The organism is Streptosporangium sp. NBC_01469, from assembly GCF_036227305.1.
Classification (GTDB): Bacteria; Actinomycetota; Actinomycetes; order Streptosporangiales; family Streptosporangiaceae; genus Streptosporangium.
In genome coordinates, this window is record NZ_CP109465.1 from 6,200,036 (window position 1) to 6,661,408 (window position 461,373).

At 71.2% G+C, this 461,373-nt stretch carries 394 protein-coding genes, 6 pseudogenes and 2 riboswitches (2 of these 402 only partly in view); of the genes and pseudogenes, 210 read left to right on the top strand and 190 right to left on the bottom strand.

Annotated elements, in window-relative coordinates; all coding sequences use genetic code 11:
• Both OG587_RS27190 and OG587_RS27195 read left to right on the top strand, forming a co-directional pair.
• A protein-coding gene (locus OG587_RS27190; RefSeq protein ID WP_329080077.1) for a helix-turn-helix domain-containing protein crosses the window boundary here: on the top strand, positions 1-830 show its 3' portion. The gene continues 13 nt to the left of window position 1, outside the view; the window shows 830 of its 843 coding nt (coding positions 14-843); its start codon lies beyond the left edge, outside the window; the stop codon is at positions 828-830.
• A gap of 270 nt (positions 831-1,100) precedes the next feature.
• The gene (locus tag OG587_RS27195) at positions 1,101-1,427 is read left to right on the top strand and encodes a hypothetical protein (protein WP_329080079.1); all 327 of its coding nucleotides are present in this window, start codon (positions 1,101-1,103) and stop codon (positions 1,425-1,427) included.
• 265 nt (positions 1,428-1,692) lie between these two features.
• On the opposite strand, the gene OG587_RS27200 is transcribed toward OG587_RS27195, so the two are convergent.
• Positions 1,693-2,724: a helix-turn-helix domain-containing protein gene (locus OG587_RS27200; RefSeq protein WP_329080081.1), complete on the bottom strand. Its 1,032-nt coding sequence runs from the start codon at positions 2,722-2,724 to the stop codon at positions 1,693-1,695.
• A gap of 201 nt (positions 2,725-2,925) precedes the next feature.
• Here OG587_RS27200 and OG587_RS27205 point away from each other — a divergent pair, with 201 nt between their 5' ends.
• The 4 genes from OG587_RS27205 to OG587_RS27220 all read left to right on the top strand — a co-directional run bounded on the left by OG587_RS27205 (position 2,926) and on the right by OG587_RS27220 (position 6,634).
• The gene (locus OG587_RS27205; RefSeq protein ID WP_329080083.1) at positions 2,926-4,083 is read left to right on the top strand and encodes an alkaline phosphatase PhoX; all 1,158 of its coding nucleotides are present in this window, start codon (positions 2,926-2,928) and stop codon (positions 4,081-4,083) included.
• Positions 4,084-4,177: 94 nt separating this feature from the next.
• Positions 4,178-5,074: a sulfotransferase family protein gene (locus tag OG587_RS27210; RefSeq protein WP_329080084.1), complete on the top strand. Its 897-nt coding sequence runs from the start codon at positions 4,178-4,180 to the stop codon at positions 5,072-5,074.
• A 205-nt stretch (positions 5,075-5,279) separates the two neighbouring features.
• Entirely contained in the window at positions 5,280-6,434 is a 1,155-nt protein-coding gene (locus OG587_RS27215; RefSeq protein ID WP_329080087.1) for an inorganic phosphate transporter, read from the top strand.
• Positions 6,431-6,634, top strand: coding sequence for a hypothetical protein (locus OG587_RS27220; RefSeq protein ID WP_329080088.1), 204 nt, complete (start codon positions 6,431-6,433; stop codon positions 6,632-6,634). Before OG587_RS27215 ends, OG587_RS27220 begins: the two co-directional genes overlap by 4 nt.
• Before the next feature lie 139 nt (positions 6,635-6,773).
• Here OG587_RS27220 and OG587_RS27225 read toward each other — a convergent pair whose 3' ends face one another.
• Positions 6,774-8,705: a fibronectin type III domain-containing protein gene (locus OG587_RS27225; protein ID WP_329080090.1), complete on the bottom strand. Its 1,932-nt coding sequence runs from the start codon at positions 8,703-8,705 to the stop codon at positions 6,774-6,776.
• A gap of 671 nt (positions 8,706-9,376) precedes the next feature.
• Here OG587_RS27225 and efeU point away from each other — a divergent pair.
• From efeU to efeB, 3 genes are read left to right on the top strand one after another with little or no spacing between them, the layout of a single operon-like run.
• Positions 9,377-10,291: an iron uptake transporter permease EfeU gene (efeU, locus tag OG587_RS27230; RefSeq protein WP_329080091.1), complete on the top strand. Its 915-nt coding sequence runs from the start codon at positions 9,377-9,379 to the stop codon at positions 10,289-10,291.
• Positions 10,292-10,312: 21 nt separating this feature from the next.
• Complete coding sequence (efeO, locus tag OG587_RS27235; protein ID WP_329080092.1) at positions 10,313-11,467, top strand: iron uptake system protein EfeO; 1,155 nt, start codon at positions 10,313-10,315, stop codon at positions 11,465-11,467.
• A 35-nt stretch (positions 11,468-11,502) separates the two neighbouring features.
• Positions 11,503-12,756 (top strand): iron uptake transporter deferrochelatase/peroxidase subunit, encoded by a 1,254-nt coding sequence (gene efeB, locus OG587_RS27240; RefSeq protein ID WP_329080094.1) that lies wholly within the window; start codon positions 11,503-11,505, stop codon positions 12,754-12,756.
• 145 nt (positions 12,757-12,901) lie between these two features.
• On the opposite strand, the gene OG587_RS27245 is transcribed toward efeB, so the two are convergent.
• The 3 genes from OG587_RS27245 to OG587_RS27255 form a co-directional block, all read right to left on the bottom strand.
• Complete coding sequence (locus tag OG587_RS27245) at positions 12,902-19,573, bottom strand: LamG domain-containing protein (protein WP_329080095.1); 6,672 nt, start codon at positions 19,571-19,573, stop codon at positions 12,902-12,904.
• Between the two features lie 623 nt (positions 19,574-20,196).
• Positions 20,197-20,703, bottom strand: coding sequence for a YetF domain-containing protein (locus tag OG587_RS27250; protein ID WP_329080097.1), 507 nt, complete (start codon positions 20,701-20,703; stop codon positions 20,197-20,199).
• A gap of 335 nt (positions 20,704-21,038) precedes the next feature.
• Positions 21,039-22,049: an AraC family transcriptional regulator gene (locus tag OG587_RS27255; RefSeq protein WP_329080098.1), complete on the bottom strand. Its 1,011-nt coding sequence runs from the start codon at positions 22,047-22,049 to the stop codon at positions 21,039-21,041.
• On the opposite strand from OG587_RS27255, the gene OG587_RS27260 reads away from it, so the two are divergent.
• Positions 22,030-23,466, top strand: a complete 1,437-nt coding sequence (locus tag OG587_RS27260; RefSeq protein WP_329080099.1) for a dihydrolipoyl dehydrogenase family protein — start codon at positions 22,030-22,032, stop codon at positions 23,464-23,466. The genes OG587_RS27255 and OG587_RS27260 overlap by 20 nt on opposite strands.
• A 234-nt stretch (positions 23,467-23,700) precedes the next feature.
• Here OG587_RS27260 and OG587_RS27265 read toward each other — a convergent pair whose 3' ends face one another.
• Together OG587_RS27265 and OG587_RS27270 are read right to left on the bottom strand one after the other, a co-directional pair.
• Positions 23,701-24,864, bottom strand: a complete 1,164-nt coding sequence (locus OG587_RS27265; protein ID WP_329080101.1) for a cytochrome P450 — start codon at positions 24,862-24,864, stop codon at positions 23,701-23,703.
• Positions 24,865-25,011: 147 nt separating this feature from the next.
• A complete protein-coding gene (locus tag OG587_RS27270; protein ID WP_329080103.1) occupies positions 25,012-27,762 on the bottom strand; it encodes a glycosyl hydrolase family 95 catalytic domain-containing protein in 2,751 nt (916 codons plus the stop codon).
• Between the two features lie 402 nt (positions 27,763-28,164).
• On the opposite strand from OG587_RS27270, the gene OG587_RS27275 reads away from it, so the two are divergent.
• On the top strand, positions 28,165-28,653 hold the full coding sequence (locus tag OG587_RS27275; protein WP_329080106.1) for an NUDIX hydrolase: 489 nt from the start codon (positions 28,165-28,167) through the stop codon (positions 28,651-28,653).
• Between the two features lie 303 nt (positions 28,654-28,956).
• On the opposite strand, the gene OG587_RS27280 is transcribed toward OG587_RS27275, so the two are convergent.
• The 3 genes from OG587_RS27280 to OG587_RS27290 form a co-directional block, all read right to left on the bottom strand.
• Positions 28,957-29,805 (bottom strand): SAM-dependent methyltransferase, encoded by an 849-nt coding sequence (locus OG587_RS27280; protein WP_329080108.1) that lies wholly within the window; start codon positions 29,803-29,805, stop codon positions 28,957-28,959.
• Positions 29,806-30,111: 306 nt separating this feature from the next.
• Entirely contained in the window at positions 30,112-30,876 is a 765-nt protein-coding gene (locus OG587_RS27285) for a Mut7-C RNAse domain-containing protein (RefSeq protein ID WP_329080110.1), read from the bottom strand.
• Between the two features lie 635 nt (positions 30,877-31,511).
• A complete protein-coding gene (locus OG587_RS27290; RefSeq protein WP_329080112.1) occupies positions 31,512-31,742 on the bottom strand; it encodes a DUF397 domain-containing protein in 231 nt (76 codons plus the stop codon).
• Between the two features lie 78 nt (positions 31,743-31,820).
• Here OG587_RS27290 and OG587_RS27295 point away from each other — a divergent pair, with 78 nt between their 5' ends.
• The 5 genes from OG587_RS27295 (at position 31,821) to OG587_RS27315 (ending at position 34,221) form a co-directional block, all read left to right on the top strand.
• Positions 31,821-32,102, top strand: coding sequence for a hypothetical protein (locus OG587_RS27295; RefSeq protein WP_329080114.1), 282 nt, complete (start codon positions 31,821-31,823; stop codon positions 32,100-32,102).
• Positions 32,099-32,659: a DUF6879 family protein gene (locus tag OG587_RS27300; protein WP_329080115.1), complete on the top strand. Its 561-nt coding sequence runs from the start codon at positions 32,099-32,101 to the stop codon at positions 32,657-32,659. Before OG587_RS27295 ends, OG587_RS27300 begins: the two co-directional genes overlap by 4 nt.
• Positions 32,595-33,452: a helix-turn-helix domain-containing protein gene (locus tag OG587_RS27305; RefSeq protein WP_329080116.1), complete on the top strand. Its 858-nt coding sequence runs from the start codon at positions 32,595-32,597 to the stop codon at positions 33,450-33,452. Before OG587_RS27300 ends, OG587_RS27305 begins: the two co-directional genes overlap by 65 nt.
• 184 nt (positions 33,453-33,636) lie before the next feature.
• The gene (locus OG587_RS27310; protein ID WP_329080117.1) at positions 33,637-33,903 is read left to right on the top strand and encodes a hypothetical protein; all 267 of its coding nucleotides are present in this window, start codon (positions 33,637-33,639) and stop codon (positions 33,901-33,903) included.
• Positions 33,904-34,032: 129 nt separating this feature from the next.
• A complete protein-coding gene (locus OG587_RS27315; protein ID WP_329080119.1) occupies positions 34,033-34,221 on the top strand; it encodes a hypothetical protein in 189 nt (62 codons plus the stop codon).
• 496 nt (positions 34,222-34,717) lie between these two features.
• Here OG587_RS27315 and OG587_RS27320 read toward each other — a convergent pair whose 3' ends face one another.
• Positions 34,718-35,218 (bottom strand): ATP-binding protein, encoded by a 501-nt coding sequence (locus tag OG587_RS27320; protein WP_329080121.1) that lies wholly within the window; start codon positions 35,216-35,218, stop codon positions 34,718-34,720.
• 354 nt (positions 35,219-35,572) lie between these two features.
• Between OG587_RS27320 and OG587_RS27325 the strand changes: the two genes are divergently transcribed.
• Genes OG587_RS27325 through OG587_RS27335 form a run of 3 tightly spaced genes read left to right on the top strand, consistent with a single transcriptional unit; the run spans position 35,573 to position 37,111 of the window.
• Entirely contained in the window at positions 35,573-36,430 is an 858-nt protein-coding gene (locus OG587_RS27325) for a helix-turn-helix domain-containing protein (protein WP_329080124.1), read from the top strand.
• Positions 36,427-36,663, top strand: a complete 237-nt coding sequence (locus OG587_RS27330; protein ID WP_329080126.1) for a DUF397 domain-containing protein — start codon at positions 36,427-36,429, stop codon at positions 36,661-36,663. Before OG587_RS27325 ends, OG587_RS27330 begins: the two co-directional genes overlap by 4 nt.
• Before the next feature lie 16 nt (positions 36,664-36,679).
• A complete protein-coding gene (locus OG587_RS27335; protein ID WP_329080127.1) occupies positions 36,680-37,111 on the top strand; it encodes a DUF397 domain-containing protein in 432 nt (143 codons plus the stop codon).
• An 11-nt stretch (positions 37,112-37,122) separates the two neighbouring features.
• Here OG587_RS27335 and OG587_RS27340 read toward each other — a convergent pair whose 3' ends face one another.
• Positions 37,123-37,626 carry a LysR substrate-binding domain-containing protein gene (locus OG587_RS27340; RefSeq protein ID WP_329080129.1) on the bottom strand — a complete coding sequence of 168 codons (504 nt, stop codon included), beginning with the start codon at positions 37,624-37,626 and terminating at the stop codon, positions 37,123-37,125.
• On the opposite strand from OG587_RS27340, the gene OG587_RS27345 reads away from it, so the two are divergent.
• Both OG587_RS27345 and OG587_RS27350 read left to right on the top strand, forming a co-directional pair.
• Positions 37,549-38,688, top strand: coding sequence for a thiopeptide-type bacteriocin biosynthesis protein (locus tag OG587_RS27345; RefSeq protein WP_329080131.1), 1,140 nt, complete (start codon positions 37,549-37,551; stop codon positions 38,686-38,688). The two genes, OG587_RS27340 and OG587_RS27345, sit on opposite strands and share 78 nt — an antisense overlap.
• A 10-nt stretch (positions 38,689-38,698) precedes the next feature.
• A complete protein-coding gene (locus OG587_RS27350) occupies positions 38,699-39,745 on the top strand; it encodes a phosphotransferase (protein ID WP_329080132.1) in 1,047 nt (348 codons plus the stop codon).
• Positions 39,746-39,772: 27 nt separating this feature from the next.
• On the opposite strand, the gene OG587_RS27355 is transcribed toward OG587_RS27350, so the two are convergent.
• From OG587_RS27355 to OG587_RS27400, 10 genes are read right to left on the bottom strand one after another with little or no spacing between them, the layout of a single operon-like run.
• Positions 39,773-40,963, bottom strand: coding sequence for a DegT/DnrJ/EryC1/StrS family aminotransferase (locus OG587_RS27355; protein ID WP_329080133.1), 1,191 nt, complete (start codon positions 40,961-40,963; stop codon positions 39,773-39,775).
• A complete protein-coding gene (locus OG587_RS27360) occupies positions 40,960-41,940 on the bottom strand; it encodes a phosphotransferase family protein (protein WP_329080134.1) in 981 nt (326 codons plus the stop codon). Before OG587_RS27360 ends, OG587_RS27355 begins: the two co-directional genes overlap by 4 nt.
• A gap of 31 nt (positions 41,941-41,971) precedes the next feature.
• The gene (locus tag OG587_RS27365; protein ID WP_329080135.1) at positions 41,972-42,976 is read right to left on the bottom strand and encodes a Gfo/Idh/MocA family protein; all 1,005 of its coding nucleotides are present in this window, start codon (positions 42,974-42,976) and stop codon (positions 41,972-41,974) included.
• Positions 42,973-43,602, bottom strand: coding sequence for a hypothetical protein (locus OG587_RS27370; RefSeq protein WP_329080136.1), 630 nt, complete (start codon positions 43,600-43,602; stop codon positions 42,973-42,975). Before OG587_RS27370 ends, OG587_RS27365 begins: the two co-directional genes overlap by 4 nt.
• Positions 43,599-45,140 carry a glycosyltransferase gene (locus OG587_RS27375; RefSeq protein WP_329080138.1) on the bottom strand — a complete coding sequence of 514 codons (1,542 nt, stop codon included), beginning with the start codon at positions 45,138-45,140 and terminating at the stop codon, positions 43,599-43,601. The genes OG587_RS27370 and OG587_RS27375 overlap by 4 nt, the downstream gene beginning before the upstream one ends.
• A complete protein-coding gene (locus OG587_RS27380) occupies positions 45,127-45,978 on the bottom strand; it encodes a glycosyltransferase family 8 protein (RefSeq protein WP_329080140.1) in 852 nt (283 codons plus the stop codon). Before OG587_RS27380 ends, OG587_RS27375 begins: the two co-directional genes overlap by 14 nt.
• A 20-nt stretch (positions 45,979-45,998) precedes the next feature.
• Positions 45,999-47,033: an NAD-dependent epimerase/dehydratase family protein gene (locus OG587_RS27385; RefSeq protein ID WP_329080141.1), complete on the bottom strand. Its 1,035-nt coding sequence runs from the start codon at positions 47,031-47,033 to the stop codon at positions 45,999-46,001.
• A gap of 21 nt (positions 47,034-47,054) precedes the next feature.
• Positions 47,055-48,230 (bottom strand): adenosylhomocysteinase, encoded by a 1,176-nt coding sequence (locus tag OG587_RS27390; RefSeq protein WP_329080143.1) that lies wholly within the window; start codon positions 48,228-48,230, stop codon positions 47,055-47,057.
• Between the two features lie 2 nt (positions 48,231-48,232).
• The gene (locus OG587_RS27395) at positions 48,233-49,255 is read right to left on the bottom strand and encodes a hypothetical protein (protein WP_329080144.1); all 1,023 of its coding nucleotides are present in this window, start codon (positions 49,253-49,255) and stop codon (positions 48,233-48,235) included.
• Entirely contained in the window at positions 49,252-49,887 is a 636-nt protein-coding gene (locus tag OG587_RS27400) for a hypothetical protein (protein ID WP_329080147.1), read from the bottom strand. The genes OG587_RS27395 and OG587_RS27400 overlap by 4 nt, the downstream gene beginning before the upstream one ends.
• 172 nt (positions 49,888-50,059) lie before the next feature.
• On the opposite strand from OG587_RS27400, the gene OG587_RS27405 reads away from it, so the two are divergent.
• The 4 genes and pseudogenes from OG587_RS27405 to OG587_RS27420 all read left to right on the top strand — a co-directional run.
• Positions 50,060-51,379, top strand: a complete 1,320-nt coding sequence (locus tag OG587_RS27405; RefSeq protein WP_329080148.1) for a hypothetical protein — start codon at positions 50,060-50,062, stop codon at positions 51,377-51,379.
• A 104-nt stretch (positions 51,380-51,483) separates the two neighbouring features.
• A complete protein-coding gene (locus OG587_RS27410; RefSeq protein WP_329080150.1) occupies positions 51,484-51,813 on the top strand; it encodes a Scr1 family TA system antitoxin-like transcriptional regulator in 330 nt (109 codons plus the stop codon).
• Positions 51,810-52,046 carry a DUF397 domain-containing protein gene (locus OG587_RS27415; protein WP_329080152.1) on the top strand — a complete coding sequence of 79 codons (237 nt, stop codon included), beginning with the start codon at positions 51,810-51,812 and terminating at the stop codon, positions 52,044-52,046. The genes OG587_RS27410 and OG587_RS27415 overlap by 4 nt, the downstream gene beginning before the upstream one ends.
• A 37-nt stretch (positions 52,047-52,083) precedes the next feature.
• Positions 52,084-52,212: pseudogene (locus OG587_RS27420) on the top strand (DUF397 domain-containing protein); the annotation flags it as partial.
• 69 nt (positions 52,213-52,281) lie between these two features.
• On the opposite strand, the pseudogene OG587_RS27425 reads toward OG587_RS27420, so the two are convergent.
• The 3 genes and pseudogenes from OG587_RS27425 to OG587_RS27435 form a co-directional block, all read right to left on the bottom strand.
• Positions 52,282-52,768, bottom strand: a pseudogene (locus tag OG587_RS27425) (transposase).
• A 906-nt stretch (positions 52,769-53,674) separates the two neighbouring features.
• Positions 53,675-59,299, bottom strand: coding sequence for a LamG-like jellyroll fold domain-containing protein (locus OG587_RS27430; protein ID WP_329080155.1), 5,625 nt, complete (start codon positions 59,297-59,299; stop codon positions 53,675-53,677).
• 991 nt (positions 59,300-60,290) lie between these two features.
• Positions 60,291-61,166 carry a LysR family transcriptional regulator gene (locus OG587_RS27435; protein WP_329080157.1) on the bottom strand — a complete coding sequence of 292 codons (876 nt, stop codon included), beginning with the start codon at positions 61,164-61,166 and terminating at the stop codon, positions 60,291-60,293.
• Between the two features lie 72 nt (positions 61,167-61,238).
• Between OG587_RS27435 and dapA the strand changes: the two genes are divergently transcribed.
• The gene (gene dapA, locus OG587_RS27440) at positions 61,239-62,117 is read left to right on the top strand and encodes a 4-hydroxy-tetrahydrodipicolinate synthase (protein WP_329080159.1); all 879 of its coding nucleotides are present in this window, start codon (positions 61,239-61,241) and stop codon (positions 62,115-62,117) included.
• A 60-nt stretch (positions 62,118-62,177) separates the two neighbouring features.
• A complete protein-coding gene (locus tag OG587_RS27445; RefSeq protein WP_329080161.1) occupies positions 62,178-62,594 on the top strand; it encodes an SgcJ/EcaC family oxidoreductase in 417 nt (138 codons plus the stop codon).
• A 99-nt stretch (positions 62,595-62,693) separates the two neighbouring features.
• Here the strand turns inward: OG587_RS27445 and OG587_RS27450 are convergent, their stop codons facing one another.
• Positions 62,694-65,063, bottom strand: a complete 2,370-nt coding sequence (locus OG587_RS27450; protein ID WP_329094035.1) for an excinuclease ABC subunit UvrA — start codon at positions 65,061-65,063, stop codon at positions 62,694-62,696.
• Positions 65,064-65,140: 77 nt separating this feature from the next.
• Here OG587_RS27450 and OG587_RS27455 point away from each other — a divergent pair, with 77 nt between their 5' ends.
• Positions 65,141-65,932, top strand: coding sequence for a TetR/AcrR family transcriptional regulator (locus OG587_RS27455; RefSeq protein ID WP_329080163.1), 792 nt, complete (start codon positions 65,141-65,143; stop codon positions 65,930-65,932).
• 38 nt (positions 65,933-65,970) lie between these two features.
• Here the strand turns inward: OG587_RS27455 and OG587_RS27460 are convergent, their stop codons facing one another.
• Both OG587_RS27460 and OG587_RS27465 read right to left on the bottom strand, forming a co-directional pair.
• Positions 65,971-66,789, bottom strand: coding sequence for a helix-turn-helix transcriptional regulator (locus OG587_RS27460; RefSeq protein ID WP_329080166.1), 819 nt, complete (start codon positions 66,787-66,789; stop codon positions 65,971-65,973).
• Between the two features lie 67 nt (positions 66,790-66,856).
• Positions 66,857-67,780, bottom strand: coding sequence for a helix-turn-helix transcriptional regulator (locus OG587_RS27465; RefSeq protein ID WP_329080168.1), 924 nt, complete (start codon positions 67,778-67,780; stop codon positions 66,857-66,859).
• Positions 67,781-68,065: 285 nt separating this feature from the next.
• Between OG587_RS27465 and OG587_RS27470 the strand changes: the two genes are divergently transcribed.
• Together OG587_RS27470 and OG587_RS27475 are read left to right on the top strand one after the other, a co-directional pair.
• Complete coding sequence (locus tag OG587_RS27470) at positions 68,066-68,929, top strand: helix-turn-helix domain-containing protein (RefSeq protein ID WP_329080170.1); 864 nt, start codon at positions 68,066-68,068, stop codon at positions 68,927-68,929.
• A gap of 139 nt (positions 68,930-69,068) precedes the next feature.
• Positions 69,069-69,260 carry a DUF6203 family protein gene (locus OG587_RS27475; protein WP_329080171.1) on the top strand — a complete coding sequence of 64 codons (192 nt, stop codon included), beginning with the start codon at positions 69,069-69,071 and terminating at the stop codon, positions 69,258-69,260.
• 193 nt (positions 69,261-69,453) lie between these two features.
• Here the strand turns inward: OG587_RS27475 and OG587_RS27480 are convergent, their stop codons facing one another.
• Both OG587_RS27480 and OG587_RS27485 read right to left on the bottom strand, forming a co-directional pair.
• Positions 69,454-70,314 carry an NAD(P)-dependent oxidoreductase gene (locus OG587_RS27480; RefSeq protein ID WP_329080173.1) on the bottom strand — a complete coding sequence of 287 codons (861 nt, stop codon included), beginning with the start codon at positions 70,312-70,314 and terminating at the stop codon, positions 69,454-69,456.
• 183 nt (positions 70,315-70,497) lie between these two features.
• The gene (locus OG587_RS27485) at positions 70,498-71,379 is read right to left on the bottom strand and encodes an NAD(P)-dependent oxidoreductase (RefSeq protein ID WP_329080175.1); all 882 of its coding nucleotides are present in this window, start codon (positions 71,377-71,379) and stop codon (positions 70,498-70,500) included.
• Positions 71,380-71,535: 156 nt separating this feature from the next.
• Here OG587_RS27485 and OG587_RS27490 point away from each other — a divergent pair, with 156 nt between their 5' ends.
• The gene (locus tag OG587_RS27490; RefSeq protein WP_329080176.1) at positions 71,536-71,889 is read left to right on the top strand and encodes a winged helix-turn-helix transcriptional regulator; all 354 of its coding nucleotides are present in this window, start codon (positions 71,536-71,538) and stop codon (positions 71,887-71,889) included.
• A 333-nt stretch (positions 71,890-72,222) separates the two neighbouring features.
• Here the strand turns inward: OG587_RS27490 and OG587_RS27495 are convergent, their stop codons facing one another.
• Positions 72,223-72,990, bottom strand: coding sequence for a HalD/BesD family halogenase (locus OG587_RS27495; RefSeq protein WP_329080178.1), 768 nt, complete (start codon positions 72,988-72,990; stop codon positions 72,223-72,225).
• Positions 72,991-73,164: 174 nt separating this feature from the next.
• On the opposite strand from OG587_RS27495, the gene OG587_RS27500 reads away from it, so the two are divergent.
• The gene (locus OG587_RS27500) at positions 73,165-75,102 is read left to right on the top strand and encodes a B12-binding domain-containing radical SAM protein (RefSeq protein WP_329080180.1); all 1,938 of its coding nucleotides are present in this window, start codon (positions 73,165-73,167) and stop codon (positions 75,100-75,102) included.
• A 174-nt stretch (positions 75,103-75,276) separates the two neighbouring features.
• Here the strand turns inward: OG587_RS27500 and OG587_RS27505 are convergent, their stop codons facing one another.
• Genes OG587_RS27505 through OG587_RS27515 form a run of 3 tightly spaced genes read right to left on the bottom strand, consistent with a single transcriptional unit; the run spans position 75,277 to position 80,627 of the window.
• Positions 75,277-78,627, bottom strand: a complete 3,351-nt coding sequence (locus tag OG587_RS27505) for a non-ribosomal peptide synthetase (protein WP_329080182.1) — start codon at positions 78,625-78,627, stop codon at positions 75,277-75,279.
• 12 nt (positions 78,628-78,639) lie between these two features.
• On the bottom strand, positions 78,640-79,872 hold the full coding sequence (locus OG587_RS27510) for a cytochrome P450 (protein ID WP_329080184.1): 1,233 nt from the start codon (positions 79,870-79,872) through the stop codon (positions 78,640-78,642).
• Positions 79,869-80,627, bottom strand: coding sequence for an FkbM family methyltransferase (locus OG587_RS27515; RefSeq protein WP_329080186.1), 759 nt, complete (start codon positions 80,625-80,627; stop codon positions 79,869-79,871). The genes OG587_RS27510 and OG587_RS27515 overlap by 4 nt, the downstream gene beginning before the upstream one ends.
• Positions 80,628-80,748: 121 nt before the next feature.
• Here OG587_RS27515 and OG587_RS27520 point away from each other — a divergent pair, with 121 nt between their 5' ends.
• Entirely contained in the window at positions 80,749-82,116 is a 1,368-nt protein-coding gene (locus tag OG587_RS27520; RefSeq protein WP_329080188.1) for an MFS transporter, read from the top strand.
• 19 nt (positions 82,117-82,135) lie between these two features.
• On the opposite strand, the gene OG587_RS27525 is transcribed toward OG587_RS27520, so the two are convergent.
• The 3 genes from OG587_RS27525 to OG587_RS27535 are packed head-to-tail and all read right to left on the bottom strand — an operon-like array spanning position 82,136 to position 85,715.
• Positions 82,136-82,891 (bottom strand): thioesterase II family protein, encoded by a 756-nt coding sequence (locus OG587_RS27525; RefSeq protein ID WP_329080189.1) that lies wholly within the window; start codon positions 82,889-82,891, stop codon positions 82,136-82,138.
• Positions 82,888-84,984: a non-ribosomal peptide synthetase gene (locus OG587_RS27530; protein ID WP_329080192.1), complete on the bottom strand. Its 2,097-nt coding sequence runs from the start codon at positions 84,982-84,984 to the stop codon at positions 82,888-82,890. The genes OG587_RS27525 and OG587_RS27530 overlap by 4 nt, the downstream gene beginning before the upstream one ends.
• Before the next feature lie 14 nt (positions 84,985-84,998).
• On the bottom strand, positions 84,999-85,715 hold the full coding sequence (locus tag OG587_RS27535) for an LmbU family transcriptional regulator (protein ID WP_329080193.1): 717 nt from the start codon (positions 85,713-85,715) through the stop codon (positions 84,999-85,001).
• Positions 85,716-85,938: 223 nt separating this feature from the next.
• Here OG587_RS27535 and OG587_RS27540 point away from each other — a divergent pair, with 223 nt between their 5' ends.
• Positions 85,939-87,414, top strand: a complete 1,476-nt coding sequence (locus OG587_RS27540; protein WP_329080195.1) for a cation:proton antiporter — start codon at positions 85,939-85,941, stop codon at positions 87,412-87,414.
• Between the two features lie 8 nt (positions 87,415-87,422).
• On the opposite strand, the gene OG587_RS27545 is transcribed toward OG587_RS27540, so the two are convergent.
• The 4 genes from OG587_RS27545 to purF are packed head-to-tail and all read right to left on the bottom strand — an operon-like array spanning position 87,423 to position 91,993.
• On the bottom strand, positions 87,423-88,439 hold the full coding sequence (locus tag OG587_RS27545) for a hypothetical protein (protein ID WP_329080197.1): 1,017 nt from the start codon (positions 88,437-88,439) through the stop codon (positions 87,423-87,425).
• Positions 88,440-88,491: 52 nt separating this feature from the next.
• Positions 88,492-89,820: a DegT/DnrJ/EryC1/StrS family aminotransferase gene (locus OG587_RS27550; protein WP_329080200.1), complete on the bottom strand. Its 1,329-nt coding sequence runs from the start codon at positions 89,818-89,820 to the stop codon at positions 88,492-88,494.
• Positions 89,817-90,515, bottom strand: a complete 699-nt coding sequence (locus tag OG587_RS27555) for a class I SAM-dependent methyltransferase (protein ID WP_329080201.1) — start codon at positions 90,513-90,515, stop codon at positions 89,817-89,819. Before OG587_RS27555 ends, OG587_RS27550 begins: the two co-directional genes overlap by 4 nt.
• A gap of 32 nt (positions 90,516-90,547) precedes the next feature.
• Entirely contained in the window at positions 90,548-91,993 is a 1,446-nt protein-coding gene (gene purF / locus OG587_RS27560) for an amidophosphoribosyltransferase (protein WP_329080203.1), read from the bottom strand.
• 118 nt (positions 91,994-92,111) lie between these two features.
• Between purF and OG587_RS27565 the strand changes: the two genes are divergently transcribed.
• Genes OG587_RS27565 through OG587_RS27575 form a run of 3 tightly spaced genes read left to right on the top strand, consistent with a single transcriptional unit; the run spans position 92,112 to position 98,399 of the window.
• Positions 92,112-92,324, top strand: a complete 213-nt coding sequence (locus tag OG587_RS27565) for an MbtH family protein (protein WP_329080205.1) — start codon at positions 92,112-92,114, stop codon at positions 92,322-92,324.
• 55 nt (positions 92,325-92,379) lie between these two features.
• A complete protein-coding gene (locus OG587_RS27570; RefSeq protein ID WP_329080207.1) occupies positions 92,380-94,827 on the top strand; it encodes a non-ribosomal peptide synthetase in 2,448 nt (815 codons plus the stop codon).
• Positions 94,824-98,399, top strand: a complete 3,576-nt coding sequence (locus tag OG587_RS27575) for a condensation domain-containing protein (protein ID WP_329080209.1) — start codon at positions 94,824-94,826, stop codon at positions 98,397-98,399. Before OG587_RS27570 ends, OG587_RS27575 begins: the two co-directional genes overlap by 4 nt.
• Positions 98,400-98,443: 44 nt before the next feature.
• On the opposite strand, the gene OG587_RS27580 is transcribed toward OG587_RS27575, so the two are convergent.
• The gene (locus OG587_RS27580; RefSeq protein ID WP_329080212.1) at positions 98,444-99,001 is read right to left on the bottom strand and encodes an ATP-binding protein; all 558 of its coding nucleotides are present in this window, start codon (positions 98,999-99,001) and stop codon (positions 98,444-98,446) included.
• Positions 99,002-99,204: 203 nt separating this feature from the next.
• On the opposite strand from OG587_RS27580, the gene OG587_RS27585 reads away from it, so the two are divergent.
• Positions 99,205-99,630, top strand: a complete 426-nt coding sequence (locus tag OG587_RS27585; RefSeq protein ID WP_329080214.1) for a hypothetical protein — start codon at positions 99,205-99,207, stop codon at positions 99,628-99,630.
• Here the strand turns inward: OG587_RS27585 and OG587_RS27590 are convergent.
• From OG587_RS27590 to OG587_RS27610, 5 genes are all read right to left on the bottom strand, one after another.
• Positions 99,585-99,719, bottom strand: coding sequence for a hypothetical protein (locus tag OG587_RS27590; protein WP_329080216.1), 135 nt, complete (start codon positions 99,717-99,719; stop codon positions 99,585-99,587). The genes OG587_RS27585 and OG587_RS27590 overlap by 46 nt on opposite strands.
• 4 nt (positions 99,720-99,723) lie before the next feature.
• Positions 99,724-101,205, bottom strand: a complete 1,482-nt coding sequence (locus OG587_RS27595; RefSeq protein WP_329080218.1) for an MFS transporter — start codon at positions 101,203-101,205, stop codon at positions 99,724-99,726.
• A gap of 162 nt (positions 101,206-101,367) precedes the next feature.
• The gene (locus OG587_RS27600) at positions 101,368-102,621 is read right to left on the bottom strand and encodes an SGNH/GDSL hydrolase family protein (RefSeq protein ID WP_329080220.1); all 1,254 of its coding nucleotides are present in this window, start codon (positions 102,619-102,621) and stop codon (positions 101,368-101,370) included.
• A gap of 3 nt (positions 102,622-102,624) precedes the next feature.
• A complete protein-coding gene (locus tag OG587_RS27605) occupies positions 102,625-102,993 on the bottom strand; it encodes a nuclear transport factor 2 family protein (RefSeq protein ID WP_329080222.1) in 369 nt (122 codons plus the stop codon).
• A gap of 13 nt (positions 102,994-103,006) precedes the next feature.
• Entirely contained in the window at positions 103,007-104,005 is a 999-nt protein-coding gene (locus tag OG587_RS27610; RefSeq protein WP_329080223.1) for a zinc-dependent alcohol dehydrogenase family protein, read from the bottom strand.
• Positions 104,006-104,098: 93 nt separating this feature from the next.
• On the opposite strand from OG587_RS27610, the gene OG587_RS27615 reads away from it, so the two are divergent.
• Positions 104,099-104,809 carry a TetR/AcrR family transcriptional regulator gene (locus tag OG587_RS27615; RefSeq protein WP_329080225.1) on the top strand — a complete coding sequence of 237 codons (711 nt, stop codon included), beginning with the start codon at positions 104,099-104,101 and terminating at the stop codon, positions 104,807-104,809.
• 185 nt (positions 104,810-104,994) lie between these two features.
• Here the strand turns inward: OG587_RS27615 and OG587_RS27620 are convergent, their stop codons facing one another.
• Entirely contained in the window at positions 104,995-105,630 is a 636-nt protein-coding gene (locus OG587_RS27620) for a TetR/AcrR family transcriptional regulator (protein ID WP_329080227.1), read from the bottom strand.
• Positions 105,631-105,946: 316 nt separating this feature from the next.
• Between OG587_RS27620 and OG587_RS27625 the strand changes: the two genes are divergently transcribed.
• Together OG587_RS27625 and OG587_RS27630 are read left to right on the top strand one after the other, a co-directional pair.
• Positions 105,947-106,507 (top strand): hypothetical protein, encoded by a 561-nt coding sequence (locus tag OG587_RS27625; RefSeq protein ID WP_329080229.1) that lies wholly within the window; start codon positions 105,947-105,949, stop codon positions 106,505-106,507.
• A 138-nt stretch (positions 106,508-106,645) separates the two neighbouring features.
• Positions 106,646-107,338, top strand: a complete 693-nt coding sequence (locus tag OG587_RS27630; RefSeq protein ID WP_329080231.1) for a carbon-nitrogen hydrolase family protein — start codon at positions 106,646-106,648, stop codon at positions 107,336-107,338.
• 38 nt (positions 107,339-107,376) lie between these two features.
• Here the strand turns inward: OG587_RS27630 and OG587_RS27635 are convergent, their stop codons facing one another.
• Positions 107,377-107,628, bottom strand: coding sequence for a transposase (locus OG587_RS27635; protein WP_443075244.1), 252 nt, complete (start codon positions 107,626-107,628; stop codon positions 107,377-107,379).
• Positions 107,629-107,712: 84 nt separating this feature from the next.
• Here OG587_RS27635 and OG587_RS27640 point away from each other — a divergent pair.
• From OG587_RS27640 to katG, 5 genes and pseudogenes are all read left to right on the top strand, one after another.
• Positions 107,713-108,108 (top strand): annotated as a pseudogene (locus OG587_RS27640) (ABC transporter ATP-binding protein); the annotation flags it as partial.
• A 265-nt stretch (positions 108,109-108,373) separates the two neighbouring features.
• Entirely contained in the window at positions 108,374-108,859 is a 486-nt protein-coding gene (locus tag OG587_RS27645; protein ID WP_329080233.1) for a hypothetical protein, read from the top strand.
• Positions 108,856-109,164: a transcriptional regulator gene (locus OG587_RS27650; protein WP_329080235.1), complete on the top strand. Its 309-nt coding sequence runs from the start codon at positions 108,856-108,858 to the stop codon at positions 109,162-109,164. The genes OG587_RS27645 and OG587_RS27650 overlap by 4 nt, the downstream gene beginning before the upstream one ends.
• Positions 109,165-109,354: 190 nt before the next feature.
• A complete protein-coding gene (locus tag OG587_RS27655) occupies positions 109,355-109,792 on the top strand; it encodes a Fur family transcriptional regulator (protein WP_329080237.1) in 438 nt (145 codons plus the stop codon).
• 40 nt (positions 109,793-109,832) lie between these two features.
• Entirely contained in the window at positions 109,833-112,064 is a 2,232-nt protein-coding gene (katG, locus tag OG587_RS27660; protein WP_329080238.1) for a catalase/peroxidase HPI, read from the top strand.
• A gap of 200 nt (positions 112,065-112,264) precedes the next feature.
• Here the strand turns inward: katG and OG587_RS27665 are convergent, their stop codons facing one another.
• Positions 112,265-114,799: an ATP-binding protein gene (locus OG587_RS27665; protein ID WP_329094036.1), complete on the bottom strand. Its 2,535-nt coding sequence runs from the start codon at positions 114,797-114,799 to the stop codon at positions 112,265-112,267.
• Positions 114,800-114,948: 149 nt separating this feature from the next.
• Here OG587_RS27665 and OG587_RS27670 point away from each other — a divergent pair, with 149 nt between their 5' ends.
• Genes OG587_RS27670 through OG587_RS27690 form a run of 5 tightly spaced genes read left to right on the top strand, consistent with a single transcriptional unit; the run spans position 114,949 to position 118,597 of the window.
• On the top strand, positions 114,949-115,134 hold the full coding sequence (locus OG587_RS27670) for a hypothetical protein (protein WP_329080240.1): 186 nt from the start codon (positions 114,949-114,951) through the stop codon (positions 115,132-115,134).
• The gene (locus OG587_RS27675; RefSeq protein ID WP_329080242.1) at positions 115,135-115,758 is read left to right on the top strand and encodes a MauE/DoxX family redox-associated membrane protein; all 624 of its coding nucleotides are present in this window, start codon (positions 115,135-115,137) and stop codon (positions 115,756-115,758) included. It abuts the gene before it with no gap.
• On the top strand, positions 115,667-116,236 hold the full coding sequence (locus OG587_RS27680) for a TlpA family protein disulfide reductase (RefSeq protein WP_329080244.1): 570 nt from the start codon (positions 115,667-115,669) through the stop codon (positions 116,234-116,236). The genes OG587_RS27675 and OG587_RS27680 overlap by 92 nt, the downstream gene beginning before the upstream one ends.
• Positions 116,237-116,249: 13 nt before the next feature.
• A complete protein-coding gene (locus tag OG587_RS27685) occupies positions 116,250-118,070 on the top strand; it encodes an ABC transporter ATP-binding protein (protein WP_329080245.1) in 1,821 nt (606 codons plus the stop codon).
• Complete coding sequence (locus OG587_RS27690; RefSeq protein ID WP_329080247.1) at positions 118,067-118,597, top strand: S26 family signal peptidase; 531 nt, start codon at positions 118,067-118,069, stop codon at positions 118,595-118,597. The genes OG587_RS27685 and OG587_RS27690 overlap by 4 nt, the downstream gene beginning before the upstream one ends.
• A 364-nt stretch (positions 118,598-118,961) precedes the next feature.
• On the opposite strand, the gene OG587_RS27695 is transcribed toward OG587_RS27690, so the two are convergent.
• The 3 genes from OG587_RS27695 to OG587_RS27705 all read right to left on the bottom strand — a co-directional run bounded on the left by OG587_RS27695 (position 118,962) and on the right by OG587_RS27705 (position 121,301).
• Positions 118,962-119,972, bottom strand: coding sequence for a class I SAM-dependent methyltransferase (locus OG587_RS27695; RefSeq protein ID WP_329080249.1), 1,011 nt, complete (start codon positions 119,970-119,972; stop codon positions 118,962-118,964).
• Positions 119,969-120,409 carry a VOC family protein gene (locus tag OG587_RS27700; protein WP_329080250.1) on the bottom strand — a complete coding sequence of 147 codons (441 nt, stop codon included), beginning with the start codon at positions 120,407-120,409 and terminating at the stop codon, positions 119,969-119,971. The genes OG587_RS27695 and OG587_RS27700 overlap by 4 nt, the downstream gene beginning before the upstream one ends.
• 127 nt (positions 120,410-120,536) lie before the next feature.
• Positions 120,537-121,301 carry an SDR family NAD(P)-dependent oxidoreductase gene (locus OG587_RS27705; protein ID WP_329080252.1) on the bottom strand — a complete coding sequence of 255 codons (765 nt, stop codon included), beginning with the start codon at positions 121,299-121,301 and terminating at the stop codon, positions 120,537-120,539.
• A gap of 114 nt (positions 121,302-121,415) precedes the next feature.
• On the opposite strand from OG587_RS27705, the gene OG587_RS27710 reads away from it, so the two are divergent.
• Positions 121,416-124,310, top strand: coding sequence for a condensation domain-containing protein (locus OG587_RS27710; protein ID WP_329080254.1), 2,895 nt, complete (start codon positions 121,416-121,418; stop codon positions 124,308-124,310).
• Entirely contained in the window at positions 124,307-125,518 is a 1,212-nt protein-coding gene (locus OG587_RS27715) for an acyltransferase family protein (protein ID WP_329080256.1), read from the top strand. The genes OG587_RS27710 and OG587_RS27715 overlap by 4 nt, the downstream gene beginning before the upstream one ends.
• Positions 125,519-125,563: 45 nt before the next feature.
• Here the strand turns inward: OG587_RS27715 and OG587_RS27720 are convergent, their stop codons facing one another.
• Both OG587_RS27720 and OG587_RS27725 read right to left on the bottom strand, forming a co-directional pair.
• Positions 125,564-127,348: an FAD-binding oxidoreductase gene (locus tag OG587_RS27720; RefSeq protein WP_329080258.1), complete on the bottom strand. Its 1,785-nt coding sequence runs from the start codon at positions 127,346-127,348 to the stop codon at positions 125,564-125,566.
• Between the two features lies 1 nt (position 127,349).
• Positions 127,350-128,939 carry an MFS transporter gene (locus OG587_RS27725; protein ID WP_329080259.1) on the bottom strand — a complete coding sequence of 530 codons (1,590 nt, stop codon included), beginning with the start codon at positions 128,937-128,939 and terminating at the stop codon, positions 127,350-127,352.
• Positions 128,940-129,043: 104 nt separating this feature from the next.
• On the opposite strand from OG587_RS27725, the gene OG587_RS27730 reads away from it, so the two are divergent.
• A complete protein-coding gene (locus OG587_RS27730; RefSeq protein WP_329080261.1) occupies positions 129,044-129,502 on the top strand; it encodes a MarR family winged helix-turn-helix transcriptional regulator in 459 nt (152 codons plus the stop codon).
• 103 nt (positions 129,503-129,605) lie between these two features.
• On the opposite strand, the gene OG587_RS27735 is transcribed toward OG587_RS27730, so the two are convergent.
• Positions 129,606-130,835: a helix-turn-helix transcriptional regulator gene (locus tag OG587_RS27735; protein ID WP_329080263.1), complete on the bottom strand. Its 1,230-nt coding sequence runs from the start codon at positions 130,833-130,835 to the stop codon at positions 129,606-129,608.
• Between the two features lie 133 nt (positions 130,836-130,968).
• On the opposite strand from OG587_RS27735, the gene OG587_RS27740 reads away from it, so the two are divergent.
• A complete protein-coding gene (locus OG587_RS27740) occupies positions 130,969-131,586 on the top strand; it encodes a flavodoxin family protein (protein ID WP_329080265.1) in 618 nt (205 codons plus the stop codon).
• A 236-nt stretch (positions 131,587-131,822) separates the two neighbouring features.
• On the opposite strand, the gene OG587_RS27745 is transcribed toward OG587_RS27740, so the two are convergent.
• Positions 131,823-132,692 (bottom strand): MBL fold metallo-hydrolase, encoded by an 870-nt coding sequence (locus OG587_RS27745; RefSeq protein WP_329080267.1) that lies wholly within the window; start codon positions 132,690-132,692, stop codon positions 131,823-131,825.
• 119 nt (positions 132,693-132,811) lie between these two features.
• On the opposite strand from OG587_RS27745, the gene OG587_RS27750 reads away from it, so the two are divergent.
• Positions 132,812-133,138 (top strand): winged helix-turn-helix transcriptional regulator, encoded by a 327-nt coding sequence (locus OG587_RS27750; protein ID WP_329080269.1) that lies wholly within the window; start codon positions 132,812-132,814, stop codon positions 133,136-133,138.
• A 133-nt stretch (positions 133,139-133,271) separates the two neighbouring features.
• Here the strand turns inward: OG587_RS27750 and OG587_RS27755 are convergent, their stop codons facing one another.
• Positions 133,272-136,892, bottom strand: a complete 3,621-nt coding sequence (locus OG587_RS27755) for a non-ribosomal peptide synthetase (RefSeq protein WP_329080271.1) — start codon at positions 136,890-136,892, stop codon at positions 133,272-133,274.
• Positions 136,889-139,435 (bottom strand): S9 family peptidase, encoded by a 2,547-nt coding sequence (locus tag OG587_RS27760; RefSeq protein ID WP_329080273.1) that lies wholly within the window; start codon positions 139,433-139,435, stop codon positions 136,889-136,891. The genes OG587_RS27755 and OG587_RS27760 overlap by 4 nt, the downstream gene beginning before the upstream one ends.
• A gap of 260 nt (positions 139,436-139,695) precedes the next feature.
• On the opposite strand from OG587_RS27760, the gene OG587_RS27765 reads away from it, so the two are divergent.
• Positions 139,696-140,907: a cytochrome P450 gene (locus OG587_RS27765; protein WP_329080275.1), complete on the top strand. Its 1,212-nt coding sequence runs from the start codon at positions 139,696-139,698 to the stop codon at positions 140,905-140,907.
• 11 nt (positions 140,908-140,918) lie between these two features.
• On the top strand, positions 140,919-142,076 hold the full coding sequence (locus OG587_RS27770) for a winged helix DNA-binding domain-containing protein (RefSeq protein ID WP_329080277.1): 1,158 nt from the start codon (positions 140,919-140,921) through the stop codon (positions 142,074-142,076).
• Positions 142,077-142,208: 132 nt separating this feature from the next.
• Here OG587_RS27770 and OG587_RS27775 read toward each other — a convergent pair whose 3' ends face one another.
• The 5 genes from OG587_RS27775 to OG587_RS27795 form a co-directional block, all read right to left on the bottom strand.
• Entirely contained in the window at positions 142,209-143,012 is an 804-nt protein-coding gene (locus OG587_RS27775; protein WP_329080279.1) for a thioesterase II family protein, read from the bottom strand.
• 62 nt (positions 143,013-143,074) lie between these two features.
• Positions 143,075-144,169: a hypothetical protein gene (locus tag OG587_RS27780; RefSeq protein ID WP_329080281.1), complete on the bottom strand. Its 1,095-nt coding sequence runs from the start codon at positions 144,167-144,169 to the stop codon at positions 143,075-143,077.
• Positions 144,163-144,990: an orotidine-5'-phosphate decarboxylase gene (gene pyrF / locus OG587_RS27785; RefSeq protein WP_329080283.1), complete on the bottom strand. Its 828-nt coding sequence runs from the start codon at positions 144,988-144,990 to the stop codon at positions 144,163-144,165. Before pyrF ends, OG587_RS27780 begins: the two co-directional genes overlap by 7 nt.
• Before the next feature lie 144 nt (positions 144,991-145,134).
• Positions 145,135-145,794 (bottom strand): copper resistance CopC family protein, encoded by a 660-nt coding sequence (locus OG587_RS27790; protein WP_329080285.1) that lies wholly within the window; start codon positions 145,792-145,794, stop codon positions 145,135-145,137.
• Positions 145,795-145,909: 115 nt separating this feature from the next.
• Positions 145,910-146,458: a hypothetical protein gene (locus tag OG587_RS27795; RefSeq protein WP_329080286.1), complete on the bottom strand. Its 549-nt coding sequence runs from the start codon at positions 146,456-146,458 to the stop codon at positions 145,910-145,912.
• A gap of 567 nt (positions 146,459-147,025) precedes the next feature.
• On the opposite strand from OG587_RS27795, the gene OG587_RS27800 reads away from it, so the two are divergent.
• The 3 genes from OG587_RS27800 (at position 147,026) to OG587_RS27810 (ending at position 150,146) form a co-directional block, all read left to right on the top strand.
• Complete coding sequence (locus tag OG587_RS27800) at positions 147,026-148,327, top strand: ice-binding family protein (RefSeq protein WP_329080287.1); 1,302 nt, start codon at positions 147,026-147,028, stop codon at positions 148,325-148,327.
• A gap of 254 nt (positions 148,328-148,581) precedes the next feature.
• Entirely contained in the window at positions 148,582-149,109 is a 528-nt protein-coding gene (locus OG587_RS27805) for a hypothetical protein (protein WP_329080288.1), read from the top strand.
• A gap of 17 nt (positions 149,110-149,126) precedes the next feature.
• On the top strand, positions 149,127-150,146 hold the full coding sequence (locus OG587_RS27810; RefSeq protein ID WP_329080290.1) for a hypothetical protein: 1,020 nt from the start codon (positions 149,127-149,129) through the stop codon (positions 150,144-150,146).
• 30 nt (positions 150,147-150,176) lie between these two features.
• On the opposite strand, the gene OG587_RS27815 is transcribed toward OG587_RS27810, so the two are convergent.
• On the bottom strand, positions 150,177-150,629 hold the full coding sequence (locus tag OG587_RS27815) for an Lrp/AsnC family transcriptional regulator (RefSeq protein WP_329080292.1): 453 nt from the start codon (positions 150,627-150,629) through the stop codon (positions 150,177-150,179).
• A gap of 93 nt (positions 150,630-150,722) precedes the next feature.
• Between OG587_RS27815 and OG587_RS27820 the strand changes: the two genes are divergently transcribed.
• Positions 150,723-151,592: an LLM class flavin-dependent oxidoreductase gene (locus tag OG587_RS27820; RefSeq protein WP_329080294.1), complete on the top strand. Its 870-nt coding sequence runs from the start codon at positions 150,723-150,725 to the stop codon at positions 151,590-151,592.
• Positions 151,593-151,597: 5 nt separating this feature from the next.
• Here the strand turns inward: OG587_RS27820 and OG587_RS27825 are convergent, their stop codons facing one another.
• Entirely contained in the window at positions 151,598-152,824 is a 1,227-nt protein-coding gene (locus tag OG587_RS27825) for an IS110 family transposase (protein WP_329080295.1), read from the bottom strand.
• A gap of 228 nt (positions 152,825-153,052) precedes the next feature.
• Here OG587_RS27825 and OG587_RS27830 point away from each other — a divergent pair, with 228 nt between their 5' ends.
• On the top strand, positions 153,053-153,478 hold the full coding sequence (locus OG587_RS27830; RefSeq protein ID WP_329080297.1) for a nucleoside deaminase: 426 nt from the start codon (positions 153,053-153,055) through the stop codon (positions 153,476-153,478).
• Here OG587_RS27830 and OG587_RS27835 read toward each other — a convergent pair.
• A complete protein-coding gene (locus tag OG587_RS27835) occupies positions 153,469-154,581 on the bottom strand; it encodes an alpha/beta fold hydrolase (RefSeq protein ID WP_329080299.1) in 1,113 nt (370 codons plus the stop codon). The genes OG587_RS27830 and OG587_RS27835 overlap by 10 nt on opposite strands.
• 116 nt (positions 154,582-154,697) lie before the next feature.
• On the opposite strand from OG587_RS27835, the gene OG587_RS27840 reads away from it, so the two are divergent.
• Complete coding sequence (locus OG587_RS27840; RefSeq protein WP_329080301.1) at positions 154,698-155,318, top strand: hypothetical protein; 621 nt, start codon at positions 154,698-154,700, stop codon at positions 155,316-155,318.
• Between the two features lie 149 nt (positions 155,319-155,467).
• Positions 155,468-156,406 carry an NADP-dependent oxidoreductase gene (locus tag OG587_RS27845; protein ID WP_329080303.1) on the top strand — a complete coding sequence of 313 codons (939 nt, stop codon included), beginning with the start codon at positions 155,468-155,470 and terminating at the stop codon, positions 156,404-156,406.
• A 54-nt stretch (positions 156,407-156,460) separates the two neighbouring features.
• On the opposite strand, the gene OG587_RS27850 is transcribed toward OG587_RS27845, so the two are convergent.
• Complete coding sequence (locus OG587_RS27850) at positions 156,461-157,423, bottom strand: ArsR/SmtB family transcription factor (RefSeq protein ID WP_329080305.1); 963 nt, start codon at positions 157,421-157,423, stop codon at positions 156,461-156,463.
• A 60-nt stretch (positions 157,424-157,483) separates the two neighbouring features.
• Between OG587_RS27850 and OG587_RS27855 the strand changes: the two genes are divergently transcribed.
• The 4 genes from OG587_RS27855 to OG587_RS27870 all read left to right on the top strand — a co-directional run bounded on the left by OG587_RS27855 (position 157,484) and on the right by OG587_RS27870 (position 163,095).
• A complete protein-coding gene (locus OG587_RS27855; RefSeq protein ID WP_329080307.1) occupies positions 157,484-158,698 on the top strand; it encodes an MFS transporter in 1,215 nt (404 codons plus the stop codon).
• Positions 158,699-158,941: 243 nt separating this feature from the next.
• Complete coding sequence (locus OG587_RS27860; protein WP_329080309.1) at positions 158,942-160,153, top strand: sensor histidine kinase; 1,212 nt, start codon at positions 158,942-158,944, stop codon at positions 160,151-160,153.
• Positions 160,150-160,812, top strand: coding sequence for a response regulator transcription factor (locus OG587_RS27865; RefSeq protein ID WP_329094037.1), 663 nt, complete (start codon positions 160,150-160,152; stop codon positions 160,810-160,812). Before OG587_RS27860 ends, OG587_RS27865 begins: the two co-directional genes overlap by 4 nt.
• A gap of 186 nt (positions 160,813-160,998) precedes the next feature.
• Positions 160,999-163,095 (top strand): MMPL family transporter, encoded by a 2,097-nt coding sequence (locus OG587_RS27870; RefSeq protein ID WP_329080311.1) that lies wholly within the window; start codon positions 160,999-161,001, stop codon positions 163,093-163,095.
• A 46-nt stretch (positions 163,096-163,141) separates the two neighbouring features.
• Here the strand turns inward: OG587_RS27870 and OG587_RS27875 are convergent, their stop codons facing one another.
• From OG587_RS27875 to cobF, 3 genes are all read right to left on the bottom strand, one after another.
• A complete protein-coding gene (locus tag OG587_RS27875) occupies positions 163,142-163,981 on the bottom strand; it encodes a pentapeptide repeat-containing protein (RefSeq protein WP_329080312.1) in 840 nt (279 codons plus the stop codon).
• Positions 163,982-164,064: 83 nt separating this feature from the next.
• Positions 164,065-165,063 carry a putative protein N(5)-glutamine methyltransferase gene (locus tag OG587_RS27880; protein WP_329080314.1) on the bottom strand — a complete coding sequence of 333 codons (999 nt, stop codon included), beginning with the start codon at positions 165,061-165,063 and terminating at the stop codon, positions 164,065-164,067.
• Between the two features lie 475 nt (positions 165,064-165,538).
• Positions 165,539-166,324 carry a precorrin-6A synthase (deacetylating) gene (gene cobF, locus OG587_RS27885; RefSeq protein ID WP_329080315.1) on the bottom strand — a complete coding sequence of 262 codons (786 nt, stop codon included), beginning with the start codon at positions 166,322-166,324 and terminating at the stop codon, positions 165,539-165,541.
• Positions 166,325-166,374: 50 nt separating this feature from the next.
• On the opposite strand from cobF, the gene OG587_RS27890 reads away from it, so the two are divergent.
• The gene (locus OG587_RS27890; RefSeq protein ID WP_329080317.1) at positions 166,375-166,566 is read left to right on the top strand and encodes a hypothetical protein; all 192 of its coding nucleotides are present in this window, start codon (positions 166,375-166,377) and stop codon (positions 166,564-166,566) included.
• Positions 166,567-166,723: 157 nt separating this feature from the next.
• A complete protein-coding gene (locus tag OG587_RS27895) occupies positions 166,724-167,074 on the top strand; it encodes a PRC-barrel domain-containing protein (RefSeq protein WP_329080318.1) in 351 nt (116 codons plus the stop codon).
• Between the two features lie 68 nt (positions 167,075-167,142).
• Here OG587_RS27895 and OG587_RS27900 read toward each other — a convergent pair whose 3' ends face one another.
• Both OG587_RS27900 and OG587_RS27905 read right to left on the bottom strand, forming a co-directional pair.
• Entirely contained in the window at positions 167,143-167,307 is a 165-nt protein-coding gene (locus OG587_RS27900; protein ID WP_329080319.1) for a hypothetical protein, read from the bottom strand.
• Positions 167,308-167,524: 217 nt separating this feature from the next.
• The gene (locus tag OG587_RS27905; RefSeq protein WP_329080321.1) at positions 167,525-168,559 is read right to left on the bottom strand and encodes a helix-turn-helix transcriptional regulator; all 1,035 of its coding nucleotides are present in this window, start codon (positions 168,557-168,559) and stop codon (positions 167,525-167,527) included.
• A 77-nt stretch (positions 168,560-168,636) separates the two neighbouring features.
• Here OG587_RS27905 and OG587_RS27910 point away from each other — a divergent pair, with 77 nt between their 5' ends.
• Positions 168,637-169,461: an SDR family oxidoreductase gene (locus OG587_RS27910; protein ID WP_329094038.1), complete on the top strand. Its 825-nt coding sequence runs from the start codon at positions 168,637-168,639 to the stop codon at positions 169,459-169,461.
• Between the two features lie 180 nt (positions 169,462-169,641).
• Positions 169,642-170,760, top strand: a complete 1,119-nt coding sequence (locus OG587_RS27915; protein WP_329080323.1) for a winged helix DNA-binding domain-containing protein — start codon at positions 169,642-169,644, stop codon at positions 170,758-170,760.
• 202 nt (positions 170,761-170,962) lie between these two features.
• Here OG587_RS27915 and OG587_RS27920 read toward each other — a convergent pair whose 3' ends face one another.
• Positions 170,963-171,946: an NAD(+)/NADH kinase gene (locus OG587_RS27920; protein WP_329080325.1), complete on the bottom strand. Its 984-nt coding sequence runs from the start codon at positions 171,944-171,946 to the stop codon at positions 170,963-170,965.
• A gap of 317 nt (positions 171,947-172,263) precedes the next feature.
• Between OG587_RS27920 and OG587_RS27925 the strand changes: the two genes are divergently transcribed.
• The 3 genes from OG587_RS27925 to crcB are packed head-to-tail and all read left to right on the top strand — an operon-like array spanning position 172,264 to position 173,521.
• On the top strand, positions 172,264-172,803 hold the full coding sequence (locus tag OG587_RS27925) for a fluoride efflux transporter FluC (RefSeq protein ID WP_329080327.1): 540 nt from the start codon (positions 172,264-172,266) through the stop codon (positions 172,801-172,803).
• Positions 172,800-173,138, top strand: a complete 339-nt coding sequence (locus OG587_RS27930; RefSeq protein ID WP_329080330.1) for a DUF190 domain-containing protein — start codon at positions 172,800-172,802, stop codon at positions 173,136-173,138. Before OG587_RS27925 ends, OG587_RS27930 begins: the two co-directional genes overlap by 4 nt.
• A complete protein-coding gene (gene crcB / locus OG587_RS27935) occupies positions 173,135-173,521 on the top strand; it encodes a fluoride efflux transporter CrcB (protein ID WP_329080332.1) in 387 nt (128 codons plus the stop codon). The genes OG587_RS27930 and crcB overlap by 4 nt, the downstream gene beginning before the upstream one ends.
• A gap of 124 nt (positions 173,522-173,645) precedes the next feature.
• On the opposite strand, the gene OG587_RS27940 is transcribed toward crcB, so the two are convergent.
• On the bottom strand, positions 173,646-174,287 hold the full coding sequence (locus OG587_RS27940; protein WP_329080333.1) for a TetR family transcriptional regulator: 642 nt from the start codon (positions 174,285-174,287) through the stop codon (positions 173,646-173,648).
• A gap of 151 nt (positions 174,288-174,438) precedes the next feature.
• Here OG587_RS27940 and OG587_RS27945 point away from each other — a divergent pair, with 151 nt between their 5' ends.
• Positions 174,439-175,965 (top strand): MDR family MFS transporter, encoded by a 1,527-nt coding sequence (locus OG587_RS27945; RefSeq protein WP_329094039.1) that lies wholly within the window; start codon positions 174,439-174,441, stop codon positions 175,963-175,965.
• Positions 175,966-176,068: 103 nt separating this feature from the next.
• On the opposite strand, the gene OG587_RS27950 is transcribed toward OG587_RS27945, so the two are convergent.
• Together OG587_RS27950 and OG587_RS27955 are read right to left on the bottom strand one after the other, a co-directional pair.
• The gene (locus OG587_RS27950; protein ID WP_329080335.1) at positions 176,069-177,784 is read right to left on the bottom strand and encodes an FAD-dependent oxidoreductase; all 1,716 of its coding nucleotides are present in this window, start codon (positions 177,782-177,784) and stop codon (positions 176,069-176,071) included.
• 188 nt (positions 177,785-177,972) lie between these two features.
• On the bottom strand, positions 177,973-178,800 hold the full coding sequence (locus tag OG587_RS27955) for a nitroreductase/quinone reductase family protein (protein WP_329080337.1): 828 nt from the start codon (positions 178,798-178,800) through the stop codon (positions 177,973-177,975).
• 774 nt (positions 178,801-179,574) lie between these two features.
• On the opposite strand from OG587_RS27955, the gene OG587_RS27960 reads away from it, so the two are divergent.
• From OG587_RS27960 to OG587_RS28010, 11 genes are all read left to right on the top strand, one after another.
• A complete protein-coding gene (locus OG587_RS27960) occupies positions 179,575-180,393 on the top strand; it encodes an NAD(P)H-binding protein (protein ID WP_329080339.1) in 819 nt (272 codons plus the stop codon).
• A 184-nt stretch (positions 180,394-180,577) separates the two neighbouring features.
• A complete protein-coding gene (locus OG587_RS27965) occupies positions 180,578-182,074 on the top strand; it encodes an alpha/beta fold hydrolase (RefSeq protein WP_329080342.1) in 1,497 nt (498 codons plus the stop codon).
• Positions 182,075-182,081: 7 nt separating this feature from the next.
• Positions 182,082-183,311, top strand: a complete 1,230-nt coding sequence (locus OG587_RS27970; protein WP_329080344.1) for a sensor histidine kinase — start codon at positions 182,082-182,084, stop codon at positions 183,309-183,311.
• Entirely contained in the window at positions 183,308-183,967 is a 660-nt protein-coding gene (locus tag OG587_RS27975; RefSeq protein ID WP_329080345.1) for a response regulator transcription factor, read from the top strand. Before OG587_RS27970 ends, OG587_RS27975 begins: the two co-directional genes overlap by 4 nt.
• Positions 183,968-184,052: 85 nt before the next feature.
• Positions 184,053-184,577, top strand: a complete 525-nt coding sequence (locus OG587_RS27980) for a PadR family transcriptional regulator (RefSeq protein WP_329080347.1) — start codon at positions 184,053-184,055, stop codon at positions 184,575-184,577.
• Complete coding sequence (locus OG587_RS27985; protein ID WP_329080348.1) at positions 184,570-185,232, top strand: ABC transporter ATP-binding protein; 663 nt, start codon at positions 184,570-184,572, stop codon at positions 185,230-185,232. The genes OG587_RS27980 and OG587_RS27985 overlap by 8 nt, the downstream gene beginning before the upstream one ends.
• Positions 185,229-186,593: an FtsX-like permease family protein gene (locus OG587_RS27990; RefSeq protein ID WP_329080350.1), complete on the top strand. Its 1,365-nt coding sequence runs from the start codon at positions 185,229-185,231 to the stop codon at positions 186,591-186,593. Before OG587_RS27985 ends, OG587_RS27990 begins: the two co-directional genes overlap by 4 nt.
• 145 nt (positions 186,594-186,738) lie before the next feature.
• Complete coding sequence (locus OG587_RS27995) at positions 186,739-186,876, top strand: hypothetical protein (RefSeq protein ID WP_329080351.1); 138 nt, start codon at positions 186,739-186,741, stop codon at positions 186,874-186,876.
• Between the two features lie 76 nt (positions 186,877-186,952).
• The gene (locus OG587_RS28000; protein WP_329080354.1) at positions 186,953-188,047 is read left to right on the top strand and encodes a TOMM precursor leader peptide-binding protein; all 1,095 of its coding nucleotides are present in this window, start codon (positions 186,953-186,955) and stop codon (positions 188,045-188,047) included.
• Positions 188,044-189,303, top strand: coding sequence for a hypothetical protein (locus tag OG587_RS28005; protein WP_329080356.1), 1,260 nt, complete (start codon positions 188,044-188,046; stop codon positions 189,301-189,303). The genes OG587_RS28000 and OG587_RS28005 overlap by 4 nt, the downstream gene beginning before the upstream one ends.
• Before the next feature lie 61 nt (positions 189,304-189,364).
• Entirely contained in the window at positions 189,365-189,496 is a 132-nt protein-coding gene (locus OG587_RS28010; protein ID WP_329080358.1) for a hypothetical protein, read from the top strand.
• Positions 189,497-189,654: 158 nt separating this feature from the next.
• On the opposite strand, the gene OG587_RS28015 is transcribed toward OG587_RS28010, so the two are convergent.
• The 4 genes from OG587_RS28015 to OG587_RS28030 form a co-directional block, all read right to left on the bottom strand.
• On the bottom strand, positions 189,655-190,476 hold the full coding sequence (locus OG587_RS28015; protein ID WP_329080360.1) for a serine hydrolase: 822 nt from the start codon (positions 190,474-190,476) through the stop codon (positions 189,655-189,657).
• Between the two features lie 478 nt (positions 190,477-190,954).
• Entirely contained in the window at positions 190,955-191,119 is a 165-nt protein-coding gene (locus tag OG587_RS28020) for a hypothetical protein (RefSeq protein WP_329080362.1), read from the bottom strand.
• Between the two features lie 3 nt (positions 191,120-191,122).
• Complete coding sequence (locus OG587_RS28025; protein WP_329080364.1) at positions 191,123-191,848, bottom strand: response regulator transcription factor; 726 nt, start codon at positions 191,846-191,848, stop codon at positions 191,123-191,125.
• Positions 191,845-193,032: a sensor histidine kinase gene (locus tag OG587_RS28030; protein ID WP_329080366.1), complete on the bottom strand. Its 1,188-nt coding sequence runs from the start codon at positions 193,030-193,032 to the stop codon at positions 191,845-191,847. The genes OG587_RS28025 and OG587_RS28030 overlap by 4 nt, the downstream gene beginning before the upstream one ends.
• Positions 193,033-193,353: 321 nt before the next feature.
• On the opposite strand from OG587_RS28030, the gene OG587_RS28035 reads away from it, so the two are divergent.
• A complete protein-coding gene (locus OG587_RS28035) occupies positions 193,354-194,103 on the top strand; it encodes a hypothetical protein (RefSeq protein ID WP_329080368.1) in 750 nt (249 codons plus the stop codon).
• Positions 194,104-194,278: 175 nt separating this feature from the next.
• The gene (locus OG587_RS28040) at positions 194,279-195,775 is read left to right on the top strand and encodes an aldehyde dehydrogenase family protein (RefSeq protein WP_329080370.1); all 1,497 of its coding nucleotides are present in this window, start codon (positions 194,279-194,281) and stop codon (positions 195,773-195,775) included.
• 142 nt (positions 195,776-195,917) lie between these two features.
• Here OG587_RS28040 and OG587_RS28045 read toward each other — a convergent pair whose 3' ends face one another.
• Entirely contained in the window at positions 195,918-196,976 is a 1,059-nt protein-coding gene (locus tag OG587_RS28045) for a hypothetical protein (protein ID WP_329080372.1), read from the bottom strand.
• Positions 196,977-197,259: 283 nt separating this feature from the next.
• Here OG587_RS28045 and OG587_RS28050 point away from each other — a divergent pair, with 283 nt between their 5' ends.
• From OG587_RS28050 to OG587_RS28065, 4 genes are all read left to right on the top strand, one after another.
• The gene (locus OG587_RS28050) at positions 197,260-197,976 is read left to right on the top strand and encodes a polyprenol monophosphomannose synthase (protein ID WP_329094040.1); all 717 of its coding nucleotides are present in this window, start codon (positions 197,260-197,262) and stop codon (positions 197,974-197,976) included.
• Between the two features lie 334 nt (positions 197,977-198,310).
• Complete coding sequence (locus OG587_RS28055) at positions 198,311-199,090, top strand: Ig-like domain-containing protein (RefSeq protein WP_329080373.1); 780 nt, start codon at positions 198,311-198,313, stop codon at positions 199,088-199,090.
• A 166-nt stretch (positions 199,091-199,256) separates the two neighbouring features.
• Positions 199,257-202,343, top strand: a complete 3,087-nt coding sequence (locus OG587_RS28060) for a BTAD domain-containing putative transcriptional regulator (protein ID WP_329080375.1) — start codon at positions 199,257-199,259, stop codon at positions 202,341-202,343.
• A gap of 78 nt (positions 202,344-202,421) precedes the next feature.
• Positions 202,422-203,186 (top strand): SDR family NAD(P)-dependent oxidoreductase, encoded by a 765-nt coding sequence (locus tag OG587_RS28065; RefSeq protein ID WP_329080377.1) that lies wholly within the window; start codon positions 202,422-202,424, stop codon positions 203,184-203,186.
• 264 nt (positions 203,187-203,450) lie between these two features.
• On the opposite strand, the gene OG587_RS28070 is transcribed toward OG587_RS28065, so the two are convergent.
• Together OG587_RS28070 and OG587_RS28075 are read right to left on the bottom strand one after the other, a co-directional pair.
• Entirely contained in the window at positions 203,451-204,002 is a 552-nt protein-coding gene (locus OG587_RS28070; protein ID WP_329080379.1) for a DinB family protein, read from the bottom strand.
• Between the two features lie 165 nt (positions 204,003-204,167).
• Positions 204,168-205,148, bottom strand: coding sequence for an aldo/keto reductase (locus OG587_RS28075; protein WP_329080381.1), 981 nt, complete (start codon positions 205,146-205,148; stop codon positions 204,168-204,170).
• 463 nt (positions 205,149-205,611) lie between these two features.
• On the opposite strand from OG587_RS28075, the gene OG587_RS28080 reads away from it, so the two are divergent.
• The 4 genes from OG587_RS28080 to OG587_RS28095 all read left to right on the top strand — a co-directional run bounded on the left by OG587_RS28080 (position 205,612) and on the right by OG587_RS28095 (position 209,769).
• The gene (locus tag OG587_RS28080; protein WP_329080383.1) at positions 205,612-206,958 is read left to right on the top strand and encodes a PP2C family protein-serine/threonine phosphatase; all 1,347 of its coding nucleotides are present in this window, start codon (positions 205,612-205,614) and stop codon (positions 206,956-206,958) included.
• A gap of 152 nt (positions 206,959-207,110) precedes the next feature.
• The gene (locus OG587_RS28085) at positions 207,111-207,557 is read left to right on the top strand and encodes a MarR family winged helix-turn-helix transcriptional regulator (RefSeq protein WP_329080384.1); all 447 of its coding nucleotides are present in this window, start codon (positions 207,111-207,113) and stop codon (positions 207,555-207,557) included.
• Between the two features lie 84 nt (positions 207,558-207,641).
• Positions 207,642-208,142, top strand: coding sequence for a hypothetical protein (locus tag OG587_RS28090; protein ID WP_329080387.1), 501 nt, complete (start codon positions 207,642-207,644; stop codon positions 208,140-208,142).
• Positions 208,143-208,638: 496 nt separating this feature from the next.
• A complete protein-coding gene (locus OG587_RS28095; RefSeq protein WP_329080389.1) occupies positions 208,639-209,769 on the top strand; it encodes an SDR family oxidoreductase in 1,131 nt (376 codons plus the stop codon).
• A gap of 178 nt (positions 209,770-209,947) precedes the next feature.
• On the opposite strand, the gene OG587_RS28100 is transcribed toward OG587_RS28095, so the two are convergent.
• Together OG587_RS28100 and OG587_RS28105 are read right to left on the bottom strand one after the other, a co-directional pair.
• On the bottom strand, positions 209,948-210,832 hold the full coding sequence (locus OG587_RS28100; RefSeq protein ID WP_329080391.1) for a hypothetical protein: 885 nt from the start codon (positions 210,830-210,832) through the stop codon (positions 209,948-209,950).
• Positions 210,833-211,022: 190 nt separating this feature from the next.
• Entirely contained in the window at positions 211,023-212,660 is a 1,638-nt protein-coding gene (locus tag OG587_RS28105; RefSeq protein ID WP_329080393.1) for an ABC-F family ATP-binding cassette domain-containing protein, read from the bottom strand.
• Positions 212,661-212,806: 146 nt separating this feature from the next.
• Between OG587_RS28105 and OG587_RS28110 the strand changes: the two genes are divergently transcribed.
• The 3 genes from OG587_RS28110 to OG587_RS28120 all read left to right on the top strand — a co-directional run bounded on the left by OG587_RS28110 (position 212,807) and on the right by OG587_RS28120 (position 215,505).
• Positions 212,807-213,517, top strand: a complete 711-nt coding sequence (locus OG587_RS28110) for a TetR/AcrR family transcriptional regulator (protein ID WP_329080395.1) — start codon at positions 212,807-212,809, stop codon at positions 213,515-213,517.
• Positions 213,518-213,597: 80 nt separating this feature from the next.
• Positions 213,598-215,019, top strand: coding sequence for a hypothetical protein (locus OG587_RS28115; protein WP_329080397.1), 1,422 nt, complete (start codon positions 213,598-213,600; stop codon positions 215,017-215,019).
• Between the two features lie 87 nt (positions 215,020-215,106).
• On the top strand, positions 215,107-215,505 hold the full coding sequence (locus OG587_RS28120) for a hypothetical protein (protein ID WP_329080399.1): 399 nt from the start codon (positions 215,107-215,109) through the stop codon (positions 215,503-215,505).
• A 156-nt stretch (positions 215,506-215,661) separates the two neighbouring features.
• On the opposite strand, the gene OG587_RS28125 is transcribed toward OG587_RS28120, so the two are convergent.
• A complete protein-coding gene (locus OG587_RS28125) occupies positions 215,662-216,615 on the bottom strand; it encodes an NAD(P)-dependent alcohol dehydrogenase (RefSeq protein WP_329094042.1) in 954 nt (317 codons plus the stop codon).
• 305 nt (positions 216,616-216,920) lie between these two features.
• Here OG587_RS28125 and OG587_RS28130 point away from each other — a divergent pair, with 305 nt between their 5' ends.
• A complete protein-coding gene (locus OG587_RS28130; protein ID WP_329080401.1) occupies positions 216,921-217,616 on the top strand; it encodes a TetR/AcrR family transcriptional regulator in 696 nt (231 codons plus the stop codon).
• Between the two features lie 239 nt (positions 217,617-217,855).
• Here the strand turns inward: OG587_RS28130 and OG587_RS28135 are convergent, their stop codons facing one another.
• Positions 217,856-218,566: an MFS transporter gene (locus OG587_RS28135; protein WP_329080403.1), complete on the bottom strand. Its 711-nt coding sequence runs from the start codon at positions 218,564-218,566 to the stop codon at positions 217,856-217,858.
• A 161-nt stretch (positions 218,567-218,727) separates the two neighbouring features.
• Between OG587_RS28135 and OG587_RS28140 the strand changes: the two genes are divergently transcribed.
• From OG587_RS28140 to OG587_RS28170, 7 genes are all read left to right on the top strand, one after another.
• Positions 218,728-219,126, top strand: a complete 399-nt coding sequence (locus OG587_RS28140) for a hypothetical protein (RefSeq protein WP_329080406.1) — start codon at positions 218,728-218,730, stop codon at positions 219,124-219,126.
• A gap of 267 nt (positions 219,127-219,393) precedes the next feature.
• Positions 219,394-219,792, top strand: a complete 399-nt coding sequence (locus OG587_RS28145; RefSeq protein ID WP_329080407.1) for a PPOX class F420-dependent oxidoreductase — start codon at positions 219,394-219,396, stop codon at positions 219,790-219,792.
• Between the two features lie 3 nt (positions 219,793-219,795).
• Positions 219,796-220,344: a peptide deformylase gene (gene def / locus OG587_RS28150; protein WP_329080409.1), complete on the top strand. Its 549-nt coding sequence runs from the start codon at positions 219,796-219,798 to the stop codon at positions 220,342-220,344.
• A 307-nt stretch (positions 220,345-220,651) separates the two neighbouring features.
• Positions 220,652-221,041, top strand: coding sequence for a pyridoxamine 5'-phosphate oxidase family protein (locus OG587_RS28155; protein WP_443075248.1), 390 nt, complete (start codon positions 220,652-220,654; stop codon positions 221,039-221,041).
• Positions 221,034-222,461, top strand: coding sequence for a precorrin-6y C5,15-methyltransferase (decarboxylating) subunit CbiE (gene cbiE, locus OG587_RS28160; protein WP_329080413.1), 1,428 nt, complete (start codon positions 221,034-221,036; stop codon positions 222,459-222,461). Before OG587_RS28155 ends, cbiE begins: the two co-directional genes overlap by 8 nt.
• Positions 222,458-223,201: a precorrin-4 C(11)-methyltransferase gene (gene cobM / locus OG587_RS28165; protein ID WP_329080414.1), complete on the top strand. Its 744-nt coding sequence runs from the start codon at positions 222,458-222,460 to the stop codon at positions 223,199-223,201. Before cbiE ends, cobM begins: the two co-directional genes overlap by 4 nt.
• A 43-nt stretch (positions 223,202-223,244) precedes the next feature.
• The gene (locus OG587_RS28170; protein ID WP_329094044.1) at positions 223,245-224,006 is read left to right on the top strand and encodes a cobalt-precorrin-6A reductase; all 762 of its coding nucleotides are present in this window, start codon (positions 223,245-223,247) and stop codon (positions 224,004-224,006) included.
• An 83-nt stretch (positions 224,007-224,089) separates the two neighbouring features.
• Here the strand turns inward: OG587_RS28170 and OG587_RS28175 are convergent, their stop codons facing one another.
• The 4 genes and pseudogenes from OG587_RS28175 to tnpA form a co-directional block, all read right to left on the bottom strand.
• Positions 224,090-225,541 (bottom strand): ABC transporter ATP-binding protein, encoded by a 1,452-nt coding sequence (locus OG587_RS28175; RefSeq protein ID WP_329080415.1) that lies wholly within the window; start codon positions 225,539-225,541, stop codon positions 224,090-224,092.
• Between the two features lie 49 nt (positions 225,542-225,590).
• Positions 225,591-226,133 (bottom strand): annotated as a pseudogene (locus OG587_RS28180) (ATP-binding cassette domain-containing protein); the annotation flags it as partial.
• The gene (locus OG587_RS28185; protein ID WP_329080417.1) at positions 226,060-226,698 is read right to left on the bottom strand and encodes an alpha/beta hydrolase fold domain-containing protein; all 639 of its coding nucleotides are present in this window, start codon (positions 226,696-226,698) and stop codon (positions 226,060-226,062) included. The gene OG587_RS28185 and the pseudogene OG587_RS28180, both read right to left, overlap by 74 nt.
• 142 nt (positions 226,699-226,840) lie before the next feature.
• Positions 226,841-227,260 carry an IS200/IS605 family transposase gene (tnpA, locus tag OG587_RS28190; protein ID WP_329080420.1) on the bottom strand — a complete coding sequence of 140 codons (420 nt, stop codon included), beginning with the start codon at positions 227,258-227,260 and terminating at the stop codon, positions 226,841-226,843.
• A gap of 24 nt (positions 227,261-227,284) precedes the next feature.
• On the opposite strand from tnpA, the gene OG587_RS28195 reads away from it, so the two are divergent.
• Both OG587_RS28195 and OG587_RS28200 read left to right on the top strand, forming a co-directional pair.
• Complete coding sequence (locus OG587_RS28195; protein WP_329080422.1) at positions 227,285-228,598, top strand: RNA-guided endonuclease InsQ/TnpB family protein; 1,314 nt, start codon at positions 227,285-227,287, stop codon at positions 228,596-228,598.
• Between the two features lie 64 nt (positions 228,599-228,662).
• Entirely contained in the window at positions 228,663-228,935 is a 273-nt protein-coding gene (locus tag OG587_RS28200) for a hypothetical protein (protein ID WP_329080423.1), read from the top strand.
• A gap of 116 nt (positions 228,936-229,051) precedes the next feature.
• On the opposite strand, the gene OG587_RS28205 is transcribed toward OG587_RS28200, so the two are convergent.
• Genes OG587_RS28205 through OG587_RS28215 form a run of 3 tightly spaced genes read right to left on the bottom strand, consistent with a single transcriptional unit; the run spans position 229,052 to position 232,790 of the window.
• Positions 229,052-230,581, bottom strand: a complete 1,530-nt coding sequence (locus OG587_RS28205) for a precorrin-2 C(20)-methyltransferase (protein WP_329080424.1) — start codon at positions 230,579-230,581, stop codon at positions 229,052-229,054.
• Positions 230,578-231,204, bottom strand: coding sequence for a precorrin-8X methylmutase (locus OG587_RS28210; RefSeq protein WP_329080426.1), 627 nt, complete (start codon positions 231,202-231,204; stop codon positions 230,578-230,580). Before OG587_RS28210 ends, OG587_RS28205 begins: the two co-directional genes overlap by 4 nt.
• Positions 231,201-232,790, bottom strand: coding sequence for a precorrin-3B synthase (locus tag OG587_RS28215; protein WP_329080427.1), 1,590 nt, complete (start codon positions 232,788-232,790; stop codon positions 231,201-231,203). The genes OG587_RS28210 and OG587_RS28215 overlap by 4 nt, the downstream gene beginning before the upstream one ends.
• Before the next feature lie 46 nt (positions 232,791-232,836).
• Positions 232,837-233,009: riboswitch (cobalamin riboswitch) on the top strand.
• A 163-nt stretch (positions 233,010-233,172) separates the two neighbouring features.
• On the opposite strand from OG587_RS28215, the gene cobN reads away from it, so the two are divergent.
• Positions 233,173-236,961 carry a cobaltochelatase subunit CobN gene (gene cobN / locus OG587_RS28220; RefSeq protein WP_329080429.1) on the top strand — a complete coding sequence of 1,263 codons (3,789 nt, stop codon included), beginning with the start codon at positions 233,173-233,175 and terminating at the stop codon, positions 236,959-236,961.
• 196 nt (positions 236,962-237,157) lie between these two features.
• On the opposite strand, the gene OG587_RS28225 is transcribed toward cobN, so the two are convergent.
• The 3 genes from OG587_RS28225 to OG587_RS28235 all read right to left on the bottom strand — a co-directional run bounded on the left by OG587_RS28225 (position 237,158) and on the right by OG587_RS28235 (position 241,300).
• Positions 237,158-238,996 (bottom strand): glycoside hydrolase family 15 protein, encoded by a 1,839-nt coding sequence (locus OG587_RS28225; protein ID WP_329080431.1) that lies wholly within the window; start codon positions 238,994-238,996, stop codon positions 237,158-237,160.
• Between the two features lie 217 nt (positions 238,997-239,213).
• Complete coding sequence (locus OG587_RS28230; RefSeq protein ID WP_329080433.1) at positions 239,214-240,152, bottom strand: siderophore-interacting protein; 939 nt, start codon at positions 240,150-240,152, stop codon at positions 239,214-239,216.
• A 122-nt stretch (positions 240,153-240,274) separates the two neighbouring features.
• Complete coding sequence (locus OG587_RS28235) at positions 240,275-241,300, bottom strand: CHAP domain-containing protein (RefSeq protein ID WP_329080435.1); 1,026 nt, start codon at positions 241,298-241,300, stop codon at positions 240,275-240,277.
• Positions 241,301-241,726: 426 nt separating this feature from the next.
• Here OG587_RS28235 and OG587_RS28240 point away from each other — a divergent pair, with 426 nt between their 5' ends.
• Entirely contained in the window at positions 241,727-242,176 is a 450-nt protein-coding gene (locus OG587_RS28240) for a hypothetical protein (protein ID WP_329080437.1), read from the top strand.
• A gap of 36 nt (positions 242,177-242,212) precedes the next feature.
• On the opposite strand, the gene speB is transcribed toward OG587_RS28240, so the two are convergent.
• The 3 genes from speB to OG587_RS28255 form a co-directional block, all read right to left on the bottom strand.
• On the bottom strand, positions 242,213-243,238 hold the full coding sequence (speB, locus tag OG587_RS28245) for an agmatinase (RefSeq protein ID WP_329080438.1): 1,026 nt from the start codon (positions 243,236-243,238) through the stop codon (positions 242,213-242,215).
• A complete protein-coding gene (locus OG587_RS28250; RefSeq protein ID WP_329080440.1) occupies positions 243,235-243,369 on the bottom strand; it encodes a hypothetical protein in 135 nt (44 codons plus the stop codon). Before OG587_RS28250 ends, speB begins: the two co-directional genes overlap by 4 nt.
• A gap of 561 nt (positions 243,370-243,930) precedes the next feature.
• Positions 243,931-244,098, bottom strand: coding sequence for a DUF3073 domain-containing protein (locus OG587_RS28255; protein WP_329080441.1), 168 nt, complete (start codon positions 244,096-244,098; stop codon positions 243,931-243,933).
• 296 nt (positions 244,099-244,394) lie between these two features.
• Here OG587_RS28255 and OG587_RS28260 point away from each other — a divergent pair, with 296 nt between their 5' ends.
• Positions 244,395-244,589 carry a hypothetical protein gene (locus OG587_RS28260; protein ID WP_329080442.1) on the top strand — a complete coding sequence of 65 codons (195 nt, stop codon included), beginning with the start codon at positions 244,395-244,397 and terminating at the stop codon, positions 244,587-244,589.
• Between the two features lie 2 nt (positions 244,590-244,591).
• A complete protein-coding gene (locus OG587_RS28265) occupies positions 244,592-244,927 on the top strand; it encodes an ArsR/SmtB family transcription factor (RefSeq protein WP_329094046.1) in 336 nt (111 codons plus the stop codon).
• A 43-nt stretch (positions 244,928-244,970) separates the two neighbouring features.
• On the opposite strand, the gene OG587_RS28270 is transcribed toward OG587_RS28265, so the two are convergent.
• The 3 genes and pseudogenes from OG587_RS28270 to OG587_RS28280 all read right to left on the bottom strand — a co-directional run bounded on the left by OG587_RS28270 (position 244,971) and on the right by OG587_RS28280 (position 247,390).
• Positions 244,971-246,158, bottom strand: a complete 1,188-nt coding sequence (locus OG587_RS28270; protein WP_329080443.1) for an FAD-dependent monooxygenase — start codon at positions 246,156-246,158, stop codon at positions 244,971-244,973.
• A gap of 28 nt (positions 246,159-246,186) precedes the next feature.
• A pseudogene (locus tag OG587_RS28275) lies at positions 246,187-246,345 on the bottom strand (DUF3500 domain-containing protein); the annotation flags it as partial.
• Positions 246,346-246,541: 196 nt separating this feature from the next.
• Positions 246,542-247,390, bottom strand: a complete 849-nt coding sequence (locus OG587_RS28280) for a fumarylacetoacetate hydrolase family protein (protein ID WP_329080445.1) — start codon at positions 247,388-247,390, stop codon at positions 246,542-246,544.
• A 311-nt stretch (positions 247,391-247,701) separates the two neighbouring features.
• Here OG587_RS28280 and OG587_RS28285 point away from each other — a divergent pair, with 311 nt between their 5' ends.
• Entirely contained in the window at positions 247,702-250,002 is a 2,301-nt protein-coding gene (locus OG587_RS28285) for a phosphoketolase family protein (protein ID WP_329080447.1), read from the top strand.
• Between the two features lie 169 nt (positions 250,003-250,171).
• Here the strand turns inward: OG587_RS28285 and OG587_RS28290 are convergent, their stop codons facing one another.
• The 3 genes from OG587_RS28290 to OG587_RS28300 all read right to left on the bottom strand — a co-directional run bounded on the left by OG587_RS28290 (position 250,172) and on the right by OG587_RS28300 (position 252,969).
• On the bottom strand, positions 250,172-250,639 hold the full coding sequence (locus tag OG587_RS28290) for a DUF1801 domain-containing protein (RefSeq protein ID WP_329080449.1): 468 nt from the start codon (positions 250,637-250,639) through the stop codon (positions 250,172-250,174).
• A 657-nt stretch (positions 250,640-251,296) separates the two neighbouring features.
• Positions 251,297-252,328 (bottom strand): medium chain dehydrogenase/reductase family protein, encoded by a 1,032-nt coding sequence (locus tag OG587_RS28295; protein ID WP_329080450.1) that lies wholly within the window; start codon positions 252,326-252,328, stop codon positions 251,297-251,299.
• 173 nt (positions 252,329-252,501) lie between these two features.
• Positions 252,502-252,969 carry a MarR family winged helix-turn-helix transcriptional regulator gene (locus tag OG587_RS28300; RefSeq protein WP_329080452.1) on the bottom strand — a complete coding sequence of 156 codons (468 nt, stop codon included), beginning with the start codon at positions 252,967-252,969 and terminating at the stop codon, positions 252,502-252,504.
• A 62-nt stretch (positions 252,970-253,031) separates the two neighbouring features.
• Here OG587_RS28300 and OG587_RS28305 point away from each other — a divergent pair, with 62 nt between their 5' ends.
• Positions 253,032-253,418, top strand: a complete 387-nt coding sequence (locus OG587_RS28305) for a tautomerase family protein (protein WP_329080454.1) — start codon at positions 253,032-253,034, stop codon at positions 253,416-253,418.
• Here OG587_RS28305 and OG587_RS28310 read toward each other — a convergent pair.
• Complete coding sequence (locus tag OG587_RS28310) at positions 253,415-253,858, bottom strand: aldo/keto reductase (protein ID WP_329080456.1); 444 nt, start codon at positions 253,856-253,858, stop codon at positions 253,415-253,417. The genes OG587_RS28305 and OG587_RS28310 overlap by 4 nt on opposite strands.
• Positions 253,810-254,700 (bottom strand): RNA polymerase sigma-70 factor, encoded by an 891-nt coding sequence (locus tag OG587_RS28315; protein ID WP_329080458.1) that lies wholly within the window; start codon positions 254,698-254,700, stop codon positions 253,810-253,812. Before OG587_RS28315 ends, OG587_RS28310 begins: the two co-directional genes overlap by 49 nt.
• 310 nt (positions 254,701-255,010) lie before the next feature.
• Between OG587_RS28315 and OG587_RS28320 the strand changes: the two genes are divergently transcribed.
• Complete coding sequence (locus OG587_RS28320; RefSeq protein ID WP_329080460.1) at positions 255,011-255,598, top strand: helix-turn-helix domain-containing protein; 588 nt, start codon at positions 255,011-255,013, stop codon at positions 255,596-255,598.
• Positions 255,599-255,705: 107 nt separating this feature from the next.
• Here OG587_RS28320 and OG587_RS28325 read toward each other — a convergent pair whose 3' ends face one another.
• Positions 255,706-256,461: a transposase gene (locus tag OG587_RS28325; RefSeq protein WP_329094048.1), complete on the bottom strand. Its 756-nt coding sequence runs from the start codon at positions 256,459-256,461 to the stop codon at positions 255,706-255,708.
• Positions 256,462-256,836: 375 nt separating this feature from the next.
• Here OG587_RS28325 and OG587_RS28330 point away from each other — a divergent pair, with 375 nt between their 5' ends.
• Complete coding sequence (locus tag OG587_RS28330; RefSeq protein WP_329080462.1) at positions 256,837-257,244, top strand: hypothetical protein; 408 nt, start codon at positions 256,837-256,839, stop codon at positions 257,242-257,244.
• Between the two features lie 423 nt (positions 257,245-257,667).
• On the opposite strand, the gene OG587_RS28335 is transcribed toward OG587_RS28330, so the two are convergent.
• A complete protein-coding gene (locus OG587_RS28335; protein WP_329080464.1) occupies positions 257,668-258,114 on the bottom strand; it encodes a cupin domain-containing protein in 447 nt (148 codons plus the stop codon).
• Positions 258,115-258,847: 733 nt separating this feature from the next.
• Positions 258,848-259,360 (bottom strand): phosphotransferase, encoded by a 513-nt coding sequence (locus tag OG587_RS28340; protein WP_329080466.1) that lies wholly within the window; start codon positions 259,358-259,360, stop codon positions 258,848-258,850.
• Positions 259,361-259,426: 66 nt separating this feature from the next.
• Here OG587_RS28340 and OG587_RS28345 point away from each other — a divergent pair, with 66 nt between their 5' ends.
• Together OG587_RS28345 and OG587_RS28350 are read left to right on the top strand one after the other, a co-directional pair.
• Entirely contained in the window at positions 259,427-261,154 is a 1,728-nt protein-coding gene (locus tag OG587_RS28345; protein ID WP_329080469.1) for an immunity 49 family protein, read from the top strand.
• Positions 261,155-261,189: 35 nt separating this feature from the next.
• A complete protein-coding gene (locus tag OG587_RS28350) occupies positions 261,190-261,369 on the top strand; it encodes a hypothetical protein (protein WP_329080472.1) in 180 nt (59 codons plus the stop codon).
• An 845-nt stretch (positions 261,370-262,214) separates the two neighbouring features.
• On the opposite strand, the gene OG587_RS28355 is transcribed toward OG587_RS28350, so the two are convergent.
• The 3 genes from OG587_RS28355 to OG587_RS28365 are packed head-to-tail and all read right to left on the bottom strand — an operon-like array spanning position 262,215 to position 264,090.
• Positions 262,215-262,499: a hypothetical protein gene (locus OG587_RS28355; protein WP_329080473.1), complete on the bottom strand. Its 285-nt coding sequence runs from the start codon at positions 262,497-262,499 to the stop codon at positions 262,215-262,217.
• The gene (locus OG587_RS28360; RefSeq protein WP_329080476.1) at positions 262,496-262,972 is read right to left on the bottom strand and encodes a hypothetical protein; all 477 of its coding nucleotides are present in this window, start codon (positions 262,970-262,972) and stop codon (positions 262,496-262,498) included. Before OG587_RS28360 ends, OG587_RS28355 begins: the two co-directional genes overlap by 4 nt.
• The gene (locus tag OG587_RS28365) at positions 262,948-264,090 is read right to left on the bottom strand and encodes a serine hydrolase domain-containing protein (RefSeq protein WP_329080478.1); all 1,143 of its coding nucleotides are present in this window, start codon (positions 264,088-264,090) and stop codon (positions 262,948-262,950) included. Before OG587_RS28365 ends, OG587_RS28360 begins: the two co-directional genes overlap by 25 nt.
• A 141-nt stretch (positions 264,091-264,231) precedes the next feature.
• Here OG587_RS28365 and OG587_RS28370 point away from each other — a divergent pair, with 141 nt between their 5' ends.
• Positions 264,232-264,783: a PadR family transcriptional regulator gene (locus OG587_RS28370; RefSeq protein WP_329080479.1), complete on the top strand. Its 552-nt coding sequence runs from the start codon at positions 264,232-264,234 to the stop codon at positions 264,781-264,783.
• Positions 264,784-265,122: 339 nt separating this feature from the next.
• Here OG587_RS28370 and OG587_RS28375 read toward each other — a convergent pair whose 3' ends face one another.
• The gene (locus OG587_RS28375) at positions 265,123-265,749 is read right to left on the bottom strand and encodes a TetR/AcrR family transcriptional regulator (protein ID WP_329080481.1); all 627 of its coding nucleotides are present in this window, start codon (positions 265,747-265,749) and stop codon (positions 265,123-265,125) included.
• Positions 265,750-265,789: 40 nt separating this feature from the next.
• On the opposite strand from OG587_RS28375, the gene OG587_RS28380 reads away from it, so the two are divergent.
• From OG587_RS28380 to OG587_RS28395, 4 genes are all read left to right on the top strand, one after another.
• On the top strand, positions 265,790-266,479 hold the full coding sequence (locus OG587_RS28380; protein WP_329080483.1) for a hypothetical protein: 690 nt from the start codon (positions 265,790-265,792) through the stop codon (positions 266,477-266,479).
• On the top strand, positions 266,476-266,634 hold the full coding sequence (locus OG587_RS28385; protein WP_329080485.1) for a hypothetical protein: 159 nt from the start codon (positions 266,476-266,478) through the stop codon (positions 266,632-266,634). Before OG587_RS28380 ends, OG587_RS28385 begins: the two co-directional genes overlap by 4 nt.
• Positions 266,635-266,696: 62 nt before the next feature.
• The gene (locus OG587_RS28390) at positions 266,697-267,380 is read left to right on the top strand and encodes a TetR/AcrR family transcriptional regulator (RefSeq protein WP_329080487.1); all 684 of its coding nucleotides are present in this window, start codon (positions 266,697-266,699) and stop codon (positions 267,378-267,380) included.
• Positions 267,381-267,519: 139 nt separating this feature from the next.
• Entirely contained in the window at positions 267,520-268,464 is a 945-nt protein-coding gene (locus OG587_RS28395) for an alpha/beta fold hydrolase (protein WP_329080488.1), read from the top strand.
• 89 nt (positions 268,465-268,553) lie between these two features.
• Here the strand turns inward: OG587_RS28395 and OG587_RS28400 are convergent, their stop codons facing one another.
• On the bottom strand, positions 268,554-270,014 hold the full coding sequence (locus OG587_RS28400; RefSeq protein ID WP_329080490.1) for an IclR family transcriptional regulator domain-containing protein: 1,461 nt from the start codon (positions 270,012-270,014) through the stop codon (positions 268,554-268,556).
• 115 nt (positions 270,015-270,129) lie between these two features.
• On the opposite strand from OG587_RS28400, the gene OG587_RS28405 reads away from it, so the two are divergent.
• From OG587_RS28405 to pcaG, 5 genes are read left to right on the top strand one after another with little or no spacing between them, the layout of a single operon-like run.
• On the top strand, positions 270,130-270,909 hold the full coding sequence (locus tag OG587_RS28405; RefSeq protein WP_329080492.1) for a CoA transferase subunit A: 780 nt from the start codon (positions 270,130-270,132) through the stop codon (positions 270,907-270,909).
• Positions 270,906-271,535, top strand: a complete 630-nt coding sequence (locus OG587_RS28410) for a CoA transferase subunit B (RefSeq protein ID WP_329080494.1) — start codon at positions 270,906-270,908, stop codon at positions 271,533-271,535. The genes OG587_RS28405 and OG587_RS28410 overlap by 4 nt, the downstream gene beginning before the upstream one ends.
• Positions 271,532-271,663 carry a hypothetical protein gene (locus OG587_RS28415; RefSeq protein WP_329080496.1) on the top strand — a complete coding sequence of 44 codons (132 nt, stop codon included), beginning with the start codon at positions 271,532-271,534 and terminating at the stop codon, positions 271,661-271,663. The genes OG587_RS28410 and OG587_RS28415 overlap by 4 nt, the downstream gene beginning before the upstream one ends.
• Positions 271,664-271,669: 6 nt before the next feature.
• Positions 271,670-272,440, top strand: a complete 771-nt coding sequence (gene pcaH / locus OG587_RS28420) for a protocatechuate 3,4-dioxygenase subunit beta (protein WP_329080498.1) — start codon at positions 271,670-271,672, stop codon at positions 272,438-272,440.
• The gene (pcaG, locus tag OG587_RS28425) at positions 272,437-272,961 is read left to right on the top strand and encodes a protocatechuate 3,4-dioxygenase subunit alpha (protein ID WP_329080500.1); all 525 of its coding nucleotides are present in this window, start codon (positions 272,437-272,439) and stop codon (positions 272,959-272,961) included. The genes pcaH and pcaG overlap by 4 nt, the downstream gene beginning before the upstream one ends.
• Before the next feature lie 138 nt (positions 272,962-273,099).
• Here the strand turns inward: pcaG and OG587_RS28430 are convergent, their stop codons facing one another.
• Positions 273,100-273,735, bottom strand: a complete 636-nt coding sequence (locus OG587_RS28430) for a TetR/AcrR family transcriptional regulator (protein ID WP_329080502.1) — start codon at positions 273,733-273,735, stop codon at positions 273,100-273,102.
• 269 nt (positions 273,736-274,004) lie between these two features.
• On the opposite strand from OG587_RS28430, the gene OG587_RS28435 reads away from it, so the two are divergent.
• Both OG587_RS28435 and OG587_RS28440 read left to right on the top strand, forming a co-directional pair.
• On the top strand, positions 274,005-275,216 hold the full coding sequence (locus tag OG587_RS28435) for a cytochrome P450 (RefSeq protein ID WP_329080503.1): 1,212 nt from the start codon (positions 274,005-274,007) through the stop codon (positions 275,214-275,216).
• A 39-nt stretch (positions 275,217-275,255) separates the two neighbouring features.
• Positions 275,256-275,456 carry a ferredoxin gene (locus tag OG587_RS28440; RefSeq protein WP_329080505.1) on the top strand — a complete coding sequence of 67 codons (201 nt, stop codon included), beginning with the start codon at positions 275,256-275,258 and terminating at the stop codon, positions 275,454-275,456.
• A 50-nt stretch (positions 275,457-275,506) separates the two neighbouring features.
• Here OG587_RS28440 and OG587_RS28445 read toward each other — a convergent pair whose 3' ends face one another.
• Entirely contained in the window at positions 275,507-276,688 is a 1,182-nt protein-coding gene (locus tag OG587_RS28445; protein WP_329080506.1) for a cytochrome P450, read from the bottom strand.
• 99 nt (positions 276,689-276,787) lie between these two features.
• Complete coding sequence (locus OG587_RS28450; protein ID WP_329080508.1) at positions 276,788-278,248, bottom strand: MFS transporter; 1,461 nt, start codon at positions 278,246-278,248, stop codon at positions 276,788-276,790.
• A gap of 132 nt (positions 278,249-278,380) precedes the next feature.
• On the opposite strand from OG587_RS28450, the gene OG587_RS28455 reads away from it, so the two are divergent.
• Positions 278,381-278,890: a MarR family winged helix-turn-helix transcriptional regulator gene (locus OG587_RS28455; RefSeq protein WP_329080509.1), complete on the top strand. Its 510-nt coding sequence runs from the start codon at positions 278,381-278,383 to the stop codon at positions 278,888-278,890.
• A gap of 15 nt (positions 278,891-278,905) precedes the next feature.
• On the top strand, positions 278,906-279,046 hold the full coding sequence (locus OG587_RS28460) for a hypothetical protein (protein WP_329080511.1): 141 nt from the start codon (positions 278,906-278,908) through the stop codon (positions 279,044-279,046).
• An 80-nt stretch (positions 279,047-279,126) separates the two neighbouring features.
• Here OG587_RS28460 and OG587_RS28465 read toward each other — a convergent pair whose 3' ends face one another.
• Both OG587_RS28465 and argH read right to left on the bottom strand, forming a co-directional pair.
• Positions 279,127-280,305, bottom strand: a complete 1,179-nt coding sequence (locus OG587_RS28465; RefSeq protein WP_329080513.1) for an argininosuccinate synthase — start codon at positions 280,303-280,305, stop codon at positions 279,127-279,129.
• On the bottom strand, positions 280,302-281,849 hold the full coding sequence (argH, locus tag OG587_RS28470) for an argininosuccinate lyase (protein ID WP_329080514.1): 1,548 nt from the start codon (positions 281,847-281,849) through the stop codon (positions 280,302-280,304). Before argH ends, OG587_RS28465 begins: the two co-directional genes overlap by 4 nt.
• A 900-nt stretch (positions 281,850-282,749) precedes the next feature.
• Between argH and OG587_RS28475 the strand changes: the two genes are divergently transcribed.
• The 5 genes from OG587_RS28475 (at position 282,750) to OG587_RS28495 (ending at position 295,098) form a co-directional block, all read left to right on the top strand.
• Entirely contained in the window at positions 282,750-287,846 is a 5,097-nt protein-coding gene (locus tag OG587_RS28475; protein WP_329094049.1) for a non-ribosomal peptide synthetase, read from the top strand.
• Positions 287,843-292,543 (top strand): non-ribosomal peptide synthetase, encoded by a 4,701-nt coding sequence (locus tag OG587_RS28480; protein WP_329080516.1) that lies wholly within the window; start codon positions 287,843-287,845, stop codon positions 292,541-292,543. Before OG587_RS28475 ends, OG587_RS28480 begins: the two co-directional genes overlap by 4 nt.
• A 32-nt stretch (positions 292,544-292,575) precedes the next feature.
• A complete protein-coding gene (locus tag OG587_RS28485; RefSeq protein ID WP_329080517.1) occupies positions 292,576-292,773 on the top strand; it encodes an MbtH family protein in 198 nt (65 codons plus the stop codon).
• Between the two features lie 34 nt (positions 292,774-292,807).
• The gene (locus OG587_RS28490) at positions 292,808-294,085 is read left to right on the top strand and encodes an MFS transporter (RefSeq protein ID WP_329080518.1); all 1,278 of its coding nucleotides are present in this window, start codon (positions 292,808-292,810) and stop codon (positions 294,083-294,085) included.
• A 62-nt stretch (positions 294,086-294,147) separates the two neighbouring features.
• On the top strand, positions 294,148-295,098 hold the full coding sequence (locus tag OG587_RS28495; RefSeq protein WP_329080519.1) for a methionyl-tRNA formyltransferase: 951 nt from the start codon (positions 294,148-294,150) through the stop codon (positions 295,096-295,098).
• A gap of 194 nt (positions 295,099-295,292) precedes the next feature.
• On the opposite strand, the gene OG587_RS28500 is transcribed toward OG587_RS28495, so the two are convergent.
• Positions 295,293-296,153 carry a helix-turn-helix transcriptional regulator gene (locus OG587_RS28500; protein ID WP_329080521.1) on the bottom strand — a complete coding sequence of 287 codons (861 nt, stop codon included), beginning with the start codon at positions 296,151-296,153 and terminating at the stop codon, positions 295,293-295,295.
• 226 nt (positions 296,154-296,379) lie between these two features.
• Here OG587_RS28500 and OG587_RS28505 point away from each other — a divergent pair, with 226 nt between their 5' ends.
• Both OG587_RS28505 and argG read left to right on the top strand, forming a co-directional pair.
• The gene (locus tag OG587_RS28505; protein ID WP_329080523.1) at positions 296,380-297,342 is read left to right on the top strand and encodes an LLM class F420-dependent oxidoreductase; all 963 of its coding nucleotides are present in this window, start codon (positions 296,380-296,382) and stop codon (positions 297,340-297,342) included.
• A gap of 87 nt (positions 297,343-297,429) precedes the next feature.
• Positions 297,430-298,878, top strand: a complete 1,449-nt coding sequence (gene argG / locus OG587_RS28510; protein WP_329080525.1) for an argininosuccinate synthase — start codon at positions 297,430-297,432, stop codon at positions 298,876-298,878.
• Between the two features lie 250 nt (positions 298,879-299,128).
• On the opposite strand, the gene OG587_RS28515 is transcribed toward argG, so the two are convergent.
• The 3 genes from OG587_RS28515 to OG587_RS28525 all read right to left on the bottom strand — a co-directional run bounded on the left by OG587_RS28515 (position 299,129) and on the right by OG587_RS28525 (position 303,998).
• Entirely contained in the window at positions 299,129-301,396 is a 2,268-nt protein-coding gene (locus OG587_RS28515) for an NACHT domain-containing protein (protein ID WP_329080527.1), read from the bottom strand.
• 282 nt (positions 301,397-301,678) lie between these two features.
• Positions 301,679-302,104 carry a VOC family protein gene (locus tag OG587_RS28520; protein WP_443075634.1) on the bottom strand — a complete coding sequence of 142 codons (426 nt, stop codon included), beginning with the start codon at positions 302,102-302,104 and terminating at the stop codon, positions 301,679-301,681.
• A 283-nt stretch (positions 302,105-302,387) separates the two neighbouring features.
• Entirely contained in the window at positions 302,388-303,998 is a 1,611-nt protein-coding gene (locus tag OG587_RS28525) for a peroxidase family protein (RefSeq protein WP_329080532.1), read from the bottom strand.
• A gap of 374 nt (positions 303,999-304,372) precedes the next feature.
• Here OG587_RS28525 and OG587_RS28530 point away from each other — a divergent pair, with 374 nt between their 5' ends.
• On the top strand, positions 304,373-305,200 hold the full coding sequence (locus OG587_RS28530; protein ID WP_329080534.1) for an NmrA family NAD(P)-binding protein: 828 nt from the start codon (positions 304,373-304,375) through the stop codon (positions 305,198-305,200).
• 538 nt (positions 305,201-305,738) lie between these two features.
• Entirely contained in the window at positions 305,739-307,664 is a 1,926-nt protein-coding gene (locus tag OG587_RS28535; protein ID WP_329080536.1) for an amino acid transporter, read from the top strand.
• Between the two features lie 172 nt (positions 307,665-307,836).
• Here OG587_RS28535 and OG587_RS28540 read toward each other — a convergent pair whose 3' ends face one another.
• The 6 genes from OG587_RS28540 to OG587_RS28565 form a co-directional block, all read right to left on the bottom strand.
• Positions 307,837-308,484, bottom strand: coding sequence for a TetR/AcrR family transcriptional regulator (locus OG587_RS28540; protein ID WP_329080538.1), 648 nt, complete (start codon positions 308,482-308,484; stop codon positions 307,837-307,839).
• Between the two features lie 140 nt (positions 308,485-308,624).
• A complete protein-coding gene (locus OG587_RS28545) occupies positions 308,625-309,908 on the bottom strand; it encodes a Gfo/Idh/MocA family protein (RefSeq protein ID WP_329080540.1) in 1,284 nt (427 codons plus the stop codon).
• Between the two features lie 89 nt (positions 309,909-309,997).
• Positions 309,998-311,260 (bottom strand): ABC transporter substrate-binding protein, encoded by a 1,263-nt coding sequence (locus tag OG587_RS28550; RefSeq protein WP_329080541.1) that lies wholly within the window; start codon positions 311,258-311,260, stop codon positions 309,998-310,000.
• A 34-nt stretch (positions 311,261-311,294) separates the two neighbouring features.
• Positions 311,295-312,155 (bottom strand): carbohydrate ABC transporter permease, encoded by an 861-nt coding sequence (locus OG587_RS28555; protein WP_329080542.1) that lies wholly within the window; start codon positions 312,153-312,155, stop codon positions 311,295-311,297.
• On the bottom strand, positions 312,139-313,119 hold the full coding sequence (locus tag OG587_RS28560; RefSeq protein WP_329080543.1) for a carbohydrate ABC transporter permease: 981 nt from the start codon (positions 313,117-313,119) through the stop codon (positions 312,139-312,141). The genes OG587_RS28555 and OG587_RS28560 overlap by 17 nt, the downstream gene beginning before the upstream one ends.
• 740 nt (positions 313,120-313,859) lie before the next feature.
• Positions 313,860-314,822 carry a LacI family DNA-binding transcriptional regulator gene (locus OG587_RS28565; RefSeq protein WP_329080545.1) on the bottom strand — a complete coding sequence of 321 codons (963 nt, stop codon included), beginning with the start codon at positions 314,820-314,822 and terminating at the stop codon, positions 313,860-313,862.
• A 147-nt stretch (positions 314,823-314,969) separates the two neighbouring features.
• On the opposite strand from OG587_RS28565, the gene OG587_RS28570 reads away from it, so the two are divergent.
• The 5 genes from OG587_RS28570 (at position 314,970) to OG587_RS28590 (ending at position 320,394) form a co-directional block, all read left to right on the top strand.
• Positions 314,970-315,857, top strand: a complete 888-nt coding sequence (locus OG587_RS28570) for an NAD-dependent epimerase/dehydratase family protein (protein WP_329080547.1) — start codon at positions 314,970-314,972, stop codon at positions 315,855-315,857.
• Between the two features lie 14 nt (positions 315,858-315,871).
• Complete coding sequence (locus OG587_RS28575; protein ID WP_329080549.1) at positions 315,872-316,738, top strand: 5-dehydro-4-deoxyglucarate dehydratase; 867 nt, start codon at positions 315,872-315,874, stop codon at positions 316,736-316,738.
• Positions 316,735-317,778, top strand: coding sequence for a mandelate racemase/muconate lactonizing enzyme family protein (locus OG587_RS28580; protein WP_329080550.1), 1,044 nt, complete (start codon positions 316,735-316,737; stop codon positions 317,776-317,778). The genes OG587_RS28575 and OG587_RS28580 overlap by 4 nt, the downstream gene beginning before the upstream one ends.
• Positions 317,775-319,676: a DUF6807 family protein gene (locus OG587_RS28585; protein WP_329080552.1), complete on the top strand. Its 1,902-nt coding sequence runs from the start codon at positions 317,775-317,777 to the stop codon at positions 319,674-319,676. The genes OG587_RS28580 and OG587_RS28585 overlap by 4 nt, the downstream gene beginning before the upstream one ends.
• Positions 319,677-319,764: 88 nt before the next feature.
• Positions 319,765-320,394, top strand: a complete 630-nt coding sequence (locus OG587_RS28590) for a DUF899 domain-containing protein (RefSeq protein WP_329080554.1) — start codon at positions 319,765-319,767, stop codon at positions 320,392-320,394.
• A 101-nt stretch (positions 320,395-320,495) separates the two neighbouring features.
• On the opposite strand, the gene OG587_RS28595 is transcribed toward OG587_RS28590, so the two are convergent.
• The 3 genes from OG587_RS28595 to OG587_RS28605 form a co-directional block, all read right to left on the bottom strand.
• The gene (locus OG587_RS28595) at positions 320,496-321,206 is read right to left on the bottom strand and encodes a spermidine synthase (protein WP_329080556.1); all 711 of its coding nucleotides are present in this window, start codon (positions 321,204-321,206) and stop codon (positions 320,496-320,498) included.
• A 431-nt stretch (positions 321,207-321,637) separates the two neighbouring features.
• Complete coding sequence (locus OG587_RS28600) at positions 321,638-322,954, bottom strand: sensor histidine kinase (protein WP_329080557.1); 1,317 nt, start codon at positions 322,952-322,954, stop codon at positions 321,638-321,640.
• 165 nt (positions 322,955-323,119) lie between these two features.
• Positions 323,120-323,707 carry a TetR/AcrR family transcriptional regulator gene (locus OG587_RS28605; RefSeq protein WP_329080559.1) on the bottom strand — a complete coding sequence of 196 codons (588 nt, stop codon included), beginning with the start codon at positions 323,705-323,707 and terminating at the stop codon, positions 323,120-323,122.
• A 102-nt stretch (positions 323,708-323,809) separates the two neighbouring features.
• Here OG587_RS28605 and OG587_RS28610 point away from each other — a divergent pair, with 102 nt between their 5' ends.
• Positions 323,810-324,250, top strand: coding sequence for a nuclear transport factor 2 family protein (locus tag OG587_RS28610; RefSeq protein ID WP_329080561.1), 441 nt, complete (start codon positions 323,810-323,812; stop codon positions 324,248-324,250).
• Positions 324,247-325,113, top strand: a complete 867-nt coding sequence (locus OG587_RS28615; protein ID WP_329080563.1) for an NAD(P)H-binding protein — start codon at positions 324,247-324,249, stop codon at positions 325,111-325,113. The genes OG587_RS28610 and OG587_RS28615 overlap by 4 nt, the downstream gene beginning before the upstream one ends.
• 67 nt (positions 325,114-325,180) lie before the next feature.
• Here OG587_RS28615 and OG587_RS28620 read toward each other — a convergent pair whose 3' ends face one another.
• Complete coding sequence (locus OG587_RS28620) at positions 325,181-325,732, bottom strand: GNAT family N-acetyltransferase (protein ID WP_329080565.1); 552 nt, start codon at positions 325,730-325,732, stop codon at positions 325,181-325,183.
• Between the two features lie 144 nt (positions 325,733-325,876).
• Between OG587_RS28620 and OG587_RS28625 the strand changes: the two genes are divergently transcribed.
• On the top strand, positions 325,877-326,803 hold the full coding sequence (locus tag OG587_RS28625; protein ID WP_329080567.1) for a GntR family transcriptional regulator: 927 nt from the start codon (positions 325,877-325,879) through the stop codon (positions 326,801-326,803).
• A 138-nt stretch (positions 326,804-326,941) separates the two neighbouring features.
• On the opposite strand, the gene OG587_RS28630 is transcribed toward OG587_RS28625, so the two are convergent.
• Positions 326,942-327,511 (bottom strand): dihydrofolate reductase family protein, encoded by a 570-nt coding sequence (locus tag OG587_RS28630; protein ID WP_329080569.1) that lies wholly within the window; start codon positions 327,509-327,511, stop codon positions 326,942-326,944.
• A 321-nt stretch (positions 327,512-327,832) separates the two neighbouring features.
• On the opposite strand from OG587_RS28630, the gene OG587_RS28635 reads away from it, so the two are divergent.
• The 3 genes from OG587_RS28635 (at position 327,833) to OG587_RS28645 (ending at position 337,277) form a co-directional block, all read left to right on the top strand.
• A complete protein-coding gene (locus tag OG587_RS28635) occupies positions 327,833-328,420 on the top strand; it encodes a TetR/AcrR family transcriptional regulator (protein WP_329080571.1) in 588 nt (195 codons plus the stop codon).
• Between the two features lie 340 nt (positions 328,421-328,760).
• Entirely contained in the window at positions 328,761-334,250 is a 5,490-nt protein-coding gene (locus OG587_RS28640) for an ATP-binding protein (RefSeq protein WP_329080573.1), read from the top strand.
• Between the two features lie 297 nt (positions 334,251-334,547).
• Positions 334,548-337,277, top strand: coding sequence for an nSTAND1 domain-containing NTPase (locus OG587_RS28645; protein WP_329080575.1), 2,730 nt, complete (start codon positions 334,548-334,550; stop codon positions 337,275-337,277).
• A gap of 70 nt (positions 337,278-337,347) precedes the next feature.
• On the opposite strand, the gene OG587_RS28650 is transcribed toward OG587_RS28645, so the two are convergent.
• Together OG587_RS28650 and OG587_RS28655 are read right to left on the bottom strand one after the other, a co-directional pair.
• A complete protein-coding gene (locus OG587_RS28650) occupies positions 337,348-337,779 on the bottom strand; it encodes a hypothetical protein (RefSeq protein ID WP_329080576.1) in 432 nt (143 codons plus the stop codon).
• 145 nt (positions 337,780-337,924) lie between these two features.
• Positions 337,925-338,137 carry a hypothetical protein gene (locus tag OG587_RS28655; protein ID WP_329080578.1) on the bottom strand — a complete coding sequence of 71 codons (213 nt, stop codon included), beginning with the start codon at positions 338,135-338,137 and terminating at the stop codon, positions 337,925-337,927.
• 155 nt (positions 338,138-338,292) lie between these two features.
• Here OG587_RS28655 and OG587_RS28660 point away from each other — a divergent pair, with 155 nt between their 5' ends.
• From OG587_RS28660 to OG587_RS28670, 3 genes are all read left to right on the top strand, one after another.
• On the top strand, positions 338,293-338,913 hold the full coding sequence (locus OG587_RS28660) for an L-threonylcarbamoyladenylate synthase (RefSeq protein WP_329080579.1): 621 nt from the start codon (positions 338,293-338,295) through the stop codon (positions 338,911-338,913).
• Positions 338,914-339,730: 817 nt separating this feature from the next.
• Positions 339,731-340,633, top strand: coding sequence for an aminoglycoside phosphotransferase family protein (locus tag OG587_RS28665; RefSeq protein ID WP_329080581.1), 903 nt, complete (start codon positions 339,731-339,733; stop codon positions 340,631-340,633).
• Positions 340,634-340,744: 111 nt separating this feature from the next.
• Positions 340,745-341,182, top strand: coding sequence for a hypothetical protein (locus OG587_RS28670; RefSeq protein ID WP_329080582.1), 438 nt, complete (start codon positions 340,745-340,747; stop codon positions 341,180-341,182).
• Between the two features lie 96 nt (positions 341,183-341,278).
• On the opposite strand, the gene OG587_RS28675 is transcribed toward OG587_RS28670, so the two are convergent.
• The gene (locus tag OG587_RS28675; RefSeq protein ID WP_329080584.1) at positions 341,279-341,935 is read right to left on the bottom strand and encodes an ABC transporter permease; all 657 of its coding nucleotides are present in this window, start codon (positions 341,933-341,935) and stop codon (positions 341,279-341,281) included.
• A 112-nt stretch (positions 341,936-342,047) separates the two neighbouring features.
• A riboswitch (cobalamin riboswitch) is annotated at positions 342,048-342,240 on the top strand.
• Between the two features lie 325 nt (positions 342,241-342,565).
• Here OG587_RS28675 and OG587_RS28680 point away from each other — a divergent pair.
• Together OG587_RS28680 and OG587_RS28685 are read left to right on the top strand one after the other, a co-directional pair.
• On the top strand, positions 342,566-343,375 hold the full coding sequence (locus OG587_RS28680; RefSeq protein WP_329080585.1) for a (2Fe-2S)-binding protein: 810 nt from the start codon (positions 342,566-342,568) through the stop codon (positions 343,373-343,375).
• A 124-nt stretch (positions 343,376-343,499) separates the two neighbouring features.
• Positions 343,500-343,847 carry a (2Fe-2S) ferredoxin domain-containing protein gene (locus OG587_RS28685; RefSeq protein WP_329080586.1) on the top strand — a complete coding sequence of 116 codons (348 nt, stop codon included), beginning with the start codon at positions 343,500-343,502 and terminating at the stop codon, positions 343,845-343,847.
• A 129-nt stretch (positions 343,848-343,976) separates the two neighbouring features.
• On the opposite strand, the gene OG587_RS28690 is transcribed toward OG587_RS28685, so the two are convergent.
• From OG587_RS28690 to rpmB, 7 genes are all read right to left on the bottom strand, one after another.
• Positions 343,977-344,429, bottom strand: a complete 453-nt coding sequence (locus tag OG587_RS28690) for a hypothetical protein (protein ID WP_329080588.1) — start codon at positions 344,427-344,429, stop codon at positions 343,977-343,979.
• Positions 344,430-344,501: 72 nt separating this feature from the next.
• The gene (locus tag OG587_RS28695; RefSeq protein ID WP_329080590.1) at positions 344,502-345,068 is read right to left on the bottom strand and encodes a transglutaminase domain-containing protein; all 567 of its coding nucleotides are present in this window, start codon (positions 345,066-345,068) and stop codon (positions 344,502-344,504) included.
• A 231-nt stretch (positions 345,069-345,299) separates the two neighbouring features.
• Positions 345,300-345,539: a 30S ribosomal protein S18 gene (gene rpsR, locus OG587_RS28700; protein WP_329080591.1), complete on the bottom strand. Its 240-nt coding sequence runs from the start codon at positions 345,537-345,539 to the stop codon at positions 345,300-345,302.
• Entirely contained in the window at positions 345,536-346,687 is a 1,152-nt protein-coding gene (locus OG587_RS28705; RefSeq protein ID WP_329080593.1) for a CobW family GTP-binding protein, read from the bottom strand. The genes rpsR and OG587_RS28705 overlap by 4 nt, the downstream gene beginning before the upstream one ends.
• A 100-nt stretch (positions 346,688-346,787) precedes the next feature.
• Positions 346,788-346,949, bottom strand: coding sequence for a 50S ribosomal protein L32 (gene rpmF, locus OG587_RS28710; protein ID WP_329080595.1), 162 nt, complete (start codon positions 346,947-346,949; stop codon positions 346,788-346,790).
• Positions 346,950-346,961: 12 nt separating this feature from the next.
• Entirely contained in the window at positions 346,962-347,261 is a 300-nt protein-coding gene (gene rpsN, locus OG587_RS28715; protein ID WP_329080597.1) for a 30S ribosomal protein S14, read from the bottom strand.
• Positions 347,261-347,497, bottom strand: coding sequence for a 50S ribosomal protein L28 (gene rpmB / locus OG587_RS28720; RefSeq protein WP_329080599.1), 237 nt, complete (start codon positions 347,495-347,497; stop codon positions 347,261-347,263). The genes rpsN and rpmB overlap by 1 nt, the downstream gene beginning before the upstream one ends.
• Positions 347,498-347,811: 314 nt before the next feature.
• Here rpmB and OG587_RS28725 point away from each other — a divergent pair, with 314 nt between their 5' ends.
• Positions 347,812-348,414, top strand: coding sequence for a hypothetical protein (locus OG587_RS28725; protein WP_329080601.1), 603 nt, complete (start codon positions 347,812-347,814; stop codon positions 348,412-348,414).
• 108 nt (positions 348,415-348,522) lie between these two features.
• On the opposite strand, the gene OG587_RS28730 is transcribed toward OG587_RS28725, so the two are convergent.
• Entirely contained in the window at positions 348,523-349,209 is a 687-nt protein-coding gene (locus OG587_RS28730) for a MerR family transcriptional regulator (protein WP_329080603.1), read from the bottom strand.
• Positions 349,210-349,402: 193 nt separating this feature from the next.
• Positions 349,403-350,611: an acyl-CoA dehydrogenase family protein gene (locus OG587_RS28735; protein ID WP_329080605.1), complete on the bottom strand. Its 1,209-nt coding sequence runs from the start codon at positions 350,609-350,611 to the stop codon at positions 349,403-349,405.
• Positions 350,612-350,748: 137 nt separating this feature from the next.
• Here OG587_RS28735 and OG587_RS28740 point away from each other — a divergent pair, with 137 nt between their 5' ends.
• Both OG587_RS28740 and OG587_RS28745 read left to right on the top strand, forming a co-directional pair.
• On the top strand, positions 350,749-352,560 hold the full coding sequence (locus OG587_RS28740) for a CoA transferase (RefSeq protein ID WP_329080607.1): 1,812 nt from the start codon (positions 350,749-350,751) through the stop codon (positions 352,558-352,560).
• Positions 352,557-354,185, top strand: a complete 1,629-nt coding sequence (locus tag OG587_RS28745) for a class I adenylate-forming enzyme family protein (RefSeq protein WP_329080609.1) — start codon at positions 352,557-352,559, stop codon at positions 354,183-354,185. Before OG587_RS28740 ends, OG587_RS28745 begins: the two co-directional genes overlap by 4 nt.
• Positions 354,186-354,230: 45 nt before the next feature.
• On the opposite strand, the gene OG587_RS28750 is transcribed toward OG587_RS28745, so the two are convergent.
• Complete coding sequence (locus OG587_RS28750; protein ID WP_329080611.1) at positions 354,231-354,830, bottom strand: sigma-70 family RNA polymerase sigma factor; 600 nt, start codon at positions 354,828-354,830, stop codon at positions 354,231-354,233.
• Between the two features lie 265 nt (positions 354,831-355,095).
• Here OG587_RS28750 and OG587_RS28755 point away from each other — a divergent pair, with 265 nt between their 5' ends.
• Both OG587_RS28755 and OG587_RS28760 read left to right on the top strand, forming a co-directional pair.
• Entirely contained in the window at positions 355,096-356,295 is a 1,200-nt protein-coding gene (locus OG587_RS28755; RefSeq protein WP_329080613.1) for an MFS transporter, read from the top strand.
• Positions 356,296-356,333: 38 nt separating this feature from the next.
• Complete coding sequence (locus OG587_RS28760; protein WP_329080615.1) at positions 356,334-357,326, top strand: hypothetical protein; 993 nt, start codon at positions 356,334-356,336, stop codon at positions 357,324-357,326.
• 134 nt (positions 357,327-357,460) lie between these two features.
• On the opposite strand, the gene OG587_RS28765 is transcribed toward OG587_RS28760, so the two are convergent.
• The 9 genes from OG587_RS28765 to OG587_RS28805 all read right to left on the bottom strand — a co-directional run bounded on the left by OG587_RS28765 (position 357,461) and on the right by OG587_RS28805 (position 365,800).
• Complete coding sequence (locus OG587_RS28765) at positions 357,461-358,255, bottom strand: metal ABC transporter solute-binding protein, Zn/Mn family (protein WP_329080617.1); 795 nt, start codon at positions 358,253-358,255, stop codon at positions 357,461-357,463.
• Complete coding sequence (locus tag OG587_RS28770; protein ID WP_329080618.1) at positions 358,252-359,067, bottom strand: metal ABC transporter permease; 816 nt, start codon at positions 359,065-359,067, stop codon at positions 358,252-358,254. Before OG587_RS28770 ends, OG587_RS28765 begins: the two co-directional genes overlap by 4 nt.
• Positions 359,064-359,738, bottom strand: a complete 675-nt coding sequence (locus tag OG587_RS28775; RefSeq protein ID WP_329080620.1) for an ATP-binding cassette domain-containing protein — start codon at positions 359,736-359,738, stop codon at positions 359,064-359,066. Before OG587_RS28775 ends, OG587_RS28770 begins: the two co-directional genes overlap by 4 nt.
• A gap of 121 nt (positions 359,739-359,859) precedes the next feature.
• Positions 359,860-360,423 (bottom strand): MFS transporter, encoded by a 564-nt coding sequence (locus tag OG587_RS28780; RefSeq protein WP_329080621.1) that lies wholly within the window; start codon positions 360,421-360,423, stop codon positions 359,860-359,862.
• 10 nt (positions 360,424-360,433) lie between these two features.
• The gene (locus OG587_RS28785) at positions 360,434-360,580 is read right to left on the bottom strand and encodes a hypothetical protein (protein WP_329080623.1); all 147 of its coding nucleotides are present in this window, start codon (positions 360,578-360,580) and stop codon (positions 360,434-360,436) included.
• A gap of 140 nt (positions 360,581-360,720) precedes the next feature.
• Positions 360,721-361,278 carry a hypothetical protein gene (locus OG587_RS28790; protein ID WP_329080625.1) on the bottom strand — a complete coding sequence of 186 codons (558 nt, stop codon included), beginning with the start codon at positions 361,276-361,278 and terminating at the stop codon, positions 360,721-360,723.
• Between the two features lie 257 nt (positions 361,279-361,535).
• Positions 361,536-363,293, bottom strand: a complete 1,758-nt coding sequence (locus OG587_RS28795; protein ID WP_329080626.1) for an ABC transporter ATP-binding protein — start codon at positions 363,291-363,293, stop codon at positions 361,536-361,538.
• Complete coding sequence (locus OG587_RS28800) at positions 363,290-364,975, bottom strand: ABC transporter ATP-binding protein (protein WP_329080627.1); 1,686 nt, start codon at positions 364,973-364,975, stop codon at positions 363,290-363,292. The genes OG587_RS28795 and OG587_RS28800 overlap by 4 nt, the downstream gene beginning before the upstream one ends.
• A gap of 228 nt (positions 364,976-365,203) precedes the next feature.
• Positions 365,204-365,800 (bottom strand): TetR/AcrR family transcriptional regulator, encoded by a 597-nt coding sequence (locus OG587_RS28805; protein WP_329080629.1) that lies wholly within the window; start codon positions 365,798-365,800, stop codon positions 365,204-365,206.
• A 97-nt stretch (positions 365,801-365,897) separates the two neighbouring features.
• Here OG587_RS28805 and OG587_RS28810 point away from each other — a divergent pair, with 97 nt between their 5' ends.
• A complete protein-coding gene (locus tag OG587_RS28810) occupies positions 365,898-366,725 on the top strand; it encodes an SDR family NAD(P)-dependent oxidoreductase (RefSeq protein ID WP_329080631.1) in 828 nt (275 codons plus the stop codon).
• A gap of 461 nt (positions 366,726-367,186) precedes the next feature.
• Complete coding sequence (locus OG587_RS28815) at positions 367,187-367,990, top strand: NPP1 family protein (protein ID WP_329080633.1); 804 nt, start codon at positions 367,187-367,189, stop codon at positions 367,988-367,990.
• A 54-nt stretch (positions 367,991-368,044) separates the two neighbouring features.
• Here OG587_RS28815 and OG587_RS28820 read toward each other — a convergent pair whose 3' ends face one another.
• A complete protein-coding gene (locus tag OG587_RS28820; protein ID WP_329080635.1) occupies positions 368,045-369,802 on the bottom strand; it encodes a hypothetical protein in 1,758 nt (585 codons plus the stop codon).
• A 536-nt stretch (positions 369,803-370,338) separates the two neighbouring features.
• Between OG587_RS28820 and OG587_RS28825 the strand changes: the two genes are divergently transcribed.
• From OG587_RS28825 to OG587_RS28945, 25 genes are all read left to right on the top strand, one after another.
• Entirely contained in the window at positions 370,339-371,361 is a 1,023-nt protein-coding gene (locus OG587_RS28825; protein ID WP_329080637.1) for an ABC transporter substrate-binding protein, read from the top strand.
• A 9-nt stretch (positions 371,362-371,370) separates the two neighbouring features.
• Entirely contained in the window at positions 371,371-372,396 is a 1,026-nt protein-coding gene (locus OG587_RS28830; protein ID WP_329080638.1) for a FecCD family ABC transporter permease, read from the top strand.
• 5 nt (positions 372,397-372,401) lie between these two features.
• Positions 372,402-373,457 (top strand): FecCD family ABC transporter permease, encoded by a 1,056-nt coding sequence (locus OG587_RS28835; RefSeq protein ID WP_329080640.1) that lies wholly within the window; start codon positions 372,402-372,404, stop codon positions 373,455-373,457.
• The gene (locus OG587_RS28840; RefSeq protein WP_329080642.1) at positions 373,454-374,227 is read left to right on the top strand and encodes an ABC transporter ATP-binding protein; all 774 of its coding nucleotides are present in this window, start codon (positions 373,454-373,456) and stop codon (positions 374,225-374,227) included. The genes OG587_RS28835 and OG587_RS28840 overlap by 4 nt, the downstream gene beginning before the upstream one ends.
• A 343-nt stretch (positions 374,228-374,570) precedes the next feature.
• Positions 374,571-375,971 carry an MFS transporter gene (locus OG587_RS28845; RefSeq protein ID WP_329080645.1) on the top strand — a complete coding sequence of 467 codons (1,401 nt, stop codon included), beginning with the start codon at positions 374,571-374,573 and terminating at the stop codon, positions 375,969-375,971.
• 198 nt (positions 375,972-376,169) lie between these two features.
• Positions 376,170-376,835 (top strand): maleylpyruvate isomerase family mycothiol-dependent enzyme, encoded by a 666-nt coding sequence (locus OG587_RS28850; protein ID WP_329094051.1) that lies wholly within the window; start codon positions 376,170-376,172, stop codon positions 376,833-376,835.
• 295 nt (positions 376,836-377,130) lie between these two features.
• A complete protein-coding gene (gene helR, locus OG587_RS28855; protein WP_443075253.1) occupies positions 377,131-379,269 on the top strand; it encodes an RNA polymerase recycling motor ATPase HelR in 2,139 nt (712 codons plus the stop codon).
• Positions 379,270-379,637: 368 nt separating this feature from the next.
• The gene (locus OG587_RS28860; RefSeq protein WP_329080649.1) at positions 379,638-380,672 is read left to right on the top strand and encodes a 3-oxoacyl-ACP synthase III family protein; all 1,035 of its coding nucleotides are present in this window, start codon (positions 379,638-379,640) and stop codon (positions 380,670-380,672) included.
• Positions 380,669-380,902, top strand: coding sequence for an acyl carrier protein (locus OG587_RS28865; RefSeq protein ID WP_329080650.1), 234 nt, complete (start codon positions 380,669-380,671; stop codon positions 380,900-380,902). Before OG587_RS28860 ends, OG587_RS28865 begins: the two co-directional genes overlap by 4 nt.
• Positions 380,899-381,759, top strand: a complete 861-nt coding sequence (locus OG587_RS28870) for a 2-oxo acid dehydrogenase subunit E2 (RefSeq protein ID WP_329080651.1) — start codon at positions 380,899-380,901, stop codon at positions 381,757-381,759. Before OG587_RS28865 ends, OG587_RS28870 begins: the two co-directional genes overlap by 4 nt.
• Complete coding sequence (locus OG587_RS28875; protein WP_329080653.1) at positions 381,647-382,729, top strand: alpha/beta fold hydrolase; 1,083 nt, start codon at positions 381,647-381,649, stop codon at positions 382,727-382,729. Before OG587_RS28870 ends, OG587_RS28875 begins: the two co-directional genes overlap by 113 nt.
• Positions 382,726-383,490, top strand: a complete 765-nt coding sequence (locus OG587_RS28880) for a thioesterase II family protein (RefSeq protein WP_329080654.1) — start codon at positions 382,726-382,728, stop codon at positions 383,488-383,490. Before OG587_RS28875 ends, OG587_RS28880 begins: the two co-directional genes overlap by 4 nt.
• A 120-nt stretch (positions 383,491-383,610) precedes the next feature.
• A complete protein-coding gene (locus OG587_RS28885) occupies positions 383,611-397,653 on the top strand; it encodes an SDR family NAD(P)-dependent oxidoreductase (protein WP_329080655.1) in 14,043 nt (4,680 codons plus the stop codon).
• Between the two features lie 14 nt (positions 397,654-397,667).
• Positions 397,668-400,853 (top strand): type I polyketide synthase, encoded by a 3,186-nt coding sequence (locus OG587_RS28890; protein WP_329080657.1) that lies wholly within the window; start codon positions 397,668-397,670, stop codon positions 400,851-400,853.
• The gene (locus tag OG587_RS28895; protein ID WP_329080659.1) at positions 400,850-402,805 is read left to right on the top strand and encodes an HAD-IIIC family phosphatase; all 1,956 of its coding nucleotides are present in this window, start codon (positions 400,850-400,852) and stop codon (positions 402,803-402,805) included. Before OG587_RS28890 ends, OG587_RS28895 begins: the two co-directional genes overlap by 4 nt.
• 76 nt (positions 402,806-402,881) lie before the next feature.
• Positions 402,882-403,868 carry an LLM class flavin-dependent oxidoreductase gene (locus OG587_RS28900; protein WP_329080660.1) on the top strand — a complete coding sequence of 329 codons (987 nt, stop codon included), beginning with the start codon at positions 402,882-402,884 and terminating at the stop codon, positions 403,866-403,868.
• Positions 403,869-404,040: 172 nt separating this feature from the next.
• The gene (locus OG587_RS28905) at positions 404,041-405,699 is read left to right on the top strand and encodes an ABC transporter substrate-binding protein (RefSeq protein ID WP_329080662.1); all 1,659 of its coding nucleotides are present in this window, start codon (positions 404,041-404,043) and stop codon (positions 405,697-405,699) included.
• The gene (locus OG587_RS28910; RefSeq protein ID WP_329080664.1) at positions 405,684-406,682 is read left to right on the top strand and encodes an ABC transporter permease; all 999 of its coding nucleotides are present in this window, start codon (positions 405,684-405,686) and stop codon (positions 406,680-406,682) included. The genes OG587_RS28905 and OG587_RS28910 overlap by 16 nt, the downstream gene beginning before the upstream one ends.
• A 2-nt stretch (positions 406,683-406,684) precedes the next feature.
• The gene (locus OG587_RS28915) at positions 406,685-407,485 is read left to right on the top strand and encodes an ABC transporter permease (protein WP_329080665.1); all 801 of its coding nucleotides are present in this window, start codon (positions 406,685-406,687) and stop codon (positions 407,483-407,485) included.
• A 113-nt stretch (positions 407,486-407,598) separates the two neighbouring features.
• Complete coding sequence (locus OG587_RS28920) at positions 407,599-409,260, top strand: ABC transporter ATP-binding protein (RefSeq protein WP_329080667.1); 1,662 nt, start codon at positions 407,599-407,601, stop codon at positions 409,258-409,260.
• 92 nt (positions 409,261-409,352) lie between these two features.
• Complete coding sequence (locus tag OG587_RS28925; protein ID WP_329080669.1) at positions 409,353-410,540, top strand: cytochrome P450; 1,188 nt, start codon at positions 409,353-409,355, stop codon at positions 410,538-410,540.
• A 6-nt stretch (positions 410,541-410,546) separates the two neighbouring features.
• On the top strand, positions 410,547-410,753 hold the full coding sequence (locus tag OG587_RS28930; RefSeq protein ID WP_329080671.1) for a ferredoxin: 207 nt from the start codon (positions 410,547-410,549) through the stop codon (positions 410,751-410,753).
• Positions 410,754-410,810: 57 nt separating this feature from the next.
• Positions 410,811-411,992, top strand: a complete 1,182-nt coding sequence (locus tag OG587_RS28935; RefSeq protein WP_329080672.1) for an acyltransferase family protein — start codon at positions 410,811-410,813, stop codon at positions 411,990-411,992.
• 61 nt (positions 411,993-412,053) lie between these two features.
• Positions 412,054-413,292 carry a cytochrome P450 gene (locus OG587_RS28940; RefSeq protein ID WP_329080674.1) on the top strand — a complete coding sequence of 413 codons (1,239 nt, stop codon included), beginning with the start codon at positions 412,054-412,056 and terminating at the stop codon, positions 413,290-413,292.
• A 13-nt stretch (positions 413,293-413,305) separates the two neighbouring features.
• Positions 413,306-413,524, top strand: a complete 219-nt coding sequence (locus tag OG587_RS28945; RefSeq protein ID WP_329080675.1) for a ferredoxin — start codon at positions 413,306-413,308, stop codon at positions 413,522-413,524.
• A 93-nt stretch (positions 413,525-413,617) separates the two neighbouring features.
• On the opposite strand, the gene OG587_RS28950 is transcribed toward OG587_RS28945, so the two are convergent.
• The 4 genes from OG587_RS28950 to OG587_RS28965 all read right to left on the bottom strand — a co-directional run bounded on the left by OG587_RS28950 (position 413,618) and on the right by OG587_RS28965 (position 418,908).
• Positions 413,618-414,616, bottom strand: a complete 999-nt coding sequence (locus OG587_RS28950; protein ID WP_329080677.1) for an aldo/keto reductase — start codon at positions 414,614-414,616, stop codon at positions 413,618-413,620.
• A gap of 17 nt (positions 414,617-414,633) precedes the next feature.
• Positions 414,634-415,182 carry an allene oxide cyclase barrel-like domain-containing protein gene (locus tag OG587_RS28955; RefSeq protein ID WP_329080679.1) on the bottom strand — a complete coding sequence of 183 codons (549 nt, stop codon included), beginning with the start codon at positions 415,180-415,182 and terminating at the stop codon, positions 414,634-414,636.
• An 87-nt stretch (positions 415,183-415,269) separates the two neighbouring features.
• On the bottom strand, positions 415,270-418,056 hold the full coding sequence (locus tag OG587_RS28960; RefSeq protein ID WP_329080681.1) for a helix-turn-helix transcriptional regulator: 2,787 nt from the start codon (positions 418,054-418,056) through the stop codon (positions 415,270-415,272).
• Positions 418,057-418,308: 252 nt separating this feature from the next.
• Positions 418,309-418,908 (bottom strand): TetR/AcrR family transcriptional regulator, encoded by a 600-nt coding sequence (locus OG587_RS28965; protein WP_329080683.1) that lies wholly within the window; start codon positions 418,906-418,908, stop codon positions 418,309-418,311.
• Positions 418,909-419,045: 137 nt separating this feature from the next.
• On the opposite strand from OG587_RS28965, the gene OG587_RS28970 reads away from it, so the two are divergent.
• The gene (locus tag OG587_RS28970; RefSeq protein WP_329080685.1) at positions 419,046-420,467 is read left to right on the top strand and encodes an MFS transporter; all 1,422 of its coding nucleotides are present in this window, start codon (positions 419,046-419,048) and stop codon (positions 420,465-420,467) included.
• Between the two features lie 50 nt (positions 420,468-420,517).
• Here the strand turns inward: OG587_RS28970 and OG587_RS28975 are convergent, their stop codons facing one another.
• Positions 420,518-421,276, bottom strand: coding sequence for an AfsR/SARP family transcriptional regulator (locus tag OG587_RS28975; RefSeq protein WP_329080687.1), 759 nt, complete (start codon positions 421,274-421,276; stop codon positions 420,518-420,520).
• A 603-nt stretch (positions 421,277-421,879) separates the two neighbouring features.
• Here OG587_RS28975 and OG587_RS28980 point away from each other — a divergent pair.
• A complete protein-coding gene (locus OG587_RS28980; RefSeq protein WP_329080688.1) occupies positions 421,880-422,494 on the top strand; it encodes a DoxX family protein in 615 nt (204 codons plus the stop codon).
• 298 nt (positions 422,495-422,792) lie between these two features.
• Here the strand turns inward: OG587_RS28980 and OG587_RS28985 are convergent, their stop codons facing one another.
• Positions 422,793-423,950, bottom strand: a complete 1,158-nt coding sequence (locus OG587_RS28985) for an erythromycin esterase family protein (protein WP_329080690.1) — start codon at positions 423,948-423,950, stop codon at positions 422,793-422,795.
• A gap of 386 nt (positions 423,951-424,336) precedes the next feature.
• Between OG587_RS28985 and OG587_RS28990 the strand changes: the two genes are divergently transcribed.
• Positions 424,337-424,570 carry a hypothetical protein gene (locus OG587_RS28990; RefSeq protein WP_329080692.1) on the top strand — a complete coding sequence of 78 codons (234 nt, stop codon included), beginning with the start codon at positions 424,337-424,339 and terminating at the stop codon, positions 424,568-424,570.
• Here the strand turns inward: OG587_RS28990 and OG587_RS28995 are convergent.
• Together OG587_RS28995 and OG587_RS29000 are read right to left on the bottom strand one after the other, a co-directional pair.
• Positions 424,536-424,676 carry a hypothetical protein gene (locus OG587_RS28995; RefSeq protein WP_329080694.1) on the bottom strand — a complete coding sequence of 47 codons (141 nt, stop codon included), beginning with the start codon at positions 424,674-424,676 and terminating at the stop codon, positions 424,536-424,538. The genes OG587_RS28990 and OG587_RS28995 overlap by 35 nt on opposite strands.
• 84 nt (positions 424,677-424,760) lie before the next feature.
• Positions 424,761-425,435 (bottom strand): pyridoxamine 5'-phosphate oxidase family protein, encoded by a 675-nt coding sequence (locus OG587_RS29000; RefSeq protein ID WP_329080696.1) that lies wholly within the window; start codon positions 425,433-425,435, stop codon positions 424,761-424,763.
• Between the two features lie 260 nt (positions 425,436-425,695).
• Here OG587_RS29000 and OG587_RS29005 point away from each other — a divergent pair, with 260 nt between their 5' ends.
• From OG587_RS29005 to OG587_RS29020, 4 genes are all read left to right on the top strand, one after another.
• Positions 425,696-426,550, top strand: coding sequence for a universal stress protein (locus OG587_RS29005; RefSeq protein ID WP_329080698.1), 855 nt, complete (start codon positions 425,696-425,698; stop codon positions 426,548-426,550).
• A 188-nt stretch (positions 426,551-426,738) separates the two neighbouring features.
• The gene (locus OG587_RS29010) at positions 426,739-427,401 is read left to right on the top strand and encodes a CBS domain-containing protein (RefSeq protein WP_329080700.1); all 663 of its coding nucleotides are present in this window, start codon (positions 426,739-426,741) and stop codon (positions 427,399-427,401) included.
• Between the two features lie 14 nt (positions 427,402-427,415).
• Positions 427,416-428,408, top strand: a complete 993-nt coding sequence (locus OG587_RS29015) for an Acg family FMN-binding oxidoreductase (protein ID WP_329080702.1) — start codon at positions 427,416-427,418, stop codon at positions 428,406-428,408.
• A 517-nt stretch (positions 428,409-428,925) separates the two neighbouring features.
• Positions 428,926-429,447, top strand: coding sequence for a hemerythrin domain-containing protein (locus OG587_RS29020; protein ID WP_329080704.1), 522 nt, complete (start codon positions 428,926-428,928; stop codon positions 429,445-429,447).
• Positions 429,448-429,513: 66 nt separating this feature from the next.
• On the opposite strand, the gene OG587_RS29025 is transcribed toward OG587_RS29020, so the two are convergent.
• Together OG587_RS29025 and OG587_RS29030 are read right to left on the bottom strand one after the other, a co-directional pair.
• Entirely contained in the window at positions 429,514-430,116 is a 603-nt protein-coding gene (locus OG587_RS29025) for a class I SAM-dependent methyltransferase (protein WP_329080706.1), read from the bottom strand.
• A gap of 146 nt (positions 430,117-430,262) precedes the next feature.
• Positions 430,263-431,918 (bottom strand): serine hydrolase, encoded by a 1,656-nt coding sequence (locus OG587_RS29030; RefSeq protein ID WP_329080708.1) that lies wholly within the window; start codon positions 431,916-431,918, stop codon positions 430,263-430,265.
• A gap of 220 nt (positions 431,919-432,138) precedes the next feature.
• Between OG587_RS29030 and OG587_RS29035 the strand changes: the two genes are divergently transcribed.
• Positions 432,139-433,074: a GbsR/MarR family transcriptional regulator gene (locus OG587_RS29035; protein WP_329080709.1), complete on the top strand. Its 936-nt coding sequence runs from the start codon at positions 432,139-432,141 to the stop codon at positions 433,072-433,074.
• Positions 433,075-433,296: 222 nt separating this feature from the next.
• Here the strand turns inward: OG587_RS29035 and OG587_RS29040 are convergent, their stop codons facing one another.
• The gene (locus tag OG587_RS29040; RefSeq protein WP_329080712.1) at positions 433,297-433,590 is read right to left on the bottom strand and encodes an ArsR/SmtB family transcription factor; all 294 of its coding nucleotides are present in this window, start codon (positions 433,588-433,590) and stop codon (positions 433,297-433,299) included.
• A gap of 105 nt (positions 433,591-433,695) precedes the next feature.
• On the opposite strand from OG587_RS29040, the gene OG587_RS29045 reads away from it, so the two are divergent.
• Entirely contained in the window at positions 433,696-435,078 is a 1,383-nt protein-coding gene (locus tag OG587_RS29045) for an MFS transporter (RefSeq protein ID WP_329080714.1), read from the top strand.
• 483 nt (positions 435,079-435,561) lie between these two features.
• On the opposite strand, the gene OG587_RS29050 is transcribed toward OG587_RS29045, so the two are convergent.
• The 3 genes from OG587_RS29050 to OG587_RS29060 are packed head-to-tail and all read right to left on the bottom strand — an operon-like array spanning position 435,562 to position 437,464.
• Positions 435,562-435,924, bottom strand: a complete 363-nt coding sequence (locus OG587_RS29050; RefSeq protein ID WP_329080715.1) for a hypothetical protein — start codon at positions 435,922-435,924, stop codon at positions 435,562-435,564.
• A gap of 32 nt (positions 435,925-435,956) precedes the next feature.
• Positions 435,957-436,751: an ABC transporter permease gene (locus OG587_RS29055; protein ID WP_329080717.1), complete on the bottom strand. Its 795-nt coding sequence runs from the start codon at positions 436,749-436,751 to the stop codon at positions 435,957-435,959.
• Positions 436,748-437,464 (bottom strand): ABC transporter ATP-binding protein, encoded by a 717-nt coding sequence (locus tag OG587_RS29060; protein ID WP_329080719.1) that lies wholly within the window; start codon positions 437,462-437,464, stop codon positions 436,748-436,750. Before OG587_RS29060 ends, OG587_RS29055 begins: the two co-directional genes overlap by 4 nt.
• 59 nt (positions 437,465-437,523) lie before the next feature.
• Between OG587_RS29060 and OG587_RS29065 the strand changes: the two genes are divergently transcribed.
• Both OG587_RS29065 and OG587_RS29070 read left to right on the top strand, forming a co-directional pair.
• The gene (locus OG587_RS29065; protein ID WP_329080721.1) at positions 437,524-437,925 is read left to right on the top strand and encodes a GntR family transcriptional regulator; all 402 of its coding nucleotides are present in this window, start codon (positions 437,524-437,526) and stop codon (positions 437,923-437,925) included.
• On the top strand, positions 437,922-439,043 hold the full coding sequence (locus OG587_RS29070; protein WP_329080723.1) for a DUF1648 domain-containing protein: 1,122 nt from the start codon (positions 437,922-437,924) through the stop codon (positions 439,041-439,043). The genes OG587_RS29065 and OG587_RS29070 overlap by 4 nt, the downstream gene beginning before the upstream one ends.
• Positions 439,044-439,660: 617 nt before the next feature.
• On the opposite strand, the gene OG587_RS29075 is transcribed toward OG587_RS29070, so the two are convergent.
• The 3 genes from OG587_RS29075 to OG587_RS29085 form a co-directional block, all read right to left on the bottom strand.
• Entirely contained in the window at positions 439,661-440,464 is an 804-nt protein-coding gene (locus OG587_RS29075) for a M23 family metallopeptidase (RefSeq protein WP_329080724.1), read from the bottom strand.
• A 30-nt stretch (positions 440,465-440,494) separates the two neighbouring features.
• Positions 440,495-441,004, bottom strand: coding sequence for an ArsR/SmtB family transcription factor (locus OG587_RS29080; protein WP_329080726.1), 510 nt, complete (start codon positions 441,002-441,004; stop codon positions 440,495-440,497).
• 239 nt (positions 441,005-441,243) lie between these two features.
• Positions 441,244-442,569, bottom strand: a complete 1,326-nt coding sequence (locus tag OG587_RS29085) for an erythromycin esterase family protein (protein ID WP_329080728.1) — start codon at positions 442,567-442,569, stop codon at positions 441,244-441,246.
• A 178-nt stretch (positions 442,570-442,747) separates the two neighbouring features.
• Here OG587_RS29085 and OG587_RS29090 point away from each other — a divergent pair.
• The 3 genes and pseudogenes from OG587_RS29090 to OG587_RS47270 form a co-directional block, all read left to right on the top strand.
• A pseudogene (locus OG587_RS29090) lies at positions 442,748-443,035 on the top strand (IS3-like element ISMyma3 family transposase); the annotation flags it as partial.
• A 211-nt stretch (positions 443,036-443,246) separates the two neighbouring features.
• Positions 443,247-444,299: an IS110 family transposase gene (locus OG587_RS29095; protein ID WP_329080729.1), complete on the top strand. Its 1,053-nt coding sequence runs from the start codon at positions 443,247-443,249 to the stop codon at positions 444,297-444,299.
• Between the two features lie 104 nt (positions 444,300-444,403).
• A complete protein-coding gene (locus OG587_RS47270; RefSeq protein ID WP_443075635.1) occupies positions 444,404-444,664 on the top strand; it encodes an IS3 family transposase in 261 nt (86 codons plus the stop codon).
• On the opposite strand, the gene OG587_RS29100 is transcribed toward OG587_RS47270, so the two are convergent.
• The 5 genes from OG587_RS29100 to OG587_RS29120 all read right to left on the bottom strand — a co-directional run bounded on the left by OG587_RS29100 (position 444,592) and on the right by OG587_RS29120 (position 449,779).
• Entirely contained in the window at positions 444,592-445,779 is a 1,188-nt protein-coding gene (locus OG587_RS29100; RefSeq protein ID WP_329080731.1) for an alpha-hydroxy-acid oxidizing protein, read from the bottom strand. The two genes, OG587_RS47270 and OG587_RS29100, sit on opposite strands and share 73 nt — an antisense overlap.
• A gap of 189 nt (positions 445,780-445,968) precedes the next feature.
• On the bottom strand, positions 445,969-446,922 hold the full coding sequence (locus OG587_RS29105) for a 2-dehydropantoate 2-reductase (RefSeq protein ID WP_329080732.1): 954 nt from the start codon (positions 446,920-446,922) through the stop codon (positions 445,969-445,971).
• Between the two features lie 96 nt (positions 446,923-447,018).
• Entirely contained in the window at positions 447,019-447,573 is a 555-nt protein-coding gene (locus OG587_RS29110) for a DUF302 domain-containing protein (RefSeq protein ID WP_329080734.1), read from the bottom strand.
• Positions 447,570-448,952 carry a CaiB/BaiF CoA transferase family protein gene (locus OG587_RS29115; protein ID WP_329080735.1) on the bottom strand — a complete coding sequence of 461 codons (1,383 nt, stop codon included), beginning with the start codon at positions 448,950-448,952 and terminating at the stop codon, positions 447,570-447,572. Before OG587_RS29115 ends, OG587_RS29110 begins: the two co-directional genes overlap by 4 nt.
• A gap of 2 nt (positions 448,953-448,954) precedes the next feature.
• Positions 448,955-449,779, bottom strand: coding sequence for an enoyl-CoA hydratase/isomerase family protein (locus OG587_RS29120; RefSeq protein ID WP_329080736.1), 825 nt, complete (start codon positions 449,777-449,779; stop codon positions 448,955-448,957).
• Positions 449,780-450,047: 268 nt separating this feature from the next.
• Between OG587_RS29120 and OG587_RS29125 the strand changes: the two genes are divergently transcribed.
• The gene (locus OG587_RS29125) at positions 450,048-450,542 is read left to right on the top strand and encodes a winged helix-turn-helix transcriptional regulator (RefSeq protein WP_329080738.1); all 495 of its coding nucleotides are present in this window, start codon (positions 450,048-450,050) and stop codon (positions 450,540-450,542) included.
• Between the two features lie 144 nt (positions 450,543-450,686).
• Here the strand turns inward: OG587_RS29125 and OG587_RS29130 are convergent, their stop codons facing one another.
• Positions 450,687-451,766 carry an enolase C-terminal domain-like protein gene (locus OG587_RS29130; RefSeq protein ID WP_329080740.1) on the bottom strand — a complete coding sequence of 360 codons (1,080 nt, stop codon included), beginning with the start codon at positions 451,764-451,766 and terminating at the stop codon, positions 450,687-450,689.
• Between the two features lie 186 nt (positions 451,767-451,952).
• Positions 451,953-452,708 carry a sulfite exporter TauE/SafE family protein gene (locus OG587_RS29135; RefSeq protein WP_329080742.1) on the bottom strand — a complete coding sequence of 252 codons (756 nt, stop codon included), beginning with the start codon at positions 452,706-452,708 and terminating at the stop codon, positions 451,953-451,955.
• 104 nt (positions 452,709-452,812) lie between these two features.
• Here OG587_RS29135 and OG587_RS29140 point away from each other — a divergent pair, with 104 nt between their 5' ends.
• Together OG587_RS29140 and OG587_RS29145 are read left to right on the top strand one after the other, a co-directional pair.
• On the top strand, positions 452,813-453,697 hold the full coding sequence (locus tag OG587_RS29140; RefSeq protein WP_329080744.1) for a metalloregulator ArsR/SmtB family transcription factor: 885 nt from the start codon (positions 452,813-452,815) through the stop codon (positions 453,695-453,697).
• Entirely contained in the window at positions 453,694-454,293 is a 600-nt protein-coding gene (locus OG587_RS29145) for a dihydrofolate reductase family protein (RefSeq protein ID WP_329080745.1), read from the top strand. The genes OG587_RS29140 and OG587_RS29145 overlap by 4 nt, the downstream gene beginning before the upstream one ends.
• A gap of 147 nt (positions 454,294-454,440) precedes the next feature.
• On the opposite strand, the gene OG587_RS29150 is transcribed toward OG587_RS29145, so the two are convergent.
• Genes OG587_RS29150 through OG587_RS29170 form a run of 5 tightly spaced genes read right to left on the bottom strand, consistent with a single transcriptional unit; the run spans position 454,441 to position 459,748 of the window.
• Positions 454,441-455,832 carry an ABC transporter substrate-binding protein gene (locus OG587_RS29150; RefSeq protein WP_329080747.1) on the bottom strand — a complete coding sequence of 464 codons (1,392 nt, stop codon included), beginning with the start codon at positions 455,830-455,832 and terminating at the stop codon, positions 454,441-454,443.
• Positions 455,833-455,852: 20 nt separating this feature from the next.
• Positions 455,853-456,854, bottom strand: a complete 1,002-nt coding sequence (locus tag OG587_RS29155; protein ID WP_329080749.1) for a Gfo/Idh/MocA family protein — start codon at positions 456,852-456,854, stop codon at positions 455,853-455,855.
• Positions 456,851-457,804, bottom strand: a complete 954-nt coding sequence (locus OG587_RS29160; protein WP_329080750.1) for an NAD(P)-dependent oxidoreductase — start codon at positions 457,802-457,804, stop codon at positions 456,851-456,853. The genes OG587_RS29155 and OG587_RS29160 overlap by 4 nt, the downstream gene beginning before the upstream one ends.
• Before the next feature lie 8 nt (positions 457,805-457,812).
• Positions 457,813-458,652, bottom strand: coding sequence for a DUF6807 family protein (locus OG587_RS29165; protein ID WP_329080752.1), 840 nt, complete (start codon positions 458,650-458,652; stop codon positions 457,813-457,815).
• Positions 458,642-459,748, bottom strand: coding sequence for a Gfo/Idh/MocA family protein (locus OG587_RS29170; protein WP_329080754.1), 1,107 nt, complete (start codon positions 459,746-459,748; stop codon positions 458,642-458,644). Before OG587_RS29170 ends, OG587_RS29165 begins: the two co-directional genes overlap by 11 nt.
• Before the next feature lie 79 nt (positions 459,749-459,827).
• Here OG587_RS29170 and OG587_RS29175 point away from each other — a divergent pair, with 79 nt between their 5' ends.
• Positions 459,828-460,973, top strand: a complete 1,146-nt coding sequence (locus OG587_RS29175; RefSeq protein WP_329080756.1) for an AraC family transcriptional regulator — start codon at positions 459,828-459,830, stop codon at positions 460,971-460,973.
• On the opposite strand, the gene OG587_RS29180 is transcribed toward OG587_RS29175, so the two are convergent.
• Positions 460,970-461,373, bottom strand: partial view of a carbohydrate ABC transporter permease gene (locus tag OG587_RS29180; RefSeq protein ID WP_329080758.1) — the final stretch only. It continues 436 nt past the right edge of the window; 404 of the gene's 840 nt are visible here — the last part of the coding sequence; its start codon lies beyond the right edge, outside the window; it ends in the stop codon at positions 460,970-460,972. The two genes, OG587_RS29175 and OG587_RS29180, sit on opposite strands and share 4 nt — an antisense overlap.

Here is a 461,373-nt window from a genome sequence, read left to right on the forward strand (position 1 = left end):
AAGAGGCCGAACAGTTCGCGGCCCGGCTGAGGATGCTCAAGGAACGCTCCGGCAGCAGCTTCGAGGCGCTGGCCAGGCAGACGGGGATCAGCCGCTCCAGCCTTCACCGCTACTGCGCCGGTACGAAACTCCCGGCCGGCTACGGCCCGGTCCACGCGTTCGCCAAGGCGTGCGGTGCGAGCAGCGAGGAACTCAGGGAGCTCCACCGTCTGTGGGCGCTCGCCGACGCCGCGCGGCCCTCGGCGGCCCCGGCCGCCACCTCGCCAAACGAGCCCTCGGCCGACGACCCGCCGCCCGGTGACGGGCGAGACGGGTGGAAGGTGGTCGCCGAGCCGTCGTCGCGGCCGGTCGCGCCCGCCTCGCGCGAACACCGTCGCGCGCGACGTCCGGTGGTGGTCGCGGCGGTGACGATCTCGCTGGTGGCGACCGCCACGACCGCCTTCGTCATGCTGGCGCCGGAACGGGATCCCGGCGAGCCGACGGTGGTGAAGAGCCAGCAGGGCACCGTCTCCGCGATCGCGCCGGTGCGGGTCTTCAACATCGAGGGCAACTGCAAGAAGCGCGAGGAGCGGGTGCCGTCCTGCAGCATGGGACTGGCCCGCGACCCGCGGCGGAAGTACGACGCCCACAACGTGGTCGGCCATCGCGTGTGGCACGACGACGTCCTGAACGCCGACTGCGTCCTCTACGAGGGCGACCGCGTCGAGGACGAGACGGGCGTCGGCACGACGCGCTGGTTCCGGGTCCGCCTTCCCCAGGTGCCCGGTGGCATCGCCTGGCTCCCCGCCGTGCGCACCCACGACAACCCCACGCTGCCGATCTGCGCCTGACGGCCCCTGTCCCGCCCCACTCGGCGAGTACGCCGAGACCCACGCGGGTCGCCCTGGGGCGGTCCTGTGACCTGCTGATCCACCCGCACGACCTCGGTGCCGCCCATCGGCTCCCGTGAACGAGAACCTTGGGAGATCGCAACCCACCCGCCTCGGTCCGGTCCCCTCGGCGGCCGGGGCGTCCGACACGTACCGATCGGCTGCGTGACTCTGTGTATCCGAATGATTACGTTCGTCCTTGTCGTGTTCCGTACGTAACCAAGGAGAGTCATGAATATCCTCACCCGCGATGCCGGTGTCGTTCTGGCCGGCGTGGTCCTGGCCGGTGCCGGTCTGCTTGTCGGTCTCCCCGCGGCCGGTGCCCACGCCGCGTCGTCTTCCCGGGCGGCCTCGGCGGCTCCGGCGGCCGTCTGCGAGCGGACGACCGAGGAGGGCTGGATCTGTTTCCTGCGCTACTGCGACCGCTACTACTGCTACTACGACTGCTATCCCACCTTGACCGCGCGCAACAAGGGGGACCGGCCTTCCGACACGGTCCGCATTCCCAAGCCCAAGGGGACCCCGCCCGCCCAGATCGAGAGGCCCGGACCCGAGTGAGGTCGTGAGGAGGGTGCGGGCGGCGCCACCGCCCGCACCCCCTGGCGAGGGCTCACCGCTGACGGCGGTTCTGTCGTCCCCCGAGGCCGGCGGAGGAAGAGTCCGGGTGAAGGACCGCCGCCGAGGGCGAGAACGCGCGATGTGCCCGCCGGGTGTCGCCCCTGGCCCAGCAGTTGTACGGCCGGGCCGGCGGAAGCGGGGCCGGTCAGGGCGGGGCTCGTCAGTACGGCCAAGGCCGCGGCGGTGATGACGACAGCTCGCCGTCTCAGGGAGACGTTCCCGGGTGGTGCTGGTGGGCCGTCGCCTGAGGCGAGCCGGCGTCCGGCTGGTGCCGGTACTCGCGAGGGCTGAGTCCGTAGGCGTTACGGAACGTGTGGGAGAACCTGCTGAGGTCGGTGAAACCCCAGCGGGTCGCGATGGCGTGAATCGACCGGTGGCCGAGGAGGGGGTCGCGAAGGTCGCGTCGGCAGTGTCTCAGCCGCTGGTCGCGGATCCAGGCGGCGACGGTGGCCTCCTGTGTCTGGAAGAGCCGGTGCAGGGTGCGGATGGAGATGTCGTGGGCGGCGGAGATCGTGGCCGGGGACAGGTTCGGGTCGGCCAGGTGCTGCTGGATGAAGGCGTGGATCCGCAGCAGGAGGGTGTGCCGGCGGGTCTCGGGTGGCACGGTCGCGTCGGCGTTCAGGCGGTGGGCCAGCACGGTGGTGAGCAGGTCGATCAGGATGCCGCCGAGGCGAAGGCTTTCCATGGCCCCGTACCGGTCGGTGCCGGCGGTCATCCGGGTCAGGAATCCCGCGAGCAGGGCGCCGACCCCTTCACGGCCTGACAGCGGGGTGGCGGTGAGTCGCTCCACCTTGTGCGGAGGCAGCGGCAGCAGCGTGGCGGGAAACACCACCATCACCCCACGGGTGGCGTACTCGTCGAGCCCGGTTCGTACCTGCCGGGTCCGTACCTGATGGGGACGCGAGGTGTGATAGAGCACGAGATCCGACGGCTGCGACGGAGCGCATCTGCGGTCCTGCGTTATCGTCGTCTCCCCGCGCAGGTTGAACGCGAGCTGGAACAGTTCGGGGTCGGACCGGCGGATCATCTGAGACGTCCTGTACGCCTCACACGGGGAGGCCCCCACCGCGGAAACATGGACGGGACCCAGAGCCGTCGACTTGATGCTCCCCCGGAAACCCGCAGGGTCGTCACAGGTGACCATCATGGGAGCCACCACCTGCCGGAACATGTGATCGAGCCAGGAATCGAACCGCTCGTCCACCGGCAGATCCCCGGTGCGAATCACGGTTTCCATCTTTTGCTCCCTCTGTCAAGAAATAACAATAGACCTGTTGATTAGAACATTTTGTCGTTCCGGGCATCGCGCACCTCCTCAATCAGCACATGCGGGCCATACGCCGTTAACCGCATTAACTGGCGGGTGTTCACCAACGCTCCTACCGTTGGGATCGCTCAGGGAAATGGTTCTGCTGATCCTCGTTTTGGAGGTTCGTCGATGGAACGCCGCACATTCCTTCGTGCCTCGGTGCTCGGTACGAGCACCCTGGCCCTCACCGGAAGCCTCTGGCAGGACGCCGCCCTCGCGGCCCCGGCCCAGAACGCCCCTGGCCCCTACGGCCCTCTGCTGGCCGCCGACGCCAACGGCATCCAGCTCCCGGCGGGGTTCACCAGCCGGGTGATCGCCCGATCGGGCCAGGTGGTTCCCGGCACCTCCTACACCTGGCACAGCGCCCCCGACGGCGGCGCCTGCTTCGCCGACGGCAGCGGCTGGATCTACGTGTCCAACGCGGAGATCAACCCCGGCGGCGGCGCCTCGGCGATCCGCTTCGACTCCGCGGGCAACGTGGTCTCCGCCTCCTCGATCCTGTCGGGCACCCGGCAGAACTGCGCGGGTGGCGCGACGCCGTGGAACACCTGGCTGTCGTGCGAGGAGGTCGACCGCGGCTTCGTATACGAGACCCGCCCCTTCGGGGGCGCGGCGACACAGCGCCCGGCCATGGGCCGCTTCAAGCACGAGGCGGCGGCGGCCGACCCGGTCCGCAAGGTCATCTATCTCACCGAGGACGAGACCAACGGGCGGTTCTACCGGTTCGTCCCCACCACCTGGGGCGACCTGTCCTCCGGCACGCTGCAGGTGCTGCGCGCGGGCTCGGCCACGAGTGGCTCGTTCACCTGGGCGAACGTCCCAGATCCCGACGGCTCCCCGACCGCGACCCGCAGCCAGGTCTCCGGATCGAAGTCCTTCAACGGCGGCGAGGGGTGCTACTACGCCAACGACACGGTGTGGTTCACCACCAAGGGCGACAACCGGGTCTGGCAGGTCAACGTCGCCGCCGGCACCTACGAGCTCGCCTACGACGACAGCCTCGTCAGCCCCGGCACCGCTCCGCTGACCGGCGTGGACAACGTCACCGGCTCGACCTTCGGCGACCTCTACGTCGCCGAGGACGGCGGCAACATGGAGATCTGCCTGATCACCGCCAACGACACCGTCTCCACGTTCCTGCGCCTCGGCGGCCAGGGATCCTCGGAGATCACCGGCCCGGCCTTCACCCCCGCCGGCAACCGCCTGTACTTCTCCTCCCAGCGCGGCACGTCCGGCTCCTCCTCCGGGGGCATCACCTACTGCGTGACCGGCCCGTTCCGTACCTGATCCACACCTGATCCGTACCTGAGGAAGGGCCGCGCCGTGCGGCGGCGGTCGCGCGGCGCGGCACCCCAACCCACAGGTCACGTTCACTTTCCCGATGCCTGGGCTCCCTACGGTGCTGGTCATGGCGTGGAAGACCAGAGTCAACACGGCTCTTGAAGGGATGACGGGCTACAACATCACCCGGGTGCGGCGTAAGGTCACGCCCCCGCAGCCCCCGCCTCCGCCCCCTCCCGTGGACGTTCCCCGGCCACCGGCCGATCCGGAGGTCGACCGGCTGCTGCGCGAACCGGTGTTCGTGCTGTCGCCGGTGAGGTCCGGCTCCACCCTGCTGCGCGTCATGCTGAACAGCCACTCCCGGATCCACGCGCCGCACGAGCTGCACGTGCGGCGCCTGGCGGTCACGATGACCACCGACCCGCTGCGCCAGGCGATGGAGACGCTCGGCATCTCCGCCAGCGACATCGAGCACATCCTGTGGGACCGCATGCTCCACCGCGAGCTGGCCGGGAGCGGCAAGCAGATCATCGTCGACAAGACGCCCAGCAACGTCTTCGCCCACCGGCGCCTCGCGACCTGCTGGCCCGACGCGCGCTACGTCTTCCTGATGCGCCATCCCGCCTCGATCGCCCTGTCGTGGCACGAGGCCGCTCCGCTGGAGCGCCCCTGGGCGGAGGCGATCCGGCACACCCTGCAGTACATGCGCTACCTCACCGAGGCCAGGCGGACGCTCGACGGCCTCACCCTGACGTACGAGGCGATCGTCGCCGATCCCGAGGCGGAGATGCGGCGAGTCTGCGCCTACCTCGGGGTCGGCTACGAGCCCGGCATGATCACGTACGGCGACCACGGGCACGGGGAGTTCGTGAAGGGCATCGGGGACTGGCGCGACAAGATCAGAAGCGGCAGGGTCCAGCCGGGCAGGCCGCTGCCCGCCCCGGAGGAGATCCCGGAGGAACTGCGCGAGATCTGCGTCGAGTGGGGATACCTCTGACCGATCGCCCACGCCCTCCGGAACACCCCCTGGGACGGCCACCCCGGGACGGCCTCCCATTCGTACGGGCACCCCGGCGAGAGGGAGGACACGACCCCGATGATCTCCGTCACCCGAGGTGACGCGCGGTCGACGAGAAGATGAATTCTTCGTATGGAGCTCGCTGAGCTGCATAGATGCCCTCTGAGGTGTCATATCTGCGGGCATGGATGCGAACTTCGTGTTGCTCGCCATCGTGATCGTCACCGCGCTGTCCTTCGACTTCACCAACGGCTTTCACGACACCGCCAACGCCATGGCGACCTCGATCGCCACCGGTGCGCTACGCCCCAAGGTCGCGGTCGCGCTCTCGGCGGCGCTCAACTTCGCCGGGGCGTTTTTGTCGCTGAAGGTCGCGGCCACCATCGCGACCGGCATCGTCGAGACCGGCGCCATCACCTTGACGATCGTCTTCGCCGGACTGATCGGCGGCCTGGCCTGGAACCTGCTGACCTGGTACTTCGGCATCCCCTCCAGCTCCTCGCACGCGTTGATCGGCGGTGTGGTCGGGGCCACGCTGATCGCGGCGGGCGCCTCGGCCGTCAAGGGCGCGGAGATCGTGTCCAAGGTGCTGATCCCGGCCGTGCTGGCACCGCTGGCGGCGATCCTGGTGGCCACCGTCGGCACCTACCTGGTCTACGTCATCACCAGGAACGTCCCCGACGGCACCAGGGGCCGCGGGTTCAGGTACGGCCAGATCGGCTCGGCCTCGCTGGTCTCCCTGGCCCACGGCACCAACGACGCGCAGAAGACGATGGGCATCATCACCCTCGCGATGATCGCCGCCGGTGCGATCGGCAAGGACGCGGGAACCCCGCCGTGGGTGATCGTGGCCAGCGCGACCGCCATCGCGCTGGGCACCTACCTGGGCGGCTGGCGGGTGATCCGTACCCTCGGCAAGGGCCTTACCGAGATCGAGACCCCGCAGGGTTTCGCGGCGGAGGGCTCCTCGGCGGCCGTCATCTTCGCCTCCTCCCACTTCGGCTTCCCGCTGTCGACCACGCACGTGTGCACGGGCTCGGTGATCGGCTCCGGCATCGGCAAGCACCTGTCGGAGGTCCGCTGGAGCCTCGCGGCCAGGATGGGGGCCGCGTGGCTGATCACCCTCCCGGCCGCGGCCGCGGTCGGCGCGCTGGCCTGGTCGGGCGCCAACGTGATCGGCGGCGCGCTGGGCGTCGCCGTCGTCTTCGGTGTCGCCCTGGTGCTGTCGGGGGCGCTGTACCTGGCCTCGCGGCGCCAGCCGGTCAACGCCGGGAACGTCAACGACGAATGGGCCGGCCGCCTCGCCCCGGTCGCGAAGGTGAGGGAGCACGCCGCGTGAACGAGTACCTCGACCTGGACGCGCTGTGGAAGGTGCTGCTCGCCTCGCTGCTGGCGGGCGCCGGGCTCGTCGCCGTCTTCTCCCTGGCCCTGGCCGGCCTGTCCAGCGGGCGGACGGCGGGTCGCGCGGGAGCCGGGCTCTGCTTCCTGGTCGTGGCCGCCGGCATCGTCCTCGGCCTCTACGTCATGCTCGCCAAATGACCGCCCGCCCGACGCCGGTCCTGGAGCCGCCGGACACGCTGGAAAGCGCCGGGCGGGCACTGTGGCCCGCCCGGCGCGGACGTGGTCTCAGCCGGTCACGATCGCAGCCGTCCCTGTCGGTTCAACCGGTTCAACCGGTTCAACCGGCCACGAGGTCGAACTGCTCCCACGGGCCGATCGCGTCGCGGTTGGCGACGAGCGGCTGCGCCCCGGCGCCCTCGGCGCACACGTACTTGCCGTTGACCTGTGCCCGGAGGCTGACCGACCCGTTGGGGTTGGTGACCAGCTGGAAGGTCTCCCACGCCCCGGCCGCGGGGCGGTTGGCGATCAGCGGCTGCGCCCCGGCGCCCTCGGCGCACACGAACTGGTTGTTGAGCCTCGCCCGCAGCCCCACGTTGCCGTTGCCCAGGTCGACGCGCTCGAACTGCTGCGCGGTCCCGACGGACGTCCCGTTCGCGATCAGCGGCGAGCCGTTGGCGGCGCTGACGTAGCGGCTGTTGGCCCTGGAGCGCAGGGCGATCACCGCGGTCGACGACGCCGACGTGGTCACGCTCACGGCGTTCGACGCGCCGGAGGTGTTGCCGGCCGCGTCACGCGCGACGACGGTGAAGCTGTACGCCGTGGCCGGGGTCAGGCCGGTCACGGTGTACGGCGTGTTCGGGACGGTGGCCACGACGGTGCCGCCGCGGCGCACCTGGTAGCCGGCCACCCCCACGTTGTCGGTGGAGGCCGACCACGAGAGCGTCACGGTGGTGGCCGTCTTCGCCGTCGAGACGAGATTGCCCGGCACGGTCGGTGCCTGCCCGTCACCCCCGCCTCCGATCTTGGGTGGGGTGGGGCGGGTGGGGGTGAGGGGGATCTGGCCCTTGAGCATTCTGCCGCCGTCGCCGGTCAGGCGCAGGTAGTAGTCGGCCGAGCAGGCGGTGCCGTCCTCGTCCAGGGCGAGCATGCCGGAGTTGGCCGGGACGTCGGCGAGGGTCTCGGCGGTCTTGGCGATCTGGTTGCCCTCGTTGTACTCGTCGAACATGGAGATGTAGATGCCCTGGGCGCCGATGCGGACCATGTTGTAGAACTGGCGCCACATGAAGTCGCCGTGGCGGCGCTGGCGGGTGGTGACGTCGCCGGGTAGCACGCAGGGTTGGTAGTCGATGCCGTGGGCGTCGCAGTCGGCCTGGTCGGGCAGGTTGACGTTGGTGTGGAAGTGGTCGACGTCGGCGATGGTGCCGATGCGGCCGACCATCCAGGGGGAGATCATGTGGAAGGCGTGGTAGACGTCCAGAAAGCCGGGCCGGGAGTCCTCGACGCCGCGGCGCCAGTGGGTGGGTACCCCGCCCATCACGTAGCAGCCCTGGGCTTTGAACCAGTTGACGACCTCCAGGCAGGGGGCGGGTGCCCAGGGGCGTTTGGGGTCGTTGAAGCCGAAACCCCAGATGCCGACGACGGGTTTGCCGTTCTGCATGGCGTAGGCCGACGACGTGGTGTGGGCCTTCATCTTGTTGAGCCAGTCGGTTTTGATCTCCGGCTGCATGTTCGTCCAGTCGGTGACGTCGTACATGATGTAGTACTTGCGGCCGTTGGCCTCGGCGGCGGTGCGGACCTTGGTGGCCATGGCGTCGCGGGTGGGGCCTTCGCCGCCCATCGGGTTGAAGCGTTGCAGGGCGGCGGTGTCGATGTTGTTCTCGCGCATCCAGCGGAAGTGGGTGTCGACGGTCTGCTGGTCGTAGGAGGAGAACAGGGTGGCGGGCCGGCCGTTGTTGAGGTTGGCGTAGGCGGTGGGGTAGGTGTTGGTGTACTCGCGGGTGTCGGGCCAGGCGACGATGGTGTTGTTGGTGGGTGAGGGGCTCTGGCCCATGTTGGCGCTCCAGTGCCACCAGCCGTTGATGGGGGCGGTGTCGCCCTTGCAGGCGAACCAGCCCTGGTAGCCGACGGTGATCTTCCCGACCACGTCCCCGATCGGGCTGTCGGCGCGGGCCGCGCTGCCCAGCGCGGACAGTAGCTGCGACGACGACACCGCGGCGAGAGCGGACCCGGATGCCACGGAGGTCATGAACCTCCGACGCGAGACGGCCACGTGAACTCCTTCGGGTAGTTGCGGAACTGTTCGTGCGTGCACGTCCGCCGAAAGGTGGAGCCACCGGAGCCCGGTACGTCGATCGGCGGTCGTCGCCATCGGGATCGGAGCCGGGCGTGGCCGGCCGACGATGAGCGATCGCCGCGTCACGAGGAGGAGCTCAGTGGCCCTTTCCTGACTGGTTCTCGTCCGGGGGAACGCCACCAGAAGACGCGAAGCGGTATATGTCATCGCCGAGTAACATCGGACCGCTTGCGGTCATCCTGACAGGATCTGACACCTAAACGCAACACTTAAGAGATGTGCCGAAAAAAGACGGTAACCTCTTCGTGAAAACACCCAGCTCAGGGGCAGAAATGGATCGGTCCATGTCAACGGGGTGTCATTTGTCGTTCGCGTGATGATTTCGAATCATCGGATCTATCCTCACCGATAGGGGAGTCTGGCGGCCGGACGCCGCGATGGTGGCCCCCGGTGTCGCCCACCCTCCGAGGGGGAATTCTCCCGTCAGGGACCTCGTGGCGCGCTCCACGCGGGAAACGCGCGAGTCACGCGCCCGTCGTGATCATCGTCCCTGCTCAGAGTCGTACCCCCTGTGGGGTTTGTCCTCTTGCGGAGAGTAAGGTTGCCCTGCCCTAATTTAGGTAAGGCTTTCCATCTATGGAGTGACGGTGTTCGCCAGCTACCTCATCGGATTGCGCGAAGGCCTGGAGGCCACGCTCGTCGTCTCCGTGCTCGTCGCGCTCCTCGTCAAGAGCGACCGGCGCGACCGGCTGCCCCTCGTGTGGGCCGGGGTCGGCGCCGCCCTCGTCCTGTCGGTCGCGTTCGGCGCGCTGCTCACCTTCACCGTCGCGCATCTGGAGTACCGGCAGCAGGAGCTGTTCGAGGCGATCACCTCGCTGCTCGCCGCCGTGTTCGTCACCTGGATGATCTTCTGGATGCGGCGCGCCGCCCGTACCCTCTCCGGCGAGTTGCGCGCCAGGCTGAGCCAGGCCCTGGAGGTCGGCGCGACCGCGGTGGTCGTGATGGCCTTCCTCGCCGTGGCGCGCGAGGGCCTGGAGACCGCGCTGCTGTTCTTCGCCTCCGTGCAGGGGGCCACCACCACCGCCGTCCCGCTGATCGGGATCAGCCTGGGCCTGCTCACCGCGGTCGCGCTGGGTTGGGCCATCTACCGCAGCGCGATGCGGATCAACCTGACCACGTTCTTCACCTGGACGGGCCTGCTGCTGATCCTGGTCGCCGCCGGCATCCTCAAGTACGGCGTGCACGACCTGCAGGAGGCCGGTGTCCTGCCGGGCCTTTCCACCTATGCCTTCGACATCAGCGGCGTGCTGCCCGCCGACTCCTGGTACGGCGCCCTGCTGTCCGGGATGTTCAACATCACCCCGCAGCCGAGCGTGCTGGAGACGGTGGCGTGGATCGCCTACGCGGTGCCGACGCTCATCCTCTTCCTGAGGCCGCGACACGGCCGCCCGACCTCCTCGTCCACCGCCTCCACCGCCTCCACCGCCTCCTCGGCGTCCCCGCCTTCTCCGAGTTCTCCGAGTTCCCAGTCTTCCCCGACCGACCCGCAGCCCGCGGGCTGAAACCGTTTGAACAGGACGACCATGCGCACTTCCCTTGCCATCGCCGCGGGCGCTCTCGCGCTCGCCGGCCTCACCGCCTGCTCCTCCGAGCCCACCGCGTCCACCGCGGGCACGGGCACCGGAGCGTCCGCCGCCCCGGCCAAGGGCGGTCCCGTCGCGGTGGCCGCCACCGACACCGAGTGCAAGGTCGCCGTCACCGAGGTGCCCGCGGGCACCTCGACGTTCTCCATCACCAACGGCGGCAGCAAGGTGACCGAGTTCTACGTCTACGCCGCCGGTGACCGGGTCATGGGCGAGGTGGAGAACATCGTGCCCGGCCTGACCCGCGAGGTGATCGTGGAACTTCCGGCCGGCAGCTACCAGACCGCCTGCAAGCCCGGCATGGTCGGCAAGGGCGTCCGCGGACCGCTCAAGGTCACCGGCGAGCACAAGCCGCTCAGCGACGACGCCCAGCTCGCCACGGCGACCGCCGGCTACAAGCGCTACATCAAGTCGCAGAGCGACACGCTGCTGACCAAGACGCAGGAGTTCGTCGACGCGGTCAAGGCCGAGGACATCGACAGGGCCAAGGAGCTCTTCCCCGTCTCCCGCACCTACTGGGAGCGGATCGAGCCGGTCGCGGAGATCTTCGGCGACCTCGACCCGGCCATCGACGCCCGCGAGAACGACGTGGCCGAGGGCGAGGAGTGGACCGGCTTCCACAAGATCGAGAAGGACCTCTGGGTCGCCAAGGACGTCAGCGAGGACGGGCCGGTCGCCGACAAGCTGATGACCGACATCAAGACCATCGTGGAACAGTCCAACGCGGCCGAGCTGTCGCCCGTGCTGCTCGCCAACGGGGCCAAGGGCCTGCTCGACGAGGTCGCCTCCGGCAAGATCACCGGCGAGGAGGACCGCTACTCGCACACCGACCTGTGGGACTTCGACGCCAACCTGCAGGGTTCGAAGGCCGCGGTCCAGGCACTCCGCCCCGTCCTCGAGGAGCGCGCCCCCGAGCTGGTGACGACGCTGGACGAGAAGTTCGCCGGCGCCGAGGCCGCGCTCGGCGCCCACCGGAAGGGCGACGGCTGGAAGCTGCACACCGAGCTGTCCAAGGACGACCTCAAGAAGCTGTCGGACGCGATCAACGCGCTCGCCGAGCCGATCAGCAAGATCGCCGCAGTGGTGGCCAAGTAGCGGATGGCCCTCCGTAGCCGTAGGGGAGAGGTTCGATGAGCGAGCGGATCAGCCGCAGGAAGCTGTTCGGGATGGGCGCCGCGGGTGTGGCGGTCGCCGGCGCGGGCGCCGTCGCGGTGCGCGGGGCGGGAGGCGGGCCCGCCCCAGCCCAGGCCGCCTCCACCTCCGATCCTGTCCCCTTCTACGGCGAGCACCAGGCGGGCATCGTCACCCCGGCGCAGGACCGGCTGCACTTCGTCTCCTTCGACGTGACGACGGACAAGAAGGCGGAGCTGGCCGAGCTGCTGCAGGAGTGGACCGCCGCCGCGGCCCGGATGACGCAGGGGCAGGAGGCGGGCGCGTTCGGCGCGATCGGCGGCCAGCCCGAGGCGCCGCCCGACGACACCGGCGAGGCCCTCGGCCTGCCCGCCTCCGGGCTGACGCTGACCGTCGGCTTCGGCGGGTCGCTGTTCGACGACCGGTTCGGGCTCGCCTCCCGCAGGCCGGCCGCGCTGGCCGACCTGCCGCACCTGCCCGGTGACGCGCTGCTGCCGGAGATCTCCGGCGGTGACCTGTGCGTGCAGGCGTGCGCGCACGACCCGCAGGTGGCGGTGCACGCCATCCGCAACCTGGCGCGCATCGGCTTCGGCCGGGTCTCGGTGCGCTGGTCCCAGCTCGGCTTCGGCCGCACGTCGTCGACCTCGCGCGCGCAGGCGACGCCGCGCAACCTGATGGGTTTCAAGGACGGCACCTCCAACCTCAAGCTGGAGGACGTGGCGCTGCTGAGGGAGCAGCTCTGGGTGGGGCCGGACGACGGCTCCGACTGGATGACCGGGGGCAGCTACCTGGTGACCCGCAAGATCCGGATGCTGGTCGAGACGTGGGACCGGGCGCCGCTGGCCGAACAGGAGCAGATCTTCGGCCGGAACAAGGGGGAGGGGGCCCCGCTGGGAGGGAAGGCCGAGTTCGACGTGATCGACTTCGACGCCAAGGGCCCCGACGGGGAAGCCCTGATCAAGGACGACGCGCACGTACGGCTGGCGCACCCGTCCCACAACGGCGGCGCGCGGCTGCTGCGCCGGGGCTACAACTACGTGGACGGCTCCGACGGGCTGGGCCGCCTGGACGCCGGGCTGTTCTTCATCGCCTACCAGCGCGATCCCCACCGGCAGTTCGTCGCCGTGCAGAGATCCCTGGCGGGGAAGGACTCCCTCAACGAGTACATCAAGCACGTCTCCAGCGGCCTGTTCGCCTGCCCGCCGGGCGTGCGCGACGCGGGCGACTACTGGGGCCACGCCCTGTTCTCCTGAGTTCTCCCGGTCTCCGCGTCGCCGGGGGTTCGAATGGGCGGTTCCCAGTCACCGCGACGCCGCCCTCGTCGAGCACGTCAAGCCGAACCCCGAGGCGCCGGGCGAGGTCGCCCGGCGCCTCGGGTGGCTCGTCAGTGACGACGGGTCAGGTCACGGTGAACATGAGTACGCCTGTCAGGGCGGTGTAGCCGTCGTTGTGGAGGTACCAGGCCGCGTAGGTTCCCGGGCCGGGCAGCTTGGTGGTGGGAATGGCGATGGTGCCGTCGGCTTCGGGGGCGTATTTCCAGTCGAGGGCCTCCACCTGCGAGGGCTTCTTGTCGACCGGATACAGGCCGATCCAGTTCTTGGCGCTGACGGTGCCGGGTGGGGTGGAGTAGTGGACGGTGAGGTTCGTCCCCTGGGCGACGGACTTTGTGGTGCTGGTGAGGGTGCTCAGGGGCGTCGGTGCGGCGGGCGTGAGGGCGGGGGCGTCGGGGGGGAGGTTGTAGTAGGCCGCCAGGCGGCCCACGATGGTCTCGGCGTAGGGGGCGAGGCGGGCGAAGTGTGTGGCCAGCGCGGTTTTGGCTGCCCGGCTCAACGCGTTGAAGTCGCCGGTGGCGCCGGCCAGGTAGGGCTTGAGGCGATGGATCAGCTCGTAGTCGCTGGTGATGCCGAGGGCACCCATGGCCTGGGCCAGGGACGGGGTGGTGGTGGCGGTGTCCAGGACGCGGCTGACGAAGGTGACGCGGTGCATGATGCGCCAGCAGGGGGGTTTGCGGTCGGATTGCTGGGCGCGCTTGAGCGCCAGCGCGTTGGGGTCCTTGCTGCGGTCCAGCCATTCGGGATCGATGACCTTGCCGTAGAAGTCCTCGAAGTTGTCGGTGGTGGTGTCGAGGTAGAGGGTCATGAAGCGGTAGGCGTCGACGCGGCCGGGCACCAGGATCGGTTTGCCGTCGGCGTCGAACAGGGGAGTGTCGCCGTTGTGTTTTTGCAACTGGTTGCCGGGGGCGCAGGTGACGTCCAGGCTGAAGGTGCGGGTGGCGTCCTTGGACTTGCTGCGGGTGATGCTGTAGCCGGTGGTCGTGGTGGACTCGAAGCCGAACTTGGCGCCGACGTTGCCGATCGCGAAGCCCCCGACTTCGCTCCAGCCGATGGCGGCGGTGAAGGTGAAGGAGCCGGTCGTGGTCTCGGTGACCTGGTCGGTGGTGCCGGTGGTCTCGGCGAAGAAGCCACCGGCGGCGGTCCACACGTAGGTGTTGACGATGTTGCGGCGTGAGGCGGCCCGGGTGGCCTCGCGTCCGGTCTCGGGGTTGCCGCCTTGAGTGACCTCTGCGCCGGTGCCGCCCATCATGCCGTTCAGTACCTTGGCCGCCTGGCCGTGGGTGGGGTCGGGGGCGTGGGTCTCGGTGGACACCGATTCGTAGAAGCCCTGCAGCTGCTGCTGTTCGCGCTGGATCCGCTTCTTGATCCGGTAGGCCTCCACCGGCCGGTAGTAGCTGAACTCGCCGCGCTCCCCTTGGCCCGCCTTGGGGAAGTGCGGGTCGGGGAAGGAGCGCAGTCCTTGGGCCGTCTCGTCCTTGGCGTAGCCGACGACGCCGTCCAGGGTGCCCTGCTTGGTGTAGCGGGGGTTGATCGGGAAGGGGATGAGGTTCCAGTCGCGGGGGATGTCGGGGCTGGGCAGCATCCGGTAGGCGACCAGGGCGCCGCTGTGGACCAGGCGCAGCGCGTACAGGTCGGCGGTCTCGGACTGCACCACGGCGAACCCGGTGTTGGCCGGCACCCAGCGTCGCCCGGCGGTGGGGTTGACCTGCTTGGTCGGGTCGGGGTCCTCCCAGCCGCCGGTGACCTCTACCTTGCTGGTACGGGTGGTGTTGGTGCCTTGGGACACCTTGGTTTCGTTGCTCCAGGTGTTGGCGTACTTGAGTTCGACGTTGAGCCCGAGATCCAAGGTGGCTTCGGCCATTGGCTGTGCCGTACCGGCGCCCAGGGGCGCGGCGACGGTCCAGATGCTCTGGGCGGTCGCTATTTCGAATTTCACCTTCGCGGACGTGTCGATGCTGTTGTTCTTGTTCGATGACAGGGCGTTGACGACGTTGTCCGCCTGGACGAAGGCGACCGAGGAGGCGCCCTTGTAGTTGTCGGCGGTGCCGGCGATGAGGTTCTCCGACGGGATCGGCGGGGCGCCTTCGATGTAGCCGATCAGTTGCGGGTCGAACTGGGCCTGGCCCACCCAGGTGGTGGTCAGCTCGCCGACCTTGTACCCGGTGTTGAGTGCCCACGATTTGTCGGCCTGCAGGTAGGTGTAGGCCCGTTTCAGCACCCCGATGAGCGAATCGTCGGTGAGGCGCTGGATGTCGCCGTACTCGGTGGCGGCAGGGGTGTGCGCGATCGAGGTGTGGAAGGCGGTGCGGATGCCGGTCAGCGCGGAGCGGATCTGGGCGGTGTCGGTGGAGATCGGCGCGGTGGACAACACGATCTTGGGGGCCGGACTCGACTGGGTCAGGTGGTGGCCGCTCAGACCGGCGTCCTTCACCGCCGCCCCGGTCACGGTGTCGTCGGCGTCGAAGGGATAGTAGGCCAGCAGGTCCTGCCGGTCGCCGCGGACGCGGCCGAACATGTTGTCGAGGATCTGCTCCTGGGTGCGGGCGGTACGCCACGCCCGGATCTCGTCCAGGTCACCGGTGAACCCGTCGGCCACCACCGAGCGTGCGGAGGTGGGCCGCACCACGCTCGCCGTCATCGAGGTCGTCTTCTCCGAGGGGACGGGGCTGCCGTTGCGGTAGAAGGTGAACCGGTTCCCGTCGGGGTCGGGGGTGCGGACGCGGGTCACCGCGTGCAGCGTGGCCGGGTAGGAGCCGCACAGGTCCTCGGTCTGGGAGCCCTTGCTCTCGGGGAAGGTCCACCACGCGGCCAGGCCGGAGGCCTTGGTGGTGATCGGCACGCCGATCTGGTCACCGTCCCTGACGATGTTCCAGATCCGCACCTCCGACAGCGCGCCCTTCAGACCGGACGCCGCCTTGCCCACCACCATCCGGCCCAGCTCGGCCGGCGCGTCGTTGCCCATGGGCTTGGCGCCGCTGTACCACTGCGAATCGCCGACCTTCCTGCCGTTGACGAAGAAGCAGATCTCCACTCTCTTCTCAAGGCCGGTGGGGTTCTTGCGGGTGACGGCGACCTTGTGGAAGACGCCCGCCGCCAGGGCCGTGTCCGACTTGTAGACCTTCGCCGCAGCCGAGCCGGAGCCGGACTCGAAGGTGAAGGCGAGGCGACCGTCGGTGTCCACATACAGGCAGTAGGGGACGGCGGTGTGGTTGCCGACGCCGAGCGCGCCCTTGCCGACCAGCCCCTGCTTGGCGCCGATGGAGTCGAGTTTCACGGACGCCTCGATGGTCAGGTCGTCCACGAGGTCCAGGCCGCCCGCGCCGCCGGCGTTCAGGTGGCCGGTGCCGTCCATCTGGATCGCCCAGCTCTGTTCGAACGACACCGCCAGATGCGCCCATTCGGCCAGGGGGAACACCTCGGAGCTGCGGAAGACCTGCTTGTTGATGTTCGCGTTGATGGCGTAGCCGCGCTCCCCGTTGGTCCGGGTGCCGTCCTCCACACCCAGTGAGTACCACGTGTCAACGAGATCGGTGTGAAGAATGGTGTCCATGCCGTCGACGAACGTCGGCTTGGCCCAGGCTTCGAGGGTCAGGTTCCCGGACGCGGCCAGGGCGGAGATGTTCGCCGTACTCGTCAGTTCCAGGCGGTGTTTTTGGGCGGAGTCGAAGGAGAACGCCCGTCCCGGCGCGTCACCGTGCCAGCGCGGCCCCAGCGGTTCGCTGAGATTCGACGCGGTCCCCCCGGGCACCGGCGTGGAGGCGGTCCCGGCGTAGGCGCTGACGAGCAGTGAGCCGTGGGCCGGCGACATGCCGGCGACGTTGCAGGAGGCCAGCGTGTAGTCGTAGGCCGCGATGCGGACCTTGGCGCCCGTACCGGCGGTGAGGTTGCCGGTGGTGAGGGTGATCTGCGCCGACCCCGACTGCCCGGCTGCGACGGTGCGGCTGTCCTCACCCACCGTGATGACCAAGCCCGCTCTCAGCGTGGTCGTCAGCGGCTCGGTCAGCGTCACGGTCTTGTCCTGGACCGACAGGACCGTCCCCAGGTCCGATCCTCGTGCCGAGCCGTTCAGCACCGCGGCCAGGAGGTCGGCCCGGTCGGGTACCGAGGTGAACGTCTCGACCGTCGTCCCCCGGGTCACCTCCACCTTGCACACGCCGGTCCCGGTCGCGGTCACCTTCACGTCGAAGTCGGCCAGTTTCATCGCGACATCGCGGCCGGACAGGCGCAACGCGCCGCCCGTCACGGTGATCTCCTTGACAGCGGGGGAGATGGTGGTCGCGTAGTAGACGGCGAAGAACTGGCCCTCCCCGCCACGGAAGTACAGCGCCACCTCACCGGTGGAGCTGTCCAGCAGCGCGGGGGCGTGGGTCGTCCAGGCGAAGGACAACAGGGCACCCAGCACGGTCAGGCCCGAGCGGTCGATGCACACCTTGGGCATCGCCAGGACCGCCTCGGCCGCGCCGAGCAGCGCCCCGGTCAGCGTGGCCTGCGCGTTGAGAGCCGTCTCCAAGGCCGCCTTGTCCGTGCCGATTCGCTTTTTGGCCTCGGACTGGCGATCAGCTTCCGGACTCAGGACGGCCATCTCGGCGAAGAGTCTTCTCTCCCTCTCCCGGTGGCCGCCCCAGTCTCGGGCTGGGCCGACGATGGTCCGGTTGAGCGTGTACAAGCTGATGGCGCCTCCGTCGTACAGTTCATGATCGATCTGGTCCAGTCGCGCCCTGGTGCCCGCGAGCCGCTCCGCGAGCACCTGGTCGTTGTAGAGCTGACCGCGAGCCGCGGTGACGGCCTCCTGGGCGGCCCGCAGCTTGTCGTTGTCCTTGGTGGGGTCGGGCGTGCCGATCCAGGTCAGATCGATCACTCCCGGCGCTGTGGCCAGCTTCCCCTCCCGCGAGAGTGCGAAGTCCAAGGTCGCGACGTAGGAGCGGCCGGTTGGTTCGCCCGTCGGCGGTGGCCCCGAGGTGGCGAAGGCCAGGAGTACCCGCGCCTGCCCCTTCTCCGGCGACGGCGTGTGGCCGTATCCCGTCACCGCCGGTTGCTGCTGGTAGTACAGGGTCGCGGTCAGACCGCAGACCACCTTGCGCCCGGTGATCGAGAACGACTGGCGGCTCACTCCCGGGCCGTCGAACAACGGTGCGTCCGAATCCGTCCACACCGGACCGGCGTCGAACGTGCCCTCGAACTTGTTGCCACCGCGGTCGTGCACCTTGGTGCCCGAGCCTTCGTCGAAGGGGAAGTAGGCGTACAGCCCGGCCTCGGTGCCGGCCGGCCGTTGCCCGCGCGCCGAGAAATCGCCGCGGGGGAGCGTCCAGATCCGTACCTCGTCGATATGCCCGTTGAAGGGATCGGCCTGCGCCGGGCCCGAAACGACTCGTTTGCCCACCACGAGCTGGGCGGTGACCTCAACTTTCGCGGTCGTGGCGAGAGTCCCCGCCGGCACGCCGTCCAGGAACAGTTGCATCTGCGATCCGTCGAAGACCGCCGCCACATGCGAGTAGGCGCCCATCGGCACCGCCGCGGTGGAGGTGAGACTCTGCGAGCCATGGCCGAACAGCAGCTTGCCGTCGGCCTTCAAGCTCAGATGGACCGGGGTGGCCAAGCCGGTCGTGTCGGTACGGCCCACGATGATTCCGGTGGTGGTGGCGGTGGCGGGCTTGATCCAGGCCTCCATCGTGTACGGTCCCGCGGGCACCGCCGTGGCGACCTTCCCCAAGATGACCGGGGCGCCGGCCGTGTTGTCGAACCGCAGCGCGGTGCCCCCCCGATTCTGCGGCGGGCGCACCGGCACCAGCAGTTTCCCGGTGTGGGAGTCGATTCCCGGCGCCCGCTCCAGCACCGAACCGGCGAACTTGGCATCCGGGCTCGTGTAGAGCTGCGTGCCCTTGACGTTGAACAACCCCTCGGGGCTCTGTTCCAGGTTGTAACTGTGCAGGAGACCGGCGTCGTCGGCGGTGAAGATCTGCCAGCGGGAGAACCCCGAGATCGCGGTCGGCAGCGACAGCACCGAGAAGATCCCGCCGCTGAGCCTGCCCGCGAACGACAGCTTCAGGGTCGGCTCGAAGAACAGCCGCCCCTCCATGTCGCGGGTGCCCAGCGTGTCTCCGCCGGAGGCGGGGGCGACCCTGCTGCGGCTGCGCTGGTAGCGCACCTCCACGACCGGCTTGAGTTCGGCGCCGACCAGCACGAACCGGTCGCACAGCAACGCGGAGTCGGCCGCGGCGACCTTGACCCCGCCGACCAGGGTGTAGTCCTTGCGCGCCGAATCCCCCGACCACAGGCCCCCGGTCGTCTCGTACACCGACCCCGAATCACCGGCCGCGACCGACTGGCGAAACACCAGGATGTGCCGGCCGTCCGACAGCACCTGGATGGGGAAGGTAGAAGTCAGCCGAGCCGTCGTCGACAGGAACGGGTCGTCCTCTCCCGGCAGTAGCTTCTCCGAGGACGACGCCTCCACCGAGCCGCGTTTCTTCACCGTCGGCATGACCGCCGCCAGCGGCGCCTCCGCGCTCACGTCGACGATTTCGGCGGGGAAGGGCAGCAGTCCCGGATCGTTGTTCCAATAGGCCGCGTCCAGCGCTCCCCGCGCCCGGTCGGCCTGGTCCAGGCTCAGCACGCTGTAGTAGACACGCCGGTCGGTTCCCACCGCGAAGGCGACGACCATGCCGTCGTGGCGGACCATTGTCGTGGAGGTGTACTCGCGGTCCTTGTAGACCTTCACCAGGTTTTTGTCGTGCATTAAGAGAACTCCTCACATTGACGCCCGAGAAACACGCGAAGACATCCGCGCACCACAAACCAAGAGATGGTGCGGCCGGATTGAATGCATGCGTGAACACACGTACGCGAAAGAATTGGATTTGCGCGCCCATCAAAGGCGGGCGCGCAACAACGGCTCGAATGTCACACGCCGGTGCCGTGAGCCGGCGTGCGCGACCCATGCCCGACGGCGTCGTAGAGCTTCTGCCCAATCACCTGGGCAGACAGACGCCACCCCCCAGCTTGACTCCCTCTCTCCATAGGACCGAGGTGCGTCCTAGGCGACAGCGACGCACATCCCGCCGATACCGCCGGCCCAACACGAACCATCAACTAAGACATCACATTGCGTGGCAAATAACAACAGAAAGTTTGAGTATGCCGCGCCGGTTTTCGATTCGGTCGCGATTTCCATATCATTGACTCGCGGTCCTTATTATTTCAACCGTCGCCAGAAATATGGCCTGGCCTTTTTTCGTATGGGGTGCGGCCGATACCGTTCAGGAGAGACGGTCGTTTTGACGCGGGATTTCCGATGGTTTCACGGCGCCTCGGTCGGTCACGTGGAAAGGGGCGCTGGGAAAAGTGGGCGGCGGGCCCGTGCTACCGGGTCGCATCCGGTGTGGTCGGAGGGTACGGCAGGATGGAGACGGCACCCTTGGCCTCGAAGATCGCGAGGTGGATGCCGGCCGGGCCGTGATAGCCGTGCTGGTGGAGCACGGCTTCGAGGTCGGCTTTGGTGAGCCCGCAACGGCGCAGGTCGCGCCAGTTGACGTGTCCGTCGTGGATCAGGATTCGCATCGGTGGGTCGACCAGGCGGCTGACGACCGGCAGGAACCGCAGCCTGGTGATGGCCGCGTGGGCGGCGAGCAGGGCCAGCAGCGCCGCCGCGCCGGTCAGCCACGAGGCGTCGGTCGCGGTGGCGGTACGTCCCACGATGGCGCCGACCGCGACGGCGGCGACCCAGTCGAACGGGGCGAACTCCGCCATGGTCCGGCGTTCGGTGAGCCGGAACGCCACCACGGCGGTCAGGAACAACGCCAGCGCCTTGACCGCGGCGTAGACGGCACGGTGCCAGTCGCCGATCAGGGCGTCACCGAAGCTGTTCACGACCGGTCGCCCTCACCTCGGGCCGGCGGCGGCCGGCGTCGCCCCGCTGCCGCTTCTCGCGGTGGCCGGCCGCTCGGCCCGCTGTCGGCCGTGCCCACCCGGGTATCTCCCACTGCCGCCTCCGGCGCCGTGGCCTGGCGTCGCTCCCCGCCTCGTCAATGACACGGAGCGCTACTCTAGCCTTCTGAGCCGCTGTTCCAGCGTATTCACCTGATCTGGCGCGGCAACTGTGACGAGCGGCGGTGACGCTCTGGCCGCCGGCCGTATCCGGTCGCGTCCGCTCGTCCGCGGGCGATGACCAGGGCGTGCCGCGCGGACGAGGCCGCCGGCATCGTTCACGCGGCGTGTCGGAGGTTCCGGCGGAACCGTGCCGGCGTCGATCCGGTCGCCAGGCGGAACGCCCGGCTGAACGCGGACTCGGAACGGTACCCGACGTCGGCGGCGACCGAGGCGATCGTGCGGTCGGTGTCGACGAGCAGTTCGGCCGCGGTCATCAACCTGATGTGCGTGAGGAACGCGCCGACGGTCATTCCGGTGTCGCGGGAAAAGTGCCGGATGAACGTGGCCCGGGACATCGCCGCCACTCGCGTCAGGCGGGCGATCGGCCAGTCGGCGCCGGGATCTCGAAGCACCTCGTCGATGACGGCACGGATCCGCTCGTCGTGGGCGGCGGTCCACAGCGCTGTCTCGGCGAGTCGCCCGCTCGATTTCCGCAGCACCATCGCGAGCAGCGCGTCGCAGAGGGCCGAGAGGATGGCGGCGGTGCCGGGTCCGTCGTTCCGCGCCTCCCGTCGCATGATCGCGCTCAGCATCCGGACGATTTCCTCCACCTCGCCGGATTCCGCGAAGGACACCCGCAAGGGGTCGGGAAGACTCCGAAAGAGCATGGCTCCCGCGCCGGGACCGAACGAGTAGTACCCGCAGAAGAGGTCGATCACGCCCTCACCCGTTCGGCTACGGACGGTGGAGAATGCGCCACCGAGAGTTTCGACCACCCCTTGTGTGCGCCCGGAGCCGGTGGTGCGGACGCGGTGCGGTGTACCGCGGGGGAGTAGCGCGACATCGCCCGGCCGGAGCTCGACACGCCGATCGGGAAGCTCGAGCGTGCACGCGCCGTCGAGCAGGACGTGGAAAGGGGCCTTGCCCTCGCCCTGCGCGGGCATATCCATGAGGGTCGCGCCGGCCAGAAGGCAGCGCCTGTCCAGGGTCGCCTGCGCTCTCGCCAGGCGGACCAGGTGACTGACTGAATCCATGATGAGACGCTCGCGAGGAAAAATGAGATTAATACGCCTTGTGAGCTCAATTTTACATATTGAAACTGGAGCTATGGACACCACGGACAGCACTCTTCACGCCGATCTTCTCGTTGTCGGGTTCGGCAAGGGCGGCACGGCCGTCGCGAAGAAGATGGGTCGCCTCGGCAAGCGCGTGGTGCTCGTCGAGCAGTCGGAGCGGATGTACGGAGGCACCTGCCCCAACGTCGGCTGTGTGCCGACGAAGGCGCTGGTCCACCACGCCGGCAAGCGCCGGGACAGTGACCCGGCGCAGGAGTGGTACGAGCGCTCCGTCGAAGAGGTGCAGGCGCTCACCGCCCTGTTCCGCAGCGGCAACTACGAGGCGATGAACGGCACCGAGACCGTGACGGTCGTCACCGGCCGGGCCGTTTTCGTCGACCCGCACACCGTCGGTGTCGACGCGGGCGGCGAACGTCTCACGATCTCCGCCGAGACCATCCTGATCGACACGGGCGCTGAAACGATCATCCCAGACACTCCCGGCCTGAGGGAGAGCAAACACACCCTGACCAGCACCGGTCTGATCGAGACGACGCTCCTGCCCGAACGGCTCGCGATCGTGGGCGGCGGATACATCGGCATCGAGTTCGCCTCCATCTACCGCCGGTTCGGCTCGCGGGTCACCGTGTTCGAAGCCTCTTCGAGGATTCTGGGCCGTGAGGACGACGAGGCCGCCGCCGTCGCCGAGAGCATCCTCACGGGCGACGGCATCGAGATCGTCAAGGGCGCGCACGTCACGGAGGTTCGCGACGGTGAGACCGGCGCGACCGTCGTCTACGAGCAGGACGGACGGCGGCACACCCTCGAAGCCGACATCATCCTCGCCGCCACCGGTCGCGCGCCGGCCACCCGCGGCCTCGGGCTGGACGCCGCCGGCGTCCGCACCACCGAACACGGGGCGGTCGAGGTCGACGAGCGTCTGCGCACGAGCCAGCCGCACATCTACGCTCTCGGCGACGTCCGCGGCGGGCCGCAGCACACCTACCTCTCCCTCGACGACAGCCGCGTCGTCCTCGACCAGCTCCTCGGTGAGGGCCGGCGCTCGGTGTCGGACCGTGTCGCGGTTCCCCGCACCCTGTTCATGACCCCGCCGCTCGCGACCGTCGGTCTCACCGAGAGGGAGGCCAGAGCGGCGGGCCACCGGGTGAGGATCGCGAGCGAACCCGTCGCCGAGATCGTGGCGATGCCTCGCGCGTACATCGTCGAGGAGACCCGCGGATTCATGAAGTTCGTGATCGACGTCGAGACGGACGAGATCCTCGGAGCCGTCCTGCTGAGCGTCGACGCGCAGGAACTCATCAACACCGTCGCGCTCGCCATGCGGCACGGCGTCAAGGCGGCGGAACTCCGCGACGCCGTCTACAACCACCCCACCTCGACCGAGGCGTTCAACGAGGTGCTCGCCACCATCGTGCGCACCGACGAGCCACTCGAACGATCTTCCAACGGTGGATCCGCACCCTGCTGAGCGGGTGGGCGAGAACCCCGGCCGGTGACACCCCGGAACCGCCGGACCGCGGGACGGCCCCGGCCGGATCCGCGGGCCGTCGCGTCCGTGTCCGGCGGGCCGGTCCTCGGCGCCGTGCCCACCTGGACGGTGACCGCGTCCCGCTCGACAGGCACACAGGTACGCCGGCCCGGACCCGCACCGGCGGCGACCGACGTGCCCGCTCGGCCGGGCGGCCGAGCGGGCACGTCGGTGTCACCAGGCGACCGGGAAGGACGTCAGGCCGTACACCACATTGAACGAACGGAACTCCGGCTCCCCGGCCTCGCGCAGCCCGGGGAACCGGTCGAACAGGGCGGAGAAGGCGATTCGCATCTCCATCCGGGCCAGTGGCGCGCCGATGCAGTGGTGCGCGCCGTAGCCAAAGGCGACATGGGGCATGTCGGGCCGCTGGATGTCGAAGCGGTCGGGGTCCTCGGCCAGCGCCGGGTCGCGGTTGGCGGCCGGGAGCGAGACCACCACCACGTCGCCTTTCGCGATCGGCACGCCCGCGATCTCGGTGTCGGCCGAGGCGACCTTGGCGGCGCCCTGGTGGATGATCGTCAGCCAGCGCAGCAGCTCCTCGACCATGCCCTCGACCCTGTCCGGATCGGCACGCACCAGGTCGAGCTGGTCCGGGTGGCGCAGCATGGCCAGCGTGCCCAGGCCGATCATGCTGGCCGTCGTCTCGTGGCCCGCCACCAGCAGCAGTCCGCCGATGCCGGCCAGCTCGTCGTCCGATATCTGGTCGCCGTGCTCGCGGACGAGCATGCCGAGCAGGTCCTCGCCCGGCTCGACCCGAGCCCGGCCGACCAGCTCGGCCATGTACATGGAGGCCTCCATCTGGGCCTTCCCGCGTGCCTCCGGTGGCTGGTTGAAGTCGAGGATCGACCGGGTACGCGCCTGGAAGGACTCCCTGTCCTCGTAGGGCACGCCCAGCAGTTCGCAGATGACCAGCGACGGGATCGGCGTGGCGAACTCGGAGATCAGGTCGGCCGGGGCGCCGGTGCGTTCCATCGCGTTCAGGTGGTCGGCGACGATCTCGTGGACGCGCGGCTCCAGGCGGCGGATGCGGCGCATCGTGAACTCGGGGGTGAGCATGCGGCGCAGGCGGGTGTGGTCGGGCGGGTCCATCAGGAGCAGCGAGCCGGCGCGTAACCGCCTGGACTGCTCCTCGCTCATGGGCGGCAGGGATATGCCGCTGCCGTAGCTGAACAGCTCGGCGTTCCTGAGCACGTGACGCACGTCGTCATATCGGGTGACCAGCCAGGCCTCGCGGCCGTAGGGCGTCGGCACCCGTCGCAGGCCCGGCTGCTCGCGGACGGCGGCCAGTTCGGGGTCGGGATCGAACTCCTGGCGGCGCATATGGAGGGGCAACATGTTGTCTCCTGAGGGAGGAAATCGGCTACCCCTGCAAGATCCCGTCCTGACCCGCCCCGCGCAACCCCCGCCGGTCGTGCGAGTGGACCGCGGGCCGGAAATGAGAAGGCCCGGCACTGCGGCGCCGGGCCTTCTCTCATCCAGGTGTTACCGGGCGGGCGTGAAGGTGTAGGTCGCGCCCTTCTCGGCCACGACGCGCAGCGTCGCCTTCCCCGCGCCGATGTTGCTCACCGTCCCGTTGTCCACCGACACGTCGACCTTCGTCCCCGTCCACGGGTTCTTGATCTCGAGTTTGCCGCCCTGCTCGCTCTTCACGGTGATGTACTCCACCGCGTCACCGGTGCGCTTGGCGCTGATGACCAGGCCGCCCTTCTCTCGCAGGTTGTGGAACGCGCCGCTCTTGCCCGCGGGCCAGACCGGGAAGACCTGGACCAGGCCGTTCCAGCTCTGGACCAGCATGTTGTTCAGGGCCTCGATCGCGCCGGCCTTCTCCAGGCCGTGGTAGCCGTCGGCGATCCGCAGGTTCGCCACAGACCTGTTGGTGATCTGCTGCTTGAGACGGTCGATGATCGTCTGGGCGGGGTAGCCGACCCGGGCGGCCTGGGTGAAGACCTTCGGGAAGCTGTTGTCCTGACCCCACGCGTTCATCGCGGTGATGGTGTCGATCGCCGTCTGCCGCTCGATCTCGGGCGAGCCGATGCCGATCTGGTCACCCGGGTGGATGAACTCCAGGTTGACGGTGTTGTCACCGGGGCGGATGGCCGGGAGGCCGACCAGGGTGCCGGGCTCGCCCAGGGCGTACACCGTCTTGCCGTTGTGGACGGTGGTGGGCGCCGGCGGGAGGTTGCGCAGGATCTTGCCCCACGTCCAGCGCCGGTCGGCGTCGAGGTCGAGGCGGGTGCTCGCCTCTTCCAGGGTGGTGAGCAGGTGCTTCAGGATGCCCAGGTCGGCGCTGGAGTTCTTGCCCCAGGTGCCCTCGTGGGGGCCGCCCATGGAGAAGTACTGGCCGGTGGCCTCGTCGCGCTCCAGCCAGTTCTCGAAGAAGGCGGCGACCTCCTTCATGAACGGGTAGCCGGTCTGGCGCAGCCACTCCTCGTCCCGGGTGTACTCCCAGTACGACAGGTACTGCGTCACCGCGAACAGCGAGTTCACCACCTGCTGGTGGTAGATGTCGCCGACGGTCGCGCCGAACGGCCCGATGCCCACCGGGAACAGCACGCCGGAGGGCATGCCGCCGGACGGGAAGCGGCCGTCGACGTAGTCGGCCTTGATGTCACGCAGGTCGGTCCTGGCCCGTTCGCGCGCCTGCGGCAGGTAGTCGGTCACCAGGTCGAAGTACGGCAGCGCCAGCTCCGGCCGGTTGCTGCTGTAGACGCCGTAGTAATTGGCCTGCCAGTTGTAGTTCATGTGCATGTCGCCACCCCACAGGGGGTTGTCCGACGTCGCCCAGATGCCGTACAGACCGGAGGCGGTCTTGCCCTCGCGCAGCGAGGAGCCCAGGAAGTACAGCGAGCTGTAGTAGAACCTCTCCAGCACGTCGTCGTCGAGGTCGACGTACGAGCGCAGCCAGTAGTCCTTCCACCAGTCCAGGTGCTCGGCGTAGAGCGCGTCGACCGAGGAGGCGGTCTGGGCGCCGGCCAGGTCGACCGCGGCGGGGCCGGGGTCGGGGTTGTTCGCGCCGCCGCCGGTGACGGCGGTCACGATGTCGACGGTCTCGCCGGGAGCCAGTTCGAAGTTGATCCGGCCGCCCGAGGGGGCGCCGAGCGGGGTGCCGCCGATGACGCGGGTCGCCAGCGAGGCGCGGGAGACCCAGGCGCCGCCGGAGGAGGTCGATCGGGTGGCCCACTGGGTGTCGCCGGACACGCCGGTGGCGACGGGCATGTTCCGGCCGCCCTGGGCGCCGACGGTGGTCTGCGCGCGCAGCCGGACCGGCGCGGTGCCCCGTGAGGTGATCGAGGTGACCACCAGGTTGCTGTCGGCGCCCATGAAGGTCTTCATGGTCACCGGGGTGCCGTTGATCACCATCGAGGTGTCGACGTCACCCTTGACGATGTTCTGCTCTTCGAGGAAGGGGCCGGTCGGGGCGGTGGGGCCCTCGACGTCGTAGAGCTCGAACTGCCCGATGCGGGCCCGCGGGTTGTTGATCGAGTCGGAGGTGGTGCCCTGCGTCGGCTCGGTCAGGTTCAGGCGCAGGTAGCGCGCGGTCACCTCCGGGAAGGTGCGGTCGGTCGTCGCGAGGTTGTTGTTCGCGACGGTGTCGATCGTGGTCCAGTCGGTGCCGTCGGTGCTGGCCTCAAGGGTCCAGTTCTTGCTGGTGTTGGCCGTCTCGCCGGGGCGGGCCGCGGCGTCGTGGCGCAGGATGTAACGCCGGAAGGTCTTCGCGGAGCCCAGGTCGAGCCGGAGCCACTGCGGCTTGCCGACATCGGAGACCCAGCCTTCGTAGCCGGCCGCCCAGGCGCCGCTGACCGCGCGGCCGGCCGGGAAGGCCGGGTGGCTGCTGGAGGAGGCGGCGGTGGCACCGAGCGCCAGGTTGGAGGCGGTGATGGTGGTGTCGGGCGTGATCGTCACGGAGCCGAGGGCGACCAGCGAGGGGCTGGGCGCGGCGGTCCAGAAGTTGCCCTTGGAGATGTGGAAGGTCTTGTAGCCGTCGCCGCCGCCGGAGGTCACTCCGACGTCGCCGTTTCCGAGGAGGGCCGTGTCGGGCATGCTGCTGTTGACCGAGCCGGAGTGGCTCTGGTTGGTCCAGCGGCCCTTGACCGGGCCGACGAGCGACTGGATCTCGTTCCACTGCTCGTCGGTGGTCGGGGCCGCGGCCGTGGCGGGGAGCGCCGTGACCAGCGAGCCGGTGAGCGCCGTCGCCATGACGGCGGCCGCCAGGACGCCTCGCGTGTTTCTCATGGGGGGTGCCTTTCTGCCCCTGCCTGAGCAGGCAAAATACCTCTCTCGGCCTGGTTGGACCGTTCGAGATAACGTTATCTCGAAGGGTAGGGTGTTACCGATGGATTTCTGAAGGTAGATCCCTGTTACAGGTTCATCACGCACTTTGGCTGCATCCCACACGCGGGAATCCCGGGGCCACGCCGAGAGCACCGGTGGTGCCCGGCCGCCGGGGACCACGAGCCGGACCTGGGCGCGGTGTCCCGGCCGGGGGAAGGCCGCCGATTCCGGGGCCGGGTCGCCGACGGGTGCCACGGTTTTTGGGGTCGGGTCGCCGACACGGGTGCCACGGCCGGGTGCGCCCCACCCGCGGTCGAGGCGTCGGGCGGGGAGTTCTTGGGTGTGAGTGCTCATCATGGACGCATGAATCGAGCCCTGGCCCAGGACACGAAGGGGAACGCGCTGATGGCGTTCCTGCCGACCGCACACGTTGCCGACGTGCCGGATGACGCGCCGATGCCCGCGGCTTTGGTCGCGGTCTGGTGCGGCCGGCACCTGCTGCTGGTCTTCGACCGCTTCCGTGGAGAGTGGGAACTACCCGGCGGCGGGATCGATCCCGGCGAGACACCTCTCCAAGCCGCCGTACGGGAACTCCACGAGGAGAGCGGCCTGCACCTGCCCACCCTCACCCTCGCCGGATACGCACGCTTCCGGCTCGTCGACCCACCACGCGACGAATACGCCGCGATCTACACCGCCCACGTCCCCGCCCTCCACCACGCCTTCACCCCCAACCAGGAGATCAGCGCCATCCGCTGGTGGGACACCGCCGGCGCCCCGCCCGGCGATACCCAGGTCATCGACGTGGTCCTGGCACAACACACCCGCCTCCGACAGCACCCACAGGACTGACCCACCACAGCGGGACGTGATGCGAGGACCGAAGTGGCGAGGCGAGTCCGGACGACCTCGGCCGCCGCTGTCCGGCCCTGCTCCTCCTCCCGCGGGTCAGCATGTCGGGATCCCGCCGGAACGGACGGTGTGCGGCCTGGACGCTCGCCTTGGGAATGACGAACCGACACAGCTGGATGCGGTCATCTTCGCCGAGAGCGACCGCACGGACCGAACGACGCGGACGCGCCGACGACATCCGCGCCCGCCATCCGCCCGCCGTCCGCCTGCCTCCGGCCTGAACGATCCCTTGGAACCGATCATCTAGGGTTTGCGCGCGACGCCTCCGGCGCAGGCCACCTCGGGGGCGTCGCCCCAGGGAGCGGGTTCCGGCCGCCACCGCTGCACCGGTACGACGCCGGGCTCCAGCAGCGTCAGGCCGTCGAAGTAGCGGGTGATCAGCTCCGGGCTGCGCGGTGTGTAGGGGACCACGCCGCTTCCCGAGTTGTGGCGGCGCATCGCCTCGACGTACGCGGGGTCGGTGTCGACGCCGTCGTAGAGCGCCAGGTAGCTGCCCGAGGGCAGGTCCCGCATCAACCGGCGCACGATCGAGAGCGCCTCGTCGTGGTCGCCGATCAGGCCCATGATGCCCATCAGCATGAGCGCGGTGGGCCGGCCGAGGTCCAGCGTCTTCGCCGCCGCCCGCAGGATGTGTTCGGGGTCGCGCACGTCCGACTCGATGTAGTCGGTGGCGCCCTCGGGCGTGCTGGTGAGCAGCGCCCGAGCGTGCACCAGCACCAGGGGGTCGTTGTCCACGTAGACGACGCGCGAGTCCGGCGCCATCCGCTGGGCGACCTCGTGGGTGTTGTCGACGGTCGGCAGCCCGGTGCCGATGTCCAGGAACTGGCGGATGCCCGCCTCACCGGCCAGGTGACGCACCACGCGGGCGAGCATGTACCGGGAGTGGCGGGCGACGTCGACCATGCCGGGGAAGACGGCGGACACCCTCTCGCCCGCCTCGCGGTCGACGGCGAAGTGGTCCTTCCCGCCCAGCAGGTAGTTCCAGATGCGAGCCGAGTGCGGCACCTCGGCGTTGATCCGTGCCAACCCGGAACTCTCCGCGCCCTCTGACGGATCGGACGACGGGTTCGAGACGGTCGGCTCATCGGCCATGGGGGATCTCCTGCCTTAGGTGTCTTTTCAGGGAGATTACGCCCGTCCGTGGAGCCCCGCGCCCGGCGGCGGGCTTCGGCATCGGATCGAACGAACCCGCCTCTCGCGGCGCGGCCGGGACCACGCCGGTCCCCGGCCGTCGCCGATCGAGGTCCGGGACGCGGGCGGAGGGCGACGGCCCGGTCGTGGTCGCCGATGAGTGTCGTCACCGGACCGACGAGCGTTCCCGCGACCGTGGGAGTCGCCTTACCCGGTGGTGCTCCCGGCCCCGTACCCGGCGTGCTCCCGGAACGGGACCGGCCTGCCTCAGCGCGGGCCCCCGCCGACCTGTGACTCCGGACGGACCGTGCGCATGGCCGACCGTACGATCTCCTCCAGATGCTCGCTGTGCGCGCCGCGCCAGTAGATCTGGCCGCATTCCGAGCATCGGCCGTAGACGTCGTAGGAGCGCCTGGTTCCGGCCTCCAGCAGGCGGTCGACCTCGGTCTTGTCGACGGGGGCCAGCTCCCCGTTGCAGGCAGTGCAGCGGGTCCACGGTCGCAGCGGCGGCGCGAATCGCTCCAGCAGGTCGCGGAGCTGGTCGTCCGCCCTGGTGCCCCGTACGTAGGCGCCGAGCCAGAGCGCCCGGCGGCACAGCAGGCCGTGGTCCTGGGTCAGCAGCACGCGGCGTTCCCTGTTCGCCTCGATGACCAGCGAGGGGTCGTCCATGTCGTTGTGGTACGTCGCGTCCACGCCCAGCAGCCGGAGCCGTCGCGCGAGGGTGCCCAGATGGACGTCGAGCAGGAACCGGGGCGCGTGTTGCCCCGGTTCGAGGGGCACCCGCTGGGGGCGGGGCACGGCGTGAACGTGGACCACGTCACCGGCGACGGGCTGATAGGACCTGCCGACCTCCGCGTCCTCGACGGTCAGCGGCCCCACCTCGGGCAGCGGAACGCCGAGTGACTCCACGACATGGCCCAGCGTCGATGTTCCGTCGGGTGTCACCCGCTGCCACTCACACCGCCGCCGCGCGGGCAGGAACAGCAGCAACTCGGTGGCGATGCGCAGGTGGACATCGGATTCTTCGCTCACACCGCCAGCATGCCATCCACGGCAGGCACCCCGACACGCGTTAAACGGCTCGCGAGACCGCTCGAACGCAGGTTTCAGGGCGGCATCGAGCCCAGTTATCAGCACGGATGCCGACGTCGTGCTGATTCGTGATGACCTCGCCAACGTCGACTACCGCCGACCTGCCGGGCACTTGTAGTCGGGAGCGTGCCTGTTCGGGCAGCAGACGACTCCCATAGACGCGAACCGCTCCCCCTTGAGATGGAATCCCCACTGGATATCGGTACCGCCGGGGAGTGCCTCCGCCGCTCCTTCGTGGCGATGCTTCCGGCCGATCTTCGCCTCCTGATCGGGGAGATGGAAAGAAGGGCAAGCCGTGTCGTGCTGGTCGATGAGCCAGGTCGCAGCGTCGCTGGCTTGGTCGAACGAGACAACGATGCGATTGTGCGGCTTGAGTAGCCAGTCGCACAATCTCATGGGCGGAAGGGGTGAAGATAGAAATTCGGGATGAAATGGCCTGCGAATGCCCTCGCCGTTCAGGTAAGACGCCGCCTGGCCCGCCCATGTATATCCGTGAAAATGATGCAATGTTCCTCTCCCTATACGACTAACGGCCTTGCCTGTGGTAGCACAGGCAAGGCCGCATTGCGGGGATGCTAGATCAGGCCGCCGATGCCGTCGCGCAAAGCGGCCAACTCGGCACCGTTGAACAGGAGCGTTCCCGCTCCATGGTTCTTGCTGTCGCGCAGAGCGAAGACGCCGTCACCGACGACGGCCATCTCCGGGCACGCCTCGCCCTCGCCGTCGTCGTCGTTCGACCCGCCGCAAGGAATGCGGGTGAACTTCGCGGCGGACAGGTCCGTTTTTTCGTACAAGTCGGGTGTCATGAGCGCACCTCCACGTGATGGGATCAACCTGCCCTGACATTAGGAATCGGCTGACAAGCCAGTCCATGAAGGTTGACGATGTTGCGAGGGGAAGTCACGATCGCCTCGGAAGTCCGCAACATTCCGCACCACGAGAGTGGGGAGCCGATTATGCGCCTGACGTTCATGGGTAAAGATCCCGACAGTAACCCGACCGGATCACCGACCGTCTACCGAACCGACCGTGGCAGCTGGGTTGTGCAGGGCTGGGTCGTCACCGACCCGGAAGCCCTCGCCCAGATGGACATCCCTCCAGGGGAGATCGCCTGCGAGATCCCCGACCGAATGCTTCAGTTCTTCTTCACACCCGCAGGCCCATGAACATCTCTGATGACGCGTTCGAGGAGCTGTTGACCGGCTTCGAGCACAGCGCCGTCCACCTGGAAACGCGGGACGCCTACGGCACCTCGGTGGAACTGCCCTATATGGCCAAGTGGGCGGCCGGAGAGCCGGATGACCTGGAGTGGCTACAGGGCTGGTGCGCCACACTGCGCGAACACGTGAAAGCAGGCAAGACGGTACGAAGGGCGCGTATCGTGTCGGAGCCGCTGAGCGACTATCAGCGCTGGTCGTACAGCATCGCTCATCCGATGGTGGAAGCAGGCGAGGACATCCGCTGGGTTCCTCGCCGTCTGGTCTCGTCGACGCCCCTGCCGGGCAACGACTTCTACCTGTTCGACGATAGCCTGGCGGTGTTCCTCCACTACGCTGGCAACGGCCTGGGAAGAGCGAAGGTGACTTCTACGGATCCAGGCGACATAGCGCTGTGCAAGAGCGCTTTTGAGACCGTCTGGAAGTTCGCGATCCCCCACAGTGAGTACACGCCAACTTATTCCCGCTCAGCGGGCCGCCGAAGCCCTCGGACAGCGCCTTCGTGAGATTCGTACGGGCGCCAACTTAACCGGACGCGTCCTGGCGTCCGAAACGGGTTGGCATTACACCAAGATCAGCCGCATGGAACACGGGGGCAAAACTCCCACAGAGGAGGAGATCCGGATCTGGTGTCGGATCTGCGACGCCGAGGACCAGATTCCGGATCTTATCGCCACCGTTCAGTCAATCCAGTCCATGTACCAGGAGTTCCGGCGTCAGACGCATTATGGTATGAAGCGCCTGATGCAGGTGCATGTCCCCCTGTACGAGCGAACTTCACTATTTCGGATCTATGAGCATAATGCGATTCCCGGCTTGTTCCAGACGGCCGACTACGCAGCCGCGATGCTCTCGTTCTGGATCTCGTTTCTCGACACCCCGAACGACCTGGAAGCCTCCGTGGTCGCCCGCATGGAGCGTCAGCGGGTCATCTATCAGGCGGGCAAGCATTTCAGCGTGCTCATAGAGGAACAGTCCCTGCGGACATGGTTCGGTACGGCCGAAGTGCAGGCCGGACAGCTTGACCGCCTGCTCACCGTCATGTCGTTGCCGACGGTCTCGATCGGCATCATCCCTATGATGATCGAGCGGCCCTGTGTGTCGTCCACCGGCTTCTGGATCTTCGATGACGAATTCGTGTGCCTGGAGACACCGACTGCGAACATCGAAGTCACCCGCCCTTCCGAAGTCAAGTTGTACTTACGCATGTTCGGTCATCTCGCGAGCGTCGCTGTCTACGGGAAGGCCGCGCGCCACATCATCACTTCAGTTGCGCAGGAACTGCCCTCCACGAAATAGCGCAACATTCCGCAACTTCCTGGTTCGGGTGAGGTGCCGTTTCTACGGTCGGTGCATGGCGATCGGACGGACAGCAGCAGAGCCTCTCACTGAGGAACACGGGAGCGATGAGGTAACCGACGCAACGGCAGAGGAGCACGACGGGTCCTTGGGCGTTGTGCGACGGCTGCTGAGGGAGCGGGGGGTGAATGCCAAACCCGTCCACAAGATCAGCTTGAAGCTGGCCGAGGACGGCAGACCGCTGCCTCTGGGGCGTTGCGCGCGGCACGCGCCCGAACTGGTCGTCCACGGCAATGCGGGAGCGATCATCGGTACGGTGACTGTGGGGTTGCGTTCGGGCTGTTACCTGGTGTCCCTTCGGAACGGTCCCGACCTGCAGACTGTCAGGCGTGAGCATCCCGAGAAGGTCGCGAACCTGATTCTCACAGCACAGTCTGGCGAAGGGGTATGACGGAGGATCAGGGCGCAGGCCTCTCCGTGATCGAGTGGCAGGGGGTCTGAGTCCGGTGGCAGCCTGGAGTACGGCTATATCGGAGGTCTTCGTTTCTTCGTCCTGGACAAGTCACGCGACCGCATCGGCGTGGCCTGCTGGGACCTGTCCATCAACCTCCCCGGCCCAAAGGGACTTCTCGTCAGGCAGGCAGGCATCAGCTCCAGGGCCAAGGCCGAGCGACGGGCCATGCAGGCCCTGGCGGAGTTCACGAAGCGGTGGAACGAGATCGCTCGTGATGTTGAAGAGGCGTTGAGCGCCGCGACCAGGACCGTCTGAGACTCCCCCCGGTCGCAGGTGCACCGTCACCATCCCTTACGTCGCGGAGGGCGAGGGAAGGGAGCGGCCAGGGGGTTCGACGCCGAGAAGCAGGACAGCCGGGCACGTGCCGGACCGGAGTCGCCGTACGTCTGAGAAATCACGTACACCGGGTCGGGAGATGACGTACCCGTGAAGCCATGCACAGTCCCCGGCACAGATGCCGGGGACTGTGTCATAGAGGGAGGTCGGGCGGCTACCTCCTGAACCTCGGGGCCGGGAGGAGGGCGAGGGGCCCCGTAGAGGCCGGGGTCTCAGCGGAGGTGGCCATGAAACCGTCGCGTTCCGTCGTGGCGGGGGTAGGGGAGGCCGGCGTCCCGGACGAGGGTGGGATCGGGTCCGTGGACGCCGGCCTCTGTGTACGGCCCACGCTCGGCACGGGGGAGCCGTCGGCGTGGACCGGCTCCGGGTTCAGGGGAATCGGGGGACGATTCCGGCTGCCCGGAGGTCGGGGAGGTTAGGGCTGGTGAGGCCGGATGGGGAGGTCGAACCAGACGCCGGTGCCGAGTTGGCCGGTGCCGCACAGGCGGGTCCATTGGGTGCCGCAGCGCCCGTGGGTGAGTTCGGTGACGATGCGCAGGCCTCGGCCGCCGAGTTCGAGGTCGTCGATGCGCTCGGGGACGGGCGGGGAGCGGTTCAACAGGTGGTCGATGAGGGTGGTTCCGGCTCCGGCGTCGACGACCTCGGCGCGGACGGGCAGGCCGTGGTCGTGCAGGAGGCGGAGTTCGTAGGGGCCGGGGGCATAGCGGGTGGCATTGGTGACCAGCTCGGAGACCACGATCTCCAGCTCGTCGAGCACGTCGGCGGCCATGGGCAGCTTGGACAGCTGATCGCGGAACACCTCCCGGGCGCGCCGGGCAGCGTTGCCGGGAGGCAGGCACCAGGCGGTCATCCGGAAGCGGTTGCGGGGTTTGCCGTACTCGCCGGGGTCCGGGACGGGAACGCGCTCGATGAGCATCGTTGCTCCTAACGGGTGGGGCTGGGGGCAGTCCTGCGATCAGGTCGGCAGATGCTCTGCGGGCTTGCTCGGGTTTCGCCCCGGTGGGAAAGCGTGAGGTCAAGGGAGTAGCGGGACAGGCGGTGCATGGGGCGTCCGATGGAGGCGGACGAACAGCGCCAACGGCCATGCCTATCTGTGACGTCGTGAACACGTACCGCTGTCACGTCTCGATGATGCAGCGCAAGCTACTCTCTAGGCAAGTCATTCCTAGAAGAAAGACTTTCTTCTAAAGGGGATCACGTTTTCTCAGGCCATCCCGAGCACTACGCTCCCCACGAGGAAGCACGAGGAAGCGCGAGGAAGGAGGTGGCCATGCCCGTCGAACCCACCCCGCGACGCCGACGCCTGGGTGCGGAACTCAGGCGCATCCGTGAGGCCCTCGGCTGGACCCAGGAGGAAGCGGCGGGCCACCTCGGATACCAGTCCCTCTCAACGGTCAGCAAGATCGAGAACGGGCTGCAAGGGCTCAGGATCCAGCAGCTTCCGCACTTCTTCGAGGTCTTCGGCATCACTGACACCGCCCTGCGGGAAGAACTCCGCGACCTCGTACGCCGGGCCGGTGAAGCGGACTGGTGGCAGCGCTACGAAGGCGTGGTCGACGACCCGCTCGGCGACTACCTCTCCCAGGTGGAGAACGCCAATGCCCTGTTCGTCTTCAACCCTCTCGCCGTCCACGGACTGCTTCAGACCCCCGAGTACGCCCGTGCGGTGACCGAGGGCAGCCGCGTTTGGAAGACCCCCGAAGACATCGACCACTTCGTAGCGCTACGTCTGGAACATCAGCGCGCCATGCTGGAACGCCGAGTCCCGCTGAAAATCTGGACTGTGCTCCCCGAAGGAGTGTTGCGCCAGGAAGTCGGTGAACGTGCCTGTATGCGCGCCCAGATCGAACACCTGATACACCTCGCCCGTACCAACCCCGCCGTCACGATCCAGGTCCTGCCGTTCTCCGCCGGAGCCCACGCGGGAATGGACGGCCCATTCATGCTCATGTCGTTTCCCGCCGGTCGCGACCTCGTGTGCATCGAGTCCCTGCGCGCCTCCCTGCACCTGAACGAACCCGAAGTCGTCGAGCTCTACCGCACCACCAGCGACCTGCTGAAGTCCGATGCCCTGTCGCCGAAGGCGTCGATACCGCTTCTCACCACGATCGCCAAGGACCTCTCATGAACAAGAACACCCTCGACCCCGACTGGGTGAAAACCCAACTCCGCGACGCCCGCTGGCACACCAGCAGCCTCAGCAGCGGCGGCACCAACTGCGTCCAGATCGCCTTCCTGGAACGGGGCCTCGTGGCCCTGCGCGACTCCAAGGATCCCGAGAAGGCCCCGCACCTGTTTACCGACGCCGAATACGACGCCTTCACTGGCGGCATCGAACGCGGCGAACTCCGACGCCCCTGACGAGGAAGGCGATTCAATGACCGACGAGCAGGGTTGGATCACCAGCAGTTACACCGGCAGCGGCCAGCAGTGTGTCCAGATGAGACCGGCTCCGTTCGGGGTTGCCATCCGCGACTCTAAGAACCCGGACGGCCCCAGGCTGCTCTGTAGCTCCGACGCCTGGAAATCCCTGCTGACCGAAGCGCGGAACGGCTCCTACGACCTGCCCGCGCACCTCCCCGGAACACCGTCCCACCTGCCCAAACCGGCAGTCGCAGACCTCGGGCTGAGCGCCGCCGAGTGGCTGTCCACCTCCAACCCCGGCGACATCCACCTGTCGATCGCGTTCGTTGACGATCACATAGCGATGCGTCTCATCCCCGCAGCGGAGACGCTCGTGTTCACTCCCGGCGAGTGGAACGCCTGGCTTTCCGGAGCCAAGGACGGCGAATTCGACCAACTCGCCTGAGCTGCCCAGGCTCATTGCTTTCGCCCGACGACCGATGCGTGCAGGGCCGAGCGGGCGGCCAGTACGGCGGGGTGTCCTCCGGTGCCTCGTCGGTAGGCCAGGCGGGTTCTCCGCCGGGTCGGCAGTGCCGTCAGCACGACGTCGGGCGGGGGCGCGAGCAGGCCGAGCTCCGGGATGAGCGCGACGCCCTGGCCCGCGGCGACGAGGGCGAGAACGGTGCCGAAGTCGTCGGCGTGGTGACGGACCCGGGGGGTGTACCCGGTCGCCTGGCAGGCGCGGACGGTCATCGTGTGGCAGAGCGTGCCGGGGGTGCCGGCGATCCAGGGCGCGTCGCGGTGGGCCTCCAGCGGGTCGCCGGTCAGGGCGGCCAGATAGACGGTCTCCTCCAGCAGCGCACCGAGCACCCCGCGGCCGACCTGCTCGTCGCCGACGACCTGGTGGCCGACTGGGGCGGCGGTCTCTACGAGCCGGAGACCGAAGCCTTCGGCGGCCCGGAGAGCATGGCCATCGCTCATGAGGTGTTCTGCGCCGACAGCCCCGCGGCGTTGGCCCAGACCGGCAGCCCCCTCGCCAAAGAGCGCGGCATTCTGCTGCTGTCCACCATGAACCGCGCCGCCGGTCTTGACCCGTTCGAGATCGGCGACGTGTGGGCGAAGCTCGCGAACCACCGCCCGCCGATCGACCCCTCGGACGCGGCTCGCCGGGCGGCGGCGGTCACTGCCATGCGGCGCCTCATGAACGCCGACGCCGCGCAACGGGAGACCACCGAGCCGGGCTGGGCCGACCGTGTCGCCGCGTTCGAGGACGCCGGCCGTCGCCTGGCCCGGTTCGCGACCGGCGGGCACCTGAGGCGAGGACTTCGCGCGGTGCTCGCCCATCACGCGATCTTCGCGTTCAACCGCGCCGCCGTACCCGTGGCCGAGCAGGCCGCGACAGCCTGGCTGGGCCGGCACGTCGCCTTCGGAGATGACGAGCCGGCCACCGTGTTCACCAGCCGGTCCGCACCCGTAATCCCTACCTTCGAGAAGATGGAGACCACCATCACCGCGACCGTCGATCCCACCGAACTGCGCGAAGCCATGGTGGCCGGGTTCACCGACTCCGGCCACCTGCGCACCCCCGCGATCATCGAAGCGTTCCGGGAGATTGAACGCCACCGGTTCATCCCCGAAGCCGACGTCGAGGCTGCCTACGCCGACGACGCCGTGTCGGTGAAGCACGACGAGACCGACGAGATGATCTCTTGCATCTCCGCGCCGTCCATCGTCGCCACCCAGCTGGAACAGCTGGGCGCGCAGCCCGGCCACAAGGTCCTGGAAGCCGGGGCCGCCACCGGCTACAACGCGGCCCTCCTCGGACGGCTCGTCGCCCCCACCGGTCATGTGTGGACCGTGGACGTCGATGAGGACCTGGTCAACAGCGCGCAGAAGAACCTGGCGGCGGCCAGCCTACCGGCCAGTCACGAACCGGCCGAGATAAGCACGGTGTCGGGAAGGACAGCCACCTCATCAAAAAGCTCTCAGGTGGGTGGGACATTCAGAGCGAAGAGGGCGGCGACGCGGGCGGGGCAGGCGTAGCCTGCTGCACGTGACTGCTGAGACGACAGAGACCCGACGTCACGACGTCTCCGATGACCTTCCGCTGCTCAGCGAGGCTTTCCGGCTCGGCCGGATTACCGATCTTCGGTATCTCTCCGACGGGCTGATGAACCGCAACTGGCGTGTCCGCGCTGAGCGCGGAACGTATGCGTTGAAGGAGATCCTCGACGTGGCGCTGCCGATCGCGCGGCGTAACCTGCGTGTTCTGGTGATCCTCACCGCTGAGGGTATGCCCGTGTGCTCACCGGAGGTGAGCGTCGACGGCGACGTAGTCGTTGAGATCGGCGGTCGTGGCTATTGCCTGCTGCCGTGGGTGGACGGCGTCCACCTGCGGGGCACCGAGTTGTCGCTGGACCAGTCCGCCGACCTGGGTGTCCTGCTCGGGCAGATCCACCAGCGGCTGAACCACCTCCCGCCTGAGGCCGGGCTGCCGGAGGCGACTGCCGCCCTGCGAGCTAAGGTCACCGACCCGGCGACCGCCATCGCCGAAGCGAACCGCTTCCTGGCGGTGATCTCCTCGCTGGACGCTCCGCAGCCGTTCGACGTGGCGGCGGCCGAACTGCTGGAACAGCGGACGGTCCTCATCGACAAGTACGGGGCGCAACGCCCGACCGGTGAGGTGCCAGCGGGGCCAGTCGGGTGGACACACGGGGACGTCCAACACCGCAACATCCTGTGGCGGGACGGGGCGGTCATCGCGGTCCTCGACTGGGATCGGATCCGGGCCCGGCCGTTCGCCGAGGAGGTCGCGCGCACCGCGACAGTCCAGTTCGGCGGCGAGAGCGGACACCTCGACCTGGAGCGGGTCGCGGCGTTCGTCGGCGGCTACCGCAGCCTGGTGCCGCTGCGGCGGGAGGATCTCGCCGACGCGGTCGAGAGGCTGTGGTGGAAACGCATGTCGGATTTTTGGCAGCTCGACTACCACTATGACCGGGGCGACCACGGCCCTGATGAGCTGTTCCTGTCCGCCGAGCGGTTCCTGCTCTGGTGGACTGAGCGCCGGGAAGAGGTTCAGGCCGCGTTCGCCACGGCCTGAACCTTTGGTGTCACGGGCGGGGCGGGGTTACGCGTCGCCCAGGGTGCGGGTCAGGACAGAGACCAGGGCGGCACCGACCTGCCCCATGTAGTCGGCCGCGGGCACGTCCGGGATCTTCAGCACGAGCATCTGCCTGCGCGCCTGGTAGTAGTTCGCGAACTTCTCAGGCTGCGGCGGCCGGTACTGGCCTCGCAGGTGCGGCCAGAAGCGGCGCAGCAGATCCGGTTGCTGCAGCAGCGGCGTGGTCAGCCAGTCGAGGTATGGCAGGCGCAACGGGATGCCTTCGGCCATGCACGTGGTGCGGAGCGCCTCGGGGTCGGTGACGGTTCGGGTGATGGTCAGCGGGGTTCCGTACCAGCCACGCACCGACCCGGACCCGACCGTGGGAACAGTTACCGGCAGGGAGTGACCGTCGATGATCTGCAGCAGGGTCGTCAGGTTCTCCTCGGAGGCGGCCATTCGCTCGGGAAGGGTCCGCAGTTGCTGCAGGGCGATGACCGCTGAAAGCGCCGGCATCCGGAACTTGTACAGCGCCCCGGCGTCGACCAGGGGCAGCAGGTCGGGCAGGGACAGCTCGGCGGCCAGCCGGTGCGGGTGGTGACCGAGGGTCAGCGCTTGTTCGTAAACCCGGTGGTCGGACGTCGTCATGATCCCGCCCTCGCCACCGGAGACAGCCTTAGCCTCTTGGAAGCTGAAACATCCCGCCGCGCCCCACGCGCCGACGGGACGGCTTCGGTAGAGGGCGCCGTGGGCGTGAGAGCAGTCCTCCACGATGGGCAGGTCCGTCGCGGCGGTCAAGTCGTCCATGGGAGCGGGGATTCCCCACGCGTGGGTGACCATCGCCGCTGAGCAGTTCGGGGCTGCGCCGGTGAGGGCGGCGACCGCCAGGTGGGTGGAGCCCTCTTCGATGTCGCCGAATACCGGGAAGCTACCCGCGTGGAACGCCGCGGTGATGGCCGACATCCACGTCATCGGGGACATGGCCACCCCCGCGTCAGGGGACGCTCCGACGGCATGCAGCGCCGCGTGCAGGGAAGCGGTGCCGGAGTTGAACGACAGCGCGTAGCGGGTGCCGACCAGGCGGGCGGCGGTGTCTTCCAGCGCGGCGACCGTTGGGCCTCGGCGGGTTTCCGACAGACGACCACTGTCCATGACCGCGGAGACGGCATCGCGTTCAGGCTGGCCGTACTTGGGGCGGCGCGGAAAGGGCAGAGTCACTGCGGGGATCCGGCCTGCTGGGGCGGAGACGGGACGGGACATGGCGGCTCCTTGATCAGGGAAGTGGGTGTGACGAGCGGAACCAGGCGGGGCGTGCCGTCGGCCACGTCGGCCAGGTCAGCGCGGATCTGCGCGGCGCGCAGGCGGGCACGGGCCGGTTCGCCGGACCGCAGGTGGAGGCAGAGCAGCGCGGCGGCGATCCGCAACCGGTACAGAGTCAGCGCCCAACTGGTGGCGACCTCCGGCGGCTGCGGGAAGTAGCCGGTGAACATTGACGCCGTCAGGTCGGGGTGTTCGTTCAGGCTCCAGCCGGCGACGTCGGTAAGCGGGTCACCGCCCCGGACGGATTCGAGATCGACGAGACCGGTGACTTTCCCGTCGCAGGCGATGACGTGCCGGGCGCCGCAGTCACCGTGCAGCAGCTGCGGCGCCCCCTCGGGAAGCCGGTACAGGTGGTTGCGCAGCACCGCCTCCACGGTTCCGGTGAGCTCGCGCAGACCGGCCCCGCCCGCAGCGGGCGGGGCGTCGGGCGGCGGGGCCAGCAGCCAGTCGTGGAGCGAGCCATACAGGCTGCGTCCGGCCGGGTCGAGCCGCCCGAACCCGATGGCGGGCACGGTGTGCAGGCGGCGCAGGATCTGGCCGGCGGTGATAGCCGCACTGCGGCTGGCGGCATCCGGCGGCTGCGCGGTCACCGTGTCCTGTCCTGTGGTTTCCGGCGCCAGTGCCTGGCCCGGGCAGCGGGTTTCGACGCAGATTCGCTGGTTGTGCCAGACGACGACGGGGACGGGGATACCGGCGGCGGCCATCGTGACCGCGGCCCACGCGGTGGTGTCGTAGCGGGATCGCGGGTGGCGGGCGACCTTCACCATCAGGGCGCGGCCGTCAGCGTGGCAGGCGGTGAAAACGTGGCTGTCGGTACCGCCCGGGTGCGAGGTGAGCCCTTCAGCGGTGAGGGAGATACCAGCGGCGGCCAACACGCCGATGATCATCGCTGTGTTGGGCGGAGCGTCACCGGGAGGCATCATCGAACTCCAGGGTCGGTGGGACCGGGACGGGCTGCCCGCCGTCGTCAGCTGATGCCAGGGCGGCGTCCAGCAGCGCGATGGAGCCGAGGTTGCCACTGCCGTCCACGGCCGGGGCACCCTCGTGCAGTGCCCGCAGCATCTCCGTGATACACCCCTGGTAGCCGGGGACGGCATCGGGCAGCGACACGGCCCGCATGCCAGCGTCGCCTGCCCCGTCGGTGGTTTCCAGGGTGGCGGCGCCGTCCCAGCGGGCGGCGAACCCGGGCGCGTCCAGCCGCCACGCCCCGGTGGCGGGGGTGCGCAGGCCCGGCCCGGCGTACCCGCCCCGGTATGTGAACGTCGACCCGTCGGTGAACGTCACTGTGATCGTCGTCACCGCGCAGTGCTCGCCGAGGAACCCCAGCGGCTCCTCCCGGCACGCGACGTGGGCGGGCGGCGCGGCCACAAGGTTGCGCACCTGGTCGAACGCGTGGACAGCAAGGTCAACGGTGGCGGGCCGCGCCTGCCGGGTGCGGAACCCCGGGGACGGCAACGCGACGAACACCTCAGCGGCCACCGCGTACGGGCCACTGTGCGGGCGAACAGCGTCGCGGAACGCGAGAAAACCCGGATCGGATCCGCGGTTCTGCATCACGGCGAGGACCCGCCCGGCCCGCCGGGCGGCGTGCACGAGCCGGACCGCGTCAGCGAAGCTCGTGGCCAGGGGCTTTTCCGTCAGAACGTGCAGCCCGGCGTCCAACGCGAGCAGCGTCGTTTCCGCGTGCGCCTCGGGCGGGGTGAGGTTCACGACCACGTCGACGGGGTGAGCGGTCAGCACCTGCAGCAGCGTCGGCGCCCGGACGGCGCCCAGGTCGAACCGTGCGGTGAGCCGTTCAGCGGCGGCCGGGTCGGGGTCGACAACGGCGACGATGGTGATGCGCGGGTCCGCCGACAGGATGCGCACCCACCGGGAGGCGATGGCGCCGCACCCCACGATGACGGCCCTCACGCCTGCCCCCTGGCGGTGGTGTCGCACGGGCGAAACCAGGTGAGGTGCTCCAGCACCGCTGCGGTCAGCTTCTCGATGGGGCCAGCCGCGTCAAGGTCAATCCGCAGCGGGGTGAGCGGGTAACCGGCGAAGTGGGCCGCGAAGTGGCGGGCGAAGTCGGGATCGTAGTAGATCGGCGGCATCCCGGTGCGGGTCGCGGCGCGCGCCGCGAGTACATCGTGGCTGGCGTGCAGGAAGAACGTCACGTCGGGCACCGCGACCTGCCCGGCGACCCGCTGGCGGTCGACCATGGTCCGGGCCGCGACGTCAGCGTTCAGGCCCTGCAGCCGGCCGACGGCGTGCAGGTGCGCCAGTAGTGTGTCGGCGGTGCGGTCGAGGATCACGTCGCCGCCCTGAGCGGTGGCCTCGTCGACCAGGGCGCACCGCAGTGCTTCGATCTCCAGGTGGAGGGTCAGCGCGTCCAGCTGCTCCTGTTCGGTGCGGGCCAGCGGGACGGGCAGACGGGACGGGTCAGGGACGGCGTGGTAGTAGCAGGGCACGACCGGCACGCCGCCGCCTCTGGCGGCGACAGCCGCCGCCAGGGTGGTTTTGCCGGTACAGCTCACACCCTCAAATCCGATGATCACCGGGGGTCCTTTCCGTTTCGGGGGTCGACGACTGTCCGGGAGTTGGCTTTCGGAGCGAAAGGTCCGGCTGGGCGACCGGCGACGGTACGGGCGACGGCCTGCCACGGGCCGATACTGCGCAGCAGGTACGCGGCCAGCACTCCGGCTGATCTGCGGGTGATCCCACCCGCCGTCAGGGGTTGCCTGTCGGCTCTGGTGAGCACGACGACCGGCACCGCGACCCCCCACGCCAGGGCCGCTATCGCGGCGGTACGGACCGGTGGCCGGTGTCGGCGGTCAACGGCCACCAGCAGGCACGCGGCCGTCGCCGGGCTCGCCGACAGCCACGCCGCCCCCCGGTAGAAGCACACGGCCAGTGCCGCGACGTGCGCGGCCATGCTGCCGCTCCCGGCGGCGCGGGCCGCCCGGGCGACCTTCGGGTAGTCCAGGTTGCACTGGAACCAGCGGCGGCTCTGCGCCAGGAGCTCCCGCACGTCCTCCGGCGCATCAGCCACAAGGGTGACCGGCACCGACTCGACGGGGATGCGTTCCATCGTCAGCCGGTACCCGAACGGCACATCGTCCAGGACGGTGAAGTCCGGCAGCCCGCCGAGGTCAGCGAACACATCACCCCGGACGAACAGGCCATGCCCGACCAGCTGGGACACCCCCGCCCGCACCGCGTCCCACCATGGCAGGCGACCGGCACGGCCGATCATCTGCCCGTACCGGCGGACGTAGGGGATTTCCCGCCGCAGCGTCCACAACGTCTGCAGGTCAGCGGCACCCCGGCAGATCATCCGCTCCCATGCGTGGGGGCTGGTGGCACGGGTGGTGTGCCGGGCTGGTTGCTGCAGAACAGCGGGAAGGGCCCCGTCGGCGGCCCGCCGGTGGCCGATGAACGCCAGCGTGGCCGCCATCACCTCCGGGGTGGGCCGCGAGTCGACGTCGTAAACCGCCACGTAACTCTGGCTGTCCGCGTCGAGGTGCGTGACTGCGTGGTTGACCTGCGCGGCTTTACGCCCGTCACCGGGGTAGTGCACGTGCCGGACGGCGGCACCCCGGTAGCGGTCACCCTCGAGTTCACGGGCGACAACATCGCGGGTGAGCGGGAACCGGCCCAGCACGGTTGCGGCGTGCGCCCGCGTCAAAGCGTGGCCGGGCGCGGCGGCCTGCGCGGCCACTACGGTGTCGAGCTCGGCGGCGGTCAGCTGCGGGAACCGGCGGCCGGTGACCGGCTGGTCCCCCTGCTCCGCCAGGAGAGCCGCCAGGTGTTGCCGTTCGTGTTCTTCCCGCGCGGTGGTGACCACGGTGAGCGTCGAGCCTGGCATCCGCTCCAGCAGCGCCGTGAACCACTCCAGCGCGGCGGCGACATGCTGCTGCTCCCGCAGCACCGGGACAATCATGTGTACTGGAGTGTCCGTCATCTCCGCCTCGGAGACCGGTTGGGCGAGCCACTCCAGGCTCCGGCGAAGGTGCCGTAGTCCGGCGACGTGCCGGGCGGCGACCGCCGCAGCGAGCCATCCCGCCGCCCACGGCCGGGTGTTAGAACGTCGCATCGGCATCAACCTCAGCCTTGATCGTCTCGGCGTGGAACCTGCGGTAGGTGTCTCGCAGTGGCCCGGCCGGGTACGTTTCCGCCCACGGCTTGTCCGGTCCGGCGAAGTGCAGGACTACCGCTGATGGTTCATCGGCCAGCAGAACCTCCAGCGGCATCACCGGTTCAGCGTCGGCGTGGTAGTAGCCGCCCCGCTCAACCAGCGGCGACAGGGCGAAGGTGTTCCACTGGCGCTCCAGGCGCAACCAGTCGTCGGCGAGCGCCCAGTTCAACGCGTCCTGGTCCCACAACCTCACCATGTCGGGGTGGTCGGTCAGGAACCGGTGGGAGCGTTCGAAAACGCCTCGTCGGCGGCATTCGGCTACATCCAGCAGCATCACGCCGCTGTTGAAGTACTCCCGCCCGGCCGGAATGTTCAGCTCCCGCCACCCCGGCAGGGCGATCCCGGAGCCGATGACCGGGTTTTGCGGGTCGCGGACCGCGGCGACCGGTGCCCCGCCCAGCGGGTGGCGCAGCAACGGCCGCAGATCACCCAGGACGAGCGTGTCGGAGTCGAGGTAAAGCACCACGGGTTCGTCGTCGATGACATCGCCGATGGCCAACCGCAGGTAGACGGCGTCGCTCACCCACCCCGACACCGGGTAGCCGCTCGATCCGGCGGTGACCTCCCGCAGTTCGACCTGCAGGTGCAGGCGGTCCGCGTGCCAGGAGATCGCCCTCTGGGCGTTGGGGTTGAGGGCGTGGTGAAGCACGATCAGCCGCAGGCCATCCGTGTCGGGGTGCGCGGTGGCCAGCGACTGCATCAGCACACACAGCGGCCGCGTGTAGCGCTCATCCACTCCGCAGACGATGGGTGGCGTCATGACCGGGCCGCCGCGGACAGCGCAACGGTGGGAACGCTTGCGTCGGGACCGGCGGCCCACCTGACGGTGCGGGCCAGCCCGTCGGCGAGGCCGACGCGCGGGCTCCAGCCGAGCAGGTCCCGCGCCAAGGTGATGTCCGGGCAGCGCCGCCGAGGATCATCGGCGGGCAGGTCGACGAACCCGATGGGCGAGGCTGAGCCGCACAGGCGGCGGATGTGGTGGGCGAGCTCCAGCATGGTGATCTCCTCGGGGCTGCCGATGTTCACCGGGCCGCTGTGCTCGCTGGCCGCCAGCGCGAGCAGCCCATCGACGGTGTCGGCGACGTAGCACAACGAACGGGTCTGGCTGCCGTCACCGGCGACGGTGAGCGGCCGACCGGCGTGAGCCTGAGCGATGAACGCCGGGACGGCACGCCCGTCGTCCGGGCGCATCCGCGGACCGTACGTGTTGAAGATCCGCGCAATGGCGGTGTCTGTTCCGCTGTCACGGCGAAACGACGCGGTCAGGGCTTCGGCGTACCGTTTGGCCTCGTCGTAGACACTGCGCGGCCCGATCGGGTTGACGTTGCCCAGGTAGCTTTCCTGCTGCGGGTGCTCCAGCGGGTCGCCGTACACCTCCGACGTCGATGCCAGAACGAACCTCGACTGCTTGGCGCGGGCCAACTGCAGCGCCTGCAGCGTGCCCAGCGCACCCGTCATGAGCGTCAACAGCGGCAACCGCAGATAGTCACGCGGCGAAGCGGGCGAGGCCAAGTGCAGAACGGCGTCGACCGGCCCGGTGACGTCGAACGGCGCGGTGACATCACAGGTGATCAGCTCGAACGCCGGGCTGCGCATCAGCTCGGTCAGGTTGTCCAGCCGGCCGGTGATCAGGCTGTCGACGCCGACGACCTGGGCGTCAAGCTGGGTCAGCCGCTCGCACAGGTGCGAGCCGATGAAACCGGCGGCGCCGGTGACGACGACGCGGCGCCGGGCGAGGGACAGCGCGCCCGGGAAGGCGGCGCGACTGAGGGGGGAAGAGCAGGGGTCCATCGGTCTCCTTGTCTGAAAACGTCAGGCATTCGCGGTGACAGCGGGGGTGTGGAAGGCGTCCATCCACGCGGCGGCGATCGACGCCCGCACCTGCGATGACACCTCGTACAGGCCGGGGTCGTGCGGTTCGGACATCAGATGAGCCAGCGCGGCGATGATCTCCGCTTTGACCAGGTGAATGGAGGGTCCGATCGCGGAGCTGTGCAGGAAGTTCACGGCGTTGCCGTCATTGAGCAGGTGGAAGTGGCCTTCGGCGTGGCGGTAGCGGACGACGCCCGCCGCGACGTCTTCCCGGTGCAGGAGCGGACCGGCGCCGGCCAGGTCCAGCTCGTCATCGCGGGAGGTGACGGTAGCGACATAGGCACCGTCACGCAGATGGAGCAGGTTCCCGGCGTTCAACGCGCGGTTACCGGTGGCGCAGAACACCAGGTCAGCTGCCTGCAACGCGTCGGTGAGGGTGGCGGCCCGCCCGTAACCTAACGCGATCGCCTGAGCTTGGCGGACCGGGTCGGTGTCGATGACGACGACCCGCACGTGCCGGCCGTGCAACGCCCGGGCGATTCCAGCGCCGATCTTCCCGAATCCGATCACGCACGCCTGACGGCCGGGCAAGATCTCCCCCAGATCACGCAGGATCGCCTCGGTGGAGAACACGATGGCCTCACCGGCCAGGCAGTCCTCGGCCTCTTTCAGGGGGCTTCGGGCGACGCTGTAGACCGGCACCGGCAGCGTGTCCAGCCGCAGGTAGCGTTGCAGGCCGTTCTCGGTGTCTTCGACCACGCCGAGGATCCGCCCCGAGAAGGCGGCGCACACCTCCGCCAGGGCGGGCGCGAAGTAACCACCGATGTCCAGCAGCGCCAGCGATCGGCCTGCGGCCCGCTCTTCCAGGTAGCGCAGAAGCCAGCGGGGGTCGGCGAACAGCTCACGGTCCAGGACGTCACACCGGTACACGGAGCGGACCTGCTCCAGCAACACACCGTTGATCGACTTGGGTTTGGGGAGCACGGCCGCGACCGGAGACAGCTGAGTGAGTGCTGGCAGGAAACTCACCTGACCGGGCAGCAGGTGAGTGATCACCAGGCAGGTGGCGTCACCCGTGGGTAGCCCTCCGGCAAGCTGGGCGAAGAAAGCTTCCGCCGGCGGCAGCACAAGCCCAGCGGCCGATCCCCTCAGCGGATACAGCGAGGGTATGCTCATGGTTACTCCTTCGTGGAGGGCAGCGCGAGCGGCGCCTGGTAGGAGCGGACTTCCTCCGCCGTGGTCAGACCTGCCGCGTGCAGGTCAGCCAGCAGGGCGCGCTCGACCGTGGGGACGACGGCGCGGGCCACCCGGGCGTCGTGCCGGGCACCTGCGGCGAGGACCGCCATGATCAGCGGGCGGGCCAGTGCCGCCCGGTCGGCGCTGGGATGAACGAGCACCTCAGCCAGCAGCGCCTCGGCCGGTTCCTGTGAGCTGACGTGAATCAGCGGGTAGATCAGGGCGGCCGCCTGTAGTTCCCCGTCGGGGTTGGCCACACCGACCAGGCCATCGGTGATGAATCGCTCATCGGCGCTCCATCGCCGGTAGGTGCCTGCGGCGACCACAAGCTCGTGGGTGGGGTGGACCGCGTGATACAGGCGGCCCAGCGCGGCGGCATCCGCCGTGTCCAGGACCCGGACGTCCGCCCGGTCCACCACCGGCGCGGGAACGATCAGGGTGTGCAGCAGGGCGGCGGTGGAGTGCAGACGCCACCCGGCCCGCTCGAAGAACGCGCAGCCATGCTGGCGGGTCGCTGGGATCCCTGCGGTGAGCAGGACCGTTTCACGATCAAGCAGGCACGCGTTGACCTGCTCCAGCAGGGCCGTGCCCAGCCCGTGTTCTTGCCGGTTCGGGGTGACCACCGGTCCCCACAGGCGGGCCGGTGCGCCGGGTCCGGAGGGGTAACGCAGGGCAGCCGCCGCGACCAGGACACCGCCTGCGGTACGGGCCAGAAACATCAGCGTCGGAGGGGAATCCGCGAAGGGTCGCAGCTGGGACCGCACCAGGGCTGCGGTCACCGGCCGCTGATCCGGCCAGCCGCATATAGCGGCGTAGCCGAGGCCCGCCAGCTCTGTGTCCAGGGGCGTGCCGGGCTGATAGGCGGCGATGCTGACCGGCAACGTCACCTGTTCCTTGGCCGGGTTGCGACGCAGCGCGCCGAAGGGATGGGCGTAGCCGACTGCCGAAGTACAGCTGTTGCTCAACGTGCCTCCTTGAGGGTGATCAGAGATTCGAACAAGTTCGGATGTTCGAGCACCAGCCGAGTCGACAGGCAGCGGGTCCGCAGCAGCTCCTGCAGCGCACGAACGGCCTGAGTGTCGGGCAAGGTGCCGTCACGGGCGGCCCGGCGTAGCCCGAGCAGCCGGGGAAGCCGCGCATCGAGTCCGGCCAAGCCGACTGGCTCACGGCCGAGCCAGGCGGTGAATCGCGCTTCGGTCATGACCTCCCACAGCACGACGTCCTGCCACGCCCCGTCAGGGCCTGCAGCGGTGACCAGATGCGGGATACGGCATAGCCGAAGCCGCGGCAGGGGTGGCTGCAGCGGGCTCATCACCCACGCGCCGCGCAGGCCACGCTCGCGTCGTACCTTGTGCAGGTGCTTGGCGAAGGCGAGCGCGAGACCGGCTTGGGCCAAGGCTGCGCCAGCCGGAGCGACAGCCACGGCGTCAACCCAGGAGCGGCGGGCAACGCCGAGCGCGACACGCACCGCGGCGGCCGGATCGTGCTCCTCGTACCAGACCCAGCGCCCCGTCGTGCTGCCGGTTACGACCCCCGGGCCGAACAGTTCGGCCGCGTCGGCGGCGGTGAACCACCGCTCCCCCTGCTGGGTAATCAATTGCTGGCCCCTCCATCGCACCTTGCGCTCGCACCGTCACGTTCTGGTCTCACTGCTGAGTGAAGAACTCAACGACCTGACCGACTAGAGCTTTCGGTATTGGATGGTTTTGGATCCTCGGGGCCAAGTGCGATGCGAGGGGATGGGCATGCCGAGACAACGACGTCACCCAGTGAGTAACACCGCGCTGCAGGAGGCGATCACCGCTACCGGGAAGCCGTACGTGAAGATCGCGAAGACGATCAACGCTGTCGGTGCGGAAAATGGGCAAGGTCTGTACTACGACGCCGCCGCTATCGCACACTGGCTCTCAGGGACCATCCCTGTGGCGGGGACAATTCCCGTCGTCGTCGAAGCTTTCACACGGCTGCTGGGCCGTGACCTCACCGTTCAAGACCTGGGATGGCCGCATACCGAGGTGGCCCACGAAGGCCCGTGGAGCGGCGACCCAGTGGCCTGGGTAACCCGTCTGGGGAGGGACGACATGCTCAACCGGCGATCGCTGCTTTCCGCCGGCCTGTACTCACTCGCTGCACTGAACCTACCGGCCGATCCGCACACCATCACCGCCCGCTCCGGCCAGCCGCGCCGGGCAGGTGCCTCCGACGTGGAGCGCATCCGCATGATGAGCGGCCAGTTCTCTACCGCCGATGACCTGTTCGGCGGCGGGCACGCTCGCCCCACTGTCCTGGCCTACCTCATTCACGAAGTCACGCCGTTGCTGCACGGCACCACCGGTAAAGCACGCCCCGAACTGTTCGCCGCCGCCTCCCAGATGACCTACCTGGCCGCGTTCATGGCCTCCGACGCCGGAGACGCCGCCGGACTGGCACAGCGCTACTACATTCAGGCGGTGCGGCTCGCCGACGAAGCCGGTGACCCGACCGCGAAGGCGACCGCGCTACGGGGGCTCGCAACCCAAGCCGTTGAACTTGGCCACCCCGCCCGGGCAGTCGATCTCGCCGAGGCCGCAGCGTCAGCGCTGCGAGGCGGGTGCCCGATCCGCGTCCGCGCGTGGATGGCAGGCATGCGCGCCGAAGCCCACGCCGCCAACGGCAACGCCATGACCGCGCTCAACGCGTTACACCAGGCCGAAGCGGACGTGGAACGCGCCAACTCCGTTCCGGAGTCCCAGTGGACGGGCGCCTACCGCCGCGCCGCGCTGGAACACCAGATCGGAATAACCCTCGCCCAGCTCTCAGACTTGCCCACCGCCGAGCAGCACCTCATCAATTCCGTCCATTCCCGCCGTAACATCGAACGCCGCTCCCGGGTGCTCATCGCCGCCCGGCTTGCCAATGTACAGCTGCGCCAGCGCCGACCCGACGTCGCTGCCGCGACCGTCCTCGAACTCCGCGAGGATCTCCCCCTGCTCGCGTCCGGGCGGGTCACGAGTGAACTCGCCAAGCTGCGCGCGAGCTGGTTACCCGACAGAGCCAACCCGACGGTCAACGAGGCTGATCGACTCATCGCGTCCCTTACCGACCGCTGACCCGCAGCCTCTCGGGGCGGCTTGCCCTCACCTGTTTGAGGGCTCGCCGCCTGTATGGGGCTCCGCCGACGGGGCCAGCTCCAGCAGCTTCTCCGCGAACACTAGTGTTGCGCCAGGAAGTCGGTGGACGTGCCTGTATGCGCGCCCAGATCGAGCACCTGATACATCTCGCACGCACCGACCCCGCCGTCACGATCCAGGTCCTGCCGTTCTCCGCCGGAGCCCACGCGGGAATGGACGGCCCATTCATGCTCATGTCGTTTCCCGCCGGTCGCGACCTCGTGTGCATCGAGTCCCTGCGCGCCTCCCTGCACCTGAACGAACCCGAAGTCGTCGAGCTCTACCGCACCACCAGTGACCTACTGAAGTCCGACGCCCTGTCGCCGAAGGCGTCGATACCGCTTCTCTCCGCGATCGCCAAGGACCTCTCGTGAACAAGAACACCCTCGACCCCGACTGGGTGAAAACCCAACTCCGCGACGCCCGCTGGCACACCAGCAGCCTCAGCAGCGGTGGCACCAACTGCGTCCAGATCGCCTTCCTGGAACGGGGCATCGTGGCCCTGCGCGACTCCAAGAGTCCTGAGAAGGCTCCGCACCTGTTCACCGACGCCGAATACGACGCCTTCACCGGCGGCATCGAACGCGGCGAACTCCGACGCCCCTGAGGAGAAAGGCGATTCAATGACCGACGAGCAGGGGTGAATCACCAGCAGCTACAGCGGCAGTGGCCAGCAGTACGTCCAGATGAGACCGGCTCCGCCCGGTGTCGCCATCCGTGACTCTAAGAACCCGGACGGCCCCAGGCTGCTCTGTAGCTCCGACGCCTGGAAATCTCCGCTGACCGAAGCGCGGAACGGCTTCTACGACCTGCCCGCGTACCTCCCCGAAACGCCACCTCACCTACTGTTTCATCTTCTGGTAGTCGTGCTCGATGCGCTGGCGCATCTTGGCCAGGCGGACCACGCGTCGCAGCGGGGTATCGGACGGCAGGTTGGTCAGACAGTGTCTCACCTCATCGGGTATTCCGGCCCTGCAGCGGCGTCCGGTGTCCTGCTCCCACTCCTTGGGCACGAACAGCCGCCAGGAGATCGGCACCGATGCCGCATCACAGGCGGTATGCAGGCTGACCGCGACCTGGCAGTTGGCCCGCTTGCCCAGCGCCCCGCACCACTGACGGGCCACCCCCGCCGACATCTTCCCGTCCTTGGGAAAGGACACATCATCGATCACCCACACCTGCAGTGTGATGGCGGCGATCAGCTTGGTGGCGATCGCTCGAAGCACGGGCGCATGGTCCCAGGTCGACGAACTGCTGCAAGGCCTGCATGTCGCCGTCCGGCAGGCGCTCGATCATTGGTTGGATCGACTTGCGCGGCCCGTCCAGCATCAGTCCTCGCAGATAGCAGTTGCCCTTCGCCCGCTGATCCCGACGCGGCACCTACGCGAACACCTCGGCTACGAACGCGCCCAACTCGCCCCTCAACTGCTCGATTTCCCCCAGATCCACGAGAGCAGCATGCCGAACCCAGCACCCACGATCAAATCAACCTAACGAAATACTACTAGCGCGTCCAAAGAGTCGTATAAGTCGATAACAGGAGCCGTGAAACCTGCAGCGTCAGGTTCCAATCCCGGATAGGGTCTCAAGGTATTTTCGGACGCTTGGAGATTCCTCTGTTCTACGGGGGGCTTTAGTAAGGTTAGAATCCAAGCCTCGCGACGGCCAGAACTGTATACGCCACTCCTCGACTCCTCGTGGAGGAACATCTTCGTCTGGCCAGCTCCAGCCGGTTCCTGGGCGACGACTTGCCCTGATTGCCCAATCACTGGCATTTTTGCGCAGATCCATGGGGACAGGTGGAGGTCCACTGCCGAATAGCTCGCTCACGTAGACGAGACCTGAGCTGGAGTAGAAAGATGTGATCTTACTTTTCTCCCAGGAGTCGGAGATTTCGGGAGGGGAGGCATCCCATAGTTCCAGGGTGACCTGGGTTTCGTGCCACGGGACACTGCTCAGGAACACTGCCCAGTTCAAGGTCGCCTCGAACCAGGAGCCATGGTTGAGACGTGCTGAGATCTCCTCCAGGCGAGGCCAGCCAGGTGGCTCGTCCAGCGTACCCTCCTGATCTCTTAACAAAAATTCACTTCTCTCCACTGTGACGACCTCGTGGAGGCGATCAACAAGTTGCGACATTAATTCTCCTTATGTCCCAATAACGATGCAGTGTGCGGCCCCTGCATGGAGGCCACACACTGCATTTAGATGGGCATCACGTTTTTGTGTTGAGCCGGATTAGGGATTGATTCGCGTGCCCGCCCTATTGTAGAGGCGCAGGAAGAAGGCATCTCCGTCCAGCAGGCGATCGTATGCGTAGTAATACAGGATACCACCTTGAGCGGGTCCGCCCCACGCATTGTTCTCTGCGGCTGGGATGGGTTTCACCGAGTAGTTCACGCCTCGTGGCCGGTAGTCACCCGCGTCGTTCGGAAGATTTTCCTGCCACCATACCCACGACCCTTCATAGGTGGAAGCGAATGGGAATTCGTCGCATTCATTTCCGGCCGAAACCCATGGAAGTGATCCTATGGGAGTCCATGTGGGGAAGTATGACCATCGGCATGCGGATTGTGATCTACTGCGGTTACGGGCATTACGGTTACCGTCTTGGGCGCGTTCTTCAGGATATTGATAGAGTCGGTGAATAACCTTACCCTTGGTGAAGCCTGGGATTATTTTTGGTGTATCCTTTCGAATTTCCGGAACATTCGTGGGCCAGGCGTTCGCGTGGTCGGTTGGCTTGGGGCGGGTGGCATCGGGATTAGAATATGCCAAGGAAATATGCGAATATGCGTTCGGGTAACTGCTCTCCTTTAGAGCAATCGATGGTGTCTCGTGATCGAAGATGCATCCTTGCGCATATCCGACATAGGCGGCGGAATCGCATCGGATGCTTTGCTTCGGAGGAGCCAATGCTTCTTGATATCCATTAAGTCCGACGAGGTTAAGGGTGGTCCTCGTAGTACAGGTTCCGATCAACTCGCGATTGTTGGCTCCTGCTGATCCTGGATCGACATAGGATTCGAACTTGAATTTTACCGTTCTGTCTTCCCAGTAAGCTTCGTTTCCGAGATACGACGTTTTCAGGCCGTCCCTGGTAACGGGGAGGCAAGCATTTGCGTTGGGGTAGCCGGTTCCCATCATGCCGATGGAGAAGGTCTTCCCCTCAAAGAAGTCGCCCTTGGAGTTGATTGCTTCGTCTACCCAAAGATCGAATTCTATGGTTCGACTTCCCTGATAGGTGCGCCCGATCAATATTTGTGGAAACCAGACCTCATCGGTGGTTGCCGGCTGACCCTGTGCGTTCTTTACAATGTTGCCGAATCTGTCGCGCTTAACGCGAACCAATCCGGACATGTATGTGGCGCACCACGAGAAACGGTTTCTTGCATAGCCTTTCGGATTTTGAAGTACGCTGCTACCGGCGGCGTACCCGTAGGCGCTCCTTGCGTTTGACTTGCAGTCGTCATTGTCCTCTATTCTGTCGTATTTGAAGTTGCTCGCCGAGTACGTTGATGCGCGGCTAGGAGACGTGGCCGAGGTCTTAGTGGATGGCTGAGTCTCGCTTGTCGAGGCGCGAACGTTAATGGATTGCCAGCCAGTCCAGGGGCCGTTTGCGCCGTCGGCTGTGACGCGGACTCGCCATCGCGCCTTCTCGCCGTCCCGCAACTTGCCCTCGGGGACCTGCAGCGACACCCGGGTCTCGCCGGGCTTGGCGGTGACCTCACCCGACCAGATCAGCCGCCTGTCCGTGCTCACCTTGCCCGCCTTGACCAACTTGGTGGGCTTGCCGGCGATCTCCACTTCCACCTTCGCCTCGCCGTCGTGCCCGGCGGACAGCCAGGTGGTCAGTCGCGGGGTGAGGGGGGAGGCGAGGGTGGCCCCGTCCGCGATGCGACTGCCATCCACTGTCAATTTGTCGATCCCGAGGTCGACGTCCGTGGCGGCGTTGAGGCGCTGTTGCTGCGTTGCCGTGCTCGTCGCGGCGGCGCCGATGGGGGTGTTCATGTCGGTCTGGATCTCGGCTGCGGTCTGGACGCGGTTGTAGATGCGTACCTCGTCGATCAGGCCGCTGTAGAACTCGTCCAACCAGAGGTTGTTACCGCCGAGGCGCAGTACGCCGCCGTTGTCGGCGAGGTTGCCGGTCATCGGTGTCTGGTCGATCTGGCTGCCGTTGAGGTAGAGGGTGATGATGGTGCCGTTGTAGGTGACGGCCAGGTGGCTCCATTGGTTGAGCGGCAGCGGATCGTCGCCGACCACCGTCTTGAAGGTTGTGGCGTTTTGCAGCCAGCCCAGGGGAACGCCATCGTAGGACGCGTACAGGCCGTAGGCGTGGCCGTTGGTGTTCTCTTTCGACAGCACGGTGCGCCAGGCGTCCACTGTCGCCGGCCGGACCCACGCCGAGAGCGTCAGCGCGTTCGTCAGGCGCAGTGATTGGGCGTGCGGGACGGTGACCCAGCTGGAGGTGCCGTTGAAGGACAGGGCCTTGCCGTGCCTGCCGTTGCCCCAGGTGGTGTCGGTGGCCGCTCCGGTGTTGTTCTTCCCGGAGGAGTCGCCGACGGTTGTGCCCGAGCCCTCGTTCATGCCGTACGCGGCCACCAGGCCCGGGGTCGCCGGCGGGGTGGTGACGGTGGCCGAGACCTCGTTCGAGGACGGGCTGAGGTTACCGGCTGCGTCGGCGGCACGCACCCGGTAGTAGTACGTCCCCGCCGCGAGGCCTCCATCGGTGAACGTGGTGGCCGTGGCCGGTGAGGAGGCGACCTGGTTCGCGGCGGACGGGGTGAATCCCGGCGTCGTGGAGCGGTGAATCGTGTAGCCGGTCACGCCCACGTTGTCCGTCGAGGCCGTCCAGGTGAGCTGGGCGCTGCCGGGGCCCCCGGTCGCGGCGAGCGAGCCGGGCGTGGTCGGCGCCTGGGTGTCCGGCGGCGCCACCCCGCCGATCGGAGTGTTCATGTCGGTCTGGATCTCGGCGGCGCTCTGGGCGCGGTTGTAGATGCGCACCTCGTCGACCAGGCCGCTGAAGTACTCACGCCAGACGACGTTGCCGCCGATCCGCAGCGGGCTGCCGTCGTCGTAGAGGCTGCCGCTCAGCGGGGTCTGGTAGGCCTGCTGGCCGTTGACGAACAACCGCAGCGCGGCGCCGTCGTAGGTGAGCGCCAGGTGGCTCCAGCTGTTCACCGGCAACGGTGAGGTTCCGTTGGCCGTCGACGAGCCCTCAGGGGCGGTTTGCACCCAGCCGGACGGAACCCCACTGCCGTTGCCGGCGTACAGGGCGTAGGAAGCCCCATCGGCGTTCAGTTCCTTGGTCACCACACTGCGCCAGGCGGCGCCGGTCACCGTGGTCGGATTAACCCAGGCCGACAGCGTCATCCCGGTCGTCAAGCGCAACGACGCGGCATGCGCGACCGTGACCATGCTGGAGGAGCCGTTGAACGACAGCGCCTTGCCGTACTTGCCGTTCTGCCATGAGGTGGCGGCGGCCACCCCGGCGTTGTTGCGGCCGGAAAAGTCGGCCACGCTGGTGCCCAATCCTTCGTTCATGCCATAGGACGCCACCAGCCCGGGGATTGGCTGCGGCGTGTCTGCGGCTGTGGTGAACGACCAGGTATAGGGCGTCATGACATTGCCCGAAGAATCCTTGGCGCCGCTGACATCGACCTGGTACGTCTTCTGGGCGGCGAGTGGGGAGACCGGTGTGAAGGTCCACTCGGCGCTGTCGTTGCTGCCCGCCAGTGTGCCCTGCACGATCGCGTCTGACTGATCCTTGATCGTCAGCTGAACCTCAGACACCGTCTTGTCGAACGTTACCTTGACTGCGGTGTTCGCTGACACGTTGGTAGCGTCCCGGCTGGGCTCAGTCCCGGTCACGGTTGGTGCGTCGGTGCCGGAGCTACCCGTGGTGAACGACCATGTGTACTGCGACATGGCCACATCCTCGTAATTCCTCGCCCCGCTCACTGTGGCCGTGTAGGTGGTGTCTGTGGCAAGAGGCTGATCCGGGGTGAAGACCAGACCCTGATCACCTGACTCCAAGGCTGCGTTGCCCGCCACAGGAGCGCCTTGTGGATTCGTGACGACGATGTCTCCGCTGACCATAGGTTGGCTGAACGTCACCTTGATCGGAGTATTGATTGCAACGTTCGTCTGCGAGTTAGCCGGCGACGTAGACACCACGGATGGAGGCGCGGGTGGCTCCGTAGGCCTCGGGCCATTCAGGAATTCTTCGATCTGTTCAGGCGTCAGCCCCTCCGGAAGAACCAGGTCCTCTGGAGCGGTTTCGGTATAACCATCTCCAGTAAGGGCAGCTGCGTCCATCTGCTCACGCGGAACCGCTGGGGGAGCTTGCACCGGGACGGCTGACGTCGCCGCTGCTAGGACGTCTGCGGTCGAGCTGTCTGGAGACATTCCCCAAATCGCGACGATCTCTTCTTGCGCGGGGGTGTAGTCGATGATGAGAGCGGGTGGGTGGCGGTAGCCCGGATACGGATCGCCGCCGCCGAACTGGCTGGAGTAGTACTGACGCCAGTTGATCGCGGCGCTCTCGCTGGCGGCCTTCAGCACCATCCCGTGATTGGGCTCGGTTTGGTCGATCCAGGCGCGGGTCATGCCGGTGACCTCGTAGAAGAGTTCCTCGTCCTTGGCGCACCAGCTGGCGGGGTCGGCGTCGTAGTTGTAGCCGGCCCGGTTCACCTCCTCGGCGGCCGTGCTCGAGGGCTGGTTGTACCAGTCCAGACTGTCGATCGTCCCGTCGAGGGTCCATTCGGAGGTGACGCGCGCGGCCCGGATACCCGTGCCCATGGTTTCCCCGCACAGCTGTCCATTGGGTCCGCCGGACTTGTAGTTCCACATCCGCAGGTCCGCGTCGTTGACGGTGGCACCCTGCAGTATCGGGTCGGTGGTGTTGAACTTCATGAACACGCGGGCGATGTCCGCGCTGGTCGAGGTGGTGCCCGCGCGAAGGTACCCGGCCGCGGCGTTGTTGTTGTAGGGGTCGTTCCTGCTGATCCAGGCGTCGTCGGGGGCGCCGCCGCCGAACCATATGGAGGACGCGGCGACGGTCACCGGGTAGGTCACCGCGGGGTCAGCCAGGAACTTCTCATCCGGGGAGAACACCAGCTCCGATGTCTTACCGGTGGTCTCGACCTGCGCTTTGATGGAGGAGGTTCTGCCCTGTTCGGGGGCGGCCTCCACCTTGGCGTCCGTAGCGGTCAGCACGATCGGCGCGGCCTTGGCCCCGCCCTTGGCGTCCTTGAGTTGCGGCAGCCCCTGCGGTGTCTTACCGAAGGTGGTGCCCTCGGGCAGGGTGAGCGGCAGCCGTACGGTCACCGCGCCGGTCGGCCGCTGCCGGAAGACCACCTGGGAGGTGAAGCCGTCAGCCTGGGCCAGCACCACCAGATCCGCGCCCGGCGCGACGGCGTCAGGGTAGGTAACCGCGTTGCCGGAAACCTTGGGTTCCGGCAACGCCCGGGTCACGCCCAGGCCGATCTCGCCGTGGTTCCCGGTCGTTGACACCAGGTGGTTGGCGCCGCGTCCGCCGAAGGTCAGCGGGGACTTGACCCGGGCAGCCTGCAGCTTGCCGTCGCGAGTCACGATGCGGGTGTCGATGGGTTCCCAGGCGCCGCTGGCCGAGTTCTTGAGCTGGACGGGTCGGGTGTGCAGCTCGGCTCGCATGTTCTTGCCATCAGGGTTCGCCCAGATCTTCATGGTCTCAGTGGAGCGGGAGGGAACCTCGACGGGTTTACCGGACTTGGCCGCCTCCTCCCAAGCAGCCTTGAGCGTCGGCTCCGTGATGGCGGCCGTCGATTTGGGTGTCGAGGTAGGGGATGGCGTAGGGCTCTGGGCGATGGTGGGTGTGCTCATGAGCGAGAGCGGCAGTGTCAGAGCCGCAATCAGGGCAGCGTGGCGGCGCGTCCGGCCGGATAAGCCGGACGCTAATCGGCGTGAGTTCACTCGCAGCCTTTCGAACAGATGTGCCATAACAGGCTTGATCGTGACATGGGGTGGCGGTAAAGTAAAGATCGTTTTCAGTATCGGGAAAGAGATGCTCCGTGATCACAGGTCGCATGGAGTCGCGCTTGCCGAATCACATCCGCCCAGCTCACGGCCTTGCGAAGCCTTGCCGTGGCCACGAGCCAGCAGCCTGACTCCCTGAAGTCAACGGCCGGATACATCCGTGCAGCCACGGTCGGCATCGTGACGCAGTGCATTGTCTACAGGCGTCTCCTGTGCCGACGTCATAGATGAGGTACTGCGTCGTCCCTCCTTCGAGGAAGATGACGCTCAATGGGCTAATTTCATCCTGAAATCGCAGGTCACGCCCCTTGTCTAACTGGGCGTGTTGCAGTCCCGGTACTACAAGTGGAAGAACCGCATCGGTGACGACGCGGCGACCGCCCGCTAACGCCAGCGGGCCGACCTGGACGCGCAGATCACTCCGGCGGCACAGCGCCAACGATGGCCTGCCGCCCATCACATTCGAACGTCACACGATCGACAAGAGGCACGCCTCATCGGCCTTGCTGAGGACCGCTGTGGCATAGAACCGTCTCCATGTTTCCAGGGGATTAACAGCGGCCGACTTCCTCGGGCACGCCGACCTCGGGTTCACCCTGCGGACCTACACGCACCTGATGCCCTTCAGCGAGGACCGCATGAGGCAGATCATCGAGGACGCGTGGGCAACGGGCCGAAGTGCCCTGGATGTGCCCTGAGAAGGACTTACGACGAGATCACCGCAGGTCAGAATCCCGATTGCTCAGAACATCAAGATGTGAGTGTTGACGACGAAGGTGGCCCCGGCGCTCTCGGGCTTGGTGGTGGCTTCCTTCGATTCCAGTCGGGGGCAGCGACGCTACGGCTTTCGCCCGACGACCGATGCGTGCAGGGCCGAGCGGGCGGCCAGTACGGCGGGGTGTCCTCCGGTGCCTCGCCGGTAGGCCAGACGGGTTCTCCGCCGGGTCGGCAGGGCGGTCAGCACGACGTCCGGCGGGGGTGCGAGCGCGCCGAGCTCTGGGATGAGCGCGACGCCCTGGCCTGCGGCGACGAGGGCGAGAACGGTGCCGAAGTCGTCGGCGTGGTGACGGACCCGGGGGGTGTACCCGGTCGCCTGGCAGGCGCGGACGGTCATCGTGTGGCAGAGCGTGCCGGGGGTGCCGGCGATCCAGGGCGCGTCGCGGCGGGCCTCCAGCGGCTCGCCGGTCAGGGCGGCCAGATAGACGGTCTCCTCCAGCAGCGGTTCGGTGTCCAGGGCCGGATCGGGTTCGGCGGGCACGTAGTCGTACTCCTGGAGCAGGGCGACGTCCAGGGTCTCGGCGCGCAGGGCGGCCGGGACGGTCGCCGGATCCAGTTCGGTCACCATCAGCTCCAGCCCCGGATGGTCTCGGCTCAGCGAGACGAGGGCCGGGGACAGGATCGTCCGGACGGCCGTCGGGAAGGCCCCGATGCGGAGCGTCCCGGTGAGCTCGACGCGGGAGGCGGCGAGATCGGCCGTGGCGCGTTCCAGCACCGCGAGGATCGTCTCGGTGTGCCGGACCAGGGTGAGCGCGGCGGGTGTCAGCGCGACGCGGCGGCCGGTCCGCTCAAGCAGGGGCACCCCGGCCTCGCGCTCCAGCGCGGCCAGCTGCTGGGAGACGGCCGAGGGTGTGTAGGCGAGGGCTTCGGCGACGGCGGCGATCGTCGTACGGTGGGCCAGTTCGCGGAGCAGTCGCAGCTTGCGCACATCGAGCATAAGACCAGCTTATGCTCAGCTGAAGAAACGTGAACTGGACCTGAAGTATCACCGGTCGCCAGGCTGGGACCCATGGTGCTCACCGGTCTTTTCGTCCCGCTCATCACACCGTTCACCGCCGACGGCGATCTCGCCGCCGAAGCGCTGGAGGGGCTGGCCCACTCGGTGCTCGACGACGGCGCGGCCGGGATCGTCGCGCTCGGCACGACCGCCGAGAGCGCGACCCTGACCCCCGAGGAGCGTCGTCGGGTCCTGGACGTCTGCGCCCGCGTCTGCGGGGAACGCGACGCCCACCTGATCGCCGGAGCCGGATCCAACTCCACGGCCGACTCGATCGAGGCACTCGCCACCCTCGGCTCCCAGGTCACCGCCGCCCTCACCGTCGTCCCCTACTACACCCGCCCGTCCGAGGCGGGGGTGCTCGCCCACTTCCGCCGTCTGGCCGCCACCAGCCCGGTGCCACTGATCATCTACAACATTCCCTACCGCACCGGCCGGATCCTCGGCACGGAAACCCTGCTCCGGCTCGCCGGGCTGCCGAATGTCATCGGCTTCAAGCACGCGGTCGGCGGCATCGACGACACCACGATCGCCCTGATGGGCACGCTCCCGCCCGGCGTCGCGGTCCTGGCGGGCGACGACCTCCACGCCGCTCCGCTGCTGGCACTGGGTGCCTCCGGGGCGATCCTCGCCTCCGCCCACCTGGAGACGGCATCCTTCGCCGCCCTCGTCGACACCTGGCGCGACGGCCCGATCGACAAGGCCCGTCTCCTCGGCCACCGCCTCGCCGCCCTGTCCTTCGCCCTGTTCGCCGAGCCCAATCCCGTCGTCGTCAAGGCGGTCCTCGCGGCCCAGGGCCGCATCCCCAGCCCGGCCGTCCGCCTGCCCCTGCTCCCCGCGAGCGACAGCGCGACCTCGGCGGCGCTGTATGCCCTCGAATCCCTCTCCTGACGCCCGTTCCCCTTCGAACCTGTTGACCTCAAGCAAACTCAAGGTTCTACCGTGATCCTCATGAGCACAACGGATATCGCCGACCAGGCACGCCAGGCCGATATGGAAGCGATCAAGCAGGTGGTCGCCACGGTCGAACACTCCCAGAACAATGAACTCCCCGACGAGTTCGTCGCTCTGTTCCGAGCCGACGCGATCTGGACGACGGGCGGCGGCAAACGCCTCTTCGGTCGTGAGGCGATCTCCACGTTCACCCACCAGGTGCTTCCCGGCGGGATGGGGGGTTCGACGGTCACGTTCGAGGTCGAGCATGTGCTGCTCATCCGTCCCGACGTCGCCGCCGTGAAGGTGCGTCAGGTCTACCGGAAGCCCGACGGGACGGAGGAGGTGGGCACGCCGCTGTTCGTGATGGCGAAGGAGGACGGGCGGTGGCGCCTGACCGCCTGCCAGAACACCAGCGTGCTCAGCGACGACTGACCGCGTTCGACGCCGCGGCATGCCTCCGGCGACGACCCGCGCACCACGCCGCCGGCACGTACACCCAAGACCCCGTCAGCTCACGCCGCCGGGGTCTTCTCATACCACCCCGCTCTTTCCCAGGTAGGCGCGCAGGTGCCGGGCGGTGAGGGAGTTCCCTCCGGAGACGAGGTCGGCGGGGGTGCCGGTGAAGACGATCCGGCCGCCGTCGTGTCCGGCTCCCGGGCCGAGGTCGATGATCCAGTCGGCGTGGGCCATCACGGCCTGGTGGTGCTCGATGACGACGACCGTGTTGCCGTTGTCGACGAGCCGGTCCATCAGGGCGAGCAGCTGGTCCACGTCCGCCAGGTGCAGGCCGGTGGTCGGCTCGTCCAGCACGTACGTCGTGGCCTTCTCCGCCATCCGGATGGCCAGCTTGAGCCGCTGCCGCTCGCCGCCGGACAGGGTGGTGAGCGGCTGGCCGAGGCCGAGGTAGCCCAGGCCCACGTCGGCGAGCCGGTCGAGGACGACTCGTGCCGCGCCGAAGTTCACCTTCGAGGCCGCGTCCGAGGAAGCCGTACCCGAACCCTTGCCCGGAGCGAAGAAGTCGCGGGCCTCGGCCACCGACATGCCCAGCACCTCGCTGATGTCCTTGCCGCGCAGCTTGTGGGTGAGCACCTCGGGGGTGAACCGCCTGCCCTCGCACTGCTCGCACACCGACGCGACCCCGGCCATCATGGCGAGGTCGCTGTAGACCAGGCCGATGCCCTTGCAGTTGGGGCAGGCCCCCTCGGAGTTCGCGCTGAACAGGGCCGCCCTGACGCCGTTGGCCTTGGCGAAGGCGGTGCGGATCGGGTCGAGCAGGCCGGTGTAGGTGGCCGGGTTGCTGCGGCGGGACCCGCGGATCGCGGTCTGGTCGACCACGGCGACACCCTCCCTGCGGGGGAGTGAGCCGTGGATCAGCGAGCTCTTGCCGGACCCGGCGACGCCGGTGACCACGGTCAGCACGCCAAGCGGGATGTCGACGCTCACGTCCTTGAGGTTGTGCAGGGTGGCGCCCGTGATCGACAGCTGCCCGCGCGGCGACCGTACCCGCTCGCGCAGCCGGGCCCGGTGGTCCAGGTGGCGGCCCGTCAGGGAGTCCGACTTGCGGAGCGCGGCGACGTCACCGGTGAAGCACACCCGGCCGCCGGACGAGCCCGCTCCCGGGCCCAGGTCCACCACGTGGTCGGCGATCTCGATCGTCTCCGGCTTGTGCTCGACGACCAGGACCGTGTTGCCCTTGTCGCGCAGGCGCAGCAGCAGGTTGTTCATCCGCTCGATGTCGTGCGGGTGCAGCCCCACGGTGGGCTCGTCGAAGACGTAGGTGACGTCGGTCAGGCTGGAGCCGAGGTGGCGGACCATCTTCACCCGCTGCGCCTCGCCCCCGGACAACGTGGACGACTCGCGGTCCAGGCTCAGGTAGCCCAGGCCGATCTCGACCAGCGACTCCAGCGTGTTGCGCAGGGTGGCGATCAGCGGTCCCACCGACGCGTCCTCGACGCCCCGGACGAACTCGGCCAGGTCGCTGATCTGCATGGCCGCGCAGTCGGCGATGTTGCGGCCGTCGATCTTCGAGGCGAGCGCGGCGGAGTTGAGCCGGCTGCCACCGCACGCGCGGCAGCTCGTGAACGTCACGGCCCGGTCCACGAACGCCCGGATGTGGGGCTGCATCGACTCCCGGTCCTTGGCGAGATAGAGCCGCCGTACCTTGACCAGGAGCCCCTCGTAGGTGGTGTTCATCGTGCCGATTTTGATTTTGGTGGAGGGTTTGTGCAGGAAGTCCTCCCACTGGGCCGGGGTGTAGTCCCTCAGCTTGACGTCGGGGTCGTAGAGCCCGGAGTTGGCCAGGCCCTGCCAGTACCACGAGTCCACGGTGAAGTTGGGGACGGTGATCGCGCCCTCGTTGAGCGAGCGGTCGACGTCGACGAGCTGGGAGACGTCGACGTCCGACACCCGGCCGAGCCCCTCGCACTCCGGGCACATGCCCTCGGCACTGTTGAAGCTGAACGCGGTCGAGGTGCCGACGTGGGGGGTGCCGATCCGGCTGAAGACGATCCGCAGCATCGTCTGCGCGTCGGTCGCCGTGCCGACCGTGGATCGGGAGTTGGCGCCCATCCGCTCCTGGTCGACGACGATCGCCGCGCTCAGGTTGCGCAGGGCGTCGACGTCGGGGCGGCCGAGGTCGGGCATGAACGACTGGATGAAGGCCGTGTAGGTCTCGTTGATCAGGCGCTGCGACTCCGCCGCGATGGTGCCGAAGACGAGGGAGGACTTCCCCGACCCGGAGACCCCGGTGAAGACGGTGAGCCGCCGCTTGGGAATGTCCAGCGAGATGTCGGCCAGGTTGTTCTCCCTGGCGCCGCGCACCTCGATCACGTCGTGGCTGTCCGCGGCGGCCCGGCCGTGTCGCGGGCCGCGATCGCCGGCCGGTGGGGCGGATGGGAACACGAACCTTCTCACTTGATATCCTTAGGCTGTAAAGAGTTGGCTCGGATAAGTTAGTTTATGCCGTAAGGAGTAGCAAGTTGGTCGTCTTCGCCGGACAGGGCGACGCGCGCCGTTCGATGGCGCTGCTGTGGCGTACCACCAGGTCGAAGGAGACGCGTCCCGGGCCCAAGCCCGGCCTGAGCGTGGACCTGATCGTGGACACGGCCGTCGCGATCGCCGACGAGGAGGGGATGGCCGCGCTCTCCATGCGCGCGGTGGGCGAGCGGCTCGGGCGCACGGCGATGGCCCTCTACACCTACGTCCCCAGCAAGAGCGAGCTGGTCGACCTGATGTACGACCGGGCGCTGGCCGAGTTGTCCGCCCGCCACGACCTGGAGGCGGGCTGGCGGGCGGCCGTGACCTCCTGGGCGGAGGAGACCTGGGAGTTCTACGTACGGCACCCGTGGGTGCTGCAGGTGTCGCAGGCGCGTCCGGTGCTGGGCCCCAACGAGTACGTCATGATCGAGGAGGCGATGCGGATCCTCCGCGAGACCGGCCTGGAGGCCGGGGTGCTGCGGCACGTCGCCGGGACGCTGTTCTGCTTCGTGCGCGGGGCGGCGCAGACGGTCGCGGAGTCGCGGCAGGCCCCGGCGGTGACCGGGGTGTCCGACGAGGAGTGGTGGTACGCCCGCTCGGCCCTGCTGGCGGAGGTCGCGCCCGATTTCTGCGAGCGGTTCCCGACGCTGACGTGGCTCGACGGCGAGGGCGCCTACCAGTCCCAGGACGAGACCGTGCCCTACCTGGAACAGGAGGGAAGGGACACCTTCACCGTCGGGCTCGCCGTCCTCCTGGACGGGATCGAGGCGACCGTGACCAGGGCCGGAGTCTGACTGAAGGCCCCCCGGACGAGCTCCGTCGCCGCGAGGCCTCACGGGCTCGTGTCGAGGCCGCTCAGGAAGGCGAGGGATTCCTCGGAGGGGCTGCCGGGGTCGGCCTGCAGGAGGAGGAGCTGCTGCCCGGGGGCCTGGCCGACGTCGTAGGTGGTGCCGGTCACGTCCAGCTCGCCCACCAGGGCGTGCCGGATCCCCTGGGGCGTGCAGGTCAGGTCGCCGGCGTCCTGGCGGGCCCAGAGCCTGCGGAACTCCGCGCTTTTCAGCGACAGTTCGCCGACGAGCTCGGTGAGATAGGGGTCCTCCAGGTCCGCGGCGGCCGCGACGTGCAGCCGTGCGACCCGCGCCCTGGCCAGCCGCTCCCAGTCGAGGTAGAAGGTCTGTGCCGCGGGGTCGAGGAAGATCATGCGCAGCAGGTTGTCGCGGTAGTCCAGGCCGTCGTACAGCACGGCGCCCGACTGGTTCGTCGCGAGCACGTCCAGGAAGCGCCCGCACACGAGCGCGGGGGTGGTCGGCCAGCTCCGGATCAGGGTGATCAGCCCCGGGCTGACCTTCTCCGGGGTGCCGCCGTGCCGGGCCGGACACCACTGCGCCAGGTCGTACAGGTGCCGGGAGGCGTCCGGCTCGAGGGCGAACGCCCGGACCAGCGCGTCAAGCACCCGTCCCGACGGGTGCCGCTCGCGCCCCTCTTCCAGCCGCGTGTAGAAGTCGGTGCTGACCCCGGCCAGCATCGCCACCTCCTCGCGGCGCAGCCCCGGTGCCCGCCGGAAGCCGGAGTACAGCAGCCCCACCTGGAGGGGAGAGGCAGCCTCACGCTGTTCGCGAAGAAACTCGCCTAACAGGCGGATCTTGTCCATATAATCACCATATGTCGGAAATCTGAGGTTAGAGGGGCCGGGTGACTGCCACCCATCCGGACGCCGCTCAGCATGACGCTCCCCCAGGGGGGAGGCGCTCGGTTTCGGCGTCGGAGCACCGCGTGGGGTGGCCGGAGGCGGGATCGCGTTCGCGCGCCTGCCGGCAGAGCACGGCGAGTGCGTCCGCGGAGGGGCTGCCGGGGGTGGCCTGGATGGTGACCAGTTGCTGGCCGGGTGCCTCGGTGACGGAGAACATGTCGTAGTCGACCGTCAGCTCCCCGACCAGGTCGTGGTGGAGGCGTATGACGTGGCTGATCTCGGTCTGCACGTCGTGCCGGGCCCACATGCGGCGGAAGTCGCCGCTGCGGCCGGACAGTTCGTCGACCAGCTCGGCCAGGCGGGGGTCGTCGAGGTCCCTGCCGACGGTGGCGCGCAGGTGGGCGACCGCGGCGTGCGCGATGGGCTCCCAGTCGGGGTAGAACCTCCGCGCGGCGGCGTCGAGGAAGATCGTGCCGAGGACGTTGTCGCCCGCCTTCAGCCCCGAGTGCAGCCCCCGTCCGTAGAAGGCCGTGGCCAGCGGGTTGACGGTCAGCACGTCCATGCATCGGCTCATCACGAAGGCCGGTGTCTGCCAGGTGCACATCAGCCGGATCAGGTGCGGGCTGACCCGCGCCGTGGCGGCGGCCGGCGCGCGTGGTCCCCGGTGGACCGGCATGTCCGTGCGCGCCAACGCGTACAGGTGCGCCGTGGCGTCCGGGCCGAGGCCGAACACCTCCGCCAGGGCGCCGATCACCTGGTCGGACGGGTGGCGTTCGCGTCCCTGTTCCAGGCGGATGTAGTAGTCGGTGCTGACCGCGGCCAGCGTCGCGACCTCCCCCCGTCGCAGGCCCGGCGTCCGGCGGCGTCCGGCGTCCGGCAGGCCGACCTGGGCGGGAGTGGTGACCGCGCGCCGGGCGCGAAGGAACTCGCCAAGCAGCCTCTCACTGGCCATTGGGGAAGCATACGTCTGATTTGTCCGATTTGCCTGGGTGTGCCACTGCCGGTCAGGCCGCCGGCGGGTAGGGGACGCCGGTCCGCCCGGCGCTGTGTCCCGCACCTCGACGCTCCGGCCGTCTTTCATGACGAACCGGTACGCTCCGCCGGTGCCCCGAAGTGGCCCGCGGCAAATAGGTCAGGCCGCCCGGCGGAAAGTGGCGGCTCCGAGGTGAGAGTCGCGATCGACCGGTCCGAAGTATCTTGACCAGCTAATCGGACAATTCTGACATACAGTGATTAAATGGACAACGGTCAACGCAACCTGCTCGGCGAGTTCCTTCGCGCCCGGCGCGAAGCCACCAGTCCAGCACAGGTGGGCTTCCTGCATGCTCCCTCCTCCCGCACCCCGGGGCTGCGGCGCGAGGAGGTCGCCATGCTCGCCGGAGTCAGCGACTCGTACTACATTCGGCTGGAGCAGGGACGCGAACGCAATCCCTCCGCCCAGGTGCTGGGCGCCCTGGCGGGAGTGCTGTGCCTGGAACCCGACGCCGCCGCCTACCTCTACTCGCTCGCCCACCCCGGGGTCCGCCCCCGGGCCGAGACCGGTGCCGTGGATCGGGTCAGTCCCAGCCTGCTGCGGCTCATGCACCTCTGCCCGAACACCCCCGCGATGGTGATCGGCCGGCGCCTGGACGTGCTGGCCGTCAATCCGATGATCGAGGCCCTGTACGAGGGCGTGACCCACTTCGACAACTGCCTGCGCATGATCTATCTCAATCCGCGAGCGGCCGATTTCTACCCCGACTGGGAGAAGGCCGCCCGCGCCAAGACGGCGCAGCTGCGCTCCGCCGTGGCGGCCGACCCCGACGACCCGTACCTGCACGGACTGGTGGAGGAGCTCACCGTCCACAGCGAGGAGTTCCGGCACATCTGGGCCCGCCACGAGGTACGGACGCGCGGCAACGAGGCCAAGGAGTTGCGCCACCCGAAGCTGGGCGACCTCACCCTTTCCTGGGAGGTGCTCTCCGTCAGCGGCACCGGCCAGAAATTCGTCGCCCTCACGGCCGAGCCGGGGAGCGACTCCGAACGGGCGCTGAGGGAACTGGCGAGCACGGTCGCCCGGCAGACCGCGACGGAGGCCGCGGGGTCTTCGGCTCGGCTGTAGACCCGGCCGCGACAGAACGTCCGGGCCCGCCCCGGACGGAACACCTCCGCGGACGCCGGGTTCCCCGCCGGATCCGGCGGCGGGTCTCCCGCGGTGGCGCCGGACGCCTAATCGAACCGCCGCCGGGCAGGGGTGTCTCATGAAAAGGTTCTTCAAGGTCGTGGTGGCACGCTGGCTGGCCCGTACGCCGATCGGTCTGGCGATCCTGGGGGTGGGCTGGTTCCTGGGACGGCGACGCAGGCAACAGGAGCAGAAGCAGACCGGGCGAGGTGGGCGGGGATACGTGACGAGGGGAAGCGGGCGCCCGCCCCGCTCCGGTCGACGGCGCTGAACCTCTGGCCCCCGCACGGCCGCCGGCGCTGAACCCCGGCCCCGTACGGCCGGCCGGCGTCCCGCTGCTCGCCCCGGCATCTGCCCGAATCCATCACGGCATCAGCGCTCGAACTTCGGTGACAAACGCTTGACCTTCGCTGTCACAGGACAAACGCGTCGAGGCTCTCTCCTGGGGCCGGATCGGTGATACGTCAGCGCCGCTTCAGCACGCCGACCAAGCTCGTGAGGCTGTTCTGGCCATGGCCTGCGGTGACGCCTTGGCGAAAGATCTTCAGGATGGCGGCTGGAAGTGAGCCGTCTACGCCGGATGCCTGTGTGGTGTGCAGCACGTGTTCCATGCTCGCCACGCCCATGGAGATTCGGTCGACGTCCCCCTCGTGGTTGCCCGCGGTGATGCGTGGCGCGTAGAACTCCAGGAAATAGCGGAGGTCCATGGTCTTCACCGCGTGCGGCAGGAAATCCTCCGCCGAGACGCCGTTGGCCTCCGCCACCGCCTGGCCGTGCAGATAACCTGCCAGCGCCGTCCAGAACATGTCGATGCCGATCTGGTAGTACAGCGCCGCCAATCCCTGGTCCTCGCCGAGGTATTCGATCCCGGTCAGCACCTCAAGGGCGGGCCTGTGCGCCTCGACGGCGTCCTTGGGGCCGCTGTAGTATGTCATGGCGTCCGGTGTGCCGATGCCTGGAGGCGGCACCTGCACGCCACCGGTGATCTGCACGGCTCCGCGCCCGGCCAGCCACGTGGCCGCCTGACGTGCCCTGTCCGGGGTGTCGGAGGTGAGGTTGGCCAGGGTACGTCCGTCCAGGGCGGTATGCGGGGCCTGCGCCAGGATGGCCTCCATCGCGTCGTAGTCGGTCAGGCTCAGCACCACCAGTTCGTTGGCGGTGAGCGCCGCCTCGACGGATTCCGCTCTCCTCGCGCCCCGCGCCACCAGTTTGTCCGCCTTGGCGGGCGTGCGGTTCCACACGGTCACCTCGTAGCCGTTGTCGAGGTAGGCGCCGGCCATGGCCTGCCCCATGGGGCCCAACCCGATCACTGTCACAGACGTCATCCACGCTCTCCTCATTGGTAGAAGGACACATGACTAGAACGAACGCTCTACCTAGTGCGATGGGAGCCATGCGGACCCGGCACGAGACCGGCACTCGGGAGCGGATCGTCCGGATGACCGGTCCGTCGGGTGCGGCCTTGACGGACGCTTCGTTCGGGCTCGGACCCGTCCGGCTCATGGCTGTCACGCCGGCTTTCTGAGCACCTCGGTGAGGGCCGAGATGCTGTGGTCACCGTGGCCTGCCTCAGCCGCTCGCCTCACCAGGTCATGGAGCGGGGCGAGCCAGGCCGTGTCGATGTTCGTCTCCTTGGCCAGGTCCTCGTCGTGGGCCACTCCGGCGAGGAAGAGGTTCACGGAGGAGGCGGCGTCGGCGTAGTCGCCGCCGTCGATCTCCTTGGCGTAGATCGGCAGCAGGGATTTGATCATGTCCAGCCACTTGCCGGCGAAGCGCACCATCGTGTTCACTTCCAGCCCGCGCGCCTGGACGGCGGCGGCGCCCTGGAAGAAGCCGACGAGTGCCGGCAGCAGCATGGCGCCCACCGCCATCTCGTACAGGGCGGCGAGGTCGGTCTCGTCGCCGAGATGGACGGTGTCGCCGCCCAGCACCTTCAGGGTCGTTTCGAACTCCTCGAAGACGATCTTGTCGCCGCTGTAGTACAGCAGGGTGTCCGGTGCCGTCACGGCCGAGGGCACGTTCTTGACCGCCCCGGCCAGGAACCGGGCGCCATGACCGATGGCCCAGGCGGCCGTCTCGCGGGCGCCGGCCGGGGAACCGCTGTTGAGGGTGACCAGGGCCCGCCCACGCAGCGACGCGACGGCCGGCCCCAGGGCCAGCCGGGTGTCATCGAAGGTGGTCAGGCAGGTGATGACCAGGGGACTTGCCGCCACCGCGTCCTCGATGGCCTCCGCATGATCGGCTCCCATGGCGATGAGGGGCGCGGCTTTGGCGGCGGTCCTGTTCCAGACGGTGGTCGGGTGTCCGGCCTTGACGAAGGCCTCGGCCAGTGCTGTGCCCATCGAGCCCAGTCCGATGACGGTCACCGGGGTCATGTTCTTTGCAGTCATATACATACTCCAGCCACAGAGATAAGGAGGTGAGCGCGCTGCCTTGAAGACCGGCGTGGTCTTGGCGCGGGCCTGGTTCATGCTGGCTGGAGCACCTGCATTCTCACAAGTACCTACATTTTTGCCAGGTACTGACATAAGTGTGAGTATGGGTCGATGAAGGAAACGAAAAAGCGGACGTTCACCTGCGGTTTCGACGCTGCCATCGCCGTCATGGGAGGCAAGTGGAAGGGGCTGATCCTGTTCGCGCTCCAGGATGGCCCCCTGCGCTTCGGGGAGTTGCGGCGTGCGGTCCCCGACATCAGCGAGCGGGTGCTGATCCTGCAGCTGCGGGAGATGGAGGCCACCGGGCTGCTGCATCGCGAGGTCTATCACCAGGTCCCGCCGAAGGTGGAGTACTCGCTCACCGAGTTCGGTCATTCCCTCAACATCGCGATGGCGCCGCTCGGAGAGTGGGGCGAGGAACACATCGAGCGCATCGAGGCCATCCCCTGGGACCAGGTCGGGTGAACCGGCGCGGATGTCGGCAAGCCTCATCACCGCCTGCCTGCACACCCCTGCCGCCGCCGTCGATATCGCCCCGCACCTGGCTCTATCGGCGGTCCGCACACCGTAGAACGTGAAGGCCCGTCCGCCGCGGACACGGACGGCGGAGGGCCAAAGGCGGACGGTGAAAGGCAGACGGCGGACGGCGGACGGCTTCATCTCGGCTCGCGCCCGGTGGGACGCGGGGTGCGAAAAGGGCGAGACGGCCCGGTCACCGACCGGGCCGTCTCGTCGTCCCCGTGTTCCCCGGGCTCCTCCGGACCTCCCAGGTATCCCGGAGCCGCCGGGGCCGGGGGCTCAGCTGAACATCGCCTCCATGGTCTCGTGCGACTGCTCCTTCTTGGCGTCGGACTCGCTGCCCCAGCAGGTGTTGAGGATGATCCGGGTGCGGTCCTCGGAGAGCGGGACCGTGCGGTGCAGCGTCGTGTCGGAGCGCAGGAAGTAGATGTCGCCGGTCTCGTGGGCGTAGGTGCTGATCTGCTGCTTGATGAGGTGGTCGTGGACCCGGGGGTCCTCCTTCACCCAGTTGGTGTGGGGGACGCACTGCAGCATGCCGCCGTACTCGCTGCTCGGTGCCTCCATGATCCAGATGAGGGTGAAGCTGAAGTCGCCCCAGTGCCAGCCGTGGGTGTCGCCCTGCTTCTCCTGGCGGATGATGACGTACTTCTCCTCGTCCCAGGGGCAGTTGACGACCGGCTCGTTGGCCAGCCGGCCGAGGAAGCCCTTGAGGGCGGTGGAGTCGTAGAGCTCCGGGATCAGGGAGCTGTCCTGGGCGATGGACTGCTGGCTGACCGTGCTCATCTTCCTCGGGGAGTTGCTGGTCTCCTTGAGGTTGATGTCGATCCGGCGGGCGTACAGGTCGAGCAGCCGGTTCACCTCGTCCGAGACGAGATTCTTGACCTCGCCGGAGACCACGTTCCGCAGCTTGACGTAGCCGTTCCTGCGGAAATCATGGGACAGTTTGCGAATTTCCCAGGGGTCCTGAAAGGTCTTTTCGAGATGCTCCTCGATCCGATCGTCGAGTGAGAGCTTCCGGTGGCCGGTCTCGTAGTTGGGAGTCGGCATGCGGTTTCTCCTCCGTGGTTATCGAGTCCGTGGTTATCGAGGTTTCCAGAACCGTAACACGCGAGTGGTGACCGCAAATGGCGCGCGTTGTTCGTCCCGTCCCCCTGTGTAACCATGAGCGGATTCCATCCGATCGGCTTCAGCAATTACTCAGACTACGCAGGGACGAGCGTCATGAACACCAAAGTCACATTCGTCGAGCTGTCTGCATTCGAGGCCATCCTGCCCCTCGCCTCCGGTTACATGCAGGCCTACGCGCAGCACGACCCGGAGGTGGGACCGCGATGTGAGTTCGAGATCTATTCCGCCCCCGTGTCCGCCGACCGGGAGGAAGTGATCGACGAACTCCTCGGCAGACGCAGCGACGTGTACGCCATCAGCTGTTACATCTGGAACATCGGATTCGTGCGCGCCGTGCTGGCCGCGCTGCACGAACGGCTGCCGCGGGCCCAGTTCATCCTCGGCGGCCCGCAGGTCATGCAGCACGCCCACGAGTACGTCTCCCCCGAGCAGGAGAACGTCGTCGTCTGCAACGGCGAGGGCGAGAAGACGATGGTGCAGTACCTGCGCCAGGTCCTCAGCGGCGCTCCCGACTTCGCCGACGTCCACGGGATCAGCTTCTGGCGCTCGGGGGAGCTCGTCACCACCGAGGCCGCCGAGCGGGTGCGCGACCTCATGGAGGTGCCCTCGCCCTTCACCTCCGGCGTCTTCGAGGAGGGCAAGTACACCACCGCGATCCTGGAGACCAACCGTGGATGCCCGTTCAGCTGCGGTTTCTGCTTCTGGGGAGCGGCGACCAACGACAAGGTGCACAAGTTCGAGGACCAGCGCGTCCGCGACGACATCACCTGGATCAGCAAGAACAACTTCGTGTCGATCTTCATCGCCGACGCCAACTGGGGCATGGCCCCGCGCGACGTGGAGCTCACCCGCCACCTGGTGGAGTGCAGCGAGGAGAACGGCTACCCGGTGATGGTCTCGATGGCCGCGGCCAAGAACAAGCCCGACCGCATGGCCGAGATCACCGAAATCCTCGTGCAGGGCGGCCTGCTGACCAGCCAGCCCATCTCCCTGCAGTCGATGAGCTCCAGGACCCTCGAGCTGGTCGACCGCTCGAACATCAAGCCCGCGACCTACACCGAGCTCCAGAGGACGCTCAGGGAGAAGCGCATCAGTTCCTACATCGAGCTGATCTGGCCGCTTCCCGGGGAAACCCTGGACTCGTACAAGGAAGGGGTCGCGGAATTGTGCCGGCTGCGGGCCGACACGCTGATCGTCTATCCGCAGCTTCTTCTTCACAACACCTCGATCTACGCCAAGCGCGACCTTCTCGGAGTGCAGGTCGAACGCGTTCCCAGTGATGTCACGGAAGCCGATGTCGTGGTCGGCACCAACTGGGTCAGCCGCGAGGAGTGCGAGCGCGGCACATGGTTCTACTACGCGGTCCACTCGCTCTACAACCTGCGCGGCCTGTATTACCTCGCCAATTACCTGGACAGGTCCGGAACCAGGAGGTTCGAGGACTTCTTCACCGATGCCGCGACGTATTTCGAGAGCCGTACGGATACCGAGGTCGCGACTTTCTTTCGCGATTCGGTGGAGAAACTCTGGAACTACGACTTTCACAATTTCGGGATGGTCGCGCACATCGTCCTGCATTCGCACCGCGAGGAGTTCGACGGGCTGCTCGTCGACTTCGCCCGCGGCCGGTCCTGGTGGGAGGACCCCCGGGCGCGGGCCGCGTTCGAGCTCGACCTGCTGGCCCGGCCCTACATCTACCTGGCCAAGCCGAAGCCGCCCCGCTACGACTTCACCGAGCTGGGCGTCGAGTCGCGCGCCGGGGCGCGCGGGAAGACGACCTCGGTCGTGGACATGCCCGCAGACCTGGCCGCCCTCCTCATCGACCTCGACGTGACCGGCCTGGAGGCCGGTCAGGAGCACCTGACCCGCCTGGAGCTCGACCACCCGCGCGGGCGCAAGCTGCCGTTCATGCCGGAGCGCAGCCTGGAGCACAACGCCTCCTACTGCCAGGGCATGGTGCTGCGGCTGCGGGAGTATCTCCCCACCTGGCGGCCGGAGTCCGAGACCGCCGCGCTGCCCGGCCGGCGCTGAGCCGCCCGCCGGGCCACCCGCGAGGCACCGGCGGCCGCGCGTGACGAGGGCCCGTGAGGATGATCCTCACGGGCCCTCGTCACGCCGGGCATCCCGCCCGGCGGGATGCCCGGCCGCCTGAGCCCCCGCTCAGGCGCCTGCTCCGGTCCGCCCGGACCTTCGCCCAGGCCTCCCTCAGACCTTCGCCCCGGCCTTGGCCTCCGCCTTGGCGAGGGCGCCGTCCACCGCCTCGGCGAAGTCGGCGAGCACCGGGTTCTCGAACAGCACCCGGATCGGCACGTTCACCGCGAACCTCTCCCGCACGCGGGTGATCACCTGCGCGGCCACCAGGGAGTGACCGCCGATCTCCAGGAAGTCGTCCTCACGGGCGATCCGCCTGAGCTTCAGCACCTCGGCCCAGATCGCGGCGATCGTCTGCTCCGTCGGGGTCTGCGGCGCGTCGAAGTCGTCGTCACCGCCGTCCCCGCCGCCGTCCAGGCCGGGCTCGGGCAGCGCCTGGCGGTCCACCTTGCCCGAGGAGGTCAGCGGCATCGCGTCCAGCGTCACGTACGAGGAGGGCAGCATGTACGCGGGCAGCGAGCCCTGCAGGAACCGGTGCAGCTCGCCGGTGAGGCCGCTGCGGTCGGCGATGATCCTGGAGGCGTCGTCGAGCACGACGTAGGCGACGAGCCGGTCGTCGCGCACGCTGACCACCGCCTCGCGCACCCCCGGATAGCGGGTGATCGCGGACTCGATCTCGGCCGGCTCCACCCGGAAACCACGGATCTTCACCTGGTGGTCCACCCGGCCCACGTACTGCAGCCGGCCGTCGGGCAGGTAACGGGCCAGGTCGCCGGTCCGGTAAAGCCGCGCGCCGGGAGGACCGTACGGGTCGGGCATGAACGACCGCGCGGTCAGGGCGGGCTTGCCCCGGTAGCCGTGGGCCAGGCCGGTGCCGCCGACGTACAGCTCGCCGGGCACGCCCGCGGGGAGCGGGTTGAGCCAGCGGTCCATCACGTAGGTCCTGAAGTTGGCCAGCGGCCGGCCGATCGGCGGCGCGTACGCGGCGGCGGGGTCACAGGTCCCCATCGTGGCGCACACGGTCGTCTCCGTCGGCCCGTAGGCGTTGACGAAGGTACGGCCGGGACCCCAGGTCCGCACCAGCCCGGTCGGGCACTGCTCGCCCGCGACGACCATGAGCCTGACCGTGCCCAGCTCGTCACCCCTGAGCGTGCTGAGGAACGTCGGCGGGAACGTGGCCGCGGTCACCCCCTGGTCGCTGATGGCCTTCGCCGTCTCCTGCGGGGTCATCGCCGACGGGTCCAGCACGCACAGCGCCGACCCGTTCAGCAGCGCCATCGTGATCTCCCAGATCGACGCGTCGAAGCTGAGCGAGGCGAACAGCGCCACCCGGTCGTCGGGCGTCAGGGAGAACTCCCGCGACAGGGCCGAGGCGAGGTTGCCGACGCCGCGGTGCGGCACCTCCACGCCCTTGGGCCGCCCGGTCGAGCCCGAGGTGTAGATGAGGTAGGCGGGGGCGTCGGGCGCGGGAGTCACGCCGGGGCTCGTGCCCGGCTCCTCCGCCTCGATCGTGCGCCACTCGGCGTCCAGCTCGACCGTGCGCACCCGGTCGTCACGCACCCGGCCGGAGTGCTCGGCCCCGGTGAGAACGAGCCGGGTCCCGCTGTCGTCGAGGATGTAGCCCAGCCGGTCGGGCGGCAGCGCCGGATCCAGCGGCAGGTAGACGCCGCCGGACTTGACGATGCCGAGGAAGGCGACGAGCGCCTCGGCCGAGCGGCCGGTCATCGAGCCGACGACGTGGCCGGGTCGGACCCCGTCGTGGATCAGCCGGTGGGCCACCCGGTTGGCGCGCTCGTCCAGCTCCCCGTAGGTCAGCCGCCGCTCACCGGCGAGTACCGCGAGCGCGTCAGGCGCGGCGGCGGCGCGCGCCTCGAACAGGGCGCCGACGCCGGCCTCCTCGTCGAAGGGGGTCTCGGTGCGGTTCCACTCCTCGACCACCAGCCGCAGCTGCTCCGCGTCCAGCAGGGAGAGCGACGAGACGGGCCGCCCGGGGTCGCGCACGGCGTCGGACAGCAGGGTGACGTACTGCTCGGCCCTGGTCTGGGCGCCCGGCGCGTCGAACAGGTCGAGCCCGTAGCGCATCTCCCCGTCGAGCGAGCCCGGCACCAGGACCAGCGCCAGGTCCGAGGCGAGCGGGAAACGGTCCGCCACCAGCTCGGAGGTCCGTACGCCGGGCAGCCGCAGCGCGCTCCAGGCCGGGATCACCTGGTCGAACTCCGCCTGGTAGAGCGGCTGCACGCCGCTGGAGGCGTCCAGCTCCAGCTCCTCGGCCAGCCGGTGCGCCGGGTAGGAGCCGTGCGCGGCCGCCTCGGCCAGCGCGTCGCGCACCCGGGTGACGACGGCGGCGAACGACGGGTCGCCCTCGCAGCCGACCCGGATCGGGAACGCGGGGGCGCGCCCCCCTCCCGGCACGGGTACGCCGACCACCACCTCGTCCTGGCCCGACCAGCGGCACAGCGCGATCGCCCACGCGGCCAGCGTGACGGCCCGGGTGTCGGTACCGGTCTCCGGGGCCGCCTCGGCCTGGCCCGACCAGCGGGACAGCGCCATCGTCCGGGCCGCCCGGGTGACGGTCCCGGCACCGGCCTCGCGTGCCACGGTCTCGACCAGCGCGGCCGTCTCCGGCGGCACGGTGAAGGTCACCCGGGCACCCGCGAAGCCGGGTACGGCGGGCCGGCCCCGGTCGGCGGGCAGGTCCAGGGCGGGCGGCGTGCCGTCGAGCCGGTCACGCCAGTAGGCGAGGTCGGCGGCCTCCCCTCCGGTGCCGGTATCGGTGTCGGTGGCACCGGCGGTGACGGTGGCATCGGTGGCACCGGCGGTGTCGGTGTCAGCGTCGGGAGAGTGCGCCGCGGCCGGGGATCCGCGGCCGTTCGTGGAGGCGCCGGGGGCGGGCCCGTTGGAGGACACGTGGCCGCCCGGGGAGCCGTTCGGGGAGCGGTGTCCGTTGGGGGAACCGGTCGGAGAGATCGAGAGTGTGGCGCCCGGCGAGCCCGACGCGTCCTCGTACGCCCGGGAGATCTCCTCCGCGAGGCCCGCCAGGACGCGCTCGTCGGCCACGAGCCGGTGCGCCGTCACGACGAGCGCGTGGTCGTCGTCGGCCATCCGGGCCAGGGCGATCCGGACCGGCGGGCCGGTCTCGAGGTCGAGGCCCCGGTTGGCCTGCTCGGAGACGAGCCGGGCCAGCGCCTCCTCGCGGCGGCTCGCGTCGTGCCTGCTCAGTTCCACCGGCGGGGGAACGGCGACGGGCCGCGGCTCCGCCTCGGAGCCGCGGGGCAACGCCGGCCGCAGGTCCTCGCGCGCCTCCAGCACGTGTTCCAGCGCGGCGGTCAGGGCCTTCTCGTCCACGGGCCCGCGCAACCGCGCCGCGAGCGTGATCTGGTCGGTGTGGTCCCCGGCGGTCTTTGCCCGGTAGGACCTCCACCCGCTCTCCTGGATCGGCGACAGCGGAGTCTTACTGTCCGGCATGGGGTGCTCCAATCAGTGCCCGGCGTGGTCGAGTTCTAGGTGGACGGGGACGCGGTCGACGCCCCACATGAGGTTCGAGCGCAGCCGCTTGACCGGCCCGGTGAGCTCCATGCGGGCCACCCGGCCGGTCAGCTCCTCCAGCAGGACGCGCAGCTCGAACCTGGCCAGCGCCGCGCCGATGCACAGGTGCTTGCCGAGGCCGAACGTGAGGTGCCTGTTGGGGGTGCGCCCGACGTCGAAGCGGCGCGCGTCGGGGAAGGCGTCCTCGTCGCGGTTGACGGCCGGGTGCCACACGCTGACCCGCTCACCGGCCCGGATGGTCTGATCTCCGATCTTCGTGTCGCGCAGCGCGGTGCGCATGACGTTGAGGCTGGGGGCGGTCCAGCGCAGCACCTCCTCCACGGCGGTCGGGATGAGCGAGGGGTCCTCGCGCAGCCGCCTCCACTCGCCGGGGTTCTCCACCAGGGCGATGACGGCCCCCGCCGAGGCGTGCCGGGTCGTCTCGTTGCCGCCGGTGATGAGGCCGTTGACGTTGAGCAGGATCTCCTCGTCGGTGAGGGGCGTCCCGTCGATCCGGCCGCGGATCAGCACGCTGATCACGTCGTCGCCGAGGTTGTCGCGCCGCTCGGCCAGCAGGTCGGCGTAGTAGGCGAAGATGTTGGCGTTCGCCTCGGCCTTCTCGGCGTCGGAGATGACGTCGTCGGAGGTGGCGGAGCCGAACGCGGTGCGCGTCCACTGGATCATCAGGTCCCAGTCGGCGCGGGGCACGCCCAGCAGCTCGCAGATGACCGACAGCGGGAGCCTGCCCGCCACCGTGTCGACGAAGTCGAAGGAGTCCTTCTGGGCGTTCTCCTCCAGCATCCCGCCCACCGTCTCGCGCATCGCGCCCTCCAGACGGCGTACCACCCGGGGGGTGAGCGCGGGGTTCATCACGTCGCGCAGCCGGCTGTGGCGGCCGTCGGTGACGATGAGCATCTTGCCCGCGGCGGCGCGGGCGGCGGACTCGGTCTGCCCGACCTGCATGCCCCGCTCGGAGGTGAAATTCGTCTTGTCGAGATAGACGGCGACGCCGTCCGCGTATTTGGTGAAAGCCCAGAAGCTCGGCCCGTCCGACCTCTTGTTCCAGAACATCGGCCGGTGCTCCTGCAGGTAATGCAGGACGCCGAGGCCGGAGTCGGGGGCCGTGTAGATATCCGGATCCGCCAGATCCAGATCGTTCAGATTCACGGTCGTGTCCACTGTCATGGGGAATTCCTCCGTGCATACACGTCGAAGATGTCCGTGTCCTTCAGCAGGGGATCCTGGCCGATGTCGACCTGGAATCCACGACCGGTGAGATCGTCGCGTACGGACGCGAGCCTGCCGTCGATGTCGTGGACCTGCATGACGATTTGGTCGACCGCCTCCCAGTCGCCGGGAGCGATTCCGTCCAGTACATCGCATTCGGCTTTCTCGACGTTGATTTTCAACAGTCCTATGCGGTCCACGCCCTCGGTGGCCATCACCTCGGAGATCGTCCGAACCTGGCACTCCTGCTTCTCCGTGACGTGCCTGCCCTCGGCCATGTCGGTCACGTCCTCGGGGGCGAAACCACTGTTGGCCAGGAACGTCCTGGTCACCTCGGCGTCGTGGTCGACGTCGGTGTACATCCCCGACATCGCGGTGGTCTCCGGGTAGACGGTGAGAACCGCCGTTCCCGGGGTACGGGAGAGCGCGCAGTCGAACGCCTTGGCGTTCAGGCCGTGGGCGGACAGATTCGCGCACAACGCGTCGTAAAGCGGCCTGGCGGGCTCGAAGGCGAGAATACGCGTGCCCGGACATTCCCAATGAAACGCCAGGGCGGCGATTCCGATGTTAGCCCCCACGTCGAACACCGTCATTCCCGGCTCAAGGCGCACGTCATGCCTGAAGTAGCTTCTGTCGCCCACGATACTGCGATACTGCAGGCTGGTCTCGGCGGGATTGAGCTGGAATACCACATGACCGTCGGGGAGTGTCATCTGGCGTACTCGCTGATTGTTTTCCAGTGTGCCTCTCCGGTGATTTCGCATATCATCACCCTTAACAAAAACCTTATTACAGTCAACCAGAGGTGAAACCCGACAAGGACGGAATGATCTTATGGACACTCAGAGAACGGAAGTCAGGGCGCCGGGGGAAAAGCCGCCCTCTCTCTGGCGAAACCCCGACTTCAACCGGCTCTGGGCCGGTCAGTCGATCTCGGTCCTCGGCTCCGAGCTGACCACCCTGGCACTCCCGCTGACCGCGATCCTCATGCTGCAGGCCAGCTCCTTCGAGGTCGGCCTGCTCAACACCATGCGCACGATCGCCGCCCTCCTGCTGACGCTGATCGCCGGTGTGCTCATCGACCGCTACCGCCGCAGGCCGCTGATGGTCGGCTCCGACATCGGGCGTGCCGTGGTCGTGGCCCTGATTCCCATCGCGGCCTTCGTCGGTTTCATGGACATGTGGGTGCTCTACGTGGTCGCGGTCGTGGTCGGCGGCCTCTCGGTGGTCTTCGAGATCGCCTACGCCGCCTACATGCCGACCCTGCTGAGCGAGGAGCAGCTGGTCGACGGCAACAGCCGGATGGCGGCGACCGAGTCGGTGGGCGCCATCGCGGGCTCCAGCGCCGGAGGCGTGCTCATCGACCTGTTCCGGCCGGCGTACGTGATGATGGGAGACGCGATCTCCTTCCTCGTCTCCGCCTTCGCCCTGTCGCGCATCCGCCACGTCGAGCCGCCCGTCGAGCGCCAGAGCAGCCAGGGCCGGGGCGCCGTCGCGGCGATGATCCACGACATCAAGCACGGCCTGAAGGTCACCTACCGCAACGACTACGCCCGGCCGTTGATCATCAACTCCGCCGGGGCGAACTTCGGGTCGATGATGATCCTGACCCTGTTCATCCTGTACGCGGCCAGGGAGCTCGGTATGTCGGGCACCTGGATCGGCTTCATCTACGCCGTCGGCAGCATCGGCGGCGTCGTCGGCGCCGTCTTCGCGAGCAAGCTGTTCGAGAGGTTCGGCTACGGGCGCGGCATCATGACCGCCCTGATCGCCTTCCGGGTGCTGTGCTTCACACCGTTCGTGGCCGGTCCGCAGTGGTTGCAGATCACCCTGTTCTCGGTGATCTGGTTCGTCACGGTGTTCGGCGTGGTGGCCGGGAACATCGGCCAGCTCACGCTCTTCCAGTACGTGATCCCCAACCACCTGCGGGGCAGGGTCATCGGCGCGAGCCGCGCGGTCTACCTCGGCATCCTGCCGCTGGCCGCGATGCTGGCCGGGGTGCTGGGCGAGCTGATCGGTATCAAGCCCGCCATCTACGCCGGTGCCGCGTTCCTGCTGCCCTGGATCATCCTGCTGTTCCTGTCGCCGGTGCCGAACCTGCGCAGGCTCGAGGACGCCGAGCTCCTGCAGGACATCCAGGAGCCCGCCGAGCCCGCCGAGGCCGACGGACCCGGCGGGCGCAAGGACGGCAAGGACACCTGAGGTCAACCGTTCGATCCGTTCAGCCCGGGACGCGCGCGGACATGCTCCGCGAGATCTCGTCCAGCAGGGCGGCGGGCGCCTGGAGGTAGCTCCAGTGCCCGCCGTCCAGCACGGTGTAGCGGGCCTCGCCGTAGGCCTCCCAGCCGGCCATCTGCTCCGGGGGGATCTGTGTGTCGCTCGACCAGCCGATCGCGGTGATCGGGCAGGGCAGCTCCACCGGGTCGGTCCTGTCGAAGCGGCTGTAGGCGGCCACGTCGGCGCGCATGACGTCCGCGGCCATCTCCACCAGCTCGGGCAGCGGCTCCGCGCCGCGCGCCCGCATGAGGTCCGACACCAGCGCGCCCACCTGTTCCTCGTCGAGCCTGAGGATGCTCGGCCACGACGCCCGGTGCGGCGGGACCATCGAGGAGGCGAACAGGTGGCCGGGCAGCGGGCCGCCGCGCTCCATGAGCAGCAGCGTCGCCTCGTAGCCGATGAAGACCGTGCCGCAGTGGCTGATGAAGCCGAACGGCCGGTCCAGGTAGGGCTCCAGACCTTCCAGCATCTCGGCGGCGACGGCCGCGTAGCTCTCGAACAACGGCTCGCGCAGCCGGTTCTCCCTGCCGGGCAGCTGTACGGGGCACAGCTCGATCCCGTCCACCTCGGCCGGCCACCCGTGGTACATCGACGCCCCCGACCCCGGGTACGGCAGGCACCACAGCCTCGCCCTCGCCTCGGGGTCGGGGGTGCGCAGCAGCCACGTGGGGCGGCTCCTTCTCCGCTTCCTCTCGGTCATCTCGCCTTTCCTTCCGCCTTGATGTTCCGGATGAGGGTCTCGGGTGTCGGCGCCCGCAGGAAGTCGCGCAGCCGGATCCGCACGCCGTAGCGGGTCCCGATCCGGTCGACGAGACGGGTGGCCGACAGGGAGTCGCCGCCGGAGCGGATGAAGTGGTCGCCCAGCGCGCCGCGCGCCCCGAGCTCCTGCTCCCACAGCTCCAGCACCCCCGCGGTCACCGGGTCGGCGCCCTCCTCACGCTCGCCGTCTTTCTGGGGAGCGGCCTCCGGGGCGTCGGTCCCCCGCACGTCGGTCCCCCGCACGTCGGTCCTCTGCGCGTCGGCCCTCCGCACGTCAGTCCTCTGCGCGTCGGCTCCTGCCGCGTCGCTTCCCGGAACGTCGTTTCCCGGGAGCCCGTTTCCCGGGAGCCCGTTTCCCGGGTGGCCGGTTTTCGGGGGGGCGCCCCACGAGGGCGCGGGCAGCGCGCGGCGGTCCACCTTGTTGCTGGAGTTCAGCGGCAGCCGCTCCATCGCGGTCCAGGCGGCCGGCACCATCGGAGCGGGCAGCCGTGCCGCGACGAAGGCGCGCAGTTCCCCGGCCCAGGCACCACGCGCGGCGCCGTCCGTGGCGCCGCCCAAGACACCGTTCGTGGCGCTGTCCGTGGCGCTGTCCGAGGTACCGCCCAAGACACCGTCCGTGGCGCTGCCCGTGGTGCTGTCCGTGGTGCTGTCCGGGATGCCGTTCACAGCGTCGTCCGTGGCGCCGTTCGCGGGGTCGTTCACGGTGCTGTTGTCCGTGGCGTCGTCCGCGCTGCCTGCGCTGCCTGCGTGGACGACGTAGGCGCACAGTCTCAGGTCGCCGCCGGGACCGGGCGCGCCCGTCACGACGCACTCGCGCACCGAGGGGTGTTCGAGCAGTACGGTCTCCACCTCCGCGGGCTCCACCCGGTGGCCACGGATCTTGACCTGCTGGTCGACGCGGCCGTGGTGCTCCAGGCGCCCGTCCGGCCGCTCCCGTACGAGATCGCCGGTCCGGTAGACGCGGCCGCCCCCGCCCGAGGGGTCGGGCAGGAAGCGTTCCGCGGTGCGGGCCGGCTCGCCCAGATAGCCCCGGGCCAGCTCGGGCCCGGACACGAACAGCTCGCCGACCTCGCCCGCCGCGACCGGCTCCAGGCCGGAGGTCAGCACGGGGACGCCGACGCCGGGCCAGGCGCGCCCGATGGGGGGCCGGGCGCGCCTGGCGGTCTCGTCGGCGGTGGCCGAGGTGCAGCGGTCCTCCAGCGGGACCAGGCAGCTCGTCACGCCGTTGGCCTCGGCGGAGCCGTACTCCACCGCGACCTCGAACGGCAGACCGGGCGAGGGCCACACGCGCACCGCGTCGCTGCCGACCGTCATGAGCCGCAGCGCCGTCTCCCCGGGCCACGGCAGGCCGTAGAGCAGCTCGGCGAGCGGCATGTTCACGTACGAGCGGGTGATCCCGGAGGCGACCATCCAGTCGCGCAGCTCCGGCGGCGAGCCCGCGGTCGCCGCGTCGGCGACGTGCACGCTCGCGCCGGAGCAGAGGTACGGCCACAGCTCCACCACCGAGACCGACGAGGCCGGGGGAGCCAGCCAGCTGGAGCGGTCGGCGGGGGTGACGCGGTACGCCTCGGCATGGGTGGCGACCCGGTGGGCGATCGCCCGGTGGGTCACCCCGACGAGCTTGGGCCGCCCCGTCGACCCGGAGGTGTGCACCGCGTACGCGAGCTGGTCCTCGTGCACGGGGACACCGGGGCTCTCGGAGGAGGGTTCGGCGTCGAGGGGACCGTCGATCACCACGGGAGCGCCGTCGAGGATCGCGGCGACGCGGTCCTCGGGCCAGCCGGGGTCGAGCAGCACCGCCGCGCCGCCCGCCTTGCAGACGGCGAGCAGCGCGACGAGCAGGTCGGGGGAGCGGTCCAGCCGCAGGGGGACGAGGGTCTCGGGGCCGACGCCGCGTCGCAGGAGCGACCGGGCGAGGCCGTTGGCACGGGCGTCGAGGTCTCGATACGTGAACAGGACGGCCCCGGAAACCAGGGCCGTCCTGTCCGGCGCCTCGGACGCCTTCTTCTCGAACAACGTGTGGACGGCGCCCACCTGTCCTCCGTTCCTCACCCGGCCTTGGCGTCGGAAATCCCGCGAGCGGGAATCTGGCCGGTGGCGACCTGGTTGAGGACGAGCCTCGCCCACTCCTCCACGCTGCGGTTCATCCGGCGGGCCGCGTCACGCCACGACTGCTCCTGGTCGACCGGTACGTCGATGTGGATGACGGCCTTCTCCTCGGCGGCCTCCGCGGCCCGGCCCGAGGCGGACAGGGCGGCGGTGCGGTGTGCCTTGATCTGGCTGCGCAGACGGTTTCTGGACCAGCTGAAGCGTTCGGCGCGGTCGAGCCAGAGCATCTGCTCGTGCTCGGGAAGCGCGGCCACTTCCGCGTGGTGCTGAAGGCTGAGCTTGTCTCGCCGGCGGGATACCGGGAATCGCCGGGCGACCCAGGCGTAATTGCGCAGGGTTTGGATATCGAGGGAGCTCTCCTCGACCGCTCTCTTGTAACGGTCGGTGTATTCGGTTTCGCCGTAGACCAGCCAGTCGCCGAGCCACCAGGCGGAGGAGTCGGCGATGAGGGAGATCTGGTGGCCGATGCGCCGCCAGGTGTCGAAGGGGAGGCTCGACGGGAGCTGGAGCCCGGTTCGCCGTGGCTTGGCGGACGCGTCCAGGGCCAGCTTGGAGCCCTGGGAAGGGGTACGGCGCGGAGCCGGGACCGGGGGCCTCTCATCACAGGATGGCGGGGCTTGGCGGTTCGCCTCTCGGTTGGGGGAGAGCACCTGCATGCGACTGTTCCTCCGAATTTCTGTGCACTTGGAGTGAGTCAGGACGATCCCTTACCCGCCGTTTCGGAAAGCGCACTTTCGATCATGAGTAATTTTCAGACGGTCTTCCTGAGGTACAACGGAAAGACGGAATCAAGCCGTTGACCAGCTGAGTCTTTAATCAGCTTGGCAATTTTTTTTGCTCTGTGATATACGCGCCGGTTCGGAATTCAACCTCTCGGAAATGGAATTGATCATGACATATTCATGGTTTCGGTCGGCGAATACCAGCACGCTGCGTCGTTCCCTGATCGCGTACGGTCTCGCGGTCGTGCTGCCCTCCGTGCTGGCGCTGCTGATGCTGGGGCTCGACCCGGGAACGGCCACCGGTCCCGTCCCCGTGCCCTCGGTGGAGCCGGGGCGGGAGGAGGAGGTTCCGGCCACGCCCCTGCTGCTGTTGTCCGTCACCGTGGTCGTCGCGCTGGCCCATCTCGGCGGGGCCGTCTTCCGCGGGCTGGGCCAGCCCCGGGTGATCGGGGAGATGGCCGCGGGCATCGTGCTCGGTCCCTCCCTGCTCGGCGCCGTGTGGCCCGAGGCCTATCGCGCGCTGTTCCCCGGTGCCGTCATGCCGTACCTGAACCTGCTGGCCCAGTTCGGGCTGGCCTTCTTCATGTTCCTGGTCGGGCTGGAGCTCCGCGGCGACCTGCTGCGCGGGCGGGGCCGCGTCGCGGTGCTCTGCGGACAGGCGAGCGTGGCGATCCCGTTCTCGCTCGGGGTCGCGCTGGCCCTGCTGATCTACACGCCGCTGGCGACCGCGCCCGTCGAGTTCCCGGTCTTCGCCCTGTTCATCGGCGCCGCGCTGAGCGTCACCGCGTTTCCCGTACTGGCCAGGATCCTGCTGGAACGGGGGCTCTTCCACACCCCGACCGGGGCGCTGACCGTCACCTGCGCCGCCATCGCCGACGTGACCGCGTGGCTGCTGCTGGCCGTGGCGATCACCATGGCCAAGGGCTCCTCACCCGCCGAGGCGCTGCGCACGCTCGGTCTGACCGTCGCCTTCGCCGCCGTCATGGTCGGGGTGGTACGGCCACTGCTGACCCGGCTGCTGCGCCGGGGGCTCTCCCAGGAGGCGACGCTGCCCATCGTCATCGTGGGCCTGCTCGTCTCCGGGCTGCTGACCGAGCTGATCGGCATCCACCTGATCTTCGGCGCGTTCCTGTTCGGCGCCCTGTTCCCGCGCGACGGCGACGTACGGCTGCGGCGGGTCCGCGAGCGCACCCAGGACTTCACCACCTCCTTCCTGCTGCCGCCCTTCTTCGCCTTCGTCGGGCTCAACACCCAGATCGGGCTGCTCAGCCAGGACCTGACCATGTGGAGCTGGTGCCTGCTGATCCTCGTCGTCGCCGTGGTGGGCAAGGTCGGCGGCGTGCTGGTCATCGCCAGGCCGATGGGCGTGCCGGGGCGGGAGGCCATGCGGCTCGGGGTGCTGATGAACTGCCGGGGGGTGACCGAGCTGGTGATCCTGAGCATCGGCCTCAGCCTCGGCATCATCACCCAGGTGCTGTTCACGATGCTGGTGATCGTCGCGCTGGTCTCCACGGCCGCGACCGCGCCCCTGCTCGGGCTGCTGGACCGGTGGGACGCGCGGCGCGACGGGGAGGTCCGGGACGGGAGGCCCGGGGAGCCCGAGGGGGCGGGGGCGGTGCGCCGATCCGCCTGAGGGCGGGGTCAGGAGGCGCGGGGCAGTGCCTGGGGCTCCGTGCCCAGCTCGCGCAGCTTGGCGCGGACCTCGGCGGGGCTCTCCCCGGCGACGGTGAGCCGGGACGTGGCGAACACCTCGCCGTCGGCGTCGGTGATCGGGTCGCCGCTGTAGGGGACCTCGCCGCTGAAGCGGGCGGCGCAGAGATGGTCGCGCAGCTCGGGCCGGGCGTGCAGGGAGAAGATCGGCAGCCGGGTCGCCATCGCGGCCAGCCGCATGGTGCCCGACACCCGGGGGTTGATCTCCAGTAGGTGCACCTCGCCACCGCGGGTCAGCAGGAACTCCACCTCCAGGTAGCCGTGCGCCTCGGCCAGGTCGGCCAGCCGCTTGCCGACGGCCCGCAGCTTGCGCTCCCACGCGCCGCCGAGCGCCGGGCCGGGGCACAGCCGCAGCCGCTGCCACGGCGGGACCAGGTCCGGTGAGGTAGCCCCCTTCCAGACCGGCGGGAACGTCGCCGTGCCGTGCTCGTCGCGGTAGATCAGCACCGAGTACTCGATCCCGTCGACGTACAGCTCGCCCAGCTCGTTGGGGGCCAGGTGGCACTCGCCCGCGCGGGCCAGCCGGGTGCCGACGCTCTGCGTGCCGTGCCGGTCCTTGACGACCACGGGGGTGTCGGGGCCCGCCTCGGGCAGCGGCTCGCCGGCCCGCGCCCACGGCGGGGAGACCAGGCGGTAGCGGTCGAAGAACTCCTTCATCAGGATCTTGTCGCTGCCCAGCGAGGCGCACAGCCGCGACTGGCACTCGGCCCGGTGGCCGAGCTCGCGGAGCCGGAAGGCGAGCAGCTGGTCGCGGCCGAGGGTCGTGTGGCTGGAGTGGAAGACCACCGTCGCCTGTGGCGCCCCGCCGATCGCGTCGAGCAGCGGGGCCACGTCGACGCGGCGGTCCTCGCCGGTGAAGACGGCCCGGTCCTGCGGGCCGAGGTCGACGAAATGGCCGAACCAGCTCTCCAGGCTGGCGGGGGCGACGGCGTGGATGACGGGAGACATTTGTCGGCTCATGTGGATTACTCCGGAATCGACGCTGGAAACAGGAATTACGTTACGCGGTGCGCGCCATCGAGAATGCGTCGTCGAACGCTTCGAGATATGCGCCGACCAGCGGCGAGTTCGGTTTCCAGAGAAAATTCACCGGCAATTTCATCCACCGGGCGAACAATTCCGCGGAACGCGGGAACGGCCGGTCGTTCACCGCCGCGGCGGCCCGTACGGCGGCGGCGACCTGGGGTGACCAGTCGGGCGCGGTGCCCTGGAAGAGCGGGAAGACGTGCAGCGGCCGGGTGGCCGGGGCGCGCACCTTCAGGCCGCGCTCCTGACCGGCCGCCACCAGCCCGTCCCGGCTGAACGGGCACTCCGGCGTCACCTCGACGACCCCGTCGTACCACGCCCCCATCGTGACGCCCTCGGCGACGGGGGAGGGGCGCACGCCCGGCAGCTCGCCGAGCCCCGCGGCCAGGGCGGACATGTTGGTCACCCTGCGCTCCACCAGCTCGTCCAGGCGGTCGAGGTGGCTCTGGGCGAGCACCGCGCCCGGCGTGGAGATGCGGAAGTTGCCGCCGAGACCGGTGAGCAGGAACGGCTTGTAGCGGACGGCGTCGATGGTCAGGTCGGTGCGGTGCCGGAAGTTGGTCAGCAGGCAGGCGCGGGCGAAGACGTCCTCGGAGTCGGTGAGGAGCATGCCGCCCATGCCCCCGGAGACCAGCTTCCTGCCGCCCACGCTGAAGACCGAGATGTCGCCCATGGAGCCCACGGGCCGGGAACGGAAGGTGGAGCCGTGGGCGTGCGAGCAGTCCTCCACCAGGGCGAGCCCGCGCCGGTCGGCCACCGCGCGCAGGGCGTCCATGTCGCAGCTGTGGCCCCACAGGTGGGTGACGACGATCGCGACCGTACGGGGCGTGACCAGCGCCTCCACGTCCGCCGCGGCCACGTTCCCGGTGGCGTCGCCCGCGTCGCAGAGCACCGGCACCGCGCCCAGCAGGAACAGCGGCGAGGCGGTGCTGAAGAACGTGAGGTCCGGGACGATCACCTCGTCACCGGGCCCGACGCCCAGCGCGAAGTAGGCGGCGAGCAGCCCCGCCGTGCCCGAGGTGAGCGCCAGGGCGTGGGCGCGGCCGTGCCGCTCGGCGAACGACCGCTCCAGCTCGGCCAGTTCGGGGCCGTAGTCGTAGTCGAACGTGCGCCCCAACGTCACCAGCTCGGCGACCCTGGCCGCCACGCCGTCGTCGTAGACCGGCCATTCGAGCGGGTGCGGCGGGCCGGGGGAGACCGGATCGTCCTCGGCGCGGCTCCCGGGCCCGGCCCCGCGCGTCCCCGGGGGGTCTGTGATCCCGATCCCCCGCGCGTCCGCGCCTCCGGGTTTCGGCGGGCTCACGAGCCGTCCCCCTTGCGGGCCACGAGCCTGGTCACCGCGTGGGTGTGCGGCTCCTCGTGGCCCCTGTGCGTGTGCGTGGAGTCGGTGTCGGTGGCGCTCAGCACGGTCCACCCGGCGTACCTGGCGAGGTACCAGTCGTGGGGCAGCAGGACCGGCATGCGCATCTCGCCGGCGGGAGGCAGGTAGGCGTGGCCGCCGTTGAACATCAGCAGGGCGTTCACCCCTCCCGGCCTGGTCGCGGCCTGGAGCCTGGCGACGACGTCGGCGACCTGTTCCCCGTCCTCCAGCCAGTGCAGGACGCTGCACGCCAGCACCCCGTCGAACGAGGCGGGCTCCAGCCCGGCGGTGCGCGCGTCGCCCTGCCGCCACTCGATCCCACCGGCGTCGCCCCACACCCGCGCGCCGTTCTCCAGCGCGGCGGCCGACACGTCCATCGCCAGCACCCGCGCGCCCCGCTGGGCGAGCCGTACCGCGTTGCGCCCCTCACCGCACCCCACGTCGAGGACGGCGGGCGCGCCCGCGCCGGGCGGGGTGGCGGGCGGGCCGATCTCCTCGGGGGCTCCGGGCAGGGAGAGCGCGTCCCCCAGGGCGTCGGAGATCCGGTCCGGCCTGCGGCCCCACAGGCAGGCGGTCCTGGTGTAGCGGGCGTCGCAACCACCGTCGTCGTAGCCGTTCGGCTGTGTTTTAGGTCCCATCTGGCGGAGGCTAGGCGTGGCCTTGATCACCGTCAACGGGGGTGGACGGCCGCCGGAGTCGCCGCGTGCCGCGGGGCCTGTGCGGGTACGAGCTTCAACTTGTCGCGCCCCGCGCTCACCGGGGTGGGGTACTCGCCGGTGATGCAGCCCTCGCACAGTCCCTCGCCCGCCACGCTCCCGACCGTCTGGCGCATGCCCGCCACCGACAGGTGCGCCAGGCTCGTCGCGCCGATGATCCGGCACACCTCCTCGACCTCGCGGCCGGTCGCCACCAGCTCGCCGGTGTCGACGATGTCCACCCCGTAGTGGCAGGGCGCGATCAGCGCCGGCGCGGCGATCCGCACGTGCACCTCGCTCGCCCCCGACTCGCGCAGCAGCGTGACGATGCGCCGCATGGTGGACCCGCGCACGATCGAGTCGTCGACCACCACGACCCTGGCCCCGTCCACCGGCGAGCCGATGGAGAACTTGCGCCGCAGCTTGCGCTCGCGCCGCCTCTGGTCGGGCTCGATGAACGTCCTGCCCACCTGCTCGTCGCGGACCAGCGCCCCGGCCAGCGGGAGCCCGGCCGTCCGCGCGTACCCCCGGGCGGCGGGCACCCCGGAGGCGGGGACGGCCACGACCAGGTCGGCGTCCGCCGGGGACTCCAGCGCGAGCCGCTCGCCGAACGCCACCCGCGTCGCGCCGGCCCTGGCGCCGTCGATCCTGGAGTCCTGCCTGGTCAGGTAGAGGTGCTCGAACACGCAGAAGCTGCGCGGGGCGGGGTCGGCCACGCGGTGCTCCCCGGCCAGGCGGCCGTCGCGCAGGACCAGCAGCTCGCCCGGCTCCACCTCCCGCTGCCCGGAGCAGCCGAGCGCGTCGAGCGTGCAGGTCTCCGAGGCGACGACCGCCCTGCCCTCGGCGAACCCGGCGACCAGGGGGCGCATGCCGTGCGGGTCCCTGAAGGCCACGAGCCGGTCGCCGACGGCGCACACCACCGAGTACGCGCCGCGCAGCACCCGCATGGCCCGCGCGACCGCCGCCACGATCGGGTCGCCGCCCCGGGTACCCGGGGCGTCAAGGGCATTGGCGAGGAGGGCGAGGATGACCTCGGAGTCGCTGGTCGAGCGGAACCCGTAGCCCTCGCGGCCGAGCCGGGCGCGCAGGTCGGCGGCGTTGGTGAGATCCCCGTTGTGCGCCAGCGCGATGCGCCGCGCCTCGTGGACGAGGGGCTGGGAGTTCTCCAGCAGCGTGGCGCCCGTGGTGGAGTACCGGGTGTGGGCGACCGCCAGTCTCCCGGCCGGCCACTCGTCGCGGGCGGAGTCACCACAGTCCGAGCGCGAGGCGAATCCCAGCGACCGCCGGACCTCCACGCCGCCGGGCCCGGCCACCGCGATGCCCCACGACTCCTGGCCGCGGTGCTGCAGGGTGACGAGCCCGTCGAAGGCCGGCTGCCCGGCGGTCCCGTCGAGAACAGATACGCCGGCTATTCCACACATAGCTCCCCTTCAAAACTCTAACATTTCGCGGAAAGTACGTTAAATCGCTTCTGCTTGACCATGGCATTGTTTGATTGCAACGTCGTGTCGAATGGTGAATGAAGCAAAGGAGACCCGAATGGCCGAGTCCGTGGAGACCGCCGAGTACACAGTGGTGCTCAATCACGAGGAGCAGTACTCCATATGGTGGGCCGACCGTGACATTCCCGAGGGCTGGCGGAGTGTCGGCCACAGCGGCACCCGCGAGCAGTGCCTGGCCCACATCGAGGAGGTGTGGACGGACATGCGTCCCCTGAGCCTGCGCCGCTGGATGGACGGCGAGCGATCCTGACCCGCAGGCCCGCCGACGAACGGTCCCCGAGGACGGTCCCCTTAAGGAGGAGCCGATGGACACGATCCAGGAGCACGACGCGCGCCTGGTCGTCGAGGAGTGGAACCGCACCGAGCTGGCCGACGAGCCGGCGACCGTCATCGAACGGTTCGCCGCCCAGGTCGCCAGGTCGCCCGCCGCCCCGGCACTGACGGACGAGGAGGGCACCGCCCTCACCTACGACGAGGTGCGCCGCGCGGCCAACCGCCTGGCCGGGCACCTGCTCGGTCTCGGCCTGCGCCGCGAGGACCGCTGCGCCGTCTACCAGCGCCGCTCGGCCGGCATGGTCGTGTCCATGTTCGGGACACTGGCCGCCGGGGGCGCGTACGTGCCGGTCGACGAGGGAAACCCGCCCGAGCGGGTCGAGGCGATCCTGCGCGACGCCGGCACCGCCGTGGTGCTGGCCGATTCCACCACCGAGGCCGAGGTGCCGCCGGGCCCGTGGTGCGTGGTCAACGTCGACGACCACCCGGGGAGTGACGAGAGCGACCCCGGCGTGCCGCTGCACCCGGCCAATCTGGCCTACGTCATGTACACCTCGGGCAGCACGGGGACGCCCAAGGGCGTCCTCATCGAGCACCGCGCGGTCACCGCGTTCGTCCGGGGCGCCCAGCACCTGTACGGGCTCTCGCCGCAGGACCGCCTCGTGCAGTTCTCCTCGATCGCCTTCGACGTCTCCACCTTCGACGCCTTCGGGGCGCTGCTGTCGGGAGCGGCCCTGCACGTCGCCTCCACCGAGACCCGCACCTCCTCGATGCGCTTCCGCGACCTGCTGCGCGAGCGCCGCATCTCCGTCTACATGGGCACCCCCGGGATGCTGAGACTGCTGGAGCCCGGTGACTTCCCCGACCTGCGGGTCGTCGCCGTCGGCGGCGAGAGCTACTCGGGCGAGTTCACCACCCGCTGGGCGGCCGGGCGCAGGTTCGTCAACAGCTACGGGCCCACCGAGACCACCGTCGGCGTCATCACCCAGGAGTGCGAGGGAAGCTGGGACACCTCACCGCCCATCGGCCGCGCCATGCCCAACCACCGGGCCTACGCCCTGGACGAGTCGATGCGTCCCGTCCCGATCGGCACGGTCGGCGAGCTGTACGTCGGCGGACCCGGCCTCGGACGCGGCTACCTGGACCGCCCCGGCACGAGCGCGGCCTCCTTCGTCCCCGACCCGTTCGCCACCACGCCGGGCGGGAGGCTCTACCGCACCGGCGACCTGGTGCGCTGGACCCCCGAGGGCGAGCTGGTCTTCGCCGGGCGGGCCGACCGCCAGGTCAAGGTCCGCGGCGTCCGCGTCGAGCTGGAGGAGATCGAGGCGACCCTCTGCAGGCACCCGGAGATCGCGCACGCCGTGGTCGAGGCCGAGGCGCGCGACGACGGCGACGCCCGCCTGATCGCCTACGTCGCCTCCACCGCCGAGGAGCCCCCCGGCGTGGCCGAGCTGCGCGAGACCGCGGCCCGGTGGCTGACGGCCCCGCTGGTGCCCAACGAGTTCGTCCACGTGCCCGAGATCCCGCTCACCCCGACCGGCAAGGTCGACCACGACGCCCTGGCCGAGGCGAGGGGGGAGCGTACCGGCCCGGCGGGTGGCGCCGAGGACGCAGAGTGGACGCCGACCCGGCGCAGGGTGGCCGAGGAGATCGTGAAACCGCTGCTCGGCGTCGACTCCCTCGGCCCGCACGACCACTTCTTCGAGCTGGGCGGCACCAGCATCCAGGTCATCCAGCTCCTCGGCAAGGTGCGCACGACCTTCGGCATCGAGGTGCCGGTGGTCGAGTTCTTCGACCGGCCCACCATCGCCGGGGTCGCCGACGCCGTCGACTCCGAGGTCCGTTCCGACATCAAGGACATCGTCCGCGAGGGCTGGGACGACATCGCCGACCGCTACGCCGCCTTCCAGTCGGAGTTCTCCGACGGCCCCCGGATGGCCTGGACCGGCCACCTGCTCGGGATGCTGCCCGGCGAGGGCGCGGCCGTGCTGGAACTGGGCGTCGGCGGCGGCCACGAGTCGTCGCGCCGCCTGGCCGAGGCGCACGATCTCACCGCCGTGGACATCTCCGCCGAGCAGCTCAGGCTCGCCGAGAAGACCCTGCCCGGCGCGAGGCTCGTCCAGGCCGACATGGCCAGGGCGGAGTTCCCTGACGCCTCCTTCGACGCCGTCGTGTCCATCTACACCCTCACCCACCTGCCCAGGGAGGAGCTGCCCGGCCTGCTGGAGGGCATCACCCGCTGGCTGAAGCCGGGCGGCCTGCTGCTGGCCACGCTCATGACCGAGGACATCCCCGGCGCGGTGGAGGAGTGGTTCGGCTCGACCATGTTCTTCTCCGGCTTCGCCACCGGGGAGAACCTGCGCCTGCTGCGGGAGGCGGGCCTGGTCCCCGAGCGCGACGAGGTCGTGGCGCAGCGGACACCGCTCGGGGAGTCGCGCTTCCTCTGGGTGATCGCGAGAAAGACGGAGGGGCCGTCGTGACCGGTCTGCCCGTCCGCACCGCCCCGCTGTCCTACCTCCAGGAGCAGCTCTGGTTCGTCGAGCAGGACGATCCGGGCAACGGCTCGTACAACGAGCTGAAGGTGCTCGTCCTGGACGGCGCGCTCGACGCCGCCAGGCTCGGGCGGGCGCTGGACCAGGTGGTCGCGCGGCACGACGTGCTGCGCACCACCTTCGTCTACCAGGGCGCGGAACCGGTGCAGGCGGTCTGGGACCGGGGCCCCGTGCTGCGCGAGGCGGCCGTCGGCGGCGAGCAGGCGCTCATGGAGTACGCCCGCGAGGTCGCCGAGGCCCCCTACGACCTGGCCTCGGGGCCGCTGCTGCGCGCCTCGCTCGTCACGCTCGGCGCGGGCAGGCAGGCGCTGGTGCTCGGGGTCCACCACATCATCAGCGACGGATTCTCGATGAACCTGCTGCTGGACGAGCTGGACGCCGCCTACCGGGGCGAACTCCCCGGCGGGCCGCGCGGTGTCTCACAGGGCGGGTCACCCGGTGAGTCGCGACCGGGGTCACGAGACGAGTCGCGGAGCGGGTCACACGATGCCCCACAGAGCGGGCCGCGCGATGAGTCGCCGGGTGGTGAGCCGCCAGGTGGTGAGCCGTCGGGTGAGGCGCCCGCCCAGTACGGCGACTTCGCCCGCTGGCAGCGCGAGCAGTTCGCCGGGGGGCGCCTGGCCGCCGACGTCGACCACTGGCGGCGGGAGCTCGACGGCGCGCCCACCGTGCTGGAACTGCCCGCCGACCGGCCCCGGCCGCGCCGCCGGGCCAGCGCGGGCAGGCGCGAGCGCTTCCCGCTCGACCCCGGCCTGACCGGACCGCTCGGCGAGGTCGCCGAGCGGGTCGGCGGCACCGTCTTCACCGTGCTGCTCGCCGCCTTCGCCGCCACTCTCTACCGCTACACCGGGCGCGGCGACATGGTGCTCGGCACCGGCGCCCCCGGCCGCCCCGGGCGCGAGTTCGACGGCGCGCTCGGCTTCTTCGCCAACATCGTGCCCGTACGGCTGCGCCCGGCGGGCGAGACGCCCTTCACCGACCTGGCCGACGCGGTCAGCGAGGCCGCCTTCGACGCCTTCGACCACCAGTACGTGCCCTTCGAGAAGCTCGTGGAGTTCCTGCAGCCCGAGCGCGACGCCGGGCACACCCCTCTCGTGCAGGTCGTCTTCACCATGTGGGACGCCGGGGCGGCCGAACGTTCCATCGGCGGCGTACCCGCCGCCGAGGTCGAGGTGACGCGCGGCCGGTCCCGCTTCGACGTCGCGGTCGAGGCCGTGCGCCGGGGCGACCGGGTCGACCTCTTCGTCGAGTACGACGACGCCCTCTTCGACGAGGCCACGATCGCCCGCGTGATGCGCCACTACGACCGGGTGCTGCGGGCGGTCGCCGACGACCCCGCCCAGCCCCTGGCGGACATCCCGATGATCACCCCGGAGGAGCGGGCCACCCTCACCCAGGGCGACATGACCGTGCTCGACCACGACGGCAACGTGCTGCCCGCCGGGGCCGTCGGCCAGCTGGTCCGCCGCTCCGGCGAGGGCGGAGCCGGTCCCACCGGCCGCCTGGCCATCCGCAGGCCCGACGGGCGGGTGGTCGAGCGCGGGCGCGAGGACCGGCTGGTCGGGATCGGCCCGTTCCAGGTGCAGCTGGAGGACGTCGAGGAGGTCCTGCGCGCCCATCCCGCCGTACGCGACGCCGCCGTCGTGGCGGTCGAGGGCGGCGCGGGCCGCGAGCTGGTCGCCTACACCGTCGCCGGGCCGCCGCCCGACGCGCTGCGCGCCACGCTCGTCGAGCGGCTGCCGCAGTACATGGTGCCCGCCGTCATCGTGCCGGTGGACCACATCCCGCGCGCCGAGGACGGCCGCGTCGAGACCGGACAGCTGCCCGACGCGGGCGAGCGCGACGAGCGGACCGAGCTGCCCGCCCTGGAGGCCGCGCTCTGCGTCATCTGGGCGCGCGTCATGAACCTCGACGAGGTGGAGCCCGACGACGACTTCTTCGCCCTGGGCGGCCACTCGATGCTGGCGGCCCGGCTGGTGCGCGAGATCGCCTCCGTGCTCGCCGTGCGCGTACCGCTGATGGCCCTGTTCGAGAACTGCACCCCCGCCGACCTGGCCGACCACATGGCGGCCAAGCACCCCGCGCTGGAGCACACGCTCGGCGACGCGGGCCGCGCCGGTCGTGCGGGCCGTACGGTCCCCGCCGGGAAGGCCTGGGAGGCCTGGGAGGCCGGGGAGATCGAGCGGGACGGAGAGGAGCCCGACACCAGCGCGCTGTCCACCGCGCAGCTGCAGATCTGGATCAACGAGCAGCTGGCGGGCGGCGACGCCCGCGACTTCATCGCCGCCGTCACCTACCGGGTGCGCGGCCCGCTCGACGTGGCCGCCCTGCGCGGCGCGTTCGACGCGCTGGTCGCGCGGCACGAGAACCTGCGCGCCCGCGTGGCGCTCGTCGGCGACGTGCCGGTGCTGCGCTTCGACCCCGGCGTACGCGTCGAGCTGCCCGTCACCGACCTCACCGGCATGCCCGGGGACGAACGGGTCCGGGAGGCGGCCCGCCGCACCGCGCGCGACGCCGACCGCGGCTTCGACCTGTCCACCGCGCCGCTCGTACGGGCCGTCCTCTACCGGCTCGGCGAGGACGACCACGTCCTCGCGCTGGTCCAGCACCACCTGGTCACCGACGGCGTGTCCATCGGGCTGCTCGTGGGCGAGCTGGGCCGCCTGTACTCCGAGCGGGACGCCGCGCCCGCCGCGCCGCACCTGCGCTTCGCCGACTACGTGGCCTGGGAACAGGCCTGGCTCGGCGGACCCGAGGCCGCGGCGTCGGAGCGGTTCTGGCGCGAGCGGCTGCGCGAGGCGCCCGAGCTCGTCCTGCCCAGGACACGCGACGGGCGGCGCGAGGGCCGCGACACCGAGATGATCGCCCACCGCCTGCCGCACGCGGAGTCGCGGCGGCTGCTCGCGCTGGCCCGGCAGAGCAGGGCCACGCCCTACATGCTGGTGACGGCCGCGTTCGCGGCGATGCTGGCGCAGTGGAGCGGCCAGGACGACGTGGTGATCGGCACCACCGCCGACAACCGGCCGCTGCCCGGCCTGGAGGGTGTGGTCGGCTGCTTCGTCAACATGGTGGCGCTGCGCGTCGACTGCGGCGGCGACCCCACCTTCGCCGAGCTGACGGGGCGGGTGCGCAGGACGGTGCTGGAGGCATACGCCCACCAGAGCACCCCGTTCAACGAGGTGGTGCGGGCGCTGAAAATCCACCCGGACCCGCGCAGGATGCCGCTGTTCCAGGTGACGTCCGACTGGGCGGGCGACGGGCCGGCGATCCCGGAGCTGGCCGGGTGCGAGGTGGGGTTCGACTACGTGCACACCAGGGCGAACCGCTACGAGCTGGAGATGTACGCGGGGATGGCGGGGGAGCGGGTCGTGCTCGACCTGGAGTACGCCGTCGAGCTGTGGGACCGCAAGGAGGTCGAGGAGCGCCTGGAGCAGGTGGCGGCGCTGCTGACTCGGGCGGTGGTGGAGCCGGAGACCAGGATCTCGGAGCTGCTCGGCTGACCGACGCCCTTGGTGAGGCGACCCCCTCGCGCGGGGTGGCCGCCTCACCTTTGGCGGGGTTCGGGGGGTGGGAAGGTCGGGCGGATGCCCGAGGGGGTGGGAAGGGCGAAGGCGACGGTCTTACCGGGGGTGCCAGTGGTGCTGACCGTGGTGGGACGGACATGGCAGTGGCCGAGCGAGAGCCGATGGGCCAGCAGCAGACCGCGACCGTTCTCGGCGAGCAGCGGCAGACCGATCTCCGTCACCGAACGCAGCAGGTTGAGGATGATGCCGACCTCGTGCGGATCCGGGCCGCTGTCGACGATCTCGCACCAGGCGGGGGTGCCGTCCAGACTGTGAATTCGCAGCTCGTACGGTGGGCGGGCGTGCCTCTCGGCGTTGGCGGCGAGTTCGGCGACGATGAGCTCGGCGGAGTCGACATCGTCGTCGGGCAGGCCCGCGTCCTGGAGCACCTCCCGGACGATGGCGCGGGCACGGCGCGAGGCGGAGCCGGGCCGCAGGACCTTCACCAGCGTGTGGATTTCACCGCTGCTGCGCCCACGCTCCACCGATGAGGCGGGGGGACCGTCAACGCCCAGGGGGACACCACCGAATGACCGCATGATCACACTCCGTTCATTCTCGGTAACCATGAGCGGTAGGAAACATGACGGGAGTAGAGGGGCGGGATCCGTCCCGTGCTCGTTTGGCACGCCGAACGAAGATCGTGGCCGCGATGGTCGGCACCTGGTCGTTCCCCGAGGCTCTTGGCGCCGCGATGGGAACGTGCCGGACAAGCCCACGATGATGCCGTAGCCTCCTGGACGTGACTGATGAGGCCGCGCGAGGACAGGTGACCGTACGGGGAAGGATCACCGACAGCGAGCTCGAACAGGTCGTGAAGGCGTTCGGCCTGGGGTGCGTCCGCCAGATGGCGTTTCTGCCCTCGGGGATGATGAACCGCAACTGGCGTCTGGAGACCCCCGAAGGCGTGTTCGCCCTCAAGGAGATCGTCGACGTGCCGGTGCCGAAGGCCCGCCGCAGTCTCAACGTCCTGCAGGCGCTCGCGGTCGGCGGCTTGCCGGTCTGTGCCCCGCACCTCACCGCGTCCGCGGATACCGTGGCCGAGGTCGACGGTCGCAGCTATTGCCTGTTGCCCTGGAGGTGCGGGCCGCGTTCAGCACCCACCCGTAGGCGCGGCACTGGCTACATCGCCATTATTGTGACCTCCTCGGTGGCGTCCTCGACGTAGGAGCGCAGGGTTTGACGCTCCTCCACCACCGACACCACGGCGCTGATGGAGCGTGCCCAGCGGGCACGCTCCATCAGCGAGTGGATCACGATTTCACTGTGTTCGCGTCCTCCGGCCGAGCTGTCGGCCTGCCTCCGCCGTCTGGGGCCGCGTCGGAGCGCCCGGCCGGTGCAGGGCAAGGGCCAGCAGGCCGCCTCCTACCGAGGCGGCGCCGCCGATCCACATGGCTGTCTGGATGCCGTCGGCGGCTGAGTCCGTCCCCGCGCTGTCGCCGAGGCCGGCCCATGTCGCGATGGCCACCAGGATCGCCAGCCCGGCAGCGCCGCCGATCTGTTGGAAGGCCGACGCGACACCGGAGGCGATGCCTGCCTTGTCCGGCTCGACCCCGGTCGCCGCGCTGGCGAACATCGCCGGGAAGGTCATGCCACCGCCGATCCCCCACAGGACAAGCCCGGGCAGCAGTGCCCAGAAGGGCGTCCCCGTGCCCACAGCCGCCGCCGTCAGCACGATGCCAATGCCGTTGACGGTCATGCCCGTCACCAGCGTGACGCGCAGCCCCAACCGTCCAAGCACCCTGGCCAGCCACAGCGCCGCCACCATGGAGCAGACGGCCAGCGGCAGGAACGCCAGTCCGGCCGCCAGTGCGTCGTAGTGCAGCACGCCTTGCAGGTAGGTGGTGTAAAGGTAGTAGCATCCGCCGAGCGCGCTTTGGAAGATCAGGATCACCAGCACCGACATCACCAGGTTCCGGTTGCGGAGCAGCCCCGGCGGCATCAGTGGGTCCCGGGTCCGCCCCTCCACAAGCAGAAACGCACCAAGTATCAGCACCCCGGCGGTGATCGAGCCTGCGCCCTGGAGCGACCCCCAGCCCGAGTCCGGCCCGTTCACCAGGCCCAGCACGAGGAGTGAGGATCCGACGGTGGCGAGCACCGCGCCCGGTACGTCGATCCGGCCCCACACCCCTGCCCAGTCATTGCCGGGCCGGTCCGGGTCCAGAACCACCGGGGCCGCGGCCACGGCCAGCAGCGCGGGCACCGCCAGCACGAACAGCACCCATTGCCATCCCCACGCGTCGGTCAGCACCCCGCCGAGCAGGGCGCCGGCCGCCAGCCCCGCGCTGCCGACCGCGCCCCACACGGCGAGCGCGTGGTTACGCTCCCGTCCTTCCGCGAAGCGGGTGTTGATGAGGGTCAGCGTCGCCGGTGCGAGCAGCGCCGCGCCGATCCCTTGGACGGCCCGGGCGGCGATGAGTGGGGCGGGGCCGCCGGCAAATCCGCCGGCCAGGCAGGCCAGCCCGAACACAGCCAGCCCGAGTATCAGCATCCGGCGCGCCCCGAGCCGGTCGACCAGCCGCCCACCGAGCAGGAGGAACCCGCCTAGGGCGATGGCGTAGGAGCTGACGACCCACTGCAGGGACTGCGCGGTGAACCCGAGTGCCCGCCCCATGTCCGGCAGCGCGACGTAGACGATGTTGTAGTCGGCGGCGACGGTGAACTGCGTGGCGGCGATCAGGGCGAGCATCAGCCCTTTCGACTGCGGGTTGGACACCTGAGCGCCGGGGCTCGAGCCGGTCATACGGCCTTCACCGCCCCGCCGTTCAGCAGGCTCGGGAGCGCGGCCCGGGTGCTGTGGTCGAAAGGTGGGCGGGGCAGGGCTCGTGGTGGCCTGCCTGGTGAAAGCTCGTGATCTGCGGATCGATTCGCGGACGGTTTACGCATCGGTGTGGACCTCTCGTGGTTAGCCGAGGTCGGCGAGGTTGACGGCGTAGGCCATGGCTCGGTAGCCGGCGTCGTTGGGATGCAGATGATCGCCCGAGTCGTAGCGTGGGTTGAGCCGGTCGCTGTCGGACGGTGAAGCCATGACGCGGTCGAGATCGATCACTGCGTCGTACTCGCCCGATGTGCGGATCCAGGCATTGAGTGCCTCCCGTTTGGTCTCGCTGTGCGCGGTGTAGTACGCCGATCCCTTGATCGGCGGTAGCGTCGCGCCGATGACTCGGAGGCCGTGGGTGTGTGCGAGCCGGATCAGTTCACGATGCCCGGAGATGATCTTCTCGGTGGAGACGTCGGGGTACGGCGCGAAGATCGGGGCCGGCGGTGCCGCCGCCAGCTCGCTGATGCCGAGGTCGTTGATGCCCTCCAGGATGATCGCCGTGCGCACGCCGGGTTGGCCGAGGACATCGCGCCGGAACCGTGATGTGGCTTTGTCGCCGAACCCGGCGGAGCCGACCGTGACGCGGTTGCCGGCGATGCCCTGGTTCAGCACGGCGCGCGGCCGACCGGCGGCGGCCAGCCGTTCGGCGAGTTCGTCGGGGTAGCGGTTGTTGGCATCCGTACTGCTGGTGGCTCCATCGGTGAGGGAGTCGCCAAAGGTGACCACGCCGCCGCGCGACGCGGTCCCGGTGACGTCCACGCCGCTCAGGTAGTACCAGGACTGCGAGGTCTGCGTGAACGCCGCGCCGCCGACGTCGGCCGTGTGGTTACCAGCGGCTCGGTAGCTGGTCGCGAGGGCCTGGGCGTGGAACGTCGCCGGACCGGTCGGCGCCGCCAGGAAGAAGGTGACGGTGACCGACTCCAGGGTGGCCAGCCGCAACGGCACCGGGTCGCTGGCGAGCTCGGCGCCGGCCGCGATCGTGAAGGTCCGCGCGCCCTTGACGGTCAGGTGCCGCAGCGACCCTGACCGTACGGCGGCGCCGCGCGAGGTGCGGGCGAGCGTAGCGCCGGTGATGGTGAGCGGGGTGGTGCCGTAGGCGTTCGACAGCCGTATCCGGGCGGCTGTGCCACCGGCGCTGACCCGGACGATCTGACGGACGGTCTGGTGCGCGAAGCCCTGCTCCGACCAGTTCGGGGTGAAGCCGGCGCTCGGGCGCTGTGGCGAGGCGGTCCAGGTGGCGGTCCAGCCGCGAGCTGTGGCGGCGGCCGGTTGTGCGCTCGAGAAGACAAAGCCGGCCAGCAAGGAGATGGCCAGCAGCCATCGTGTGGCAGAAAACATGCGTCAGTCGGTCCTCGTGTCGAAGAAGGCGTAGACGTGGCGGATACGTCCGCCGGTGAAGAGGGCGACGTCCGAGCCCGTTGCCGCGGGCGTGGCCGCGTCTGCCGGGCCGAACTGCCAGAAGAACCGCGCTTGGTCGTGGTGGACGTCGACCGGCGCCCTCAGGCTGAACCGGAAGCCGGGCGGAGTCCGCTCCTTCAGACTCGAAAACGCCGCGTCCAGCGCCTCCAGCCCTTCGACGGCCACTTCCGGGTCGGTGTAGGTGCAGTCCGGTGTGAAGATCTGCTCGATCGTCGAGCGGCGTCGTGCCGCGTCGCTCTCGTTGATGGCGTCGATGAACTGGTCGATGAGATCGGCGTGGGTAGCGCTCACGGTGGTGTCCCTTTCAGTGCTGGACGGTGACGACGATCTTCCCGACGTGGGTGCCGGCTTCCATATGCCGATGGGCTTCAGCGATGTCGGCCAGGTCGAAGGTGCGGTCGATCACCGGGGCGAGCGCACCGCTGCGCAGGCCGTTGTTGATGAACGCTTCGGCCCGGCGGGTGCGCTCTGGATCGGCGAACAGATGGAAGATGGCGTAGCCGTACACGTTGATCGGCCACCACATCGGCATTGGGGTGGGCCGCCCATCGAGCGATCCGTAGACGATCAACATGCCGTCCGGGGCCACGGCCTGCACCAGATCGGGCAGGCCGGGACCGGCGACGCCGTCGAAGAAGAGCCGCGCGCCGCGGTCGCCGGTGAGCGCGCGCACCTGCTTGACCACGTCCCCGTCGTCGCCGGCGATCACGTGCGCGGCGCCGGCCTGCAGGAGCCGCTCGGCTTTGGCGCCCGTCCTGGTGACGGCGATGGGCGTGGCGCCGACGTAGTTGGCGATCTGGATGGCCGCCAGCCCGACGCTGCTGGAGGCGGCCGTGACGACCACCGTGTCGCCGGGTTGCATCCGCCCGACCTCGATCAAAGCTCCGTAGGCGGTGAAACCGGCCACCCACACGGCGGCGCCGGTGACCGCGTCCACGTGATCCGGGCGGTGCATGAGCCTGCCAGCGGGGACGATGGCCCGCTCGCCGTAGATGCCGTGGGTCGACATCCCCTCATCAACGGGCCTGGCCAGCATGCTGACCGCGTCGCCGACGGCGAAGTCGTCCACGCCCGCCCCGACGGCTTCCACGACACCGGCGGCTTCATGTCCCAGGCGGGAGCCGGGCAGGACGGCGTCGTAGTAGTACCTGCCGGTGCGTAGCAGGACCTCATTGCGGTTGAGGCCGATGGCGTCGATGCGCACCCGCACCTGGGCCGGGCCGGGCTCGCCCAGCTCGACGTCGGCGAAGTAGAGCTCCTCGGGACCGCCCAGCCTGTCGAACAGCACTGTCTTGGCTTTCATCACACGTCCAATCTTGATGTTCGGCGTTCTAAAAGTGTGCACCGTTCAATTTTCGTGAGCCGTACTCTAATGCAGCGGTGTAGGATGTCAACCGTGCATGAGCAGACCCTGGGCAGACGGGCGCGGTTGCGGGTCCAAACCACCGCGGAGATCAAGGCCATCGCGCTCAGGCACCTGACCGAGGGCGGCCCGGACGCCGTGTCGTTACGCGCCATCGCCCGCGACATGGGGATGAGCGGCAGTGCCATCTACAGCTACTTCGAGACCAGAGACGCGTTGATCACCACTTTGATCAACGACATCTACACCTCACTGCTGGACCAGGTGGAAGCCGCCCGCGACGCCGTCCCGCCCGACGACATCGCCGGCCGGATCCTGGCCTGGGGGCAGTCTCTGCGCACATGGTCGCTGGCCAACCCGGAAGGATTCCGGCTGATCTACGGTGATCCGGTCGCCGGATACCACGCGCCCGACAACGGGCCCGCCCCTGAGGCCGCCAAGCGCGCCTGCCTGGGACTCACCGAACTCGTCGCCGCTTCCTGGCCGTACGCCAAGACCACGCAGTCACGCACCGACCACCAGTGGTCCGACTTCTCACCCGCGCTGGTGTCCATCGTGCGCGAGGAATTCCCCGACCTGCCCCCGGCCGCCCTCGCACTCGCCCTGCGCGTCTGGGGTCGCATGCACGGGCTGATCTCTCTCGAGGTCTACGGCCACCTCCGCCTCCAGACCGGGGACCCGGCCAAGCTCCACCACGCCGAGATGCTCGACCTGATCGCATCCCTGCACCTCGACGCAGACTGACTGACCGGGTCTGTCCAGTTAACCTGGACAGACCCACGGCTGTCGGGGGTGTGGGAAGGGTGAAGAGGACGGCCCTGCCGGGGGTGCCGGTACACGGGTACGGCAGAGCGAACTTCGACCTTCTCGGAAAGAGGATCCTTCTTCGATACCGACGTCCCACGTCACAAGATCAGCGACAGGGCCGGTCAACGTGTGGGTGCGTCGATGGCGTCTTCAGGCCCCGCCGGTCCGATGTCGTCGGCGGCGGCATGAACCCGCAGGAACCTCTCGACCCCGCGTAGGAAGGTCTCGCAGATCAGCGCCGGGTCGAATAGGCAGCCGGCGGCCATGGCGCCGTCGCGCATCATCACGAAGTGGCGGGCGGCGGGCTCGGCGTCCGTCTCCCGGATCTTGGCCAGCAGCTCCGTGACGGTTTCCAGGAACCATTGGCGGTGGGCGAGCACGGCCTTGCGCACCGGGGACTCGGGGGCGGGATACTCGGCGGCGGCGTTGAGGAAGGCGCATCCCCGGAAGCCGGGGGACTGGATGCCCTGGGCGATGGACGTGCTGAGGGCTTGGACGGTGTCGGCCGCCGGGAGTCCGGCGGCGACGGCCTCGTCCGCCTGGCTCCGCATGGCCCGGTCGACCTCGTCCAGGTAGGCGAGGACAAGGTCTTCCTTGCCGGGGAAGTGCCGGTAGAGGGTGGCCCGCGTCACCTGCGCTTCCGCGACGATGCGATCAATGCCGACGGCGTGGATGCCCTCCGCGTAGAAGAGCTGGGTGGCCGTGTTGAGTAGCCGGGATCGCGCTTCGGATGGCCGGCCCTCGGATTGGCTGCGCATGCCGCCATTCTAGTAGGTAGAACGTTCGGTCTTGACAGCTCTCACTGTAGATTGCCATGCTGTGTCGCGATAGAACGTTCTGTCTTGTAGGGGGAGTTGTTCCAGTGGCTCGTGTACGCAAGCCCGCACCGCCCCGATCGCGCCGGGCGACGAGCGCTACCTGGCGAAGCGGGTCAAAGCCCACACCGAAGAGGTGAACTCCTCGCCCGCTGTCATGGTCGGCCACGCCGACCCGGTCGCCCACCTGATCGAGAAGGCCGACCGCGGGACGCGTTGAACCGCTCTCCTCATTACTCATCCACTGAAAAGGGTCATCATGAGCACCATCACTGCTTCGCCCAATATCTCCGGGACCGCGTCCGTGCTGCGGCGGCTGTACTTCGTCCGGTTCGCGTTCGCCATCGTCTGGGCCCTCGTGATGTTCACGACCGCCTCGAAACTGGGTCCGGTCGCGGTCACCCTGCTCGTGCTCTACCCGCTGTTCGACATGGCCGCCGCTGTCGTCGACGCCCGCGCGTCACGCGCCACCGGATCACCCGCCCTGCTGTACGTGAACATCGCGGTCAGTCTGATCACCGCCATCGGCGTGGCCATCGCCTGCGCGTCCGGTATCCCGGCGGTGCTGCGCGTGTGGGGCGCCTGGGCGGTCGTGGCCGGGCTGCTCCAGCTGATCGTGGGTGTCACCCGCCGCAAGATGGGCGGCCAGTGGCCGATGATCATCAGCGGCGGCATCTCCGTACTCGCCGGTGCGTCGTTCGTCATGGGTGCCTCCGCGGAAAACCCGACGCTGATCAACGCGGCCGGCTACGCCATCCCCGGCGGCATCTTCTTCCTCATCTCGGCCTTCCGTCTTGGCCGCGCCGCGAAGGGAAACTGACATGGACGGCAACACTTAAGAGGCTCTGGCCCATTCCTGATGAAGGCATCACAGGTGGTGACGAGGGCACCTCCCGAGGACCCCGGGGGGCGGTGCCTGTTGACCATCGGGAATGATGTCCTTGTGCGTGGATCTTTGATGGTCGCTGTTGCCCAGCCCGCGTGTGTCGATCTGGATGTCGCCCTTAACGCCGGTCGCCAGGCCGGGGTGGTGCAGCGTGCGAGCGCGCGTCTGGTGGTCTTCCCGGAGCTGTCGCTGACTGGTTACGATCTTGCGGCTCCTGCTGTGGCTGTGGACGACTCACGGTTGGATCCGATCAGGGCCGCGTGTGGTAGCGCCGGCGCGATTGCGCTGGTGGGCGCTCCGGTGCGGGAAGACGATGGGCGTGAATACATCGCGACGCTCGCCGTCACGGGCGAGAGTACGACGGTGGCATATCGGAAGATGCACCTTCACGGTGAGGAAGTCCGCCGCTTCACTCCCGGCGAAAAGCCAGAGGTTCTGGAGATCGACGGATGGCGGCTGGGTCTGGCCATTTGTTTCGATGCCGCGGTGCCGCAGCACGCGGCCGACACCGCTGCATTGACCATCGACGCTTACGTGGCCAGCACCCTGTATGGGGCAGGGCAGGAACAGGCGACCCGCCGAGACGGGCACATGCGAGATCGGGCCGCCGCGCACGGCTTCTGGGTCGTCCTGTCCACCGCTGCCGGACCGAGCGGGGAGTACCGCGAGACATCCGGCGGCTCCGGGGTCTGGGCGCCGGATGGGGACGTGTTCATCCAGGCAGGCGCAGAGCCCGACGCCGTGGTGACTGCGACTCTCCACTGACCCATCACGGCGACGTCGGCAGGTGTGTACTCCTCGGGTCACCCGTAGTGGAGGACGCGGATACGGAGCAGGTCGAGGTTGGCGCGGCCGAACATCTGGCGCTTCAAAAATTTGATTTTGTTGACGATGCCCTCGACGGCGCCACTGCTGTAAGGCAGGGTCAGTCCGGCAGTCACCGCGGCGTGGTCACGGCGGAGTCCGCTGGCGAAGGATGCCAGGTGGGGCGAGTCTCCTGCGGTGGCGGCGGCGATCCACTCGTCCAGCAGGTGACCGTCGCGGTTGGTCATCATCCCGGGTGGTGCATGGCGGGCTGAGCGCCGCCGTCGTCTCCGCGAACGTAGTCGAGGTGACCGGCGACGACGGCGGAGGCGCGGGTGAGCGAGCTGTCCGGCGGTCAGCGGCAGCGGGCGTGGATCGCCATGGTGCTCGCCCAGCGGACGGGCACACTGCTGCTCGACGAGCCGACCACCTTCCTCGACATCGCCCACCAGTACGAGCTGCTGGAACTCTGCCACGAGCTGCACCGGGACGGCCGGACCGTCGTCGCCGTGCTCCACGACCTCAACCAGGCCGCCCGCTTCGCCTCCCACCTGGTCGTGATGAAGGACGGGCGGGTGGTCGCGCAGGGCCCGCCGCCGGAGGTCCTGACCTCGCGGCTCGTCGAGGACGTGTTCGGGCTGGCCTGCGACGTCGTGCCCGACCCGCGGACCCTCACCCCGATGGTGGTGCCGCACGCCCGTTTCCCCACAGGCCACCCCGAGCGCACCTGAGAACGTCCCCGGGCGTCACCTCGCGGAGCGAGCCGGTGCGGGTGCGGGGATCGGGGTGACCCGGCGTACGTCCGGTGCGCCGAGCGGGCGCGCCGGGAACCGCGCCCGCCCGCTCGGGCCCCGTGCCCGGCCCACAGCGGGGCAGGTCCCGGCGCCTCGCCTTCTCCGGGGGAGGGGCGACCCGTTCTGGTCGATTTTGGAAAGTACTTGACGATATGGAAAGAGGAAAGTACTTTCCAAATAGGAAAGAGCAGAGGAGCGGACCATGGACATCACCCCCGAAGAGGCCGCGCGGACGCTGGACCAGGTCCACGAGACGCGGCGCAGGGTCCTGCGCGCCGCGCCGCCGATGTTTCCCGCCTGGTATCCGGTGGCGGTCTGGGGCTTCGTCACCGGGATACAGTTCGTCACCGAGATCCCGTCCTTCCGATGGCTATGGGTCGCCGTGGTGGCCCTGTCGGCCTGCCTCGCCGTCGCCGTCCTCAAGTTCGTGAAAGACGTCAGGAACGCGAGCCTGCGCCCGCACCCCTCCGTGATGGACCCGTGGGCGTGGATCGGCTTCACCGGCTGGCTGGTCGCCACCGGTCTCGGGTCCGCCCTGCTGGCGTTGTGGCTCAAGGATCTGGACCTCGCCTACCCGCGTACCCTCATGGGTGTGATCATGACTGTGATCGTGGCGATCACCTCGCCCCTGCTGGCCCGGTGGATGTCCGGGCGGACCGCTCGCCGGGCGGAGACGGCGAAGCGATGACGCCGCGACTCGACCCGGCGATCCACGCGCCGACGCGGCTGCAGATCGTCTCGCTGCTCGCCGCCGCCGACGAGGCCGAGTTCGCCTTCGTTCGCGACAACCTGGGCATCAGCGACTCGGTGCTGTCCAAACACGCGAGCGCCCTGGAGGCGGCCGGCTACGTGAGGATCCGCAAGGGACACGTCGGCAAGCGCCCGAGGACGTGGTTCAGCCTCACCCGCGAGGGGCGCGCGGCCTACACCGGCCACGTCGCCGCGCTCCAGGCCATTGTCGCCCAGTCCGGCCTCTCGATCCTCCCCACCTGAGCGCGAAGGGCGAGCTCGCCGTACGACGAGGGGTCCCGCGGAGCTTCGCGCGAATCTGTGATGATCCGGATGCGAAGCGTCACCGATTCCCCGTCTGGGGAATCGGAATGGAGATCGCCTGGTGCGGCGCTATATTTGCATCGTTCGTTGTATTGGATAGTTCATGTTTATGGCGTTAGGGTTTGGCGCCATGAGCGCACCCAACACTCCGACCATCGCCGAGGAACTGCGCGGGGTGGGCCTGCGGGTGACGGCCGCCCGGGTGGCACTCATCGAGACCGTCCGGGACGGTAACCACCTCGGCGTCGAGGCGATCGCCTCCGGGGTGCGCGACCGCGTGGGCCATGTCTCTCTCCAGGCCGTGTACGAGGCCCTCCAGGCGCTCACCGCAGCCGGACTCGTACGTCGCATCGAACCGGCCGGCAGCCCGGCCCGGTTCGAGGGGCGCGTCGGGGACAACCACCACCACGTCGTGTGCCGGTCGTGCGGTCTCGTCGCCGACGTCGACTGCGTGGCCGGGGAGGCACCCTGCCTGACCGCGTCCGACGACCACGGCTTCTCGATCGACGAGGCCGAGGTCATCTACTGGGGCCTGTGCCCCGGCTGTTCCACCACTCGAAGTTCTTGAGCACGTGATCCCCTAATACAGAAGATCCAGAAGGATTTCCATGTCTGAGAACCATGATGCAATCGTCACGGACGCGAAGGCGGAGGGCGAAGGCGGCTGCCCGGTCGCGCACGAGCGCGCCCCGCACCCGACCCAGGGCGGCGGAAACCGCCAGTGGTGGTCGGAGCGGCTCAACCTGAGGATCCTCGCCAAGAACCCCGCCGTGGCCAACCCCCTCGGCGAGGAGTTCGACTACGCCGAGGCGTTCAAGACCCTGGACCTCGCGGCCGTGAAGCGGGACGTCGCGGAGGCGCTGACGACCTCCCAGGACTGGTGGCCGGCCGACTACGGCCACTACGGCCCGTTCATCATCCGGATGGCGTGGCACAGCGCGGGCACCTACCGGATCAGCGACGGCCGCGGCGGCGCCGGTGCCGGCCAGCAGCGCTTCGCCCCCCTCAACAGCTGGCCGGACAACGCGAACCTCGACAAGGCCCGCCGCCTGCTGTGGCCGGTCAAGAAGAAGTACGGCCAGGCGCTCTCGTGGGCCGACCTCATGATCCTCGCCGGCAACGTCGCCCTGGAATCGATGGGCTTTGAGACCTTCGGCTACGCCGGCGGCCGTGAGGACGTCTGGGAGCCCGAGGAGGACGTCTACTGGGGTCCGGAGACCACCTGGCTCGACGACCAGCGCTACACCGGCGACCGCGAGCTCGAAAGCCCCCTCGGCGCGGTCCAGATGGGTCTCATCTACGTCAACCCCGAGGGCCCGAACGGCAACCCGGACCCGCTCGCCGCGGCCCGCGACATCCGTGAGACGTTCCGCCGGATGGCGATGAACGACGAGGAGACGGTCGCCCTGATCGCGGGCGGTCACACCTTCGGCAAGACCCACGGCGCGGGCCCGGCCGACCACGTCGGCGCCGACCCGGAGGCCGCCTCGATCGAGGAGCAGGGTCTCGGCTGGAACAACACCTACGGCACCGGCAAGGGCGGCGACACGATCACCAGCGGTCTCGAGGGTGCGTGGACGAACACCCCGGTGACGTGGGACAACAGCTTCTTCGAGATCCTGTACGGCTACGAGTGGGAGCTGAGTAAGAGCCCCGCCGGCGCGCACCAGTGGAAGCCGAAGGACGGCGCCGGGGCCGGCACCGTCCCCGACGCCCACGACCCGTTGACGAGCCACGCCCCGACGATGCTGACGACCGACCTCGCGCTGCGCGTGGACGCGGTCTACAACCAGATCTCGCGGCGCTTCCTGGAGAACCCCGCCGAGTTCGCGGATGCCTTCGCCCGAGCGTGGTTCAAGCTGACCCACCGCGACATGGGCCCGGTCGTGCGCTACCTCGGCCCGGAGGTCCCGGCCGAGACGCTGCTGTGGCAGGACCCCCTCCCGGCGGTGACGCACGAGCTCGTCGACGCTGAGGACGTCGCCTTCCTCAAGAGCCGTATCCTCGCCTCGGGCCTGCCGGTGTCCCAGCTCGTGTCCGCCGCGTGGGCGTCGGCCTCGTCCTTCCGCGGCAGCGACAAGCGCGGCGGCGCCAACGGTGCGCGCGTCCGCCTCGAGCCGCAGAGCGGGTGGGAGGTCAACGACCCCGACCGGCTGGCCACGGTGCTGCGCACCCTGCGGGAGATCCAGGAGGCCTTCAATGCCGCCAGGACCGGCGGCAAGCAGGTCTCGCTCGCCGACCTGATCGTGCTCGCAGGTGGCGCGGCCGTCGAGAAGGCCGCCAAGGACGCCGGCGTCGACGTAGAGGTCCCCTTCACTCCGGGCCGCGTGGACGCGTCGCAGGAGCAGACCGACGTGGAGTCGTTCGCCGCGCTCGAACCGGCCGCCGACGGGTTCCGCAACTACCTCGGGAAGGGCAACCGGCTGCGGGCCGAGTACCTGCTGATCGACCGGGCGAACCTGCTGACCCTGAGCGCCCCCGAGATGACGGTCCTCGTCGGTGGTCTCCGCGTCCTGGGCGCGAACCACGGGCAGTCGCCGCTCGGCGTCCTCACCGCGACCCCCGAGACCCTGACCAACGACTTCTTCGTCAACCTGCTCGACCTGGGCACGAGGTGGAAGGAGACGTCCGAGGACGCGAACACGTTCGAGGGCCGCGACCTCGCCACGGGCGAGGTCAGGTGGACCGGCAGCCGGGCCGACCTCGTCTTCGGCTCGAACTCCGAGCTGCGCGCGCTCGCGGAGGTCTACGCGAGCGACGACGCGAAGGAGAAGTTCGTGAACGACTTCGTCGCGGCGTGGGTCAAGGTGATGAACCTCGACCGGTTCGACCTCGTCTGATCGGCACGTCCGGGCCGGCCCGCACGGGCCGGCCCGCACGGGCCGGCCCGGACATGCTCGGTCCGGGGGATCCCGGCATCGTCCGCCCGCAGCGCGACGTCGAGAGGGTCGAGGCTGAGCGGGGGCGGCCCGGTGGGCATGCCCGCGCGGGGAGAGCGTGCCGTACGGGGAACGCCGCCGGCCCGCGTCGCCGCCGTCCCTCAGGGCGGCGTGGTGTCGCCGAGGGTCCCGAGGCGCGTCGCGAGCTCGTCCGCGGCCGGTATCCCCAGCTCCCGGTAGATCCGATGGGCACTCTCCAGCAGCTCCCTCGCGTCGGGTGCGCCCGCCCGCTCGGCCGCCGACGCGAGCGCGACGAGTGTACGCGCCCGCAGGGCCGGCACCTGGTTGTCGGTCCAGTAGCGCAGGGAGCGGTGGAGAAGGTCGGCGGCCCCTTCGGCGTCGCGGTTGAGTTCCACCTCGCCGAGGCTCAGCTCGGTGAGGGCCAGCCCCCAGCTGTGCCCCTGCTCACGGAACAGCGCCGCCGCGCCACCCAGCACCCGTTCGGCCTCGGCCCGTTTGTGCGGCTCGTGCGCGAGTGCCTCGCCGAGCACCCGCAGGCTCTGGGCGGTGCCGATCAGATCACCGATCTGATCGAAGAGCGTGACGGATCGCCGGGCCGCCCGCTGCGCCTCCTGGACCCGCCCCTGGACCAGGAACGCCCCGGCGATGCCTCGCGAGCTGCAGGCCTGGGCGAACCGGTCACCGCACGATCGGGCGATGAGCGACGCCGCGCGAAGGACGGTGACGGCCTCGGCGCCGTCACCGCGCTGCCGCAGCACGAACCCGAGGTTGGTGAGGGCGACGGCCTCGGCGGACCGCTGTCCGGTGAGCCGCAGCTCCCGCACCGCGGCGCGTATCTCCGCCTCGGCCTCGTCGAGCCGGCCGATCAGCCCCAGGGTGAAACCGATGTACCGGCGGGTCAGCGCGGCCCCGGCCGGATCGCCGGCCCTTTCCGCCAGCACGTGGGCGGCGTGCAGCATGGACAGGCCCTCGTCCATGTCGTCGAGCTCGACCAGGCAGTTGCCGAGCCCTCGGAGCATCGCCGCCTCGCCGAGGCGATCGCCGGCCTGCCGGCAGGCGGCCAGCGCCGTCTCCAGGATCCGCCGCAGGTCGTCGTAGTACCCCTGGAAGTCGTAGAAGTCGGCGCCGCAGCCGGCCAGGCGGCGCGTCGTCGTCGCCAGGCCCGCCTCGGCGCACGCCTGGACCATCGCCGCGATGCTCTCCCGTTCGGCCTCGAACCATTCGAGGGGCCGGTGGGCGGCGACGGTGGCCGCGCGCGGGTCGGCGGCGGCCTCGGGCCCGCTCCTGTCGTCAAGGTAGAACCGGTCGCTGTGCAGGCTGTCCCGGGCCTGCCGGGCGAGGGCCAGCCAGCCGCCGGCGGCCCTGTCCAGCGCGGCGGCCCATTCGGACCGGCCGACCTCGGCCTCCCGGCGCTCGCGCGCGTACAGCTGGGTGACCGCGTGAAACCGGTAGCGCGCCTGGCCCGCCCGGTCGGGGCCGAGGTCGTCGAGCAGCCGGGCGTCGAGCAGCTCCTCCAGCGCGGCGGCCCCCGCGGCCGGCCCGGCGTCCAGCAGCGCGGCCACCGGCCACTCGGGAAACGAGGGGACGTCCAGCCCGCCGAGCAGCGCGAACACCCGGGCGGTGGCCGGGGTGAGCTCCCGGTAGGCGAGCTGCAGCCCGGGACGCACCGCGAGGTCGCCGTGCCGCAGCTCGTCGAGCCGGTGGCGCTCGTCGGTCAGCCGTTCCGTGAGCGCGCCGATCGCCCAGTGCGGCCGCGCGGCCAGCCGGGCCGCGATGATCCGGACCGCCAGCGGCAGCCCGCCGCACACCGTGACCAGCTCGGTGGCGGCCGCGGGCTCGGCGCGCACCCGTTCCGCGCCGGCCACCCGGGCGAGCAGGTCGACGGCCGCCGTGTCGGGCAGCGGGCGCAGGTCGATGGCCGTCACCCCGGGGAGCCCGGTCAGCGGCAGCCGGCTCGTCACGATCATCGCGACGCCCTCGGCGGGCAGCAGCGGTTCCACCTGGCGGTATCCGGCGGCGTCGTCGAGGACGATGAGCACCCGCCGTCCCGCCAGCCGGATCCGGAGCAGGCCCGCGCGGGCGTCCACCCCGGCGGGCAGGGCCGATCCGTCCACACCGAGCATCCGCAGCAGCTGGGCCAGTGTCTCGGCCGGATCGGCGGGGTCGCCGGTGGCGCCGCGCAGCCTCGCGTACAACTGCCCGTCGGGGAACAGCGGCGCGAGCCGGTGGCCGGCGTGTATCGCCAGGGCCGTCTTGCCGACACCGGGCGGGCCGGAGGCCACCACCAGTTTCGCGCCGCCGGCGCCCGGGTCGAGCACCTTGTGGGCCAGCGCGAGCTCGTCGCCGCGGCCGACGAAGTCGGGGAGATCGGCGGGCAGTCGCCAGGGCGGCGGATCGACGGCGCGGACGCTCCCGTCCGGCGGGCCGCCGGGGCCGGGCCGTCCGGCGCGTCCGGCCCAGAAGAGTGCGTGCCCGGCGCCGGTGAACTCCGCCCGCTCGTCTCCGGTCAGCTCCAGCGCCGTCGCGAGCCGCTCGACCGTCCGTGGCCGGGGGGTGCGCCCGGGGTCCCGTTCCATCTCGCGGATCGAGCGGGAGCTGAGACCGGCCCGCTCGGCGAGCGTCTCCTGGGTGAGACGGCGGTGTAGTCGATGACGACGGAGCAGCGTTCCGAACACGTTTCTCAAGAGCGGCCCCCTTGATCCCCCCCGGCAGCGTACCGGACGTCCGGTGCAACGTCCGGTACAAGATCCTGGTCGATTGGTTAACTCCGGGTTTCGATGGTTTTGTCGGTCCGCATCCGGCGGCCGGCCCGGAGGAGGACACCATGACCCGTACGCTCACCGCCCTCGCCGACCGCATGGTCGACGGCCTCGTTCCCAAGGCGACCGCGCACGCCGCCGCGGCCTGCTACAGCGTCTCCTGCTACTGCGTGGGAATAGAGCTGTACAAGAAGACCTGCTGTGACTTCCAGGACTGTGGCCCCTGCAGGTACCACAGTCGTGCGTGCTGAATGGCGCATCTGATACCGGCATGTCAGGGCCTGCTCGCGGTGGTCTTCCTCGTCTCCGCGGCGAGCAAACTGCGTAGCGGGCAGGCCCTGCGCGCCTTCGCCACCTCCCTGGTCTCGATGCTCGCGGTCCGTGGCGATCGCGCCCTGCCGATCGCGATCACGCTCACCGCGGCGGAGGCGGTCGTGGTGGTGCTGCTGGCGGTCCCGCCCACCCGGGACGCCGGCTTCGCCGCGGCCACCGCGCTGCTCGTCGTCCTCACCTCGGGGGTGGCGGTGGTACTCGCCCGGGGCGGCGCCGAACCGTGCCGCTGCTTCGGCGCCTCGTCCACCCCGCTGTCCGGCCGGCACCTGATCCGCAACCTCCTGCTCACCGCCGTCGCGCTGGCCGGGCTCATCGGACCGGACGACCGGCACCCATCGCCGTGGTCCGTCGCCGTCCTGCTCGCGGGAGGCCTCGCCGGCCTGCTGGTCACCCTGCTGGACGACCTCGTCGCACTCTTCGCACCCGCTCCCACCTCCCTGAGGAGACCTGATGGCGTACGCAGCCGCGGCCGCGGTCCTGCTCGGACTGCTGGTCGTGACCAATCTGATACTGACCGTCGGCGTCATACGCCGGCTTCGTGAGCACACCGCCGAACTCGCCACCCTGCGCGGCGGCGGCTCCGGCGGCGTCGACGTCGACGTCGCGATGCCGGCGGGGTCGTCGGTGGGCGGATTCGACGCCACCAGCGTGGCGGATCTGCCGGTCGGCCTCGCGACGCTCGGCGAGCGCCCGCTGGCCGGCTTCTTCTCCCCGCACTGCCAGCCGTGCAAGGAGAGACTGCCCTCCTTCGTCGAATACGCCGCGACCCGGCCCGGAGGGCGCGACGCCGTGCTGGCCGTGGCCGTCGGCACCCGGGAGGAGACCGCGGCACTGGTCGAGCTTCTGCGGCCGGTCGCCACCGTCGTGGTGGAACCCGATCGAGGCCCGGTGCAGCGGGCGTTCGGGATCAGCGGCTTCCCGGCGTTCGTCCTCGTCGAGGAGGGCGTGGTGTCCGCGTCCGGCTACGACCTCACCCCCGTCCTCGACCGCGACGCCGTGGCCCTCCCGGCCACCGGCTGATCTCGCCGCGCCGATGTCACTCCGTGCGGCCGGGCGAGCGCTCTCGCTGGCCCGGCAGGCCGCCCCGGCGCAGATCGCCGCGTATCTGGCGGTGACGCTGCTGGGCGGGCTCGCGCCGCCCTCGGCCGCCTGGCTGACCAAAATCGTGATCGACCGGCTTGTGGCCGGGCCGGTACGGTGGCCCGGCCTGCTGGGGCCGACCGTCGCGCTGGGTGCCGTCGGGGTGGCCGCCGCGCTGACACCGCACGCCATCCGCTACCTGCGGGCCGAGAGCGACCGGCGGATCTACCTGCTCGCCACCTCGCGCCTGTACGCCTCGGTGGACCGCTTCGTGGGGCTGCGCCGCTTCGAGGACCCGGTTTTCCTGGACCGTCTCCAGATCGCCAGGTCCAGCGGGGCCGGCAGCCCGGGAATGGTGGTGGACGGCGGGCTGGGGGTCCTCCAGGCACTGCTCACGATCACCGGTTTCGCCGGTTCCCTGCTCCTGCTCGGGCCCTGGGTGGCGGTGGCGGTCCTGCTCGCCGCCGTACCGGCCCTGCTGGCCGAGCTGGCGCTGAGCAGGCGCCGGGCGGCGATGATGGTCGAGACCGGGCAGGCCGAGCGGCGGGAGCTGTTCTACTCCGGTCTGCTGACCAGCCCGCAGGCGGCCAAGGAGCTGCGCCTGTTCGGCGCCGGGCCGTACCTGTGGCAGCGCATGGCCACGGAGATCCGCGCGATCCAGGGCGCGCACCGCCGGATCGACCGGCGGGAGCTGAGGTTCCAGGGCGGGCTGGCGGTGCTCGGCGCCGCGGTGGCGGCCGGCCTGCTGCTGTGGACGGTACGCGCCGCGGCCGAGGGCACCCTCACCGTCGGCGACGTGGTGCTCGTCGTCGCCGCGGCCGGTTCGGTGCAGGGCGCCCTCGCCGCGCTGGTGACCGAGGTCGTGTCCGTGCACCAGGCGCTGCTGCTCTTCGGTCACTACCTGGCCGTCGTTGACGCCGGGCCGGAGCTGCCCGTCCGAGACAGGCCCCTGCCGGTGACGTCCCTGCGGGGCGGGATCGAGCTGCGCGACGTGTGGTTCCGCTACGCCGACGACCAGCCGTGGGTGTTGCGCGGGGTGAACCTGACACTTCTCGCGGGGCGCTCGACCGCCCTGGTCGGGCTCAACGGAGCCGGGAAGAGCACGCTGATAAAGCTGCTGTGCCGGCTCTACGATCCGACGCGCGGGGCGGTGCTCTGGGACGGCGTCGACCTGCGCGACCTCGACCCCGCGGAGCTGAGACGCCGGATCCGGGCCGTCTTCCAGGACGCGACCTGCTATGACCTCACGGCGCGGGAGAACATCGCCATCGGCGACCTGACCGCCCTGCGAGACGACGCCCGGATCGAGGGCGCGGCGGGCCGAGCCGGCGTGCACGACGTCCTGGCCGCTCTCCCGCGCGGCTACGAGACGCTGCTGACCCGGATCTTCTTCTCCGAGGCCGACCGCGCCGACCCCGACACCGGGGTGGTCCTCTCCGGCGGGCAGTGGCAGCGGCTGGCGATAGCCCGGGGCCTGGTGCTCGACCGGCCCGACCTGCTCGTCCTCGACGAGCCGAGCTCCGCCCTGGACGCCGAGGCCGAGCACGAGGTGCATGCCCGGCTCCGCGAGCACCGGCGCGGGCTGGCCGGCGTGCTGGTCTCCCACCGGCTGGGCGTCGTGCGCGAGGCCGATCTGATCGTCGTGCTGTCCGACGGGCGGATCGCCGAACGAGGCACGCACGACGAGCTGATGGCGCTCGGCGGCGCGTACGCCCGGCTCTTCGAGCTGCAGGCGGCCGGTTACCGCCCCTCGACGCCGGAGGGGGTCGGGTGAGCGCCGCCCTGGTCGCCGCTCTGACCGGTGCCGGCGCGGTGCTGGTGCTCGCCGTCGTGGCCGCGGCCGTCCTGCTCCGCGGGTGTCTCGTCGTGCTGTCGGTCAGCGGGCCGAGCATGACACCGGCGCTACGCCCCGGAGACCGGGTGCTGGTCCGCCGGATGCCGGGGGAGCGGCTGCGCAACGGTGACATCGTGGTCGTCGAGGAACCGGGCCCCTGCCGGCCGGGCGATCCGACCGGGGCCGGAGGCTCCCGGTGGGTGGTCAAGCGGGTCGCCGCGGTGCCGGGCGATCCGGAGCCGGCGTGCCTGCCCTCCTGGGCTCGGAAGCCCACCGGTGTCGTCCCGCCCCGGCACATCGTGCTCCTCGGCGACAACGCCGAGGCGAGCAGGGACTCCCGGCACTTCGGCGCCGTCCGGGCGGATCGGGTGCTCGGCGTCATCCTGCTCAGGTTCGGCGGAGGGCCCGCGGCCGGATCCGGTCCCCGCCGGCGCGCCGACCGGGCAGGGCGGAGCGCGGAGCCGTGAGGACTTTCCGTACGTTCGTCGTGGACGCTGTGGACGCTGTGGACGCTGTGGACGCTGTGGACGCTGTGGACGCTGTGGACGCTGTGGACGTCGTGGACGTCGTGGACGTCGTGGATGCCGGGGATGCCAGGGATGCCAGGGACACAGTGGACGTCGCCGGGTCGCGCCCGCGACGACGCCGGGCGCACGACCCGGTGTCTGGCCGCCTCATGTTCGAGGCGAACCATGCCCGACCCCGGCCAGCCGACCCCGGCCAGCCGATCCCGGGGGCCTGGCCGGGTGACGGACCTGGGAACGCCCGCTCCCGCCCGTTCAGCGGGGCGGGCGTTCCCTCTTCGTCTCCTGGGGCGGCGACGGTGTGTGGTCACCCGCCGATCCCGCCGGGCGCGGTCGTCCGGTTCCGCAGGAGCACGTTGCCCGAGATCCTGGACTCGCACAGCTTCTCCGCCTCCGGGGCGCCGGCCACGATGGTGAAGCCGGTCGGCGCGAGCCGCAGCTCCATCACCGCCGCCCGCTCGGCGACCGGCAGCCCGGCGTAGCGTGCGAGCAGCTCCTCGTCGTCGAACAGGTCGGCGTCCGACAGGAACACCGGGGAGGCGGGGTGGCGGCGGCCCAGGTCCAGGATCTTGCCGCCGCCGTCCCAGTTGACGCCGTTCAGCGCGACCCAGCCGATCCCGTCGAGGTCCTCGAACAGGCGGGCCGCGTCGCCGAAGCGGTGGGTGCGCATGACCGGGTGCAGGTAGGCGTCGGCGTCCAGCACGTCCTGGTCGCGCGGGTCGGCGCCGGGCGCGGTGCCCGTGCCGTAACGGCCCGCGGAGCGGCCGAACCCCAGCCGGTGCACCACCGACAGGCCCTCCTCGCCGGTGTCGCCGCCCGACAGCAGCCGCACCAGCTCGCGGTCGATGAGCCGCTGGTGCTCGCCGAAGCTGTGGAACAGCCACAGGTACATCAGCCCGCCGGGCGACAGCCGCTCGGCGAGCCAGGCCAGGCCCGTGCGGGGGTCGTCGAGGCAGTGCAGCACCCCGGTCATCACGACCAGGTCGTAGGGCCCCTCGAACCCGTCCCCGCCGATGGCGCCGCGTACCAGCTCCACGTTGGTCAGCCCGTTGCGCTCGCGCAGTTCCTCGGCCACGTCGAGCGACGACCGCGACAGGTCCATGCCGGTGAAGTGCGCCTTGGGATACTGCGAGGCGAGCCCGAGCAGCTGGTGCCCGGTGCCGCACCCGGCGTCCAGCACCCGCTTGCCCGCCAGGGTCTTGTCCCTGGCGACCATGCCGATGCCGAGTGCCAGGTCCAGGATCAGGTCGTCGCCGACGGTCAGCGACGGGCACGGGTAGCGCTCGTACAGCTCCCTGACCTGCTCGACGGCGCTCATGGGGTGTCGATCTCCTCGTACGGGATCTCCTCGACCCGGCGCGCGAAGACCCAGTGGTGACCCTCCAGGTCCTCGCTGGTGTAGTTGCGGTCGCCGTAGAAGCGCGTGTCGGGCTTGTCGCGGATCACCGCTCCGGCCGCCTTCGCGCGCTCGTAGTGCTCGTCCACGTCGTCCACGAAAACGTACAGGCTCTGGCGCGGCTCGCCCTCGCCCTGCGGCTCGTGCCTGCGGCCGTCGCCCGTCCCGGCGAGCTGTACGACACCCTCGCCGAACGACAGCTCGGCGTGGACGACGGACCCGTCGTCGTCGTTCAGCACCTTGCGCTTTTCGAATCCGTACGCCTCGATGAGCCATTCGATGGCTTTCTCGACGTCGGAGTAGAAGATGACGGGGGTGATTCTCGGCATTCCGTCGGGTGGGGTGAGCAATTTCTTCATCTCCCTCGATCGGTGACCATGGAAACGTAAGGGGACGCTACCCCGCATCCCGCCGGCGAGACGTCCCGGCGTTCACGGGTTCGGTGTTCTGCTCGGATGTTCCGCCCCCAAACGTGCCGAGGGCCTTTCAGGTGTTCGGCAGGCGCAGGCCGCCGTCCAGGCGGACGACCGCCGCGTTGAGATAGCCCAGCTCGCACACGGCGCGGACCGCCCGCGCGAACTCCCCGGGTGTGCCCAGCCGAGGCGGGAAGACGATCTGCCGCACCAGCGGGCGCCGGAACTCCGGCGGGATCGCCGCGAACAGCGAGGTGTCGAACAGGCCCGGTGACAGCGCGCACACCCGCACGCCGATCGAGGCCAGGTCGCGGGCGGCCGGCAGGGTCAGCGCCGCGACCGCGCCCTTGGAGGCGGCGTAGGCGACCTGGCCCGCCTGGCCGTCCTCGGCGGCGGCCGAGGAGGTGTTGACGACCACGCCCCGCTCGCCGTCCTCCAGCGGCTCGGTCGCGGCCATCGCGGCGGCGGCCAGGCGCATCACGTTGAAGGTGCCGACGACGTTGACCGCGAGCGCCCGCTCGAAGGTTCCCAGGTCGTGCGGCCTGCCGTCGAGGCCGACCGTACGGGCGGCGGGCGCGACTCCCGCGCAGCTCACCGCGACGCGCAGCGGTCCCGCGACCCCGGCGGCCACCTCCACGGCGCGCTCGACCGACCCCGCGTCGGTCACGTCGGTCTCCACGAACGTGCCGCCCACCTCGTCGGCCACCGGGCCTCCGGTACCGGCGTCCAGGTCGGCCACGACCACGTGCGCGCCGGCCTTGGCGAGCTCGCGCGCGGTGGCGGCGCCCAGCCCTCCGCCGGCCCCCGAGACCAGTGCCGTCACACCCTGCAGCTCCATATCCGTTTCGCCGCCTTTTCGCAATAGAGGGTAAATGCTCTCGCTTATCAAGACATATCCTGACGCAAAATTTTGCATTCACGCTGCACCCCACAGACGTGAGGAGCCATTCACATGACGATTTCCAAGAGCGCGGACAATGTGCACGACCTGATCGCCCGCCGCCGGCGCGAGCGAGATCGCATCCCGCGACACGCCGTGCCTGATTCGGGGGTGCCGGTCTCCTCCACCCAGGAGCGCATCTGGTTCGGCGAGATGTTCAATCCGGGTTTCGGGTTCTACCACGTGCCCGCCACGCTGCGGCTGCGCGGACCCCTTGACGCCGGAGCCCTCGACCGGGCGCTGTGCGAGGTGATCAGGCGGCACGAGATCCTGCGCTCCACCGTCGAGGAGGTCGACGGCATGCCCGTGCAGCGCGTCGGCGACGCGCCCGGGAGCGTGCTGCGCTCCGTCGACCTGGGAGACGAGGCCGACGCCGAGGCCGAGGCCGCGCGGATGGCCGCCGACGACATCCTGGCCCCGTTCGACCTGCGCCACGGGCCGCTCTGGCGGGCACTGCTGCTCAGGCTGGGGCCCGACGACCACGTGCTCGTGCTGACCTTCCACCACATCGTCTTCGACGACCCGTCCTTCGGCATCGTCGGGCGCGAGGTCGAGGCCCTCTACACCGGGGCCGCCACCGGGGCCGCCACCGGGAGCGGCAGTGGGATCGACGGCGGGACCGGCGGCGGGCCGGCGAGCCTGCCGGACCTGGACCTGCAGTACACCGACTTCTCCGTGTGGCAGCGCGAGCGGCTGCGCACCGAGGAGGTGCGCTCACGCCTGGTCGACTACTGGCGGCGGACCCTGGACGGCGTTCCCCGCCTGCTCGACCTGCCCTCCGACCGGCCCCGGCCGCCGCACCGGCGCCGCGCGGGCCGCTTCCACCGCTCCCGGCTGTCCGGCGACGTCGTCGCCGCCGTGCGCGCGGTGGCGCGCGACGAGGGCACCACCCCGTTCACCGTGCTGCTGGCCGCCTATGGCGTGCTGCTGTCGCGCTACGCGGGCCAGGCCGACATCGTCACCGCCGTACCCGCCGCCGGGCGCATCCGGCCCGAGCTCGAAGCGCTCGTCGGGTGCTTCATCAACATCATCTGCCTCCGCCTCGACCTGCGCGGGGAGCCCACCTTCCGCGAGCTGCTGCGCCGCGTGCGCCACGCCTCCGTCGAGGGACACGACCACGAGGAGATGCCCTTCGAGGAACTGGTGCGCGAGCTGCACCCGCAGCGGCCCCAGAGCCACACGCCGCTGTTCCAGGCCGGGCTCGGGGTGCGCGACAACGACGGGGTCTTCCTGAACCTGCCGGGCGTGCGGGCCTCGGAGTTCGTCCCCGACGTCGAGGTCTCGCACTTCGACCTGATGGTGGACTTCAGCGTCGACGGCGACGGCATGGCCGGCCTGTGGGGCTACAACGACGACCTGTTCGACCCCGCCACCGTCGAGGTCCTTGCCGAGCAGTTCGCGCTCCTGGTCGCCAAGGCCTGCGGCCACCCGGACCTGCCGGTCGGCGACCTCTCCCTTCCGCCCGCCCCCCGCCTCCCGGAGCCCGGCACCGGCGGTGCCGAGGGACCGGCCGCCATCCTGGCCGAGCGGGTCAGGCTCGCCCCCGGCTCACCCGCCGTCACCACCCACGCGGGTACCTCTTCCGCGGGCACGTCCTCCGCGGGCACGTCCTCGGTCGTCACGCTGACGTACGCCGAGCTCGACGCGCGCGCCGAGACCCTCGCGCCCGCCGTGCGCAGGGGGGCCGAGCCCCCGGCCGCCGACAGCCCCGACCCCGCCGTCTGGCGGTACGCCCACCTCAAGGCGGACGTCCTCGACGGCCGTACGGCGGGCGCGGGCGCCGCGCCGATCGCCGACCTGGCCACCCGGATCGGCCTGGGCGTCGCCGACACCGTGCTCACCTTCGCCCCGCCCGCGTCCGGCGCGTTCGCCGACGCCATGCTGCTCGCCCTCCTGCACGGCGCGCACCTGGTGACCGCGCCCCCCGAGGCCGCCCGCGACGCCGGACGGCTGAAGGCCCTGGTCGCGGACGCCACCGTCGTGCACGCCCCGCCCGCCGCGTGGCGGCTGCTGCTCCAGGACGGCCTGCCCGCCGACCGCCCGTTCACCGCGCTCTGCGACGCGGCCACCACCCCGCCCGGCCTCGCGCGGGAGCTGGCCGCCGCGACCCCCACCTGGACCCTGTACGGCGAGCGCTGGGCCGCGGCCCACCGGGTCGACCCGCTCGCCGAACCCCGCAGGGGCGTCCCCCTGGGAGAACCCCTGGCCGGTACGCCGATCGAGGTCGTCGACCGGGCCGGACGCCCCGGCGCCACCGGAGTGCCCGGCGAGATCCACGTCGGCGGCGCCGCCACCGGCGACCGCGGCCGTACCCTCCCCGACGGCTCGATGGAGCTGCTCGGCCGCTTCGACCGGATGTTCACCGTCGGCGGGTTCCGCGTGGACACCGACGAGCTGGCCCGCTCCCTGGCCGGCCGCCCCGGCGTGGCCGAGGCCGCCGTGGACGTGCGCCACGACCGGCTCGCCGCGTACGTGGCGGGGGAGGGCATCGACCCCAAGGAGCTCACCGCCCACCTGCCCGAATACCAGGTACCCGGCTCCGTCACCGTTCTCGACTCCCTGCCCAGGACCGCCGGCGGCCACATCGCCCACGAGGAACTGCCCAGCCCCGACGCCCCCGGCGACGGGGGCGGGCACGTACCGATCGAGGGCGGCACCGAGGAGGCCGTCGCCGGGATCTGGCGCGAGCTGCTCGGCGTGGAGGAGATCGGGGCCTCCGACGGCTTCCTCGACCTCGGCGGCCACTCGCTCACCCTGGCCCGGCTGAGCCTGCGCTACGAGGTGGCGTTCGGTGTCGAGGTGGAACTGCCCGACCTGCTGCGCCACGCGACCGTACGCGAGCAGGCGGCGCTCCTCGACGAGCGCCGCGCGCAGGCCGGCCTCGGGGGAGAGGGGGCGGCGTCATGACCTCGGTAGCCGCCAAGCCGTCACCGGGCACGATCGAGGGCCCGCCGAGGACGCGGCTGGAGTCGCTGACCGGGCTGCGATGGTTCGCCGCGTTCGGCGTGTTCTTCAGCCACGTCGCGATCCTGCTGCCCCTGCCCTACCTCAACGAGCTGTTCGTCCTCGGCACGGCCGGGGTGACGTTCTTCTTCGTGCTGTCCGGCTATGTCCTCACCTGGACGTTCTTCGACAGGGACACCGCGCCGAAGTTCTACTGGCGCCGCTTCGCCAGGATCTGGCCGTCGCTGCTCATCACCACCGTCGCGGCGGTCGCACTGCTCGTCGGCGGTCAACTCTGGCCCACCGAGGGCGGCACGTCGCTGGTGTGGTGGACGGTCGCGACGCTGCTCATGGTGCAGGCGTGGTTCCCGTCGTCGTTCCAGGGCGACACCGTGCCGCACACCGTCTCCTGGTCGCTGTCGTGCGAGGCGTTCTTCTACGCGGTCTTCCCCTTCGTGGTGCGCCCGATCGTGCGGCGCACCCTGCGCCAGATGGTGGTGATCGCCGCCGTCCTCATCGCGATCAGCATAGGCACGCGCGTGTGGCTCTGGCTGGCCAACCCGCAGCTCACCGGGGAGAACTGGTTCACCTCCGACCTGTACTACTTCGCCACCCACTCGCCGATCTCCCGAGTCGGCGAGTTCGTGCTGGGCATCGTGATCGCCGCCGCGGTGCGCCGGGGCTGGCGCAGCCCGATCGGGCTGCGCACGGCGACCGCGATCACGATCGGCTACTTCGCGCTGCTGTGGGCGTGGTCCTGGTCAGGTGTGTGGCAGACCGCGCTGGCCGAGACCGCCAACCGGGGCAGCATCGTGGTGTTCGCGCTGCTCATCGCGGCGGCGGCGACCAACGACCTGGCCGGTCGGCGCAGCCTGCTGAGCTCCCGCCCGCTGGTGGCGCTCGGCCAGTGGTCCTACGCCTTCTACCTGATCCACTTCCTGGTGCTCTTCCCCATCGCCAAGCACGCGTTCGGGCGGCAGTCGCTCTACGACTTCCCGCAGCCCACCTGGGCGCATCTGCCGTACGCGCTGGCCGGCCTGGTCGTCAGCGTGCTGCTGTCGTGGGGGCTGTACCGGCTGTACGAGTATCCGATCGAGAAGAGGCTGCGGGCCCTGCTGCGCCGCGAGCCCAAGGCCGTCACCCCGGCACCGGGCGCGGAACCCTCCATTTGAGCGAGGGTTTGTGGGACCGCCATCCTTCAGGAGTTCCTGCGCCGTTCAGGATCGGGTGCGCTCATTGTTACTGAACGGCGGGATGTTGTGGTTGATGCGGAAAAGTTGATTCGGGTCGTACTCCGCCTTCAGCGTGGCCAGCCGCCGGTAGTTCGCCTCGGTGTAGGCCCGCCTGACCCGCTCGGGAGCCGAGTCGTGGTCGAACAGGAACCCCGGAAGCATGGCGCCGGTGTCCCACGGCCGGAGCCGCTCCAGCACCTCGTCGGCGGCCTTGCGCACCGCGTCGGCCTGTTCGGCCGGAGCCGGCATCCGCGTCCACAGGTGGAAGGCCGCGCCCTGGGTGCTGACCGCGTGCGGGCGGCCGGGCGGCCGGTTCAACGCCCCGCCCAGGTGACGTAGCTCGATGCCGGGGAACGGGCCCCCGGGCGCCGACGGGTCGATGAACGAGACCAGTTCCTGCACTGCCTCGTCGTCCAGTTCGTGTAACAACGCGCTGCGCAGGTGCGCCATGACCGGGTTCTTGGGGTCCTGGTAGATCTCGGTGATCTGCGCGTACGGCATGGCGCCGCAGGTGTCCTTCTCCGGGCCGAGCGCACGCAACGGCTCCACCAGCCGCGCGCCTTGCTCCTCGTCCCCCGTGTAGACCACCCGGACCTGCACGAACGAGCGGCCACGGAACTCCTCGGGCAACTGCGGCGCGTCGGGGAAGCGCAGCAGCGCCACAGAGGACGACATCTCCTCCGGCTGCTCCTTGACCCAGGCCAGGTAGGAGCCGAGCACGTGGGCGGCGTGCCCGAGGTCCTCGCCCGGGTAGTAAAGCTCACCACCGTGGACGGTGCGCAGCGGCAGCAGCTCGATCTCGGCCGCGACCACGACACCGAAGTTGCTCTTGCCGCCCCGCACCGCCCAGAACAGGTCGGGCTCCTGGGTGGGCGAGACGGTGCGGAGCAGGCCATCGGCGGTGACGATGTCGAGCGAGCGGACGTAGTCGGCGGCGAAGCCGTACGTGCGGCAGGCCAGCGAGAGCCCGCCGCCGGTCAGGTAACCCATCACCCCGACCTGGCCGGAGGAACCGCACAGGGGCGCGAGGCCGTGCTCGGCCGCCGCGGTGAGCACCTCACCCCACCGTAGCCCGGCTCCGATCCTCGCGGTGCCGGCACGCGGGTCCACCGACAGCTCGCGCAGCTCCCCGGTGGCGATGAACACGGCTTCATCCGCGGGCACCGACTTGCCGTGCCCGGTCGACTGCACCGCGACCGGGCGCCCCGCCTCCGCCGCGAACCGGACGGCGGCGGCCACGTCTTCGGCGTCGGCGGCGACCACGACCGCCGCGGGCCGGTGCTCGACCGTCAGCAACCAGCCGGAGCAGGCCTCCTCAAAGCCCTCGTCGCCGGGGTGCAGCGTGCGCCCGCGGATCGGCGCGCCCAGGCTCACCAGGGCGTGCCAGGCCGCCTGCCCGCCGGCGAGGCGGTCGCCGGTGAACGCGGCCGAGGTGGTGGCGCGCACCGGCACGCCGTCGGCGGTGTACGCCCCGGCGGTGCCGACCCCGCGATATACGGCCCCCTCGAGGTGAGCCTCGACATGGATCCGCGCGCGGCCCGAGTGACCTGCGGCCGGAGTGAAGACCTCGGTGAGCTCGTAGGAGAACCGGCCGGGCCGCCCCGCGCTCCAGACCCCGGTGCCCACGCTGAGGGGGGTGCGCAGCGCGACTGTGCCGTCGGGCGCGAACGAGATGGTGAAGGAGTCGGTCTCGTCGTCGCGGTGCATCAGACCGGTCCATACCCCCACGGGAGTCTGGGCCGCGTCGGCCGCGAAGTTCGTGTCCCGCATGTCAGTTATCCGCCTTCTCGAAGGACTTCGCCGCGCCGTCCGCCTCCGCGGGCGGCGGAGGGCCCGGCACCTGGGCGTTGCGCAGCAGGACCGCGGCCGCGGCGGCCAGCAGCGCGGCGAGCACCGCACCGACGATCGCGGTCGTCTGCAGGCCGTGTACGAAGGCCTCGCGGGTCACCGACAACAGCTCGGATCCCTGGGCGGCCGGTAGCTCGCGGGCGACGTTGACGGCGGCGGCGAGGGTGTCCTTGGCCGTCTCGACGACGGGGGCGGGCAGCCCTTCGGGGAGCCTGTCGGCCAGGTTCGCCCGGTACACCGCGAAGCCGACACTGCCGATCACCGCGACGCCCAAGGCGCTGCCGAGCTCGGTGCCGGTCGAGGCCATCGCGGACGTGGCGCCGGCTCGCTCGGGCGGGGCGGCTCCCACGATCAGTCCGGTGCCCAGCGAGACCATCGGCCCGAGCCCGAGACCGATGACGGCCGCCCCCGCCACCGCGACATACAGGTCGGAGGGACCACTGACCCGGGTCAGCACCACCATGCCGGCCGCGGCGACCACCAGGCCGCCGGTGAGCAGCGTGCTCAGCTTCACGCGGCCGGCGAGGCCAGGAGCCCCCATGGCGCCGATCATGATCGCGACGGTGGTGGGCAGCGACCAGAGGCCGGCCTGGAGCGGGGACAACCCGCGCACCAGCTGCAGGTACTGCATGACGAAGAACTGCGAGCCCGCGGAGAGCAGGGTCGCCAGCACGAGCATGCCAAGGGCGGTGCCGAACAGGTCGTTGCGGAACAGCGAGAGGTCGACCAGCGGCTGCCGGAGCCGGCCCTGGCGATGGAGGAAGAGCGCCGCCAGCGCCAGGCCGACGACGATGGCGATGCCCGACTCCGGGCGCAGACCGTCCTCGGCGATCTGCTTGAGACCGAAGATCAGGGCGAGGATTCCGGCGATGGACATGATCGCGCTGATCAGGTCCGGGCGGGAGACCGACTCGTCCCGGTACTCCGGCAGCACGAACGGGCCGAACACGATCAGCAGCAGCATGATCGGGACGCCGAGCAGGAAGACCGAGCCCCACCAGAACAGCTCCAGGAACGTGCCGCCGACCAGCGGTCCGATCACCGTGCCGAGGCCGAAGAAGCCGGTCCAGGCCCCGATCGCGACACCCTGCTGCTTGGGGTCCCGGAACATGATCCGGATCAGGGAGAGGGTGGAGGGCATCAGCGTGGCGCCCGCGATGCCCAGCAGCGCCCGAGCGGCGATGAGCATCGCCGAGTTGACCGCGAACGCCGAGAGCACCGAGGCCGCGCCGAACGCGACCGCGCCGATCAGCAGCAGCCTCCGGCGGCCGATCCTGTCCCCGATCGCGCCCATGGTGATGAGGAAGCCGGCGATGAGGAAGCCGTAGATGTCCACGATCCACAGCAACTCGGTGTTGCCGGGCCGCAGGTCGGCGGTGAGGGTGGGCAGCGCCAGGTGCAGCACGGTCAGGTCCATGGCGATGAGCATGGTGGGGAGCGCGAGGATCGCCAGCCCCAGCCATTCTCTTCGGGTCGCCCGCGGTGCGGCCGCCGTACCGATGTCGGTACTCAACGGAATCTCCTTGCGTTGGGGTTAAACGCTGGACGGACCAACGTTGGGGCAACCAACAATACATACAATCGTGGGTTCGTCCAACAATTTGCTAGATTGCCTTCGTGTACATCGCAGAGGGAAAGCTGCCGAGACGGCTGCGCACGCTACCGAGCAGGCTGACCAACCAGGCCGCGCTGATCGCCAACCGGATCGTGGACCAGGCTCTCGCCGAGGGTGGCGTCCGGCGTTACCACTACGCGCTGCTCGCGGCGTTGGAGGAGTACGGCCCGGCCAGCCAGGCCAACCTCGGACGCCGGACCGGCATCGACCGCAGCGACATGGTGGACACCGTCAACGACCTGGCCGGGTGGCACCTCGTCAAGCGCGCACCCGACCCCGAAGACCGCCGCCGCAACATCATCACCATCACCGAGGCAGGCCAAAGGCAACTCACCGAACTCGACCGGCTACTGGCCGACGCCCAGGACGAGTTCCTCGCCCCGCTACCCGCCGCCGACCGGCAACACCTGATCGGCCTGCTCACCCGCCTCGCCGAGCATCACAGCGGCGAGCACCGCTGATGCGGCCTTCCTCCTCGCCGCACACAGGTTGAGATCGGCTTCACGTGGGGTTCCGGCGTCAGCGCGCCACCGTCTCGGCGACCCTTGCGGACACGGCCGGTCGTCATGGGATGCGACCGTGGGCCAGGGCGGCGGCCTCGCCTCGCGAGCTCACGCCGAGCTTGCCGAGGATGTTGGCGACGTGGAACTTGACCGTGTTCTCGCTGATGCCCAGCCGGGTGGCGATCATCCGGTTACGGTGGCCGAGCGCCAGGTGGTGAAGGACGTCGCGTTCGCGCGGGTTGAGGGTGTCCAGCGGGCCCGGGGGCTGGGGGCGTACCGGACCGAACGGAAGGTCCGCGGTGATCGTCGTGCCCCAGCCCGGGACCGCGTCCACGCCGAGCGTTCCGCCCAGCACCGCCACCCGGTCGCGCAGCCGGTGCACCGACAGGGCGTCGGCCGCCAGCGAGCCGGGACCGTCATCGCGTACGGTCACCCGCAGCAGCGAATCCGCCACCTCCCAGGAGAGCCTGACCCGGCTCAGCCCGCCCTGCTGGAGCATCGCCAGCACCGCGCCCCGCACCACGGACCTGGCCGTTCTGGCCACCTCGTAGGGCAACGGCCTGCCCCGCTGATCCGGCCCCGCCGACTCCAGCGTGAGATCGTGATAGCGGGTGAGCAGAGAGAGCTTCTCCGTCAGCGCGTCGAACGCCCGGCCCGCCTCCTCTTCCCCCAGGTCACGCTCGCCGCCCGCCCTGGCCTCCAGGAGCGCGGGCACGGCCAGCTGGACCGCGACACGGCGGGCCGCGGCGTCGTCGAGCCGCCTGGACCGCAGGACGCCGAGCAGTGAGGTCAGCGTCGCGGCGTGGGCGTCGGCGAGGTCCTCGACGGCCGTGACAGACGGGCCCGTCACGTCATGCGGCTCGGCGTGCGACACGCGGTCGGCCAGGTGCGCGGTCGTCAGCTCGACGAGCCTCGTCACGATCTCCCGCACGTCAGGTTCCGGTGGGCCGGTGCCGGTGGTGACGACGGCGAGCAGACCGCCCGTGGTCTTCGGTGGCTTGACGGCCACGGCCAACACCGGCCGCTCGACCCCCGCCAGCGTGAACGGGCCGAACCAGGGACGATCGACGGCCACCAGGGGGACGAGGCGGCTCACCTCGTCGGCGCTCACCCCGTCGATCCCGTGGACGAGCAGCGGGGACATCAACAGGCAGTCCCCGGTGAACAACACCAGCCCCTCGTGCGGCACCAGGGCGGACAGCACGGCCGACAACTCCGGCAGAACGCCGTCGAGCGGCGCCCGCACCACCCTCAGCGCCGCCGCCAGGGCGGCCGACCACGACTCCGCCACGGCCCCGATGGTAGTAGGTCCCTTCCCCTGGTCCGCCCACTCGTTCGGGTAGGTCCGCCCGCCCGAACGGCCGGTCCGCGAGGGAGCCGTGGCGGCCAAGCTGTGCGCGTACGTCGTGACGAAAGGAATCGCAATGAAGAACGAGTCGACGCTGGTGGCGGTGGCCTACCACAGCGGGTACGGGCACACGGCCCGGCTGGCCGAGTCGGTACGCGCGGGAGCGGCGTCCGTGGACGGCACCAAGGTGGAGCTGGTCTCGGTGGACGGCATCACCGAACAGGAATGGTCGCTGCTGGACACGGCGGACGCCATCGTGTTCGGGTCGCCCACGTACATGGGGTCGGCCAGCCCGCAGTTCCACACGTTCGCCCGGGACTCGGTGCAGCGCTGGACGGAGCAGGCCTGGGCGGACAAGCTGGCCGCGGGGTTCACGAACTCGGGGTCCAAGAGCGGGGACAAGCTGCACACGCTGGAGTACATGGCGTTGCTGGCGGCCCAGCACGGCATGCTCTGGGTCAGTCTCGGGCTGGTGTCCGGGTGGAATTCCAGCACCTCCGACGAGAACGCGCTCAACCGGCTCGGCTTCTGGCTGGGAGCGGCGGCGGCCTCGAACGTCGACGAGGGGCCGGAGCTGATGCACGACTCGGACCTCCGGACGGCCGAACACCTCGGCCGCCGGGTCGCCGAGCAGGCCCGCCGCCTTTGCCGGGACCCGGAGCTCCGCACGTCGTCGATGCCGGCCGGCGCGTAGATACGCCGCGTGGTCTCGGGGCTCGATCGGGAGATGATCCGCACCGGCCGGCCACCGGCCGCACAGTAGCCGCGTAAGACCAGGTCAAAGCCTTTCGGCTGAGGCTCTGATCAGGATGGAAAGCCGTGGCGCCTCGGAGTCGTTCGGGGACGCCCACCTTCTCGGGTAGGCCGACGAACAGGTCCTGACGCCGCGGTGGAAACCCCTGCCCGACAGCGGGATCCGATCACTCGCGGCTACTTCGCCTCCGGCGGCGTCGCCCCGGGGGGAGGGCCGTGTACGGGTTCCGCGGCCAGTTCGGCGGCGACCTCGTCGGCTCCGTGCCCGACCAGCCAGCTCAACGGCGCATCCGGCAGGAAGCGGGTCATCGTGTCGGTCAGCTCCTGTTTCCGCGACTCGCTCAGGGCCGCTTCACCATCGGCCAGTCCGCGCACCGTCTCCCGGTACATCAGCAGATACCGTCGCTGGTCGGCCAGCAGGGTGTGATCGTGCGGCGCGCCGTGGCCCGGATAGAGTTCGACGCCGTCCAACTCGCCGGTCAGCCGGTCCAGGACGTCGAGCCACGGGCCGGTGTGGCCGTCGGCGGTGTAGGAGTGCACGCCGTGGAAGGCCACGTCACCGATGAACGCCAGCCGCCGCGAGCCGGTGTGGACCAGGATGTACGAGTCGGCGTGGCTCTCCGCCTCACCGAGGCCGCGCACCTCGACCCGGGCCCCACCCACCTCGATGACCTGGCCGTCCGGCACGATGTGGTCGGGGACTCGATACCGATCGGGCCACTCGTCACCGTAGAGCGGTTGCCACTGCTCTCGTTTCGGAACCGCGATCTTACCGATCGTCTCGGCGACGGCGGCCGTGGCGTAGACCGGTACGTCGTCGCCGACCACGTACGGCAGGCCGTTGAAATGGTCGGGGTGGGCGTGTGTCACGAAGGCCGCGAGCAGTGGCTTGCGCAGAGCGGCCAGGCGTGCGGCCAGCGCCCGCGCGTCCGACACGAGCAGGCTGGCGTCCACGAGTATCACCCCGTCCTCGCCTTCCAACAGGTAGCTGTTGACGAAGATGCCCGGCTCGGCGGCGGAGTAGGTGTGGATCCTGAGGTCGGTCATGGAGGGGAATTCCTTCCGGCTGATCGTTTGATCTTCACGCTAGGCTGAGCCGGAACGGCCGGACAGAAGGCACTTTCGGGTGCCCTTACCCGGCGGGCGGCGTGGCGAAGGGGGATCCGATGGCCCTGGTTATCCCGGAGGTGCTGGAGGAGAGCTGCGCGACCAGGCAGGCGCTGGAACGGTTCGCCGCGAAATGGCGGGTGCTTGTGATCTACGCGCTTCTGGCCGGACCGCAACGGCACGCCGAACTGCGCCGCCGGCTACCCGGCATCACGCAGAAGGTGCTGACCGAGACGCTGCGAGCGATGGAGAGCGATGGTCTGGTCGAACGGCGCGTCCTGAAGGAGACCGCGCCACAGCACGTCGAGTATCTCCTGACCGACCTCGGGAAGACGCTGCGGGAACCCCTGGCCGCCATCTGCGATTGGGCCGCCGCCCACGCCTAGCACCTCGATCACCGCGGTCCCGGCCGCGGGCTGAACCCTCTGGGGTCCGAGGCCGCGGCCGGGCCGCGCGGTGCGGTTCCACCCGAGTTCGACCCGCGCGGTGGCGTCGCGTACGGCTACACGCGCCGCTGGCCTACCCGAGTTCGCGCAGTGCCGAGGCCAGGCCCGCGGCCGTGGGACGTTCCCAGAGCAGGCGGGCCGCGACCGGTCTGCGCAGGCCGCCGCGCAGGCGGCCGAGCAGCGTCACCGCGAGCCGGGAGTCGCCGCCCGACTCGAAGAAGGCGTCGTGCGGGCCGATCCGCGGCTCGTCCAGCACCCGCCGGAAGGCCTCCAGCACCTCCAGTTCCAGCCGGTCGCGCGGCTCGTCCGACCGGCTCCCGACGCGGGCGTCCGAGGAGGCCAACCGGCGGCGGTCTATCTTGCCCGCGCTGGTCAGCGGCAGCTCGTCCAGCACGTGCACGATCCCCGGCACCATGTAGCCGGGCAGCCGCCCGGCCGCCCACGCCCTGGCGTCCTTCGCCGTTACCGGAGAGGAGAGGGCCGATCCCGAGGCGGAGGTCGCGGATCCTGAGCCGGATCCTGAGCCGGATCCTGAGCCGGATCCTGAGCCGGATCCTGAGCCGGATCCTGAGCCGGATCCTGAGATGGAGACGGGCGCGGGCGCGGAGATGGATTCCGAGCCGGATTCTGAGGCGGAGGTGGCCACGTAGGCCACCAGTTGCTCGTCCTCCAGCGCCACTGCCGCGTCGTCCACGCCGGGACAGGCCCGCAGTGTCTGCTCGATCTCGCCCAGCTCGATCCGGTAGCCGCGATGCTTGACCTGGTGGTCCACCCGGCCGATGAAGTCGAGGCGGCCGTCGGGACGCTGCCGCACCAGGTCACCGGTCCGGTAGAGCCGCCCGCCGGACATCGGAGACGGCGGCCCGCCCGGCGTCGAGGGGAAAGGTTCGTCAGGCCCCGGAGGCGCTCCGTTTGGCGTCGAGGACGAAGGTTCGTCCGACTCCGAGGGGGGTGGTCCGCTTGATGTCGAGGGCGAAGGCCCGTCCGGTGCCGACGGTGACGGCCCGTCCGGTGCCGTGGGCGGTGGTCCGGCGAGGGGGACGAACCGCTCGGCGGTCAGCGCGGGCCGCCGGTGGTAGCCGCGTGCCACGCCCGCGCCGCCGACGTGCAGCTCGCCGGGCACCCCCCACGGCGCGACACGCCCGGCGGTGTCCAGCACCAGCGCGTACGCCCCCGCCATGGGCAGCCCGATCGGCGGTACGCCCTCGCCGGGCGAGCAGTCGGCCAGGGTCGCGATGACGGTCGCCTCGGTCGGCCCGTAGGCGTTGACCATGCGCCGGCCGGTGCCCCAGCGCTCCACCAGCTCGGGGGTGCACGCCTCGCCGCCGGTCACCAGCACCCGCAGACCGGGCAGCGGGTCGTCGCCGGGCAGCGTCGCGATCACCGAGGGGGGGAGCAGCACGGCGTTCACCTCGCGCTCCGACAGGCATCTGCTCAGCGCCCGGCCGACGAGGATGTTCCCCGCCTCCGGCACGCACAGGGTGCCCCCGGAGACCAGCGTGGTGAACACCTCCCACACCCAGGCGTCGAAGGTCGGCGGCGCGAACTGCAGCAGCCGCACCCCGGGGCCGATACCCAGCTCGGGGGCGAGGGCCATGACCAGGTTGCACGCGCCGGAGTGCTCCAGCAGCACCCCCTTGGGCAGGCCGGTCGAGCCCGAGGTGTAGATCATGTACGCCAGGTCGCGCGATCCGGCCGGGCGGGGTTCGGCGGTCCTGGCGGGGTCGCGCCGGTCAAGGTCGAGGCGGCGCCCCCCGCCCTCCGGCAGGCCGTCGAGAATCTCCCCGGTGCTCAGCAGGACGGCCGCCGCCGCGTCGGACAGCAGGTACTCCAGCCGGGGAGCCGGTTGCGACGGGTCGAGCGCCAGGAACGCGCCGCCCGCGTACAGCACCCCCGCCACGACCGTGACCAGGCGGGCCGAGCGCGGCAGGCAGATCGCGGCCACGGTGCCGGGGCCCACCCCCTCGGCGGCGAGCCATCCGGCCAGCTCCCGGGCGCGCTCGTCCAGCTCGCGATAGGTGAGCCGCCCGTCGTCCCCGTCCACGGCCGTCACGTCGGGGGTGCGCCCGGCCTGGGCGGCGATCAGCGCGGCCAGGGTGGATCCCGGGGCGTCCAGGTCCACCGCCGCGGGCGGGCCCGAGATCGGGCCCGAGCGGTCGTCGAGCGGTAGATCGAGCACCGGCCGCGCGGGGGAGTGGGCCATCTCGCCGAGCAGCCGGGTCAGGCGGGCGGCCATCAACTCGATCGTGGCGTGGTCGAAGACATCGGTGGCGTACGTCAGGGTCGCCCGGAACCGGCCGCCATCCCCGTCGCCCTCCCCCCTACCGGTCTCATTCCCGTCGCCTTTCCTGTTCCCGTTCCTGTTCCCGGTCCCGGTCCTGTCGCCGGTCCCGTTTCCGGTCCGGGGGCCGGTCCCGTCCGGTGCGCCGGTGGTGAGGCGCAGGTCCAGGTCGCAGGCCGTCCGCCGGGCGGCGGGTTCCCCGTCGCCGAGCGGTTCGAGGCGCAGGCCCGCCGCCTCGTGCGCGGCGGGACGGCGGACAACGCCGTACGCCACGTCGAACAGCGCGCCCCGGCTGGGGTCGCGGGGCGGGGCGACGGCGGAGGTCAGATCCTGCAGTGGCAGCCGGTGCCGCCAGGTGTCGTCCACGGCCTGTCCCAGGCGGGCGGAGAACGTGGCGAGGTCCGGGTCGCCGGACAGGTCCACCGGCAGGGGGAGGAGATCGTCCAGCGGCCCGGCCGTCCCGGCGAACTCGTTCGGCTCCCCGCCGAGCAGTCCCGAGACGCGGCCGGGGGCGTGCGCGCCGATCGTGAAGCGCTCCTGGCCCGAGCAGCGCGACAGCAGGACGGCGAACGCCGCGAGCACCGCGAGGGAGGGGGCGCCCAGCTCGGGCGGTACGGCCACCTCGAAGCGGTGCGCCCCGCCCGCGCCGGAGCGGCGCCCGGGGCGCGGCCGGTCGGTGGCCGGTTCCAGCGGCGGCACGTCCCGCAGCGCCTCGCGCCAGAACTCCCGCCTGTTCCCATCCGTCACCTCGGGACCGGGACCGGGGCCGGGGGCCGGTGCGGAGGCGCCGGGCGGTCCGTCCCGGCTGCCGGCGGGTGGCACGCCCCGGTCGTCGGAGGCCGAGGCCTCCTGGGGACCAGGGGACGACGCCGGGATGCCCGAGGCCGTCGCGTCCGGGTGGGGGAAGTCGTCCTCGGCGGGTACGCGGGGTGTGCCGGGCAGGCGCGGGGAGCCGTCCTCGGCTCGGGCCCGGTACAGCTCGGCCAGGTCGGCGGACAGTACGGCGACGGAGCCCTCGTCCGCGACGCACGGGTGCATGCGCAGCACCAGCACGTGCTCCTCGGGGCCGAGTTCCAGCAGGGAGACGCGCGCCAGTGGCCCCGTCACCGGGTCGAACGGCCGGGCCTCCACCTCGGCCAGTGCCGCGCCGAGCCTCTCCGGCTCGACCGGCACCGCCCGCGGCGCGGGCAGTGCCCCGGCCGCCACTACCGGGCGGGGTCCGTCGCCACGGGTGGGCAGGGCCCAGCGCAGCACCTCGTGTCGCGCGGCCAGGTCGCCGAGCGCCGAGCCCAGCGCCTTCTCGTCGAGGGGGCCGGTCAGCCGCAGCCGCAGGGAGATCCCGTCCGGTACGGCGTCGCCGCGGATCCGGTGTTCCAGCCAGGCCCGTTCCTGGGCGGGCGAGAAAAGTCTCACTGGTCGCCTCCCGGCAGGTTCAGGCGGAGCCACTCCAGCTCCTGCTCGATCATGCTCTGGAAGTTCGCGGGGGAGATCATCGAGTACGGCATGTGCGCCTCACCCCAGTAGCTGACCAGCCGCACCTTCTTGGCCTGCCTGGCCAGCGCGGTGTACATCTCCTCGGAGCCGGTGTGGGTCAGGTAGTCACGCTCGCCGTGCAGCATGAGCACCGGCGTTTTGATCTTTCCCGCGTGCAGGAGCGGGCTGTTGCGCACGTACCTCTGCGGGTCCTCCCACGGCGGCTTGCCCAGCCCGAACTCGAAGGCCGGGTCCTCGATGTACGCGGGCGCGAACCACTCCTGCGCGCGCGGCGTGTAGCGGAAGCGGGAGTCGAACACGCCGTAGCTGCTGATCACGTCGGAGAAGCCGGAGATAGCGATCGCCGCCTTGAACCGGTCGGTCTGCGTCACGAGGCTGTGCACGTTGTAGGAGCCGAAGGAGTGCCCCAGTACCGCCAGCCGCTTCGGGTCGGCCACGCCCTCGTCGATCGCGGCGTCCACCGCGTTCATGATCGGCTTGGTGGGCCATGTCATCGGCTCGGCCGCGGCCTCGCCCTCGGGGCGGGGGATCGAGGGGACGAGCACGGCGTAGCCGCGGGCCGCGAGGAACTGCAGGGTGAGGTAGCTCGGGTTGTTCACCTGGAACTCCGGCACGTCCTCCAGGGTGGAGACGATCCGGGTGCCGTACACGTTGACCACGAGCGGATGGCGCTGCCCGTCGCGGTGGCCCGGCGGCAGCAGCAGCGCGCCGGTCAGCTTCTCCCCGTTCGCCCCCTGGTAGGTGACGAGCTCGCGTTTCGGAGGGATCACCTGGGCGAGGTGGCCGTTCAGCGACAGCCGCTGGGTGTGGCGGCCCGCGTGGGAGGTCCACAGCGCGGTGCCCTTGTCGCCGCCCGCCCCGAAGACCGCGGTGCGGTTCGCGGGGGAGTACCCGGCGACGCCCGCGTCGGGATGGGGCGACGGGAGCGGGGTCAGCACGGGCGAGGCACCGGGTGCCAGCTCGTACAGGCCGCCCTTGACGTCGCGCGCCAGCACCAGGGGGAAGTCGCGGTCGAGGCGGGGGTTGGCCGGTTCGGCGCCGCCCCGGTCGGTGGGCCGCACGCCGTTGCGCCTGACGCCGTCGTCCAGCGGCCAGGCCAGTTCCGCCAGCGGGGCGGCGCCACCGGCGTTCAGGTCGCGGGCCTTCCCGGTGCGCGGGTCGATCAGCCAGGCGCGCCCGTCGGCCACGCCCAGCACGCCGCCGGGCACCGGTACCAGCTCCAGCGGCGGGACCTTGAACCGCGAGGTCAGGTCGCGCGGTGCGGCGGCCGGTTCGGCGGGGTCAAAGGCCCACCAGTCCTGGCGGGCCAGGGGATCAACAGCGTTCGTGGCCTTTACCCCGCGTACCAGCGGGGTTCCCGCCCCCCACAGCAGGCCCGTGGCCACCAGCCGGTCGGCGGCCAGCGGCGCGGCCCTCCCCCCGGCGGCGGGGACGAGGTAGGCGGTGAACGGGTCGGGCGTCTCGGGGGTGGCCTTGCCGACGATCAGCAGGTTGGCGCCGTCGGCGGACCAGCGGGGCTGCACGGTGACCGAGGGGCTCGGCACGTCGCCCACCACGCGCGGCTGCCCGCCGGAGGCGGAGGCGATCGCCAGCTGGGTGCGCCGCTCCAGGACGCGCTTGAGCTGCCCGGCGCGCGCCGGGGTGGGGCCGAGGTCGTCCACCCGGGCGATGTTCCGCCCGGTCGGGTCGGCCACCAGGTTGCCCGCCGTGTAGGTGCGGGCCGGGCCCGCCGAGGTGATCTTCCCGGTGACGGCGTCGACGACGGCGATCTCCTCGTCCAGCCTGTCCCGGCCCTGGGTGGCGGAGCCGTCGAGCACGGAGGCGGTGGTCTCCTTGCCCCGTTCGACCTTGGCCCACTGCTTCGGGGCGGCGCGCTGGGCCTCCAGCCACTGCCCGTACTCCAGCGCCCAGCGGCCGGCGTTCACCATCGGGGCGATCACCCGCCGCGCGTCCAGCCACTGGATCAGGTAGCCCGAGGCGTTCGTCATCGTCTGCACCCCGCGCGGGGTCAGCTTGCGGGTCTCACCCGTCTCGCGGTCCCACACGTGCAGGAACACGTCGTCGCCGCCCCGGGTGGAGGCGAAGGCCAGCATGCGCCCGTCGGGAGACCACACCGGGTTGTAGTGGCCGGTGCCGTCCTTCGCACCGTGTGTCACGTCGCGCGCCGGGCCCTGACCATCCGCTATCCAGATGTCCGCGCGCTCGTTTCCGTCGACAAATGATGCGCCATATCTGCTCGACTCGCTCGGCCCGCGTTTCACGACCGCCGCCACCGATTTACCGTCGGGGGACGGGACGACCTGGCCGAGTTTCTTCGTGGTCATGAAGTCCTGCATCGCGAACGGCCGCGCGGCCCCCGAGGTGGCGGGTCGTTCCGCCGACGGGGAGGCCGGTGGCGAAGCGCCTCCCACCAGGGCGGCGGCCGTGAGCAATGAGAGGACGAGCTTGACACGTAGCACCATGGGAGGACGATAACCATGTCGCCGGAAACGCGGAAAAACGCCCGGACGGGTCTCCGGCGGGCGGCCTATAATCCCGCCCTCGCCTTAATCGGGGCGGCACGCGGGTTAATCAGGACCACCCCGCAGGTAATCAGGCTTGGCCCGCGGCTAAGGGCCCGCGGCTAAGGGCCCGCCGGTAATCGGGCCCGCCGCTAATCGGGCCATCCCGCCGGCGAGATGACTTCTGCCGGAAAATTCTCCGAGGAATGGGAAGTTCCTAAATGACTGATGTCGATCTGGCCGATGCCGATCTGCACGTCGGTGACAGACCCCACGAGGTCTTCCGCCACCTGCGAGACAACGACCCGCTCCACTGGAACCCCGACGGCAAGGAGCCCGGCTTCTGGTCGGTCACCCGGTACGAGGACTGCGTGAACGTCCAGAAGGACCCCCAGACCTTCAGTTCCAACCAGACCAACACCCTCGGCCCGCACCGCAACACCGGTGACCAGGGATCCGGCAAGATGATCAACACGACGGACCCGCCCCGCCACACCGAGCTGCGCAAGCTGGTCAACAAGTGCTTCACCCCCCGGGCGATCGCCGCCCTGGAGCCGTACCTGCGCTCGGTCGTCAAGGACGTGTTCGCCGACGCGCTGGAGCGGGGCGAGTGCGATTTCGCCACCGTCGTGGCGGCCCTGCCCGTCGCGGGCATCTCCGCGCTGCTGGACGTGCCGCGCCAGGACTGGGACCTGATGCTCAGGCTCACCTCCACGGCGTTCGGCTCGCACGACAGCGAGTACCAGATGACCTCCGACGTGCGCGCCAACGCCGCCCAGGCGCACGGCCAGCTCCTGCTGTACTGCCAGGGCCTGGTGGAGAAGCGCCGAAAGTCGCCCGGCGACGACATCGTGAGCCTGCTCGCCCGCTCCCAGGACGCGGGGGTGCTGAGTGAGGAGGAGTGCCTGCTCTTCTTCGACGTGCTGATGCTCGGCGGCAACGAGACCACCCGGCACGCCGCCGTCGGGGGGCTGCTGGCCTTCATGGAGCACCCCGACCAGTGGGACCGGCTGCGCAAGGAGCCCGAGCTGGTGCCCAACGCGGTGGGAGAGCTGCTGCGCTGGACCTCGCCCAGCCGCCACGTGCTGCGCCGCGCCTCCCGCGACACCGAGCTGCACGGCAAGACCGTCCACGCGGGCCAGGACGTCGTCATCTGGCACACCTCCGCCAACCGCGACGAGCGCGTGTTCGACTCCCCGGAGGTGTTCGACGTCGGGCGCCCGCGCAGCTCCCGCAGCGGGCACGTCGCGTTCGGCTCCGGTCCGCACTTCTGCCTGGGAGCCGCCCTCGCCGAGCTGGAGCTCACCGTCTTCCTGGACGAGCTCGCGAACTCGGTGTCGGGGGCGGAGCTGCTCGGGCCGCCCGACTATCTGCGTTCTCCCGTCATCAACGGCGTCAAGCACGTCCAGGTTCGGCTCCATCCCATGGGGTAGAAGCGTCGACCATGAACTCACTCACCTGGGATCAGGTCCACGCGCGGCGGCTGGCCCGCCATCACCTCGTGAAACCCGTCTCCGGCGACCTGCGCAAACCCGTGCGCGACGTGTGCGGGGTGCAGTCGCAGGTCGCCGCCGCGGCCGAGCTGGCCATCGGGTCACGGGTGAAGGGCGCCACGCAGGAGCAGGTGCGCGCGGAGCTTTACGACAGGAAGCGCCTCGTCAAGACGTACAGTCTGCGCGGCACCCTGCACGTGCACGCCGCCGACGAGCTGGCGCTGTGGATGGCGGCCATGCGCTGGAAGCCCTACTGGCGCGCCAAGGACAGCTGGCACGCCCACCACGGGCTCACCGCCAAGCAGGGCGAGGCGTTCGTCGACGCGGTCCGCGAGGCGCTGGACGGCGAGTGCCTGACCCGCGAGGAGCTGGCCGGGGAGGTCTCCGGGCGCGTTGGCGCGTGGGCCAAGGACAAGCTCGCCTCCAACTGGGGCGAACTGCTGCGTCCCGTCGCCTACCTCGGCGTGCTCTGCTTCGGGCCCGTACGGGGAGCCAAGGTCACCTACGTCAGGCCCGACCGGTGGGCGGGGCTGAAGACCGAGGTCAAGGACCAGCCCGACCCCGAGGAGTCGGCGATGGAGATCGTGCGCCGCTACCTGCGCGCGTACGGCCCCGCCACCCACCAGGATCTGGCCCGCTGGTTCGCGCTCAGGCCGCCCGAGGCGCGCGAGGCGCTGGAGTCGCTCGGCGACGAGGTCGCCCAGGTCGAGGTCGAGGGGCGCAAGGCGTACGTCCTGGCCGCCGACGAGGGCCGCTGGCCGTCCGACCCGAGCTGCCTGCGGCTGCTGCCGCAGTACGAGGCGTACGTCCTCGGCAGCGGTCCCAAGGAGGTCGTTGTGCCCAAGGACACCGCCGCCCGCGTCTTCCAGCACGGCCGGGGCAGGTACGAGGGCGCGGTCGCCCACCAGATCATGCTGGTCGACGGGGTCGTGTCCGGAATGTGGGAGCGCAGGGAGAAGGGCGGCAAGGTCGAGATCAAGCTGGAGTCGTTCGTCGAACTCGACTCCGGCCAGACCGGGGAGCTGGAGCGGGAGGTCGAGCGCGTCGGCCGCTTCTACGGCGCCGAGGCCACCCTGTCCATGGGCAGGCTCACCGGCAAGAAGCGCTGAGTTCCTCCCGGTTTCCTTGGGACACCCGCTGACCGGTGGGCACGTTCGGGTGGGGGAGTCCGTCCAGGACTCCCGCCCGTCGGCGGGCACCGGACTCCCCGCTCGGCCGGACTCCCCGTCCCTCAGCGTCCCTCAGCGGCAGGTGCCGAGATCTCCCCGTATCGCGCGCAGCACTGTCCGGCGCTGGGTGTGGATGAAGAAGTGCCCGCCGGGCAGCAGCCGTAGCCGGAACGCCGACCCCGTCTGCGCGCTCCACGCGCTCAGCCCGGCCGCCGTCGTGGTCGGGTCCCCGTTTCCGCCGAACACCGAGATCGGGCAGGCCAGCGGTGGCTCGTCCTCGTGCACGTAGGACTCCGCCGCGTTCAGGTCCGCCCGCAGCACCGGCATGACGAGGCTCATCAGCTCCGCGTTGCCGATCACCTCCGGCGGGATGCCGTCCAGCCGGTGCAGCACCCGCATCAGGTCCTCGTCACCGAGTTGCCCGAGCCGCGGCATGCCGTCGCGGGCCTGGGGGGCGTTCCAGCCCGACACGAACAGCCGTCCAGGACCCGGCAACCCGCGCGAGCGCAGCCGCCGCGTCACCGTGAACGAGACCAGCGCGCCCATGCTGTGCCCGAACAGCGCGAACGGCAGCGGGTCCAGGCGCGACAGCCCGTCGATCACCGGATCGACGATCATCGACAGCCTGTGCGGCGGATTCTCCGAGATGCGGGTCTCCCTGCCCGGCGAGCGCACCGCCCACAGTTCCACGTCACCGGGGAGCAGGTCGGCCCAGCCGCGGAACGTCGTGGCGCCGCCTCCCGCGTTGGGCACGCAGACCAGTCGCGCGCGGGGCCGATCCGGCCGGCGCAGCGGCACCAGCCAGCTCGCGGGATGGGTCGCGGAGGTCATGGAGGTCATGGAGGTCATGGAGGTCACCGGGGTCGTGGTGGTCACTGGGCGCGTGGAGGTCGTCGAGGTCATGGAAGTCGCAGAGGTCGTGGGGGTCGGGGAAACAGTCATCGCGGAACCGCCAGGGATCGTGCGGAGTCCCGGGCCCGCTCGCAGGCGGCGACCAGGTCCGCCAGGGACTCGGGGGGGAACATGTGCGCCGCGTCGCCCGGCCGGTACATCCTCCCGGGCTTCAGGCACGACTCGATGAGCAGCCCGTCCGCGCCGTACGCCGAGGCCGCCAGCGAGGCCGGAGCCACCAGTGAGGCCGAGCCGGTGCTGTGGCTGGGGTCGAAGACCACCGGCAGGTCGGTACGGGCGCGCAGCGCGGCGATCGCCCCGAACCCGGGTTGCGGTGGGGTTCCCCAGGCACCCGCGCAGAGCACCACGGCACCGTTGCCCCGGGTGAAGACGAACTCCGCCGCCCGCAGCCAGTCGTCCAGGCTCGCCCGAGGCCCCCGCATCAGCAGCACCGGCCTGGGCTGGGCGCCCAGCTCGGCCAGGAGCGGGCGGTTGTCCAGCTGCCGCCCGTCCACCTGCAGGCAGTCGGCCACCTCTGCGACCGCCTCCACCTCGCGCGGGTCGCACACCTCGGTGATCACGGGGATGGCCGCGGCCCGCCGGACCTCCGCGAGCGCCTTCAGGCCCCGCCCGCCCTTGCCGGGGAAGTGGTAGGGGCTGCTGCGCGTCTTGGACAGCCCGGCCCGCAGGGCGTGCGCCCCCCGCGCCTTGACCGCCAGGGCCGTCTCGACCGCGTCCTCGGCCGACTCCAGCGCGCACGGTCCCGCCGCCCACCACAGCCGAGGCCCCCCGACCACCCCGCCGTCGACCGCCTGCCCGGAAGCCGGGGGGACCGCCGGCGGGCCGGACCGCGAAGGTTCGGACCGCGAGAGCTCGGAACGCGGAAGGGGGCCGATCGTCACCTCGCGCGGTGCCACGCCGCTGTCCCGCCGTACCAGCCAGTGGCCGTCGGGGGTCGGGCGGCGGGCCAGCACGGCGGGTGAGGCGGGTACGCGGGCGAGGGACTCGTCGCCGCTCACCACGACGAAGACCCTCCCGGCCAGGTTGATCGGCCAGGCGGTGACGTCCTCGTGCGCCCCGGTCAGCGCCGCCACCTCCTCGGCGACCTCGGCGGGGGTGCCGGGCCGAAGCTCGATCAGCACGCCGGGACCTCCGCGCCGATCTCCTCCCGCCAGGCCGCGATGCTCGCACTCAGCGCGGCGACGCCGGGCCCGTGCCGCAGCACCCCGGTCGTGACCGGCAGGACGGCCCGGCCCGGGGCTTCGGCGGCGACGGCGAGGAGGTCGCGGGTCTCGCGCCCGGCCCTGCCGAGGCCCGGCAGTTCCACGACCGCCGACGGCATGCGGGCCACCAGGTCGAGGGCCTCCTCGCGGGTGGCCCCCACCACGGCCGCGGCCGCCACGCCGTGCTCGTCGTTCCATTCCCGGACCTCGTCGGCGGTGCGCTGCGCGACGGTGCGCGATCCGGTCACGGCGCCCTGCACCCCGCCGGCGGCGTGGTTGGAGGTGCGTACGAGCACCATGACCAGGGTTCCGCTGTCACGGGCCCGACGCAGCAGCGGGTCGAGGGCGGCGAAGCCCATGAACGGGTTCGCCGTCACCGCGTCGCCGCCCAGCACGCTGCCGGGACCCAGATAGAGGTCGGCGTAGGAGTCCATGGTGTCGTCGGCGTCGCATACCTTCGCGTCCAGCACGGCCAGCGAGCCCCGCTCGTGCACGCCGTCGACGACCTCGCGCAGCAGGTCCGTGCCCGCGGTGCCGAAGCGGGTGAAGAACGGCACCTGGATCCGGTAGACGGACACCCGCTCGCCCGCGGCCTCCAACACCACCGAGCACATCCGCCGGGCCCCGTCCACGTCGTCGCCCATCCGCCACGCCTCCAGCCACTTGGGGGAGGGGGCGATCCCCAGGCAGAGGGCGGATCGGGTCTTGAGCAGGTCGGTCCATATCGGTACGGCAGCCATGGACCCATTGCACACACTTCCGCCGGGGGCCGTGTCGCGCCCGCTCGCCGGTGAGGCGCCGTCGGCTAAAATCTCCGCCCGCTCCTTCCCGGGACGCCGTGGACATTATATTGATCTACATTGTAAAGGCGTCCGGTCGGCGGATCACTCCGCGCCACCGGGCTCGTCACGGCGGGAGACGCGGAACCAGACACCGGTACCGACCACGACGAGGGCGAGGAGCGCGATCCAGGTCCAGCCGGGCAGCCCCTGCCCGTCGCTCTCCCGGTCGTCGGTGGCGGAGACCAGGCCGGGCGCGGGGGTGGGCGGGGCGGTGGTCGCCGAGGTTTCCGGTGCCGGGGTTCCCGGCGCCGAGCTCTCCGGCGCCGGGGTGGACTCGGCGGCCGGAGCGGGTTCGGGGGTGGGTTCCGCGGTGGCGGACGGCGTCGCGGGAGCGGTCACGGTGAAGGGGATCTCCCCCTCGATCGGGTGGCCATCGGTGGAGACCACCCGCCAGGCGATCACATACTTGCCCGAGGCCAGTGTCTCGGGGACACCGGAGGTGACGGTGTCACCATCGACCTTGGGCTTGCCGAGGTCCACGGTCGTGCCACCCGCCTCGCGCAGCGCGACGGCGGGGAAGCGGACCCGGGTGGTGAACACCAGCTTGATCCGCTCGAGGGCGGCGACCTTGGCCCCCCTGTCGGGTGAGCTGCTCTTCAGGCGGTCGTGGGCGAGCGCGGCGGGCGTGCCGAGCGTCAGGAAGACGGCGCAGAGCAGCGCGGTCACAACGGTCGTACGGGCGAATCGCGGCAGGGACGCCATTTGTCTGCTCCAGGAGAGACTCCCGGCGGGAAACCGGGAAAGCGGGAGGACGCCTCGGAGTGCGGAGGCGTGTCTGGTCACGGAGGCGCACCGGCCGCCGGACCTTCCCGGTCCCTCAGCCGACGCGGCGCGGCGCGGGAGGGCCGCGCCGCCGCAGCGCGGGAAGGATCTCCCAGCCGCCGTACGGCCGGACGCCGGTGGCCGGGACCGGCTGTCGCACCGGCGGCGTCACCCCGGCGGGAGCGGCGAGGAGCGGCCGGATCAGCGGCACCCGCCCGCCGTGCAGGCGGATCATCAGCCACAGCGCGCTCTCGCCTCGATGCAGCCACCATCCCGTGCCCAGCGCCACCGCGAGGTGCGTCAGCGTCATGCCCGGACCGGGATGGTTGTGGGCGGAGACCGTCAGGTGTGACGCGGGCGCGGCACCGTCGAACAGCTCGTGCAGCAGGATCTGCGCGCCGGCGGTGGTGGTGAGCACGACCTCGGGGCCGCGCTCGTGCCCGTTGAGCGCGTACGCCACGCAGAAGGCGACCAGCGCGCCGAGAACGGCGAGGTGTGGCGGGATCAGGCCGCCCCCGGCCAGGGCGTGGCCGCCCGCGGAGACCACGAGGCACATCGTCGCGAAGACGATGGCCCGTGGCACGCGCAGCGCCGTTGAGGTCACGCGGAACATCCTGTCAGCCGGGCGGCGCGCGGAGAAGGCCGGGGCGAGGGGATCGCGCGCCCGGCGCGGGTGGACCGCATGGCCGGAGATACGCGCCGGTGACCCTCGCCGTTCGACGCCGCACGGGCCGGCCGGGGCTGCGCGCCGTTCGGCGGTGGGCACTCGCGCCGAGGATGGGTGACCCCGGCGCGGCACCCGCGCCGTCGCCGCGCCGGGGCCTGATGTCCGAAGCCGGGGTGGCCGGGCGCGGGTGTGCTCTCGGGTCCTCGCCGTCGCGGGTCAGGCGGCGGGCGATCCCATCGGCGAACGACGTGTTTCCCGTCGCGCGATAGGCAGGACATTTGGATTGTGAGTCATTTCAAAATATGAGCTGATATGTGGGGTTGAAAACGTTCGTCTCCGGAGGAAATGGGTGTCCTTGCTGGTGGAAGGGCAGGTCGGCGCCGATGAGATCTGCGCGTATGTCGTATAACGAGAATGGCTCGGTCAATCGGTAAGGTCGGAAGGAGTGGTGCATCGCTGGAAATGCGCCGCGACGGGGCAATGTTCAAAGAAAAGGAAAACATCATGATGGAGGCCGTTCGACCTCGTGTGGTGCCGCGAAATACCGTTCGCTCCCGGCTGGCGGGGGTCCTCACGGCCGTGGTCGCGCTGGGAGCCGTGGCCGTGACCCCGGCGACCGCGAGTGCGGTGACCGTGTCCCCGGTGGCCGTGACCCCGGCGACCGCGAGTGCGACGGCCGTGACCCCACCGACCGTGACCCCGGCGACCGCGGGTGCGACGGCCGTGACCCCGGCGACCGCGGATGCGGCGACGCCGGTGCAGCTCGGCACGGCCGCGAACTTCGAGGTCCTGGGCCGGGACGCCGTCACGAACACCGGGCCCACCGTCGTCACCGGGGACCTCGGGTTGTGGCCGGGCACGGCGCTGAGCGGCTTCCCGCCCGGCACCGTGACCGGGACCGTTCACCAGACCGACGCCGCCGCCCAGCAGGCTCAGACGGATCTGACCGTCGCCTACGACGACGCCGCGGGCCGGCCCGTCGACGCCACCGTCCCGACGGAGCTCGGCGGGACCACAGTGACGCCCGGCGTCTACGACTCCGCCGCGGGGACCTTCCAGATCACCGGCACCCTGACCCTCGACGCGCGGGGCGACCCGGGCGCCGTCTTCATCTTCAAGGCCGCCTCCACCCTCGTCACCGCGTCCGACGGCACGGTGACCCTCGTCAACGGCGCCCAGGCGGCCAACGTCTTCTGGCAGGTCGGCAGCTCGGCCACGCTGGGAACCAACTCCGCCTTCTCCGGGAACATCCTCGCGCTGAGCGCGATCACCGCGACCACCGGTGTGACCGTGGTCGGCCGCCTGCTGAGCCGTGGCGGCGCGATCACCCTGGACACGAACACCGTCGCGCTGCCCTTCGCCCAGTCCTGCGGAACGGCGACGACCACGACCACGCTGACCTCCACGTGTCCCTCGGGAGACGGCGGCCCGATCACCTTCACCGCGACGGTGACGTCCTCGGACGCGACCGTCCCCACGGGGCAGGTCACCTTCGCCACCGACGGGGCGGCGCTGGGCACGGCCCAGCTCGGCGCGGGCGGCGTCGCCACCCTGACCGTCTCGGATCTCCCCGCGGGCGTGAACCGCGTCGTCGCCACCTACGCGGGTACGGCCCAGCTCGATCCCAGCACCTCACCGGTGCTGATCCAGCGCGTGGACCTCGGATGTCCCTGCCTGGGGCCCCTGCCAGAGAGAAGCGGTGAGCGAGACAGCGCCCGCCGCGACGACCACGCCGGTCCCGGGGCGGAAAGGAAGTCCCACACCCGGATCACGGCCGCCGCGACCGGCTGCGGCCGTCGCTCCTAGCCGGCGCGCGGTTTCGGGCGGAGGGCGCCGCCGACGATCGGTGAACCCACCGCCGGAAGCCGTGAATCTGGCATTTCATCTCCAAGAAACGGTATTTCGGTGGACCCGCACGTCGTGTCCCCGATCTCATGTCGGCTCCGAAGAGTTATCTTCCGCTCTGAGACACGGCGATACGTCGAGATGTTCAGGCCTGCTGGTCAGGGGTTCAAGCCTCGCATCGTCTCTTTCACTCATTCGGAACATTGGATCGAACGATGCGCAGACTGTTTTTGACGATCGTGGCAGCCGTCGGCTTCAGCCTCGTCGCGGCGACCGCCCTGCCCGCCCTGGCCGACGACACCACCGTCACGTTCTCGATCACGACTGAGGGCCTCACAATCAACGCGCCGGGGTCGGTGAGCCTCGGCTCGGTGGGGGCCGGCACCGCCAGCATCGCGGGACCGATCGGTCCCGTCACGGTGACCGACCTGCGTGCCACCCTGAACGGTTCCTGGACCGCGACCGTCACCGGCACCGACTTCGTCACCGGTGGCGGCACGGCGGCCGAGACCATCGACAACATCAACGTCAGCTACTCCCCGGGACAGGCCACCTCCACGACGGGTACCGGGACCTTCACACCCGGCCCCGGCGGCATCATCAACGTGCCGCGCGTCGCGTTCACCGGTACCGCGCTCATCGGCAACAACACCGCCACCTGGAATCCGACGCTCACCGTGACGATTCCGCCCGCGTCCGTCGGGGGAACGTACACCGGCACCGTCACCCATTCGGTCGGCTGAGGTCGAGGGCGGCAACCGTGCGTCCTTGTGAGATCTTCGTGGGGCTGCTGGTGGCCGGGGCTCTCGCCTCGGCCGCCGGCACGCCCCACAGGCCCGCGCCGGTGACCCGGCCGCCCGAAGGCGGCATCGGGATCCGCCTGCTCGAAGCGCCCGTCGAGGCACGAGCCGACGCGCGGGCCTGGTCCTACATCGTCGATCACCTCGCGCCGGGTTCCGTCATCCACCGGCGGGTCGAGGTGTTCAACACGACCCGCTCGCCCAAGCATCTCTCCATCTACGCGGCCGCGGCGGAGATCCGCGACCGGCGATTCCAGTTCGGCGTCGATCACACCCCCAACGAGCTGTCCACCTGGACCACCCTGGACCGGCACGAGGTGATCCTGGCCCCCCGGGCCCGCTCGACGGTCAACGCGACCATCGCCGTACCGGACGACGCCGCCGCCGGAGAGCGCTACGCCGTGATCTGGGCCGAGGCGGCCAAGGCCGCGCCGCCCGGCGGGGGCGTCGCCGAGATCAACCGGGTCGGTATCCGGATCTACCTCTCCGTCGGCCGGGGCAACGCGCCGGCGTCGGCCTTCACCATCGACTCGCTGACGGCCCAGCGCTCGCCGGACGGCCGGCAGACCGTCCTCGCGCGGGTGCACAACACCGGAGGCCGCGCGCTCGACCTCGGCGGCGACCTGAAACTGTCCGACGGCCCCTCACGCCTGAACGCGGGCCCGTTCAAGATCGAAACAGGTACGACGCTCGCTCCGGGCGATTTCGGATCCGTCGCCGCCGTCCTCGACGAGCAGGTGCCCGACGGCCCGTGGCGCGCCCGTATCCGCCTGGAGAGCGGGCTGGCGAAACGCACCGCGGAGGCGACGATCCGATTCCCCGCCGCGGGGACGGCGCGGCCGGTCAGGGCGGAGATGGACACGAGCTATCACCCCGTCGCGATCCTCGCACTCGGCGCCTTCCTGTCCGCGGGCGTGGCGGTCACGCTCCGGCTGACACGGCGGAGACGCCGTCCGCGCGGGGAAGGGAGCGATGTATGAGATGTCCGCGGATCGGCCGGGGAACCTCGATCAGGACCGGGGGCCCTGCGGGCCGCGGTAAGGCAGCGTCTGGCTGTAGACGAGGTTGGTGGTGGTGCTGCCCAGCTGGGCCAGCTCGTTGACGAGCTCTTCGAGGTGGCCCATGGAGGTCGCGGCCACCTTCAGCATGTAGCAGTCGTCACCGGTGGTCCGCAGGCACTCCAGGATCTCAGGGCGTTCGTCGAGCAGCCGGTGCAGTGGCTGGTGCCGGCTGCCCGGATACTTCAGGCGCACGACGGCCAGTACCGGGAAACCGGCCTTCTCCAGGTCGACGTCCGCGTGGTAGCCGGTGATGACGCCCGTCGCCTCCAGCCGCCTGATCCGCTCGGTCGTGGCGGAGGCGCTGAGGTTCACCCGCCGCCCCAGCTCGGTGATCGGGATGCGGCCGTCCCGCTGGACCTCGACCAGGATCGACCAGTCGGTCGCGTCAAGATTCTCGGTCATCCGCCAAAGATACCGGCATATCAACGGCATATGACGCCGTACGCCGGGATGAGTCCCTTCCAGCCGTGGCTGATCCCTCGATAGCCTGAAGCGGTGAGAATAGGCGTTAATGTCCCGAATTTTGGGCCCGGCACCGATCCCGGTGCGTTACGCGGCTGGGCACAGACGGTGGAGGGCCTGGGCTTCCATCTGCTCATGGTCTCGGACCACGTCGTGATAACCCCCGATGTCGCCGAGCAGTATCCGGCGCCGTTCTACGAGCCCTTCACCACCCTCTCCTGGCTGGCCGGCGTCACCGGCGAGATCCGGCTCGGCACCACGGTGCTCATCGTGCCGTACCGCCACCCGCTGCTCGTCGCCCGGATGGCCGCCAACCTCGACCGGCTCAGCGGCGGGCGGCTCGTCCTCGGTGTGGGCGTCGGCTGGGCGCGGCAGGAGTTCGAGGCGCTCGGGGTACCGTTCGAGCGGCGCGGGGCGCTGACCGACGATCACCTCCGGGTGATGCGCGCGGCCTGGGAGGACGACGAGGACTACCGGGCCGGGCGGATACCGATCTGGGTCGGCGGCAACAGTGACGCCGGCCTGCGCCGGGCGGTGCGCCTCGGCGAGGCGTGGCACCCGCTGCGCCTCACCCCCGGCCGGATGCGCGAGGCGCTGGACCGGCTGCGGGTCATCGCGGACGAGGAGGGGTGGCCGGTGCCCGGTTTCGCGCCCCGCATCGCCCTGCGGCTCACCGGGTCCCCGATCGCCGCCCCCGGACGGCTCGCCGGTGAGGGCACGATCGACCAGGTCCTCGACGACCTCGAACAGCTGCGCCTGCTCGGCGCCGACACCGTCGTGCTCGATCCGTTCGACGGCGACCCGCAGGAGACGCGCCACCCGGAGGTGGCCTGGCAGGCGCTCGCGACCGTGGCCGCCCACTGGGATCTGCGCACACATCAACCACGAAGGGAATCTCAATGACCACGTCAAGCGGCGAGTGCCGTGACCTGCTGTGGCGGGACCGGGGAGAAGACCCGGTTGTCACGCAGCAAGGCCCACAGCACGTCGACCAGACGGCGCGCAAGCGCGAGTAGGGCCTGGGTATGGAGCTTGTTCTCTCCCCGTTTGCGCTGGTAGAAAGCGCGCGAGAGGCCGTCGGCGCGGATGCTGGACAGCGCGGCCATGTAGAACACCTGGCGCAGTGGCCGGTTGAACCGCTTGGGCCTGCGGTTGTTGCCGGTGATCCGACCCGAGTCACGTGGCACGGGCGCCAGTCCGGCATAGGAGGCCAGGCGGCCCGCGTGGGTGAAGGCGGCTTGGACATCGCCGCTGGTCGCGACGAGGAACTGGGCACCGAGCAGCGGGCCCATACCGGGCAGGCTCTCGATGATGTGGGCCTGCGGGTGGGTGCGGAACCGCTGGGCGATCAGCTTGTCGGTGTCCTTGATCTCCCGGTCCAGCCCCAGCAGTTGACGGGCGAGTTTCTTGACCAGGATCGCCGTGGTGGCCTCGCCGGGCAGCGCGACCGTCTGTCGGCCGGCCGCCGCCAGCGCGGTCGTGACCATGGCGTCGATGCCCTTGCGCCAGGCGCCCTCCTCGTGGAGGAAGGTGGTCAGGCCCTCGTGGCCGGCCTGGCGGATCTCCTCGGGCGTGCAATAGCCGGACACCAGGATCAGCGCCGAGCGGGTGGAGAAGTCGAAGCCGGCCTCCAACGCGGGGAAGATGCTGGTGAGCAGGTCACGCAGCCGGTTCACGCCGCGCACCCAGTCGGCCATCACGTCGGCGCGGTAGGAGGTCAGCCGGGTCAGCTCGACCACCAGCTCGTCGGTGGCGCTCAGCTCGGTCAGGTCACCGCGCATGCGGGCGGTGTCGGCGATGATCCGGGCGTCCTTGGCGTCGGTCTTGCCCTCGCCGCGGAAGATCCCGGCCATCCCGTTGACCATCCGGCCGGGCACATAGACCACGCTCTGGCCGCTGGTCAGCAAGGTGGCCAGCAGCAACGCGGCGACCGGGCTGACCAGGTCCACCGCCCACCGCACCTGGCCGCCGGTCTTGGCGGCCGTGGCCGTGGCGCGCTCGATCAGCTCCTCGATCTGCCGCTGGCCGTTGCCGACCTTGACCGACCACAGCTTCTTGCCCGCCGCGTCGACCGCCGCCGCATGGTGGCTGGTCTTGCCCGCGTCGATACCGATCCACACGCTCGTCGCCGTCACCCGGCCCGCCTTTCCGTTCTTGCAGGTCAACCCCGTGGACGGCCCCGCCGGCAGGTCCCTGAACAGCGACGATTCGCATCAGATCTCAATCAGCGGCCAGGGCGTCCAGAACGACGGGGCGGCTATTCCTTTCAAGCCACAAACGCGGCAAACAACCATCAGCCACACCCCATCGCCCTGGGCATCCAGAGCGACTCACTCCAGACAAATCGATCTTAGGGAACAATCATGACGAACAATGATGAAAACTATCTCCGCAGGGCCATCGAGCTCGCCGCCAAGGCACGGGCGACCGGAGACGCCCCGTTCGGGTCGCTGCTGGTGGGCCCGGACGGCACGATCCTCGCCGAGGACCACAACACGGTCCTCAGCGACGGCGACATCAGCGCCCATCCCGAGCTGAAACTGGCCAGGTGGGCGGCCCGAGAGCTCGACCCCGGCGTCGCGGCGGCCACGACCATGTACACCAGCTGCCAGCCCTGCTCCATGTGCGCGGGCGCCATCGAACGGTCCGGTCTCGGCCGCGTCGTGTTCGCGCTCTCCAACGAGCAGCTCGCGAGCCTCAAGCCGGGGGGCGGCTGGCCGCGCGTGTCCCAGGAGGGTCCCGCGCTGTTCGACGAGGCGCGCGTCCCGGTCGAGGGCTACTACGTCTGATCGAGGGGGCTCGATCGCTGTCGCGTCGTGACCGGGCTCCCGGAGAGGAACGAGCCGAGCAGCTCCGCCGTCATCTCGGGCACCTCCTCGGGGATGTAGTGGCCGCTGGGCACCGCCTGGCCGCGCACGTCGTCCGCGTACCGCTGCCAGACGTCCAGGACGTCGTAGTTGCGCCCGACGAAACCGCGCTCGCCCCACAGGGCGAGTACGGGGCAGGTCACGCGCCGTCCCGCGTCCGCGTCGGCGTCGTCGTGGCGCAGGTCGACACTCGCGGCGGCCCGGTAGTCCTCGCAGGAGGCGTGGACGGCCGCCGGGTCGGAGAAGCAGCGGACGTACTCGTCCTGGGCCGCCGGGTCGAACGGGGTCCCGCCGTGCTGGACCTTCATGTGGGCGCGGATCCAGTAGCCGGGATCCGCGCCGATCATGCGCTCGGGGACGCCGTCGCCCGCGGCGAGGAAGAACCAGTGGTAGTAGCCGAGCGCGAACGCGGCGTCGGCGTGCCGGAACGCGTGGCGGGTGGGCACGATGTCCAGCACGGCCAGCCTGGTCACCGCCCGGGGCTCGTCCAGGGTCAGGCGGTGGCCGACCCGCGCTCCGCGGTCGTGGCCCGCCACCGCGAAGCGGTCGAAGCCGAGCGAGCGCATGACCAGCAGCTGGTCGTGCGCCATCACCCGCTTGGAGTAGGGGCCGTGATCCGGCGCGGAAGGAGGTTTGTCGCTGTCCCCGTACCCCCGCAGGTCGGTGAGGACCACGGTGTGCTCGCGGGCGAGCACGGGCGCCACCCGATGCCAGATGAGATGGGTCTGCGGGTAGCCGTGCAGCAGCAGCACCGGCGGGCCGTCGCCCGAGACGTACGTGTTGACGCGCACGCCGTCGGCGTCGATCGCGTGGTGGGCGAACGAGGGGGGCAGGGGAATGCTCACGGTGCTGTCTCCGATCGGTGTCGTCTCCGATGGGCGCGACGGGTCTGCGGGGTCGGCCGGTCCGGCCCGCCCCCTGCCTGGATACCGGAACCCGGCGGCGCCTGTCGTCCGGGACACGTCCGCGGCCTCGTCCTTGGCCTCCTCCTGACCGGATTCCCCGCCGAAGGCCGAATCACTCACCGAAAGCCGGATCTCTCAGCGAAGGCCGGATCTCTCAGCGAAGGCCGGATCTCTCACCGAAAGCCGGACTCCTTCCTGAAGGGCGACGCCCGCCACGCCGTGGACGCCCCCGTCCCATGCCGTCCGGGGAAGCCGCCGAGCTGGCCGCCCACCCGGACGTGGACGTGGTCGCCGTGGCAGAAACGGGCCGGTCGACACCCAGCGGGGTGCCCGGCCACGTGACCGTCCACGGCCGCCTGGAGAGCGGGGCCGTGGCCGTAGTGAGCGTGCCCGGCGGCAACGCCCCGGGACCCGACGGCTTCCACCTCAGGATCACCGGAAGCGAGGGCGCGCTGACCGTCGCTCCCACCGAGCCCGGGATGTACCTGCACTGGGCCGACTGGACGGTCACCCGTTCGGCCGCCGACGGCACCCGCGCCGAGCCGGTCGTCGCGGGCCGCCACACGCTCCCGGACGCTCCCGGCGGCGTCCTCACGAGTTCACCCGCGAACGTTCCCGCGCGTTCGCCCCTTTCCGTCCCCGCGCGTTCACCCGCGAACGCCGTCGTGAGTTCACTCGCCAACGTCCCCGCGGGTCCGCCCTCGAACGTCGCGGCCTTCTACCTGGAGGTCGCCCGCGCGATCGCCGAGGGCCGCGAGGCGCATCCCTCCTTCCACACCGCCGTGCGCCAGCACCGCGTGCTCGCCGCCGTCGAGAACGCCTCGCGGACCGGTTCCCGCCAGGAGCTCGCCCCCTGACCTCCAAGGAGCCCTCCCACCATGAGATCCTGATCATCGGTGCCACCGGCTACGTCGGTCTGGATCAGTAAAAGTAGCTATTTGGTGCTATAAAGCGGCCCACGATGTCGCACTGTTCGCGGGCCGGTGCGCGCTTCGGAAGGCAGGGAATGAAGGCGATCGTTTACCGGCGCTACGGCGGGCCGGAGGTCCTGGAGATGGCGGACGTCCCCGAGCCGAAGCTCGGCCCGGAGTCCGTTCTCGTCGACGTGAGGGCGGTGTCGGTCAACCCGGTCGACTGGCAGACGGCCTCCGGGCATCTGGACGGCCGTTTCGACGTCCACTTTCCCGTCATTCCCGGCTGGGACGTCGCCGGGGTGGTCGCGGAGGTCGGCCCGACGGTCACCGGCTTCGCGGTGGGAGACGAGGTGATCGGGTACGTGCGCGAAGACTCGATCGGGAGGGGAACCTACGCCGAGCGGGTGGCCGCACCGATACGTACCATCGCCCGCAAGCCGGTCAACCTGAGCTGGGAGCAGGCGGCCGCCGTCCCGATCGCCGGTCTCACCGCCTACCAGTCACTCGTCCACGCGCTGCGGGTCGGGGCCGGTGACACCGTGCTGGTGCAGGCCGCGGCGGGCGGCGTCGGATCGTTCGCCGTGCGGATCGCCGCCGCCCTGGGAGCACGCGTCATCGGCACCGCCTCGGCCCGCAACCACGACTACCTGCGAGGCCTCGGCGCCGAGCCCGTCACCTACGGCCCCGGCCTCGAAGAGCGGGTGCGCTCGCTCGCGCCAGCCGGGGTCACCGCGATCATGGACATGTACGGCGGCGAGGAACTGGTGTCGTCCCTCGCCCTGCTGCGCGAGGACGCGCGGGGACGGGTCGTCTCGCTGACCAACGACGGCGTGCTGGAGCACGGCGGCACCTTCGTGTTCGCCCGGCCGAGCGCGGAGGACCTCGACGAGCTGCGACGGATGATCGAGGGCGGCCTGGCCGTCCCCGAGATCACGACCGTCCTGGACCTGTCCGAGGCGGCCGAGGCGTTCCGGCTGAGCCGGACCGGTCACGTGCGAGGAAAGATCGTCCTCAGGGTCTCGGCGGGCTGACCGGGTGCCCCGCAGGGCCGGGCGGCGGTGCGCGCTTCCCGCGCCGCGCCGCGTTCAAGCGTTCCATTCGGTCAGGGCGTCGCCCATCGGGGTGCGCGTGTAGAGCACCGACCGCCCGCTCCTGCCGCGCGTGACCAGCCCCGATCGCCTGAGCACCGCGAGGTGGTCGCCGACGCCGCCGAGCGTCATGCCCAGCCTGGCGACGAGCTGGCTGGTGCTCGCGGGCGTCGCCAGCTCCAGCAGCACCGAGGCCCTGCCCCTGCCGAGCAGCGCGGCCAGGCTGTCCGGCGCGGGCACCCGGCTCTCCCACAGCGCGGCCACACCCCGCGCCGGGTAGGTGAGCCCGAAGGCACGCGGCGGGTCGAGGTAGACGGTCCTCCCGCCGAACGCGTTGGGCATCAGGACCAGGCCGACGCCGCCCAGCCGGTGCGAGGCGCCGGTCACCCGGCCGAGCAGGATCCGCTCGCCCTCCAGCGACATGTGCACGTCCAGCTCGTCGAACACCTCGGCCCAGCCGTACACCGCCAGCCGTCCCGCCCGCCGCACGATGTCACGCTCCAGGAGCGCGCGCATCCTCGGCCAGTCGGGCTCGATCAGCTCGCTCCACGTGGCGGTCAAACTCCCGGCCACCCGCTCGGCGACGTCGGGCACGTCCAGCGCCGCGGCCGTCGGCCGGCCCCGGTAGCTCAGCTCCAGGTCGGCGCGTGCCTTCCGGTACGGCGTGCGCCGCACGGCCAGCGCCTCCTCGGAGAACGTGGCGTTCACGTGGGGCGGCGGCACGCAGAAGAAGTCGGGCACGTAGTCGGTGACCACCAGCAGGTCGGCCAGGGCCCGCAGGACGGGGTCGGCGGCGACCAGCGCCTCGTAGCGGTCGCGTACCCCGGCCGTCCACCGCGACATCCCGGGCGGCATCCGGCCGCCACCAAGCAGGGGCAGAGCGGCGACCACCTGGGCCATCGGCGACATCACGAAGCGGGTGCGCGCCAGGTCCTCGGGGGTGCACTCCAGATAAGACAAGGTTTCGCCTCCTGACGAAACAGTAGCTCCCGGCGCGGGCCTGCCCGCATGCTCCGGTGCGTGAACACCTATCGGGAGATCTTCGCCGTCGGCCAGTTCAGGACGCTGTTCGCCGCGCAGGCCGCGAGCGTCATGGGCAAGACCATGGAGAGCCTGGCGCTGTCCACGCTGGTGTACGCCCACACCGGCTCGCCGTTCCTGGCCGCGCTGGCCTACCTCGCGGGTTTCCTGCCGCAGGCCGTCGGCGCGCTGACACTCGGCGGGCTGGCCGACAGGCTGCCGCCCCGGGCGCTGCTGGTTTCGTGGGACCTGGCCAGGGCGGTCGCGGTCGCGGTGCTCGCCCTCGGGGTGCTGCCGGTGTGGGGGATGCTGGCGCTGGTCATGACGTGCGGGCTGTTCGACGCCGTCGCGAGCGGCGCGCGCCAGGCACTGCTGGCCGACCTGCTGCCGGGCAACGGCTACGTGCTGGGCCGCTCGGCGCTGAACATCGCGGTCGGTGCCACGCAGATCGCCGGATTCGCCCTCGGCGGGACGCTGCTGGCGGTGGCCGGGCCGTACGCGGCACTGTGGTCGGCCGCGGCGCTCGGCGCGCTGGTGGCGCTCACGCAGCGGCTGGGACTGCGGGCCAGGCCGCCGAGGGTGTCGGGACGGCAGACCTGGCGGCAGGTCTGGGCGGTGAACGGGGAACTGCTGGGCGACCGGCGGCTCCGCGGGCTGCTGCTCGTGCAGTGGGTGCCGAACGGGCTGGTCGTCGGGGCGGAGGCGCTCTACGTGCCGTACGCGGGCGGCTCGGCGGGGACGGCGGGGGCGCTGTTCATCGCGGCGGCCGGTGGCATGCTCGCGGGTGATCTGACGGTCGGCCGGTGGACCACGCCCGAGCAGCGGGTCCGGCTGGCGGTGCCGCTGTTCACGCTGATGGCGGTGCCGTACCTCTTCTTCGCGCTGTCGCCGGGCGCGTGGGTCGCGACGGCGCTGGTGGCGGTGGCCTCCTTCGGGTTCGCCGGGCATCTGGGCACGCAGGAGCGTTACGTGGCGGCGGTGCCCGAGCGCGTCAGGGGGCAGGCGCTCGGGCTGGCGGGCAGCGGCACGATGGCCGGACAGGCGCTGGCGGCCTCGGGGACGGGAACGCTGGCCGAGTTCGTACCGGTCTCCGCGGCGATGGCGCTGGCGGGGGTCGCGTCACTGGTGGCGACCGCATGCCTGTACTCCGCCCTGACCCGCCCTGCGCGGGAGCGGGCGGCCTCACGGCCGGGTGAGCTGCCCGCCCGGCCGTGAGGCCGCCCGGGGGCGGTGGCCGCGAAGGCCCGGCCGTCCGGACCCACCGCTCCGCCGTTGTGAGGGAACCCCCATGGCTGTTCCGAGGGTGGCCGCGAAGGTCCGGCCGTCCGGGGCCCACCGCCGGATTCCGGCCCGGTTCCCGGACGCGCACACCGTCCGAGGGGCGCGTGCACCCGTGGCGGTAGGCGGCTACCGCCACGGGGGGATGTCCCCGTCCGCCGGGCGGATTACTGTGCGGGGGTGAACAGGTTCGCGCTGGTGGCCGCCATGGCCGTGGTCGTCGGGTTCTCCTCGGTCATGGCCTACGGCAACCAGCCCGCCGCCCGGCCGCTCGACGTCCTCGGCTGCACGCTGCTGGCCCTGACGGTGCTCGGCCTGGTCAGGCTGGGCGAGCGGCCCGAGCTCAGCCTGGCCGTCTGCGCGGCCTCGGCGGCGGCCGTCTTCACTCTCGGCTACGCCTACGCGCTGTGGCCGGTTCCCGCGCTGATCGCCGTGTTCGCGACGATCTCCTCGGGGCGCCGGGCACTGGGCTGGGCGGGTACGGGTTTCCTGGTGGCGGTCCCCTCGGGCGCCGTGCTCGTCGACAGGACCCTCGACAATCTCACCGGCCTGCTGCTGTGGGCGCTCATCGCGGTGGTGGTCGGGCAGCTCGCCGAGGTGTCCAGGGCCCGCCGCGCGCACGCCACCGAGGTGGAGCGGCGGATGGTCGAGGCCGAGCGAACCCGTGAGGAGATGGCGCGCGGGCGGGGGCGGGAGGAGCGGCTCAAGGTCGCCAGGGAACTGCACGACGTCACCTCCCACACCGTGTCGCTGATCGCGCTGCACGCCGCCGTCGCCGCGGAGGCGATCGACCGCTCCGGCGGCCCCGAGGCGGCCAGGGAGGCGCTGTCGGTGATCCGTACGGCCAGCCGCGAGGCCCTGGCGGAGATGAAGGGCGTCCTCGGCGTCCTGCGCGAGGACGGGCCCGAGGGAAGGTGGCCGATGCCGGGCGCCGGGCAGCTGGAGGAGCTGGTCGCCGCCGCGGGCCTGCCGGTAGAGTTCGAGGTCGCGGGGGAGCGGCGGGCGCTGGCCCCCGCGGTGGACCTGACCGCGTACCGGATCGTGCAGGAGGCGCTCACCAACACCATGCGTCACGCGAAGGCGAGCACGGCGCGGGTCCGGTTGAGTTTCGAGACCGGCGGCGTGACCATCCAGGTGGACGACGACGGCCAGGGGAGCGGCACGCCCCGGCCGGGCGGCCCGCGCGCGACGGGCGCCGGGTACGGGCCGGCCGGTGGTGACGGGATTCGCGCCGGGTACGAGGCCGGGTACGAGCGGGTCGGTGGTGACGGGATCCGCGGGGGGCACGGGCTGGCGGGGATGGCGGAGCGGGTGGCCGCGGTCGGCGGGAGGCTCGTCGTCGGAGACCGGCCGGAGGGCGGTTTCCAGGTCGCGGCGTGGCTCCCGGGATGATCACCGTCCTGCTCGCCGACGACCAGCCACTGGTCCGCGCCGGCCTGCGCGCCCTGCTCGACGCGGAGGAGGACCTCACCGTGCTCGGTGAGGCCGCCAACGGCCGCGAAGCCGTGCGGCTGGCCGCCGAACTCCGCCCAGACGTCGTGCTGATGGACATTCGCATGCCGGAGATCGACGGCCTGGAGGCCACCCGCAGGATCGTGGCGGCGGGCGGCGCCAAGGTGGTCGTGGTCACCACCTTCGACCTCGACGAGTACGTCTACGAGGCGCTCCGCTCGGGGGCCAGCGGCTTCCTGGTCAAGGACGCCGAACCGGCCGAACTGCGCCACGCCGTACGCGTCGCCGCCAGGGGCGACGCGCTGCTGTCGCCGGGCGTCACCCGGCGGCTCATCGAGGAGTTCTCGGCCAGACCCGACCCCGCGCCCGGCCGGGCCAGGCTGGCGCCGCTGACCGATCGCGAGCGCGAGGTGCTGGCCGGGGTCGCCGAGGGGCTGAGTAACCTCCAGATCGCCGAGCACCTGCACATGAGTCCCGCCACGGTGAAGACACACGTCAACCGAATGATGGCGAAGCTGGCCGTGCACGACAGGGCGCAACTCGTCGTTCTGGGTTACGAGAGCGGCCTGGTCCGTCCCGGCCTGCCGAGGCAGCGGTAAGCCACGGCGTCGGTAAGCCGCGTCGGTAGGCCGGGACGGCATGGGTAAGGCGTCGGCAGGCCAAGGCGGCGGCGCGGTTCCATGAGCGGACCCGCCGGCTCCCCGCGCCTTACCGCAGGTGCGGTAGGGCGCCGCCCGCGCCGGGTGGACGACCGCGGGCGGTGCCCGTTCCTAGCGTCGGGACCCATGACATCCCTCAACTCCCCGGCCCGCTTCTGTGCCCGCCACGGATGGCTGGTACTGCTCGCCTGGCTGGCCCTGGCCGCCGCCCTCGTCGTGGGCGCCGCCCGCGCGCCCGGCGCCACGACCGACGACTTCACGCTGCCGGGCTCGGAGAGCCGGCGGGCCGCCGACCTGCTCGGCGACCGCCCCGCCGAGCCCCAGGGCAGGCTCGTGGTGTCCGCGCCGGCGGGCGTGCGCGCCCCCGAGGCGCGGCGGGCGGTCACCGCCCTGATCGCCCGTATGAACACCGTTCCCGGCGTGACGGTCGCCGCCCGGACACCGGCAGAGGGCTCGCGATCCCGGCCGCCGTCGGAGGCCCCCTACGAGCAGGTGTCCGCGGACGGCACCGTCGCCACCGTCCCGATCAGCCACACCGATCAGGAAGGCGCCACGAAGCTCAAGGAGGTGCGCGACAGCTTCCGTCCTCCCACCGCCTCCGGCACCCCGGGAACTCCCGTCCTCACGGTTGAGCTGTCCGGTGACGACTTCGCCGGCTTCACCCCCGGCGGTCTCACCGAGGGCATCGGGTTACTGGCCGCCGCGGTGATCCTGCTCGTCGCGTTCAGGTCGCTGATCGCGACGGCGCTGCCGCTGCTGACGGGCGTGACCGGGGTGGTCTGCGCCGTCTCCCTGCTCTCGCTGCTGGGGAACGTCGTCCCCACGCCGGGATTCGCCGTGTACGTGACCATCATGCTCGGCCTCGGCGTGGGCATCGACTACGCGCTGCTCGTCGTCACCCGCTTCCGCACCTCGCTGGGGGAGGGCCTCACCGTCGAGGACGCCGTGGTGCGGGCGATGACCACCGCGGGCAGGTCGGTGCTGTTCGCCGGGATCACGGTGATCATCACCGGCGCGGGCATCCTGATTCTCGGTCCCTCGCTGGGCGGCGGCATCGCACTGGCCGCCGGGTGCGGCGTGCTCATGGTGATGCTCACCGCCCTCACTCTGCTGCCCGCGCTGCTCGGCCTCCTCGGCACCCGTGTCGACCGCCTCTCCCTGCCGCACCGCCGCGGGCCCGCCGACTCGTCGGCCCGCCGGTGGAGCAGGGGCGTGCAGCGCCGTCCCCTCGTGGCCGGCGTTCTCGCGCTCGGACTGCTCCTCGGGCTCGCGCTGCCCGCGGCGAGCCTGCGCTTCGGCTGGTCGGACGCGGGCAACCGGCCGGTCTCCGACACCACCCGCCGTGCCCACGAACTGCTCGCCGGCGGCTTCGGCCCCGGTACGGCGGGCCCGCTCGTACTGGTCTCCGCCGAGCCCCTGGGCCAGGCGGTCGCCCAGGCCGCGAGCACACCGGGCGTGGCCGGGGTGACCGCGCTGGACGAGCGGACCGCCCTGGTCGTGCCGGAGACGGGCCCGCAGGATGAGGCCACCACCGACCTGATCCACGCGCTGCGCGCCGCGCTGCCCGGCCCCGTCCTGGTCACCGGCGGTACGGCGGCGGGCATCGACTTCGCCGAGCACTCCTTCGACCGGCTGCCCTGGATGGTCGGCGCGGTGTTGCTCGCCTCGTTCGCGCTGCTGGTGCCGGTCTTCCGCAGTCTGGTCGTGCCGCTGAAGGCCATCGTGGTGAACCTGCTGTCGATCGGCGCCTCCTACGGCGCGGTCGTCGCGATCTTCCAGTGGGACGTGCTCGGCCTCGGCACCGGCGGGCCGATCGACGCGTGGGTGCCGATGATGCTGTTCGTGGTGACGTTCGGGCTGACCATGGACTACGAGGTGTTCCTGCTCTCCAGGATCCAGGAGGAGTACGCCCGCACCCGTGACAACAGCCGCGCGGTCACCGAGGGCCTGGCGGCGACGGCACGCGTGATCACCGCGGCCGCCGCGATCATGTTCTGCGTGTTCGCCGCGTTCGGCACGTTCGACGACCGGCCGCTCCGGATCCTGGGTGTCGGCCTGGCGGTCGCCGTCCTCATCGATGCCACCGTGGTCCGCCTGGTCCTGGTGCCGTCGGCGATGGAGTTGCTCGGCGACCGCAACTGGTGGTTCCCCGGGAGCGGCGGGCGCGCCGCCGACGAGCCGGGCGGGAGAGTACGGGCGGCCACCGGTGAGCCGGTCGGGTGAGCGGTGGCCGCCGGGGGGTCAAGCCGGGTGGGTGAGTACGGGGGGACTACCAGTGGGCCGGTCGGGTGAGCGAGGGCGGCAGCGCGGTCCTGGCGTCGCCTTTCGCCGCGTCCAGCTGGGACTGGATCAGGAAGATGCTCCCGGTGAGGTCGGCGCCCGAGAGGTCGGCACCCCTGAGGTCGGCCCCGATGAGGTCGGCCGTCCTCAGGTCGGCGCCGGTGAGGTCGGCCCCGATGAGGTAGGCCCCCCGCAGGTTGGCGCCCCGCAGGTCTGCGCCCCTGAGCTTGGCCCCGATGAGGTCGGCGCCCCTGCGGTCCTTCCTCCCACGCCCGGCTCCGGCGCGCACGAGCTCGCTCGCACGCAGCAGCAGGGCGTTGACCTCCCGCCGGTGTGCCGCCACGTCCAGCCGTACGAGAGCGTCGGGGCTGTCGCGGGTGAGGCGTTCGGTCTCCTCCAGCGCGAGGCCGAGCTCACCGTGGATGGGCAGGGCCGGTCGCAGCGTCAGCGCCTCGGTCAGGTACCAGAGCAGCTCGTGGAGGTCCCGCATGATCGGGAACACCTCGAACATCCGCTTCGCGGTCCGCGGCGCCCGCCGCCAGTCCTGCCCGCCGAAGGTGACCTGGGAGACCTTCTGCCCGGCGCCGAAGCAGTCGTAGACGGTGCAGCCCCGGAAGCCCTTCTCCCTGAGGCGTGTGTGGATGCCGCAGCGGAAGTCCGTCCGCAGGTTGGGACAGGCCTGCCCGGCCTTCTTGTCGATCGCGAAGTCCGACGAGGCCGAGAAGGCGGGCACGACACAGCACAGCGCGAAGCAGCTCTCACAGTCGGCTCGCAGATCGGTGCGATCCCCCTCCGCTGAGGGGGCTGCGTGCTCGCGGCTCTCGGACAATGCGCTGGATCTCCTGAACGGGGCGGCCGTGCCGTTCACAGCCGCCGGGACATGGCTGTGAACAGCATTTTCACCAGCGAAGCCTACCCGACCCCGCCGATCTCCTGATCGCGGGCGGGACCGCGCGGCGGATGGGGGGCGGGCATGGTCCCGACGACGACGGTGGCGTCCAGCTCCTCGGAAACGACCACCCGCGGGATCAGGCCGTTGCGGGCGAAGGCCTCGGCGGTCTGTGGCGCCTGGCGCTCGCTCGTCTCGATCAGCAGGTGGCCGCCCGGTGCCAGCCACAGGGCCGCCGCCGCGGTCACCCGGCGCTGGATCTCCAGCCCGTCCGCGCCGCCGTCGAGCGCCACCCGCGGTTCGTGCACGCGGGCCTCCGGGGGCAGCAGCCCGATCGCCCCCGTGGGCACGTAGGGCGCGTTGGCGGTCAGGATGTCGACGCGGCCCCGCAGCGTGGTGGGCAGCGGCTCGTAGAGATCGCCCTCGTACACCCGGCCGCCGGCGACGTTGCGCCGGGCGCAGCGCACCGCGGCGGGGTCGATGTCGACGGCGTGCAGCTCGACCCGGTCCAGGGCCGCGACCAGCGCGGCGCCCACCGCGCCGGAACCGCAGCACAGATCGACGACGATCCGCGGCCGGAGGGCCTGACCGGCGGGAACGGCGAGGTCTCCGGGACCCGAGGGGCCGGAGGAAACGAAAGGAGCGGAGGGGACGGAGGGAGCAGAGGGGACGGAGGGGCCGACGGGAACGGCGGCCGGACGGGGGAGGGGGGCGGGGCGATCGTCGGGCCCGGCGGTCCGGTGGGCGAGGGCGACGGCCTGGTGGACGAGGAACTCGGTGCGGCGGCGGGGAACGAAGACCCCGGTGTCCACGGCTATCCGCAGCCCGCAGAACTCCGCCCAGCCGAGAACGTGTTCGAGGGGCAGACCGGCGATCCGCCGGTCCACCATGGCGGCGAGGTCGGACGGCGTCCGCGCCGTGGCGATGAGCAGTCGCGCCTCGTCCTCGGCGAAGACACAACCGGCGGCCCGAAGCCTGGTGACGATGACGGGTTGGGGGAGAAATGACGATGAAGCCGACATTGGAGCCTTTCGGAATGCCGATGGGGCTCCCTCGGTCACCTACGTCGGAAGGACCGCGCGGCCGTGAGATGGGAGCACCCGACCTGACACAGCGGTAATGGGTCTCACCTCCTCGATCACGTCCATTGCTGGAGGGCAACACTACCCCGAGCCGATCCCCCGTACGAACACATTGTGACTCTCCTCCCCCTCGTCGGCGAGGGGCTTCCCGCCACGCCGAGCGGGCGCGGCGGAGGACCCGTCCGGCCCTTTTGTGCTGCTCGCCCCGATGACGGCCGCGTTCGCGGTGTGTCCGCGTTCCGCCCACGTGATGTCGGCCTGGGGCGTGCGGTTCTCGCCGCTGACGTGCCCACCCGCGGGGCGTGGGCGGGAACGCCCCGGCCCGGTCACCGTCGGGGCCGTCGACATCCCGTGCCGGAACGCCGGGCGCCGGTCCGGCGACCGCGCCGAGAGCCCGGCACACCGGGAGCTCCCGTCAGGAGGGAGACTCGGGACGCTCCGCGTGGGGCACCCGCCTCAGCAGGTAGGTGTCCATGATCCAGCCCTTGCGCTCCCTGGCCTCGGCGCGGACGTCGCGGATCCGGCCGGCGACCTCCTCTACCGGCCCGGCCACCAGGATCTCGTCGGGGGTGCCGAGGTAGGCGCCCCAGTAGATCTCGAAGCCGGCGGTGTCGGGCAGGGAGGCGAAGGCGTGGCGGGCGTCGAGCATGACGACGATGTCGTCGGATTCGCCGGGGCCCTCCTCGGACAGGCGGCGGCCCGTGGTGATGTGCAGGGGCCGCGCGACCTGGGTCAGGCTGGTGCGGTGCCGGGCGGCCAGCGCGGACACGCTGCTGATACCGGGTACGACGTCGTATTCGAACCGGACCGTGCCCCGGCCGAGGACCTCCTCCACGATGGCCAGCGTGCTGTCGTAGAGGGAGGGGTCGCCCCAGACGAGGAACGCGCCGGTCTCGTCGTCGCCGAGCTCGTCGCGGACGAGCCGCTCGTAGATGTCGGCCCGGCGCGACCGCCAGTCCTCCACCGCGCCCGCGTAGGCGGGGGTGGTCCGGTCGCGGTCGGGGTCGCGGGCCTCGACCAGCCGGTACGGGGCGCGGGCGTGCGCGTCGACGAGATCCTGCCGGAGCTGGACGAGGTCGTGCTTGGCCTCTCCCTTGTCGAGGATGAAGAACACGTCGGCCGCCGCGATGGCTTTGACCGCCTGAAGGGTGAGGTGGTCGGGGTTTCCCGCGCCGATACCGATGATGAGGATTCGCTTCACGTGGGAAAGTCTGCCCTCCGCGCGAAGAGGACGTCGCGCCGGGCGGCGCCTTGACGCCGATCCCCGCTGGAGGCGACGGCACCGTGCTGGTCTTCGCCCTGGGGCCGCGGACCGGCGCGGCGGACCTCCCGCCGGTCGTGCCGACGGACGAGACGACGGAGTGGCTGCTGATCGACGGGCCGCGAGAGCCGGCCTTCCCGCTGCACACCCGGATCGTGGCGGAGTACTTCGCCGCGAGATGATCACGGTGATCGTCGGCGGTGGCGGATTCGGGCTTCGACCTCGCCGGGAAGGACAACGGCTCCCCTTGGCACGGCTCCCGATCCCCCACGGCCTGTTTAGCACGGGCGCGGCGGGTAGAAGGCGGGTGTCCTACCTTCACTGACGAGGAGAAACGCCATGACGGAGAACGTGTGGAGCTACCGTCCCGAGGCCTACAGCGGCGAGCAGACGCTGGACCTCGTGGGGTTCGACGTGGAGGCCACCGACGGCAAGATCGGCTCGGTGGACGAGGAGAGCAACGCGGTGGGTGACAGCTACATCGTCGTCGACACCGGTTTCTGGATTTTCGGCAAGAAGGTGGTGCTGCCGGCCGGCACCGTGCATCAGATCGATCCGCAGGAGCGCAAGATCTACGTCTCGCGTACCAAGCAGGAGATCAAGGATGCGCCGGAGTTCGACGAGGCGACCTACAAGGAGCCCGACTACCGCGACAAGCTGGGCGGCTACTACGGCCCCGGCACGCTGTAGTCGTTGATCGTCGACGAGCCTCTCCCCGCCCGGGGAGGGGCTCGTTTTCCGTCTCCACCTCATTTCGATCAGGGGTAGTTGACCAGGTTGGCCACGTTGGTGCCCGAGTTGGACGGGCCGCCCGTCGTGTTGATGATGTTGCGGATCGTGCCGACGCCGCCGAGCGAGACCGTCACCATGTTGTGGAAGCGGACCCCCGGCGTGTTCGGCACCTCGAACGCGCGGGCCGCCACCACCCCCGGGTTGACGTTGAATTGACGTCCTCCCCACCTTGGTGGTGGGGATTCTCCCCTGCTACTTCACCTCTTAAATTAACTCGGATCAAACACGCGGCCAGGAAGCTTGTCAATAGGAAAGTTTACAAATAGTAATTGCGCGGACGTCGCGGTGAGGGCTCGCACCGCGGGTTTCCGGTGAGGTGAGACCGACGGCGGATCCCGCTCTCCCCGGTCACTCCGTGGCGTCGAGCCTGTTCGGTGCCGGTGCCGGTGCCGGTGCCGGTGCCGGTGCCGGTGCCGTCCCGGCTCGATCCCGCCACGCGGCCCGATGCATGCGGGCGGTCAGCGTCCGGAGGTGCTCCACCAACTCGGGCGGCTCCCGGACCTCGAACTCGAAGCCGAACGCGGCCACCCAGACTGCGAGATGGTCGAGGCTGTCGGAGCCGATGCGCAGCACGCAGGTGTCGTCGTCGACGGGCTCCACCACGCCGATGCTGGGCGGAACCTCCTCGGCCACCGCGTCGGCCGAGCCGTGCATGGTGAGCACCGCCCGGTAGCGGTGGCGGTCCGTGGTCATGTCCATGGCGAAATACCCGGCCAGGTCGTCGGCGGGGAGTGGTCTCGGGGTGAACCGCGGCCCGGTGGGGACACGCGGGGACAGCCTGTCGACACGGAACTTCCGCCAGTCCGACCTCCCGGTGTCCCAAGCGAAGAGGTACCACCGCCGCCCGCCGCTGACCAGCCGGTAGGGCTCCACGTCCCGTACGCTCTCCGAGCCGTCATGCGAGACGTAGCCGAACCGCAGCCGCTGGTGGTCGCGCACCGCCGAGGCGATCGTGGTCAGGGTCGACGGATCGACCGTGGGGCCGGTCGACGGCATGGTCACCAGTGCCGAGCTGAGCGTGTTGATCTGGTAGCGCAGCCGGGAGGGCAGCACCTGGTCGAGCTTGGCCAGTGCCCGGACGGAGGTCTCCGCGATGCCCGTGACCCCGCCGGTGGCCGCCGTCCGCAGCCCGACCGCCACCGCGACCGCCTCCTCGTCGTCAAGCAGCAGCGGGGGGAGCGAGGCGCCCGCGGCCAGCCGGTAGCCGCCGCCGACCCCGCCGGTCGCGTTGATCGGGTACCCCAGGAGCCGCAGCTTGTCGACATCGCGGCGCACGGTCCGCGGGCTCACCTTCAGCCGTCCGGCCAGTTCGGCGCCCGACCAGTCCCGATGGGCCTGCAGCAACCCCAGCAGGCGGAGCAGCCGAGCCGAAGTTTCCAACATAAGACGATTTTTCCATCTATCGCGGACAAGAGCTGACCGCGAATACTTCTAGCGTCTGCGCCATGACAGAAAACCCCATGACCGTTCTCGTGTCCGGTGCCACCGGCAACGTCGGACGCCCGCTCGTCGAGCAACTGCTGGCCGGGGGACACCGGGTCCGCGCGCTCACCCGCAATCCCGCGAAGGCGAACCTCCCCGCCGGCGCCGAGGTGGTGGCGGGCAACCTGGCCGAGACCGCGAGCCTGTCCGCGGCCTTCTCCGGTGTCGACGCCGTGCACCTGATCAGCTTCAGCGGGGAGGACTTCGCGCCGCTGACCAACGGCGCGGAGATCGTGGACCTGGCGAGGAAGGCCGGGGTGCGCAAGGTGACGGTGCTCAAAGGAGACGTGACGAAGAGCCCGCTGGAGGAGGCCGTCGAGTCCGGTGGCCTGGAGTGGACCCACCTGTCGCCGGTGGAGTTCATGTCCAACGCCCTGGAGTGGGCGGATTCGGTGAAGAACGAGGGCGTCGTCCGCGAGGCGTTCGCCGACGCCAGGAGCGCGATGATCCACGACGCGGACATCGCCTCGGTCGCCGCGACCGCGCTGACCACCGACGGCCACGCCGGTCAGGAGTACTGGCTGACCGGGCCGCAGGCGCTGACCCCGCCGGAGAAGGTGCGCACGATCGGCACCGTTCTCGGCCGCGAGGTGCGCTACATCGAGCTCACCAGGGACGAGATCGTCGAGGAGTGGCGCCGGACCGGTTACTCCGACGAGGACGTCGAGTTCTTCCTGACCATGCGGACCAACCCGCCCGAGGCGGGCTACACCGTGCTCCCCACCGTGGAGAAGGTCACCGGAAAACCGGCCAGGACCTTCGCCGACTGGGTACGGGAGAACGCCGCAGCCTTCGGAGGCTGACGACGGCACCGAACCGGACCGGACCGCCTGAGAGCGGAGCCGGGCCGGACAACCGGACAGGAAGCCCCGGACCGGCCGTCGGGTGCGTCCTCCAACGCGCCCACCGGCCGGCCCGCCCGCCGGTATCCGCGTCGTGCGCCGTGGATACCGGCGGGCACTGTCGTGAGCAGACGATCGCGCGTGAACGGATGGAAGGACACCGTGGAAACCCTCACCCGGCGAAGCCTCAACCGGGCCACCCTGGAGCGGCAACTGCTGCTGCGCCGGGCGGACGTGCCCGCACTCACCGTGATCGAACGCCTCGTCGGCCTGCAGGCCCAGGACCCCGACCCGCCGTACGTCGGGCTGTGGAGCCGGATCGACGCCTTCGGGATCGATGATCTGACCCGGTCGCTGTACCGGCGGGAGGTGGTGCGCGCGACGCTGTTCCGGGGAACCCAGCACCTGGTCACCGCCGAGGACTACCTGTGGCTCCGGCCACTGCTGCAGCCCATGCTGGATCGCTGGCAGAAGGGCGCGTTCGGCAGGTTCACCGCCGGGCTGGACCTCGGGGAACTGGCCGCCGCCGCGCGGGCGATCCTCGGCCGGGACACGCTGACCAGGCCCGAACTCGGCAGGGCGCTGGCCGAACGGTGGCCTGGACGCGACCCCGCCGCGCTGGCCAGGTCGGCGCAGGGCCTGTTGCCGGTGGTGCACCCGCCGCCCGACGGAACCTGGGGACGGCGAGGCACGACTCCCTTCACGCTCGCCGAGCACTGGCTCGACCGGCCCCTGGCCGTCGAGCCCTCGGCGCGGGAACTGATCGTGCGATATCTCGCCGCCTTCGGCCCGGCTACGGTCAGGGACATCCAGGCGTGGAGCGGCATGACCCGGCTGAACGAGGTGGTCGAACCGCTCAGGCCCCGGTTGCGGGTGTTCAGGAACGAGGACGGGCGGGAACTGTTCGACCTCCCCGAGGCTCCGCGCCCGGACCCCGGCGTTCCGGCTCCCGTCCGCTTCCTGGCCGCGCTCGACAACGTGGTGCTCGCCCACGCCGATCGGACCCGCCTGGTGTCCGACGACCGGCGCGGGCACGTCATCGTCGAGGCGGCGGTGACCGTCGACGGTTTCGTCCACGGGCTCTGGAGCGTCAAACGGGACAGGGGCACGGCGACGCTGGTGATCAGGCTCTTCGAACCTCTGTCCGGGGCGGACGAGGCCGCCGTGACCGAGGAGGGCGCCCGCCTGCTGCGCTTCGCGGCCCCGGACGCCGGCGGCCACGACATCCGGTTCCACCCCGTCGGCGGCACCCTCCGGTAGTGCGCTGTCAGGTCAGCCTGTCGTGGCCGGCCGGGCTCGACGCCAGCGCGGACCGATCACCCAGCGTATCGACGTGTGGTGGGCCCACATCGCGGCCGTCGCGGCCGCCGCCCCCTTGGCTCTGTACGCGCCCGCGCACATCGATGAGTCCGCTACCGGCTCGCCGCATGGCCGGTTGGTGGTGGACCGGGCCGTTCGGCGGTCAAGCAGAGGGTGTCGGGTCGTCGGGTGGTGCGGTGGCCTGACGGCCGTCGGTTGCGACCTCGGCCCTGCGGCGCAGCTCGGGGGGAATCAGTTCCAACAGCTGATCCGGGCGCAGGGGCAGGTCGAGCAGGCTGAGCTTGACCCGGCTGCGGTTGGTGTGTTCGCCCGCGGAGAGCCTCACCACCTGCCCGGCCTCGGCGCGCAGGGTGACGCTCACCCCCTCGCCGTGCCCGAGTTCGCCGGCCGGGGTTCCGTCGATGTCGGCGGTGACGGGCGCGCTGTCGGCCGCCACGGTGAGCCGGACGTGATCGGCCGCGCCCAGCACGACCGGCCGGCTGATGCCGGACATGGGGGCGACCGGGGTGATGACCAGAGCGCTGGACGACGGAGACAGGATCGGGCCGCCGGCCGCGTAGTTGTAGGCGGTGGAACCGGTGGGGGTCGAGACGACCACGGCGTCGGCCCGGTAGTAGCCGTATTGGAGACCGTTGACGGCCAGATCGAGGGAGACGGCCCCGGCGCGGGACGACCGGCCCAGCACCAGGTCGTTGAAGCCGGACCTGGTCGCCAGCCGCGTCTTGTCGGCGTCCACCCGCAGGGCCGCGTACTGCTCGATGGTGAAGTCGCCGGCCGTCAGCCGCGCCAGCGCCGAGGGCAGCTGAGTCGGGTGAACCTCGGCGAGGAAACCCAGGTTGCCGTGGTTGACTCCGAGCACGGGTACGGGCCGGCCGATCATCAGCCGCATCGCCCCCAGAATCGTGCCGTCGCCGCCCAGGGCGATGAGACCGTCCGCTTCGGCCACGAACCGAGCCTCGGGGACGACCTCGACCTCGGCCGGTACGCGGTCCCGGTCGATTTCGCGGGCGAGCAGTCGAGAAGCGCGGCGCCGGGAGGTCTCGACGATCGTGTTGATCGACCGGTCCACCTGCTTGGTCGGATGAAGCACCAGACCGACCGTGCTCACCTGCGGCTTCGGATCCATGCCCTCACTCTAGGTCGATCCCAAGGGCGACGGTCCGGCCTGGGCGCCTGCATCGGATCTTCGGAACCGGGGGCGGGGCCGGTGGGGCTCCCGGCGATATTCGAGTCCCGCGACCACGGGCCTCGGAGAGTGGGCGTACGGGTGATCGTGAAACGGCCGCGCTAGGCTGAGAGGCGAGGATCCCACCGATATCGGGATTCCGCGGCGGTGGGGCCCGCCGCTCCCAACCGCGGCACCCGCTGCCGCCAACGGTCCCTACCCGTGACAGGTCGTGCCCGCGCAGCCAGGCCGGGCGTCCACCACGTGTAGGGAGAGGCATGCGTCCGGACCAGGTGAGGTTCACGGTGGCGACCGAGCCCGTCGACCCCGACATCGATCTCGACGCCGATCCGCCCGCCGCGCGCGGGCGTGGCACGCCGCGTCGTTCGCACCACGCCGTCCTGGCGGTGATCGCCGCCGGTGGCGCGATCGGTACGGGTGCCCGCTACGGCGCCGCCCTGCTGTGGCCGACCGGGGCCGGGTCCTTCCCGTGGACCACGCTGGGGGTGAACGTGGCAGGTTGCCTGCTGATCGGGGTCCTCCTGGTCGCGCTCACCGAGGCGTGGACGGCGCCGGCCTGGATGCGGCCGTTCCTGGCCACCGGCGTGCTGGGCGGCTTCACCACCTTCTCCACCTACTGCCTGGACATCGAGCGCCTGGTCTCCGGTGGCCGGATCGGCCTGGCGCTCGGCTATCTGGCGGCGACGGTCGTGGCGGCCCTGGCCGCGGTGACGGCCGGCACGTGGACCACCCGCGGGTTCCTGGCGAGAACGAGGAGAACGGCGAGAAGGGCGAGAACGGGGAGGAGAGCGCGATGATTCCAGCCGGACGGGCACTGAGGTTGACGGTCTTCGTCGACGACACCGACACCTGGCGCCACCGACCCCTGTACACCGAGATCGTGCACCGCGCCCACGCCGCGGGGCTGGCCGGGGCGTCCGTCTTCCGTGGCGTCGAGGGCTTCGGCGCCACCTCGACGGTGCACACCACCCGTCTGCTGTCGATGGCCGACCACCTGCCGGTGGTTGTCACGATCATCGACACCGAGGAGCGGATCCGCGCCTTCCTGCCGCGGCTGGACGACCTCCCCGCCGAAGGGCTGGCCATCCTGGACGAGGTCGAGGTCGTTCACCGGGGCGGGTCGCCGACGTGAGCGGGCCGCAGGGCTGGCTCGCGGTGCTGCTCGGCGGTGCCGTCGGGGCGCCGCTGCGCTATCTGACCGACCGGGCAGTGCAGGCCCGCCATGACACGGTCTTCCCCTGGGGCACCCTCGCCGTCAACGTGATCGGCTCGCTGATCCTGGGCGCCCTGACCGGGGCGGCGCTGTCGGGGGCGGTGGGCACCGGCGTGTACCTGCTGCTCGGCACCGGTTTCTGCGGGGCATTGACCACGTACTCGACGTTCTCCTACGAGACGCTGCGGCTGGCCGAGAGCGGCGCGCTCCTCTTCGCCGCGGCCAACGTCGTCGCCTCGATCGTCGCCGCTCTGGGGGCGGTGTTCGCCGGACTCGCCCTCGCCCAGATGATCTTCGCGTGACCTCGTCCCCCGGGAGATCCCGGACGCGTCCGGTCCAGGGGACGCGGGGGATGGCCGGCTCGCGGTGCCCGGCATCGGCCGTGGTCGTTCAGCCGAATTGTCATGATCGGCGGTGTCGGTGGTGTCAGCCGTCCCGCCGGGTGGGCGGGTCCATGTCGAAGGGGCGGGCCATCTCGTCGAGGACGTCGTCCATGATCTCGACCAGGGGACGGGACTCCTGCTCGTCGGTCCACATGTGCGTGGCGATGCGCATCGCGACCAGGAAGGCCGCGGCCATCACCCGGGGGCGTGTGGCAGCGCCGTCGTCGCCGTCGTCGCCGTCGTCGCCGCAGTCGCCGCGTTCGGCGATGACCTGGGCGAGCTCGCGTTCGAGGTTGGCGTGGCTGGCCAGTTGCCTGGCCAGGAGTGAGGGGTGCCTCTTGGCGAGCCTGGCGCGGATCGCCCACTCTCTCTCCGGCCCGCCCACCTCACCGTAGGAGTCCCGGACGGCCCCGTGCAGTGCCCGCCAGGCCGACTCCTCGGCGGGGCGGGTGCGGATCCGCTCGACCAGGAGGCGGATGCGCTGCTCGTCGCCGTAGAGCAGGGCGTCCTCCTTGCTGGCGAAGTAGTTGGAGAAGGTCCGCCGCGAGATGTTGGCGGCGTCGGCGATGGCCTCGACGGTGACGTGCTCCAGGCCGTGCTCGGCGGTCAGCCGTAGGGCGGCCTCGTGGACCGCCTGCCGCGTCTCGGCCTTCTTGCGCTCGCGCAACCCCGCTGTGATCTGCATGACGTGAACAGCCTACTGCCCGGCTAAGTGTGCCCAATGCGCAAACTTGCCCAGTGGGCATGTATGTTGTCACGGTCTGTCCTAATTGCTGGTATTTATTCGGAGGTTGTGCGTGAGCACACAAGCGGTCGCGCCACCCGGCGCGGAGCCGATGAGCCATCGCGAGATTCTCGAAGCGCTGAGCGGCCTGCTGCTCGCCCTGTTCGTGGCGATGATCAGCGCCACGATCGTGTCGGTGGCGCTGCCGGAGATCATCGGCGCGCTCGACGGCACCCAGTCCCAGTACACATGGGTGGTCACCGCGTCGCTGCTCGCCGCGACCGCGTCCACCCCGGTCTGGGGCAAGCTGGCCGACCTGTTCAGCAAGAAACTGCTCATCCAGATCTCCATCGTCATTTTCATGCTCAGCTCGCTGGCCTGCGGATTCGCGCAGAACACCGGCCAGCTCATCGCCTTCCGCGCCATCCAGGGCCTCGGCATGGGAGCCCTGCAGGTCCTGGTCCAGGTCGTCATCGCCGCGATGATCAGCCCCAAGGAGCGGGGACGCTACAACGGCTACCTCGGCGCCGTGATGGCCGTGGCCACCGTGGCGGGCCCGCTCCTCGGCGGCCTGATCGCCGACACCTCGTGGCTGGGCTGGCGCTGGTGCTTCTTCATCGCCGTGCCGTTCACGGCCGTCGCCTTCCTCCTGCTGCACAAGACGCTCCACGTGGTCACGGTCCGGCAGCCGGACACCAAGGTCGACTACGCGGGCGCCACACTGATCGCCGCGGGCGTGAGCGTCCTGCTCATCTGGATCACCTTCGTCGGCAACTCCTTCGACTGGATCTCCTGGCAGACCGCGGCCATGGTCGGCGGCGGGATCGTGATCCTGGCCGTCGCGGTGTGGGTGGAGTCTCGGGTCAAGGAGCCGATCGTGCCGCTGCACATCGTCCGCATGCGCGACCCCGCCCTGGCCATCCTGGCCAGCCTCGCGGTGGGCATGGCGATGTTCGGCGGATCGGTCTTCCTGGGCCAGTACTTCCAGATCGGCCGGGGCTACAGCCCCACCGAGGCCGGGCTGCTGACCATCCCGCTGATGCTCGGCGTGCTGCTGTCCTCGGCGGTCTCCGGTGCGCTCGTGTCCAGGAGCGGCAGCGTCAAGCCGTACATCGTGGCGGGTTCCGTCGTGCTCACCGTCGGCTTCCTCGGCCTGTCCGTGATCGACCACGAGACCTCGCTGCTGCTCGTGTCGGCCGGGATGCTGCTGGTCGGCATCGGTGTCGGCATGTCCATGCAGAACCTGGTGCTGGTCATCCAGAACGTCGTCCCGCTGCGGGAGCTGGGCGCCGCCAGCGGCGCGATCACCTTCTTCCGCTCGCTGGGCGGCACGATCGGGGTCTCGGTCCTGGGCGCGGTCCTGGCCAACAGGGTGGCCACCGGCATCGCCGAGGGCTTCCAGAAGGCGGGCATCCAGCCGTCCGGCTCGGGGGGCAGCACCCTCAACATCCAGGCGCTGCCCGAAGCCGCGAGGACCGTCGTGCGCGTGGCGTACGGCGACGCCACGGGACACATCTTCCTGATCTCCGCCGCGATCGCCGCGGTGGGTGTCGTCGCCGCGCTCTTCCTCAAGCCGACCAGGCTCCGGGACAGCCTGGACCTGCCGGAAACCCGGGAAAGCGGCGCCGTGGCCCGCTGACCCGGGCGAGAGAGGGCGCCGCGACCCACCGCCCGAGCCTTCCCAGGCCAGGCGGCTCGCCGGGCCGCCCCAGGGCACGTCACCGTACGGGACCCGGTGTCGTTCAGCCGTTCAGGCGCCGGACCTTGAGGGCGTTGTCCGTGCGGGTGGTGGGCCGTCCCTCGGGGTCGTTCTGGATCCGCTCGTGTTCCTCGCAGAGCAGCACCTCCCACTCCCCGTTCGGGAGCGCAAGGGACTCGAGGACCTCCTCCGGGGTGGGGAGGTGCACGCCGGGATGGGGATTCCGCTCCCAGGAGGGGAACCCCGCGTGCCCGACCACGAGGAGCACCCCGCCGGGCGCGACCGCCGAGGCGGCGGTCCGCAGGATCTTCTCGCGTGGCATGTCGCCGAGGGAGTGCAGGAAATGGGCGGAGACGAGATCGAAGACGCCGTCGGGGAAGGACGCTCCCAGGTCGTGCCGCTGCCAGTCGATCCGGTCGGCGACGTCCGCCGCCGCCGCGTGCCGGGCCGCGCGGTCGAGGGCGACGCCGGAGATGTCGGTCGCGGTGACACGCCATCCCCGCCGCGCGAGCCAGATCGCGTCGGCTCCCTCACCGCATCCCAGGTCCAGGGCGGTGCCCGGCTCCACGCCGGTGATCTCGCGGACCAGGATGGTGTTGGGGTTCCCGCTCCAGATCCGGTCGCTTCCACCGTAGCGGCGGTCCCAGAACTCCTCGTCCGAGACGGGGGCGTCCGCCGGGGCGCCCTCCCGGGGGTCTGCGTGCGCGTGGTTGTGCCGGCCGGCGGCGTCGCGGGCGGAAACGCCGTCGCGGCGGGCGGCGACGGCCCGGCGGGTCTCCTCGGCGACCAGGTCGGCGTTGATCGCCGCAGCGGCCCGCCCGCCCGCGGCGGCGGCCCCGATGACCTGCTCGGTCAGGGCGGTGACGTTTCCGGCCACCCACACCCCGGGCAGCGCCGTCGCCCCGGACGGGTCGGCGGCGACGTAGCTGCCGATCACATGTCCGCCCATCTCCTGGTCGGTCGTCTCCAGGCCCAGGCCGGTGAGGACGCCGGAGCGGGCGGTGAAGCGAGGGGTCACCACGAGGGCCTGGCGGGAGATCACCCGGCCGTCGGCCAGGCGTACGCCGGTGAGCCGGTCGTCCGCCACCTCCAGCGCCGTCACCCGCCCGTCCACCACGGCGATGTCACGGGCGGCCAACCGCTCGTACTCCTCGTCGCCGAAGTCGCCGGAGTCGCCACCCTCGGGCGCGGTGTGCAGGAAGAGGGTCACGTCCTCGCTCCACTGCCGCCACAGCAGGGCCTGGTGGACCGCGAGCGGTCCGGTGGCCAGGACGCCGATCGCCTGGTCGCGCACCTCCCAGCCGTGGCAGTACGGGCAGTGCAGGACCTCGCGCCCCCAGCGCTCCGCCAGGCCCGGCACCTCGGGCAGCTCGTCGACCAGGCCGGTGGTCACCAGCAACCGGTCCGCCACGACCGCGGACCCGCCTTCGAGGACGACGCGGAAGCCCCCGGCGTCCAGGCGCTCGGCCGCCACGACCTCACCCTCGACGATCTCGCCGCCGTAGCCGGTCACCTCCGCGCGCCCCAGGGCCGCGAGCTCCGCGGGGGGCACGCCGTCGCGGGTCAGGTAGGAGTGGACATGGGACGCCGGAGCGTTGCGCGGCCGGCCCGCGTCGATCACCAGCACCGAGCGCCGTGCTCGGGCCAGGGTCAGCGCCCCGCTCAACCCGGCGGCGCCACCGCCGACGACCACGACGTCGTAGCGCCGTTCCGCACCCGCGGGGGTGGCGGTCACGGTCTGTTCCGCTTGTACGGTCATTTGTGATACCTCCGTTCACCGCACATGGTCCGCCCCCTCCTCGGAATTCGGCAAAATTACTTGCCGAATCAGCAACAGGGGACGAAGGACCCGGAACAGCGGGCGCGCGTGCGTGCCACTCGCTTCCTCCGGCACGTGACTGGCGTACCGGCGATAGTGGCCGTCACCGGTACGCGGGCGGGGGGCTCTTACGCGTCGAGGATCGGGATCAGCTGCTCCTCCTCGTAGGTCAGATGCCTTTCGAGCTCGTCCGTGAGCCGCTCGACCTCGGAAAGCACCAGCGGGGGATCCGCGCCCTCGGCGGAGATGACCTCCCGCAGCTCCTCGATGAGGACCGCGATCTTCTCGTGTTCCCGGCCCAGCCGCTCCAGGGTCGGGGTGAGTTCGGGATGGCGCCCGGCGAGGAAGGGGAACATCGCGATGTCCTCACCGGTGTGATGGTTGTGCAGCCCCTGGCAGAGGGTCAGGCAGTTCACCCGTAGCTGGGCGCCCAGTCCGGGACCCGACTCGGTGACCTCCTTGCGGATCAGGGAGAGTTCCCGCCGGAACATGTCGTGGATCAGCTTGAGAGTCTCGCTCGCCGACGACGCTTTCGGCGGCCCGTCCACGGCCTGCTTGAGGGCGACCACCGGGATGACACGGGTCGTCTTGGCCTGGTAGTCGGCCCACCCCGGGTCGGCCTCGGCGGCGCGGGCGAAGAGGCGGTCTCGTTCGGCGCCCTCCAGGACGACGGCCCGCGCCTCGTAGGTGAAGATGCCGTCCTCGACCGTGACGAGAGGATTGGCCACCAGGTTGTGGAACCAGGCCGGGTGGTTCGGCGCGCCACCGGCCGAGGCGATGACCAGGACCCGTTCGCCGCCGTCGGGAAGGTAACCGAGCGGGGTCGTGCGCCGGGCGCCGGACCGCGCCCCGACGGTGGTCAGCAGGAGCAGCCGGGCCCCCTCGAAGGGGCCGCCGACCCGCCCGCCGTTGGCGCGGAACTCCTCGATGATCTGCTGGTTGAAATTGATCGGCATTCTCTGTTTTCTTCTCCAGGATTGATGGTCCCGCGATTGTTCGCGGGCATGACGAAGGACCGTCCGATGAGCAGGACGAAATCACCACGGGGCGACCGCGACCGTGGTGCGGGAAATCAGGAAAGGCACGCCGGACAACCGGCAGGGTCGGCGATTCACCGCCGGGGCCGGTTCATGAATGGCGTGAAAGCCACGGCGACCGGCGACGACCGGCACCGCGAGAGCACGTGGGTATCACGCGGAACGTGGAAGCCACTGGAACGTGGAAACCACAGGCGGGAGCCACACGGCACGTGGAACCCCACACGCGAAGGCCACACGGCACATGGAAACCATGGGTGGGACCTGGGGAGGGGAATCCACGGAGAAACGTCGCGCCGAACGCGCGGAAGGAAAGAAAAGGGGGGCCTCTGGCCCGCCCGGGGCTCACGCCTCGGCCGGGTGCCCTACTCGCTGTTGGCCCAAGGCCGACCCGGCAGTCACAAAATCAACCGTAGTGCTACAAACGCATCAAGGCAACATCGCGTTTCCCGGTCGCTCCGATTTCCCGGCATTTTGATTTCCCCGCACTCCGACGAGAACCCCGTGTCCCCGAGGCCGGGCGTCGCGGGTGCTTCGCCCGGATGCCGGCGATCACATCACCGGGCACCTCCATAGGGAGAGGTCGTCGCGAGACTTTCGCATATGAATCAAAGACATATGAGCATTGGCCGTCTTGGAAGCTCCTCCTACGGTTGGCCATCAGTGAAGATCTTCGATGGAGAGGGGCACCCGATGCGGCCACGGATTCTGGTCACCGGAGCGACCGGCACGGTGGGCCGGCAGGTCACGGCCCAGCTGGTGGAGGCCGGGGCGGAGGTCCGTGCGCTGGCCCGCGAACCGGCCGGTCTCCCCGCCGGGGTCGAGGGCGTGCGCGGCGACCTGTCGGTTCCCGGCTCCCCGGACGCGGCCTTCGGCGGGGTCGAGGCGGTGTTCCTGCTCTGGCCGTTCGCCTCGGCCGACGGCCTGGAGGGTGTGCTGGAGGCGGTGGCCGGGCAGGCCCGCCGCGTGGTCTACCTGTCGTCGGCGGTCGTGCGTGACCACGAGCGGCGGGCCGAGCGGCTGGTCGAGCGCTCCGGGCTGGACTGGACGATCCTGCGACCGCACGCCTTCGCCGCCAACACGCTGCGCTGGGCCGGCCGGATCCGCGCCGAGGGCGTGGTGCGCGAGCCGTACGGCCGGGCAGCCATGGCCCTGGTGCACGAGCGGGACATCGCCGCGGTCGCGGTGCGCGCCCTCACCGAAGGCGGGCACCACGGGGCCGTCTACGAGCTGACCGGGCCGCGATCGCTGACCCAGGACGAGCAGGTACGGGTCATCGGCGAGGTGATCGGCCGGCCGGTGCGCTGGGAGGAGGCCACCCCCGGCAGCGCGCGGCGACGGATGCTGGCCCGCGGCTGGCCGCCCGCGGCCGTGGACGACGTCCTGCGCGCCCAGGCCGCGATGACCGCCGGTCCGGCGACGGTCACCGCCACTGTGCGAGAGGTCACCGGGGACCCGGCGCGCACCTTCCGAAACTGGGTGGCCGAGCACGCGCACGCCTTCCGCGTGTGACCGGGTGGCCGAGCACGCGCACGCCTTCCGCACGACCCTCGCGACGCCGCCGGACCCGCCGGTGTGACGGTCGTCGCCACGGGTTCACCTTCCGCCGGGCGGTCGTCCTCTCCTCCTCGTTCCACCGCGGGGATATGCCGGACGGCAGATGTCCCCGTGGGGCTTCTCACGCGAGGTTTGTTCCATGGCAATCACGAGAACCTTGGGTGGAGCGCTGGCCGCTCTCGCCCTGGGGATGACGACGGTGGTAACACCGCAGGCCCCGGCTCGGGCGGAGAGGACCACATCCCAGGTCCGGCCCCTGACGTGGGCGGAGTGCGGGGACGGCATGGAGTGCGCCAAGCTGACCGTACCGATCGACTGGAAGCGGCCCGGCGGCCGGAAGACCCTGGTGGATCTCGCCAGGCTGCGCGCGTCCGACCCCGCGCGCAGGCTCGGCTCGCTCGTGGTCAACACCGGCGGTGGTGCGACGATCCAGTCCGTGCGGTCCATGCCCGCGGTGGTGTCGGAGCTGACCACGTGGTTCGACGTCGTCCTGATCGACCCCAGGGGCATGGGTGACCGGGGCAGTTCCTCGCTCGTCGAGTGCGCCACACCGCCACCGGACCTCACCGGGCTGATCCTGCGGCCCGGGAAGGGGGGCTGGCGCGCGCACGCGCGGGCGAACGCCGCCTACGACGCCTCCTGCCGCGAGGCCGCGGGGGCCGCGTACGCGGGCCTGACCTCCTGGCAGGTGGCGCACGACCTCGAAGCGCTGCGGCGCGCGCTCGGCGAGCAGAGGCTGCGCTACCTCGGCAACTCCTACGGCACCGTGTACGGCCAGGCCTACCTGGAACTGTTCCCCGCCACGGTCGGCCGGATGGTGCTGGACGGGGTCGCCGACCACACCCGGACGTCGCTGGAACGCTGGCTGCTGGACAACGCGCTCACCGAGGAGCGCCAGCTCGGCCGCTTCCGTGACTGGTGCGCGGCCGGATGCGCGCTGGGGGAGCGGGACGCGATCGGGGTGTTCGACGAGCTGCTCGTCCGTGCTCGCCGTGCGCCCCTGCCGGCCGGGGGCGGGATGGTGGGCGGGATGGTGGGGGAGCGAGAGTTCCTCGTCGCGGTACGGGAGGGGCTCGCCCCGCCGAGATGGCCGGCCCTGGCGGTGGCGCTGCGCGAGGCGGCGGACGGCGACGCCACGGGCCTGGCGAGGTTGCTGCCGCGCCCCTTCGACGGCCCCGGTTACACCTCCGGGGCGATGCTGTGCCACGACTTCATGCCGCGGGTGCCCGGCTACCGCGACTTCCTGGCCGTCGAGTCGCGCCTGCGCGCGGCCGCGCCGAGGATCGGCTGGATCCAGGGCCGCTACCAGCTCGCCCGCTGCCTCGGCATGGGCAAGGGCCCCTCCTACCCGCCGCACCCGCTGCGGGTGGAGGGCGTGCCGCCGGTGCTGATCTCCATCGGCGACACCGACGACAACACCCCGAACCTCGCCGCCGAGCACATGGCGGCGCAGCTTCCCGGAGCACGCGTGGTCAGGCACGGTGACGGGCACGCCGCGTACCTCATGCAGGGGGCCTCGGGCCTGGGCGTCACCTGCCTGCGACGACACGTCCATGACTACCTGACCGCCGGAGCGCTGCCCCCTCCCGGGGCGCGCTGCCCAGGCGACCTGGTGGCTAGGATCCCCCGGGGGTGAGCCGACCGTGATCGGAGCCTGGCGGGCACTGCCCGCGCTCGTCCAAGACGCCGTACTGGCGGCGATGACGACGCTGGTGACACTGGGGGTACCGCTGCTGGGCGGCGCCGCCCCTGGTCAGGGCGGCCTCACGCCCCTGTGGGGGGTGCTGGTCTGCGCCGTGTGCGCGCCGCTGGCCGTACGCCGGCGACTGCCGCTGGCGGCGGCGCTGGCCTCGGGCGCGGCCGTCCTGCTCGCGATCGCGCTCGGTGTGCCGCAGGTCGGCGCCTGGGTGACGGTGGCGGCCTTCGGCTCGGCCGCCTATCACCGCGACCGGGGACGGCTGCCGCTCGCGATCGCCGCGACCTGCTGGCTGGTCGTGCTCGACCTCATGCTGACCGGGATGTCCTCGCGGCTCTCCCCTCTGCTCACGGCGGTGGCCGCCGGACTCGCCCCGGTCGCGCTCGGCCATGCCCTGCGCCTGCACCGCGACCGGACCCGGCACCTCGCCCTCGTCGAGCGGGCGCGGGAGCGCGCCCGGATCGCCCGCGACGTGCACGACGTGGTGGGCCACCACCTCAGCGCGATCCGTCTGCAGGCCGTGGGGGCGCGGCGGGGCACCCCCGCCGACGCCGACCACGCGCTGGAAGTGATCGCCGAGATCTCCGCCACCGCGCTCGGGGAGACCCGGCGGCTGCTCGGCCTGCTTCGCGACGGCGATGGCGACGGAGGTGGCGACGGTGGCGGTGGCAATGGCGGCGAAGGCGGCCACGGTGGTGGCGACGACGATGTCGACCTCGGTTCGCTGGTCGCACGCCTGTCACGCCAGGGGCTGCGCGTGCGGCTGCACGGTGACTCCCTGCGGGATGGGGTGTCGTCGCGGGTGCGGCACACGGCGTACCGGATCGTGCAGGAGTCGCTGACCAACGTGATGCGGCATTCGGGGGCCTCGCGGGCCACGGTGCGGGTCGACAGGGGGTTTCGGGCGGTGATGGTCGTCGTGGAGGACCGGGGGCGGCTACTACCGGGCGGTGCCGCCGTACCGGAGGGTGGCGGGGTGCGGGGGATGCGCGAGCGGGCGGCGCTGCTCGGCGGCACGCTCACCGCGGGGCCACGTCATCCCCACGGCTGGCGGGTGACCGCCAGGTTGCCCCTGGAGGGGATCCGCACGAGGGAAGAACGCGATCGCCCCGGGGCCGCGGGGCGGCGTGTCCCGAGCGCCACGGGCGGTCATACCGAGGGAAGGGCCCGCCGGTGAGCATCCGCGTGATCGTCGCCGACGACCAGGCGCCGACCAGGGAGGGACTGCGCCTGCTTCTTTCCTCCGAGCCGGGCCTGGAGGTCGTGGCGGTGGCGTCGGACGGGTTCGAGGTGGTCGAGATGGCCAGGCGGCATCGGCCCGATGTGGTACTCACCGACATCCGCATGCCGCGCATGGACGGGCTGGGCGCGATCCGCGACCTGGTCGCCCTCGACCCCGCCCCCGCCGTGGTGGCGTTGACCACCTTCGACGTCGACGAGTATCTGTTCGGCGCGTTGCAGGCCGGCGCGGTCGGGTTCCTGCTGAAAGAGAGCGATCCCGATCTCCTCCTCGACGCGGTGCGGGTCGCCCACGAGGGTCATGGGCTGGTGGATCCGAAGGTGACGCCCCGCCTGCTGCACCGCTTCGCGGCCACCTCGCCGCGCCCGGCCACCGGTGAGCTGGCCACGCTGACGCCGCGCGAGACCAACGTGCTGCGTCAGCTGGCCGCCGGGGGCAGCAACGCCGAGATCGCCCGGGAACTGGTCATCTCGCCCGGTACGGTCAAGGTCCACGTCGAGCGGATCCTGGCCAAGCTCGGGCTGCGGACCCGGGTGCAGGCCGCCGTCTACGCCCACCGGTACGGCGTGGTCACCTGGGTGGATCCGCCGTAACCGGCTTTCGTGATCCGAACGTCGCGCAGGATGATCGATGGCCAACTATTCGCTCAGTGTATGTATTGAATGTATAGTCTCGGCCATGTCGACCGGACACGTGATGCTCGGGCTGCTCGCGGAGCGGCCCAAGCACGGGTACGAACTCAAACGCGAGCACGACCAGCGCCTGCCGGGCGCCAGGCCGCTCGCGTACGGACAGGTCTACGCGACACTGCAGCGCCTGCAACGGGACGGGTTCGCCGAGGTGACGGAGACCGTGCGGGAGAGTGGTCCTGAGCGCACGGTGTACGCGATCACCGAGGAGGGGCTGGCCGAGCTGGCCCGATGGCTGGAGCAGGTGGAGGCGCCCGCGCCACACGTGTCCAGCACGCTCGTCTCGCGCGTGGTGGTGGCCATCGTGGCCGGTGGCGCCGCCGACGGCTACCTGGTCAGGCAGCGCGCCGCCCATCTGGCGCGGATGCGCGAGCTCACCGCGGAGCGGGCCTCGGGGTCACCCGCGCAGGCGCTCGCCGCCGACTACGCGCTCCAGCACCTCGACGCCGACCTGCGCTGGATCGAGACGGCCATGGAACGACTCGCGGATCTTAAAGAGGAGATCGATGCTTGAGGCACGTGCGTTACGCAAGACCTTCGGCCGGACCGTCGCACTGGACGGCGTGTCCATGGAGATCGGCGACCGGGAGATCGTCGCGATCACCGGGCCGAGCGGCTCCGGCAAGTCCACCCTGCTGCACTGCCTGGCCGGGATCATCCGTCCGGAGTCGGGGGAGGTCCACCTCGACGGGCGGCGCGTCGACACCCTCGACGAGGCCGGCCGGACGAAACTGCGCAGGCAGAGCTTCGGTGTCGTCTTCCAGTCCGGCCGGCTGGTCCCCGAGCTGACCGCGGAGGAGAACGTGGCGCTGCCGCTGCTGTTCAACCGGCACGGGCGCCGGGAGTCGCTGCTGGCCGCCCGCTCCCGGCTGGAGAGACTGGACGTGGCCGACTGCGCGGCCCGGCGGCCCGGTGAGCTGTCCGGCGGCCAGCTGCAGCGGGTCGCCGTGGCCCGCGCGCTGGTCACCGGCCCGCGGGTGGTCTTCGCCGACGAGCCGACCGGCGCGCTCGACTCGCTGGCCGGGGAGCGGGTGATGGACGAGCTCGTCGGCACGGCGCGCGCGGACGGCACCACCCTGGTGATCGTCACCCACGACAACCGGGTGGCCGCCTACGCCGACCGGGAGATCGCGCTGCGCGACGGCAGGCCGACCGGGGTGACCGTGTGATCGCCGTGATGCGGATGCTCGCCAGGGGCGGGTCGCGCCGTGAGCGGGTACGGGGGCGTCTCATGACCGCGGGGGCGGCGCTCGCGACCTTCCTGCTGTGCGTGGCGACGAACCTGCTGGCGTTCGGCCTCCGCTTTTCGGTGCACCCCGAGGGCTACCTCGTCGAGACGCCGATCGAGTACCTGGGCTTCTTCTCCGGCCGGGACGCGCGGCTGATCACCGCGCTGGCGCTGGCGCTGCTGGTCGTGCCCACCATGGCCTTCCTCCACCAGGTGAGCCGCCTGGCCGCCGCGACGAGGGAACGGCGGCTGGCCGCGCTCCGGCTGGCCGGGGCCACCCCGCGCGAGGTGCGCCTGCTTGGGGCGTACGAGAGCGGATGGCGGACGCTGCTGGGCGGGGTGTCCGGCATCGCGCTGTACCTGGCGGCGAACCTGACGCTGGCGTTGTCGCTGGAGGGCGCGGTGCCCCTGGTCCCGCCGGTGCAGATCCTGGCGATCCTCGTCGCGGTGACGCTCGCCGGGACGCTGTCCGGGCTGACGGCGGGGCGGCACGTGGTGACCTCCCCTCTGGGCGTGGTCCGGCGGACGCCCCCGGCCGGTCCCAGGGCGCTCGACCTGGTGCTGGTCGCGGTGGGCGCCGGGCTGCTCGTCGCCGGGCTCACCGGCAAGGGCAAATTCCCCGGCGGCCCGTACGCCGCGGTGCTGTCCATGACGGCCGGCATGGTGCTCCTGCTGTTCGGCCTGGTCCTCGGCGCCGCGTGGCTGATCAGGGCGGCCGCCCGGCGGGCCGGCCGCCGCACCGGGGTGGCGGAGACCCTGCTGGCCGCCCGGATGGTCGAGGCCGATCCCCGGGGATGGGCCCGCGCGCTGTCGGTGGTGGGGCTGACCGTGTTCTTCGGCTCCGGGGTCGGCGCCCAGCAGGGGCTCATTCTCTTCCGGGGCGGCATCGATCCCTCCGAGGGGGTGGGCTATCTGCTCGTGGACCTCGCCCTGCTGGTCGCGCTGGTCACCTCGGCCGCCGCCCTCGTGGCGCACCAGGCGGCGGCCCTGCTGGATCACCGGCACTCGTTCGCGGCCCTGGCCGCCTCCGGGATACCCGGTCCCGCGCTGGGCCGGGTCCTCACCCGGCAGGCGCTCATCGCGGCGCTGCCGGTGTGCGGCGTGGCCGCCGTCGCGGGGGTGGGAGTGGTCGTCTCGTCGCTGTGGGACACCTACCGCGAGACGCCGGAGGCGCTCGCCGTCGCCGCCGCCCGGGGGGTGCTCATGGTGGGGATCGGGGTGCTGGCCGCGATGCTGACGGCGCGGGCCGCCCGGCCGATCCTGCGCCGGACGCTGCGGCCCGAGGGACTCCGGGAGGAGTAGCGTCTCGCCCCCGCTCGGCCCGGCCGGAGGCACCGGCTCTGCGCCGAACGGGTACAGGCTGGTGTGATTTCTGGAAATTTGTCTTACATCTTGGTGACTCTCTACGTAAGATCACTTGTACGGGGCGCACCTTACTGTGCCGCAGATGTCATTCCAATCGGGAGGCAACATGCAGAAGGTGGATCAGGTCGGCGACGACCAGAAGACGACCAAGAAGATCAAGCTGGAGGTCAGGCGGCTGGAGAAGGTCGAGACGACCGTCTGGCGCGAGGGCTCCGGCTGATCCAAACGGTTAGGTGGCCGGTCAGGTTCGGCCTGACCGGCCTTTTCATGTCGTCGGCATGACCTGAAGGGTTCTCGTGCACTTCCCCTGTATCAAGTCCGTCCACCAGCCCCTGGCCCTGCCCGGTGATCGCATCGTCGTCGGCCTCATGCAGCAGGGCATCTCCTCGGAGATCCAGGACGGCGAGGACGGCGCCATCGCCAGGCTGATCGTCCTCATGGACGGCACCAGGACGGTCGACCAGATCTGCGCCGCCTTCGCCGAGACGCATCCCGACACCGACGAGGAGGACGTCCGCGAAGTGATCGCGGGGCTGATCCAGAACGGGTTCGTCGAGGACGCCGGGGCGCCGCTCCCGGACAACCTCACCTCGCGCGAGGCCCTGCGCTACGAACCGGCCCGGAACTTCTTCTCGTGGATCGACCTCACTCCGCGCAGTTCCCCGTACGAGATCCAGTCCAGGATCAAAGACGCCAAGGTCTCCCTGCTGGGCATCGGCGGCACGGGCTCCGCCGTGGCCGCCGGGCTGGTCTCCAGCGGCATCGGAGCCCTGCACGTCGCCGACTTCGACCACGTCGAGGAGTCGAATCTCACGCGGCAGCTCCTGTACACCGAGCAGGACGTCGGCCGGCCGAAGATCGAGGCGGCCGTGGACCGGCTGAGCCAGATGAACAGCCTGGTCACGGTGACCGGCGGCGACGTCAAGGCGGGCGGAGTCGATGACATCGCTGCTCTGATGGAAGGTCGCGACCTTTTCGTCCTCTGCGCGGACGAGCCGCGTCCGGACATCATGTTCTGGACCAACGAGGCGGCGCTGCGTACCGGCACCCCGTGGTTCGTCAGCTTCTACACCGGCCCGATGGCCGTCATCGGCTCCCTGATCCCCGGCAAGACCGGATGCTGGACCTGCCTGCGGCGGCAGGAGGACCAGCGCGAGTTCAGAGCCCAGGGCCGCCCGCTCACCGAGGGCCGCCCCAACGCGGTGGTCGCGGCCAGTGCCAACATCAGCGGGCACCTGTGCGCGCTGGAGATCCTGTACCACCTCGCCGGCCTGCCGACCCAGGTCCGCGGCCGGATCTTCCACTGGAACTACGCCATGTGGGACCACTCGTACTTCATCGACGTCCCCCACCACGAGGACTGTCCCACCTGCGGTTCCGGAACGTCGTGAGCGCCGCGTCGGTCACCGCCGACAGTCACGTCGGCTTCCACCGGCTGATGAGCCGCCCGGACGACGACGACCCGGAGGTGGCGGTCGTCGGCCGGTCGGAGATCGGAGAGTTCGTCGAGCTGCCGGCGGTCTACGGCGACGCGATCCGCCTGCTGGCCGAGGGGCTCTCCGTCCGCGCCACGGAGGAGCGGATAGCGGCGGAACAGGACGTGGAGATCGACGTCGCCGAACTGGTGGAGACCCTTTCGGAACTCGGCTTCGTGCACGCCGTCGACGGGCACCCCCTGCCGGATCCGGCCGCGGACGTTCCGCGCAGCCATTTCCGGGGGCTGACCGAGCGGAACGTGGCGTGGATCTTCAGCAGGCCGATGAAGGCCCTCTGGCTGGTCGTCGTGGGTGCGGCGCTGCTCACCCTCGGCACGCGGCCCGACCTGCTGCCGCACTACGCGGACTTCTTCTGGAGCGACTACATCGGCCTGACGGTGCTGGTCAACACCGCGATGGTGTCGGTCACGATCAGCGTGCACGAGCTGATGCACCTGACGGCGGCCCGGTCGCTCGGCGCGCCGGGGCGGATAGGCTTCGGCACCCGGCTGCACAATCTCGTGGTGCAGACCGACGTCACCGGGGTGTGGGGGGTTCCCAGGCGGTCCCGCTACCGGGTCTATCTGGCCGGGATGGCCGGGGACCTGTTCGTGATGGCCACGCTGACACTGCTGGTGGCCCACCTGGCCATGCCCGGAGTGGCGAAGGCCATCCTCCAGGCACTCGTCGTCTGCGTGCTGATGACCATTCCGTTCCAGCTCCAGGTCTACATGCGCACCGACCTGTACTACGTCCTGCGCGACCTGCTTCGGGCCAGGAACCTCTTCGACGACGGCCTCTCCTACGCGAAGTATCTCCTCGGGAGGACCGTCGCGGCCCTGCGCCGCCGCCCCCATTCCGCCGAGGACCCGACGAGCGGGCTCGCCCCCCACGAGCGCCGGGCGACCCGGATCTACTCCGTCTTCCTCGTACTGGGAGCCACGGTCAGCCTCACCGCCCTGGCCCTGTACGGCGCGCCGATCGCGATCGCCGCCGCGGTGCGCGCCGTGCTCACCCTCGCCGACGGCCTGGGCGGCGGGCCGCTGCTGCCCGCGCTGGATTCCGGGCTCTTCCTCCTGATCGAGGGCGCTATCCAGATCCTCTTCGTGGTGACGTTCATCCGGGGCCATCGGCACTGGTTCCGCCGGCGGAGTGCCGGCCGGGCCGGATAGACCGCGGCCCCGCGGCCACCCGAGGGGGCGTCGACCCGCGCCCGCGGAACCGTCGTGACAGGTGCGGCGCCGCTTCCCTCGCGGATGCGACCTGCCGGCCGCCACCGAGGACCGGCCCGCCCGCGTGGTGCGCGGGGTGAGCGCGCTGACCCGCGACGGGGGCGGGCGGATCCACCCGCGCCACTTCACGTGAAGCCACGGAATCGAAAACAACGGCAGTCGTCGCGCCAGAAAATAGAGCACTTGAGACTGGGCCAAATAATAAGAGGAAGGAAATTCTGCTGTCCCGGTGTGGAAAAAATCGTCAGTGGCGCCGCGCCGACGGCTGCGGAGGAAATTGATATGAGTATGCTAGTCGTGCGGATCGGGCGAAGGCGTTCCTTCTTCTCTGAGTTCGTGGACTCTTCCTCCGATGGTCTGCCATACGGCGTACACCGTATCGGCGATTTCGATGCCGGTCCGGCCTGCGTCTGTCTGCCTGTCCGTTAGCACTGCAATGGCTATTTTTATTTCCCTGTCAGATATTAGGGCGACATCATTCGCCACGCCGTTCAGTGATCCCGTCTTGTTTGCTATGGAAATATCTTCAGGGAATCTCAGTGCTATTCGAGACTTTCGAAGCCCGTTTACCATCGCGTTGCGGATCCAGGAATACGTGTTTTCTTGATCCAAGTGGGTCAATAGGCGTATTTGATCCATGGTCGAGGTGGTGTTTGCTCGCCCAATGGGACTCAATTCAAAGTCTCGATATCCGACGCGTATCATCGATTGACGGCAGGAAATGTCTTTGAGAAACGAGTTGACGGATTGTATTCCAGCGAGATCGAGAAGATATTGAGAGATCAGATTGTCGCTGGTCGCCAGCATGATTCCACAAAGTTCTTTTATTGTAAATGTGTGATCTTCTCTGAGTACTTCAAGGAGGGTTGGATAGATGCTGGTGCCAAGATCTTTCCTTTTAATGAGAAGCGAACTGCTCAGAAGGCCGTTGTCGAGTTGGCGGGCTATCTCCATCGAGATCGCCACTTTCAGGGTGCTGGCCCCCGGGCGCGACTCGTCACCTCGAACTGTTATTTCTATTTCTGGTCCGGATAGTGACTTTATCGACAGGCTGCGCCCGCTGTCTCTTGCGAACTCTCGTACGATCTTGTCAATCTGATGTGAGACGGTCATCTCGCCCTCCAATTTTTCATGCGTGCACGATATTGTATGGTTCTGTGTCTCGAAAGTGAAGGGTGATGTGCTTGGTAAATGTGGAAGCGCTGGATTGGTTATTACTGCCCGAAAAATCCCTGTGGGGTGACTTTATCGATCGACCGATGGCCAAGATCCGGTGCGTGGAATCAGTGAGGAGCCACTGAGATTAAATCTCCATGTTCAGGCCAGGTTGAAGGACGGGCCGGTCTCGTTGAGGAAACCGGCGGCGAGATCAGGTCGATACCGCATGCGTTTCAGCCGAGGCTTGATGATCGCGTTGAGGGGATCCAGGCCGTTGACCGCAGGATTGCCCGATCCGATGCGCAGGAAATCCGCTGCCCTCCGGATGCCTCATAACTCCGGAATGCCGAACGCGAGGTCATCCAACGGCCACGAACCACCATCGATGATCTAACTTCCGAGCTTCAACCTCGGTAGCTGTCCGGTTGCCCGGTTATCCGGCGAGGAGAACGCGGTCGAAGACGGCTCGTCGCTCGTCCAGGTAACCGGCGTCGGCGAGATACCGCAGGTCGTGCCCATCGGCCAGGTGACCCGCGAAGGCCGCGTTGCCCGCGGCGGCCTCGACACCGCCGCCGGTCAGGATCTCCCGGTCGGGCATCGGTCACGCTCCCCGGGGTGTCGCGCTTCCGGCGGAGACCAGGCCCGTCTCGTAGGCGATGATCACGAGCTGGGCGCGGTCGCGCGCGTGGAGTTTGTCGAGCAGGCGTCCCACGTGCGTCTTCACCGTGCCGACGCTGAGGTGCAGGAGCTCGGCGATCTCGGTGTTGGACAGCCCCCGGGCGATCAGGGTGAGAACCTCGCGCTCGCGGACGGTGACCCCGTCGAGCTCGCGGGCCAGAGGCCGGGCGGGAGCGGCCAGCCGCGCGAACTCGGTGATGAGCCGCCGCGTCACGCCGGGCGCCAGCAGGGCCTCACCGGAGACGACCACGCGGATCGCCTCCAGGAGGTGCGCCGCGGTGGTGTCCTTGACCAGGAAGCCGCTCGCCCCCGCCCGCAGGGCCGCGTAGACGTACTCGTCCAGGTCGAACGTCGTCAGGATCAGCACGCGCACACCGGCGGTCTCGGGCGAGCCGCAGATCAGCCGGGTGGCCTCGATGCCGTCCATCTCGGGCATCCGCACGTCCATCAGCACCACGTCCGGACGCTCCCGCCCGGCCATCCGCACGGCCTCGGCACCGGTGGCCGCCTCGCCGACCGTGACCATTCCCTCGGTGGCGTCGACGAGGGCGCGGAAGCTGTCACGCAGCAGCACGTGATCGTCGGCGAGCAGCACCCGGATCGGTGACGCGGAGCCGTTCGCGGCGCCCGTCTCGGCGGTTCCTGTCACGGCGTCCGTCCGGACGGCTCGTACGGCAGGTGGGCTGACACCCGGAAGCCTCCCTCGGGTCGTGGGCCGGCACTGAACGTGCCACCGTACATCGTGACACGTTCCCTCATCCCGACCAGCCCGTGCGCCTCGGCACCCCGCGGCTCCGCGGGCCTGCGGCCCCGGCCGTCGTCGACCACCTCGATCCGCACCGCCCCTCCGCCGGTCTCGACGAGGACCTCGCAGCGAGCCGGGGCGGCGTGCTTGACGACGTTGGTGAGCGCCTCCTGCACGATGCGGTACACCGACAGGCCCACCGCCTCCGGCAGCTCGCCGGTGCCGCGTATCTCAAGGTCGACGGGAACGCCCGCGGCCCGGGTGTGCTCGGCGAGCAGGTGCAGCTGGGCGGGTCCCGGTGGCGGCGCCAGGTCGGCGGGGGAGCCCTCGTCGGAGCGGAGCACCCCCAGCAGGCGGCGGATGTCGGTGAGCGCGGCCCTGCTGGTGTGCTCGATGACGGCCAGCGCGGACATGGCCTCCTGCGGGTTGGTCGCGGCGATGTGGTTGGCGACGGTGGCCTTGACCGCGATCAGGCTCATGCTGTGCCCGACGATGTCGTGCAGCTCGCGGGCGATGTGCAGCCGTTCGTCGGCCACGGCCTGCCGGGAGAGCCGGGCGGCGGTGGCCCGCCGCCGGCGGAGCGCGGCCCCGGCCGCCCATGCCCCGCACATGATCGCCCAGATCACGCCGGCCTCCACCGGCCAGGCGGGGAGCACCTCGCCGGGCACCGCCCCCGGCCGCGGGACGGGCCGCATGACGGAGTACAGGTACGCCACGGCGGCACCCGAGGCGAGCAGGCAGGCCACCAGGGCGGTCACGGACCGGCGGGGCGGCGCGGTCAGTGCGACGAGGTAGAGCGCCAGGGCGGCGGGAACGTAGGCCACCCAGATCGCCCCGGCGCCGACCGTGCCGAGCAGCGTCGCCACCACCGCGCCCACGCCCGTCACGGCGAGCACCGGCAGCGGCCAGCGCCGCCGCACCGCCACGGGCAGCGCGATGGCCACGGCCGACGTCCACGCCACCCAGAGCGGGCCGGTGAACACCTGGACGGGGGGATCGAGGGCCGCGTACGCGATCAGAAGCACCAGCGCCGGAGCCGCGACGACATCGAGGGGGAGCAGGTAGGCGCGCCCACGGGAGCTGTTCACGCGACGACGCTATCGCCGCAGGCCAGGCAGCGCATCCACCCGTGGTCGGTCCTCCCGGAGGCACAGGCCGGTGGGCGCGGAGCCGCCGGGGTGGGGGCGCGGGCATGGGTTCGCGGGTGTGGGGCCGTGGAACGGGCCGGTGGATATCGGCCGGTGGGCGCGGAGCTGTCGGGGTGGGTTCGCGGGTGCGGGGCCGCGGCATGGGCCCGTGGACATAGGCCCGTGGGCACAGGGCGCGGGCGCCGGTGCGATCCCGGTCGCACCGGTGACCTCCGACCGGGGCCGGATGTGCGGGAGGCCGCCGTCCGCGAGCGTTGGAGCATGACCACCGACACTTACCCGCAGACCACCGAGCGGGCCCACCGGATCGAGCGCTTCTGGTTTCCCGGGCCGTGGGTGGGCGGGATCGCGATGATCCTGGGTCCCCTGCTGATGTCCGCCGGGGTGCTCGTGCGCATCAGGTATCACTTCTTCTTTCCCCAGCAGCTGGAGGCCTACGACGCGGAACCGGCACTGATGGTCGCCGCCTACAGCCTCTTCGTCGCGGGCAACGTGCTCATGTGGCCCGCCGTCGCGACGCTCGCCCGGCTGATCGGCGTCACCAGGCCCGGCTGGGCGGTCTGGGGCGGCACCCTCGTGACGCTCGGGCTGTTCACCCGCACCTTCCACGGAGGCATCGACCACCTCGCCTTCCAGCTCGTCGACGTGCAGGGACTGGAAGCCGCGACCAGGGCGGTCTCCGACTCCTACACGGCCTGGCACCTGTTCCGCCTCCCGGCCCTCGCCGTCGTCGTCGGCTGGATCGTGCTCGCGATCGGCGCCTACCGGTCCGGCGTGCTGGGACCGGTCCGCTCCATCGCGCTGGGCTGCATGTGGGTCCTCGCCCTCGGCACGCTCAAGGGCACCGAGCCGCAGTCGCTACTGGCCGTCGCCGGGCTGTGTGTCGCGTTCGTGCCGCTGGGCGTACGGGTGCTGCGCGACGGCCCCGGGCCGACGGGGAGGACCTGGGCGTGGACCGCCCTCGCCGTCGTGCTGGGCGTGCTCCTCGTCCTCTTCGACCTCGACGGATGAGACCCGGTGCCGCATCGGCCGGAGAGGGGGAGTCCTTGTGCTCTCACTTCGTCCGTAGTCTGATTGAGAGGATTCATTCATCGGGCCGAGCGTCCGCGTACCGGGGGCGGTTCCACGGTGCGGGCGGGTGCGCGGTCCGGCAGAGCGTCTCTGAACAGGAAGGGAGCCGACGCTGATGACGGTAACCCTGGAAAAGAGCGTCGAGGACTTCATCACCACCCCCCACAAATTGTTCATCGACGGGCAGTGGGTGGACGCGGCGTCGGGCAAGACGTTCGCGACCCCCAACCCCGCGACCGGGCAGACCCTGGCGCACGTCGCCGAGGCCGACGCCGAGGACGTCGACCGGGCGGTGCGCGCGGCCCGCAGGGCCTTCGAGCAGGGCCCCTGGTCGCGGATGACCGCCTCCGAGCGAGGACGGATCATCTGGAGGATCGGTGACCTGATCCTGGAGCACGCGGAGGAACTGGCCCAGCTCGAAGCGCTGGACAACGGCAAACCGGTGGCCGTGGCACGCGCGGCGGACGTCCCGCTGGCGGCGGACCTGTTCCACTACATGGCGGGCTGGGCGACCAAGATCGAGGGCAACACGATCTCGCTGTCGGTGCCGTACATGCCGGGCGCCGCGTTCCACGCCTACACCCTGCGCGAGCCGATCGGCGTGGTCGGCCAGATCATCCCGTGGAACTTCCCGCTGCTGATGGCGGCCTGGAAACTCGGGCCCGCGCTGGCGACGGGGAACGTCGTGATCCTCAAGCCCGCCGAGCAGACCCCGCTGTCCGCCCTGCGGCTGGCGGAGCTGATCGCCGAGGCCGGGATGCCCGACGGCGTGGTCAACGTCCTGCCCGGATACGGCGAGACCGCCGGTGCGGCGCTCGCCGCGCACGACGGCGTGGACAAGGTCGCCTTCACCGGCTCCACCGAGGTCGGCAAGCTGATCGTGCACGCCGCGGCGGGCAACCTGAAGAAGGTCACCCTGGAGCTCGGCGGCAAGAGCCCCAACGTCGTCTTCGACGACGCCGACCCCGACATCGCCATCCAGGGCGCGGCGAACGCGATCTTCTTCAACCACGGCCAGTGTTGCGTGGCCGGATCCCGGCTGTTCGTCCAGCGGGACCGGTTCGACCAGGTGGTGGAGGGGGTCGCCGAGATCGCCCGGGGCATCAGGCTCGGTCCGGGCATGGAGCCCGACACGCAGATGGGTCCCCTGGTCTCCGACGAGCAGCTGCGCCGGGTGACCGGCTACCTGGACTCGGGGCGCGAGGAGGGCGTCCGGACACTCGCCGGCGGCAACCGGCACGGGGAGCGGGGCTACTTCGTCCAGCCCACCGTGCTCACCGACGTACGCCCGGAGATGAAGGTCGTCCGCGAGGAGATCTTCGGGCCGGTGGTGGTCGCCTCGCCGTTCTCCGACCTGGACGAGATCGCCGCGGAGGCCAACGCCACCGACTTCGGTCTGGGGGCCGGCATCTGGACCCGCGACATCTCCAAGGCGCACGCCCTCGCCGGCAAGATCCGCGCGGGCACCGTCTGGATCAACTGCTACAACGTCTTCGACGCAGCCCTGCCCTTCGGCGGGTACAAGCAGTCGGGCTGGGGCCGGGAGATGGGCCACCAGGCCCTCGACGCCTACACCGAGGTGAAGTCCGTCTGCACCCAGCTGCAGACCTGATCACGCGCCGGCACGTGCCCGTACGGCCCCACACGGCGCCGTACGGCGGGTGACCGGGCCGAGGACCGCGACTTTGCCGGGGGCACCGGCTCCACGCCCCCGGCGGGGCCGCGGTCCTGCGTGTGCGGGAGCCGCCGGGACCTCACACGCGGGTGCCGGACCCGGCCTCCAGCAGGGACCGGCTCCGGTCGTCTCCCCAGATCGAGAACGGGTCCACGTACGGCCGCAGCAGGGCGGTGAGCTCCGCGTCGCCCCGGCCGTTGAGCTCGTCCGACGCTATCTTCCTCGCCGTTCCGGCCAGGAGGTCGGCGACCTGGACCCGCGCGTCCGAGCGTGCGGCGACGAACCTCAGGCCGGCCAGCCGGCCCCTGGGCGAGCAGGGTGGCGCGCCGGGCCGTGGCTCGCCGAACATCTCCCTGAGCCGCGCGACGCGCTCCTCCGTCAGGATGGTCTGCCGGTCGTGGACGATCGAGACGGGCCTGATGCCCTCACCCCAGTGGTCGACGGCCCGGACGATGGCCGGGATCAGGGGGTCCAGCGCCGGAAACACCTGCGGGTCGTCGAGAAGCCGCGCCAGGAAGGAGTCCACGCGAGGCCTGGCCCGCCAGAGCGACTCCATGATCTCGCCGGCCTCGCTCCCCGCGCCGGCGCGGCGCAGGACGTCGACCATGCCGAAGAACGTGTCGGGGGACGTCCCCGCGCCCCGGCCGTTCCCGGCGCGCATCAGGTCGTTGAACGACTCCAGGAAGGCCTCCCACCGTTCGCGCCCGAACGTGCGGCGGCCCTCGCGGTAGAGGGTGACGGCCAGGGCGCCGGTCCGCGGATCCCGGGGCCGGTCCGCGTCCGGCGCCTGGGCGGTCTCCTCGGCGAGCAGGCCGGCGAGTTTCCCGACGACGAGGAACGTCTTGTCGGTCAGATGCACGTGAGCGTTCCCGCGGATCGGCCCCGACGGTCCGAGCAGCCACACGAGGGCCGGCCTGTTCTTCTCGCGGAGCAGGAGGTTCGCCTTGTATTCCAGTGCCGGAGAGGGCGCTATGTTCCGTATTTCCTGAATGCAGTCGGCCGCGGATTCAATGTCCAGGCGCACGCCGGCATGGGTGAAAACGTCGGTGTTCCCGCCGATGAGCTTCTCGCCCTCCGAGCCGGACTCGTCGCAGGCGATCTCCAGGGGTTGGTCGGCCGATACGGATTCTGCCCGCATAATGTCCCCGCGATATCGGTCACTGCCCGGTTCCATTATGAATGGACGATTCTTTAGGATACGTCACCATGATGCGTGCGCAACGGGTTTTGTTGGCCCGTACCAGGGCAGCGCGACGTGCCGTGGACTCCATACCGGAGGGGGGCGGCGCGGCCGGGCCACCGGCCGCTAGCATGGGTTGATCTTTGCCGTTTCCGGTGTCCGAGATCACCGGACGGGAACACCGCGACGTCCCGCGGTGAGAACATCCGACCATCGAGCCCGGAAGGCCCTCACCTCGAACATGGCCACCGTCACCGTCGTGATCCCGACGTTCAACGAGGTGGACAACCTTCCGCTGATCGCGGAGGCTCTGCTCGCGTTGCCGCTTGACGGCCTGCGGATCCTGGTCGTCGACGACGACTCCCCTGACGGCACGGGGAAGGTGGCCGACAGGCTGGCCGCCGCGCATCCCGGCCGGGTCGACGTGGTGCACCGGCAGGTCAGGGAGGGGCTCGGGCGCGCCTATGTCGACGGCATGGAGACCGCCCTCGCGGCCGGGGCGGAGTTCGTGGTGCAGATGGACGCCGACTTCTCGCACCCCGTCGACGCCGTTCCGCGCCTGCTCGGGACCGCGCTGGCGACGGAGGCGGCGTGCGTGATCGGCAGCCGGTACGTGCCGGGCGGGACGCTGGCCGCCGAGTGGAGCCTGTGGCGGCGGGCCCTGTCGAGGTGGGCGAACCTCTACGTCCGCACCATCCTGCGGGTCAGGTTGCGGGACGTGACCGCCGGGTTCAAGATCTGGCGGGCGGAAAGCCTCGCCGCCCTGGACCTCGGCACGATCTCGTCGGGGGGTTACAGCTTCCAGGTGGAGATGCACCACCGGGCGACCAGGGCGGGGATGACGATCGTCGAGATCCCCATCCATTTCTCCGACCGCCGGGCGGGCAGTTCGAAGATGAGCCTCAGGGTGCAGCTGGAGTCGGCCCTGATGCCGTGGCGGCTGATCTTCAGGCGCTGAGGGGAGCCGCGCGACGCGCCGGTTCCGCGCGTCCCCCGTACCCGCGGATCGGGTCTCCTCCGGTGGGCGGACGGCGCGTGCCGCCGGGCCGTGTGACGCGGTGGACGCGGCCTTTATCCGTTGTCATCCCGCTCCATCTGGTGACCTCTTATTGGTAATCGACAAATTCTCTCCGCTGGTATCTATCGGTATGTCATATGACGAGTACTGTGCCGCCGATCAGTAATGTCGGAAGGTGTGGCGCATCATCCCAATGCGTCTTGACGGCACAATACTAAAAGAAAAGAACGATATTATGATATATGCCAATCGATCTCGTGTGACGGTACGGAACATGGTGCGTTCGGGGCTGGCCGGGATCCTCGCGACCCTGGCCGCGACCGGGGTCGCCGCCGTCCCCGGCACCGCGAGCGCGGCGTCGGTGTCCCCCGGCGGTGCTGCGAACCTCGCCGTCCCGGTCCAGGACTCCGGAGTCGGAGTCGGCGCCACCGTGATCACCGGGAGCGCCGGCGAGTCGCCGGGCACGTCGTTCAGCGGCTTCCCGCCCACCGCGATCACCGGTGCCGGGGGCCGGGGCGACACCGTCGCCCAGCCGGCGCGGCGCGCCGCGCCCGCCGCCCGCGACGACGCCGACCCGGCCCCCGGCACGAACCCGGCCCCCGGCACCGACCCGGCCGTCTCGTCCGCGCTCCTGCCGTGCGGAACGGCCACCACCGTGACCGGGCTGGCCTCGACGTGCGGCAGCGGGAGCGACAGCGGACCGATCACCTTCACCGCGACGGTGACGGCGTCGGACGGGAGCGTCCCCACGGGCGTGGTCGTCTTCGCCACCGACGGGGCGACCCTGGGAAGGGCACAGCTCGTGGCCGGTGTCGCCACCCTGACGATGTCGAGTCTCTCCCGGGGCGTGTACCGGGTCATCGGCTACTACTCGGGTACGGACCAGTACGATCCGAGCAACACGCCGTTGCTGGTCCAGCGCGTCGACATGGGCTGCCCGTGCACGCCGGGGCGCCAGACGGGCCTGATCAGGGTGCGGGTCAACGGGGAGACCAGGAGCCCGGCCCCCGGGGGGAGAGTCCGCACCCAGACCGTGTTCGGCAGGAGCGCGTAGCCGGGCGGCCGGCGCTTCCGGCCCGCACTCCGACCGGCGGCGAACCGCCCTCCAGGACTCGCCGCCGCTCGGCGTCCCACCCTGATCGGTTCGGCGGACCGGCTTCTCACGCACCTGGCCACTCGGCCCTCTCCCGGCCGGATCCCCATGAGCGATAATCTGCGATGTGCTGTTCGGTGTCCTCGGCCCGGTGGAGGTGCGGTCCGCCGCGGGAGACCTGGTCCCCGTCGGCGGCCCGAGACTGCGCGCGCTGCTCGCCCTGCTGCTGATGGACGCGGACCGGGTGGTCACCGCGGAGCGGATGATCGACGGCCTCTACGGGAAGGCGCCGCCGCCCGGCGCGGCGAACGCCCTGCAGTCCCAGGTGTCACGGCTGCGCCGTGGACTGCGGGCCGTCGGCGCGCGGATCGAGTTCCATCCGGCGGGCTACCGCCTCGTCGCCGATCCCGAGAGCGTCGACGCGCACCGGTTCGAGCGGCTCGCCCGCGAGGGCCGCCACGCGCTGGCCGCCGGCGACCACCCCCGCGCGGCCGCCCTGCTCCGCGAGGGTCTGGGACTGTGGCGGGGCGCGGCCCTGGCGGATGTGTCCGGCGCGCCGTTCGCCGAGGTCCAGGCGGCGCGCCTGGAGGAGCTGCGGGTCACCGCCTTCGAGGACGGCGCGGAGGCCGAACTCGCCCTGGGCGGGCATCGCGGGATGGTGGCGGAGCTGCGCAGGACGGTGGACGCGCACCCGCTGCGGGAACGGCTGCGGAGCCAGCTCATGCGGGCGTTGCACGGCTCGGGCCGGCAGGCCGAGGCGCTAGTGGTGTTCGAGGACGCCCGGCGGACCCTGGCCGAGGAGCTGGGCGCGGACCCGTCCGCCGAACTCGGGGACGTCCACCTGGCCGTGCTGCGAGACGCGCGTCCGCCCCTCGCGAGCCTGCCCGCCCAGCTCACCAGCTTCGTGGGACGCGAGCGGGAGTGCGCCAGGATCGGCGAGCTTTTAAGCAGGGCGCGCCTGGTCACCCTCACCGGGCCCGGCGGGGCGGGCAAGACCCGGCTGGCCATCGAGGCGGCCCGGCGGCAGGCGGGCGAGGTGTGTTTCGTGGACCTGGCCCAGCTCGGCGACGGCACGCAGGTCCCGCAGGCGGTGGGCCTGGCGCTGGGACTGCGTGAGTACGGGTTGCTTCCCGGCTCGGCGGATCCCCTCGGCCGCCTGGTCGCGGAGCTGGAGGGCCGCCGGATGCTGCTCGTCGCCGACAACTGCGAACACCTCCTCGACGAGGTGGCCCGGCTGGTCCGCCGGCTGCTGGCCGCGTGTCCCGAGCTGCGGGTGCTGGCCACCAGCAGGGAGGCGCTGGGCATCACGGGCGAGTCGCTGTGTCCGGTCACGCCGCTCGCGCTCCCCGGCCCCGCGGCGGGACCCGAGGAGGCGCTCGGCCACGCCGCCGTGCGGCTGTTCGCCGACCGGGTCGCCGCGGTGCGTCCGCGGTTCGTGGTGGACACCGGCAACGTCGGGACGGTGTCGCGGATCTGCGCGGCTCTCGACGGCCTGCCCCTGGCCATCGAGCTGGCCGCCGCGCGACTGCGCTCGCTCACGGTCGAGGAGGTCGCCGACCGGCTGGACGACCGGTTCGGGCTGCTGTCGCGGGGCGACCGCACGGCCGCGCCGCGACACCGGACGCTGCGCGCGGTGATCGAGTGGAGCTGGGACCTGCTCGACGCACGGGAGCGGCTGCTGGCCAGGCGCCTCACGGTTTTCGCCGGGGGCGCGACCCTGGAGACGGCCGCCCGTGTCTGCGGCGTGCCCGACACCGTCGGCGCCATGACCGGTCTGGTGGACAAGTCCCTGGTGGAGGCCCACGGCGGCCGCTATCACATGCTGGACACCGTACGGGAGTTCTGCGCCGAACGGCTGGCGGAGGCCGGTGAGCGGGAAGCGGTACGGCGAGCGCACGCCACCTACTTCCACGACCTCGCCGAGACCGCCGACGCCCACCTGCGCGGCGCCTCGCAGGTGGAGTGGGCGGCCACGCTCACCGCCGAGCACGGCAACCTCCACGCCGCGCTGCGCTGGGCGGTCCACGCCGACCCCGTCCTGGGGCTGCGGCTGGTCGCCGCGCTGTCGTGGTACTGGTGGCTCAGCGGCCTGCGCGACGAGGGCGCCCCGCCGGCCGCCGCGCTCGTCGAGGCGCTCGGCGCCTCGGTGCCGCCCGAGCTGGTGGAGGAGTACGTCCTGTGCGCCGTCCACACCGCGCCGGCCGGCCTCCCCGGCCTGGAACGAGCCGAGTCGATCATCATCGCCCGCGGGCACCCGCTCCGGCGTCCGCACCTTCTCCTCCTGTACTCCATGGCCGTGGTGCCCGCGGACGCCGCCGTCTCCATACCACCGGGGCTGCTCGGCCCCGACCCGTGGTCGCGGGCGCTGCTACGGCTGAGCGAGGGGCACCGGCGGATGTTCGGCGGCGAGCCGGCCGAGGCCGAGGCGGCGTTCCTGGGGGCACTCGACGGCTTCCGGTCGATCGGAGACCGCTGGGGGGCGGCCAACGCGCTGGACCGGCTGGCCGAGATCGCCGGCTGGCGGGGGGACCGGGCGAGGTCGTCGGCGTTGAGCGACGAGGCGCTCGCGCTGCTCGGAGAGCTCGGTGCCGCCGAGGCCGCCGCTGACCTGCTGTGCCGGCTCGCGTACGGGGCGATCCGCGCGGGCGGCAGCCTGGCCGCCGCGTACCTCGACTATGAGCGCGCCGCCGAACTGGCCCGTACGGCGGGCACCGCGGAAACGGTGGCCGGGGCGCGCTGCGGGCTCGGTGAGATCTCGCGGCTGCGTGGCGACCTGCCCGGCGCCCGGCGTCTCTTCGAGCTGGCGCTGGAAGGAGACGCCGCCGCGACGGCGGGCGCCGGGCGGACGCGGTCACGGGCTCTGATCGGGCTGGGCCGGATCGCCGAGGCCGAGGGGAACCTCGCCGAGGCCCGGACCCGGCTGTGCCAGGCGCTGGATGTCGCGATCGGGCACCGCGACCGCCCGGTGGCGGCCGAGGCGGTCGCGGGCGCCGCCGGTCTCGCCCTGCTCGAAGGCGACGCCGAGCGGGCCGCGCTGTTGCTGGGTACGGCCGTGGCGGTGAGCGGAGCTCCGGACGCGGCGAGACCCGAGGTGGCGGCCGGGGCCAGGGACCGGATCGGAGCCGGGGGATACGCCGCGGCATTCGAGCGGGGCGCGGCGATGACCTGCGAGGACGCCTTCGCCCTCCTCCGGCCGGCACCGCCCGGTGCGTGACGGTCGGGGTTCGGTGCGCGGACGGTCAGCGCCGTCGGCGAGGCTGGCCGCACCAACCACCGACGAGGGAGTCCACGCATGGGAAACCTGACCGGCAAGACGGCACTGGTGACGGGAGCCTCACGCGGCATCGGCCGCGCCATCGCCGAACGGATCGCCGCCGACGGCGCGCTGACCGCCGTGCACTACGGCGGCAACGAGGCCGCGGCGAACGACACGGTGGCCGCGATCGAGGAGGCCGGCGGGCGGGCCTTCCCGATCCGGGCCGAACTCGGCATCGACGGCGACGTGGACACCCTGTTCGCCGGACTGGACGAGGGCCTGTCGGGGCAGCCACTCGACATCCTGGTCAACAACGCGGCCGGACCGCCGGCCGGGCCGATCGAGGAGACCACCCCGGAGGGCTTCGACCGCCTGTTCGCCGTCAACGTGAAGGCGCCGTTCTTCATCATCCAGCGAGCCCTCCCGCTGATGCGCGACGGCGGGCGCGTCATCACCATCTCCTCCACCAGCACCCGGGTCGCCACGCCCTTCCAGACCTCCTACGCCATGACGAAGGGAGCCGTCGAGACCATGGGCCTCACCCTGGCGAACGCGCTGGGGGAGCGGGGGATCACGGTGAACACCGTCACGCCGGGCGCCACCCTCACCGACCTGAACGCCGCACTGTTCGAGGATCTGGGCGTCAAGGAGTTCATGAGCGGCCTGACGGCGCTGAACCGGGTCGGCCTGCCCGCCGACATCGCCGACGCCGTCGCGTTCCTCGCCTCCCACGACGGCCGGTGGGTCACCGGCCACGTGCTCGACGTCAGCGGCGGCATGTATCTCGGCCCTCGTATCTGAGCGTCCGAGGCGGGCGCGACGGCACGGCCTCGTCCCCGTCGACGGAGGTGAGCCGGTGGGCCGCGCCGAGGGGCGCGGGCCCGCCGTCCGTCCGCCCGCGCGCCGGGACCGGCGGCGACCTCGTGCCCGGCCTCCTCCGGGGCCTCGACCACGTGACTCCCGAAGAACCCGGCCGAGCCGGTGACCGGTGTCCTCACGCGGCGACGCCCCTGTGAGCGGCGGCCGGACAGGTGCGGTCGAAAGCGGCGGCGAGGCGCCGCGTGATCACACCTGGGAGCCGCCGGGCTCGTGCCTCCGCGCTGCGTGGAGGTGGCGGACGAGGCCGACCTCGGAGACGTTCTTGGTCAGCTCGATGGTGACCCAGCCCGCTATGTCGACCAGCCTCTGCTCCTGTCCCCACGGCAGCCCGGCGGTCCTGTCGGTGGAGTCGAGGTCGGCGTCGGTGAGCGGCAGCAGCGCCGCCCGCCAGTCGTCCTTCAGCCCGCGCAGCCAGTCGGCCGTGGCCGCTGCGGTGCCCGGCCAGGTGATCTCCTCGCGCGCGGGGGCCCCGGAGCCGAAGCAGTGTCCGAGGGTGGTCGTCCACCAGAAGCCGATGTGCCAGGTCAGCCACCCGATCGAGACGACCGGTGCGGGATCCGGCTCCGGCACCTCCCAGTCGGCCACCCAGTGGCCCCGTCCGTCCGGCCGGACGGTCCAGCAGCCCGGTGCGGGCTCCCAGAGGCAGGCCGGATCGTCGAGATCCTTCAGGTGATACTCGAAAAGCGCCCATGCGATGTCGAGCTGCCGGATCAGTAGATCAATTCGGGGTACGGTCACCGGGGAACCCTGGCATCGCTCCCGGCCGCCCCGCCACCGGTTTTCACCGGCCGGAAGGACACCGGGTCTCACCGGCCGGAAAGACGGGGTCCGGGACCGGGCCGGAGCCGGGAGGCACGCCGTGGCCACGGTGGACCGGCGGGCCCCGGGACTCCACAGTCACCGTCAGAGCAGCGTCCCGCCCTCGGCCTCGAACGCTCCGAGTGCCCGCTCCAGCTGAGCGAGCGTGTCCGGGTGCAGCGTGAGGTCGGCGGCTTCCAGGTTCTCCCTGATGTGGGAGGGTGTGCGGCTGCCGGGGATCGCCACGACGTGGTCGTCCTGGTGCAGCAGCCATGCCAGGGCGAGCTGGGCGGAGGTGACGCCCAGGCGGGCCGCCATGTCCTTGATCGGGGCGTAGCGGTCGTTGTTCCGGGCCAGGTTCCGGGCGGAGAAGCGCGGCGCGTTGTGCCGGAAGTCCCCCTCGCCCAGGCTGCTGACCGTACCGGTCAGGAAGCCGTTGCCCAGCGGGCTCCACGCGACGATCCCGACCCCCAGTTCGCGGGCCGCCGCCAGCAGGTCGGCGTCGATGGGCCGCCACATGGACCACTCGTTCTGCACGGCGGCCACCGGGTGCACGGCGTGCGCCGCGCGCAACTGCCCGGCGGTCACGTTGGACAGGCCCAGGTGCCTGACCAGGCCGTCCCGGACGAGCTCGGCCATCGCGGCGACCGTCTCCTCGATCGGCACCCCGGGGTCCGGGTAGTGCACGTAGTAGAGGTCGATCACGTCGGTGCCGAGGTTGCGCAGACTCCGTTCGGCGTACCGCCGGACCAGCCGCGCCTCACCGTTCACCTTCAGCTCGCCGAACGTGTAGCCCACGGGGAAGGACCTGGCCGTCTCCCCCTCGGGGATGGCGAGGCCGAACTTGGTGGCGATCACCACCTCGTCCCTGCGTCCCCTGATCGCCCTGCCCACCAGACGCTCGTTGTGCCCGTTGGGGCCGTAGGCGTCGCTGGTGTCCACGTGGTAGGCGCCCGCGTCGAGGGCCGCCCCGAGCGCCGTCTCCGCGCGGGTGTCGTCGATGTCGCCGTAGATACCGGGTGACAGCACCATGGCCCCGAAGCCGATCGCCGGGACCTTCAGATTTCCAAGTTCACGTGTTCGCATGACGGTCACTCTGCGCCCGCGGGCCTCCCGCCGTCCAAGACACACCGTGATAACCGTTGGCTATGGGGTGGGCGGGGTCCGCTCGTCCGGTCGATCACCGAGGTGCTTCCGCACGATCAGGTGCGGGAACAGGTAACCGGGGCCGCACGACGGCGGGCACGCCTTGGTTCCGGCCCGTCTCGATCGCCGGGGTGAGACCTGGGTACCCACCCGGGCACCGGGGCCGCCTCATCTGGCGCGGCGGGCGTCACCGGTGCCATCGTCGGGTATGGTGGCGCCGTCCGACTCCGGGTATGTGCCCGGAGAGGGGAGTGGACCCTGTCCCCGTCCGTGTCCCCGTCCGCGGTGGGCCGTCCCGCGCGCGATCGCGGCCTGTGAAGATCGTTGGTTTGTCAGGAGGGTCGGATGCGGGGACGAGCACATGGGAAAACGGTCGCCCGGTTCGCTGCCGCGGATGTGCGGGTTGCTTGACGAAGGCGTCGTGCCGGTGCCGGGGGGACGCCGCCTCAAGACGATCGCCGATCTGCCGGACGAGGTGTTCGACGAGGCGCGGGTGGCCGCGGTGCGGGCCACGGGGCTGCTGGACGGCGAGCCGGAGGCGGTCTTCGACGACCTGGCCGAGCTGGCGGCGATCTCCGTCGGGGTCGAGCGGGCCTTCGTCACGCTGGTCGACGACCGGCGCTCGTTCTGGCTCAGCGCCGTCGGCATGGGGGCGCTGAGCACCGGCGAGCGCCAGAACGCGGTGCAGGAGAGCCCCTGCCACATCCTCATCGCCACCGATCAGCCGTTGATCGTCTCCGACGCGGCAGCCGATCCGCGGACGTGGGACCTGGCCGCGGTGGGCAAGCTGGGCATCGGCGCCTGGGCCGGATACCCCATTCACGGCCCGGACGGTGAGGTGCTGGGCGGGTTGTGCGTGGTCGACTCCCGCTCCCGCGCCTGGAGCGAGCGCCAGCTCAAGACACTGGACACCCTGGCCAGGGCCGTGACCGCCGAGATCCGGTTGCGGCACGCGCTGGTCACCGCCGAGCGGCAGGTACGCGAGCTGGAGAACTCCTGGCTGGCCTCCACCGCGCTGGCGCACACGCTGCAGCAGAGCCTGCTGCCGCCCGTCCTGGCCCGGGTCCCCGGCATCGAGACCGCGGCCCTGTACCTGTCGGCCAGCGGTGGAGCGGAGGTGACGGGCGACTTCTACGACCTGTTTCCCGTCAGCGGCTCGCGCTGGTGCGTGGTGCTGGGGGACGTGTGCGGCAAGGGGGTGGAGGCGGCCACCGTCACCGCGCTGGCCCGCTACACCCTGCGCGCCGACGCGCCCCGGCACCTGTCGCCCAGCCGGATGCTGGACCAGCTCAACGACGCCCTGCGCGCTCAGCAGGTGCCGGTGGGCCGCTTCCTGACGGTCGTCTGCGCGATCTTCCGGCCCGAGGGCGACAGGTTCGTCGGCCTGTTGTGTACCGCGGGCCATCCGCCGGCCCTGCTGCGCCGCGCGGACGGCACCGTGCACGAGCTGTTCGGCGCCGGAGCCGCGCTGGGCATATTCGACGACATCCACCTGCGTAACATGCGCTTCGAGCTGGGCCCCGGCGACGTCCTGCTGTTCTACACCGACGGCGTCACCGAGGCGCGCCAGAAGGGCGGCGTCGACTTCTTCGGAGAGGAGGGTCTCGCCCGGCTGCTGGCCGGTTGCGCGGACCTGAGCGCCGAGCAGATCATCACGCGGGTCCGGGACGCGGTGCTGGCCCACACCGGTGACGAGGCCGGAGACGACACGGCCCTGCTCGCCCTGCGCGTACCACCACGGCCGCTGTAGGTCGCGTCGGCCCGGTTCCGCGTGCGCCGGCGGCGCAGCCCCGGGGCGGTCTCGCCGGCGCCGATCGGGGCCGGTGGACACCGGGCGGGGGCGGCGCCCCGCACGCCGCCCGGTGACGGCCCGGTACTCCCACGGTGCGGGAGACTGGGGAGGTGACCATCGAGAACAGCCGCCCCGGTCCGCCCGCTACCAGCGTCTCCATCGTGTTGCTTACGCTGGCGCGCCGGATCGAGACCGAACTCAACGCCGCCCTCGCGTCGCTCGATCTCACGGTCGGCAGGCTCGGGCTGCTCGGTCACATCGCCGGCGTGCCCGGAGTGTCGTTCAGCGACCTGGCGCGGATGTCCGGTACGACGGTCCAGAGCGCCCACGCCGGGGTGAAGGTGCTCGTCGCCGCCGGGCTGGTGCGCGACAACACCGCCCGCGCCGGCTCCGCGTCGGCCATCGAGCTCACCCCCGAGGGCGCGCGTCTCCTCGACGCGGCGACGGTCGCGATAGCCGAGGTCGACGACCTGCTGTTCGGCCCCGACGCGGACCCGATCCAGCAGCGGGTCGCCGGTGCCGTACGCGCCGCCTTCCAGGGGCCGGCCACGGCCTGACCTCCTAGCCCGGCACCTTCAGCCTGCCTGAAGCTTTCGTGTTAAGCTTCAGGCTGGCTGAAGGTTGCGAGGAAAGGAGAATCCGTGGAAGCCGTGTTGCTCTCGGTCCATGTGCTCGCCGGCATCGTGTTCGTCGGGGGCTCGGCCGTCGCGACGAGCCTGTTCCCCCGCTACGCGCCGGTCGTCGCCGGCGTTCCGGTGGGCCCGGCCGCCGGGGGCGATCCGGCCGGCCCGCCGCCGGAGGCCGCGGAGGTCTCCGGGGAGCGGAACCGGGCCGTCGCCGTCGTGCTGCACCGCATCACCCGGGTCTACGGCGTCTTCGGGGTCGTCGTACCCGTCGTCGGGATCGTCCTGGGCCTCGTCCAGGGCCGGATGGGCGAGGTCTGGATAACCGTCTCCATGGTTCTCACCGCGGTCGCGGGCGGCCTGCTGGCTCTGCGGATCTATCCGGGCCAGCGCGACGCGCTCGCCGAACCCGACGGCGGGGGCCGCCTGCGCGCGCTCTCCATGGCCGCCGGGATCTACAACCTGCTGTGGGCGGCCGTCGTCGTCCTGATGATCGCCCGGCCGGGCGCATATCCGTGAGCACGTCCCGGGCGGTGGGCCGGTGAGGTGCCCTCGCCCCCACCCGGGACGGGCCCGCCGCCACACGTGTCGGTAGCGTCGAAACCGGGAGTGGTGTCACCCTCGGCGCCGGAGGGGCGGGCCAGGGCGTGATCGGGTGGCGGTCATCTCGACGGGTGTGACACGCGAGACGTGTGCGGCGCCGACACGGTTGGGGGGACGATCGATGACCGGACGGACGACGCGTCTGAGGCGGTTGCCGGACGCCCCCGAGATCCTCGTGGCGCCGGGCGCCTATGACGGGACGGGCGCCAAAATGATTAAGGCGCTCGGCTTCCAGGCGTTCTACCTCAGCGGTTTCGAGACCTCGGCCGCCGTCCCGCGCTCGCGCCCCCCGGCTCCGTCCCGGCCGCTTGACGTCCCAAGATATTTTATGGTTACTTAGTAGGAAATATAGACAATAGGTGGTGGGGGGCCGGGACGCGGTGGCGCGGTCACGGGCTCGGCGCGTTCTGGAATGGTCCGGAGCGACGCGCGCCTCACCACCATGGGCGCGTACGGCCGGATCCTGGCCGGACGGCAGCCCAGGCCGATCGGCGTCAGGACCCCGGTCGTCCGAGCTCGGGAGCCGCTGCGCGGCACCGTCGCCGATCCCACGGGACGGTTCGATCGGCGGGCGTTCTGGCCGCTGCCGCACGAGACCGTCGACGTGCCCGGCGACCGTTTCACCGTGCTTGAAGAGCACTCGGAGACGACGGTGACGGCGGTCCGCGAGTGGATCGACGCCGCTCGTCCCGTCCGGGGAATCCGCGCGGCCCAGGGCCTCCACAGAGTCCACAGAGTCCACAGAGTCCACAGAGAAGAGGAACGCATGAGTGTTCAGGTCGTGGTCGTCACCGGCGCCGCGTCCGGCATCGGGAGAGCGACCGCGGAGCTGTTCGCCGACAGGGGGGCCAGGGTCGTCGCCGTCGACGTGGCGAGGGAGGGACTGGAGAAGCTCTCCGCCATCCACGGCGTCGTCCCGCTCGTCGGCGACGTGTCCACGGAGGAGACCAACACCGCCATGGTCGACCTCGCCGTCCGCGAGTTCGGGAGGCTGGACGCGGTCGTGCTCAACGCCGGGATCAGCGGCGCGGGGCCCCTGGAGTCGCCGGGCGCCATCGACCGGTTCGACCGGATCCTCGCCGTCAACGTGCGCGGCACGGCGCTGGGCATCCGGGCCTCGCTGCCGGCCCTGCGCGCGGCGGGCGGCGGCTCGATCGTGGCGACCTCGTCGGTCTCGGGCCTCGGTGGCGACCCGGTCACCTGGGCGTACAACGCGGCCAAGGCGGCGGTGATCAACCTGGTGCGCGGCGCGGCGATCGACTACGCCGTGGAGAACATCAGGGTCAACGCCATCGCGCCCGGGGGGACGGCGACCGCGATGACCGCGGGCGTGCTGTCGCATCCCACGCTCGGACCGGCCGTGACCGGCCGCATCCCGCAGCGGCGCTGGGCGGATCCGCGCGAGCAGGCCGAGGTCATCTGGTTCCTGACCTCGCCCGCGGCGTCGTACGTCACCGGCGTCACCATCCCCGTCGACGGCGGCCTCAGCGCCAACAACGGCATCCTTCTCCCGCCCGCCTTCCCGGGCGACGCACCCAGATAGAAGTTCCGCGATGAGCACGGAGACGAACCCGTACGAGCACGGAGACGAACAAGGAGGTCGCCCGGCGCCTCTACGAGGAGCTGATCACTCTGCGGAGCCCGGAGCTGCCGGAGGAGACCGTCGGTCGGGCTGTGGCACTCCGGCGGCGCCCGCCCGGCGGCGTGGAGTCCATTTCCCGTCAGCTCGACGGCATCCTCCGGTAGGCGCTGAGCACCCGGAGGGCCCGCAGGGTCGCGACCCCCCGGTACTCCAGGGTGGCGGCCGGGCCGGGAGGCTCCCAGGTGATGGCCCATCCTCCGTCCGGCTGCTGGTCGGCCACGAGCCGGTCGAGGTGGCCCTCGATCACGTCGTCGGCGAACAACCGGCGCCAGCGGCTGCCGGGGTGGGGGGCGAGGTGCAACGGGGTGACCCCGTACTCCGGGTCTGCGGGGTCGCTCCGGTACCACTTCAGCTGGGGGAGCCACTCGCCCACCCGCTCGGCGAGGCGTTCGGCCCGGTCGCGGTCCGGGACGTGTTCGAGGAACACGAGCGTCTCGGACATGGCGTGCGCGTCGTCGGGGAAGCCCTTCTCCAGCGCCGACCAGCACCAGTCGGTGGCCCGGGTGAGCCACGGATGCTCCACCCCCATCCCGTGCAGCAGCCCGGCCAGCCCGGCGGTGGGGTTCAGCCCCGGCACGTAGGTCCAGTCCGACCAGTGCACGGCCCTTGGATAGGCCTCCATGACCGGCAGGGACAGGGGCACCGCCCCGTCGGGCGCGGCGACCTTCGCCAGCCAGTCACACGCGTGCGGCACCATCGGGTCGGTCACGGGCACACCGGCCGTCAGCAGCGTCTGGAACGTCTGGAACGCGACCTCCACGTCGATGGGCAGGCTGTCGGGGCAGCGCTTGTCGGGTTCGAGGCCGTGGCCGAAGCCGCCGTCGTCGTTCCGGTAGCCGCGCAGGGCGTCCACCACCCCGCCGGCGGGCGCCGCCTGGAAAAGGGTGGCGAACAGGCGGCGTTCGAGCAGGCGCCCCTCGCGGAGGATGAAGGCCTGAGCGGTGTCAAGGATGTTGTCACTCATGGTGCCCCATGCTGGCGGACCCCCGGCCCGGTCGTCTTGTACGAATCGGACCCGGCCCGCGAGCCCAGGCCCGTCCGGGGATCGGCCGGGCCCGGCGTTCGCGCGGACGGCACCCCGCCCGCGCGAACACCGCCCGCCGTCGCCTCCACGGCCGCCGCCGTTTCCGGGCCGTCGCCGTGTGCGCGGGCCGTCACCGTGCGCGGCGGGCCCGGTCCGGCTGCCAGAGGGGTTCGCCGGACTCGTGGACCTCCCCGTCGGCGCCGAAGATCAGGAACCGGTCGAAGTCGGCGGCGAACCACCGGTCGTGGGTGACGGCGAGCACGGTGCCGGAGAAGGAGGCGAGGCCGTCCTGGAGTGCCTGCGCGCTGGCCAGGTCGAGGTTGTCGGTCGGCTCGTCGAGCAGCAGCAGGGTGGCTCCCGACAGTTCGAGCAGCAGGATCTGCAGGCGTGCCTGCTGCCCGCCGGAGAGGGTCTCGAAGGACTGCCGGCCGGCGGGGGCGAGCTCGTAGCGGGCGAGGGAGGCCATGGCGTCGTTGAGCGTCAGCGACCCGGCGGCCGTGACGATGTCGGCGGGAGTCCGTCCGGCCAGGTCGGGCCGGGCGTGCGTCTGGACGAAGTAGCCGGGCACGACCCTGGCCCCGAGTTCCACGGTGCCCCGGTGGCGTACCGGCGCGGACGCCGGGGGGATCGCGCCGCTCCCCGATGCGGCCAGCAGCCGCAGGAAGTGGGACTTGCCGGAACCGTTCGGGCCGAGGATCGCCACCCGCTCCCCGTAGTGGATCTCGACGTCGAACGGCTCCGTCAGGCCGGTCAGCTCCAGGCGGGTGCAGATGAGCGCGCGCCTGCCGGTACGGCCGCCGCGCAGGCGCATCCGGACGTTCTGCTCCTTGGGCGCGCTCTCGGGCGGGCCCGCCTCCTCGAACCTGCCCAGCCGGGTCTGGGCGGCCCGGTAGGCGGAGGCGACGGAGTCGTTGTTGGTCGCCTTCTGGCGCAGGGTGTGGACCAGCTTCCTGAGGCGGGCGTGCTCCTCGTCCCAGCGGCGGCGGCGCTCGTGCAGGCGCTCGTTGCGGTCGAGGCGGGCCTGGGCGTAGGTGGCGAAGTTCCCGCCGTGGGTCCACACGCCGCGTGACTCCACGGTGATGACGCGGGTGGCCGTGTCGGCGATCAGCCGGCGGTCGTGGGAGACGAGCAGGACGGTCTTCCGGGTGGCCGCCAGCTGTTCCTCCAGCCACCGCTTGCCGGAGACGTCCAGGTAGTTGTCTGGTTCGTCCAGCAGCAGGACCTGGTCGGGGCCGCGCAGCAGCGCCTCCAGCGCGAGCCTTTTCTGCTCCCCGCCCGACAGCGTGCCGACGTCGCGGTCCGCCACGTGCTCGTAGCCGGCGCCCATGGCCGAGGTGGTGCAGGCGCTCCAGGTGACCTCGATGTCGTAGCCGCCGGCGTCGGCGTAGTCACCGAGGGCGCGGGCGTAGGCGAGCTGGGTCTCCTCCAGGTCGCGCTCGCCCATCGCGCGCTCGGCCCGCTCCAGCTCGGCGGTCGCGGCCCGCACGCGGTCCGGCGCCACCGACAGCAACAGCTCGCGTACCGTCTGGCCCCCGCGCAGGCCCCCGATGAACTGGCGCATCACGCCGAGCCCGCCGGATGAGGTGATCCGCCCGGAGGAGGGGTGGAGGTCGCCGGCGATCAGCCTTATCAGGGTGGTCTTGCCCGCGCCGTTGGGGCCGACCAGTGCCGCGATGACGCCGTCGCCGACACGGAAGGACACCTCGTTGAGCAGCAGCCGCCCGTCCGGCAGCACGTAGGTCAGCTCGTCGGCCTCGACATGTCCCACGGTGGAGTCTCCTCGAAGGTGGCGGTCCTCGGCGCTGAGCTAGAGAAACCGCAGTTAGAACATTGGTCATACACTATGAACATTGATCGGGCCGCTTCTCAAGCCATTAGGATCCCCGGAGTGGGAGAAGCGGGGATCGGAGAGTCGTGAGCGCTACGCCGGGCAGGAGAACGCGGCGCCGGAGCGGTGAGGAGACGCCGGGGGTGTGGCTGCGCCCCCCGCGCGAGGGCCGGGCCGAGCCGGTCGTCACCCTCGGGCGGATCGTGGGGGCGGCCGTGGAGCTGCTGGACGAGGAGGGGGCCGACCGGCTGACGATGCGCCGGCTCGCCGAGCGGCTGGAGACCGCCGCCACCACGCTCTACCTGCATGTCGAGACCAAGGACGACGTGCTGGACCTCGCGCTCGACGCCGTGTTCGGCGAGGTGCCCGTCCCGCCGGGGCCGCGGGGCGCGTGGCGCGACGACGTCACCGCTCTGATCGCCGAGTGGCGGGCCACCATGCTGCGCCACCCGTGGTCGGTGACGGTGCTGGACCGGCCCCTGCTGGGCCCCAACGTCCTGGCCCGTACCGAATACCTGCACGCCGCGCTGGCGGGGGCGGGTTTCACCGGGCCGGACCTGACCGCCGCCGCCTACGCCCTGGCCAACTACGTCATCGGCTCCGCGACGATGGAGGTCGCCGGGGCCGCGTACGGCGAGGCCGGATGGAGGCGGGCCGCCGAGCTGCGGGTGCGGTCCCGCGTCGAGCTTTATCCGACTCTCGCCGCGCACGGGGCCCCGATCGGCAACGCCTGGGATCCGGTGTTCACCACCGGGCTGGGCTACCTGCTGGACGGCATCGAGTCGCGGACCCGGTGAGGCGGGTCCGTCTCCGTCTTGGAGAGTTGTTAATCTACAACGTAAAGGCGCTCGTCCGGGTTGAAGATCATTGACGGCGGGTGAACGCCGAGGCCGGTGACCCCGCGTCGACTCCCGTCCACCTGGTGACCGGCCCGGAGCGCGCGGTCGATACGCTCGCCGCCGGGAAAGGAGGCGGGATGCTCTTCGCCGTCGCGGCCGTGTTCGGGCTCACCTGGTGGCTCGGGTGTTACGTGATCGCCCGGGGTCCTCGGGAGCGCGGGCCGAGGCGGGCCGGCCTGGGGCTGCTGGCCTACGGCGTCGCGCTGGCGATCGCCCAGGTGCTCACCGCCGTGCCGGATCCCGCGGCGGAGGTGCTGGGCGCGGTCGAGACCACGCTGGTCTATCTGCCGGCGCTGCTCTGGACGGGCGCCGTGCTCACCCTCGTTCCCGGCGGCGAGCGGCTGGACCGGGCCTGGTCCAGGGGGCTCGTCCCGCTCACGCTCGTGGCGTTCGCGTGGCTGCTGCTGTCCGGCCTGGACGCGGAGGTGAGCCTCGCGGCGCGGGTGGTGACCGGGGTGTTGCTGCTGGGGCCGCTGGCCGGCGTGCTGGTGCTGCTCGTGCGGGCCAGGCCGCCGCGGGCCGGGTGGCTGGCGGCGGTCGCCACGCTGTTCTTCGGGCAGGGGGCCGCACTGCTCATGTTCCCGCTGTTCGGCCCGCCCGGCCTGCTCTCGATCATCGCCATCGACGTGGACATGGTCCTGCTGGGCGTGGCCATCGCGATGTCCAGCGCGTTCCAGGCGGGCGAGGCGCTCTGGCGCGACATGCTGAGGTCCCTGCTGGGGGCGACGGTCGTGGCCGTCGCGTCCGGCGGCCAGGTCGCCCTGGCCGTCACGCTCGGCGAGCCCACGCCCGCCCTCTCGGCGCTGCTGTTCGGCGTGATCGCGGTGGCCGTCGCCGCGCAGGCGCTGGCCGGTCCGGTGCACCGGGCGCTGGACCGGATCGCCTTTCCCGGTGATCCGGGAATCCGCCGCGAGCGGGCCGAGCTGCGTGAGACGTCCGAGGCGCTGCCGCGCCGCGAACAGGGTCCGCCGCCGCCGGACGAGGCCGAGTTCGTCCGGCTGACGCGGCGCGCCCTGGCCAACTACGGCGATCTGGGCAAGCTCGCCAGCAGCCCGCTCGCGAACCTGCCGGTGATCGACGCGCGGGTCACCGGTGACATCCCCCTGGAGCGGGCGGCCGAGCTGAAGCACCTGCTGCTGGAGAGCATCCAGCGGCTCAAGCCCCGCGACGGCGAGTTCGGCACCAGCGAGGAGTGGCGGTTCTACAACGTGCTGTACTTCCCGTACGTCCGAGGGTTGCGTCCCTACCGGCGCGGGGCCGACCGCGGTCGGCTCGGCACCGCCGAGCGGCAGGCGTTCGACTGGTTCGTCCGCGAAGTTCCCGAACGTACGCTCTACAACTGGCAGAACGCGGCGGCCAAACTCGTCGCCGATGATCTTCGCAGGGAGAACCGGCAGTGAATGGCAGTGCCATGTCTGCAGATGGCAGCGGGTGAGGCGGTGTGCTGAGCGGGTCGGAACCCGACACCCTCAGCGAAGGAGACATCGATGACCACGACCACCCTCACCGCCCGCCGTACCCCTCTGCTGACCCGCGCGCTGCGGACGGACGCCGTCCTCACCGGAGGGTTCGCGCTCCTCCTGGCCGTCGCGGCGACCCCGCTCGCCGACCTGTTCGCCCTCCCCGAGCCGTTGATCCGCTGGGCCGGGATCGGGCTGCTGCCGGTCACCGCGTTCGTCGCCTACCTGGCCACCCGCCCGGTCCCGCCCCGGGGAGGCGTCTGGGCGCTGATCGTCCTCAACGTGCTGTGGACCGCGGACAGCGTCTTCCTGCTGTTCACCGGCTGGGTGGACCCCAACCCGCTGGGCGTCGCCTTCGTCGTCGCCCAGGCTCTGCTGGTCGGTGTCTTCGCCGAACTCCAGTACGTCGGGTTGCGCCGCGCCTGACCCCGGCTGTCCAGGGTCCCGCCGCACCGGCACGGGCGGCGGGACCTTCGACGGCGCGGCCGGGGCCGGAGAGCGGGGGTGACCGGCCAGGTCCCGCCGCGAGCGCGTGACCGCCCGCGCGGAGAGCCACCTCTCCAGGTCGTGCACCAGTGACGATCACACGATTCGGATGACGTGCTTGCCGCGTACGCCGCCGACCTCCATCGCCCGGTGGGCCTCGGCGATGCCGGCGAGGGGATGAACCGTGTCGACGACCGGCCGCAGTGCCCCGCTCTCCACCAGCCGGGTCAGATCGGCGAGGAGCCGGTGGTCGGGGTTGCCGCTGAAGAACCGTACGCGTCGCGAACCGAACACGGTGGACGCGAGGATGTACGACAGTGACGAGAGCATGTGCCCGAAGTCGAAGGTGATCGAGACCATGCGCCCTCCCGGTGCCAGGAGCCGGCGGTAGGCGCCCAGCCGGGTGCCGGCCGAGGCGTCGAGGACGACATCGAAGGGGCCCAGATCGGCCGGGCCGGTGGTCGCGTAGTCGAAGACCTCGTCGGCGCCGAGGTCTCGGACGAAGTCGAGGTTCCTCGCCCCGGCGAGCGCGGTGACGTGCGCGCCGTATGCCCGCCCCAGCTGGACGGCGACGCTGCCGACCCCGCCGCTCGCGCCCCGGACGAGCAGCCGCTCGCCCGCCCTGAGGCGGGCCTTGTCGCGCAGGGCGGTGATCGAGGTCGTGCCTCCGGCGAGCAGGGCCACGGCCTGGACCAGGTCGAGCCCCGCCGGGGCGAGGGCCAGCTGCCGGGGGCGGACGGCCACGAACTCGGCGGCGCTTCCGAAGGACCCCCGGGGCAGCATCCCCCACACCCGGTCGCCCACCGAGAGGCCGGACATGGGGGAGCCCAGGGCGGCGACCTCGCCGGCGAAGTCGACCCCCGTGCCCTTCGGGAAGCTCCGCCCCGTCACCAGCCGCACCTTCCCGGTCCGGCCCAGAAACTCACCCCCGTTGACGCTGGACGCGTGCACGCGCACCAGCACCTGACCCGGCCCCGCGACCGGCTTCGGCAACGTGCCCTCGTACAGCACCTCCGGTGGCCCGTACCTGTCATACCGGGCCGCGCGCATCTCACTCACTGTTCTCGTCATCCAATCTGCCCGGCCGTGCGCCGGGCTCCCGCGTGGTCGTGATGCCGCTCAGGCCCCCGGCGGCGCGTCGCGAAGGCACGCGGGCAGGCGTCACCGCGCCCCGGCACCTCGCTGATCGGACGAGGTGCGGGCCGTGCCCACCGTTGTTCTCCCGCGGTCGCGACGGCCGCCACCGGCCCGGAACGAACTTCGTGTGCCCGGTAAAGGTGGGCGGTGATTTCCACGTACGGCCAGGTTAATCGGCTAAACGGAGAGGATGCTCCATTTGAGATAATGTGAGAAACATGCCGACTCATTCCTCTCGGATACCGCGTCCCGCCGATACGTCAGGGCTGCGCGTGGACGCGCTGCACAATCGCGACCGCATCCTCGCCGCCGCCCGCGAAGCGTTCGCCAGGCTCGGGCTCGGTGTGCCGATGGCAGCCATCGCCCGCCGTGCCGGTGTCGGGGTGGCCACGCTCTACCGGCGCTTTCCCACGCGGGAGTCGCTGATCACGGAAGTGTTCGCCGACCAGCTGGCAACGTGCGTGTCGGTCGTCGACGACGCCCTCGCGGACCCCGACCCGTGGCGCGGATTCCGTACGGTCATCGAGAAGCTGTGCGCCATGCAGGCCGTCGACCGGGGATTCACCGCGGCGTTCCTGACGGCTTTCCCCAACACGGCCGACTACGAACGGGAACGCGCCCGCGCCGAGCACGGCTTCGCCGAGCTGACCCGGCGGGCCAAGGACGCCGGACGCCTGCGCGCCGACTTCGAGCAGGCGGACCTGATGCTGCTGCTCATGGCCAACAGCGGCATCGTCGCCGAATCCACCGAGGACGCGCTCGTGGCGTCCCGCAGGCTCGTCGCCTACCTGCTCCAGTCCTTCCAGGCCGATCACGCCGCCGGCCCGCTGCCCCCGGCGCCCCCGCTCGCTCTGCGTCACATGTACTCCCCCTCGGCGGCGCGCTCCACCGGTCAAGGTCCGCGTGGTGCATGAGACGGTGCTGGGCGATCGGTGCGAAGGACCTGCCAGTGGGCGGGATCGCGGCCGGTCGGCCTCGGCGCAGCCGACCCGGACATAGACGAGGGCGCCGCCCTGGCGCGAACGTCGGCGATCACCTTTTCCACGCGTTCCAGCAGGGCTTCACTGTCGCTTCCGGGTAGCAGCGCGAGGATCGCGGGCTGATGGTCCATGACGAGCAGGGCGGTGTGTGCGGGGTCGCGCGGGGCCGGTGCTCATGCGGGTGTTCGCCTTTCCGGTGGCGCCTGGTCGGCGTTCCTGAGTTGGGGTGTGCGGTCGTGCCGAGGCAGGAGAAGCGGGGTCGCCAGGAGCAGGAGACCGGCGATCGCGATCGCGGTGCGGGGACCGGTGAGGCCGGCCAGCAGGCCCCACACGCCGGTCATGGCCGCGATGGTGGCCTTACTCGTGATCGACCAGGCAGACAGCGTGCGGGCGACCCGGTCCGACGGGAGCCGTTCGAGCCGGTAGGTGGCGAATACCGGGTTGAACACGCCCATGCAGGTGATCAGTCCGAGTTCGACGGCGATGACGAGGACGAGTCCGGTGGGGCCGGGGCTGATGAGGGCCAATCCGAGTGGCCAGCACGCGCGCAGCGTCCCGGCGGTGAGCATGACCTTGTGCTGTCCGAACCGTGCGAGGAGCGGGCGGGCCAGTCGCGAGCCGATGAGGCCGCCACAACCAGGAGTTGAGCGAAGCTCAGCCGGCCGAGCACGTGGGCGGCGGGAACGCTCATCAGCGCCGCGAACCGGATCAGGTCCATCGCGATCATCACCGGCCGTTTGTGCCGGAACTCCACCCACGGCCCGAGCGGCACCGCGACCACCGCCCCGACCGCGAGTCCCGCGGCGGCCAGAACCGACACCTCGGTGGGCCCCGCGTCCAGCGCGAGAATCGCGATCAGGGCGAACGCGTCGAACGCGATCCATGTGCCGAACGCGCTGACCGTGTACGCGGCCCAGAACCACCTGAACCGCCGCCCCAGCGACCTTCCCAACGCGCACCCCACCATCTCTGGAAAACAACCGTTCGTTACGAGCCGCTCCAGCTCCTCACCGGGCCCGCCCACGCGCTGGCCGACTCCCGGTCGGTGACCGTCGCTCAGCTCGCCGGGCACCGGATCTGGATGCCCGGTATCGTCCCCGGTACCGAGCGGGCCGCCTACTACGACGATCTCGTCGCCGAGTTCGGCCTCGTCATCAAGGCGACGGGCCCCAACTTCGGCTCCGACGCGCTCCTCGACACCATCGCCGACACCCCGGCCCTGGCCACCTTCATGGGCGAGCAGACCCGCCTGGTCTGGCCCGCCGACCACGGCCTGCGCCGCATCCCGGTGACCGACCCGACGCCCGTCTACCCGCACTCGCTCCTGTGGCACCGCGACAACCCCCACCCGGGGCTGTCCACCCTCCGCGCCCGCCTCGCCGCCACGGCGGCCAGCCACGACGCCGCCGGGACCTGGGCGCCGGGCTGGGTGATCCCGCGCTGAAACGCCTCCGCGTCTGCGATCATCATGTCTGATGTGAGGGCGTCGCAGGACTGGTGTGTCGTCGGGCCGAGAATGCCGCTGACCTCGCCGGGGTGCTCCGTGCCGGCGCCGGTCGGCGGTATCCGTTGGATTTTCGGCGATTGCCACCGGAACCCCGGGAGGGGCCGCCGGAGTGGACTCCGCCCCCACCGCGGGGGCGGTGGAATCGATCACGCGCGCGTGATGTTCGATTGCCTCGTAGGCATTGTTCGCAACGTGGAGGTTCCGGTGGGAAAACTCGATGAACACGCCAAGGAACTGCTCAGGCGGCCCCTCCACGCCTGGGTGACCACCGTCAGGCCGGACGGGTCGCTGCACAGCACCGTCGTGTGGGTCGACATCGACGGAGACGACGTCGTCTTCAACACGGCCGTCGGCCGGGCCAAGGAGCGCCACCTGCGCCGGGACCCGCGCGTGTCGGTGAGCGTCCTCGACCCCGAGGACGCCTTCCGCCTGGTCAGCGTCTCGGGTACGGCCCGGCTGGAGCTGGAGGGCGCGGACGAGGTCGTCGACCACCTGGCGAAGAAGTATCTCGGGGTGGAGTCCTATCCCTTCCGGGTCCCGGACGAGCGGCGCGTCACCGTGAGGGTCACGCCCGACGACGTCATCTTCAACGCGGGAGGCTGAGGGGTGGAGGCGAGTGGTGAGGGCAGGCCCACGCCCATCCGTTACGTGGGCGACCCTGTGCTGCACCGGCCCTGCGAGCCGGTCACCCGTTTCGACGAGAACCTGGCCACGCTGGTGCACGACATGTTCGCCAGCATGTACGCGGCCGACGGCGTGGGGCTCGCGGCCAACCAGATCGGGGTTCCCCTGCGCGTGTTCGTCTACGACTGCCCGGACGACACCGAGGAATACCGCAAGGGCGTCGTGGTCAACCCGGTCCTGGTGCTGCCCGAGGCCGCCGCGCGCACCCTGGCGGACTACGACGAGGGCTGCCTGTCGGTGCCCGGACAGCGGGCGTCGCTCGCCAGGCCCGACCGGGCGGTCGTGCACGGTGTCGACGTCACCGGGGTACCTCTGACGGTCGAGGGCACCGGCCTGCTGGCCCGGTGTCTGCAGCACGAGACGGACCACCTCGACGGCCGCCTCTACATCGACCGGCTCCCTGCGGAACGGCGCGAGGAGGTCCTGCGGGCGTACGAGGAGGAGCGCGACCGGCCCGCCACGGAGGACTGACCCGCACCGGCCGGCGCCGGTCGACGCTGGGGGCCGACGGTCGCGGGGCGTCGGCGGGCCGGCAGCCGTGGGTCGACGGCGGGTTGACGGCCGCGAGACATCGGCGGGTTGACGGTCGCGGGCCAGCGGCGGGCTGACGGCCCAGGATCGACGGCGTCGCTCCGATCGGGGCGACGCCGGTCGGCCTCGGCCTCGGTCCGGTCGGCCGGGGGACCGTGCCGGCCTGACCGGTGACCGGGTCCGGCGGTGGACGCGGTCCGGGGCTACCATGTCGCCCGGTAGAACGGCATCGGGGAAGGATCGGTTGTTGAAGGATCTCGGAGAGGAACTCCGCGCGTTCTGGCGGGAGCGTCACCTGTGCACGATGACCACCGTGCGCGCCGACGGCACGCCGCACGTCATCCCGGTGGGAGTGACGCTGGACGCGGACTCGGGGATCGCCAGGGTGATCACTTCGGGCGGCTCGCACAAGGTCCGCCACGTGCTCGCGGCGGGGGACGAGGGGGCGGCTGTCGCGGTCTGCCAGGTGGACGGGGGCCGCTGGTCGACCCTGGAGGGGCGCGCGGTGATCCGTACCGACCCCGAGTCGGTCGCCGACGCCGAGCGCCGCTACGCCGAGCGCTATCGGGTGCCCCGGGAGAACCTCGCCCGCGTCGTGGTCGAGATCCGCATCACCCGGGTGCTGGGCAATGTCTGACCCTGCCATCACGACAGCCGGCCCCGTCGTCGTCGTCGGGATCGGGGACGACGGCTGGGCCGGTCTCTCCGAGGCGGCGCGGCGCGAGCTGCGCGCCGCCGAGGTCCTGATGGGCGGCGCCCGGCAGCTGGGACTCATCCCCGAAGCCGGTCCCGAAGTCACGGAAGCCGGTACCGAACCCGGTGGCGAGCACAATGCCAGGCCCGACGCCGAGTACGGTGCCGGGCCCAGCGCCGATCACGATGCCGAGTCCGGCGCCAAGCCCGGAACCGAGTTCGGCGCTGAACACGGTGCCACGTTCGGAACCGGGTACGGCGCAAGGCCCGGGGCTGAGCGTGTTGTCTGGCCCTCACCGCTGCTTCCGGCCCTGCCCGCGCTGATCGCCTCCCACCGGGGGCGCAGGGTGTGCGTGCTGGCCAGTGGCGACCCCATGTTCCACGGCATCGGCACGACCCTGGTGCGGCTGCTCGGCGCCGACCGGGTGCGGGTCCTGCCGCACCCGTCGTCGGTCTCCCTGGCCTGCGCCAGGCTCGGGTGGGCGGCCGACCGGGTCGAGGTGGTCAGCCTCGTGGCGCGTCCCGCCGAGGTGCTGCACCCGGTCGTCCACGACGGCCGCCGCGTCCTGGTCCTCAGCGCCGACGGGCGCACCCCGGCCCGGGTCGCCGGGCTGCTCGCCGCCCGAGGCTACGGCGCGAGCCCGATGACGGTCCTGGAACGGCTGGGCGGCGCCGGGGAGCGCGTGCTCTCCGGTACGGCCGCCACCTGGTCCCCGCCCGTGACCCACGATCTCAACGTCGTCGCCGTGGAGTGCCGCGCCGACGCCGGGACCGTTCCGCTGCCCCGCCTTCCCGGCCTGCCCGACGAGGCGTTCGAGCACGACGGCCAGCTCACCAAGAGCGAGGTGCGCGCGGTCACCCTGTCCCGGCTGGCGCCCGTCCCCGGGCAGCTGCTGTGGGACGTCGGCGCGGGCGCGGGCAGCATCGGCATCGAGTGGATGCGCGCGCACCCGGACAACCGGGCGATCGCGGTGGAGTCCCATCGGGAAAGGGTGGCCGCGGTCGCCCGTAACGCCGCGGCGCTGGGCGTTCCCGGCCTCGACGTGGTGACCGGTGCCGCACCCGCCGCGCTCGCCGGCCTGGAGCGGCCCGACGCGATCTTCATCGGTGGCGGGGTGACCGTTCCCGGGATGGTGGAGGCGTGCTGGGAGGCGCTACGGCCGGGCGGCAGGCTGGTGGCCAACGCGGTGACCGTCGAGTCGGAGGCGGTCCTCGCCCTCTGGCACGGCAGGCTCGGCGGTGGCATGGTCCGGCTCGCGGTCAGCAGGGCCGCCCCGGTCGGCGGGTTCACCGGCTGGCGGCCCATGATGCCCGTCACGATCTGGACCGCGGTCAAGCCGTCCGTCCCGGAGGAGAAGCGATGACGGTACGTTTCGTCGGTGCCGGGCCGGGCGCCGCGGATCTCATCACCGTGCGGGGCCAGCGGGCGATCGCGTCCGCGCCGGTGTGCCTGTACGCCGGGTCGCTGGTCCCGGCAGAACTGCTGGAGTCGTGCCCGCCGGGCGCGCGGCTCGTCGACACCGCGAGGATGGCCCTGGAGGAGATCGTCGCGGAGATGGTCGCCGCCCACGGGGCCGGGCACGACGTGGCCAGGCTGCACTCCGGCGACCCGTCGGTGTTCAGCGCGATGGCCGAGCAGATGCGCAGGCTGGACGCCGAGGGAGTGCCGTACGAGGTGATCCCGGGCGTGCCCGCCTTCGCCGCCGCCGCGGCGTCGCTGCGGCGCGAGCTCACCGTGCCGGGGGTGGGGCAGACGATCGTGCTGACCCGGACCTCGGTGCGCGCCACCCCCATGCCCGAGGGCGAGGACCTCGGCACGCTCGGCCGCAGCCGGGCCACGATGGTCCTGCACCTGGCGGTGCAGCGTATCGAGGCCGTCGCGGCGGAGCTCGTCCCCAACTACGGCGCCGACTGCCCGGTGGCCGTGGTGGCCAGGGCCAGCCGTGACGACGAGGTGATCCTGCGCGGCACCCTGGCCGACATCGCCGGGCAGGTTCGCGAGGCGGGGATCCTCCGTACCGCGGTGATCGTCGTCGGCCGCGTGCTGACCGCCTCGGAGTTTCCCGACAGCCACCTGTACTCGGCCGCCCGCTGCCGTGACTGACTCCGCGTCCCGAGGTGACGGTGTGCCGAACACGCCGAACACGCTGAACGTCCTGATACTGGGCGGCACCGACGAGGCCAGGCGGCTGGCCGCCGCGCTCGCCGACCGCGCGCGGACGCACGTGGTGTCCTCCCTGGCCGGCCGGGTACGCGACCCGAAGCTGCCGGTGGGGGAGGTGCGCGAGGGCGGCTTCGGCGGCCCCGGCGGCCTCGCGGCGTGGCTGGCGGAGCACGACGTCCACGTCGTCGTGGACGCCACGCACCCGTTCGCGGCCCGGATGACCGCCTCGGCGGTCGAGGCGGCGGACCGGGCCGGCCTGCCGCTGCTGATCCTGCGGCGGCCCGGCTGGCGGGAGGCTCCCGGCGACGACTGGCGCTGGGTGCCCTCTCTGGAGGCCGCCGCCGAGCTGCTGCCCTCGCTGGGGGAGCGGGTGTTCCTCACCACGGGACGCCGCAGCCTGCCGGTCTTCGCCGGCCTCGACGGCCAGTGGTTCCTGGCCCGCTCGGTGGACACGCCGGGACCGCTCGTCCCGCGACGCCTGGAGGTGCTGCTCAGCCGGGGGCCGTTCACGGTGGACGGGGAGCTGGCGCTGATGCGCGAGCACCGGGTGGAGGTGCTGGTCACCAAGGACAGCGGCGGTGAGATGACCACCGCGAAGCTGCTGGCCGCCCGCGAGCTGGGGCTGCCGGTCGTGATCGTGCGCCGCCCGCCCCCGCCCGATGGGGTGACCTCGGTGGGGACCGTCGAGGCCGCGCTCGCCTGGTTGGAGACCGTGACCGACCCCGGCGGGCGGGGACCGGTTTGAGCGGCCGGGTCCGGCGCGTCGGCGAACCGTGAGGGCCGGTCGGCGCGACGGTCCCGCGACAGGGGATCGAACGACACGCCGGCTCACTCACCCGCCATCGGTGTCATGGAAACCTCCCAGAAATCGGCGTAGCGGCCACCGCGGCGCAGCAGGTCGTCGTGGCCGCCCTCCTCCACGATCCGGCCGCCGTCCAGGAAGACGACGCGATCGGCGCGTTGGACGGTCCGCATCCGGTGCGCCACCATCACCACCGTCCGGCCCGCCATCAGGCGCTCGATGCCTTCGTGCACGGCCGTCTCGTTCACCGGGTCCAGCGCGGAGGTCACCTCGTCCAGCAGCACGACGGGCGCGTCCTTCAGCAGCGCCCGCGCGATCGAGACACGCTGGCGCTCGCCACCCGACAGCAGCGCGCCGCCCTCGCCGACGTTCGTCGCCCATCCGCCGGGCAGTCGCCCGATCACCTCGTCCAGTCGCGCCGCGGTCGCCGCCGCCCGCACCTCGGCCTCGTCGGCGTCGGGACGGCCGAGACGCACGTTGTCCTCGATCGTGCCGTCGAAGAGGTAGACGTCCTGGAAGACGATGGCGATCTGCTCCATCAACACCTCGGTACGGATCGCGCGCACGTCCACGCCTCCCACGCGCACCACGCCCTCGTCCACGTCGTAGAACCGCGCGAGCAGCTGCAACAGTGTGCTCTTACCCGCCCCCGACGGTCCGACGACGGCGAGCCGCTGTCCCGCCGGCACGGACAACGACAGGTCGTCGATCATCGTGCGGTCGCCGTGCCGGAAGGCGACGGACTCGAACTCCAGGTCATGGCGTACCGGCCGGATCGGTTCGCGGGCCTGCGGCAGCGGCTCGGTGCGCAACACCGTGTCGAGTCTCGCCAGCTCGAAGCGCGCGCCGCGCAGTTTGCCGCCGATATCCGACAGCGACAGCAGCGGATCGGCGCAGCGGGCGGCGAGTACCAGGATCGCCAGAACCTCCGCCGCACCGATGCTCCCGGTGAGTGCGAGGTAGGCGCCCAGGGTCAACAGCGCGGTGAACATCGCCTGCACCGTGAGCGTCAGGCCCAGTACGCCGGGCAGCGCCGACAGCGTGGAACGGCGGGCCGCGCGCTGAAGTCCGGACAATGCGTCGTCGAGCGACCGGAGGTGTTCGGCGGTCCGGCCGCCGGCGCGCAGCACCGGCTGGGCCTGGAGATACTCGATGACTCTCCCGGTGGCCTCGTCGCCGCGTTCGGCCCGCTCGGCGTCGCCGGCGGCCATCGAGCGTCCCGTCCAGGCCTGGATCGCCGCCACGACCGGTAGGGCGGCCAACGCGGCCAACCCCATCCGCCAGTCGAAGGCGAGCATCACGACGACGATCGTCAGCGGAGTCACCCAGGCGGAGATGAACGGTGCCAGCAGATGCGCCGCCACGCCCATCGCCTGCAGGACGCCCTCGCCGGCCAGGACCGACACCTCCCCGACGCGGCGAGCGGTGAACCAGCCGAGGGGCAGTCGGGCCAGATGATCGCCGAAACGGTGATACACACCACGCAACAGCCTGTTCGGTCTGCGGGTCGGCGAAGGAGGTCGCCTCGTCGAGCACCAGGACGGGTGTGGCGGCGAGCAGCGCGCGTGCGAGCGAGATCCGCTGTGCCTCTCCACCCGACAGTTCGACGTCCTCACCGATCACCGACTCGTATCCGCCCGGCAGCTTGAGAATCCGATCGTGAACGTTCGCCAGCCGGGCGGCGCGCACCACGTCGTCGAGGTCGGCACGCGGTACCGCCAGCGCGATATTGTCCGCGACCGACGCGCGCAGCAGGCGAACGTCCTGGAAGACGAAGGAGACCATCCGGTAGAGCTCCCGGCTGCCGAGCTCGCGGAGATCGACACCGCCCAGGACGACCGAACCGTGGGTCGGGTCGAAGAACCGGGGCAGCAGCTGGACCAGCGTGGACTTTCCGCCTCCCGAAGGTCCCACGATCGCGGTGACCGTCCCCGGTTCGAGCACCAGGTCGATCCCGCGCAGCACCTCGTGATCGGCTTCGTAACCGAATCGGACGTCACGCAGTTCCACCCGGTGCCCCCGCGGCGCGACCGGGTGCGCGGGCTCCGGTGTCGACGGCACCGCGAGCACGTCCCGGATCCGGCCGACCGCGCGCCGGGCGGCCTGCAGGTCGTCGAAGCCGTGGCCGAGAGCCGCCACCGGGGCGGTCAGTCCCAGCCCCAGCAGCAGGAAGGGGAGCAGATCCGCCGGGACCATGGAGCCGGTCGTGATCAGAGCCGTACCGCCGGTCAGCACGACCAGCAGCACGAACGGCGGCGACAGCGACAGCGTCATCGCGGCGGCGATCCCGGAGATGCCGAGCACCCAGCGGGAGAAGATGTCGGTGAAATCGTCCGCGGCCGTGAGGAATCCACGGTGGGCGCGCTCGCCCCCGCCGAACGCCTTGACGACCGAGATCCCCTGCACGAACTCGACGGCCGCGTTCGAAACTGGAAACGGATCCGCGGCCCCGCTGGTCACGCGCCCGCAACGCCACCGCGGTCGCGATCCCCGCGCCGGCGCTGTGACCTTCGACCGCGATCAGCTCCGAGTCGACGCCGTGCTCGGCCGCGTGCTCGGCCGCCCAGGTCAGTACGGCGTAGGCGTCGTCCAGGGCGGCCGGGAACGGATGCTCGGGGGCCAAGCGGTAGCCCACCGAGATCGCGGTTGGATTCGGAGGCCGAGGGTGCGCTCCGCGTCGTGATTTTCTATCGGGATGCGGGCCGGTGCTCCCCCGTTTACGGGGGAGGTGAAGGCTCGCGCGGGAGTGCCCTCTAGGGCGCGAGCGTGCTTGGATCTTAGCGGGTGGGCCGGTCTTGGCCCTGAATGTACTTCCTGACGGTGGCCAGGTTCGCGCCGCCGGTCGAGCCCGCGTAGTAGGAGCGGGACCAAAAGTGGCCGCCCCACAGGTACTCGCGGACGTGGGAGTCGTATTCCTTGCGCAGGTAACGGGCGGAGACGCCCTTAAGCGAGTTGACCAGGGTCGAGAGCGCGACCTTGGGGGGAAAGCCGACGAGCAGGTGGACATGGTCGTCTTCGCCGTTGAACTCAAGGAGTTCGCATTCGAAGCCGGCGCAGACATCCCTCATGATCTCTTCGCATCGGGTCAGCATCGGCGCGGTGAAGACATTCCTGCGGTACTTCGTCACGAACACCAAGTGTGCGGACAGTTCGTGAACACAGTGCCTGCCTTTACGAACATCCCGATCATCTTCCATGACACCAAACGATATGATCGGCTGGTGGAAACGGTGAAACGGACTCGTGCGCAGGTGGCGTGCCTGGATCTGGGCAAGCGGCAGTCGGCCGTCTTGGACGGTCAGGCGCACACCGCTCGCGCACTGTGGAACCTGCTCCACGAGTTCTGCACGTTCCGTCCCGATCGCCTGGCCTCACTCAAGGAGTGCGACGCGGCGATCCGCGTTGCCCGTCATGAGATCGACTGGATGGGACAGCTTCCCGCGCAGGCCGCGCAAGCGGTCTTGAAGACCTACCGGCAGGCGTGGGCGAACTTCTTCAACCCCAACCACCCCGCCAAGCGCCCGACGTTCAAGGGCCGATTCCGATCCCAGGCCGCCATCGACGTCCCCCAGGCCCGCGACCTGCAAATCACGCGGATCAACCGGCGCTGGGGCGCGGTCAACCTGCCCAAGGTCGGCCGGGTACGGTTCCGATGGACCAAGGACCTGCCCGGCGTGACCAAGGGCGGCCCCGCCGGACGGATCACCGGGGCCCGCCTCGTCAAGAAAGCCCACGGGTGGAACATCGTGTTCCGCACCGAGACCGTCGTCGCCGCCCCTGCCCCGCACCGAGGGCCGAAGGCCGGCATGGACCGGGGCATCGTCATCCCCTTGGCATTGTCCACCGGAGAACACCTCGGCCACGGTTCGTGGCTCACCACTGGGCAGGCGGAGCGGTTGCTGCGGTTGGAACGCAAATCCGCCCGCCAGAGGAAGACCACCACGAAGGGGCAGCCGCTCTCCATGCGGCTGACCCGCACCTACGACCAGATCGCGAAGCTCCGCGCGACAGCCAAACGCCGAGCCCTCGACTGGCAGCACCAGAGCACCACCGCCCTCGCGGACACCTACTCCGCGATCGTGGTCGAAGACCTGAAAATCGGCAACATGACGGCGTCCGCGTCCGGGACCGTGGAGGAACCGGGCGTCAAGGTCGCCCAGAAGCGCGGCCTGAACCGCGCTATCGCGGGCGAGGCATGGGGCCGGACGGTCGAGTTGCTGACCTACAAGGCCGCCGACCGGGGCGGGCTCGTGGCGAAGGTCCGGCCCCACGGCACCTCGCGGGAATGTCACCGCTGTCACACGACCACGACGGGCTCACGTGAGTCCCGGTCCCGGTTCGTGTGCAAGAACCCGGCGTGCGGATGGATCGGCAACGCCGACACCAACGCCGCCAGAAACCAGCTTCATCGGTACAACTCTGCCGCCGGATGGGCGGTCACAGGACGTGGAGACTCCGGGGTATCGGGGTCGGCGAAGCGTCAAGCATCCCGTTCCACAGTCTCCGGCGCACCCGCGCCGCGAGCTGCCGCGTAAGCGGCACGGGAATCCTCCACACTCATATGGAGGAGCACGTCAAGACACGCTGATGCGCCGACGGGTGGATCTTCCGACGCTCGCGCGGGCCTCGGCGGGCCTGGCCGAGTGCGTGGCCGGGGTCCGGCTGCACGGCACGGGGCGGGTGATCCGCATGTCGCCCGGCGGCGGGGAGACGTCCGCCCCGGCGCCACCCGCGTCCACCACGATGCCGATCACACTCGACGGGGAGGAGATCGGCACGGTGTGGTTGGAACGCCCCGGCCCGCCGGGCCCGCTCGACGAACTGCTGCTGGACCGGCTCGCCCTCACCACCTGGCGGCTCCTCGACGACTGAGCGAGGAACCGCCTCGTCCCCCCGGGCGCCGTTGACGGTGGCACGCCTGGTCCCGGGTTCTCCGGTGATCCGCCGCACGGTCCGCCCAACCCCCGCGCGCCCTCCGGTCCGGCAGGTTACGCGGGGTAACGGCGGGGGGTGAACACGACCCGGCTGCCGTCACCCCGCTCGGCCACCCGCGTGGTGGACGAGCCCACCAGCAGCAGGCAGCGCATGTCGATCGCGTCGGGGTCCAGGTCGCCGAGGGTGGTGACGGTCATGCTCTCCCGGGGCCCGCCGACGTCGCGGCCGACGACCACCGGGGTCTCCGGCGCCCGGTGCTCCAGCAGCAGGTCCCGCGCGGCGGCCACCTGCCAGGTACGGCTCTTCGACGCCGGGTTGTAGATCGCCAGGACGAGGTCGGCCTTGGCCGCGGCGCTGATCCGCTCGGCGACCACCTCCCAGGGCTTGAGCAGGTCCGACAGCGACAGCACGCAGTAGTCGTGGCCGAGGGGCGCACCGGCCCTGCTGGCCACCGCGTGCGCCGCGGTCAGGCCAGGCAGCACCCGTACCGGCACGTCCGCGAACCTCGGCTCGCACGCCACCTCCAGCACCGCGCTGGCCATCGCGAACACCCCGGGGTCGCCCGAGGAGACCACGGCCACCCTCGATCCGGCCGCGGCCAGCTCCAGCGCGTGCGCGGCCCGTTCGGCCTCCACCCGGTTGTCGGTGGGGTGGCGGCGCTGGCGCGGGTTGGGCGGGACGCGGTCCAGGTAGGGGCCGTACCCGACAAGTTCGTCGACACCGGCCAGCGCCTCCTGCGCCTCCGGGGTCAGCCACGGCCGCCCGGCGGGGCCGAGCCCCACCACGACCACCTCGCCGCGCGACCTCGCGTCAGCCGGTGTCCCGGCTTCGGCGGCGGGCGCGGGACTCGCCGCGTTGACGGGGCTCGGGATCAGTGCCAGCGAGAAGTACGGGACGCTGCCGGGGTCGACCTCGGCGAGGGGGGCCAGGCGCTGCTGCCCGGTGGTGGCGCGCTCGACGTACCAGGCCTCGTCGAGACGCCCGGCCTCGGCCAGCGCGTCGCGGACCTTGGTGAACGTACGGCCGAGCTTCAGCACCGCCGCCGAGTCGGTGGTCGCCAGGCGCTCGGCGAGCACCTCGGCCGGGAGCGTCCCCGGCAGCACGGTCAGGATCTCGTCCCGCTCGACCAGCGGGCGCCCCAGGACCGCCGAGGCGCCGCTCACCGACGTCACGCCCGGCACGACCTCGGTGACGTAGCGGTGCGACAGGCGCTTGTGCATGTGCATGTACGAGCCGTAGAAGAGCGGGTCGCCCTCGCACAGCACCACGACGTCGCGCCCGGCGTCCAGATGTGCCGCCAGCCGCACCGCGCAGGCGGCGTAGAAGTCGTCGATCGCCCCCTGGTAGCCGCCCGGGTGGTCGGTGGTCTCGGTGGTGAGCGGGTAGATGAGCGCCTCCTCGACCTGCCCCTCCCGCAGGTAGGGGGCGGCCACCGAGCGGGCGATGCTCCGGCCGTGGCGGGCACTGTGGAAGGCGATCACGTCCGCCTGGCCGATCAGGCGGGCGGCCTTGACGGTCACCAGTTCGGGGTCGCCGGGTCCGAGCCCCACGCCCCACAGCCGTCCGGTCACGTCGTCGCTCATTCTTCCTCACTCGCCATCGCGTTGACCGCGGCGGCGGTCATCGCGCTTCCGCCCCGGCGTCCGTTCACGACCAGGTACTCCAGATTCGCCGGGTGCTCGGCGAGGGCCTGCTTGGACTCGGCGGCGCCGATGAAGCCGACCGGGACGCCGAGTACGGCGGCCGGGCGGCCCGCGCCCTCCTCGACCATCTCCAGCAGCCGGAACAGCGCGGTCGGCGCGTTGCCGATCGCGACCACCGAGCCCTGGAGCCTGTCTCGCCACAGCTCCAGTGCGGCGGCGCTGCGGGTGGTGCCCAGCTCCGCGGCGAGTTCCGGCACCCTGGGGTCACCGAGGGTGCAGACCACCTCGTTGCCCGCGGGGAGACGGCGCCGGGTCACCCCGGAGGCGACCATCATGGCGTCGCAGAGCACCGGGGCGCCCGCGCGGAGCGCCTCGCGCGCCGAGGCCACGACACCGGGCGACCAGCGCAGGTCGCTCACCAGGTCGACCATCCCGCAGGCATGGATCATGCGGACCGCGACCCGGGCGACGTCGGCGGGCAGGCCGTCCAGGTCGGCCTCCGCGCGGATGGTGGCGAAGGAGCGGCGGTAGATCTCCGCGCCGTCGCGGACGTAGTCGATCACAGTTCCCCTCTGGCGGCCGCCACCGCGGCCGCGGTCTCCTCGATGCCGGAGCAGGTCAGGCCGGTGCCGTCCAGTTCCAGGCGGTAGCCGTCGCCGGTGGCGACCACGTCCGCGACCCGCCCCCTCGGGCGGCCGCAGCGCCTGGCGCAGCCCGCCCAGTGCACGGGGAGCGTATCGGTGCCCGGCCCGCTCCCGGACGGCGGGGCCACCGGCGGCCCGTCTTCGGACGGCTCGCTTCCGGACGGCTTGCTTCCGGACCGCTCGTTCCCGGACGGCCCGTTCCTGGGCCGCTCGTTCCCGGATGGCTCGTTCCCGGACGGCCCGTCACCGGGTGACGGGGCTGTGAACGGCAGGGCCCCGGACGGCGGGGTCAGGCCGATGGCGGTGGCCGCGTCGGCCTGGACGTCGGCCAGGGACTTGGCGCAGCCGGGGCGGCCGGTGCAGGCCGTCACGCCGACCCACGGGGAGGCGGGGTCGACGACCAGCCCGGCGGCCTCCAGCCGGGCGGCCGTGTCCGCGACCTCGGCGCGCTCCAGGCCGGGCAGGACCACGCCCCGCCACGGTGTGAGCCGGATCTCCCCGCCCGAGGCGGCGTCCGCGAGCAGCCGGGCCGACGCGGAGGTCAGCCGCCCCAGCGGGACCGCCACCCCGAGCGCGACCCGCGCGGCTCCGCCCTCTCCGCCCTCTCCTCCCTCACCCCCGGCTCCGGCCTCGGTTCCGGTGACGCCCGCGCTCCCGATGACCCCGACAGGGCCGAGCGTCACGACCCGAGGTCTCACCGGTTCGAAGGGCGCCGTGCCGGTGATCCCCAGGGCGGTTCGCACGCGGGCGGCGATCAGGGAGGGGCCGTCGGGGAGTTCGGCGATCCGCCAGACGGTGACATCCCGGGTGGCCAGCTCGTCGAGGAACGCCTCGGCGGCGGCGAGCAGGGCGGTCACGGCTCCGTTCAGCGGGACGCGCAGACCGGTGTCGGTTCCGGCGAGGATCAGCGCGGCCTCGTCCGGCCCCGTCGGCAGGATCCCGGCGTCCGCCCCCAGGCCGGCCACGTCCCCCCGGCCGTCGTCGAGGGCGAACATGAACCGCCCCGGCAGGGCGGCGAGGGCGGGCCGGGCGCACAGCCGCCGGTCCAGCTCGCCGATGAGCGGGGTGACGTCGACGATCGGGCCGCCGTCCGGACGGCCCGGATGACCCCGAGGCTCCGCGCCGCCCGGACCGTACGCGCCGGTCGGCCAGGCACGCCCCGCGAGCCCGGTCAGCGGGGAGGCGAGGATGTTGCGGATCCGCTCGTGCGTCGCCGAGGGCAGCAGGCCCGCCCCCGCCATCCGCGCGGCGAACCCGCTTCCCGTACCGCCGTCCGGACTCTCCGGGCCGAGGCCGCGCACCTGGACGTTCGCGCGGGAGGTCAGCTCGATGACGCCGCCGCCGTACGCGGAGGCGGCGTCGGCGAGCTCGCGCAGCTGGAAGGGGGTGAGGCGGCCTCCGGGCACGCGGACGCGGGCCAGGCCGCCGTCCGCGGCGGCATGGACCTGAAGCGCCCCGGGACACGCGTCGAGTCGCGATCGTCCGGAAAAGTCGGCAATGGACACTCAGAGGATGTTAACGCCAGTTTCTTGCAACGAACCGGACTGCCGTAGTGTCATCGGTGGCGACGGCAAAGGGAGGAAGCCGGTGTGATTCCGGCGCGGTCCCGCCACTGTAACCGGGGAGCGAACCCCACCCGGGCCACTGTCCGACGATGGACGGGAAGGCCGGGGTGAGCACCGATCCGGGAGCCAGGAGACTCCAGCCGTCGCGGCCGACGACGACCCGGGGCGAGGACCCCGAGGGAGGAAGCTCCGTGCGCTTTTCGCCGTTCCCCCGCCATACCGTGGCATCGCCGTTCCCCCGCCACATCGCGACATCGCCGTTTCCCCGCCACGCCGTGGCACCCCTGGGCCGTACCGCCCTGCCTCTCCTGGAGTGTGGCGCGTGATCCTCCTGCTCTCGACCTCCGACACCGACCTGCTGAGCGCTCGCGCGAGCGGCGCCGACTACCGGCTCGGCAACCCCGCCAGGCTCGCCGCCGCCGACCTCCCGCCGCTGCTGGAGGACACCGACCTGGTGGTGGTCCGCCTGCTCGGCGGGCGCCGCGCCTGGGAGGAGGGCCTGGACGCCCTGCTCGCCGGACCCCGGCCCGTCGTCGTCCTCGGCGGCGAGCAGGCGCCGGACGCCGAGCTGATGGAGCTGTCCACCGTGCCCGGCGGGGTCTGCGCCGAGGCGCACGCCTACCTCGCCCACGGCGGCCCGGCCAACCTGACCGAGCTGCACCACTTCCTGTCCGACACGCTGCTGCTCACCGGCCACGGGTTCGCCGCGCCCGAGCCCACCCCCACGTGGGGGACGCTGGAGCGCGAGGCGCGCGACCAGGACGGCCCCGTCGTCGGGGTGCTCTACTACCGGGCCCACCACGTGGCGGGGAACACCGCCTTCGTCGAGGCGCTCTGCTCGGCGATCGAGGACGCGGGCGCGCGGGCGCTGCCGGTGTACTGCGCCTCCCTGCGCACCGCCGAGCCCGGCCTGGTGGAGGTCCTGCGCACGGTGGACGCCCTGGTGGTGACCGTACTCGCCGCGGGCGGCACCCGCCCGGCGACCGCGTCGGCGGGCGGGGACGACGAGGCATGGGACGTCGGCGCGCTCGCCGAGCTGGACGTGCCGATCCTGCAGGGCCTGTGCCTGACGAGCAGCCGGGCCTCGTGGGAGGAGAACGACGACGGCCTGTCCCCGCTGGACGCCGCCACCCAGGTCGCGATCCCCGAGTTCGACGGGCGGATCATCACGGTGCCGTTCTCCTTCAAGGAGATCGACGAGGACGGGCTCACCGTCTACGTGGCCGACCCCGAGCGGGCCTCGCGCGTGGCGGGCATCGCGGTGCGCCACGCCGCGCTGCGGCACATCCCGCCCGCCGAGCGGCGGCTGGTGCTGATGCTGTCGGCCTACCCCACCAAGCACGCCCGCATCGGCAACGCCGTCGGCCTGGACACCCCGGCCAGCCTGGTACGGCTGCTGGCCGCGCTCCGCGAGCGCGGTTACGACATCGGCGCCGAGGACGAGCTGCCCGGGGTGACCGGGCAGGACGGCGACGCGCTCATCCACGCGCTGATCGCCGCGGGCGGGCAGGACCAGGACTGGCTCACCGAGGAGCGGCTCGCCGGGAACCCGGTGCGCATCGCGGCGAGCCGGTACGGCGAGTGGTACGCCACCCTCCCGGCGGACCTGCGCGCCCGGATGGAGGAGCACTGGGGCCCGGCGCCCGGCGAGCTGTTCGTGGACAGGTCGCGCGACCCGGAGGGCGAGATCGTGCTGGCCGCGCTGCGCTCCGGCAACGTGGTGGTCATGGTGCAGCCGCCGCGCGGCTTCGGCGAGAACCCCATCGCGATCTACCACGACCCCGACCTGCCGCCCAGCCACCACTACCTGGCCGCCTACCGCTGGCTGGCCGACGGCTTCGGCGCGCACGCCATGGTCCACGTGGGCAAGCACGGCAACCTGGAATGGCTGCCCGGCAAGTCCGCGGGCCTGTCGGCCTCCTGCGGTCCGGACGCCGCGCTCGGCGACCTGCCGCTCATCTACCCGTTCCTCGTCAACGACCCGGGCGAGGGCACCCAGGCCAAGCGCCGGGCCCACGCCACCCTGGTCGACCACCTGGTCCCGCCGATGGCCCGTGCCGACAGCTACGGGGACATGGCGAGGCTGGAGCAGCTCCTCGACGAGCACGCCTCCATCGCGGCGATGGACCCGGCCAAGCTGCCCGCGATCCGCGCCCAGATCTGGACGCTCATCCAGGCCGCCAGGCTCGACCACGACCTCGGCGTCGCAGACCGTCCCCACGACGCCGAGTTCGACGACTTCCTGCTGCACATCGACGGCTGGCTGTGCGAGGTCAAGGACGTCCAGATCCGCGACGGCCTGCACGTGCTGGGGGTCGCTCCCGAGGGGCAGCCGCGCGTCGACCTGGTGCTGGCCATGCTCCGCGCCCGGCAGATGTGGGCGGGCAGCGAGGCCCTCGTCGGCCTGCGCGAGGCCCTGGGCCTGGCCGAGGACGGCAGCGCGGGACGGATCGGCGTCGACGAGGCGGAGACCCTGGCCCGTGCCCTGGTCGAGGCCATGGAGCACCGCGGCTGGGACCCGGCGGCGGCGGGGGAGGTGACCGCCGAGGTTCTGGGCCGGGCAGGCGCCGGCACGATCGGTTCAACCGGTGTGACCGGTGCGGCCGGTCAGGGCAACGGGCCCGGCACGACCGGTGTGGCCGACTCGAAGGGCGTGACCGGTTCGGGCAGCGGACTTGGTTCGGCCGGTTCGACCGATCAGGGCAGCGGGCCCGGCACGGGTGGTCCGGCGGGATCGGCCGGCGTACCCGGCGCGGACGTCGGGACGGTGGAGCGCATCCTGCGGTTCGCCGCCGTCGAGGTCGTGCCCCGGCTGGCGCGTACCACCGACGAGATCGACGCGATCCTGCACGCCCTCGACGGCGGCTACGTCCCGGCCGGGCCGAGCGGGTCGCCGCTACGCGGGCTGATCAACGTGCTCCCCACCGGCCGCAACTTCTACTCGGTCGATCCCAAGGCCGTGCCGAGCAGGCTGGCGTGGGAGACCGGCCAGGCGATGGCCGACTCCCTGCTGGAGCGCTACCGCGCCGACACCGGCGACTGGCCGCGCTCGGTCGGGCTGTCGGTCTGGGGGACCAGCGCCATGCGCACCGCCGGGGACGACGTCGCCGAGGTGCTGGCGCTGCTCGGCGTGCGGCCGGTCTGGGACGAGGCCTCGCGCCGCGTCACCGGCCTGGAGCCCATCCCCGCCGCCGAGCTGGGCCGCCCGCGGGTGGACGTCACCGTCAGGATCAGCGGCTTCTTCCGCGACGCCTTCCCGCACGTCGTGGCCATGCTGGACGACGCCGTACGGCTGGCGGCAGGGCTGGAGGAGCCCGAGGAGCTCAACTACGTGCGGGCGCACGTGCTCGCCGATCAGGCCGAGCACGGCGACGAGCGCAGGGCCACCATGCGGATCTTCGGTTCCCGGCCGGGCGCCTACGGGGCCGGGCTGCTGCCGCTGATCGACAGCCGCAACTGGCGCGACGACGCCGACCTGGCCGAGGTGTACGCGGTCTGGGGCGGCTTCGCCTACGGCCGGGGCGTCGACGGCGTTCCCGCCAGGCAGGACATGGAGACGGCCTACCGCAGGATCGCCGTGGCGGCCAAGAACGTCGACACCCGCGAGCACGACATCGCCGACTCCGACGACTACTTCCAGTACCACGGCGGCATGATCGCCACCGTCCGGGCGCTCACCGGCAAGGCGCCGGCCGCCTACATCGGCGACAGCACCAGGCCGGACGCGGTCCGCACCAGGACGCTCTCCGAGGAGACGTCCAGGATCTTCCGCGCCAGGGTGGTCAACCCCCGCTGGCTGGCCGCGATGCGCAGGCACGGATACAAGGGCGCCTTCGAGCTGGCCGCCACCGTCGACTACCTGTTCGGCTACGACGCCACCACCGGCGTCATCGCCGACTGGATGTACGACAAGCTGGCCGCGACCTACGTGCTGGACCCGGAGAACCAGGCGTTCATGGCCCGGTCCAACCCGTGGGCGCTGCACGGCATCGCCGAGCGGTTGCTGGAGGCGGCCAACCGGGGCATGTGGGAGCACCCCGACCCCGCCATCCTGCGCGACCTCCAGGAGGTCTACCTCAAGTCCGAGGGAGACCTGGAGGACGGCGCCTGACCCCGCGACCCCACCGGCCCGCCCCCGCGGCGGGCCGGTGGGGTCTTTCGCGCTTGTACGGGCGGTGTTCGGCGGTCCCCGGCCTCCGCGCCGGAGCCGTCCGGGTCTTTCGCGCTCGTACGGGCGGTTTTTGATGGCCCCCGGCCTCCGCGCCGGAGCCGGCGGGGTCGCGTCTTTCCCGCTCGAGGGGTGGCGGTCAGCCCAGGGCGTGGTCGAGGTTGAACGCCGCGCTGATCAGCGCGAGGTGGGTGAAGGCCTGCGGGAAGTTGCCGAGCTGCTCGCCGGTCTGCCCGATCTCCTCGGCGTACAGGCCGAGGTGGTTGGCGTACGTGAGCATCTTCTCGAACGCCAGCCGTGCCTCGTCCAGGCGCCCGGCGCGGGTGAGCCCCTCGACGTACCAGAACGAGCAGATAGAGAACGTGCCGTCCTCCCCGCGCAGCCCGTCCGGGCTGACCGCGGGGTCGTAGCGGTAGACCAGCGAGTCGGACACCAGGTTCGCGCCGAGCGCGTCGAGGGTCGACAGCCACTTCGGGTCGGTGGGGGAGACGAACTTCGCCATCGGCATCATCAGCACCGAGGAGTCGAGGACGTCGTCGTCGAAGTGCTGGACGAACGCCTGCAGTCCCTCCGACCAGCCGCGCCGCATGATCTGCCGGTAGATCGCGTCGCGGGCCAGCTGCCAGCGCGGGGTGTCGGCGGGCAGCCCGCGGTGGGCGGCCATCCGCATGGCCCGTTCGATCGCCACCCAGCACATCAGTCGCGAGTAGACGAAGTCCTTGCGCCCGCCGCGCGTCTCCCACACGCCCTCGTCGGGCTGGTCCCAGTTGTCGCAGACCCAGTCCACCAGGATGTGGACGTCGTCCCAGAGGGCGCTGGAGATCGGGCGGTGCCACTTGTCGTAGAGGTAGACGGAGTCGAGGAGAGCGCCGTAGATGTCCAGCTGGAGCTGGTCCACGGCGGCGTTCCCGACGCGTACCGGGGCCGAGCCCTGGTAGCCCTCGAGGTGGGGCAGCTCGATCTCGGGCAGCTCGGTGCGTCCGTCGATGCCGTACATGATCTGCAGGGGACCGGAGGCGCCGCCGCCGTCGCGGCTGACGTGCCTGGACAGGAAGCCCATGAACGCCTCGGCCTCCTCGCCGAAGCCCAGCCTGAGCAGCGCGTACACGCAGAACGCCGAGTCGCGGATCCAGACGTACCTGTAGTCCCAGTTGCGCTCCCCGCCGAGCTGCTCGGGAAGGCTGGTCGTCGCGGCAGCCACGATCCCCCCGGTCGGCGCGTACGTGAGGAGCTTCAGCGTCAGCGCGGACCGGTGGACCATCTCCCGCCACCGGCCCCGGTACCTCGACGAGGACAGCCAGTGGCGCCAGTACGCCACGGTCGCGGCGAACTCCTCCTCGGCCTCCTCGATCGGGCACGAGCGCAGCGCCACGTCGTCGCCGAACCTGTCGAGGGCGAACACCGCGCACTCGCCCTCGCTGAGCTTGAACTCCGAGCGCACGTCCCGGCCGTCCGCCTCCAGGGTGGTGCTGGACGTCAGGGTCAGGGACAGCGACGGCGACTCGAAGACCGCCCGGTCCCGGTGCATGCTCAGGACGTGGTCCTGCCTGCCGTAGTCGAACCGCGGAGCCACCCGCGCCCGGAACGACAGCGCCCCGCGGACGCACCTCACCCGCCGGATCAGCCGGTGCCTGGCGCCGTCGCGCGTGTCGCCGACGATCGGCATGAAGTCCTGGACCTCGCCCACCCCGTCGGCGGCGGAGAAACGGGTGATCAGCACGTTGGTGTCGGGGAAGTAGAACTGCCTGGTCCTCGCCGGCGCGTCCGTGCGCAGCTCGAACGACCCGCCCCGGCCCGCGTCCAGGATCGAGCCGAACACGCTGGGCGCGTCGAAGCGCGGGCAGCAATACCAGACGATGGTGCCGCCGGTGTCCACCAGCGCCGCGGTGTGCAGGTCGCCGATGAGCCCGTGGTCGGCGATGGGCCGGTATCCGGGGGCGCCCGCCGGGTCCTGACGAGCGGATTCCGCTGCTGTCATGTCGGCCTTCTCACGTCGCGAGCCGGGCACCTTACGCCCTCAAGCCTTACGCCCTCAAGCTACGTGCCCCGGACGCCTACCTGGTTATGTCCCGCGTCAAGGAGTCGGCAGGTTTCCCGCCGCCGGAGGCAAAGGCCGCCCGGTGACGGCCGCGTCAACGGGGGCCGGTGCGCCTCGCCGGGACCCCCGGCTCAGGCGGGCCGCCGGGAACCCCCGCTCAGGCGCTCTCCGAGCGTCCCAGCCGCCAGTAGCCCATGAAGGCCACCGAGGAGCGGTCGACGCCCGCCTCCTGCACCAGGTGGCGGCGGAGCAGCTTGACCATGCCCGCCTCGCCCGCCAGCCAGGCGTACAGGCCGCCGCCCCCTGAGGACTCGGGGGCCTCGGGGACCTCCCAGAGGATCTCCTCGTCGACGTCGACGTCCTCCAGCGGGCTCGCGGCGCCCGCGGGCTCGGCGGTGAGCCCGCCCAGGACGTCGCGTACGGCCGGGATGAGCAGGTCGCCGTGGCGGGCCCCCTCGCGGGGCAGCCAGGTGACCTTCACACCCGGACGGACGTCGAGCCGGAGCGCGTCGGCGGCCTCGGGGACCTCCAGCAGCGCGGTGGCGCGCACGGAGCCGGAGAGCGACTCGACGATCGTGGCGATGGCGGGCACGGCCGTCTCGTCCCCGGCCAGCAGCAGGTGCGACGCCCCGGCGGGCGGAGCCCACTCCTGGCCGCCGACGGGGCCGGGATACGCGGCGTTGGGACCGACCACCACGACCCGGTCACCGGGGGAGACGCGGGTCGCCCACCGGGAGGCGGGGCCGGTCTCGCCGTGCAGGACGAAGTCGATGTCGAGCTCGCGCAGCTCGGGCCGCACGGCCCGCGCGGTGTAGGTGCGGATCGGGTTGCGCAGCTCCTCGGGGAGCGCCCGCCACCGCTGGTACCAGTCGTCTCCGTCGCCCAGCGGAGTGATGCTGCCGTCCGGCAGCGGGAGAATGACCTTGATCCGCTGGTCGAAGCCCTTGTCGGCGAAGCCCGCCAGGTCCTCGCCGCCGAAGGTGACCCGGAGGAAGCTCGGGCTGAGCCGCGCCGTCCGCACGACCTCCGCCCGGTGGCCGCGGTAGGCCGGAACCTCCGCCGCGCGCTCAAGGGTCTGCTCGCCGCCCGCTGTCATCGTGCCGCCTTCGCTGGGGGGAATGCCGTCCCCAGCAACTTAGCTTTGCCTAACCTTATTAGGCAACCCGCCACCGCCTCCGCCCGATCCCGTACGGCCCGGCGCGTCCTCGCCGGGACCGGTCACGCGGCCCGAGCCTCCTCGCCCTCGCGCGTCTCCGGCGCGGCGCGCCGCGCCTTCACCCCGAGATCCGTCCCGGCGGTCCGCGTGCCGGCGCCGCCGGCAGGCTTCGGGAGGCCCGCGCGGTACGGCTCGCACGCCCAGCTCGGCCTGCTCACGCGGAGCGTCTCGCGCATCCGGGGAGTGGGCCTGTCCGGCCCGCCCGGATCGGACGGCAGGGCCTGGGGGAGCGCCTTCCAGGCCGGGGGAGTCTCCGCGCGGGGGAGCGTCTCCGCGACCGGATACGTCATGCCGGTCCACAGGTCAGCTCGTTCCCGCCGCCCGTTCCTCCTGCGGTGCCGTCCCGCCGAGACGCGGGGACTGCGGGGACGCAGCCGGGACAGGACGAACGTCGCGCCGAGGATGAAGGTGAGCAGCCCGGCGATCGCGGCGGTCTCCATGGAGACGGGGAGCGTTCCAGGCGTGCCGGCCGGGGTCGTCGCGCCCGGGGCGAGCGCCGGGCGGACCTCGATCCGCCCGGCCGCCTGCGGGACGGTGTCGTCCTTTCCCGGGACGGCCGTCAGTTTCTCCTTGACCTTGCGCGGCAGCCCGTAGCCGACGACCTTGCTCTGGTCGCGGGTCTTGCGCTTCAGCCAGACCCGGTCGACGTTTCCCTCGATGGTGTGGATCGTTCCACCGTTCACGCTTTCCACGACGCCGACGTGGTCGATGCCCCTGATGTCCTTGCCGCCGGACCAGTCGAAGAAGACCAGGGCCCCCGGCTCCGGCGTCCGCGTCCACGCGTCGTTGGTCTCGAACCAGCGGGCCTGCGACGGGGTCCAGGCGAACTGTCCGACGTACTCCTGCACGCCCGCCTTCTCCGCCGCCCAGGCGATGAACATCGCGCACCAGGGGGCCGTCTTGTACTGCGGGTCCTGGGCCACGTTGACCGCGTACCACTCGCCGAACTTGCTGTGCTGGCCGGACCCCTCCCGGTACCCGATCTCGGGCTTGATGGTGCTGAGCAGATCGTCACCGATCGGATCCATGGCTGTGAGCCACCCCGTCCACTCTCCTCCGCCCTTCCGAGAAGGGGGCGCCGTCCGACAAAGCTGGACTGTATTCGCAGAAAAATGGAGAAGTGAGGCTATTTGCATAAAAAGCCGAGATGGGAGGCTGTTGAATACCGGATTCGGCGAAAGGCGGGAAACGTGCCCCGGCAGCATCTACCATCGTCTGGCCTCCCGCCTCCGCTGCCGGTGCGCGCCGTCCCGTGAGGTCTGGCCGTTCCCGCCTACCGGGCATATCTCAACTCACCCCGCGCTCACGGGTCACAGCGGTACGCGTCCTGCCCATCGGGGCCCATCGGGTCGAATAGCATGTGATCGCACGTGCGCGGCATGCGCGGGTGCCGACGCCGAGGCCTTACCTCCCGGTCCGGCGACAACGGGGACGCGAAGGCGGAATGGTTTTCCATGTTCGACGACAAGACGCAGGAGACCCTCCGCCGCCTCCTGGACCTCGCCGAGCATCCCGCGACCCCGCAGCCCGAGCGCGCCCTGGCCGTCGCGCGGGTCCGGGCCCTCATCATGGTGCCCGAGGGCGACGCCCGCCGGGCACCGGTCACCCCGGCGATGGAGGCGGGGATCCTCAAGAGGGTCAGGCCGCTCGCCCACCGGGTCGACGAGGACCTGGTGGACGAGGTGCACGGCGACCTCTACGCCTTCAGCACCCGCTACCGGGTGATCGGCGAGCTCGCCGAGGAGATCGCCCTCCTGCTCGAACGCTGGAGCGCCGTCGTCCCGCAGAAGCGCCACCGCCACGAGGAGGCCGTCAGGACCGCCGCCTCGAAGCTCGTCTACCTGCTGGAGCGCCGCGACCTGTTCCGCAGGCCCAAGTGGGGCAACCGCCCGAGAACCCGGTAGACCCCGCGGCGACCGCCGGACGACTGAGCGGGCGGGTCAGCGGTCCGGGCGCTCGGCGAGCAGCGGCAGCAGCGGGTTCCACGCGGTCCCGTCCCTGGCGTCGCGCCGCCGCCGGGCGATGGCGCTCAACGCCTCGAGGACCACCCGGTTGGCCAGCGCGGCGGTGATGTCGGCGTGGTCGTAGGGCGGGCTGACCTCCACGACGTCGACGCCGACGACCGGCAGCTCCAGGCAGATGCGCCGTACGGAGTCCAGGAGCTGGCGCGCGGTGAGGCCACCGGGTTCCGGGGTTCCCGTGCCCGGCGCGTGTCCCGGGTCGCACACGTCGATGTCGACGGACAGGAAGACGCCGTCGCACTCGTCGACGGCGATGGCGAAGGCCTCGGTCAGGCACTCCTCCAGGCCCCGGTGCACGATCTCGGTCATCTCGTACGAGCGCATCGCCCGTTCCGCCATCCAGTCCAGCGTCTCCGGCGGCGGCCAGTAGCCGCGCAGGCCGACCTGCAGGAACCGGTCGCCGCGCAGCGCCCCCGACTCGATGAGCCTGCGCATCGGCTGCCCGTGCCCCCACAGCGAGCCGAACTCGATGTCGCCGGTGTCCGCGTGGGCATCGAAGTGGATCATGGAGATCCGGCCGTGCCCGAGGACGTTGGCCACCCCCTTGGCGTCGGGGAAGGCGATCGAGTGGTCACCGCCCAGGATCACCGGGATGGCCCCCGATCGGGCGACCTTCTCGACGGCGGTCTCCAGGGCGGCCAGCGACGCCAGGATGTCGCCGGGCGGCATCTCGACGTCGCCCGCGTCCAGGACGCGCAGGTCGCGCAGTCCGTCGGTGCGCAGCGCCAGGCTGGGGCGCGTCCCGTCGTGCGGCAGGTAGTCGGTCATCCGGATCGCCTGCGGCCCGAAGCGCGCACCGGGCCGGTGCGAGGTGCCGCCGTCGAACGGCGCCCCCACGATCACGATGTCGGCGCCCGCGTAGCTCGCGGGGTCGTCCAGCGAGCATCGCTCGACGCCGAGGAAGGTGATGTCGGGCCCGAACTGGGCCCCGTAGCGGTTCGTCACTGTTCCTCCGGCGGGAAGATCTTGGCCCGCGCGTGCCGCGGCCCGTCGCCGCCGGGCACGGCTCGCGGGGTGGCCTCGGCCGCCCGCCAGGAGATCGTCGTCGGTAACCCCACCCGGTCGGGTCCATTCAACCAGCCAGCATAACCGGACAGATCAGGACATGTATCGCCCCGTGGTGTGGCTCGGTGGGGCGGCCGGAAGCCCGGTGAACCCGTGGGGGTGCAGGACGAATGGTGGCCGTGGCCCGGGGAGACTTTCCGCCCGCGCGAGGCACGACCTCGCGCGATCCGGCGATTCGTCCCGGGGCCACGGCGTGTGATCTGGCAGATCCCGGATGTCCGGCGGGGGAAGGGTAGCCGGTCACCATGGGATGAGTGGGACCCGCCAGAGCTCTCCGTCGACGCGCTGACCGGGAGTGCGCGACCGCCGCGCTGCGGTACGCACAACCGTGACGGTAAGCAGTCCTGGGCGGATGCCTCAATGGTGTTGCCGGATGTTGCGCGGAATTCGCCGCCGGGCGGCGGACGCCGCCACGGGCGTCCGCCGGCCGATCGGCGCACCGGCCGATCGATATGCCGGGGAATCCTCGCGGGCAGGGCCGCGCGACCGGGGCCGCGAGGCCGTGCGAGGACACGGAACCGGTTCCTCCGGCGCCACGGCGGCCGGGCGGGGTTCGTGGCCCGCCCGCGGTGTCACCTGCCGGTCTGCTCACCGGTGGGGTCGTCGGCCTCGCTCTCCGGCGCGGGATCGTCACCGGCGCCAAGCTCCTTGCGCAACCGGTCAAGATCCATGCTGTGGCTGCTGTACTTCAGCTCGCGAGCAACCTTCGTCTGCTTAGCCTTGGCTCGGCCCCGTCCCATTGGCTGTACTCCCTCGCGCAGGCCGTGCTCGGCCTCTCGTCACTGTCGCATCGCCGGCTGGCGCGCTCTGACGCCGCAGGTCAGCCTGCGGTAGCCGTACCAAGTATCCCGCTGCGCGGTCGATCCGTCATCGATCGGGCTCGAACCGGCCGTGGGCCCTGTTGGAAAACGGCCTTCGCCATCATAGCCAACGTCATTACGATTTGAAGAATTATGCAATTTGCCACATCATGAGGAACGGTGTGCCGATAAACCAGACGCCGGGGAGTGACCTGATCCACGGGAGGTGGGGGGACATGAGCGAGTTCGCGGCGGAGCTACGAGCACGCATCGCCGATGTCGACGGCGAGCTGGAGCTCATGCGCCAGGCCTTCGACGATCACGCGGTCGAGGTCCTGTCCGGACGGCTGGAGAACCTGCTGCGCATCGCCGACCAGCACGGTGTCGACGTGCGATACGCCGGTGGCGGGCCTGCCGCCGGAGCTGTGTGATCATGCCGGTGCCGCTGCACCAGGCCAAGGCCGAATTCTTCCGTACCATCGGCCACCCGGTCCGCGTCCAGGTGCTGGAGCTGCTCCAGGACGGCCCCCTGCCGGTGCGGGACCTCCTGAGCGCCATCGACGTCGAGGCCTCCAACCTCTCCCAGCAGCTCGCCGTGCTGCGTCGCGCGGGAGTCGTGACCGCCACCCGGGACGGCGCCACCGTCGTCTACGCCCTGTCCACCCGGGACCTGGCCGACCTGATGTCCGTGGCGCGATCGATCCTGGCCGAGGTTCTCGCCGAGCAGGGAGAGCTGCTCGCCGAGCTGCGCGCCGAGGCCGGCAGATGAGCGTCGCACCCTCGGTGCCCGCCCGTCCCGCCAGGCCCGGCGTTCAGCCCGCCGTGGCGGTCTCGGGGTCGTGGCCGTAGAGCCAGGCGCTCTGCCGGAGCGGGTCGCCGACGGCGAGGGCCGCGTCGCGCTCCAGTTGGGCGGGCCCGTCGGGCAGGTGGTTCTGCACCTCGCGGCCCCGGCTCACCAGCTGCACCCGTGAGGCCCGGGGCCTGCGGATCTCCTCGTAGCGGGCCAGCGCCTTCGCCACCGTCTCACCGGTGGCGTCGCGCAGGCAGCCCGTGAGGACCACCGCGTCCTCGATCGCCTGGGCGGCGCCCTGACCTAAGAAGGGCAGCATCGAGTGGGCGGCGTCACCCAGCAGGGCCACCCGTCCCGACGTCCAGCGCTCCAGGGGGGCGCGGTCGTACAGGGCCCAGCGCTTGGTCTCGGTGGCCGCGGCGACCAGCCGCCCCAGCCGGGGGTCCCAGGTCTCGAACTCGCGCGCCAGGTCCTCGATCCGCCCGTCGGCCGTCCACGACTCGACGCGCCACTCGCCCGCGGGCACGATCGCGACGATGTTGATCAGCTTTCTGTCCCGGATGGGGTAGTGGACGAAGTGGCGCCCCGGACCCAGCCAGAGCGTCTGCACCCGGCGCAGCGCCAGCTCCGGTGCCCGATCGGCGTCGACCAGGCACCGGTAGGCGCACAACCCGGAGAAACGCGGCGGCTCCTCGTCGACGATCGCGGGCCGGACGGCCGAGTGGATGCCGTCCGCGCCGATCACCGCGTCGGCGACGACCGTCCTCTTCACGCCCTTGGAGTCGGTGAAGGTCAGCTCGACCTCCTCGCGGTCCTGCTCCAGCAGCTCCAGCCGCCGGTCGGTCCTGACCGCGTCCGCGGGCAGCGCGCTCAGCAGCATGTCGAGCAGGTCGGCCCGGTGCGCGACGTAGCAGTCGGTGCCGTACAGCCGCCGGCACTCCTCGCCCATCAGCTGGGAGGACAGCACCCGGCCGTCCTCCCAGCGCCGGAACTCCCATGCGGCCTCCAGAGGGACGGCGAAGGACGCCAGCCGCTCACCGAGGCCGGCCCGTACCAGGGGACGGACCATGTTGGGGCCCACCACGATCCCAGCTCCGACCTCGCGCAGCTCGGCGGTCTGCTCGTACACGACGGCCTCGACGCCGGCCTGCCGCAGCAGCAGGGCGGTGGCCAGCCCGCCGAGGCCTCCGCCGACAATGGCGATCTTCACTCAGGGGTTCCTCTCCTCGGACGGCGTCTCACTCCGCGACACCGCGGTGCTCCTCGATGAGGTGTCTCATCAGCAGGTCCTCGCCGAAGTCGTTGGCCGGGTCGCGCCACACGCTGTGGGCGTGGTCGGCGTCGTCCTCGGTGTTGTCGAACTCGATCAACGTGACCGGGCCCTGGATCCGGTAGTGGTGCCCGAGCCCGCTGCTCGCCGTCCAGGGCGTCGTACAGCGCCATCGCGGCGAAGGTGATCAGGGTGACGTTGAAGTCCCCGGGCCGCTCCTCCAGTCCCGAGCGCGGTATCCGCCCGGCGGGGGTGAGGGCGCCTCCCGGATGGCCGGGGTGCTCCCGGGGAGGATGGCTGGAATGTGAGGTCTGCGACATCGGTCAGCTCTCCGGCCAGGCCACGATCGGGTTGCGCACCGACCCCAGCCGGTCGATCTCCACCTCGACCACGTCCCCGGGCCGCAGGAAGCGTGCCGGGGTGCGCGCGTGCCCCACCCCCGCGGGGGTGCCGGTCGCCACCAGATCGCCGGGACGAAGCGTCATGGTCCGGCTCAGGTGCGCCAGCACCCGCCCGACCGAGAAGATCATGTCCTTGGTGTCGCCGTCCTGGACGACCTCGCCGTTGACCCGGGTCACCAGCCGGAGCCCGCCGGCCGGGTCGCCCACCTCGTCGGCGGTCACCACCGGGCCGATCGGCCCGCTGTGGTCGGAGTTCTTGCCGAGCGTCCACTGCGCGGTCAGTCGCTGCGCCCGGCGGGCGCTCAGGTCGTTGAAGGTCGCGTAGCCGAACACCCCGGCGAGCGCGGTCTCCTCGTCCACGCACCGCATCTCCGTGCCGACCACCGCGACCAGCTCGACCTCCCAGTCCAGGCCCGCCTCGTCCGGCGGCACCGGCACCGGCGTCCCGTCGACCGCGAGCGACGCCGTCCACCGCCCGAAGATCGCGGGTGTCTCCGGGATCGGGAAACCGCCCTCGGCGGCGTGCGCCCGGTAGTTCAGCCCGACGCACACCACCCGCGCGGAACCGGCCACCGCCGGGGCCAGGTTCAGCTCGGCCGGCGCGTACCCGTACGATCCCGGCTCGCCGCCGGTGAGTTCGCGCGCCCTGGCGGTCCAGCCGGGCAGGTCGTCGTAGAACTCGCCCACCTCGGTCAGCGGGGCCACCCGGTCACCGCCGGTCAGCACACCCACCCGAACCTGGCGCTCATCCCGAAACCCGACAAACCTCATCGTTCACTCCCGACGTTCCCGGTAAGGGGCACCACGGCAGCCTCGAACGCCCCTCTACCGCGCTCTCGGCTCATCCGGAGATCTTCGTACATTCCTTCCCGATGCGGTAGTGGGGCGGGAGGTGCTGTTGATGGCGGTGATGCGGTTCGGTGAGGGGCGGTCACCCGGCGGCCTCGCGCGTGCCCCGTCTCCGTGGGCCCCTGTGGGCCCCCGGGCGCCCGGTGCCCCCGCGTCCCGCCTGAGCGGCCGCGCGGTGTGAACGCGTTCGCCGTGCCGGGGTTCGAACGCCTCAGCCGAGGAACTGTCGATGTATGGACGCACTCGCGCACGTCGACGCCTACTGGCGCGCGGCCAACTACCTGTCGGTCGGTCAGATCTACCTGCTGGACAACCCGCTGCTGGCCGAGCCGCTGCGGCCCGAGCACATCAAGCCCCGGTTGCTGGGGCACTGGGGGACCACGCCGGGGCTGAACCTCTGCTTCGCCCACCTGAACCGGATCATCGCCGAACGCGGCCAGGACATGATCTACATCGCCGGTCCGGGGCACGGTGGTCCGGCGGCGGTGGCGCACGCCTGGCTGGAAGGCTCCTATACCGAGAAATATCCGGATATTACGCAGGACGCCGAGGGGATGCGGCGGTTGTTCCGGCAGTTCTCCTTCCCCGGCGGCATTCCCAGCCACGTGGCACCCGAGACACCCGGCTCGATCCACGAGGGCGGTGAGCTCGGCTACTCCCTGGCGCACGCCTACGGGGCCGCGTTCGACAATCCGGACCTGGTGGTGGCCTGCGTCATCGGTGACGGCGAGGCCGAGACCGGGCCGCTCGCGGCGAGCTGGCACTCCAACAAGTTCCTCGCCCCGGGCCGTGACGGCGCCGTGCTGCCGATCCTGCACCTGAACGGCTACAAGATCGCCAATCCGACCGTGCTGGCCCGCATCCCGCAGGACGAGCTGGTCAAGCTCATGGAGGGCTACGGATACCGGCCGCACATCGTGGCCGGAGACGAGCCCGAGGCCGTGCACCAGATCATGGCCCAGACCCTGGAGACGGTGTTCGACCAGATCGCCGAGGGCGGCCGGCCACCGATGATCATTCTGCGGACCCCCAAGGGGTGGACCGGGCCGCGCGAGGTCGACGGCCTGCCGGTGGAGGGCACCTGGCGCTCCCACCAGGTGCCGCTGTCGGGGGTGCGCGACAATCCCGAGCATCTGGCGATGTTGGAGGAGTGGATGCGCTCCTACCGGCCGGGGGAACTGTTCGACACCGACGGGCGGCCGGTGGCCGAGATCCTGGAGACGGTGCCCGAGGGGCCGCTGCGGATGAGCGCCAACCCGCACGCCAACGGCGGCGAACTGCTGCGGCCCCTCGCGCTGCCCGACTTCCGCGAGTACGCGGTCGAGGTCAAGTCGCCCGCCACCGCCACGACCGAGCCCACCAGGGTGCTGGGCGCCTTCCTGCGCGACGTCATCGCCGCCAACCCCGCCACCTTCCGGTTGATGGGCCCCGACGAGACCGCCTCCAACCGGTTGTCGGCGGTGTTCGAGGTCACCGACCGGGCCTGGAACGCCGAGGTGCTCCAGACCGACGAGCACCTGGGGGAGGGCGGGCGGGTGATGGAGGTGCTCAGCGAGCACCTGTGCCAGGGCTGGCTGGAGGGCTATCTGCTGACCGGCCGCCACGGGCTGTTCAACTGCTACGAGGCGTTCATCCACATCATCGACGCCATGTTCAACCAGCACGCCAAGTGGCTGGAGTCCTCCCGGAAGATCGGCTGGCGCCGTCCGGTCGCCTCGCTGAACTACCTGCTGTCGTCGCACGTGTGGCGCCAGGACCACAACGGCTTCTCCCACCAGGATCCCGGTTTCCTGGACGTGGTGATGAACAAGAAGGCCGAGGTGGTGCGGGTCTATCTGCCGCCGGACGCCAACACGCTGCTGTCGACGGCCGACCACTGCCTGCGCTCACGCGACTACGTGAACGTGATCGTGGCCGGTAAGCAGCCGGTGCTGGACCTGCTGTCGATGGACGAGGCGATCGCGCACTGCACGCGCGGTCTGGGCGTGCTGGAGTGGGCCGGCACCGACGCCGGGGTCGAGCCGGACGTGGTGCTGGCCTGCGCCGGGGATGTGCCCACCCTGGAGACCCTGGCGGCGGCCGCCCTGTTGCGCGAGCACCTGCCCGAGTTGCGGGTCCGGGTGGTCAACGTGGTGGACCTGATGCGGCTGCAGCCGTCGTCGGAGCATCCGCACGGTATGTCGGACGCGGAGTTCGACGCGCTGTTCACCGCTGACCGGCCGGTCATCTTCAACTTCCACGGCTATCCCTGGCTGATCCACCGCCTGACCTACCGCCGCACCGGGCACGAGAACATCCACGTGCGCGGCTACAAGGAGGAGGGCACCACGACCACGCCGTTCGACATGGCCATGCTCAACGACATCGACCGGTTCCATCTGGTGATGGACGTCATCGACCGGGTTCCCGGGCTGGCCGAGCGCTCGGCGCACCTGCGCCAGCACATGGCCGACGCGCGGCTGCGCGCCCGCGCCCACACCCGCGAGTACGGGGAGGACCCGGCCGAGATCCGCGACTGGACCTGGCCCCGGTAAGGAGACCGGTCCCCGAACGGCGTGCCGCCGCCGGCGGACGCCACCCGGCGGGTCATGACCTCGCCGGCTCTCGCGGGCGTCGTGTCCTCCGTGGAGCGTTCCTCTTGAAAGCGCGGGGGATGTCCGGTGCCGCCCGGAGGTTCGTACGCGAGATCCGGGAACGCCTCCGTCACGGCGCGCCTTCGATGCGCCGTGACGGAGGCGGGCCGGCCCGGCCGACGCCCCTGTGCACCCGGGCCGTGCGGTCGATGAGCTCGCGCAGTGCGCTCTCGTCGACGTCGTCGAGCCGCTTCAGGTAGAGACAGCCCTTTCCGGTTTTGTGTGGCCCCAGCCGGGTGAGCACCGACGCGTGTCGTTCCTCGAACCCGCCCACCAGATAGACGACGAGATGCTGCTTTCGCGGTGAGAAGCCCGCCAGGGGCCAGTCACCCGTGCGCCCGCTCTCGTAGGTGTGACGGTAGCTGCCGAAGCCGACGATGCTCGGGCCCCACATCACCGCGGGCTCGTCGGTCACCTCGCGCAGAATCGCGCACAGCCGCTCCGCGTCGGCTCGCCGGCGTTCGTCGGGGACCGCAGCCAGGAAGTCGTCGACGCTGACGTCGGTCGGGACCGTCACCGGCTGTTTTGATGTCGCCATGACGGCATGCTGGCACGCCGGTACGACAAAGTATGAAGCAGCCCTCTCAACTGGGGCGAAACCCTTGCACTGGTTTCCACCGACGACACCGCCGCGGTGAAGGCGGCCCTCGCCGCCGACCCGAGCGTGCTTCGCCCTCAGACGGTCCACGCCGCCTGACGCCCCCTCTGAATGGCGATGTCCATGGCTGTCACGGTATCCGCGGTTCGGTGAACGGTGCTTCGCGAATCCTGATCGGTCCGGTCACCTGTTCACCCAGGATCTCCGCGACCGCGACCCGTCCGCGAACCGTCCGCGAACCGTCAAGAACGTGTGCGCCCATGATCAAAGACATTTCCTCCTTTCTTCCCGATCCTGGAGTCAGTACTCGCGAACGACGATCCGGACTCCTCGACCACAGATCCCGGCGGGGTTTTGCCCGGCACGGCGGCACAGCGGCGCGGTCGCACGTTCCGGCCCGGCCGCCGCACCGGCCGATGTGTGACGTCGTCCGGGCGCCGTCTCTCACTTCGCATCTCACCCGGGAGATGCGAAGCGGGGTCCGGGCGAGGTCTCGCCGGTGTGCCCGGTGCGGTGCCGCGCTGTCGGCGATCCGGCGTCCGGTGTCGGAGGTAAGGGGAGAGGGGGCGCGCCATCGGCGGCTGCGGAGGGGACGCGCTAGGGGGTGAGTACCACCTTTCCGGCGACGGTCCCGGACTCGGCCAGCCGCACAGCGTCGGCGACGCGGGTGAGCGGCAGCTGGGCGGCGATCTGAGCGGTGACGTCCCCGCGCTGAAGGGCCGCGAAGACCTGGGTGAGGTCGGCGCGCAGCCGGGCGCGGAAGCGGTTCCTGCTCAGGGCCCGCCCGGACCAGACGTTGAAGAAGTAGGCGCGGCGGCGGTTGGGCAGCGCGTTCCACAGCCACACCCGGCCGAGCAGTTTGAGCACGGGCCACTGCTTGGACCCCTCGTCGTCCCTGGTGGAGGCGCTGCCGTAGGAGACGAGCGTGCCGCCGGGCGCGAGCAGGCGCCAGGAGCCGACGAGGCCGCGGCCACCGACGTGGTCGAAGACGGCGTCCACCCCGCCGGGGGCGAGCGCGCGGACGCGCGCGGCGACGTCCTCGGTGCGGTAGTCGACCGGGACGACGCCGCGCTCGCGCAGGGCGTCGTGGTGGCGCGCGGACGCCGTGCCGATCACCTTCACGCCCGCGGCCCGCGCCAGCTGGACCAGGACCGAGCCCACGCCGCCGTTGGCGCCGTGCACCAGGATGGTCTGCCCCGCGCGGACCCGCGCCCTGCGGTGCAGCATCTGCCAGGCGGTGATGCCGTTGACCACCACGGTTTCCGCCTCCGCCGCGCCGACCCCCTGGGGAACCTCCACCACGTCCGCCGCGTCGACGATCACATGGCTGGCCCAGCCGCCGACCTTGACCAGCGCGGCCACCCGGGTGCCGGCCAGGCCCGGCTCGACACCCTCACCGGTCGCCAGCACCGTGCCGACCAGGTCGTAGCCGGGCACGAACGGGAACGCCGGCTGGTCGTAGTACCGGCCGCGGCGCATCTGCTGTTCGGCGAAGGAGACCCCGGTCGCCTCCATCCGGATCACCACCTGGCCAGGACCGGCGACGGGGACGGCTCCGTGCCGGATCTCCAGGCCTTCCGGCTCCACCTTGCCCGGCAGAACGACCTCGACGAGTCCCTCGGTGTTCATGGTGACCTCCACTGCGCTGCGCGTCCGGTTACTATCCTTCGCGTTCGTTATAAGTTGTAACGCAACCAGATGGAGAGTGTCAATAAGTTTCGCTATAGCCTCTAACTGTAGATTGATGATGTAGCGAGGTGAGTGCGGAAAGACGGCAGGTCAAGGGGGCGGGCGCCTTCGTCTCAGGTGTGCATCCGCCTGCCCAGGGCGGTCTCGTATGCACGCATCGTCCGCACGATCGTGGCGCGTTCGGCCGGTGTGAGGTCGGCCAGGACCTCGGCCCACGCCAGTGCACTGCCCGCCAGCCACTCGCGGATCGGCTCGGCGTACTCCGGTGCGATCGCGACGACCCGCCGTCGCCGGTCGGCGTCGTCCTCTTCCCGCGTCAGGACGCCGCGGCGAGACAGGTCGCCCACCATGAGGCTGACGGTCGTCGGAGCGACCTCCAGCTGCTCCGCCAGCCGGCTCACCGTGAGGGGGCCGTCGTGTTGCAGGTAGGCCAGCAGCGACAGGTGGCGGGGTGCGAGATCGAGCGTCCGCAGCGGCTCCGGAACGGGCAGTCGCTTGGCCCGCCCGACGAGCCTGGGCATCAGCAGCAGCATGGACCGCACCGCCTGCTGGGTCGTCATGCTGTCCGCGTTGTTGACCATCCGGCACCTCACCGATTACCTTTGTATATAAAGCTAATTTGAGAACAAATGAGAGGCTCACAATGCCACATCTGACCGTCCGAGTCCTGGAGCCGCAGCTCGAAGGCAACGAATCGGCACTCATCACCGCGCTGACCGACGCGGTGGCCGACGTGTACGGCGAGTGGGCGCGCGACGTCGCGGTCATCCACCTCGACGGCGTACCCGCCGGACGGTGGGGTCTGCGAGGCGAGCCGGTCGACGAGGCCCCGCCCGTGATCACGTTCGGGATCCGCGAAGCGGCGCTCACCCGCCCCGACAGCGGCGAGCTCGCCGCCAAGCTCGTGCGAACCGTCACCGACGCCGTCGCCGACGTCCTCGGAGCGCACCTGCGCGACACCATCGCGGTCGAGCTCGTCGCGACCCCGGCCGGCCGCACCGCGCTCGGAGGTGTGATCGTCGACGGCTAGTCGCCGCCCGTCTCGGTGGCGATCTTCGTGATCGCCGCGCGTTCCCCGTCCGAGAGTGACATGTCCGGGACCGCGCACATGGCGGCGAGCTGCTCTGGCGTACGCGGGGCGATGAGCGTGGTCGTGACGGCGGGATCGGAGACCATCCACGCCGGCGCGAGGGCGGCGAGCGTGCTGCCCCGGTCCGCCGCCGCCTCGCGCAGCCGGTCCAGGGTCCGGAAGAGCGCGTCCGCGGGCAGATGCCCACACCAGCCGGGAAGCAGCGCCAGCCGGGAACCGGCGGGGGCCCGCTCACCGGCCCGGTACTTGCCGGTGAGCGGGCCCCCGGCGAGTGGGCTGTAGGCGGTGAAGCCGATCCCGTGGGCGGCGCGGGTCCCGGACCGGTGGCGGATCAGCTCGCGGCGGACACCGCGGCGAGTTTGGCCGGGTTCATCATCCACAGCACCTGGTCGATGCCCCGGTCCGAGGCGTCGACCGTGAGCACCGCGAACACCGCGCCGTCGCGGCGCAGCAGGGCGGACGCCTGACCGTTCACACTCGCCCACTCCACCTCGACCCCGGCCCAGAACGGGCCCGCGAACGCCCTGACGTACCTGGCCACCCGGAGCGCGCCCACCACGGGGATGCGAGAGGCCCGGACGACGCCACCGCCGTCGGAGTAACTGGTCACGTCCGCCGCGAAGAGCTCCTCCAGCGCGGCGAGGTCGCCGGAGCGCGCGGCGGCGACGAAGGCCGTCAGGAGCCTGCGCTGCTCGGCGCCGGTCACCGGCGCGCGGCGCCCGGCGACCACGTGTCTGCGGGCCCTGCTGACCAGCTGACGGACCGCCGCTTCGCTGAGCTGGATGATGTCGGCGATCTGCCGGTACGGGTAGTCGAACGCCTCCCGCAGCACGTATGCCGCGCGTTCGTTGGGCGAGAGCCGCTCCAGGAGAAGCAGGACCGCGAACTTCAGGGCCTCGTCCCGCTCGGCGCCGAGGTATGGATCCGCGCCGGTGTCGACGGGTTCGGGAAGCCACGGGCCGACGTAGGTCTCGCGGCGGACCCGCGCGGACCCGGCCGCGTTGATGGCCAGCCGCGTGGCCACCGTCGCCAGGAACGCGGCCGGGTTGGCCACCGTGCCGCGGTCGGCGGTCTGCCAGCGCAGCCAGACCTCCTGCACCAGGTCCTCGGCCTCGGCGGAACTGCCCAGCATCCGGTACGCGATCCCGAACAGGCGCGGGCGCACGTCCGCGAAGATCGCCGCCGCCTGTTCGAGATCTTCCGGCCCACCGGATTCGTCCACCGCTCCGGTATCCGCCACCCTCATCGCCCCTGTCTCGTCCCGGGTCCCGCATCCTGCCGACGAACCCAGCCGGGGCCGCGATCTCACCGCCACCTGCCCGTCGAGCAGCTATGACAGGATAGATGGGCGGTTTGCGGCAAGGTGGAAAGATCTTTTCGACGGAGTGGCGGCACCCCCTGTCGTTCCGGATGATCCGTGAGTGCGGGGCCGGAGCCGGTCGTGGCGGTCACCCGGTGGCGGAGTGGCCGCGGGACGGGACAGAGGAGACCGGATCGGCAACCCTTTCTGCCGTATCTGCAAGGATTGGTGGATGGACAAGATCGCTCAGGCTCTGTCCGAGGTCGGTCCCCGCCTCAAGCGGCTCAGGACCCAGCGTGAGATCACCCTCGCCGCGCTTTCCGAGGCGACCGGGATCTCGAAGAGCACGCTGTCGCGTCTGGAGTCCGGACAGCGCAAGCCGAGCCTGGAACTGTTGTTTCCCATCGCCCAGGCCCATCAGGTGCCGCTGGACGAGCTGGTCGGCACGCCCGAGGTGGGCGATCCCAGGATCCGGCTCACGCCTCGCCGGGCGCACGGCCGGATCGTGGTCCCGCTCACCCGCCAGCCGGGAGGCATCGCCGCCTGGAAGATCCTCGTCCCCGCCGACCAGACCGAGCCCGAACTCCGGGTTCACGACGGCTACGAATGGCTCTACGTGCTGTCCGGCCGGTTGAGGCTCGTTCTGGCCGAGCATGACCTTGTGCTGGCCGCGGGCCAGGTCGCCGAGTTCGACACCCGGCTCCCGCACTGGTTCGGCAGTGCGGGAGCCGGGGCCGTCGAGATCCTCAGCCTCTTCGGACCCCAGGGCGAGCGCATGCACGTCCGCGCCCAGCCCCGGGCCAAGGAACATCGAGTGTGATGAGCGGGAGGACGTCGGTGGCTGCGGCGGCCTGTGGACGTATGAAGCGTATGAGGATCATGTCGCCGCCCTGGTGCAGGCGGACAAGCGACGCAAACACCGAAAGGTCAGCACGAAAATTGGGATAGTTGGACGCGGAAGCTGTTGACGTTCTCGATGCCGAGGATGGCCGCAAGCTCGGCCCCTTTCCAGGCCCGCCAGGGCTGGGCGGCCAGGAGTTCCAGGACCTTGCCGCGCCGGCCGGTGCTGGTCAGGGCAGGAAGCGGCGGCGGGTCGCTCCAACGGCCATGGGGCGGTTGGCCTGCCGGTTCACGGGTCAGGCGGCGGGTCATCTGGTGCACGGTGGCCCACCAGATCAGGGCTTCATGATGTTCGGGTCTGCGTTCGTAGATCCGTACGATCCGGCGGTAGCGGGCCAGCCAGGCGAAGGTTCTTTCCACTACCCACCTGCGGGGCAGGACGACGAAGCCGCGGGCGTCGTCGCTGCGCCTGACGATCGTGACGGCCAGGCCGAGAACCTGCCCGGCCAAGACACGCAGGCGTCCGCGCAGCCGCCCGGCGAGCTGTTCAGGCAGGCCACGCCGGGACCAGCACAGGAAGAACGCGTACACCGCCTGATGCGGCGGGAAGTCGATCGGCAGGGCCCGCCACTCGACCCCGTACCGGGTCACATAGGTGATCGCGTCCAGTACCGCCCGCAGATCATGCACCATCGGCCTGCCGGTGGTCGCGACCGGCTCGGCCATCACCGCCCGCGCCTCGCCTTCCAGCACCGCCCATTCGGTATCGGTCAGGTCCGATGGATATGCCGGTTTCCGGCCGTGACATCGGCACCCCGGTGAGGCGCAATCGCCGGCGTTCACGGACGCGGGCGTGTAGACGGACAACCACGGGCTCCTGGCCGCTGAGCTGCTTAGACAACACCTCAGCTACCGGGAGCCCGCTCCCGTTCACGGGTCAACGACCCGACAATGACCACGCCTCGACGGTCTCCTGACTCGAACCTCGACGCCAAATCCCTTTGTCAGCCGGCTCTGAGTGATCCCGGCGAACTCTTCGGCGCCCGCCAGGAAGATCCCGCCTGGCGCCGACCGCGCGAGCGGAAACAGACCCGAGAAGCTGTGGACTCCACGTCAACACCATTAGACTCTCCGGCAATTTTTCAACCGTCATGTGCGTGACAATAGGGGAATTCCGAAGACGGAAATGCAGGACATGGATTTAAGTAGGGAGATGAAATGCGAATTCTCGCCGCAATGCTGGCCCTCGGAGCCGCCACCAGTGCCGTCGCCTTCACCGGAACGGCCACTGCCGACACCCATTCGACGGCCATCAGAGGCGCGGCGACCCAGCAGACCGATTCGAGCGACACAGGACTACTGGCGGTCCACCGCAAGAGTGCCTCCTGCGCGTCACCCAGCGGCAGTAAATTCAACATCTCCTGGGGAGACGGAACCGCCAGCACCACCTTCTACTTCAACAACCACTGCAACCAGAAGCGGCGCATCGTCGTCCGCACCCACCACGATGTGCTGGTCACCTGTATCGAGGTCAACGCGGGCACGAAAGGGGACAAGAGGATCGGCTTTCCCAGCAACCAGATCGGAAGCGTGACCCTGCCGAAAACCGCGTGCCCCGATTCTTAGCTCGGCGTAGCAGTACGGCAGACGTCCTGTGCGGCTCGGCTTCACGGTTCTCGCGAGGCCGTACAGGCGGCGAAGGCCCTCCCGGATCATCCAGGAGGGTCTTCGCCGTGTCGGGGATCCAGTCTTCGCGGGCGCTCCCAAGCGGTCTCGCCCGCGAGTTCTTCGGGGGCAGCGGCTGAGGTAGAGGTCGCAGGCGCAGTCGAGGGCTTCTTCATGCCACCCCGCCGCCGGACGCCGCCCGCATAATGCGCGTTAACCATGAATACGACCGCGGTGGATCTTTGGCCTACCTGGCCGCTTGCGGCGTCGACCATGCCAAGGTGGTCGGGCGCCGTGCGGCCAAGACCGGGATCGTCCCGTTCATGAGGAACGACAGGTCCGGTTCGGTGTGGGGCGGCGTCATGACGGTAACAACCGGTCCCGTTATGGATTATCCGCAAGTCCCGGCAACCCCCGGCCGAACAGCCGATCAATCGAGGACGGGGGCAGCGGCAGCAGTGCCCTGGGCACCTCCAGCCCCACTCCGGTGTGTCGGCGCAGGTGCTCTTCCGTCCGGAGTTCGTGGGGCCGGGAGGAGGTGAGGACGAGCAGGTCGTGCGGGGCGTAGGTCTCCTCCCGGCCTTCGTGGGTGACCGTCAGGCTCCCGCTCCGGGGGAGCGAGACGTGAACCGTCTCCGGATCCGACTGCCTGACCAGCTTGGGGGTCCGCTGGAAGACCAGTGGCTGGAAGGACGTCGGCCACACGCATACGGCACCGAACTGGAGGAAACGCTGGTACGCGTGAAAGTCGGCGGCGTGCTCGCTGATGATTTTGATGGGCGCATGCGTATGGCCGACCTGCTCCCGCCAGAAATCGAACCGGTCAGCCACAGGCAGATCCTCACTGCGGAGCACCATATCGATCACGATTTCCCCGTTTCCCTCGGCGGGCCTTCGCCATCACGCCCGTGATGGCCGTGCGCGGCACGCGAACCCCCATTTGACCTCGCCCTTTCGGCGGTCGATTTCCTCTGTATCGCGGATCCAGCGTTCGCCCGAACCGGCGGTATGACTGAATCCTTATCGCATGACGGTGCACCCTGTAGACGCAGCGGCAAATAACTGTGCACGCACGGCCAACAAAGCCCCGGCGATACTCGTGCCCCCCGCAGGGCGGTGGCGCCATCGGTGTTTGCCCGACACCCGTCTGCCCGCCTGCCCTGCGGCCCTATCGGGCCAGCTGAAGCGCAGGGATGTCGTCGGCGGTCGGCGCTTGGCAGCCGGGGCACAGGGTCGGGCCTCGACGCCTGGGCCTACGTGTCCGCCGCCTGAGCACCGAGGCGTCGTGTTGGCCATTGCGCGCGATCGCACGGGTGGGTGAGACGAGCAAGAGCCCGGTGTCGCCGCGCTCGATCGCCTCCGGGTACGGCCGCGCTCCATGGCCAAGCCCGTGCGGCCCCTCGCGACGTGCCAGGGCGTATCCGCAGATCGGTCTGGAGACTGCGCCGCCGCTCGCGCGGCGGGCGCCGAGGTGACAGTGCTGGAGTCGGCGAAAGTGCCGCCCTTCCGCCGGGAGCGGCAAGCCGCCGCGGCTGGCGAGCGTGCTCTCCGCGACGGGCGTCGGTTACGCCAGGTCCCAGAGCAGGCGGTAGTAGGCGATGCGCTCGGGGTCCGGGGCGATCCCGTAGGCGTCGTACAGGACGCCGTCGTATCCCGGGCCGTAGTCCCACTCCGTGCTCCAGGCGGCGACCGCGAGGTCGGCCCAGCGGTCGGCCAGCCCGAGGGAGCCGAGGTCGACGTGGGCGGCGAACGTGCCGTCGTCGTGCAGCAGGGTGTTGGGGACGCACGCGTCGCCGTGACAGACGACGAGGCGGTCGACGGCGGGCGGTTCGCCGAGGCGCTTGCGGGCCTCGGCGAGTTCGAGGTGGTGGTGCTCGGGGGACCAGTCGGCCGGTCCCTCGCCGTCGGCGATGCGCTCGTCGGCCCGTACCAGGCGCCACTCGACGCTCCAGCCGAACGGGCACTCCTCCACGGGCAGGGCGTCGTGGAGGCGGCGCAGCCCCCGGCCGATCGAGGCCGCCGCGGTCGCCGAGGTTGGCGTGGGTCTCTTTCGGACGCGGCATCTGGGCTGGGTCAATCCGGACGAGCCTGTCGGCGATCTCGCCCGCCAGACCCGAATGGCCCCACCCAATAGGGTTGGCGGATGAGTCAAAACTACACATCTGATGTCCATTTGCCCATGCTCACCGTGCCCCAGGCCGAACGCTTGCGGGGTCTGGTGGCCGACTACTTCGCCCAGCGGGGTGTGCGTCCGGAGGTCGAGGGAGGCACCGTCACGCATGACGGGCGGTTCAGCCCGCTGACGACGCTGGCGCAGCGGTGCCGCACCATTCCGGAGGAGCACTGGCCTGAGCTGGTCACCGAGCACTTCGCCCGGCTGGAGGACGCGTCCCCGGGCGGGGAGGGGCGGGAGGAACTGCTGCGGCAGTCGTACCTGCGGCTGCTCCCCGGCGACGCTTTCGCCGGAGACGCCGCCGACCACTTCCGCTACGCCCAGCCGGTGGCCGAGGACCTGCTCGTGGCCCTGGCCCTGGACGCGCCCACCTCCGTACGGATCCTGAGCGATGTTGATGTGACCCGCGCCGGTCTTGACGAGCTATGGGCGGCGGGCCGGGCGAATCTGCTGGGTGAGCCGGTAAAGCACACGGAGACGCGCGGGCCGTCGGGCGCGCTGCTGTACTCGATCAGCGGCGACTCTCATTTCGTCGCGAGCAAGGCGCTCGTACTGCCCGAACTGGCCCAGGTTGTCACCGGCCGGGGACTGCCGGAGGCTGGGGCGCTCGTCGCCGTTCCGACCAGGCACCTGCTGACTTTCCATCCGATCGTCGACGGCACCGTCGTGGATGCGGTCAACGATCTGAGCGACTACGCCCTGGGTGCCTACCGGGACGGGCCCGGTGCTCTCACCCCGCGGCTGTACTGGTGGCACCGGGGGCGCCTGGTCTGCCTCACGGTCTTCGACCAAGAGAGCCGCTCCCTGTCCGTGCAGCCGCCGCGGGAACTGCTGGAGACGATGAAGAAGCTGCGCGGAGAACAGGGGGCCGCGGCCGGAAATCCGACGGCCACCGTTGAGGAGTCGGCGCGTACGGTGGAGGAGTTCACCGGGCGGCTGGAACAGGATCCGGCCAGTCTTGGCGACGCCTTCGCGGCGGCCCTGGCCCTTGCCCACGCTCGCTGCGCGGCCGACCCCGACGCCGCGACGCTGGAGAGCTGGGAGGCCTGGGTCGGCGCCATGCAGATCGGCTCCGCGATGTTCGCCACCACCCTCGCGCGGGAGGGCACCGTGCAGTGCCGGGTCGGCGACCGTGTGCTGACCCTGCCCGCCACCGGCCCCGCACCGTACGCCGACGCCCGCGCCTGGCTCGACACCTGCTGGCTCGCCCTCGTCTGCCGCGAGCAAGACCGGCTGACGATGCTGAGCCAGGTCCCGCTGGACGTCCTGCGCCGAGCCGGCTCCCAGGACGACTACGTCTTCCACTGGATCGACACCCTGCAGAGCTACTGGCTGCGCCGGCCCATGGACGACATCGTGCCCAAGCTGCTCGCCACCATGGAGACGTCCCACCCTCAAGCGGCGACCCGCACCCCGAAGGACTTCCTTGATCTGATCGACTACCAGCCCGTCGCCCTCTTCCATCGGCTCATCGCCAACGACAAAGCCGCCTTCGCCGGTGCCCTGACCGAAGCCCTCGCGCACCACGAAAGCTACTGGGACGCTCAAAGGAGCGACGATCCGCGTGGCCGCGTGGCCCTGGGCCCCCTCGCGATGGCGTGTCTCGCCCACGACTGGGAATTCCCCGTCGACACCGCGTCGCCGTACCTGCCGAAGTACCTGGTCAACCGCGCCTGGTACGGAGAGTTTCCGACCTGAGCTCGCGCGCCCGCTCGCTTCGAGCGGCGGGCCGGGTGCCGACGCGGCTGTGGATCGTCTCGCCGTCGGCCGCCGCCGAGGAGGCCGAGCTCGCCTTCGTCCGCGACAACCTGGGCGTCAGCGACTCGGTGCTGTCCGAACACGCGAGCGCCCTGGAGGCGGCGGGCTGCCGCTCTCGGCGACCGGGCCGCGTTCGAGCGGGCGATCGAGGCTAGCCGGACCGCCTTAGAGCGGTCATCCCCTGGGACTGTTCTGCCGGGGATCTTTTCATTCCTGCCCGAGAAGCTCTCCTTCTATGGGGCGCGCGGCCGAGGCGATCTCGGGGACGCTGATGGGGCCGCTGCTGCTGCCTCCAGGGCGTTGGCGGACTATGACCTGACCGATACCACCGAACCAGCCCTCGTTCGATTCGAACACGCTTCTGCGCTCGCAAAGAGCGGCGAGCTCAGGGAGGCATATCGAATCGCGTTCGGCGCCGTCTCTGATGAACACACCTTTCACAGCGCCAGCGTGGTGACCCGTGCGCGCGAGTTCGGTAGCGGATGCCCTGGACCGGGCGAAACTCAGGAGCGGACGAACCCCGACACGGCTGTATGAGGCCACGATTACGCAATGGGTGCTGTTCGATGAACAGCACTTCCCGGGCGAGCCCCGCCAGGTGGTGGCCACCAGCTGAGGCGCCTGAGTCCATCCCCGAAGGTGGTCGTGACGGCCTGCTCGCATTCGGCTTTGAGTCGGCGGATCTGGCGCGCGGCGGCCTGGGAGACACGAAAAAGCCCTGGCGGGGCCAGGGCGGTTTCTCGGGTGTAGCGCGGTGCGCTTAGTGGTTTATCAAGTCGCCCAGTTCGACGCCGTGCTCCAGGCCGAGCGCGTATACCTCCTTGGAGTCGGTGACGTAGTGCCGGGGTCACCCCGGCACGGCTCGACGTCGTGGAGGTCCTCCCGCGGGCCGGGGTGACCCCGGTCGCCGAGGCCGCCTTCCGGGACGGGCCGTGGCGTCTTCACCCGGAACCGCTCGCCGGTCCCGCGCGGCTCCGTGTCATCCGCCGGACTCCTGCGCTCACCGTTCCAGGTCGTAGGCCACTTCGGCGACCCGGACCGTCGCGACCCGAGGGTCGTCGATGATCCTGCGGAGCTGCCCGATGGTGGAGAGCGTGTCCACGTAGGCGTAGACCTTCCCGCCCGACGCCGCGGAGCGCAGTCGTGCCAGGTCCAGACCGAATCTCCTGAGGTTCGGCTCGTCGTACTCCTTGAGCGTTCCCACCCAGGCGCGGAAGTTCGCCAGCTCGTGCGGGACCAGGTCGCTGCACTCGCCGCTGCGCGTCGTGGAGGTGCTCGGCATCATGTCCGGCCCCAGGTGATCGGGGTGGAACGCGGACGGTTCTCGTAGACCGCCAGATCCGGGCAGGACCCGTACCGCCCGCCGAAGGCGGAGAGCTGGGAGCCGGTGTGCGGAGCGGTGAACTCCACGACGGCGAGCGCGTTCATGGTCTCGGGGAGGCGGGCCAGCACCTTCCGCATGTGCTCCTTGGGCTGGTTGCCCGTCCCGACGTTGTACCGGGCGTAGGTCAGCGGGGTCTCGGTGGCATGGCCGAGCGGCGGTCGCCCTACCCTGCCGAAGAAGTCCTGGGTGAGCTCGTCCTCGCGGTCACCGAAGGCCGTTCCGGCGAGCCCATCGCGGACCGCGACGGCGTCGGTGGCCATCTCCGGCATGCCGAGTTCGTCGGGGCCGGGCAGCGGTGTCTCCGGGCGTTTACGGCGCATGTGGTCGACGAGGACGTTGCGCGCGATGCTCACCTTCGCCAGACGTCCAGGCACCGCGCCATGAACCGGAAGGGGATGGCCTGCCCCTTGGTCTGGTCGACCGTGCCGACCAGGTGCAGGTCGAGCTCCGGACAGTGGAAGAGCCAGGTCCCGGTGGCTCCCGAGTGGCCGACGAGCGTGACAGGGCGGCGCCCCGATGACATGAGCCGACCGACCTTGAAGAACATGGTGCCCAGTCCGTACCGGAGGATGGGGATGTTGCGCAGCCGGTTGCGCCGCTCGGTGAGCGGCTCCAGTGAGCGGGCGTCACCGAAGAGCTCGCCGTTGAGCAGCGCTCGCTGAAAGGTGAGGAGATCGCCGGTGGTGCTGAACAGGTCGTTGGAGGACTCGATCATCGAGGTCAGCTCCACGCGGCGCCGTTTCGCGTAGAGCGGTGAGGGCGTGGCGGTCACCGGATCCGGCGGGCGATGTCCTGGGAGCCAGGTGTGCGTCAGGCCGAGCGGGCCGAGGATCCGTTCGGCCAGCAGATCGGCGAACGACCGATCGGTCACCGTCTCCACGATGCGGATGAGCAACTGGAAGCCGGTGTCGGAGTAGCGGGCCCTCTGCCGGGCGGCGGTGAGGTCCTGTGGCTCGAAGTGCGGGCGCTGCTGCTCGCGCGTGGTCCGGATCGTGTCCTCGAAGGTCCAGGCCAGATCCTGGCCGGCGGCGAGGCGCTCATACAGGCTGGGGCCTTCACGACGCTTCTCGAAGTGGTCGGGCAACCCGGACGTGTGACTCGCCAGATGGCGCACCGTGATCGCGGACGTCCGGTCGACCCCCTTGAGGACATGCAGTCCAGTGGTCGTCTCCGCAGGCAGGAAGCTGTCGATCGGCGCGGCCAGCTCCAGCTCGCCGCGCTCGTGCGCCTGGAGTACGAGCGTGATGATGAAACGCTTGGTGACGCTCGCGACGAAGAACGGGGTGTCGGGACGCGGCGGGTGATCGTCGGCACCGGCAGGGCCGGAGGCGGCGGACCAGTGCTGTTTCCCGTCGCCGCTCGTGACGGCGAGGTTGGCGTGGTGTATGCCGCGCTGCGCGACGAGGCTCTCCAGCAGGCCCGTCAACCGTGCGTCGACGGCGGCGGGAACGTGATTGTCATGAGCGTGGGTCGTGGCCGGCGGCGATGTCATGTGAATGCCCCCCGTGTCCGTTCCTTCGTGTTGTCATGAAATGTCACCATTTATCCGGCTTTACGGGCTGGGTGAGGGTCTTGATGATCTTTATATGTCTACTAGACATATCTATGAGAGTCAACGGTCTAGACTCGACCGATGGCCCACGTGATCCTCGGTCTGCTCCTGATCGCCCCGCAGAGCTTCTACGACCTCATCAAGGGATTCGAGGCCGGCGTCGCGCTCTTCTACAGCGCCAGCTCCGGCAGCATCAAACGCGCGCTGGACACCCTGCTCGCGCGGGGGTTCATCGAGGTCGCCAGCGTCGAGGCCGGAGGCCGGGGGCGGAAGGTGTACCACCTGACCGACGCCGGTCGTCAGGAGTTCCACGCGTGGATGACGGGGGAGCCGGCCGGGCCGGATCTGGAGACCGCGGCGCTGTCCAGGCTCTACTTCCTCGGTCTGCTGAAGCCGGTCGAACGGGTGGCGGTGCTCCGCCGCATCACGGCGCGCATCGAGACCGACCTCGCGGCGCTCTCGGCCCTCGACAAGCACCTCGACAAGCACCTCGACACCCTGGACGTCCCCGAGGAGCACCGCGACCTCGCCGTCCACCAGCGCGCGACGCTCGACTACGGCATCGCCTCACACCGCTTCGCGCTCGACTGGTTCCGCGATCACATCGACCGGCACGACCCTTCGAACGACTGACACCGCGCGGACGCGGTCCCGGGTCCGGCCTCACCCGGAGCGGCCCGGCCGGGCGGATCACCGGAGCCCGGCCGGCAGATCGTGTTCCGGACCCAGACCATGACCGCCACGGGTACAGACACCCATCCCGGCCCGGCCGTGGGGATCGACCGGGGAATCACCGTCGCCTTGGCGTTGTCGGACGAAACCGTGCGTGAACACCGTCCGTGGCTTACCGGCGGTGAGCGTGAACACCTGTCACCGGCGGCTCGGGCTATCTCCCCGGCACCGTGCTGGGCATCCTCGTGCTCGGCCTGACCCAGACGATCATCAGCTTCGAGGTGAGGTGGAGGCGGGGCGTCAGTCCAGGAGCTGGCGGGTCAGCGCTTCACCCCACCACCGCTCGACGTGGTCGGGCGACCAGCCGCGCTCGGCGGTGAGGGTGGCGTAGACGTCGATGTTGCACATGGCCGCGTAGACGTCGACGGCGGACCGCACGTCCAGGCCGCGCCGCAGGACGCCGTCCGGCCAGGACGAGAACACCAGCACACGGGTCTCGTCGCCCCGCCTGCGGCCGTCGTCATAGGCCGTCGCCAGCTCGGGCTCGGTACGGGCCGCCTCGCGCACCAGCGTGATGACGTCGCCCGCGCGTTCGAACAGCCGCCGGTCGTAGGCGACCATCGCCGCGAGCTGCCGCTCGGGGGACGCCGCCGCGGACTCCAGCTCCTCCAGCATTTGCGGCACGCCCGCCGAGAGGTCCGCCGCGTCCGCCAGAGCCCGGGTCAGCCCCGCCTTGTTCCCGTACGCCGCGTAGACCGTCGGCACGGAGACTCCCGCCTCGCGGGCGACGTCCCGCACGGTCGTCGCCGCCCACCCCTGGGAGACGAACAGCCGGCGGGCGGCGCGGGCGATCTCGGCCCGGGTCTCCCGCGCCTGCGTCGCCCGGCGCAACGAGTCGTAACGGCGCCGGTCCGGCTCTGCGCTCACTGGCTTCCCCTAGTCGTTTTACGCTGCTTATAATTAATATATGTTACGTCAATCATCTGGCGGTACCGCCACGGACTTCTCCCGGATCACCGGCGTCGCCGCCGTCGGCTTCGCCGTCACGATCGTCCTCGCCAACGCGATCATGGTGCCCGCCGGCCTGCCGGTCACCGGTGCCGGGATCGGCGAGGTCAACGCGTTCTTCGGTACCCGGAGCGACATCGTCGCCATCGCGTCCGCCCTCACCCCCACGGCCTGGCTCCTGGCCACGTTGTTCGGCGCGGGCGCGGTCTCCGCGCTGCGGCGCTCCGAACGCGGCCGGGGCGAGGCGTGGTCACTGCTCGGGTTCACCGGCCTGGCGCTGCAGAACGTCACCTTCGCCGCGGTCATCGCGATCCGCCTCGCGCTCACGTCGACGGCCGCGCGCGACAGTGCCACGACCGGGGGGCTGTGGGTCCTGCACGACGCGCTGTTCACTCTCAACGGCACCTTCCTGGCACTCGCCCTCCTCGGCCTGTCCGTCGCCGGCCTGCGCGCCGGTCTCATCCGGCCGTGGCACGGCACCCTGGGGCTGGCGTCGGCCGCCCTGCTGTTCGGCTCGGCCACCCTCACGCCCCTGGTCATCGACCACGCCGGTCCCCTCGGTCTCCTCGGCCTCGCCGGCTGGCTGATGTGGGTCGTCTGGATCATCGCGTACGGCGTCACCCTGATCCGCCTGAAGCCGGCCTCGTGACGTCGCGGCGAGCGGTGCGGGCGTCGGCGGGCCGGGACACCGTCCGCGTGCGGAACCGTTCGGGCGGGCAGGCCGTGTGGGCGACGGTCGCCCGGCAGGGCCGGGCCCACCGGTTCTTCGGCAACGTCCACGAGGCGATGGCGGACATGCCCTGAACTTTGTGCAAGAGGCTTTTTGAACTTTGTGCAGGACGGGTTGGGTGGCCTATCGTGAGCGCATGCCGCGCGACACGTTGACCAAGGAACAGATCGTCGGGACCGCGATCGAGCTGCTCGACGACGAGGGCCTGGACGGCCTGAACATGCGCAGCCTGGGCAAGCGGCTCGGCGCCGCCGCGACGGCGGTCTACTGGCACGTCAAGAACAAGGACGACCTCATCCTGCTCGCCGGCGACCGGGTCTGGGACGAGGTCGAGCTGCCCGACCTCGACGCGCTCGACTGGCGTACGGCGGCCACGGCGATGGCCACCAGCCTGCACACGATGCTCGCCCGCCACCCGTGGCTCGTCCAGGCCTTCGGCTCCCACCTCTTCTACGGCCCGGGCAAGGCGCGCCACGACGACCACAGCCTCGCCGTCTACGAGGCGGCCGGCTTCGCCGGAGCGCGGGCCGACCGCGCCGCGGCCACCGTCTTCACGTTCGTCCTGGGCAACGTCCTCGGCGCCTCGGCCGCGGTCTCCCTGACCAGGCGGCTGAGCCGGGACGGCGGAGACGCCGAGGCGCTGATCCAGGACACGATGTCCAGGGCGACCGAGGTCGCCACGCGGTTCCCCCGGCTGCGCGCCCGCCTCGAGACACCGCAGGCCATCGACTACGCCGCCGCCCCCGACCAGACCTTCGAGTTCGGACTCCAGGCCCTTCTCGACGGCCTTGAGGGCCGGCTCGCCGACGTCCCCTCCTGACCGGCGGCAGGAGCTCCTCGCCCGCCGGGTCCCGGCGGTCCGGTGACCGTGACGACGACAACCGTCGTATGGTCCTGGCTCGCGGAAAACGGTAGCGTCACAGCCGGGCTCCGGTGGCCCGAGGCAGGGGAGGCGCGTCGTGCGGTACGACGGCTGGGGCGAGCGCTCGCCGCGCTGGGCGGGAATCCGCAGCGAGATGGTCGACGTCCAGGGCACGAGGGTGCACTTCCTGCGTGCGCGGGGACCCGCCGACGGGCCCGCCCAGTTGCTGGTGCATCCGATGGGCGCCACCGGGACATTCTGGCTGGACGTCATCCCGCTGCTGGCCGCCCGCGGGCCGGTCGTCGCACCCGACCTGCCCGGCACGTTCACCGGCCACACGGAGACGCCGCATCCCCGCGCGGCCGGGGCGCACCTCAACGCCAGGTTCCTGCGGGCGTTCACCCGCACGCTCGGACTGGAACGCGTGGTCGTTCACGGCTGGTCCATGGGCGGGCTGGTGAGCCTGCTGTTCGCGCGGCGCGCCGACTGCGTGGAACGGCTGGTGCTCACCAACCCAACTCTTCCCGGCCCCCTCACCAGGCCGGAGGCGCTCGCCTGGCAGACGCTGGGCCGGCTCACGCTGCTGGCCGCCGTGCCGGCCCTGCGCGGCACCCTGCGCCTGTACGGCAGGCAGTTGCTGGAGGCCAAGCTGCGCAGGGGTGACCCCGTGACCTCGCCCGGCGGCGGGCTGGATCTGGCGGGCGGTGACCTGACGCGCGTCTCGCCCGAACTGGTCGCGCTCCAGACCGAGGAGCGCCGGGAGATGCGCGCCCGGCCGGACAGGCTGGCCGACGCCGTCGTCGCCTTCGCCTCGGCCCTGTCGGCCATGTACATCGACCGGCGCCCCGTCCTCGACGCGATCGACCGGGTGCGCGCGCCCACCCTGCTGCTGTGGGGTGACCGGGACCCGCTGATCGAACGCCCGGTGGTCGACTTCCTGCTCGGGCGCAGGCCCGACTGGGAGCTGCGCGTGTTCGAGGGCGCGGGGCACCTGATGCCGATGGAGACCCCCGCCGCCTACGCCGAGGCCGTGGCACGCTGACGCCTCCCGCCTCCCACGTCCCCCTTCCACACTTCACGCCTCAGCGCCCCGATCAGCGGCTGAGAACGCGGGGGGAGAACGCGTACGTGTCATCCGGCGGCGCGGGTGTACGCGAGGTCGGCCTCCATCCTGGCGGCGGCCTCCGTGAGCGCCGGCAGGACGTCACGCAGCAGGTCGGCGGGGGTGGCGCGGCTGGCGTGGGTGGCGACGTTGACCGCCGCGGCGATCCGCCCGGTCCGGTCGCGGACGGGTACGGCGATCGACCGCACGCCCTCCTCCAGCTCCTGGTCCACCAGGGCGTACCCGTCCACGGCGGCCTGGCGCACGGCCGTCGCCAGCTCGGCCGCCGAGGTGACGGTGTGCCGGGACAGCCGCCGCGGGACGATCGCGGCCAGCCGTTCCTCGGGCAGCTCGGCCAGCAGCACCCGTCCCAGGGAGGTCGGGTAGGCGGGGAGCCGGGTGCCGACGGAGATGTCGACACTCATGATGCTCACGGTCGGTACCCGCGCCACGTACACCACGTCGTCGCCGGACAGCACCGCCACCGACGCCGACTCGCGGACCCGCGCCACCAGGTCCACCAGGTGCGGTTGGACGATCTCGCCGAACGTCCGTCCCGACAGGTGGGCGTACCCCAGCTCCAGCACCCTCGGCAGCGGTGCGAACCGGGTCCCGTCGGCGGACGCGTAGCCCAGCCGGACCAGGGTCTGGACCGCCCGCCGCACGCTGGCCCGCGGCAGTCCCGTGGCCCTGGCGCAGTCGGCGAGGGACAGGCCGCCGCGCGTCGAGCCGAGCGCGACCAGCACGGCGAGCCCGCGGGCCAGGGACTGCAGGTAACCCGTGCCCGGCTCCCGCTTGGCGGCCCGGAGGCGGTCCGGGGCGGACGCGGGCGGGTCCGGCCGCGCTGCCCGGCCGGCCAGGGCGGCCTCCATCTCCCGCACCGTCTCGCGCAGCCTGGGCAGGCAGTGGTCGCGCAGTCCGGCCGCGGTGTGCCTGCTGGTGTGGCTGACGACGCTGACCGCGCAGACCGCCCGCCCGCCCTCGTCCCGTACGGGTACGGCCACCGCGACCAGGCCCGGTTCGACGAACTGGTCGTCCTCCGCGTACGGCGCGGCCGGGTCGAGCAGGGCCAGGCCCGCCGCGCACCGGTCGGCGGGCAGCAGATCGCCGACCCGGAAGGTGATCGACATGGTGCGCCGCCGGGTGAACTGGTCGATGAAGCGCACCCCGTCGCCGTCGCGTACGGCGAGCGACACCGACTCGTCCAGCTCCTCCGCGAGCCGCTCCGCGAGGGGATCGAGCGCGTCGCGCAGGCCGCCGGAGGCCAGGTACGCCTCCCCGAGTTCCATCAGGCGCGGCGCGAGCAGCACGTCACGCCCCTCCACGCGCAGGTGGCCGAGGTGGACGAGGGTGCCGAGCACCCGGTCGACCGTGGATCTGGCCAGGCCGGTCGCGCGGACGAGATCCGTCGCACGGGTCCGCCGTCCGGGGTCGGCGGTCAGCGCGCGCAGCACGGTCAGCCCGCGTTCCAGGGTTCCGGCCGCTTCCATCGGCCTCTCCTCCGTCGATGAGGGCACTTTGACAGGACAGTCACCGATACACATACTCGAATGCACAATAGTGAACTAAAGTTCGCAGAGCGAACGCATGGCGGAACGGAGTGTCGTGCGCAGAGACAAGGTGATCGCCACCGCCGCGGAGGCGCTGGCGGACGTGCGCGACGGCGCCTCGTTCGCGGTGGGCGGGTTCGGCCTGAGCGGCATCCCGAACGTGCTGATCCAGGCCCTGTACGACACGGGTGTGCGCGGGATCGGCGTGGTGTCGAACAACTGCGGCGTGGACGGCGGCGGCCTGGGCGTCCTGCTGGCGGCCGGGCGGATCGGCCGGGTGACGGCCTCCTACATCGGTGACAACAAGGAGTTCGCCCGGCAGTACCTGGGCGGGGAGCTGGAGGTGGAGCTCACCCCGCAGGGCAGCCTGGCCGAGCGGCTGCGCGCGGGTGGCTGTGGCATCCCCGCCTTCTACACCCCGGCCGGGGTCGGCACGCCGGTCGCCGACGGCGGGCTGCCGCTGCGGCACGGCCGGGACGGCTCGGTGGTGCTCGCCTCGCCGCCCAAGGAGGTGCGCGAGTTCGACGGCCGGGCCTACGTGCTGGAGCACGGCATCGTCACCGACTTCGCGCTGGTGCGGGCGGCCAGGGGCGACCGGTACGGCAACCTCGTGTTCAGCAAGGCCGCCAGGAACTTCAACCCGCTGGCCGCGATGGCCGGCAGGATCACGATCGCCGAGGTCGAGGAGCTGACCGAGCTCGACCCCGACGAGATCCACCTGCCCGGCGTGTTCGTCCAGCGCGTCGTGCGGCTCACCCCGGAGCAGGCCGCCGACAAGGCCGTCGAGCGGCGTACCACCTCCGTTCCCGCGTCCCGGGGAGAGAGCAGCCCATGAGCTGGAGTCGTGACCAGATGGTCGCGCGCGCGGCGGCCGAGCTGCGCGACGGCGACTACGTCAACCTCGGCATCGGCCTGCCCACCCGCATCCCCTCCTTCCTGCCGGCGGAGGTGGACGTGATCCTGCACTCGGAGAACGGCGTCCTCGGCGTCGGCCCCTACCCCGCGCCGGACGCGGTCGACCCCGACCTGGTCAACGCGGGCAAGGAGACCGTGACCGTGCTCCCCGGCGCGTCGTTCTTCGACTCCTCCCTGTCGTTCGGCATGATCCGCGGCGGTCACATCGACGTGGCGGTGCTGGGCGCGATGCAGGTCTCGGCCCGCGGCGACCTGGCCAACTGGATGGTCCCCGGCAGGCTCGTCAAGGGCATGGGCGGCGCGATGGACCTGGTCCACGGCGCCCGCAGGGTTATCGTGATCATGGAGCACACCGCCAGGGACGGCTCGCCGAAGATCGTCGAGAGGTGCACACTGCCCCTCACGGGGAAGGGGTGCGTCCACCGGATCATCACCGACCTCGGCGTCCTCGACGTCACGGGGGAGGGGCTGGCGCTGGTGGAGACCGCGCCCGGGGTGAGCCCGGCGGAGCTGCGCGATCGCACGGACGCGGAGGTGAGGGTGTGAGGGTCTCCATCGCGGACGCCGTACGCACCCCCTTTGGCCGCCGGGACCTCGGCGACCCGGCCGCCCACGTCATCAAGGTCGCGGTGTCCGGCTCCGGCCGGGGCCCGGCCGCCGCCTCCGGAAGGTAGGAGTTCATGTCAACACCCCCCACGCAGGCCGACATCGACCGCGAGATCGCCGAGCTCCGAGAGCTCCGCGAGCTCCGGATCACCGGCGACGGCCCGGAGACGCACCACCCGTCCCGCGACTACGGCCCCTACCGCAGCACCGCGCTCCGCCACCCCGGGCAGCCGCTGATCGCGCTCAAGGACCCGGACGCGGCCGAGCTCACCGGGCCGGTCTTCGGTGTCGCCGACGTCACCGCGCTCGACGCCGACCTGACCAGGCAGCATCTCGCCGAGCCGCTGGGTGAGCGCATCACCGTGCAGGGCCGCGTCCTCGACAGGAACGGGCGCCCGGTGCGCGGCCAGCTCGTGGAGGTGTGGCAGGCCAACGCCTCCGGCCGCTACCCGCACCAGCGCGACGACCACCCGGCCCCGCTCGACCCCAACTTCACCGGGGTCGGCCGCTGCCTCACCGACGGCGACGGCCGCTACGCCTTCACCACGATCAAGCCCGGTGCCTACCCGTGGCGCAACCACGTCAACGCCTGGCGTCCCGCGCACATCCACTTCTCGGTCTTCGGCACCGCCTTCGCCCAGCGCCTGGTCACCCAGATGTACTTCCCGAACGACCCGCTGTTCCCCTACGACCCCATCCTCAGCTCCGTCACCGACGAACGAGCCCGGCAGCGCCTGGTCGCCGCCTACGAGCACGACCTGTCCGTCCCCGAGTGGTCCCTCGGCTACCGGTGGGACATCGTGCTGGACGGCCCCGCCGCCACCTGGACGGAGGAGGGCCGATGAACCCCACCCCCTCGCAGACCGTCGGGCCCTTCTACGGCTACGCGCTCCCGTTCCCCGGTGGCGGCGACATCGCGACCGGCGGCATCACCGTGCACGGGTACGTCTACGACGGCGCGGGCGCTCCGGTGCCGGACGCGCTGCTGGAGTTCTGGCAGGCCGCCCCGTCCGGAGACCTCGCCGGCGCGCCCGGCACGATGCGCCGCGACCCGGTGAACGGCGCGGTCCTGGGCAGGAACGGCGTCGACTTCACCGGCTTCGGCCGGGTCCCCACCGACGCCGACGGCCGCTGGACGCTGCGCACCCTCGTGCCCGGCAACGGCTACATCAGCGTGTGCGTGTTCGCCCGCGGCCTGCTGCACCACCTCTACACCCGTATCTACCTCGCCCACGAGGCCTTTCTCGACTCGCTGCCCCCCGAGCGCGCGCACACGCTGCTGGCCACGCCGGAGCGCGAGGGCGTCTACCGCTTCGACGTCCGCCTGCAGGGCGAGGAGGAGACGATCTTCTTCGACCTCGGCTGACGGCGAGGGTCCGGCTCATCGTCTGACCGGCCGCGGTGTCCTCAACGGGATCCGCCGACCTCGGCCGGGAGGCCGGCGGCGTTCGCGCGGCGGGGGCACCACGGGCCGGTCGCCGGGGCGCCGTTCGGGTGGCCGGCCTCAGGTGGGTGTGCCCGCGTCGAGGTGGTAGAGCCCGCCGAAGAGCGGCCAGGTCAGGGCGGCCATCTCGGCCGGGGACCGCGGGCATCCGCGCTGAAGCCAGTCGGAGGCCACGCCGATGAGCGCCCCGGCGGCGAACGCGGCCGGGACGTTGTGCGGAGTGTCCGGCGGCGAGCCGGCGGGCTCGGGGAGAGCGCCGGCGGCGTCCTGGTGGATGCGGTCGTAGACGGCCTCGGCGATGCGGCGGCGGATGTGGTCGACGACGCGTGCGCTGCCCTGCGGCCCCAGCAGGGCGCGGTAGAGCCCGGCGTGTTCGGCGAGGCTGGCGAAGAACGCCTCCAGCGACTGGGTCGCCTCAGGCACCGGATCCGCGGCCTCCGGACCGGGGGTGGGCAGGGAGCCGATCAATCCGTCGATCATCGCGGTGCAGGCGACCTCGGCCAGCTCGTGAACGTCGCGGTAGTGGTCGTAGAAGGTCGAGCGGCTCACTTCGGCGCGTTCGGCGACGTCGGCCACGGTGATCCGGGAAAGGTCGTGCTCCTCGACGAGCTGGATCAGCGCGCGTGCCAGGGCCGTGTGGGTACGGCGCACGCGCCGGTCGCCGGAAGGGGTGTTGCTGTTCTTGGTCGTGGCCACGTCTTTTACTTTACCGTCAAACTACACATGTAGGTTTCCCGACATGTGTAGGGTAGTTTGGTGGTGCAGGACGACGGAAAGGACCGCGTCATATGCGGATACGCGCGAGCCTGGCCGCCGCCCCGTGCCCCCGGTTGAGAACATCCCGAGCGCCGCTGTGCCGGCCACCGGCCTGACTCCTCGCGGGCTTCCCGGCCGGGCGGGCCGGGGCGCGCGCGGGTGAGAAGCGGCACGGCCTGACCAAACCATCCATTCGCAAGGAGACGCGCGTGAGTGTCAACGAGCAGGTTCTGCGCTACCCGATCCCCAACGACACGGCGCTGGAGCCGCCCGCGGAATGGGCCGAGCTGCGCGGCGAGTGCCCGGTGGCGCACGTGAAGCTGCCCAGCGGCGACCAGGCGACGCTGCTGACCCGCTACGAGGACGTCAGGAAGGTGCTCGCCGACCCGCGCTTCACCCGCCAGCTCAACGCCCCCGACGCGGCGCGGCTCTCTGCGGAGGGCGGCGGGGTGTTCAGCAGCGAGATGGCGCAGGTCATCCCCGACGGAGGTGACGAGCACCAGCACTGGCGGCGCCTGGTCGGCAAGTGGTTCACCGCCAAGCGGATGGCCGCTCTGCGACCGGCGATGACCCAGACCGCCGAGCGGCTCGTCGACGACATGGTCGAGCGCGGTCAGCCCGGCGATCTCAGGGCCGCCCTGGGCTTCCCGCTCCCGGTCTACGTCATCTGCGACATGCTCGGCGTGCCGGCCGCGGACCGCGACCGCTTCTCGTACTGGTCCGACACTCTGCTCAACCTCACCCGCTACAGCCAGGCCGAGGTCGAGGCCGCTCAGGGCGAGTTCTTCCAGTACATGTCCGACCACCTCGCGGCCAAGCGTGCCGAGCGGGGCGAGGACCTGCTGAGCGAGCTGATCGCGGTCGGCGGCCCCGAGGACGGTGGGCTGTCCGACATCCAGATCCTGGTCACCGGCATGGGCCTGCTGGTCGCCGGGCACGAGACCACCGCCAACATGATCGGCAAGATGGTCTCCATGCTGCTGGCCGACCGCGGCCGGTGGGAGCGGCTGCTCGCCGACCCGTCACTGATCCGCACGGCGGTGGAGGAGACGCTGCGGCTCGACGCCAACGCCGGCTTCGGCCTGCCGCGCTACCTGCGCGAGGAGATCGAGGTCAGCGGCACGACCCTGCCCCGCGGCACCACCGTGGTGTGCAGCATGGCCGCGGCCAACCGGGACGAGAGCGCCTTCGAGGCCGCCGCCGAGATGGACCTGAGCCGCAGCCCGAACCCGCACCTGGCCTTCGGCGTGGGTGCCCACTCCTGCCTGGGCCAGGCACTGGCCCGCACCGAGCTGCAGGTCGTGCTCGAGGTGCTGCTGCGCAGGCTCCCGACCCTGGAGCTGGCCGTCCCGGTGGAGGAGCTGGAGCGGGTGGAGGGGCTGGCCGTCGGCGGCCTGCGCACGGTCCCGGTCCGCTGGTGATCCGGCACCGCCCCACCCGACCAACGGAGAGGAACCCGCATGAAGGTCACCGTGGACGAGGCCAAATGCTGCGGTGCCGGCCAGTGCGTGCTGATCGCGCCGGGGGTGTTCGACCAGCGTGACGACGACGGCGTCGTCGTCCTGCTCGAACCCGAGCCGGGCGCGGACCAGCACACCCTGGTCCGCGAGGCCGCCGCCGTCTGTCCCGCCGCCGCCATCGGGCTGAGCGAGCGGGCGTGAGCGCCGGGCGGACGGCCGTTCGCCGGCACCGCGCCGGATGCCGCGGGGCGTCAGCCCCGTAGTCTCACCGGCAGAGCGGTCAGGCGGCTTCCCTGTATGCCGCCGAGGTCGATCTGCCGGAGGTCGGCGAAGGGCACCGCGAGGCGCGCGCCGGGAAAGTCGGCCCGCAGGACCTCCACGACCGCGCCCAGCTCGAGTTGGGCGAGCTGGGCGCCGGTGCAGTAGTGCGGGCCGGCGCCGAAGGAGAGGTCCGGCCCGATCGACCGGCCGGGGTCGGTGTTGATGCCCTGGATGTCGATGAGCACGGCCGAGCGGGCGGGGAGCCGCACCCCGGCGAGATCGAGGTCGGCGGAGGTGAACCGCCAGAGGCTGAAGGGGGCCGGCGAGTGCAGGCGCAGCGTCTCCCGGACGAACTCCTCGACCGTGGTCCCCTCCGCTTCGGCGTCTTCGGCGTCTTCGGCGTCTTCGGCGTCTTCGGCGGCGAAGACGCGCGCGAGCAGGAATCCCAGTGACGGGTCGGTGGTGAGCTGTCCGGCGTAGATCAGCGTGAAGAGCAGGTAGTGCAGCTGTGTCTCGGTGATCTCGTTGGGGACCCGCTCGCGCAGTTCGGCGGCGAGGCCGTCCTGGCCGTCGCTCAGCGCGGCGGCGGCCAGTTCCCCGAAGGCTGCCATCGCCTTTCCCACCTCCTCGGGGCCGCCGTACATGCCCCGGCAGGCCGCGATGGCCTGGTCGACCCGGTCGAGCGGCACGCCGAGCACGTCGCAGACCACGGTGAGGGGGAACCGCGTGGTGAAGTCGGCCATCAGATCCACCGTTTCACCGGTATCGGCGAGCCCGGTGAGCAGTTCTCGGGCGAGCGCCGTGATTCGTTCGGAGTAGTCGCGCATCCGCCGGGCGGTGAAGAGCGGGGCGTGCGCCCGGCGCAGTTGTTCGTGCGCCGGGCCGTCGAGGGTGGTGAGCGACGGTTGTGCGGCGGCGGCCGGCTCGAGACCCGCGATCCGCGGGTCCCAGCCCGCGGGCGCGTAGGCCGGGTCCTTCACGATACGGGGGTGGACGAGGACCTCCCGGGCGAGCACGTCGTCGGTGACGATCCACACCGGGCCGCCGGCCGGGGCGTCGGCCCGGACGATGGGACCCGCGGCGCGCAGAGCGGCGCGGGCGGGATGGGGTTCGCCGACTCCGCGAAAGGTGACGGCGAACGGGTCGGCGGTGACGCGGGGTGCGCTGGTCATCGGATCTCCTTGAAAGCGGTCCGGATCGGGGGCGAGGACGGGTGCCGGTCGTGTGCGGACGTACGAGGGGCTCCGCCGCGGCCCGGGATGTGCCCGCGATTACCCATGAGAGGCGTTCGCGCGCCTGGGCAGCAGGAACATGAGCGCGGCCGCGGCGAGGTAGCAGGCGACCTGCCAGGGCAGGATCGTGGTGAAGGCGTCGCCGTAGGCGATGAGGCCGGTGCCTCCGTCGGTGAGGGAGCCTTCCAGCCGGGCGAAGAACACGACCCCGAGTACTGCGACCCCGAGCGCGTTGCCGATCTGGCCGACGGTGGTGAGGACACCGCCCGCGGCTCCGGCGTCCTTGGCGGGTACGCCGGCGAGAACGATGTTGATCAGGGACGGGGCGGTGAGGCCCAGACCAAGACCTCCTACGAACAGCGGGGTGGCGAGCGCCCAGTAGGAGGGGTCGGCGCCGCCACGGACGACGAGGAGAAGGATGATCTGGGACGCGGCCAGGACCAGTGCGCCCGACACGAGCAGGGCGCGTTGGGCGAACCGGACGCCGATCCCGGAGGTGATGATCGAGCCGATGGCGTAGGGCAGGATCACGAGGCCGGTTTCGAGCGCGGTGCGTCCGGTGCCCAGCTGAAGATAGAGCGACAGCAGGAGGAAGAAGGAACCGAGTGCTCCGAAGAACAGCAGGGAGACGGACAGGCCACCGGCGAAGGCCCGCACCCGGAGGAGGGCGGGGTCGAGGATCGGCTGCCCGCCGCGTGCGACCAGTCGCCGCTCCCTGAGGAGGAACAGGGCCACCGCCGGAACCGAGAGTGCCAGGATGAGAAAGCCCCACCAGGGCCAGCCCCAGTCGCGTCCCTGCATGAGGGGCAGGAGCAGGAGCACCGCCGCGGCGGCGGCGAGGGCCGCGCCCGGCAGGTCCAGCCGGGCACCGCCCGGCACCCGGGACTCGGGTATGAACCGGGCTCCCACGATCAGTCCGACGATCGCGATCGGAACGTTCACCCAGAAGATCGCCCGCCAGCCCAGGCCGAAGAGGTCGGCCTCGACCAGGATCCCGCCGAACAGCGGTCCGGCCACCGAGGCCAGGCCGAGCACGGCACCGTAGGCGCCGAGCGCCTTCGCGCGTGCGCCGGGCTCGAACGAGGCGCGGATGATGCCGAACACCTGCGGGATCATCAGCCCGGCCGCCAGACCCTGCGCGACGCGCATGCCGACCAGCACGCCGGAGTTCGGCGCCAGACCGCATCCGGCCGAGGCGAGCGTGAACGCGGCCAGTCCGAGGAGGAACACGCGGCGGCGGCCGAACTGGTCGCCGACGCGGCCACCGGTGATGAGGCCCGCTCCGGCGGAGAGCGTGTACCCGGCCAGCATCCACTGCAGGGCTGCCTCACCGGAACCCAGGTCCTCGGCGATCGCGGGGGCCGCCACGCTGACGATCGTGGCGTCGAGGAGCTCCATGAAGGCCGCGATGAGGATCACGGTCAGAACGACGAATGCCGCGCGCCCGGACAGGAGGGAAGTTGTAGCGCCGCTGTCATGGGGGCGGGTGGATGTGGTCATACCGCGCTGTACTCCTCAGGGCAGGTGGGTGGTGCGATAATGTGACTGCGCAACACAGTAGCTGCGTCACGCAGTAAATGTACTACAAGATTGCTGCGCGACGCAGCGATATTGGATGGAGTGGGTGTCACGATGACGAAGCCGAACCCGGACAGGGAAGCGCTGCTCGCCGAGCTCGTCGGAGACGCGATACCCGCCTGGGCGATCCAGGTCGTGCGGCTCAACAACGTTGTCGCCGGCCGGCTGGGTGTCACCGACACCGATGTGCAGTGCCTGCACGTGCTGGGCCATCACGGCCCGACGACACCGAGTGTTCTGGCCAAACACGTGAACCTCACCACCGGATCGGCCTCACGCATGATCGACCGGCTTGTCGCCGCGGGCTGCGTCCGGCGGGTGGCCGACCCCGGCGACCGCAGGCGGGTGCTCATCGAGCCCACCCGGGAGGGCCTCGACCGGGTCACCGCCGCCTACTCGGGACTGATCGCACGTACGCGGGACGACCTTGGCGCCTTCGACGACGAGGAACTCGGCGCCCTCGTCCGATTCATGAGAACAGCCGAGCGCGGCACCGCCGCCGAGACCCACCGGCTCAAGTCCGCGTCCGGCGGTGAGGAAGGCTCCACGGGAACCCACGGGTAGTCCACCGGCCGCTCCGTGCGACGTCCGCGGGACGTGACGCCCGCCTCGGGCGCCCGGCGGCGTCGCGCCCGATCCGCGGCGCGACGCCGCCGGGCGCACGAGCTGGGCGAGACCGGCCGCACCACCGGAAAGATCGTTCTGACCGTCGCCCGCTGAGGCCGGGCCCGGCGGCCGTCGCCGCCGGGCGAACGCCCGGGATCGGGGCTTGTCACGCGGTCAGTGCCCCGTCGCGCGGGTCAGCGCGGGGAGCCCCTGAGTGGCAGCGACCACACGTAGGCGAAACCCGCGCCCGCCCGGTGGTCGAAGGTGTCTCCCGCCTCGTAGGTGGCGAGCGAGTCGCTGTAGCGGGAGTTCGGCGAGCGGCGGCCGACGATGGCGCAGGTCCCCTTGTAGAGCTCGACGGTCACCTCGCCCGTCACCCGCGGCTGCAACGTGGAGACGAAACCGTCCAGGGCGCGGCGCAGGTCGGAGAACCAGTAACCGTAGTAGGCGAGTTCGGCGTAGCGCTGCGCGAGGCCCTGCTTGTGGTGCAGCGTCTCACGGTCGAGGACGATCGCCTCCAGTTCCTCGTGCGCGGCCATCAGCACGGTCGCCGCCGGCGCCTCGTAGATGCCGCGGGTCTTGAAACCCACGATCCGGCTCTCGACGATGTCGATTCGCCCCACGCCGTGGCGGGCGGCGATCGCCGTCAGGCGGGACACCAGGTCGGCCGGCTCCAGCTTGTCACCGTCGAGGGAGACGGGGATCCCCGCCTCGAAGCCCACCGTGACGTGCTCGGCCCGGTCGGGGGCGGTCTTGGGGTCGGCGGTCAGCTGCCAGGCGTGGCCGGGCGGCGGCCGGTCGATGTCGTCGAGCTCACCGCACTCGATGCTGGTGCCCCAGATGTTGGTGTCGATGCTGTACGGGTTCTCCTTGCTGACCGACACCTCGATGCCGTGTTCCCGCGCGTAGGCGATCTCCGTCTCGCGGGTGGTCAGTTCCCAGTCGATGACCGGCGCCAGCACCCGCAGCCCCGGATCGAGAGCGGTCACGCTGGTGAAGAACCGCACCTGGTCGTTGCCCTTGCCGGTGGCCCCGTGCGCCACGGCGTCGGCGCCCTCGGCGCGGGCGATCTCGACCATGCGCTGGGCGATCAACGGCCGGGAGAGCGGCGCGGCCAGCAGGTACTTGTTCTCGTAACGCGCGTGTGCTTGCAGGGCGGGCAGCGCGAAATCCCTCAGGTACCGCTCGGTGAGCGGCTCCACGTAGACCTTCGAGGCGCCGGTACGCAGCGCCCGTTCCCGCACGGTCTCCAGCGACTCCAGCTGGCCGATGTCCGCGCAGAACGCGATGATCTCGGCGTCGTGGCGCCGCTGGAGCCAGTGCAGGGCCACGGACGTGTCGAGGCCGCCGGAGTAGGCCAGAACGATCTTCATGACGGGCCTCCGTTGAGCGTGGGCAGGTCGGGGGCGATCCGGCCGAGGGCCTCGCCGACGTCGGCTCCGCCGGCGACGTCGCGGGCCGCGCGGAAGGCGGCCTCGTACGCGCTCCGGAGCCTTCGCCGTGTCCCGTCGAGCCAGGCGGCGTGGGCGGTCACCGCCGCGTGCAGCTCGGCGCGCACGGCCGTGACGCTCCGCGGCGAGGTGCCGCCGGGGCTGGTGTAGCCGGCCACCGCGGTCCGGGGCGCGAGGAGGTGGGCGAGCACGGGTTCGGGCACGGGATGGCCGAGCCCGGCGAGGATCTCCGCGCCGGCGGCCGTGTCCCGCAGCGTCGCGCCCCGCTTGAGGAGGGCCGAGACGAGCGCGCCGCTGACGTGGTGCGCCTCGCGGAACGCGAGCCCCCGGTCGGCGACCAGGTGGTTGGCCAGCTCGGTGGCCGTGGAGAAGTTGTCCCAGCACAGCTCCTCGCCCCGCGTGCCGTCGAAGCGCAGCCCCCGGGTCTGCCCGGCCACGATGCGGAGGGTCGAGAGGTAGGTGTCGATGGCGTGCCACAGGTACGGCTTGTCCTCCTGGAGGTCGCAGCTGTAGCCGAGGGTCACCCCCTTGGACATGGTGAGCAGCTGGACGAGGGTGCCCACCGTCCGCCCGGTGCGCCCCCTGGCCAGCTCGGCGACGACCGGGTTCTTCTTCTGGGGCATGATCGAGCTGCCGGTGGCGTAGGCGTCGGAGACCTCGACCAGGCTGTACTCGTGCCCGCTCCACATGACGATCTCCTCGGCCATGCGGGACAGGTTGTTGCCGCCGATCGCGAAGGCCGAGGCGCTCTCGATGAGATGGTCGCGGGCGCTGGTGGCGTCCAGCGCGTGGCCGAGCACGCCGGAGAACCCGAGCAGCCGGGCGGTGAGCTCGCGGTCGATCGCGAAGGACGTGCCGGCCAGCGCGCAGGAGCCCAGGGGGGACTCGTCCGTCCGGCCGAACACGTCGCGCAGCCGGCGCACGTCACGCAGGAGCATGCTCGCGTGCGCGGTCTTCCAGAAGGCGACGGAGATCGGCTGGGCGGCCTGGCTGTGGGTGTAGCCGGGCAGGATCGCGAGCAGGTCCTCCTCGGGGAAGCCGAGCAGCTCACCGATGAGTTCCAGGTTCGCCGCGACCGCGTCGAGCTGGACCCGCCGCAGGTACATGCGGGTGTCCGTGGACACCTGGTCGTTGCGTGACCGCGCGGTCTGCAGGTGGCCGCCGGTCTCACGCCCCAGATCCTCGATGACCTTCTGCTCGATGTTGAAGTGGACGTCCTCGAGCTCGGGGCGCAGCCGCAGCTCCCCGCGCTCGCTCCGGTCCCACAGCCGGAGCAGCGAGCCGAGCAGGGCCCGGGTGACCTCGCCGGTGACGATTCCCCGGACGCCCAGCATCAGCACATGCGCGATGTCCTGCCACAGGTCCGCGAAGACGAGCCGCTCGTCGACGTCCACGGTGAGGGTGTAGTCGAGAACGTCCTTGGTGATGTCCTCGTCAAAGCGACCGCCCCATAACTTGTCAGTCAATGCCCGTTCCTTTGATCGTAAAATTCCGATTACCGGATGGCAGCCTGACCAGCGTCATTCGCTCTCGGGAGTCGGACTGTCACCGTGTTATGCATCCCGGAGAATGGCACGATGGATATAAGAATCACGGCGTCGGCAAAAATCATCGATAAACCGGCCTGACGACGCCTGAATGATGCACCAGGCCATCTATCCGCGTCAATGGACGGTTCCAATTTTCTGTGGGCCCGTCCGGCGGGGACGCTGCTCGCGGGCCGGCTCGGAGGGGGTACCGGGCCACCGGGCCGCGCGGCGGCGTGATCTTTCCGGCGCACCCCGGCCGCCGCCGGGAATCGCGGCCTCCCGCGAGGCTCCCGCTCCGAACGGCCGGCCCACTCTCGTCCGGCACTTCAGGTCAAGGCGCTCACCTGCGAAAACATCGCCGCCTGCCAGTTCGTCGGCTCGTGAAACCCGGTCTTCGCCCGCCGCGGGCGACGGGCCGGATGGAATCAATACAACAATTTCGAACGGACGACAAGGCCCATATTTCCAATACATAGCGAAAATAACAAAAAGGTCTTGTGGGGTTGTTAGGTGACAACCCGCTGTGCTCTGCTATGGCTCTGGAAATGAGAGTGCGGCGGGTAAACGACAGTAGCCCGGACGTTATCCGCGTCGCGATCGGACCATAACTCAGCAGATAAGGGTCCGAGTAGATCCGGGTTTTCATGCCTTGGTTCGGTGTGTGTGGGGCCGCCGAAATCTACCAGGGGACATCCAAAGTTTCGGGCGGCGGTTCGCCGATGCCCGGTGAGGCGGTTCGACGCCGCGCACGGCTCATTCGGTGAGCCCCGCGTGCCGTTCTCACATGCCCGGCGTCGCTTGAGCGCGGTTGACGATCAGGGAGGCTGTGTGGACCCCATGCCCGACGACGCCGATGTTTTCTCCTACCCTCTGTGCGCCGCCCTCGCCGAGTCGTTGAGGGCGGGCGGCGAGCGGATCGCCGTAAGGGCGGGCACATCGGAACTGACCTACCGGCAACTGGAGGAACGGGCGCTGAGCGTCGCGTCGCGCGTCGGTGACCCGACCGGCCCCACCGGGGCGCAGACGGTGGTCGCGATCATGCTGCCCAGGGGCGAGGAGCTGATCGCCGCGCTGACCGGCGTCCTGCTGTCCGGCGCGGCCTTCCTGCCGGTCGACCCGCAGCTGCCGCTCGACCGCAGGCTGCGCATGCTCGCCGCCGCCGACCTGTGCCTCACCGACGCGGCGGGCGCCGTGGTCGCCGAGCGGGCCGGCGTCCGGCCGCTCCCCGAGTCCGGCGCCGGGCCGTTCGCCGGGCGTCCACCGCATGGCGAGCAGCTCGCCTACGTGCTGTTCACCTCGGGAACCACCGGCGCGCAGAAAGCCGTCGAGGTCCCGCACCGCGCGCTCGGCGCGCACGCGCGGGCCATCCGGGCGGCGTACGCGCTGAGCGGCGGGGACCGGGTCCTCCAGTTCGCCACCGTCGGCTTCGACGTGGCACTCGAGGAGATCTTCCCGACCCTGCTGGCCGGGGCCACGCTCGTGCTCGCGCCGACCTCGGCGATCACCACGGAGCAGCTCACCGGCCTCCTCACCCGCGAGCGGGTCACCGTCGCCAACCTCCCCACCCCCTACTGGGAGCAGTGGGTCCGCGACCTCGACCAGGGCGGCGACGCCGTACTCCCCTCGATACCCCGCTCGCTGCGCCTGCTGGTCATCGGCAGCGACATGGGCCGCGCCACGACGCTGGCCACCTGGCGCAGGTTCTGCCAGGTCGAGACGATCAACGCGTACGGTCTCACCGAGACGACGGTGACCTCGACGACGCACCCGCTCACCGGGGCCGACGCCGACGCCGACGCCGCCGTCGGCGGAGCGACCCTGCCCGTCGGCACGGCCATCCTGGGCACCGAGGTCCTCCTGCTCGACGAGAACCTGGAGCGGGTCCCGCCCGGCCGGCCCGGCGAGGTCCACATCGGCGGGCCCGGGGTGGCGCTCGGCTACCGCGGCGACCCCCGCCTCACCGCCGACAGGTTCGTCCCCGACCCCTGGTCGGGCCGCGCGGGAGCGCGCCTGTACCGCACCGGTGACCGCGGCGTTCTCGACGCCGGCGGCTTGCTGCGGATCCTCGGCCGGGCCGACGACCTGGTGAAGATCCGGGGCCAGCGGGTGCACCCCGGGGAAGTCGTCCGGCACCTGTGCTCCCACCCCGAGGTCGCCGCGGCCCACGCGCGCGCCGAGACCGGCGACGACGGCGACACCCGGCTGATCGCCTACGTCGTGCCGGTCGACTCCCACCGGGTGCCCACCGCGGGCGGGCTCCGCGAGCATCTGGCACGGTCCCTGCCCGCCGGCCACATCCCCAGCCGCTACGTCGTCGTCGACGCGCTCCCGCTGCTGCCCAGCGGCAAGATCGACGCTGACGCGCTGCCCAAGTCCCAGCTGTGGCGGCGCGCCGACGACGTGCCCTTCCGCGCGCCGGTCACCGACACCGAGATCGAGCTGGCCCGGCTGTGGAGCCGGACGCTGCGCGTCGACCGGATCGGCGTCGACGACTCGTTCTTCGACCTCGGCGGGCACTCCCTCGCCGCCGTGCAGATCACCAACCGGATCCGCGCCCGCCGGCCGGCCGAGGTCACCGTCGCCGACCTGATGGCACATCCGACGATCGCCGCGCTGGCCGCGCTCGTCGACCGGGGCGGCCCCGGCGCGGACGCCGCCCTGCCCCCGATGGAGCGCGGCGGCGACGACGACCGCGTGCCGCTCACCGCGCAGCAGCAACAGGTCTGGTTCCTCGACCGGCTCGCCCCCGGCAACATCGCCTACCACGCGCAGACGACGATGCGGGTGGCGGGCGACCTCGACCTCGGCGCGCTGCGGCGCGCGGTCGGCGTCATCACCGCCCGCCAGTCGATCTTCCGGACCACCTTCCACGACGACGACGGGATGCCGTTCCAGCGCGTGCACGCCGAGGGCCCGATGCCGGTCCACCTCGTCGACCTGTCCGGCGTGCCGGAGTCCGAGCACCGGGCCAGGGTGGAGGAACTCGTCGTCCGCGACATGACCACGCCGTTCGACCTCGGCGAGCTGCCGCTGGTGCGGTGGACGGTGGTACGGCTCGGCCCGGCCACCCACGAGATCATCCTGGTGGAGCACCACTTCGTCCACGACGGCTGGTCCTTCGGCCTGCTGATGCGGGAGTTGCGCGCCGCCTACACCGCCGAGGTCACCGGGGAGCCGGCCGGGCTGCCCGAGATCGAGTTCCGGTACGCCGACTACGCGCGCTGGCAGGAGCGGGCGCTGGCGGGCGAGGGCATGCGACGTCAGCGGGAACACTGGGCCGCGACACTGGCCGGCAGCCCGCCGGCGGTGTCGCTGCCCACCACCAGGGCCCGTTCGAGGCCGCAGGGCTTCGAAGGCGGCATGGTGCGGCTGGAGGTGTCGGCGCGCACCGTCGCCGCGCTCCGCGAGCTCGCCAGGACCCACCACACCACGCTGTTCAGCGCGATGCTCGCGGGCTTCTACGCCACGCTGTGGCGCTACACCCGCCAGGACGACCTCGCGGTCGGCTCGGCGTTCGGCAACCGCCAGCTCGCCGAGACCGAGGACGTCATCGGCATGTTCGTCAACGCGGTCGTGCTGCGCTGCGACGCGGGCGGCGACCCCACCTTCGCGGAACTGCTGCGCCGCAGTACCGCGACCGTGCGCGCGGCCACGGCCAACCAGGAGCTCCCCTTCGTGGAACTGGTGCGCGCGCTCAACCCCGACCGCGACCCGGCGGCCAACCCCTACTTCCAGATCATGTTCAGCGCCAACGACGCCAGGATGCCCGACCTGGAACTGCCCGGCTGCTCGGCGACGGTCTACGAGCGCGACAACGGCTCGGCGAAGGTCGACCTCAACGTGGTCGTCATCCCGAGAGCCGAGGCGGAGCCCGGCGCGGACGGCCGCCTCGACGGCCGGGTCACCCTGCTCTGGGAGTACAACAGCGACCTGTTCGCCAGGGAGTTCGTCGCCGAGGTGGCGGACTCCTACCTGCATCTGCTCGCCACGATGACCGAGAACCCCGGCGCGCGCCTCGGCGAGGTGGACCTCGTCGGCCCGGGGAGCCGGGCCGGGCTGCTCGCCCTGGGCGCCGGCCGGCCCGCCGCGTCGGCGGCGGCCTTCGCCGACCTGTTCGCCGCCGCGGTCGCGCGCGTCCCGGACGCGCCCGCGATCAGCACGACGGCCGGGACGCTCCGCTACGCGGAGGTCGCCGGGCGGGCCCGGTCGGTCGCCCGGATGCTCGACGAGTCCGGCGCCGGCGGCGGCGCGCCGATCGGCGTCCTGCTGCGCCGTACGCCGCAGGCACTGATCTCGCTGCTGGGCACGCTGCTCTCCGGCCGAGGCTACCTGCCGCTCGACCCCGCCCACCCGGCCGACCGCATCGCGTACATGCTCGCGGACTCCGGCGTGCGCCGGGTCCTCGTCGACGCCGGTACGGCGGGCCTGCTGCCCCCGGGGGACTGGGAACCGCTCGACGTCACCGCGCTCGAACCCGCGCCCGAACCCGAGCCCGAACCCGCGGACGGCCCCCCGTTCCGGCCCGCGCACCCCGCCTCGACCGCGTGGGTCATGTACACCTCGGGCAGCACGGGCCTCCCCAAGGGCTGCCGGGTGACGCACGCCAACCTCGACCACTTCGTGCGCTGGGCGCTCGCCGAGACCCCGGACGGGCTGCTGGAGCGCACGCTCGCCGCCACCGCGCTGACGTTCGACGTCTCGGTGCACGAGATCCTGCCGACGCTGGCGGCCGGCGGGACGGTCGTGCTCGTCGACGACCTGTTCGCGCTGCCGTCGCTGCCGGAGCGCCTGGTCCCCACCCAGGTCAACGTCGTCGGCAGCATGCTCGCCGAGCTGCTGCGCGAGGGCGCGATCCCGGCGGGCGTGCGCTCGGTGAACTTCGGCGGCGAGGCCGGCACCGCGCCGCTCGTACGGCTGGTGGAGGAGGCGGGCGTGCCGATGGTGCGCAACCTGTACGGCCCGACCGAGACGACGGTGTTCGTCACCGGCGGCCCGGTGACCGCCGACCCCGACCGGCCCTGGCCGCTCGGCGCGCCAGGACCCGGCGTCGAGGTCCACGTCGTGGACCCCGGCGGGCACCTGCTGCCGCGCGGCGTCGAGGGCGAGCTCGCCATCGGCGGTGACGGCGTCTGCGACGGCTACCTCGGCCGCGCCCGCCTCACCGCCGAGCGGTTCGTCCCCGACCCGTACGGCCGGCGGCCGGGCGGCCGTCTCTACCTCACCGGCGACCGCGCCCGGTGGGCACTGGACGGCCGGCTCGAATACCTCGGCAGGCGCGACCAGCAGGTCAAGATCCGTGGCCTGCGCGTCGAGCTCGGCGAGATCGAGCAGGTGCTCGGCACCCACCCGGCCGTCGCGGCGGCCTACGTCGTGGTGCGCGGCGAGGCTCCCGCGCAGACCCTGGTCGCCTATGTGCGGCCCGCGACGGACGAGCCGCCGCCGGCGAAGGACCTCGCCGCGCACGCCGCGACCAAGCTGCCCTCGGGTCTGGTGCCGCGCGCCTACGTCGTGCTCGACGAGATCCCGCTGACCACCTCGGGCAAGGTCGACCGCGCGCGGTTGCCGGAACCGCCGTACGACGCGGAACCATCGCACGACACGGAACCGCGGCACGACACCGGAGCGGTCCCCGGCGACGAGGGCGACGAGGGCGACGGGGGCGACGAGGCGGGCGGGGACCGGGCGCCGTGGGCGGAACTGGAGCGCACCATGAGCGGCATCTGGGCGGAGATCCTCGACGTGCCCCGGGTCGACCGGCACGACAACCTGTTCCTCCTGGGCGGGCACTCGCTCGCGGTGCTGCGGATCCGCCACCGGCTCAAGGCGTCGACCGGCATGGATCTTCCGGTCGCCGACTTCTTCGCCCACCCGACGGTCGCCGAGCTCGTCGGCCACCTCGCCGTGACCCCGCCCGTGGAAGAGGTCCCGGCGTGACCGGCGCGCCGGTCCGTGCGCCGCTGACCCCGGCGCAGCTCGGGCTCTGGTTCGGCGAGCAGTGGGAGCGCGCGGTCCTGGCGGACGGCGGGGCCGCGCTGTACCACATCAACGCCTCCCTGCGGGTACGCGGCGCGCTCGACGCCGACGTGCTGCACCGGGCGCTGACGGCCCTGCTCGACCGGCATCCGGTCCTGCGCGGCCACGTCGTCGCGGGCGAGCGGCCCTTGCTGGAGGACACCGGGCCGGTCGTGCTCGCGATGCCGGTGGTGGACTTCTCGCACTCGCCGCACACCGCGCCGGAGATGGCGCGGGCCAGGCTCGCCCACGAGGTGGACAGGCCGTTCGACCTGTCCCGCGGCCCGCTGCTGCGTACGGCCCTGCTGCGGTTGTCCGCCGACGACCACGTGCTGGTCCTGGTGGTGCACCACCTGGTGTGCGACGGCCTGTCCCTGCGGGTGCTGTATCGCGACCTCGGCCTGCTCTACCGCGCGCTCTCCGGCGGGACGGAGGCCGGGCTTCCCGCCGCCGCGTCCTGGTTCGGCCGGGACACGACCGTGCCACCCGGCAGGGAGGAGGCTCTGCGCTACTGGGAGGACATGCTGCGCGACGCTCCCGAGGTCATCGACCTGCCGGCCGACCGGCCACGGCCGGAGGGCGGCGGCAGCGCGGGCGGCGCGCTGCGCCGGACGATCCCGCCGAGGCTGTGGCGGCGGCTCGTCGCCGCCTGCGCGCGGTGGCGCGTCACGCCGTACATGGTGGTGCTCGCCGCGTACGCGGTCCTGCTGGCCAGGCTGACCGGGCAGCGCGACCTGGTGATCGGCTCGCCGTCGTCGGGGCGGACGTCGATGGACGACGTGGACACCGTCGGCATGTTCGTCACCACCGTCCCGTTGCGGCTGCGCGTCGGCGCCGGCGACACCGTCCGGGACCTGCTCGACCAGGTGCGGACCAGGGTGCTCGAGACGATGCGCCACGGCGGTGTCGGCTTCGAGGAGCTGGTGGACCGGCTGCGGGTTCCGCGCTCGACGGCGTACGCGCCGATCGTGCAGGTGCTGTGCGGCCTCGACCAGCTGGACGTGATCACCCCCGAGTTCGGCGCCGGTCTCGCCGCCGAGCGGATGTCGACGCCGTGCACGAACGCCAAGTTCGAGCTGGGCCTCGGGGTGGAGGTCACCGCCGGGGGAGTCGTCGCCGACTGGGAGTACCGGACGGACCTGTTCGACGAGAGTACGGTGGCCGCGCTGGCCGGAGCCCACCTGGCCCTGCTGGAGTCCTTCGTGGCCGGCGACGGCGGGGACGGCGGGGATGGCGGGCTGGTGCGCGATCTGGACGCGGGCGGGAACGGGAGCCTGCTGTTCGGGCCGGTCAGGGCCGAGGGGCCGGTCCTGCCGACCCGGGTGCCGGTGCCGGTGCAGATCTCCGAGCGGGCGGCGCTGTGCCCTGACGCCGTCGCGGCCAGGACCTGCCAGGGCGTCGAGGTGACCTACCGCGAGCTCGACCACCGGGCCAGGAACCTGGCCGCGCGGATCCGCGCGGCGGGCGCGGGGCCGGACGACACCGTGCTGCTCGCCCTGCCTCGCGGGGTGGGCTGGGCGGTCGCGGTGCTCGGCACCTGGTACGCGGGCGCCGCCGTCGTCCCGCTCGATCTGTCCCTGCCCGACCAGCGGCTGCGCGCGATGACGGAGGCGGCCGGCGTGCGCCTAGGGCTGGCCGAGTCCGCGGAGGCGGCCAAGGAGGTCGCGCAGCGGCTCGACCTCGACGCGGACCTCGCCTGGCTGGACCTGGACGGGATCGACGCGGCCGGAGTCGACGCGGACGCCGGAGGCGCGGACGGGATCGGCGCGGACACCGGGGGCGCGGACGGGATCGGCGCGGACACCGGGGGCGCGGGGGCGGGGGCGCCCGCCACCCTTCTCAACGCGCTGGCGTACGTGCTGTTCACCTCGGGATCGACCGGGCTTCCCAAGCCGGTGGCGGTCGGCCACGACGCACTCGCCTTCTACGCCGGCATCTTCGCCGAGCGGCTCGCGATCATCGCCGACGACGTGTTCCTGCAGTTCGCCGCGCTCACCTTCGACGTCTGCTTCGAGGAGACGGTGCCGGTGTGGTGCGTCGGGGGCGGGGTGCTGCTGCTGGAGGACAACAGGATCGCCCCGGTGGACCTGGAGCGGGTGCTCACCGACGGCGGCGGCACGCTGGCCGACTTCACCAGCTCCTACTGGGCCGAGTGGGCGCGCGACCTGGAACGCCGCCCGCGCCCGCTGCCCCCGGCGCTGCGCACGGTGGTGATCGGTGCGGAGGCGGGCTACGTGGCCGACCTCAAACGCTGGTCCGAGCGGACCGACGTGCCGGTGGTGAACGCCTACGGCCTCACCGAGACCCTGATCACCTCGCTCACCCACACCGGCTCGGTGAGCGACGGCAGGCTCGGTCCCGTGGTGCCCATCGGCCTGCCGATGCGCGGCATGCGCGCCTACGTGCTCGACGCGGAGATGTGGCCGGTCGCGCCGGGCCTGGCGGGGGAGCTGTACGTCGCGGGCCCGTGCCTGGCCCGGGGCTACCCCGGCCTGCCCGCCGCGACGGCGCGGCGGTTCGTGCCCGACCCGTTCGGCGGCGAGCCGGGCGCGCGGATGTACCGCACCGGCGACCGGGCCAGGGTCGACGCCGACGGCGTGCTGCGCTTCGTCGGCCGGGTCGACGGCCAGATCAAGGTGCGCGGCCACCGGGTCGAGCTGCGAGAGGTCGAGGTGGCGGTCGCCGCCCACCCCGACGTCGAGGAGGTGGTCGCGCGCGCGGTGCGCACCGAGGGCTCACACGAGGTGGTCGCCTACGTGGTCGCCCGGCCCGGCGGCACGCTCGACCCCGCCGGCCTGCGGCGTTTTCTCGTCGAGCGGATACCGGGCTACCAGGTGCCCGCCTACCTGGTCGAGCTGGCCGAGCTGCCGCGTACGGCGGGCGGCAAGCTCGTGCCGAGCGCGCTGCCGGAGCCCGTCCGGGAGCGGGGACCGGCCGCGGACGGGCCCGCGCCGGCGGACGACGGCCAGGCGGCGCTCCTGCGCATCTGGTGGGAGGTGCTCGGCCGCGAGGACATCTCGGCCGACGACAACTTCTTCGCCGTCGGCGGCAACTCGATCTCCAGCATCCGGGTGGTCTCCCTGGCCAGGGCGGCGGGGATGCCGTTCACCGCGCGGGACGTGTTCGCCCACCAGACGGTCCGCGAGCTGGCCGGGGCGCTCGGCGCGACCTGGACGCCGCGGGGGAGCGAGCCGCCGGTGGCCGCGGCCGAGCCGACCCCCAGGGGCTTCCGGCTGCCCGAGACCGCCCACCTCGGCATCGACGGCGCGAGCCGTCCCGCGCTGCTGGCCGGGCTGCTCGACGCCGAGCGGATCGAACCGGCCGGGCCGATGCAGCGCTGGGGGCTCAACCGGCTGCGGCACCGGCCCCGGCCCGGGATGTACCGGGTGTACGAGGCGTTCGACGTCAGTGGCACGGACATCGACGTGGACCTGCTGGTCCTGGCGTGGAACGCGCTCGTCGAGCACCATCCGGCCCTGCGCACCTCGCTGCGCACGCACGACGGCAGGGACCTGCAGGTGGTGCACCGCAACGCCGCGCTCCGTGTGCGCCGTGAGGACCTCGGCGGGCTCGGCACGGCCGAGGCGGTCCTGGCGGTCAACCGGCACCTGGGGGTCCTCAGGAGCACCCCGGCCGATCCGCTGCGCCGCTGCCAGGTCGAGCTGACCGTGTTCGACCGGGGTCCCGGAGCCGCCTACCTGGTGTGGGACTACTCCTACCTGAACCTCGACGGCTGGTCGTTCTCGGCGCTGCTGCGGGATCTGTTCGACCTGCACGACGGGTTCCGCGCCGGTGAGCCGGTCACCCTGGCCGCCCGGCCGGAACCCGGTGTGATCGCCCGCTGGTGGCGGGAGCGTGACGACGCCGCGGCCCGGTCGTACTGGACCGGCAGGCTCGCCGGGGCGCCGCGCGGGCTGGTCGCCGCCGGGCTCGGTCCGGGCTCCGCCGGTGGCGAGTTCCACGCCGACCAGCGCGTCTGGCTGCCCGCCGAGCGCACGGCCCCGCTGAACCGGCGGGCGGCCGAGGCGGGGCTGACGCTGCACACCCTGGTGCAGGGCGCGTACGCGATCGCGCTCGGCCACGCGCTCGGCACCGGCGATCTCGTCTTCGGCACCGTCGTCTCGGGCCGCGCCGACGCGGTCGGCGGCGCGGAGGACATCGTGGGCTGCCTCAACAACCGGCTGCCCAGCCGGGTCGTCGTGGACCACGCGGCCCGCTGCGGGGACTGGCTGCACGGCCTGCAGGACAACCACGCCGAGGCGGCCGGGTTCGAATACGTCTCGCCCCTGGACGTCCAGCGCTGGTGCGGTCTCGACGACGCCGACCGGCTCTACGACTCGGAGATCGTCGTCGAGAACTTCCCGTTCGACGGGCGGCTGCAGTCGCGGCTCGCGGGCTGGAATCCGATCGCCAACGGCGCCCCCGGCGACGAGACGCTGCGGCTGGTCGTCTGGCCGGACCCCGCCCTGCTGCTGAAGGTGAGCTACTACCGCGAGCAGGTGTCGGACGAGCGCGCCGTGGAGCTGCTGCACCACGTCAGGCGCGTGCTCGACGCCCTGGCCGACGGGCTGGACCGGCCGGTCGCCGACCTGCTGTCCGTGACACGCCCATCCCATTGAACAGGCAAGAGGAATCACCGCGAGGAGTGTCCATGACCGACCCCACCGACTACCGCGTCGTCCGCAACGACGAGGACCAGTACTCGATCTGGCCCGTCGGACGTGCCCTGCCCCCCGGATGGACCGAGGAGGGGACCGTCGGCGACCGCGAGACCTGCCTCGACCGGATCGAGCGGGTGTGGACCGACATGCGCCCGCGCTCGCTGCGCGAGCACCTTGCCGCCGGCTGAGTCGGCACCGACGGAGAAAGGGACACCCCCCATCATGGACAGCAAGGCCACGCCCACCGCGGACCGGCGAAGTCTCTGGCGTCACCGTGACTTCACCCTGTTGTGGGCGGCCCAGACGGTCAGCCAGATCGGCTCGCAGATCACCTTCTTCGCCATCCCGGTGATCGCGCTGACCGTGCTCAACGCGTCCACCACCCAGGTCGGCCTGCTCGTGGCCGCGGAAACCCTGCCGTTCCTGCTGGTCTCGCTGCCCGCGGGCGTGTGGGTCGACCGCTGGGACCGGCGCCGCATCCTGATCTTCACCGACGTCGGGCGGATGGTGGTCCTCGCGACCCTGCCGATCGCCTACCTGTTCGACATGCTGAGCATCGGGCTGATGCTGGTCGTCGGCCTGCTGGTCGGGGTGCAGACGGTGTTCTTCGACATCGCCGACCAGGCGTTCCTGCCCTCGGTGGTCGAGACCGAGGACATTCCCGCGGGCAACACCCGGCTGGAGGTGTCCAGGTCGATCGCGTACCTGGGGGGACCGAGCCTCGGCGGACTGCTCATCCAGGTGCTGATCGCGCCGCTCGTGCTGCTGTTCAACGTGGCCGGCTACCTGGTGTCGGCCGTGCTGGTCAGCATGATCACCAGCCGTCCCGCCACCACCGGGCCGGAACCCGCCGCCCCGCGGCGGAGGATGGCCACGGAGATCGGCGAGGGGTTGCGGTTCGTCTTCGGCAACCGCACGCTGCGGGCGATCGCCATGTGCACGGCACTGATGAACCTGATCGGGCTCGGTGGCGCGCTGACCGCGCTGCTGGTGGTGTTCGCGCTCAACGACCTCGACCTCACGCCCGGCACGCTCGGGCTCATCCTGACCCTGGGCAACGCGGGCGCCCTGCTCGGCGCGATGGTCAATGCGCGGGTGGTCAGGACCCTGGGGCTGGGGCCGACGCTGGTCGGCGCCGCGCTGCTGGCGGTCCTGCCGATCCTGCTCATCGCCTCGGCGGGACCGGGCGCCGGTTCGCTGCTCGTCTCCGTCGCGATCGGGCTGATGCTGGCGGGGATCTCGGTCTACAACATCAACCAGATCAGCCTGCGGCAGGCGATCACGCCGACGGAGCTGCAGGGCCGGATGAACGCGTCCATGCGGTTCGCGGTGTGGGGCACGCTCCCGCTGGGCGCCGCCATCGGCGGCGTGCTCGGCGACGTGTTCGGCGTCCGGCCGATGCTGTGGGTCCTCGGCTCGCTGGCGGCCCTGGTGTGCCTGCCGCTCCTGCTCACCCGCGAGATCAGGACACTGCGCACCGGGCCGGCGGGGAAAGGGTAGACGGACGCCCGCCCTGCCCGGTCACCACACTCCACTCTTCACCTACGGAAAGGACAGAGGGCGTGCGTCTTGTCTTCATGGGCTACCAAACGTGGGGTCACCGGGTCCTGGAGGCCCTGCTGACCGAGCACGAGGTCCCGCTCGTCATCACCCATCCAACGAGCGATCACGCTTACGAGACCATCTGGGACGACTCGGTGGCGGATCTCGCGGCGAAGCACGGCATCCCCGTACTGGAGCGCCGGTACGCCAACGACGAGGAGGTGGCGGAACGGCTGCGCGAGCTGGGCCCCGACCTCATGGTCTCCTCCGACTGGCGCACCTGGGTGGCGCCGCACATCTACGGCCTGGCCAAGCACGGCGCGATCAACATCCACGACGCGCTGTTGCCCCGCTACGGGGGCTTCGCACCGCTCAACTGGGCCCTCATCAACGGTGAGCGCGAGGTCGGCGTCACCGTCCACTTCATGAACGAGAAGTTCGACCTCGGCGACATCGTGCTGCAGCGCCGGGTCCCGGTCGAGGACGACGACACCGTCACCGACCTGTTCCACAAGACGATAAAGCTGTTCGCGCCGATGACCCTGGAGGCCGTCGAACTCATCGACTCGGGCCGGACGGACTGGGTCAAGCAGGATCCGGCCGACGCCACGTTCTTCCACAAACGCTCGGTCGAGGACAGCAGGATCCACTGGACGTGGTCGGCGAGGGACATCGTGAACCTGGTCCGGGCCCAGGCGGACCCCTACCCCAACACGTTCGCCTACTTCAACAGCGAGCGCATCGGGATCCTGGCCGCCTCGGTGTCGAGGCTCCGCCTGGGCGGCACGCCCGGCCGGGTGTTCCGCCCGGACGGTGAGGGGGTGGCGATCGTCTGCGGCCCCGGCGCGCGCGGTGGCACCGAGTACGGGGTGGTGGTGGAGCGGATCCGCACCGACGACGGCCGGGAGCACCGCGCCACCGACTTCTTCCGCGCCATGGGCGGCTACCTCACCAGTCACCCGTCGCCGTGATCGACGATCGGGGCGACCGGAGACCCGAGCCGGCAGCCGCGGATGCCGGGAGCCCTCGCGAGGCCGGGGTTTCCACGGGGCCGTGAGCTCCCAGGACGTCGGGGCCTTCGCTCGGTGTCCACGGTGAACGCCTCGAGGACGGCCTGACCGGTGCCCGGCCCCGCAGCGAACAGGCCGAGCACCGACCGGTCCGATCAGCGGCGCGCCGGTTCCGGGTCCACGCGGGCCGCCAACGCCGCTGTCGCCGTCGTCGCCGTTGTCGTCAGCGCCGCCATCCGCAGCCGGTCGGCCTCGTTGCGCGGTGTCTGCAGCAGGATCAGCGCACCCGGTTCCTCCACCGGGTGGAGGAGGGAGAAGACGAACGTCATCGGCCCCTCGACCACGACGTCGCGGGTGCTGAAGGTGGCGACCGACGGGCACTGCCACCAGTTGGTCAGATCGGGGCGGTCACGCTCCAGGAGCGCGTACACCTCCCCGGTGCGCACGTCGTCCAGGTAAGGGCCCGCCTGGCCCCGGAAGTGCTGGAACACGCTCATCGCCAGGGGCTCCCAGTCGCGAAGCAGTCCCATCGTGCGCGGATCGCCCGTCATGACCCACATGAGGTTGCGGCGTTCGGCGGGGATCCGCCCCGGGTCGCCCCACAGGGCGGCGTAGGCGGCGTTCCACGCCAGCAGGTCGAAGTGGCGGTCCAGCAGCAGCGCGGGGGACAGGGGCCAGCTGTCCAGGATCGGGCGCATCCGGGCGGCCAGCGTGGGATCGGCGGGCAGGTTCGGGGCGGCCAGGCCGGACAGCGCCAGCACGTGGCGGAGGCCGTCGTCGTCGAGTCTCAGGGTCCTGGCCACCGATTCGAGCACCTGCCGGGAGGCTGAGACCCTGCCCTGCTCCAGCCAGGTGTACCAGGCGATGCCGACTCCGGAGAGCGTGGCCACCTCCTCCCTGCGGAGCCCCGGTGTGCGGCGGCGGCCTCCCGGCCGCAGGCCGATGTCTCGGGGACTGAGCGTTTCCCGGTGGGCACGCAGGAACGTGCCGAGCTCGCGACGGGCGTCGGCGCTCACCCTATGACCTCCTGTATCAGCATAAATACCTTGCTGTCTTATTTTAGGGATTCCCGACACTATCGGTGTGAAATGTTCCATCTGACCGAGGTCGTGTCGTGATCGTTTTCCAGAGCCCCGCCGTGGCGAGGCGCCCCTCGTCGCCCGACCGGCCCCGTGCCGCCGGTGCCGCGGGGCTGAGCCGATGACCGGGCCGGCGACTGGGCCGACGACGCCGTCGTGGGGGGTGACACTGCCGCTGCCGGGCATCCCGCTGGCCGCGCACCGGCACATCGTGGAGCGCATGCCCGACCTCGGTTACTCGGACGTATGGACGGCCGAGGGCGGCGGCCACGACGCCTTCACCCCGCTGGCCCTGGCCGCCGCCTGGTCCTCACGGGTGCGCCTGGCCACCGGGATCGTCCCCGCCCAGACCCGGGGACCCGCCGTGCTCGCCCAGCACGCGGCGACGCTCGCCGAGGTCGCGCCGGGACGGGTGCTGCTCGGCGTGGGCTCCTCGGTGCCCGCGCACGTCAGCGACATCAACGGCATCCCGTTCACCGAGCCCTTCAAACGGACCCGCGACGTGGTCCGCTTCGTCAGGAGCGCGCTCCGCGGCGAGTACGTGACCGGGCCCTTCGACACCTTCGAGATCACCGGCTACCGGCTCCCCTGGGTGCCGGCCGAGCCGCCCAAGGTGATCGTGGGAGCGCTGCGGCCGGGGATGCTGCGGATGGGGTTCGAGGACGGCGACGGGGCCATCTCCAACCTGCTCTCCGCCGCGGACGTGCCGAAGATCGTCGAGACGGTCGGGCCCCAGCCGCCCGGTAAGGAACTCGTGGTGAAGGTGTTCGTGTGCCCGTCGGACGACCCCGAGTTCGTACGGCGGGCGACCCGGCCGTTCCTCGCCTGGATCCTGAACCGCGAGCCGTACCGGAGGTTCCAGGAATGGCTCGGCCGGGGCGGCCTGCTCGCCGAGACCCACGACCTGTGGGACCGGGGCGACCACGCGGGCGCCGCCGCCGCGCTTCCCGCGGAGGTCGTGGACGAACTGTTCGTCAACGGGACGCCGGAGGACTGCCGGGAACGGATCGCCCGGTTCCACCGGCCCGGGGTCACCTCGCTCCAGCTCTACGTGAGCCTGCCGCCCGAGGTGCGGGGAGATCCCCGGGAGGTGCTGCGGATCCTGCGGGAGCTGGGGCCCGCCTGACGTGGCCGTAAACGATCAGGCCGGTCGGCGAGGTCGTGGCGGGCGAGATTTTGCATAGTCATGCGTCGTGATGCATACTCTTGTTTCATGTCCAAGGTTCTCACCTCCTTGCCCACCGGCGAGCGCGTCGGCATCGCCTTCTCCGGCGGCCTCGACACCTCGGTCGCCGTCGCGTGGATGCGCGACAACGGTGCCGTCCCGTGCACCTACACCGCCGACATCGGCCAGTACGACGAGCCCGACATCGCCTCGGTGCCCGGCCGCGCGTTGACGTACGGTGCCGAGATCGCGCGCCTGGTCGACTGCCGCGCGGCGCTGGTCGAGGAGGGCCTGGCCGCGCTCACCTGCGGCGCGTTCCACATCCGCTCGGCCGGGCGCCCCTACTTCAACACCACGCCGCTCGGCCGTGCCGTCACCGGGACCCTGCTGGTCCGGGCGATGATCGACGACGACGTGCAGATCTGGGGCGACGGCTCGACGTTCAAGGGCAACGACATCGAGCGGTTCTACCGCTACGGTCTGCTCGCGAACCCCCACCTGCGCATCTACAAACCCTGGCTCGACGCGGACTTCGTGTCCGAGCTCGGTGGCCGCAAGGAGATGTCGGAGTGGCTGCTCGCCCACGACCTGCCCTACCGTGACAGCACCGAGAAGGCGTACTCGACCGACGCCAACATCTGGGGTGCCACCCACGAGGCCAAGACCCTGGAGCACCTCGACACCGGCATCGAGACCGTGGACCCGATCATGGGCGTGCGGTTCTGGGATCCCGCGGTCGAGATCGCCACCGAGGTCGTGACCATCGGCTTCGACCAGGGCCGCCCGGTAACGATCAACGGCAAGGAGTTCGCCACCCCGGTCGACCTGGTGATGGAGGCGAACACGATCGGCGGACGGCACGGCATGGGCATGTCCGACCAGATCGAGAACCGGGTGATCGAGGCCAAGAGCCGCGGCATCTACGAGGCGCCCGGGATGGCATTGCTGCACGCGGCGTACGAGCGGCTGGTCAACGCGATCCACAACGAGGACACCCTGGCGAGCTACCACAACGAGGGGCGGCGGCTCGGCCGGTTGATGTACGAGGGCCGCTGGCTCGACCCGCAGGCGCTGATGCTGCGAGAGTCGCTGCAGCGCTGGGTCGGCACGGCGATCACCGGCGAGGTGACGCTGCGGCTGCGGCGCGGCGAGGACTACTCGATCCTGGACACCTCCGGCCCGGCCTTCAGCTACCACCCGGACAAGCTGTCGATGGAGCGCACCGAGGACTCTGCGTTCGGTCCGGTGGACCGGATCGGCCAGCTCACCATGCGCAACCTCGACATCGCCGACTCGCGTGCCAAGCTCGAGCAGTACGCCAACCTCGGCATGGTCGGCACCACCCATCCCGCGCTCATCGGCGCCGCCCAGGCGGCCTCCACCGGGCTGATCGGCGCGATGCCGCAGGGCGGCGCGGAGGCCATCGCCTCACGCGGCACGGTCTCCGGCGACGACGAGATGCTCGACCGCGCCGCGATGGAGTTCGGCACCGACTGACCCGCCCGTCGAGAGGGAGCCCGGGTGCCCGCGACGGCGCGGCCGTTGTGCCGGCGGGCCCCGGCCTCCCTCAGGCGGGCCCGGAACCGGGCCGGGAGGACGCGCCCGCTCCCGGCATCTCGGAGGCACGCTCACCGGTCACCGCCACGCGTGCCGCGAAAGTGCGTGTCGACACGCGGATCGCGACGCCTGGGCAGGCCGGGGAGGCCGACGAGGTCGTCGCGGCGGTCGCGTTCCGGATCGTTCGGATTCAGCTGGCATTTTCGGTGGATCTTGGTGTTGTGGCCGTGCCGGTGGGCTCGCTGCTCGGCGATGGTGGTGCGGCGAGGTGGTCTTGGAGTTCGGCGTGGCGGAACTGGTAGACGGGGCCGACGGTGCGGAGCAGGCCGAGGCGGTGGGCGTCGTCGAGGAACGCCATCAGCTTGCGGGGCAGGTGCCCCTTTTTGGCCAATCGCCGGGCGGCGATCGTGTAGGCCAGCCAAGCATGGTGATTTCCAAGCGTGAGCCCGAAGGTGAGCCCGAGCGTGATCCCGAACGTGATCCCACCCATGGGCCCGGACATGAGCCCGGCCAGGAGCCCGAGCCCGAGCCCGACTCCGAGCCCGAGCGTTATGACTCGTAGCAGTGTCAGGGTTCTGTCGGCTTTCCAGCTCGTCAGCGGTGTGGTCGCGATCGTGGAGGAGGCGGGCTGTTCCGCCCACTTGATCACCCCGTCCGCGGATCCGACCGCGAGTCCGACCGCGAGTCCGACCAGGAGCCCGAACGCGAGCCCGAACACGAGCCCGTTCATGAGCCCGTCCATGAGCCCGTCCATGAATCCGAACGCGAGCCCGAACGCGAACCCAACCGCGAGCCATTTCGCGAGCGCGTTTCGCACGTTTTTGATGAGGTCGGTTGTTCTTCCTGACAGATGCAGATCGGCATAACCGGGGGTCTCGGTGAACCATGTACCGCGTCCGACCGCGAACCCGATCGCGAGCACGCCCACGAGCCCGAACTCGAGCCCGAACGCGAGGCTGCCCACCAGCACGCCCGTGAGCCCGAACGCGAGGCCGCCCCTGCGCCTGATCACGAGCCCGGCCATGAGCCCGAACGCGAGCCCGAACCCGCCCGGAAGCCCGAGTGCGGCCATGAGCCCGCCGGTAAGACCGACCACGAGCACGGCCCGCCGGACGGTGCGGCGTCGTCCGGCGGGAGGGATGGTGTGCTGGGCGAGTTGCCACCAGGCCAGGTCGTAGGTGTTGTGGTGGTGCAGGAGGCGGGCGAGGTAGGTGAGGTGGTCGCGGGTGTGGTCGGGGTTCCAGGCGGTGCGGGGCCGGAAGTGTTCGGCGGGGTCGCTGCTGGGGGGTCGGCTGTCGATGGCGGCGGGGATGAGGTGGTCGAACAGATGGGCCCGCAGTGTCGTCTCCTGCCGGGCCGGGGGGCCGGTCAGGGGGATGGGGTCGGTGGCGGGTGTGATGTGGACGGTGCGGATCAGCCACAGTCCCAGCGCGGTTTCGGCCAGCCGGCTCAGGCCCGGGTGGGTGGCGTTGTGCAGCGCGGCCCAGATCGGGGTCCAGTCGTGGCGGGGGGCCGGCGGCAGGCAGGCGCGCAGGTAGGTTTCGGCGTCGGCCGCGGTGATCGGGGCCGGGGCGATGACGGCGGCGGCGTTGAGCACGTCGCCGGCCTGCTTGACCGCCCGGTCGTATTCGGTGGTGCGGCTGGTGAGGATGAAGGAGTCGCCCTCGGCCAGCCACCGGTTCAACGCGCGGATCACCTGAGTGCGGGCGTGGTCGGGGATCTCGTCCAGGCCGTCCAGGATGGGCAGGATGTGGCCGTGATCGAGCAGGGCCTGAGCGGCGGCTGTCCCGAACCGCGGGGCGGTCAGCGCCGGGTAGTCAAGGGGCAGGCGGGCGGCGAGCCAGTCGTGCAGCCGCGGGTGGGTGGTGGTGTCCCAGCCGTTGACGGGTACCAGCACCGGCACCGGATCGGCCGCGTCGTGGCCGGGGGCCACCAGGTGCTGCAGCAGCTGAATGGCCAGGGTGGTCTTACCGGTGCCGGGGCTGCCGGTGATGACCAGCCGTCGGCGCCGCAACCTGCGAAAGGCATCGGCGAGTTCGGGGATCCGGTCGCTGGAGCCGGTGAACGTCCACAGGTGCTCGCCGACCAGGCGTGGGTGGTCCATCGTCGCGGCGTCGTCGACCAGGTGCCAGGTGATCGGGATCGGTTCGGGATCGTCCAGGGCGCGGATGGTCGCCTCGGTGCGCCACTGCCGGGCCACCAGGCCGGTCAGCGCCTTCTTGGCCGCGACGATGGTTTCCTCGGGATTCACCGGCGTCGAGGCCGAACGGGTACCGCGGTCGGCGAGCATTCCGTAGAGCGTCAGGGCCAGGCTGCCCAGGCCGATGAACGCGCCGATCACGCTCGCCGACTGATCGGCCTCCTCCAGCTTGTCCCGGGTGAGCAGGTAAAGGCCCAGTCCGCTCACCGTGGCGGCGAACACGGTCATGCCGATCCATTTCAAAAAGCGTCCCGACATGACCTCATCGTGACGTAACGAATGAATCGCGAAAGATGATCGGGTACAAGGTTAATCCGAACGTTGCAGGGCCTGGTGTGACCCAAGTCCGGAAGGCGCAGGGTGCTCCCGGACAGGACGAGCAGCACCGCCCCTGAAACCGACGAAGTTCGAGTGGAACGGGGTACTGGTCGTCAGGGGTGGCGGTGGACTCGCGGGTGCGTACGCGACCGACGGTCCGGCGCACCTCCCGTGCGAGGGTGCCCGGGAGGTTCCCCGGGCGCACGGTCCCTTCGGCAGCCTTCAGCTGAGTTGTTCGGCCAGTCCGACGATGATGCCCTCGGGGCCGCGGACGTAGCAGAGCCGGTAGCTGTCCTCGTATCGCGCCAGCTCGCCGACGAGTTCGGCGCCGTGGGTGCGCAGGCGGGCAACGACGTCCTCGATGTCGTCGACGGCGAACATGATGCGACGAATGCCCAGCGTGTTCGCGGGTGCGTCCTTCGGCTCGGCACTGATCGCCTTCGGCGTGTGGAACATCGCCAGCTCGATTCGGCCGTGGCCGTCCGGGGTCCGCAGCATCGCGACGTCCTGTCGGACGTCGTCGATCCCGATGACACGCTCCACCCAACGTCCCTCGATCGGCGCCTTGCCTTCCAGCTCCATGCCGAGTTCGACGAAGAACGAAATAACAGCGTCAAGGTCGTCGACAACGATGAGGACGTTGTCCATCCGCTGGATCGTCATGCTGGGTCTCCTTGGTGTGGCACGGCCACGGTGGCCGCATCCGCCCCTGAGACGGAGCCGCCAGGCCGGTCTCGACATCCTCTGCGACATCTTCTTCGAGAACCTCTCGGCGTTGCAGTGCCCGTCACGCGCCAGTCGTACCGCTTTGGGCGAAACACCACTGCCGGCTGCGGGCCGCGATAGCCGCGCTGCACGACGGCGGCGAACCACCGCGCGGCCCCGCCAGGACCATCGGCGAGCCGGAGCGGCACCACGGGAAAACCTTGGGTCAGCAGCGGAAGGTGCAGCGGACGGATTCGGGAGAGGTGGAGTTGCGGGCGACGATCTGTTGCAGGGATTTCGTCTTCTTGATGAGGTCCAGGCCGACACCGGTGAAGGTGGCCTCGTTGAAGACGTTGCGGGCGAGGAGGGGGTTGGTCAGGGCCTGGGTGAAGGCGTCGTAGGCGACCATGGTCGTCATCAGCCTGCCCATCATCTCGTCGCGGGAGTAGTCCTCGGCGAAGATGCCCACGTACCATTCGAGTTTGTCGATGTCGTCGTCGTAGAGCTTCTCCAGACGTCCCCGCAGGTCGGTGTCCTTCGTGAGCTGGCCGAAGTCCTTGAGCCGTCCGAGGCCGAAATTCTCGCGGTAGTCGTTGTAAGAGGCGAGTTGCGCCTTGCGCGCCAGGGCGATGGTCCGTTCCTGCACCGAGGGGCGGTCGGGGTGGGCGGGATCGCGGTCGACCAGGAAGTGGGGCGTGTTCATGAGGCCGATCCGCCCGGCGCGTTCCCTGGAGCACTGAGAGATCAGGGATTCGATCCCGCGGGACAAGACGAGCGGGTTGTTGTTGCGGAAGCCGGTCGATTCCAGCCGGTCCGGACCGGAACCGATCGTGCTGGGAACGAGCGAATGCCACCGGTACAGCAGGTTGAACTCTATCGAGACCCAGTTGGAACGGTTCCAGCGTTTCCCGTCCGCGATGAACGGGACGGCCTCCAGCGGGAAGTCGTACGGGCTGATGTGCCTGACGTACTCCTCGACCACCAGCTTGAGCAGCAGGACGATCATGATGTTGCGGGTGGTCTCGAACAGGTGGGGGTCGGCTCCCTCCGGCCGGTCGGCCCATTCCGGATGCGCCTTCTTGAGCAGGCCCGCGATCCGGTTGTGTTCGCGCAGGAAGACGACGTTCATGATGGTGTTGCCGATGGTGGAGTTGCCGTGCTCCAGCCCGACGGCGAAGAACAGGTCCTTCTGCTTCTCGGGGGCGTCCTCAAGGAGCACCTTGATGATGAACTCAGGGTCGTGGAGTCCTTCGAACTCCGGTTTGAACACCGGCGGCTTCCCCGGGGATCGCGGCTTGAAGAGGAATTCGGGGTATTCCTCGCCGTCGATCAGCTGGCTTTTCAGCCGTCCGTCCTGATGCGCGCGCAGCAGGTGCGTCTTCTCTTCGGTGAGCCCGTAGATCTGGCAGAGGTCGATCTCCTGGGTGGAGGTGTTCTTGCGGAAGTCCTCCCTGCTGGTCCGCAGGAAACTGTCGGTGAACCACTGCGCGAAGAACATGAACATCACGCTGGTGTCCGTGGACTCGATCTCCACGTCCTCTCCCCGCTCGTCCTTGCGGCGCCGGAACAGGTCGTTGACGCTCTCCTCACTCGGTAGTTCTTCCGGTGACGGCAGGATCGGGGGCAGGTGGCGTCCGCTGAACGTCCGGTCGGTCAGGCTCTTCCAGCTGGTGTAGTCGTCGGCCATCGACAGCGCGCGCGGCCTCGGCGAGGTCGAGCCGGCCAGGACTTCGATCACCACGGTGCTGACCGCCCTGCGGACCAGCGGGATCCGTCCCACGGCGTTCAGGAACCGGGGCAGCTCCCGGGCAATCGACTGCGGCACAGTGAAGAACATCGTGATCTCCCACCCTGGTTGGAGCGCTGGCGCATCCTCGAAACTCAATTACACAGTGTAGCCATACGGTCACAATACGGGAGAACGGGAAGCGCGGGGTGGCGGGTCGGCGGGGTGGCGGAGAACCGCCGCACGGCGCCGGCCTCGTGGCCGACTCCCTCGCCGGGCAGGATCGGCGAGTGCGGTGGCCCGGTGGTTCGCCGGGATTGATGGAGTCGGGTTCGCGGCGGATCGGCCGCTCGCCGTGGGCGTCGTGGACCATGTCGCGGAGGACTTGACCGGGGCCGGTTTCGCAAGTCCTAGGCCAATGGTCCGATGCGGCGGGCGCGGGATGGGACATAGCGTCGGTGTCTCGTCCAGAGAGAGGCATGCCAATGACGTTTCTGGTGACCGGAGCGACGGGCCGGGTCGGCCGGCACGTGGTCGACCACCTGCTCCGTACGGGGCGGAGAGTGCGCGCGCTGACCAGGGATCCGGCCGGGGCCGACCTGCCGGAGTCCGTGGAGGTGGTGCGGGGCGATCTCACCGATCCCGGAACGCTGGGGCCGGCCTTCGACGGTGTCGAGGGCGTGCATCTGCTGACCGTGGGTGGCGACGACTACGCCACGCTGCGGACCGGACCGGAGCTGGCCAGGCTGGCGGAGAAGGCGGGAGTGCGGCGGGTCGCGCTGTTGTGGAACGGCGAGGTGGGCCCGGTGGAGGAGGCCTTCGCGGCGAGCGGCCTTGAGTGGACCAGGCTGCAGCCGGTCGACTTCATGAGTAACGCGCTGGCCTGGGCGCCGGACATCAGGGCGGAGGGCGAGGTGCGTGAGCCGTTCGCCGACGTTCCCGGCGGGGTGGTGGACGAGGCCGACGTCGGCGCCGTGTCGGCGGCGGTGCTCGTGCGCGGCGGCCACGCGGGGAGGACATACGTGCTCACGGGGCCTCGGGTGCTCAGCCGGCGCCAGCGCCTGGCCGCGATCGCGGAGGCGACGGGCCGTCCGCTTCGCCTCGTCGAGCTCACCGAGGAGCAGGCGCGCCGGCGCTGGCGGCAGGCGGGGCACGCCGAGGAGCTCGTCGAGCTGCTCGCCTCCTGGCAGGGCAACCCGCCACCCGAGTCGATCTCCATCTCGCCCACGGTGCGTGAGATCACCGGTCGCGAGCCGCGTTCGTTCGAGGAGTGGGCCGTTGAGCACGCCGCCCACTTCGGCGCGGAGGCCTAGCGGGGCGAGCGGAGGCCCAGGCCGCTGACGAAGCCGGGCGGGTAGCCGGTCGCCACGCCGTGCTGCTCCCGTCCGGTGATCACCCCTGTCGCCGGTGGCCGGGCTTTTCCCGGCCCAGGGATCCAAGAGAGGCGCAGGAACCATAGCAAGACAGTTGATACATCGGCAAAGCGGGACGAACTATGGCGAACAGGCGTCAAGAACGCGTATGGATCCGCATGATTTCCTAGGCGCCCGGCGGCCGGACCGGTAGGGAATATGGCGTGTCTCGTCTTCCTCTCCCGCGCCCCCTCCCGACCGCGCCCCGCGGCCCGGGACGACTCGTCGTCTCCTCGCCGGACGGCGACCGGTGGGCTTCGGCGCGTCATGGCGTCCCCTCGCCGCGAACCCCCCGCTCGTCCGCCTCGATCCTGCGGTTGTAGGGCGTGACCGGCGGCGAAGCCCGGACACCGGCACCTGACGGGTACCCGGTGGTGCGACAGCGCGCCGTCAACGCCTATCGGGAACCAGGTGACGATGTACAGCGCAGGGAGAGACAGTGGCAGGTACACCGGCGTCGACGCAGGTGAGCGCGGGGCTGCGGGGATGGCTGTTGAAGGGGCTGCAGCGCTCCGACCCCAGGACCGGTGTCCCGGATCACGAGGAGCCGCCCGAGCACCGGCATTCCTGGTGGCAGGTGATGTGCCTGACCGGCGTGGACTACTTCTCCACCCTGGGCTACCAGCCGGGCATCGCCGCGCTGGCCGCCGGGGCGCTCAGCCCGGTCGCCACCGTGCTGCTGGTGGCGCTGACCCTGTTCGGCGCGCTGCCGACCTACCGGGCGGTGGCCGAGCAGAGCCCCAACGGGCTGGGCTCGCTGTCGATGCTGGAACGCCTGCTGCCCGGCTGGCGGGGCAAGCTGCTGGTGTTGTTCCTGCTCGGGTTCGTCGCCACCGCGTTCATCATCACGATCACCCTGTCGGCGGCCGACGCCACCGCCCACATCCTGCACAACCCGTTCGTGCCCGGTTTCCTCTCCGGCTGGCAGGTGCCGGTCACGCTGGCGCTGATAGCCGCACTCGGCGGGGTGTTCCTGGTCGGGTTCAGCGAGGCCATCTCGATCGCCGTCATCCTGGTGGTCGTCTACCTCACCTTGAACGTGGTCGTCCTGGCGACGGCCCTGCAGCGGATACTCGCCGATCCCGTGCTGGTCACCGACTGGCAGGCGGCGTTGACCAGCCGGCAGTCCAGCCCGATCGCGATGATCGCCGTCTCGCTGTACGTCATGCCCAAACTCGCCCTCGGCCTGTCCGGCTTCGAGACCGGTGTGGCCGTGATGCCCCTGGTCAAGGGAGACCTCGCCCAGCGGATCAGCGGCGCGAGAAAACTGCTGACCACCGCGGCGATCATCATGAGCGTCTTCCTGATCGCCTCCAGCTTCGCCACCACCGTGCTCATCCCGGCCGCTGAGTTCGCCGAGGGCGGCTCGGCCAACGGGCGTGCACTGGCCTATCTGGCCCACACCTACCTGGGAGGCGGGTTCGGCACCGTCTACGACCTGTCCACGATCGCGATCCTGTGGTTCGCCGGAGCCTCGGCGCTGGCCGGGCTGCTCAACATCGTGCCGCGCTACCTGCCCCGCTACGGCATGGCCCCCGACTGGTCGCGCGCCGCCCGGCCGATGGTGCTGGTCTTCACCGCCATCTCCTTTCTCATCACCCTGTTCTTCGGCGCCGACGTGGAGTCCCAGGGCGGTGCCTACGCCACCGGCGTGCTCGCGCTGATCCTCTCGGCCGCCGTCGCGGTCACTCTGGCCGCCTGGAACGCCGGCCGCGTCCGGGCCGCGATCCCGTTCGGGATCATCACACTGATCTTCGGCTACGCCACCGTCGCCAACATCATCGAACGCCCCGACGGCCTGGTGATCGCCCTGCTGTTCGTGCTGGCCATCGTGATCACCTCGCTGATCTCCCGGGCCACCCGCTCCACCGAGCTGCGCGTCACCAAGGTCACCCTGGACGACCTGGCACGCCGCTACATCAGCGAGTCCGGAGAGATCCGGCTGATCGCCAACGAGCCGCACGAGCGCGACTGCAAGGAGTACGTCGACAAGGCCCGCGAGGCCTGGGAGCTGCACCGGCTGCGCACCGGCGAGGGGCTGCTGTTTTTGGAGGTGAGCGTCCCGGACGCCTCGGAGTTCGCCGGGGAGTTGCGCGTCGTCGGTGAGGAACGCCACGGCTTCCGTATCCTGCGGATGGAGAGCCCCACGATCGCCAACGCCATCGCCGCCCTGCTGCTCTACCTGCGTGACCAGACCGGCAAGACCCCGCACGTCTACTTCCACTGGGCCGCGGAGGGCAACCCCATCGGCGCGCTGCTGCGCTATCTCGTCTTCGGCGGCGGCGACATCCCACCCCTCACCCGAGAGGTGCTGCGCCAGGCCGAGGCCGACACCGCCCGCCGCCCCCTGGTCCACGTCGGCTGACATCGGTACTTCGCCGGGGCGGTCGGCGAACCTCGCCCGGCGACCGCTTCGCGGAGCGTCTTCAGGCGACCGAGACGATGATCTGATCTGGCGCAAGCCGCTCGGTGAGCACTGACGGCGACGTCGCGGCGGCCTGGCCGCCCTCTCCTGTCGCAGCCCGTGCGCCTGCGGCTCAGCGGCGGAGCAGGTCGTCCAGCTCCGCGGTGAACAGCAGGGAGGGGTCGAAGCCCATTCCCGTGAAGTGGCCGGCGAGTTCCAGGGACAGCGCGCCGTGCAGCCGGGCCCAGAAGGAGAGGGCCCGGTGCAGTGCCGCGGGCGGGGCGGGGTGATCGCCCGCCCACCGGCGGTGGTGCCGGAGATGCTCGCCGAACGCCGTCGCCGCGTCCGTGTCCGGTGACCCGGCCACGCAGGCGTCGAGCAGCGTCGCCATGATCTCCGACGCGATCGCGGTCACGTCGTCGGGAGCGTGATAGCCGGGCACCGGCGTGCCGTAGATGAGGAAGTAGCGCTGGGGGTCCTCGATCGCCCACCGGCGCAGCGCGTGCGCGAGTCCGGCGAGGTCGGCGCCCGCCTCGGCGGCGGAGCGGAACGTCTTGGCCAGGCCGCGGTACGCGTCCCCGATGAGCTCGGTGATCAACTCGTCGCGGCTGCCGAAGTAGCGGTAGAGCGCCGGGCCGCTCATTCCCATCTGCTTGGCGATCGCGTTGAGGGAGAGCGCGGAGGCGCCCGCGGTGGCGATCTGCTCCCACGCCCGTTCCTTGACCTCCTCGCGCACCTGCGCCCGGTACCGCTCGCGGGGAGTCCCGGAGGTCTCCGTCATGATGCGCCGCCTCCCCGTTGTCACGCCGACTCAACGGTTACAGCGTATCAGTATCACTACTGGCTATAACAAACTTCGTGCCGGTGGTCCCACCTCCACACCGCGACGACTTCACGTCCGAATAGCGGGGCTTCATCGGATCAGCCCGCGGGCCGGGTGCCGTCGTCGTCGAGGAGGACGGGCATGCCGCTCGCGGCGGACAGGTTGGCCGAGATCCCGACCATCACGCCGGCGACGCCCGCGCGGTGCCCCGCCTGACGGCCCAGGGGATCCTCGCCGGCGCCGCGGAAGATGTCGTTCAGCATCAGGGCGTCGCCGCCGCCGTGGCCGCCCGCGCCGGAGGAGACGGCGATCTCCTCCGGTTCGCTCCAGTGCCGCCGCAGGACGAGCCGCTCGGAGGCGCCGGCGGCGTGGGCCTTGTCGGCGGCGGTCGGGTCGACCGCGGCTCGCGGCGGAGTCCAGGCGCGTTCGACGACCTCCAGCTCCAGCCGTCCTCCGGTGCCGTTGAAGGCCACCCGGTAGCCCTCGAAGGGGCCGTGGGCGTTGAGGGAGTAGGTGAGCGTCGCCCCACGGGAGTAGCCGACGAGGACGGCCATGTTGTCCTCGATGGTCACGCCCTCACCGAACACGTCCTGGTCGCGGATGTAGCCGTCCTCGTGCTCGGCGTCCAGGTAGAGGCGCTGGAGCCGGGGGTCGGCGGAGATGTCGAGGAGGTAGGGGTCGGTGCCGAGTCCCGGCGCCCCGTGACCGCGTTCCGGCCGGTCGCGCAGGCCGCGGGCGCGGGCGTTGCCGGCTCCGTAGAACCGCAGCGCCGACCGGGCGTAGACGGAGCGGGCGGTGTCGGCGAGCCACCAGTTGACCAGGTCGAAGTGGTGGGTGGACTTGTGCACCAGCAGGCCGCCGGAGTTGGCCTTGTCGCGGTGCCAGCGGCGGAAGTAGTCGGCTCCGTGGATGGTGTCCAGCACCCACTCGAAGTGCACGGAGGTGACGTCGCCGATCGCCCCGTCGGCGATCAGCCGGCGGACGGCGCTGTTGCGCGGCGAGTAGCGGTAGTTGAAGGTGACGACGAGCCGGCCGGTGCTCCGCCCGGCGGCCTCGACGATGGCCGCGCAGTCCTCGGCGGTGGTGCACAGCGGCTTCTCCACGATGACGTCCTTGCCCGCCTCCAGCGCGGCGACGACGTAGCGGGCGTGGGTGGCGTCGACGGTGGCGACCACGACGGCGTCCGCGAGCTGGAGCATCTTGCCGAACTCGTGCGGCGCGAAGCACGGGACGTCGCGTCCGATCCGGTCGAGGTAGTAGCCGAGCCGGGTCCGGTTGACGTCGCAGAGGGCGGCGATCTCGCCGGTGTCGCCCCACTCGCCGAGCAGCGCGTCGACGTACAGCTGTGCCCGGTGGCCGAGCCCGACGAAGGCGTATCGCATCAGCAGCTCCATGAAGGGGAAGGCGGAAGGCGGAGACAGGGGTGCCGTACGGCTCGGCGCGAGCCGTACGGCACGTCGGCGGATCCCGGTTACTTGGTGATGGCGGTGTTGGCCTCGTTGAGGAAGGCCTTCGCCGCGTCGTCCGCGGAGGTCTTGGCGAACAGCACCGAGTCGGTGGCGCGCTTGAGGATGTCCTCCATCTCCATGGCGCCCTTCGGCGGGATCGAGATCGGGCTCAGCTCGCTCCTGATCGAGTCGATGAAGGCCAGCACCTTCTGGTCGGCCGGGGTCAGCTTGTCCTTGATGGCGGTGACGACCTTGGGGTTGGTCGGCAGGCCGCGGTCGCTGAGCAGGATGGCACCGGCCTCGGCGTCGTTGACGAGGAAGTCGACGAACTTCTGGGCGGCGTCGGCCTTCTCGGTCTTCGACGAGATCGTGTAGTACATCGCCGGCTGCAGGAACATGCCGGCCGTGGTCGCGCCCTCGGCCTTCGGCATCCGCAGCAGGTCGAGCTCCTGGCCGGAGCCCTTGCTCAGCGCGGTGAGCTGGTTGCTCCACCAGCTGCCGAACGCGCTGGCGTTCGTGGCGAGCAGGGCCTGGTCGACCTTGGTGCCGGTCTCCAGCATCTGGGCGGCGCCCGGACCCGCCTTGGTGGAGATGATCTTCTGCAGGAGGACCCACCAGTCCTTGATGGTCTGCTCCGACAGGCCGATCTTCCCGTCCTTGTAGAACTGCTCCCCGCGCTGGGCGGCGAACAGCTGCAGGAAGGCGGGGTTCTCGTTGTACTCGGTGCCCCAGACCTTGCCGTCGCCCTGCTCGGTCACCTTCTGGGAGATCGAGATGTACTCGTCCCAGGTCCATGACTTGTCGTCCGGGACCTTCTGGCCCGCCTTCTCCACCGTCGCCCTGTTGACGATCATCGGGAAGGTGTTGACGCCGGTGGGGATGGCGTACTGCTTGCCGTCGACCTGGCCGGCCTTGAGCACCTCCTGGTCGAGGTCGGCGGTGTTGACCTTGCCGGTGAGGTCGGCGAGGGTGGCGCGACCGGCGTACTCGGCGAGACCGCGGATCTCGATGGACATGACGTCCGGGGCGTCGCCGGCCGCGGTCTTGGTGGCCAGCTTCTCGTAGTAGCTGTCCCAGTCGGAGAAGTCGCCTTCGACGTCGATCGTCGGGTTCTTCTTCTCGAACGCGGCGATGGCCGACTCCGTCAGCTTCTGCCGGGCGTCGCTGCCCCAGTACGAGAAGACGACCTTCGTCTTCCCGCCGGATTCACCGCTGTCGTCGCTGCCACACGCGGTGGCCGACACGGCGAGCAGTGTGATGGCGGTGGCCGCCAGGATGCGCTTCATCGGGATACCTCCGGGGGACGGGGGATGGGAGGGGCTATTTGAGGCCGGTGGTCGCCATGCCGCGGATGAGGTACTTCTGGCCCGCGAGGAAGAAGCCGAAGATCGGGCCGAGGGAGATGATCGACATCGCGAACAGCGGACCCCAGGAGGACTCGCCGCTGGAGTCCATGAACTGCCGGAGTGCGACGGGAACGGTGAGGTTGTCGGAGTTGGTCAGGTAGAGGTTCTGGGTGAAGAAGTCGTTCCACGTCCAGATGAAGGTGAAGATCGCGGTGGTCGCCAGCGCCGGGACGCACAACGGCAGGATCACCTGGACGAACGTGCGCCAGTAGCCCGCGCCGTCGATCGCCGCCGCCTCGTCCAGCTCTCGGGGAAGGGTGCGGATGAACTGCACCATCAGGAAGATGAAGAACGCGTCGGTCGCGAGGAACTTCGGCGCGACGATCGGCCAGATCGTGTTGATCCAGTCGATCTTGGCGAACACGATGTACTGCGGGACGACCGTGACGTGGTGCGGCAGCATGATCGAGCCGAGCATGATCGCGAACCACATCTTCTTCAGCGGGAACTCCAGCCGGGCGAAGGCGTAGGCCGCGAGCGAGCAGGCGACCAGGTTGCCGACCACCGCCAGGGAGGTGACGACCGCCGAGTTCCACAGGTAGTAACCGAAGGAGTGCTTGAGCGCGCCCCAGCCCTCGGTGTAGTTCTCGGCCGTCACCGCGGTCGGCATCAGCCCCGGCTCCCGGAAGATCAGCTCCTCGGGCTTGAGCGAGCTGGAGATCATCCAGAGCAGCGGGTAGAGCATGAACAGCCCGGCGGCGATGAGCAGCAGGTGCCTGACCAGGCGTGGGGCGGGCCGGAACAGGGCCGGCACGCGCTTACTTGTCGTCGCCATAGAAAACCCAGAATCGAGACATGAGGAAGTTGACGGCGGTCAGCGCGGCGATGATGAGCAGCAGCACCCAGGCCATCCCGGCCGCGTAACCCATCTCGTAGTTCTTGAAGCCCTTGATGTAGAGGTAGAGCGTGTAGAACAGGGTCGAGTCGACCGGTCCGCCGTTGCCGCCGCTGACGATGAACGACTGGGTGAAGGACTGGAACGACTTGATCACCTCCAGCACCAGGTTGAAGAAGATGATCGGGGTGAGCAGCGGCAGGGTGATCGAGCGGAACTTCCGCCACCTGCCGGCGCCGTCGACCGCCGCCGCCTCGTACAGGCTCTGCGGGATCTGGCGGAGCCCGGCCAGGAAGATGACCATCGGGGCGCCGAACGTCCAGACGTGCAGGATGATCAGCGTCCACAACGCGGTGTCGGGGCTGGTCACCCAGCCCTGGCCCTCGTAGCCGAACAGGCCCAGGAACGAGTTGACGATGCCGTCGGTCCCGAAGATCTTCCGCCAGAGGATCGAGATCGCCACACTGCCCCCGAGCAGCGACGGCAGATAGAAGATCGAGCGGTAGAACGGCAGGCCGCGCAGGCCCCTGTCCAGCACGAGCGCCAGCGCCAGGGCGAAGGCCAGCTGCAGCGGGACGGACACCACCACGTAGGTGGTCGTCACCTGCAGCGAGGCCGTGAACCGGTCGTCCTGGACGAACATCTTCTCGTAGTTGTCGAAGCCGACCCAGTGGGCGTCGCTCAGCAGGCTGTAGTCGGTGAAGGACAGGTAGAGCGAGGCGATCATCGGGCCGAGCGTGATCGCGAACAGGCCGATGAACCAAGGGGCCAGGAACAGGTAGGCCGCCAGCGCCTGCGATCGGCCTCGGGAGCTCTTGAGACGCCCTGGGTGGGGGGCGCCCGCCTTTTCCGGGGGCGCGACCGGCACCTCGGCCGTCCCCGCCGGTGCGGGACTCAGCGTCATCACTGGCCCTTCGGGGAGTTGGTGAATGGGATGCGCTTTTCCTATAGCTTTACGAACTAAGACGTCAACCCTTTGCAGTGAGCTGGCTCACGAATCGTAACGTTGCTTTTGGCGTTATCCCAGTTCAGAAGGGATATGCCTCACTGGAGGCCGAGTGGAAAAATCTCGCTCGAATACGAGTTAGTACAACCGATTGCAGTTGCGGGCCCAGGTTCGCCCCCCGCTGTGAAAGGCGGGAAACGCCTGGTGAACGCCCTGCGGACGACTCCCGCCGAAGCCGTTCCGTCCCCGGGACGGCCGCCCGTGCGGTTGTGGCGCGGGCCCGGTGGGACGGGCCGAAACGGGGGGCGGGACGGCGGCACGACCGACGGCACCGGGGCGTCGGCGGCGAGGAGGAGGTCGGCCTTGGAGGTCGCCCGGCCGGCCACATGACGGACGGTGACGCCGCCACCTGGCGGATGGGGAGCCGCCGGGCGGACGGTGACGCCACCACCGGTGCCGGCCGGACACGGCACCCGGTCACGGGCCGTCGGACGGCTCGGCCCTCGTCGGCGGCGGAGCCGGGCACCGCCGGCCGGCTTGGCCCTTGTCGACGCCGGTGGAGCCGGTCGCCGAACACGGCACCCGGTTGCGGTTCGTCGGACGGCTCGGCCCCTGTCGGCCGTGGTGGATCGGCTACCGGGGAGATGTCCTCCACGACGAGGGGCCGGACGTCGCGGACGCCGGGTCCCGGACGACGCTCACGGGGTCTCTCTGGGGGGCGCGGTGGAGTCGCGGACCACCAGGTGGGTCTCCAGGACGGTCGCGGCGCTCATCGACTGGATGAGGAGGTCGACCGCCATCCGGCCGGCGTCGCTCGCGGGCATCGCGACCGTGGTGAGTTTGGGGCGGTGCAGCCGTCCGGTGATGCTGTCGTCGAAGCCGATCACGCTGACGTCGCCCGGCACGCCGACACCGAGGACCTCCAGCCCCCCGATGAGGCCGATGGCGACGAGGTCGTTGTAGGCGAGCACGCCGGTCACCCCGGCCTCGGCGACCTTGGCCGCGGCGGCGATGCCGCCCTCCTCGGTGGGGGAGTTGGGGCCGATGACGACCGTGTCCAGATCGGGGATCTCCGCGACGGCCTTGCGGATCTCGCCGCTGGTCCACGATCCGGCGGGGCCCGTCACCAGGGCGACGCGCCGGTGACCGAGTTCCACGAGGTGTTCCATGGCGACGCGGGCGCCGTGGGCGACGTCCATCACGACCGTGGTCAGCCCGCGAAGACGCCGGTTGACCAGCACGAACGAGACACGCTTGGAGAGCTTCTCGAGGGCCTTGTTGGACAGCCGGGGGCTGCACAGCACGATGCCGTCGACCTGCTTGGAGAAGGCCAGTACGAGGTTCTCCTCCTCGGCGGGGTCCTCGCCGGTGTCGGCCACGAACAGGTGGTAGTCCTGACGGCGGGCGGCGGCCTGCGCGGCCTTGATCAGCGGAGGGAAGAACGGATTGGCCAGATCGGCCACGATCAGCCCGATGTTGTTGGTTCGGCCCGTCTTGAGCGAGCGGGCCGCCCGGTTAGGCCGGTAGTCGAGCTGCTCGGCCGCCGCCAGCACCCGGGTCCGGGTCTCGGCGTTCACCAGATGAGGTGCCGAGAAGGTTCGGGAGACCGTCGACACATGGACACCTGAGGCATGGGCGACGTCCCGGATGGTCACTGACATGCCGCACACCCTAACGCAACCGTTTGCAGATCGGTAAACCATCCTGAGACCGGTTGTCGGTGATTGGGCCCGCTCACTTGACGTATTGTCCTGCCTGACGCGATTGTTTACTGCAACTGATTGCAGTCTTCAGAAGGAGTCCACACGGTGAGCAGAGTGCTCGTCACCGGCAGCGCGGGCCGGCTCGGCCGCAGCGTGGTCACCTCACTCGCGGCGGCCGGACATGAGGTGATCGGCGTGGACAGCGCGCCGGGGACCCCGCGCGAGGCCGCCTCGGCCCTTCCTGCGGATCTCACCGATCTGGGGGAGGCCCACTCGGTGATCGCGCGGTTCCGGCCGGAGGCGGTGGTCCATCTGGCGGCCATCGCGGTGCCGTTCAGCCGTTCCGAGCCCACCACGTTCCGCGTCAACACCCAGCTCGCCTTCAACATCTGCGCGGCCTCGGTCGCCCTCGGCGTGGAGAAGCTCATCGTGGCCAGCAGCCCCACGGTGATCGGATACGGCGCGCCGGGCGGCTGGACCCCCGCCTATCTGCCGCTCGACGAGGACCACCCGACGGAGCCCTGGAACGCCTACAACCTGTCGAAGGTCGTGGCCGAGCAGACCATGCGGACATTCGCCCGGACCACCGAGACCACCCGGATGGCCGCGGTCCGCCCCTGCTTCGTCGTCGCGCCCGAGGAGTGGGAGGGCGCGCCCACCCAGTCCGGGCACACGATCGGCGAGCGGCTGAACCGGCCCGAGATCGGCGGGGTCTCCCTGTTCAACTACCTTGACGCCCGCGACGCCGGCGACTTCGTCGACACGCTGCTCACCAGGCTCCCCCTGCTGGAGACGAACGGTGAGGTCTTCTTCGCGGGCGCCGGCGACGCCCTGGCGCGCGAGCCGCTGGCCGAGCTGCTGCCGACCGTGATGCCGGAGACGAAGGCGTTCGCCGCCCAGCTGACCGGTACCGCCCCCGCCTTCTCCTCCGCCAAGGCCGAGCGGCTGCTCGGCTGGACCGCCAAGCGCAGCTGGCGCACCGAACTCTCCTGAGGGAAACCCCGATCATGAATCTCGATGGTGTCCTTTTCTTCCCCGTGACCCCCTTCGGCCCGAACGGCGAGCTCGCGCCCGGAGTGCTGGCCGACCATGTCCGGCGGGGACTTGAGCACCGGCCCGGCGGCGTGTTCGCCGCCTGCGGGACCGGCGAGTTCACCGCGCTGTCGGAAGCCGAGCACGCCGAGGCCGTCCGGGTGGCGGTGCGGACGACGGCCGGGGCCGTCCCGGTGTTCGCCGGAGCGGGCGGGCCGATCGGCGCCGCACTCGCCCAGGCGCGGGCCGCCCGCGAGGCGGGTGCCGACGGGCTGCTGCTCATGCCGCCCTACCTCGTCCAGGGGCCCGGTTTCCCCGCCTACGTACGGGCGGTCGCCGCCGAGCTCCCGGTGATCATCTACCAGCGCGGGCCGATCGCGCTCGAACCGGAGGCGGCGGTCGAGCTGGCCGCGATCCCCGGCGTCATCGGGCTGAAGGACGGCCTCGGCGACATCGACCGGATGCAGCGGATCGTGCTGGCCGTCCGGGAGGCCCGCCCGGACTTCCTGTTCTTCAACGGGCTGCCGACCGCCGAGCTGACCCAGCCCGCCTACCGGGCGCTCGGCGTCGGCCTGTACTCCAGCGCGGTGTTCTGCTTCGCCCCCGAGATCGCCAACGCCTACCTGAACGGCGACGAACGGCTGATCACCGAGTTCTACGCGCCGCTGGTGCGGCTGCGCTCCAAGGTGCCGGGCTACGCGGTGTCGCTGGTCAAGGCCGGAGTGCGGCTGCGCGGGCTGGACGCCGGCCAGGTCCGGCCGCCCCTGGTCCCGGTGGCGCCCGAGCACGAGGCCGAGCTCGAGGCGCTGATCAAGTCGGGACTCGCCCTGGTGGCGTCATGATCAAGGATTTGACGGTCACGCCGCGGTCGGTGCCCCTGGCCCGGCCCTGGGGCGCGGACGTGCCCCGCAACCACGTGCTGCTCGTCACGATCACGCTGGACGACGGGCGGAGCGGCACCGGGATGGCGTGGACGCCGCAGATCGGGGCCCAGGCGGTCAAGGCCCTGCTGGAGCACGACATCCGCGACGCGGCGATCGGCCTGCCGCCGCATCCGGAGCTCGTGTGGGACCGGCTGTCGGCCCACCTCGGCGAGGCGGGGCGGGCCGGGATCGTCCCGATCGCCCTGGCCGGGGTGGATCTCGCACTCTGGGATCTGCGCTGCGGCGAGCGTCCGCTGGTCGAGGTCCTCGGCGCGCGGCGCGAGAGCGTCCCCGTCTACGGCAGCGGGGTCAATCTCCACTACCCGCTGGAGGAACTCCGGGCGCAGGCCGAACGGTGGGTCGCCACCGGATACACCGCGGTCAAGATCAAGGTCGGGCGCCCCTCGCTGGCCGAGGACGTCGAGCGGGTGGCGGCGGTCCGCGAGGTGATCGGCCCCGACCGGCTGCTGATGATCGACGCCAACCAGCGGTGGGACCTGCACCGGGCCCGGACCGCGCTGCGGGCCCTGGAGAGGTACGACCTGTTCTGGATCGAGGAACCGCTGCCCGCCGACGACCTGGCCGCCCAGGTGGAGCTGCGGCGGAGCATCGGCACCCCGGTCGCGGTCGGCGAGAACGTCGCCACCGCCCACGGGTTCCGCGACCTGCTGACGGGGGGCGCCTGCGACGTCGTTCAGCCGAACCTGGTGCGGGTCGGCGGGATCACGCCGTTCCTGCGGATCGCCGAGCTCGCCCGGGTCTTCGGCGTCCCGGTCTATCCGCACCTGCTCACCGAGCTGTCGGGCCAGCTCGCCCTCGCGCTGCACCGTCCCGCGATGGTGGAGAGGGTGGAGGACGCCGCGCTGACCGATCTCGGGTTGCTCGCCCAGCCCCTCCCGGTGGAGATCGCCGGGCCGGAGCTGCGGGCGACCGGAGCGCCGACGAGGTGGGTGCCGTGAAGCCGGTGCGCGTGGTGGTCGCCGGGGTGCACGGCCACGGGAGGAATCATCTGGCGAACGTCCGGCGGCTGGCCGCGGCCGGCCGGGCCGAGCTCGCCGGGGTCTGCGACACCCGGCCGTCGCCCGGCCTCGACGTGCCCTCGTCGGCGGACCTGCCGTCGCTGATCGCCGAGACCGGGGCGGAGGTCGCGGTGATCGCGACGCCGATCCACACCCACGCCCCGCTGGCCGTCGCGGCCCTGCGGGCCGGGGCGCACGTGCTGCTGGAGAAGCCCCCCACGCCGTCGGTGGAGGAGTTCGAGCGGATCTCCGCCGCCGTGGCCGAGACGGGGCTGGCCTGCCAGGTCGGCTTCCAGTCGCTCGGCTCGGCCGCCGTTCCCGCGGCGGCCCGGCTGCTGGGCGAGCCGATCCGCGGCATCGGCGTCGCCGGAGCCTGGACGCGCCCGTTCACCTACTACTCGCGCGCCCCCTGGGCGGGACACCGCAGGCTGGACGGCGTGGACGTCATGGACGGCGCGCTGACCAACCCGTTCGCGCACGCGGCGGCCACCGCGCTGGCCGTCGCGGGGGCCGACGCGGCCTCCTCGGTCGAGGGGATCGAGCTGGAGCTGTACCGGGCCAACGCGATCTCCTGCGACGACACCTCCAGCGCCCGGATCCGCCTCGCCGACGGCACCGTCATCGCGATCACCGTGAGCCTCTGCGCCGGCCGCCGGACCGAGCCCTACCTTCATCTGCACGGCGAGACACGCTCGGCCCTGCTCTTCTACACCCTCGACGAGATCGAGGTGGACGGCGTCCGCACCGGCTTCGACCGGGTCGACCTCCTCGGCAATCTCCTGGCGCACATCAGGGAGGGCGAGGAACTGCTGGTGCCGCTGGAGCGGACCGGCGGCTTCACCCGGCTGCTCGACGAGATCCGGCGCGCCCCCGACCCACTGCCCGTCGGCGGCTTCCGCACGGAGCCGTCCCGGCTGGTGCTGCCGGGCATCGAGGGCCTGGCCGTGCGCGCGGCGGCGGAGCTGAGAACCCTGTCGGAGCTCGGTTTCCCCGGCGGCCCCGGCCCCCGGCCGGCCACCTGGCCGGAGACGGTGCTGCGGGCCGGTCCGCGGGAGGTCGCGACCTACGTCCAGCGGGGCGACCTGCAGCCGACGGACGCGCCGCGGCCCCACCTGCATCCGGTCCGGACCCTGCGCGGGACGGTCGTGACCGAGACCCAGCCCGCCGACCACGTGCACCACTTCGGGGCGAGCGTGGCGATCTCCGATGTCAACGGGGTCAACTTCTGGGGCGGCTCCACCTACGTGCCCGGCACCGGTCCGAAGATCCTCCCCAACCACGGGCGGCAGCGGCGGCGCTCGCTGCGCCCGGTGGACGGCGGCTTCGCCGAGCACCTCGACTGGGTCGGACCGGACGGCACCGTCCTGGCCGTCGAGGAGCGGACCCTCACCGCCCGCGCCCTGCCCGGCGCCTGGGCGCTGGACGTCGCCTTCACGCTGGACAACCGGACCGGCGAGCCGCTGTCGATCCAGAGTTCGGCCTGCAAGGGCCGGACCGGCGCCGGCTACGGCGGGTTCTTCTGGCGCGCGCCCGGGGACTCCACCGGGCTGGACGTCTTCGCCGCCGGCGTCTCCGGCGAGCAGGCCGTGCACGGCGGTCTCTCACCCTGGCTGGCGTTGACCTCCGACGACTGGAGCCTGCTGTTCGTGCAGACCCTCGGGCTCGACCCGTGGTTCGTCCGCGTCGCCGAATACCCCGGCGTCGGACCGGCCCTGGCCTGGGACGCGCCGCTGAGCGTCCCCGACCGGCTGGAACGCGCGATCACCGTCGTGGTCGCCGACGGGCGGCTCGGCACCGAACGGGCCTCCGCCCTCGCCGCGCAGATCGTCGCCCCATGAGAATCCTCGTCGCGGGAGGCCGGACGGCAGGGCCGTGCCCTCCCGGAGGCCGCGAAGTTTTGTCGGTCCCGTCGGACACAATCGGCGGATGGAGAAACCAGAGATCGTTTCGGTCGAGGAGTGGCAGCAGGCCCGCGACGAGCTGCTCAAGGCCGAGAAGGAGGCAACCCGCGCGCAGGACGCGCTCGCCGCGCGTCGTCGTCGTCTCCCGATGGTCAGGTTCGACGGAGGGTACGCCTTCGACACGCCGTCCGGCACGAAGACCCTGCTCGACCTGTTCGAGGGGCAAAGGCAGCTGGTCGTCTACCAGTTCATGGACATCGGGCCGGACCATTACTGTCCGGGCTGCACCTGGTTGACGAACAACGTCCCCGCGGCCGGGCCGTCCCTGCTGGCCGGGCGGGGGACCACGTGGGTGACCGTGTCGAACATGCCGCTCGCCCAGATCGAGGCGTACAAGGCGCGGATGGGCTGGACGGTGCCGTTCGTGTCGTCGCGTGGCACGTCGTTCGCGGAGGACTGCGGCGCCGGTGGCGGCTTCATGCTGAGCGTGTTCCTGCGCGACGGCGAAGACGTCTATCGGACGTACAACACCACCTCCCGAGGCGTGGACCGGCTCGTCTTCGCCAACAGCATCCTCGACCTCACCCCGTACGGCAGGCAGGAGGAGTGGGAGGACTCCCCACCCGGCTGGCCGCAGCACCCCACGTACGGATAGGTGAGCCGAACGGCGAACGCCCCGGCCGGGATGGTCGGGACTTTCTGGTTCGACTTCTCACGGGCCTGAGGATTCCGGGAAACCGCTTGCCGGGGCCGCTCTCACCTCGCCACGTAGACGGTGTTGGTGGACTCCTGTCCCTGGAGGAAGTTGTGGAAGGCGACGACGTGCGCCTCCGGGCTCTCGAAGACCTCGGCGAGCGTCGCGGTGAAGTCGTCGTCCGGGGGGTCGTTCGACCACAGGGCCAGGACGCCACCCGGACGGAGACGGGCGGCCACCTGACGCAGGCCCTCGGGGGTGTAGAACGCGGCATGGCTCGGATGCAGGACATGGCGCGGCGAATGGTCGATGTCAACGAGTACGGCGTCGAAGCGGGCGTCCGGCGATTCGGGATCGAGGCCGGGGGAGGCGGCGACCATCGCGAAGAAGTCACCGTTGACCAGGCGGCAGCGAGGATCCGCCGTCAACCCGGCGCCGATCGGCAACAGCTCTCGCTCGTGCCACTCGATCACCTCGTGAAGCGCCTCCACGACGACGAGCGATCGCACGCGGGTGTGCTCCAGCACGGCCTGCGCCGTGTAGCCGAGCCCCAGCCCGCCGACGACGACGTCGAGATCCGCGCCCGGCAGCGCCGCCAGCCCGAGCCGGGCGAGCGCGATCTCGGCCACCGTGAACAGGCTCGACATGAGGAAGTCGTCGTCGAGTTTGATCTCGTAGACGTCGACGCCGAGCGAGGGCTCCCGCCGGCGCCGCAGGCTGAGTTCTCCCAGTGGCGTCGCGCGCCAGTCGAGCTCCTCGAAGCGCGCGCTCATCGGGCCCGGCCGTCCCGGCCGTGGAACCGCGGGCCGGCCGGTCGGCCGGCGACGCCTCCGGCCCGGTCGCCGGATCCGGGACGGGCGGGCAGGCCGGCGAGACACCCGGAGAACGGGCGGCTCCCCGCAGGTCGCTGAACCATCGATCACTCCCGCAGAGGCGTACTTGGTCTCCACCGCGTTCAGCGTGGTGACGGACGATGCATCCTGTCACAACCGGGCCGTCGTGGTACGGAGGAGGCGTCGCGCGGCGGAGGGATCGTCCGGTACACGCGGTGTGCGCGGGATCCGGGAGCCGCCTCGGGCACGTGGGGCGCCGGTGCGCCGAAGCGGCCACCGGCCCGCGTCCCGCGTGGGCTCGCGGGTGGGCCGGGCCGGAGGAGTCGCGGAACGCCGCCGGCGTCAGGTCCATCGGATCGGACGGGAGCGCGCTATGAGGCTTCGGCCAGGGGCAGGCGTAGCTCGAAGCGCGCGCCGCCGGCGGCCGATCGCCCGACCTCGACGGTTCCGCCGTGGGCGTGCACCACGTCGCTGGTGATCGCCAGGCCGAGGCCGGTGCCGCCGCGGTCGCGGCTGCGGGCCGCGTCCAGCCGGGTGAACCGCTCGAAGATCTTTTCACGGTCGGGCCCGGCGATTCCGGCGCCGTCGTCGGAGACCGCCAGCAGGGCGCTGTCGCCCTCCCGGCACACCTCGACGCGCACCGTGTGCTCGGCATGCCGCTGGGCGTTGTCCAGCAGGTTGGCCAGCGCCCGGCTGAGCTGATGGCCCACGGCCCGCACGACGACCCCCTCCCGCAGTACGAGCTCGGTGGGCAGCCGGTCCCGGGCGGCGCGTGGCTTCAGCTCCGAACGGACCAGGGCGGCCAGATCCATCGGCTCCCGCATCACGGCCACCTCGGCGTCGACGCCGGCCAGATACAGCAGGTCGGTGATGATCTGCTGGAGCCGGGCGGTGTCGCCGAGCAGATGATCGAGCAGGTGGTCCAGGTCGATGTCGCGGGGGTGCAGCCGGGCCTCCTCCAGTTGCAGGCGCAGCCCGGCCAGAGGGGTGCGCAGCTCGTGTGAGGCGTCGGTGACGAACTGTCGCCGTACCCTTACGGCGTGTTCCAGCCGGTCCAGCGTGTGGTTGGCGGTGCGGGCGAGCTTGGCGACCTCGTCGTCACCGGACGGTTGCGGCACCCGGCTGCTCAGGTCCTGGAAGGTGATCTGGGCGAGCTGGCGGCGGATGGTGTCGACGGGCCGCAGCGTCTGACCGCTGACCCTCCAGCTGACCCAGCCCACCAGGGCGATCAGCGCGCCGGTCTGGAGCGCGACGGCGATGGTGACGAAACCGGTCGACTGGGTGCTGGGCGCGCGTCGGCCGGCGTAGACGACGGGAGAGTCGGGCATCGCCCCGACGCGCAGGGCGGTCAGGCGCATGCAGCCCGGCTCGGGGTCACCGCAGGTCTGCGCGTCCTGGATCGGCTCGTCGGGATCGGGCCGGATCGTGCTCAGCGCGACCTTCCGCCGGGCGGCGGGGGAGGCGGCGATGACGTGCCGGTCGGCCCCCACGACCTGCACCACGTCGACGCCCGGGACGACCGGCACGATGACGGAGGGCAGTTGCCCGGCGCGGATGAGCGCCGCCACCGCGGTCACCTCCTGGCGGGTGTCGCTCCACGCCTCGTTGGTGAACGTCTGCTCGATGGACATGATCATGAGTAGTGCCATGGGAACCAGCAGCAGACCGGCGATCAAGACGGTCAGCAAGGTGATCCGCCCGCGGATCGACCCTGGGTAAAATCTGGCTGTTACCCACCCCATTCTCTCACGCTACGTGAACCGGTCAAATGACCGCCACTGCCGCCGGCCCGCTCGGGGCGGGCCGGGATCGTGACGCCGGACGCGGCGGCCGAGGTCGAGGTGGGGCCGGGCTCAGGGAGTGCCTCGGCGCGGTGCGTCGCCGGAGAGAAGAACGCGTACGAGATAGGCGATGCCGTCGCGGATTCGTGCCGGCGGCTGATCGCTGAGATGCTCGATGAGATCGCTGCGCACGACGGCGAGCAGCGCATGGGCCAGGTAGTCGGCGTTGTCCGGGCCGTGAACCTCGGCGACGATCTCCGCCAGGTGCCCGTGCCACCGGTCGTACGTCGAGCTCCGGTACGGGCTCCCGCTGCCGGCGTTCTCCAGGGCGAGCATCAGCGAGCGGTTCTCGAGCTTGAACCGCAGGATCGCATCGAGCGTCGCCGTCGCCCGTTCCACCGGGTCGGACGACGATTCGCCCGCGGCGAGTTGGGTGCGCAACCGATCGCCGCGTTGATCGGCGAGGGCCTGGAGCAGGCCGATCCGGTCGCCGAATCCCCGGAACAGGGTTCCCTTGCCGACCCCGGCGGCTGCCGCGATGTCGCCCATGGACACCTCACCGGGATCGTCCGCGGCGTCGAGCAGGCGGGCGGCGGCGGCCAGCACCGTCTCCCGGTTGCGTACGGCATCCACTCGCTCCTTGCGCCCTGCCGACGTCATGTCCCGTCCTCCGATTTTGCAATTCGGACCGCCGGTCCGTATATTTAACGGACCGGCAGTCCGCATTGTATCGCGGAGTGCCCCTTCGATCGCGGGAGAGAGATGACCGACACGACAGCCGCCGCCGTACTGCGACGCGGCGTGGACCTGTTGCTCGCCAAGGACATGCGTGCCTACCTCGCGCTGTGGCACGAGGACGCGGTGGCCGAGTTCCCCTTCGCGCCGCCCGGGGCGCCGCGCCGCCTCGACGGGATCGCCGCCATCACGGCCTATCTCATCGACTACCCCGACAAGCTCGACATCGCCGAGGTCACCGCGCTCACCGTGCACGAAACGGTCGATCCCGCGGTGGTCATCGCCGAGTTCACCGCCGCGGGGAAGGTCGTGGCCACCGGCAGGCCGTACGAGATCTCCTACATCGCCGTGGTGACCGTCGCCCACGGCAGGATCACCCGTTACCGGGACTACTGGAACCCGATGGTCGTGATCGAGGCGCTGGGCGACGACCTGCTGAGCGACACCGCGACGGGGGCGACCCGATGACCGGGGCCGACACCATCCTCGTGACCGGCGCGACCGGCAACACCGGCCGGCGCGTCGCCGACCGGCTCGTCGAGGGGGGACATCGTGTACGGACCGCGAGCCGGCACCGGCCCGAGTCGCCGGAGGCCGCGCATCGGCACGTGCGCTTCGACTGGGACGACGAGGGCACCCACCGCGCGGTCCTCGACGGCGTACGCGGCATCTACCTGATACCGCCGATCGGGGCCACCGAGCCGGTGCGGCAGATGAGACCGTTCCTGGAGCTGGCGCGCGACGCCGGCGTGCGGCGGATCGTCCTGCTCAGCTCGTCGGCCATCCCGGCGGGCGGGACCGGCCTGGGGCTGGTGCACACCGCCATCGGTGAGATGTTCCCCGAGTGGGCGGTGCTGCGCCCCTCCTGGTTCATGCAGAACCTCGCCGACGACCACATGCACGCGCGCAGCATCCGCGAACGGGGTGAGATCGTGACCGCGACCGGAGACGGCAGGGTCGGCTTCATCGACGCCGCCGACATCGCCGCCGTGGCGGTGCGCGCCCTCACCGATCCGGCCCCGCACAACACCGACCACCTGCTGACCGGCCCGCAGGCCCTGAGCTACGCGGAGATCGCGGCGACCATCACCGAGCTGGGCGGGCGTCCGGTCCGGCACCGCGGCGTCACGGTGGACGCCGTGCGGCGGCGGCTCGCCGACACCGGCATGCCCGACGGCTTCGCCGCCATTCTGGCCGGGATGGACCATGCCATCGCCGGTGGGGCCGAGGACCGGACCACCTCGACGGTCGCCGACGTCACCGGCGACGCGCCGACGAGCTTCCGCGAGTTCTGCGCCGCCCATGTGCGGCGGTGGCGGTCGGCCGGCTGAACGGCGCGGTACCGGATCTCGCCCGCCTCGCCCGAACGCCCGGCGACCGGCCAGGCCCGGCCCGGTCTCAGGGGCGGGGGTCGCGCCACATGGGCCACATCGGCGGCCCGTCGGGCAGGGTGATCGGGTCGCCTGTGACGCGGAACCCGTGGCGCTCGTAGAGCGGCCGGCTGTGGGGAGAGCTCGCCTCCAGGTAGGCGGGCACGCCTTCGGCGTCGGCCGCGGCGAGGCGCTCACGCAGCAGCGCCCCGCCGAGCCCGCGCCCCCGCGCCTCGGGTGCGACACCGAGGAACACCAGGTGGAGATGCGCGCGGCCGTTCGGGTGCCGCTGCTCGGTGAGCGTTATGAAGGTGCGCAGCCGCGAGAGATGGTCCGGGAGTGCCTCATCGTCGAGGACGGGCGGCTCCGCGGCTCGCGGCAGCCAGACGGCGGCGGCCGTTCCGTCGGCGGAGAGCGCGAGCTCGCCGTGCGCGGCCGACCGCTGCGCGAGCGGCCGGAACACGACGTCGGCGGGGTCGACCGCGGGGTCGGGAAGGAGCCAGCGCGTCACGGGGTCATCGGCGAACGCCGCCGTCAGCACGCGGACCGCGGTCTCGCACGCGGTGTTTGTCATGGTCATGCGTACACCGTATGAGCACGCCGAGCGTGAGGCGACCTTGAGCAGTGCACTTTCCGAAGTGCACCGGGTGGCCCGTACTTTTAAGGTCGGACGATCCGGGGATCGTCGCCGTTCCGCGCGAACGCGTACTAGTACAGTTGTGTCATGTCCCCAGGTGATGAGAGCGAGCGGCCGTACCTACGGATCGCCGAGGTCATCCGCCACCGGATCACGACGGGCGCGTTGCGCCCCGGTGACCGTGTGCCGTCCACGCGGCAGGTGGTCCGTGACTTCGGCGTGGCGATGGCCACCGCCACCAGGGCGCTCGCGGTCCTGCGGGACGAGGGGCTGGTGGTCACGCGGGTGGGATCGGGCACGGTCGTGCGCGCCCCCGACCCGCCCCGGCGTGGCGGGCGCGCGCCGGGCCGGGAGCTCACGACGGAGCGGATCGTGGCGACCGGCGTGGCGGTCGCCGACGCGGAGGGCCTGGACGCCGTGTCGATGCGACGGCTCGCCGCCGAGCTCGGCGTCGGCCCGATGTCGCTGTACCGGCACCTCTCCGGGCGCGAGGAGCTGGAGCACCTCATGGCCGAGGCCGTGTTCCGGGCGTATCCGCTGCCCGAGCCCGGCCCGCCGGGCTGGCGGGCGAAGCTGGAGCTGGTGAGCCGGGTGGAGTGGAGCGCCTACCGCGGTCATCCGTGGCTCCCCGAGCTGGTGTCGCTGACCAGGCCGCTGCTCACCCCTGAGGCGATGGCCCACATCGAGTGGATCCTGCGGGCGCTGGACGGGCTGCCCCTCACCCCCGCCGAGCGGGCGCGGGAGGCGGTCACCCTGTCCGCCCTCGTCCGCGGCCTCGCCCTCAGCGTGGCGGCGGAGGTGCAGGCGGAGCGGGAGACCGGGGTGGCCAACGACCAGTGGTGGATCACACTCGACGACGAGGTGCGCGCCCTCATGGGCTCGGGCCGCTTCCCGCGGCTGGCCGCGGTCTACGGGGAGGAGATGCGGGATCTGGACGGCCTGCTGAACCACGCCCTGGCCCGCCACCTGGACGGCCTCGCGGCACGGCTGGCCCGGAGCGCCGCGGAGCCGTAGCGCCGCCCGCCGCGAGCGCGGCGCCGGAACCGCCGGCACGGCACTCGGGACCGTCGCCGGACGGGAAACGCTCACCGGGCGATTCCCGGCTTAGCCGTGGTCGACGAGCCGGGGCGGTGCCCGTTCGGCGCCGGCCTCTCACTTCCTGTCGTAGGTGAGGACGACCATGCCGTTCTCGAGCGCGCGGGTGCCCGTGAGTTCGAAGGGGGTGGGGGAGAAGCCGGTGCTGAACAGGGGGATTCCTGCTCCGGCGACCACCGGGTAGAGCTTGATGACGAGCGCGTCGATCTCCGGGAGCAGGGTGCCCGCCAGCCGGGCGCCGCCCATCAGATAGATGTCCTTGCCGTCCTCGGCCTTCAGCCGGCGGATCTCGCCGACCACGTCGGCGGAGATGATCTCGACCGCGGGGTCCGGGCTCTCCTTCAGGCTTTCCGAGACCACGTACTGGCGCAGGTGGGTGTACGGGCTGGTGATCCCGATCTCCAGGGCGGCCCCGTAGGTGGTGCGCCCCTGCACGCCGACGTCGAAGTTCTTGTTCGGCACGCGCACGCCCAGTTGCTCACGCGCGTGCGTCGGCAGGGTGTCGGGATAGTCCTCGACGATGAGGTCGACGACGTCCTGCGTCACCGGGAAGAAGTCGAAGCTCCCGTCGGGGGCGGCGATGAAGCCGTCGATGGTCATGCCGATGTAGTAAACGAGCTTTCGCATATTTGATTCCATTCGCGGTCTTTGTGTGATTTCAGGCTGGGTGGCATGAAGCGGTGGCGCCCTGAAGCCGGACGGCACCGGTCGCCGCCGAGCCTGGGCCGGGGGCGGCCGCGCCCCGATGCTCTGCCGGCGACTCGGCCCAAGGTGAGGGAGGGGGCCGGTGGTTCGTGCGGTGTAGAGAGCCGGGGTGAGCTGAACTCGCATCACTGTCTCCTCTTCGCCGATCCCATCGATGCTTTCGGCGTAGTACTTTGCTTGGAGTGGTTAGAACGTAGTACTACACTCGGAGTGGTGTCAACGCCGGCCCAAGGAGAGATCGCGATGCGGCAGAACCCGGCACGACGGGCGGCGCTCCTCGACGCGGCCATCGAGGTCCTGGCCCGAGAGGGGGCGCGCGGACTGACCTTCCGCGCCGTCGACGTCGAGGCGCAGGTGCCCAACGGCACGGCCTCCAACTACTTCGACAACCGCGACGACCTGCTCATCCAGGTCGGCCACCGCTTCTACGAGCGGCTGGAGCCCGACCCGGGCGTGATGGCCGCCGTGCTGGAGGGCCCGCGCGACCGCGACAAGGTCACCGAGCTCATGCACGAGCTGGTGGACCGGGTCAGCGACTTCCGCTCCGGATACCTGGCCCTGCTGGAACTGCGGCTGGAGGCCACCCGCCGCCCGGAGTTGCGCGACCTGCTCACCGAACGCATCCGCGCCGATCTCGACGCCAACATCGACCACCACACGCGGTCCGGCCTGCCCGGCGACGCGACCACCGTGGTCCTGCTCTATCTGGCGCTGAACTGGCTGATCATGGAACGGCTCACGCTGCCCGACATCTTTCCGGAGAGCCGGATCCACCCCCTCGTCACCGACCTGGTCGAACGCGTCCTGCCCGGCCCCGGCGGCGCGACCTGACGCCCGCGCCCCGGCCGATCCCCCCTCGCGGCGTGATCGCGCCGGCCGACGGCGGCCCCGGCGTGTCGTGGTGGTCGACGCCGTTCGCGAAGGTGGACGAGGGCGTCGCGGTGACGTGGCCGAACGCGCTCGTCCCGGCTCCGGCCGGCCCGCCGATCGCGAGGACTCAGGGGGCGCATGTCACACCACCCCGACGGGTACGTTTGTGTGAGCCTCACAACTCCGGTCGCGAAAGACGCTCAGTCCCCGCTATTCCGGTAGCCGGGGGCGGCCGAGAGTATGGATCCCTGTGGGGGCGGGGACGGCCGCCGTGTTCACCGCCTTCGAAAGGGTTCGCTCAGTGTTCAGTCGTGTCGCCATCGTCAACCGCGGCGAAGCCGCCATGCGGCTCATCTACGCCGTTCAGGACCTAGCAGCGGAGACGGGGGCACGGATCGAGACCGTCGCCCTGTACACGGACTCCGACCGGACGGCCACGTTCGTCCGCGAGGCGGACATCGCCTACGACCTGGGACCCGCCGCGAACCGGCCCTATCTGGACCACGCGGTCCTCAGGAAAGCCCTGGTCGAGACCGGTGCGGACGCGGCCTGGGTCGGCTGGGGCTTCGTGGCGGAGGACCCGGCGTTCGCCGAGCTGTGCGCCGAGATCGGCGTGGCGTTCGTCGGTCCCGGCCCCGAGGCGATGCGCAGGCTGGGCGACAAGATCGGCTCGAAGCTGATCGCCGAAGAGGTCGGTGTGCCCGTCGCGCCGTGGAGCCGCGGTCCGGTGGAGACGCTGGAGGACGCGAAGGCGGCGGCGGACCGGATCGGCTACCCGTTGATGCTGAAGGCGACCGCGGGCGGCGGTGGCCGCGGCATCCGGATGGTCTCCGACGCCGACGAGCTGACCCGGGCCTACGAACTGACCCGCCAGGAGGCCGCGCGCGCGTTCGGCAGTGGCGTCGTGTTCCTGGAGCGACTGGTGACGGGCGCCCGGCACGTCGAGGTGCAGGTCATCGCGGACGGGCAGGGTACCGCGTGGGCGCTGGGCGTGCGCGACTGCTCCGTGCAGCGGCGCAACCAGAAGATCATCGAGGAGTCGGCCTCCCCGGTCCTCGACGCCGCGCAGATCGCCGAGCTGAAGGCGTCGGCCGAGCGGCTCGTGCTCGCGGTGGACTACAAGGGCGCGGGCACCGTCGAGTTCCTCTACCACCCCGGCGAGCGGCTGTTCGCGTTCCTCGAGGTCAACACGCGCCTGCAGGTCGAGCACCCGATCACCGAGATCACCACCGGCGTCGACCTGGTGAAGGCCCAGTTGCACGTCGCGGCGGGTGGCAGGCTCGAGGGAGACGCCCCAGAGGAGTGGGGACACGCCGTCGAGGCGCGCCTCAACGCCGAGGACCCCGACCGCGACTTCGCCCCCTCACCCGGCCGGATCGCGCGGCTGGCGCTGCCCAGCGGCCCCGGCATCCGGGTGGACACCGGGTTCAGCGAGGGCGACACGATCCCCGCCGACTTCGACTCGATGATCGCCAAGATCATCGCGCACGGCCGTGACCGCACCGAGGCGCTGGCCCGCCTGCGCCGCGCGATGACGCAGACGACCATCATCATCGAGGGCGGCGTGACGAACAAGAGCTTCGTCCGCATGCTGCTCGACGAGCCCGCGGTGATCGACGGGTCCGCCGACACCGGCTGGATCGACCGGGTGCGCGCCCAGGGCGCCCTCGTGTCGCACCGGCACTCCGCGATCGCGCTGATCGCCGCCGCCATCGAGGCCTACGAGGACGAGGAGGCCGTGACGCGGCAGCGCTTCCTGACCACCGCGCACGGCGGCCGCCCGCAGTCGCAGCACGAGAGCGGCCGCGCGCTGGAGCTCAAGCTCCGCGACGTCGGCTACCGCGTCCAGGTCGCCCGTACCGGCGGCCGCCGGTTCCGCGTCGGCGTCTCGGCGGGCGGCCCCCAGCACGCGGCCGACGTCGACACCGAGTGCTTCGACGAGCACAGCGGCCAGATCACCGTGAACGGCGTCCGCTTCAAGGTCGTCACGAGCACCCACGGCCCGATCCACCTCGTGGAGGTCGACGGCGTCACGCACCGGATCAGCCGCGACGAGGGCGGCATCGTGCGCTCGCCGGTGCCCGCGCTCGTGGTGGCCACGCCGCTGCGGGCGGGCGACGAGGTCGAGGCCGGCGCGCCGCTGCTGGTGGTCGAGAGCATGAAGATGGAGACCGTGCTGCGCGCGCCCTTCCGCGGCCGGGTGCGGGAGCTCGCGGTGTCGGTCGGCAGCCAGGTGGAGGCGGGCGCCCGCCTGCTCCGCCTGGAGCCGCTGGGAGACGGCGACGAGGTGGCCGGTCCCGCGGCCGAGGTGCGGGAGGTCGAGCTGGACCTGCCGGCCGAGCCGGTGGACGTGCCCGCGGCCGAGCGGGCCGCGCGCGGCCTGCAGGACCTGCGCAACCTCCTGCTGGGTTTCGACATCGACTCGCAGGACGAGAGGCGCCTGCTCGCCGGCTACCTGGCCGCGCGCGCCGAGCTCGTCGCGGAGGGCGAGCACGAGCCGGCCGGTGAGGTCGAGCTGCTGCGCCTGTTCGCCGACCTGAGCGAGCTGAGCCGCAACCGGCCCGCCGGTGAGGAGTCGAAGCCCGACTCCTCGGTGCACAGCCCCCGCGAGCACTTCCACACGTACCTGCAGTACCTGGACCCGGACCGGGCCGGGCTGTCGGAGAGCTTCCGGCAGCGGCTCACCCACGTGCTGTCCCGCTACGGTGTCGAGGGCCTGGACCGCACGCCGGAGTTGGAGGACGCGGTCTTCCGGATCTTCCTGGCCCAGCGGCGCGCGTCCGCCGACGTCGCGGTGGTGACGACCCTGCTGCGCCAGTGGACGAACGAGGCCCCGCCCGCCCGGGAGGACCGTGTCACCGTCGGCCTGGCGCTGGAGCACCTGGTCGCCGCCACCCAGGTCCGGTTCCCGGCCGTCGCGGACCTGGCGCGCGGCGTCGTGTTCACCTGGTTCGCCCAGCCGCTGCTGCGCCGCGCCCGCGCCAAGGTCTACACGGCCGTACGCAGGCACCTGAGCCACCTCGACCGGCACCCGGACGCGCCCGACCGCGCCGAGCGGATCTCCGCCATGGTCGCCAGCGCCGAGCCGCTCGTCCGGCTGGTCGGCCAGCGGATCGGCCGCGAGGGCGTGGACCCCGTGCCGCTGCTGGAGGTGCTGAGCCGCCGCTACTACGGCAACCGCGCGCTCAGCGACATCCGGGTGAGCAAGGTGGCGGGCTGCACGTTCGTCGTCGCCGAACACCGCACCGCGACCGGCGTCGGCCGCGTCGTGGCCACCGCGGTCGACTTCCTGGCGCTGGCCGAGGCCGTCAAGGCGGTCGACGAGCTCGCCGGTGACGGCGAGCTGGTGGCGGACATCTACCTGACCTGGCCGGACGGCCCGAGCGATCCCGAGGAGATGGCCGCGCGCCTGCGCGAGGTCATGGTCGAGCAGCAGCCGTCGAACCGGATCGGCCGCATCGCCACGACCGTCGCGGGCAACAGCGGCGCCGTGATGCACCACCACTTCACCTTCCGGCCGTCCGCGGACGGCTTCGTGGAGGAACGGCTGCTGCGCGGTCTGCACCCGCGCATCGCCGAGCGCATGCAGCTGGGGCGGTTGCGCGACTTCGACCTCACCCGGCTGCCCGCGCCCGACGAGGAGGTCTACCTCTTCCGCGCCACGGCACGGCAGAACCCGTCCGACGAGCGCCTCGTCGCCCTGGGGCAGGTCCGCGACCTGACCCCGTTGCGCGACGACGAGGGCAGGCTCGTCGCGCTGCCCGCGGCCGAGGACATCCTGGCCACGTGCCTCGACGCGATCCGCCGGGCCAAGAAGCCCGGCGCGAAGGCGTCCGCCACGAACCGGATCGTCATCTATGTGTGGCCGCCGAACGATCTCTCGCCGGACGACCTGAACACCGTGGCGAAGCGCGTGCTGCCGACGACGGCGGGCGCGGGCCTGGAGGAGGTGCTGTTCCTCGGCAGGCGCCGCGACGGCGCCACCGGCGAGCTCGTCGACATCGCCGTCCGGATCGGCTACGACGTGGGCTCCGGCGTGCGGCTGTCCGTCGTGCCGCCGCCGGCCGAGCCCATCGAGCCGCTGGACGACTACCGCCAGGAAGTGCTGCGCGCGCACAGCCGCGGCACGCACCACCCGTACGAGCTGACCGGCATGCTCGCCGGGCCGTTCGGCTCGTTCACCGAGTACGACCTGAACGAGCACTCCAGGCTGGTGCCGGTGAACCGGCCCAAGGGGCGCAACACCGCCGCGCTCGTCGCGGGTGTCGTCAGCACGCCCACGCCGCGCCACCCGGAGGGCATGACCCGCGTCGTGCTGCTGGGCGACCCGACGAAGGCGCTCGGCGCGTTGTCCGAGCCCGAGTGCGCGCGGGTGATCGCCGCGCTCGACATGGCCGAGCGGATGCGGGTGCCGCTGGAGTGGTTCGCGCTCTCCGCGGGCGCCCGGATCTCGATGTCGTCCGGCACCGAGAACATGGACTGGGTGGCGGCCGCGCTGAAGCGGATCGTGAACTTCACCCAGGACGGCGGCGAGATCAACATCGTGGTCGCGGGCATCAACGTCGGCGCCCAGCCGTACTGGAACGCCGAGGCCACGATGCTCATGCACACCAGGGGCATCCTGGTGATGACGCCCGACTCCGCGATGGTGCTGACGGGCAAGCAGTCGCTCGACTTCTCCGGCGGCGTGTCCGCCGAGGACAACCACGGCATCGGCGGGTACGACCGGATCATGGGCCCGAACGGCCAGGCGCAGTACTGGGCGCCGGACATCCGTGGCGCGCGGGAGATCCTGATGTCGCACTACGACCACAGTTACGTCGCGCCGGGGGAGAGCGGTCCGCGCAGGGCGGTCACCGGCGACCCGGTGGACCGCGACGTGTCGACGTTCCCGCACGCCGTGCCGGACAGCGACTTCACGACGGTGGGTCAGATCTTCTCCGCCGAGTCCAACCCGGACCGCAAGAAGCCGTTTGACATCCGCACCGTCATGCGCGCGCTGTCCGACCAGGACCACCCGGTGCTGGAGCGGTGGGCGGGCATGGCCGACGCGGACACCGCCGCGGTCCAGGACGTCCACCTCGGTGGCCGGCCGGTGTGCCTGCTGGGCATCGAGTCCCGGTCCGTGCCGCGTCGCGGATTCCCCCCCACCGACGGCCCGGACACCTACACCGCGGGCACCCTGTTCCCGAGGTCGTCCAAGAAGGCCGCCCGAGCCATCAACGCCGCCAGCGGGAACCGTCCGCTGGTCGTGCTGGCCAACCTGTCGGGGTTCGACGGGTCGCCCGAGTCGATGCGCAAGCTGCAGCTGGAGTACGGCGCGGAGATCGGCCGCGCGGTGGTGAACTTCAAGGGCCCCATCGTGTTCTGCGTGATCTCTCGATACCACGGCGGCGCGTTCGTGGTGTTCTCCAAGGCGCTCAACCCGAACCTGACCGTGCTCGCGGTCGAGGGCTCGTTCGCCTCGGTGCTCGGCGGTGCTCCGGCCGCCGCGGTGGTCTTCGCGCGCGACGTCGACAAGCGGACCGGCAACGACCCCCGCGTGCTCGCGCTCGCCGCCCGCGTCGCGGAGGCGCCGGCCGCCACGCGGGCCGCGCTCTCCGCCGAGCTGGCCGAGCTGCGGTCGTCCGTGCGGGCCGAGAAGCTGACCGAGGTGGCCACCGAGTTCGACCGCGTGCACAGCATCCAGCGGGCGGTCGACGTCGGCTCGGTGGACGCGATCATCAGCTGCGCCGAGCTGCGGCCACGGATCATCGAGGCGGTCGAGAAGGGGCTCGCCCGACAGGTCTGACCCGGTACTGAAGCCGGACACCCGCGCCTTTCCCGGCGGGCGTCCGGCTTCTCGCGTTCCCGCGGCGAGCGGGACCGCGAACGCGACACCGGTACAGCTGTGGGAGTGCAACGGCTCCGGGGCACAGCGCTGGTCCGTACGATGACCCCGCCGTGGAGGCGCCCGCGCGGCGCCGGCCGCGTTCGAGGTGCCGGTGTCCGGTACAGGGGGTGGCGGGGGGCCGGTGTCACCCTCTGGACGCCGAACGACAACGGCTGAACAATGAAACCCCGGGTGCGAGGTGACTAGGGGGCGAAGATGCCTCGTCGGGAACGACCACTTGACGACGGTGACGATCGTTTACTTCGGTTCGCGGCGGACCTTCGCCGATTACGCGTGAAAGCGGGCAACCCGTCCTACCGTGAGCTCGCCAAACGGGCGCACTACTCCGCCGGCACCCTTTCCGAGGCCGCCGGGGGACGCAAACTTCCCAGCATGGCCGTCACCGTGGCCTACGCGAAGGCGTGCGGGGCCGATCCGGCGGAATGGGAGGCGCGGTGGCGTTCGCTGGCCGAGGAGTCCAACCGGCCGGACCCCTCGGAAACGGCGGGTGAGACGCCCCCGTACGTCGGGCTGAGGAGCTTCGGGCCGAAGGACGCGAACCGGTTCTTCGGCCGCGAGCGACTGGTGGAAAAGGTCGTCGCCCACCTGTCACGGCACCGATTCATCGCCGTGCTCGGCGCGTCCGGATCAGGAAAGTCCTCACTCCTGCGAGCCGGCCTGGTTCCCGCCCTCGGCTCCCACCCGGTGCTGGCGATCACCCCGGGAACCCATCCGCTGCGCGAGTGCGCGGTACATCTGGCCGCGCGGCTCGGCGTCACCCCCGGCGGCCTCCTCGCCGAGCTCACCGGCGATCCGCGCAACCTGGGCCTGGCCACCCGTCAGCTCCTCGCCAGGCACGCCTCGGCCACCGACGTCGTCCTCGTCGTGGACCAGTTCGAGGAGATCTTCACCCTCTGCCCCGACCTCGCGGAACGCGCCGCCTTCATCGCGGCCCTGGTCGCCGCGGCCCGTGACCCCGACAGCCGGACCCGGGTGATCCTCGGCGTGCGGACCGACTTCTACCCCCACTGCGCGCGCTATCCCGACCTCGCCGAGGTCCTGCAGGACTCCCAGGTGCTCGTCGGGCCGATGACCACCGAGGAGCTACGCCGCGCCATCACCCAACCGGCCGTCGACATGGGCTACCGGGTCGAGGTCGCCCTGGTCTCCCGGCTCGTCGCCGACGCCACCGGCCAGCCGGGTGTGCTGCCGCTGGTGTCCCACGCGCTGCTGGAGGCCTGGGGGCGCCGTCGCGGGAACACCGTCACCCTCGCCGGGTACGAGGCCACGGGCGGGATCGAGCGTGCCGTCGCCCGGACCTCCGAGGAGGTCTACAGCGCGCTCGGCCCCGAGCGGCAGGCCCTCGCCCGGCAGGTCTTCCTGCGGCTCACCGCGCTCGGTGAAGGCACGGAGGACACCAAACGCCGCATCAGCCGAGGTGAGATCGACCACCCCGACACCGCCGCCGTCCTGGAGAGGCTGGCCGGCGCCCGGCTTGTCACCCTCGACGACGACACCGTGGAGCTCGCTCACGAGGAGGTGATCCGTTCCTGGCCGCGGCTCCGTGACTGGCTCACCGAAGACCGCGAGGGGCTGCGGATCCACCGCCGGATCACCGAGGCGGCACAGGCCTGGGAGTCGGAGGACCGCGACGAGGGTGCCCTCTACCGGGGCACCCGCCTCGCCGTCGCCAGGGACTGGGCCGCCGGGAACCACTCCCTGCTGTCGCCGGGGGAGCGGGGGTTCCTGGAGGCCGGCATCGCGGCCGAGGCCCGGGAGCAGGAGGCCACCCGCCGCCGTACCCGCAGGCTGCGGCAGCTCGCGGCGCTGCTCGCCGTCCTGCTCGTCCTGGCCACCACGACGACCGTGTACGCCTTCCGGGCCCAGCGGACCGCCACGCAGCAACGCGACATCGCCCTGTCGCAGAAGGTCGCCGCCGAGGCCACCGACCTGCGCGACGCCAATCCGGCCCTGTCCGCGCAGCTCAGCCTGGCCGCCTACCGCCTGTCGCCCACCGGCGAGGCCCGCGACAGCCTGCTCGGGACCTTCGCCGTCCCCTACGCCACCCGCCTCACCGGGCACGGCAGCCGGGTCAACACCGTCGCCGTGAGTGCCGACGGGCGCAGGCTGGTCACCGCGAGCCGTGACCGCACCGTCCGGGTCTGGGACGTCGGCGACCCGCACCGCCCCCGCCACCTGCTCACCCTCACCGGTCACAGCGACAACGTCAACGCGGCCGCCTTCAGCCCGGACGGACGCACCGTCGCCACCGCCGCCTGGGACAACACAGCCCGGCTGTGGGACATCACCGCCCCCGGTCGGCCCCGCCAGCTGGCGGTGCTCCCCCACCCGATGGGGGTGAACGCGGTGGCGTTCAGCCCCGACGGACACACCGTGGCCACCGCGGGCTCCGACAGGACGGCCCGGCTGTGGAACGTGCGCGACCACCGGCTCCGCGCGACGCTGACCGGCCACGGCGACGGCCTGGTCTCGGTCGCGTTCAGCCCGGACGGTCGTACCCTGGCCACCGCCAGCTTCGACGACACCGCACGGCTGTGGGACATCGCCGACCCCCGGCGCCCCGTGCCGCTGGCCGCCCCGATCGGCCACACCGACAGCGTCAACATGGTGGCCTTCAGCCCGGACGGGCGCCTGCTGGCCACCGCGGGCAATGACGGCACCACCCGGGTGTGGGACCTCACCGATCCGCGGCGCCCCCGGCAGCGGACCTCCCTCGAAGCCCACACCGACCGCGTGTCCTTGGTGGCGTTCAGCCCGGACCGGCACACCGTGGCGACCGGTGGCTACGACCGCACGGCGTTGCTGTGGGAGACCGACGCCGAACGCGTCGCCGCCCGGCTGTGCCGGCTGGCCCACCCGCAGATCACAGCGCCGGAGTGGGACCGGTACTTCTCCGGCCTGCCCTACCGGCCGCCGTGCCCGTAGCCGGGGCCGCCCCACGTCGCGCGGGCACCCCGGCGAGGGGCCGGTGGGCGGGCGTCGTCAGGGCAGCTGTTCAGCAGACGGGCAGGGGGTCGGTCTCGCTGGAGATCCAGCTGTCCATCACGTACCCCCACCGGCCGGTGACGTCACCGTTGGTCCACTCCCACCGGTTGGGGTGAGGGCCGTTGTTGTTGCGGGCGCCCTCGGCCCGGCAGACGAAGACGCTGGGGTTGGTCCGGAGGTAGTCGACGATGTTGCTGGTTCCGGCCTCGTAGATGGGCGCCGACGTTCTGTTGCTGCACCACCACCTGTTCTCCCTGTTCCAGCACGGGTCGGCCAGAGCCGTCGAGGAATCGGTGGAGGGGGCGTTGACCGACGGAACGGACACCCGCGTCGGGGCCGGGGGCGCCACCGGGGACCCGGGGTCGGCGAAGACGGGGGAGGTGCCGAGCAGCAGACCAACCGCTGCCAGGGCCGGCACCGCGATGATGCGACGTGGACGCATGGAGTTCTCCTTGGGAAAAAGGGTCGTGGACCGTCTGAGGGGCATGGGCCGCGCGGGGCCCGGATCTTCCGCTCACAACGGGGTTCCGTGCGCTTCTGTCTAGCAGGCCGGGATTGTTCGCGATCAGAGGGCGTTCGCCTGACAATCAACTCTGAACAACGTGCTCCACCCCGTCCCGGCATGGCCGTGGACTCCCCGGTGCGGTGCCCGGCAGGGAGAGGCCGAAGGAGGCGCGCGACACCCCGACCGTGCTCAGGCTGTGGTGGAACTCCCGGTCGAGGGTGGCCCGGACCGCCCGGTGGTCGAGACCGGCGGCCTGAGCGCTCACCATCGACGGGGCCGCGACCGGGCGCTTCACGTGAGCGTCCGTACGAGGCCCGCACGACGATGACCGGCACGGACGCCGTGGCGGCGCGGGCGGGAGGCGATGCCGAGGACCTTGCCGCCCGCCGGAGGCTCCGCCTCGAGGGGCGCGTGTCATGCGGGGTGGTGTCCGCTCCTAAGCTCGGGGGTGTGGCGAAATACTTCGATGTGCATCCGGACAGTCCCCAACCCCGGCTGATCGGCCAGGTGGTCGAGATTCTGCGTACGGACGGGCTGATCGCGTACCCAACGGACTCGGGCTACGCGCTGGGGTGCCGGCTGGGCAACAAGGAGGGCATCGACCGGATCAGAGAGATCCGCAACCTCGGCAGTGACCATCACTTCACCCTGGTTTGCAGAGACTTTGCCCAGTTTGGGCAGTTCGTGCATGTGAGCAATGCGCTGTTCCGCTCGGTCAAGGCGGCGACCCCCGGCGGCTACACCTTCATCCTGCCCGCGACCAAGGAGGTGCCGCGGCGGTTGCTGCATCCCAAGAAGAAGACGGTCGGCGTCCGGATCCCCGACCACGTCGTCACGCAGGCGCTGCTCGCAGAGCTCGGCGAACCGCTGGTGTCGAGCACCCTGCTGCTGCCCGACGAGGCCGAGCCCCTGACTCAGGGCTGGGAGATCAAGGAGAGGCTCGAGCACGTGGTGGACGCCGTCATCGACGCCGGCGAGTGCGGCGCCGTCCCGACAACGGTCGTTGACTTCTCGCAGGACGAGCCCGAGATCCTCCGCCGGGGCACCGGAGACCCGTCCCTCTTCGAGTAAGGGGCGCGGAGGGGGCCGGTGCGCGATCACGGGCGGCCAGGTGCCCGCGGCGGCTTTCGGGGGTTCGGCGTCGCGCTCCGGCGGGATCGACGTGTCCGCGTGCGGGTCCCTCCACCCCGGGCCGCGGTCGACGATCGCCGCGAAAGGCCCGGCCGAGGTCACCTGGCCGACCGGCGGTCCGGGCTCGCCGAAGTTATCGGCGAGCCCGGACCGCGGACTAATAAATCTACATTGTAAAGGCGCCTGGCCTATTTCAAGATCATTTAAACCGGTTCGCCTTCGGCGTCCGCTACACCTGGTTCCGGAACCGGGTGAACGGACCAGCCGGCCAGCGGCTCGGCCTCGCGCCGACATGCCGACAGGACCAAGACCTTCCTCGGCGAGCTCGGCCCCACCCGACGGACCGAACGCACCCGCCTGAAAGCCGGCTACGACCGCGCCACCCGCGTCCTCATACGACTCGCCCACGTCCACGGCACCGCCGACCATCACGTCATAGTGGCCGGGAAAGCGAGTGAGCTGCTCCGCTCGGCGCAGCACGAGGATCCGCCGCATCGGATCGCGACAGATCGTCGTCGCGATCCGATGCATCCATCGCCGACGCTCCGCCTCTGCGCGATCCACGACTCCCAGCACGCGGTCCACTTCATCCACTCGCTCGACCAGCTCGCCCATGCAGGGCACGATCGCAGGCACCACCGACAACCTGCTCTACGAGCACCCCAAGCTAGTGAATCGGTGATGCCAGAGGAATCACAGCGAGATGCTCCGGAGAGCGAGAGCCGCTCCGCCTGCCGCCTCAGTACTGTGACTTCGCATGACCGACACCGAGATTGAGATCACCGCGGACTTGGTCCGCGACCTGCTGCGGGAGCAACATCCAGACCTTGCGGGGCTGGCCATCCGCGAGGTGGCGGGCGGCTGGGGCAACCAACTGTGGCGCCTCGGTGATGAGTTGGCCGTGCGCATGCAGCGCATGGACCCCACCCCGGAACTCCAGCTCAAGGAGCGGCGGTGGCTACCCGTGCTGGCCCCGCGCCTGCCGCTCCCGGTGCCGCTCCCGGTGCGGTTCGGCGAACCGTCCGAGCGCTTCCCCAAGCACTGGACCGTGATGACGTGGGTTCCCGGCGAGCCGCTGGACCACGGTTCGATCAGCCGCGGCGCCCACGCGGCCGACACGCTGGCGAGCTTTCTCCAGGCGCTCCATGTGGAGGCGCCCGCCGAGGCCCCGGCCAGTTCGGACCTCGGCGCTCACCCCAAGAGGTGCACGGGCGGCTTCGAGCAGTTCTTGCAGGCCATTGACCCCGACGCCGTCGGCGATGTCCGCGCCGTCCGGGCCGTCTGGGCCGATGCCGTCGCGGCCCCCGAGTGGGAGGGCCCGCCGGTGTGGGTGCACGGCGACCTCCATCCCGCGAATGTCGTCGTCTCGGACGGAACGCTCTCGGGCGTGATCGATTTCGGTGCCTTGTTCGCCGGCGATCCCGCGTGGGACCTCGGGGCCGCGTGGGTGCTGCTCCCCGCGGGCGCGGCCGCACGGTTCTTCGACGCGTACGCGCACGCGGACGAGGCGGCGATCCGGCGCGCCCGCGGGCTGGCCGCTATGAAGAGCCTCTTCCTGATGCTCATGGGGCAGAACGGACATCGGGGCCTTCCCGGCGGCAAACCGAACTGGGGACCTGCAGGCCGGGCGGCACTTGATCGTGTTCTGAAGGGCGTTTGATGCACACTTCTTGAACTTGTTCTCGATCTCGGTTGAGGGCCGTGTGGCAGCCCACCTTCGTGGGGTTCATCGATCACCGCGCGTGGTGGGGATGCCAAGGTCCACGGCCGTATGCTGCCCGTGGCCCCGATCGAGCCGGCGGAGCTTCTCCTCGGCGCCAGCCAGGCTGACCTGGAGTCCTTCAACCTCGCCGAGCCGGCCTTCGCGTTCGGCCTCGGCAATGCGGGCGATGAGGTTGTCGCGGATCTCTTCGATGCGGGCGCGTTGGACCGGGTCCGGCCTGAGAAGCGCACATCTGACGCAAGCATCCGATGCCCCATGTTTCGAGTCGACCCCGCCCAGCGCCGTCGACTCACAGAGATCATCCGCAACCTCGGCGACCGCATCGACGAGGCCCGTGCCTACGGCTCGGCCGGCGAAGTTCAAGGCCTCCGAATCAGCCTCGAAGCAGCACGCAACAAACTCGCCTCGCTCAACCGGCTGGCCCGCAATAACCGCCGGACCACGGTCAATCTCGGGATGCCGATAATCCGTGGGAAGTTGCAATGAACCGTCATCATCGCTCACTCGAGCCTACCGATCAGTAGTACGGTGCCGCGCACGGCGGACTTCCTCAGCCGCCAGCCAAGCGATTGACGAGGGGTTTCAGTCGAGGGATAGCCCTGCGGCCGGAGTCACCCGAGCGGCCCGGCGTGCCGGGAGAACAGCGGCGAGGAGTCCGGCCAGGGCGGCGATGAGGACGACGACGCCGAGTGACAGCCAGGGGACTTGCATGGTGGCGTCGCTGAGAGCCCGCGTCACGAACGTCTCGTAGCCGACCCAGGCGAACCCGACGCCGATCACGGTGCCGAGCAGGGTGGCCACCACCGACAGCAGCACTGCCTCGGGCACCAGCATCCGCCGCAACTGCCTGCGGGTGAGCCCGAGCGCGCGCAGCATCGCGTGTTCGCGGGCGCGTTCGAGTACGGAGAGCCCCAGGGTGTTCGCGATCCCGATCAGGGCGATCACGACGGCGATGCCGAGCAGGCCGAGCACTGACCAGGTGAGGATTCTCAACTGTTGGTCCTCCGTCTCCCGGGCCTGCAACCCGTTGTCGATCTTCGCGCCGACCGGATCCGCTAGCTTGTCCAGGTCACCGACAAGTTGAATCGGGTCGGCGCCGGAGGAGGCGCGGATCCAGATGGCATGCGGCTCGGGGGAGTCGGTGAGCGTCGCCAGCGTCTCGGGCGCGACCACGCCCGCCGGGCCCCAGCCGGTGCCGGCGGCGACCTGCAACTGGGCTCGCCGGTGGCCGACGCGCACCGTGACCCGGTCACCGGGCCGGAGGCTCAGGTCCTTGCGAAAGGCCGCATAATCGAGTCTGATCTTCCCCGGCTCCACCCGAGCGAACGCCCCGCCGTCGCGCGATGTCCGCTTTGTCGTTGACGGTGGTTGTGCGAGCATGGTCGGCGTAGGCGAGCGCGGAACGAGGAAGCCGGTGTGAATCCGGCGCGGTCCCGCCACTGTGATCGGCGAGCGAATCCCGAATTGGCCACTGCCCCGCGCGGGTGGGAAGGCCGGGAGGAGCGTTGACCCGAGAGCCAGGAGACTCACGCGGTCGCCTCCTCGCAGGAATTGGGGCGGACCTCCCCAAGAGAGGAACGGTGATCGTCATGCCTGGACCCCGGCCCACCGGCCCCGGGCGTGCCCGGCGCGCCGACTCTTTTGGTGACCCGGCCTCCCGACCGTCGCGGAGGCCGCCGAGGAACGGCGTCCGCGGCCTGTTCCCAGGAGAGCACGCATGAGCGTCCCTCGCTCGATCACCGTGGCATCACTCGCGCTTTCGCCCGCCACCGTGGCACCGCTCGCGTTTTTACCCGCCGCCTGTGGTGCCCGGGACGCGTCACCGGCGGCCGAGGGTCACCGTGTCACCGGCTACCGGCAGCTGACCAGGTGACGCCTCCGGCCTCCGGCGCGGCCGCCGCCCGGCCGGGACCGCTTCCCGCCTCACCGTCGGCGGTCTCTACGGCGATCGCCGACGTCTCCGAGATCAGCGGCTACTTCGAACTCGGGATCGGCCCGATCGAGGCGGGCTGGCGGCCGCTCACCGACCTGGCGGCCGACCCCGACCTCCTGCGGCGGCGGATCGTCGACGTCGCCGGACGCCTGGGGACCGACGAGCTCCGGGTGGCGGCCTCCATCCTGTTCCAGGGGCTGGCGGCCCGTCTGTGGTCACCCGTCGTCGGCGCGGCGGTAACGCACGACCTGCTCCTGGACCTGGCCTCCGTCCACTGGCGGGAGGCGTCCAGCGGGCCGCTGCCGCTGCGGGCCGAGCGCCCGACCGGCCGGCGGATCCTCGACCCCGCCGGGGTCGCCGAACCGCTGCACCGCGACGTGCTGACCGAGGTGCTGGAGCCGCTGGCGCGGTCCGTACGGGAGATCGTGAGGATCGCTCCCGGGCTGCTGTGGGGCAACGCCGCCTCCGCGCTGGCCGGAACCGTCCGGACCATCGCCCACCAGCGCCCCGAACTCGCCGCGCGGGCCACCGCGCTCGGGCGCGAGCTGCTCGCGCTGGGAGTGCTGCGGGGTGGTGGCGACCTGGTCGAGCCCGTCCCCGGGCAGCCGTTCTTCGTCCGGCGCAGCTGCTGCCTGTTCTACCGCCTGCCCGAGGGCGGCAAGTGCGGCGACTGCGTCCTCATCGACCCCGAGACCCGCCGCCGGCAGTGGGCCGAGGCCCTGCGACGGCCCGGAGGGTCCTCATGAACCACCCGTCGTCTTCGGCCGCCGGAACCTCCGGCCGTCTCTCCGCCTGGGACGACCCGCGCGCCACCTGCCTCGGGCTCGGTCCCGGCCCGCTGGACCGCACCGGAAAGGGCGTCAATCACAGATGAGCAAGATCACCGTCTGCCGGGACTGCTGCTGCGGCAGCAGCCGCAAGGTTCCCGGCCTCGACCACGACGAGCAGGTTCGCCGCCTCTCCCGGATCGCCGACGTCCGCCTCAGCGACTGCCTGGACGTGTGCGAGCAGGCCAACGTCATCGTCGTCCAGCCCACCCCCGCCGGACGCGCGGCCGGCGGAAGGCCGGTCTGGCTCGGGCTGGTCAACCAGGACGAGGCCGTCGACGACATCGCCGCCTGGCTGCGCGAGGGCGGCCCCGGCCTGTCCGAGACCCCGGCCATCCTCGCCCTGCACCAGATCACCCCGCCGGGCCGGCGGAAGGCCGGACGTCCGTGAAGGTTCACCCGGCGAGGGCGACGACGGCCGGTGAGCCGGGCGGCGTCGTGTACGAGGACCTGCTCCGTCGGGCCGGGGCTCGGGGCCGCCGTCCGTGGTCGGCCGGTCGGCCGAGGCCGGAGCGGGTGGTCATGGCTGCTCCCGGGTGACCCTGGCGATCGCGGCGGCGTGCTCGTCGGCGGTCATGCCCAGGGTGGGATGGTGCCGGTTGAGGTCGTGCTGGTCGTCGGCCCACTGCCGGTAGTCCCGCCGCAGGGTGGTCGCGTCGGAGTCGAGGGCGAGGGCGATGTCGGCCCAGGTGGCACTGGCCAGCAGCGCGTGGTGGATGTTGGCGGGGTGGCGTACGGTGCGCGCGATGCTCTCCGCCAGTGCCAGCAGCTCGAGGTGCTCGGCCACGGTGAGCGGGGGCCGGTCCTCGGCCCCGTGCCGGGCGGGGTCATAGGTCCCCCGGGCCACCAGCTCCGTGCGGGCGCGAGCCGACGCGTTCCGGGCGGCCAGCTCGTTGTAGCGCTCCAGCTGCCGGCTGACGGGCATGTCGTAGCGGGCGTCGTGCCAGGTCGTGATGTTCTCGGGCGGGGTCATGAAGACTTCTCCGGGGCGGTCGGGGGGTTGGCTTCCGGCAGGGTCGTGCGGGATGTGGTCGAAGCTCGCGTCTCAAGCCGACCGGCGCCCCATGACGAGGTCGGCGGTGATGCGGGCCGGTGAGCACAACGTCTGGCCGTGCGCCCGGAACAAGGCATCACGGGAGCTGAAATACCCCAGGTCGGCCAGCACCTGGCCGGACAGGTCACATGACGAGGCGGTGACGCCGTCCCAATCGACGGCGGTGCGGGCCACCGCGTCGAAGAGCGTCTCACCACCGATGTTGGTGAACGCCTCCTCCTCCCGTAGCGTGCTCAGATCGCCGTACAGCTCGGAGACGGTCACCCACTCACCGTCGAGCAGGAACTCCGGCCAGGCGAGCACCACCTGACGCGGGACCAGTGCTCGCAACCGAGGAAAGCGAGGGTGCCAGAAGCGCCCGCTCACCAGCAACCCCCTGACCCGGCCGGCGATCCCGCAGGCCCGCCCCACCGCTTCCAGCACCGCCAGCCGCTGGCTGCACGATCCGCGCTCCAGGAGAAGCGTCCTGGAGACCGGCTGCGTGTCGTTCATGGCATACACCGGGCGCACCCGCGCGGCGATGAGCCGGTGGGCCGCGACCAGAAGGTCCCGATCCATCCCGGTATTCCCATGCCGGGCTTCAGCCGCCAGCTCCAGTACCCGGGGATGTCCCCAGTCGAGGATGGGCGTGGCCGACAGTTGCCTCCCGCCTGTTTCCCGGTGAACGGCGGCGGCGCGTGAGAGAGACGGCTTCATCTCACGACCGTATCCGGAGCCCATGACGCGACGAGCACGGAGCCCGGCGGACCGGCCCGAGATGCTGTTCGCCCAGCCTGTTCTCCAGCCCGGTCAGCGGGATCGCGAGGTGGAGGCGTAGGGGAGCAGGGCCATCTCGCGGGCGTTCTTGATCGCGGCGGCCAGCCGGCGCTGCTGCTGGACGGTGACCCCGGTGACCCCGGTGACACGGCGGCCGCGGATCTTGCCGCGGTCGGAGATGAACGCGCGGAGCAGGTCGGTGTCCTTGTAGTCGATGTGGCTCACGCCGTGCAGCGGATTGGTCTTCTTGCGGGGCGTGCGGCGAGGTTTCAAGCGGAGGTCTCCTTCAGGTCGAGGACGAAGGCGAACGGGTCGGGGTATCCGGCCCAGACGTCGGAGCCGGCCAGGGTCTCGGCCTCGGTGAGCAGGCAGGAGTCCAGGAGCCGATGGATGCGGTCGCGGTCGAGGTCGGGGCCGGTGAAGACGAGGTGCTGGACGCGGTCGCCGAGCTGGGGGGTCCAGTCGAGGGTGGCGGCCATGCGGCGGGCGGGGCTCTCCATCTCCCAGGCGGCCTCGGGCAGGACGACCAGCCAGGGGCCGGCGTCCTCAACGGTGATGACGCCGGCGACGGCGTCCCAGGCGAGCAGGCGCTCGTGCCGGTTGGCCAGCCAGAACCGGCCGCGGCTGCGGACGGTCTCGGTGACCAGCTCGTCGACGGCGTCGAACAGCCGCTGGGGGTGCAGGGGGCGCAGCCGGTGCCAGACCACGGTGGAGATCTCCCCGGTCTGCGCGTCGCAGGGCAGCTGGGCGGTCGCCGGGTCGACGCGGGCCCCGAGCATCTCCACGTCGATCCCCGCACCGGTGACCGCGGGCAGGGCGAGGTCGGGGGGACCGGCCGGGGTGGTGGGGGCGAGGTGGCCGAGCACGGCCAGGGCGAGTTCGACGTCGTCGGCCTGCTCACCGGACACGACGAGGGCGGTGGCGTACTCGATCTGGCGGGTGAGCACCTCGGCCAGGTGGCGCGCGTCGCCGGCCGCCGCGTGTTTGCCGTGAGCGGCGAGGCGCTCGTCGCAGCAGATGTCCTCGGTCGTGCGTGCCGCGTCCAGGGCGGTCAGCACCCCGGTCAGGCGCAGGCGGTGCACGGTGTCCTCGTGCCAGGCGAGGGCCTCGGCCACGGTCCGGGGTTCGACCGAGTCCCACAGCTCCACGACGAGCAGCGGTGCCGAGCCCGACCGCGAGAGGAGCTCCGGGATGAGGTCCTCGCGCACGGTGCAGGTGACGCAGCCGTGCGCGAGGCGTATCTCCCGCAGGTCCAGCGTCCCCGACGCGTCGCGTACGACGCGTTCCACGCGCCCGGTGCTCACCTCTCGCAGGTCGTGGTGGATCGCCACCGATCCGGGGTGGTCGGCGAGCAGGCGGTCCACCAGGGCCGAGCGCGGTTCGGGATGCAGTCCTGAGACGATGACGACGGGGACGGACATGACAGCTCCTTTCGTGGTGCGGGGGGTACGGCGCGGGTTCGGGGTACGGACCGTTCTCAGAGGGCCGATCCTCAGAGGGCCGGTCCCCGGAGGGCGGTCCTCAGGGGAGGAGTCCGCGCCGGTAGGCGCGGACGAGTCGGCGCGGTACCAGCAGTTCGCGTCCGCCGACGGTGACCGGGACAAGGCCGGGCGTGACGGCCTTCCACTGCGAGCGGCGGTGGCGGGTGTTGCTTCGGGAGGTCCTGCGTTTGGGAACGGCCATGTCGCGGTGCTCCTACCAACTGGATTTGGTGACGCCGGGCAGCTCGCCGCGGTGGGCCAGCTCGCGGAAGCGGATCCGGGAGAGCCCGAACCTGCGCAGGTGGCCGCGCGGGCGGCCGTCGGTGACGTCGCGGTTACGCACGCGGGTGGCGCCGGCGTCGCGTGGTTGGCGGCTCAACTCGCGGACGGCCTGGGCTCGCTCGTCGGGGGAGCCGGTGCGGATGATCTCCTTGAGGCCTGCCCGGCGCTCCGCGTAGCGGATGACGACGAGTTTGCGCCGCTCGTTGGCTGCGATCTTGCTTTTCCTGGCCATCAGATCCGTTCTCCCCGGGCGCGGATACGGGCCACGGCGGCCTCGATGCCGATCTTGTCGACGGTCTTGACGGCTCTGGCGCTGAGCGTCAGCCGCACGAAACGGCCCTCGGCGGGCAGCCAGTAGCGCCGTGGCTGGATGTTGGGACTCCAACGGCGGCGGGTGCGGCGGTGGGAGTGGGAGACGTTGTTGCCGAACACCGGCTTGACGCCGGTGAGCTGGCAGTGGGCGGACATGCGGTTTCCTTTCAGAAGAGGGCGGGGTCGAGTGGTGCCATGATAGCGATAACCGTTTTCATTTGCGAAACGAAGGGTGCGACGGCTCGCCGGGAGAGGCGGCCGATGGGCGGATGGGGCAAAGGCGACCACCGAGAACAGAAGCCCCATCGGGAGTTCGATGGGACACATGGACGTAGATCGTTGAAAGCGGTAGCGTCGGCCACGTAACTCGTGGTGACAGGAGCCGCTGGATGTCCTCAAAAACGGCAAGGCGACCCGGTGCCGTGTCTCAGCCGGGCACTCGTTCGTCCTCCAGCTGGGCGCGTTACCTCGTGACCGCCCTGGTCGCCGTGGCGATAGCCGGGCCACTGGGCTATCTCGTCGCTCTTCCCGACAGCTCCCAGGTCGCCATCGCCGACATGCGGGAGGCGGAGGTGAAGCGGGACGTCCAGCAGATCGGTGAGCTGACGTCCACGGCGCGGGTGACCGCCGGCGAGCTGAACGGGGTGTTGTCCGGACTCGTCGAGGTGCTTCCCCAGGGCGGAACCCCCGGCGCGCGGTCGGCGGAGCCGGCGGAGATCGAGGGATGGCAGCGCGTTCTGCGGCAGGCTGTCGACAGGCACGCGGAGACCCCCTCCGGGACGACCGCGACCAACGTGGCTCGTGCGGGATTCCGCAGCGCGGTGGACACCATGGCGATCGCGGTCGACGCGTACGCGGCCGGCCGGAAACTTCCCGAGGACCTGAGGAAGGCCTTCCTCGACCTGGCGGTCCGTCAACGATCCGCCGCCGTCACCGCGTGGTCCGTCGCGGCGACACAACTCGATCAGATCAACGTCGATGCCGGCAAGGGCCACCAGCACGTCTACCTGACGGGCGCTCCGGGAGAGGGCGGCATGTCCGCGGACACCATCCCCGAGGGTAGCCACGGCTAGCCCCGCCGCCGTCACGCACCATCGGCTCGTCCGCTCCGGATGCGCGCCGTCCTGGGACGGCGCGTGTTCCTCCCCGGCGCGTACCGCCGGTGAACTCGCCGTCAGGGGCTATGGCGTCCCCAGATAGGTGTCGAGCGCGGCCGCGCCCGCCAGCATCGCCAGGCCCCGCGCCGTCAGCCGGTCGTGCCAGTCCCGCAGCGTCGCCTGCAGCGGCTCCGGCCCGCCTGCGGCCCGTACCCGCTCCAGCACCCGCGCGATCTGTTCCAGCCCGTACCCGCCCCGCCGCAGCTGGTGGGCGAGCAGCACGTCGCGCACGTCGGCGGAGGTGTAGACGCGGTAGCCGGTGCGCGGGTCGCGCCCGGGTACGATCAGCCCGGCCCGCTCCCATTTGCGCAACGTCGCCGGCCGGATGCCGATCCTGCGCGCCAGCGGCCCGATGAACGTCACCCCCGGCTCCGCCTCGCGCGGCGGCGCCAGGTCGCGCAGCGCCCGTTCCACGGCCTCCAGCGTGTGCCGGTCGCCGGCCAGCTGCGCGTGGCTCTCGTCGATCAGCCGCAGCGCCTCCTCGACCGCGCCGCCGTTCACGGCCCGCATGATCGCCCCCGCGGTCGCGTGGCCGTGCGCGGGGATCGACGCCAGGAACGTCCGCAACGCCGCCGCGTGGCGCGGAGCGTAGACGCGGTAGCCGTGCGGCGAACGCTCGGCCGGCGGCAGGATCCCCGCCTCCTCGTAGTTGCGCACCGCCTGCGTGGACAGGCCGTGCTCGCGCGCCAGATCGATGGGCCGCAACCGCATTTTGAAGGTACGTCCTCGTCAACAGGTGGAAATTCCGCCAAAGTTTACACAGAAAGTCCAATGATACGAGGGCGTCGCCCTGGAACCGGCGGACAGGGCAGGATGACCGGTTCGCCGGCGACACCGCACCCGGTCCGGGCCTTCGGCCGGTGATGACGGGGCCGTACCTCGGCGGAGGCCGCGGGGGTGAGGCTCACCCGAGAATCCGGCGGGCCACCGCGCCGATGTGCAGTTCGTCGGGGCCGTCGAGGAGGCGGGCCATCCGGCCGGTACGGAACAGCGCGGGCAGCGGGGTGCCGGGGCCGAGCCCGGCCGCGCCGTGGACCTGGATGGCCGCGTCGGTGACCTGCTGCAGCATCCGGGCGGCGGCCACCTTCGCCAGGCCGGTCTCGACTCTGGCGTCCAGTCCCGCCTCCACCAGGGCCACGGCCTCGAACACCAGCGGCCGGGTGGTCCTGATCGCGAGCAGGGCGTCGAAGACGAGCGCCTGGACGAGCTGGAGGTCGGCGAGCCGTCCTGAGGCCGTCGGCCGTGAGCGGGCCCGCTCGCGCATGAGGGCGAAGGCGCGCTCGGCCTGGCCGAGCCAGCGCAGGCAGCGCAGCAGGCGGCCGAGCCGCACCCGTTCGGCGAGCACGCGCAGTCCTCGTCCGGGTTCCCCGAGGAGATGGCCGGGCGGGACGGTGACCGCGTCCAGGGCGATCTCCCACTGGCCGCCCGCGCCGAGGATCGGCAGCTCGCGGACCACGCGGAAGCCGGGGGCGGAGGTGGGCACGAGCAGCAGGGACAGGCCGGTCGTGGAGGGCGGGGCGCCGGAGGTGCGGGCGAGCACGGCGGCCAGGTCCGCGTCGCCCGCGCCGGTGACGAACCACTTGCGCCCGTGGACCGTCCAGGAGCCGTCGGGCTCCTGCACGGCCCGGGTGGTGGTGAGGCCGGGTTCCGAGCCGGGCGCGTCCGGTTCGGTCATCGCGTTGCACATGGTCAGCCGCCCGCTCGCCAGCAGGGGCAGGTAGAGGTCCCGTACGGCGGGTTCGGCGTGCCCGGCCAGGGTGGTCACGTCCAGCAGCGCGGTGGAACCGAGCACACCCGGACCGTGATCGCTCGCGCCCTCCGCCTCGGCCACGTGCGCGTACTCCGTCAGTGACAGGCCCGCGCCGCCCAGCTCCGCCGGCAGCGGCAGCCCCCAGAGCCCTTCGGCGCGCGCCCGGTGCCTGAGCCGGGCGAGGAGTTCGCGTGCGGGCGCGCCGCCCGCGTCCAGTTCCGCCTCGTGCGGCATGACCTGCTCGCGGACGAATCCGGCCACCCGCTCGCGCAGCGTGAGCACCCGCGCCGGGCAGGCGGGCGCCCCCCAGGTGTCCCGGCCGGGCGGTTCGACGCCGGTCATGGTGACGGCCTGCTGTGACATTCCAACTCCAGACATGTCGGGAACTGATTGAAAAATTCATCCGACTTCCTGCTGTGGAACAGGTCGCGTGGACGCGCGGCGGAGTTCCCGTTCGCGGCAGGCACGACTCGCGGTCACCGCCGCGGGAGAGGAGAGCCATGGCACACCCCGTCACCGTCACGGCGGCGCACCCGCTCGACGGCCTCGGCCTGCGGGCGGTGGGGCCACCCGCCCTCACCGCCGTCGCCGCCCGGCACCTGGCCCTGCTGGGCGCCGACGACCTCGGATCGACCGCGTCGGACGGCCCCGGGATCGTGTCACTCAGGGGTACGGACGGACGCCCGCTCACCGCCGAGATCGTCTGGGCCGACCTCGCCCCGGAGGAGGAGGTGAGCGACGAGGCCACCGCGCAGGCCGCGACCGGGGTCGCCCACGTGCACGGCCGCCGCGACGGCGAGCCGCGCGGCCTGGCCGCCGACTACCTGACGACCGCGTGCTCGGTGCTGGCCGTCCAGGGACTCCTGGCAGCCCTGGTCGGCCGCGCCCGCGGCTGCGCGGTCGAGACCGTGCGGACCGGTGTGGACCTGGCCGGGCTGCTCGCCGTCGGCCAGTATCTGGCCGCCGCCACGGCAGGGGACGAGGAGGCGGTGCCGTTCTCACCCGGCGGGCCGCCCTTCACCACGGCCGACGACGTGTGCTTCGAGGTCGAGACCCTCGACCCGGCCGCGTGGGTGGCCTTCTGGCGTTCACTGGGGGTGGCCGAGCGCCTCGCCGGATCGGCGTGGAGGTCCTTCCAGTTCCGCTACGCCACGGCCTGCTGCCCGCTCCCCGGGGAACTGCACGCGCGGGCTCGCGCGGCGGACTGGGAGGGCGTGCGGCGGGCCGCGAAGGAGTCGGGAGCCTCGGTGTGCGCGCTGCGGTCCCTCTCCGATCGCCTGGCCGAGCCCCGCCCGGCGGCGCCCTGGCGGCTGTCGCCGCTGCTGCCGGTTGCCGGGCCGCCCTCGCGGGGCGCGGCTGCCGAGACCGCCCGCCCGCTGGCCGGGCTCACGGTACTGGAGGCCGGGAGGCGGATCCAGGCGCCGCTCACCGCCTGCCTGCTGGGACTGCTCGGCGCGGACGTGGTGCGCGTCGAGCCGCCCGGCGGGGATCCGCTGCGCGGCATGCCGCCCATGTGCGGTGACCTGTCGGCCCGGTGGCTCGCGCTCAACCGGGGCAAACGCGCGGTGGAGATCGACATCAAGTCGGCCGCGGGCCGGGCCGGGCTCCGCGACCTGGTCGCGGACGCGGACGTCTTCGTGCACAACTGGGCGCCGGGCACGGCCGAGCGCCTCGGCCTGGACGACGGCGACCTGTCGGCGGTCAACCCCGGCCTGGTCTACGCCTACACCAGCGGCTGGGCCGGGCGGCTGGCCGACGTGCCGCTGGGAACCGACTTCATGGTCCAGGCCCGCACCGGCGTGGGCGAGGCCGTACGGCCCGCCGGTGAGCCGGCCGCGCCGTCGCTGATGACCCTGCTGGACGTCCTCGGCGGCCTGCTCGGCGCCGAGGCGGTGCTCGCCGGGCTCCTGCTGCGCGAGCGCGACGGCCGCGGCGTGCGGGTGGACTCCTCGCTGCTCGGCGCGGCCGAGGTGCTCACCGGGCCTGCCCTGCGCCGGGCCGCCGAGGGCGGCGGTTCGCGCGCTCCGGAGGGTTTCCGCCGTCCCCTGCGGACGGCGGACGGCTGGGTGAGCGTCGCCGACGGCCCCGCCGGGCAGGCGGGCGCGGCCTCTCCCGACATGCTCGCCGGCCTCCCGGAGACCACCGCGATGACCTCGGCCGAGGTTCTCGCCTCGCTCCGGCGCCGGGGGCTGCGGGCCACCACCGTGACGACCGCCCTGGACGCCCTGCCCGCCGACCCGCGTTTCGCCTCCGCCCTCACCCGTGACGAGCACGGGGCTTTGGCCGTACCCGCTCCCTGGAGGTTCGCATGACCCTGCGCCTGGACGACCTGGTACCCGCCGCCCTGAGACGCCGGTGGGCCGCCGACGGCACCTGCCCGGATCTCGACCTGTACGCCCTGTTCCGCACCCGCCGCCTGGCGGCCCCGGACCGGGTCGCTGTGATCGACACGGCGGGCGAGCTCACCTACGCCGAACTGGACCGCCTGGCCCGGTCGGCCGCGGCCGGGCTGCGCCGGCTCGGCGTCTGCGAGGGCGACGTCGTCGGCGTCCAGCTGCCCAACGGCCGGGACGCGGTCGTGGCGGACCTGGCGGTGGCGGCGCTCGGCGCGGTGGCACTGCCGTTCCCCGCGGGGCGGGGGGTGGCCGAGGCGGCCTCCCTGCTGGGCCGTTCCGGCGCGCGGGCCGTCGTCGCCGCCGTCGACCATCGGGGCAGCGCCCATGCCCGCGAGCTGGTATCCGCCGCCGGCGACCTGCCGGGCCTGCGGGCGGTGATCGCCGCCGGGCCGCAGGAGCCCCCGCCGGGCAGCGTCGCCTGGAGCGAGGTGCTGTCGGCCGACGGCGGCGCCTTCGTCCCGGCCAGGCCCGACCCCGACGGTGCGGCCCGCATCCTGGTCTCTTCGGGGTCGGAGTCGGAACCCAAGATGGTCGCCTACTCCCACAACGCGCTCGCCGGCGGGCGGGGCAACTTCATGGCCACCCTCATTCCCGGCGGGAGCACGCCGCGCTGCCTGTTCCTGGTCCCGCTCGCCTCGGCCTTCGGCAGCAACGGCACCGCCGTCACCCTGGCCCGGCACGGCGGCTGCCTGGTGCTCCTCGACCATTTCTCTCCCCGGGCCGCGCTGGCGGCGATCCGTGAGCATCGGCCCACCCACGTGCTGGCCGTACCGACCATGGTCCGCATGATGCTCGACCAGCCGGACGCCGGGCCGACACCGCCCATGACGGCTCTGGTGCTGGGCGGCGCCGAGCTGGACGCGGCCACCGCGGCCGAGGCGGGCGAGGCGTTCGGCTGCCCGGTGATCAACCTGTACGGCTCCGCCGACGGGGTGAACTGCCACAGCGGATTCCGCCCGGCCACGGCGGGCGATGCCGGCCCCGGTGTGGTGGTGGGGTTGCCCGACCCCCGGGTGGCGGAGATCCGCATCGCCGCGCCCCCGGACGGGGAGAGGTTCGGTGAGATCATCGCCCGTGGCCCGATGACCCCGATGTGCTACGTCGGCGCGCCGGAGCTGAACCGGCGCTACCGCACGGCGGACGGCTGGGTCCGCACCGGCGACCTGGGGGTGATCGACGCCGACGGGCGGCTGCGCCTGATGGGCAGGCTCAAGCAGGTCGTCATCCGCGGTGGCGCCAACATCAGCCCGGCCGAGGTGGAGCGCGCGCTGGCGGACCATCCCGAGGTGCGCGAGGTGGTGTGCCTGGGCGTGCCCGACCAGGTGATGGGGGAGCGGCTGGCGGCCTGCGTGGTGCCGCGCCCCGGGCGCGTTCCCGACCTGCCCGGCCTGTCCTCCCATCTGCTCCAGCGGGGACTCGAGCGGGGCAAGCACCCCGAGCGCCTGCTACTGGTGCAGGAGGTGCCGCTGACCCCGGCCGGCAAACCCGACCGGGACGCGCTGCGCGATCTCCTGCTCGGCGGACACCGGGAAACAGCGTGAACCCTCCCGGGCCGGAGGCGACTTCGGCCCGGGAGGGAGTCTCGCTCAGGCGGCCCGGTCGGCGGCCTCCAGCGACTCGATGAGCTGGATGCGGGCTCGCGCCACCCGGGAGCGCACCGTGCCGATGGGGCAGCCGATCAGCGAGGCGGCCTCGGCGTAGGGCAGGCCGACGACCTGGGTGAGCACGAAGGCCTCCCGCCGCTCGTGCGGCACCTTGGCCAGCAGGTCCGCCAGGGCCACCCCGTCCTCGCGTCCCGGTAGCCCGCGGGGCTGACATCGCTCGGCGGCGGTCTGCCAGTCGGCGAGATCGGCGATCCTGGGACGGCAGGACGCCGATCGGAACCGGTCGACGACGACCCGCCGGGCGATGGACAGCAGCCAGGTCCTGGCCGACGAGCGGCCGGCGAAGCGGGGCAGGCTGCGCAGGACGCGCACGAACGTCTCCTGGGTCAGGTCCTCGGCCGACGGGGTCCCGGCCAGGTAGGCGACGAACCTGCGCACGTCGGTGTAGACCGCGCGGGTGAAGGCCTCGACGTCCGCGGGCGCTCCTCCGCGCGCGGCCAGTGCGAGCACCGTCAGCTGCTCGTCGGAGCAGGCGGTGGTGTCATGGTCGGGTGCGCGGTGATCGCGCGTGACAGAACTCATGATGATCGTTCCTCGGGTCGCGGTGCAGAACGGATACACGGTCCGGAGATGGGTGGCCCCTGACGGGCTGGTGGAGGAGACAGGGGCGCGGGGCGGCCACGGGCCCGGGGAGGCGGGCCGCGGGGTCGCGGCGCGTGCGGCGGCCGGAGGGCCCCTCGCTCGGGCCGCGTCATCGCGTCCGCCGTCACGGGAACCCCGGCGGATCCGCGGGCGACTGTCTGGAGCGCGGTCGTCGCGAGGACTCCGCGAGGGGAAGGAGGCCGCGATGCGGCTGGAACGACCGGCACGCCCAGGACGCCCAGGACGCGGTACGGCCGGGGAACGGTGGGTGACCGTCCTGCTCACCGCGGCCATGGGCGTGTCGATGCTTCAGCTCTTCCTGATCGGCGCGCTCGGCCCGCGCCTGGTCGGGGAGGCGGGCATCTCCCGTACGGCGATCGGCCTGACCACGACCGCCGGGTTCGGGGTCGCCGCGTTGCTCTCGCTCACCGCCGGTCGCTGGGTGGACCGGCTGGGCGCCCGCCGCTGCCTGGTCGCCCTGCTGCTGCTGGCCGCGGTGGCGCTGGCCCTGATCGGCGCCGCCTCGAACACATTCGTCCTGCTGGCGGCGGTGGCCCTGGGCGGGCTGCCGCAGGCGCTGGCCAACCCCGCCACCAACAAGATCATCGTGGCGGTGGTCGAACCGGCCGGGCGCGGCGCGGTCACCGGCTGGAAACAGTCCGGGGTGCAGTTCGGCGCCCTCGCGGCGGGACTGCCGCTGGCGGCGCTCGCCGCCTGGACGGGATGGCGCGGCTCGGTGTGGACGGCCGCCGCGCTCGCCGTCCTCATCGCCTGCTGGGCCCTTCGCGCGCTGCCGCCCGACCCCGGCCCCGCGCAGGCTCCGCCACCCCGGGACGTGCCGCGCGCCCGCGTCGGCCGGCTGGCGCTGTTCTCCTTCCTGCTCGGCTGCGGGATCGCCGCGGTGAACACCTACCTCGCGCTCTTCGGGGTCGAGCGGCTGGAACTGGGACCGGTCGTGGCGGCGTGGCTGATCGCCACGCTGGGCGTCACCGGCGTGGCGGGCCGGGTCGGCTGGTCGCGGCGGGCCGGCCGTCCGGGCCGGGCCGAAGTACTTCTGGCCCCCCTCGCGGCGGGAGCGTGCGGGGCCGCCCTGCTGCTCGCGGCGGCCTCGTCGGCCCCCATCCTGGTCTGGGCGGGGGCGGCGGCCGTCGGCGCCTTCGCCGTCGCGGGCAACGCGGTCACGATGGTCGCCGTGATCAAGCGCGCCGACCCTCGTGGCGCCGGTCGCGACTCCGCGCTCGTCTCGGCGGGCTTCTTCGCCGGATTCGCCGCCGGGCCACCTTTGTTCGCCGTCCTCGTCGAGGCCGCGGGGTACGGGCCGGGCTGGGTGCTGGTGGCCGCCGAGTTCGCGGTCGCCGCCGCCGTCGCGGCACCGCTGCGGTTGCGGGCCGGGGCGCGCCGATGATCTGGGCGCGGACGGCACTGGCAGAGATTCTCGTCCGGGTGGGGACCACCGAAGCCGAAGTGGCCGGGCGGTGGCCGCTGCACGCCGATCCCGGCTCCGGCCACTGGACGACCACCGCCCGCGGGTCATGGACCGGCGGTTTCTGGGCGGGCCTGCTCTGGCTGCGGGCGATCGTGAGCGGCGATCCCGCCGACCGGGCCGCCGCGACCGGCCGCACCGCGCTGCTCGCCCCCTGGATCGAGGCCGACACCGCGACCCGGGGCCTGATCCTCTGGTACGGCACCGCGTTCGGCGTGATGGGCGGGGACGCCGCGGCGGTGGAGCTTCGCGACCGTGCGGCGCGGGCCTGCCTGGACGCCTACGACCCCGGGCTCGGGCTGGTGCCCTGGGGCGGCGCGTTCGGCGGCCCCCGCGAGGTGGCCCGGGTCGACGGGCTGCCCGGCCTCCCGCAACTCCTGCGCCTGCGAGGACCCGGCGGGATCACCGCCGCCCGCGACCAGCTCCGACTGCAACTCGGGCTGACGCTCGGGGAGCGGGAACCGCGCCCGGCCTGGCGGGCGCGGCCGGACGGCACCTGGGAGCACCATCGCGATCCGGCGCCCGGCTGGAGCCGTACGGTGGCGTGGCTGTCGCTCGCGGTCGCCGACGCCGGTGACGAGGCGGCGCGACGCGAGCTGCTGGGCCACCCCCGGGTAGCCGGCCGGTTCGCGGCGACCTCGCCCGCCGTCCCCCCGGCACGTCCCGGCGGCCCCCCCGACACCTCGGCGGCCGCGATCGAGGCCGTGGCCGCCCTCAAACTGGCCGCGCGAGCCTTCGCCACCCGCCCGCGGACGGCGGCCCGGCTGCGGGAGCGCGCCGTCGCCGTGCTGCGCGAACTGGTCACGGCGCACCTGCGCGACGGCCGCCTCCTGGACGGGTGCTACGACCTCGAGCACGGCGTGGCCACCCGCCACGAACTGGTGTGGGGCGACTTCTTCCTGGCCGTGGGCCTGGCGATCCTCACCGGAGTGATCAGTCCCTTCAGCTGCTGAGCAGCCGGCGCGACGGCGGTTTCGGCACGTCCGGGGAGCGGAGCGGCGGCGAGCACGGGAACGTCCACGTGCCTCCTTCTCTGAAAACCGGAGGAACGCGGGGCGGCTCGCGCGAAGCCGCCCCGCCCGAGCGGTCAGCCCAGGGCCGCGGCCAGCGCGTCGGCGCCTGCCCGGTACACGGCGATCAGATCCAGCCCCCGGCCGGGGAAGTTGTCGATGACCACGCGCTCGGCCCGCACGCCGGACAGCGCGTCCCCGCCGGGCATGGCGGAGTTGTCGAGCACCAGCCGGGGCTTCTTCGCGGCCAGCTCGGAGATCTGGCCGGCGGTGGGCGGCTGCGGGCCGAACACCCCGGCGGGCCGGGTACCGGCCAGGTCGGCTGCCCAGGCCACGAACGCCTGCGAGACGATCACCGGCGCGGTGCCCCCGGTGGCGGCGGTGACCTTCTCCTTCAACGCGGCGTACTCGGTGTCGAAGGCCGCGGTCCACGCCTCGGCGGCCCGGGCGGTGCCGAACTCGCCTCCCAGGCGCCGCACCTCGGCCTTGACCTTGTCGGGGGCGTTGTCCAGGGAGACCTCGATCAGCTTGGCCCCGGATCCGGCGGCCTCCTTGAGCCTGCCGGCGAAGCCTTCGAAGGCGGCGTACAGCACCACGTCGGCCTCGGCCACCGTGGCCAGGTCCGAGGGCTTGGGATCGTAGTCGGCGGCGTGGTGCACGCCGGGCGGGACGATCACCGTGATGTCGGTCGCACCCGCGGCCTTGGCGAATCCCGCCTCCCAGGTGGAGGCGGCGACGACCTTCAGGCCGCCCTCCGAGGGCGAAGCCGCGGGGGAGGTCTCCCGGGTGCTCCCGCAGGCGGCCGTGACCAGCATGGCCAGCGCGGCGACGGCGGCCGGGGCGGTGAGACGGAATCGGCGCAAGATGATCATTTCGTGAGGATCCTTTCCGGGATCGAGTAGAGGAGGACCGTGCAGAGCCCGCCGACCAGCACCAGCACCGGGCCGGGCGGGAGGTCGAGGAGCAGGGCGAGCAGGAAGCCGCCCAGGTTGAAGGCGAGCCCGAAGACGACCGACCAGCCGACCATGGCCGACAGCGACCGGCCGACCCGGCGCGCGGCCAGGGCGGGCAGCAGGGTGAGCGCGTCGACCAGCAGCGCCCCGGTCAGCCGGATGGCCGAGGCGATCGCCACCGCGATCACCACCAGCAGGACGAGCGTGAGCCGCTCCACGGCCACCCCCGAGCAGACGGCCAGCTCACGGTCGTGCAGCAGCAGGGCCAGGTCCTTTCTGCGCAGCCCGTACAGCACCGGGACGAGCACGGCCAGGACGGCGAGCGCGGCCACGTCCCCGGGGCGGGTCGCCAGGATCGATCCCCACAGCAGCTCGAACGCCCCGTTGGCGTTCACCCCGGAGATCGACAGCACCAGCAGCGCCGCCGCGATGGCCAGTGTCATCAGCAGGCCCATCGCCCCTGACAACCCCGCGCTGCTGCGGGCCAGCGGGGTGAGCGCGCCGCCGGTCAGCGCGCACAGCACCAGCGCGCACAGCAGCGGGTCCAGGCCGGTCAGCAGGCCGATCGCGATGCCCAGCAGCGCGACGTGCATCATCGCGAAACGGACCGGCATGATGTCCAGCCCCACGATGAACACCCCGACGATCGGCAGCGCCACCGAGCCGAGCAGCAGCGCCAGCAGGGCCAGCCGGACCGAGGGGATCTCCAGCAGCGTCCAGATCGAGTTCACCGGACCTCCCGCAGCCGCCCGGCGGCCATCTCGGCCACCCGCCCGCACGCCTGGGCGACCACCCGGTCGTGGGTGACCACCACCACGCTCACCGCCAGAGCGGCCAGCACGCCGGCGACCTGCTCCTGACCGGCGAAGTCCAGGGCCGCGGTCGGCTCGTCGGCGAGCACCAGCCCCGCCCCGGCCGCGACCTGTCCCAGCGCCCGCGCCAGGTAGGCGCGCTGCAGCTGGCCACCCGAAAGGGTGGCCAGGGGGCGGTCCAGCAGGGCGGCCACCCCCAGGTCCCCGGCCGCGGCGAACGCCCGCTCGGCGTGTCCGCCGCTGGCCAGCAGTTCGCGGACCAGCAGCGGGAAGCGTCCGGCGGCCTGCCGCTGCGGGATCCAGGCGACCTCGGCGCGGCGGCGGGTCCAGTCGGCCGGCGTGCGCGCCCGCCGTCCGGAGACCTCGATCACACCGGAGACCTCGCGGTGCAGTCCGAGCAGCGCGCGCAGCAGCGTGCTCTTGCCCGAGCCGTTGGTGCCGGTGATGGCCAGATGCTCGCCGGGGGAGAGTGTCAGGTCGACGGCGTCCACCGCGAGGAGCCTGCCGTGCCGGCAGCTCACGGCGGACAGGCGCAGGCCGGCGGCGCTCACCGGGGAGCCGGGAGGGGAGTCGGGAGGAGGGACGGGCATGGGCGTACTCCGGGTCGGGGGGGTAGGGGCACGGCGGCGGCCGGGCGGACCAGGTCCGCCCGGGAGGGCACCGTGAGGAGACGGGACCGCCGGTAAGGGGCGGGCCCGTGAGGGGGGCGGCTCAGCCGCGGATCGGGGGCGGCGGGGCCCGCCCGCCGAGCGCGTACCGCAACAGCGCGGACCGCGGGAGCGGCGGCGCGGGGGAGGTCGCACGCCACGGGCGGGCGGGCGCGGCTGTCCGGCCGCACCGGATCCTCAGCAGGCGGCGCAGCCGGACGGCGAGGCGGCGCAGCACCGCCCAGAGCGCGGCCTCGCCGCGCGCCAGCCACAGCGCGGCCAGCGCTCCCGCCCAGCCGTGCGCCACCACCATGCCCAGTCCGGGGACCAGCCCGGAACCCGAATGCGCGTGCCCGCCGGTCTCGGCCAGTGGCGCGATGAGGTGAACCGTGGAGAAGAGCAGGTGCAGTGCCACCTGCGTGGCCGCCAGCAACGGCCAGATCGTCGCCAGGCCGCGCTCGCCGCCGGTCGCGGGCAGTGCCGCCAGGAACGCCAGCGCCAGGGCGCACGCCGCCGCCGGGGCGGAGACGACGCCGCCGCCGGAGACGTGGGCGAGCACGCCGAGCCCCAGGCACACCACGGCGAAGGTCGCGGCGCGGGCGAGACGTAACGTCAGGTTTGCGGGCATGGCCGGCGGATCACTCCGCGCCGCCGGGACGGTCCCGGCGAGCGGTCCGCGACCCGATGCCCGCCCCGGCCACCGCGGGCGCGGCGGGCAGGACGGAGACGGCGCGGTACGGGGCGGTGACAGCGGTCGTGCGGGCGGATCGTGGCGGGGACGCCATCGTGGGCTCCAGAGGAAACCTCTCGCCGTGCCCTCGGCGCGGACCGGCGAGAACGGAAGGGACGCCTCCGGTGGGAAGGAGAAAGGAGGGCGTCGTGGTCACGGGGGCACGCCGCCCGCCGGACCCTTCCTCCAGGTCCTTCAGCCGGCGTGTCGCGGCACGGGCGGGCCGCGCCGCCGCAGCACCGGCAGGATCTCCCAGCCGCCGTACGGCCGTACCTCGGCGGCCGGAACGGCCCGCCACACCGGCGAGGCCACCTCGGCGGGGACGGCGAGCAACAGCCGGATCAGCGGCCTCGGCCCGCCGTACAGGCGGATCATCAGCCACACCGCGCTCTCGCCGCGATGCAGCCACCACCCGGTGCCCAGCGCCACCGCGAGATGGATCACCGTCATGCCCAGGCCGGAATGGCCGTGCTCGGCGGAGAGCGTCGTCTGCGGCGCGGGCGCGGCGCGGCCGAACAGCTCGTGCAGCAGGATCTGCGCGCCGGTGGTCGCGCCGAGCACGACCTCCACCCCGCGCTCGCGCCCGTTCAGCGCGTACGCCACGCAGAAGGCGACCAGCGCGCCGAGAACGGCGAGGTGTGGCGGGATCAGGCCGCCCCCGGCCAGGGCGTGGCCGCCCGCGGAGACCACGAGGCACATCGTCGCGAAGACGACGGCCCGTGGCACGCGCAGCGCCGACGCCGTAGGGGTCACGAACGACATCCTGTCAGCCGGGTGGCCCGCCGAGAAGACCGAAACAGCGATCATGCCTCCGGCCGTCGCGGCCGGATGCGTGAACCTCGTACCCGGATACCGGGATCACGCAGGTCAGCGAAATCCGGCCGGGATTTCCCCTTCTCCGCCGGGCTGAACTCCGAGGCGAAGAAGACCCGCCCCGAGTTCGCGGGCAAGATCATGGCGGTCGGCTCCGGCCCGGAGCGGGGCCGGTGACCTGTCGTGAGATCGCCCCTCTAGCGCGACTCCCAGGCCTCCCAGAGGCGGGCGTAACGGCCTCCGGCGGCGATCAGCCGTTCGTGGGGTCCCTCCTCGACGATCCGCCCGTGCTCCAGGACGACGACACGATCGGCGGAGACGGCCTGGGTCAGCCGGTGCGCCACGACCAGGGTGGTCCTGCCGCGGGTGGCCGCGGCGGCCGAGTCCTCCAGCAGGCGCGCGCCCATGCTGCCCGCCTCCGCGGTGGCCTCGTCCAGTACGGCGACGGCCGGGTCGGCCAGTACCAGGCGGGCCAGGGCGAGCTGCTGCGCCTGGGCGGGTGACACCTCGTGGCCGCCCTCCCCGACCACGGTGTCGAGGCCCTCGGGCAACGCCAGCGCCCACGGCAGTGCCCCGACCGTCTCCAGCGCCGAGGCGACCTGCTCGGCCGTCGCGCCGGGGCGGGCCAGGCGCAGGTCCTCGACGAGGGGCCCGGCGAAGACGTGGGTCTCCTGCGTGATGATCGCGACGTGTCCGCGCAGCCTCGCCGTGCTCAGCGACGAGGGGGGAACCCCGCCGATCAGCACGCTGCCGCCGGTCGGGCGCAGTGACCCGGCCGCGACGGCGGCCAGGGTCGACTTGCCCGCGCCCGTCGAGCCGACCAGGGCCACCCGGGCCCCGGCGGGGACGCGCAGGGTGACGCCGTGCAGGACCTCGGCGGAGCCGTCGTAGCTGAAGCGCACGTCGGCCAGGTCGAGGGAGGCGTCGGCCGGCGCCGGTCCCCCCTCGGGTTCCGGCTCGGACTCCAGGTGGACGACGCCGACCAGCCTGGCCAGGCTCGCCCCGGCCGCCTGCACCTCGTCGAAGACGAACAGCAACATGCCGATCGGGTTGAACAGCCGGTGGAACAGCACCGCCGCGGCGGCGGCCTCGCCGACGGTGACGGCGTCCGCGCGGACCAGCAGGAAGCCGGCGACCAGGATGGTGGTCAGGCCGCAGAACTCGGCCCTGTTCACCCGGCCCACGAACCGGGTGAACAGGTCCAGCACCCCCACCGACACCTCTTTCGAGTCGTGCGAGGCGGTCTCGATGGCGCGCAGGTGGCCTTTCTCCAGGCGGTAGGCGTGGACCGTGCGCACGCCCTGCATGCTCTCCACCAGCCGCTGCGACGAGCGGGCGACCGCGGCGCGCTGTCTCGCGTAGTAGGGGGCGGCCCGGGGGAGATACCAGCGCAGCGCCAGCGTGTACAGCGGCACCGAGACGGCGCCCGCCAGGCCGAGCCGCCAGTCGAGGCCGACCATCGCGGCCAGGCTCAGCGTGCCGAGCAGGACCGAGGCGATCACGCCGGGGACGACGTCGGAGACGGCCTTGGTGACCTCGGCGGCGTCCGCGCTGACGCGCGACAGCAGGTCGCCCCTGCCCGCGCGTTCCAGCCTGGTGAGCGGGAGCGTGAGGGCTCTGGCGACCGTACGCTCGCGAAGGACGGCCAGGATCTGGCCGCCCAGCCTGGCCACCAGGTAGGAGGTGAGGCCGGTGGCCGCACCGCCGACGAGGGCCGACAGCGCGATGGCCACGGCGACCGCGACGATCACGGTGGTGCCCGACTGCTCGCGCACGCGGTCGACGAGGATGCCCATCACGTAGGCGGGGATGACCGACGCCGTCGCGCCGAGCACGCCCACCAGCAGCGTCACGGCCACCGCGCCGCGGCGCTCGCGCAGGTGGGCGCGCAACCACCGCCAGGTCTCCCCGCCGTCCGCGACCGGGAGCGGGTCCCCTTCCCATGGCGTGCTCATCGCCGTACCGCCTGCCGGTAGTCGTCGTCGGTGGCGCCCAGGTCGGCGTGTGATCCCTCGGCGACCACCTTGCCGCCGTCCAGTACGAACACCCGGTCGGTGGCGGCGAGCAGGGCGGGGCTGCCGGTCACGACCACGGTGGTGAAGGTGTCATCGCCCTCGGGGTGGCGCAGGGAGCGCAGGCCCCGGGCGATGTCCTGCTCGGTGACCGCGTCCACGGCGGTGGTCGGGTCGTGCAGCACCAGGATCGGCGGGCGGGCCAGCAGCGCCCTGGCCAGGGCCACCCGCTGGCGCTGGCCGCCCGACAGGCTCGCCCCCCGCTCCACCACCCGGTGTTCCAGGCCGTCGGGATGGGCGGCGACCACGTCGTCGGCCGCCGAGGCGGCCAGGACCGCCGCGAGCTCCTCCGGGTTCCCCGGCCGGCCGCCCACGGTCAGGTTGGTGGCGAGGGTGCCCTCGAACAGGTCGGTGTGGTGGGGTTCGACGAGCATCCGGCCGCCGATCCGTACGCTTCCGCCGTACTCGGCGGGACTCACCCGCCCGGACAGCACCCGTACCAGCGCGTCGGCGTCGGCGGGGCGGTGGGCCATGACGCCGACGAACTCGCCCGGCCCGGCCACCAGGTCCACCCCGGTGAGCGCGTCGTGGCTCAGCCCGGAGACCTCCAGCCCGGGGGTCCCTCCGTCCGGCGAGGCCGTCGCGCCGGCGTCACCGGGCGGCGGGCCGCCGGGCAGCACCACGGGCGCGCCGGCCACGCGCGCCACCCGGTCGGCCGAGGCGCGCGCCTCGGCCATCCAGCCGGGGACCAGCGTCAGCGTACCTACGGGTTCCATCAGGAACTGCGCCAGCCCGATCACAGTCAGGAACTCGCCGGCGGAGATCTGGCCGCGCAGCGCGAACCATCCCGCGAGCACCGCGACCCCGCACGCCAGCAGCGCACCGCCCGCGCCGGAGACGGCCGCGTAGATTCCCTGGGTACGGGCGGCCCGCAGCGCGGCCGCCAGCGAGAGCCGGCTGACCCGCGCGTACCGCCGGGAGGCCGCCGCCTCGGCGCCGATGCCCCGCAGCGGCCGGACACCGCTGACCAGGTCGGTCGCGAGTGACGCGGCCTGACCGGCCAGCTCCTGCTGGGCGGCGACGTGCCGGGTGATGTACGGCGTGCCGACGTGCAGCGCCAGCAGCGTCAGGGGAGTGGCCACCAGGACGGCCACGCCGAGGGGGATGTCGATGAGCAGCAGCGTCGTGGCGCACACCGCCGCCGCGACCAGCGCCCCGACCGCGCGCGGCAGGTGGTCCAGGAGTTCGGAGGTGTTGTCGGCGTCGTTGGAGGAAATCGTCAGCAGCTCGCCCGTGCGCAGGCCGGTGTCCAGGCCGCGCGGGTCGATGATCTTCGCGGCGAGTTCCAGGCGCAGCAGATGGGCCTCGTGGGCGATGGCGCGCATGAGGGTCCGCGCGCCGTGGCGGTAGGCCATGGACAGGGCGGTGAACAGCGCGGCCAGCGCGGCCAGCCACCACAGCAGCGACCCGGTGTCGCCCGGACCGATCGCGCGGTCGACGATCACACCGATGAGGATCGGCACGCTCGCCTCGCACACCTGGTGCAGGCTGAGCAGCAGGGTTCCCGCGCCCAGACGGGCGGCGTTACGCCGCATGGCCCTGCGCAGAACGCCCGCCCCGGTCATGCTCGCGCCTGTCCGGTGGTGCCCGGCGCACACGTGAGGGCCAGTGGACCCAGGCGGGCCCGGAGCCGACCTGTACGGGGTGCGGGGGGCATGGGGGCTCTTTCGTGGCGGCTCTGCACGGGCGGGGACGGAGAGCTCGCCTGCAACAGGTTAGCCTGTCCTAATTAAGGGGAGCCTAACCGGATCCGGGGAATTTCGACAAACCGGACGACCGCAATCGGCGGGACGTCAGGTCTGGCCGGACCCGCCCTCCCGGTCCACGGTTCCCGACATCGGGCGGCCCAGCAGGTCCGTGGCGACGGCCGCGACGTGCGGGGCCAGGTCGGCGGCCCGCGCCTCGGCCAGGGCGGGGGTGCCCACGACCGAGCGCAGGATGCCGATGCCGACCATCCAGGCGCTGAGCAGCTCGGCCCGCAGCTCGGCGTCCTCGCCCTCGGCCAGGTCCCGCAGGGCGTTGACGTAGGTGTTGCAGACCTCCTCGCGGATGCGCAGGCGGGCGTCCTCGTGGGCCGAGGAGCGCAGCATGGCGACCAGGGGGTGCTCGCCGCCGTACTTCGTCCAGTCGTGGTCGACGACCGTGCGCACCATGCGGGCGACCAATTCCTCCTGCGGGCCTTCGAGCAGGCCGGCCGGGAGGTCGGCGGCGCTGGCCTCGTCGAAGAGCTGTTTCTTGGAGCCGAAGTAGCGGAAGATGAGGGTGGCGTCGACCCCGGAGTCCCTGGCGACGTCGCGGACGCTGGTGGCGTCGTAACCCTCGCGGGCGAAGCGCAGCCTGGCGGCCTCCAGCAGGCGCGCCCGGGTGGCCTCCCTGTCCCTCTTCGGCAACGCGGGCTCCCTCGCTCGGTCATCGATCGTTGACATTGTATGCGGACGCTGTGCTACGTTCCCATAAGTCAGCGTTCGATGACTTATGGAGTGAACTATGCGGACGTATGTCGTGGCGGGCGGTACGAACGGCATGGGCCGGGGGCTCGCCCTGCACTTCCTGCGCCGGGGTGACCGGGTGACGGTCGTGGGCAGCGACCCGGCCAGGGGGCGGCGTCTCCTCGACGAGGCCGCCGGGCTGGGCGCCGCGGAGCGGGCCGCGTTCCTGCGGGCCGACCTGGCGTCGGTGGCGGAGAACGTGCGAGTGATCAAGGAGATCAGGGCGCGGCACGACGTGCTGGACGGCCTGGTGTCCACCGCGATCCGTCACTTCCCGCGGCGGGTGGAGACCCCCGACGGTCACGAGGCCACCTTCGCCCTCTACTACGTCAGCCGCTTCCTGCTCGCCTACGGCCTGACCGGCCTGCTGGAGCGCGGGGAGAACCCGATGATCGTGAACGTCTGCGGCGTCGGCGTCACCAAGGGCCGCGTCCACTGGGACGACCTGTCGCTCAAGCAGGGCTACGGCGGCATCAAGGCCATGCTGCAGGGCGGGCGCGCCACCGACCTCCTGGGCGTCGCGTACGCCGCCAATCACCCGGACGCCCGCACCCGCTACCTGCTGCACCACCCCGGCTTCACCGACAGCGGCACCGACAACCTCAAGCAGCCCGCCAGGACCGTCATCAGGCTGCTGGCCAGGTTCGCCGCCCAGCCGGTCGAGAAGGCCATCGCGCCGATCGTCGAGCTGATGGACGACCCGCCGGGCGAGGGCGGCCTGCTCGCCTACGACCGCCGCCGCCCGCTCGACCCGTCCCTGCCCTCGCTCGACCCGGCCGCCGCCCGCCGCCTGTACGACCTGACCGGCCACCTGCTGCGCCTCTAGCGCGCCTCGGCGCGGCCGACGCCGATCACCGTGCCGCCCCGGGGCGGCTGGGCGGGCCCGGTCATGGCCGGGAGTCAACATTTCGTGCTCACCCGCGGCCCGGCCGACGAGACCGGAGTCCGGGAAATCACGGTGGACGCGGTTGCTCCCGGCCCTTGGCGCCCCTGCTTCGCCGGGAGGCGATTCGTAAGCCTTCGCTCGTGATTCACCTTTCGACCGTCGCCGATACATGCCGGCGTCATCTGGTTCAAGGAACTTGATCAAGCGTCGGTTCCATGATTCCGTGGTGCCGGAAAAGTGCGAGATGTGCTCACATCGGCGCGGAGAACGCCGCCGGTGCCTCCACCACACCGACGCGCTGTCAGGTCCTGTCAGATCTTGGAGCAGTTCTTCGAGAAAGCGGAAGAATGCGAAAGCTGTCGTCATTCACGTCCACCGCGAAGGCATCGAAGTCGGCAACCGTGTCAGAGGGGGGCGAGTCCTCCCGCACGTTCCTCACCCGCAGGCGTTCCCGGTTCGGGATCGTGCTCGGCGCCACCGTTCTGGGGGTCGTGATCCCCGCGTCGGCGGCCTACGCCGATCCGCCGCACAACCTGCCCCAGTCGGCCGGAGGGTACGAGGCCTCGTTCTCACCGGCCTACGACTACGACGGCGACGGCTGCTACGCCACCCCCGCCATCGGGCCGGACGGGACGCTCGCCCCGGGGCTGAACCCGACCGGCGCGGTCAACGGCAACTGCCGCGACCAGTCGGACCTGGACAACTCACAGACCTACGCCCGCGCCAAGTGCAACAACGGCTGGTGCGCCGTCGTGTACGCCAGTTACTTCGAGAAGGACCAGGCGCTGTCCGGCATCAGCCTCGGCGGCCACCGTCACGACTGGGAACACGTCATCTCCTGGATCAACCAGGCGTCCAACCAGGTGGAATACCTTTCGACCACGCAACACAGCAGCGTCGTGACCTACCCGCGCTCGCAGGTGCGCTTCGACGGGTCGCACCCCAAGGTCGTCTATCACAAGGACGGGGCGTCCACGCACTTCCTCCGGCTCGCCAACGGCAATGACGAGCCGCCGGAGAACCACTACCACAACTGGCGCTACCCTCCGCTCGTGGACTGGAACGGCTGGCCCAGCACCTCGCTGCGCGACAGGCTGATGAACGCGAACTTCGGCGCCGCGACCATCAAGATCAACAATGGCAGGTTCGAGGACCTCCTCTCGCGCGCCAAGCCCGGCGGCATCCCCTTCGACCCCTGGTCCTGACGGCCCCCCTCGCCCCCAGATCGGGGCCGGGACCGGTAAAACGCGTCAGCGTCCTCAGCGTCCGGAGCCCTCGGCGACTCTCGGCAGATCCTGCCAGGAGGCGCCCGGGGGCGGGGCGGTCGCACAGACGACGTAGTGGTGCGGGGCCATGGCCGACATGCGGCCGAACAGCAGGCTCAGGCAGGCTGAGTGCAGCGCCTCCGGCGTGGTCCCGGCCGAGGTGAAGCACACCAGCCGATGCCCGAGCCGCCCGTCGGCTTCGGCGATGACGGCCGTCGCGGCGGTGGGGGTCGCCTCGCCGTCGCCGGCCAGCCGCGCGAGCGCGTCCGTCGTCAGGCGTTCGACCTCGGGGAGGTGGACCCAGCAGCCGTCGACCGGCAGCCAGCCGTCGTCCCGGGGAACCGGGACGACGCCGGTGAGGGCGGTCAGCTCGGTCAGTGGCACGTTCCGATCGCCCGCCTCGATGAGCAGCCGGGCGATCCCCTCGCCGAGGGCCGAGGTGTCGCCGCGGGGCAGGCAGCGCGGGTCGGCCCACAGGGTGACGTCGAGCTCGCCGTGCAGCCGGTGGACCCAGAGCGAGGTGCGCGTGGGCAGGGTGGCCGGCGGGAGCCAGACCGAGTGAACGTCCTCGCCGGTACGGCTGACCCGCGTGCCCCGGCCGGGGACGCTCATGTCGTTGAACACGATGTCCCGGGCGAAGAAGAGGCCACGCTCCCGCTGGACGTCCTCCATGACCCGGATGAGGGCGGCCGAGTCGAACCGGCTGTTCTGGTACGCGGCCATCGTCGCCGAGCGTGCGCCGCGCAGCACGGTGTCGAAGCCGTCCTCGCCGACCTCCACGGGGATCAGCGCGTCCTGGGCGAGCGGCCCGACGTACTCGCGCAGCTCGGGCCGGAACCGGTTCGCCGAGATGGACAGCACGACGACCGTCCGCAGGCGGGCCCGCACCCCGGCGAGCACCGCCAGGGCCGCGAGCACCGCCGCCGACGGGCTCGCCCCGGTACGCGCGGAGATCCGCCCCAGCGCCCTGGCCGCCGGGACCGAGCGCACCCGCAGCCGGGGGAGCAGCCAGTCCGTCTCGCCGTCCACCGGGACCGTCAGCGTTGACCGGGGCACCCTGCGCAGGTGGCCCTCCCAGTAGCGGAGCGCCGCCTCGGACCGCCGCAGGCCGGCCGGGGTGCGCTCGGCCGCCGCGACATCGAGCGGCTGCGGCGCGGTCACCGGCGCGAGCGGCTTGCCGAGGAGCAGTTCGTCCCACTCACCGAGCAGTACGGCCAGCCCGGCCGCGTCCATGGCACTGTGCGTGGTCACCAGGACGGCCTGTCGCGGCACACCGCCCGAGGTGATCACGGCGACCCGGAGAGGGATCTCGGTGTCCAGCGCGAAGCGCGTCCCGTGGAGCCGCCGCGCGACCTCCTCCGCGAGGTCGGTGTCGCGTGTCTCGGCCTCCGCGCCTCCGGCCTCTCCGATCTCCGTGCCGCCGACGCTCACCGGGGCGTCGCCCGGGTCCCCGGCCGCGTCCGGTCCGGCCGGGGGCTCGCCGGTGTCGTGGACCTCGATGGCCACGCCTCCGGCGGCCAGGACCCGCTGGAGGTCGTCATGGAAGATGGTGCGCAGGGACTCGTGCCGGGTCACCAGCCGGATCACGGCCTCGGTGATCACGGCGAGCGTCGTGCCCGGCTGGACGGCCCGCACGACGCGGTAGTTCATGTGCTCGGGCGGATCGGTGAGCATGCAGCGGACCATGTTGGCCTGGCCCGTCGTCAACGGGCCGTGGCGCGCCGTCAGACCGGAGAAACGCGCGGCGGTCACCGGATGCCGCTCTTCGGCCGGATCTTTGGCCGGACGCCGGTCCGCGTCCGCTCGGCGTACTCCGGGCGCCGCTCCCCGTCACCGAAAACGTCACCCAAAACGTCACCGAAAGCGCCACCGGGGACGCCGCCGCGCCGGGCGTCCGAGGGCTCCCGGTGGGCGTCGGACGCGTCGCGCGTCCGGTACGGGTGACGGGTGGCGGAGGAGCGGTCCGGCGGATCGGACCGGTGCGGGAGCCGGAGCCGTTCCGGCCCGAACGAGAGCGGTTGTGCCACGGGAAGCCGCCAAACCGGAAGGTCCATTATTGGAAAGTTTGCTTACAGTTTCGAGGGTGACGTCAGTGAATCACGTCCGCCGGAGAGGCGGCAAGCCCTTGTCCGCCGTGGTTTCCGCGCCTCGCTCGTCGTTCCCGACCCGCGTCACGCCGGTGGTCGTTCCGGGGGTCGGTGCGCGGTCGCCAGGGCCCGAGGTTGCTATTTTGGGTAGGCTAACCTAACTTTGTGGCGAAGTTTCCCCTTGCGAGATAGGAACACCGCATGCGCACGTCGCGTCGGGTTCTCGCCGTGGCGGCGTTGGGCCTCGCGCTCACCGGCTGCGGTGCACAGAACTCCCCGGGCACGCAGCCCTCGGCGGGCACGCAGCCCTCGTCGTCCGGTCCGTGGTCGTTCACCAACGGCTCCGGTGAGACGGTCAAGGCCGACAGGATCCCCACCCGGATCATCGCGCACGCGGGTGAGGCGGCCGCGCTGATGTCGTTCGGCATCAAACCGGTCGGCGTCTACGCCGACGAGTCGATCAAGACCGACGCCAACCTGAAGAACCTCGACCTTTCCGGGATCGAGATCCTCGGCCAGGAGTGGGGGAAGATCGACGTGGAGAAGGCGGCCGCGCTGCGGCCGGACCTGATCGTCGCGGACTGGTGGCCGGCGGAGAAGGCGCACAGCGGCCTGGAGGAAGGCGCCGACGAGAAGAGCAAGAAGCTCGCCGAGCTGGCTCCGGTGGTGGGCGTCGCCCAGGGCAAGTCCATCGAGGACCTGGCCGAGGGGTACGAGAGCCTCGCCAAGAGCCTGGGCGCCAAGGTGGACGCTCCCGAGATCGCCGCGAACAAGAAGCGTTTCGAGGAGTCCGTCGAGAAGTTCAAGGCGGCGGTCGCGGGCAAACCCGGGCTGACGGCCCTCGGCATGTCGCCCGCCGACGACCAGGTGTATGTCGCCAACCCCGAGTACGCGCCCGAACTGCTGGACTTCCAGCGCTGGGGCCTGAAGGTGATCAATCCAGCCAAGCCGGACCCGGGTTTCCCGTACTGGGAGAACCTCAGCTGGGAGAACGCCGACAAGTACCAGCCGGACCTGATCCTGTGGGACGGCAGGTCCTTCACGCCCACGGTCAACGCCGAGTGGGGTAAGAAGCAGCCCACCTGGTTCAAGATCAAGGCGGCCAAGGCCGGTGCGGTGGCGGCCTGGCCGGCGTACTGGCTGCACACGTTCGGCGACTTCGCCACCGAGGTGGACAAGCTCACCGAGGCGATCAAGGTCGCTGACGAGAACCTCGGCGACTGATCCTCTCCGATGCCCAGCACACTTTCAATACGACGGGCCCCGGTCCTCGGGTTCGGGCTCGCTGCGCTCTGCGTCCTGCTCGCCGCGGTGGCGTTCCTCAGCGTGACCCTCGGCTCGCGTGACATCGGCCTGCCCGACGTGCTGCGGGCACTGGGCGGTCTCGACGTCGACGAGTCGATCGCCGGTACGGTGACCCTGGAGCTGCGCGTGCCGCGCACGCTCCTGGGCATCCTGGTGGGCGCGGCCCTGGGCCTCGCGGGCGCGATCCTGCAGGGCGTCACGCGCAATCCATTGGCCGATGCCGGGATCATGGGGATCAACTCCGGCGCGGCCGTCCTCGTGGTCTTCGCGTTCACGGTCCTGGGGATCCGGGGCGTGGGCGTGTACATCTGGTTCGCCTTCGCGGGCGCGATCGTCGCGACCCTGCTGGGGTACGCGATCGCGTCGCTGGGCCGCGAAGGCGCCACCCCCGTCAAACTGGCCCTGGCCGGCGCGGCGGTCACCGCCGGCCTCGGTTCCGTCACCTCCGGCATCATCATGACCAACGTCGACGCGCTGAACGAGCTGCGTTTCTGGCAGGTCGGATCGCTCGCCGGCCGGTACGCGCCGATCCTGACCGGGGTCGCGCCGTTCCTGCTCGCCGGCCTGGTCGCGGCACTGTGCCTGGGCAGGGCGCTCAACGGGCTCGCGCTCGGCGAGGACGTCGCGCGAGGGCTCGGCCAGCGGGTCGGCCTCACCAGGGCCGTCGCCTTCGGGGTCGTCGCGATACTCGCCGGCGCGGCCACGGCGGCCTGCGGGCCGATCGTCTTCATCGGGCTGGTGGTGCCGCACCTCGCGCGGGCGCTCTGCGGGCCGGACCACCGGTGGATCCTGCCGTACTCGATGCTCCTGGCGCCGGTCGTGCTGTTGCTGGCCGACGTGCTCGGCCGGGTCGTGGGCGCCCCCGGGGAGCTGCAGGTCGGTGTGGTCCTCGGGGTGCTCGGCGCGCCGGTCTTCGTGGTGATCGTGCGCTACGGCCGACTGTCGGAGGTGTGACCCGGATGGCCATGACTCACGACGCCCTCAGAACCGTCTCCAACGCCGTTCGCGCCACCCGGCGCGGCCGTACGGCCCGGATCGTGGTAGTGATCTTCGCGTTGACCTCGACCGTCGCCACCCTGTTCGTGGTGACCATGATGGTGGGCAGCTTCCGTCTCTCCGCCGCCGAGGTGGTCGGGTCGCTGCTGGGTACGATCGACGACCCGAGCCTCGACTTCGTCGTCCTGGGCCTGCGGCTCCCCACCGCCGCGACCGCGCTCTCGGTCGGGCTCGCGCTCGGCGCGTCCGGGACGATCTTCCAGCAACTGCTCCGCAATCCCCTCGCCTCACCCGACTTCGTGGGCATCTCCTCGGGCGCCGGCCTGGCCGCGGTGAGCGGCCTGGTGTTCCTGCACGTCGGCGGGATCGCCATAGCCGGGCTCGCGCTGGGCGGGGCCATCGTGGCCGCGCTGCTGATGTACGTGCTCGCCTGGCGCGACGGCGTGAGCGGCTACCGCTTCATCCTGATCGGCATCGGTGTGGCGGCCTTCTTCGAGGGGCTCACCGGGTTCGTGCTGACCCGGGCCCAGTTGTTCGAGGCACGCCAGGCGATGCACTGGCTGACCGGCTCGGTCGGCCAGGCGAGCGACACCGAGCTGCGGCTCCTGCTCGGCGCGCTGGTCGTCCTGCTGCCCCTGGCCGTGCTGCTGCAACGGCAGCTTCGCGTGCTCGAACTCGGCGACGACGCCGCGCGGGGACTGGGCGTGCCCACCGAGCTCGCCCGCGCCGGTCTGCTGGCCATCGCCGTGGTCCTGGTCGCGCTGGCCGTCGCGGCGGCCGGGCCCCTCGTCTTCGTCGCGCTCGTCGCGGGACCGATCGCCAACCGGCTGCTGGGGCCCGCCAGCGGTGGCGTGGTCGCCGCCGCCCTGGTGGGTGCGGTGGTTCTGCTCACCGCCGACCTGGTCGCCGCGCATCTGCTGCCGACAGCGCTGCCCACCGGTGTGGTCACCGGCGCGGTCGGCGCACCGTACCTGTTGTGGCTGCTGGCCACCACGAACCGACAAGGAGCAGGCGGATGAGCCGTCTCCGCGCCGAGGGCCTGTCCCTGGGCTACGACGATCGAGCCGTCATCAACGACCTCGACGTCTCCGTACTCGACGGAAAGGTCACCGCGATCGTCGGCGCCAACGCCTGCGGCAAGTCGACACTGCTGCGCGGCCTGGCCCGGCTGCTCAAACCACGCCGGGGAACCGTGTATCTCGACGACAGGACGCTCGGCGAGCTGAGCACTCTCGACGTGGCCAAGGTGCTCGGCCTGCTGCCGCAGACCCCCGTGGCGCCTGACGGCATCACGGTCGCCGACCTGGTCTCCCGTGGCCGCTACCCGCACCAGGGCTGGTTTCGCCGGTGGACCGACCGCGACCACGAGGCGGTGACCCGGGCACTGGCCGCGACCGACACGGCCGATCTGATCGACCGCCCGCTGCGCGCTCTCTCCGGCGGGCAGCGGCAGCGGGTCTGGGTCGCCATGGCGCTGGCCCAGGACACCGACCTGCTGCTGCTCGACGAGCCCACCACGTTCCTGGACATCAACCATCAGGTGGAGCTGCTACGGCTGCTGCGCCGGCTCAACGCCGAGTCCGGCAAGACCATCGTCGCCGTGCTGCACGATCTCAACCTCGCCTGCCGCTTCTGCGACCACATCATCGCCATGGCCGACGGCGCCATCGTCGCCGAGGGGCCCCCGAGCGAGGTGGTCACCGCAGAGCTGGTCGAGAAGGTCTTCGGCCTCTCCTGCCTGATCGTCCCCGACCCGGTCGCCGGAACTCCCATCGTGGTGCCCGCCTAGAACGGACGCGGGCCGGCGGCGCGCGAGCGTCGTCGAACTCACCGACAGCGGCAGAGCGCCGGCCGACCAGGTCAAGTGACTGTGGTGCGCCCTGGCGGAGGAGACCGTGACCGGCCTGCCCGCCGAGACGGTGGCGGAACTCCCCGGCATCCTCAACATCTTGACCGGCAACCTGGACACCAGGCGCCCCCGCCACCCACACGGCCGCCGGCACGCCGGTTAACGAACCGGTGAAGCACCGCCCGGGTTTGCCCTGAACCGAGGTAGAGGTTCTACGGTCGGGTCATTGACAGGGTTTCTGCGAGCGCGGGCAGAGACCGGGCGCTGGTTTGAGGAGTGGTGCATGACCGAACCGACCGTTGCCGGTGGAACCGCCCCGCGATGGCTTCGCGGGCCATTCCGGCCGTTCCAGCACGGCCAGTATCGCCTGCTCGTCGGCTCCCTGACGGCGTCAATGCTGGGCGAGGGCCTGTGGCTGATGGCCATGGTGTGGCAGGTGATCGCGCTCGACGGCGGAGCCGCCGAGCTCTCGATCGTGTCAACCGGCTCGGCCGTGGGCATGGTCGCCACGGTCCTGCTCGGTGGCGTGATCGCCGACCGGTTGCCGCAGCGCCGGGTCCTGCTGGTCACCGAACTGGTCCTGGCGGGGGCGGCCATCCTGATCGCGGCACTCGCGTTGCTGGGCGTGATCGAGATCTGGCACCTCGCCGCGATCGCGTTCCTCCGGGGCGTCGGCAGCGGCTTCTACTACCCGGCCTACTCCGCGATGCTGCCCTCGATCGTGCCGGCCGACCACCTGCTCGCCGCCAACGGTGTCGAGGGAACGTTGCGGCCGATCGTCATGCAGGCCGCCGGCCCGGCGGTCGCGAGCTTCATGGTGGCGGCCTACTCGCCGGCGGCGGCGCTGACCGCGGGCGCCGTGACGCAGGTGGCGGCGACGATCTTCCTGGTCCTGCTGCGGCCCGTTCCGCTCCGGCGCGACCGGAGCCCGGACGAGCTGCGGCATCCCGTACGGTCGATGCTGACCGACCTGCGCGAGGGCTTCGTCTACATGGTCAGGACGCCGTGGCTGTTCGCGACGCTGATCTTCGCCTCGCTGATGATCCTCGTGACGATGGGTCCGATAGAGGTCCTGATCCCGTTCGCGGTCAAGGACGGCGCCGGCGGCGGGCCGAAGGAGCACGCGATCGTGATGGCCGCCTTCGGCGTCAGCGGTGCGCTGGCCTCGCTGGCGATGGCGTCCCGCAAGCTGCCGAGGCGCTACCTGACCACGATGAACCTGATGTGGGGCGTCGCCTGTCTCCCGTTCGTGCTGATCGGGCTGGCCGACGACGTCTGGGTGATCGCCCTCGGCACGTTCATCACCGGCGCGCTGTTCAGCGCGCCGATGGTGATCTGGGGCACGCTGCTGCAGCGCCGGGTGCCGCCCGCCCTGCTCGGCCGGGTGTCGAGCCTCGACTTCTTCGTCTCGCTCGTCTTCATGCCCGTGTCGATGGCGCTCGCCGGTCCGATCAGCATCGTGATCGGCCTCGGCCCGACGTTCGTCATCGCCGGTCTCCTGCCGCTCCCCATCGCGATCCTGGCGATCCTGCTCGCGCGGATGCCGGCCGACGAGATCGCCCACCCACTCGACCAGGCGAGCGGCGGAGCCGGCGGCTCGGGGCCGGACGACACCGGCGCCGAGGAGGCCCGCGGTGAGAAGCCCGAGGAGGACGACCCCCGGGCGGCGTCACCCGCGCACTGATCGCGACGACCGCCGACTCCGCGGCCCTGACCGCCGCGATCGCCGACGACCCGAAGGGGCACCCACGACAACCCGGATCACCTGCGAAAAGATTGCTCACGAGCGACGACTTCGCCCCGTGGCGCAGGTCTCACCCTGTGACCGTTCCCACCGACTGCCACGAGGACTCCCATGACCCACGACAACACGCCGCCCGAAATGGCCGATCCGGCGCCGAAGGCGAGCCGGCGCCGCGCGTCCGGCATCTGGCCACTGGTCCACGCCGAGCGGGCGGCCCTCGCGGCCGACCTGGCGAATCTGACCGACGAGCAGTGGGCGACGCCGTCACTGTGTACCGGGTTGACCGTGCGCGAGGTGCTGGCGCACCTCGCCTCGGGGGCGGGCATCACTCCGGCGCGGTGGCTGGCGGGCGTGATCCGCTGCCGGTTCGACTTTGACAAGCAGGTCGCCATGCGGCTCGCCGAGCAGCTGGGCGCGAACGCGGCCGAGACGCACGACAGGTTCCGCCGCGTCGTCACGAGCACGACCAGCCCGCTTCTGCCGGTCGCGGCGATGCTGGGCGAAGTGATCGTGCACGCGGAGGACATCCGGCGACCGCTGGGCATTCGCCGCGACTACCCGATCACGACCCTCACCCTGTTGGCCGAGTACTACCAGGGCTCCGACCTCGTCGTTCCGACCGGGAAACGGATCCGTGGCCTGCGGCTCGTCGCCGACGACGGCCCCTTCGCGACCGGCTCCGGCGCGCTCGTGTCCGGCACCACCCTGGCGCTCACGATGGCCATGACCGGGCGCACGACGTACTGTGACGAACTCGGCGGCGACGGCGTCGCGATCCTGCGTGACCGGATGGAGATGACCTGACCGCACGTCCGGACGCCCGTACACCGGGTATTCCGAGGTCGTCGTCACCGGCCGGGGCGGCTGCCGCGTAGGCCTGTGGTGATCCTCCCGGGCCGACGCCACCGGCGCGCGCGGAGTGCCGCCGCCTCGCGAAGGGCCTGTCCGTCCACGACGGACGATGAGGGGGAAGAGGAGCAACCGCTCCTTTCCACTCTCAACGTATAGCGCACCGGGGGGCTTGCGGCAAGACCCGGGTCGTGCTGCAGAATCATCCGCCGAAGCCGGAACCTGCGGAAACGGGGAATACGAAGTGCGTGTGACCGACAGCGCGTTTGACCTTCCCGACCACCTCACCCCCAAGGCCGACCCGGCGCTGATCGCCGGCGACGAGCAGCACTTCGCGGCCATCGCGGAGAGCCTCCAGCAGTCGATCACCGACCTGTCCGGCCGCCTCGACGCCGAGCGGAAGTCGCCCGGCGGCAAAGGCCGGCAGGCGCTGGACCGGGACCTGGAGATCCACCGGCTCACCGCCCGCCTGCGAGCCCTGCGGCGCTTCGGCCTGGACCTGTGCCTCGGACGCATGGTCGGCGAGGACGATCCCGAGCCCGTGTACGTCGGACGGCTCGGCCTCACGGACAGCGCGGGCCGCCGGCTGCTGCTCGACTGGCGCTCCCCGGCGGCCGAGCCGTTCTTCGGGGCGACCCACGCCAACCCGATGGGTCTGGCGAGCCGCCGCAGGTACCGCTGGACCCTCGGCCGGATCAGCGACTACTGGGACGAGGTGTTCACCGCGGACGGGTTCGAGGGACACGCCGCGCTCGACGACCAGTCCGCCTTCATCGCGAGCCTGGGCGGAAACCGGTCGGCCCGGATGCGAGACGTGCTCGCCACCATCCAGGCCGACCAGGACGCCATCATCCGCGCGGGATCCCGCGGCGCCCTCGTCGTCGACGGCGGTCCGGGTACGGGGAAGACCGTCGTCGCCCTGCACCGCTCGGCCTACCTCCTCTACTCCGACCCTCGCCTCGGTCACCGCCGGGGTGGCGTGCTGTTCGTCGGTCCGCACCAGCCCTACCTGGCCTACGTCGCCGACGTCCTTCCCAGCCTCGGAGAGGAGGGCGTGCGGACCTGCACCCTGCGGGACCTCGTCGCCGAGGGAGCCGCGGCGGCGATCGAGACCGACCCGGACGTGGCCCGCCTGAAGTCGTCCGCGGACCTGGTGAAGGCGATCGAGCCGGCCGTCAGGTTCTACGAGAACCCGCCCGCCGAGGGGATGACGGTCACGACCGACTGGTCCGACATCTGGCTGAGCGCCGACGACTGGGCCGAGGCTTTCGAGGCGGCGGAACCCGGTACCCCGCACAACGAGGCGCGCGACCGGATCTGGGAGGAGCTGCTCACGATCCTGGTGGACAAGCACGACGGCGACGCGCCGGAGCACCTGCTCCGCAAGTCGCTGCTGCGGGACAGGCGGCTGCTCACGACCTTCAACCGCGCGTGGCCGCTGATCGAGGCGGCCGACCTCGTCGGAGACCTGTGGTCGGTACCCGCCTACCTGCGGATGTGCGCGCCCTGGCTCGGCCCCGACGACGTCCGGAGGCTGCGGCGCGCGGACGCCCAGGCCTGGACGGTGTCCGACCTGCCGCTCCTGGACGCGGCACGGCAGCGACTCGGCGACCCGGAGGCGTCGCGACGCAGGCGCCGGCACGAAGCCTCCGTCGCCGCGGAACGCGAGCACATGGACAGGGTCGTCGACATCCTGCTCGAGGCCGACGACGACGGTGAGGGCGCGGTGACGATGCTGCGCGGACAGGACCTGAAGGATGCCCTGGTCGACGGGACCACGCCGCCCGGCGCCGACCCGGACCTGCTCGCCGGCCCGTTCGCGCACGTCGTCGTGGACGAGGCCCAGGAACTGACCGACGCGGAGTGGCAGATGCTGCTGCTCCGCTGCCCGTCCCGGAGCTTCACCATCGTCGGGGACCGCGCCCAGGCCAGGCACGGGTTCACGGAGTCGTGGCGGGAACGGCTCGAGCGGATCGGGCTCGACCGGATCGACCTGGCCTCCCTGAGCGTCAACTACCGGACGCCGGAGGAGATCATGGCGGAGGCCGAGCCGGTCATCAGGGCCGTGCTCCCGGACGCCAACGTGCCGACCTCCATCCGCAGCGGCGGCGTCCCCGTCGTCCACGGATCCACCTCGGAGCTGAGCTCGGTCCTCGACACCTGGCTCGCCGCGAACGCCGACGGGATCGCCTGCGTCATCGGCGATCCCACGTTCCGGGCGACGTCCCGCGTCCGGTCGCTGACCCCGGAGCTGTCGAAGGGGCTCGAGTTCGACCTGGTCGTCCTCATCGACCCGGAGGCGTTCGGCGGGGGCGTCGAAGGAGCGGTCGACCGCTATGTCGCGATGACCCGGGCGACCCAGCGACTCGTCATCCTCACGAGCTCCTGACGTCGGCCAGGACCTCGCCGGGCCCGTGCGGGACGACCCCACCACCGTCCACCGGCCGGGTCCGGATCGGCGGGCGAGCCTCGCGGGCGGACGGACGGCACCGCCCCGGTCTCGGCTCCGCCCCCGAAGTCCCGTCGGGCCCGCTCCCTGGCGGGCCCGCTCCCCGGTGGGGCCGGGACGGGGGCGTTCTGTCGCCGGCCCCTCCGGCAGGGCGGTTCATCGCTCGCTTAGTGCTGCTTTAGCAGGCGTCATTAGCGTTCCGACGCGGAAGGCCGACGTGGGATCCGCGGCGCCGCCTCGGGAGTTGCCGGACCGGACCGCCTGACGACGACACGCGTGACGCGGACACGGCTCGATGGAGGAGCAGCATGGGGGAAAGCCCGATACGAGTTCTGTCCGTGGGGACGGCCCTGCCGGGGCCTCCCATCGACACCGCCGCACTGGCCGAGCGTTTCGGCATGGACCGCCTCTGGCAGCAGTGGGTCGACACCTTCATCGGCACGCGGACCCGGCACCTCGCGATCGACCTGAAATCGGGCGAGCGCCGCCACGACCTGGCCGATCTCGGCGAGCTCGCGGCGGTCCAGGCCCTCGCCCGCGCCGGGATCTCCGCCGAGGAGATCGACGTGGTGGTGCTCGGCACCGCCACGCCGGACACGCTGATGCCGACCACCGTGAACGTGATCGCCGACCGGCTGCGCATCGACGGCGTGCCGACCTTCCAGCTCCAATCGGGCTGCTCGGGAGCCGTGCAGACCTTCGACGTGGCGGCCGCGCTGCTGGCCACCGGCCGATACCGGACCGCGCTGGTGATCGGCGGGGACGTCATCGCCAAGCACTACGACGTCAAGGTCGACCTGGCCGCGTTGCCGCCCGACGAGGTGGTCAACTACCTGCTGTTCGGTGACGGCGCGGGCGCCGCGGTGCTCAGCACCGAGGACCACCCCCAGGCGCCGGTGGTCCGGTCGGTGCTCACCAGGCTGTCGGGCCTGGACCGCGTCCCCGGCCAGATCCTGCGGTGGTACGGCCTGGCGGACCGCGATGCCGCCGAGGCGCCGGCGAGCGAGGACTACAAGGCCATCGAGAGGCTCGTGCCCGTCCTGGCCGAGGAGGTCGCCGAGGAACTGCTGGACGACCTCGGCTGGGAGCGGGACCAGGTCGACTACCTGCTGCCTCCCCAGTTGTCCGTCACCATGACCGGCAAGATCGCCAAGCGGCTGGACTTCTCGTCGGCCAAGGAGATCTCCTGCGTCGGCGAGACCGGTAACAACGGCAACGCCCTGCTGTTCTTCCAGCTCGACCGCCTGCTGTCCGAGATGGCGACGCCGTCGCGCGCGGTCGCGGTGGCCATCGAGTCGAGTAAGTGGATCAAGGCCGGCCTCGCGCTGGAGCGTGGCCGATGACGGCCGGGATCTCGCGGGCGGAGTTCGTGGACCTGCTCCAGGACGAGATCGGGCTCGACATCGACGCCGGGGACCTGGGGCGGGCCTTCGACGATCTCTCCGGCTGGGACTCGGTGCGGCTCCTGGCGATGCTCGTCCTGCTGGAGAAGCACCTGGGAAAGCCGTTGTCGCTACCGGGTTTCCTGGAGGCGGCGAACCTCGAATCGATCTACGAGATGGTGAACCGTTGACCGAGCAGCCTTTCGCCACCCAGCGCCGCCACACCCTTTTCTTCCTCGACCAGATCCGTGACTTCTCGCCGGTCTTCCTCGACACCGAGGTGGACGCGACGGCGATCGTCGCGGGCCGCGAGCGGGCCCGGCGGGCGGGTGAGCGCCGGTCGGTCGTCTCCTACGTCGTGCACGCGGCCGCGGACGTGCTGCGCAAGCACCCAGAGGCGAACGCGGCGATCCAGGGCCGACTGGACCCGGTGGTCGCCACGTACGACACCGTCGCCGCGAAGGTCACCCTCGACAAGACGCTGGACGGCCGCCGGGTCGTGCTGGCGACGGTGATCCCCCGCCTGGAGAACGCGAGCCTCGCCGATGTCCAGGCGCACCTGGACCGGGCGATCGAGGCCGACCCCGACACCGCCGAGGAGTTCGCCGGTATCCGGGCCCTGCGGCGGCTCCCGTGGCAGGTGGCGCTCGACCGGTTCCGGGAGGCGGCGGGACTGCTCGACCGGCGGCCCGCCGTCACCGGGACGTTCAGCGTCACCTCGCTCGGTCACCGGGCGATCGACGGCTTCCACTCCGTCGGCGGCACCACGATCACCCTGGGGGTCGGCCGGATCGCCGACCGCCCGGTCGTCCGGGACGGCGCGATCGGGATCGCCCCGGTCATGCGGCTCTCCATGGCGTTCGACCACCGCGTGATCGACGGCGCGGAGGGCGCCGACGTACTCACCGAGATCAAGGACGCGCTGGAGGCATTCGATGAACGACCTGTCCGAGCTCAAGCGGTTCGTGGTGGCGCACGCGATCTCACAGAACCTGCCCGCCGGCCACTACGCGAGCCTGCTGGAGCGGATCACCTCCGACACCGGTGACGAGCCGGGCTCGTGGCCCCACGAGTGGATCCGCGCGGGGGAGGAGGCGGAGGCCGCGGGTGAGACGCTGGCGGCCTGCCAGTACTACAACATGGGACGGTTCCCGTTCGTCGACGGTCCGGGCCGCAAACGGGCCCTCGCGCGCTGCGTCGAGGCGTTCGAACGCTGGCGGCGGGAGCAGCCCGGGATCGAACCGGTCACCGTCGAGGTCGGCGGGCTCCCCGTCAAGGTGTGGGCCACGGGCCTGTCCGCCCAGGAGCCTCGCCCGCTGCTGGTGGTGACCGGCGGCATCGTGAGCCCCAAGGAGCAGTGGGCCCCGGTGCTGCCGCAGATCGCGGCCTTCGGGATGGCCGGGGTCGTGGCCGAACTCCCCGGCGTCGGCGAGAGCCCCCTGCGGTACGGCCCGGACGGCTGGCGGCTGTTCCCGGCGATACTGGACGCCCTGGCCGGGCGGGCGAAGGTGTCCGAGACGTATCTGCTCGCGCTGAGTTTCAGCGGTCATCTGGCGATCGCCGCCGCGCTGCGCGATCGGCGGATCCGTGGCCTGGTCGGCAACGGGACGCCGATCCACGACTTCTTCACCGACACCGCCTGGCAGGCGCGGGTGCCGAGGATCACCAGGGACACCCTGGCGCACCTGGCGGGCGTGTCGCCCGACGCGGTGTTCGCGCACATCCGGCACTGGGCGCTCGACGACCGGAGCCTGCGCGACCTGGAGATCCCGTTCGCCGCCGTGACCGCGACCGGGGACGAGATAATCCCCCCGGGGGACACCGAGCGGCTCAGGCGCTCCGTGCGCGACCTGAGGCTGATCGAGCACCCCGACGTGCACGGCGCCCCGTCGTACCTGGCGGAGACCCGGGTGTGGAGCCTGCTCGCGATACAGGAGATGCGGCCCGACGCCGACCCCCGGGTCACGGCGGCGCTCACCGCCGCCCTTGGGGCGGCCCGCGCGAGGACGGGCCGATGACCGCGACGGGGACGTCGACCAGGAGCGACTGGCTGCGGCAGTTCGCCCCGGCCGTCGCCGGTGCCCCCTGCGTGGTGGTGTTCCCCCACGCCGGTGGGTCGGCCGGCTTCTTCGTCCCGCTGGCCCAGGAGCTCTCGCCGGCGGTGCGCGTGCTCGCCGTCCAGTACCCGGGCCGCCTGGACCGGCGCGGCGAACCGGCCGTCGAGGACCTGCGGGAACTCGCCCGCCGGATCGCGGCGGTGGTCGCCGAGGAGCGGCCGGCCGCGCCCCTCGCCTTCTTCGGGCACAGCATGGGCGCCCTGGTGGCCTTCGAGGCCGCGCTGCTCGGCGGGCGGAGCCTCGGCGCCGCCCCGGATCTGCTCTTCGTCTCGGGCGGGCGCGCTCCGGCCCTGACCCGGGTCGACCCGGCGATCCTGCGTGACGACCGCTCCCTGATCGAGGAGGTCGTACGCCTCGGCGGGACCTCCCCCCTGGCACTGGAGGACGAGGACCTGCGCGATCTCGTCCTTCCGGCGCTGCGCAGCGACTACCGCGCCCTGCGGGCGTACGTCCCGGCGCCGGGCGCGCGGGTCGGCTGCCCGATCGTGGCGCTGACCGGGGACCGCGACCCGCTGGCGGCCGTCGCCGAGGTGGAGCGGTGGCGGGACAACACCTCCGGCGGGTTCCGGCTCAGGACCTTCCCCGGGGATCACTTCTACCTGACCCCGCGGTCGCGGGACGTGGCGGAGACGGTGTGGCTGGCGCTCACCGGCCGGGACTGACCCCGCCGTTCCTCCCGCCGCGCGGCGCACCGTCACGACACCGCACACCCACGACACCGCACACCCACGGCCTCGTACGGCCACGCCGTCATGCCGTCACGAGCGAGAGTGAGGCAGCAGTTGAGCAGCAACGACCAGCAGGTGTCCCGGCCGATCGCGGTGATCGGAACAGCGTGCCGCCTCCCGGGGGCGCCGGACCCGCGCGCTTTCTGGCGGTTGCTCGACGAGGGGCGCGGCGCCGTCCGCGAGATCCCCGGACACCGGGACTCCTCCGCCGTCCTGGCCGGAATCGCCCGGGACAACCCGGGCGTCCGGTACGGCGGCTACCTCGATGACATCGGCGGGTTCGACGCCGGGTTCTTCGGCGTCTCACCGCGCGAGGCCGCGGCGATGGACCCGCAGCAGCGGCTTGTGCTGGAGCTGGCCTGGGAGGCGCTGGAGGACGCGGGCCTGGTCCCCGCCACGCTCTCGGGCAGCGCGACCGGCGTGTTCGTCGGCTCCATCGCCGACGAGTACGCCGCGCTGTCGCGCGCCTCGGCGATCGGGCGTCACACGCTCACGGGGACGACCAGGGGCATCATCGCCAACCGGGTGTCCTACGCCCTCGGCCTGCGGGGGCCGAGCATCGCGGTGGACACCGCCCAGTCGTCGTCGCTGGTCGCGGTGCACCTGGCCGTCGAGAGCCTGCGGCGCGGCGAGACCCGGCTCGCGCTCGCCGGCGGCGTGAATCTGATCGTGGACCCGGCCGGAACCGCCGCGGTCGCGCGTTTCGGCGGGCTGTCCCCTGACGGGCGCTGCCACACCTTCGACCGCCGGGCCAACGGCTACGTTCGCGGTGAGGGCGCCGGGTTGGTGCTGCTCAAGCCGCTGGACGCGGCGGTCGAGGACGGTGACCGCGTTTACGCGGTGCTGCTCGGGAGCGCCGTCAACAACGACGGCACGACCGACGGGCTCACCGTGCCGAGCGCGGAGGCGCAGGCCGAGGTGATCCGGAGGGCATGGGCGGCGGCCGAGGTGTCGCCGTCCGACGTGCAGTACGTCGAGCTGCACGGCACCGGCACGCGGGTCGGGGACCCGGTGGAGGCCAGGGCCCTCGACCTCGCCCGAAACGGGGGTCCGGTGCTGCACGTCGGCTCCGTCAAGACCAACATCGGGCACCTGGAGGGCGCGGCCGGGATCGCCGGCCTGCTGAAGACCGTTCTCAGCGTCGGCGAACGCCGGCTGCCCGCGAGCCTCAACTACTCCGAGCCGAACCCGGACATCGATCTGGACGCCTGGCGCCTGGCGGTACGCGATCGGGGCGGCGCCTGGCCACGGGAGAACGAGCGGCTCGTCGCCGGCGTCAGCTCCTTCGGTATGGGCGGGACCAACTGCCACATCGTGGTGGCCGAGGCTCCCGAGCCGTACGAACGTCCTGAGACGCCCGAATCTCCTCGGGAGCCGGACGCTCGCGCGCCGCGGACCCCCCTGGTGCTCAGCGCCAGGACCGAGCCCGCGCTGAGGGAGCAGGCGGCGCGGCTGCGGGACCTCATCGCGGAGCACGGCGAGATCCCCCCGGGGCTGCCGCGGAGCCTGGCCACCACGCGGACCGCGTTCGAGTGGCGCGCCGCCGTCACCGGTGACGCGCCGGCCGGACTGGACGCGCTGGCCGGCGGCCGTCCGGCGGCCGGGGTCGTGACGGGACGGTCCGGGACCGCGCCGGTCGCGGTGCTGTTCCCGGGGCAGGGCAGTCAGCGGCTCGGCATGGGACGCCGGGCGCACCGGGACTTCCCGGTCTGGCGGTCGGCGTTCGACGAGGTGGCCGCCGCCCTGGACGATCGGCTACCACGCCCGATCAAGGACGTCGTCTGGGCCGAGCCGGACAGCGCCGAGGCCCGGCTGCTCGACCGGACCGCCTTCACCCAGCCCGCGATCTTCGCGGTCGAGGTGGCGACCTTCCGCCTGCTGGCCTCCCTGGGCGTCGAACCGTCCTTCCTGGCCGGTCACTCCATCGGAGAGGTGGCCGCCGCACACGTCTCGGGCATCCTGGACCTGTCCTCCGCCGCGGAGCTGATCGTCGCCAGAGGCCGGCTCATGGAGTCGCTGCCCGCGGGCGGCGGCATGCTCGCCGTGGGCGCCGGGGAGGCGGACGTCGCCGAGCTGGTCGCCAGGGCCGGCGGGACCGCGGTGATCGCCGCGGTCAACGGCCCGGAGTCCGTGGTCGTCGCGGGGGAGACGCGCACGCTGGGGGAGGTCGCCGCGCTCGGTGCCGCGCGGGGCTACCGCACGCACCGGCTTTCGGTGAGCCACGCGTTCCACTCCCCGCTGATGGACCCGGTGCTCGACGACTTTCGGGAGGTGCTCGCCGGGATCCCGTTCGGCAGATCCCGGATCCCGTTCGTGTCCACCGTGACCGGTGAGCTCGTCGAGAGCACCGATCCGGAATACTGGGTGGAGCACGCCCGCCGGCCGGTGCGGTTCGCCGACGGGCTCGCCCGGCTTCGCGAGCTGGGTGCCGGGATCCTCGTGGAGGCGGGCCCCGGGGCGGCCCTGAGCGGTCTCGGCCGGGAGGCGGAGGGCGGGGCGGCGACGTTCGTGCCGGTCCTCGGCAGGCACGATGAGGTCGAGGTCGCCGTCGGGAGGCTGTTCACCGCCGGTGTGCCGCTGGACTGGGATGCGGTGTTCCCGCCCGGCGGTCCCCGCGTCGGCCTGCCCACCTACCCCTTCCAGCGTGAGCACCACTGGCTGGACGTCGGTCCCGTCCAGGGGCCGGCCGCCGTCGAGAACCCGGCTCCCGGCCGGGGATCCGTTCCCGCCGTTCCCGCCGTTCCCGCCGTTCCCGCCGGGACGGCCGGGACGGCCGGGACGGCCGACGTGGAGCGCCGCGTCCTCGACGAGGTGGCGGCGGTGCTGGGCTTCTCGGATCCGGCCCGCGTCGACCAGGACGCCACCTTCAAGGACCTGGGCCTGGACTCGCTGGGCCTGGTCGAGCTGCGCGACCGAGTCGGCGCCGCCCTGGATGTCGACCTGCCCGCCGCCACGCTGTTCGGCCATCCCACCACCGCCGCCCTGGTCCGGCACCTGACCGGCGGTACGGCCCCGGACGTCCCGGACGCACCGGCCGCCACGGGCGGTCACGGCGCCGATCCGGTGGTGATCGTGGGGATGGGGTGCCGGTTCCCGGGCGGGGTGGCCTCGCCGGAGGAGTTGTGGGAGCTGGTGTCGTCGGGGACCGACGCGATCGGGGAGTTTCCCGCGGATCGCGGCTGGGACCTGGAGACCCTTTACGACCCCGACCCCGAGCGTCCCGGCACCTCCTACACCCGGCACGGCGGTTTCCTGCGGGAGGCGGGTGGGTTCGACGCAGGGTTTTTCGGGATGAGTCCGCGGGAGGCGTTGGCCACCGATCCGCAGCAGCGGCTTTTGTTGCAGGTGGCGTGGGAGGCGCTGGAGCGGGCGGGCATTGATCCGCTGTCGTTGAAGGAGAGCGACACGGGCGTCTTCGTCGGCGCGACCGCGTCGGACTACACGCCCCGGCTCCACGAGGGCGACGGCGCCTCCGACGGCTACCTCCTCACCGGAGGCAGCATCAGTGTGGCGTCGGGGCGGATCGCGTATGTGCTGGGGTTGCGGGGTCCGGCGTTGACGGTGGACACGGCGTGTTCGTCGTCGTTGGTGGCGTTGGATCTGGCGGTGCGGTCGGTGCGGTCGGGGGAGTGTTCGCTGGCGTTGGCGGGTGGGGTGGCGGTGATGGCGTCGCCGGGGATGTTCGTGGAGTTCTCGCGTCAGCGGGGGTTGTCGGCCGATGGGCGGTGCCGGGCGTTTGGGGCGGGAGCCGATGGGACGGGGTGGGCCGAAGGCGTAGGCGTCGTGGCGGTTGAGCGGTTGTCGCGGGCGCGGGTGTTGGGGCATCGGGTTTTGGCGGTGGTGGCGGGGTCGGCGGTCAATCAGGACGGGGCGAGTAATGGGTTGACGGCGCCGAATGGGCGGGCGCAGGAGGAGGTGATCGCGCGGGCGTTGGCGGATGCGGGGGTGGGTCCGGGTGAGGTGGATGTGGTGGAGGCGCATGGGACGGGGACGCGGTTGGGGGATCCGATCGAGGCGCAGGCGTTGATCGCGGCGTATGGGCGGGGTCGGGAGGTGCCGTTGTGGTTGGGGTCGTTGAAGTCGAACATCGGTCATGCGCAGGCGGCGGCGGGTGTGGGTGGTGTGATCAAGATGGTGATGGCGTTGCGGCGGGGGGTGTTGCCGCGGACGTTGCATGTGGGGGAGGTGTCGCCGTTGGTGGGGTGGGACGGGTCGGGGGTGGAGTTGCTTCGTGATTCGGTGGGTTGGCCGGAGCGGGGTGGGGTGCGGCGGGCGGGGGTGTCGTCGTTCGGGGTCAGTGGCACCAACGCCCACGTCATCCTCGAACAGGCACCCGTGGACCCGGAGCTCGGGGACGTCCCGGACGGCGGAGGCCAGGTGCCGCTCGTCCTGTCGGCGAAGACCGCGACGGCGTTGCGGGCGCAGGCCGGGGCGCTCCACGACGCCCTCACCTCGGGCACGGCGCCCGAGCTGCGTGACATCGGCTTCACCCTCGCCCGGCGCCCCCGGTTCGAGCACCGGGCCGTCGTCGACGCCGACGCCGCGAACGCGGCGACCGCGCTGGCGGCGCTTCGCGACGGCGGGCGTCACCCCCGGGTCGAGGACGGACGCGCCCTTCCCGACCAGCGGCTCGCGTTCCTCTTCTCCGGGCAGGGCACCCAGCGGACCGGGATGGGCGCGGAGCTGCTGGAGACGTCCACACCCTACGCGGAGGCGTTCGACGAGATCTCCGCGTCGATGGAACCGCTCCTCCACGTCGGCCTGCGGGAACTGGTCACCGGCGACCCGGACCCGCTGCGGCGGACCCAACACGCCCAGCCGGCGCTGTTCGCCCTGGAAGTCGCCCTGTACCGGCTGGCCGAGTCCCACGGGCTGCGGCCGGACTTCCTGATCGGCCACTCCGTCGGCGAGCTCGCCGCCGCCCACGTCGCGGGCGTCCTCGGCCTGGCCGACGCCTGCGCGCTGGTCGCCGCGCGGGGCAGGCTGATGCAGTCCGCCCGGGAGGGCGGGACGATGGCCGCCTTCGCCGCCACCGAGGCCGAGGCCGTGGAGCTGGCCGCCACCTCGGACGGCAGGGTGGAGATCGCCGCCGTCAACGGCCCCGTGGCGACGGTGCTGTCCGGCGACGCGGACGAGATCGACCGCCTGGTCGGGCGATGGAGGGACGCCGGGCGCAAGGCCGCGCGGCTGAAGGTCGGTCACGCCTTCCACTCCGCGCACATGGACGGTGTCCTCGACGAGTTCCGCCGGGTGGTGTCCGGGCTGTCCTTCCACGCCCCCCGCGTCCCCGTCATCTCGACGGTGACCGGGGCGCTCGCCGGCGAGCGGGAGATGTCGGCGCCGGACTACTGGGTCGCGCAACTCCGCGGGACGGTGCGGTTCGCCGACGCGGTACGCGCGGCGCACCGGTCCGGGGTGACCCGGTTCGCCGAGCTGGGGCCGGACGGATCGCTCGCCGCGATGGCGCGGGAGAGCGCCGGCGGGGTGCTCGCCGTACCCCTGCTACGGCCCGGACGGCCGGAGGCGGCCACCTTCAGGACCGCGCTGGGCCGGTTGCACGCGGCGGGCGTACCGGTCGACTTCGGGCCGCTCCTGTCCGGTGGCCGGCTGGTGGACCTGCCCACCTACCCGTTCGAGACACGGCACTACTGGCTCCTGCCGGCCGAGGACGACGGGCGGCCCGCGACCTACGGGCTGGACGCCTCCCCGCATCCGCTGCTCACGGCCTCGACCGAGTTGCCGGACGGGGCGCGGCTGTTCACCGGTGCGCTGTCCGCGCGCAGGCAGCCGTGGCTGGCCGAGCACCGCGTCGACGGACGGGTGCTCGTCCCGGCCGCGGCGCTGGCCGAGCTGGCCCTGGCGATCGGCGCGAGCGCCGGCCGTCCGGCACTGGGCGACTTCGTGATGCACGCACCGCTGGAGCTGGACGGCACCGCGGAGACCCAGCTCCAGGTGAGCGTGTCCGCGGCCGGGGAACTCACCCTGCGCGGTCGCGCCGCGGGCGCCGGATGGACGTCCCATGTCACCGCGGTGCTCACCGACGGCGAGGTCACGCCCAGCCGCACGGCACTGCCCCTCGGGCGCGGAACCCGCCTCGACGCGGGCGGTCCCGAGGCGGCCTACCGGCTGCTGGCCGAGCACGGCTACGAGTACGGGCCGGCGTTCCAGGGACTGGGCGCGGCCTGGCTGGACGGGACGGACCTCTACGCCGAGGCGGAGCTCCCCGCGCCGCTCCGGGGGGAGGCCACCCGGTACGGCCTGCACCCGGCTCTGCTCGACGCCGTCCTGCACACGATCTCGCTGCACGGGATCGACGGGCCGCGGCGCGTCCCCTACGCCCTGGACGGCGTGCGGCTGCACGCCGCGCACGCGACCAGGGTGCGGGCACACCTGACCCCGGCGGCTCCGACGGACCCGGACACCTACCGGGTCGACCTTGTCGGCGACGACGGGCAGGCCGTGCTGACCGTGGAGCGGCTGCGGCTGCGCCCGCTGCCGTCCGCCGCGGGGCTGTACCGCCTCCGCTGGGAGGCCGTGGCACCACCGGCGCCCGCGGCCGGTGACTTCACGGTGGCCGGGTCCCTCCCCGAGCGGCTCGCGGGCACCGTGCTGCTCGCCCTCACAGCCGACGGCGACGACCCGTACGCCGAGGTGGAGGCGGCACGCCGGGCCGTCCGGCGGTGGCTGGCCGAGGCGGAAGGCGGAAGGCTGGTCTTCCTCACCCGCGGCCTCGCGGTCGACGACGGCGAGACGGCGCGGCCCTCGACCGCCGCGTTGTGGGGCCTGGTACGGGCGGCGCGGGCCGAGCACCCCGGCCGGTTTGCGCTGCTGGACCTCGGCGATGACGACGCCGCCGACCCCGCGCTGCTCGCGGCGATCGGGACCGAGCTGCCCGAGGCCGCGCTCCGCGACGGCGTGCCGCGGGTCCCCAGGCTGTCGCCCGAGCTGGAGCCCGAGCCCGGGGCCAAGACCGAGCCCGGAGCCGAGGTCCAGGTCGAGCCCGAGCCCGAGCCCGAGTCAGCGCCAGAGCCTGGCGCCGAGGTTGAGCCCGGGGCCGGGGCCGTGACGGGCGGAGCGGCCTGGCCGCGCAGCGCCGCGGGCGGCACCGTGCTGATCACCGGCGGCCTCGGCGCGCTCGGCCGCCGGATCGCGCGCCACCTCGTCACGCGGCACGGCGTGCGCGACCTCCTGCTGGTCAGCCGCCGTGGCGAGGGGCACCCCGACGCCGCCCGCGCCGAGGCCGAGCTGACCGGGCTCGGCGCCCGCGTCGCCATCCGGGCCTGCGACCCGTCCGACCGGGGCGCCCTCGCCGCTCTGCTGGCCGCTCTGGACACCCCGCTGACCGGTGTGGTGCACGCCGCGGGCGTCATCGAGGACGCGCCCATCGAACGGCTCTCCGCTGGCGCGCTCCGCCGGATGATCGAGGCCAAGGCCGTGGCCGCCGGCAACCTGGACGAGGCCACGCGCGACGCCGGCCTCGACGCGTTCGTACTGTTCGGATCGGTCGCCGGTGTCGTCGGCACCGCCGGGCAGGGCGGCTACTGCGCGGCCAACGCGGCCCTGGAGGCGATCACCCACCGGCGGCGGCTGTCCGGCGGGCACGGGGTGACCGTCCACTGGGGGCTGTGGGACATCGGCGCCGGCATGGGCGCCGAGCTCACCGACCGCGACGTCGCCAGGCTCGGCCGGGCGGGCATCAAGCCGATGAGCGAGGCCGACGGGACCGCGCTGTTCGACCGAGTCCTGCGGCTGGACACCGCCGCGGTGGTCGCGGCGCGCCTCGACCCGCGGGCGGCGGACCGGCACCGCGGGCCCGCGGCCGTACGGCGGGCGCCGGCACCGGACACGACGGACGCGCCGGTCACACCGGCGCCGAACACCTCCCACCTCGTGCTCGACGCGGTCGCGGCGGTGCTCGGGCACGCCGGCGGCGCGGAGGTCGACCCGGAACGCTCCTTCAGCGACCTCGGTTTCGACTCCCTGACGGCGGTGGAGCTGCGCAACCGGCTCAGCGACGAGCTCGGCGTCCGCCTGCCGGGGACGATCGTCTTCGACCACCCGAACCCGGTCGCCCTGGTCCGCTTCCTCGACGAGGCGACCGGCGCCGGGACGCGAGACGAGCCGCGGGAGCCGGCCGCGCCGGTCGCCGCCGCCGCCGACGATCCGCGCGAGTACGGCGGGTACCTGGGCACCGGCAGCGCCGGGAGCGTGGCGTCGGGCCGGATCGCCTACACCTACGGCCTGCAGGGGCCCGCGATCACCGTGGACACGGCCTGCTCGTCCTCGCTGGTGGCGCTCCACCTGGCGGAGCAGGCGCTGCGCGGCGGGGAGTGTGATCTCGCGCTGGTCGGCGGGGCCACGCTCATGGCGACGCCCGCGACCTTCGTGGAGTTCAGCCGCCAGCGCGGGCTCTCACCCGACGGACGGTGCCGCGCGTTCGCCGACGCCGCCGACGGGACGGGCTTCAGCGAGGGCGTCGGGCTGCTGCTGGTGGAACGGCTGTCGGACGCGCGGCGCAACGGGCATCCCGTGCTGGCAGTGGTCAAGGGATCGGCGGTGAACCAGGACGGCGCCAGCAACGGGCTCACCGCGCCCAACGGCCCCTCCCAGGAACGGGTGATCGAGGAGGCCCTGCGCGCCGCGGGCCTCTCCCCGGCCGACGTGGACGCGGTCGAGGCGCACGGCACCGGCACCACTCTGGGCGACCCGGTGGAGGCACAGGCGCTGCTCGCCACGTACGGGGCGGCGCGCGGGGACCGCCCGCCGCTCAGGCTGGGCTCGCTCAAGTCCAACATCGGGCACACCCAGGCGGCGGCCGGCGTCGGCGGGATCATCAAGATGGTCCTGGCGCTGGAGCACGGGACGCTGCCGCGCACGCTGCACGTCGACAGGCCGTCCCGCCACGTCGACTGGGACCGGGGCGGTGTCGCGCTGCTCACCGAGAACACCCCCTGGCTCGCGGGGGACCGTCCGCGGCGGTTCGGGGTCTCCGCCTTCGGCATGAGCGGGACCAACGCGCACGTCGTCATCGAGGAGCCGCCCGCGCCCGAGATCGCTCCCGCGCCGGAGCCCGAACCCTTCGAAGGCCCGGTCCCGCTGGTCCTGTCGGCCAGGTCGGCGCGCGCGCTCCGGGGCGAGGCGCGGCGGCTGCGCGCCTACCTGGAACGGTATCCGGAGGCCGCCCTGGCCGACGTCGCGGCGGCCCTGGTGACCACCAGGGCCGAGTTCGGCCACCGCGCGGTCGTCGTGGCCGGCGACCGCGAGGAGGCGCTGGCCGCCCTGGCCGACGTCGCGGACGGGGCGCCGTCGGCCTCGGCGGTGACCGGGCACGCGAGGGATCCGCGCGTGCCGGTCCTCCTCTACCCCGGCCAGGGCACGCAGTGGGAGGGCATGGCCCGCGCGCTGCTCGCCGAGTCCCCGGTCTTCGCCCGGCGGGTCGGCGAGTGCGCCGCGGCCCTCGACCCGGTGACCGGGTGGCCGCTGCTGGACGCCCTGCGCGGCGGCGCCGACCTGGGGCGCGTGGACGTGGTGCAGCCGGTCCTGTGGGCCGTGATGACCGGGCTGACCGCGCTCTGGGAGTCCTTCGGCGTACGGCCCGCCGCCGTCATCGGCCACTCGCAGGGCGAGATCGCCGCCGCGCTCACCGCGGGCGCGCTGTCGCTGGAGGAGGCGGCGGCGGTGGTGGCGCTGCGCAGCCGGGCCATCCGCACGATCGCGGGTGGCGGGGCGATGCTGTCGGTCGCGGCATCGCGGGAGCGGGTACGCGCGGTTCTTGAGGCACTCGGCGTCTCGGGGGACGCCGGGGACGCCGGGGACGCCGGGGACACGGTGTCGGTCGCCGCGCTCAACGGGCCGGCCTCGACCGTCGTCGCGGGCGAGGTCGGGGCGGTGCACCGCGTGCGGCGGGAGCTGGAGGAGCGGGGCGTGCGTGTGCGGCCGGTCGACGTGGACTACGCCTCCCACTCGCCCCAGGTCGAGGCGCTCGAGGCGGAGCTGCTGGAGATCCTGCCCCGGCCCGCGCCGGGCCGCACGTTCACCGTCGGCGTCTTCTCCACCGTCACCGGCGCGCGGATCGAGCCGGGTGACGGCACCGGCTTCGGGAGCCCCGGGTACTGGTACCGCAATCTGCGCCGGCCGGTGCTGCTGCAGGCCGCGGTGGAGGCGGCCGCCGCGGCCGGGCACGAGGTGTTCGTCGAGGTGAGCCCGCACCCCGTCGTCGGGATGGGGGTCCAGGAGATCCTGGAGGCCGTTCCCGGAGTCGAGCGGCCCGCCGTACTGGGCACGCTGCGCAGGGACGACGGAGGCATGGCACGGGTGCTCACGTCGGTGGCCGAGGCCTGGGTGAACGGCGTCCGGGTCGACTGGCCGGGGCACCTCGGCGAGCGCCGGGGACGGGTGCCGGTCCTGCCGACCTACGCCTTCGACCGGCACCGGTACTGGCTGGACGCGGCGGCGGCCGGTCGCGCACCCGCCGGGACCCCGGCGGGCACGCGACCGGTCGCGCACCCACTGCTGACCACGGTCGTGCGCGCGGCGTCCGAGGACGGCCTGCTGCTCTTCGGCCGGCTCTCCCTGGACGGCCAGCCGTGGCTGGGCGATCACGTGGTGGACGGCGCGGTCCTGGTCCCCGGCGCGGTCCTCGTCGAACTGGCGGGACACGCGGGGGAGCTGGCCGGTGCCGCGCGGGTGGACGAGCTGACCCTCCGGCGCCCGCTGGTGCTCGACGGTTCCGGCGCGGTCGAGATCCAGGTGACCGTGGGCCCGGCGGAGCGGGACGGCTTCCGCCCGGTCGGGATCCACGCCCGGCCCGCGGACACCGGCGATCCGCTGGGCGCGCCGTGGACGGTGCACGCCGTCGGCTCGCTCGCCCCGCTCCCCGGACCCGCCGCCCGGCCGGTTCCGGCCGTGTGGCCGCCGCCCGGCGCCGTGCCCGTCGACGTCGGCGGGCTGTACGAGGACCTGGCCGCCAGGGGCTACCACTACGGCCCGGCCTTCCGCGGCCTGCGCGGGGCGTGGCGGTCGGGGGAGGACGTCCTCGCGGAGGTGTTCCTGGAGGGCCCGCCCGGGTACCGCGTCGCGCCCACGCTGCTGGACGCCGCGCTGCACGCCGTCGGGCTCGCGGGCCTGTTCCCCGACGACGGCGCCGTACGGCTGCCCTTCGCCTGGCGCGGCTTCACCCGGTACGCCGACGCGCCCGCGGCGGTGCGGGTGCGCGTGCGCCGCACCGGGGACGACACGGTCGCGGTCGACCTGGCCACGGCCGAGGGCGACCCGGTGGCGGGCGTCGAGGCCGTGACGTTCCGCGTGGCCGACCCGGCGGACCTCACCGCGGCGGGCGCGGAGGACCCGCTGTACGAGCTCGCCTGGGAACCGGTGCGCCCCGGCGCCGGCGTGCCGCGCGAACGCGTGCGGATCCTCGGCGCCACCGGCGTCACCGGGGACGCCGGAGACACTGAGGAGGAGCTCGGCGCGGTGCTCGCGGCGCTGGACGCCGGGGAGCCCGCGCCCGAGGTGCTCGTCGTCCCGGCGGGCGGAGAGGCCGGGCCCGTGCCGGAGGCGGTCCGGGCCGCCCTGCTGCGGGTGCTCAGCACGCTCCGGCGGGGGCTGGCCGACGGCAGGCTGGCCGGCACGCTGTTCGTGGTGCGTACCCGCCACGCCGTGGAGGCGGTTCCGGGCGAGCGCGCCGGCGCGCTCGACGGCGCCGGCGTCTGGGGCCTGGTCCGCAGCGTGCAGGCCGAGGAACCCGGCCGGGTGGTCGTCGTGGACACCGAGACCGCCTCCACACCGCTCTCCGAGGTCCTGGACGCCGTGGCGTCCGGCGAGCCGCAGCTCGCGATCAGGGACGGCGGGCCACTGGTGCCCCGGCTCCGGCTCCGGCGGCGCGACCCGGTACCGTCCGGCGCGGCCAACTGGCGCCTGGAGGCGGCCGAGAGCGGGGTGGCCGACGACCTGGCGTACCGGCCCGTCGAGGACAGGCTCCTCGGCGCCGGGGAGGTCAGGGTCGCCGTCCGCGTCGCCGGTCTCAACTTCCGTGACGCGATGCTCGCCCTGGGCATGTACCCGGGCGCGGCGGATCTGGGCACCGAGGGCGCCGGGGTGGTGCTCGCGGTCGGGGACGACGTGACCGGTATCGAGCCGGGCGACCGGGTGATGGGCCTCATCCCCGGAGGAATCGGGCCGGAGGCCGTCACCGACCACCGTCTGCTGGTGCCCATCCCCACGGGGATGTCGTTCGCCCAGGCGGCGACCGTGCCCGCGGTGTTCCTCACCGCCTACTACGCCCTGCGCGACCTCGCCGGCGCCCGCCCGGGGGAGTGGCTCCTGGTCCACTCCGCCGCCGGTGGCGTCGGCGGGGCGGCGATCCAGCTGGCGCGCCACTGGGGGCTGACCGTGTTCGGCACCGCGAGCCCCGCCAAGTGGCCCGCGCTCGAAGGAGCGGGGCTGCCCCCCGGCAGGATCGCCGGCTCCCGCGACCTGTCCTTCGCCGACGCGGTGCGGGCGGCGACCGGCGGGCGCGGCGTGGACGTCGTGCTGAACTCGCTGGCCCGCGAGTTCGTGGACGCCTCGCTCGAACTGCTCGCGCCCGGCGGGCGGTTCGTCGAGATGGGCAAGACGGACGTACGAGACCCCGATGAGGTCCGCGCCCGGCACGGCGTGCACTACCGGGCGTTCGACCTGGCCGAGGCGGGGCCGGACCGGATCGGCCGGATGCTCGCCGAGCTCGCGGGCCTGTTCGAGGGCGGGATCCTGACGCCGCTCCCGGTCACCTCCTGGGACGCCGGGCGGGCGCCGGACGCCGTCCGCCACCTCGGCCTCGCCCGGCACGTGGGCAAGGTGGCGCTCAGGATTCCCCGGCCGATCCGCGCCGACGGCACGGTCCTGGTCACCGGCGCGACCGGCGGCGTGGGCAGGCTCGTCGCACTGCACCTGGCCGGGGAACACGGCGCCCGGCACCTGCTGCTGCTGAGCAGGCGGGGCGCTCGGGCGGAGGGCGCCGGACGGCTCCGCGAGGAGCTCGAAGGGCTCGGCGCGAAGGTGACGATCGCCGCCGCGGACGTGGCGGACGCCGGCGCGCTGGCACGCGTGCTCGCGGACGTCCCGGACGAGCACCCCCTGACGGCCGTGGTGCACGCGGCCGGGGTCCTGGACGACGCGACGCTCGCCAACCTCGTCCCGGAACGGCTCGACGCGGTACTGCGGCCCAAGGTGGACGGCGCCTGGAACCTGCACGAGCTCACCAGGGACCTCGACCTCGCCGCGTTCGTGCTGTTCTCCTCCGCGGCCGGGATCGTGGGCAGCGCCGGGCAGTCGGCCTACGCGGCGGCCAACGTCTTCCTCGACGCCCTCGCCGCGGCCAGGACCCGCGAGGGGCTGCCCGCCACCTCGATCGCCTGGGGACTGTGGCGGTCCGAGAGCGCCATGACCGGTTCGCTCTCCGCCGTCGACCGGGCCAGGATGGCGCGGTCCGGGCTGCTGCCGCTGTCACCGGGACGTGGCCTGGCGCTGCTGGACGCGGCGATGGCGGCGGCGGAGCCGTCGCTGGCCGCGGTCCGGCTGGACCTCGCGAGGCTGGCGGAGATCCCCGATCCGGCCCCGCCGTTGCGAGCCCTGGTACGCGGTCGCGCACTCCCGGCCAAGGCCGGCGACGACCCCTCCGGGGCCGGGCCCGCGCTGCCGCGGATGCTCGCCGACACCGAGCCGGCGCGCCGCGCGGAGCTGATGACCGCGACGGTCTTCCAGTACGTGGAGGCGGTCCTCGGGCGGGCTCCCGGGGACGCCGGGGACGCCGGGGACGCCGGGGACGCAGCCGAGGAGGGCCGCAGCTTCAAGGAGCTCGGCTTCGACTCGCTGACCGCGGTCGAGCTGCGCAACCGGCTCGGCAAGGCCACCGGGCTGCGGCTCCCCGCGACCGTCGTGTTCGACCATCCGACCCCGGCCGCGCTGGCCGACCATCTGCTCGGCCGGCTAGCCCCGGGCGATCCGGGACCGGGCGATCCGGGACCGGGCGATCCGGGACCGGGCGGGCAGGCGGCCGAGGAGGTCCCGGCGACCGCCGAGGAGCTGTTCCGGTTCATCGACTCCGAGCTTCGATCCTAGGGACGGCGGACGGCATGACTGACGAGAAGAAGCTGGTCGAGTACCTCCGGTGGACGACCGGCGAGCTCGCCCGGGTGAAGAGGGAGCTGGCCGCCCTGTCGAGCCCGGACCCGGTGGCCGTGGTCGCGATGGCCTGCCGCTACCCGGGCGGGGTGCGCTCGCCCGAGGACCTGTGGCGGGTGCTCGCCGACGGTGTCGACACCGTCGGCGAGCCGCCGGAGGACCGCGGCTGGGACCCGGCCCTGCGGGAGCGGGCGAGGGCCGGCGGCTTCCTGGACGACGCGGCCGGATTCGACGCCGCCTTCTTCGGGATCTCCCCCAGGGAGGCCGTGGCGATGGACCCGCAGCACCGGCAGCTGCTGGAGGTCTCCTGGGAGGCCCTGGAGCGCGCCGGGATCGTCCCGCGGTCGCTGCGGGGCAGCCGGACCGGGGTGTTCACCGGCGTGATCTACCAGGACTACGCGCCCGCGATCGACGACGTGCCCCCCGAGCTCGACGGGTACCTCATGACAGGCAACGCGGCGAGTGTGGCGTCCGGGCGGGTGGCGTACACCCTGGGCTTCGAGGGGCCCGCGATCAGCGTCGACACCGCCTGCTCGTCCTCGCTCGTGGCGATCCACCTGGCCGCCGACTCGCTGCGCCGGTCCGAGTGCGACCTCGCGCTCGCCGGCGGGGTGACGGTGATGGCCACGCCCCGGGTCTTCGTGGAGTTCGCCCTCCAGGGTGGGCTCGCCGCGGACGGCCGCTGCAAGGCGTTCGCCGACGCGGCCGACGGCACCGGCTTCGGCGAGGGCGTGGGGGTGCTGGTGCTGGAGCGGCTCGGGGACGCTCTGCGCAACGGGCACCCCGTCCTGGCGGTGATCCGCGGCTCGGCGATCAACTCCGACGGGGCCAGCAACGGGCTCACCGCACCGAGCGGGACCGCCCAGGAGAAGGTGATCGAGGCGGCTCTGCGCGGCGCGGGGCTGTCCCCGGCCGACGTGGACGCGGTCGAGGCGCACGGGACCGGTACCGCTCTCGGGGATCCGATCGAGGCGGGCGCCCTGATCGCGGCCTACGGCGCCGCCGACCGCCGGCGACCGCTGTGGCTCGGTTCGGTCAAGTCGAACCTGGGGCACACGCAGGCCGCCGCGGGGGTCGCCGGTGTGATCAAGATGGTGCAGGCGCTGCGGCACGGCGTGCTGCCGGCGACGCTGCACGTGGCGGACCGGTCCGCGCTGGTCGACTGGGCCGGCGGCGGGGTGGAGCCGCTGGAGCGCTCCCGCCCCTGGCCGCGCGGCGACCGGCCGCGCCGGGCCGGCGTCTCCTCGTTCGGGATCAGCGGGACCAACGCGCACCTCGTCGTCGAGGAGGCGCCGGACGCCGGGACGGGATCGCCGGACGCCGGGACGGGAACCTCGGACTCCGGGACGGGATCGCCGGGCTCCGGAGCGGGAACCTCGGACTCCGGGGCGGGATCGCCGGGCTCCGGGGCGGTGGCGGGGAACGCGCCGGTGGCCGTTTCCTGGGTCCTGTCAGGGAAGACGCCCGAGGCGGTGCGCGCGCAGGCCGCCCGGCTGCGTGACCTCCTGCGCTCCGGGCCGGAGGTCGATCCCGCCGCTGTGGCCCGCACCCTGGTGGGGCGGCGGTCGGAGTTCAGGTACCGGGCGGTGGCGCTCGGCTCCGGCGCCGCTGAACTCGCCCGCGAGCTGGACGCGCTCGCCGGGCCGTCCAGCCCGATCGCCACGGCGGGCCCGGCGCCGAAGGTGGCGTTCGTGTTCAGCGGCCAGGGGACCCAGCGGGCGCGGATGGGACGCGAGCTGTACGAACGGTTCCCGGTCTACGCCGAGGCGTTCGACACCGCCTGCGCCGCGCTGGACCGGGCCAGGAAACTCCACCACGCCGAGGGCCCGCCCCTGGGCGAGGTGGTGTCCGCCCCGGCCGACGGTCCGCTGGGAGGACTGCTGCGGCGCACCGAGTTCGCCCAGCCCGCGCTGTTCGCCACCCAGCTCGCGCTCTGCCGGCTCGCCGAGCACCTGGGCCTGGTCGCCCACGCGCTGCTCGGCCACTCCATCGGCGAGCTCACCGCGGCGCACGTCGCCGGGGTGCTCTCACTGGACGAGGCCGCGCGCCTGGTCGTGGTACGGGCACTGGCGATGCAGTCGGCGCCGGAAGGCGGGGGCATGGTGTCGCTGCGGGCCACCGAGGAGGAGGTACGGGTCTCCCTTGCGGACCTGGGCGGACGGGTGTCCGTGGCCGCGGTCAACGGGCCGCGGTCGACCGTGGTCTCCGGCGACGCCGACGCGGTGCGGGAACTGGCCGCCCGGTGGCGCTCGCGGGGAGCGCGCACGAAGGCGCTCGCGGTCGGCCAGGCCTTCCACTCGCCGCACATGGACCCCGCGCTGCCCCGGCTGGTGGAGGCGGCGGCGGAACTGGCCGTCGGCGAACCCGCGACGATCCTGGTCTCCAACGGGACGGGCCGGGTGGTGACGAGGGACGAACTGGCCGCACCGGACTACTGGGCCGCCCAGATGCGCGGCACGGTCCGCTTCCACGACGGCGTGCTCACCCTGCGGGGCCTCGGCGTCGACACCTTCGTCGAGATCGGGCCCGACACCACGATGACCGGCATGATCGCGGACTGCCTGGCCGGGGAGCGAGACGGCGCGGCGGCGATCCCGCTGGTGCGGAACCCCGCGGCGGAGGCCCGATCGGTACTGCGCGGCGTCGCGCAGGCCCATGCGCGCGGTGTGCGGGTCGACTGGGAGAAGGTGCTCGGCGAGGGATCGGCCGCCGACCCGGCCACCGTGCCGACCTACCCGTTCCGGCACGAACGCTACTGGCTCATCCCGCCGAGAAGGCACGGGCAGGACCGGCCGCCGTACGGGCTCCCGGTGACGCCGTTCGAAGGTGCGGCCGCCTCGCCGCTGCTCGACCTGCCCGAGGGCGAGCGCCACGACCTCCTGGCGTCGTTGGTGCTGACGGCGGTGGCCGACGCGCTCGGGCACTCCCACGGCACGATCGACCCGGCGGACGACCTGACCCAGATCGGCATCACCTCGTTCGGCGCGCTGGAGATCGCCGCCCGGCTCTCCCGGGAGATCGGCGTCGACGTGCGGGTAGGGCTGGTGCTCGACCACGGCACCGCCCGCGAACTCGCGTTCCGGCTGGAGGAACTGCTCGGCCCGGAGCACGCGCCGGCACTGCTGGAGAAGAGATGACCATGAAAAGCGCCGAGGCGCGCGCGTGCCTGCGCTCGCTGCACCGCGAGGGGGCGCTCGCGGCGCGCTACGACGAGGTCGCGGCACTGCTGGCCGCGATGGACGAGGAGGACGCCGCCCGGTCGGCGCGGCTGCTGGACCGGGTCGACGTGGAGGCCGCCCGCGGACACCACCCCGGGCTCCCGTTCGCGAGCGTGACCATCACCGGGTACGGCACGCTCGGCACGCTGCGCACCGCGCTCACCGGCGAGCTGGCCCGCCACGGGTATCTGCCCGACGTCCGGCTCGCGGACTTCGGCTCGTACGCGTTCGAGCTCGGTGATCCCGGCAGCGCGCTGTACGCCGGGCGGCCCGACGTGACCGTCTGCGTGCTCGACCACGCGGCCGTGTTCGACGAGGTCGGTGTGCCGTTCACGGTGGACGACGTGGAGCGCGTGCTGGAGGGGAAGCTGGCGCTGTGGCGGCGGCTGGCGGCGCAGTTCGGCGAGAGCGGGTCCGGCACGCTCGTGCTCAACACCGTCCCGCTGCCCCGGGTGTGGCAGGCGCAGTTGCTGGACTACCCGTCCAGGGCGCGGCTCGGCGCGGTCTGGCGGCGGGCCAACGCCGAGTTGCTGGCGTTCGGCGAGTCGGTGGACGCGGTCGTGGTGATGGACCTCGACCCGCTGCTGACGACGCCGGTCGAGCTGTCCGATCCGCGTTTCGAGGTCTACGCCCGCGCGCACCTGTCGGACGCCCTGCTCGGCGCGTACGCGCGCGAACTGGTCCACCTGGTGCGGGCCCGGACGGGCCGCGCCAGGAAGGTGCTGGCCGTCGACCTCGACCAGACGCTGTGGGGCGGTGTCCTGGGTGACGACGGGGTGGAGGGCATCGAGGTGGCCCACGGCCGGTGGGGGGAGGCCTTCCGCCGGTTCCAGGGTGTGGTGGCGCAGCTGCAGTCGCAGGGCGTCCTGCTGGCCGCGGTGAGCAAGAACGACCACGACACCGTGCTCGCCGCGCTGCGGGAGCACCCCGACATGGTGGTGCGCGAGGACGCCTTCGTCCGGATCCTCGCCAACTGGCAGCCGAAACCGGCGAACCTGCGCGTCCTGGTGCGGGAGCTGAACCTCGGCGGGGACAGCGTGGTGTTCGCCGACGACAGCGTCCACGAATGCGCCGCGGTCGCGGCGGAGCTGCCGGAGACCGCGGTGATCCACCTGGACGGCGACCCGGCGCTGCACGCGACCCGGCTGCTGGCCGACGGCTGGTTCACCACGAACCAGGTGACCACGGAGGATCGCGTTTGGACGCGGCGCTACCACGAGGAGGCGGCGCGGTCGGAGTTCCTGTCCGCGGCGGGGTCGGCCGAGGAGTTCCTGCGCGGGCTGGGGGTGTCCGTACGGCTGGCGCCCGCCACCGGCGCCGACGTCGCGAGGCTGTCGCAGATCACCCTGCGCACCAACCAGTTCAACCTCACCACGGAACGCCTGTCCCCGGAGGCGGTGCGTGAGCGGGCGGAGCGGCCAGGCTCGCGGGTGCTGACGCTGTCGGCGGCCGACCGGTTCGGGAGCAACGGGATCGTCGGAGCGGTCTTCCTGCGGGCGCTGCCGGACGGGTTGCTGATCGAGAACCTCCTGCTGAGCTGCCGGGTGTTCGCCCGGGGGATCGAGCAGGCGTGCCTGGCCGCGGTGCTCGACCAGGCGCGCGCCGCGGGCTTTCCCGCGGTGCGCGGTCACTACGTGGCGAGCGCGAAGAACGCCAAGGTGGCGGATTTCTACCCGCACTACGGATTCACCGTGACGGAGACGACGCCGCGGCGGTCGCGGTACGAGCACGACCTCGGCGAGATCGTCGGCGTGCCGGGCCATCTCACGCTGGAGGTCGCGGGCCGGGTGGTGCCGGACCGGCGGGGGCCCGGCGGGGGCGGCGGGGGCGGCGGGGGCGGCGGGGGCACGGAATCGGCGTTGACAAGCTGAGGCATCCTCGATTTAACTTGCGGACATAACGTGAGGAAGCCTCCGCATGTGCGCGAACAGGATGAAGGAGAGGACATTGCCCGAAGGAATCACGGTCTCGGTGCACGACACCGCGCCGGTCTGGCGCGGCGACACGGCGGGTGACGCGCTGCGCCGTTCGATCGACCTGGCCAAGGCCGTGGAGGCACTCGGTTACCGGCGCTACTGGGTGGCCGAACACCACAACACGCCGGCGCTGGCGGCGTCGAGCCCGGCGGTGCTCGCCGGGCCCATCCTGGAGGCGACCTCCAGCATCCGGGTCGGCTCGGGCGCGGTGCTGCTGCCGAACCACTCGCCCCTGGTGATCGCCGAGCAGTTCGGGGTCCTGGCCGGTCTCTACCCCGGCCGGGTCGACCTGGGACTCGGGCGCGCCCCGGGCGGCTCGGGCGAGATCACGGCCCGCATCGCCGACCCGCGCCGGCTGGACTTCGGCGACGCGCTGAACGAGCTGCGCGAGTACTTCGCCGGAGGCAGCGGCGGCGTGCGGGCGATCCCGGAGCCGGCGATCCCGCCAGAGCTGTGGATGGTGGGCTCCAGCGCCGGCAGCGCCGCCTACGCGGGCCGGTTGGGCCTGCCCTACGTCTACGCGCACGCGATCGTGGGGGGCGGCGCCCCCGAGGCGCTCGACGCCTACCGCCGGGCCTTCCGGCCCTCGCCGCAACTGCCCGAACCGCACGCGTGCGTGGCGGTGATCGTCGTCGCCGCCGACACCGACGAGCGGGCGTACCGGCTGGCCGCCTCCTTCGTGTTCGGCCAGATCCTGATGCGCACCGTGGACCCGGGCACCGTGCTCCCCACCGAGGAGGAGACGGCGGCGCACACGTTCACCCCGCAGGAGGAGCGCTTCCTGCGCGAGCGGATCGACCCGCAGTTCGTCGGCTCCCCGGACCGGATCACCCCCCGCCTGGCCGGGCTGCTGCGGCAGACCCGCGCCGACGAGCTGTTCGTGCTCACCCAGGTGCCCGACCACGGTGCCCGGATCCGCTCGTACGAGTTGCTCGCCAAGATCGTCTCATCCCTGTAGGTCCGCACGGGCCGGTGCGCCCCAGCACCGGCCGGCAGTGCCCTCGCCTGCCCTCACCTGTCCTCGCCTGTCCTCACCCGCGTTCAGTCCGGCTTTAGAACCGCCGAGCACTGTGTGTCCAGCCGGAGAACCGCCTCCGGGGTGAGCCGACGTCTGAGCGATGAGGATGAGGATGGGTGCTGCTACGAGGTCCCGGTCACGCAAGCCTGCCACCACGGCAGGGGCCGCCGCGTTGACGCTGGCACTGGCCACCGCATGCTCCGCCGGCGCGGACGGCGCCACGACGGGGGGCGCGAGCGCCGGCGGGGAGCCCGGGAGCGGCGGCACACTGCGCCTGGCCGTCGAGAAGGAACCGGAGTGCCTGGACCCGCACCAGAGCCCCACCGAGTCCGCCCGTGCGCTCACCCGGCCGATCCTGGACTCGCTGGTCCACCAGGACGCGCAGGGGAGCATCCGTCCCTGGCTGGCCACGAGCTGGAAGGTCTCGCCGGACCGGCTGGCCTACACCTTCGAACTCCGCCAGGGCGTGACGTTCACCGACGGGGAGAGGTTCGACGCCCAGGCGGTGGTCGACAACCTCGACCACGTGGTGGACCCGAAGACGAAGTCGCTGCTCGCCGGCAGCCTGCTCGCGGCCTACCGGTCGGCCAAGGCCGCCGGCCCCTCCACGGTCGAGGTCAGGCTCAAGCGGCCCGACTCGGGATTCCTCGGCGCGCTGGCCCTGCCCAACCTGGGCATCCAATCCCCCCGCACGCTCAAGGGCTCCCCCTCCACGCTGTGCGCGAAGATCGTCGGAACCGGCCCGTTCCGCAGTGACACGGGGTTCGTGCCGCAGAAGGGCATCGACTACGTCAGGAACACCTCCTACAACTCGGCGCCGGAGGGGCGCCAGGGCCAGGCGCGGCTGGACCGGATCGAGGTCAAGGTCGTGCCGGACAACGCGGCCCGGCTGGGCGCCCTCACCAGCGGCCAGGTCGACGCGGTCACCGCGCTGTCGCCGACGAGCCTCAACACCGTCAAGAACCTGCCCGGGTTCACGCTGCACTCGACGCCCTACCCCGGGATCAACTACAGCTACTGGCCGAACACCGCGAACGGCCCGCTCAGCGACGTGAACGTGCGCAGAGCGCTGCGCGCCGGCATCGACTGGGGACAGATCGTGAAGAACGTCTACTTCGGGGTGTACAAGGGGGCCCAGGGCGTGCTCTCGGCCAGTACGCCCGGCTACGACGGCTCGCTGGCCCAGGCGTACGCCCACGACCCGGCCGGCGCGGCGCGGCTGCTCGACCAGGCCGGTTGGACCGGGCGCGACGAGGCCGGATACCGGACGAAGGACGGCAGGCGGCTGACCCTGCGCCACATGTGGTCCGACGGATCCGTGGCCAACCTCGCCACGCAGATCCAGTCCGCGGCCAAGCAGCTCGGCGTCGAACTGGTCGAGGAGAACCTCGACGGCGGGACCTTCGTCAAACGCCTGCTGGCCGGTGACTACGAACTGATCGACACCAGCTTCACCGCCCCCGGCCCGGACGTGCTGCGCGTCCTGTTCGGCGCGGACAACATCCCCACGCCCGAGCGCGGGATCAGCAACAACATGGCACGCTACGACAACCCGGCGGTGGAGGCCGGTTTCCGGCGCGCGCTCGACGCCAAGGACCAGGCCGAGCAGCACCGCGCCTACGCCGAGGTGCAGAAGCTCATCACCGAGGACGCCGCGGTCCTGCCCGTCTACTCACCCCTGTCCACGGTGACCGTGCGCGACGGCGTCCGGGAGATCGGCTTCAACGCCGACGGCACGCCCGACCTGTACGGCGCATGGCTGGCGTCCTGAAGGCGCCCGTGGCCGAGGCGGTGGCCGTGGACCCTCCTCCACGCCGCCGCACCGGCCCGGCGCGTCTCGTGCTGGTGCGCGTGGCCGCCTCGGCCGCCGTGCTGTGGGGAGCGGTCACGGCGACGTTCCTGCTGCTGCGGGTGATGCCGGGCGGCACCGCCGACGTGCTGCTCGCCAGGTCCGCCGTGACCCCGGAGGTGCGCGCCCGGATCATCGCCGACTACCGGCTCGACGACCCGCTCGCGACGCAGTACCTGGCCTACCTCGGCAGGATCGCGCAGGGTGAGTTCGGCGAGTCGTACGTGCTGCGCAGGCCGGTGTGGGACGCGATCGGATCCCAGCTCCCCCACACCCTGCTGCTGGTCCTGGCGACCCTGCTGGTCACGCTGGTCGCCTCCGTCCTGCTCGCGGTGGTGAGCGCGAACCGCCGGTGGTGGGTGCGGTCGTCGTTCTCCGCGGCCGAGTCGCTGGTGGTGGCGCTGCCGCCCTTCTGGCTCGGACTGCTGCTGCTCACGGTGTTCTCCTTCAACCTGCACTGGTTCCCGGCCATCGGGTCCTCCTCCCTCTCCGGCCTCGTGCTGCCGACCGCCGCGCTGGCCGCCGGGCCGGTCGCGGTGATGACGGGGGTGCTGCGGGACGGGCTGCTGCGCGCGCTGGAGGAGCCGTTCGTGGTGACCGCCCGCACGCGGGGCATCGGCGAGCTCGCGCTGCGCCTGCGGCACGTGCTGCGGCACGCGCTGCTGCCCGCCACCACGCTCCTGGGCTGGATCGCCGGCTCGCTCATCGGGGGCGCGGTGATCATCGAGATCGTCTTCTCCCGGCAGGGGATCGGCCGGCTGGTGCTGTTCGCGGTGGAGAACAAGGACATGCCCGTGGTGATCGCGATCGTGCTGCTCACCGCGGTCGTGTTCGTGCTGGTCAACATCGTGGTCGACATCCTCGTCTGGATGATCGACCCCAGGACGCGAGAGGCGGGGAGCTAGCCATGGCCAAGAGTTTCTGGCCCGGGGCGATCGTGCTGGCGCTACTGGCCGTGATGGCGCTCTTCCCGTCGCTGTTCACCGGGACGGACCCTGACGCGGCGGACCTGAACGCGACGCTGCAGCCGCCGAGCGGCGCGCACTGGCTCGGCACCGACCAGAACGGCCGGGACCTGTACGCCAGGATCGTGCACGGAGCCGGCCCCTCCCTGCTGATAGGCGCCGGCGCGGTCGGGCTGGCGCTGGTCGCGGGCGTCCTGGTCGGGGTCGCCGCCGCCCAGCTCGGCCGGGCCATGGACCAGGTGCTCAGCAGGTCGCTCGACGTGATCCTCTCCGTCCCGGGCCTGCTGCTGGTGTTTTTGGTCGTCGCGGTCCTGGGACCCGGCGGCGGCCCGGCCAGTGTGGGCCTGGCGGTGATCTCCCTGCCGGGCTTCGCCCGGGTGACCCGCGCGGAGGTGATCAGGCTGCGCGGAGCGCACTACGTCGAGGCGGCCCACGGGTTCGGCTGGTCGCGCGCCCAGGTGGTCCTGCGGCACATCCTGCCCAACGCGCTCGGCCCGGTCATGGTGCTGGCGACGGTGACCCTGGGAGCGATGATCGTGGCGGGCTCCTCGCTGAGCTTCGTGGGCCTCGGCCCCCAGCCGCCGACCGCGGAGTGGGGCGCGATGCTGGCCGACAGCCAGGAGTTTCTCGCGATCGCCTGGTGGCCGGCGGCGTTCCCCGGGGTCGCCATCACCGTCGCGGTCCTGGCCGTCACCGTCGTCGGCGGGCACCTGCAGCGGCGGATCGAGCGGGGGCGGACATGAGCCCGGCCTCCGGGGACGCGGCGGAGACGGTGGAGACGGTGGACCGAACGGGGGCGGACATGGGCCCGGCTTCCGGGGACGCGGCGGAGACGGCGGATCGAGCGGAGACGGACATGAGCCCGGTACCCGGGAACCCGAGGCAGCTGCTCTCCGTCCGGGACCTCACCGTCGCCTTCGCGACGGGCCGCGGGCACGTCGACGCGGTGCGGGGCGTGTCCTTCCGGATCGACCGCGGGCAGGTGGTGGCGATCGTCGGTGAGTCCGGCTCCGGCAAGAGCGTCACGGCGCGCAGCCTGGTGGGACTGGCCGGCGACGGTGCCGACGTGCGGGCCGGGGAACTCGTGTTCGGCGGGCTCGACCTGCGCCGGGTACGGGGCCGCCGCTGGCGCGCGCTGCGAGGGCGGCGCATCGGCTTCGTCCTGCAGGACGCCCTGGGCTCCCTCGACCCGCTGCGCCGCGTCGGCGCCGAGGTGGCCGAGCCCCTGCGCGAGCACCGGATCGTGCCCGCGGGACAGATCGGCGACGAGGTCGTACGGCTGCTCGACTCGGTGGGCGTCCCCCTGCCCGGGAGCCGGGCCCGGCAGTACTCGCACGAGATGTCGGGCGGGCTGCGGCAACGCGCCCTGATCGCCTCGGCCCTGGCCGCGCGGCCGGACCTGCTGATCGCCGACGAGCCGACGACGGCGCTGGACGCGACGGTGCAGCGGCAGGTGCTCCGGCTGCTGCGCGAGCGGGCGGGCGAAGGCACGGCGATCCTGCTCATCAGCCACGACCTCGGTGTCGTCACGGAGATCGCCGACCACGTGTACGTGATGAAGGACGGGCGGTTCGTCGAGGACGGCCCGGCGCGGCAGGTGCTCCAGGCGCCGTCCCACCCCTACACCAGGACCCTGGTCGCCGCCGCGCTCGGGCAGGGACGCGGGCCCGCGCGGGGCGCCGCGCCCGCCGGACCGGACCCCGGTCCCGGACGGGTGGTGCTGCGCGCCGACGGGCTGGTCAAGAGGTACCGGCTGCCGGGCAGGGGCGCGTTCACCGCGGTGGACGAGGTGTCGGTCGAGGTACGGGCCGGTGAGACGCTCGGGATCGTCGGCGAGTCGGGGTCGGGCAAGACGACCGTGGGCCGACTGCTGCTGGGACTGGTCGCGCCGGACGCCGGCCGGGTCGAGGTGAACGGGCGGCCCTGGACCGAGCTGCGCGGCCCCGAGCGGCGGACGGCCCGCCGCCGGATTCAGATGATCTACCAGCACCCGCTGGCCTCCTTCGATCCCCGGTACACCGCGCGACGGCTCCTCGAGGAGCCGCTGCGCGCCGAGCGCGTCCCCGCCGCCGAACGCGCGCGGCGGGTGGCGGAGCTGCTGGAGCACGTCGGCCTCGACGAGGAGGTGCTCGGCCGGCGGGCACGGGAGCTGTCCGGAGGCCAGCGGCAGCGCCTCGCCATCGCGCGGGCGCTCGCCCCGCGACCGGACGTCATCATCTGCGACGAACCGGTCTCGGCCCTGGACGCGGTGATCCAGGCGCAGGTGCTCGACGTCCTGGCCGACGTCCAGGAAAGGCTCGGCGTGGCCTACGTATTCATTTCCCACGACCTGGGCGTCGTCCGCCGGATCAGTCACGAAGTGGTGGTGATGAAAGACGGGAGAGTGGTCGAGTACGGCGACACGAGAAAGGTATTCGAAGCCCCGGAGCACCAATACACAAAGGCCCTTCTGGACGCGGTTCCCCAGCTCCATCGGGCTGGTCCGGCCGACGCACAAGCAATTCTTAAACCTCGCTGAACCGGCCTTGCCCCATATTTCGTTCCTGCCTAATGTCGTTGTCGTCGCACGGCAATGGCGCCGTTCCTTTCTTGTCTGGCCGAAGGATGGAAATGACGGAAGCTCCGCCGTATCCGCAGAAACGCACATGTCCCTACGAGCCGCCGCCCGGATACCAGGAGATCGGTGAGCGGGGACCGGTGCTCAAGGTGACGCTCTTCGACGGCCGCGAGGCGTGGATGGTGACGGGGTACCGGGAGTCGCGGGAGATCCTGACCCACCCCAACCTGTCCTCGCAACGCACCCATCCCGGGTTCCCCATCGTCGCGCCCAGGTTCCGCTCGCAGATCGCCCGCAACCTGGCGCTCATCGCCATGGACCCGCCCGTTCACGACACCTACCGGCGCTATCTCAACCCGCATTTCAGCCTCAGGACGGTCCGCGGGATGCGCCCCCAGCTCGAGGACATCGTGTCCGGGTACATCGACGCGATCATCGACCACGGCTCTCCCGCCGACCTGGTGCCGATGCTCGCGGTGCCGCTCCCGTCCCTGGTGATCTGCCGCCATCTCGGCGTCCCGTACGAGGACCACGACTTCTTCCAGGACGCCAGCGGCAAGGTGATGCTGGGCACCGAGGAGGAGTCGGCGACGGCGGCCCAGGACCTGGTCGACTACATCGACCGGCTGGTTGCCGCGCAGATCAAGGAACCCACCGACGGCCTGCTCGGCACGCTGGTGCGGGAGCGGGTCATCCCCGGCGACGTCGGACACGACGAACTGGTCTCGATCGCGCTGGTGCTCCTGATCGCCGCCCACGAGACGACCTCCTCGTCCCTCGCGCTGGGCATCATCACGCTGCTGGAGCACCCGGACCAGCTGGCGCGGGTGCGGGAGGACCCCGCCCGCCTGCCCGGCGCGATCGAGGAACTCCTGCGCTACATCGCGACCACGGACCTCGTCGCGACCCGCGTCGCGAAGGGGGACATCGAGATCGCGGGTCACCTCATCCGGGAGGGGGAGGGGGTGCTCGTCTCGGGCACGCTGGCCAACCGGGACGATCAGGTGCACCTGCGGGCCCACGAGTTCGACGTCCTGCGCGAGGACACCCATCACCTCACCTTCGGGTTCGGCATCCACCAGTGCCTCGGCCAGAACCTGGCCCGGCTCGAACTGGAGATCGCCCTGCACCAGCTGCTGACCCGGATCCCGGGGCTGCGGCTGGCCGTGCCCGTGGACGAACTGCCCATCCTCGGCGCGGGCACCGTGCAGCGGGTGCTGCAGCTGCCGGTCGAGTGGTGACGCCGGATGTGGGTGCGGGCGGATCGGGAGCGCTGCATCAGCGGCGGGCGCTGCATGGCCGCCACCTCCGACGTCTTCGACCAGGACGATGACGGCCTGGTCGTCGTGCTCACCCCGTCGCCCGCGCCGGAGGAGGAGGCGCTGGTCCGCAGGGCCGCCTTCCTCTGCCCGGCACAGGCCATCCGGATCAGCGAGAAACCACCGGAGGGCTGACCTTCCCACAGGTCCGGACCGGCCCCGCACGGAGGCCGTCCGGAGAAAGCAGAAAATATGACGCACTCGACGCACTCGTCGCGGGAGGCCGTGCGGCTTCCCTCGTTGACCGGGATGAGATTCGTGGCGGCGTTCCTGGTGTTCGTGTGCCACGCCTGCGTCCTGGGTTTCTTCCACCAGGAGACCGCCGCCTCCCTGCAGACCTTCGCCTTCGCCTCGGGCTGGCTCGGGGTGGAGTTCTTCTTCGTGCTGAGCGGGTTCGTGCTGACCTGGTCGGCGCGGGAGGGGCAGTCCAGGACGGGCTTCTGGCGCCGGCGCCTGGTCAAGGTCTACCCGGTCCACGTGGTGACCTGGCTGGCCGCGCTCGGCCTGGCCGTGTGGGCGGGCCAGGCCGTGGACCTGCCCAAGCTGCTGCCGAGCCTGCTGCTCGTGCACACCTGGCTCCCCCAGATGGACGTGGTCATCACGATCAACGTCGTCACCTGGTCCCTCGCCTGCGACCTGCTCTTCTACCTGGCCTTCCCCTTCCTGCACGCGCTCGTCCGCAGGATCCCCGTCCGGCGGCTGTGGTGGGCGGCCGGCGCCGTCGCCGCCGTGATCGCGCTGCTGCCCGCCGTCGCCCTCCTCGCCCTGCCCGGGACGCCCCGGCTGCCCGGCCAGGACATGTCGTTCGTGCAGAACTGGTTCCTGGTCTCCTTCCCGCCGATCCGGGCGCTGGACTTCGTCCTCGGCATCATCATGGCCCGCATCGTGCTGACGGGCCGGTGGATCCCGCTGGGCGTGGGCCGGGCGCTACTGGTCCTGGCGGCCGGATTCGCCCTGCAGGCGTACCTGTGGCCGAGCGTCTACGGGCTCACCGCGACGATCGCCCTGCCACTGGCCCTGCTGATCGCGGCCGTGGCCGCCGCGGACGAGCGGGGCGCGCCCACGCCGTTCCGCGGCCGGACCCTGCAGTGGCTGGGCGGGATCTCGTACGCGTCCTACCTGGCGCACTTCCTGGTCCTGCATTTCGGGCACATCGCGATCGGCGCCGGCCGGACATGGGACGCTCCGGCCGCCCTCGGCGTCATCACGGTCCTGTTCGGGGTCACGACGGTGGTGGCGTGGGCGCTGAACCGCCTCGTCGAGGAACCCGCCATGCGCGCGTGGGCCCGCCCCCGCCCTGGCCCCCCGCCCCGGCCGGTCGCCGGCGCGCTACAGCCGGACACCCCTTCACCTTCACCCGAACCGGCGAGCTGACCATCCCCTCTCACGCCCACACGGAGACGAGCGGAAACGAGACGACAGGAGGCACCACATCGTGAACACTCCCATCCCGGCCGAGGACGAGCGGCTCTTCGCCTACCCCCAGGACCGGAGCTGTCCCTGGCAGCCGTCCTCCGGCTACCAGGACCTGGGGGAGCGGGGAACACTGCACCGGGTACGGCTGTGGGACGGAAAGTCCATCTGGATGGTGACCGGGCACGCGCAGGCACGGCGACTGCTCGCCGACCCGCGCATGTCGGCCGACCGTTCCCGCGACGACTTTCCCGCGGTCCTGCCCCGGCTGGACGCCCCCATCTTCAAGCCCATCGCGATCATCGGGTTCGACCCGCCCGTGCACGACGTCCACCGCCGCCTGCTCGCCCCCGATTTCAGTCTCAAGCAGGTGCGCGCCCTGCGCGGGAGCGTCGAGGAACTCGCCGGGAAGCTGGTGGACGGCATACTCCGCAAGGGGCCGCCCGCGGAGTTGATCGAGGACTACGCGCTGCCGATCCCGTCCATGGTGATCTCGGAGCTGCTCGGTGTGCCGTACGACGACCACGCGTTCTTCGAGGCCATGACGGTTGGGCTGCTGCAGGCCAAGAGCGCGCAGGACGCCGAGGCGGCGGGCCAGGCGCTCTGGGACTACCTGGACAGGCTGATCACCGTGAAGGAACGTGAGCCCGGCGGAGAGGGGGTGCTGAGCCGGCTGGTGGGTCAGGTCGACGAGGACGGCGACCTGACCAGGGAGGATCTGGTGCGCATCGCGCTGGCGCTGCTGATCGGAGGGCACGACACGACGTCCCAGATGATCGCGCTCGGGGTGGTCACCCTGCTGGAGCACCCGGACCAGCTGGCGGCGCTGCGCGCCGATCCGGGCGTGCTGCCCGCCGCGGTGGACGAGTTGCTGCGCATGGTGTCGGTGACGGATGTCTCGGGAGTGCGGCTGGCGACCGAGGACATCGAGATCGACGGACATGTCATCCGGGCCGGCGAGGGAGTCCTGGTGTCCTCCTCGATGGCCAACCGCGACCCCGCGGTCTTCCCCGACCCGTACAGGTTCGACGTCCGTCGCGCCGACGGGCACAACGCCGCCTCCGGCCGCCATCACCTCACGTTCGGGTTCGGCATCCACCAGTGCCTCGGCCAGAACCTGGCGCGGATGGAACTGGAGGTGGCGTTCGCCGTCCTTTTCGACCGGATCCCGGAGCTGCGGCTCGCCGTGCCGCTGGACAGGCTGCCCACGCGCAGCGGAGGCACGATGCAAGGTGTCCACACCCTGCCCGTCGAGTGGTGAGAGGAGAGACACGATGAAGGTGACCGCCGACCGGCGTCGCTGCATGGCCGCCGGCCACTGCGCGATCAGCGCGCCCACGGTGTTCGACCACGGAGAGGACGGCCTGGTCGTCGTCCTCGACGCGGATCCGGGCGAGGACGCCCGGGAGGCCGTGGAGACGGCCGAGGACCTCTGCCCGTCCCGCGCGATCGCCGTCGCGCCCGCGGCCACCGAGCGGGTACCGAGCGGTTGACCGCGGGATCGGCGCGGACCAAAGGGCCAAAGGGCCGGTGGGCCGGTGGGCCGGTGGAGCGCGGCACCGCGTTCCACCGGCCCACCGGCCGTCTCAGCGGTCGACGAACCGCATGCTCTGCTCGTTCCAGCGCTCCCCGTACACCTCGTCCGAGGGCACGGCCGCCTCTATGGCGGCCAGGTCGGCCGGGGTGAGGCTCAGGAAGGCGGCGTCGACGTTCTCCTCCAGGTGAGCGCGGCGCCTCGTTCCCGGGATGGGGATCACGTCCGGACCTCGGTGGTGCAACCACGCCAGCGCCAGTTGCGCCGCCGTGACCCGCAGCTCGCCGGCGAGCTTGACGAGACGGTCGGCCAGGGCGAGGTTGCGCGGCAGATTGTCCGGGGCGAACCGGGGCAGCCCGAAACGCCGGAAGTCGCCCTCCTCCAGCTGCTCCGGGGAACGGATGGCACCGCTGAGGAAGCCCCGGCCCAGCGGGGAGTACGGCACCAGCGCGACGCCAAGCTCCCGGCACGCCGCGACGATCCGGTGCTCGATGTCCCGCGACCACAGTGACCATTCGGTCTGCAGCGCGGCGATCGGGGCCACCGCGTGGGCGCGCCGGATGGTGTCGGGGCCGGCCTCGCACAACCCGATCTCACGGATCTTCCCGGCGGCGGCCAGCTCGGCCATCGCGCCGACGGTCTCCTCGACGCCGACCTCGGTGTCGACGCGCGTGAGGTAGAACAGGTCGATGTGGTCGACGCCGAGCCGCCGCAGCGAGGCCTCGCAGCTCTGCCGGACGTAGCGGGCGTCCCCCCGGACGGAGGCGCCGACCCCCGGGCCGGGACGCACCACGCCGAACTTGGTCGCCACGATCGCCGTCTCCCGCCGCCCGGCGACGGCCTTGCCGACCAGTTCCTCGCCGGCGCCGTGGCCGTAGACGTCGGCGGTGTCCAGCAGTGTCGCCCCGAGATCGAGGGCGCGCCGGATGGTCGCGATCGACTCGGCCTCCACCGTGGCGCCGTAGAACTCCGACATGCCGAGGCAGCCGAGGCCCTGCGCGCCCACGGTCAGGGAGCCGATCCTGCGCGTGGGGAGTCGTGTCAAGGTCATCTCCGCTCTCCGTCCCGTTACCGGAGGTAGACGACGATCGACGACTCGTAGGTGTCGTGGGCGTCCTTGACCAGTGGCCGGAACTGGCGGAACCCGATGGCGCCGCGCAACGGGCCCTCGACGACGACCGCGGGGAAGGTGGCGGCCTCGCCTGCGGTCAGCCGGGCGTCGTCGACCAGGCCGCCGGACCGGATGACGTTGCCGTCGCGCAGCCGGATCTCCTCCCCGAAGTAGGCGATGAAATGCCCGTCGTGCTCCTGCCTGTAGAGCATGCGGCCCGCACCCCTGGTGTGGCCGAGCGGCTCGCCGTCCGAGCCGAATATCTCGAGCCTCACGGTGGCGAAATCCTTCTCGGTGGGGGTCGTCCCGGTGGGGTCGGGATTACTCGAGTGGTATTCGACCACTTTCTCGATGAGATCGCGCAGGATCAGCGACCGGCCCGGCCGGCCGAGGGCGCCGACCCTTTCCGAGGTAGTTTCCGGCGGGGCCGCGACGAACGGCAGCGCCCAGGAGCTCACCGTGTCGAGCACCGGTGAGATCCGAGCGGACAGCACGCGGAAATCCATGATCGCCTCCTGGGCGGCATCCCGAGCCGCCGTCCGGATCGCGGAGGCTCGCAGGAACCGACATTAGGAAGAACAACTCAAGTGGTCCTAAAAGCGTGCGGCGTAGTCGTGGGCGGCCGCTTTCCGCCGTGTCGCCAGGGCGAGTTCCATCCGGGAGCTCACCCCGGTCTTCCGATAGATCCGGGTCAGGTGAACGTCGACGGTCCGCATGCTGATGGTGAGCCGGTCGGCGATCTCGCGGCGCTTCATGCCCGTGCAGATGAGCAGTGCGATCTCACGCTCGCGGTGCGTGAGCCGGCCGAACATCTCCACGGGTCCGGTCTCCGGTTCGAGCTCCGCGGGAACCGGTACGGTCACCTGCCTGCCGAGCCAGTCGAGCATGGTCACCGCCCCCGACCGGTGTGCCATCTCGGCGGCGAGCCTGGCCGTGCGGGACGACCGGTCGGCCTGGCCGAGTTCGCCGAGTACGCGTGCCGCCTGCCCCAGCGCGTAGCACTGCTCGATCCCCATTCCCACCGACGCGAAACGATCGGCCGCGTCGTGGTAGCACTGCGCCGCCTCGGCGAGCGAACCCCGCACGCGGCAGAGGTGCCCCCGGGTGAGGTCCGCGTAGGCGAGGTTGTGCGGCATCGGAACGGCGCGGGCGTGTTCCTGGCTTCTTCGCACCCAGCCGTCCAGAGGCATGCCGGCGTCCATCCCGGCGGCGCACAGCATCTCCCAGACGGTGTTCCGGTAGGCCACGGGGACGGTCAGCAGGTCGGCTCCCTTGCCCTCGTTGAGCAGGAGGGCGACGCAGTGCGCGGGGTCGCCGTCGAGCCACGCGCATCTGGCGAGGGTCAGCGCGGCGATCGAGGCGCTTCCGTTGACGTTGGCCTGCGACGGTGACTGCCGGGCCAGTGCCTGCTGCGCGAGGGACCTGGCCCTCCCGCTGCCCACCGGCTGCATCCAGACCTCGGCCGCGGACTTGAGCGCGACCGCCTGGGTGTGCCGGAGGGAGTTGTCCGGGCCGGACTCGATGATGGCGGCGTTGGCGGCCTCGCGTGCCTGTTCGAGCTGTCCGAGGTGGCGCTCGGACTCACTGAGCAGGACCAGCAGCGCCGGGAGCAGGAAGATCCGCTGGCAGTGGCGGGCGACGTCGACGCCCCGTCGTACCTGCCGCTGGGCGTCCACGTAGCGGCCCAGGTAGAGGTGGGCGAGGACGACCACGAACAGGCCCTCCAGGTGGCGCGCCACCAGGTGCTCCGGAGCGCGGTCCAGCATCTCGCCCGCGTCGGTCGCGTCGGCCAGCGCCCGCTCCACCTCGCCGGAGAAGGTCGCCTCCAGCGCCCGGAGACCGAGCAGGCCGGCGGCGGTGAGGTCGTCGCGACCGGCGCGGGCCGCCTGGAGGGCCCGCTCGGTCTCGGCCCTCCCCGGTATCCGGCCGAGCATGGTCGTGCGGAAGCCCCGCGCGAACACCAGACGCGGCCAGAGCGGTGAGCGTCGCAGGTCCGGCCGGGCGAGATACTCGTTGAGCAGGCCGAGGGTCTGCACGTCCTGGCTGAGCACGGCCTCGACCATCGACACGGAGGCGACCTGCCCGGCCAGCACGAGCGGGTCCACCGAGCCGCCGGACTCGTGCACCAGGAAGAGCAGGTCCCGGCTCTCGGTCATCCGCCCGATCCGCCCGAAGGCCGTGCTCAGTGCCAGCCGGGCGCGCATCCCGATCTCGCTGGAGACGGGTGCCTCGGCGATCACCGGTGTGAGCCAGGAGACGCACTCCGCGACGTCCGTCTCCATTATCTCGTAGGAGGCGTCCACGATCCGCGCCAGCTCGCTCGCGCGGACCCGTGACAGCGAGCTGACCAGGTGAAAGCCGAGCTGTGTGCCGACCTGGCCGCGGGCGGAGAGCAGGCGCAGGGCGCGCTGGTGGGCGCGGGTGGCCCAGCAGGGGTCGATCGTCCTGCGCAGCAGCGTGCCGAAGACCTCGTCCCGGACGGAGAACAGCGCGCCGACCGGCTCGACCCGCACCAGGTCGCGCCGGACCAGTCCGCGTACGGCGGCGGAGACCACCAGCCCGTCCAGTTCGGCGACCTCGGCGAGCAACTCGACGTCGAACCGCGAGCGCAGGATCGCCGCGGCGTTCAGCACGTAGCGCTCGTTCAGTGTGAGGCCCCGGACCTCGGTGAGCACGGTGAACTCGAACGGGGCGACGGCGGTGTCACTTCCGGACCGCGCGCTGTGATCGAGGGACTGCAGGGCGCGCAGGTTGAACGGGTTACCGCGGCTGCGACGGCGGAGATCGTACGGAGGAGGGACGGGCGTCATGGCGAGCATCTGCTCGTCGCTGAGCGATGCCAGCTCGATGCGCGCGGTGCGGCCGAAGGCCGCGCCGAGGGAGACGGCCTCGGTCAACGCCTCGGGCGTCTGCCGGGGACGCAGCGACACGACCACGTCCACCAGCGGCGGGGAGGCGCCTTCGGCGATCCCGGCCAGCTCGTGAATGGTCCGCTCGTCGGCGAGGTGGGCGTCCTCGATCACCACCAGCTCGCGGTCCGGCTGCCGCCGGTGCCGTGACAGGCCGGTCACCCCCGGCGGCTCCCGGTGACGCTCGGAGGACAACCGGGCCCGCCGCAGCATCTTTCTGACGGTGTTCATCGTGCCCTCCCGGTCGCTGCGCGAGCAGCGGTAGACGGCGGCGGGCAGGACGGTCCACTGCCGGTCCCGCACGAGCGCGGAGAGCAGGTGCGTCTTGCCGGCCCCCGGTTCGCCGAACACGGCGATGAGACGCCCTTCGCTTCCAGGCTGCCAGGTCAGGTGCTGCAGTCTGTCCAGTTCGGCTGTGCGTACCACGGCGACCGATGTGGCGTCGGGGAGGCTCTCTTCGTACGAACTCATGTCTGTGAAGACCCCAGGCGTTCGTGAAGGAAAAACGACGGGTGGCCCTGATCGCGCTCCCTTGTGCGTGTGGGCCGGCGTTTCCGGTGGTGACGGACTGCGAGGTTCGGGTGTCGGCCCCCCGGTCCGGCGCTGACGAAAACCACTATAAGCCTACCAAATTAGTTGGTTTTTATCACCACCCATCGATGGAGGACCGTGCGGGGGGCCGGTCGCCCACCGCCGGAGGACGGGCGAGCCGGTCCGGCCCGTTCAGGGTTCCCGATCGCGCGTGGTGATCCCTTCCAGGACGAGGCGGAGAAGGCGAGGGCTGCCGTCCCTGCCGGACGGCAGGGACTGCTCGCGCACCCAGGCGGCACCGCTGAGGATGTCGAACAGCTCGTCGGGGGTCAGGTCGGCGCGTACCAGGCCGGCGGCCTGCGCGGCGCGAAGCAGGTCCGCGCCGCCGTGATGCATCGCGTTGCACATGGCGTGCGAGGGGGTTCCCTCGTCGTACATGCTCTGCGCGAGGATGCCGACCAGTCCGCGGAAGGTGCTGAAGTGCCGTACGGCCTGCTCCATCCACTCCGACAGCGCCCGCAGCGGGTCGGGGGAGGAGGCCAGCCGCTCGGCGTGGGCGACGAGGTCGGCCAGCCCGTCCCTGGTGGCGGCCTCCACCAGTGAGGCGCGGGCGGGGAAGTGCCGGTACAGCGTGCCGATCGCCACGCCGGCCTGGGCGGCGATGTTCTCCAGCGACGCCTCGGAGCCGTCGGCCTCGAACGCCTTGCGGGCCGCGGCCAGGATCGCGTCGTAGTTGCGCCGGCCGTCGGCCCGTCTGGGGCGTTGGGCGATGTGGGGCGTGCCGGTCGTCATCGAACCTCCCGCTTGACATACTGAGGCGCCCTCAGCTTGACTCTTCCTCATCCAAGCTGAGACTTCCTCAGTATAGTTCCGGCCTCTAACCTGAGGGTTCCTCAGGGTGTGTCCGGGTGATCGGCCTTGGAGGTTTCATGAGTACCGACAGCGTCTCCGACGGCGTTCCGGCCCGGGACGCCCCGGCCCGGCCGTGGGCCCTCACGCTCACCGCGATAGTCGGCGCGGAGTTCATGTTGCAGCTCGACGGCACCATCGTGAACGTCGCGCTGCCGACCCTGCAGTCCGACCTGGGACTCTCGATCACCGGAGGGTCGTGGGTGCCGAACGGTTTCCTCCTCGCCTTCGGCGGGCTCCTGCTGCTCGCGGGCCGGCTCGGTGACGTGCTCGGCCACCGCCGGGTCTTCCTCGCCGGAATCGGGCTGGTCGTCGTGGCCTCGCTGCTGGCCGGTCTCGCGCCCAACCTGGAGGTCATGCTGCTCGGCCGGGTCCTGCAGGGTGCCGGCGCGGCCATCGCCGGCCCGACCGGCCTGGCGCTGCTGGCGATCGTCTTCGAAGGGGAGCGCCGGCAGCGCGCCTTCGGCCTGTACTCCACCGTCGCCGGGCTGGGGGCCTCCGCCGGCATGGTCCTGGGCGGCGTGCTGACCTGGGCGGGGGACTGGCGCTGGAGTCTGCTGATCAACGTGCCCATCGGCCTGCTCATCATCGCCCTCTCCGTCAAGGTGCTCGGCCTGCGCGACGAGGCCACCCGGCCGCGCCCGCTCGGCCTGCTGAGCGCCCTGCTGGGCACCGTGGCCGTCACCGCCGCCGTCTACGGGCTGGTACGCGCCGCCGAGAACGGCTGGGGCGAGACCGGGGCCCTGATCTCACTGGGTGTGGCGGTCGTGATGGCGGCGGCGCTGTTGGTGTGGGACCGGCGCATCGAGGAGCCGCTTCTGCCGCTGGTGGTCTTCGCCGGCAGGCAACGGGCGGGAGCCCTCCTGTGCCTGCTGCTGCTCGCGGCGGTGCTCACCGGTTTTCTGATCTACCTGGTCCAGTACCTGCAGGGCGTGCTCGGGCTGGACGCGCTGCGGAGCGGGCTGGCCATCCTGCCCTTCGGCCTGGCGCTGCTCGTCGTCACCCAGCTGCTCACCAAGCACATCGCGGCCGTGAGCCTGCAGGTCCGCGCGGTGCTCGGCCTGGTCGTGGTACTGGCAGGGGTGGCGTGGCTGACCCGCCTCGGCGCCGACAGCACCTACCTGGCCGGTGTACTCCCGGCGCTCGTCGTCATAGGACTCGGCGTCGGCGTGGCCATCATCCCGTTCAACATGATCATTCTGACCACCGCCCCGCCCGAGTACGCGGGCGTCACCGCCGGCCTGCTGCAGACGGCACTGACCGTCGGAGGGTCGCTGGGCCTGGCGGCCCTGCTGATCCCGTTCACCGGAGGCGGCGGCATCGCGGAGAACATCTCGTCGGTGTTCGCCTGGGCCTGCGCGGCGATAGCGCTGGCCCTCGTGGTGGCGCTGCTCTTCTGGTTCGGTCCCGGGGCGCGCCGGACCGAACCGGCCCGGGGCTGAGCGGGACGTCAGCGCCGGCACCGTCCTGCGAGGGGGACGGTGCCGGTGTCTCAGCCCGCGATCGCGTAGTCGGTGTCCGCCTCGAGGATCGCGAACTGCAGCCTGCGCATCGTCCTGCGCGGATCGAGGCCGAGTTCCTCCCGTAGCGCCTGCCGGGCGGACTGGAAGACCTCCAGCGCCTCGGCCCGCCGGCCGGAGCGGTAGAGGGCCAGCATGAGGTGCTCGCGGAGATTCTCGTTCAGCGGGTACTCCTCGACCCACGCCGACAGGTCGCCGATCAGCTCCCGGTGCCTTCCGAGCCGCAGCGAGCAGCGCGCGACCGTCTCCAGGCACTCCAGCCGCACCTCCTCCGCCCACCGGGCGAAGGTGCCCACGATGAGCCCGTTGTTGATCCCCGTCAGGACCGGCCCGCGGAACAGGCCGGCGGCGGCGGCGGAGACGTCCAGCGCCCGCTCCGGATCGGTCTCCGGCACGGCCCGCCCCTCGGCGTGCAGCGCCCGAAGGAGGAACACGTCGACCGACGACTTCTCGACCTCCAGCAGGTACCCCTGCGCGTGGGTCCTGATCGTCGCGCCGTCGACCGCCGGTTGGACGAAGTTCTTACGCAGATGGGAGATGTAGACGTGCAGCGCGGCATGGGCCCGCCGGGGCGGCGCGTTTCCCCACAACTCGTCGATCAGCTCATCCGTCGAGACCGGCTGGTTCGCGCGGATCAGCAGGGCGGCCAGCAAGGTCTCCACCTTGGGCGCGTTGACCGTGTGCGTTCTCTCGTCCACCAGTTGGAGTGGCCCGAGCAGTTCGTATCTCATCTGTCTCCCGAGTGGCTTGAGCCTGGCATCAAGTGGTGATCGATCCTTTTTGCCGGCTGGCGCCATTCTTGCGATGGATGAGCCGGTTGCCATCAGCGGAAGTGCGTACGACCCCACCACCGGGTGCGTAGTCGCCGTAGTCACCGTCTCCGCCGATCACCACGACGCGCCCGGCGAACCGGCCGCCGCGGAAGCTGGCCGGTGACGGTCCGTCGGCTCGTCGCCGGGACGACGTCCGCGAATTCGGCTGGGTGTGTGCCGTCCCCTCGTACGTCCAGCCCGCTCCGCGAGGCGGCCCGGCCGGCCCATGGCGTCCCTTCAACGCTCCGCGATGCGCATGCAGCATCGTCCCTGCGGCTAAAGGAGGACTTTCTCCTTGCTCAACCCGTACGCACCGACACCGGTGTCGGTCTTCCCGGAGACGGCCCTGCGGCCCTGACGGCGCGCTCGGTCGGCGACAGGGCCGAAGGTCCCGAGGGGGAGGGACGTTCGAGGCCGCGACGCGGTCCGTACGGCACTGTGGCCGGGCTTCGGGAAACGGTGTGATGAGGACGTCACCAAGACCGCCGAACACCACGGAGCACCAGGGAAAGGGGAGCCGTCATGGCCACCACTCACGGATACGACGTTCACACCGGACCGGTAACGGGCGCCGTTCCCGCACAGGCCGTTCCCGCACAGGTCGTCCCCGCACCGGTTGTCGAGCCTTCGGCCGTCGAGCGCCGGGCCGCCAGGCGTCCGGTCGACTACGCCTGGGCGGTCGCCCGCATCGGCCTGGGCTGGGTCTTCCTGTGGGCGTTCGTGGACAAGGTCTTCGGCTGGGGGTTCGCCACTCCCGCCGAGCGGGCCTGGATCAACGGGGCCAGTCCCACCACCGGCTTCCTCAAGGGCACCGGCGAGAACGCTCTGGGCGGGGTGTTCAGCGCCCTGGCCGGACAGGGGTGGGTCGACTGGCTGTTCATGCTCGGCCTGCTGGGAGTCGGCACCGCCCTCCTGTTGGGTGCGGGCCTGCGCGTCGCCGCCGTCGCCGGCGGCCTGATGATGGTCCTGATGTGGGCCGCCGCACTGCCCCTGGAGACCAACCCCTTCATCGACGACCACCTCATCTACGCAATCGTCCTGACCGGTCTGGCCCTGACCGGCGCCGGCACCACCTGGGGCATCGGCACCTGGTGGGCCACCACCCCCCTGGTGCGCCGCCACCCCATCCTCCGATGACCACCCCGTCCGCGGACAACACGAGGCCCGCTCCCCGCAGGGGGGAGCGGGTCTTTTCGCGCGGGCCGGGAAGAGCGGTACGGCCTCGCGGTCACCGTGAGGCCGTACCCGGAAACGTTCAGGCCCGTCGGAGTGGTGCGGCCCGGTCGCGGACGGTCATCTTCGGGATCTCCGTCACGCGCCCGGCGCGCCGGAGCCGGAAGGCGGCGGGCGCCCGGGGACCTGAGGATCCGCTCGCGGCGGGGGCGGGCATGGATGGTGCGCACGGCTGTCCGGCCGGGCCGACAGCCGTGCGCCGTCAGTCCCGGTTGACGGTCTCCTTGAGGAAGACGATGCCGTCGATCATGTCGAGGTGGGCCGGGTCCAGCGGGAAATAGGCGTGGTCCCGCGAGATGCGCGGGCTCGGCTGTGCGACGGCTTCGGCCAGGTGGCGGGCGTCGACGAGGGAGTGGTCCCAGGGGAGTGCGGACAGGATGCCCTCCACGGTGTCCGGGGGCGGGACGTCGTCGCCGACCGTGCCGAGGGCCGAGGCCAGGAAGGCGTACCGCTCGCCCAGGTGCGCCTCGGTGATCGCCCCCGCGCTCCACCACTCCAGCCGCTGGTCACCGAACGGCATGAGGCTCTTGTTCCGCTGCAGGTGGATGTTGTGGGCGAAGACCAGGGCCGGGCCGCGCTCCGCGACGGCACGCAGGTTGCCGGCCATCATCGCGTCCCGCAGGGCCGACAGCCGGGCCCACCGTGCCGGGGACGCGTCGGCCATCCAGTAGTGGTAGCGGAGCAGGCCGGTGGCGGTGCGCCCGTACAGTGCCGCCAGCTCCCTGTCCTCCGCGCTCAGCCGCGGCGCCTGCGTGTCGAGCAGTGCCACCAGGTCGTCGGCGATCAGCCGCAGCCGCTGGGCGTCGGCGGACCGGCCGATCGACTGGGACGGATCCATGGCCGTGGCCTCGTTCGCCCACCGGTCGTCCGGGCCCAGCAGCGTGTCGAGGGTCTCCTCGGTGCAGGGGAGCAGGCCGTCGAGGAGGGCGTAGAGGGCGGTGAGCGCCTGGCGCGGGCTCTCCGCCCAATACTCCAGGGGGCCGTCGAACCCGAAGAACCGGAGCTTTTCCTCATGCTCCTCGTTGTACGTCCGCATCCAGTGCACGAGGTCGCGGTTGGCCGGGAACGCGCCGAAGTTGTGGCTGAAGCCGCGTTCCATGACGTCGTCGAGCGTGCCCGTGCCTGTCGTGACGTAGTCGTCCACGACCAGGCCCATGAGACAGTCGCTCTCGATCGCGAACGACCGGTAGCCCTCGTGCTCGACGAGGTGCCGGAAGATCTCGTTGCGCACCTCGCCCAGCTCCCCCACGAAGTGCCTGGCCTCGCCCAGGCCGAGCAGCAGGGGGCGGGCGGGCAGCGATCGGAGGAAGGCCGAGACGCCCGCGCCGTCGAGTGGCCGGGCTGTGTCCTTGATGTCCATGCCCTCAACGGTATCGTTGAACTTTCGGTGTAAACTTTGGCGAGAAAACGCCTGCTTCCACCGCGACGGACCCTCAATCGGCGATGTATCCGTGAGGTCGGCGGACCCTGATCCGAATGTAAGCGAGGCCGCGGGGCCGGTGGTGGCGCTCCTGAGAAAGGCGTCCAATCCGGCAGGGTGGGCACGGGTCAGAAGGTCGTGGCCGTCACGGGGTCGCCACCGATGCCTGCGGCAGTGCTCGTCTCGGATGAACGACGAACGATGAACGCCGAGCGGGTGACATGCCGTCTTCCGGCGCTCGTATCGTCATCATCATGGAGCCAGGCGAGGGGCGGACCCCCACTGTTTCGCATCGAGCCTGTGCCGCCCTCGACCAAGGAGGACTCATGACACGTACGCGCAGACGCTGGCGCGACCTTTCCGGCCGGCAGCAGGCGGCGATTTTGACGCTGGCCTCCGTGGAGCTGTTGCTCACCGCCACGGCGGCCACCGACCTGTGGTCCAGGCCCGCCGGGCAGGTCCGGGGCCATAAGGCGCTGTGGTGGCCGTCGCTGCTCATCCAGCCCTTCGGCCCGATCGCCTACCTCACGCTGGGCCGCGTTCCCCCCGCTCCCAGGTGAGTTCGTCGATCACGTCGACGACTCCGTTGACCTGCCAGGTCGTCCGCAGCGCGGTCCGCGTGTCTTCGCGCAGGGTCATCACGTCGTTGACGGCGACATGGTGCATCTCCGCCTCAGCGGAATCGAAGGTGCCGGACGGGAGGGAACGGCCTGGGGTGGGTGATCATTCGAGCGGCCCTCCCGGTGCGGATCACGGGTTGTGCCGGATGCGGCGGCCGGTGATCTCGGCAGGTGTGATCTTGACGTAGAGCTCGCGGTCGCCACCGGCCCAGGGCTGGATGCTCAAGGCCGTCACGGCGGCCTGCTCCTCGGCGGTGGAGACGTGGTGGACGCCGCCGCGGAGCAGGACGCTCCAGCCCTCACGGTTGGCGTCGTCGATCCGATCGACCTCGAAGGCGACCTTGAACTCGACCCCCTTCAGGCCGGTGTTCAGGTTCGCGTCGAACGGGCCGCCGAAGGCGGTGCGGAAGATCACGCAGCCCTCGTGGAGGATGTAGTTGACCGGCAGGATCGTCGGGCCGTCGAGGTCGTCGAAGGCCAGCCGGCCGACCCCGCCGGGTGAGATGAGCCGCAGGCACTCCTTCGCCTCCAGGCTCTCCAACTCGGGGTGAGGGGCGGCCCGGCCCTGCCCCGGTGGTTGGTCGACGGTCGCGCCGAGGAGTTCGGCGGTGCTGGTGTCCAGGGCGGAGGCCAGGCGCTCTATGGTCTCGATGGCGGGTGCGGCCGCCCTCTGCTCCACGTAGGCGAGGTAGGAGGTGTTGATTCCCGCGCGGTTCGCCAGCTCTTCCCGGCCCAGGCCGAGGCTTTCGCGTCGTCTGGTGATCCGGCGGCCGAGGTCGCCGGGAGCGGCGAGACGTTCAGCCATGGGACTCTCCCTTCAAGGTGGACATCCAAGGTGGACATCGTTCGGCGGAGGCCGGTTTCGTGTCGCCGCGGTGTTCTCGGATCTCTGCGCGGGCGGCGGGGCCGCGGGTGGCCTCCGGGGATGTCTTTCACCGGAGACGCTATGGCGGGGTGAGGGGGAGGGAACAGGGCCGAAGGTCCCTGGTGGACGGGCCTTTGGGGCGCTGCGGAAAACGCCGCCGACCGGTCGAATGGGGGGAGGGAGAACCCAGGGAGGTTGACATGGCAGCGCATGTGGTGGTGGGCGTGGACGGCTCGTCTCCGGCGGACGGTGCGGTCGAATGGGCCGCCGATGACGCGGTCCGGCGTGGTTGCGCTTTGAAGATCGTTCACGTGTGTGAGCCGTGGCCCGGTGACATTCCGCTTCAGACCCCGCCGGGTTTTCGCGACTCCGTCACCGAGTACGGCCAGGGGGTGCTGGAACACGCGGCCACGCTGGCGCGTGAGCGTGCTCCGTACCTGGAGGTGGACACCCTGCTGGAGGCGGGCGGGGTGACCGGGGTCCTGCGGCGGGAGGCCGAGGAGGCGGAACAGGTCGTGCTGGGCAGTCGTGGGCTGGGGGGATTCGCCGGGTTGCTGCTCGGGTCGGTCTCTCTGGCTCTGGCCGGGCACGTGGACACCCCGGTCGTGGTCGTCAGGGGTATGCCGGAGCGGACCCGTGGCCGGATCGTCGTGGGGTTCGACGGCTCCGATCATTCGGCGGTGGCACTGGAGTACGCCTTCGAGGAGGCCGCCCGGCGCGGCGCCGGGCTGCGGGCGATCCACACCTGGCAGATGCCCGTCGTGGGACCGGGTGCCCTCGTCTACACGCCGCTGGTCGAGGACCTCCTCGCCGCCGAACGGCAGGTCTGCACGGACGCGCTCACCCCGTGGCGGGAGAAGTATCCGCAGGTCGAGGTCGAGCGGACGCTGGTCTGCGGGCATCCGGTCGGTGTCATCTGTGAGGCCTCGGCCGCCGCGGACCTGGTCGTCGTCGGCTCCAGGGGGCTGGGCAGGTTCGGCTCGGCGGTGCTGGGCTCGGTCAGTCACGGAGTCCTGCACCACGCCCGCTGTCCCGTCGCCGTGGTCCGGGCCTGACCGCCCGCCCGCCACCGCTCGCACACCACACCGGGCGCGCCTTTGCCGGAGCTGTCGCCGCGATCGCCCGTGCGTCGGCCGGGGTGCCATCTCGCCGCGGAACAGACCATAAGTCCTTTCGATCGGGGGACTTTCGCCGCTGACGCCCTCCGGACCGCTTTGCGATCGTTGTGGTGAGGAGGTTCGTCATGAAGGTCAGGGAAGTCATGGGGGGCGCGTCGATCGCGGTGCGGCCGGAGGCGACGTTCACCGAGATGGTCGACGCCATGCGGCGCTTCAAGGTCGGCGCGCTCACCGTCATCGACGCCGACGATCGCCCTGTCGGTGTGGTCGCCGACGATGATCTCCTGCTCAAGGAGACCGATTCCGGCGCGTACACCGGTGGCGTCTTCGACAGTCACAAGAGACGTCAGGAGCATCGCAAAGCCGCGGGCGGCACGGCCAGGCAGATCATGACCATCCCCGCGATCGTCGTCACGAGGGACACCGCCGTCCGGGACGCGGCGCGGCTGATGCACCGGCATCGGATCAAGCAGCTGCCGGTGATCGACGCGGTCACCGGGCGCATCGTCGGCACCGTTCACCTGAGCGATCTGCTCAGGGTCTTCAGCCGCCCGGCCGGGGAGATCGAACGAGAGGTCGCCGCGGTCTGTGATCGGCTCGGCGTCAACCCGGAGACGATGACCGTCGGCGTCGAGGCGGGGGTGGTCGCGCTGAGGGGTCGGATCGCCTTCCGGTCGCAGATCGTCCGTCTGGTCGCGGCGGTCCGCGAGATCGATGGTGTCCTCGACGTCGAGAACGCCCTCACCTGCCGATCCGATGACCTGGCTCCCATTCCGCCGTTCCTGTGACAGGGGTGAAAGTCATGAACGCCCGCACAACCGAGGAGATCACCTCAGTGGTCCGCAGGGCGGTCCGGGCCGCCACGTGGGCGCCGTCGGTGCACAACACCCAGCCGTGGTCCTTCGGCGTCGACGGCGATGAGATCGCGCTGCGTGCCGACAGCGACAGGAAGCTGCGACTCTGTGACCCCGCCGGCCGGGAGTTGCTGATCAGCTGCGGCGCGGCCCTGATGAACGTGCGGCTCGCGCTGCGCGCGCTCGGTTACGAGCCGCGGGTGCGCGTACTGCCCGATCCCGACCGCCCGGCCCTGCTGGCCACGGTGCGGCCGGGGGCGGCGGTGGCCGCCGACGTGAACGCCCGGCTGCTGTACGCCGAGATCGAGCGTCGCCGCACCCACCGGGCCGGTTTCACGCGGTTGCCCGTTCCGGAACCTCTTCTTGAGGCGCTGGTGGCCGAGGCGGGTGGCGAGGGGGCGCGGTTGACGCCGGTTCGTTCCGAGGCGGCCGTCCGGGTGCTCGCCGCGATCACCTGCGCGGCCCAGGACGTGCAGTCCCAGGACCGGCTGCTGTCGCTGGAGCTGATCCGCTGGGGGCGGCCGCCGGGAAGCCCCCGCGGGGACGGGGTTCCGGCCGAAGGCTATCCGCGCGCACCCCGGCGGACCCACCCGCACTTCGCCCAGCGCGACTACACCCATGGCCATCCCTGGGGTAGCGACGCCGACCAGTTTTTCTCCGTCTCCACCGGTGTCGTGGCGGTTTTGACCACGAAGGGCGACTCCCGCCAGGACTGGATCACGGCCGGGCAGGCACTGCAGCGTGTTCTGCTGCGCGCCTCCGTCCACGGTCTCAGCGCGGCCTTCCACACCCAGGCCCTGGAGATGTTCCATCTGCGGGAGTTCCTGCGGCAGGAGTTGTGCTCGCAGGAGTACCCCCAGATGATCATGCGTCTGGGGATCACCTTCGACGCCGGCAGGGGAATTCGGCGGCCGGTCACCGAGGTGCTGGAAGAACGCTGACCGAACGGGCGGTGGGGCCAAGCGCCTGGAAGGCCTCCGGAGGCGGTGCGGCTGGTTTGCCCGTGCGCCGGTGGTGCTCGCGCCGCTCCCGCACGTGTTCGGAGGTCGCCGGGCTGAAGCCGGACGTGTTCGGAGGTCGCCGGGCCGAAGCCGGACGGCGGGCTCCGGTTTTCCCCGGACGGTGACCGGGGCCTCACCGCGTCCCGCTGCCGGGAGGGTGACCGGGCAGGGCGACATCTCCGCGGGGCCCTGCGGGTGAGGCCGGTGCCGGGTGACCGTCCGCGGGGGAGGGACGGCCGCCGTTCCCCGGCGGCGGCGTTGGAGAAGGCGCATCATGACAAAGCGTGATACACAAAGCGCGTTGTATGAGATCCGAACCGGGCCGGTCCGGGGCCGATCGGTGCGGCGGCCGCCATGACCGGCCGCGCCGGTGCGGCGTTCCCCGGCGAGGTGCCGGTCGGCCGCCTCTCCCGGACCTCGAGGACACCGGGCGGAGCAACCCATCCGAAGGAAGAGCATGAACGCACATTCCGAGGCGGGCAGCCGTCTCACCGCCCTGGGCACACAGTTGCTCGAAGTGCACATCTGGCTTCGCGAGATGCTGGAAGACCTCCAGGACAGCGTCGATGACTACTTCGACGGCAGGGGGCTTCCGCCGCGGGACCTGCGTGCCCACTGCCTTTCCTTCTGCACGGCGTTGACGCGTCACCACACCGGCGAGGACAGGGGCGCGTTCCCGGCGATCGCCGAGGAGTTCCCCGAGTTGCGCAAGGTGCTCTCCGACCTGCGCGCCGACCACAACCAGCTGGACTGGTTGCTGGGGAACCTGGGGAAACTGCTCGAGTCCCTCCCGGAGAAACCGGATCCGGCCACGGCCTCCAAGGTGCGTGAGGAGGTGGGGGCGCTGTCGGCGATCATGCAGACGCACTTCATCTACGAGGAGAAGAAGCTGATCTCCGTGCTCAACTCGATGGACGTGCCCGAATGGCGCGAGAACCGGCCCGACTTCCTGCTGATCGACGACGAGGACGGGGCGTGAGCCTCTTTCCGGTGAGGTTCTCCAGGGGCCGCGCACCGCGTCATCGGCCTGGCCGGCCGGATCTGCTCAGGCCTGCGGTTTGCGCCAGGTGATGCTGTAGCGCAACAGCAGGTGGCGGCGGTACCGGGAGCCCGGCAGGATCTCGGCGGCCAGCGCTCGCATCTGCGGGTAGGTCACCGGCGGCGGCCACACTATGGGAGACGGGTGCTCCCAGTGGCCCTTCACGGCGCGATGGAGGATACCGGCGGCGACGCCGGCCAGGTCGCGCGGCAGGTCGTTGGGCATGGTGCTGCGAGCGAGGCCGATGACGGCCAGGACGCCGCCGGGGCGCAGCAGGTCGCGCATGCGGGCCAGTCCGGTGGCGGCGTCCATGTGGTGCAGGGTGGCCACGGATGCGACGACGTCGAACGAGGCGGGCTCGAAGGGGTGGGCGAGGAAGTCGCCGAGGATGTAGCCGACGTCGTCCGGGTGCTCGCGGGCCTGGTCGATACTGGGCGCGTCAAGATCGATGCCGGTGACGTGCGGCACGGCCCGCCGCAGTTCACGGGTGAGCATGCCCTCGCCGCAGCCGACGTCGAGGGCATGCTGGGCGCCATCGGGGACCGCCCGGAGAACGCGGGGGTGGTAATGGATGTTGTGGTTCCATCGACTGCCGTTCTTCACCGTCATGTGATCATTCTGCCGAACACCCGGGTCGCGGGCGGCCTGAACGTGGTGGGCGAGGACCGCACGTACCCCTGGGCAGGGCAACGGTCGTATGGATCCGAACGGTGCGTCGCCATCGCGATCTGGGCGGGCGCCGGTGCGAGGAGCGGCTACGCCGTCGGGAGGCCGACCGCGTTGGACGCGTCGGCCTCGAAGTATTCCGTGGTGGCGAAGGGGCCGGCGTGATCCTCGAAGAAGCTCCTGACGCCGTCGATCGAGTCGTGGACGATGACGTTCACCGCCTTGGTCCCGTCGGTGCTCGCCACCGCCAGCGTCCACTTGGCACCCTTGGGAAGCCGGCCGTACGCCTTCTTCAGGGAATCCCAGAAACCGTCTTTGTCGGAAATCGTGGAAACAGTCATGACGTGCATCGTGGCACTCTCCTCGTTGACTCTCGGATTCACTCGGCAATTGATGTGAAGATACTGTGCGGCACCATTCTTGAAGTCGTAGATCGCGACGGTCTGAGGGTCCTCGAGCGGATCGTCCGAAGGCATCAAGAAGTGGGTCTCGCTGATCGGGGACAGCTCGTAGTCGAGCTGTTCTGGTTTGTTGAGGAGTTGTGCCTCCATGCGGTTCAGGGTGAATTTGAGGTGGAGTTTTCCGCGTTCGGCCGCCACCTGGTAGCGGGTGCCGGGGCGCTCGTAGGAGCCTTCGTACCTGGACAGATCGAGGGCGAGGGTCGGGTCGGGCTCCGGCAGGTCGGGGATCGTGACCGCGCCGAGGTCGGCCAGGATTTCGTTGAACACCTTCCGGTAGAAGCTGTCGCGCGGCCCGGCGTTCGCCAGCATCGAGACGGCGATGTTCGATTCCGGCAGGATCCGCAGGCGGGCGCTCTGGCTGACCGCACTGCCGTCGTGGGCGTAGACGGTTTGGCCGTGCCAGTCGCACACGATGAGGCCGAGTGCCCATTCCGGCCCGAACATGTACGGGTCAGGTACGGGGACCCGCGACTCCGTCATCTCGCGGATGATGCCGGGTGAGACGATTCTGGTCCCGTTCGGCGCCTTTCCTTCGTTGAGGAAGACGTACGCCATCGTGAGCAGTTCCCGGGCTGTCGTGTTGACGTTGCCTCCGGGGCCGAAGGAGCGCGGCAGGTGATCCAGCGGTGAGAGGACGGGGCCCTCTTCGAGGGATCGGATCAGGTATCCGGTCGCGGCCCGGTGCCGGTCCGCGTGCTCACGACGGCTGCTCGTCGAGGTCAGTCCCAAGGGGTCGAACAGGCGATCCTTCATGATGTCGTCCCACCGTTTGCCGTCGCTCACCTCCATGACGCGGGCGAGGATCGCGTAGCCCAGGGCCGCGCTGTAGCCGTGGGTGTGGCCCAAGGGGTGGACCTGACCCGCGCCGGCGATGTTCTCCACCATGCGCTTGTACACGTCGTCGTCCTCGCCCGGATCTCCGTAGTTCTCCTCGATGCCGTTGGTGTGGTTGAGGAGATGGCGGGGTGTGACCTTGGCGCTGACGTCGGGGTCGGCGACCCGGAAATCAGGAAGGTAGGTCCGCACCGGCTCGTCCAGGGCGACTTTCCCCTCGTCGACGAGCTGCATGAAGGCGAGGGCGGTCCATGTCTTGGACACGGAGCCGCACTGGTAGACGGTGTCGGTCGTCGCGGGCTCCCGCGTGGAGATGTTCTTGACACCGACCGCGAAGTCGGTGATCTTCCCGTCGCTGAGGACGCCGATCGTGGCACTCGGAATCCGGTACTCCGCGAGCAGCTCGGAGACGCGAGCTCGAATCCGGGTCACATCCAACGCTCTTGCCATAAGGGGTTCCTCGTTCTGTCCGATTCTTTCCAAGCAGGAAAAGGCTACGTTGCATTTCAATTATCGTCAACGATATACCTCCAATAATGCGCTTCGAACCTGGGCTTTCATGCCAATCGTTGCAACAGCATTGTTGATAAATGCAATCCGCGCCAACCGGCCGTTGCAATGTATTGTTGGTGAACGCACCCGTGAACCCGAACCGACAGGGGGTGAGCCGATGCCCGGAGGCAGGCTGAGCCACGAGGATCGCCGCCAGATCGCGATCTGGCTGGCCGAAGGGCTGGGATACGCCGAGATCGCCAGGCGGCTGGGCAGACCCACATCCACGATCAGCCGCGAGGTGGCGCGCAACAGCGCGCCCGGCGGCTACCTGGCCGACCGCGCCCAGCAGGCCGCCGGGCGGCGCGCCCGCCGCCGCGGACCGGTTCAGGCCGCGGAGCCACCGGCCGACGGGCGGCCGACCGAGTCCGTGCGCGGGTTCGTGGAACAGTTCGCGACGCTGCTGGTCGGGACCGGCCTTCCCCGGATGCCCGCTCGCGTGTTCGTCTGCCTGCTCACCTCCGACTCCGGGGGCCTGACGTCCGCCGAGCTCGTACGCCGGCTACGGGTCAGCCCGGCGTCGGTGTCCAAGGCCATCGGCTACCTCGAGGCGATCGAGCTGGTCAGGCGCACCCAGGATTCCGGCCGCCGCGAGCGGTACGTCGTCGTCGACGACGTCTGGCTCCGGGCGTTCAAAGCCGACACCGGGGCACACTCCGAGGTCGCGGCGGCCGCGCGGCACGGGATCGAGATCTTCGGCGCCGGCACGCCCACCGGCACCCGGCTGGGCCGAATGGCTCAGTTCTTCACCTGGATCAGCGAGCAGATGAACGGCAGCGGCCTCACCGACGCCGTCGTGCACGACGCGCTGACAGTGCTGGCCGCGCTGGTGCACGCCGCCCGGCCACTCACCGTGGACGAACTCGCCACGGCACTGGACTGGCCCGTCAGGCGGGCGGCCGACGCCCTGGACGCGATCAGCCGTCGTCCGATCCTCGCTGACCCGCTCACCGTGGAGCAGGTCGGGCGCGGCGCGTACGCCATCACCCCGAGGTCTGACCGCCTGAGCTCCGCGCAACGCGATGCGCTGATCGTCAGTCCGTGCTCGCCCTGAGCTCGTCGGCTGACGTCGGAGCCCCGCGAATGTGCGCGACCACAATCGGCGGGATGTCCGCGATCTTCGGAAAGCACCCCGGTCGTCGGTCGGACTTCGGCCACACCGCCGGCGCCGGCAGATGATGCTCACCCTGAGTGCGGCGCCGTGCCCGCTCCACCTCCGCCCCGGCCGACGTGAACGACACCACCCGCCCCAACCGCGGATACGCGGAGGCGTGGGTCAGGACGGTTCCGCCATCAGCAGGTCCAGAAGGCCGGGAAAGCGGGCGTCGAGGTCCTCCCGGCGCAACCTGATGAACAGTTTGCGCCCCTCCGGCCGCTGGCAGATGACCCCGGCCTCCCGCAGGGCCCGCCAGTGATTCGTCAACGTCGACTTCGGCACGTCCGGCACGATCGCGCCGCAGAACCGCTCCTCGCCCGAGGACAGGGCCCGCACGATCTGGGCGCGCACCGGATGGCCCAGCGCGGCGAGCACCTCGACGAGCTGGATCTGGTCACGTGACGGATGCAGCATGAGCCCATTGTACGGAATCTTCGAACAGTAATTTGACGGGTGGCCGACCTTTGTACGAGGATCGCGAACTGTACGACTTTCCCGAACTATCGTATGAAGGCGGACATGAGAAGCCGACCCGGCCTGATCCTCGCCCTGCTCGCACTCTCCCAGCTCATCACCTCGCTCGACTTCAACATCGTCTTCGTCGCCCTCCCCGAGATCGGCAACGAACTGGGCTTCTCCTCGCAGACCCTGCAGTGGGTGGCCAGCGCCTACGCGGTCGCGTACGGCGGATTCCTGTTGCTCGGCGGTCGCGCGGCCGACCTGCTCGGGCACCGCAGGATGTTCGTCGCCGCGCTGGCGCTGTTCGCGATCGCCTCGCTGGCGGGCGGGCTGGCGCAGAACCCCGGGGTGCTCGTCGCCGCCCGCGCCGTGCAGGGGCTCGGTGGCGCGCTGCTGTTCCCCGCCACGCTGGCGCTGGTCAACACCAGGTTCGCCGAGGGCGCGCCACGCAACAGGGCACTGGCGGTGTGGAGTGGCGCCGGAGCCGGCGGGCTCGCCCTCGGCTCCCTGCTCGGCGGCCTGCTGACCGGAGCGTGGGGCTGGGAGGCGGTCTTCTACGTGAACGTGCCGCTCGCCGTCGCCGCGATCGCCGGCGCGTACCTGCTGCTCCCCGCCGACGGGCCCCGCGCGCGAGACCGCCGCTTCGACGTCCCCGGCGCCGTGCTCGCCACCGGCGGCGTCAGCCTGCTCGCCTACGCGCTCATCCAGGGCCCCGAGTCCGGGTGGAGCTCCCCGCTCGTCACCGTCGGCTTCGTGCTGGCCGCCGTGCTGCTCGCCTCCTTCGTCGCGGTCGAGAAGGCCGGCGTCGACCCGCTCATGCCGCTGCGGCTGTTCGGCAACCGCAGCCTCAGCTCCGCCATCGCGGTCATTCTGGTCTTCGGCGCCACCTTCAACGCGCTGCCGTACTTCCTGACCGTCTACTTCCAGACCGTGCTCGGGTACGGCGCGGTGGCGACCGGGATGGCCTTTTTGGTGCCGTCGCTGCTGATCGCGCTGGGCACGCAGCTCGGCGGCCGGCTCGCCGGCCGGATCGGGATGCGCGCCACCCTGCTCACCGGCACCGTCGGCGGTGCGGCGGGCACCGCGCTGCTCGCGACGGGGATCAGCGCCGACGGCTCGTACTGGGGCGTGCTGCCCGGCATCGTCCTGGCGGGCGTCAGCCAGGGTCTCACCTGGACCGGCATGTGGATCGCCTCGGCCACCGGCGTGGTGGCGGGCGAGCAGGGCGTCGCCTCCGGCATGGCCTCCACCGCGCTTCAGGTCGGCGCGGCGCTCGGGCTGGCGGTGCTGGTCGCCGCCGGTGGGGTGGGCGAGGCCACCGGGCCCGCGCTCGCCGCGGGGATGCGCACGGCGGTGCTCATCGCGGCCGCGGGCATGCTGCTCGGTGCCGCCGTCGCCCTCACCTTCGCCAAGCGGCGGGCCGCCGAGCCGATCCCCGCCTGAACCGTGGTGCTCTCTCTTCTGACCGGTAAATAAGCAGTTCAGCCGGGCGCGCGGCAGCGGACCCCGGCCGGTGAAGATCGGTTGGGGTTGGTGGGCGGTGGTAGGGGTCAGGCGGCCTGGGGCAGGGCGACGGTGAACCCGAGGGCTTCCAACTGGCGGATGTGCGTGCGGGACTTCTTGCCTTCGTCGATCTTTCAGGTGTGGTAGTCGGCGTCCAGGTCCAGGTAGTCGGGAGTGGGGATCGTTGAGCAGGTGCCAGACGATGACCAGGATGGAGCGGACGCTTGTGGCTGGGCCGATCAGCGCCGGACCCTGTCACGGGTCATGTTGCTGATCAAGGAGCTGCTCGGGATCAACCTCAGCTCACCCCACGACCTCGGGCGGCACGCAAGATCATCATCCGCCGTATCGACGACTGCGCCTGGGGAAGATGGGCGTTGTGAAGCTTGACACAAACCTCCAGAAACTCGTGACCGAAGATCGTTAGCCCAACGACAACCGTCGTTCGTTGATGGCGGCCGCGGCGGCAATGGGATCGGTTACCTCGAGGATGAGGCGGTCGTATTTCTCGTCCGTCAGCTCGATGATGACGGCCTTTCGTGGGTCTCGGACGTCCCAGAAGTGGCGGTGCCTATCCCGCCGGAAGGATCCAAGCGTGATGACGCCGGGGATGTGGGAGGAGACACCCCAGCGGACGCCGGGAAACGACCGCGCAACGCGCTCATCGATGGAGGCGCCCTTGACGTGTGTCCACGGAATGGTCAGGGGACGCCATCTCCCGAACATCTGGCGAAGGCCCTGCAGTTGGACGACGAGGTGGGTGGGAGTCGAGTGGATGTGTGCCATGAAGGTTTCCTAATGAGTTAGCGGATAGGGGACTAAATCACGTCGCGGCGCATGGGTGCGGCGATCGCCAACACGGCGGCCGTGACGGCGTAAGCCGCCAGCACAAGCGCACCGAGCAGAGGTGACAGGAGCTGGGCCGAGGCGACGGAGATCTGTGCCGCGGCCTGGCTGATCAGGGTGAAGTCGGTCAGCGCCGCGGTAGCCCCGCCCGGCAGGTAGGGATAGATGAGATTAACGCCGGGGATCAGAGCCAGAGCGTGTTCAACCATGTAGAGGTACAGGCCCAGGACCGCCAGGGCCGCTGTCTGGTTGCGCAGCAGCGCTCCGATCCCGACGCCGAGCACGGTGTAGACGGTCATGGCGGCGGCCAGGCGGAGCAGGAGTTCGGCGACCGTTCCCGGTTCGGCGCCGATGGTCACTCCTCGCAGTGCGGCTCCGCCGTATAGACCGACCGCGGCGGATGCGGTAACCACCATGCCGTAGACCGCTCCGGCGACCGCGTAGGCGAGCAGTTTCGCGGCCAGCACGGTGTGCCGCCGGGGAGCGAACAGGAAGGTGAACGTGATCGTCTTGTGGCGGTACTCCGACGTCACAGCGGTCGCGCCGAACAGGGCTGGGACGATGACGGTCAGGCCGATCAGGCTGAGGACCGTTCGGACGCCTTCTTCGGTGGTCATGCCGGGCATCGGCGGCTCGAAGTTCTCCGGCCCGGCCAGCGTGGCCAGGCCGACCAGGACACCGCCGCAGATGACGGCGGCGAGCGGCCCCCATCTCCACAGCGACGTCGTGAGCAGTCTCCGGAACTCCGCCTTGATGAGCCGCCTCATGCGGCACCTCCCGTCAGGTGCAGGAACGCCTGCTCGAGGCTTGATCCATCGGCGGTCAGACCGGCCAACGGCCCGGCGGCCATCAACCGCCCGCGACGGATGACGAGAACCTCGTCCACCATCTGCTCGGCCTCGCTCAGCACGTGACTGGAGACCAGGACGGTGCGGCCCTCGGCGGCCATCGCGCGAAGGAAGTGGCGCAGCCAGGCGATACCTTCCGGATCGAGTCCGTTGCTGGGCTCGTCGAGCACCAGCACCGGGGGATCTCCCAGCATCGCGGTGGCGAGGTTGAGTCGTTGCCGCATCCCGGTGGAGAAGCCACGGACCCGGCGATCGGCGAACTCCGGCATGTCCAGCAGGTCCACGACCTCGTCGATCCGGCGCTCAGAGCAGCCGATCATGTCGCCGTAGACGCGCAGATGGTTCCGCGCGCTACGCCCGGGGTGGAAGCTCGACGCGTCGAGAACGGCGCCGACCGTGCGAGCCGGGTGGTGAAGGTCGGTGTACCGCCTGCCGCCGATCGTCGCGGTGCCCGACGTGGGCCGGGCCAGTCCCAGGAGCATGCGCAGGGTCGTGGTCTTTCCCGAGCCGTTCGGGCCCAGAAAGCCGGTTACCGCCCCGGGCTCCACCGTGAAGCTCAGATCGGTGACGGCGGCCACCTGGCCGAAATGCTTGGTCAGACCGCGGACCTCAAGGCGGTTCGACATCGTCATTGGATTGTCCCATCTCATGTAGCTGTTCTATTTCTTGTATAACAGGTACCATAGGTGCTGTGCAACTGACACTCGATCTCGACAGCGAGGTTCCGATCTACCAGCAGATCCGGGATCGGATCGTGGAAGCCATCGCCGACGGCGTCCTGGTCGCCGGCGCGGCACTGCCTTCCACCCGGCAGTTGGGCGTAGATCTGGCGATCAACTTCCACACCGTGAACAAGGCCTACGACCTGCTGCGGCAGGAAGGATTCATCCGGATCAACCGCAAGAGCGGCGCCGTGGTGCGACGCGATCCACTGTCCGGCCCTCCCGAAGCCACCTTTCCCGACGAATGGCAGAGCCGGCTACGCACTCTGCTCGCCGAGGCCGTCGCCCAAGGACTTCACCCGCAGGAGGTCCAGCAACGCGTCGACACCGTGCTGGACTCATTCGCCCCACCGAAGGGATCATTGACATGACCACGCTGGTCGCCGCCGGCCTGCTGATCATCGCGCTGGTCACAACGGCGGCGTGGGCGATGCCCGCACTGGCGCGCCCCAGCCTGCCGTTCGGTGTACGGGTTCCTCCCCACCGCACCACCGACCAGGCCATCATCGAACAGCGCCGCATCTACACACGCCGCGTCCTCGGCCTGGGGGCGCTCGGCCTGCTCGCGTCGGTTCCGCTGATCCTGATCCGCGGTCCAGAACCGATGCTGATCCTCATTCCGGCAGTCCTGGTGGTGGCCGACGCGGTCGCCTACTACCTGGCGCATCGTGAGGTACGGGCGGCCAAGAGCCGCGGGAACTGGTATGCCGGAAGCCGGCAAGGCACCATCGCCGACACCACGCTGCGCACCGATCCCGTACGCGTGCCCTGGGCGTGGCTCGCGCCCGCCGTCCTCGTCCTGATCGCCACCGCGGCCGTGGGGATCACGCGCTACGGCGAGCTACCGGCGACCCTGCCCGCCCAGCGAGGGATGGGCGTGGACACCGCGCACCGCATGAGCACCACGTGGCCGGCAGCCTTCGCCCCCGTCCTGGTCCAGGCCGCCCTCACCTTGCTCATGCCGCTGCTGGCCGCCGGGCTGACACGCGCCCGCCCCGAGCTCGATGCCGCCCGCCCCGCCGGCTCGGCTCGCCGCTACCGCGCATACCTCACCGGCGTGGTCAGGCTCATCATGTCCACCACCGCATGCGCGAACCTGACCGCGCTCGTCATCGCCCTGCAACTCTGGGAGATCCTGCCGCCCTCGGTGATCGTGACCGTCGTCACCTACCTGCCCCTCGGCCTCGCCTTGGCGGCCTGGATCGTCTTCGAGTTCCGCGTCGGCCAGGCCGGGCACCGGCTGCCAGCGGAGCCGGGCGAGGAGGCCGAAGACTCCACCCTCGTGCAACGCGACGACGACCGGTACTGGCGCCTTGGAGGGTTCGTCTACGCCAACCGCACCGACCCGGCCCTGTTCGTGCACCAACGGGCAGGCGGCGCCAACTGGACGATGAACCTCGGTCACCCCATCACCTGGGCGGTCCTTGCCACCCTGCTCGTCATCGCTCTGCTGTCCGCCACCGGAATCGTCCCCCTGACCGCCGGCTGAGATCGACGCAGGCCTGTGCGCCGGATCGACATCGTCCACCCGTACAGCAGCAATCAGGCCCAGGGACAGCCCCGGGTTCCGATGCGGCCCAGCCGGTTGCGCTCGTGTTCGACCGCGGCCGCGCGGCAGATGTCATCGACGGATACCACCGAGTGGCCACTGCCGCAGTCAGGGGGATCTCCACGGTGAAGGTGTGCGTCGCTCACCAAGCCTTAGGGCATCCTCCCTTCGAGTCTGCCGCGGACACCGAGAGTGGCAACTTGTCAGGTATTTGATGATCACTGGCCACAGGACAGTGCATAGCGTGTAGATCACCTGTCGGGCAGGTCCGATCGTTTGTTCGTACCACGGTCGTCATGAGATGAGAACAAGCAAGGGGAGTGGCCCGATCGGGCCACTCCCCTTGTACGTAGGACACTGGTACACCGAAGGGATTGGGCAAATTGAGGAGAAGGAACAGCACACCCCTGCCTGTGGGGCCGAGAGTCCAAGTTCGCGTTAGATGATTTGCGGATTTTCATCGATCAGTGCGGAGCATCTTGTGCGTGGAGCCTCCTGTTTCACGTAATGCCCTATGAGGGTCCATGCACAACCATCGGAGGTCCCCCAGCGAGAAGCTACGAGGTCGGCACGTTCTCCACCGAGAACATCTCGCCGTTGCGTGGAACGCCGATGCCGTGCCAGGAGAACGGTAGGCCGCGGGCAAGGTCCAGGTCGGGGTGGTCCATGAGCTGGAAGTGCACGTGTGGCTCAGTGGAGTTGCCGGAGTTGCCACACTGGGCCAGCGGCTGGCCCTGGCGCACACGCTCGCCTTCGCGTACGGCCAGCGAGCCGCGCCGAAGGTGTGCGTACATGGCGTAGGTGCCTTCGCCGAGGTCGAGGATGATGCGGTTGCCGGTGACTGTGCCAGGACTGCCGATCTCTCGAACCAGCCCTTCGAACAGGAAGTACAGCAGTGCGGGGTAGGAATTGCGGCTGAGGTGGTCGCGGTGGTGGTCGACGGCGGATACGACGGTGGCGTCGGCGACGGCCAGGAGTGGGGCGCCGAAGGCGGGGAAGTCGCGGTTGCGGCGGACGATGGGCCACCAGCCGAACGCGAGGCGTGTCCGGCCTTCCGGTTCCGCGACGATGTCGATCGCGTACGCCTGGCCGTAGTCGTGGACCCCGTGGCTGGGTACCTTGTCGGCCGGGCTGTTGAGGGCCGACCAGCGTCCGGTGACCGGTGGGGCGACCTCAATGGGTTCACGGGCCGTATTCGCGTGGGTGGCGAGTTGCCGGGTCGCCACGAACCGGAGCACGAGGGCGAGCACTAGGGGGATCCAGCCCCAAAGCCAGGAGAAGTCGAAGATGAACCCCGCCAGAAGTTGCGCGACGAATATGGCCAGGCAGATGCGGGAAAGGATGATGGATGTCTTACGCACGGGTACCCCGGGAAAGTGTGAGAGGCAGGTTCAGGGGCGGGCCGCGGCGAGTGCCACGAGTATCGGGACCACGCGCGTCGCGGGAACTTCGTAGCGGCTCTTCCCAGCGGTGCGCAGCCAGCCCGTGGCGGTCAGTTGACGTAGGTGGTGGTACACCTGGCCGGTAGTGCCCAGGCCTTCGAGCGCGGCCAGCTCGGCGACGGTGCGGCGACCGCCCAGGATCTCGCGGAGCAGGCGCATCCGTACGGCGTTGCCGAGCGCGGCGAACGATTCGGCGGCACCGGACCAGTCCTCATCGAGCAGTGCGTCGACGGGACGGGCGTTCTGCCATTCGAAATCTTCGCCCGTCGGCAGCGTGATCGCCCCGGTGAACAGCACGCCGCCGTTGGCGGCTCCTTCGCGGGCGAGCGCCGCCTTCAGCCCCTTCAGGGCCCAGAAGCCGTCATCGGGAGTATCGGCGCCGGGTTGCGGTTCACGCTCACTCCGCTCGAGCGCCGCGAGCCGGCGCTCGAGCTCTGTGACACGCTCATCGAGTTCCATGGTTAAAGTTTACGTAATTACGAATATTGTGCAAATTGATGTAGCGCATGCAGGGGCAGCACGATCGGGAGTGCGCCGCATACCCTCAAGCAGGATCAGGACATGGAGGCCGTTGGCTGATCTCTTCCTGGACCCTGTCCAGCGCACGGCCACCCGCGGAGCCCTCACCGCCATCACCACAGAGATGGGCCGGTTCGTGAACCGGCCCATCTCTGATATTGACTACACGGCCTTGTGCGCTACGACAACGGGTGTGCTGCCGTGGTCGTGTGCAGGTAGATCAGCGCATCGTAGGACTTCCCCAGCGAAACCATGCGCTCGTGCTCGGGCCAGACCCTGCCGAGGTCGCGCGTACTGCGGGGCGTGTCCAGCCAAGCGCGGGCGGGAGCGGATACGGTGCGCATGTCCAGGAAGTAGTCAGACGAGCTGACCCCCTCCAGGACCTGATTGTTGCTTCCCTCCGCTGCGGGGCTGACCTTGACGGTCCTCCACTGGCCCTTCTCGTCCTGCGCCCTGAACGCCCCCTGCCCGAAGGTGAGCCCGACGTTGACGTAACGGGCGCCGAACCGGTCGCGAAGGAAGGCGCCCTGCACCTTGGGGTAGAGCTTCGCGTCGTACGATTCGTAGGCCACGTGCACGTTGTGTGCCGACAGCAGGATCTTCGCTCCCGTGTGCCCTTGCCACCATGCGACGTTGTCAGCCATGATCTTGTCTCGATAGAGCAGCGCCTCGCCCACCTGCTGCGGATCGCTGGTGTCGAAAGACAACGCCGTGGCGCTCTGGGCGATGGAACGCGCGTCCTGTACGGCCCGCGCACGCCTGTCTTGGTCTTTTGCCGGATGCCCTTGCATGAGGTCCACGACCTGACGGGCCTGCGCGGCCAGGGCCTCTCGTTCGGTCAGCGGCAGGGCCAGGAAGGCGTCGGCGTCCTTGACCTGGCGCAGTTTCCGGTAGCGGGCGTCGACCTCGGGCAGGAGGCGGGGCTGATGGTGCCGTACGTACTCGGTGACCTGCTTGATGAGCTGCCCGCCCACCTCCGGGTAGTTGGCGTCGTCGCCGATGAACTGGACCTTCTTCGCGTGGCGGGTGTTGTAGCGGCGCATCCACTCGGCGAGTTCCACGTACTCCCGGACGCTCCACATCCCCGGGTTCTCGAACTCCTCCTTGATGATCTTCTCTGGATCGCCCTTTCCGTGGAGCACGTATGCGTTCAGCCGCAGGCCGGCGCTCCAACTGGCTTCGAGCGCGAAGGTCGTGAACCCCTTCTGCTCGACGAGGTAACGGAACACCCGGTGCTTCAACGTGAAGAACTCGTGCGTTCCGTGCGTGGCCTCGCCCAGCCCCACCACCGTGGCATCGCCGATCGCCTGGCCCAGCGGGCGAAGGTCGCCGAGACTGCCGGACGGCGCCGTGGAGCGCAGCGGTTCGGCCTTGGAACGCAAGTCGGGTACGGGGTCGTACTGACCGGCCGTGGCAGGTTGCGCCAGGGCGACCGTGGTCACGACCATCAGCAACGCGGCGGCCGGTGATGACAAGAATCGGCGTCGTCGAGACGCATTACGCATGTGATTTTCTCCCTATGAATCGGGTGTTTTCGGTCCCTCAGGATGTCGGCCGTGTGCGCTGAGCACCATCTGGCCACCTGGAGGATCGGCAGTACAGTCGGCCCCACTCGGTCACGACCGAGTGGAGTTGAAGCGGTCCGGGTCTGATGGAGGCTCGATTCCTTGAGAGGATCGAGTCATGGCACGTCCGTCCCCCTACCCTCCCGAGCTTCGTGAGCGTGCGGTACGCATGGTCACGGAGATCCGTCCGAATTACCCGACCGAGTGGGCCGCGATGAAGGCGGTGGCGGCGAAACCAGGGATCGGCACGGCCGAGACGGTGCGCACCTGGGTGCGCACAACCCAGATCGATACCGGACAGCGGCCCGGCACCACCGGTCAGGACGCCGCCGAGATCAAACGGTTGCGTGCGGAGGTCGCCGAGCTGCGACGGGCCAATGAGATCTTGAAAGCGGCCTCGATTTTCTTCGCGTAAATACCATGGGTGGCGTCCCGGCGGGTTCGCTCGTTTCTTCGCTGTCCCGGCATGTTCCGGTGGCTTGTCCTGATGTGCGGCCCGTCGGGAACCGGCCGCCCGGTGTGGCTTGATAGGAGCGTGCACCGGCTCGATTTAGGCGTGCCCGCCGGACCGGCTCGGACCTCGAAGTTGCTGGTAGGTGACTGTTCAGGAGGAACGGTTGATCGTCATCGGCGTCGATGCCCACAAACGCACCCACACCCTGGTCGCCGTCGACCAGGTCGGCCGCAAACTCGCCGAACGCACTGTTCGCGCGACCCCCGACGGCAATGCCGACGCTGCGACCTGGGCCGCCCGGTGGCCCGAGGTCACCTTCGCGATCGAGGACTGCCGGCACGTGACCCGCCGGCTGGAGGCCGATTTGCTGCGCGCCGGCCACCGGGTCGTGCGCGTCACCACCCAGCTGATGTCCGGCCAGCGCCGCTCAGGCCGGGAACGCGGCAAATCCGACCCCATTGACGCGCTGGCGGTCGCCCGGGTCGCGTTGCGCGAGCCGGACCTGCCGGTAGCTCACCTGGACGGTCCGTCTCGGGAGGTGAAGCTGCTGGCCGACTACCGCGATGACCTGGTTGTTCAGCGGACCCGGATCTGCAGCCAGCTGCGCTGGCACCTGCACGAACTCGACCCCGAGCTGGAGATCCCCTCCCGCGGAATTCGCCGTCGCCGCGTCCAAGACGAGCTGTCTCAGCGTCTGGCCGACATGTTAGGGGTCGTCGCGCAGATCGCCCGCGAACTGCTCGAGCGCTGCAGGCAGTCAACGGTGCGCATCAACCAGCTGGAAGGTCAGCTGAGACAACTCGTGCGAGCCATGACCCCGCAGTTGCTGGACATCCCCGGCTGCGGCGTGCTGGGCGCGGCCACGATCATCGGCGAGACCGCCGGAGTGCACCGGTTCCGCTCCAAGGCGGCCTTCGCCCGCTTCACCGGCACCGCCCCCATCCCCGTCTGGTCGGGCAACAGCAGCCGGGTGCGCCTCAACCGCGGCGGCAACCGGCGCATGAACTGCGCCCTGCACATGATCGCCGTTACCCAGGCCCGGGGTATCGGTCCGGGTAAGGCCTACCTCGACAAGCTGATGGCCGAGGGCAAGACCCGCACCGAGGCCATCCGCCTGCTGCGTCGCCGCCTGTCCGACGTGGTCTATCGGACCCTCAAGGCCATCGATGCCTCGATCTCCGATACCGCTGAGCAGATGCTGGTAGCGGCGGCTTGACGACATAGGAGCATCCGGGAGACGGATCTGCCGAGATGAAGTTCCGGCTGATTCATGCGGAGAAAGACCACCATGAGGTCTCCCTGATGGCTCGAGTGCTCGGTATGTCGCGCCAGGGCTACTACGCCTGGGCCGGGCGCGGTCCGTCGGCTCGCGCCCGTCGCGACGCGGAGTTGACCGAGAAGATCCGCGCTCATCATCAGGCCTCCGATGAGATTTACGGAGCGCCGCGTATCCACGCTGACCTGCGGGAGATCGACGGCAAGGGGGCTCTCGTGGTGGCCGGTACGCACTACAGGGGCAGGCCGCCGTCGCCCGGTACGCGGCGGAGGGCCTGGGGCGTCAGGTCGGCGAGGGTGGGATAGCCGTCCACGGCCATGATCAGGTCGGCCTCGGCGAGGATGGCGCGCAGGACGTGGACGATGCCGTCGGTGCCGCCCACGGCGAGGCCGTAGGCGTAGGGGCGGCCGACGCCGACGGCGGTGGCGCCGAGTGCGAGGGCTTTGATCACGTCGGCTCCGGAGCGGATGCCCGAGTCGAACAGGACGGGCAGGCCGTCTGCGGCGTCGACCACGGCGGGCAGGGCGTCGAGGGCGGCCAGACCGCCGTTGGCCTGCCGGCCGCCGTGGTTGGAGCAGTAGACGCCGTCGACGCCGGCGTCCTTGGCCCGGCGGGCGTCGTCGGGGTGGCAGATGCCCTTCAGAAGGAAGGGTAGATCGGTGATCGAGCGTAGCCAGGGCAGGTCGTCCCAGGTGAGGGGGTTGCCGAAGATCTGGGCCCAGTGCGCGGCGGCGGCCCGCGGGTCCTGTTCGGGGGTGCGGGCGAGCTGGGCGCGAAAGACCGGATCGGAGGTGTAGTTGGCCAGGCAGTGCCCGCGCAGCTGGGGGAAGTTGCCGGTGCTCAGGTCACGGGGGCGCCAGCCGGTGACCCAGGTGTCGAGGGTGACGACGATGCCCTTGAAACCGGCGGCCTCGGCGCGGTGGATGAGGCTTTCCGCCAGTTCTCGATCGGTGGGGGTGTAGAGCTGGAAGAGGCCGGGGGTCTGACCGAACTCCCCGGCCACGGCTTCCATCGGATCGGCGGAGAGCGTCGAGGCGATCATCGGAACCCCGGTGCGGGCCGCCGCGCGGGCCGTGGCCAGGTCTCCGTGCCCGTCCCGCGCGCACAGGCCGATCACCCCGACCGGGGCCATGAACAGCGGGGCCGGCAGTCTCATGCCGAACAGCTCCACCGACAGCTCACGCCGTATGGCTCCCACGGGCATCCGGGGGATGAGGCCCCAGCGCCGGAAGGCGGCGACGTTGGCGCGCTGGGTGTGCTCGTCGCCGGCGCCCCCCGCGACGTATGACCACACCGAGGGCGGCAGCGCGGCCTCGGCCCTGGCCTCGAGCTCGGTGAAGGTCATCGGCAGCCCCGGCACCACGCCGCGCAGGCCGTCGGAGTAGATCTCGTTCTGGTAGTCGCCGAACTGTGGGCTCATCGAATACCTCCAGCGTGGATACCCCGGCCTTCGGGCCGGGGAGGAAACGCGGCGCGGTGCCGCACGGGGCCGGAATCGAATACACGTCCACAGTCACGCCGAGTGCCTTTCCACGGGGATCGGAGTGCCGTCGCGAGCCGGGACCTTCCCGGACACGGGGCCGGCCGGGGTGATCCGGTGGGCCGTCGATCATGGGATGGAGCCGCCGGCGGTTCGCCCCGGGATGTTGTCGAGGCGGCCCTGGTACACACGCAGGTGCAGCGTGACCAGGTCCAGCAGGGGGACCGCGACCCCGAGCCGCCGCGCCCGGAGGACGAGATCGCCGAAGATGTGCTCTCCCTCGATGTCGCGGCCGCCGACCAGGTCGCGATACAGGGAGGAGGCGAAGGGGGAGTCCGGTGCGGTGACCGTGGCGCGCGTGTTCTCGAGCTCCTTTTCCGGTACGGCGTGGCCGGCCGCCGCGGCGACGGCCGCGCACTCGGCGACCACCGCTTCGGCGAACCCGATGCCGCCGGGGACGGACGCGACCTCACCGACCGTTCCGCGCATCAGGCAGGTCACCGCGCCGGTCGCGGCGATGAACACCCACTTGGCCCACATCTCGCCGATGATGTCGCCGGACAGCCCGGTGTCGAACCCCGCGCCGCCGAGCGCGCGGTGCGCCTCGGCCAGCGGCTTCGGGGCGGGCGCGGCGCGGGCGCCGTAGGTCAGGCTCTGCGGCTCGGCGAGGCGGAGGATGTCGCCGTCGGCGTCGACGGTGGTGGCCACTATCGCCACCCCGCCCAGCACCGCGCGGTCACCGAACCGTTCGGCCAGGTCGTCGATGTGCCGCATGCCGTTCAGGACGGGCAGGATCAGCGTGTCCGGGCCGACCGCGGGCGCCAGGTCCTCCATCGCCCCGCCAAGCCCGGCGGCCTTCACCGAGAGCAGGATCAGGTCGAAGGGCGAGGTGATCTCACCGGTCAGGATCGTTCGAGGGGTGAGCGTCGTCCTCTCGCCCAAGCCCGTGATCCGCAGTCCGCGCTCGCGCAGCAGGCGGGCCCGTGCGGGCCGGACCAGGAACGTCACCTCCCGGCCCGCCTGGAGGAGCCTGCCCCCGAAGTAGCCGCCGGTCGCGCCGGCGCCCACGACCAGGATCCTCATCGCACCTCCGACTCTGCCGTCTCCGCCGGCTCTGCCGCGACGGCGCGGACCCGCGGGCGGCGGCCGGTGCGGACCGGGCGAGGGGCGGCGAAGCCCTCACCCATGGGACGCCCGTCCCTGGACGAGCTCGGCGGGTACGGGTGCGTCGAGGTGTTCCAGCAGGGCGGCGAGCTTGCGGTCCAGTTCGAGGCCGACCTGGGTGATGTCGGGGTCACCGAAGCTGGAGAAGCGGGTGCTGGGCTGGTCCACGGTGAAACAGGTCGTGCCCTCGGGGTCTTCGTAGATCGCCGTGCGCAGCGGCGCGTAGAGCAGGACGGCCGGATCGTGGTGGAACATCCGCTGGGCGATCGTGTGGTTCCCCATCAGGTACTCGACGCAGAGCCACCGGTCGCCGGCCAGCCCCATCAGTGGCATGGCCTCGAATCTCCAGTAGATGAGGAAATCGTGCGGCGCGTTCTCGGCCGTCGCCCGCAGAACGGTGCCCCAGTCGGCGTTGTCCCTGACGAGCCGCTCGAAGCGCCCGGCGTCGATCGCGGGAACGGCGCGCTCGTAGCGCTCACGGAACTCCTGGAACGGAGCGGAGACGCCGATGGTCAGGCGGTTCACCTCGTGCGCGACGGTGTGGACCCTGGTGTGTGTCTGCTGAGTCATGATCTCTCCGGTGATGTCTCGTGGTTGTCGGCGCTCCGGCGAGTGCGAGGGACGCCGTGAGGGGCGCTGTGAGGGACGCTGTCGTGGTCCATCTGAGCCGGGCCCCCTTCCCGCGGGTGGGCTCGTCCGGGGGTGCCCGCCCGGTCGCTCCCGTCTCCGTCGCCTCGGCCGGGTTCGACGAGCGCGCCCAGGCGCCGCAGAGAACCGATCTCGCCCTCGTCGAACCCCAGCTCACGCAGGACGTCGTCGTTGTGTTCGCCCTGCCGGGCGGGCACCCTCTCCGGTGGGGAGGATTCGCCGTCGGCGCCGAAGTGCCAGGGCGGCCCGGGTACCGTGATCCGGCCGCCGTCGCGGTCGGGGACCGAGCGGATGGCCGTCCACTCACGGGCCCACCGGCCGCCGGCAAACTCGCCGACGGTGCGCAGCTGTCCGGTGGCGATCTTCGCCTCGTCGAACTGCGCGTCCAGGGAGGCCATGTCGTCGAACGTCCAGATCCACTCCTGGACGATGGTGTGTAGTTCGTCCAGATGCTCCCGTCGTGCCGCGGGCGTTCGGAACCGCGGGTCGTCGGCGAGCTCGGGGCGCCGCATGGCGGCGAGGTAGAGGGGAAACGACGCGCTGCCCACCAGGCTCACCGGGCTGACGAAGGTCTCTCCCTCCGGACTGACGAAGAACGGGCAGTCCGCGGCGCCCAGGATCGGGGTTTCCGCCCCGAGGTCCCGGCCCGACAGATCCACGTGAAGGCGTTCGTTGACCGAGAGCATGACCGCGGCCATGGCCACGTCGACGTACTGCCCCCGGCCGGTGCGGTTCCGGTGCTCCAGCGCGGCCAGGATGGCGATGGCGGCGTGCAGCCCGGAGTAGACGTCGGCGTGTGACAGCGCGTCGGTGCGCGCTCGTCCCCCGGGAGTGCCGAACTGGTCCATGGTGATCGCGGTGATCCCGGTCTCGGCCTGGACGGTCGGCGCGTACGCCGACCGGGAACGCCATGCGCCGTGCTGGCCGTAACCACTGATCGAGGCGTAGACGACGCGCGGGTTGCGTGCGGCGACGGTGGCGTAGTCCAGTCCGAACGAGGGCAGCGTGCCCGGCCGGAAGTTCTCCACGATCACGTCCGCGCGGTCGCACAGGCGCAGCGCGATCTCCCGCGCGCCCGGCGCGTTGAGGTCGATCGAGACATCGCGCTTGCCGGCGTTCTGCTGGGCGTAGTAGCCGGAGATCTCGGCTTCGCGGGGGAACGCCTGCCTGGACATGTCGCCGCCCGGTGGTTCCACCTTGACGACCTCGGCTCCGAGCTCCAGCAGCGTCTGCGCGCAGAGCGGTCCGGCGAGCACGCGGGAGAAGTCCACGACCCGGATGCCGGTCAGTGGTGCGGGCACGGTCAACACCCCCTGAAGCGTGCCGTGCCGGGACCGTCGCGGTGCGACGCGTCCACCCCGGCGCGGAAGTCCGCGGAGCGGAGGATCGGTTCCTGGATCCGCGACATGGCCTCGTCGGCCGCGCGGACGCCCTGGTCGACGGCGATCGACACCAGCTTTTTCGTCGCCGCGTGCGCCACCGTCGGCCCCGCCGCCAGCTCGCGGGCCAAGGCCATCGTCACCGTGCTCAGCCGCTCGTCCGCGACGACCCGGTTGACGATCCCCCAGCGCTCCATCGTGCGCGCGTCGTAGCGGCGCCCGAGCATGGCCATCTCCTTCGCCCGCGCGGCACCGGCACGTTGCGTGATCCGTTGGATCGCGCCCATCAAGGGATGCAGGCCAACGCTCGCCTCCACCGAACCCAGCCTGGCGGATTCACCCGCGACGATGAGGTCACACGCGAGCGCCACCTCCAGCCCGCCTCCGACACAGACTCCTCGCACGCTCGCCACGATCGGGATCGGCAACTCGTCGAAGGCGCGCAGCACGTCGGGCAACCGCCAGCCGAGGACGCCGTTCCCGTCCGTCGCGGCGGCCAGCATCGCGTCGAGATCGGCGCCCGCGGAGAAATGGCGCAGCCCGCTCTCGATGATCACCACTCGGGCGTCCTGGGCCCACGCCCAGTGGAGCGCTTCGACGATCTGCCCGCCGAAGGCGGCATCCAGCAGGTTGTAGGGCCGATGCCGGAGTGTCAGCACCGCGACGGAGTCATCGGTTCGGCGGCCGATCGGCGCCTCCCCGGCGTCCGGTGGGAGGGTCTGGCCCGCTTCGGTTCTCCGGTCTGGCATGGCTGTCTGTTCCCTCCTGGCCGGGCCGCCGTCCCCTGGCGGCGGCGGTGATCGATGACGCGGCCGGCGGTTCGGGCAGTCGTCCCCGGGGCCGTTACGGGCGGGTCCGGGCGCCGGCCTGCCGTGGACGTCCACCGTGCCCTTCGCTCGCGGCTCCGGGAGCGGCGAACAAGCCTCTAACTTGCAGTTTGATAGTTAGATATATGACAGACCGTATGAAGTAGACTTGCTTATCGCAAGCCAGTTATGGGTGAAAGGGGTTAAAGCCTTGGCAACCGACCGAAAGGGGCACATGGCCGCGCCCTGCCCGATCGGCCGGGCCGTCGATGCCGTGGGGGAACGGTGGACCTTGTTGATCCTGCGTAACGCCACGCTGGGCATGACCCGCTTCGAGGACTTCCGATCGGACCTGGGCATCGCCGACAACATCCTGTCCGCCCGGCTCAGCCGCCTCGTCGAGCGCGGCCTGCTCACCCGGGTGCCCTACCGCGACGGCGGGCGTACCCGCAACGAGTATCGTCTCACCGCCGCGGGCGCCGACCTGCTCCCGGTGCTGCACGCCCTCGCCGCCTGGGGCCACGAACACACCACACCCGACGAGCCCGCCGAGCCCATGCGGGTCGTTCACCGAACCTGCGGGCACGCCACCACGGCGGGCGGGCGCTGCGACCACTGCGGGCAACCCGTGCGCCGCGAGGAGGAGGCCTGGATACGGCCCTGGCGATCACCTGAGCCGACCCCCCTCGCCGGCCCCGTCACCTGAGACGCGCACCCGCGCACCCGCGGACCCTGGACCCGGAGAGCCGCCACCCGGCTCTGGAACGTCTCCCTCGGACCCGCCTGCCCGCTCCGGCCCGCACGCGTGGTGTGACGCAGACGCCGACGCCGCGGCCGTGGGCGTGGGCGTTCACACCCCGTACCGGGCGATCGCCTCCTCGTTCCAGGTGATCCCGAGGCCTGGGCCGACAGCCGTGACGTGGCCGTCGACCGGCCGGTACGGGGCGAGCAGCACCGCACCGGCGAGATCGAGATACTCCACCCAGTCGGCGGTGGGCGTCACCGCCATGGCGTGCGCGCTCGCCTCCACGAAGAGGTGGCTGGACACCGGCAGCGAGGCCGCCTGCGCCTGTCCCGCCGCGAGCATCCAACCGGTGAAGCCACCGATCTTCATAATGTCGAACATGGCGAAATCGCCGGCCGACGCCGCGATGGCGGCCTGGCATCCCCTCGGAAACCACCAGTTCTCCCCGGTCTGGATTCTCGCGCCGGTGGTGCGCCGTACGTAGGAATGGCCGGCGAGGTCCTCGGCGGCGACCGGCTCCTCCACCCAGTAGAGATCGAACTCGCGCAGTCGCTCGATTCGCCGACGGGCCTCCTGCGGGTCGAGTGACTGGTTGTAGTCGACCATCAACTCGACATCGGTTCCTATGATCTCGCGCACCCGCCGCACGACCGCCACGTCGCGGGCCGCGTCCGGATAGCCGATCTTGATTTTGATCGCCCGGAACCCGTTCTCGACGGAATTCCGGAGAGCCCGCTCCTCTCGCCGGGGGTCCAGCATGCCGTAGCTGTCATAGGCCCGCAGCATGACGGGCTCGCCCCCGAGAAGACCGGCGACGGGTTGACCGATCAGTTTGCCGAGGGCGTCCCAGAGCGCCATCTCGATCCCTGAGGCGACCATGCCGAGCAGCCCCTGCATACCGAGCAACCGAAATCGTGCCTGGAGATCCCCCATCCGCCGCACGGGCGCGACGGGCCTGCCGGCCAGTTCGGGTGCGAGTCCACCGACGATCGAGGTCAGGGCGGGGAGCATCGTCGAGTCGTAGGCGAAGAGGTAGGAGTGTCCGGTCACCCCGCTCTCGGTGGTCACATCGAGCAGAACGAGCGGAGCGGCCGACACCGACCCCGAGGCGGTGTGCAGGGGCCGTGTCATGGGGACGACGACCGGACGCGCGCGCACCTCCGAGATCGCCGGAAGTGTCGTCATGCCGCCGTCGCCTCCCGGTGGTCGACGTCGCTTCGACGCCTACGGTTCGAATACTTCCCGTACTTCCCGGAAACCACCGCGGACACCGGGCTCGTCCCGGCAAAGAGATCGCCTCGTGGTCGTGGGTGAGAGGCACCGTGATCCGCGCGGACCCCGCCGCGATCGAGAAGGTCGGGGCCCCTCCGATCACAGGTTCCACAGTCCTTTGCCCAGCGTGGTGAGCCCGCCGGTCAGCGCGAGCAGCAGCACCACCAGTCGAGCCGGTCTTTCCGGCACCCGCTGGGCGAGGGCGTTGCCGATCACCGATCCTGCCGCGATCGCGGCCGCGACCAGCAGCCAGAGCGGCGTGGTGAGCTGGGGCAGCCCCTTGGCCGTGACGGAGAGCGCGTTCACCACGACCCCGTAGAACTGCGCGTTCGGCACGAACTCCCGCACCGTCCAGCCCGCGTTCACCGCGTACAGGGAAACCGCCGGGCCGCCCACCCCGGCCGAGGAGTTCATGAACCCGCTCGCGGCACCGGCGGCCACCGCACCTGTGACACCGCGCAGGGCGGGTACCCGGGCACCCCGCATCACCAGCGCCGCGGCCACGCTCACCAGCACCCCCGTACCGGCCAGCAGCACCGGCTCGGGCAGGCGGGCGGCCACCCAGGCGCCGACCGGCACCGTGCAGGCGGCCGCGGCGACCAGCGGGACCATCGCGGCCGGGCGGACCCGGCGCCAGGTGCCGGCGAGCCCGACCGCACTGACGACACCGGCCGCGCAGTTGGCGAGCACCACGCCCTCGGCCGGGCCGAGCAGCAGCACCAGGGCGGGCACCGCCACGAGCGCGAACCCGATCCCCGCCAGCCGCTGCACCGACGCGCCCACCACCACGATGACGCCCAGCGCGACGACAACGACCCAGCCACTCGCCACGAACGACTCCTCACTGCTCTTCACCAGTGATCCTCCACCCGGACTCGGCCTGCCTGGTCCCGGCGATGCCGGATCGATCTCTAGATATTCCTTGACACGAATATTCTTTGTGGAGAATACTTATGCCCATGGACGCACTCCTCACCGCACTGGCCGACCCGGCCCGCTGGCGGCTCGTGAGCCTGCTGGCCGAGCGGCCCCGATCGGTCGGTGTCCTCGCCCGGCTCGCCGGGGCGCGCCAGCCGCAGACGACCAAGCACCTGCAGACCCTTGAGCGCGCCGGCGTCGTCATCTCCCAGCGCGCCGGCCAGCATCGCGTCTACGCGCTCCGGCCCGCCCCCCTGCGGGACCTGGCGGCCGCGCTCGGTCGGCTCGCCGACACCGCGGACCAGGCCGGCGGCCCGCGTGAGACCTACGACCGCTACGGGCTCAGCCTCCACGCGGAGCGGCTCGCCGCGAAGGAGCCGGGGTGGGCCGACGACCGCTCGTTCAGGTTCCTCCGGTCGCTGGCGGCGCGCCCCGAGCCGGTCTGGCGCCACCTGACCGAGACCTCCCTGCTGGCCCGGTGGTGGACGCCCGACGACCTGCGCGTCTCCGAGCTCGTATTCGAGGCGCGGCCGGGCGGGCGGATCGTCCATGAGTACCGCGACGCCGAGGACACCGACGGCTCCGGCCCGGTCGCCGGGCGGGCGGAGGGAGTCGTCGACGACGTACGCCCCGGTGAGCGCCTCGCCTACCGGCTCTCCCCGCTGCTTCCCGGCGGCGGCCCGGCCTTCACCGCCCACCTCGACCTCGGCCTGCGACCCACCGGCACCGGCACCGATCTCGAGGTCCACTTCCGGATCGCCGACAGCACCGTCGACTCCGCGGACTTCGTCGCGGGCATCGAGATCGGCTTCGGCCAGAGCCTCGACAAGCTCGCGGCGATCCTCGCCGCGGATTCCGGCGACACCGGCGACACCGGCGACACCGACAACACCGGGCACGACACCGACGCAAGGAGCACGAAATGACCGACTCGACCGGCCGCAGGGTGACCGCGAACCTGAACCTCACCCTCGACGGGCGTTACAACGGCCCCGGTGGACCTGGCGACTTCGGGGCATTCGCCCCGTATGTGACCACCGAGGTGGCGCGAGACCACATGACCCGCATCTGGGAGAGCGCGACGACGGCGCTGCTCGGCCGGCTCAACGCCGAGGGATTCATGGGCTACTGGCCGTCGGTCGCCGAGGACGAGAACGCCGACCCGCGTGATCGCGGATACGCCAAGTGGCTGGTCGACACGGAAAAGGTGGTCTTCTCGACCACCTTGACCGAAGCGCCGTGGGAACGCACCCGCGTGGTGAACGCCCCCGCCTCGGACGTCGTCACCGACCTCAAGACCACCGGTGAGGGCGACATCCTCGTCAACAGCAGCGCGAGCGTCATCAAGGCGCTTCTTTCTGCGGACCTGCTCGACCGGCTGTACCTCATGATCTTCCCCGAGATCGCCGGGGGTGGGCGGCGGCTGTTCGACGACGGCCTGCGGGCTTCGAAGTGGACGCTCGCACACCAGGAGACCGGCGAGCTGGGCGAGATCGCCATGGTCTACGACCGAGTCCGCTGAGCCGGCCGATCGGCGCACCCGGCCGGCGAGGTGACCCCGGCGGAGGAAGGCCGGGCCACCGGTCGGTGCGGGTCGTGCCGTCACCCGGGCGTGCTCGCGGGGGAGGGCTGCCGGTCCCGGGCGGGGACCGGCAGCCGGACGGACGGGTCAGCCCGTCGCGGAGGTGGAGTAGACCGGCGGAATCAGGCCCGCGGCGACGTCGGCCTTGAAGACCTTGTCCAGACCGGCGCAGAACTCCGTCGCCGACAGGTCACCGTTCACCACCTTGTCGATGTTCTCCAGGATGAACTGTTCGGCCTTACCGCCGAAGGAGGTCCAGGTGGTGTACCCGACGGCGCCCTTCTCCGAGGCGTCGTTGATCCTCTGGTAGTGGTCGACGATCCGCTGGTCCACGCCCGGGGGCACGTCGGCCTGGGTGAAGGTGATCGGCAGTGGCACCCGCAGGCCCAGTGAGGTGGCCTCCCACATGGTCGTGACGTCCGAGAGCATCCAGCTCAGGTATGCGGCGGCGGCCGGGAGGTTCTTGGAGGCCGCGTTGATCGACATGGTGCCGCCGACCGACAGCGGGTAGATCTCGGAGGGCACGCCGGGCGCGAGCGGGGGCAGCGGCGCCTCGGCCCACTCCGAGCCCGCCTCCTTGAAATACTTGTCCAGGGCGGCGAACTCCCAGCTCCCGGAGATGTACATGCCGGCCTTGCCCTCGGCGAACATGGCGTACTTCTGCGGGTCCTGGAGGGAGAAGTACTGCTTGGCGCCGCCGGCGAAGTAGCCCTTGCCGAAGTAGTCGGCCAGGAGCTGGATCGAGTCGACGAACGACTGGTCGGTGAGGGGCAGTTTGCCGGTGAGCGCCTGGTTGATCTTGGCCGGTCCGGCCACGCCGTTCATGAACGAGCTGACCAGCCAGTCGGTGGCGCCCTGGTAGGTGGCGTTGGCGTTGACGAACGGCACGATGCCCTTGGCCTGCATCTCGCCCGCGAGCTTCTCCAGGGAGGCGCGGTCGGTCGGCGGGGTCCAGCCGTTCTGGGTGAACAGGGTCTTGTTGTAGAAGACGACGAGGGTCTCGTAGTAGAGCGGGACGGCCAGGAACTTCCCGTCGATGACGCCCATGTCATAGGCCCACGGCAGGATGCGTTCCTTCCAGCCCTCCTTCTCGGCCAGCGGGCCGAGGTCGGTGAGGTAGCCCGCCTCGGCGTAGGGAATGGCGGTGGAGGAGCCGGGGGTCTCGATGAAGTCGGGGCCGCGCCCGGCCGCGAGGGCGGTCTTGACCTTCTGGCCGAGGGTGCCGCCGGTGCTGGGGATCGCGTCGACCGTGACCTTCGGATACATCTTCTTGTACGGCGCGATATACCACTTCTCGAAGTCCTTGACCGACTTCTCGTCGTTGGAGTCGAGGTCGTACCACATCGTGACCTCGCCGCCGATCTCCGCGGCGGCGGTGGACACGACTGTGTTGTTCTTGACCGCGGGGGGCTCTGCGGCGCAACCGCCGAGCAGGGTGAGCGCGGCCACCACCGCGAGTGTGCGGCGACGTGTGACCATGTCTGGCTCCTTTTTGCCGGTCAGAAGTGGGGGACCGCGACGGGCACGCCGCCGCGTTGGGCCGAGGCGTGGGCGGCGATGCCGACCGCCGTCCAGTTCGCGGCCCGGGTATGGTCGATCACGGGCGGGCGGCCCTCGACGACGGCGGACACGAATTCGTGCACGAGATGCGGATGCGAACCGTCGTGGCCGCCGCTCGTGTAGGCGCGGATCTCCTCGGGCAGCAGGTCGGGCCGGTCCGGCGGGATCACCGGTTCGGTCGTGACCTGACGGCCCCTGGCCTTCGTCGGAGGCTGGAGGGTGTGCAGGACCATGTCGCGGTCCCATTCGAAACCGAGCCGGTCACCGTAGACGGAGAAGGTCTCGGCGTAGGGGCGGGCGACCTGGTAGAGCGAGCGGGTCAGCTCGACGACGGTGTTCCTGCCCGCCACCCGTACCAGCGCCGACTCGACGGCGAACTCGTTGTCGTAGTCGCCCCGGTTCTCCGGTTCGAGCAGGCCGCCCCCGAGGGCGGTGACCTCCACGGCGGGGGCGTCGAGCAGGTGCAGGATCGGCGCGATCGCGTGGGTGGCGTAGTACATGGGCGGCAGGCCGCGCCAGTAGCCGGGCCAGCCGGTCATGTCCTGGGTGTGCACCCCGCGGGCGTGGTTGATCTCCCCGAAGGCGAGGCCCGCGGCATACAGGCAGGCCCGCGTGTAGACCGCGGTCTCCATCATCATGTACGTCGTCCCGGCCAGCTCCCGGGCGTCGAGCACCCGCTCGACGTCGGCGAGCGACAGGGCCATCGGCACCGTGCCGGCCACGTGCTTGCCCGCCTCCAGGGCGGCCACGATGTGGTCGGCCCGGTCGGTCAGCCCGGTGACGATGTGCACCGCGTCGACCGTGGGGTCGGCCAGCACGTCGTCGAGGGACGAGCCCTCGATCGGATCGGCCACCACCACGGACGACACCAGGGGATGGTCGCGGTAGATCGGGACGAACTGTCGTCCGAACCCCAGTCCCGCCACCGCGACCTTGATCATCGCCCTGACTCCGGGAACAGCGCGGCCAGCGCCTCGGCGAGACGGAGGTTGGACTCGCGGGTGCGCCCCGCGTTGTGCGGGGTGTGCACGACGTTGTGCCGTCCGAGGAGCGGGTCCTCCAGCGGCACCGGTTCGACGTCGAACACGTCGGCGGCCAGGCTGAGCTCGTCGTCGAGCACTCGCCGGCGCAGTTCCGGCATGTCGACGACGGTCGCCCGGGTCACCAGCACGACCAGGCAGCCCCTGGGCAGGGCGCGGATGTGCTCGGCGGTGATCAGCCCTTTGGTGCTCGGCAGCAGCGGCACCATCGGGGCGAAGATCTCCGCGTCGGCGAGCAGGTTCTCCAGGTGGTGGACCCGGCGCGCGCCCGACCGGTGGAAGGACGGCTCGGCGGCGAACGGGTCCCAGGCGGCGACGTCCGCGCCCAGCATGTGGGTGAAGGAGGCGTAGCGGCTGGCGATGTTGCCGGCGCCGACGATCCGCACCCGGGTGCCCTCCACGGTGCCCGCGGTGAAGTTGGGGTCGTCGGCGTACTGGCCGTAGGAGTAGTTCCACGGGTCGAGGCTCTGGATGATCTCGTGGTGCGTCTGCGGGATGCGCCGCAGCGCGCCGATCGTGAGGCCGAGGGCGAACTCGGAGACCGACTGGCCCCAGTAGCCCTCCGACGGCAGTCTGAGCTGCCGGATCCCCCGGGACTCCAGCAGCTCGTCCGTCTCTGCGGGGGACCGGTAGCCGGAGCTGACGTACATCTCGGCCAGTGCCGGGAGGTGGTCGAGGTCCTCGTTCGTGGGCAGCGCGCCCAGGGAGATCAGCCGCTCGGTGTCGCCGGGGAGGTCCTCCAGGGTGGCCTGGCGGGTCAGGGTGGCTCCGGGCAGCAGGTCGAGCAGGTGGTCGGCCGTGAAGGGCCAGTGCCACTCGAATTCCGGGGTGGCGACGATCGTCGTCTTCATCGTGGTCCTCATGTGGTGAACGACGTCCAGATCTCGTTGATGGTCTCGGGGCCGACGGGTTCGGCGAACACCGCGACCCGGTGCCGGAAGGCCCGGCTCTCGCCCTCGCCGAGCGTCCACGGCCCGGCGACGCAGGCGCTGGGCGCGACGCCGAATTCGTTGTCGACCCGCCAGGGCACGGGGTGTTCGAGGTTGTCGGGGTGGTCCATCACCGCGACCTGCGCCTCGCCGGTGTGGCCGGGCACCTCCATGCGCACCGCCACCCAGCGGGCCCGCTGCCCTTCCGTGGCCGCGTCTTCCAGGCCCTCGCTGTTGACCGCGTGACCGCCGGTCTCCTTCCGGTACGGCATGCGCAGGAACAGCCCGCCATAGGGGTACTGGCCGAACGTCAGCGGCACCTCCGCCTGGAAGGTGAGCACGACGTCGAGATCGTAGCGGTCGCCGTGGTCGGTGAGCAGCCAGTCCTGGGTCTCCCGCATGAGCAGGGTGGCGTCGGGGTGGCGGTAGTCGGTGCCGACCGACCACCACGCCCTGTTGTCCCGTGCCCGGGGGGTGCCCTGGAGGCGGGGGTGGAAGGTGCCGTCGGTGGCGGCGCCTGCGGGTCGCAGGCCCTCCAGCCAGAAGCCGATGCCGTTGACGTCGTTGAGGCCGACGTAGAGGCCGTGCTGCCACGGGTGGTGGCCGGGCGCGTCCTCGGTGATCGCTGCGGTGCCGCCGGGCACCACGATCGGGTGGATGAAGGGGCGCCTGCCGGGCGTGGCGTTCTGCACCACGATCGGGGTCCGGGAGCCCGCGTGGAAGACGCCGGCCCAACCGGCGTCCGCGAGGACGGTGAGTTCAGTTGTCATTGCCGTACACCGGGATGTCGAGTTCGACGCCTTCCAGGGCCGACTGGTGGGCGCGGATTCCGGCGCTGGTCCAGTTGGCGGAGGCGTACACGTCGGGGAAGGGGCGGCGGTTCTCGATGACGGCCATCAGGAACTCGTGCGCCAGGTGGGGGTGGGAGCCGCCGTGGCCGCCGCCCTGGGTGAAGGACAGGTGCTGGTTGCCGTCGGCGTCGTAGACGCCCTTGGTGGTGAAGTGGCGGATCTCCTCGGGGAGCAGGCGGGCGAAGTCGGGGACCTCGTTTCGCTCGCCGTCCTCACCGGTGAAGATCACGGGGTGTTCCCGTTCGAGCTGCTGCCACTCGTAGCTCTTCAGCGAGCCGTACACGTCGAAGCTCTCCACGTATTCGCGGGCGACGTCGTACAGGGACCTCGTGACCTCCATCGCCAGGTCGGAGTCGCGCAGCGAGAACACCGCGCTCTCCACGGCGAAGTGCAGGCCGGACTCGGGATCGCGACCGCCGACCAGTCCCGATCCCACGCAGCGCACCGAGGCGGCCCGCGCCCCGGCCAGCGCCAGCAGCGGCGCCACCGCGTGGGTGGCGTAGTGCATCGGCGCCATGCTCCGCCAGTAGTCCGGCCAGCCCGCCATCTCCTGCATGTGGGCGCCACGCAGGAACTGGATGCGGCCCAGCGCGCCGCTGTCCAGCAGTTCCTTCGCGTAGAGGAACTCCCGCGTGTAGACCGCGGTCTCCATCATCATGTACGCCTTGCCCGACGCCTCCTGGGCGGCGACCACCCGGGCGCAGTCCTCCAGCGAGACCGCCATCGGCACCGTGCACGCCACGTGTTTGCCCGCGTTCAGCGCGGCCACCGACTGGTCGGCGTGGGCGCCGATCGGGGTGTTGATGTGCACCGCGTCGATGTCCGGGTCCTCCAGCATGGCGTCATAGTCGGTGTAGCGGCCCTCGATGCCGAACCGGTCGGCGATCTGGTCGAGGGGCTCCTCCGACCGCTGGCACACGGCGACCAGCTCGGCGTTCGGATGCGCCTGGTAGATCGGAATGAACTCGGCTCCGAAACCGAGGCCCACGATGGCGACCCGTACCTTGTCTGTCATGGCGTCAAAGGTATGAACGACGCTGAACTGGGACCATGCATTTTCTCGCAGCTTTCCTTTGATTTAGTACATTGGGAAAATGCCGGAAACCAGGCACGTCGCTCTGCTCGTCGAGACCTCCAACGCGTACGCCAGAGGCCTGCTGGTGGGCATCAAGAAGTACCTCGTCACCCATCCCGGATGGTCGATCTACCTGGGCGAGCACAGCCGCCAGGAGAGTGACCTGTCGTGGCTCGACGGCTGGCAGGGCGACGGGGTGATCGCCCGGATCGAGAACGCCGAGACCGCCCGCCAGGTGCGCCGCCTCGGGGTGCCCACAGTCGACCTGAGCGCCGCCTATCTGGCGCCCGAGTTGTCCTGCGTGGAGACCGACGACGACGTGATCGCCCGGCTCGCCGTCGAGCACTTCGCCGTGCGGGGGCTCAGGAACGTCGCCTACTGCGGCGACGCCCGGTTCGGCTGGTCGGTGAAACGCGGCACCGGGTTCGTCGCGCACGCCGCCCGGCACGACCTGGCCGTGGACGAGTTCCGGATGGAACACACCCGCCACCTGGCCGCCGAACGTGAGGCGATGGCCGACTGGCTGCTCGGGCTGCCCAAGCCGGTGGGCGTGCTGGCCTGCTACGACATCGCCGGGCAGGAGATCCTGGAGGCCTGCAAGATCGCCAATCTGGCGGTGCCGGACACCGTCGCCGTGCTGGGCGTCGACAACGACGAGCTGATCTGCAACCTGACCACGCCGCCGCTGTCGAGCATCCAGCCCGACACCACCCACACCGGTTTCCTGGCCGCCTCGCTGCTCGACCAGATGATGTCCGGCCAGGCTCTCGCGCCGAAGCTGCACCTGATCGAGCCGCTCCGGGTGGTCACCCGGCAGTCGAGCGACATCCTGGCCGTGGACGACCCGATCGTGGCCTGCGCGCTCCAGCTCATCCGGGACCGCGTCGACGACGGCCTGCCGGTGGAGGCCGTGCAGCGCCACGTGGGGCTCTCGCGGCGCTCGCTCGACTACCGGTTCACGCAGGTGCTGGGCCGTACCGTTCACGAGGAGATCACCCGGGTCCGCATGGAGCGCCTCGCCGACCTGCTGATCCAGACCGACTGGTCGTTGCCGCAACTCGCCGGGCGGATGAACTTCAGCCACTCCGAGTACATGGGAGTGGCCTTCAAGAAGTTCACCGGCAAGTCGCCGGGCGAGTACCGCCGGGCGCATCGCTCGCGTTAACCCTTCACTCCACCGCTGGCCAGGCCCGCGATGAACTTGCGCTGCATGAACAGGAACAGCAGCACCGCGGGCAGCGTCATGATGACCGCCGCCGCGTTGACCAGCCCGAATAGCTGGGTGTGCCCCTGGCTGTACTGGAGCAGCGCGGTGGCCATCGGCAACTTCTCCGGCGTGGTCACGAAGATGACCGCGAAGAGCAGTTCCGAGTACGCCCCCAGGCCCGCCACCAGCCCCACGGTCAGCAGTCCCGGTCTGGCCAGGGGCAGGATGACGCGCCAGGCGATCTGCCACTCGTTGGCGCCGTCGATCCTGGCCGCCTCGTCGAGTTCTCTGGGGATGCCGACCAGGAACGTGCGCAACAGCAGCACCGAGAACGGCGTGTTCAGCGCCACGTAGATGA

What these genes read in the sequence shown, in the direction of transcription:
- OG587_RS28765 (WP_329080617.1), bottom strand. Translation starts at nt 358,255, where the DNA reads ATGATCATCTTGCGCCGATTCCGTCTCACCGCCCCGGCCGCCGTCGCC.
- OG587_RS27870 (WP_329080311.1), top strand. Translation starts at nt 160,999, where the DNA reads ATGACATCCCTCAACTCCCCGGCCCGCTTCTGTGCCCGCCACGGATGG.
- rpmB (WP_329080599.1), bottom strand. Translation starts at nt 347,497, where the DNA reads ATGTCCGCCCACTGCCAGCTCACCGGCGTCAAGCCGGTGTTCGGCAAC.
- OG587_RS27940 (WP_329080333.1), bottom strand. Translation starts at nt 174,287, where the DNA reads ATGCAGATCACAGCGGGGTTGCGCGAGCGCAAGAAGGCCGAGACGCGG.
- OG587_RS27905 (WP_329080321.1), bottom strand. Translation starts at nt 168,559, where the DNA reads ATGTTGGAAACTTCGGCTCGGCTGCTCCGCCTGCTGGGGTTGCTGCAG.
- OG587_RS27435 (WP_329080157.1), bottom strand. Translation starts at nt 61,166, where the DNA reads ATGCTCGATGTGCGCAAGCTGCGACTGCTCCGCGAACTGGCCCACCGT.
- OG587_RS27215 (WP_329080087.1), top strand. Translation starts at nt 5,280, where the DNA reads ATGGATGCGAACTTCGTGTTGCTCGCCATCGTGATCGTCACCGCGCTG.
- OG587_RS28595 (WP_329080556.1), bottom strand. Translation starts at nt 321,206, where the DNA reads ATGAGCGCGCGCTTCGAGGAGCTCGACTGGCGCGCGACGCCACTGGGA.
- OG587_RS27275 (WP_329080106.1), top strand. Translation starts at nt 28,165, where the DNA reads ATGAATCGAGCCCTGGCCCAGGACACGAAGGGGAACGCGCTGATGGCG.
- OG587_RS28230 (WP_329080433.1), bottom strand. Translation starts at nt 240,152, where the DNA reads ATGACAGCGGGCGGCGAGCAGACCCTTGAGCGCGCGGCGGAGGTTCCG.
- OG587_RS28515 (WP_329080527.1), bottom strand. Translation starts at nt 301,396, where the DNA reads ATGTCGGGACGCTTTTTGAAATGGATCGGCATGACCGTGTTCGCCGCC.
- OG587_RS28280 (WP_329080445.1), bottom strand. Translation starts at nt 247,390, where the DNA reads ATGAGGTTTGTCGGGTTTCGGGATGAGCGCCAGGTTCGGGTGGGTGTG.
- OG587_RS28400 (WP_329080490.1), bottom strand. Translation starts at nt 270,014, where the DNA reads ATGGAAGCGGCCGGAACCCTGGAACGCGGGCTGACCGTGCTGCGCGCG.
- cbiE (WP_329080413.1), top strand. Translation starts at nt 221,034, where the DNA reads ATGTCTGACCCTGCCATCACGACAGCCGGCCCCGTCGTCGTCGTCGGG.
- OG587_RS27330 (WP_329080126.1), top strand. Translation starts at nt 36,427, where the DNA reads ATGAACAAGAACACCCTCGACCCCGACTGGGTGAAAACCCAACTCCGC.
- OG587_RS27430 (WP_329080155.1), bottom strand. Translation starts at nt 59,299, where the DNA reads ATGAGCACACCCACCATCGCCCAGAGCCCTACGCCATCCCCTACCTCG.
- OG587_RS28450 (WP_329080508.1), bottom strand. Translation starts at nt 278,248, where the DNA reads ATGACCACATCCACCCGCCCCCATGACAGCGGCGCTACAACTTCCCTC.
- OG587_RS28580 (WP_329080550.1), top strand. Translation starts at nt 316,735, where the DNA reads ATGATCAAGGATTTGACGGTCACGCCGCGGTCGGTGCCCCTGGCCCGG.
- OG587_RS28965 (WP_329080683.1), bottom strand. Translation starts at nt 418,908, where the DNA reads ATGACGACCGGCACGCCCCACATCGCCCAACGCCCCAGACGGGCCGAC.
- OG587_RS28240 (WP_329080437.1), top strand. Translation starts at nt 241,727, where the DNA reads ATGTTCGACGACAAGACGCAGGAGACCCTCCGCCGCCTCCTGGACCTC.
- OG587_RS29085 (WP_329080728.1), bottom strand. Translation starts at nt 442,569, where the DNA reads ATGCGTAATGCGTCTCGACGACGCCGATTCTTGTCATCACCGGCCGCC.
- OG587_RS28355 (WP_329080473.1), bottom strand. Translation starts at nt 262,499, where the DNA reads ATGATGCCGAGCACCTCCACGACGCGCAGCGGCGAGTGCAGCGACCTG.
- OG587_RS28615 (WP_329080563.1), top strand. Translation starts at nt 324,247, where the DNA reads ATGACCGGGGCCGACACCATCCTCGTGACCGGCGCGACCGGCAACACC.
- OG587_RS28290 (WP_329080449.1), bottom strand. Translation starts at nt 250,639, where the DNA reads ATGGCGACATCAAAACAGCCGGTGACGGTCCCGACCGACGTCAGCGTC.
- OG587_RS28915 (WP_329080665.1), top strand. Translation starts at nt 406,685, where the DNA reads ATGGCCAAGAGTTTCTGGCCCGGGGCGATCGTGCTGGCGCTACTGGCC.
- OG587_RS27880 (WP_329080314.1), bottom strand. Translation starts at nt 165,063, where the DNA reads ATGTCGGCTTCATCGTCATTTCTCCCCCAACCCGTCATCGTCACCAGG.
- OG587_RS28545 (WP_329080540.1), bottom strand. Translation starts at nt 309,908, where the DNA reads ATGCGATACGCCTTCGTCGGGCTCGGCCACCGGGCACAGCTGTACGTC.
- OG587_RS27610 (WP_329080223.1), bottom strand. Translation starts at nt 104,005, where the DNA reads ATGAAAGCCAAGACAGTGCTGTTCGACAGGCTGGGCGGTCCCGAGGAG.
- OG587_RS27300 (WP_329080115.1), top strand. Translation starts at nt 32,099, where the DNA reads ATGAACATCTCTGATGACGCGTTCGAGGAGCTGTTGACCGGCTTCGAG.
- OG587_RS27445 (WP_329080161.1), top strand. Translation starts at nt 62,178, where the DNA reads ATGAGCACAACGGATATCGCCGACCAGGCACGCCAGGCCGATATGGAA.
- OG587_RS27385 (WP_329080141.1), bottom strand. Translation starts at nt 47,033, where the DNA reads ATGGACCCCTGCTCTTCCCCCCTCAGTCGCGCCGCCTTCCCGGGCGCG.
- OG587_RS28560 (WP_329080543.1), bottom strand. Translation starts at nt 313,119, where the DNA reads ATGACGCTGAGTCCCGCACCGGCGGGGACGGCCGAGGTGCCGGTCGCG.
- OG587_RS28785 (WP_329080623.1), bottom strand. Translation starts at nt 360,580, where the DNA reads ATGGCGTCCCCGCCACGATCCGCCCGCACGACCGCTGTCACCGCCCCG.
- OG587_RS28135 (WP_329080403.1), bottom strand. Translation starts at nt 218,566, where the DNA reads ATGGATCGCGTTCGACGCGTTCGCCCTGATCGCGATTCTCGCGCTGGA.
- OG587_RS27580 (WP_329080212.1), bottom strand. Translation starts at nt 99,001, where the DNA reads ATGCGGTCATTCGGTGGTGTCCCCCTGGGCGTTGACGGTCCCCCCGCC.
- OG587_RS28365 (WP_329080478.1), bottom strand. Translation starts at nt 264,090, where the DNA reads ATGACATCGCCGCCGGCCACGACCCACGCTCATGACAATCACGTTCCC.
- OG587_RS27945 (WP_329094039.1), top strand. Translation starts at nt 174,439, where the DNA reads ATGAGCCATCGCGAGATTCTCGAAGCGCTGAGCGGCCTGCTGCTCGCC.
- OG587_RS29050 (WP_329080715.1), bottom strand. Translation starts at nt 435,924, where the DNA reads ATGGCACACATCCACTCGACTCCCACCCACCTCGTCGTCCAACTGCAG.
- OG587_RS28960 (WP_329080681.1), bottom strand. Translation starts at nt 418,056, where the DNA reads ATGAGTTCGTACGAAGAGAGCCTCCCCGACGCCACATCGGTCGCCGTG.
- OG587_RS29030 (WP_329080708.1), bottom strand. Translation starts at nt 431,918, where the DNA reads ATGGCAAGAGCGTTGGATGTGACCCGGATTCGAGCTCGCGTCTCCGAG.
- OG587_RS27340 (WP_329080129.1), bottom strand. Translation starts at nt 37,626, where the DNA reads ATGAGCGATGGCCATGCTCTCCGGGCCGCCGAAGGCTTCGGTCTCCGG.
- OG587_RS29005 (WP_329080698.1), top strand. Translation starts at nt 425,696, where the DNA reads ATGGCAGCGCATGTGGTGGTGGGCGTGGACGGCTCGTCTCCGGCGGAC.
- OG587_RS28925 (WP_329080669.1), top strand. Translation starts at nt 409,353, where the DNA reads ATGACGGAAGCTCCGCCGTATCCGCAGAAACGCACATGTCCCTACGAG.
- OG587_RS28845 (WP_329080645.1), top strand. Translation starts at nt 374,571, where the DNA reads ATGACCGAACCGACCGTTGCCGGTGGAACCGCCCCGCGATGGCTTCGC.
- OG587_RS27495 (WP_329080178.1), bottom strand. Translation starts at nt 72,990, where the DNA reads ATGCCGACTCCCAACTACGAGACCGGCCACCGGAAGCTCTCACTCGAC.
- OG587_RS27460 (WP_329080166.1), bottom strand. Translation starts at nt 66,789, where the DNA reads ATGGACAAGATCCGCCTGTTAGGCGAGTTTCTTCGCGAACAGCGTGAG.
- tnpA (WP_329080420.1), bottom strand. Translation starts at nt 227,260, where the DNA reads ATGGAAGATGATCGGGATGTTCGTAAAGGCAGGCACTGTGTTCACGAA.
- OG587_RS27765 (WP_329080275.1), top strand. Translation starts at nt 139,696, where the DNA reads ATGACTGATGTCGATCTGGCCGATGCCGATCTGCACGTCGGTGACAGA.
- OG587_RS27680 (WP_329080244.1), top strand. Translation starts at nt 115,667, where the DNA reads ATGGCGTACGCAGCCGCGGCCGCGGTCCTGCTCGGACTGCTGGTCGTG.
- OG587_RS28910 (WP_329080664.1), top strand. Translation starts at nt 405,684, where the DNA reads ATGGCTGGCGTCCTGAAGGCGCCCGTGGCCGAGGCGGTGGCCGTGGAC.
- pcaH (WP_329080498.1), top strand. Translation starts at nt 271,670, where the DNA reads ATGTCAACACCCCCCACGCAGGCCGACATCGACCGCGAGATCGCCGAG.
- OG587_RS29105 (WP_329080732.1), bottom strand. Translation starts at nt 446,922, where the DNA reads ATGAGGATCCTGGTCGTGGGCGCCGGCGCGACCGGCGGCTACTTCGGG.
- OG587_RS28605 (WP_329080559.1), bottom strand. Translation starts at nt 323,707, where the DNA reads ATGACGTCGGCAGGGCGCAAGGAGCGAGTGGATGCCGTACGCAACCGG.
- OG587_RS27270 (WP_329080103.1), bottom strand. Translation starts at nt 27,762, where the DNA reads ATGAGAAACACGCGAGGCGTCCTGGCGGCCGCCGTCATGGCGACGGCG.
- OG587_RS27805 (WP_329080288.1), top strand. Translation starts at nt 148,582, where the DNA reads ATGCGCAGACTGTTTTTGACGATCGTGGCAGCCGTCGGCTTCAGCCTC.
- OG587_RS28020 (WP_329080362.1), bottom strand. Translation starts at nt 191,119, where the DNA reads ATGCCCGACCGGGAGATCCTGACCGGCGGCGGTGTCGAGGCCGCCGCG.
- OG587_RS27525 (WP_329080189.1), bottom strand. Translation starts at nt 82,891, where the DNA reads ATGACCGAGAGGAAGCGGAGAAGGAGCCGCCCCACGTGGCTGCTGCGC.
- OG587_RS28465 (WP_329080513.1), bottom strand. Translation starts at nt 280,305, where the DNA reads ATGAAGATCGTTCTGGCCTACTCCGGCGGCCTCGACACGTCCGTGGCC.
- OG587_RS27205 (WP_329080083.1), top strand. Translation starts at nt 2,926, where the DNA reads ATGGAACGCCGCACATTCCTTCGTGCCTCGGTGCTCGGTACGAGCACC.
- OG587_RS28895 (WP_329080659.1), top strand. Translation starts at nt 400,850, where the DNA reads ATGACCATGAAAAGCGCCGAGGCGCGCGCGTGCCTGCGCTCGCTGCAC.
- OG587_RS28540 (WP_329080538.1), bottom strand. Translation starts at nt 308,484, where the DNA reads ATGACGGAGACCTCCGGGACTCCCCGCGAGCGGTACCGGGCGCAGGTG.
- OG587_RS28055 (WP_329080373.1), top strand. Translation starts at nt 198,311, where the DNA reads ATGGTGCGTTCGGGGCTGGCCGGGATCCTCGCGACCCTGGCCGCGACC.
- OG587_RS27470 (WP_329080170.1), top strand. Translation starts at nt 68,066, where the DNA reads ATGGACAACGGTCAACGCAACCTGCTCGGCGAGTTCCTTCGCGCCCGG.
- OG587_RS28810 (WP_329080631.1), top strand. Translation starts at nt 365,898, where the DNA reads ATGCGGACGTATGTCGTGGCGGGCGGTACGAACGGCATGGGCCGGGGG.
- OG587_RS28645 (WP_329080575.1), top strand. Translation starts at nt 334,548, where the DNA reads ATGCCTCGTCGGGAACGACCACTTGACGACGGTGACGATCGTTTACTT.
- OG587_RS29055 (WP_329080717.1), bottom strand. Translation starts at nt 436,751, where the DNA reads ATGAGGCGGCTCATCAAGGCGGAGTTCCGGAGACTGCTCACGACGTCG.
- OG587_RS28550 (WP_329080541.1), bottom strand. Translation starts at nt 311,260, where the DNA reads ATGAAGCGCATCCTGGCGGCCACCGCCATCACACTGCTCGCCGTGTCG.
- OG587_RS27655 (WP_329080237.1), top strand. Translation starts at nt 109,355, where the DNA reads ATGAGCGCACCCAACACTCCGACCATCGCCGAGGAACTGCGCGGGGTG.
- OG587_RS27510 (WP_329080184.1), bottom strand. Translation starts at nt 79,872, where the DNA reads ATGACAGTGGACACGACCGTGAATCTGAACGATCTGGATCTGGCGGAT.
- OG587_RS27750 (WP_329080269.1), top strand. Translation starts at nt 132,812, where the DNA reads ATGGCCCTGGTTATCCCGGAGGTGCTGGAGGAGAGCTGCGCGACCAGG.
- OG587_RS29110 (WP_329080734.1), bottom strand. Translation starts at nt 447,573, where the DNA reads ATGACTCAGCAGACACACACCAGGGTCCACACCGTCGCGCACGAGGTG.
- purF (WP_329080203.1), bottom strand. Translation starts at nt 91,993, where the DNA reads ATGTGTGGAATAGCCGGCGTATCTGTTCTCGACGGGACCGCCGGGCAG.
- OG587_RS28955 (WP_329080679.1), bottom strand. Translation starts at nt 415,182, where the DNA reads ATGGATTTCCGCGTGCTGTCCGCTCGGATCTCACCGGTGCTCGACACG.
- OG587_RS27715 (WP_329080256.1), top strand. Translation starts at nt 124,307, where the DNA reads ATGACCTCGGTAGCCGCCAAGCCGTCACCGGGCACGATCGAGGGCCCG.
- OG587_RS29165 (WP_329080752.1), bottom strand. Translation starts at nt 458,652, where the DNA reads ATGACAACTGAACTCACCGTCCTCGCGGACGCCGGTTGGGCCGGCGTC.
- OG587_RS28015 (WP_329080360.1), bottom strand. Translation starts at nt 190,476, where the DNA reads ATGACCGTCTCACATCAGATTGACAAGATCGTACGAGAGTTCGCAAGA.
- OG587_RS27620 (WP_329080227.1), bottom strand. Translation starts at nt 105,630, where the DNA reads ATGCGCAGCCAATCCGAGGGCCGGCCATCCGAAGCGCGATCCCGGCTA.
- OG587_RS28635 (WP_329080571.1), top strand. Translation starts at nt 327,833, where the DNA reads ATGCGGCAGAACCCGGCACGACGGGCGGCGCTCCTCGACGCGGCCATC.
- OG587_RS27600 (WP_329080220.1), bottom strand. Translation starts at nt 102,621, where the DNA reads ATGTTTTCTGCCACACGATGGCTGCTGGCCATCTCCTTGCTGGCCGGC.
- OG587_RS28850 (WP_329094051.1), top strand. Translation starts at nt 376,170, where the DNA reads ATGGCCGATCCGGCGCCGAAGGCGAGCCGGCGCCGCGCGTCCGGCATC.
- OG587_RS28050 (WP_329094040.1), top strand. Translation starts at nt 197,260, where the DNA reads ATGGCCACCGTCACCGTCGTGATCCCGACGTTCAACGAGGTGGACAAC.
- OG587_RS27280 (WP_329080108.1), bottom strand. Translation starts at nt 29,805, where the DNA reads ATGGCCGATGAGCCGACCGTCTCGAACCCGTCGTCCGATCCGTCAGAG.
- OG587_RS27925 (WP_329080327.1), top strand. Translation starts at nt 172,264, where the DNA reads ATGCGTCCGGACCAGGTGAGGTTCACGGTGGCGACCGAGCCCGTCGAC.
- OG587_RS27555 (WP_329080201.1), bottom strand. Translation starts at nt 90,515, where the DNA reads ATGGGACCTAAAACACAGCCGAACGGCTACGACGACGGTGGTTGCGAC.
- OG587_RS28750 (WP_329080611.1), bottom strand. Translation starts at nt 354,830, where the DNA reads ATGAGTTCTGTCACGCGCGATCACCGCGCACCCGACCATGACACCACC.
- OG587_RS28475 (WP_329094049.1), top strand. Translation starts at nt 282,750, where the DNA reads ATGCCCGACGACGCCGATGTTTTCTCCTACCCTCTGTGCGCCGCCCTC.
- OG587_RS28985 (WP_329080690.1), bottom strand. Translation starts at nt 423,950, where the DNA reads ATGGACATCAAGGACACAGCCCGGCCACTCGACGGCGCGGGCGTCTCG.
- OG587_RS27960 (WP_329080339.1), top strand. Translation starts at nt 179,575, where the DNA reads ATGCGGCCACGGATTCTGGTCACCGGAGCGACCGGCACGGTGGGCCGG.
- OG587_RS27625 (WP_329080229.1), top strand. Translation starts at nt 105,947, where the DNA reads ATGAGCACCATCACTGCTTCGCCCAATATCTCCGGGACCGCGTCCGTG.
- OG587_RS28045 (WP_329080372.1), bottom strand. Translation starts at nt 196,976, where the DNA reads ATGCGGGCAGAATCCGTATCGGCCGACCAACCCCTGGAGATCGCCTGC.
- OG587_RS28950 (WP_329080677.1), bottom strand. Translation starts at nt 414,616, where the DNA reads ATGACCTTGACACGACTCCCCACGCGCAGGATCGGCTCCCTGACCGTG.
- OG587_RS27260 (WP_329080099.1), top strand. Translation starts at nt 22,030, where the DNA reads ATGGACACCACGGACAGCACTCTTCACGCCGATCTTCTCGTTGTCGGG.
- OG587_RS27520 (WP_329080188.1), top strand. Translation starts at nt 80,749, where the DNA reads ATGGACACTCAGAGAACGGAAGTCAGGGCGCCGGGGGAAAAGCCGCCC.
- OG587_RS28930 (WP_329080671.1), top strand. Translation starts at nt 410,547, where the DNA reads ATGTGGGTGCGGGCGGATCGGGAGCGCTGCATCAGCGGCGGGCGCTGC.
- OG587_RS27910 (WP_329094038.1), top strand. Translation starts at nt 168,637, where the DNA reads ATGACCGTTCTCGTGTCCGGTGCCACCGGCAACGTCGGACGCCCGCTC.
- OG587_RS27335 (WP_329080127.1), top strand. Translation starts at nt 36,680, where the DNA reads ATGACCGACGAGCAGGGTTGGATCACCAGCAGTTACACCGGCAGCGGC.
- OG587_RS29000 (WP_329080696.1), bottom strand. Translation starts at nt 425,435, where the DNA reads ATGGCTGAACGTCTCGCCGCTCCCGGCGACCTCGGCCGCCGGATCACC.
- OG587_RS29160 (WP_329080750.1), bottom strand. Translation starts at nt 457,804, where the DNA reads ATGAAGACGACGATCGTCGCCACCCCGGAATTCGAGTGGCACTGGCCC.
- OG587_RS28665 (WP_329080581.1), top strand. Translation starts at nt 339,731, where the DNA reads ATGACCGACACCGAGATTGAGATCACCGCGGACTTGGTCCGCGACCTG.
- OG587_RS27630 (WP_329080231.1), top strand. Translation starts at nt 106,646, where the DNA reads ATGGTCGCTGTTGCCCAGCCCGCGTGTGTCGATCTGGATGTCGCCCTT.
- OG587_RS28835 (WP_329080640.1), top strand. Translation starts at nt 372,402, where the DNA reads ATGGCCATGACTCACGACGCCCTCAGAACCGTCTCCAACGCCGTTCGC.
- OG587_RS29145 (WP_329080745.1), top strand. Translation starts at nt 453,694, where the DNA reads ATGACCGACTCGACCGGCCGCAGGGTGACCGCGAACCTGAACCTCACC.
- OG587_RS28320 (WP_329080460.1), top strand. Translation starts at nt 255,011, where the DNA reads ATGGACAAGATCGCTCAGGCTCTGTCCGAGGTCGGTCCCCGCCTCAAG.
- OG587_RS28255 (WP_329080441.1), bottom strand. Translation starts at nt 244,098, where the DNA reads ATGGGACGGGGCCGAGCCAAGGCTAAGCAGACGAAGGTTGCTCGCGAG.
- OG587_RS28440 (WP_329080505.1), top strand. Translation starts at nt 275,256, where the DNA reads ATGAAGGTCACCGTGGACGAGGCCAAATGCTGCGGTGCCGGCCAGTGC.
- OG587_RS28705 (WP_329080593.1), bottom strand. Translation starts at nt 346,687, where the DNA reads ATGTCCGTCCCCGTCGTCATCGTCTCAGGACTGCATCCCGAACCGCGC.
- OG587_RS27985 (WP_329080348.1), top strand. Translation starts at nt 184,570, where the DNA reads ATGCTTGAGGCACGTGCGTTACGCAAGACCTTCGGCCGGACCGTCGCA.
- OG587_RS29080 (WP_329080726.1), bottom strand. Translation starts at nt 441,004, where the DNA reads ATGGAACTCGATGAGCGTGTCACAGAGCTCGAGCGCCGGCTCGCGGCG.
- OG587_RS27295 (WP_329080114.1), top strand. Translation starts at nt 31,821, where the DNA reads ATGTTGCGAGGGGAAGTCACGATCGCCTCGGAAGTCCGCAACATTCCG.
- OG587_RS27670 (WP_329080240.1), top strand. Translation starts at nt 114,949, where the DNA reads ATGACCCGTACGCTCACCGCCCTCGCCGACCGCATGGTCGACGGCCTC.
- OG587_RS28685 (WP_329080586.1), top strand. Translation starts at nt 343,500, where the DNA reads ATGAGCAAGATCACCGTCTGCCGGGACTGCTGCTGCGGCAGCAGCCGC.
- OG587_RS28945 (WP_329080675.1), top strand. Translation starts at nt 413,306, where the DNA reads ATGAAGGTGACCGCCGACCGGCGTCGCTGCATGGCCGCCGGCCACTGC.
- OG587_RS27920 (WP_329080325.1), bottom strand. Translation starts at nt 171,946, where the DNA reads ATGGATCCGAAGCCGCAGGTGAGCACGGTCGGTCTGGTGCTTCATCCG.
- OG587_RS28225 (WP_329080431.1), bottom strand. Translation starts at nt 238,996, where the DNA reads ATGACAGCAGCGGAATCCGCTCGTCAGGACCCGGCGGGCGCCCCCGGA.
- OG587_RS27695 (WP_329080249.1), bottom strand. Translation starts at nt 119,972, where the DNA reads ATGAGCGCCGTCGAGCAGGTCAGGGAGCTGTACGAGCGCTACCCGTGC.
- OG587_RS28260 (WP_329080442.1), top strand. Translation starts at nt 244,395, where the DNA reads ATGAGCGAGTTCGCGGCGGAGCTACGAGCACGCATCGCCGATGTCGAC.
- OG587_RS28565 (WP_329080545.1), bottom strand. Translation starts at nt 314,822, where the DNA reads ATGTCAGTGACCATCCGGGACGTCGCCCATGCCTCAGGTGTCCATGTG.
- OG587_RS28485 (WP_329080517.1), top strand. Translation starts at nt 292,576, where the DNA reads ATGACCGACCCCACCGACTACCGCGTCGTCCGCAACGACGAGGACCAG.
- OG587_RS28095 (WP_329080389.1), top strand. Translation starts at nt 208,639, where the DNA reads ATGGTCCGGAGCGACGCGCGCCTCACCACCATGGGCGCGTACGGCCGG.
- OG587_RS27545 (WP_329080197.1), bottom strand. Translation starts at nt 88,439, where the DNA reads ATGTCTCCCGTCATCCACGCCGTCGCCCCCGCCAGCCTGGAGAGCTGG.
- dapA (WP_329080159.1), top strand. Translation starts at nt 61,239, where the DNA reads ATGGTGCTCACCGGTCTTTTCGTCCCGCTCATCACACCGTTCACCGCC.
- OG587_RS27570 (WP_329080207.1), top strand. Translation starts at nt 92,380, where the DNA reads ATGGACACGATCCAGGAGCACGACGCGCGCCTGGTCGTCGAGGAGTGG.
- OG587_RS27745 (WP_329080267.1), bottom strand. Translation starts at nt 132,692, where the DNA reads ATGACCGACCTCAGGATCCACACCTACTCCGCCGCCGAGCCGGGCATC.
- OG587_RS27995 (WP_329080351.1), top strand. Translation starts at nt 186,739, where the DNA reads ATGTCATTCCAATCGGGAGGCAACATGCAGAAGGTGGATCAGGTCGGC.
- OG587_RS27895 (WP_329080318.1), top strand. Translation starts at nt 166,724, where the DNA reads ATGACGGAGAACGTGTGGAGCTACCGTCCCGAGGCCTACAGCGGCGAG.
- OG587_RS28620 (WP_329080565.1), bottom strand. Translation starts at nt 325,732, where the DNA reads ATGACCATGACAAACACCGCGTGCGAGACCGCGGTCCGCGTGCTGACG.
- OG587_RS27245 (WP_329080095.1), bottom strand. Translation starts at nt 19,573, where the DNA reads ATGCACGACAAAAACCTGGTGAAGGTCTACAAGGACCGCGAGTACACC.
- OG587_RS27955 (WP_329080337.1), bottom strand. Translation starts at nt 178,800, where the DNA reads ATGCCGATCAATTTCAACCAGCAGATCATCGAGGAGTTCCGCGCCAAC.
- OG587_RS29040 (WP_329080712.1), bottom strand. Translation starts at nt 433,590, where the DNA reads ATGCTGCATCCGTCACGTGACCAGATCCAGCTCGTCGAGGTGCTCGCC.
- OG587_RS28370 (WP_329080479.1), top strand. Translation starts at nt 264,232, where the DNA reads ATGGCCCACGTGATCCTCGGTCTGCTCCTGATCGCCCCGCAGAGCTTC.
- OG587_RS27720 (WP_329080258.1), bottom strand. Translation starts at nt 127,348, where the DNA reads ATGCGGGACACGAACTTCGCGGCCGACGCGGCCCAGACTCCCGTGGGG.
- OG587_RS27535 (WP_329080193.1), bottom strand. Translation starts at nt 85,715, where the DNA reads ATGCAGGTGCTCTCCCCCAACCGAGAGGCGAACCGCCAAGCCCCGCCA.
- OG587_RS29035 (WP_329080709.1), top strand. Translation starts at nt 432,139, where the DNA reads ATGCCCGGAGGCAGGCTGAGCCACGAGGATCGCCGCCAGATCGCGATC.
- OG587_RS29015 (WP_329080702.1), top strand. Translation starts at nt 427,416, where the DNA reads ATGAACGCCCGCACAACCGAGGAGATCACCTCAGTGGTCCGCAGGGCG.
- OG587_RS27480 (WP_329080173.1), bottom strand. Translation starts at nt 70,314, where the DNA reads ATGACGTCTGTGACAGTGATCGGGTTGGGCCCCATGGGGCAGGCCATG.
- OG587_RS28490 (WP_329080518.1), top strand. Translation starts at nt 292,808, where the DNA reads ATGGACAGCAAGGCCACGCCCACCGCGGACCGGCGAAGTCTCTGGCGT.
- OG587_RS28525 (WP_329080532.1), bottom strand. Translation starts at nt 303,998, where the DNA reads ATGTTCTTCACTGTGCCGCAGTCGATTGCCCGGGAGCTGCCCCGGTTC.
- OG587_RS27830 (WP_329080297.1), top strand. Translation starts at nt 153,053, where the DNA reads ATGACGAACAATGATGAAAACTATCTCCGCAGGGCCATCGAGCTCGCC.
- OG587_RS29045 (WP_329080714.1), top strand. Translation starts at nt 433,696, where the DNA reads ATGAGAAGCCGACCCGGCCTGATCCTCGCCCTGCTCGCACTCTCCCAG.
- OG587_RS28300 (WP_329080452.1), bottom strand. Translation starts at nt 252,969, where the DNA reads ATGGTCAACAACGCGGACAGCATGACGACCCAGCAGGCGGTGCGGTCC.
- OG587_RS28555 (WP_329080542.1), bottom strand. Translation starts at nt 312,155, where the DNA reads ATGGCGACGACAAGTAAGCGCGTGCCGGCCCTGTTCCGGCCCGCCCCA.
- OG587_RS29175 (WP_329080756.1), top strand. Translation starts at nt 459,828, where the DNA reads ATGCCGGAAACCAGGCACGTCGCTCTGCTCGTCGAGACCTCCAACGCG.
- OG587_RS29155 (WP_329080749.1), bottom strand. Translation starts at nt 456,854, where the DNA reads ATGATCAAGGTCGCGGTGGCGGGACTGGGGTTCGGACGACAGTTCGTC.
- OG587_RS27710 (WP_329080254.1), top strand. Translation starts at nt 121,416, where the DNA reads ATGACGATTTCCAAGAGCGCGGACAATGTGCACGACCTGATCGCCCGC.
- OG587_RS28860 (WP_329080649.1), top strand. Translation starts at nt 379,638, where the DNA reads ATGGGGGAAAGCCCGATACGAGTTCTGTCCGTGGGGACGGCCCTGCCG.
- OG587_RS27200 (WP_329080081.1), bottom strand. Translation starts at nt 2,724, where the DNA reads ATGGAAACCGTGATTCGCACCGGGGATCTGCCGGTGGACGAGCGGTTC.
- OG587_RS28735 (WP_329080605.1), bottom strand. Translation starts at nt 350,611, where the DNA reads ATGTCACAGCAGGCCGTCACCATGACCGGCGTCGAACCGCCCGGCCGG.
- OG587_RS28980 (WP_329080688.1), top strand. Translation starts at nt 421,880, where the DNA reads ATGGCCACCACTCACGGATACGACGTTCACACCGGACCGGTAACGGGC.
- OG587_RS28775 (WP_329080620.1), bottom strand. Translation starts at nt 359,738, where the DNA reads ATGCCCGTCCCTCCTCCCGACTCCCCTCCCGGCTCCCCGGTGAGCGCC.
- OG587_RS28625 (WP_329080567.1), top strand. Translation starts at nt 325,877, where the DNA reads ATGTCCCCAGGTGATGAGAGCGAGCGGCCGTACCTACGGATCGCCGAG.
- OG587_RS28905 (WP_329080662.1), top strand. Translation starts at nt 404,041, where the DNA reads ATGGGTGCTGCTACGAGGTCCCGGTCACGCAAGCCTGCCACCACGGCA.
- OG587_RS28330 (WP_329080462.1), top strand. Translation starts at nt 256,837, where the DNA reads ATGCGAATTCTCGCCGCAATGCTGGCCCTCGGAGCCGCCACCAGTGCC.
- OG587_RS29100 (WP_329080731.1), bottom strand. Translation starts at nt 445,779, where the DNA reads ATGAGCCCACAGTTCGGCGACTACCAGAACGAGATCTACTCCGACGGC.
- OG587_RS27485 (WP_329080175.1), bottom strand. Translation starts at nt 71,379, where the DNA reads ATGACTGCAAAGAACATGACCCCGGTGACCGTCATCGGACTGGGCTCG.
- cobM (WP_329080414.1), top strand. Translation starts at nt 222,458, where the DNA reads ATGACGGTACGTTTCGTCGGTGCCGGGCCGGGCGCCGCGGATCTCATC.
- OG587_RS27740 (WP_329080265.1), top strand. Translation starts at nt 130,969, where the DNA reads ATGAAGAACGAGTCGACGCTGGTGGCGGTGGCCTACCACAGCGGGTAC.
- OG587_RS28100 (WP_329080391.1), bottom strand. Translation starts at nt 210,832, where the DNA reads ATGAGTGACAACATCCTTGACACCGCTCAGGCCTTCATCCTCCGCGAG.
- OG587_RS28610 (WP_329080561.1), top strand. Translation starts at nt 323,810, where the DNA reads ATGACCGACACGACAGCCGCCGCCGTACTGCGACGCGGCGTGGACCTG.
- efeO (WP_329080092.1), top strand. Translation starts at nt 10,313, where the DNA reads ATGCGCACTTCCCTTGCCATCGCCGCGGGCGCTCTCGCGCTCGCCGGC.
- OG587_RS28390 (WP_329080487.1), top strand. Translation starts at nt 266,697, where the DNA reads ATGCCGCGCGACACGTTGACCAAGGAACAGATCGTCGGGACCGCGATC.
- efeB (WP_329080094.1), top strand. Translation starts at nt 11,503, where the DNA reads ATGAGCGAGCGGATCAGCCGCAGGAAGCTGTTCGGGATGGGCGCCGCG.
- OG587_RS28745 (WP_329080609.1), top strand. Translation starts at nt 352,557, where the DNA reads ATGACCCTGCGCCTGGACGACCTGGTACCCGCCGCCCTGAGACGCCGG.
- OG587_RS29150 (WP_329080747.1), bottom strand. Translation starts at nt 455,832, where the DNA reads ATGGTCACACGTCGCCGCACACTCGCGGTGGTGGCCGCGCTCACCCTG.
- OG587_RS27490 (WP_329080176.1), top strand. Translation starts at nt 71,536, where the DNA reads ATGAAGGAAACGAAAAAGCGGACGTTCACCTGCGGTTTCGACGCTGCC.
- argG (WP_329080525.1), top strand. Translation starts at nt 297,430, where the DNA reads ATGTCCAAGGTTCTCACCTCCTTGCCCACCGGCGAGCGCGTCGGCATC.
- OG587_RS27845 (WP_329080303.1), top strand. Translation starts at nt 155,468, where the DNA reads ATGAAGGCGATCGTTTACCGGCGCTACGGCGGGCCGGAGGTCCTGGAG.
- OG587_RS27465 (WP_329080168.1), bottom strand. Translation starts at nt 67,780, where the DNA reads ATGGCCAGTGAGAGGCTGCTTGGCGAGTTCCTTCGCGCCCGGCGCGCG.
- OG587_RS27770 (WP_329080277.1), top strand. Translation starts at nt 140,919, where the DNA reads ATGAACTCACTCACCTGGGATCAGGTCCACGCGCGGCGGCTGGCCCGC.
- OG587_RS28825 (WP_329080637.1), top strand. Translation starts at nt 370,339, where the DNA reads ATGCGCACGTCGCGTCGGGTTCTCGCCGTGGCGGCGTTGGGCCTCGCG.
- OG587_RS28040 (WP_329080370.1), top strand. Translation starts at nt 194,279, where the DNA reads ATGACGGTAACCCTGGAAAAGAGCGTCGAGGACTTCATCACCACCCCC.
- OG587_RS27650 (WP_329080235.1), top strand. Translation starts at nt 108,856, where the DNA reads ATGACGCCGCGACTCGACCCGGCGATCCACGCGCCGACGCGGCTGCAG.
- OG587_RS28875 (WP_329080653.1), top strand. Translation starts at nt 381,647, where the DNA reads ATGAACGACCTGTCCGAGCTCAAGCGGTTCGTGGTGGCGCACGCGATC.
- OG587_RS28755 (WP_329080613.1), top strand. Translation starts at nt 355,096, where the DNA reads ATGCGGCTGGAACGACCGGCACGCCCAGGACGCCCAGGACGCGGTACG.
- OG587_RS28690 (WP_329080588.1), bottom strand. Translation starts at nt 344,429, where the DNA reads ATGACCCCGCCCGAGAACATCACGACCTGGCACGACGCCCGCTACGAC.
- pcaG (WP_329080500.1), top strand. Translation starts at nt 272,437, where the DNA reads ATGAACCCCACCCCCTCGCAGACCGTCGGGCCCTTCTACGGCTACGCG.
- OG587_RS27675 (WP_329080242.1), top strand. Translation starts at nt 115,135, where the DNA reads ATGGCGCATCTGATACCGGCATGTCAGGGCCTGCTCGCGGTGGTCTTC.
- OG587_RS27475 (WP_329080171.1), top strand. Translation starts at nt 69,069, where the DNA reads ATGAAAAGGTTCTTCAAGGTCGTGGTGGCACGCTGGCTGGCCCGTACG.
- OG587_RS28670 (WP_329080582.1), top strand. Translation starts at nt 340,745, where the DNA reads ATGCTGCCCGTGGCCCCGATCGAGCCGGCGGAGCTTCTCCTCGGCGCC.
- OG587_RS27505 (WP_329080182.1), bottom strand. Translation starts at nt 78,627, where the DNA reads ATGCCGGACAGTAAGACTCCGCTGTCGCCGATCCAGGAGAGCGGGTGG.
- OG587_RS28520 (WP_443075634.1), bottom strand. Translation starts at nt 302,104, where the DNA reads ATGGACAACGTCCTCATCGTTGTCGACGACCTTGACGCTGTTATTTCG.
- OG587_RS29120 (WP_329080736.1), bottom strand. Translation starts at nt 449,779, where the DNA reads ATGCCAGACCGGAGAACCGAAGCGGGCCAGACCCTCCCACCGGACGCC.
- OG587_RS28740 (WP_329080607.1), top strand. Translation starts at nt 350,749, where the DNA reads ATGGCACACCCCGTCACCGTCACGGCGGCGCACCCGCTCGACGGCCTC.
- OG587_RS28575 (WP_329080549.1), top strand. Translation starts at nt 315,872, where the DNA reads ATGAATCTCGATGGTGTCCTTTTCTTCCCCGTGACCCCCTTCGGCCCG.
- katG (WP_329080238.1), top strand. Translation starts at nt 109,833, where the DNA reads ATGTCTGAGAACCATGATGCAATCGTCACGGACGCGAAGGCGGAGGGC.
- OG587_RS27950 (WP_329080335.1), bottom strand. Translation starts at nt 177,784, where the DNA reads ATGACCGTACAAGCGGAACAGACCGTGACCGCCACCCCCGCGGGTGCG.
- OG587_RS28130 (WP_329080401.1), top strand. Translation starts at nt 216,921, where the DNA reads ATGCCGACTCATTCCTCTCGGATACCGCGTCCCGCCGATACGTCAGGG.
- OG587_RS27645 (WP_329080233.1), top strand. Translation starts at nt 108,374, where the DNA reads ATGGACATCACCCCCGAAGAGGCCGCGCGGACGCTGGACCAGGTCCAC.
- OG587_RS27320 (WP_329080121.1), bottom strand. Translation starts at nt 35,218, where the DNA reads ATGCTCATCGAGCGCGTTCCCGTCCCGGACCCCGGCGAGTACGGCAAA.
- OG587_RS27865 (WP_329094037.1), top strand. Translation starts at nt 160,150, where the DNA reads ATGATCACCGTCCTGCTCGCCGACGACCAGCCACTGGTCCGCGCCGGC.
- OG587_RS28590 (WP_329080554.1), top strand. Translation starts at nt 319,765, where the DNA reads ATGGAGAAACCAGAGATCGTTTCGGTCGAGGAGTGGCAGCAGGCCCGC.
- OG587_RS28780 (WP_329080621.1), bottom strand. Translation starts at nt 360,423, where the DNA reads ATGCCCGCAAACCTGACGTTACGTCTCGCCCGCGCCGCGACCTTCGCC.
- OG587_RS27705 (WP_329080252.1), bottom strand. Translation starts at nt 121,301, where the DNA reads ATGGAGCTGCAGGGTGTGACGGCACTGGTCTCGGGGGCCGGCGGAGGG.
- OG587_RS28730 (WP_329080603.1), bottom strand. Translation starts at nt 349,209, where the DNA reads ATGCGGTTGCGGCCCATCGATCTGGCGCGCGAGCACGGCCTGTCCACG.
- OG587_RS27685 (WP_329080245.1), top strand. Translation starts at nt 116,250, where the DNA reads ATGTCACTCCGTGCGGCCGGGCGAGCGCTCTCGCTGGCCCGGCAGGCC.
- OG587_RS27375 (WP_329080138.1), bottom strand. Translation starts at nt 45,140, where the DNA reads ATGCGACGTTCTAACACCCGGCCGTGGGCGGCGGGATGGCTCGCTGCG.
- OG587_RS27930 (WP_329080330.1), top strand. Translation starts at nt 172,800, where the DNA reads ATGATTCCAGCCGGACGGGCACTGAGGTTGACGGTCTTCGTCGACGAC.
- OG587_RS28035 (WP_329080368.1), top strand. Translation starts at nt 193,354, where the DNA reads ATGACCACCGACACTTACCCGCAGACCACCGAGCGGGCCCACCGGATC.
- OG587_RS29070 (WP_329080723.1), top strand. Translation starts at nt 437,922, where the DNA reads ATGACCACGCTGGTCGCCGCCGGCCTGCTGATCATCGCGCTGGTCACA.
- OG587_RS28865 (WP_329080650.1), top strand. Translation starts at nt 380,669, where the DNA reads ATGACGGCCGGGATCTCGCGGGCGGAGTTCGTGGACCTGCTCCAGGAC.
- OG587_RS28890 (WP_329080657.1), top strand. Translation starts at nt 397,668, where the DNA reads ATGACTGACGAGAAGAAGCTGGTCGAGTACCTCCGGTGGACGACCGGC.
- OG587_RS29140 (WP_329080744.1), top strand. Translation starts at nt 452,813, where the DNA reads ATGGACGCACTCCTCACCGCACTGGCCGACCCGGCCCGCTGGCGGCTC.
- OG587_RS27210 (WP_329080084.1), top strand. Translation starts at nt 4,178, where the DNA reads ATGCCTGGGCTCCCTACGGTGCTGGTCATGGCGTGGAAGACCAGAGTC.
- OG587_RS28920 (WP_329080667.1), top strand. Translation starts at nt 407,599, where the DNA reads ATGAGCCCGGTACCCGGGAACCCGAGGCAGCTGCTCTCCGTCCGGGAC.
- OG587_RS28695 (WP_329080590.1), bottom strand. Translation starts at nt 345,068, where the DNA reads ATGGATCGGGACCTTCTGGTCGCGGCCCACCGGCTCATCGCCGCGCGG.
- OG587_RS28975 (WP_329080687.1), bottom strand. Translation starts at nt 421,276, where the DNA reads ATGAGATACGAACTGCTCGGGCCACTCCAACTGGTGGACGAGAGAACG.
- OG587_RS28305 (WP_329080454.1), top strand. Translation starts at nt 253,032, where the DNA reads ATGCCACATCTGACCGTCCGAGTCCTGGAGCCGCAGCTCGAAGGCAAC.
- OG587_RS28455 (WP_329080509.1), top strand. Translation starts at nt 278,381, where the DNA reads ATGACGAAGCCGAACCCGGACAGGGAAGCGCTGCTCGCCGAGCTCGTC.
- OG587_RS27290 (WP_329080112.1), bottom strand. Translation starts at nt 31,742, where the DNA reads ATGACACCCGACTTGTACGAAAAAACGGACCTGTCCGCCGCGAAGTTC.
- OG587_RS28410 (WP_329080494.1), top strand. Translation starts at nt 270,906, where the DNA reads ATGAGCTGGAGTCGTGACCAGATGGTCGCGCGCGCGGCGGCCGAGCTG.
- OG587_RS27195 (WP_329080079.1), top strand. Translation starts at nt 1,101, where the DNA reads ATGAATATCCTCACCCGCGATGCCGGTGTCGTTCTGGCCGGCGTGGTC.
- OG587_RS28345 (WP_329080469.1), top strand. Translation starts at nt 259,427, where the DNA reads ATGAGTCAAAACTACACATCTGATGTCCATTTGCCCATGCTCACCGTG.
- OG587_RS28120 (WP_329080399.1), top strand. Translation starts at nt 215,107, where the DNA reads ATGACCACGACCACCCTCACCGCCCGCCGTACCCCTCTGCTGACCCGC.
- OG587_RS28880 (WP_329080654.1), top strand. Translation starts at nt 382,726, where the DNA reads ATGACCGCGACGGGGACGTCGACCAGGAGCGACTGGCTGCGGCAGTTC.
- OG587_RS28830 (WP_329080638.1), top strand. Translation starts at nt 371,371, where the DNA reads ATGCCCAGCACACTTTCAATACGACGGGCCCCGGTCCTCGGGTTCGGG.
- OG587_RS29010 (WP_329080700.1), top strand. Translation starts at nt 426,739, where the DNA reads ATGAAGGTCAGGGAAGTCATGGGGGGCGCGTCGATCGCGGTGCGGCCG.
- OG587_RS27565 (WP_329080205.1), top strand. Translation starts at nt 92,112, where the DNA reads ATGGCCGAGTCCGTGGAGACCGCCGAGTACACAGTGGTGCTCAATCAC.
- OG587_RS28235 (WP_329080435.1), bottom strand. Translation starts at nt 241,300, where the DNA reads ATGGATCCGATCGGTGACGATCTGCTCAGCACCATCAAGCCCGAGATC.
- OG587_RS27540 (WP_329080195.1), top strand. Translation starts at nt 85,939, where the DNA reads ATGGAATTGATCATGACATATTCATGGTTTCGGTCGGCGAATACCAGC.
- OG587_RS47270 (WP_443075635.1), top strand. Translation starts at nt 444,404, where the DNA reads ATGTCGCGCCAGGGCTACTACGCCTGGGCCGGGCGCGGTCCGTCGGCT.
- pyrF (WP_329080283.1), bottom strand. Translation starts at nt 144,990, where the DNA reads ATGGCTGCCGTACCGATATGGACCGACCTGCTCAAGACCCGATCCGCC.
- OG587_RS27515 (WP_329080186.1), bottom strand. Translation starts at nt 80,627, where the DNA reads ATGACACTCCCCGACGGTCATGTGGTATTCCAGCTCAATCCCGCCGAG.
- OG587_RS28205 (WP_329080424.1), bottom strand. Translation starts at nt 230,581, where the DNA reads ATGAGCGACGACGTGACCGGACGGCTGTGGGGCGTGGGGCTCGGACCC.
- OG587_RS27815 (WP_329080292.1), bottom strand. Translation starts at nt 150,629, where the DNA reads ATGACCGAGAATCTTGACGCGACCGACTGGTCGATCCTGGTCGAGGTC.
- OG587_RS28065 (WP_329080377.1), top strand. Translation starts at nt 202,422, where the DNA reads ATGGGAAACCTGACCGGCAAGACGGCACTGGTGACGGGAGCCTCACGC.
- OG587_RS27500 (WP_329080180.1), top strand. Translation starts at nt 73,165, where the DNA reads ATGAACACCAAAGTCACATTCGTCGAGCTGTCTGCATTCGAGGCCATC.
- OG587_RS27265 (WP_329080101.1), bottom strand. Translation starts at nt 24,864, where the DNA reads ATGTTGCCCCTCCATATGCGCCGCCAGGAGTTCGATCCCGACCCCGAA.
- OG587_RS28285 (WP_329080447.1), top strand. Translation starts at nt 247,702, where the DNA reads ATGGACGCACTCGCGCACGTCGACGCCTACTGGCGCGCGGCCAACTAC.
- OG587_RS28795 (WP_329080626.1), bottom strand. Translation starts at nt 363,293, where the DNA reads ATGAGCACGCCATGGGAAGGGGACCCGCTCCCGGTCGCGGACGGCGGG.
- OG587_RS28630 (WP_329080569.1), bottom strand. Translation starts at nt 327,511, where the DNA reads ATGCGAAAGCTCGTTTACTACATCGGCATGACCATCGACGGCTTCATC.
- OG587_RS27595 (WP_329080218.1), bottom strand. Translation starts at nt 101,205, where the DNA reads ATGACCGGCTCGAGCCCCGGCGCTCAGGTGTCCAACCCGCAGTCGAAA.
- OG587_RS27800 (WP_329080287.1), top strand. Translation starts at nt 147,026, where the DNA reads ATGATGGAGGCCGTTCGACCTCGTGTGGTGCCGCGAAATACCGTTCGC.
- rpmF (WP_329080595.1), bottom strand. Translation starts at nt 346,949, where the DNA reads ATGGCCGTTCCCAAACGCAGGACCTCCCGAAGCAACACCCGCCACCGC.
- rpsN (WP_329080597.1), bottom strand. Translation starts at nt 347,261, where the DNA reads ATGGCCAGGAAAAGCAAGATCGCAGCCAACGAGCGGCGCAAACTCGTC.
- OG587_RS28125 (WP_329094042.1), bottom strand. Translation starts at nt 216,615, where the DNA reads ATGCGCGCGGCCCGGTATGACAGGTACGGGCCACCGGAGGTGCTGTAC.
- OG587_RS28935 (WP_329080672.1), top strand. Translation starts at nt 410,811, where the DNA reads ATGACGCACTCGACGCACTCGTCGCGGGAGGCCGTGCGGCTTCCCTCG.
- OG587_RS28995 (WP_329080694.1), bottom strand. Translation starts at nt 424,676, where the DNA reads ATGCACCATGTCGCCGTCAACGACGTGATGACCCTGCGCGAAGACACG.
- OG587_RS29130 (WP_329080740.1), bottom strand. Translation starts at nt 451,766, where the DNA reads ATGACGACACTTCCGGCGATCTCGGAGGTGCGCGCGCGTCCGGTCGTC.
- OG587_RS28295 (WP_329080450.1), bottom strand. Translation starts at nt 252,328, where the DNA reads ATGAACACCGAGGGACTCGTCGAGGTCGTTCTGCCGGGCAAGGTGGAG.
- OG587_RS29020 (WP_329080704.1), top strand. Translation starts at nt 428,926, where the DNA reads ATGAACGCACATTCCGAGGCGGGCAGCCGTCTCACCGCCCTGGGCACA.
- OG587_RS27790 (WP_329080285.1), bottom strand. Translation starts at nt 145,794, where the DNA reads ATGGCGTCCCTGCCGCGATTCGCCCGTACGACCGTTGTGACCGCGCTG.
- OG587_RS28380 (WP_329080483.1), top strand. Translation starts at nt 265,790, where the DNA reads ATGTTACGTCAATCATCTGGCGGTACCGCCACGGACTTCTCCCGGATC.
- OG587_RS28650 (WP_329080576.1), bottom strand. Translation starts at nt 337,779, where the DNA reads ATGCGTCCACGTCGCATCATCGCGGTGCCGGCCCTGGCAGCGGTTGGT.
- OG587_RS29025 (WP_329080706.1), bottom strand. Translation starts at nt 430,116, where the DNA reads ATGACGGTGAAGAACGGCAGTCGATGGAACCACAACATCCATTACCAC.
- OG587_RS27325 (WP_329080124.1), top strand. Translation starts at nt 35,573, where the DNA reads ATGCCCGTCGAACCCACCCCGCGACGCCGACGCCTGGGTGCGGAACTC.
- OG587_RS28530 (WP_329080534.1), top strand. Translation starts at nt 304,373, where the DNA reads ATGACGTTTCTGGTGACCGGAGCGACGGGCCGGGTCGGCCGGCACGTG.
- OG587_RS27390 (WP_329080143.1), bottom strand. Translation starts at nt 48,230, where the DNA reads ATGAGCATACCCTCGCTGTATCCGCTGAGGGGATCGGCCGCTGGGCTT.
- OG587_RS28265 (WP_329094046.1), top strand. Translation starts at nt 244,592, where the DNA reads ATGCCGGTGCCGCTGCACCAGGCCAAGGCCGAATTCTTCCGTACCATC.
- OG587_RS28445 (WP_329080506.1), bottom strand. Translation starts at nt 276,688, where the DNA reads ATGACCAGCGCACCCCGCGTCACCGCCGACCCGTTCGCCGTCACCTTT.
- OG587_RS27700 (WP_329080250.1), bottom strand. Translation starts at nt 120,409, where the DNA reads ATGAAGAAATTGCTCACCCCACCCGACGGAATGCCGAGAATCACCCCC.
- OG587_RS27965 (WP_329080342.1), top strand. Translation starts at nt 180,578, where the DNA reads ATGGCAATCACGAGAACCTTGGGTGGAGCGCTGGCCGCTCTCGCCCTG.
- OG587_RS27840 (WP_329080301.1), top strand. Translation starts at nt 154,698, where the DNA reads ATGCCGTCCGGGGAAGCCGCCGAGCTGGCCGCCCACCCGGACGTGGAC.
- OG587_RS27980 (WP_329080347.1), top strand. Translation starts at nt 184,053, where the DNA reads ATGTCGACCGGACACGTGATGCTCGGGCTGCTCGCGGAGCGGCCCAAG.
- OG587_RS29060 (WP_329080719.1), bottom strand. Translation starts at nt 437,464, where the DNA reads ATGACGATGTCGAACCGCCTTGAGGTCCGCGGTCTGACCAAGCATTTC.
- OG587_RS28800 (WP_329080627.1), bottom strand. Translation starts at nt 364,975, where the DNA reads ATGACCGGGGCGGGCGTTCTGCGCAGGGCCATGCGGCGTAACGCCGCC.
- OG587_RS28990 (WP_329080692.1), top strand. Translation starts at nt 424,337, where the DNA reads ATGACACGTACGCGCAGACGCTGGCGCGACCTTTCCGGCCGGCAGCAG.
- OG587_RS28075 (WP_329080381.1), bottom strand. Translation starts at nt 205,148, where the DNA reads ATGCGAACACGTGAACTTGGAAATCTGAAGGTCCCGGCGATCGGCTTC.
- OG587_RS27760 (WP_329080273.1), bottom strand. Translation starts at nt 139,435, where the DNA reads ATGGTGCTACGTGTCAAGCTCGTCCTCTCATTGCTCACGGCCGCCGCC.
- OG587_RS28970 (WP_329080685.1), top strand. Translation starts at nt 419,046, where the DNA reads ATGAGTACCGACAGCGTCTCCGACGGCGTTCCGGCCCGGGACGCCCCG.
- OG587_RS28840 (WP_329080642.1), top strand. Translation starts at nt 373,454, where the DNA reads ATGAGCCGTCTCCGCGCCGAGGGCCTGTCCCTGGGCTACGACGATCGA.
- OG587_RS27635 (WP_443075244.1), bottom strand. Translation starts at nt 107,628, where the DNA reads ATGATGACCAACCGCGACGGTCACCTGCTGGACGAGTGGATCGCCGCC.
- OG587_RS29170 (WP_329080754.1), bottom strand. Translation starts at nt 459,748, where the DNA reads ATGACAGACAAGGTACGGGTCGCCATCGTGGGCCTCGGTTTCGGAGCC.